At 48.2% G+C, this 461,373-nt stretch carries 383 protein-coding genes, 4 tRNA genes, 6 pseudogenes and 2 riboswitches (1 of these 395 cut by a window edge); of the genes and pseudogenes, 159 read left to right on the plus strand and 234 right to left on the minus strand.

All coding sequences use genetic code 11. From position 1 onward, the window contains the following. The 4 genes from pheT to FCL45_RS18850 form a co-directional block, all read left to right on the plus strand. Positions 1-1,914 carry the 3' portion of a phenylalanine--tRNA ligase subunit beta gene (gene pheT / locus FCL45_RS18835; RefSeq protein WP_136799119.1) on the plus strand. 528 nt of this gene lie to the left of the window's left edge, so the window shows 1,914 of its 2,442 coding nt (coding positions 529-2,442); its start codon lies beyond the left edge, outside the window; it ends in the stop codon at positions 1,912-1,914. Positions 1,915-1,920: 6 nt separating this feature from the next. Continuing rightward, positions 1,921-2,211, plus strand: a complete 291-nt coding sequence (locus tag FCL45_RS18840) for an integration host factor subunit alpha (protein WP_136799120.1) — start codon at positions 1,921-1,923, stop codon at positions 2,209-2,211. Between the two features lie 37 nt (positions 2,212-2,248). Further along, positions 2,249-2,629 (plus strand): MerR family transcriptional regulator, encoded by a 381-nt coding sequence (locus FCL45_RS18845; RefSeq protein ID WP_136799121.1) that lies wholly within the window; start codon positions 2,249-2,251, stop codon positions 2,627-2,629. Positions 2,630-2,696: 67 nt separating this feature from the next. After that, positions 2,697-2,773: transfer RNA gene (locus FCL45_RS18850), tRNA-Pro, on the plus strand. 388 nt (positions 2,774-3,161) lie between these two features. On the opposite strand, the gene FCL45_RS18855 is transcribed toward FCL45_RS18850, so the two are convergent. The 3 genes from FCL45_RS18855 to FCL45_RS18865 all read right to left on the minus strand — a co-directional run bounded on the left by FCL45_RS18855 (position 3,162) and on the right by FCL45_RS18865 (position 10,610). Further along, the gene (locus FCL45_RS18855; RefSeq protein WP_167495866.1) at positions 3,162-4,283 is read right to left on the minus strand and encodes an ankyrin repeat domain-containing protein; all 1,122 of its coding nucleotides are present in this window, start codon (positions 4,281-4,283) and stop codon (positions 3,162-3,164) included. Positions 4,284-4,725: 442 nt separating this feature from the next. Continuing rightward, positions 4,726-6,744, minus strand: a complete 2,019-nt coding sequence (locus FCL45_RS18860) for a COG1470 family protein (RefSeq protein WP_136799123.1) — start codon at positions 6,742-6,744, stop codon at positions 4,726-4,728. A gap of 1,976 nt (positions 6,745-8,720) precedes the next feature. Continuing rightward, positions 8,721-10,610, minus strand: a complete 1,890-nt coding sequence (locus FCL45_RS18865) for an outer membrane protein assembly factor BamD (RefSeq protein ID WP_176360067.1) — start codon at positions 10,608-10,610, stop codon at positions 8,721-8,723. A 489-nt stretch (positions 10,611-11,099) separates the two neighbouring features. Here FCL45_RS18865 and FCL45_RS18870 point away from each other — a divergent pair, with 489 nt between their 5' ends. Then, complete coding sequence (locus FCL45_RS18870; RefSeq protein WP_176360068.1) at positions 11,100-13,016, plus strand: hypothetical protein; 1,917 nt, start codon at positions 11,100-11,102, stop codon at positions 13,014-13,016. A 2,027-nt stretch (positions 13,017-15,043) separates the two neighbouring features. Here the strand turns inward: FCL45_RS18870 and FCL45_RS18875 are convergent. The 8 genes from FCL45_RS18875 to FCL45_RS18910 form a co-directional block, all read right to left on the minus strand. Further along, positions 15,044-15,679, minus strand: a complete 636-nt coding sequence (locus FCL45_RS18875) for a PqiC family protein (protein ID WP_136797811.1) — start codon at positions 15,677-15,679, stop codon at positions 15,044-15,046. Continuing rightward, positions 15,676-16,713, minus strand: a complete 1,038-nt coding sequence (locus FCL45_RS18880; RefSeq protein WP_136797810.1) for an MlaD family protein — start codon at positions 16,711-16,713, stop codon at positions 15,676-15,678. Before FCL45_RS18880 ends, FCL45_RS18875 begins: the two co-directional genes overlap by 4 nt. Before the next feature lie 32 nt (positions 16,714-16,745). Continuing rightward, positions 16,746-17,540, minus strand: a complete 795-nt coding sequence (locus tag FCL45_RS18885; RefSeq protein ID WP_136797809.1) for an ABC transporter ATP-binding protein — start codon at positions 17,538-17,540, stop codon at positions 16,746-16,748. A gap of 26 nt (positions 17,541-17,566) precedes the next feature. Next, a complete protein-coding gene (locus FCL45_RS18890; protein WP_136797808.1) occupies positions 17,567-18,694 on the minus strand; it encodes an MlaE family ABC transporter permease in 1,128 nt (375 codons plus the stop codon). A gap of 327 nt (positions 18,695-19,021) precedes the next feature. Further along, entirely contained in the window at positions 19,022-19,297 is a 276-nt protein-coding gene (locus FCL45_RS18895) for an Lrp/AsnC family transcriptional regulator (RefSeq protein ID WP_136797807.1), read from the minus strand. Between the two features lie 124 nt (positions 19,298-19,421). Continuing rightward, positions 19,422-19,964: a PEP-CTERM sorting domain-containing protein gene (locus FCL45_RS18900; protein WP_176360069.1), complete on the minus strand. Its 543-nt coding sequence runs from the start codon at positions 19,962-19,964 to the stop codon at positions 19,422-19,424. A 343-nt stretch (positions 19,965-20,307) separates the two neighbouring features. Continuing rightward, positions 20,308-21,357 (minus strand): peptide-methionine (R)-S-oxide reductase MsrB, encoded by a 1,050-nt coding sequence (gene msrB, locus FCL45_RS18905; protein WP_136797817.1) that lies wholly within the window; start codon positions 21,355-21,357, stop codon positions 20,308-20,310. 218 nt (positions 21,358-21,575) lie between these two features. Further along, positions 21,576-22,064, minus strand: a complete 489-nt coding sequence (locus tag FCL45_RS18910; protein ID WP_338031711.1) for a group II truncated hemoglobin — start codon at positions 22,062-22,064, stop codon at positions 21,576-21,578. 348 nt (positions 22,065-22,412) lie between these two features. On the opposite strand from FCL45_RS18910, the gene FCL45_RS18915 reads away from it, so the two are divergent. Both FCL45_RS18915 and FCL45_RS18920 read left to right on the plus strand, forming a co-directional pair. After that, a complete protein-coding gene (locus FCL45_RS18915; RefSeq protein WP_267314027.1) occupies positions 22,413-24,128 on the plus strand; it encodes a substrate-binding domain-containing protein in 1,716 nt (571 codons plus the stop codon). Between the two features lie 84 nt (positions 24,129-24,212). Then, positions 24,213-26,501: an ATP-binding protein gene (locus FCL45_RS18920; RefSeq protein ID WP_136797803.1), complete on the plus strand. Its 2,289-nt coding sequence runs from the start codon at positions 24,213-24,215 to the stop codon at positions 26,499-26,501. Positions 26,502-26,664: 163 nt separating this feature from the next. Here FCL45_RS18920 and FCL45_RS18925 read toward each other — a convergent pair whose 3' ends face one another. Next, on the minus strand, positions 26,665-27,345 hold the full coding sequence (locus tag FCL45_RS18925) for a hypothetical protein (RefSeq protein WP_136797802.1): 681 nt from the start codon (positions 27,343-27,345) through the stop codon (positions 26,665-26,667). Positions 27,346-27,668: 323 nt separating this feature from the next. Between FCL45_RS18925 and FCL45_RS18930 the strand changes: the two genes are divergently transcribed. The 15 genes and pseudogenes from FCL45_RS18930 (at position 27,669) to FCL45_RS19000 (ending at position 42,056) form a co-directional block, all read left to right on the plus strand. After that, complete coding sequence (locus FCL45_RS18930; protein ID WP_136797801.1) at positions 27,669-29,024, plus strand: tetratricopeptide repeat protein; 1,356 nt, start codon at positions 27,669-27,671, stop codon at positions 29,022-29,024. 247 nt (positions 29,025-29,271) lie between these two features. Next, positions 29,272-30,648 (plus strand): dihydrolipoyl dehydrogenase family protein, encoded by a 1,377-nt coding sequence (locus FCL45_RS18935; protein WP_136797800.1) that lies wholly within the window; start codon positions 29,272-29,274, stop codon positions 30,646-30,648. 49 nt (positions 30,649-30,697) lie between these two features. Beyond that, positions 30,698-30,898 carry a hypothetical protein gene (locus FCL45_RS18940; RefSeq protein ID WP_136797799.1) on the plus strand — a complete coding sequence of 67 codons (201 nt, stop codon included), beginning with the start codon at positions 30,698-30,700 and terminating at the stop codon, positions 30,896-30,898. A 436-nt stretch (positions 30,899-31,334) separates the two neighbouring features. Further along, entirely contained in the window at positions 31,335-31,724 is a 390-nt protein-coding gene (locus tag FCL45_RS18945; protein ID WP_136797798.1) for a hypothetical protein, read from the plus strand. A gap of 32 nt (positions 31,725-31,756) precedes the next feature. Continuing rightward, positions 31,757-32,050 carry an Hpt domain-containing protein gene (locus tag FCL45_RS18950; RefSeq protein WP_217907606.1) on the plus strand — a complete coding sequence of 98 codons (294 nt, stop codon included), beginning with the start codon at positions 31,757-31,759 and terminating at the stop codon, positions 32,048-32,050. A gap of 102 nt (positions 32,051-32,152) precedes the next feature. Further along, complete coding sequence (locus FCL45_RS18955) at positions 32,153-32,389, plus strand: response regulator (protein ID WP_136797796.1); 237 nt, start codon at positions 32,153-32,155, stop codon at positions 32,387-32,389. Positions 32,390-32,424: 35 nt separating this feature from the next. Continuing rightward, a pseudogene (locus FCL45_RS25390) lies at positions 32,425-32,835 on the plus strand (PP2C family protein-serine/threonine phosphatase); the annotation flags it as partial. Between the two features lie 81 nt (positions 32,836-32,916). Then, positions 32,917-33,264, plus strand: coding sequence for an ATP-binding protein (locus tag FCL45_RS18965; RefSeq protein ID WP_136797795.1), 348 nt, complete (start codon positions 32,917-32,919; stop codon positions 33,262-33,264). A 362-nt stretch (positions 33,265-33,626) separates the two neighbouring features. After that, positions 33,627-35,534: a fructose-bisphosphatase class III gene (locus FCL45_RS18970; protein ID WP_136797794.1), complete on the plus strand. Its 1,908-nt coding sequence runs from the start codon at positions 33,627-33,629 to the stop codon at positions 35,532-35,534. 9 nt (positions 35,535-35,543) lie between these two features. Beyond that, positions 35,544-36,491: a fructose-bisphosphatase class II family protein gene (locus FCL45_RS18975; RefSeq protein ID WP_136797793.1), complete on the plus strand. Its 948-nt coding sequence runs from the start codon at positions 35,544-35,546 to the stop codon at positions 36,489-36,491. A gap of 305 nt (positions 36,492-36,796) precedes the next feature. Further along, positions 36,797-37,732: an NADH-quinone oxidoreductase subunit B family protein gene (locus FCL45_RS18980; RefSeq protein WP_228721369.1), complete on the plus strand. Its 936-nt coding sequence runs from the start codon at positions 36,797-36,799 to the stop codon at positions 37,730-37,732. A gap of 1 nt (position 37,733) precedes the next feature. Beyond that, positions 37,734-39,305, plus strand: a complete 1,572-nt coding sequence (locus FCL45_RS18985) for a nickel-dependent hydrogenase large subunit (protein ID WP_136797791.1) — start codon at positions 37,734-37,736, stop codon at positions 39,303-39,305. Positions 39,306-39,316: 11 nt separating this feature from the next. Beyond that, positions 39,317-39,772: a hypothetical protein gene (locus FCL45_RS18990; protein ID WP_136797790.1), complete on the plus strand. Its 456-nt coding sequence runs from the start codon at positions 39,317-39,319 to the stop codon at positions 39,770-39,772. 90 nt (positions 39,773-39,862) lie between these two features. Beyond that, positions 39,863-41,257: a response regulator gene (locus FCL45_RS18995; protein WP_136797789.1), complete on the plus strand. Its 1,395-nt coding sequence runs from the start codon at positions 39,863-39,865 to the stop codon at positions 41,255-41,257. A gap of 136 nt (positions 41,258-41,393) precedes the next feature. After that, a complete protein-coding gene (locus FCL45_RS19000; RefSeq protein ID WP_136797788.1) occupies positions 41,394-42,056 on the plus strand; it encodes a nitrite/sulfite reductase domain-containing protein in 663 nt (220 codons plus the stop codon). A 283-nt stretch (positions 42,057-42,339) separates the two neighbouring features. Here the strand turns inward: FCL45_RS19000 and nhaA are convergent, their stop codons facing one another. After that, positions 42,340-43,536 carry a Na+/H+ antiporter NhaA gene (nhaA, locus tag FCL45_RS19005; RefSeq protein ID WP_136797787.1) on the minus strand — a complete coding sequence of 399 codons (1,197 nt, stop codon included), beginning with the start codon at positions 43,534-43,536 and terminating at the stop codon, positions 42,340-42,342. A 458-nt stretch (positions 43,537-43,994) separates the two neighbouring features. Between nhaA and FCL45_RS24410 the strand changes: the two genes are divergently transcribed. Further along, positions 43,995-44,885, plus strand: coding sequence for a pentapeptide repeat-containing protein (locus tag FCL45_RS24410; RefSeq protein ID WP_217907607.1), 891 nt, complete (start codon positions 43,995-43,997; stop codon positions 44,883-44,885). Positions 44,886-44,888: 3 nt separating this feature from the next. Next, entirely contained in the window at positions 44,889-48,422 is a 3,534-nt protein-coding gene (dnaE, locus tag FCL45_RS19015; protein WP_136797786.1) for a DNA polymerase III subunit alpha, read from the plus strand. A 103-nt stretch (positions 48,423-48,525) separates the two neighbouring features. On the opposite strand, the gene FCL45_RS25465 is transcribed toward dnaE, so the two are convergent. From FCL45_RS25465 to xerC, 4 genes are all read right to left on the minus strand, one after another. After that, a complete protein-coding gene (locus FCL45_RS25465) occupies positions 48,526-49,116 on the minus strand; it encodes a zinc ribbon-containing (seleno)protein DG (protein ID WP_419249770.1) in 591 nt (196 codons plus the stop codon). A 58-nt stretch (positions 49,117-49,174) separates the two neighbouring features. Then, entirely contained in the window at positions 49,175-50,581 is a 1,407-nt protein-coding gene (gene hslU, locus FCL45_RS19030) for an ATP-dependent protease ATPase subunit HslU (protein ID WP_136797782.1), read from the minus strand. After that, a complete protein-coding gene (hslV, locus tag FCL45_RS19035) occupies positions 50,578-51,108 on the minus strand; it encodes an ATP-dependent protease subunit HslV (RefSeq protein ID WP_136797780.1) in 531 nt (176 codons plus the stop codon). The genes hslU and hslV overlap by 4 nt, the downstream gene beginning before the upstream one ends. 67 nt (positions 51,109-51,175) lie before the next feature. Beyond that, positions 51,176-52,081: a tyrosine recombinase XerC gene (xerC, locus tag FCL45_RS19040; protein ID WP_136797779.1), complete on the minus strand. Its 906-nt coding sequence runs from the start codon at positions 52,079-52,081 to the stop codon at positions 51,176-51,178. A gap of 266 nt (positions 52,082-52,347) precedes the next feature. Between xerC and FCL45_RS19045 the strand changes: the two genes are divergently transcribed. From FCL45_RS19045 to FCL45_RS19065, 5 genes are all read left to right on the plus strand, one after another. Continuing rightward, the gene (locus FCL45_RS19045; RefSeq protein WP_136797778.1) at positions 52,348-52,596 is read left to right on the plus strand and encodes an exodeoxyribonuclease VII small subunit; all 249 of its coding nucleotides are present in this window, start codon (positions 52,348-52,350) and stop codon (positions 52,594-52,596) included. Next, positions 52,571-53,467 (plus strand): polyprenyl synthetase family protein, encoded by an 897-nt coding sequence (locus FCL45_RS19050; protein ID WP_136797776.1) that lies wholly within the window; start codon positions 52,571-52,573, stop codon positions 53,465-53,467. The genes FCL45_RS19045 and FCL45_RS19050 overlap by 26 nt, the downstream gene beginning before the upstream one ends. Positions 53,468-53,626: 159 nt before the next feature. Continuing rightward, positions 53,627-55,549 (plus strand): 1-deoxy-D-xylulose-5-phosphate synthase, encoded by a 1,923-nt coding sequence (gene dxs / locus FCL45_RS19055; protein WP_136797774.1) that lies wholly within the window; start codon positions 53,627-53,629, stop codon positions 55,547-55,549. A 74-nt stretch (positions 55,550-55,623) separates the two neighbouring features. Further along, entirely contained in the window at positions 55,624-56,253 is a 630-nt protein-coding gene (locus FCL45_RS19060) for a metallophosphoesterase family protein (protein ID WP_136797772.1), read from the plus strand. Beyond that, the gene (locus tag FCL45_RS19065; protein WP_136797770.1) at positions 56,192-57,319 is read left to right on the plus strand and encodes an Lrp/AsnC ligand binding domain-containing protein; all 1,128 of its coding nucleotides are present in this window, start codon (positions 56,192-56,194) and stop codon (positions 57,317-57,319) included. The genes FCL45_RS19060 and FCL45_RS19065 overlap by 62 nt, the downstream gene beginning before the upstream one ends. A 3-nt stretch (positions 57,320-57,322) precedes the next feature. On the opposite strand, the gene FCL45_RS19070 is transcribed toward FCL45_RS19065, so the two are convergent. The 3 genes and pseudogenes from FCL45_RS19070 to tatC all read right to left on the minus strand — a co-directional run bounded on the left by FCL45_RS19070 (position 57,323) and on the right by tatC (position 60,724). Then, on the minus strand, positions 57,323-58,336 hold the full coding sequence (locus tag FCL45_RS19070) for an NAD-dependent epimerase (protein WP_136797768.1): 1,014 nt from the start codon (positions 58,334-58,336) through the stop codon (positions 57,323-57,325). 159 nt (positions 58,337-58,495) lie between these two features. Continuing rightward, on the minus strand, positions 58,496-59,767 hold the full coding sequence (locus tag FCL45_RS19075) for a class II fructose-bisphosphate aldolase (RefSeq protein ID WP_136797766.1): 1,272 nt from the start codon (positions 59,765-59,767) through the stop codon (positions 58,496-58,498). A 193-nt stretch (positions 59,768-59,960) separates the two neighbouring features. Further along, a pseudogene (gene tatC / locus FCL45_RS24950) lies at positions 59,961-60,724 on the minus strand (twin-arginine translocase subunit TatC). 180 nt (positions 60,725-60,904) lie between these two features. On the opposite strand from tatC, the gene FCL45_RS19090 reads away from it, so the two are divergent. The 3 genes from FCL45_RS19090 to FCL45_RS19100 all read left to right on the plus strand — a co-directional run bounded on the left by FCL45_RS19090 (position 60,905) and on the right by FCL45_RS19100 (position 64,430). Next, positions 60,905-61,174: a GIY-YIG nuclease family protein gene (locus tag FCL45_RS19090; RefSeq protein WP_136797760.1), complete on the plus strand. Its 270-nt coding sequence runs from the start codon at positions 60,905-60,907 to the stop codon at positions 61,172-61,174. Positions 61,175-61,346: 172 nt separating this feature from the next. Beyond that, positions 61,347-62,726, plus strand: coding sequence for a sigma-54-dependent transcriptional regulator (locus tag FCL45_RS19095; protein WP_136797758.1), 1,380 nt, complete (start codon positions 61,347-61,349; stop codon positions 62,724-62,726). Positions 62,727-62,732: 6 nt separating this feature from the next. Beyond that, on the plus strand, positions 62,733-64,430 hold the full coding sequence (locus tag FCL45_RS19100) for a two-component system sensor histidine kinase NtrB (protein ID WP_136797757.1): 1,698 nt from the start codon (positions 62,733-62,735) through the stop codon (positions 64,428-64,430). A gap of 296 nt (positions 64,431-64,726) precedes the next feature. On the opposite strand, the gene FCL45_RS19105 is transcribed toward FCL45_RS19100, so the two are convergent. The 20 genes from FCL45_RS19105 to serA all read right to left on the minus strand — a co-directional run bounded on the left by FCL45_RS19105 (position 64,727) and on the right by serA (position 91,233). Beyond that, positions 64,727-70,321, minus strand: a complete 5,595-nt coding sequence (locus FCL45_RS19105) for a DUF11 domain-containing protein (RefSeq protein ID WP_136797755.1) — start codon at positions 70,319-70,321, stop codon at positions 64,727-64,729. 36 nt (positions 70,322-70,357) lie between these two features. Then, positions 70,358-71,413 (minus strand): DUF11 domain-containing protein, encoded by a 1,056-nt coding sequence (locus FCL45_RS19110; RefSeq protein ID WP_136797753.1) that lies wholly within the window; start codon positions 71,411-71,413, stop codon positions 70,358-70,360. A gap of 136 nt (positions 71,414-71,549) precedes the next feature. Further along, entirely contained in the window at positions 71,550-72,041 is a 492-nt protein-coding gene (locus tag FCL45_RS19115) for a DUF11 domain-containing protein (RefSeq protein ID WP_136797751.1), read from the minus strand. 182 nt (positions 72,042-72,223) lie between these two features. Next, entirely contained in the window at positions 72,224-73,240 is a 1,017-nt protein-coding gene (locus FCL45_RS19120) for a DUF11 domain-containing protein (protein ID WP_136797749.1), read from the minus strand. Between the two features lie 126 nt (positions 73,241-73,366). Next, entirely contained in the window at positions 73,367-77,239 is a 3,873-nt protein-coding gene (locus FCL45_RS19125; RefSeq protein ID WP_136797747.1) for a DUF11 domain-containing protein, read from the minus strand. Between the two features lie 636 nt (positions 77,240-77,875). Next, positions 77,876-79,156, minus strand: a complete 1,281-nt coding sequence (murA, locus tag FCL45_RS19130; RefSeq protein ID WP_136797745.1) for a UDP-N-acetylglucosamine 1-carboxyvinyltransferase — start codon at positions 79,154-79,156, stop codon at positions 77,876-77,878. A 23-nt stretch (positions 79,157-79,179) separates the two neighbouring features. Next, positions 79,180-80,055: a peptide chain release factor N(5)-glutamine methyltransferase gene (gene prmC / locus FCL45_RS19135; RefSeq protein WP_136797743.1), complete on the minus strand. Its 876-nt coding sequence runs from the start codon at positions 80,053-80,055 to the stop codon at positions 79,180-79,182. 119 nt (positions 80,056-80,174) lie between these two features. Continuing rightward, complete coding sequence (prfA, locus tag FCL45_RS19140; RefSeq protein ID WP_136797742.1) at positions 80,175-81,245, minus strand: peptide chain release factor 1; 1,071 nt, start codon at positions 81,243-81,245, stop codon at positions 80,175-80,177. A 143-nt stretch (positions 81,246-81,388) separates the two neighbouring features. Continuing rightward, positions 81,389-81,604, minus strand: a complete 216-nt coding sequence (rpmE, locus tag FCL45_RS19145) for a 50S ribosomal protein L31 (protein WP_136797740.1) — start codon at positions 81,602-81,604, stop codon at positions 81,389-81,391. A 174-nt stretch (positions 81,605-81,778) separates the two neighbouring features. Then, a complete protein-coding gene (gene rho / locus FCL45_RS19150; RefSeq protein ID WP_136797738.1) occupies positions 81,779-83,029 on the minus strand; it encodes a transcription termination factor Rho in 1,251 nt (416 codons plus the stop codon). Between the two features lie 434 nt (positions 83,030-83,463). Next, a complete protein-coding gene (gene coaE, locus FCL45_RS19155) occupies positions 83,464-84,066 on the minus strand; it encodes a dephospho-CoA kinase (protein ID WP_136797736.1) in 603 nt (200 codons plus the stop codon). A 23-nt stretch (positions 84,067-84,089) separates the two neighbouring features. After that, entirely contained in the window at positions 84,090-85,049 is a 960-nt protein-coding gene (locus FCL45_RS19160; RefSeq protein WP_136797734.1) for an RluA family pseudouridine synthase, read from the minus strand. Between the two features lie 57 nt (positions 85,050-85,106). Then, a complete protein-coding gene (locus FCL45_RS19165; RefSeq protein ID WP_176360070.1) occupies positions 85,107-85,586 on the minus strand; it encodes a CarD family transcriptional regulator in 480 nt (159 codons plus the stop codon). A gap of 286 nt (positions 85,587-85,872) precedes the next feature. Next, positions 85,873-86,466, minus strand: coding sequence for an aminoacyl-tRNA hydrolase (gene pth / locus FCL45_RS19170; protein ID WP_136797733.1), 594 nt, complete (start codon positions 86,464-86,466; stop codon positions 85,873-85,875). Positions 86,467-86,590: 124 nt separating this feature from the next. After that, on the minus strand, positions 86,591-87,142 hold the full coding sequence (locus tag FCL45_RS19175; RefSeq protein WP_136797731.1) for a 50S ribosomal protein L25: 552 nt from the start codon (positions 87,140-87,142) through the stop codon (positions 86,591-86,593). A 103-nt stretch (positions 87,143-87,245) separates the two neighbouring features. Next, on the minus strand, positions 87,246-88,184 hold the full coding sequence (locus FCL45_RS19180; RefSeq protein WP_136797729.1) for a ribose-phosphate diphosphokinase: 939 nt from the start codon (positions 88,182-88,184) through the stop codon (positions 87,246-87,248). 48 nt (positions 88,185-88,232) lie between these two features. After that, positions 88,233-88,308 (minus strand) — tRNA-Gln (locus tag FCL45_RS19185). Further along, positions 88,272-89,198 (minus strand): 4-(cytidine 5'-diphospho)-2-C-methyl-D-erythritol kinase, encoded by a 927-nt coding sequence (gene ispE, locus FCL45_RS19190; RefSeq protein WP_136797727.1) that lies wholly within the window; start codon positions 89,196-89,198, stop codon positions 88,272-88,274. The genes FCL45_RS19185 and ispE overlap by 37 nt, the downstream gene beginning before the upstream one ends. A 54-nt stretch (positions 89,199-89,252) precedes the next feature. Next, a complete protein-coding gene (locus tag FCL45_RS19195) occupies positions 89,253-89,591 on the minus strand; it encodes a DUF1844 domain-containing protein (protein ID WP_136797725.1) in 339 nt (112 codons plus the stop codon). A gap of 49 nt (positions 89,592-89,640) precedes the next feature. After that, complete coding sequence (serA, locus tag FCL45_RS19200; RefSeq protein WP_136797723.1) at positions 89,641-91,233, minus strand: phosphoglycerate dehydrogenase; 1,593 nt, start codon at positions 91,231-91,233, stop codon at positions 89,641-89,643. 540 nt (positions 91,234-91,773) lie between these two features. Here serA and gltX point away from each other — a divergent pair. The 5 genes from gltX to feoB all read left to right on the plus strand — a co-directional run bounded on the left by gltX (position 91,774) and on the right by feoB (position 98,394). Beyond that, positions 91,774-93,255 carry a glutamate--tRNA ligase gene (gene gltX / locus FCL45_RS19205; RefSeq protein WP_136797722.1) on the plus strand — a complete coding sequence of 494 codons (1,482 nt, stop codon included), beginning with the start codon at positions 91,774-91,776 and terminating at the stop codon, positions 93,253-93,255. 36 nt (positions 93,256-93,291) lie between these two features. Then, entirely contained in the window at positions 93,292-94,983 is a 1,692-nt protein-coding gene (locus FCL45_RS19210; protein WP_136797720.1) for a glutamine--tRNA ligase/YqeY domain fusion protein, read from the plus strand. Between the two features lie 294 nt (positions 94,984-95,277). Further along, the gene (locus FCL45_RS19215; protein WP_167495780.1) at positions 95,278-95,571 is read left to right on the plus strand and encodes a FeoA family protein; all 294 of its coding nucleotides are present in this window, start codon (positions 95,278-95,280) and stop codon (positions 95,569-95,571) included. Between the two features lie 324 nt (positions 95,572-95,895). Then, positions 95,896-96,129: a FeoA family protein gene (locus tag FCL45_RS19220; protein ID WP_136797715.1), complete on the plus strand. Its 234-nt coding sequence runs from the start codon at positions 95,896-95,898 to the stop codon at positions 96,127-96,129. Positions 96,130-96,174: 45 nt separating this feature from the next. Then, positions 96,175-98,394 carry a ferrous iron transport protein B gene (gene feoB / locus FCL45_RS19225; protein ID WP_136797713.1) on the plus strand — a complete coding sequence of 740 codons (2,220 nt, stop codon included), beginning with the start codon at positions 96,175-96,177 and terminating at the stop codon, positions 98,392-98,394. Between the two features lie 459 nt (positions 98,395-98,853). Here feoB and FCL45_RS19230 read toward each other — a convergent pair whose 3' ends face one another. The 10 genes from FCL45_RS19230 to argJ form a co-directional block, all read right to left on the minus strand. Next, entirely contained in the window at positions 98,854-99,558 is a 705-nt protein-coding gene (locus FCL45_RS19230) for a hypothetical protein (RefSeq protein ID WP_136797712.1), read from the minus strand. Positions 99,559-99,568: 10 nt separating this feature from the next. Beyond that, the gene (locus tag FCL45_RS19235; RefSeq protein ID WP_136797710.1) at positions 99,569-100,147 is read right to left on the minus strand and encodes a sigma-70 family RNA polymerase sigma factor; all 579 of its coding nucleotides are present in this window, start codon (positions 100,145-100,147) and stop codon (positions 99,569-99,571) included. A gap of 257 nt (positions 100,148-100,404) precedes the next feature. Next, on the minus strand, positions 100,405-101,064 hold the full coding sequence (locus tag FCL45_RS19240) for a DUF4177 domain-containing protein (protein WP_167495779.1): 660 nt from the start codon (positions 101,062-101,064) through the stop codon (positions 100,405-100,407). A 382-nt stretch (positions 101,065-101,446) separates the two neighbouring features. Further along, positions 101,447-103,309 carry an MORN repeat-containing protein gene (locus FCL45_RS19245; protein WP_136797706.1) on the minus strand — a complete coding sequence of 621 codons (1,863 nt, stop codon included), beginning with the start codon at positions 103,307-103,309 and terminating at the stop codon, positions 101,447-101,449. Positions 103,310-103,349: 40 nt separating this feature from the next. Beyond that, positions 103,350-104,609, minus strand: coding sequence for a valine--pyruvate transaminase (locus FCL45_RS19250; RefSeq protein WP_136797705.1), 1,260 nt, complete (start codon positions 104,607-104,609; stop codon positions 103,350-103,352). 28 nt (positions 104,610-104,637) lie between these two features. Next, positions 104,638-105,594, minus strand: a complete 957-nt coding sequence (locus FCL45_RS19255) for a nucleoside recognition domain-containing protein (protein WP_136797703.1) — start codon at positions 105,592-105,594, stop codon at positions 104,638-104,640. 567 nt (positions 105,595-106,161) lie between these two features. Beyond that, on the minus strand, positions 106,162-106,671 hold the full coding sequence (locus FCL45_RS19260) for a SixA phosphatase family protein (protein WP_136797701.1): 510 nt from the start codon (positions 106,669-106,671) through the stop codon (positions 106,162-106,164). After that, a complete protein-coding gene (locus FCL45_RS19265) occupies positions 106,668-107,414 on the minus strand; it encodes a ParA family protein (RefSeq protein WP_136797699.1) in 747 nt (248 codons plus the stop codon). Before FCL45_RS19265 ends, FCL45_RS19260 begins: the two co-directional genes overlap by 4 nt. Before the next feature lie 22 nt (positions 107,415-107,436). Then, positions 107,437-109,008: a CHAD domain-containing protein gene (locus FCL45_RS19270; RefSeq protein ID WP_167495778.1), complete on the minus strand. Its 1,572-nt coding sequence runs from the start codon at positions 109,006-109,008 to the stop codon at positions 107,437-107,439. 13 nt (positions 109,009-109,021) lie between these two features. Continuing rightward, the gene (argJ, locus tag FCL45_RS19275; protein WP_136797695.1) at positions 109,022-110,209 is read right to left on the minus strand and encodes a bifunctional glutamate N-acetyltransferase/amino-acid acetyltransferase ArgJ; all 1,188 of its coding nucleotides are present in this window, start codon (positions 110,207-110,209) and stop codon (positions 109,022-109,024) included. Positions 110,210-110,578: 369 nt separating this feature from the next. Here argJ and cls point away from each other — a divergent pair, with 369 nt between their 5' ends. The 3 genes from cls to FCL45_RS19290 all read left to right on the plus strand — a co-directional run bounded on the left by cls (position 110,579) and on the right by FCL45_RS19290 (position 113,975). After that, positions 110,579-112,072, plus strand: a complete 1,494-nt coding sequence (cls, locus tag FCL45_RS19280) for a cardiolipin synthase (protein WP_136797693.1) — start codon at positions 110,579-110,581, stop codon at positions 112,070-112,072. A 29-nt stretch (positions 112,073-112,101) separates the two neighbouring features. Next, a complete protein-coding gene (locus FCL45_RS19285; protein WP_136797691.1) occupies positions 112,102-112,899 on the plus strand; it encodes a metallophosphoesterase family protein in 798 nt (265 codons plus the stop codon). A 98-nt stretch (positions 112,900-112,997) separates the two neighbouring features. Beyond that, positions 112,998-113,975 (plus strand): polyphosphate kinase 2 family protein, encoded by a 978-nt coding sequence (locus tag FCL45_RS19290; protein ID WP_228721370.1) that lies wholly within the window; start codon positions 112,998-113,000, stop codon positions 113,973-113,975. Positions 113,976-114,119: 144 nt separating this feature from the next. On the opposite strand, the gene FCL45_RS25395 is transcribed toward FCL45_RS19290, so the two are convergent. The 7 genes and pseudogenes from FCL45_RS25395 to FCL45_RS19320 form a co-directional block, all read right to left on the minus strand. Beyond that, positions 114,120-114,272 carry an SEC-C metal-binding domain-containing protein gene (locus FCL45_RS25395; protein WP_420811242.1) on the minus strand — a complete coding sequence of 51 codons (153 nt, stop codon included), beginning with the start codon at positions 114,270-114,272 and terminating at the stop codon, positions 114,120-114,122. Positions 114,273-114,277: 5 nt separating this feature from the next. Continuing rightward, positions 114,278-116,678, minus strand: a pseudogene (gene secA, locus FCL45_RS19295) (preprotein translocase subunit SecA); the annotation flags it as partial. Between the two features lie 530 nt (positions 116,679-117,208). Then, positions 117,209-117,469, minus strand: a complete 261-nt coding sequence (locus tag FCL45_RS19300; RefSeq protein WP_136797688.1) for a hypothetical protein — start codon at positions 117,467-117,469, stop codon at positions 117,209-117,211. Between the two features lie 12 nt (positions 117,470-117,481). Next, the gene (gene argS, locus FCL45_RS19305; protein WP_136797686.1) at positions 117,482-119,140 is read right to left on the minus strand and encodes an arginine--tRNA ligase; all 1,659 of its coding nucleotides are present in this window, start codon (positions 119,138-119,140) and stop codon (positions 117,482-117,484) included. Positions 119,141-119,290: 150 nt separating this feature from the next. Next, the gene (gene alr, locus FCL45_RS19310; RefSeq protein ID WP_136797684.1) at positions 119,291-120,421 is read right to left on the minus strand and encodes an alanine racemase; all 1,131 of its coding nucleotides are present in this window, start codon (positions 120,419-120,421) and stop codon (positions 119,291-119,293) included. Between the two features lie 19 nt (positions 120,422-120,440). Beyond that, positions 120,441-120,866, minus strand: coding sequence for a hypothetical protein (locus tag FCL45_RS19315; protein WP_136797682.1), 426 nt, complete (start codon positions 120,864-120,866; stop codon positions 120,441-120,443). Positions 120,867-121,036: 170 nt separating this feature from the next. Next, positions 121,037-121,222 carry an ATP-binding protein gene (locus FCL45_RS19320; RefSeq protein WP_136797680.1) on the minus strand — a complete coding sequence of 62 codons (186 nt, stop codon included), beginning with the start codon at positions 121,220-121,222 and terminating at the stop codon, positions 121,037-121,039. Positions 121,223-122,036: 814 nt separating this feature from the next. Here FCL45_RS19320 and FCL45_RS19325 point away from each other — a divergent pair. Next, on the plus strand, positions 122,037-122,393 hold the full coding sequence (locus FCL45_RS19325) for a hypothetical protein (protein WP_136797677.1): 357 nt from the start codon (positions 122,037-122,039) through the stop codon (positions 122,391-122,393). A 394-nt stretch (positions 122,394-122,787) separates the two neighbouring features. On the opposite strand, the gene FCL45_RS19330 is transcribed toward FCL45_RS19325, so the two are convergent. The 7 genes from FCL45_RS19330 to FCL45_RS19360 form a co-directional block, all read right to left on the minus strand. After that, positions 122,788-124,185 carry a cobyrinic acid a,c-diamide synthase CobB gene (locus FCL45_RS19330; RefSeq protein ID WP_136797675.1) on the minus strand — a complete coding sequence of 466 codons (1,398 nt, stop codon included), beginning with the start codon at positions 124,183-124,185 and terminating at the stop codon, positions 122,788-122,790. Between the two features lie 183 nt (positions 124,186-124,368). After that, the gene (locus tag FCL45_RS19335) at positions 124,369-125,037 is read right to left on the minus strand and encodes a lysophospholipid acyltransferase family protein (protein WP_136797673.1); all 669 of its coding nucleotides are present in this window, start codon (positions 125,035-125,037) and stop codon (positions 124,369-124,371) included. Then, on the minus strand, positions 125,034-127,052 hold the full coding sequence (uvrB, locus tag FCL45_RS19340) for an excinuclease ABC subunit UvrB (RefSeq protein ID WP_136797671.1): 2,019 nt from the start codon (positions 127,050-127,052) through the stop codon (positions 125,034-125,036). The genes FCL45_RS19335 and uvrB overlap by 4 nt, the downstream gene beginning before the upstream one ends. Before the next feature lie 245 nt (positions 127,053-127,297). Continuing rightward, positions 127,298-128,224 carry a ribonuclease HI gene (gene rnhA / locus FCL45_RS19345; protein WP_136797669.1) on the minus strand — a complete coding sequence of 309 codons (927 nt, stop codon included), beginning with the start codon at positions 128,222-128,224 and terminating at the stop codon, positions 127,298-127,300. A 329-nt stretch (positions 128,225-128,553) separates the two neighbouring features. Then, the gene (locus FCL45_RS19350; RefSeq protein ID WP_167495777.1) at positions 128,554-129,291 is read right to left on the minus strand and encodes a DUF547 domain-containing protein; all 738 of its coding nucleotides are present in this window, start codon (positions 129,289-129,291) and stop codon (positions 128,554-128,556) included. Positions 129,292-129,366: 75 nt separating this feature from the next. Continuing rightward, positions 129,367-130,083: a TVP38/TMEM64 family protein gene (locus tag FCL45_RS19355; protein WP_136797665.1), complete on the minus strand. Its 717-nt coding sequence runs from the start codon at positions 130,081-130,083 to the stop codon at positions 129,367-129,369. Between the two features lie 250 nt (positions 130,084-130,333). Then, positions 130,334-130,537, minus strand: coding sequence for a ferredoxin (locus FCL45_RS19360; RefSeq protein ID WP_136797663.1), 204 nt, complete (start codon positions 130,535-130,537; stop codon positions 130,334-130,336). Between the two features lie 322 nt (positions 130,538-130,859). On the opposite strand from FCL45_RS19360, the gene FCL45_RS19365 reads away from it, so the two are divergent. From FCL45_RS19365 to FCL45_RS19385, 5 genes are all read left to right on the plus strand, one after another. Further along, positions 130,860-132,059, plus strand: coding sequence for an FprA family A-type flavoprotein (locus FCL45_RS19365; protein ID WP_136797661.1), 1,200 nt, complete (start codon positions 130,860-130,862; stop codon positions 132,057-132,059). Between the two features lie 40 nt (positions 132,060-132,099). Further along, positions 132,100-132,582, plus strand: coding sequence for a hypothetical protein (locus tag FCL45_RS19370; RefSeq protein ID WP_136797659.1), 483 nt, complete (start codon positions 132,100-132,102; stop codon positions 132,580-132,582). A gap of 58 nt (positions 132,583-132,640) precedes the next feature. Then, positions 132,641-133,453, plus strand: a complete 813-nt coding sequence (locus tag FCL45_RS19375; protein WP_136797658.1) for a rhodanese-like domain-containing protein — start codon at positions 132,641-132,643, stop codon at positions 133,451-133,453. An 82-nt stretch (positions 133,454-133,535) separates the two neighbouring features. Further along, a complete protein-coding gene (locus FCL45_RS19380) occupies positions 133,536-134,681 on the plus strand; it encodes an MBL fold metallo-hydrolase (protein ID WP_136797656.1) in 1,146 nt (381 codons plus the stop codon). Between the two features lie 395 nt (positions 134,682-135,076). Then, complete coding sequence (locus FCL45_RS19385) at positions 135,077-135,238, plus strand: hypothetical protein (protein ID WP_153305554.1); 162 nt, start codon at positions 135,077-135,079, stop codon at positions 135,236-135,238. 346 nt (positions 135,239-135,584) lie between these two features. Here FCL45_RS19385 and FCL45_RS19390 read toward each other — a convergent pair whose 3' ends face one another. Further along, complete coding sequence (locus tag FCL45_RS19390; protein WP_136797654.1) at positions 135,585-136,127, minus strand: NADH peroxidase; 543 nt, start codon at positions 136,125-136,127, stop codon at positions 135,585-135,587. 238 nt (positions 136,128-136,365) lie between these two features. Here FCL45_RS19390 and FCL45_RS19395 point away from each other — a divergent pair, with 238 nt between their 5' ends. From FCL45_RS19395 to FCL45_RS19410, 4 genes are all read left to right on the plus strand, one after another. After that, a complete protein-coding gene (locus tag FCL45_RS19395; RefSeq protein WP_136797652.1) occupies positions 136,366-137,157 on the plus strand; it encodes a class I SAM-dependent methyltransferase in 792 nt (263 codons plus the stop codon). A 384-nt stretch (positions 137,158-137,541) separates the two neighbouring features. Next, positions 137,542-139,179 carry a hydroxylamine reductase gene (gene hcp, locus FCL45_RS19400; protein ID WP_136797650.1) on the plus strand — a complete coding sequence of 546 codons (1,638 nt, stop codon included), beginning with the start codon at positions 137,542-137,544 and terminating at the stop codon, positions 139,177-139,179. Between the two features lie 137 nt (positions 139,180-139,316). Further along, a complete protein-coding gene (locus tag FCL45_RS19405) occupies positions 139,317-139,967 on the plus strand; it encodes a nitrite/sulfite reductase domain-containing protein (protein WP_136797648.1) in 651 nt (216 codons plus the stop codon). A gap of 224 nt (positions 139,968-140,191) precedes the next feature. Then, a complete protein-coding gene (locus FCL45_RS19410) occupies positions 140,192-140,974 on the plus strand; it encodes an ATP-binding protein (RefSeq protein ID WP_136797646.1) in 783 nt (260 codons plus the stop codon). A gap of 64 nt (positions 140,975-141,038) precedes the next feature. Here the strand turns inward: FCL45_RS19410 and FCL45_RS19415 are convergent, their stop codons facing one another. Then, complete coding sequence (locus FCL45_RS19415) at positions 141,039-141,692, minus strand: YkgJ family cysteine cluster protein (RefSeq protein WP_136797645.1); 654 nt, start codon at positions 141,690-141,692, stop codon at positions 141,039-141,041. Positions 141,693-141,925: 233 nt separating this feature from the next. Continuing rightward, positions 141,926-142,399 carry a CreA family protein gene (locus FCL45_RS19420; protein WP_136797812.1) on the minus strand — a complete coding sequence of 158 codons (474 nt, stop codon included), beginning with the start codon at positions 142,397-142,399 and terminating at the stop codon, positions 141,926-141,928. A 92-nt stretch (positions 142,400-142,491) separates the two neighbouring features. Between FCL45_RS19420 and FCL45_RS19425 the strand changes: the two genes are divergently transcribed. From FCL45_RS19425 to FCL45_RS19440, 4 genes are all read left to right on the plus strand, one after another. Beyond that, the gene (locus FCL45_RS19425) at positions 142,492-142,647 is read left to right on the plus strand and encodes a hypothetical protein (RefSeq protein ID WP_153305553.1); all 156 of its coding nucleotides are present in this window, start codon (positions 142,492-142,494) and stop codon (positions 142,645-142,647) included. Positions 142,648-142,713: 66 nt separating this feature from the next. Next, complete coding sequence (locus tag FCL45_RS19430; RefSeq protein WP_136797643.1) at positions 142,714-142,968, plus strand: thioredoxin family protein; 255 nt, start codon at positions 142,714-142,716, stop codon at positions 142,966-142,968. Between the two features lie 98 nt (positions 142,969-143,066). Continuing rightward, positions 143,067-143,909, plus strand: a complete 843-nt coding sequence (locus FCL45_RS19435; RefSeq protein WP_136797641.1) for a sodium:proton exchanger — start codon at positions 143,067-143,069, stop codon at positions 143,907-143,909. 617 nt (positions 143,910-144,526) lie between these two features. Further along, entirely contained in the window at positions 144,527-145,066 is a 540-nt protein-coding gene (locus tag FCL45_RS19440) for a hypothetical protein (RefSeq protein ID WP_136797639.1), read from the plus strand. Between the two features lie 112 nt (positions 145,067-145,178). Here the strand turns inward: FCL45_RS19440 and FCL45_RS19445 are convergent, their stop codons facing one another. Next, positions 145,179-145,544 (minus strand): four helix bundle protein, encoded by a 366-nt coding sequence (locus FCL45_RS19445; protein WP_136797637.1) that lies wholly within the window; start codon positions 145,542-145,544, stop codon positions 145,179-145,181. Between the two features lie 235 nt (positions 145,545-145,779). Between FCL45_RS19445 and FCL45_RS19450 the strand changes: the two genes are divergently transcribed. Both FCL45_RS19450 and FCL45_RS19455 read left to right on the plus strand, forming a co-directional pair. Continuing rightward, positions 145,780-146,727 carry an IS110 family RNA-guided transposase gene (locus tag FCL45_RS19450; protein ID WP_136800054.1) on the plus strand — a complete coding sequence of 316 codons (948 nt, stop codon included), beginning with the start codon at positions 145,780-145,782 and terminating at the stop codon, positions 146,725-146,727. Between the two features lie 455 nt (positions 146,728-147,182). Next, on the plus strand, positions 147,183-148,130 hold the full coding sequence (locus tag FCL45_RS19455; RefSeq protein ID WP_136800054.1) for an IS110 family RNA-guided transposase: 948 nt from the start codon (positions 147,183-147,185) through the stop codon (positions 148,128-148,130). Between the two features lie 103 nt (positions 148,131-148,233). On the opposite strand, the gene FCL45_RS19460 is transcribed toward FCL45_RS19455, so the two are convergent. From FCL45_RS19460 to FCL45_RS19485, 6 genes are all read right to left on the minus strand, one after another. Beyond that, positions 148,234-150,576 (minus strand): O-antigen ligase family protein, encoded by a 2,343-nt coding sequence (locus FCL45_RS19460; RefSeq protein WP_136799824.1) that lies wholly within the window; start codon positions 150,574-150,576, stop codon positions 148,234-148,236. Between the two features lie 167 nt (positions 150,577-150,743). Continuing rightward, on the minus strand, positions 150,744-152,996 hold the full coding sequence (locus FCL45_RS19465; protein ID WP_136799823.1) for a GumC family protein: 2,253 nt from the start codon (positions 152,994-152,996) through the stop codon (positions 150,744-150,746). A 323-nt stretch (positions 152,997-153,319) separates the two neighbouring features. Beyond that, positions 153,320-154,048: a polysaccharide biosynthesis/export family protein gene (locus tag FCL45_RS19470; protein WP_228721372.1), complete on the minus strand. Its 729-nt coding sequence runs from the start codon at positions 154,046-154,048 to the stop codon at positions 153,320-153,322. A 233-nt stretch (positions 154,049-154,281) separates the two neighbouring features. After that, a complete protein-coding gene (locus FCL45_RS19475) occupies positions 154,282-155,598 on the minus strand; it encodes an outer membrane beta-barrel protein (protein ID WP_136799822.1) in 1,317 nt (438 codons plus the stop codon). A 91-nt stretch (positions 155,599-155,689) separates the two neighbouring features. Then, complete coding sequence (locus FCL45_RS19480; RefSeq protein WP_136799821.1) at positions 155,690-156,139, minus strand: hypothetical protein; 450 nt, start codon at positions 156,137-156,139, stop codon at positions 155,690-155,692. Between the two features lie 267 nt (positions 156,140-156,406). Then, positions 156,407-157,912 (minus strand): PilZ domain-containing protein, encoded by a 1,506-nt coding sequence (locus FCL45_RS19485; protein ID WP_136799820.1) that lies wholly within the window; start codon positions 157,910-157,912, stop codon positions 156,407-156,409. A gap of 211 nt (positions 157,913-158,123) precedes the next feature. On the opposite strand from FCL45_RS19485, the gene FCL45_RS25400 reads away from it, so the two are divergent. Both FCL45_RS25400 and FCL45_RS19495 read left to right on the plus strand, forming a co-directional pair. Further along, on the plus strand, positions 158,124-158,357 hold the full coding sequence (locus tag FCL45_RS25400; RefSeq protein ID WP_420811243.1) for a Rossmann-fold NAD(P)-binding domain-containing protein: 234 nt from the start codon (positions 158,124-158,126) through the stop codon (positions 158,355-158,357). 282 nt (positions 158,358-158,639) lie between these two features. Further along, positions 158,640-159,746, plus strand: coding sequence for a nucleotidyltransferase family protein (locus FCL45_RS19495; protein ID WP_136799819.1), 1,107 nt, complete (start codon positions 158,640-158,642; stop codon positions 159,744-159,746). Between the two features lie 107 nt (positions 159,747-159,853). Here FCL45_RS19495 and FCL45_RS19500 read toward each other — a convergent pair whose 3' ends face one another. From FCL45_RS19500 to FCL45_RS19625, 26 genes are all read right to left on the minus strand, one after another. Beyond that, positions 159,854-160,528 carry a sugar transferase gene (locus tag FCL45_RS19500; RefSeq protein ID WP_136799818.1) on the minus strand — a complete coding sequence of 225 codons (675 nt, stop codon included), beginning with the start codon at positions 160,526-160,528 and terminating at the stop codon, positions 159,854-159,856. A gap of 14 nt (positions 160,529-160,542) precedes the next feature. Beyond that, a complete protein-coding gene (locus FCL45_RS19505; RefSeq protein ID WP_136799817.1) occupies positions 160,543-161,763 on the minus strand; it encodes a polysaccharide biosynthesis protein in 1,221 nt (406 codons plus the stop codon). Between the two features lie 490 nt (positions 161,764-162,253). After that, positions 162,254-162,943 carry a sugar transferase gene (locus tag FCL45_RS19510; protein ID WP_217907608.1) on the minus strand — a complete coding sequence of 230 codons (690 nt, stop codon included), beginning with the start codon at positions 162,941-162,943 and terminating at the stop codon, positions 162,254-162,256. Between the two features lie 511 nt (positions 162,944-163,454). After that, on the minus strand, positions 163,455-164,084 hold the full coding sequence (locus FCL45_RS19515; protein ID WP_136799816.1) for an acetyltransferase: 630 nt from the start codon (positions 164,082-164,084) through the stop codon (positions 163,455-163,457). 62 nt (positions 164,085-164,146) lie between these two features. Beyond that, positions 164,147-165,319 (minus strand): LegC family aminotransferase, encoded by a 1,173-nt coding sequence (locus FCL45_RS19520; RefSeq protein WP_136799815.1) that lies wholly within the window; start codon positions 165,317-165,319, stop codon positions 164,147-164,149. Further along, the gene (locus tag FCL45_RS19525) at positions 165,312-165,926 is read right to left on the minus strand and encodes a GNAT family N-acetyltransferase (protein ID WP_167495925.1); all 615 of its coding nucleotides are present in this window, start codon (positions 165,924-165,926) and stop codon (positions 165,312-165,314) included. The genes FCL45_RS19520 and FCL45_RS19525 overlap by 8 nt, the downstream gene beginning before the upstream one ends. Before the next feature lie 44 nt (positions 165,927-165,970). After that, positions 165,971-167,194: a glycosyltransferase family 4 protein gene (locus FCL45_RS19530; RefSeq protein ID WP_136799813.1), complete on the minus strand. Its 1,224-nt coding sequence runs from the start codon at positions 167,192-167,194 to the stop codon at positions 165,971-165,973. Between the two features lie 73 nt (positions 167,195-167,267). Beyond that, the gene (locus tag FCL45_RS19535) at positions 167,268-169,100 is read right to left on the minus strand and encodes a heparinase II/III family protein (RefSeq protein ID WP_136799812.1); all 1,833 of its coding nucleotides are present in this window, start codon (positions 169,098-169,100) and stop codon (positions 167,268-167,270) included. A gap of 225 nt (positions 169,101-169,325) precedes the next feature. Beyond that, entirely contained in the window at positions 169,326-171,533 is a 2,208-nt protein-coding gene (locus FCL45_RS19540) for a bi-domain-containing oxidoreductase (protein WP_136799811.1), read from the minus strand. Positions 171,534-171,926: 393 nt separating this feature from the next. Next, positions 171,927-172,481, minus strand: coding sequence for an acyltransferase (locus FCL45_RS19545; protein WP_136799810.1), 555 nt, complete (start codon positions 172,479-172,481; stop codon positions 171,927-171,929). Between the two features lie 2 nt (positions 172,482-172,483). Further along, complete coding sequence (locus FCL45_RS19550; protein WP_136799809.1) at positions 172,484-173,695, minus strand: glycosyltransferase; 1,212 nt, start codon at positions 173,693-173,695, stop codon at positions 172,484-172,486. A 342-nt stretch (positions 173,696-174,037) separates the two neighbouring features. Beyond that, complete coding sequence (locus FCL45_RS25405; protein ID WP_420811244.1) at positions 174,038-174,265, minus strand: integrase core domain-containing protein; 228 nt, start codon at positions 174,263-174,265, stop codon at positions 174,038-174,040. Positions 174,266-174,304: 39 nt separating this feature from the next. After that, positions 174,305-174,568, minus strand: coding sequence for a DDE-type integrase/transposase/recombinase (locus FCL45_RS25410; protein WP_136799807.1), 264 nt, complete (start codon positions 174,566-174,568; stop codon positions 174,305-174,307). A gap of 6 nt (positions 174,569-174,574) precedes the next feature. Next, a complete protein-coding gene (locus FCL45_RS19565; protein WP_136799806.1) occupies positions 174,575-174,871 on the minus strand; it encodes an IS3 family transposase in 297 nt (98 codons plus the stop codon). Positions 174,872-175,430: 559 nt separating this feature from the next. Next, positions 175,431-176,675 (minus strand): ISL3 family transposase, encoded by a 1,245-nt coding sequence (locus FCL45_RS19570; protein WP_136800050.1) that lies wholly within the window; start codon positions 176,673-176,675, stop codon positions 175,431-175,433. Positions 176,676-176,725: 50 nt separating this feature from the next. Further along, entirely contained in the window at positions 176,726-178,024 is a 1,299-nt protein-coding gene (locus FCL45_RS19575; protein WP_136799758.1) for an O-antigen polymerase, read from the minus strand. A 25-nt stretch (positions 178,025-178,049) separates the two neighbouring features. After that, the gene (locus tag FCL45_RS19580) at positions 178,050-179,054 is read right to left on the minus strand and encodes a glycosyltransferase family 2 protein (protein WP_136799759.1); all 1,005 of its coding nucleotides are present in this window, start codon (positions 179,052-179,054) and stop codon (positions 178,050-178,052) included. Then, complete coding sequence (locus FCL45_RS19585; protein ID WP_136799760.1) at positions 179,035-180,579, minus strand: oligosaccharide flippase family protein; 1,545 nt, start codon at positions 180,577-180,579, stop codon at positions 179,035-179,037. The genes FCL45_RS19580 and FCL45_RS19585 overlap by 20 nt, the downstream gene beginning before the upstream one ends. Positions 180,580-180,581: 2 nt before the next feature. Beyond that, the gene (locus FCL45_RS19590; protein ID WP_136799761.1) at positions 180,582-181,157 is read right to left on the minus strand and encodes an acyltransferase; all 576 of its coding nucleotides are present in this window, start codon (positions 181,155-181,157) and stop codon (positions 180,582-180,584) included. 2 nt (positions 181,158-181,159) lie between these two features. Next, a complete protein-coding gene (locus tag FCL45_RS19595; RefSeq protein ID WP_136799762.1) occupies positions 181,160-182,272 on the minus strand; it encodes a DegT/DnrJ/EryC1/StrS family aminotransferase in 1,113 nt (370 codons plus the stop codon). 398 nt (positions 182,273-182,670) lie between these two features. Further along, positions 182,671-183,870, minus strand: a complete 1,200-nt coding sequence (gene wecB / locus FCL45_RS19600) for a non-hydrolyzing UDP-N-acetylglucosamine 2-epimerase (protein ID WP_136799763.1) — start codon at positions 183,868-183,870, stop codon at positions 182,671-182,673. A gap of 101 nt (positions 183,871-183,971) precedes the next feature. Beyond that, positions 183,972-185,186 carry a UDP-N-acetyl-D-mannosamine dehydrogenase gene (gene wecC / locus FCL45_RS19605; RefSeq protein ID WP_136799764.1) on the minus strand — a complete coding sequence of 405 codons (1,215 nt, stop codon included), beginning with the start codon at positions 185,184-185,186 and terminating at the stop codon, positions 183,972-183,974. Between the two features lie 377 nt (positions 185,187-185,563). Next, entirely contained in the window at positions 185,564-186,880 is a 1,317-nt protein-coding gene (locus FCL45_RS19610) for an MBL fold metallo-hydrolase (protein WP_228721373.1), read from the minus strand. Positions 186,881-187,693: 813 nt separating this feature from the next. Beyond that, positions 187,694-188,092, minus strand: coding sequence for a type VII toxin-antitoxin system HepT family RNase toxin (gene hepT, locus FCL45_RS19615; RefSeq protein ID WP_136799765.1), 399 nt, complete (start codon positions 188,090-188,092; stop codon positions 187,694-187,696). Next, entirely contained in the window at positions 188,089-188,481 is a 393-nt protein-coding gene (gene mntA, locus FCL45_RS19620) for a type VII toxin-antitoxin system MntA family adenylyltransferase antitoxin (protein WP_136799766.1), read from the minus strand. The genes hepT and mntA overlap by 4 nt, the downstream gene beginning before the upstream one ends. Positions 188,482-188,856: 375 nt before the next feature. After that, entirely contained in the window at positions 188,857-190,164 is a 1,308-nt protein-coding gene (locus tag FCL45_RS19625) for a nucleotide sugar dehydrogenase (RefSeq protein ID WP_136799767.1), read from the minus strand. A gap of 817 nt (positions 190,165-190,981) precedes the next feature. Here FCL45_RS19625 and FCL45_RS19630 point away from each other — a divergent pair. The 4 genes from FCL45_RS19630 to FCL45_RS19645 are packed head-to-tail and all read left to right on the plus strand — an operon-like array spanning position 190,982 to position 194,523. Next, positions 190,982-191,272, plus strand: coding sequence for a PqqD family protein (locus FCL45_RS19630; RefSeq protein ID WP_136799769.1), 291 nt, complete (start codon positions 190,982-190,984; stop codon positions 191,270-191,272). 25 nt (positions 191,273-191,297) lie between these two features. Further along, positions 191,298-191,756 (plus strand): lasso peptide biosynthesis B2 protein, encoded by a 459-nt coding sequence (locus FCL45_RS19635; RefSeq protein ID WP_136799770.1) that lies wholly within the window; start codon positions 191,298-191,300, stop codon positions 191,754-191,756. Further along, positions 191,753-192,637 (plus strand): phosphoenolpyruvate carboxykinase (ATP), encoded by an 885-nt coding sequence (locus FCL45_RS19640; RefSeq protein ID WP_136799771.1) that lies wholly within the window; start codon positions 191,753-191,755, stop codon positions 192,635-192,637. The genes FCL45_RS19635 and FCL45_RS19640 overlap by 4 nt, the downstream gene beginning before the upstream one ends. Continuing rightward, positions 192,634-194,523 carry an asparagine synthase-related protein gene (locus FCL45_RS19645; protein WP_136799772.1) on the plus strand — a complete coding sequence of 630 codons (1,890 nt, stop codon included), beginning with the start codon at positions 192,634-192,636 and terminating at the stop codon, positions 194,521-194,523. The genes FCL45_RS19640 and FCL45_RS19645 overlap by 4 nt, the downstream gene beginning before the upstream one ends. A gap of 15 nt (positions 194,524-194,538) precedes the next feature. On the opposite strand, the gene FCL45_RS19650 is transcribed toward FCL45_RS19645, so the two are convergent. The 7 genes from FCL45_RS19650 to leuA form a co-directional block, all read right to left on the minus strand. After that, positions 194,539-194,736 carry a hypothetical protein gene (locus FCL45_RS19650; RefSeq protein ID WP_136799773.1) on the minus strand — a complete coding sequence of 66 codons (198 nt, stop codon included), beginning with the start codon at positions 194,734-194,736 and terminating at the stop codon, positions 194,539-194,541. Between the two features lie 530 nt (positions 194,737-195,266). Next, a complete protein-coding gene (locus FCL45_RS19655) occupies positions 195,267-195,701 on the minus strand; it encodes a signal peptidase I (protein WP_167495916.1) in 435 nt (144 codons plus the stop codon). Further along, positions 195,694-196,581, minus strand: coding sequence for a hypothetical protein (locus FCL45_RS19660; RefSeq protein WP_167495917.1), 888 nt, complete (start codon positions 196,579-196,581; stop codon positions 195,694-195,696). The genes FCL45_RS19655 and FCL45_RS19660 overlap by 8 nt, the downstream gene beginning before the upstream one ends. A gap of 232 nt (positions 196,582-196,813) precedes the next feature. Next, on the minus strand, positions 196,814-196,981 hold the full coding sequence (locus FCL45_RS19665; RefSeq protein ID WP_153305573.1) for a hypothetical protein: 168 nt from the start codon (positions 196,979-196,981) through the stop codon (positions 196,814-196,816). A gap of 29 nt (positions 196,982-197,010) precedes the next feature. After that, positions 197,011-198,081, minus strand: a complete 1,071-nt coding sequence (locus FCL45_RS19670; RefSeq protein ID WP_136799775.1) for a radical SAM/SPASM domain-containing protein — start codon at positions 198,079-198,081, stop codon at positions 197,011-197,013. Between the two features lie 14 nt (positions 198,082-198,095). Next, positions 198,096-198,374, minus strand: coding sequence for a PqqD family protein (locus FCL45_RS19675; protein ID WP_136799776.1), 279 nt, complete (start codon positions 198,372-198,374; stop codon positions 198,096-198,098). A gap of 600 nt (positions 198,375-198,974) precedes the next feature. After that, positions 198,975-200,654, minus strand: coding sequence for a 2-isopropylmalate synthase (gene leuA / locus FCL45_RS19680; RefSeq protein WP_136799777.1), 1,680 nt, complete (start codon positions 200,652-200,654; stop codon positions 198,975-198,977). A gap of 750 nt (positions 200,655-201,404) precedes the next feature. Between leuA and ilvB the strand changes: the two genes are divergently transcribed. The 3 genes from ilvB to FCL45_RS19695 all read left to right on the plus strand — a co-directional run bounded on the left by ilvB (position 201,405) and on the right by FCL45_RS19695 (position 204,762). Beyond that, the gene (gene ilvB, locus FCL45_RS19685; RefSeq protein ID WP_136799778.1) at positions 201,405-203,105 is read left to right on the plus strand and encodes a biosynthetic-type acetolactate synthase large subunit; all 1,701 of its coding nucleotides are present in this window, start codon (positions 201,405-201,407) and stop codon (positions 203,103-203,105) included. Positions 203,106-203,324: 219 nt separating this feature from the next. Beyond that, entirely contained in the window at positions 203,325-203,813 is a 489-nt protein-coding gene (gene ilvN / locus FCL45_RS19690; protein WP_136799779.1) for an acetolactate synthase small subunit, read from the plus strand. 286 nt (positions 203,814-204,099) lie between these two features. After that, positions 204,100-204,762 (plus strand): phosphatidylserine decarboxylase family protein, encoded by a 663-nt coding sequence (locus FCL45_RS19695; protein ID WP_136799780.1) that lies wholly within the window; start codon positions 204,100-204,102, stop codon positions 204,760-204,762. Positions 204,763-204,859: 97 nt separating this feature from the next. Here the strand turns inward: FCL45_RS19695 and FCL45_RS19700 are convergent, their stop codons facing one another. Together FCL45_RS19700 and FCL45_RS19705 are read right to left on the minus strand one after the other, a co-directional pair. Continuing rightward, positions 204,860-205,807: an IS110 family RNA-guided transposase gene (locus FCL45_RS19700; protein WP_136800054.1), complete on the minus strand. Its 948-nt coding sequence runs from the start codon at positions 205,805-205,807 to the stop codon at positions 204,860-204,862. A gap of 313 nt (positions 205,808-206,120) precedes the next feature. Further along, a complete protein-coding gene (locus tag FCL45_RS19705; RefSeq protein WP_136798021.1) occupies positions 206,121-206,408 on the minus strand; it encodes a hypothetical protein in 288 nt (95 codons plus the stop codon). Positions 206,409-206,432: 24 nt separating this feature from the next. Here FCL45_RS19705 and pssA point away from each other — a divergent pair, with 24 nt between their 5' ends. The 5 genes from pssA to FCL45_RS19730 all read left to right on the plus strand — a co-directional run bounded on the left by pssA (position 206,433) and on the right by FCL45_RS19730 (position 209,830). Beyond that, complete coding sequence (gene pssA, locus FCL45_RS19710; RefSeq protein ID WP_136798020.1) at positions 206,433-207,197, plus strand: CDP-diacylglycerol--serine O-phosphatidyltransferase; 765 nt, start codon at positions 206,433-206,435, stop codon at positions 207,195-207,197. Between the two features lie 188 nt (positions 207,198-207,385). After that, complete coding sequence (rsmD, locus tag FCL45_RS19715) at positions 207,386-207,997, plus strand: 16S rRNA (guanine(966)-N(2))-methyltransferase RsmD (RefSeq protein WP_136798019.1); 612 nt, start codon at positions 207,386-207,388, stop codon at positions 207,995-207,997. After that, a complete protein-coding gene (gene coaD / locus FCL45_RS19720; RefSeq protein WP_136798018.1) occupies positions 207,994-208,497 on the plus strand; it encodes a pantetheine-phosphate adenylyltransferase in 504 nt (167 codons plus the stop codon). The genes rsmD and coaD overlap by 4 nt, the downstream gene beginning before the upstream one ends. A gap of 41 nt (positions 208,498-208,538) precedes the next feature. Next, positions 208,539-208,961 carry a QcrA and Rieske domain-containing protein gene (locus FCL45_RS19725; protein ID WP_136798017.1) on the plus strand — a complete coding sequence of 141 codons (423 nt, stop codon included), beginning with the start codon at positions 208,539-208,541 and terminating at the stop codon, positions 208,959-208,961. 11 nt (positions 208,962-208,972) lie between these two features. Next, positions 208,973-209,830: a cytochrome b N-terminal domain-containing protein gene (locus FCL45_RS19730; protein ID WP_167495800.1), complete on the plus strand. Its 858-nt coding sequence runs from the start codon at positions 208,973-208,975 to the stop codon at positions 209,828-209,830. Positions 209,831-210,140: 310 nt separating this feature from the next. Here the strand turns inward: FCL45_RS19730 and FCL45_RS19735 are convergent, their stop codons facing one another. The 3 genes from FCL45_RS19735 to FCL45_RS19745 all read right to left on the minus strand — a co-directional run bounded on the left by FCL45_RS19735 (position 210,141) and on the right by FCL45_RS19745 (position 214,063). Continuing rightward, the gene (locus FCL45_RS19735) at positions 210,141-212,963 is read right to left on the minus strand and encodes a hypothetical protein (RefSeq protein ID WP_136798015.1); all 2,823 of its coding nucleotides are present in this window, start codon (positions 212,961-212,963) and stop codon (positions 210,141-210,143) included. Between the two features lie 12 nt (positions 212,964-212,975). Continuing rightward, on the minus strand, positions 212,976-213,581 hold the full coding sequence (locus FCL45_RS19740) for a GTP-binding protein (RefSeq protein ID WP_136798014.1): 606 nt from the start codon (positions 213,579-213,581) through the stop codon (positions 212,976-212,978). 83 nt (positions 213,582-213,664) lie between these two features. After that, a complete protein-coding gene (locus FCL45_RS19745; RefSeq protein ID WP_136798013.1) occupies positions 213,665-214,063 on the minus strand; it encodes a roadblock/LC7 domain-containing protein in 399 nt (132 codons plus the stop codon). A 553-nt stretch (positions 214,064-214,616) separates the two neighbouring features. Between FCL45_RS19745 and FCL45_RS19750 the strand changes: the two genes are divergently transcribed. The 3 genes from FCL45_RS19750 (at position 214,617) to FCL45_RS19760 (ending at position 217,572) form a co-directional block, all read left to right on the plus strand. After that, on the plus strand, positions 214,617-215,459 hold the full coding sequence (locus FCL45_RS19750) for a TatD family hydrolase (RefSeq protein ID WP_228721374.1): 843 nt from the start codon (positions 214,617-214,619) through the stop codon (positions 215,457-215,459). Further along, complete coding sequence (locus FCL45_RS19755) at positions 215,456-216,145, plus strand: YggS family pyridoxal phosphate-dependent enzyme (RefSeq protein WP_136798012.1); 690 nt, start codon at positions 215,456-215,458, stop codon at positions 216,143-216,145. Before FCL45_RS19750 ends, FCL45_RS19755 begins: the two co-directional genes overlap by 4 nt. Positions 216,146-216,261: 116 nt before the next feature. Next, positions 216,262-217,572 (plus strand): UDP-glucose dehydrogenase family protein, encoded by a 1,311-nt coding sequence (locus FCL45_RS19760; protein WP_136798011.1) that lies wholly within the window; start codon positions 216,262-216,264, stop codon positions 217,570-217,572. A 130-nt stretch (positions 217,573-217,702) separates the two neighbouring features. On the opposite strand, the gene FCL45_RS19765 is transcribed toward FCL45_RS19760, so the two are convergent. Next, entirely contained in the window at positions 217,703-217,948 is a 246-nt protein-coding gene (locus tag FCL45_RS19765; protein WP_136798010.1) for a PxxKW family cysteine-rich protein, read from the minus strand. Between the two features lie 432 nt (positions 217,949-218,380). On the opposite strand from FCL45_RS19765, the gene FCL45_RS19770 reads away from it, so the two are divergent. The 3 genes from FCL45_RS19770 to FCL45_RS19780 all read left to right on the plus strand — a co-directional run bounded on the left by FCL45_RS19770 (position 218,381) and on the right by FCL45_RS19780 (position 221,539). Beyond that, a complete protein-coding gene (locus FCL45_RS19770) occupies positions 218,381-219,586 on the plus strand; it encodes a type II secretion system F family protein (protein ID WP_136798009.1) in 1,206 nt (401 codons plus the stop codon). 524 nt (positions 219,587-220,110) lie between these two features. Next, positions 220,111-220,401 (plus strand): integration host factor subunit alpha, encoded by a 291-nt coding sequence (locus tag FCL45_RS19775; protein WP_136798008.1) that lies wholly within the window; start codon positions 220,111-220,113, stop codon positions 220,399-220,401. A gap of 652 nt (positions 220,402-221,053) precedes the next feature. After that, the gene (locus tag FCL45_RS19780; RefSeq protein WP_136798007.1) at positions 221,054-221,539 is read left to right on the plus strand and encodes a hypothetical protein; all 486 of its coding nucleotides are present in this window, start codon (positions 221,054-221,056) and stop codon (positions 221,537-221,539) included. An 82-nt stretch (positions 221,540-221,621) separates the two neighbouring features. On the opposite strand, the gene ribD is transcribed toward FCL45_RS19780, so the two are convergent. From ribD to FCL45_RS19885, 21 genes are all read right to left on the minus strand, one after another. After that, a complete protein-coding gene (ribD, locus tag FCL45_RS19785; RefSeq protein ID WP_228721375.1) occupies positions 221,622-222,734 on the minus strand; it encodes a bifunctional diaminohydroxyphosphoribosylaminopyrimidine deaminase/5-amino-6-(5-phosphoribosylamino)uracil reductase RibD in 1,113 nt (370 codons plus the stop codon). Next, entirely contained in the window at positions 222,724-223,194 is a 471-nt protein-coding gene (nrdR, locus tag FCL45_RS19790; protein ID WP_136798006.1) for a transcriptional regulator NrdR, read from the minus strand. The genes ribD and nrdR overlap by 11 nt, the downstream gene beginning before the upstream one ends. Before the next feature lie 243 nt (positions 223,195-223,437). Then, positions 223,438-223,869 carry a ribose 5-phosphate isomerase B gene (rpiB, locus tag FCL45_RS19795; RefSeq protein ID WP_136798005.1) on the minus strand — a complete coding sequence of 144 codons (432 nt, stop codon included), beginning with the start codon at positions 223,867-223,869 and terminating at the stop codon, positions 223,438-223,440. Positions 223,870-223,889: 20 nt separating this feature from the next. Next, the gene (gene fabF / locus FCL45_RS19800; protein WP_167495799.1) at positions 223,890-225,131 is read right to left on the minus strand and encodes a beta-ketoacyl-ACP synthase II; all 1,242 of its coding nucleotides are present in this window, start codon (positions 225,129-225,131) and stop codon (positions 223,890-223,892) included. 78 nt (positions 225,132-225,209) lie between these two features. Next, positions 225,210-225,440, minus strand: a complete 231-nt coding sequence (acpP, locus tag FCL45_RS19805) for an acyl carrier protein (RefSeq protein ID WP_136798003.1) — start codon at positions 225,438-225,440, stop codon at positions 225,210-225,212. A 124-nt stretch (positions 225,441-225,564) separates the two neighbouring features. Next, positions 225,565-226,308, minus strand: a complete 744-nt coding sequence (fabG, locus tag FCL45_RS19810) for a 3-oxoacyl-[acyl-carrier-protein] reductase (protein ID WP_136798002.1) — start codon at positions 226,306-226,308, stop codon at positions 225,565-225,567. Continuing rightward, positions 226,305-227,498: an electron transfer flavoprotein subunit alpha gene (locus tag FCL45_RS19815; RefSeq protein WP_136798001.1), complete on the minus strand. Its 1,194-nt coding sequence runs from the start codon at positions 227,496-227,498 to the stop codon at positions 226,305-226,307. The genes fabG and FCL45_RS19815 overlap by 4 nt, the downstream gene beginning before the upstream one ends. A 19-nt stretch (positions 227,499-227,517) precedes the next feature. Beyond that, entirely contained in the window at positions 227,518-228,297 is a 780-nt protein-coding gene (locus tag FCL45_RS19820) for an electron transfer flavoprotein subunit beta/FixA family protein (RefSeq protein WP_136798000.1), read from the minus strand. Positions 228,298-228,414: 117 nt separating this feature from the next. After that, complete coding sequence (locus FCL45_RS19825) at positions 228,415-229,566, minus strand: acyl-CoA dehydrogenase family protein (protein ID WP_136797999.1); 1,152 nt, start codon at positions 229,564-229,566, stop codon at positions 228,415-228,417. A gap of 23 nt (positions 229,567-229,589) precedes the next feature. Beyond that, positions 229,590-230,564 carry a beta-ketoacyl-ACP synthase III gene (locus tag FCL45_RS19830; protein WP_176360071.1) on the minus strand — a complete coding sequence of 325 codons (975 nt, stop codon included), beginning with the start codon at positions 230,562-230,564 and terminating at the stop codon, positions 229,590-229,592. Next, positions 230,564-231,583, minus strand: a complete 1,020-nt coding sequence (gene plsX, locus FCL45_RS19835) for a phosphate acyltransferase PlsX (RefSeq protein WP_136797997.1) — start codon at positions 231,581-231,583, stop codon at positions 230,564-230,566. Before plsX ends, FCL45_RS19830 begins: the two co-directional genes overlap by 1 nt. A 10-nt stretch (positions 231,584-231,593) precedes the next feature. Beyond that, positions 231,594-231,782 carry a 50S ribosomal protein L32 gene (gene rpmF / locus FCL45_RS19840; RefSeq protein ID WP_136797996.1) on the minus strand — a complete coding sequence of 63 codons (189 nt, stop codon included), beginning with the start codon at positions 231,780-231,782 and terminating at the stop codon, positions 231,594-231,596. 44 nt (positions 231,783-231,826) lie between these two features. Continuing rightward, complete coding sequence (locus tag FCL45_RS19845) at positions 231,827-232,342, minus strand: YceD family protein (RefSeq protein WP_136797995.1); 516 nt, start codon at positions 232,340-232,342, stop codon at positions 231,827-231,829. Between the two features lie 183 nt (positions 232,343-232,525). Beyond that, the gene (locus tag FCL45_RS19850) at positions 232,526-232,990 is read right to left on the minus strand and encodes a cyclic nucleotide-binding domain-containing protein (RefSeq protein ID WP_136797994.1); all 465 of its coding nucleotides are present in this window, start codon (positions 232,988-232,990) and stop codon (positions 232,526-232,528) included. A gap of 2 nt (positions 232,991-232,992) precedes the next feature. Further along, entirely contained in the window at positions 232,993-233,628 is a 636-nt protein-coding gene (locus FCL45_RS19855) for an MlaC/ttg2D family ABC transporter substrate-binding protein (protein WP_228721518.1), read from the minus strand. 49 nt (positions 233,629-233,677) lie between these two features. Next, positions 233,678-234,481, minus strand: coding sequence for an MlaA family lipoprotein (locus tag FCL45_RS19860; RefSeq protein WP_136797992.1), 804 nt, complete (start codon positions 234,479-234,481; stop codon positions 233,678-233,680). Between the two features lie 13 nt (positions 234,482-234,494). Continuing rightward, complete coding sequence (gene mlaD / locus FCL45_RS19865) at positions 234,495-234,944, minus strand: outer membrane lipid asymmetry maintenance protein MlaD (protein WP_136797991.1); 450 nt, start codon at positions 234,942-234,944, stop codon at positions 234,495-234,497. After that, a complete protein-coding gene (locus tag FCL45_RS19870) occupies positions 234,944-235,723 on the minus strand; it encodes an ABC transporter ATP-binding protein (protein ID WP_136797990.1) in 780 nt (259 codons plus the stop codon). Before FCL45_RS19870 ends, mlaD begins: the two co-directional genes overlap by 1 nt. Continuing rightward, on the minus strand, positions 235,723-236,514 hold the full coding sequence (locus tag FCL45_RS19875) for an MlaE family ABC transporter permease (protein WP_136797989.1): 792 nt from the start codon (positions 236,512-236,514) through the stop codon (positions 235,723-235,725). Before FCL45_RS19875 ends, FCL45_RS19870 begins: the two co-directional genes overlap by 1 nt. Before the next feature lie 240 nt (positions 236,515-236,754). Then, positions 236,755-237,807 carry an ABC transporter permease gene (locus FCL45_RS19880; RefSeq protein WP_136797988.1) on the minus strand — a complete coding sequence of 351 codons (1,053 nt, stop codon included), beginning with the start codon at positions 237,805-237,807 and terminating at the stop codon, positions 236,755-236,757. 43 nt (positions 237,808-237,850) lie between these two features. Beyond that, on the minus strand, positions 237,851-238,903 hold the full coding sequence (locus FCL45_RS19885; protein WP_136797987.1) for a microcin C ABC transporter permease YejB: 1,053 nt from the start codon (positions 238,901-238,903) through the stop codon (positions 237,851-237,853). A 206-nt stretch (positions 238,904-239,109) separates the two neighbouring features. Between FCL45_RS19885 and rnd the strand changes: the two genes are divergently transcribed. From rnd to FCL45_RS19900, 3 genes are all read left to right on the plus strand, one after another. After that, positions 239,110-240,225: a ribonuclease D gene (gene rnd, locus FCL45_RS19890; RefSeq protein ID WP_136797986.1), complete on the plus strand. Its 1,116-nt coding sequence runs from the start codon at positions 239,110-239,112 to the stop codon at positions 240,223-240,225. Positions 240,226-240,406: 181 nt separating this feature from the next. Next, a complete protein-coding gene (locus FCL45_RS19895; protein ID WP_136797985.1) occupies positions 240,407-240,913 on the plus strand; it encodes a MamS/MamX family magnetosome protein in 507 nt (168 codons plus the stop codon). A 27-nt stretch (positions 240,914-240,940) separates the two neighbouring features. Continuing rightward, positions 240,941-242,146: a (Fe-S)-binding protein gene (locus FCL45_RS19900; protein WP_136797984.1), complete on the plus strand. Its 1,206-nt coding sequence runs from the start codon at positions 240,941-240,943 to the stop codon at positions 242,144-242,146. On the opposite strand, the gene FCL45_RS19905 is transcribed toward FCL45_RS19900, so the two are convergent. Continuing rightward, complete coding sequence (locus tag FCL45_RS19905) at positions 242,133-244,409, minus strand: nitric oxide reductase activation protein NorD (protein ID WP_136797983.1); 2,277 nt, start codon at positions 244,407-244,409, stop codon at positions 242,133-242,135. The two genes, FCL45_RS19900 and FCL45_RS19905, sit on opposite strands and share 14 nt — an antisense overlap. 24 nt (positions 244,410-244,433) lie before the next feature. After that, the gene (locus FCL45_RS19910) at positions 244,434-245,249 is read right to left on the minus strand and encodes a CbbQ/NirQ/NorQ/GpvN family protein (protein ID WP_136797982.1); all 816 of its coding nucleotides are present in this window, start codon (positions 245,247-245,249) and stop codon (positions 244,434-244,436) included. A 347-nt stretch (positions 245,250-245,596) separates the two neighbouring features. Between FCL45_RS19910 and FCL45_RS19915 the strand changes: the two genes are divergently transcribed. From FCL45_RS19915 to FCL45_RS19980, 14 genes are all read left to right on the plus strand, one after another. Continuing rightward, positions 245,597-245,887 carry a hypothetical protein gene (locus FCL45_RS19915; RefSeq protein WP_136797981.1) on the plus strand — a complete coding sequence of 97 codons (291 nt, stop codon included), beginning with the start codon at positions 245,597-245,599 and terminating at the stop codon, positions 245,885-245,887. Between the two features lie 410 nt (positions 245,888-246,297). Beyond that, positions 246,298-247,653 (plus strand): signal recognition particle protein, encoded by a 1,356-nt coding sequence (gene ffh, locus FCL45_RS19920; RefSeq protein WP_136797980.1) that lies wholly within the window; start codon positions 246,298-246,300, stop codon positions 247,651-247,653. Positions 247,654-247,736: 83 nt separating this feature from the next. After that, positions 247,737-247,982: a 30S ribosomal protein S16 gene (gene rpsP, locus FCL45_RS19925; RefSeq protein ID WP_136797979.1), complete on the plus strand. Its 246-nt coding sequence runs from the start codon at positions 247,737-247,739 to the stop codon at positions 247,980-247,982. 5 nt (positions 247,983-247,987) lie between these two features. Then, on the plus strand, positions 247,988-248,218 hold the full coding sequence (locus FCL45_RS19930) for a KH domain-containing protein (protein ID WP_136797978.1): 231 nt from the start codon (positions 247,988-247,990) through the stop codon (positions 248,216-248,218). Between the two features lie 15 nt (positions 248,219-248,233). Then, positions 248,234-248,803 carry a ribosome maturation factor RimM gene (gene rimM / locus FCL45_RS19935; protein ID WP_136797977.1) on the plus strand — a complete coding sequence of 190 codons (570 nt, stop codon included), beginning with the start codon at positions 248,234-248,236 and terminating at the stop codon, positions 248,801-248,803. Next, positions 248,800-249,582, plus strand: coding sequence for a tRNA (guanosine(37)-N1)-methyltransferase TrmD (trmD, locus tag FCL45_RS19940; protein WP_136797976.1), 783 nt, complete (start codon positions 248,800-248,802; stop codon positions 249,580-249,582). Before rimM ends, trmD begins: the two co-directional genes overlap by 4 nt. Beyond that, positions 249,579-250,133 carry an RNA methyltransferase gene (locus tag FCL45_RS19945; protein ID WP_136797975.1) on the plus strand — a complete coding sequence of 185 codons (555 nt, stop codon included), beginning with the start codon at positions 249,579-249,581 and terminating at the stop codon, positions 250,131-250,133. The genes trmD and FCL45_RS19945 overlap by 4 nt, the downstream gene beginning before the upstream one ends. A 64-nt stretch (positions 250,134-250,197) precedes the next feature. Continuing rightward, positions 250,198-250,551, plus strand: coding sequence for a 50S ribosomal protein L19 (gene rplS, locus FCL45_RS19950; RefSeq protein ID WP_136797974.1), 354 nt, complete (start codon positions 250,198-250,200; stop codon positions 250,549-250,551). 105 nt (positions 250,552-250,656) lie between these two features. Further along, complete coding sequence (locus FCL45_RS19955; protein WP_136797973.1) at positions 250,657-251,304, plus strand: ribonuclease HII; 648 nt, start codon at positions 250,657-250,659, stop codon at positions 251,302-251,304. Then, positions 251,301-251,693 carry a YraN family protein gene (locus FCL45_RS19960; protein ID WP_136797972.1) on the plus strand — a complete coding sequence of 131 codons (393 nt, stop codon included), beginning with the start codon at positions 251,301-251,303 and terminating at the stop codon, positions 251,691-251,693. Before FCL45_RS19955 ends, FCL45_RS19960 begins: the two co-directional genes overlap by 4 nt. Positions 251,694-251,783: 90 nt before the next feature. Continuing rightward, positions 251,784-252,791, plus strand: coding sequence for a 4-hydroxythreonine-4-phosphate dehydrogenase PdxA (gene pdxA, locus FCL45_RS19965; protein ID WP_228721377.1), 1,008 nt, complete (start codon positions 251,784-251,786; stop codon positions 252,789-252,791). Then, positions 252,788-253,393: a dTMP kinase gene (gene tmk, locus FCL45_RS19970; protein ID WP_136797971.1), complete on the plus strand. Its 606-nt coding sequence runs from the start codon at positions 252,788-252,790 to the stop codon at positions 253,391-253,393. Before pdxA ends, tmk begins: the two co-directional genes overlap by 4 nt. A gap of 51 nt (positions 253,394-253,444) precedes the next feature. Further along, a complete protein-coding gene (locus tag FCL45_RS19975) occupies positions 253,445-255,151 on the plus strand; it encodes a tetratricopeptide repeat protein (RefSeq protein WP_136797970.1) in 1,707 nt (568 codons plus the stop codon). A 72-nt stretch (positions 255,152-255,223) separates the two neighbouring features. Then, the gene (locus FCL45_RS19980) at positions 255,224-256,033 is read left to right on the plus strand and encodes a hypothetical protein (RefSeq protein ID WP_136797969.1); all 810 of its coding nucleotides are present in this window, start codon (positions 255,224-255,226) and stop codon (positions 256,031-256,033) included. Positions 256,034-256,112: 79 nt separating this feature from the next. Here FCL45_RS19980 and FCL45_RS19985 read toward each other — a convergent pair whose 3' ends face one another. After that, a complete protein-coding gene (locus FCL45_RS19985) occupies positions 256,113-257,111 on the minus strand; it encodes an AMIN domain-containing protein (protein ID WP_136797968.1) in 999 nt (332 codons plus the stop codon). A gap of 191 nt (positions 257,112-257,302) precedes the next feature. On the opposite strand from FCL45_RS19985, the gene FCL45_RS19990 reads away from it, so the two are divergent. The 6 genes from FCL45_RS19990 (at position 257,303) to FCL45_RS20015 (ending at position 264,361) form a co-directional block, all read left to right on the plus strand. Further along, entirely contained in the window at positions 257,303-259,852 is a 2,550-nt protein-coding gene (locus FCL45_RS19990; protein WP_136797967.1) for a TIGR03960 family B12-binding radical SAM protein, read from the plus strand. Positions 259,853-260,324: 472 nt separating this feature from the next. Further along, positions 260,325-261,590 carry a D-alanyl-D-alanine carboxypeptidase/D-alanyl-D-alanine-endopeptidase gene (locus tag FCL45_RS19995; RefSeq protein ID WP_136797966.1) on the plus strand — a complete coding sequence of 422 codons (1,266 nt, stop codon included), beginning with the start codon at positions 260,325-260,327 and terminating at the stop codon, positions 261,588-261,590. A 1-nt stretch (position 261,591) separates the two neighbouring features. After that, the gene (locus tag FCL45_RS20000; protein WP_136797965.1) at positions 261,592-262,809 is read left to right on the plus strand and encodes a glycosyltransferase family 4 protein; all 1,218 of its coding nucleotides are present in this window, start codon (positions 261,592-261,594) and stop codon (positions 262,807-262,809) included. 186 nt (positions 262,810-262,995) lie between these two features. Then, on the plus strand, positions 262,996-263,322 hold the full coding sequence (locus FCL45_RS20005; protein WP_136797964.1) for a hypothetical protein: 327 nt from the start codon (positions 262,996-262,998) through the stop codon (positions 263,320-263,322). Between the two features lie 197 nt (positions 263,323-263,519). Beyond that, a complete protein-coding gene (locus FCL45_RS20010) occupies positions 263,520-263,846 on the plus strand; it encodes a c-type cytochrome (protein ID WP_136797963.1) in 327 nt (108 codons plus the stop codon). A gap of 89 nt (positions 263,847-263,935) precedes the next feature. Further along, positions 263,936-264,361, plus strand: a complete 426-nt coding sequence (locus tag FCL45_RS20015; protein WP_136797962.1) for a DUF2231 domain-containing protein — start codon at positions 263,936-263,938, stop codon at positions 264,359-264,361. Positions 264,362-264,555: 194 nt separating this feature from the next. On the opposite strand, the gene FCL45_RS20020 is transcribed toward FCL45_RS20015, so the two are convergent. Together FCL45_RS20020 and FCL45_RS20025 are read right to left on the minus strand one after the other, a co-directional pair. Then, the gene (locus tag FCL45_RS20020; RefSeq protein ID WP_167495798.1) at positions 264,556-264,717 is read right to left on the minus strand and encodes a LiaI-LiaF-like domain-containing protein; all 162 of its coding nucleotides are present in this window, start codon (positions 264,715-264,717) and stop codon (positions 264,556-264,558) included. A 36-nt stretch (positions 264,718-264,753) separates the two neighbouring features. Beyond that, a complete protein-coding gene (locus tag FCL45_RS20025) occupies positions 264,754-265,371 on the minus strand; it encodes a LysE family translocator (RefSeq protein WP_136797961.1) in 618 nt (205 codons plus the stop codon). Positions 265,372-265,715: 344 nt separating this feature from the next. Between FCL45_RS20025 and FCL45_RS20030 the strand changes: the two genes are divergently transcribed. Together FCL45_RS20030 and FCL45_RS20035 are read left to right on the plus strand one after the other, a co-directional pair. Then, entirely contained in the window at positions 265,716-266,948 is a 1,233-nt protein-coding gene (locus tag FCL45_RS20030) for an exonuclease SbcCD subunit D C-terminal domain-containing protein (protein ID WP_136797960.1), read from the plus strand. Between the two features lie 23 nt (positions 266,949-266,971). Then, complete coding sequence (locus tag FCL45_RS20035; protein ID WP_136797959.1) at positions 266,972-270,655, plus strand: AAA family ATPase; 3,684 nt, start codon at positions 266,972-266,974, stop codon at positions 270,653-270,655. 1 nt (position 270,656) lies between these two features. Here the strand turns inward: FCL45_RS20035 and rfbC are convergent, their stop codons facing one another. Together rfbC and rfbB are read right to left on the minus strand one after the other, a co-directional pair. Beyond that, the gene (gene rfbC, locus FCL45_RS20040; protein ID WP_136797958.1) at positions 270,657-271,202 is read right to left on the minus strand and encodes a dTDP-4-dehydrorhamnose 3,5-epimerase; all 546 of its coding nucleotides are present in this window, start codon (positions 271,200-271,202) and stop codon (positions 270,657-270,659) included. 29 nt (positions 271,203-271,231) lie between these two features. After that, positions 271,232-272,308, minus strand: coding sequence for a dTDP-glucose 4,6-dehydratase (gene rfbB, locus FCL45_RS20045; protein ID WP_136797957.1), 1,077 nt, complete (start codon positions 272,306-272,308; stop codon positions 271,232-271,234). A 125-nt stretch (positions 272,309-272,433) separates the two neighbouring features. On the opposite strand from rfbB, the gene FCL45_RS20050 reads away from it, so the two are divergent. Then, positions 272,434-274,020: a peptide chain release factor 3 gene (locus FCL45_RS20050; protein WP_136797956.1), complete on the plus strand. Its 1,587-nt coding sequence runs from the start codon at positions 272,434-272,436 to the stop codon at positions 274,018-274,020. 182 nt (positions 274,021-274,202) lie between these two features. Here FCL45_RS20050 and FCL45_RS20055 read toward each other — a convergent pair whose 3' ends face one another. Both FCL45_RS20055 and FCL45_RS20060 read right to left on the minus strand, forming a co-directional pair. After that, the gene (locus FCL45_RS20055) at positions 274,203-274,490 is read right to left on the minus strand and encodes a DUF134 domain-containing protein (RefSeq protein WP_136797955.1); all 288 of its coding nucleotides are present in this window, start codon (positions 274,488-274,490) and stop codon (positions 274,203-274,205) included. Positions 274,491-274,594: 104 nt separating this feature from the next. Further along, positions 274,595-274,984, minus strand: a complete 390-nt coding sequence (locus tag FCL45_RS20060; protein WP_136797954.1) for a NifB/NifX family molybdenum-iron cluster-binding protein — start codon at positions 274,982-274,984, stop codon at positions 274,595-274,597. A 605-nt stretch (positions 274,985-275,589) separates the two neighbouring features. Between FCL45_RS20060 and FCL45_RS20065 the strand changes: the two genes are divergently transcribed. The 4 genes from FCL45_RS20065 (at position 275,590) to hemB (ending at position 281,125) form a co-directional block, all read left to right on the plus strand. Continuing rightward, positions 275,590-276,168 (plus strand): DUF4390 domain-containing protein, encoded by a 579-nt coding sequence (locus FCL45_RS20065; protein ID WP_136797953.1) that lies wholly within the window; start codon positions 275,590-275,592, stop codon positions 276,166-276,168. Between the two features lie 83 nt (positions 276,169-276,251). Further along, entirely contained in the window at positions 276,252-278,552 is a 2,301-nt protein-coding gene (locus tag FCL45_RS20070; RefSeq protein WP_136797952.1) for a sensor histidine kinase, read from the plus strand. 64 nt (positions 278,553-278,616) lie between these two features. After that, positions 278,617-279,984, plus strand: coding sequence for a sigma-54-dependent transcriptional regulator (locus tag FCL45_RS20075; protein ID WP_136797951.1), 1,368 nt, complete (start codon positions 278,617-278,619; stop codon positions 279,982-279,984). Between the two features lie 166 nt (positions 279,985-280,150). Beyond that, positions 280,151-281,125, plus strand: coding sequence for a porphobilinogen synthase (hemB, locus tag FCL45_RS20080; protein ID WP_136797950.1), 975 nt, complete (start codon positions 280,151-280,153; stop codon positions 281,123-281,125). 114 nt (positions 281,126-281,239) lie between these two features. Here the strand turns inward: hemB and FCL45_RS20085 are convergent, their stop codons facing one another. The 3 genes from FCL45_RS20085 to FCL45_RS20095 form a co-directional block, all read right to left on the minus strand. After that, entirely contained in the window at positions 281,240-281,644 is a 405-nt protein-coding gene (locus FCL45_RS20085) for a VanZ family protein (protein ID WP_228721519.1), read from the minus strand. 15 nt (positions 281,645-281,659) lie between these two features. Further along, positions 281,660-282,205, minus strand: a complete 546-nt coding sequence (locus FCL45_RS20090) for an SEC-C metal-binding domain-containing protein (protein WP_136797948.1) — start codon at positions 282,203-282,205, stop codon at positions 281,660-281,662. Positions 282,206-282,360: 155 nt separating this feature from the next. Further along, the gene (locus FCL45_RS20095; protein WP_136797947.1) at positions 282,361-284,532 is read right to left on the minus strand and encodes an adenosylcobalamin-dependent ribonucleoside-diphosphate reductase; all 2,172 of its coding nucleotides are present in this window, start codon (positions 284,530-284,532) and stop codon (positions 282,361-282,363) included. A 1,122-nt stretch (positions 284,533-285,654) separates the two neighbouring features. Further along, positions 285,655-285,853, minus strand: a riboswitch (cobalamin riboswitch). 457 nt (positions 285,854-286,310) lie between these two features. On the opposite strand from FCL45_RS20095, the gene FCL45_RS20100 reads away from it, so the two are divergent. Further along, on the plus strand, positions 286,311-287,138 hold the full coding sequence (locus tag FCL45_RS20100; protein ID WP_136797946.1) for an alpha/beta fold hydrolase: 828 nt from the start codon (positions 286,311-286,313) through the stop codon (positions 287,136-287,138). Between the two features lie 420 nt (positions 287,139-287,558). Further along, entirely contained in the window at positions 287,559-289,268 is a 1,710-nt protein-coding gene (gene hcp, locus FCL45_RS20105; RefSeq protein WP_136798027.1) for a hydroxylamine reductase, read from the plus strand. 159 nt (positions 289,269-289,427) lie between these two features. Here the strand turns inward: hcp (FCL45_RS20105) and FCL45_RS20110 are convergent, their stop codons facing one another. The 7 genes from FCL45_RS20110 to FCL45_RS20140 form a co-directional block, all read right to left on the minus strand. Next, positions 289,428-292,067 carry a DUF3857 domain-containing transglutaminase family protein gene (locus FCL45_RS20110; protein WP_167495796.1) on the minus strand — a complete coding sequence of 880 codons (2,640 nt, stop codon included), beginning with the start codon at positions 292,065-292,067 and terminating at the stop codon, positions 289,428-289,430. A gap of 351 nt (positions 292,068-292,418) precedes the next feature. Continuing rightward, positions 292,419-293,069 carry a hypothetical protein gene (locus FCL45_RS20115; protein ID WP_136797944.1) on the minus strand — a complete coding sequence of 217 codons (651 nt, stop codon included), beginning with the start codon at positions 293,067-293,069 and terminating at the stop codon, positions 292,419-292,421. Positions 293,070-294,674: 1,605 nt separating this feature from the next. Then, positions 294,675-295,277 carry a GNAT family N-acetyltransferase gene (locus FCL45_RS20120; RefSeq protein ID WP_136797943.1) on the minus strand — a complete coding sequence of 201 codons (603 nt, stop codon included), beginning with the start codon at positions 295,275-295,277 and terminating at the stop codon, positions 294,675-294,677. Positions 295,278-295,539: 262 nt separating this feature from the next. Beyond that, positions 295,540-296,724: an ABC transporter permease gene (locus FCL45_RS20125; protein WP_136797942.1), complete on the minus strand. Its 1,185-nt coding sequence runs from the start codon at positions 296,722-296,724 to the stop codon at positions 295,540-295,542. Then, positions 296,721-297,929 (minus strand): ABC transporter permease, encoded by a 1,209-nt coding sequence (locus FCL45_RS20130; protein ID WP_136797941.1) that lies wholly within the window; start codon positions 297,927-297,929, stop codon positions 296,721-296,723. The genes FCL45_RS20125 and FCL45_RS20130 overlap by 4 nt, the downstream gene beginning before the upstream one ends. Beyond that, complete coding sequence (locus FCL45_RS20135) at positions 297,926-298,903, minus strand: HlyD family secretion protein (protein WP_136797940.1); 978 nt, start codon at positions 298,901-298,903, stop codon at positions 297,926-297,928. The genes FCL45_RS20130 and FCL45_RS20135 overlap by 4 nt, the downstream gene beginning before the upstream one ends. 1 nt (position 298,904) lies before the next feature. Continuing rightward, positions 298,905-300,329: a TolC family protein gene (locus FCL45_RS20140; protein WP_167495795.1), complete on the minus strand. Its 1,425-nt coding sequence runs from the start codon at positions 300,327-300,329 to the stop codon at positions 298,905-298,907. Between the two features lie 366 nt (positions 300,330-300,695). Here FCL45_RS20140 and FCL45_RS20145 point away from each other — a divergent pair, with 366 nt between their 5' ends. Further along, the gene (locus tag FCL45_RS20145; protein WP_136797938.1) at positions 300,696-301,028 is read left to right on the plus strand and encodes an SPX domain-containing protein; all 333 of its coding nucleotides are present in this window, start codon (positions 300,696-300,698) and stop codon (positions 301,026-301,028) included. A 341-nt stretch (positions 301,029-301,369) separates the two neighbouring features. On the opposite strand, the gene FCL45_RS20150 is transcribed toward FCL45_RS20145, so the two are convergent. Then, positions 301,370-301,924 (minus strand): HD domain-containing protein, encoded by a 555-nt coding sequence (locus FCL45_RS20150; RefSeq protein ID WP_217907609.1) that lies wholly within the window; start codon positions 301,922-301,924, stop codon positions 301,370-301,372. Positions 301,925-301,989: 65 nt separating this feature from the next. After that, a complete protein-coding gene (locus tag FCL45_RS20155; protein WP_136798025.1) occupies positions 301,990-302,478 on the minus strand; it encodes a GNAT family N-acetyltransferase in 489 nt (162 codons plus the stop codon). 179 nt (positions 302,479-302,657) lie between these two features. Here FCL45_RS20155 and FCL45_RS20160 point away from each other — a divergent pair, with 179 nt between their 5' ends. From FCL45_RS20160 to FCL45_RS20190, 7 genes are all read left to right on the plus strand, one after another. Next, entirely contained in the window at positions 302,658-304,208 is a 1,551-nt protein-coding gene (locus FCL45_RS20160) for a VOC family protein (RefSeq protein ID WP_136797937.1), read from the plus strand. A 54-nt stretch (positions 304,209-304,262) separates the two neighbouring features. Next, positions 304,263-304,715, plus strand: a complete 453-nt coding sequence (locus FCL45_RS20165) for a MarR family winged helix-turn-helix transcriptional regulator (protein WP_136797936.1) — start codon at positions 304,263-304,265, stop codon at positions 304,713-304,715. 159 nt (positions 304,716-304,874) lie between these two features. Next, positions 304,875-305,558 carry a hydrolase gene (locus tag FCL45_RS20170; protein ID WP_136797935.1) on the plus strand — a complete coding sequence of 228 codons (684 nt, stop codon included), beginning with the start codon at positions 304,875-304,877 and terminating at the stop codon, positions 305,556-305,558. 201 nt (positions 305,559-305,759) lie between these two features. Continuing rightward, positions 305,760-306,956 (plus strand): cation:proton antiporter, encoded by a 1,197-nt coding sequence (locus FCL45_RS20175; RefSeq protein ID WP_136797934.1) that lies wholly within the window; start codon positions 305,760-305,762, stop codon positions 306,954-306,956. Between the two features lie 136 nt (positions 306,957-307,092). Next, entirely contained in the window at positions 307,093-307,605 is a 513-nt protein-coding gene (locus FCL45_RS20180; RefSeq protein WP_136797933.1) for a YgjV family protein, read from the plus strand. A 497-nt stretch (positions 307,606-308,102) separates the two neighbouring features. Continuing rightward, on the plus strand, positions 308,103-308,321 hold the full coding sequence (locus FCL45_RS20185) for a YMGG-like glycine zipper-containing protein (protein WP_228721378.1): 219 nt from the start codon (positions 308,103-308,105) through the stop codon (positions 308,319-308,321). A 54-nt stretch (positions 308,322-308,375) separates the two neighbouring features. Beyond that, a complete protein-coding gene (locus tag FCL45_RS20190) occupies positions 308,376-308,993 on the plus strand; it encodes a hypothetical protein (protein WP_136797932.1) in 618 nt (205 codons plus the stop codon). Between the two features lie 74 nt (positions 308,994-309,067). Here the strand turns inward: FCL45_RS20190 and FCL45_RS25415 are convergent. Then, positions 309,068-309,500: pseudogene (locus FCL45_RS25415) on the minus strand (GNAT family protein). Positions 309,501-309,672: 172 nt separating this feature from the next. Here FCL45_RS25415 and FCL45_RS20195 point away from each other — a divergent pair. Further along, the gene (locus tag FCL45_RS20195; protein ID WP_136797931.1) at positions 309,673-310,167 is read left to right on the plus strand and encodes a hypothetical protein; all 495 of its coding nucleotides are present in this window, start codon (positions 309,673-309,675) and stop codon (positions 310,165-310,167) included. Positions 310,168-310,231: 64 nt separating this feature from the next. On the opposite strand, the pseudogene FCL45_RS20205 reads toward FCL45_RS20195, so the two are convergent. Together FCL45_RS20205 and FCL45_RS20210 are read right to left on the minus strand one after the other, a co-directional pair. After that, positions 310,232-311,002 (minus strand): annotated as a pseudogene (locus FCL45_RS20205) (DUF1266 domain-containing protein). Positions 311,003-311,090: 88 nt separating this feature from the next. Next, positions 311,091-311,351, minus strand: coding sequence for a hypothetical protein (locus FCL45_RS20210; RefSeq protein ID WP_136797929.1), 261 nt, complete (start codon positions 311,349-311,351; stop codon positions 311,091-311,093). 591 nt (positions 311,352-311,942) lie between these two features. On the opposite strand from FCL45_RS20210, the gene FCL45_RS20215 reads away from it, so the two are divergent. Then, positions 311,943-312,332: a DUF488 domain-containing protein gene (locus tag FCL45_RS20215; RefSeq protein ID WP_136797928.1), complete on the plus strand. Its 390-nt coding sequence runs from the start codon at positions 311,943-311,945 to the stop codon at positions 312,330-312,332. Between the two features lie 94 nt (positions 312,333-312,426). Here FCL45_RS20215 and FCL45_RS20220 read toward each other — a convergent pair whose 3' ends face one another. From FCL45_RS20220 to FCL45_RS20235, 4 genes are all read right to left on the minus strand, one after another. Further along, complete coding sequence (locus FCL45_RS20220; RefSeq protein ID WP_136797927.1) at positions 312,427-313,071, minus strand: trimeric intracellular cation channel family protein; 645 nt, start codon at positions 313,069-313,071, stop codon at positions 312,427-312,429. Positions 313,072-314,001: 930 nt separating this feature from the next. Then, positions 314,002-314,202: a hypothetical protein gene (locus FCL45_RS20225; protein ID WP_136797926.1), complete on the minus strand. Its 201-nt coding sequence runs from the start codon at positions 314,200-314,202 to the stop codon at positions 314,002-314,004. Positions 314,203-314,706: 504 nt separating this feature from the next. After that, positions 314,707-315,900 (minus strand): tetratricopeptide repeat protein, encoded by a 1,194-nt coding sequence (locus tag FCL45_RS20230; RefSeq protein ID WP_136797925.1) that lies wholly within the window; start codon positions 315,898-315,900, stop codon positions 314,707-314,709. A gap of 239 nt (positions 315,901-316,139) precedes the next feature. Beyond that, positions 316,140-317,846, minus strand: coding sequence for an adenylate/guanylate cyclase domain-containing protein (locus tag FCL45_RS20235; protein WP_167495794.1), 1,707 nt, complete (start codon positions 317,844-317,846; stop codon positions 316,140-316,142). 713 nt (positions 317,847-318,559) lie between these two features. Here FCL45_RS20235 and FCL45_RS20240 point away from each other — a divergent pair. Further along, positions 318,560-318,760, plus strand: coding sequence for a hypothetical protein (locus tag FCL45_RS20240; RefSeq protein ID WP_136797923.1), 201 nt, complete (start codon positions 318,560-318,562; stop codon positions 318,758-318,760). 77 nt (positions 318,761-318,837) lie between these two features. After that, on the plus strand, positions 318,838-319,443 hold the full coding sequence (locus FCL45_RS20245) for a hypothetical protein (protein ID WP_136797922.1): 606 nt from the start codon (positions 318,838-318,840) through the stop codon (positions 319,441-319,443). A gap of 433 nt (positions 319,444-319,876) precedes the next feature. On the opposite strand, the gene FCL45_RS20250 is transcribed toward FCL45_RS20245, so the two are convergent. Continuing rightward, a complete protein-coding gene (locus FCL45_RS20250; protein WP_136797921.1) occupies positions 319,877-320,500 on the minus strand; it encodes a hypothetical protein in 624 nt (207 codons plus the stop codon). Positions 320,501-320,796: 296 nt separating this feature from the next. On the opposite strand from FCL45_RS20250, the gene FCL45_RS20255 reads away from it, so the two are divergent. The 6 genes from FCL45_RS20255 (at position 320,797) to FCL45_RS20280 (ending at position 325,430) form a co-directional block, all read left to right on the plus strand. Next, positions 320,797-321,039 carry a hypothetical protein gene (locus tag FCL45_RS20255; RefSeq protein ID WP_176360072.1) on the plus strand — a complete coding sequence of 81 codons (243 nt, stop codon included), beginning with the start codon at positions 320,797-320,799 and terminating at the stop codon, positions 321,037-321,039. A 95-nt stretch (positions 321,040-321,134) separates the two neighbouring features. Continuing rightward, positions 321,135-322,184 carry a 4Fe-4S dicluster domain-containing protein gene (locus FCL45_RS20260; protein WP_167495793.1) on the plus strand — a complete coding sequence of 350 codons (1,050 nt, stop codon included), beginning with the start codon at positions 321,135-321,137 and terminating at the stop codon, positions 322,182-322,184. Further along, on the plus strand, positions 322,177-323,079 hold the full coding sequence (locus FCL45_RS20265; RefSeq protein ID WP_217907611.1) for an FAD/NAD(P)-binding protein: 903 nt from the start codon (positions 322,177-322,179) through the stop codon (positions 323,077-323,079). Before FCL45_RS20260 ends, FCL45_RS20265 begins: the two co-directional genes overlap by 8 nt. 1 nt (position 323,080) lies before the next feature. Beyond that, entirely contained in the window at positions 323,081-323,905 is an 825-nt protein-coding gene (locus tag FCL45_RS20270) for an NADH-quinone oxidoreductase subunit B family protein (RefSeq protein ID WP_136797919.1), read from the plus strand. Next, positions 323,902-325,176: a Ni/Fe hydrogenase subunit alpha gene (locus FCL45_RS20275; protein WP_136797918.1), complete on the plus strand. Its 1,275-nt coding sequence runs from the start codon at positions 323,902-323,904 to the stop codon at positions 325,174-325,176. Before FCL45_RS20270 ends, FCL45_RS20275 begins: the two co-directional genes overlap by 4 nt. Positions 325,177-325,262: 86 nt before the next feature. Further along, positions 325,263-325,430 carry a hypothetical protein gene (locus FCL45_RS20280; protein ID WP_176360073.1) on the plus strand — a complete coding sequence of 56 codons (168 nt, stop codon included), beginning with the start codon at positions 325,263-325,265 and terminating at the stop codon, positions 325,428-325,430. Between the two features lie 126 nt (positions 325,431-325,556). Here the strand turns inward: FCL45_RS20280 and FCL45_RS20285 are convergent, their stop codons facing one another. Beyond that, complete coding sequence (locus FCL45_RS20285) at positions 325,557-325,721, minus strand: FmdB family zinc ribbon protein (protein ID WP_136797917.1); 165 nt, start codon at positions 325,719-325,721, stop codon at positions 325,557-325,559. Between the two features lie 513 nt (positions 325,722-326,234). Further along, positions 326,235-326,792 carry a CBS domain-containing protein gene (locus FCL45_RS20290; RefSeq protein WP_136797916.1) on the minus strand — a complete coding sequence of 186 codons (558 nt, stop codon included), beginning with the start codon at positions 326,790-326,792 and terminating at the stop codon, positions 326,235-326,237. A 674-nt stretch (positions 326,793-327,466) separates the two neighbouring features. On the opposite strand from FCL45_RS20290, the gene FCL45_RS20295 reads away from it, so the two are divergent. Beyond that, entirely contained in the window at positions 327,467-327,928 is a 462-nt protein-coding gene (locus FCL45_RS20295; protein ID WP_136797915.1) for a universal stress protein, read from the plus strand. A 552-nt stretch (positions 327,929-328,480) separates the two neighbouring features. Next, positions 328,481-328,786: a hypothetical protein gene (locus tag FCL45_RS20300; protein WP_136797914.1), complete on the plus strand. Its 306-nt coding sequence runs from the start codon at positions 328,481-328,483 to the stop codon at positions 328,784-328,786. A 290-nt stretch (positions 328,787-329,076) separates the two neighbouring features. On the opposite strand, the gene FCL45_RS20305 is transcribed toward FCL45_RS20300, so the two are convergent. Further along, the gene (locus tag FCL45_RS20305) at positions 329,077-329,490 is read right to left on the minus strand and encodes a hypothetical protein (protein ID WP_136797913.1); all 414 of its coding nucleotides are present in this window, start codon (positions 329,488-329,490) and stop codon (positions 329,077-329,079) included. Between the two features lie 212 nt (positions 329,491-329,702). Between FCL45_RS20305 and FCL45_RS24960 the strand changes: the two genes are divergently transcribed. After that, positions 329,703-329,828, plus strand: coding sequence for a hypothetical protein (locus FCL45_RS24960; RefSeq protein WP_267313995.1), 126 nt, complete (start codon positions 329,703-329,705; stop codon positions 329,826-329,828). Between the two features lie 401 nt (positions 329,829-330,229). Here the strand turns inward: FCL45_RS24960 and FCL45_RS20310 are convergent, their stop codons facing one another. From FCL45_RS20310 to FCL45_RS20320, 3 genes are all read right to left on the minus strand, one after another. After that, positions 330,230-331,684 carry an IS4 family transposase gene (locus FCL45_RS20310; protein WP_217907577.1) on the minus strand — a complete coding sequence of 485 codons (1,455 nt, stop codon included), beginning with the start codon at positions 331,682-331,684 and terminating at the stop codon, positions 330,230-330,232. Between the two features lie 120 nt (positions 331,685-331,804). Then, entirely contained in the window at positions 331,805-333,259 is a 1,455-nt protein-coding gene (locus FCL45_RS20315; RefSeq protein WP_217907577.1) for an IS4 family transposase, read from the minus strand. 208 nt (positions 333,260-333,467) lie between these two features. Then, positions 333,468-333,992 carry a DUF4823 domain-containing protein gene (locus tag FCL45_RS20320; protein ID WP_136798758.1) on the minus strand — a complete coding sequence of 175 codons (525 nt, stop codon included), beginning with the start codon at positions 333,990-333,992 and terminating at the stop codon, positions 333,468-333,470. Between the two features lie 583 nt (positions 333,993-334,575). Here FCL45_RS20320 and FCL45_RS20325 point away from each other — a divergent pair. Genes FCL45_RS20325 through FCL45_RS20335 form a run of 3 tightly spaced genes read left to right on the plus strand, consistent with a single transcriptional unit; the run spans position 334,576 to position 337,667 of the window. Next, a complete protein-coding gene (locus tag FCL45_RS20325; RefSeq protein ID WP_176360074.1) occupies positions 334,576-335,868 on the plus strand; it encodes a glycosyltransferase family protein in 1,293 nt (430 codons plus the stop codon). Continuing rightward, positions 335,865-336,530 carry an alpha/beta hydrolase gene (locus FCL45_RS20330; protein ID WP_136798756.1) on the plus strand — a complete coding sequence of 222 codons (666 nt, stop codon included), beginning with the start codon at positions 335,865-335,867 and terminating at the stop codon, positions 336,528-336,530. The genes FCL45_RS20325 and FCL45_RS20330 overlap by 4 nt, the downstream gene beginning before the upstream one ends. 9 nt (positions 336,531-336,539) lie before the next feature. Continuing rightward, positions 336,540-337,667, plus strand: coding sequence for a radical SAM protein (locus FCL45_RS20335; RefSeq protein WP_136798755.1), 1,128 nt, complete (start codon positions 336,540-336,542; stop codon positions 337,665-337,667). A 256-nt stretch (positions 337,668-337,923) separates the two neighbouring features. On the opposite strand, the gene FCL45_RS20340 is transcribed toward FCL45_RS20335, so the two are convergent. From FCL45_RS20340 to FCL45_RS20360, 5 genes are all read right to left on the minus strand, one after another. Continuing rightward, a complete protein-coding gene (locus FCL45_RS20340) occupies positions 337,924-338,820 on the minus strand; it encodes a DMT family transporter (protein ID WP_136798754.1) in 897 nt (298 codons plus the stop codon). 226 nt (positions 338,821-339,046) lie between these two features. After that, positions 339,047-339,123, minus strand: a tRNA-Arg gene (locus FCL45_RS20345). Between the two features lie 400 nt (positions 339,124-339,523). Beyond that, complete coding sequence (locus tag FCL45_RS20350) at positions 339,524-339,832, minus strand: HNH endonuclease (RefSeq protein WP_136798753.1); 309 nt, start codon at positions 339,830-339,832, stop codon at positions 339,524-339,526. 19 nt (positions 339,833-339,851) lie between these two features. Continuing rightward, on the minus strand, positions 339,852-341,195 hold the full coding sequence (locus FCL45_RS20355) for a bifunctional folylpolyglutamate synthase/dihydrofolate synthase (protein WP_228721379.1): 1,344 nt from the start codon (positions 341,193-341,195) through the stop codon (positions 339,852-339,854). 206 nt (positions 341,196-341,401) lie between these two features. Then, complete coding sequence (locus tag FCL45_RS20360) at positions 341,402-343,591, minus strand: ATP-dependent helicase (RefSeq protein WP_136798752.1); 2,190 nt, start codon at positions 343,589-343,591, stop codon at positions 341,402-341,404. Positions 343,592-343,729: 138 nt separating this feature from the next. On the opposite strand from FCL45_RS20360, the gene FCL45_RS20365 reads away from it, so the two are divergent. The 3 genes from FCL45_RS20365 (at position 343,730) to FCL45_RS20375 (ending at position 346,030) form a co-directional block, all read left to right on the plus strand. Beyond that, complete coding sequence (locus FCL45_RS20365; RefSeq protein WP_136798751.1) at positions 343,730-344,125, plus strand: pancreas/duodenum homeobox protein 1; 396 nt, start codon at positions 343,730-343,732, stop codon at positions 344,123-344,125. 438 nt (positions 344,126-344,563) lie between these two features. Continuing rightward, positions 344,564-345,604, plus strand: coding sequence for a glycoside hydrolase family 3 protein (locus FCL45_RS20370; protein ID WP_136798750.1), 1,041 nt, complete (start codon positions 344,564-344,566; stop codon positions 345,602-345,604). Positions 345,605-345,616: 12 nt separating this feature from the next. Then, entirely contained in the window at positions 345,617-346,030 is a 414-nt protein-coding gene (locus FCL45_RS20375) for an NINE protein (protein WP_136798749.1), read from the plus strand. A gap of 107 nt (positions 346,031-346,137) precedes the next feature. Here FCL45_RS20375 and FCL45_RS20380 read toward each other — a convergent pair whose 3' ends face one another. Further along, positions 346,138-348,078 carry a hybrid sensor histidine kinase/response regulator gene (locus FCL45_RS20380; protein ID WP_167495840.1) on the minus strand — a complete coding sequence of 647 codons (1,941 nt, stop codon included), beginning with the start codon at positions 348,076-348,078 and terminating at the stop codon, positions 346,138-346,140. A gap of 501 nt (positions 348,079-348,579) precedes the next feature. On the opposite strand from FCL45_RS20380, the gene FCL45_RS20385 reads away from it, so the two are divergent. After that, positions 348,580-348,864, plus strand: a complete 285-nt coding sequence (locus FCL45_RS20385) for an HP0495 family protein (protein ID WP_136798747.1) — start codon at positions 348,580-348,582, stop codon at positions 348,862-348,864. A 9-nt stretch (positions 348,865-348,873) separates the two neighbouring features. After that, positions 348,874-349,386, plus strand: a complete 513-nt coding sequence (locus FCL45_RS20390) for a hypothetical protein (protein WP_136798746.1) — start codon at positions 348,874-348,876, stop codon at positions 349,384-349,386. Positions 349,387-349,555: 169 nt separating this feature from the next. Here FCL45_RS20390 and FCL45_RS20395 read toward each other — a convergent pair whose 3' ends face one another. Next, on the minus strand, positions 349,556-351,493 hold the full coding sequence (locus FCL45_RS20395; protein WP_136798745.1) for a chorismate-binding protein: 1,938 nt from the start codon (positions 351,491-351,493) through the stop codon (positions 349,556-349,558). Between the two features lie 647 nt (positions 351,494-352,140). Here FCL45_RS20395 and nifJ point away from each other — a divergent pair. Beyond that, complete coding sequence (nifJ, locus tag FCL45_RS20400; protein WP_136798744.1) at positions 352,141-355,686, plus strand: pyruvate:ferredoxin (flavodoxin) oxidoreductase; 3,546 nt, start codon at positions 352,141-352,143, stop codon at positions 355,684-355,686. Between the two features lie 214 nt (positions 355,687-355,900). Here the strand turns inward: nifJ and FCL45_RS20405 are convergent, their stop codons facing one another. After that, positions 355,901-356,842 (minus strand): YkgJ family cysteine cluster protein, encoded by a 942-nt coding sequence (locus tag FCL45_RS20405; RefSeq protein WP_228721380.1) that lies wholly within the window; start codon positions 356,840-356,842, stop codon positions 355,901-355,903. Between the two features lie 324 nt (positions 356,843-357,166). On the opposite strand from FCL45_RS20405, the gene FCL45_RS20410 reads away from it, so the two are divergent. Then, on the plus strand, positions 357,167-357,361 hold the full coding sequence (locus FCL45_RS20410) for a hypothetical protein (RefSeq protein ID WP_136798742.1): 195 nt from the start codon (positions 357,167-357,169) through the stop codon (positions 357,359-357,361). Positions 357,362-357,463: 102 nt separating this feature from the next. Beyond that, the gene (locus FCL45_RS20415) at positions 357,464-358,267 is read left to right on the plus strand and encodes a histidinol-phosphatase (protein WP_136798741.1); all 804 of its coding nucleotides are present in this window, start codon (positions 357,464-357,466) and stop codon (positions 358,265-358,267) included. Between the two features lie 85 nt (positions 358,268-358,352). Here FCL45_RS20415 and FCL45_RS20420 read toward each other — a convergent pair whose 3' ends face one another. From FCL45_RS20420 to FCL45_RS20535, 24 genes are all read right to left on the minus strand, one after another. Further along, positions 358,353-360,077 carry an FAD-dependent oxidoreductase gene (locus tag FCL45_RS20420; RefSeq protein WP_136798740.1) on the minus strand — a complete coding sequence of 575 codons (1,725 nt, stop codon included), beginning with the start codon at positions 360,075-360,077 and terminating at the stop codon, positions 358,353-358,355. Between the two features lie 222 nt (positions 360,078-360,299). Further along, positions 360,300-361,106, minus strand: coding sequence for an ABC transporter permease (locus FCL45_RS20425; protein ID WP_136798739.1), 807 nt, complete (start codon positions 361,104-361,106; stop codon positions 360,300-360,302). Next, the gene (locus FCL45_RS20430) at positions 361,103-361,774 is read right to left on the minus strand and encodes an ABC transporter ATP-binding protein (protein WP_217907612.1); all 672 of its coding nucleotides are present in this window, start codon (positions 361,772-361,774) and stop codon (positions 361,103-361,105) included. The genes FCL45_RS20425 and FCL45_RS20430 overlap by 4 nt, the downstream gene beginning before the upstream one ends. A gap of 7 nt (positions 361,775-361,781) precedes the next feature. Next, a complete protein-coding gene (locus tag FCL45_RS20435) occupies positions 361,782-363,308 on the minus strand; it encodes a two-component system sensor histidine kinase NtrB (RefSeq protein ID WP_228721381.1) in 1,527 nt (508 codons plus the stop codon). Then, on the minus strand, positions 363,244-364,890 hold the full coding sequence (locus FCL45_RS20440; RefSeq protein ID WP_228721382.1) for a radical SAM protein: 1,647 nt from the start codon (positions 364,888-364,890) through the stop codon (positions 363,244-363,246). Before FCL45_RS20440 ends, FCL45_RS20435 begins: the two co-directional genes overlap by 65 nt. A gap of 157 nt (positions 364,891-365,047) precedes the next feature. Beyond that, a complete protein-coding gene (gene ftsZ / locus FCL45_RS20445) occupies positions 365,048-366,295 on the minus strand; it encodes a cell division protein FtsZ (RefSeq protein WP_136798736.1) in 1,248 nt (415 codons plus the stop codon). A 113-nt stretch (positions 366,296-366,408) separates the two neighbouring features. After that, positions 366,409-367,707 (minus strand): cell division protein FtsA, encoded by a 1,299-nt coding sequence (gene ftsA / locus FCL45_RS20450; RefSeq protein WP_136798735.1) that lies wholly within the window; start codon positions 367,705-367,707, stop codon positions 366,409-366,411. A 4-nt stretch (positions 367,708-367,711) separates the two neighbouring features. Further along, a complete protein-coding gene (locus tag FCL45_RS20455; protein ID WP_136798734.1) occupies positions 367,712-368,749 on the minus strand; it encodes a cell division protein FtsQ/DivIB in 1,038 nt (345 codons plus the stop codon). Between the two features lie 50 nt (positions 368,750-368,799). Continuing rightward, on the minus strand, positions 368,800-370,176 hold the full coding sequence (gene murC, locus FCL45_RS20460; RefSeq protein ID WP_136798733.1) for a UDP-N-acetylmuramate--L-alanine ligase: 1,377 nt from the start codon (positions 370,174-370,176) through the stop codon (positions 368,800-368,802). Then, complete coding sequence (gene murG, locus FCL45_RS20465; protein ID WP_136798732.1) at positions 370,160-371,338, minus strand: undecaprenyldiphospho-muramoylpentapeptide beta-N-acetylglucosaminyltransferase; 1,179 nt, start codon at positions 371,336-371,338, stop codon at positions 370,160-370,162. The genes murC and murG overlap by 17 nt, the downstream gene beginning before the upstream one ends. Beyond that, complete coding sequence (gene murD / locus FCL45_RS20470) at positions 371,325-372,743, minus strand: UDP-N-acetylmuramoyl-L-alanine--D-glutamate ligase (protein WP_136798731.1); 1,419 nt, start codon at positions 372,741-372,743, stop codon at positions 371,325-371,327. The genes murG and murD overlap by 14 nt, the downstream gene beginning before the upstream one ends. Continuing rightward, entirely contained in the window at positions 372,743-373,822 is a 1,080-nt protein-coding gene (gene mraY / locus FCL45_RS20475) for a phospho-N-acetylmuramoyl-pentapeptide-transferase (protein ID WP_136798730.1), read from the minus strand. The genes murD and mraY overlap by 1 nt, the downstream gene beginning before the upstream one ends. A 79-nt stretch (positions 373,823-373,901) precedes the next feature. Continuing rightward, a complete protein-coding gene (locus FCL45_RS20480) occupies positions 373,902-376,976 on the minus strand; it encodes a UDP-N-acetylmuramoyl-L-alanyl-D-glutamate--2,6-diaminopimelate ligase (RefSeq protein WP_136798729.1) in 3,075 nt (1,024 codons plus the stop codon). A gap of 2 nt (positions 376,977-376,978) precedes the next feature. After that, entirely contained in the window at positions 376,979-378,856 is a 1,878-nt protein-coding gene (locus tag FCL45_RS20485; protein ID WP_136798728.1) for a hypothetical protein, read from the minus strand. Positions 378,857-378,858: 2 nt separating this feature from the next. Continuing rightward, positions 378,859-379,257 carry a hypothetical protein gene (locus tag FCL45_RS20490; protein ID WP_136798727.1) on the minus strand — a complete coding sequence of 133 codons (399 nt, stop codon included), beginning with the start codon at positions 379,255-379,257 and terminating at the stop codon, positions 378,859-378,861. Positions 379,258-379,285: 28 nt separating this feature from the next. Beyond that, the gene (gene rsmH, locus FCL45_RS20495) at positions 379,286-380,188 is read right to left on the minus strand and encodes a 16S rRNA (cytosine(1402)-N(4))-methyltransferase RsmH (RefSeq protein WP_136798726.1); all 903 of its coding nucleotides are present in this window, start codon (positions 380,186-380,188) and stop codon (positions 379,286-379,288) included. Next, positions 380,188-380,643 (minus strand): division/cell wall cluster transcriptional repressor MraZ, encoded by a 456-nt coding sequence (gene mraZ, locus FCL45_RS20500; RefSeq protein ID WP_136798725.1) that lies wholly within the window; start codon positions 380,641-380,643, stop codon positions 380,188-380,190. The genes rsmH and mraZ overlap by 1 nt, the downstream gene beginning before the upstream one ends. A 567-nt stretch (positions 380,644-381,210) precedes the next feature. Beyond that, on the minus strand, positions 381,211-382,047 hold the full coding sequence (gene panB, locus FCL45_RS20505; RefSeq protein ID WP_136798724.1) for a 3-methyl-2-oxobutanoate hydroxymethyltransferase: 837 nt from the start codon (positions 382,045-382,047) through the stop codon (positions 381,211-381,213). Between the two features lie 78 nt (positions 382,048-382,125). Beyond that, entirely contained in the window at positions 382,126-383,187 is a 1,062-nt protein-coding gene (gene ruvB / locus FCL45_RS20510; RefSeq protein WP_136798723.1) for a Holliday junction branch migration DNA helicase RuvB, read from the minus strand. Next, a complete protein-coding gene (gene ruvA / locus FCL45_RS20515; RefSeq protein WP_136798722.1) occupies positions 383,184-383,804 on the minus strand; it encodes a Holliday junction branch migration protein RuvA in 621 nt (206 codons plus the stop codon). Before ruvA ends, ruvB begins: the two co-directional genes overlap by 4 nt. 31 nt (positions 383,805-383,835) lie before the next feature. After that, positions 383,836-384,309: a crossover junction endodeoxyribonuclease RuvC gene (gene ruvC, locus FCL45_RS20520; RefSeq protein ID WP_136798721.1), complete on the minus strand. Its 474-nt coding sequence runs from the start codon at positions 384,307-384,309 to the stop codon at positions 383,836-383,838. A gap of 83 nt (positions 384,310-384,392) precedes the next feature. Next, positions 384,393-385,142 (minus strand): YebC/PmpR family DNA-binding transcriptional regulator, encoded by a 750-nt coding sequence (locus FCL45_RS20525; RefSeq protein ID WP_136798720.1) that lies wholly within the window; start codon positions 385,140-385,142, stop codon positions 384,393-384,395. A 91-nt stretch (positions 385,143-385,233) separates the two neighbouring features. Next, entirely contained in the window at positions 385,234-385,854 is a 621-nt protein-coding gene (locus tag FCL45_RS20530; protein ID WP_136798719.1) for an SAM-dependent methyltransferase, read from the minus strand. 296 nt (positions 385,855-386,150) lie between these two features. Beyond that, complete coding sequence (locus tag FCL45_RS20535; RefSeq protein ID WP_167495839.1) at positions 386,151-387,668, minus strand: CCA tRNA nucleotidyltransferase; 1,518 nt, start codon at positions 387,666-387,668, stop codon at positions 386,151-386,153. A gap of 186 nt (positions 387,669-387,854) precedes the next feature. Here FCL45_RS20535 and FCL45_RS20540 point away from each other — a divergent pair, with 186 nt between their 5' ends. Both FCL45_RS20540 and FCL45_RS20545 read left to right on the plus strand, forming a co-directional pair. Beyond that, positions 387,855-389,126, plus strand: coding sequence for a mechanosensitive ion channel family protein (locus tag FCL45_RS20540; RefSeq protein ID WP_228721383.1), 1,272 nt, complete (start codon positions 387,855-387,857; stop codon positions 389,124-389,126). A 45-nt stretch (positions 389,127-389,171) separates the two neighbouring features. Continuing rightward, positions 389,172-390,143 (plus strand): tRNA dihydrouridine synthase, encoded by a 972-nt coding sequence (locus FCL45_RS20545; RefSeq protein WP_136798717.1) that lies wholly within the window; start codon positions 389,172-389,174, stop codon positions 390,141-390,143. An 86-nt stretch (positions 390,144-390,229) separates the two neighbouring features. Here the strand turns inward: FCL45_RS20545 and FCL45_RS20550 are convergent, their stop codons facing one another. Then, the gene (locus tag FCL45_RS20550) at positions 390,230-391,027 is read right to left on the minus strand and encodes a nitroreductase family protein (RefSeq protein WP_136798716.1); all 798 of its coding nucleotides are present in this window, start codon (positions 391,025-391,027) and stop codon (positions 390,230-390,232) included. A 116-nt stretch (positions 391,028-391,143) separates the two neighbouring features. On the opposite strand from FCL45_RS20550, the gene FCL45_RS20555 reads away from it, so the two are divergent. Next, positions 391,144-392,088: an AEC family transporter gene (locus tag FCL45_RS20555; RefSeq protein ID WP_136798715.1), complete on the plus strand. Its 945-nt coding sequence runs from the start codon at positions 391,144-391,146 to the stop codon at positions 392,086-392,088. A gap of 122 nt (positions 392,089-392,210) precedes the next feature. On the opposite strand, the gene FCL45_RS20560 is transcribed toward FCL45_RS20555, so the two are convergent. Both FCL45_RS20560 and recN read right to left on the minus strand, forming a co-directional pair. Then, positions 392,211-393,257: a thiamine biosynthesis protein gene (locus FCL45_RS20560; RefSeq protein WP_136798714.1), complete on the minus strand. Its 1,047-nt coding sequence runs from the start codon at positions 393,255-393,257 to the stop codon at positions 392,211-392,213. Between the two features lie 94 nt (positions 393,258-393,351). Then, a complete protein-coding gene (recN, locus tag FCL45_RS20565) occupies positions 393,352-395,043 on the minus strand; it encodes a DNA repair protein RecN (RefSeq protein ID WP_136798713.1) in 1,692 nt (563 codons plus the stop codon). 646 nt (positions 395,044-395,689) lie between these two features. On the opposite strand from recN, the gene FCL45_RS20570 reads away from it, so the two are divergent. After that, positions 395,690-396,196 (plus strand): metal-dependent transcriptional regulator, encoded by a 507-nt coding sequence (locus tag FCL45_RS20570; protein WP_136798712.1) that lies wholly within the window; start codon positions 395,690-395,692, stop codon positions 396,194-396,196. Positions 396,197-396,203: 7 nt separating this feature from the next. Here the strand turns inward: FCL45_RS20570 and FCL45_RS20575 are convergent, their stop codons facing one another. Then, positions 396,204-396,422: a SelT/SelW/SelH family (seleno)protein gene (locus FCL45_RS20575; protein ID WP_275942941.1), complete on the minus strand. Its 219-nt coding sequence runs from the start codon at positions 396,420-396,422 to the stop codon at positions 396,204-396,206. A 250-nt stretch (positions 396,423-396,672) separates the two neighbouring features. On the opposite strand from FCL45_RS20575, the gene FCL45_RS20580 reads away from it, so the two are divergent. Together FCL45_RS20580 and FCL45_RS20585 are read left to right on the plus strand one after the other, a co-directional pair. Beyond that, the gene (locus FCL45_RS20580; RefSeq protein WP_228721384.1) at positions 396,673-397,863 is read left to right on the plus strand and encodes a deoxyguanosinetriphosphate triphosphohydrolase family protein; all 1,191 of its coding nucleotides are present in this window, start codon (positions 396,673-396,675) and stop codon (positions 397,861-397,863) included. Beyond that, positions 397,860-399,641, plus strand: coding sequence for a chloride channel protein (locus FCL45_RS20585; RefSeq protein WP_136798710.1), 1,782 nt, complete (start codon positions 397,860-397,862; stop codon positions 399,639-399,641). The genes FCL45_RS20580 and FCL45_RS20585 overlap by 4 nt, the downstream gene beginning before the upstream one ends. A 79-nt stretch (positions 399,642-399,720) precedes the next feature. Here the strand turns inward: FCL45_RS20585 and FCL45_RS20590 are convergent, their stop codons facing one another. Next, positions 399,721-400,506: an outer membrane protein gene (locus tag FCL45_RS20590; protein WP_167495837.1), complete on the minus strand. Its 786-nt coding sequence runs from the start codon at positions 400,504-400,506 to the stop codon at positions 399,721-399,723. A 295-nt stretch (positions 400,507-400,801) separates the two neighbouring features. On the opposite strand from FCL45_RS20590, the gene FCL45_RS20595 reads away from it, so the two are divergent. The 3 genes from FCL45_RS20595 to FCL45_RS20605 all read left to right on the plus strand — a co-directional run bounded on the left by FCL45_RS20595 (position 400,802) and on the right by FCL45_RS20605 (position 404,371). Further along, positions 400,802-400,878, plus strand: a tRNA-Arg gene (locus tag FCL45_RS20595). A gap of 890 nt (positions 400,879-401,768) precedes the next feature. Next, the gene (locus FCL45_RS20600; RefSeq protein WP_136798708.1) at positions 401,769-402,365 is read left to right on the plus strand and encodes a hypothetical protein; all 597 of its coding nucleotides are present in this window, start codon (positions 401,769-401,771) and stop codon (positions 402,363-402,365) included. 310 nt (positions 402,366-402,675) lie between these two features. Continuing rightward, positions 402,676-402,749, plus strand: a riboswitch (cyclic di-GMP riboswitch). 62 nt (positions 402,750-402,811) lie between these two features. After that, a complete protein-coding gene (locus FCL45_RS20605) occupies positions 402,812-404,371 on the plus strand; it encodes a TolB family protein (protein WP_136798707.1) in 1,560 nt (519 codons plus the stop codon). A gap of 202 nt (positions 404,372-404,573) precedes the next feature. Here FCL45_RS20605 and FCL45_RS20610 read toward each other — a convergent pair whose 3' ends face one another. From FCL45_RS20610 to FCL45_RS20620, 3 genes are all read right to left on the minus strand, one after another. After that, the gene (locus FCL45_RS20610) at positions 404,574-405,299 is read right to left on the minus strand and encodes a hypothetical protein (RefSeq protein WP_136798706.1); all 726 of its coding nucleotides are present in this window, start codon (positions 405,297-405,299) and stop codon (positions 404,574-404,576) included. A gap of 161 nt (positions 405,300-405,460) precedes the next feature. After that, positions 405,461-408,406, minus strand: a complete 2,946-nt coding sequence (locus tag FCL45_RS20615; RefSeq protein ID WP_136798705.1) for a UvrD-helicase domain-containing protein — start codon at positions 408,404-408,406, stop codon at positions 405,461-405,463. Positions 408,407-408,634: 228 nt separating this feature from the next. Next, positions 408,635-409,516: a hypothetical protein gene (locus FCL45_RS20620; protein WP_136798704.1), complete on the minus strand. Its 882-nt coding sequence runs from the start codon at positions 409,514-409,516 to the stop codon at positions 408,635-408,637. A gap of 1,226 nt (positions 409,517-410,742) precedes the next feature. Here FCL45_RS20620 and FCL45_RS20625 point away from each other — a divergent pair. The 3 genes from FCL45_RS20625 to FCL45_RS20635 all read left to right on the plus strand — a co-directional run bounded on the left by FCL45_RS20625 (position 410,743) and on the right by FCL45_RS20635 (position 413,190). Next, entirely contained in the window at positions 410,743-411,513 is a 771-nt protein-coding gene (locus FCL45_RS20625) for a hypothetical protein (RefSeq protein ID WP_176360075.1), read from the plus strand. Between the two features lie 464 nt (positions 411,514-411,977). Next, positions 411,978-412,352: a DNA-binding protein gene (locus FCL45_RS20630; RefSeq protein ID WP_136798702.1), complete on the plus strand. Its 375-nt coding sequence runs from the start codon at positions 411,978-411,980 to the stop codon at positions 412,350-412,352. Between the two features lie 64 nt (positions 412,353-412,416). Beyond that, a complete protein-coding gene (locus tag FCL45_RS20635) occupies positions 412,417-413,190 on the plus strand; it encodes a thermonuclease family protein (protein WP_136798701.1) in 774 nt (257 codons plus the stop codon). 810 nt (positions 413,191-414,000) lie between these two features. Here FCL45_RS20635 and FCL45_RS20640 read toward each other — a convergent pair. Next, positions 414,001-414,228, minus strand: coding sequence for a helix-turn-helix domain-containing protein (locus FCL45_RS20640; RefSeq protein ID WP_136798700.1), 228 nt, complete (start codon positions 414,226-414,228; stop codon positions 414,001-414,003). Positions 414,229-414,508: 280 nt separating this feature from the next. On the opposite strand from FCL45_RS20640, the gene FCL45_RS20645 reads away from it, so the two are divergent. From FCL45_RS20645 to FCL45_RS20660, 3 genes and pseudogenes are all read left to right on the plus strand, one after another. After that, positions 414,509-415,252, plus strand: a complete 744-nt coding sequence (locus FCL45_RS20645; RefSeq protein WP_136798699.1) for an endonuclease — start codon at positions 414,509-414,511, stop codon at positions 415,250-415,252. A gap of 391 nt (positions 415,253-415,643) precedes the next feature. Then, a pseudogene (locus FCL45_RS20650) lies at positions 415,644-416,515 on the plus strand (tyrosine-type recombinase/integrase). After that, positions 416,505-417,689 (plus strand): IS91 family transposase, encoded by a 1,185-nt coding sequence (locus FCL45_RS20660; RefSeq protein ID WP_176360077.1) that lies wholly within the window; start codon positions 416,505-416,507, stop codon positions 417,687-417,689. The pseudogene FCL45_RS20650 and the gene FCL45_RS20660 overlap by 11 nt, the downstream one beginning before the upstream one ends. 1,063 nt (positions 417,690-418,752) lie before the next feature. Here the strand turns inward: FCL45_RS20660 and FCL45_RS20665 are convergent. The 7 genes from FCL45_RS20665 to FCL45_RS20695 form a co-directional block, all read right to left on the minus strand. Next, on the minus strand, positions 418,753-419,715 hold the full coding sequence (locus FCL45_RS20665; RefSeq protein ID WP_136796921.1) for a radical SAM/SPASM domain-containing protein: 963 nt from the start codon (positions 419,713-419,715) through the stop codon (positions 418,753-418,755). A gap of 3 nt (positions 419,716-419,718) precedes the next feature. Continuing rightward, positions 419,719-421,350, minus strand: a complete 1,632-nt coding sequence (locus tag FCL45_RS20670) for a hypothetical protein (protein WP_136796922.1) — start codon at positions 421,348-421,350, stop codon at positions 419,719-419,721. Further along, positions 421,322-422,932, minus strand: a complete 1,611-nt coding sequence (locus tag FCL45_RS20675) for a pyridoxal phosphate-dependent decarboxylase family protein (RefSeq protein WP_136796923.1) — start codon at positions 422,930-422,932, stop codon at positions 421,322-421,324. The genes FCL45_RS20670 and FCL45_RS20675 overlap by 29 nt, the downstream gene beginning before the upstream one ends. A 12-nt stretch (positions 422,933-422,944) precedes the next feature. After that, positions 422,945-423,895 carry an aminoglycoside phosphotransferase family protein gene (locus FCL45_RS20680; RefSeq protein WP_136796924.1) on the minus strand — a complete coding sequence of 317 codons (951 nt, stop codon included), beginning with the start codon at positions 423,893-423,895 and terminating at the stop codon, positions 422,945-422,947. Positions 423,896-423,900: 5 nt separating this feature from the next. Further along, positions 423,901-424,806 carry a UbiA family prenyltransferase gene (locus FCL45_RS20685; protein WP_136796925.1) on the minus strand — a complete coding sequence of 302 codons (906 nt, stop codon included), beginning with the start codon at positions 424,804-424,806 and terminating at the stop codon, positions 423,901-423,903. Next, on the minus strand, positions 424,803-425,912 hold the full coding sequence (locus FCL45_RS20690; protein ID WP_136796926.1) for a radical SAM/SPASM domain-containing protein: 1,110 nt from the start codon (positions 425,910-425,912) through the stop codon (positions 424,803-424,805). Before FCL45_RS20690 ends, FCL45_RS20685 begins: the two co-directional genes overlap by 4 nt. Before the next feature lie 555 nt (positions 425,913-426,467). Continuing rightward, positions 426,468-426,713, minus strand: coding sequence for a hypothetical protein (locus FCL45_RS20695; protein WP_136796927.1), 246 nt, complete (start codon positions 426,711-426,713; stop codon positions 426,468-426,470). Between the two features lie 725 nt (positions 426,714-427,438). On the opposite strand from FCL45_RS20695, the gene FCL45_RS20700 reads away from it, so the two are divergent. Both FCL45_RS20700 and FCL45_RS20705 read left to right on the plus strand, forming a co-directional pair. Beyond that, positions 427,439-429,337, plus strand: coding sequence for a hypothetical protein (locus FCL45_RS20700; RefSeq protein ID WP_136796928.1), 1,899 nt, complete (start codon positions 427,439-427,441; stop codon positions 429,335-429,337). 951 nt (positions 429,338-430,288) lie between these two features. Next, complete coding sequence (locus FCL45_RS20705) at positions 430,289-434,149, plus strand: AAA family ATPase (RefSeq protein ID WP_136796929.1); 3,861 nt, start codon at positions 430,289-430,291, stop codon at positions 434,147-434,149. A gap of 506 nt (positions 434,150-434,655) precedes the next feature. On the opposite strand, the gene FCL45_RS20710 is transcribed toward FCL45_RS20705, so the two are convergent. The 3 genes from FCL45_RS20710 to FCL45_RS20720 form a co-directional block, all read right to left on the minus strand. After that, on the minus strand, positions 434,656-437,274 hold the full coding sequence (locus FCL45_RS20710; RefSeq protein ID WP_136796930.1) for a DUF3987 domain-containing protein: 2,619 nt from the start codon (positions 437,272-437,274) through the stop codon (positions 434,656-434,658). Then, positions 437,274-437,528: a hypothetical protein gene (locus tag FCL45_RS20715; protein WP_136796931.1), complete on the minus strand. Its 255-nt coding sequence runs from the start codon at positions 437,526-437,528 to the stop codon at positions 437,274-437,276. The genes FCL45_RS20710 and FCL45_RS20715 overlap by 1 nt, the downstream gene beginning before the upstream one ends. Positions 437,529-438,107: 579 nt before the next feature. Then, positions 438,108-439,364, minus strand: coding sequence for a tyrosine-type recombinase/integrase (locus FCL45_RS20720; protein ID WP_136796932.1), 1,257 nt, complete (start codon positions 439,362-439,364; stop codon positions 438,108-438,110). 963 nt (positions 439,365-440,327) lie between these two features. On the opposite strand from FCL45_RS20720, the gene FCL45_RS20725 reads away from it, so the two are divergent. Beyond that, positions 440,328-441,668, plus strand: coding sequence for a replication-associated recombination protein A (locus FCL45_RS20725; protein ID WP_136796933.1), 1,341 nt, complete (start codon positions 440,328-440,330; stop codon positions 441,666-441,668). Here the strand turns inward: FCL45_RS20725 and FCL45_RS20730 are convergent. From FCL45_RS20730 to FCL45_RS20740, 3 genes are all read right to left on the minus strand, one after another. After that, positions 441,665-444,385, minus strand: coding sequence for a hybrid sensor histidine kinase/response regulator (locus FCL45_RS20730; RefSeq protein WP_136796934.1), 2,721 nt, complete (start codon positions 444,383-444,385; stop codon positions 441,665-441,667). The two genes, FCL45_RS20725 and FCL45_RS20730, sit on opposite strands and share 4 nt — an antisense overlap. Before the next feature lie 221 nt (positions 444,386-444,606). After that, complete coding sequence (locus tag FCL45_RS20735; RefSeq protein ID WP_136796935.1) at positions 444,607-447,465, minus strand: FAD-binding and (Fe-S)-binding domain-containing protein; 2,859 nt, start codon at positions 447,463-447,465, stop codon at positions 444,607-444,609. A gap of 205 nt (positions 447,466-447,670) precedes the next feature. Further along, positions 447,671-448,306, minus strand: a complete 636-nt coding sequence (locus tag FCL45_RS20740) for a LysE family translocator (RefSeq protein ID WP_136796936.1) — start codon at positions 448,304-448,306, stop codon at positions 447,671-447,673. 325 nt (positions 448,307-448,631) lie between these two features. On the opposite strand from FCL45_RS20740, the gene FCL45_RS20745 reads away from it, so the two are divergent. Further along, entirely contained in the window at positions 448,632-449,501 is an 870-nt protein-coding gene (locus FCL45_RS20745; protein WP_136796937.1) for a hypothetical protein, read from the plus strand. A 32-nt stretch (positions 449,502-449,533) separates the two neighbouring features. Here the strand turns inward: FCL45_RS20745 and amrS are convergent, their stop codons facing one another. From amrS to FCL45_RS20800, 11 genes are all read right to left on the minus strand, one after another. Then, entirely contained in the window at positions 449,534-450,556 is a 1,023-nt protein-coding gene (amrS, locus tag FCL45_RS20750) for an AmmeMemoRadiSam system radical SAM enzyme (RefSeq protein ID WP_228721385.1), read from the minus strand. Between the two features lie 217 nt (positions 450,557-450,773). Beyond that, positions 450,774-450,956 (minus strand): hypothetical protein, encoded by a 183-nt coding sequence (locus FCL45_RS20755; RefSeq protein WP_136796938.1) that lies wholly within the window; start codon positions 450,954-450,956, stop codon positions 450,774-450,776. 260 nt (positions 450,957-451,216) lie between these two features. Beyond that, positions 451,217-451,957, minus strand: coding sequence for an arginyltransferase (locus FCL45_RS20760; protein ID WP_136796939.1), 741 nt, complete (start codon positions 451,955-451,957; stop codon positions 451,217-451,219). Positions 451,958-452,044: 87 nt separating this feature from the next. After that, positions 452,045-453,394, minus strand: coding sequence for an NADP-specific glutamate dehydrogenase (gdhA, locus tag FCL45_RS20765; protein ID WP_136796940.1), 1,350 nt, complete (start codon positions 453,392-453,394; stop codon positions 452,045-452,047). Positions 453,395-453,407: 13 nt separating this feature from the next. Continuing rightward, the gene (locus FCL45_RS20770; protein WP_136796941.1) at positions 453,408-456,437 is read right to left on the minus strand and encodes a PEP/pyruvate-binding domain-containing protein; all 3,030 of its coding nucleotides are present in this window, start codon (positions 456,435-456,437) and stop codon (positions 453,408-453,410) included. A gap of 312 nt (positions 456,438-456,749) precedes the next feature. Beyond that, a complete protein-coding gene (locus FCL45_RS20775; RefSeq protein WP_136796942.1) occupies positions 456,750-457,778 on the minus strand; it encodes a hypothetical protein in 1,029 nt (342 codons plus the stop codon). Positions 457,779-457,780: 2 nt separating this feature from the next. Further along, entirely contained in the window at positions 457,781-458,518 is a 738-nt protein-coding gene (locus tag FCL45_RS20780) for an ABC transporter ATP-binding protein (protein ID WP_136796943.1), read from the minus strand. 1 nt (position 458,519) lies between these two features. Then, the gene (locus tag FCL45_RS20785; RefSeq protein ID WP_136796944.1) at positions 458,520-459,710 is read right to left on the minus strand and encodes an ABC transporter permease; all 1,191 of its coding nucleotides are present in this window, start codon (positions 459,708-459,710) and stop codon (positions 458,520-458,522) included. Beyond that, a complete protein-coding gene (locus FCL45_RS20790) occupies positions 459,710-459,913 on the minus strand; it encodes a hypothetical protein (RefSeq protein WP_228721386.1) in 204 nt (67 codons plus the stop codon). The genes FCL45_RS20785 and FCL45_RS20790 overlap by 1 nt, the downstream gene beginning before the upstream one ends. 83 nt (positions 459,914-459,996) lie before the next feature. Then, positions 459,997-460,521, minus strand: a complete 525-nt coding sequence (locus tag FCL45_RS20795) for a nitrous oxide reductase accessory protein NosL (RefSeq protein WP_136796946.1) — start codon at positions 460,519-460,521, stop codon at positions 459,997-459,999. Between the two features lie 46 nt (positions 460,522-460,567). Continuing rightward, a complete protein-coding gene (locus FCL45_RS20800; RefSeq protein WP_136796947.1) occupies positions 460,568-461,086 on the minus strand; it encodes a peroxiredoxin family protein in 519 nt (172 codons plus the stop codon). Between the last annotated feature and the right edge of the window lie 287 nt (positions 461,087-461,373).

The following is a 461,373-nucleotide window of genomic DNA, read 5'->3' on the forward strand; positions in this document are numbered from 1 at the left end:
CGCGAAGTTGCTGGTATTGTCCGCAAGCCGCTCGAACTGCCAGTTGCAGATGCCAAGGTCGATAGCACCAGCAGGGAATTCAGTGTTGATGTTGAATCCACGGAACTGTGTCCCCGCTATGCCGCACGTCTTATTAAGGGTGTAAAAATCGGCCCATCCCCATGGTGGCTCCGTAAACGGCTCCTCGCCGTTGGCCTGCGTCCGATCAACAATGTGGTTGATATAACCAACTTTGTGATGATGGAATATGGCCAGCCATTGCATGCCTTTGATTTTGACAGGCTTGCCGGTGGGAAAATCATGGTCCGTACTCCCCGAAAAGGTGAAGAGACCTTTACCACCCTGGATAACACCGAAAGAAAAATTGATCAGGACACACTGCTGATTTGCGACGGTGACAGACCTGTGGCACTCGCCGGTGTTATGGGCGGGCTCAACTCAGAAGTTTCCGATCAGACCGTCAACGTCCTGCTCGAAAGTGCCTGCTTCAATGCGGTATCAATCCGTAAAACCGCTCGTAAGGTAAATCTTTCCACTGATGCATCATATCGTTTTGAGCGTGGTGTAGATCCGGGTGGCACAATCAACGCCCTGAACCGCGCCACCGATCTGCTCGTTGAACTCGCGGGAGGAGTTGCAGAAGAGTCCGGAGTCGACGTATTTGGCGGTCGAAAGCCGCTGAACTCCCAGACCCTGAAAATATCCAGAACTGCGCAGCTTCTCGGTATAGAACTCGATTACGGGAAAATTGCTGATCTGCTCGAGTCCATCGGTTTTCAATGCAAACCGAAAGATGACGATACCATCTGGGTACTTTGCCCTACTTTTCGTGTTGATATCGAGCGGGAAGCAGATCTGGTCGAGGAAGTTGCCCGCCTTTACGGCTACAACAATATCCCGACTACCCTGCCTCAAGCGTCTCTCAGCTACCCTGAGCAGGACGAAAAACGCTTTAAACGCGCAGACGCAACCAACATGCTGCTGTCAATCGGTTTCAGCGAAGCGATCAACTACAGTTTCACCACCGAGAAGCACAGCGACATGCTGATGCTGGCAGAAGATGATGTACGACGTCAATATGTGCGCCTGCTTAATCCGCTCACTGAAGATCAGGCTGTTATGCGTTCCATGCTCTTGCCAGGGCTCCTTGAGAATGTTCGACGGAACATCAGCTTCCAGAAAACTGCGGTAAAACTGTTTGAGATCGGCAAAGTCTTCCAGCCAACCGAGAAAAACGCTCAACCTGTCGAGACAAGTCATATTGCCGGTACGATCAGCGGCAATAGAAATGGGGAGTCTTCTCCGCTTCACTTTCCAGCCGAAAACGTTGATATTCTTGATGCTAAAGGTGCTGTCGAGTATCTGCTTGAAGAGATGCGTTTAACCGACAATAAAAATTTTCCTATAGAATTTGTCCATCCTGTTGAAGAAGGGGTGGAAAAATTTTGCGACTCGGACTATGCTCTTCTGGTTTTTGCTGGTGGAACTCTGCTTGGTTCCATTGGAAAGGTTCTGCCTGATGTTCTTCGCAGCTTCGGAATCAAACACGATGTGTATTACTTCGAATTGAATTTCGACAGCATCTGTGAACTTCAGAGTTCACCTCGCGAATTCAACCCACTGCCGGTCTACCCGTCCGTCAAGCGTGACATTGCGCTTGTGGTTCCGGTTACCGTTTCCGCCGGTGAGTTACTCGCGAAGGTACACGAAACCAGAGAGAAACTGATCGAGTCAGCTGAAATTTTTGATGTTTTTCAGGGCGACAAGATCGAGAAAGGATTTAAAAGTGTGGCGGTTTCCATTACCTACCGATCGGCAACCAAGACACTTACTGAGAAAAATGTGGAAAAAGCCCACGGAAAAGTTGTAAAGTTGCTTACCGATACTTTCGGTGGCAGTTTTCGAGATGCATGAGGATATATGAACAGCAGTAATTTAACACGTAAAGACCTGGCCGAGGCGATTGCTAATCAGCTCGGCTATCCACAGAGCAGCTGTGCTGAAATAGTAGACAGCTTTCTCGATACTATGAAAGATGCTCTGCTGACAGGCGAAACCATTAAACTGGTTCACTTCGGCACTTTTACAGTTCGTGACAAGGCTCCACGTCGGGGACGCAACCCGCGTACCGGTGAGTCTATCACGATTAAGAAGAGGCAGACCGTTAGCTTCAGACCGAGCAAGAAGCTGAGAGAGCAGATTAACGTCTAGATCTCAGTCGCTCGCCAATAAGGAGTTCGCTGGTTCTATGAAATTCAACATCCCAGACAAGCTCTACTTTAAAATTGGCGAAGTTTCGAAGCTGGCCAAAGTGCCAACCCACGTTCTTCGATATTGGGAGACCGAATTTAAAGAAATCACTCCTAAACGTGCAAACTCCAAACAGAGGTTGTATAGCAGGGAGGACGTGGAACTCATACTGACTATTAAAATGTTGCTCCATGATCACCGCTACACAATAGCTGGGGCCAGGCAACTCATCGAGAGCAACCAGGAGATTACTGAAAGCCTGGCTGTTCAGCAACAACATGCTCAAGACCCTACAAAGGTTTCAGAAATCAACGAGGTTCTTGACTCTATTAAAAGTGAATTGCACCAGCTGCAGCAGTTCATCGATAAAAATAGATAATCCATTAAGGTTTTGTTCAGCTTTTGTTGACACTAAAATCAACTAATGGTACATAAGCATCACAGGTCGGGATGTAGCGCAGCCTGGTAGCGCATCTGTCTGGGGGACAGGGGGTCGTAGGTTCAAATCCTATCATCCCGACCACGAATTGCAAAGGGTTCAGCCACTATTGGCTGAACCCTTTTTTTGTATATTCTCGATTTCAACTCTCAGTCACATCCGAACTGTAAACACGTTAGTGCAATCAAAGATGGGTCTACACTAAAGAAAGGGGATGGTTCCTTCATTCTCAATTCAGGTTGTCAGCAGTTTCGAATACGACTCTGCTTATGGTTCATCAGATCAGTGTATGGTTGAGAGCAGATTTCCCTTACACCTCAGGACATACCCGAGGATGACCGCCGAAGGATTGCGAGTGGGCCTGGAAGTATAGTATTAGTCGCGTTGCCCCATAACTTGAAATGAGCTTTTCACATGCAGAACTGCAGTTAATGCGCAGATGTCCTGCTCAATTCTCTCGTGTCCATCTATTTTATCTGTACCTTCTGATGATCATGGCTGTATTGCTGTGATTACTCTTCATTGCCCAGTCTATTGCCGACCGCCCCTTTCTATCCGTCATTTCCTTCTGAGCCTTATTTTTCAGTAGATGAACTACTATGTCATTATGGCCTTTGGAGGCTGCAGCCATAAGGGCGGTAAAGCCAGTGGCATCCATTTTATCAATGTCTGCTCCACGTTGAAGCAAAATGCTGACTGAGCGAAAATCTCCTCGTAACGCGGCAAGGATCAGTGGTGTTATCCCTTGCGAGTCAGCCATATCAACTTCAGCCCCGCCTTGTATCAATAATTTTATGAGCTCATAATGTTCGTTGCCAACCGCATAGGTGAGAGCAGACCATCCGGTTGTACTCTGCTGGTTTATCTTCGCACCATGTTTCATCAGAAACGTTACCATTTCGATATGGCCCAGCGCTGTAGCTGCCATCAAAGGAGTCACATTTCCTGCATTACCTTCATTAATGTCTACATTCATTCCCACTAAGAGCCTGACAATATCGTCATAACCAAACTTCGTTGCTAAAAGAACTACTGTGTCACCGCTTTGAGGTAATTTTTTCCTAATATCTGCATGGTTGTCTATGAGTAGCTTGATTGTCTTGCTGTCACCGCTTCCTAAAGAAATCAGCAGAGGTGTTAAACCCGAATCGTCTACCTCATTAACTGCAAAATCGTGCTCAAGCAAAACTCTCAGGACCTCCTCCTGCCCCCTGCTGGCTGCCCAGAATGGCGCATTGCGTCCAAGGCTATCCTTCAGACCAAGATCTGCTCCTCGGTTGATCAGTAATTCTGCTATTTCTGCGTTTCCGTGCTGGGATGCGAAGATAAGTGCTGTTCTCCCATCTTCATCCTGTGCGTCAGGGTCAGCGCCTTTGGCTAACAACAAAAGCAGGCACTCCTTATTATCATATTTGGCTGCAAGCATAAGAGCCGTTTGCCTGAAGCTATTTCTGGCATGGACATTCTGCCCCTCTGCAAGCATATTTTTCAGCTGCTTACTCTCACCACGGCTCGCTGCGAGAAAAAATTGCGAATATTCCCGCTCGGCATCATTCTGACGCAGCCTCTCCGGTGCAGCACGGTATTGCTTCAATGGTTGCTTATCCCATCCAGCAGAATCGCTTGCAGAACATTCAACGTAAGGTACGTTACAGAGTAAGATACTGAGCACTAAAGCTAGATATCTGAGTCGCAACATTTATCAGCCTCTTTGTGGTTGCTCAAACGTACAAGCCGAACCACCTCTAACCCGAATTTCTCATCAAGAAAGTCTTTCGCAGATAGAAGCCCAGGCCGTGGAGCTGTAGAGAGTTACCACTCATGGCCTATAACGAAGGCTCTGCGGAAAATCTCTTCACCCGCAGGGTGACCTTTTTTGACTTGAAACGAAAAGCGCTCTGATTTTATAACAATTCAAACAGTTCAGTGTAGCAACCATTTGAGATTCAATTTAAAAAGGTCATGAGAAGTTCTGGATAAAGCTGATCCGACTTGTTGGAGTTTTCAATGAAGAAAGCGATTCCGCGGACCAACTACTAAGGCATCCGTACGAGAGACGTGCCTGTACCACTATTATTTGTCGTATTTATATCGCCCTCTGCATTAATGGTAGCAGTCCAGCTAATAGATTCATTGTCATAAAATGGTACCTCCCAAGGCACTTTAATTTTAACAGTTTCGCCTGGTGCAATCGGCGCAATTGTCCTGGATATTGTCTCATCAATTGTGTCAAGGCTGGTCAGGTTCGCCTCCAGCACGAGAGTTCCCTCGGCTACATCAGGCCCATTATTCGTTATGTAAACTGATAAATTTTTAGTAGTCCCCCCAAGGGCTCTTCTTGGTACCTTGAAACTATCCAGGGCCAGATCATATTCCTCCTCCCCTGCCGGTGGTTCAGTACCGGGCCCTTCCCCCTCATACTCAATAAATAGAGTGGCGTTGTAGATTGCCGTGGGCTTTCGATCACCTTTTATATACACTGCAAGGTCGAAATCTTCAGTCAAAGGCAGGCCGTTAACAGTAAGTTGATTGCCATCAGCGTCTGTTTTCACACTCCCATCATCATTATAGGCCAACTCATTGACACCGTTAGGACTTGTCCATCCCTGACTCCAGAGTAGCGGTGAATTCTCACCTTCAAAGTCAAGCAAATCGAGTACTGTCGTCGTTGTATCACCTACTTTATACTTAACGTATTGTGATGTATAAGGGGTTGGGAGGCAATCAATAGAAGGCATTTCAAGGCCTGGAAGGTCCTGACCAAATTTATTTGCCTTCAAACGCCAGCGCGGGCCGCTTACATAATTGCCATCAACAAAATAATCCCCAAATGGATCACGATCGGTGGTTGTGTACCAGGCATTGGTAAAACCTTCGAGCAAATCCTCTGAATATGGTACCGGATCGGTTTCCTTTTCACCAAGTTTGGCAGCAAAGGCCGGATTTTTGAAAACTGTACCTTGACCGATAAAATCGCCATCGCCCTCATAACAGTCCCTGGTTGAAATCCATCGATCACCAGCGAGTTCGTATCCAGGCATTCGACCGGTTGCACCTTCATTTTCCATATCTTCCGGCCGTACCTGATCGTTTGGATTGTTTGTTATCAGGTGTTCAATATGCAATTCAGCCCGGATCACCTGGTAATTGGTATTTGGATTGTCTTTCCACTCCTGAGGCAATTGCAGGCGTGCATACAACCGTATATCATTCGGCCGTTTAACCATGCTACCGAAACGATAAAGTGGCTTGCCATCATCTTTTTTAGTGATGGAGTAATCTCTGCTTACCGCAATATCTTTACGAACATCAGACTCGTTCGGTATCAGGTCGGGATAGCCGTCATCTCCCATGGTAAGCGGTGTTGTTGTGATAATGCCCTCTTCTACCAGATATAAGTTATTATCCAGCACACCTTCTTCACAGGTGGAACCATCAAGCATAGGTTCACCGGTCGCCGGATTATAGAGTGGACTTTGCTCACCGGTCTCGGGATCTGCATATTTATACGGTATCGTTTCGTAGCACGATTTTATGTGCTCAAGTACGGTAAAATGTTCAGTTGAACATTTTATCATGTTACCCCCAAGGCCTGCACACCAGGTGCCAAACTGCGCTTTAACCTTAAACGTGTCAGTTTTTGCATTTGATACCATCAGCCCTACAACCTCTCCATTCGAGACAACGTCCCCAACCCAGCCTTCGGCGTAATCATCATCTCTTTCTTTTTGTGCCCCACCAACAAAGTCAGCGTAATAATAGCCGAATTCACTATCGACAGGATAGAGCGTTGTTCCCGAATCTTCAAATGGCTGTGCCTCTGATGGACAGCTATTGGTAATTCCACATATGATCGTGGGGTCCTGCAAATATGTAGATCCTCCAAAACCGCCTTGTACGTTATCCATGGAGAATACATGTTTTACAGAGTGTGTTACAATCTCTGCTTCAGAATTGCTCGGCACTGCCAAAAATAGCACACCCGGCAGAACCAATACGGCATTGAACAGAATGATATTAACATGGGCACGCTTTTTCAAAAAAGATTGCTTCATGGTTATTCCCCCCCGCCATCAGACAATTTTTATCAAATTAAAACTTTGCAAACCTTCATATTTAAACTCATAGCATTTTTTACACTGGCCACCGGAGACTTCCATCCCCCCCGGTGGCCTTATTAAAGGAACTTTAACATACTCATTCTCAAGCCATATTTAAGAGAATATCAGTCGCGATCTGGCCTCCGACAATAACATTGATATGTTTGTCCCAAAAACCTTTTCAAAATACGAAAACGAGCATGACCTCTATTCATCATGCTATTATGTGTTTAGTACAGTTCCTTCATTCGCATATTCTCGCACGATAGAATTATCAGACTACTGGTCAAATGATTAATATAAATATGTCAAAATTATAAATTCCTGAAATTTGTTCGCTGTAACGTTGCCGCAAATTATACGTCAATGAAATTAGATTATTATTTTGACGTGTATAAAGCACCATATGACAAGGGTTACAGCACCTGAAGTATTTCCCATAGGCCAGGTCCACCACTCGAAAGCATTCCAAAATTCATTATTTTTCCATAATTTAACCCCATGCCGATAAAGTGCAGGCCATCTTTTTAGCCCAACGTTCTGTCACTGCTTTCCCAAACATCTTCCATGAGACCTGAGACAGCAGGCACTACCAAAATCACTCACACTGCATCAAAGTGACAGGCAGGCTCCGTCCGGTTGGGTTCTGCTTCTCTGTGTTACAGCCACATGCTTCATGCAGCTTCCAGTAGGTGTAAATGGCAGTCAGCTGTTCCATCTTCTTGACGCAAGGTGCTTCAGTGTGGTGTCTGGTGCTCTTTTTGCCGTTAGGATACATATTCGATTACTAGGCCTTAACAATTACACCGCCGGAGGGTGTGGCGATTGTCACACCTTTATTTTTATAGTTGTAAGGTACAATCTGATTACCCAACATAAATGAGAGTTTGAAGATGCTATTTCCCGGAGTCAAAGTACGTAGCCAGCAATTATGCCGACAATCACCGTACTCTTTAACAATAAAGACCAAGGGTGAATAACTGCTTTATATAAAAAACAATCCTTCAAACCCAATAATCTGACAATTTATTCCCCAGTATTTTTCAACCTATAGGAGTGCCACAACGACGGAGTTGACTTTGCCATACTTTACCACATGGTGGTGATTAAACATTTGGCTCAAGCAATTATTTCCAACTATATTTCTCGGTTTAATTGACGATTAATTCATGCTTTAATGGTATATTTTTCTGCAATATTTTGTCAAAACAATCTCTTAAAAAATTTTAAACAACTCGCCATTACAACGTAGTATTTCAACATTTAACTTATCACATTCACATCACTTATCTCTTTATTTACGCCCGGAACAATTTACAATATTTTCAAAATCTAGCCTTCTTTAATGAGACGAATAGTTCATCGACTGACAGACACCTGAATAGGACTTTTTCACCAAGTTATAATAAAATGCTTCAACTGGGATGTGAGGACCAGATCGATTGATTTGCAACAGCCACATCCCACATTAATCCAGGTTACCCAATCCATATATCTTCTATTTCTTTGTTATTCTTTCAACTTTACCCTCGTTTTGATATTTATTGAGAGGGACTCCCCATGTGACATTTCTAACTTTTCATAATTCTCCAATACCAACCCTGCAATGTAGAGACGCCTCGAGAAGGTTTTTTATTTCTTCAACTGGTCAGAAGTGCCAGAATAACAGCCAAGAAGATGAATTCTCAGTGGTAGATTAATCAGCTGTACCCCTACCGCTGTAACCCAACTCCTTCCCTGGAGCCATGACGATCGGTTGTTCTTCCTGCCTGCGTTTGGTGAGTGTACGAAATTACGCACTTGGAATGCATCACTCTCGTGGAAAAAACGTGTGGATGGTTGAGGCAAAGCTCAATTTAGCTTTAAATCTTACAATACATTACAAACAGCTCGTTGTCCGGGAGCTTGGCGCCCGGTACACCTTCCATCATTTAAATACTCAGGTAATACCCTAAATAGATGTAATATTCGTCACTCTGTTCATCAATATCACCATTTCTGAACAACCACCAATAGCCTCCTTCAAATTCCAGGGTAACTCTGTTTGTTAGCCTGTATTCGAGCCGCAATTCGGGTCCAACCTCAAACGTCTCCGGATTTTCCTTCTTATACTTTTGGTATTTTAGGTCTAATCCGGGAGCAAACAGCAGCTTGTCACCCATCCTGAATCGACTGTACAGCTGAGAGGCATAGGCATCACAGTAGGTTGTATCGCTGTAATTCAGTTTTGCTGTCCAGATGTCATCGGCAAAAAGGAGTCCTACTCCGGTGACTTGTACAAGGTAATACAGCTCGTCATCTGTACCTTCAAATCCCTCCACACCTCCAGACGTTTCTGAATCCCCGAGATTTGACCAGGCCACGTCAAATCCTATCTGATACGAATCGTTTATGATATGGTAGAGACCCAGATGAGCTGAGGTGCTGTCGACACTCCGATCCTTCGCAAACTGAAGGATCTCCTCCTCATTGTATTGCACAAGCAATTCATCGAGACCGTATACATCCTGGCCAATCAATGCGTTACGTGTGGTTAGAAAAGGACTTTGTCTGTATTCTCCAGAAACACTGACTGTGGTGTCCTTGTTGAAGTTGAAATTTGCAGTGAAGAGAGCCAGGCTCAATTCCCTGTGATGCAGATCGTAATCGGCTAGAAGTAAAAATGTCTTTACCTGATCAATATACCGTGTCTCTCCCCCTACCCCTTCCCGATCTGTTACACCATCGGCCTCCTGATAGAGGTAAAAGGTGTTAAACTCCCACCTCCCCTCCCAAAGCTGGTAATCCAGGTTCACCCCATAGAATATGGTATCGGTGTCTATCTCTTCATAAGAGGAGATCACAGGGAATCCACCGATGAGATTCAAGGTATATTCCGCCCCCATCGGTAGTGATAACTCACCACCGTCATACCTCCCATAGACACCTCCCTTGTTGGCATAACTTCGCCCCACTCTCGCCCTGCCATATCCCGTTTTGGCCTCTCCTTCCAAATACAACGAACTGACTCTTCCCCGGTCCTCCCCATCATTGTTCAAAGTCAATTCATAGCCTGAATCGATCACTCCCCTAAACACATAAACCGGATTCTCGGCAAGATATCTAAGATTAGCATCAGTGGTCACAAGGGATACATCATGTTCAAAATCTTCATCTTCAAATTTGTATCCTTCCTGTTCCAGAAATTGGGACATTTCTCCATAGAACTGATTACTCCAGTGCTCAGCCAGGCTAGCAGCATACAGACCTTGATCATGCCAACCATCCAGGATCACATTGAGTTTTCTTTGCACCCCTTCTCTATTATCCCCTTCAGGATAGAGCTGAAGATACCGTTGATACTCCGCTTTGGCATGGGCATACTGTTTATTGTTGAAACGCGCATCAGCGAGATGCTCCTGTGCATCCTCCCTAATGCCAGGATCAGTTGCCCTCTCAGTCAGCTTTGTATAGAGTTGAATGGCTTTCCCCAACTCGCCTTTATTCTCGCTTTCCACTGCTGTGAGCAATATTTCTTGTGCCTCATTCAGTGGTATATCATAATGATTCACTGGATCATGATGGGCAGTGCGCTTTAGCAACACGACCTCAACCGAACGATAATCATTTCCCTGCCTTACCTCGAAACGTGATTCATCTTGAAAAGATACCTGCAAATACGGTTCACCACCCTTAGTCCCAGTATATTGAACCCTGATATTCCTGAAAGGGACGATCCTTGATTCGCTGTTTAAGCTCACAAAATCTGCAATAGTTGCGCTGGAAACAGGAGCGAGGCGAATAAAAATTTCATCTCCTTCAGAAATGGGAGTGGTACTCACATATCTCATTGGAAAGGTCAAATGTATGTGAATAACAAGATTACCTGCCTCCCTGCTGATCCTGACATCATCAATGACAGACTCTTTCGCCAGTGAACTTTTCACTGAAAATGCCACGGCCCAGAAGAATATGAAAACGCACACAATCAGCCTTTCTCTGGTTGTTATCACTGTTTTCCCTCGAAATATTTTTCTGCTAAGTGATTACATTTTATGACATTTGCTACACTGATTGTTTGTACCCGGATGATCAGCAGGCATCCCCCCGGGACCAGTTGCGGTATGGCATGAAATGCATGAACCGAGAACATAATCGTGATCAACATCACTGGGAATCCACCCATTAGTGGTATGACACCCACTACAATCATCACTACTCCGCAAATGACCTGACGGTTTTCCCTGGGCTGTGGTGCCATTATGGCAACTTGCGCATGCCCCAATCACCTCCGAGTGTTCGACCACTGCCGGTTGCCAACCGCGAACTGTATGACAGGCATCGCAGTTGTTGCTGCTGCTTATGTGATTCGCAGGCTTGCCCACCGCAGTACTGCCGTTATGGCAGTTGGCACACGATCCCAGTACCTCCGAATGATCCACGTTAGCTGGAACCCAGCGACTGGTGCTGTGACAGGCATCGCAACCATTGCTGCTGCTTATGTGGTCCGCAGGCTTGCCCACCGCCGTACTGCCGTTATGACAGTTGGCACACGATCCCAGTACCTCCGAATGATCCACGTTGGCTGGAACCCAGCGACTGGTGCTGTGACAGGCATCGCAACCATTGCTGCTGCTTATGTGATCCGCAGGCTTGCCCACCGCCGTACTGCCGTTATGGCAGTTGGCACACGATCCCAGTACCGCCGAATGATCGACGTTGGCTGGAACCCAACGACTGGTGCTGTGACAGGCATCGCAGGTATTGCTGCTGCTTATGTGATTCGCAGGCTTGCCCACCGCCGTACTGCCGTTATGGCAGTTGGCACACGATCCCAGTACCGCCGAATGATCGATGTTAGCTGGAACCCAGCGACTGGTGCTGTGACAGGCATCGCAGGTATTGCTGCTGCTTATGTGATTCGCAGGCTTGCCCACCGCCGTACTGCCGTTATGGCAGTTGGCACACGATCCCAGTACCGCCGAATGATCGACGTTGGCTGGAACCCAGCGGCTGGTGCTGTGACAGGCATCACAGGTATTGCTGCTGCTTATGTGGTCCGCAGGCTTGCCCATCGCCGTACTGCCGTTATGGCAGTTGGCACACGATCCCAGTACCGCCGAATGATCGACGTTGGCTGGAACCCAGCGACTGGTGCTGTGACAGGCATCGCAACCATTGCTGCTGCTTATGTGATCCGCAGACTTGCCCACCGCCGTACTGCCGTTATGGCAGTTGGCACACGATCCCAGTACCGCGGAATGATCGACGTTGGCTGGAGCCCAGCGGCTCGTGCTATGACAGGCACCGCAGTTGTTGCTGCTCGGGATGTGCGAGGCGGGTTTACCCGGGGCCTGGCTACCGTTATGGCAACTGGCGCAACCACCCGTTACGGCCGAATGATCGACGTTGGCTGGCACCCAGCGACTGGTGCTGTGACAGGCGCCGCAGTTATTGCTGCTTGGGATATGCGAGGCGGGTTTGCCCGGGGCCTGGCTACCGTTATGGCAACTGGCACAACTCCCCGTTACAGCCGAATGATCGACGTTAGCTGGAGCCCAGCGACTGGTGCTGTGACAGGCGCCGCAGTTATTGCTGCTTGGGATATGCGAAGCTGGCTTGCCCGGAGCCTGGCTACCGTTATGGCAACCGGCGCAACCACCCGTTACGGCCGAATGATCAACATTGGCTGGAGCCCAGCGACTGGTGCTGTGACAGGCGCCGCAATTATTGCTGCTTGGGATATGCGAAGCTGGCTTGCCCGGAGCCTGGCTACCGTTATGGCAACCGGCGCAACCACCCGTTACGGCCGAATGATCAACATTGGCTGGAACCCAGCGGCTGGTGCTGTGACAGGCACCGCAGCTATTGCTGCTCGGGATATGCGAAGCTGGCTTGCCCGGAGCCTGGCTACCGTTATGGCAACCGGCGCAACCACCCGTTACGGCGGAATGATCAACATTGGCTGGAACCCAGCGGCTGGTGCTGTGACAGGCGCCGCAGTTATTGCTGCTCGGGATGTGGGAAGCTGGCTTGCCCGGAGCCTGGCTACCGTTATGGCAACCGGCGCAACCACCCGTTACGGCGGAATGATCAACATTGGCTGGAACCCAGCGGCTGGTGCTGTGACAGGCACCGCAGTTATTGCTGCTCGGGGGGTGCGAAGGGGGTTTGCCTGGGGCCTGGCTACCATTATGACATCCTGCACAACTTCCCTTTACAGCAGAGTGATCCATATGCGCTGGTGACCAGCGGTTTGTATTGTGGCAACCTTCACAATCGTTACTGATCTTTGTATGTGTCAGGGGTTTGCCTGGAGCACTACTACCGTTATGGCAACCTCCACAGCTACCTGTTACTGCAGAATGATCAACATTGGCTGGCGTCCATTGTTTTGTACCATGACAGTCATCACAATTATTATTTGTCGTAATATGTGAAACAGGTAGCCCTTGAACCAGTCTGCCATTGTGACAACTCTCACAATTGCCGGACACCCTTGAGTGATCCATACGAACCCGCCGCCAAGGACTCGTCAAGTGGCAGTCGCCACAATTATTCATGTCGTTGGAGTGCGTCACAGGCTTGCCCGTTGCCAGGTAACCATCATGGCAACGTATGCATGCACCAGTTAAAGCAGCATGATTTACTCGTATATCAGTCCACCGTTTGGTTGTGTGACAATCGTCGCACGATACCGCGGTGACGAGATGTCTGACCGGTTTTCCTTTAGCTAAACGATCATCATGACACTCACGGCACGGCCCGCGCACCTCCCAATGATCCATTTTAAACAGATCCCAGGAGATTGTGTTGTGGCAACTTTCACAGCGGCTCGAAACGAGAAGGTGTACTACTGAATTTCGTTGGGCGACCCTTTCAAGATGACAATCAACACATGGACCTGAAACAGCATTATGATCTACTGCCGTCATACTCCACCTGGCGGTAGTATGACAATCCCCACACTGTTCTGAAGCGATCATATGGTTCAAGTTCTTTCCAGGCGCTATCTTGCCGTTATGGCAATCCCCGCATGCACCTTCCACCAACGAGTGGTCAACCTTGGTCCACCTCCAGTTTCTGAACCAATGACAATCATCGCACTGTCCTGAAACACGTATATGATTCTCAGTCTTTCCGGGTGCTGTCTTGCCGTTATGACAATCGTCGCATGCACCTCGTACCGAAGAGTGGTCAACCTTAATCGGGTGCCAGTCATTGACTGCATGACAACCTTCACACCGATCAGAAGCAGGAATATGGTTTTTCCCCTTGCCGATCGCTATCTTCCTATCGTGACAACTGCTACATGCGCCCACCAATCCATTGTGGTCGACCTTTATCGGGTGCCAGTCATTGATCGCATGACAAGCATCACAATCATCTGAAGTACGTATGTGGTTCTCAGCTTTCCCGAATGCGATCTCTCCATCATGGCAACTGTAGCATTCACCAAGTATCGCAGTGTGGTCGACTTTTATCGGGTGCCAGTCTGTAAACGTATGGCAGAGATAACAGTCGGGTTTGGACTGAATATGGTGTTCGTGTTTTGCTTCCGCAATTTCCCCATTGTGACATTCGGAGCAATTTTTTCGACTGATCCTCTCATGATAGAAATCAAAGTCCCCATTGTCCGGGTCAATATGGCAGAAATCACATTGCTTTTCGGTAACCGGATGTGCCACCTCCAAGAAGTCTGCCACATTAATGCCCCATGATCTATTCGCCGGAATCAGAAAAAAGACACATGCAATTCCAACAAATAAAAACACCTCTCCCAGTGATTTCAATCCAAACGCTGAAGACCTCTCCACAGCCCTCTCCCCTTGGTGTTTGGATATTCCCTTCAGGACAACTGCTTGCCAGCTACCTGTTTACGCTTTCCACTTTATGTCGATTAATTAAAACCATGAAATGTTCTTCGACGAGGACAAGACGCCCCATGAACCTCTCTGGCACATTCATTGTGTATCACAAACCGTACAATGAATTCCCCGGTCGACGCCTATTGCTCCAAGGCCTGTTTACCCTCAAAATGACGCCTTGGACATCCCGGCAAGAATTGTTACTATATAGAATTGGCTACTACATTTTTCGATGCCATTCCGAATGGTACAGACATGTTATCGATGAATTCAAGTCATAATTGTCACCTTCAAAACCGTAAAAACGTTTTTACCCGCATTTCTAATCCCTTCAGGCAGCACAGGTTTTGTAGTTTTTGCGAATGAACCATAATGGCCTGCGGAGTCTACAATTAGCAAACAGGCTTTTAGCCCAGAATCTGCGCCAGTGTAACAATATTCAACTCAGCCAATTTCCTGGCAACTACCCTGCTGAAGTCAGTTACCACTCTGTTTTGCGCAGCCACCCTGCTTGCCATTCCCCTGCCTGTTACATCTTCTGTCATAACCGTTTTATTGCGACTTAATGGTGTGCCGTTAGCATCATAGATTGTCCAATATGCCACAAACACTGCAGTTCCATTTGCGGAAAAGTCGAACCTGCCTATCTCCACCTGCACCCGAAACTTCGGATGAGCTGAGATTGAATTCTCAAAATCATACACCTTCGCTGTACCCAATAGTGTTGACAGGTTTGCCATGAGCACACGTGCTACATTTTTATCCAACGGTTCCGCCCAATGGTCAAAATCGTGAACAAGCACCTCTACTCCCTCCTGCCTGCCGATTATCTGGCTGCGGTCCAGGTAGTTGGAAATGGTTACCGGGCCCACCATGACGGAGATATCGCTGCCAACTATAACTTCACCCGTTATCGTATCTGATATTTCATCTATCGACCTAAGCATAAAAAAGGATGTTGGTTCACTTTTACCGGTACAGCCAGTTAGCATCGTCACAGATAGAATGCAGGCCAGACTGATGTTTTTGGGCCAGTACATCATGATCCACCTCGCCGTGATTTTTGTTTCCCCTGCAAGAGGGACTCGGGATGTCTTTCCAGATATTCACCAAGTTCGCGTATGGACTTCGCCCCGGCTGCCATTTCGTCAAGTACTCTGCCAAGCTTGAAACGAACCTCCGAGTCTCCAAGCAGTTTCTCTGCTGTAGCCAGGGTTGTACTTGCATCATCGAAAGCCTGCTGGGCTGAAGATAAGGCTGCATGAATCTCGCTTGTTACAGGGCCGACCTCACTATTGAGACTATCAAGCAACATGTTTGTGCTTGCTGTTATACTATTTATGTCCTTTGCAACTGCGCTCAGCACCTCAGTCAATTTACCACCAACAGTACCGGTCTGTTTCTGGAGATCACCAACGAACTGATTTGTATCTGTTACCAAAGAGTTGACATTTTCAAGTAGTTCACTCAAGCCATTTACCAGTTGCTCAAAATTCTCTTTTTCCATCACCGTTCGTAACATTCTGGTAATTTCTTCAACATTTTCAACAATATCTTTGATGGGTAAATCTCTGAAGGTCTCGCTCAATTTGGTTAACGACGATTTGACAGTCGGAATCTCTGTATATTCCGAGTCAATCCCACGTAATCGAACTTCAGTATCAGGCAGAAAATCAATTTGGATATAATATTGACCGGTCACAAATGATTGAATATCAAGTCTGGCTCTCAAACCTTTTTCGATCAATCTCTTGATATTGCCATGCAGCTCTGCCCTTCGTCCTCCCTGAGTATGGAACTTTTGCGGATCAACTTCTACTATTATCGGAATATCCACCTGAAGCGTCTCAGCTGAGGCCTGCAGGGTAATCGATTTCACCGAGCCGATTTCAACGCCGCGAAATTTTACTGGTGCACCCACATTCAATCCTGCGACATTATCATCAAAAAACATAATAAACTGATATCTTTTCTTAAAGAAATTGCCGCTACTGAATATAAGAATAGAACTGAGCAGCAATGCGATCGCCGCAACAACAAAACCACCTATTACCGCACTGTTTACACGCTTAGCCATCAGCTATTCACTCCATATGCTGCAATCTATTATCACAACTGTTTTTCATCACCCGCAGGATAATCAGACTCATTAACTTCCCCTCGCCTGAGAAATCTCTGCACTCTGATATCTTCACTTTCTTCAAGCAGTTTACGAGGATCACCAGTCGCAATCATTGTACGGCTTTCCGCATCCAAGAAAACACTGTTACTGCCAATCGCGAATATTGAAGCAAGCTCGTGGGTCACGACCACCACTGTGGTGTTCAGGCTGTCGCGGAGTTGCAAAATCAGGTCGTCGAGCCTTCTGGCACTTTCCGGGTCAAGACCTGCTGAAGGTTCATCAAAAAAGAGCAATTGAGGATCCAGCGCCAGTGCTCTGGCAAGGCCGGCCCTTTTTCTCATTCCACCACTGATCTCGGCCGGATAGAAGTCTTCAAACCCGGCCAACCCCACCAGGGCAAGTTTTAACGATGCCTGCCTGCGAATATCCCCTGGTGAAAGAGGAGTATACTGTTGCAGCGGCAAAGCGACATTTTCCTCCAGCGTCATTGAACTCCAGAGTGCGCCACTCTGGTAGAGTATACCGAACCTTCTCATCATCTCACTCATCTCAGACTCATCACTCTGCCACAGGCTCTTATCCCCATAGTATATATCGCCCTTAGCCGGCCTTTTGAGCCCTATCATATGCTTAAGGAGAGTGCTCTTGCCACAGCCAGATCCTCCCATAATGATGAAAATATCACCCTGCCTGATAGTGAAATTCAAATCACGCATAACCACGAAGTCCCCATAGGCCATGGTGAGATTTGAGACGATTATTTCAGACTTGCTCTCTGTCATACCAACTGTTTTCTACTCCCCGCCTGTCAGATGCCCAATATCGAGCAGGCTATAATGATGATCGCCGTGTCAACGATTATCGCGACTATTGAAGTAACCACCGCCGATGTGGTTGCATCGCCCACCGCAGATGCATCACTACCGCATTCAAGGCCACGCAAACATCCAGCCAAAGATATCAGCACCCCGAAAGTTGTACCTGAAAATAACCCAATGAAGAGGTCGTTTAACGTCACTGCTTCACTTACCCGGCTGAAATAGACCACTGAGTTGATATCATACACTCCAACAGCAACTGCTCCGCCACCGATGATACCCATCAGATTTGCAAAGAGAGTCAGTAGCGGCATCATCATCGTCAATGCAATCATCCTTGGTAGCACCAAAAATTCAACGGGAGAAATACCAAGTGTTTTCAAGGCGTCAATCTCCTCGTTCACCACCATGGTCCCCAGCTGGGCGGCAAAAGCAGCTCCGGTCCTGCCGGCCATGATAATACCCGTCATGACCGCACCCATTATTCTCACTGTTGCTATGCCGACCAAATCAGCGACATATACCTGCGCTCCGAAAAGTTTGAGCTGCATAACGCCTACAAAAGCCAGGATGACTCCAAAAAGGAAACTTATCAAAGACACTATCGGGACTGCATATACACCCGTTTCCTGCAAGAATATGCCAAAATCACTCCAACGAAACTGAATCCGGCCACAGAAAAATCGCCAAACCGGAAACGTAACCTCACCAATAAAGGAGAGTATCTTTTGTATAGATTTGAGGAAATAAATGGCGTCTTCGCCAATTCTTTCGAAAAATGGCCGGGTGGTCTGCCCTCGCTCTGCCCCCTCCTTTTTTGGTACTTCCTTCGAGAGCGTGTACAGTTGTTGAACCCCTTCCGGCAATCCGCTGAGATTCAATTCTACACCCACTGCATGCAGTTGTTCTTCCAGATCTATGATAAAGGTCAGTAAGCAGGTATCCCAGCTCAAGAGTTCGGCAGAATCAAAAGATACCTTAACTATGGAACCTTGACGCATCTCGCCGACAACGTCAGCAACAGCTGGCGTTTTATCTACCATGTGCCAGTTTCCAGTCAGTTTCAATATCAGTTCTGAACCGCCAGGACTCAAGAACTCTATTGTCGCTTCTTTCATGCCTTCTCCGGTCGATTATCGGCTGTAATAAAAAAGATCAGTGCCACTATTATATCGAACTCGGTGAAACCTTTAAGTACAATATTGATGCCTTAATTAGTTAGGCCCCAACCTCTGTGTCTTCTTTCCCGCCTTTCCAACACCTTAGCCGAACAAACGTTACTTTAAGGAAAAAACGACGCACCAAAGAACACACGTTATGTTTACTCAGAAAGTGTACAAACCAATCGCGAGACAACACAGAGGAAGTTTCATAAGGACAGGCAAACAAAAGAATTGTATGTATTCGCGGATGATTGCCTGTTGGTGAAGAAAAAAGATGGCGCGTTACATGCCTACTGAAAACATCGCATCGAGGTCATGTTGCGAAAACGCTTTAAATGCCAGCATAGTTTCGGTATTTTCTATGCCTTCAATAGACCGCATCTGATCAGTGACAAGTACTGCTAGATCATCGTTTGTCTTTACCCTGATAATTGCAACAAGATCATAACTCCCACTTACAGAGTAAACTTCTGACACTCCACTGATATTGACCATCTTTTGTGCAACATCAGATATACCTGTTCTTTTGGCCTTTATGAGTATTATTGCGGTAACCATATCTCTCACTCCATTTTTTTTCAGATGCAGTTTTGACACTCTTCATAAAACAATGAAGCGAAGATATAATCGAATATCCTCGCCTCTGCAATGTCACGCTAATATTCAATTATTAATCTTGTTTTTATCGCTTTTTCCTGCGTCTCGTAACCAGAGCGGCCATACCGGCACCCATGAGGAGTATCGTTGCGGGCTCAGGTATTGGTTCTGTTTTTTCCAGGCTTAAAAAGCTCAGGTGACTTACCGCATTTTGCATATCAAAGTCCGCTCCATTCCAAGTCACCAGGCCGTCACCATCATCCTGCATCGCATAGCTTATTTTACCTGTCTTAACGATGTAATAATCCCAATTGTCAGTCAACCCTGGATCATAACCCGTGAGAACATTCGTCTCTGGATATATATTTGCGATTTTAGCAACAAAGTCTAAATCTGGATCATCGTACTCCAACCCGAGAAGTGCCTCTACCCAGTTCTCCTCTGCCGCTAAGCTGTTGTTATTGAGATCCATTGGATTAATATCATTCCCATCCCAACCGATAGGTGAACAGGATGAGTACATAGTCAAATCTGTCGTATCAATATCGCCTATAAGCGAGTCGGCATAAACATTCGTGCCGATCAACGCTCCCCCAACCACTGCTACAATCAGTGTTTTTTTCAACACGACTCCCCCTTTTTCAATGAATTGTTGCCGATAAAAGCAGGTGTTGAAGTTCAATATTGCGGTTCAACTCAGAAGCCGTCAATACACCACTTCAACAAAGCCCTGCTGCGGCATATTTCTTTCAAAACTTCGGAATTGCGCAAGAATTTCAGATAACAGGGATAGCTTTACAGTAAAAATTGCAGATGGGAATTCGTCGATAGATTATCGACAACATTGAATCTACTTACGTGTTAGGTTTTTGGCAATATAAAATATTTTCTTACTCAACTTAATTGGCCTCCTTCCCTTTGTGACAGGAGGCCAATTAACCAACTTTTCCATTGCCCTTTATTCACAATGTTTACCTGAACAGCTCGGCGAACTCTGGGTATCCTTCACTCACCAGGGATTCGGCGGGCACGAAACGCAGTGACGCCGAATTTATGCAATAGCGCAAACCCGTTGGCGGCGGACCATCATCAAATACATGGCCCAAATGCGAATCCGCTTTTTTGCTGCGCACTTCAATGCGAGTCATGAAAAAGGACCTGTCCTCGTGTTCCACTACATTACCTGGCACCAGGGGACGGGTAAAACTGGGCCAACCAGTCTTGGAGTCGTACTTGTCCAAAGAACTGAAAAGAGGCTCTCCGGATACTACATCCACATAAATACCAGGTTTTTTGTTATCCCAATACTCGTTTTTAAATGCAGGTTCCGTACCGTCTTCCTGGGTGACCTTGTACTGCATCGGAGTCAGGCGTTCTTTCAATATTTCCTTACTGGGTCGAGTCGCGCTCGTCATGTCATCATCCTTCCAGTGGTTATTGAGAAACTCATCCCGCCCTGACCGGGATCTGTAAAACTTGTAGCGAATCGGATTGTTTTTATAGTAGTCCTGATGATACTCTTCTGCTGGCCAGAATTCAGCGGCAGGCAAAATTGGCGTGACAATCGGCTTATCAAACCGACCAGCTGCGTCCAATTCTTCTTTTGAACGTACCGCCAGCCCTCTTTGCGTCTCATCGTAATAAAAAATGCCGGTTGTATATTCCCTGCCCCGGTCAACAAATTGCCCACCGGCATCCGTGGGGTCGATCTGTCTCCAGAAAACATCAATCAAAGTGGCATAATCAACTTTTGCCGGATCATATCGTACCTGAACAACCTCGATATGCCCTCCAGCCCCATAATTCTTATATGTCGGATTAGGTGTCGACCCCCCTGCATAGCCAGATACTACAGAATGCACTCCGTCCAGCTCTTCAAAAGGTTTTTCCATACACCAGAAACAACCACCGGCAAACATCGCCTTAGCACTGCCGGTTGGTACTATTTTGTCAGATGCCTTTTCACCCTGTCCCAGCCCGGTTAATACAATCACTGCTATTACTGCAACAACCAGTACCATCAGGGAATAGATCGATCCTTTCAACACTTTTCCTCCGTTTTTCAATTCACTGCCTGGTAGAACCTCACCTTCTCACTGTTAATAATTATTACTAATTGAACTTTTACAATTGTACTTAAAAAAAGATGCAAGACGGAAAATAATTATTCCATCTCCATGCAGGAATGTTTGTGGCAGATTAAACGACAGGAAAGAGCACAACACAGGCCCTCTATTTTTTACTTGAACGTACTTGTCACCAATACAGGCAACCCCTTAACCTGCTGCTGACAGGTAATTCGAATTTTTTCAGCAGGTGTCCTGAATCTTTCCAGTAATTTTTTTTTCAGATTATTTTCAATTGGATGTTGCTGAAGTGCTTTCTGCATACAAGCCAGCCACAAATCTCGTTCTCTGTAACCAATATCAAAAAAGAGATGAATTTCTGCTAGATTGGCTCTACCGAATTTTTCTGCATACAAAGACGGCCCTCCAAACCACCCGCAAAGAAAAAGAGTCAGGTTTTCCCTTGTTTCACTCAGATCAACAGGATGCATATCGCGAATGAGCTGAGCCTCCGGCGCCTTCTCCATGATATCATAGAAGCGGTTACATAGAACTCTCACTCCCTCAACACCGCCCACTAATTGAAAAATCGTCTTTGAATGTTTTGCTCCGATGCTCATAACACCCCCATGAAGCTGCTGAGTTGGTGACGGCGCCAACATTAGAAAAACAGACTAGATCTTTTGTTATATCCTTCTTCGCTCCTGACAAGATTGTAACCCTTCATTTCAACCACTTCAAAAGCAGACCAGCGTTTTATTGCCTAGCATGAGCAAATATTTCAAATAGTCGATACCTTATCGAAACATATAGATTTCTTCTGACGAAACCGCTAATCTGGAATGAGACTTCGAGGATATGCTACAGTTCAGGGTCCCCACATAGCCAGGACACAACAACCACTCAGAGCCTGGTGCCTGAACCTTTATTCTGTTGAAGGGATAATTATGACCGGCTTTCCTGCGCCAAAAATAATTGTACACTCAGTTCTCATCTGTATTTTCAGCCTAATGCTCTGCGGCTATGCAAACGGCAGCAAAAGAGGAACTGTGGCCTTGGTAATGAAATCTCTAGCCAATCCTTTTTTTTCACAGATGGCTGAAGGAGCTGGAAGCAAAGCCAATGAGCTCGGCATAAAGTTAGATACATTCGGCCTTGAACGAGAAACCGATATTGAACAGCAGATCAGCATCATGGAGCACCTTATCGCTCTTAATTACGGTGCCATCCTGCTCGCTCCTGCTGATTCCAAGCGGTTGATACCTGTTTGCAAAAAAGCAGCCAGCAGAAATATTCCGGTAATCATAATTGATAATCCACTCCATGCGCCGACTATGAAAGACCATGGAGTGGAACTTCCGTTTATCGGCCCCGATAACTACAGGGGAGGACTACTCATTGGCAACTATGTCAAAGATAAACTCAATAGTACAGGCAGGGTTATTATCCTGAAAGGCATTTTCGGTGTTGAAAATTCTGAAAAACGGAAAGCCGGTATTGTTCAAGCCCTGACCGATAACAGCTCTATAGAGATAGCGGCAGCGGCCCACGGCAACTGGCACACCGATGTAGCACTGTCTAAAATCACCGAGTTGCTTGTAGTACACCAGAATATCGACGCCATTATCTGCCTAAACGACGCCATGGCGATTGGTGCCATGCAGGCTTTAGATTTGCTTGGTCTTCCGCCCGAAACACTCATCACCGGCTATGATAATACCGAAATTGTCAGAACAGAACTTCGAAATGGCCGGATACACGCAACCATTGATCATCGCCCGGACCTGATGGGCGCATGCGGTGTGGAGAAGGCGGTCAGTATCCTGCAGAATAAACAGTCTCCCCCCACCACCGAGATCACTGTTGAGCTGGTATCTCATGAATCTTTTGGCAAAAAAATTGCCTTCAGTGTTTCAACGACTGAAAATCCATTTTTTGAATCCCTTGTAGCCTCAGCCAAAAATGCAGCAAACCTCCACGGTATACACCTTACAATTCTTGATGCTCATAACCTGGACGCCCAGCAATTAGTCGATATCAACACCGCCCTGCTCCAGCAGATAGATCTTCTTATCGTCAATCCCACCAACAGCGAATATATTCGCTCGGGCCTTGAAACAGCAGAAAACAAAAATATCCCAATTATTACTGTTGATAGAAAAGTTACCGGAGCGAATGTGCTTTGTCACATCGAATCGGATAATACCGCCGGCGGGAGATTGGCTGCCAGCTATCTTGCCAACCACCTGGAAGGCCCGGGTTACATTGCTGAAATCGAAGGAATACCAGGTACCTCTGCAGCATTGGAGCGTGGCACCGGTTTTAATGAAGAACTTGCCAAACATCCTAACCTCACTGTGCAGACCAGAGAAGTTGCTGATTTCGATCGTGAAAAGGCAAAAGATATTACTCTTCGCCTGATTGACAGCAAGACTACAATCGACGGGATCTTCGCTCATAATGACGACATGATACTGGGAGTACTCGATGCATACGACGAAAAGGGCATTGTGCCACCTGCGGTTCTTATTGGCTTTGATGGCATTCCCGAAGCAAAAGCTAAAGTACTCACCAAACGTTTGAGCGCCACCATAATACAGCAGCCCGGTAAAATGGGCAGACTTGCCCTGCAGACCGCTGCTGGATTTTTCCGCCAGCAGCCAATACCCAACACAATCTCTATAGAACTCAACCTCTTCACTCAACAGTCAGCAACGACACCATAACAGGTTCAGGCATTGTATGTATGTTTCATAATATTACTGCAAGATTTGATATGCGGTTGGATAACGAACTGATAAGGAATCGCAGTGTTTCGTTCTATAAACAGTAAATTTTATGCGGTGGTCGTACTGCTGATACTATCTTTTAGCCTCGGCTATATGATCCTCGCATATTCACGACATCAGCAGTTGAAAAGTGCTGAAATTATTCGAGAGGCCATTCTGCTCGAGCACGATATGACCGAGCTGAACACACTTTTTCTTGAAGCCCGGCTCTGGGAAAAAAACATATTCAGACAACAGGAGCATCAGGCACATGCCAATTTTGGATCACATATCGAGGAGATCAGGGAACTGCTCGACCGGCTTGGCAAAAAGGAAATCCCCGAATCAACTCAAATTACCATCAGGCAGATCATCCTGAACATTGACACCTACAAATCGGATATCAGTAAGCTCATGCAACTCAGCACGAACAAGAGCCTCCATGAAACACGCATGGAATCCAATTACAGATCGTTGGCCTCCATCATCCTCAACAGCAGCAGAACAGATTTTTTGAAGCCATTATTTAACCTCACCCATTTTTTCATAACCTACAGGGCAACCAGGGACCTGCAAACTTTTCAAGCCCTGAAACTAGTCACAAAATCGCTCGAAAAGAAAGTTCGCACAAATGGCCCGTCAGACATTCGCATGGAGGACTATCTACAGACGTTTGAGCAATTACTCAATGAAAGCTATGCAATGGAGTTGGAAATTAAGGCCATCAACTCTTTACTGGAAGAAAACAATCGTTACCTGCAGGACCACTTTCTTGAAATATCGGAGATATCGAACAACCTGCTACAGGAAAGTCTCGAGAAATCTGACACTCTCCGCCAGGAATTTCAAAGCTTTTTCGTTATATCTTCAATACTTGGTACTTTCCTGGTGATATTTACCCTGCTCATAATATTCAGAAACATCATCACCCCTATACGTTCCATTGCAACTGTCATGCATAATGTGAAACGTGGAAAAATCAGTGAAAGATTTACAGGCGGAGGCAATAGAAAGGATGAGCTTAATCGCTTTGGTTATTCTTTTAATGAGATGCTCGATACTCTGGAAAATAACAATCGCCGCCTCAGAGGTTATCAGAGGGAGCTCGAAAACAAAATTCAGGAGCTCTCCGCCCGCGAAAAAGAGCAGCAGCGCCTTACCAGACAACTCCAACGCGCTGAAAAAATGGAAGCGATAGGAACCCTGGCTGGGGGAGTAGCGCACGATTTGAACAACATCTTAAGCGGAGTAGTCAGTTATCCTGAACTACTTCTACTTGATATGCCCAAGGACAGCCCATACCGTGACTCTATTGAGATAATCCACGACTCAGGCCAAAAGGCAGCCGCGATAGTTCAGGATCTGCTTACCCTGGCACGGCGTGGAGTTGCTGTAACAAAGGTCGTCAATCTCAATGAGATTATAGAAGAATATCTCAGAAGCCCTCACCATCGTAAACTTGTCATGCAGTACAATGAAATAGTTTTCGAAACTGATCTGGCCCCCGACCTCTTTAACATTACAGGTTCCCCCATACACCTTTCTAAAACAGTTATGAACCTGATCTCAAACGGTGCCGAGGCTATCAGTGGCATGGGAAGGATATCCATTCATACTGAAAATAGATATATTTCCACCCCCATTGTTGGCTACGATAATGTAAAACAGGGTGATTATGTCGTTCTTTCTGTAAGTGACAGCGGTAGCGGTATAGCCCCCAAAGACCTGGAACGTATTTTCGAGCCGTTTTTCACCAAAAAAGTTATGGGCATAAGCGGCACCGGCCTTGGGCTGGCTGTGGTTTGGGGAACCATCAAGGATCACAATGGCTATATTGATGTTGAGTCAGAACCCGGCAAGGGAACGACATTTTCGCTCTATTTCCCTGTGTCCCGCGAAGAAATTGCAGAAGAGGAAATCACCCCTTCAATCAAGACACTCATGGGCAAAGGAGAGCGTATTCTTATTGTAGACGACATTGAGACTCAACGAACTATCGCCACCTCCATGCTGAAAAAACTTGGCTACCAGACTACTTCGGTGGCAAGTGGAGAAGAGGCTATCGAATTTATCAAACACAATACGATCGAACTGATACTCCTCGATATGCTGATGCCGCCTGGCATGGACGGACTCGAAACATATACAAAAATTCTCAAAATCAAGCCTGACCAGCCGGCGATCATCGCCAGCGGTTACTCGGAAACGGAGCGTGTAAAAGAGGCAGAAAAACTCGGTGCTGCACTTTATATTAAAAAGCCATATTCCCTGGCTGATATTGGCAAAGCAGTTCAGAAAGCCCTTGCCTCATCCGGCTCAACACAGGATTAAGAGATTCTGCGGATGACTCAGGCTTTACTAATAAGCTGGTCGTTCTCTTCAAGACAAAAAGCTACCGACAAATCAAACTTCTTGAAGACATTCCATTTACGGTCAATATTAATATGCATAAGAGATGTCATATCGACCGAAGGGACTATACAAAAAGAGAGTTCTACCGATATTGTTCCGTTTCAGCAAGACGCCTGGTAACATTCTCCAGCCAGCTTTGCTGTTTTTCCGGTTCATATACAAAGGAAGTCTGATTATCAAAGTCGCTGTGGTCATTGCTTGACATCGCAATGGCCTTTTTCGAAGCAAGGCGCACTTTATCCCTGAGTTTATCCTCCACCTCCTGGACAGTACTACCATATATAGTTTTAGCGTTGAATGATTGCTGAACCCTCTCATTGAGCTTCCGCGCCGACAATTCAGTCAGGGCAAAATGAATCTGTTCATGCTCCAGGATATATTCCACCCTGTTTTCGGCAACACCCGTATTCCACCAAGAACAATATGGCTCAAATATAGCCTGATACCTTACATTACTCAGGGTTCCCACATACTCCTTGCCTTGCTTTTCTGTTGCTTTCGATCGTATGCGCGTATCAGCGGCTGTTTGAATTGAAATACAGGAACGTGCCTGGACATGGTGCACAACATTACCTGGTCCTCGATCCAGTGCTTCAGCCTTAAAGTCCTCGATTTTTAATTGACGATAGGCAAAACTGTTATCGCGTACCGCATATTTGCTGCCCTTAGACAGAACATTCTCGGAGCCTCTGTCACTCACTCCACCACAACCCATCAAGGCAATATTCACAATCCCAGCCACAATCGCGCAACGAAACTTCAACAACCTGCCTCCACTCGACACACCTTTCAATTGATAACGCCCGTGCTCCCGTATTACTGTTAACAGTCGGTAGGCTCTTCAGATTCTAATAGAAAACCCTGATAGCAATACCATAATGTGGCGACTTTTCCACAAAGATCTCACCCCTAACAACCTATTTTTCCACGCATTATTCGCATCAATTTGATATTTAACAATAAATCCCATAAAAATTTAAAATCCATGCTCTTCGTTGTTTCCAGTCGTGGCCTAGCCGGAAAATTTGTTGCTAATATGTTGTAAACGAGCTAAAACTCCTACTTTGTCGCACTCTAAAGCCGACGATGTTCGAGCCTTTTGGCATTATCAACAAACGACCCCACATCCTCGACTGCCGCATTATGAGCAATCTTCAATCTCTTTTTTCCGAAGCCATACACTTACATCAACAAGGCCTGCTCGAAGAAGCGATAGCCAAGTATCAGGCCATTCTTCAGTCACTTCCGGTCAATGTGAATGTTCTTGGAAACTTAGGTCTTGCCTGTCGGGATCTTGGCGATCTTTCAGCCGCTCTCAGGTATTGCAGGCGCGCTGCCGATGCTGCTCCTGATGATTCATCCCAACAACTCAATCTTGGGGCAGTATATGAATCCATGGGCCAGCCGGATGATGCCCGCAATTGCTATCAAAAAGCGCTAACTTTGACACCTGGTAATCCCAAAGCCCTCAACAACCTGGGAAAATTGCTTCATATGCAGGGAAATACTGAGCAAGGGCTCAAGCTCATCCGGGAATCTGTTGCCATAGAACCGAATTCCCCACTCGCCCTCAACAATTTAGGGGTGATATTGAGCTCTCTTGGCCAAATCAAAACAGCCATTAAATATACAGAAAGAAGTCTGTCACTCGCCCCACGCCATCCTGAAACGCTCTACAATCTCGCCGGGCTCTACAACTGTGAAGAACGCTACCCTGAGGCTGCGCAACTCCTTGAGCAGCTTCTCGAATTGCAATCTGATCACGAATCAGCACGACACATGCTTGCTGCGGCCCGCGGTAAAGTAACCAATGCCGCTCCCAAGCAATATATTGTCGAGACGTTTGATAAATATGCCCATAAATTTGACCATCATCTAACAGAGTCACTGGGTTACGATGCTCCTGAAACACTTGCAACAATGACCCGTGAGTTTCTGGCCACCAATGAGCACAGCAGCTTTACGCGGGGAATAGACCTGGGCTGTGGGACCGGTCTTTCGGGTGCTGCCTTTTCGCCGCTTACTGCCAGTCTCACCGGGGTAGATCTGTCACCGCTGATGCTTGAGCAAGCTCGGGAGAAAAACCTCTACCAGCAACTCGAATGTCAGGAAGTTATCGAATTCCTGCAGGGGGACAGGAATTGTTATGACCTCTTTATAGCGACGGATGTACTGATTTATATTGGCAATCTCGAACCATTTTTTGCCGCGATCCAAGCCCGTTCTGAAAATTGCAGTATAATTGCCTGCTCAATCGAACGTCTTGAAGGTGACGGTGAGTATAAGCTCTGCACTTCCGGCAGATACGCCCACTCACGAGACTATCTCAATACGCAGGCCGAAAAATTTGGTTTCACCTGCGTTGCCCATAGAGACCACACAATTCGTAAAGAAAACGGCAAATGGATCGTCGGAGATCTTTTCCTGTTGCAAATTAAATAATTTTCCTGTGAAATTGCATTCATGCCCTTTGGCCAGACACAGCTGCTATTGACCGTTGTGTAATCGCTTCCCCAAATTCCCGGCCGCTTTCGGTGTCTCATACTTTTTCTCTCTTTCTGGCTATTAACCGGGCATGTTATACTCAAAAAAGTAGAAAATACTCAGTACGGAATATGTAGTTCTCACGAACCGTCACTTTGCAGCCTGTCCAGTTACGCAATTCCTTAACACTTTATGAGGGGTAGCAATGGGTCATTTTGAGGTGGTAATACTCGGTACAGGAACCGCTGGACAGACAGCTGCCCACCATCTCGCCGGGGAGGGGCTGAACGTTGCCATTGTAGAGTCCAGTTCGACTCCGGGCGGCACATGCGCCCTTTTTGGCTGCCAGGCAAAGAAATGGCTCTATGAAGTCACCGAAACAGTAGCACGCTGCAACCACCTCAGGGGATTGGGGATTACAGCTCCACCACAGGTAAACTGGCAGGAGATCATTGCCGCAAAAAACAGGTTTACTTCAAAGGTTCCTGAAAATACTGTTAAGAGTCTCGCCGGGAGCAAAATAACCTACTTCAACGCGCAAGGTTCTCTCATCGATACAAATCGTGTACAAGTCGGAACTGACACTATCCAGGCCGATTTTATTATCCTCGCCACCGGCGCAACTCCTCGTCCATTGTCCCTGAAGGGCCACGAGCATATCTGCACCAGCAACGACTTTCTCGATTTCCCCCAACTCCCGCCCCGGATCGCTTTCATCGGCGGTGGCTTTATCTCATTTGAGTTTGCCCACTTTGCCGCACGCCTTGGCAGCTCTAAAGGGCAAATTCATATCATATTACGGAGTTCTAATGCCCTCAGGTCATTCGATTCTGAAATGGTTGATCTCCTCACTATCGCATCAGAACAAGAAGGGATTCAAATCCACACCGAGGCTCAGGTTGAGTCTGTAACCCAAAACAAGAGCGGATATCGTATCCTACTGACTTCCGGTGAAAGTATTGAAGTTGATCGTGTCGTGCACGGGGCAGGCAGGGTTGCTAATATCTCCCAACTCAATCTGGCCAACGCCGGAATTGAGGCATCACCCCAGGGCATCCCTGTCAATTCGCACATGCGCTCCTCTGTACCAAATATTTATGCCATCGGAGATTGTGTCAATTCTCCGCAGTTAGCCAGGGTTGCCGATCAGGAAGCCCATATTGCCGCCAGAAACATTATCGCCAGCCGCGAAGGAAGTACAAAAAAATCTCAGATGGACTATGGCAGTACGCCAATAGTTCTTTTTACCTATCCACAACTTGCCATGGTCGGTAAAACTGAAGACCAGCTCAAACAGGAGCAGACACGATACTGGAAGAGTTACTCCTCCAACCTTGCCTGGCCCACCTACCGCAGAATCGGCATGCGCAATGCCGCATTTAAAATCCTGGTGGATAACTCGGGTAAATTCCTGGGAGCACATATCCTATCCGATAACGCTACAGGACTGATCAATACCATCAAACAGGCGATGATAGACGATATATCAGTCTCCCATCTCCACGAATGCAACATATTGGCACCGTATCCTTCCAGGGAGAGTGATCTGATATACATGCTTGCACCATTGCTGGATGACTAGTCTCGACACCCGTTTTTCCTGACTCGAACCTTATTGGAGGAGTTTCCTGATGCGTAACAAAGTCATAAAGATAGAATTTGAAGACCAGTTCAGGACCTGCCCGACTTGCGGTTACAGAGATGGTTTTCATTCCATGTTTCAACGTGAGGCAGAAACAGTCAAATGGCTTTTCATCTGCCCCGCCTGCCACGATATTTTCGATATAGGACTTACCGCCACCGAATCCTCAGATACCCGGATTAATGAATAGAATATGATCGCTCTTTTTGTTTTCCCATAAATATGGTGAGCGGGAATGGGAGACAGCTGAGCCTCGAGATGCGGATATGAGTTTTCCTCCACAGACACCCGGCTGACTGCACAGCATGCGACATAATCGTTTTACAAATTACCAATCTGCGCCCATGGCTAAAATAAACCATCCTCACCTTGACTCCATTTCGCTCCACCGCCTGCACCCATATATATATTGAGACCATTCTGCCACCCTTCCCCTCTCTCTGCACCTTGTGATAATGTAAAAAGAACCCGCACTATTTGCCCGTCAGGAAATGGGCCGGAAATTCTGTTAAAGACCACAATCGAGCGAACAAATCCTAGACTTATTATCATGTACTCAACACAAATTCTCAGGTAGTTGGTTTATAGCGCAGCCACAAAAAATGGACGGATCCCAGCAAATCATAATGAACCTCCAGAAAACACTGGGGAAGACGGATGTCGCACTCGGTACCATCAACGAGGCCATTGTCTGGACCAACCAGGAAGGCAGCATACTCTGGTGTAACAGTCCATTCGATTTGCTCGTCTGTCGCAATCACATTGCGGTGCTCGGCCAATCTTTTACCGAGGTAATTAATGAAAACCCTGAAGCCAGAGCACAGGAACTGGCCATGATTGAGGCTGAGGAAGCGAACCGGGCCAAAAGCGATTTCCTCGCCCGTATCAGCCACGAAATCCGCACACCGCCCATGCCCAGGAATCTGATAAAAAGGCCAGTCTCGAGGCAGGCTTTAATGCGCATCTGGTTAAACCCGTTTCAAAAAAAGTATTCATCGATACCATCACGTCTTTAACCTGAACCACCTGAGAGGAGAAAATGGCAGCCATGACAGTTTATGTAGACATAGACCTCAAGGAGATCATCCCCCTTTTCCTTGAAAGCCGTCAGGAAGATATCGTCAAGATGAGGAGAGCGATTACCGAGTGTGACTTCGATAAAGTTGCAAGGATCGGTCACACCCTCAAGGGCGTCGGCGGAGGGTACGGTTTTGACTTCATTACCGACATTGGCAGAGAGATTGAAAGCGCCGCCAAAGATGAGAACAGCCAGGTTATCAGCAAGCTTGTCAAGACCATGGAAGAATCTTTGGCCAATATCGAGATCATCTACGAAGAGTAAATCTCATGTCACTTCAGGCCGAATAGATACGTATCGTCGATGACAGCAGGGAAAACAGGGAACTACTTCGGGTAATACGCACCCGGCAGGGATACACGCTGTTTGAAGCAAAACGGTGAAGAAGCCCTGGTAATTGCCGGCAATGACTATATAGATCTGATCCTGGTCGATATAGTCATGCCTGTTAAAGACGGTTTCAGTTGCCCTGGCGTTGCAACCACACGCTCAAATCCTGGCATCCGGGCGAACCACACTCTATATTCTCAGAACCCTCAGAAGTTCTACGCAGTCTCGATCAGTATTATCCCCTTGAACGCTTTAATCGGTACTTCACCATAGTCTACCTGATTCCTGATACGTAAACAGGCAACTACCGGTACTGTAATGGCGGCCATCCGCAGCCTATTGTTTTACGTCAAAGCGGAAAATTCGAATTTCTTGAAAAGGGTGGTCCTATAATAGGTTTCAGTAATATTTTACCTTTTGAGCAGGGTGAAGGACAATTTTTCATCGGTGACCGCCTCGTTCTCTATACCGATGGCATTATCGAGTCTGTAAATGAGGCGGGGGAAGAATTCGGCAGGGAACGCTTAAACGCAACGCTCTTTAAATCAAAGTCAGCCAGTCTCAGAACCTCTTGTGACAACATATTGCTTAATCTCAAAGAATTTACAAATAATTCCGAACCATTCGACATCATATCACTTTTCGCTCTGGAATACAGAGAACAGGCTGGTTTCAGGCACTACCTGGGCGTAATCTGCCTATCGGCAATTCACATGTAACCCATGAAACCGCCAACTCTTCATATCACCATCGAAGGTGATATGGCCGAGGTGCAATGAGTCGACGTAACCTCAAGATCAATAGCACTCCACTTCGGTCTGCCAATACCAGTTGCAGACGAAGTTGAGATAGCCGTAGTTCAAGGCGTGAACAACACCATAGAGCGTGCCTACTCAAACAAACCCGGCTCCGAGGTAACCATTTCTAGTATAAAGAATATAGATTATCTCTCCATCGAGATACACGACACTGGGCTTGTCATGGCCGATTTTTCCATATCTGAACTGAAGTTTGATCCTGAAGATCCGGAACCTTTACCTGATGGCGGTATGGGGTTGTTTATCCTCAACCAGACAATTGATAAAATTGAATATTTCACCGATGAGAAATACAACATTCTTTGTATGCAAAAGAACATCATCAGGTAAAGGCAGTGCAGGCTAGAGGGCCGCTTTTCACTGCCTTTTTCTGGCTAAACAACACTATCCCCGACGAACCCCACCGGCTGGTCAACGAAGAAATGTACGTCATTATAAGACGATAAGCCCAGATAACGTACATACATCTACGTTCTTTGCCCACAACACGCTATCTTCTTAACAGACCAGTATACTAAGGAATATTGCGTCGATTTCCACCAATTCAATTTGCGACAATATGGTGCAAATGCTAGAATAGGCAACAGTTAAAGTTAATTTCAGCAGCAACGATTTCGCTATTGGCCAATGTGCTGCGTGCTAACCCTATCTCCTATTCTTTAGTCCAATCAGGTTTTTTTGGAGGCCTCTTAATGGTCACGCCCAATACGGATATTTCAGATAATACAGATACAAATACGACAGCCCCCCGTCAACAGCCCCAGGGCCACATTAAGGTTGGCGAGATTGACCAGCTTGTCAATAAGCTGCTGCAGCTGGAAAGTGCCTTGAACGCCAATATCCCTACCACCCTATGGATCAGCGACCTCCATGGCGAAGGAGACAGGTTTAAATCCATTTTGCGCGGCCGATTCGGCATGCTTTATCAGACCTGCCGGGAAGCCTTGCCAAATACCTTCAGCTCGGAAAAAATCCAGTACCTGGTCCGCATAATCCGCAGAAATGAGTATTTCAAGGATGAAGCCATCACCATGGATATTCAGGATACCATCCTCTGTCTGGTGGAGGTGCTGAAATACAAAATTTCCAACAGGATGTACCAGGTTCACGAGATCATCAAACCTGAATTCCGTGACGCCATTACCCGCCTGCTTGCCGGCCTGCCCGTACCTGACCCTATATTTGAAGAAGAGATCATCTCCCGCAGGCTCATCGCTCATCTCTCTGTGGCTGTACGGGATATCCTGCTCGACAGAATAGAGGTAGTCGGTGATATTTTCGACCGGGGCGCCCAGCCGGATAAAATTATCCGTATCCTCTCATCCCCCTATTACCGTGGGATTGTCGACTATGTATACGGCAATCATGACATCCTCTGGATGGGTGCAGCCTCAGGCAACCTTTCTCTCATAGCAGAGACACTCCGCATAACCTGTCGCTACGATCATTTTGAACTGATGAACCGTTTAAAGTTCGACACCCGCCGCCTGGCAGAGTTTGCCTCGGCCACCTACCCTGCTGAAAAAGTAACCGGCAAATTCAAAGCCAGGACTGATCTTGGCCGCTCCATGGAAAAAGCGCTGGCAATTATTCAGTTCAAACTGGAAGAACGTACAATTCGTGATAATCCCGAATATGATATGTCTTCCAGGCTCTGGCTCGAGAAGCTTGCCTCCATGCTGGCGGCTGGCGATACCAAAGGGTTGAACGACAACCATTTCCCCACCATTAATAGAGGAGATCCACTGGCTCTGACTGACGAGGAGCAGGAAATTATAGATGATCTGGCTCAACAGTTTGCCACCAACACCAAACTCAAACGTTTGCTCGGCTATTTTTTCACCGATGGAAAAACCTACCATATCCACAGCAACACCCTGAATATCCACGCGTTGGTGCCATCCACTGCCGACGGACAATTCGACGAGTTTATGGGCCGCCGGGGAAAGAACCTGCTCGACAACATTCAGGATATGATTGGCAGGGTTGGCAAAAATTATCTGGAGGGCAAACAGCAGGTAAAGCGTGATCAGGATCTGTTTTTCTATCTCTGGTGCGGACCTAAGTCACCCTTCTTCGGCAAACACGCCATGAAAACCTTCGAACGCTATTTCCTGCTCGACCCGGAATCGCATGTTGAAAACACGCTTTACTGGAAGGACAATATGCAGACCAAAGCCTTCAAGAAAAAACTCCTGGAAGAATTCGGTGTACAGCGTGTGGTCTTTGGTCACACACCGGTTAATTATATGAAAGGAGCAAGAATGGCCAGCGAAGACGGTGTTGCCATCAACGTGGACGGTGGTTTTGCAGAAGCCTACTATAATCGTGGCCACTCACTGGTGCACACGCCCCACCAGCTTTACGGCATAATCCTCCCCACACCAACCGAGATCAAGGAGGCAATGCAAAAGCTCGAATCGGCCCCACTTGATATTGAGCTGATTGACGAATTCAGCCACCCCATGAAGATCAGGGATACCATTGAGGGCAAAGCTCTGATGGAACAACGGGATAAAATCATGCAGAAAATTCGAGAATTCGCCACAATCAATGGACATGGCCAAACCTCTACCACAGAAACCGCAGCACGGGACTAAATTACAATCATGAATACCAACTACGGAATGGAAATTGTTCGGGCAACGGAAATCGCAGCTCTTACCGCCGCCCGAATGCAGGGCCTGGGCGACCACGATGATATTCTCAACACCACCCGTGCCGCAATCATCAAGACCTTGAATCGAATAAATGTGGACGGCACTATTATCAACGACCGTTTTAACGATCGTGAAGATATCATCCCCCTGCCCAGAAAAATCGGCCGGGGAGGCGAAAAATCTGATGTAATGGCGATCGCTCTGGAGGGTTATCACAACGCCTCAGACGGTAGAAACAACGTTACATCTTTTGCCGCCATTACCACAGCAGGATCGATTCAATCGGTCCCCAATCTGGCGATGTACAAGATTGTCGTCGGGCCAGGAGTCGGCAACGTTATTGACATCAACCAGCCGCCGATCGTCAACGTCAAACGCACAGCCCGTGCATTACGTAAATATACAGAAAATGTAACGGTCTGCATTCTTAACCAGGCAAGGCACCACCAACTCATCCGGGAAGTTCGCAGCTGCGGTGCACGCATCAAGCTGATTGACGAGGGAGAAATCTCAGGCTGTCTTGCTGCCATCACCGGCCAGAAAGCTGATATTTACATGGGATATGGCTACGCACCCGAGGGTGCCATGGTCGCCGCAGCCATCAGTTGCCTCGGGGGATACTTTGAAGGTAAGATTTTTTATGAAAATGACCGCGACAGAGCCCTGGCCGCAGAACACGGTATCAAGGACTTCGACAAGACCTTCAGGGCCCAGGATCTGATAGGCAGTAAAGAGGTCGCTATTGCCGCAACTGGCGTTACTGACGGAGAATTCCTTGAAGGCGTACAATTCACGTCCAATGGCGCAGTAACCTATTCCTTCATTGCCCGAGGCGAGACCCATACCAACCGTAAGCTTGAATCACGGCACTTCTTCGACTACAAACCAGTTTTTTAGCTTGATTATTGTAGAAAATAGAATGCAAAATGCAGAGTAGAAGAGAATAAACGCTTTGCATTTTGTTCTATCGCGCTTGTTTCATGTTGTTTTGTACTGAATATCTCTTTATTATCAATTTGACACGTTCGTTCCGATAGTACCCGTGTAACATCACGGCCAGGGAAAAGGGAGAGGCCAAGCTCGCCTGGGCATTTGTTTCAGCTTCAGGTCCATTCGCCGTTTGCATCTCCTGAACCAGGAAGCAAAGCTGTACCCACTACCTTGCTGAACCATGTGCATATTGCATGGAAGAGGAGACTTGTGTGAAGCCCACTCTATTCTGGTTACAAGGTGCAGGCTGTGGCGGGGACACTGTGGCCCTGCTCAACGCCGAATCGCCTGACATTATCGAAACTCAGGATGCCCTGCGCTTCGAAATACTCCACCATCCTTTCTTCTCCGACAGAAATGCAGATTCATCTGTAATTATTGACCAAATATCGTCAGGGCAAATCAAGTTAGACGTTTTTTGCCTGGAAGGTGCAATCACACTCGGGCCTGAAGGAACCGGCATGTTTCAGACGGTCCAGGGTCGGCCGAAGCACGAGATCATTCGCATCCTCGCCTCCAATGCACGACTTGTCTTTGCCATCGGCACCTGTGCATCTTACGGAGGAATCAGCCACGCCTGTGATCCCGACGCCATCGGCCTGCAGTTTACAGGTGACCAGGCAGGAGGATTTCTCGGCAAAGATTTCAGGAGCTTAGACGGATTCCCTGTTATCAACCTGCCTGGCTGCCCCGTGCACCCCACAGTACTGATAGGTGCCGTCAGCGGTTATCTCCATGCCAACGACTTGCCTTTAAACGAATTCCAGGCTCCTCTCGAGTACTATTCCATGCTGGTCCATCAGGGATGCACCAGAAACGAGTACCATGAATTTCGAGTTGAAGAGACCGACTTTGGTCAAACGGGCTGCCTGTTTTATCATCTCGGCTGTCATGGCCCACTCGCCCACGGCCCCTGCAATAAACTGCTCTGGAACAACCGTAACTGCAAAACCAGAAACGGTGTACCATGTTTTGGCTGCACTCAGCCTACTTTTCCAAAACCTGAGCCATTTTTCCAGACACCTAACATTGCAGGCTTGCCTATAAATCTTCCAGATGGCGTAGACAGGCCACACTACCTTGCCTACAAAGGTATGGCAGCCGCCGCTGCACCCGAAAGATTGAAACAAAGAAAGTCGAGGGTCTGAGATGAACAGAACCGCATCCAGCGTTATCAATATGCCAATCAATCGTGTTCAGGGAGATCTCGAACTTGCTCTTGAGGTTCAAGCCAACAAGGTTACCAACGCCTGGTCTTCCTCTACGCTTTATCGTGGCTTTGAAAATATGCTCAAAGGCCGTGGTGCTCGTGATGGACTGGTCATCACCCCAAGAGTGTGCGCTCTCTGCTCCACCGCCCATCTTTTCGCAGCAGTCACCGCACTTGAACAGATCTGCGATGTCACTCCACCCAACAACGCAATCCTGGTTCGTAATATTTGCCTGTTGGCTGAGCATGTGCAGAGTGATATCCGGCATGGAGTACTCTCCTTTTTCAAAGATTTCATGAATCCCGCCTATGCCGGGCTGCCACTTTATGAGGAGGCGTGCAGGAGATACGCATCCCTCCGTGGTGAATCCGTCATCGAAACAATACGTATGACCAAGAAGATCCTCGAGGTTGTCGCAATTTTCGGTGGTCAATGGCCTAACTCATCGTTCATGGTACCCGGAGGCATTGCCGGTATTCCCTCTTTTAACGATCTGGTCAGCTGCCAATATATCGTCAACCTGTTCCGCAGCTGGTATGAGCAGCGTATCCTCGGATGCACCATCGAACGCTGGTCCGAAGTACGCAGTGAAATCGACCTGCAGCGCTGGATGAACGAACAGGAAGCTCACTTCAACAGCGACCTTGGCTTTTTCATCCGTTTCTCTCATATGATCAGGCTTCACGAACTCGGCGCTGGCAATGGTAATTTCATGAGCTTCGGTCATCCCCATTTACCAAACCAGGCCCCCGGAACTCATGTTCAACCAGGCAATGAACATGACTCCGGTATACACACCGACTCCTCCAATACCCTCGGCATTGACACTCATTTTGGAGCTGGGGTCATAATCGACAACATTTTTCACCCTTTTGACCAAAGCAAGATCAGCGAACACGTGGCCTATTCCCATTTCAAGGACTATAACGGTGGCAGACATCCTTCCGAAGGGATTACTGATCCTGTAACTGCGCGCTATGAAAAAGTGAAATATTCGTATGCCAAAGCGCCACGCTACGATGAGTTGCCCGTCGAAACAGGGCCGCTGGCTCACATGCTGGTGAGCAGGAATCCGCTCTTTACCGATATTGCCAGATCACGGGGCCCAAATGTCTACCTGCGCGAGATGGCCCGTATTGTCAGGCCCGCCATACTGCTGCCAAAAATGCACACATGGCTTGAGCAGATTGACGCCAAAGCCCCCTATTACACTACCGTCGGTTCCATACCAGATGGTAAAGGTCACGGGCTCATCGGTGCCAGTCGGGGAGCACTTGGTCACTGGGTTGAAATAGAGAACTCGCGCATAAAACGATATCAGATTATCACCCCGACCAGCTGGAATGGTTCACCACGGGACCAAAACAGCATTCCTGGCCCCTGGGAAAGTGCGGTTATCGGAACCTCTATAGAAAATAGAGACAACCCTATCGAGGTAGAACATATTATCCGCTCTTTTGACCCTTGCCAGTCCTGCTCGGTCCATACCGCTCAAAAGGCCAAAAGGTAGGACATTCGCCTATGCGTATCCGCATAATCTGTATAGGAAACAGATTCTTCCAACCGGATAGCGGTGGTCCCCGTGTTCACGATATACTGCTTGGAATGGAGTTCCCTGCTGCGGTGGAATGTATTGATGGTGGGTTACATGGGCTCAACCTACTGCTATTGCTTGAGGACGTAGACCACGTCATCTTTGTAGATTCTGTTGAAGGCTTTCTGCCGGAAGAAGTGAATGAAGGAGTGGTCATTGTTGAAGATCCGGTATTTGACCTGGAATACCAGGAAAATCACGACCACAACTCAGGCCTGGCATACTTGTTACGCACTGCTCCACTCGTAGTCGAATCTGCCATGCCGGGAATCTATCTGGTAGGGGTGGAGGGTTTTCCAAGTTCAAGGCTCTGCGAAGAAGCTGCCCGAAAATGCCGGATACTTGCCCTGACTCTCCTCAAATCCACAGCAATAAAGGCATAAACTCAAGGCAGGGTGTAGTGACCGAGACCTCACCTCGATATTTCATGTTGAGATGAGTAACTGCCCCATCGCTTTACACATAAATAGAATATGGACAAGGAACTCAAAGACAAGTATCAAAAACTTCTCGTGGAAAACCAGATACTCTTGCAGGAACTGCTTGTTGCCAGGAAAGCCGCCGACATAACGGCTGACCTCGTCGCTGAACAGTTTGCCAATCTTGATGTCGTGGTAAAAGACCTCGACACCCGTGCGCGAAATGAAAAAAACCTACGAGAGGAGATGAGCCTGGCACGACGTGAGGCTGAAGCGGCCAACGTGGCCAAAAGTGATTTTCTGGCCAACATGAGTCACGAGATCAGGACACCGATGAATGGAATTATCGGCATGACAGACCTGGTGCTTGGCACCCTGCTCGATGAAAATCAGCGGCAGTCCCTGAACCTTGTTAAACGTTCAGCCAACCGTCTCCTGCAGGTAATCAACGACATCCTCGACTTTTCCAAAATTGAATCCGGCAAAATGCGTCTGGATCCGGTGGATTTCGACCTCAAGGATTTACTGGACAACTGTATGGCGATGTTTGCCCTTTCGGCGAAAGAAAAAGGTATCTCACTCAAGTGCAAACAAAGCCCTGATCTGCCCAGATATATCCGCACCGACTCCATACGACTTATGCAGATTCTGATCAACCTGATCTCGAACGGGGTTAAATTTACCGACAGAGGCACTGTAACCCTTGAAGTTTCCTGCCTGAACCATAAAGCTGGCAACGAAGCCTATATAAAATTCAGCGTGATAGATACAGGTATAGGCATAGAGCCCCACAAACAAAATCTCATATTCGAATCATTTAGCCAGGCAGACTCATCCATGACCAGAAAATATGGTGGTACAGGACTCGGCCTGGCAATATCTTCTAAACTTTCAGAGTTGATGGGCAGCAGGATTTATCTGGAATCCACCCCTGGTGAAGGATCAATATTCTGGTTTGTCTCAATCGTTGAATTGGTACCGGAAAAAAATAACGAGATCGCCTCTGCCACTTCACTGATCAGCCCCCCGGACAATGCAGTACGACTGCCACCCGGAATACGAGTCTTGCTCGCTGAAGATGAACCTATCAATCAGACCCTCGCTGTCGCTTTGCTCACCAAAATGGGCACTTCTGTAACAGCAGTCTCTGATGGCCTGGCAGTGTTACGCGAGATTTCTGCAAACAGCTATGATCTGGTACTTATGGATCTCCAGATGCCGAAGCTGAATGGTTTTGATACCACCAGAGCTATACGGGAACTCGACGGCCCTGCAGCTATTACTCCCATAGTTGCTCTCACCGCGCATGCACGTGCAGAAGACAGGCAAAAATGTCTTCAGGCAGGCATGGATGATTACCTGAGTAAACCCATAGACTTCGCCCAGCTCGAAACCACTCTCTACCGACAACTCAGCCACCGCAAAGTCATGCTCCTGGAGACCGATTAATACATTCTTTGAACTTTCCTTCAGTTCCGGAACTCTTGCAGAGATAATCTCACCGGGTATTATAGTGCATAAAATTATACCCACACGTATCGCTATCTAATTAACCTAATAGAACTCTTAGCTAAGGAGAACAGTCATGTCCAAAGCAGACGGTCCCAAAGGCGCTATCTTACAACGAGATAAAAAAACCTACGCCATCGTCCCACGTATACCTGCAGGTGTGATCACCCGGGAAAACCTCAAAGCCATCACAGATGTGGTTGATAAGTACGATATCCCAATTGTAAAAATCACCTCCGGACATCGTTTGGCTCTTGTTGGTATGCCTGAAGAACAGATTATGCCGATTTATGAAGATCTCGGTATGATTGAAGGCAAGGCAATGGAGCTTTGTCTCCACTATGTACAGGCCTGCCCGGGAACCGAAGTGTGTAAATTCGGTATCCAGGATTCCCTTGGCTTTGGTATGAAGCTTGAGGAAATATTCTCCGGTATCGAGATGCCTGCCAAATTTAAAGTGGGTGTATCGGGCTGCCCATTTCTTTGCGCAGAGAGCCTGGTCCGTGACCTCGGCCTGATTGGCAAGAAAAAAGGCTGGACTCTGGTATTCGGCGGAAACTCCGGTCGAAAAGTACGTGAAGCCGACGTGCTGGCTGAAGATCTGTCTGAAGACGAAGCTATCGAACTGTCACGTAAATGCATTGACTTCTATAAGGCGAATGCAAAAAAGAAAGAACGTGCCAGCACCTTCGTCGCCCGAATTGGTGTTGAAGAGCTTAAAAAGGCGGTTCTCCAATAGCCTGTAGGAGTAATACGCAGTTTCACTATGAGGTAATGCCAGAATCTGCGAGGCTGGCACCGTCTGCACGTGCCAGAATTCCGAAGCTATCCGCCACATCTGGAACTCGCGCAAACGACAAAAGGCCGGCACGTTCATCACGTGTCGGCCTTTTGTCGTTTAAAGCTGATATATTACTACGCTCCGTAGAGCATCAACTCATCACGGAGCTGCAGTCATCTGAAGAGATGATCTGAAAGCGAGCCACTTGCTCCAGGCCTGAAGCTCGCTTTTGTTACTACTGTCACTGCTGTACTTCGTTATCTTTCAAGGTGGATTTCAAGAGTAAATACCCGAAAATACCCGAGGCAAGGGAACCGATTATGATTCCAAGGCGTTCATCAAATACCAGTGCCATATCCGCAGCCCCCTCAAAAGCCAGCGAACCGATAAAGAGACTCATGGTAAAACCGATACCACAAAGCGCCGCTGTAGCGTAGAGTGACTTGAAATTCATGCCTTTCGGCATATCGGCCCAGCCCATTTTAATAGCGGCCCAGCAGAATCCGAAAACACCAATCTGCTTACCAAAGAAAAGTCCCAGAGCAACACCCACCGGAACTCCATGCAGGAGGTGCTCGGCGGTCATGCCGGAGACGCTGATACCTGCGTTAGCGAATGCAAAGACCGGCAGAACCAGGAATGCGACAGTTGTGTGCAGATCATGCTCGAGTTCCTTCAGCGGAGAACTCTCAGGGTTTGTCTTATCTCTAAGCGGAATGAACATCGCCATCAAAACACCGGCCAGCGTCGCATGAACACCGGATTTCAGCATACAGGTCCAGAGTATGATGCCGATAATGAGATACGGACTCTTAGATGCCACCCCACGCTTATTGAGCACGTAGAGAATAGGCAGACAAAGAGCAACCGCAACCAGTGCCGCTATAGAGAGCTCTGAGGTATAGAACAAAGCAATAATGAGAATCGCCCCAACGTCATCAAAAATTGCCAGTGAAGTAAGGAACACCTTGAGCGCAATCGGTACTCTGGAACCAAGTAAAGAGAGCACACCGAGCGCAAAAGCAATATCGGTGGCGGCCGGAATTGCCCAACCTTTCATTGCCACCGGGTCGCCGGAGTTAAAAAAGATGTAAACAAGGGCAGGGATGGCCATACCGCCAATTGCGCCAATACCCGGCAGAATGATATTACGCTTATCGGCCAGTTCGCCTTCAAGCACCTCCCGCTTCAGCTCCAGCCCGACCAGAAAGAAAAAGACAGCCATCAGACCATCGTTAATCCACAGCAGCAGTGGTTTGGCAATATCCAATGCACCAATCCGCACCTGCACGGGGGTGCCCAACAACATGTCGTAATAGATCTTCAACGGTGAGTTCGCTAGAATTACAGCCAGTGCCGCTGCGAACATCAGCGTGAGACCTCCCGCTGACTCCAGCTTAAAAAACTTCGATATGAACGAATCCTTCTCGTTTATCATTTGGTTCTCCAATTCATTTTTTCATGAGCCTAATTCTCTGGTAAAAATCAAGATACTTTGAGAATAGCTTAATTCCTTATTCCAATATCAACTCTTATGTGGGTAGGTTTTAAATTTACGTGAATTGCAAATCAACTCCCCAATATACTAGCATCGATAAGCCTGACTATCCATGCCAGCCGGCGAATTTGTCCCTGAATTTTTTCAAAAACTTACTCTATCAATGCCTGTACTCTCAATCTTCAATCACGGCCTGAACCGGATTCTCACTCCATCTGCCTCAAAAGCATCTGCTAACCTGCATGTGACCATATAACCTGCCATTCCATTGACAAAAGAAGATCCGCCTCCCCGCGTTCTTCTCTTTCAAGTGCAATATGCTAAGGCATATGATAATAATTACCGACAGAGTTCCTGAAACATATATAGTGCTATCCACAGATGCCACGGATGAAAATATGGTTTGCAAAGCCTCAATATTATATCTGCTAGCAGCGATGATGCTTATCTCCGGCTGCGGTCCTAACACTGTCTCGCAGATGAAAAAGGCAGGCATATCGCCGCTTAATGCGAATTCTGTAGAGACATTGATCATTGACCAGACGTTACATTTCGAAGCTCGTGATTTTAATGCAAACCTTTCTTTTCATAATGGAGGCATGCTGAGCGCCCGTAACAATGCAAATGCTACAGATACCGGCACCTGGGATATAACCACCGAAAACATGCTCTGTTTAACATTCAAAACATGGTACTTCGGCGATACGAACTGTTACACTCTCTACTTGGAAGAAGACCAGCAGCGTTACATCCTCTTCACCAAAAACGGAGCCAGATATTACACTGTAAAACGCCTCAACGCAAGCAAAGTCGGAAGGTTGAGGCCAAAAGACATGACGAAAACACATGTTACAAATCGTAACACACCTCTTAATAGCCCCAATATACAATACGATTCAGATACCAACGGGGCCATGTCGTCCTCTCACCCAAACAGGTCGGAATTCAAATTTTTAGTTGCTTCCACTGCCCGGGATTGTCCGGGATGTGATCTGTCGGGACTCGACTTGAGCGAGTCAGATCTTTCAGACGCGATATTGTCAAAAGCCATTCTATCAGGTACAAATCTCCATTCATCGGATCTTCGCCGGGCTGACCTTTCAGGCGCCGACCTCTCCGGTGCAAATCTTACAGCAGCCAACCTAAGTAAAGCGACGCTCAGAAACTGCAATCTTCGTAATGCCGATCTCAGCGGAGCCAATCTTACCATGGCCGATTTCACCGGTTCAGACGTAACCGGAACCATATTCCAGGCCACCCACCTGGACAGAACTACAGGAATACACTGACCTATGTCTGCAGGTTTTACCCATCTACATGTCCATACCCAGTACAGTCTTCTTGACGGTGCCATCCGCCTTCCTGATCTTTTGAAAAAATGTAAAGAGTACGGTATGGAAAGCGTGGCTATCACCGATCACGGTGCCATGTTCGGCGCGCTTGAATTCTATACTAAGGCCAAAAAGGCAGGCATCAAACCGATAGTTGGTTGCGAGTTATATATCGCCCCGGAAGACAAGACCTTCAAGAAACCGGTTGATGGCCAGATCGCCTACCATATTGTACTGCTGGCCATGAACATCACCGGTTACCAGAACCTCATGAAAATGGCCAGTGTGGCCCAGCATGAAGGTTTTTACTACAAGCCAAGAATCGATATGGAAACCCTGCGAGAGCATAACGAAGGGGTTATCGCACTCACCGCCTGCCTTCATGGCCAGATTCCATATCTCATCGGCAAAAAGGACATGGCAGGAGCACGGGCCAAAACCCGTGAGCTACTGGATATCTTCGGTGACCGGCTCTATTTTGAACTGCAGGAGAACGGTATTCCCGAGCAGGACCCCGTCAACAGGGGGCTCATGCAGCTCAGTAAAGAGTTTGATGTCAAGCTGGTGGCTACCAATGACTGCCACTACCTTAACCGCGAAGAGGCACATGCCCATGAGGTGCTGCTCTGCATCCAGACCGGTAAGACCATCAACGACCCGAAGCGTTTTCGTTTCTCCACCGACGAGTTTTACTTCAAATCTCCGGATACTATGCGCAAGGCCTTCTCCTACTGCCCGGAGGCAATAGCCAACACCCAGGAGGTAGCTGAGCGTTGTAACCTTGAGATAGATTTCGGCAATTACTATTTCCCCGATTTCCCTGTACCTGAGGGAGAGACCCTGGATTCCATGTTCATTCAGGCCTGTGAGGATGGGCTGAAAAAACGATTCGCCAAGATGCGTGAATCAGAAGAGGGCCTCACGCCCGAGAAGGAACAGGAATATCGAAAACGTCTCGATATAGAGATAGGCGTTATCAATACCATGGGTTTTCCCGGCTACTTCCTCATCGTCGCCGACTTCATCAACTGGGCACTCGATAATGATATCCCAGTAGGTCCCGGACGTGGCTCAGGCGCTGGAAGCCTTGCCGCCTACTGTATGGGTATCACCAATCTTGACCCCATGCCCCACGGACTTATTTTTGAGCGTTTCCTCAACATCGAACGAAAATCGATGCCTGACTTCGACATCGACTTCTGCATGGATCGACGCGGCGAGGTCATTGACTATGTGCGAAAGAAATATGGTGGTGCCAAATATGTGGCCCAGATCGTCACGTACGGAACAATGAAGGCGCGCGGAGTAATCCGCGACGTAGGCCGGGCATTGGACATCCCTTTTAGTGACGTTGACAAGATTGCCAAACTGGTACCGGACCAACTCAAGATGACGCTCGAAAAGGCACTTATTGAAGAGCCGCGACTGCAGGAGGCAGCCAATCAGGATCCACGGGTTAACGAGCTGATCACTGTCTCCAGAACACTTGAAGGTTTGGCACGTCACACAGGCACCCACGCCGCAGGTGTCGTTGTTTCGCCAGGTCCCATGACCAGGTTCCTGCCCACCTGCCGTGGCAGTAATGAAGAAACAGTCACTCAGTATGACATGAAACATACCGAGATGACCGGCCTGATTAAATTTGATTTTCTTGGTCTCAAGACCCTCACGGTAATCGATAAGGCTGTCAAACATATCAAATCGGACATAGGTATCGATCTTGACATCGACACCATCCCGCTGGACGATTCGAAAACCTTTAAACTTCTCTGCGACGGCGACGCCCAGGGCGTGTTCCAGCTGGAGAGTTCCGGCATGCGTGAACTGCTGGTGAAGATGGCGCCCGAACAGTTCAGCGACCTGGTCGCACTGGTCGCCCTCTACCGTCCCGGCCCGCTCGACTCCGGTATGGTTGACGACTTCGTGGAAACCAAGCATGGCCGTGCCACAGCCAACTATCCGCTGCCCCAGATTAAACCCGTTCTTGAAGAGACATACGGTGTTATCGTCTATCAGGAACAGGTCATGAAGATTGCCAATATCCTGGCCAGTTACTCCCTGGGCGATGCGGATATTCTCCGGCGGGCCATGGGTAAGAAGATCCCCGAAGTCATGGACGAAGAGAAAGTAAAGTTCATGAAGGGCGCTCTGGCCAATAAGATCGATGAGAAGAAAGCTGAATATATCTTCGATTTAATGGCCAAATTTGCTGGATACGGTTTTAACAAGTCCCACTCAGCCGCCTATGCTCTGGTCTCTTACCAGACTGCCTACCTGAAGGCACACTACCCTGCCCAGTTCATGGCCGCTCTGCTCAGTTGCGATATGACCAACACCGATAAGGTGGTCATGTATATCAGCGAGTGCAAGGAACATGACATTGAAGTACTTCCTCCCGATGTAAACGAGAGTTTCAAAGACTTTACGGTTATCGATGACCGGGTTCGTTTTGGCCTGGCCGCTGTGAAAAATGTTGGTGAATCCGCCCTCGACTCGATTATCGAAGAGCGCGAATCAAACGGCAAATTTTCCTCTCTTTCGAATTTCTGCAACAGGGTTGATTCCCGAAGGGTTAATTCAAGGGTAATCGAAGCATTGATCAAATCAGGCGCTATGGACTCCCTGGGGTGGAAGAGATCCCAGTATTTTGCCATTATCGACAAGGCCATGGAACAGGCAAAGGCTGTACAGCGCGATCTGCAAAGTGGTCAAATGTCCCTTTTTGGGGTAGCCCAGGAGGTTGGCGAGAAGACAGAAGTAAATGAAATCCTGCCACCGGATATCCCCGAGTGGGATGAGCGCACCAGACTGGCCCGAGAAAAGGAAACCGTAGGTTTTTACATCACGGGCCATCCGCTCGACGATGCCCTGCCGGAAATTCGTTCGGTTACCGATGCGGATATTCAGGGACTTGAGAACTGGGGTGATGAACAACCGGTTCGTGTTGGCGGCCTGATCAAGACCTGCAAGTATCACAAAACCAAGAAAGGTGACCCCATGGCCTTTCTCACGATGGAAGATATTCTGGAAACAGTTGAGGTAGTGGTATTCCCAAGCGCCTACCCACATTGCGAGCACCTCTTGCAGTCGTCCGACCCGGTAGTGGTCCAGGGAACTGTGCAGCAGGATGAGCGCGGGCCCAAGATTCTGGCGGAAAACATCGATACCCTCACTGATGCCCGGGAAAAATATACCGAAATGGTCAAGGTAAAGCTTGATGCGGACAAGATCAGCAGAAAGCAGATCGAGCAGGTCAAAAAGACCCTCTACCAGTTCCACGGCTCCTGCCCGTTGCGACTCACCTTGCACTTCCCCGGCAGAGGCGAGGTGGATATCGATCCCCCCCAGGACCTCACTATCAGGCCATGCCGGGAACTGACAGACCGGATGAAAGAAATTCTCGAATTCAATGCGGTCAGTTTCACCCGTAAACCAATTATGCTGACACCCCGCAAAAAGAAACAGTGGGGAAACGGTAAACCAGCTGGCAATTAACCCAAAGTTCTCATCAGCATTTTGCCCAAATAAGGAAAAGGGCTGCCCCTCGTTGAGGAGCAGCCCTTTTTTCCTTTAAGGCACTATCATTTCAGGCCTCTGATCAGCCAAACCGTAACCCACACTCAGGACATTCACTGTTCTGGCTGGGAACAAAACTGGTATTGCAGGCAGGGCAGACGGTAGAAGCCGCATTCTCATCAAAAACAGCATCGGCCACCTGCAGATCACTCTCTTTTAAGCCAGTGGTTTGCAGATACTCTTTTTCGAGTATTGCCACCGCTTCACTGGCATCGGTTGCTCTGACCACCAACTGGAGGTCCGGACCGCCTCAGCCCTTGGCGCATCCAGCGGCGTCACCATTCAAAAGTGCCGGGATACGGTCTTTGCCCAGCAGGATCTGATACGGTTTCAAATCCCTGAGTTTTCCTTCACGGATGGCTACCATAGACTCGCCATCCGCAATCTCCATCGAGCGGGCAGTAAACCCTTGTTCTTTGCTCGTAAGCAGACCCAACCGCTCTTCACCTGATATGAGCTCTACCTGGCAATGAACACACCGTTCTACATCCAGGCGATACTCCTCATTGCACTTTGGGCAGTAGCTCATCTCCAGATCAACACCGAGCCGGACGGCATCAGGATTCCCCCGTTTTGCCTCTTTTTTTTCCAATCCAAACAGTTTTTTAAACATGTTTACCAGTTGCGGTTAAGGACGTATGGGAGAAGCACATCCTTCTCCCATGAATATATTACAGAATATATCGGCTCAGGTCCTGATCCTGAACAATATCTCCGAGCTGCTCGCGCACATACTCACCGGTGACAGTGAATACTTCGTTGCCCAATTCAGATGCCTCAAAAGAGAGTTTATCGAGCACGCGCTCAAGCACTGTATGCAGTCGACGCGCACCGATCTCCTCGGTTTTCTCATTGACCTGAACGGCGATATCGGCCAGCTCTTCGATACCGTCCGGAGTGAACAGCAACTCGATCCCTTCAGTCGCCATCAAAGCTACATACTGTTTGGTGAGAGCATTTTCAGGCTCGGTAAGGATACGGATGAATTCGTCCCTGCCAAGAGACTGCATCTCGACCCTGATCGGGAAGCGTCCCTGCAACTCAGGAATAAGATCAGAAGGCTTGGCCACATGGAAGGCACCACTGGCGATAAATAGAATGTGGTCGGTCTTTACCATGCCATACTTGGTGGAAACAGTTGCCCCCTCGACAATCGGCAGTAAATCGCGCTGCACACCTTCCCGGGAAACCTCAGGACCGTGGCCCCCTGATGAGCGGGAAGCGATTTTATCGATCTCGTCGAGGAAGACAATACCTGACTGCTCGGTTCGTCGCAGAGCCTCTTTGGTAACCTTATCCATGTCAACCATTCGCTCCACTTCTTCCTTGGTAAGTGCTTCCATCGCCTCGGGAATCTTCATCTTATGATTCTTTTTCTTGCGCGGAAACATTCTGGAAAACGCGTCCTGGAGGTTATTCTGCATATCCTCGAGGCCTGAGGTGGTTCCCATTATCTCGATTGTCGGGGTTGACTTGGACTCCTCTAAAGCCAGCTCGACCTCCCGCTCATCGAGTTTACCATCTCGCAACATCTGACGGAATTTTTCGCGGGTGGAGTTATCCTGGGCCGGCGCACTGGTGGCAGGGAGCTGATAATCAGGCATGGTGAAGGAACCCTCGCCATCCGGCCCGGTTGAAGAGGCGGATGCCGGACTAGGGGGCAGGAGCAGATCAAGGATCTTATCTTCGGCGCTTGCCTCAGCGATACCCTGAATTCGTTTTTTCTCTTCATCCTTGACCATACTAATGCCCAACTCCACCAGGTCTCGTATCATCGACTCGACATCGCGACCGACATAGCCAACCTCGGTGAATTTTGACGCCTCCACCTTGATGAACGGCGATTGCGCGAGAGTCGCCAGGCGCCTGGCAATCTCTGTCTTACCGACACCGGTTGGCCCTATCATAATGATATTTTTCGGCATAATCTCTTCACGCAATGGTGAAGGCACCTGCCGTCTACGCCATCTGTTTCTGAGGGCAATTGCCACAGATCGCTTGGCATCGGCCTGGCCGATTATGTATTTATCCAGCTCTGCCAGTATCTCTTTAGGGGTAAGTGAATCGTTTGGTTTCATATTTTCTCAACAACAATTGATTGATTAGTGTAAACGCAGATTGAGCCGGCGATCTCAAGACTGGTCCTGGCGATCTCTTCTGCTCCCAGATCACTTTTCTGCACCAGGGCAAGTGCTGCCGCCTGGGCGTATGGACCGCCTGATCCAATTGCCAGAACGCCATTATCCGGCTCGATGACATCTCCGGTGCCGCTGAGCAGCAAGGAATGGTCCTTATCCACGGCAATGATCATTGCCTCCAGCCTTCTGAGCATTTTGTCCATTCGCCAGTCTTTGGCAAGTTCAACAGATGCGCGCATGAGATTACCGTTATACTGCTCCAGCTTCTGCTCGAGCTTCTCAAAAAGGGTAAAGGCATCTGCAGTAGCACCGGCAAAACCAACTATTACCTGGTCTTTATACAAACGGCGTACTTTACGGGCATCGTGTTTCATGACGGTGTTGCCTAAAGAGACCTGGCCGTCACCTGCGATTACGACTTCGCCTTTATGCCGTACCGCCAGAATTGTTGTTGATCTGATTTTCATTATGAACCTTTAGTGTTTGAGAATTGATCCCTTTCACTACAATTATGTTTTTATAAGATATTTTCGATCACTCTCCAGTGGAGAGCGGGTGCGCTTTGTCGTAGACATCCGTCAGATGATCGAGGGTGAGGTGGGTATAACGCTGGGTCGTGGACAAACTTGCGTGGCCCAAAAGCTCCTGAACTGAACGCAAATCCGCCCCCATCTCAAGCATGTGGGTGGCAAATGAATGCCGCAATGCATGAGGGGTGACTATCTGGGTTATCCCGGCCCTTTCTCCATAAGCCCGGACGAAACGTTCTACACTGCGAGCAGTGAGCCTACCTCCCCTGTTATTCAAAAACAGGGCCTCAGTAGCTGCTTGTTTTCCCCTTGCAGCACAAGCGAAGAGCAGGTGCTGACGCAATGGAAGCCATGCATTCAAAGCTTCCAGGGCAGGTCTTCCAACAGGAACAATTCGCTCCTTATTTCCTTTGCCCCTCACCTTAAGCACTTCCTCATTGAAATCAAGATCTGTTAAATTTCGGGAAACAAGCTCGGAAACACGCATGCCTGTCGAGTAGAGCAACTCGAGCATCGCTGTATCACGCAGACGAAACGTATCCTCCTCTCCCGGTGCCTCGAGAAGGGCAAACGTTTCATCCACTGTCAGGAATACCGGAATAGCCTGGCCGACCTTCGGCCCGGTGACTCCGATCAGAGGATCCGCCTTGATCACTTTATTACGGATCAGGAACCTGAAAAAAGAACGGAGAGCTGATAACTTTCTGCCAACTGTTGCACCACTGTTGACACCATGCATGCTCACCACAAATGAACGCACCTGGTTTGAATCTATCTGACGGACTTCAGGATCTTCTCCTAGAAAACGCATAAACTCATGGAGGTCACGGCTATAACCGCTTATAGTGTGCTCAGAATATCCCTTTTCAACTTCGAGCCAACGAACGAATTGTCTGATAGCCTTATGCATAATGTGTCTTAATGAGCTACAGTGATGGGTTTGAGGGGTAAAAGTCTGCCCCTGATTTTCCTCTTTATGGTAAAAACAACACAGGCCGCAGTAAGATTCATAGAATCAACCCTTGCATGGATAAGAACGGGTCGATATATTCACAGCGGAAATCAGTATGGGGATTTCTGTAGTAACTAATCCCGGATAAAACTGTATAACTGGTCTCTTTCTATACAGAATAGAGGCGAGGTTCAACCGTTTTCCCGAACCTTCGGACTAACGTTATGGCAAAAAAAACATTTGAAGCCGCACTCTCGCGTCTTGAGCAGATCACTCAGGAGCTGGAAGAAGGTGAATTGAGCCTCGACAAGAGCCTCAAAAAATTTGACGAAGGTATTCAGCTGGCAAAGTTCTGCAATGAACAACTCGACCAGGCCAAGGCCAAGGTAGAACTGTTGCTTGAGAAAGACGGAGAAATAGAAGCTGTACCATTTACAGAGAGCAACAGTGAACATCAAGACCTACCTGAGTAACCAGAAAGCTGTAGTTGAGAGAGCCCTCGAGCAATATATGCTTGTGGCTGACGGCCCGTTTGCCGCACACTTTGAGGCAATGCGCTACAGCCTTTTTGCCGGAGGGAAACGGTTACGACCAATTCTTTGCCTGGCGGCAGGACAAGCCGTAAGCGGTGAAACCGACAACAGCGAAAACCTGTTGCCCATTGCCTGCGCCCTTGAATGTATACATACCTACTCGCTGATCCACGATGATCTGCCCGCCATGGATGATGACGATCTGAGACGCGGCAAGGCGACAAATCATGTTCTTTACGGTGAAGCTGGAGCAATACTTGCCGGTGACGGGCTGCTTACCTATGCGTTCGATCTATTGAGCAATGAACGTCTTGGGAATTTAGATGCCGCACGGCGCTTAAAAATTATCAATATCATTGCCAGGGCAGCCGGCCCTGAGGGAATGGTTGGCGGTCAGGCACTCGATATCGCAAGCGAAAACACCAGTTACCCCTTCGAAGTACTGCAAACCATCCATCGCAATAAGACTGGCGCGCTTATCACCGGATCTATCCAGGCTGGCGCGATCGCCTCCCACTGCTCTGAAGATGAATTGCGGCAGCTCACAGCTTATGGAGATAATGTGGGTCTCGCCTTCCAGATTATTGACGATCTGCTCGATGCCACTGCCACCACTGAAGAACTCGGCAAAACCGCCGGCAGTGATGAAGAACGCGGCAAAGCGACATACCCTGCCTACTTTGGCATAGAAAAAACCAGATCCCTTGCCAGACAGGCCGTTGATCGTGCACTCGAATCACTGACCGGGTTTGACAACCAGGCCGAACCGTTACGCGCCCTGGCAAGATATATTTACACACGTGGAAATTGACATATGGCGACCGGATAGTCTGTTTTTTCCGAGTAGACAAAGGCTTCTGACTTGCAGATGCCTAAAGTTGTAGTACACTGACCTGATTGGAAACCGATTTTCTGCTTTATACGCCGACATTGCCCCAATAACGATGCCGGCTCTGCTTCTTTTAACGACATGCTTACCACACTCACACAAGATCCGGAGACACTACTGCTTCCGAAGGTAGATTCCCCGAAAGACATACGCGATTTCTCCCTCGACGAGCTAACCGCTCTGGCACAGGAGATTCGGGATACCATCATCCAGACAGTCTCCAAAACTGGTGGGCATCTTGCACCAAGTCTCGGTGTTGTTGAATTAACAATTGCCCTGCACTACATATTTGACAGTCCAAACGACAAGCTTATCTGGGATGTTGGCCATCAATCCTATGCGCACAAGCTACTCACCGGACGTCGGCAACAGTTTGCCACCCTACGGCAGTATAAAGGTATGAGCGGCTTTCCTAAATTCAGTGAAAGCGAGTACGATGCCTTCGAGACCGGCCACAGTTCCACCTCGATTTCAGCCGCACTCGGCATGAACGTTGCCAAAAGTCTCAATGGCAGCAATAAAAAAGCTATCGCTATTATCGGTGACGGCTCCATGACCGCAGGTATGGCATTTGAAGCATTGAACCATGCCGGTCATCTCAATAAGGACCTGATCGTTATCCTCAATGATAACGAAATGTCCATCTCTCCAAATGTTGGTGCCCTCTCCAGCTTTCTCAGCCGCAAACTCACCGGCCGCACAATGCGCCGGGTAAAAAACCATATTGAAGAACGCCTCACCGCTATCCCCAATGTAGGTGAAAACATTCTCAGCATTCTGAAAAAGAGTGAAGAATCGTTTAAGTCGTTCTTTACTCCCGGTATGCTCTTTGAGGCTTTCAAATTTGATTATATCGGCCCGATCCTCGGCCACGATTATGAAGAGCTAATTCCGGCCCTGCGCAGCGCACGTGACAATTATCACGGTCCAACCCTGATTCACGTCCTTACCACCAAGGGCAAAGGGTACGAACCTGCTGAGAAGAACCCTGGAGCCTATCACGGTGTCGGCCCCTTCAGCATTGAAACAGGTAAACCCCATGCGTCAAAGGGTGGTGTCAACTACACCAAGGTCTTCGGCAAGACCATTTGTGACATGGCCGAACAGGATGACCGAATCACCGCCATCTCTGCTGCCATGGTCGCCGGGACAGGCCTTTCCGGATTTGCCGAACAATTTCCCGATAGGTTCTTCGACGTAGGCATTGCCGAACAGCACGCGGTGACATTTGCAGCCGGGATGGCCACTGAAGGTAAACGCCCTGTGGTCGCGATCTACTCAAGCTTTCTGCAACGGGCCATGGACCAGATCATCCACGATGTGTGTATCCCAAATCTGCCAGTAACCTTCGCCATAGACAGAGCCGGCGTAGTTGGCGATGACGGCCCGACACATCACGGCGTATTCGATGTCTCTTTTCTGCGCTTTATCCCTAATCTGGTTTTTATGGCGCCGAAAGATGAGGAAGAGTTGCAACACATGCTCTATACCGCCGTCAATTACGATGGTCCGGCTGCTGTGCGTTATCCTCGCGGTGCCGGTGAAGGTGTTGAGATGAGCGATGATCTCAAGGAGATGGAAATCGGCCGAGGCGAACTGCTCCTGGAAGGCGATGATGTGCTCCTGCTGCCGGTGGGCAACAGGGTTGCTCCGGCAATGGTTGCCGCGGCACGACTTGAAGAACTCGGATTTTCAGTAGCGGTTATCAACCCTCGCTTTATCAAACCGCTCGACAACGACCTGATCTGCAGCCTGGCTGAAAAAACAGGTAGAATCGTTACTATAGAAGACAGTGTTATTGCCGGCGGCTTTGGTTCGAGTATCCTGGAACTTCTCAGCAGTAAAGGGATGCACCATGTTCAATGCAGATTACTCGGCTACCCGGACAATTTCATAGAGCACGGCCCCCAAAGCACCCTCTGGAAAAATTCTCATCTGGATTCCGTATCAATCCTTCATGCCGCTCTCAGGATTATGGATAAAGATCCACTCAAGTATCTCTAAATCACTTTCCGGGCGGCTCCTGCTGCCCGTTATCCGGCACAGCAGCGACGTCAGTCATCTATCGTAATCAGTCAATGAAAATCCTTATCGTATCTGACATCGTCAACGAGACAATACTGGAATACAAGGATGGTCAGCCATTTCTGGCCGGCATTGATCTGATTATCAGTTGTGGTGATCTTCCGCCTGAATACCTCACCTCCCTGCGAAGCCGATACGATGTACCGCTCTTTTATGTGCTCGGCAATCATGATCTGAGATATCAGACCTCGCCACCAGTAGGCTGCCGCAAAATTGACCGGAGATTTATAGAATATAACGGACTGCGAATATTAGGTTTTTCAGGTAGCCGCTGGTATAATGGCAACCAGAATCAATATACAGAGAGACAGATGACTGGTTTTATTCGTAAGATGTGGTTTACACTCTGGCGAAAAAAAGGTTTCGATATCCTTGTCAGCCACGCCTCACCGCGCTATATCAATGATGCGGAGGACAGATGCCACAGGGGATTCCATAGCTTCAGGCAGCTTATTAACCGTCACCAGCCCCGATACCATCTACATGGACATATCCACAAGCTTTTCGACAACGAATCTGATCGTTTTGCCACTCTTGGGGAAACTGAGATAATAAATTGCTATGACTACTACATCCTCGAAATCGAGCCCTCTTGCGCGACTGAAACAACTGATCACAGGTAAGGGAGCCGCCCCAAAAGACCAACTGCAAAACTTTGGCGAGCGCCAGGAAAATGAGCAGGCTTACGACTCTGTAGACCGTGGCACATCCCTGATCCCGCTCGACAGGATTGTCGGCAGCGTCGGCCGATACCGTGATTTTGACAGCCAGTTTAACCCGAAGAGAGCCGAGGTCTCCCGGGAGCGCATCAATGCCATCTCCGAAAGAATGCGAAACGGTCGTTCCCTGCCGCCAATTTCGCTTTACCAGATCAAGGATGATTACTTTATTCTTGATGGTCACCACCGGGTAACCGCCGCCAAAAATCTGGGCCATACCCATATCAAGGCCTGTATTCTTGAGCTACTGCCATCCTCGAATACTATTGAAAACAGGCTCTACATCGAGCGTACCGAATTCAGGGATGAAGCTGGGCTCGCCAATACACTTGACCTTACTGAACTCGGCAAATTCTCCCGCCTGAAATGGCAGATAGAACAACACAGAGAATTTCTCGCCAGCCAGAGTCATCAGGAGGTCAGCTACAAGCAGGCGGCCGCTGACTGGTACCGCACCATTTATCAACCACTGGCCACGCTTATTGCCAAAAGCGGTCTGGTGAAGTCCTTTCCAGGTCGAACTGTCGATGACCTCTATCTCTATATTTCCTTGCATCAATGGGAGAAAGGCAGTAACAGGAAATACGGTATCGGTATCGATAAACTTATCCCCAAGGACATGGAAGAATTTCGCAGAAAAATGGCAGAACATACCGAACAGGAATACCCGGAGATGCGACGGGAAATCATCGCCTTTATCCTGCTGAACGTGGATGGTCAATACGAGCAGCGAATATTCGACAAGCTGGCGGAGCTGGATGAAGTGCGGGAGATCCACTCTGTACACGGGTCAATCGATATCATCATCAAGGTCGTGCTGACCCGTGACCTGCTCTCATCAGATGCGGAACTGCTTACCCAGTTTCTGCTCTCGACCATCAGGCAGTGGAAAGGCGTACTCGCCACCCAGACATTACTGCCCGGGATGGCGATCGTCAAAGGACCACGGGGGGGAAACAACTCACTGTAGGGCTTAGCCTATCTTGAAATATCCCTTGTACCAGTCAACAAACTTGGCCACACCGTACTCAAGCGTGGTACCCGGAGTGTAGTCCATGTCCCGCACCAGATCATCCACATTGGCATAGGTGGCCGGCACATCCCCCGGCTGCATGGGAAGGAAGTTCTTATCCGCTTTTCTGCCCAGACAATTCTCCAGTACCTCGATATAACGAAGTAACTTTTCCTTACTGTTGTTTCCGATGTTGTAGACTCGCCATGGGCAATATGAACTTCCTGGATCAGGTGCGTCTCCACGCCAATCAAAATTCGGTTCAGCAGTCTTGAAAATTACCCGGAAGACACCTTCTACGATATCGTCTATATAAGTAAAATCCCTTTCCATATTGCCGTTATTGAAGACGTTGATCGGCTCGCCGGCAAGAATAGCCTTGGTAAAAAGGAAGAGGGCCATATCGGGGCGTCCCCATGGTCCATACACTGTGAAAAAACGAAGGCCGGTAGTTGGTAGCCCGAAGAGATGGCTATAAGTATGTGCCATCAGCTCGTTGGCTTTCTTGGAAGCCGCATAGAGGGATACAGGATGATCGACATTATCATGGACCGAAAACGGCATTTTGGTGTTCGCTCCATACACCGAACTGGAGGAGGCATACACAAAATGCTTTACACCCGAGTGGCGGCAACCTTCAAGCAGGTTAACGAAACCGACCAGGTTTGAATCCACATACGAATGGGGATTGATGAGCGAATATCGAACTCCGACCTGGGCTGCCAGGTTGACCACCGCATCAAATGAATGCTCCTGAAACAGTTTCTCCATGGCAGGCCGGTCTGATATATCCATATCAAGATGGGTGAAGCTCTCACCCTCAGCCAGTGCGGCCATACGGTCGCGCTTTAACTGCGGATCGTAGTAATCATTCACATTATCGAGACCATAAACCTCAACCCCGTTGTCCTGCAGCTTTTTACAAAGATGCGCGCCAATAAAACCGGCTGCACCGGTAACCATTACCTTTTGCATGGTAATCTCCCGCGTCTATGATGAAGGTACATGATGAGTGTGTCTTTGGGGGAATACGCCGGGCTGTTCTATCTGTTCGCCCGGCTTGGGCTGTCGGATTGCAGACTGTACCGGCCGGTACAATTCGACCGGTACTTAAAATGTATCAGTGGATTGGGGCTAGTCGTCAAAATCTCCTTCCGGGCCTTTGTCGACATCGAGAGTGCTGGCTCTCTCTATGATCTTTTCCCTGCTCCACTCGGAGAGTTCCTCTATAATTTCCGCTTTCGGGCCAAGATCATAGCTGCCTTCTTCAAGCAGCAGATCTTTTGCGATGGTTGCGGTACCTTCAGCATTAAATACCCCTGTCAGCATCTGGTAGACGAACTCCTCTACCCGCTTGGCCATACGATCTCGGACAGGTTTCTCCTGGGCCATAATGCGTATTTCAAATGGCAGGTTCAACTTCTTGTAATTCCCGCCCTTCCAACCCTGTGAATCGGCATATGCCACCATTTCCTGCCAAAGCACATCCGATACACCTTCAGTTGAAATTTTCTTGAAGTTACCGTTACCGTCGAGAATGGCATTACCATCATCGTTCACTTCAAGTCCCCAACTGACCATCTGCAGCGCTGTCGCGACATTGGCCTTAGTGGTGTGGGTCTGCCCGGCAATGGCCCGTAATTTTTCTGAACTGTTACCACTGGTACCATGCTGAGCACCGGAAACACCGTATGGTTCCAAGGCCTTGTGGATCTCCGCAGTGAGGCCAACCTGAATCCCCTGCCCGCTCGCTTCCAGGCCGTGGGTAGTACCGTTGTTCAAGGCAATCCAGTCGGCTGCTATTCCATAGGCGTTCAGACCCTTGATGAGAAACGATGCGTCAGCAATAGTGGAAAGGCCCTGCTCTCCCTTGATCTCTCCGACCTCGGTTTCAAGCCCGGCCCAGGAAGGGATCAGACTGTTCAATTCAATATTGGCCAACAGATTCAGATCATCGGCCATATGAGAGGCGTCTACGGCAATGGAAGTTATTCCGGCATCGAACATTGACGGAATCTCCATTTTGGCGTACGCCATATCCGCATCATTCTTGATCCCGTAATGATCGGCGTGAATCGCTACCGGCACCGTCACATCAAGCTCGTTGCAGAGTGCATCAACCTGTCTGGCGATATTGTAAAAGTTCACCGGGCAGTAGGTACTTTCGGATTTGGCGATTTCAATGATTATCGCCGCATCAGCACGCTGTGCGGCCTGAAGTGCACCGCGAATGACAATATGGCTTCTGCCATTGGCCGCAATGGTCATGGCCTTACCCTTGGCGAGCATAGCCCGATCGATTACTTTACCACTGACGATCAAGGCCTGGGAATTCGGAAATAACCTGGTAATGTTCGGTGGCCTGCCTATACTCAACACTTTCTTATATTCTTCCGAGAGACTCATATTCTCCTCCATACTCGATATATATCTTCGACAAAAATGCTCCATGCACACAGATGAATGCGCCAACCCTGCAACGCATGGAAAACAATAAAATGTTTATCTAATCTTATTTATACTGCACCTACGGCAAGATTACCAGAGACATTAGTTGTCAGTTTTATTGGTTATTCACCGAGATTGCCTAACAATACCGTCAACCCTCTTTAAAGTCGCTGAACTTCTTTTTGCCGAAGAACCAGACACACACCAGACTGACCTCGTAGAGGATAATCAAGGGAATTGCCATCATCAGCTGATTGACTACATCAGGGGTCGGAGTGAGTATTGCGGCAATTATAAAGTTAACCAGAATCGCATACTTTCGATTTCTATTGAGAAAGGCTGTATCAATAACCCCAACTTTGGCAAGAAAAACCATGAGAATGGGCATTTCAAAGATTGCACCAAAGGCAAGTAGCAATCGTATGGCCAGTGAGAAATACTCACTCACGGCCGGCATCGAGGTCAGGAACTCGTTGCTGTAACCAACCAGAAAGCGAAAAGCCGGTGGGAATACTACCAGATAACCGAATACCGCACCTGCAAGAAAACACACAGTGGAGACGCAGGTAAATGGAATTAAGACTTTCTTTTCGTGTTTATAAAGACCGGGCGCGATAAAACGCCAGATTTGGGAGAAGATGACCGGACTGGCCAGGAGAATACCACAGACAAGGGCAAGTTTTAGATAAAAAAAAACCCTTCCTGGTATGAGGTGAAAATGACTGAAGAGCCTTCAGGCAGCACTTCTGTAAGGGGTTTCAGAAACCAGTGTCCAATAGGCTCTATTACTGCGTACGATGCGCAAAAACCGGCAAATACGGCAGCGAAAGCGAAAATCAGGCATGATCGAAGCTCACGCAGATGTTCCGTCAGGGCCTGGGCCTCAAATTTGTCTTTTGTATTGTTTTGATCCATTAGGTTCGGTATAGAATTACGTTCGGGTTATCGCTTGTATTTTAGCAAAAAACCAATATCCTGATACAATTTCTGACTGCACACCCTGATTACCATCTGCCGGAGGAATTTGCAATCCCCGTCACCAGGTTGAAACATAGAGTAATCATCCATCAAGCGAACAGGCAATTAATAAAGACAATGTGCGAATGGTTTGTATACATCCTCAAATGCTCCGACGATAGTCTCTACACAGGAGTCACCACCGATCTTGAGCGAAGAACAAAGGAACACAACTCACCATCAGGCGGTGCCCGGTATACCAGATCACGCAGGCCTGTTGAACTGGTATACTCTGAAAGGTGCAATAATCGCAGCATGGCCTGCGGCAGAGAATACCGCATAAAACAGCTTACTCGCGCTCAAAAGCAATTACTTATTGCCCAGCCCCCAACTGCATCCCTCCCCTGATCAACCACCGCCGCTTCCGAATTCACACAAGCGGGTTTAACATCTTGTGCAATCCTTAAAGGTATTATAGAGTTAAGCGATACGTTACGAAGCTCTACGAAACACTCGGATAAATTATTTTACTACGGATGCTGAACCCTCAAGGCTAAGCTCTCAATACCTCGCGCGGACTATGTTTCAAATTCTTGTCATTGATGACGAACGGAGCATGCGGGATTTTCTTAAAATCCTGCTTACAAAAGAAGGCCACCAGGTAGTTACCACTGCCAATGGCGAAAAAGGACTGGAATATTTACAGGACAATCGATGCGATCTGGTGATTACCGACATTCGCATGCCAGGCATGAGTGGGCTGGAACTCCTGGAGGCTGTGAAAGAGGAGACGCCTGATTTACCCGTAATCATGATCACCGCCTTTGCCTCACCCAATGATGCGGTCCAGGCCATGAAGTACGGAGCCTTCGATTATATTAGCAAACCGTTCAACGTCGATGAGATAAAATCAGTCATCGCCTCGGCTATCAAGCAGAGTGGTGGAGAAACGAGCGAAAGCACGAGTGACTCTTTTCCCGGCATAATTGGCCAAAGTCGGGAAATGGTGAAAATCTTCGACATGATAAAGAGAGTTGCTCCCACTCCTGCCAATGTGCTCATCTACGGTGAATCCGGAACGGGTAAAGAGCTTGTCGCTCAGGCAATTCATCGGCTCAGCAAAGTCGCAAACAATCATTTTATACCGATCACCTGCAGCGCTATTCCCGAAGAGTTGATGGAAAGCGAACTTTTCGGCCACGTCAAAGGTTCCTTTACCGGTGCCATCAATGATAAACTCGGTCTTTTCGAGGTTGCGAATAATGGCACTGCCTTTCTCGACGAGATCGGTGAACTTAGCCCGATCATCCAGACCAAATTACTTCGCGTGCTGCAGGAAAGGGAGATCAAACCTGTTGGCGGTAACATCTTCCAGAAAATCAATGTACGGATCATAGCCGCCACCAACAGGGTGCTCGAAGACGAAATCAGCGCAGGCAGATTCCGCGAAGATCTTTTCTATCGACTGGCAGTCGTGCCGATCAGGGTTCCTCCCCTCAGGGAAAGAAAAAGCGATGTACCTTTGCTTGTTCAGCACTTTCTGGAAAAATACTCAAATCTCCTTGACAAGGAAGTTCATGAAATTTCCAGTTATGCCATGCAGGTACTGATGAATTATGATTTCCCTGGCAATGTCAGAGAGCTGGAAAACATCATCGAACGTGGTGTAGCTCTCGAAAGCTCAAATATAATCCTGCCAGAGAACCTCACCCTGCCCGGAGCAAAGGTGGCACCACCCTCTGGAAATGTGGAGGATACCGGTAACGGGACATTACGCGCAATCACCAGCGAGGAAGAACTCTACCATCTTGGTCTTGAAAAGGTTTTGGCAAATATGGAGAAACTCTTTATTTCCCATGCACTCGATAAAACCAATCACTCCAAGATGCGAGCCGCCGATCTGTTAAAAATCAGCTTTCGCTCGTTTCGCTATAAAGTAAAGAAGTACGACATACAATAACAGTGCATGACGTTTAAAGACATTTTTCAGCTTTCCAGGCAAAGCGACACCGTAGACCAGATACTCCGCTCCCAGCTCTTATGGATGCTACTGCTCAGAGTTGTGCTCTACACAATGTTGAGTGGTCTATCTATCTACTTCGGCAGCACAAATCTCGACATTATCCTGATGCCGTCTGAATTTCTGCTGCTGTTACTTTTAGCTGTCTACCTGACTACTATTTTTTCTGCCTATTACCTGGTAGCTGCTCAAACCCATCTAGCCCGGTTCGGTTTTGTCCAGAACTTGCTGGATACCCTGTTTGCTACCCTGCTGATATACTATACCGGTATCTCACACTCCATATTCTCTTCCATCTACTTCTTCCCGATTATTGCCGGCGGCCTTGTTCTCCCGCGTAAAGGCGGGATGATCGCCGCTGCTTCATCAACGCTGCTCTACGGGCTTATTCTTACCTTTGAAGTCTACGGCTATTACCCGAGCTATCTGTTGCGTCTTGGTTTTATCGGTGAAACAGATGCCATGGTCAACCTCAACCACTTTTCTATTCATGGGCTCACCTTTTTTCTTGCCGCAATTCTGAGCGCTCTGTTTAGTAGGCGTATCCGTAAAACAGAAGATGCGCTCTCTACATCACTGCGAAACTACGAACAGCTTGCTGTTCTTTACAAACAAATCTTCGATAACATTGCCACAGGCATCATAACCATTGACGGTGCCAACTTTATAACTTCCGCCAATAAAGCAACCAGTGACATCACAGGTTATCCTGTTACTGCACTGGTAGGAAACAGATTGACCCGATACTTCCCCACTCTTGCGCTCTCTTCTCCGCGCCTCAGACAATCCACCGACTTTACGACCAATGACAACGAGCGGATACGCCTTGGCTATTCCTATGTCGAGTTGACCACCACCAAAGAAAACGGCGTGGCCCGCTCCGACAATCACAAGATTATTACTCTTCGGGATATCAGTGAAATCGAGCAACTCGAACGGCAGATGCGCCAAGCCGAAAAACTCGCCGCCATCGGTATGATGAGCGCCGGCATCGCCCATGATTTCCGCAATCCACTTACTGCCATTTCCGGCTCTGCCCAGATCCTTGCCGACGAGTTCTGCAGGGAGGGGAGTGAAAACCAGTCCAACTATGAGCTGGCTAATATAATTCTTCGCGAGTCCAGCCGGCTGATCGATACAATTGGCGACTTCCTCAAGTTCTCCCGCCCCGAGGAGTTGACCAGGGAATGGTTTTCACTCAAGGGTTGTCTTGATGAAGTGATGCAGGTGTGCCATGCAGACCCCACCTGGCCGCTATCTGCCAGAATTGAAGTGCTGTTTGACGAGACCGTGGATATCTGGGCTGACCGGAAGCAGATGTTTACCGTGCTCAATCACCTGATTCAAAACGCCAGGTCGTTCTGCCCGCCGGGCAGGGAACTCATTGAAGTCAGCGCCTTTGAAACGCAGGATCAGCAGGGAGCAGAAATCATTCTGGTGGAAATCAGTGATAACGGCAGCGGTGTTCCCAGGGAAAACATTGAGAAGATCTTTGATCCTTTTTTCACCTCCAGGGCTGACGGCACCGGCCTGGGCCTTGCCATCGTCATGCAGGTAATGCAGGACCACAACGGGTCTATCAGAGTAGCCGATAATGTTTACGGCGGCGCCAAGTTCCTGCTGTCCCTGCCGGTACCTGCCTGATCCCCCCATATACCGGGCAAAAGCTATTCACCAGCCGAGCCCCTATTTCCCCTCAGGCTCAACCATCTGCCGCCTGAAGTTCTCTTTGCAGGAACATCCTGCCGAATACACCCTCGACAAGCCGGGCTGGATGTGGGCTAAGCAGTTCTTCAGTTCATCGATATCTTTCGTAAATTTCAAGCAGCAACGTCCAACCCTACCAATCCCGATCTCAATGCGACCGGCGCCACCTTGGCACCGCAACCGGGTGGGGACATGTATCACCAAGCGTGTTGACTGTTCTACTAGCTGTTCTATTAACTGTTCAGCCAGGTAAGAGCTTCAGTCATGGTGTTCTGATCAAACTTGAGGCGAAGCTTCAGATATACGCCGCTTGCCGTATACGTGCTCTGCGAGAAGTCTTCATCGTGGAATCCCATAAAATTGTAACCCAGGCTGGCCCAAAGATTGTTCGCAAAAAGATAACCGATCGAGGCTCCGGAACTGTAATCGAACTGACCGCTGTTCCATGAGTGCAGCACGCTGCCGTGCAGACCGAGGTCCCAGCGGCTGTTCAGGTTATAGCGTGTCTCCAGGGCGACCAGGTCGGTAAAGCCGCCATAGTGTGAGTCATCGATGTTTTCACGGACATATTTCAAACCATAGTAGGGAGCGATCTGCCAGCTACGACTGGGCTTGTAGTTGCCCTGCAGGTTGTTGATAAATCGCCACGCCTTGTCGTCATGCTGGGAACTTTCATCCCGCTCGTATATGGCGTCCAACCGATTCAGGATAATCCAGCGACTCTCGCGGGGCCGGTAGGCCAGGCCGAGGGTCAGCTCCTGCTCGTTGCTCGTAGCACCGTCAGCACTGTCCGTGTAATACCCGGTATATCTGGCTGAGGCGGACATACCTTTGCGGATCTGACCGATCAGGCTTGAAATCACGCCGTACTTATCTTCGTCGTCACCGTGGCGGAATTCCAACCGGTTGTCCCAGGACCAGCTCTTTTGCTGGTAGCTGGCGCCCAGCGAGACAGCTGTGAAATCCTCATCGCTGCCATGGGCGTCAGGGACATCCACGTCAAAATCGTAGCTGTCAGCTTCCTTGATGGTGTAGCTGCGATCGAGGCTGGCGTCCACGCTCCAGTTCTCGCTCACTTGCCAGGTCTGGCCAAGGCCGAACAGGGCGAAGAGCCGTTCTCCATTCTCATTGAGCTGCCGTTCAATGGTGGTCTGTGCGTCGCTGCCGCGCCAGGGTGATGCCTTGATACCGGCCCTCGTCCCCTCGCTGGTTACATCATCCCCCCAGCTGAATTCCTGTTCGGCAAACAGGCTGACCTGCTTGCTTATCCGGTAATCGGCCCCGAACAGGGTCTGGGTGGGATAATCGGTATTTTCGTTCTTACCGCCAAGCGATTGATCGTGCTGGGCACGCAGGGTCAGTTTGCGGTCGGCGGTGGTCCAGTTGCCGCCGGTCAGCAGCTGCTGACTGTGCTTGCTGCTGCCATCCCCGAGACTATCCCTGGCGTCACGGACACCGGCACTGATCGAGAACCGGTCATACTCCAGGTCGCCGCCAAGCTCCACCACATCCCGCTGGGCATCGGTGGTCAGGTTGTCCTCATGATAGGCCAGCGCTGAGATCGATGCCTCATCATTGATGCGGTAGCTCCCCTCGGCGCCATACTTGCGGGTTCCCGACTCACTGCCGTTCTGCTGCCCTAGCCCGAACTCCTCATCCTGTTCACGAAAATAGACACTCCCCTGCAGCGTGCTGGACGTGTGCATATACTCGACGAGATAGGCCTCGCCGTTTTGATCCAGGGAAGCATCCTCGGTGTCGGTGGTGGCTGCTTCCAGCCGCAGACTGTTGTTTGCGTTGAACCGGATAGTGGCGTCGACACCGTACAAATCACCCTCGTCGACACCGGAGTCTTCATGGATCAGAGAAGCACCTACCTCCAGCTTCTGGTCCAACATTTTGACTGCCGCACGCCCGCCGTAATTGAACTCACTCTGGTTCGAGGTCCTGGTTTCGTAGTCGGCAACGATGAAGATCGGGTTGAAGCTTTCGTCCTTGCTGGCGATGGGCCGCTTGAAAAAGAGTGTGCCGTCCCCGTAATCGATGTTGTAATCGATGTGCCGCTGCATGGTCTGGGAACTGAGGATCTTCTCGCTCTGAAACCGATCCCGGGTCTCGATGACGATCGTCTCCGAGTTGATGACCAGATCCTGATGGGACAGGTAATAGCGCCCGGAAGTTCCATCGCCGCGAATCTCGTCCTTCACAAACCCCTGCCTGGTGTCGGCCGCGAACAGGTTGAACTCGATCTTTTCGCCCTGCAGTTCCGATTTAAAGCCGTTCATGCTGCGGCTGTAGCGGGACAGCTCGGTTTGGGTCAGGCCGGTCTGCATGTCGCCAAAGAGGGCATAGAATTGATTTTTTTCCAGCTTCACGTAGATCTTACGGGCGCTGGCGGCCTCGTAGCTCTGCTGGGTCTCGTCTCCGTAGAGGGGATAGTAGCTATCCGGATCGATGATCTGGTACAGGCTGTCGCCATCCAACTCCTCCTTGTCGGAATCATAGGCCACGGTCAACAGCCATTCACCCTTGATGGCGCCCTTGGCAAAAAACTTGATCCGGCCGTCCTCGTAGAAATGGTCGTCGACCTCCGCCTCATCCAGGCTGACCTGGTTGCCGGAGAGGGTGTTGTAGCCCAGCGTCCCTTCGGCAAAGCCGACCAGGATCCACTCCCGGGCGACCGGTTTCAACCAGGCGCTGATCTCTTCAGTCTCATCTTCCAGCGGCAGACGGACCACTGCCTCACCGGATTGCGGGGTCGGTTCCAGAATGATCCTGGCAACCCCGTCCGGGCCGACCTGATATTTTGGCCTGTCGGTATCAAGGCTGCTGTTTTTTTCCGACTTGTCGATCAATTGACTGTAGGGCGGCTCGACCGAGAATTCTCCGATCATGCCGCTGCTGACCGGATAGCCGTCCCGGTCGGTGAGGCGCACCGCAATCACCGGCGGGGTCTTGCCGTCTGCAACCAGGGTCGATTGATCCTTGACCAGCTCGGCATGGGCTGGTCCGAACGAGTAGTGGACCAGGCGGGTCAACTGCTCGACCAGCTTGCCATTCGCATCGTACAGATCGGCTGTCAGGTTATTGTCGCCCTTGTTGATACCGATCCCGCGCCAGATGGAGACCGCTGTCGAACCGGCCTGGTTTGCAGTGGTGCCTTCAAAGGCCAACGGACTGACATCCCGGCCGTCGAGCCGCAGTTTGACCTTCAGCCCGGCGGCGTGTTTGATGGCGGCCTTGATACTCGGGATCGCCGGTGTTTTGCCCGGCTGCGGCCAGAGCCATTCCGTACCCGCATCGGCGTTTGCCAGCCACGCCTTGTCGTAGGCCGGCATTTTCTCAGGATCCGGCAGGTCCTTTTCCGGCAGCTCACCATCCGCACCAGGCCGCAGACCGACGGTCTCCGTCTGCTGCAGGCCGCTATTGTCCTTGGCTAGATCCAGGATTTGTGTATTATCAATCCGTTTTCCTTCGTTCCGGATCAGATTGTCGACCATCGGGGTTCTCTGGTTCTGCTGTGCCGGGGAGTTGAAGGTCAAAATGGTGCGGAGCGCCATTTCCTGCGGCGCGCCCACGCCAACCCTGGTCTTCAGGGTGATCTCCCCGTGCCAGCCGGCAAGCCCGTCACCCAGCCGGTAAGTCAGAACCGGTGGTTTCCCTCCCGGATCATCTATTGCCTGGTCACCAAGGCGGCTGCTGCCGGTGAGATACTCAAGCCCTTTGGGCAAAATGACGCTAAGCCGCAGGTTCTTCAGGTCAACCTGGCTGATCCCCAGCGGGATCTGCCATGAAACGATATCTTCATCAAGCGTGCTGTTCAGTTCGATAGTGACTGCGCCCTGGGGTTTTTCCTTGAGTTTGACGTGAAAGTCCGCGCGCCACAGGGTGCCGCCCTGAATATCCACGAACTGTGAGAAATTGCGACCAGCGAACTGGTTGTTCTCTTCACAGGCGATCGGTTCGTAGGCAGGAGGCAGTGAAGCCAGATCGACCTGGACGACATGGGTGCCCGGCTCGATCCCCTCAAAGTGGTAACGGCCCTGTTTGTCACTGACCACATAGGTTCCGTCTTCCAAGTAGATGCGGACACCGCCCACCCCTTCCAGTTCGGTATCCGGCTTGTCACAGCCGCCGGCCATGACCCGGCCCATCAACAGCGAGCTGCTCCTCAGAAAATCTTCCCTGACCGTGACCACCGCCGAAGCCGTGTTGGATGACAGGCCTCCCTGCGCCAATGCAGCTGCACTGTTCCTATTGTAACCGGTTTTAGTTCCTGCTCCGATTTCGATGACATAGCGGATTTCCACACTTGCCTCGGGGGCCAGCTCGCCAAGGCGGTAGCTCAGGGTGCGGCCATCTGTAGAAATCTCCGGGTCGGCGGCGCTGATCCCATCAAGCCTTGTCGAGCCGGCCTGATAGCGAAACCCAGTGGGGAGTCTATCGCTCACCACCACATCAGTTGCAGTTTCGCTTTGATCAAAATTCTCCACCTGGATCGTGTAGCCGACAAAGTCGCCAATGGCCGCTTCGTCCTTGTTGGCTTCCTTTTGCACCCAGATCCCGGTCCGGACCGGATCGACCGGAATGTCGATATGCACTGTCGGGCCCGGATTGACGATGAAGGACTCACCCCGTGACCCTGGCTCTATGGCATAGGGGGCGCCGGGCAGACTCTGGAGCGATGAGGTCGGCACCGTCGAGGGCGCAATGTATCCGGAAGGCGGTTCGATCTCCAGCCGGTAGGTGCCGGGAACGATCAAGGGAAAACGATAACCGCCAACAGGGGCAGTATAGGCTCGCCCGCTGGAATCGTAGGTAACACCGCCACTGACCACTGTGGCCGGGTAACTGCTCACCCCGTCATCACCCAGAACCGATGCCGGCTGGCCGATCGCGGTATCGATCAGGGTAACTGTGGCACCGTTCACCAGTTGGCCGGTGTCGCTGTCAAAGACCACACCGAAGGGATCGACCAACGCCGCACTGGTGGCGACATCCGAGATATCCAGCTGATCGTAGTAGCGGGCAGTCAGGGTACCATCCTCCACCAGCGATAGAGTACCGTTGTTGGCTGTGGCAGGATCTCCGCTGGAGGGAATATAGCCGGTGAAGACGCCTGTATTCGATCCGGTTTCGGTCAAAAGCAGCACTTCCCTGTCGCCCGTATCACTCGAAGTGACGGTAACGACGATGGTCTCAGCAAGGGAAATATCCTGGTTCTGATCCTGATCGGTAACACGCAGAAAGATCGGTTCACCGATATGAAAGATCTCGGTGGGGGTCAGCGGCAGCTGAGCGCTGAGGTCCACCGGGGTCGAGGAACCAAAGGGAGTAGGAGCCGGTAGCGGCCTGAAGGGGCCGTCTTCGCTGCCGCTGGTGCTGTGCCCGGTAACATTGACCCGGACCTGTTCGGATCCTGAGGACGTTGCGTAGTTTAAAAACTCAATGGTCGACGGTGTGTTCAGCCCCACCGTGATAATTCTGGACAGGTTGGACGGCAGAGTGACCGAGCTTATCGGCCCCGTCCGAAAAGATGCCGAAGCGATATTGTCAATGGCCGTTCCGGCTGGGGTCCTGGCAGCTTTTGCGAAGATCGGAGTCAACAGCAGCACAAGGCAGCTGAGCAGCACCAGGCAACTCAACAGCGCCTGCCTGTGGCGGTGGCCGATATTGGCGGCCGCCACAGGCAGACGGGCAAACCAGCCGCGAAACTGGTTTGCCGTATTGTTCTGCTTGTCCAAGACGCACCTGTCCCCCATCCCGGCGACAGTGCCGAAATCATGCAGCGGCCTGGCGGCCGGGATGCTGAAATCAGGTGAAAACATCAGATCAATAATCCCTCAGTACGCCTTGGATAATGGTTAATTGATCTTTACTTTGAAAATCATGGTGCCCTTAGCACTAGCGGCGATTGAGCCGTCTTCACAACTAACATCTGTGACAGTGCCGCTACCGTCATCGGTAACAGTGGCCGTGCTGCCGCTCAGGCCTGTGCAGACGAGACTTGCAGGATGGTAGGTGGTGTTGGCCGGAATCGGGTCACTGATGATTACGCCGCTTGCACCATTGCTCCCATCTTCATTTAAGACCTCAATGGTATAGGTGACGATATCGCCTGGCAGGTAATAGCCGGAACCGTTGTCGCCAGCATCAATGGAGGCTGTCTTTGTTACGTTCAACACAGGCCAGTAGACGGTATATGTCGCCAGAGCAGAGTGCTCGCCGTCAGTGTCAATGTCGTCAGTATAGGTACCGTTACTATCTGCGAAGACCGCTTCGCTTTCGTTGGCATCATTGGAGCCAGGGTTATCACCAATTGCATCCTGAGACAGAACATTTTGGGAGCCATCGGTGGCTGTCGCGCGCAGATGGTAATCATATGCTTCCCCATTTGCGGCATCGGCCTCGGCGTCGGCGACGATGTAGATGGTGGTCACCGCGTCTCGTTCAAGATTGATGTATACTTTTTTAGTGGGATCGGGATCGGTCAGCTTTGTATCCTCACCAATCTGATACCCCCCACTCGTACCGTCCTCCTGCCAGATTTCGACGTTTGTCATGTCGTAATCTGCTGCGCCCGGTAACGCTTCCAGCAGCATTTCCAAGGTCTCGCCAGTTTTGGTGTTGCCGTCGTTGGTGACCGTAAATTGGAGAACGTAGTCCAATCCTTCAGGTACAACAGAATCACCCGACACGGCAGCTACAAGCGGACGGATTTTGTGGTCGACCTTAAAGCTGACCTTACCATCGACCTTAGGAGTAGTTACCCCACCAATGGTGAAAGTGACGCTCGCCGTGTTTTCGATTAAGGTATCGGCTGTAGTGTCAGTTATTGCTGCTTGGACCTGGCCGGCAACAAGCAGGGCCAGGGTGGACCCTAGAACGGTGCCCAACATTCCGCTCATGTTTCGTTTCATCTTTTTCTCTCCATTTGAGTTTTACTTTGTTGCATGGCAGACAACTGGCCATGACAACTTTGCAGTAACTGCCTTTTATCGTTTATAAATATTTCTTCTTTAAAGCTGTTTATCTGTCACCTAAGTCACTGGTAATCTATTTCAAACGAGCGCGGAACTCCACATCCTTGCTCTCCCCCGGTTTGAGCGAAGACTTGAGCTGCCAGCGGACATGGGTGTAATCCCTTCCGGTGGCCGGGCGTGAAGTGCCGTCCTGCTCGACGATGAACAGGTTGCCGGGAGCATCGAAGGTGTTTCCGTTGTCGGTGGAAAAGGTGACGGCGACCCCGGCTTCGGTGGCCGAGCTGTCGATATAGACGGTATGCTCGGGGATCGGGTTGTTGATGACCACATCATCGATGGGGCTATCACTGACATTGGTGCAGGTGTTAGTGAAAAAAACGATGGTGCCCGGCATGACCTTGGCCGCCGGCACCCGTCTGGTCTCCTTTTCACCCTGTTCATTGACCACCGTCTCCTCGATTTCAGCCTTGGAGACGATGGAGATGGGCTCTTTCGCTGCGGCAATGCCAACCATACTTGTCAAAACCAGCAGCAGCACGGCAAACAGTGTCTGATACGCTTTCATGATTACTACTCCGTCAATAAGTGTGACTCTTTACGTACTAGGAGCCTGTCGGACTACTGCAATTTTTTCACAAATCAAGGCGTCTGGAGGAAATTAAGCGGAGCCATATAATTAATATTGCGAGCATTAATTTCCTCTTGATAACGCTGAGTTGTGAAAAAAGGGCTTAGTCAGACAGACTCCTATTTGATGGTGACTTCAAAGGTGATGGTGTTGGTTGTACCGGGTGCTTCTCCGCCAGTGACATTACCGAGATCGACCTTAATTTCATAACTTTCCGGTACTGTTCCCAACGGCTCCAGCTTTCCCTCGTCACTGTCGTCATCATCAGTCAGTGGGCTGCCGTTGAGTTGCATACTGTCGCCAACATAGCTGGTCGCTGCCGGGATCGGGTCAGTAATCACCAGTCCTGCGGCAGTACCACCAATCACCTCGACAGTAATGGTGTACTCGATGGTGGCGCCCGGTACCGGCTCGGTTCCAGTACCAGTCAGCCCGTCTTCGATCACCACCCCGGTCTTGTCGATGGTAACATCGACGCGGCTGACCTGGTAGGTGCCGTCGGCGTTGGCTGACGCACCGCTGGTGCCGACCACAGCCGCGACACTGCCGTTATAGCCAGCGTTAGCATATGCCGTTCCTTCCGGACCGGTCCCGGTCTGGGCATCAGCCTGCAGGTTGCTGATACCTAGCTCGGTGTCGGCGGGTGTATCAGGGATATCATTGAACACAAAGAGATAAATACTCTCATCTGCGGCCAAGGCAGGCAGGTTGCTCCCGTCATACAGGGTGTCTGTGCCATCATCGTAGGTGTCGTTATCGTTGGCATCGAAATAGATGGTAGTGGGAGTCTCCGGGTCGAAATCATCGGTAGTATCCGTGTTATCAACCGTCAGTGTGAAGCCCTCCTGGTAATTGCCGGTATTGGTCAGCTCATAGGTGAGCATGGCCTTGGACTCTCCCGGTTTTACAGGAACGTTGCTTCCATCGCGTGAAACCAGGGTAACATCGAGCAACTCGGCAACATTGAAGGTGACGGTGTCACTGTCTTTCTCCAGGTCGATGCCATCAACGTTGTAGTTGACGGTGGCCGTGTTGCTGATAGGAGTGCCCGCAATGGTACCGGCTGCCTCCGCCAGCGACGCTGTGGTACCGACAACAAGGCAGGTCAGCATTATCAGGTTTAGTGTTTTCTTCATCTCCAATCTCCTTTCTCTTTAAATCGATGGATCAAAATCATACTGATTGTCGTTTGTGTTTGGTTTGGTCATAACCTCCTCCCTCTTCGGTATCTGGCCTTATGGTTTCTATTGCCTCTATTCCATCTATTGCAGCCGCACCCTGAAGGTGACGGTGAAGGAAGGATCGGTGATCCCGTCCGAAGCGTTGAACTGCCCGGCGGGCATGAACCGCAGGTACTTGACCGAGGGGTCGGTGCCGTTGCCGTCTGCGGTTGGGATCTGGCTGTAATCCGTGCCGTCGGCAGAGAACTCGACGTGATCGGTCAGATCGTTTAAGGCGGTATAGGTGAGGGTCAATCCGGTGGTCGCCTGGACGTTGCTGATTGTGACTGGCGGATCGGTGACCACCAGCGCTGTATGTTCCGGAATGGGATCGACCAGCAATAGCGAATCGGCATCAGTGGCTGCCAGACCAGTGTTAGTGACCGTGATGCGGTATTCAATGATGGCCCCGGGCACGTCATAAGGGTTCACCATGCCATGCTCCGGATCACTGACCGTCTTCGCGGACTTGACCACGGTCAGTACCGGCCAGGCCACAGGCGTAAAATCGACGCTGGCGCTGTCGTTGGCCGGGTCGCTATCGGTCTGGTCAAGGCCGGTGATACTTGCCGAGTTGGTCACGGTGGTGCCGACCGGGCCGTCAACCCCGACCAGGATATCCAGCGTGGCGCTGTCACCCGCAGCCAGGCTGCCGACCAGCCAGCTACCGGTGGAGTAGCTGCCCTGGCTCGGCGTGCTGGAGATCAAGGTGATCCCGGCCGGCAGGATATCCTCCACCTCGAAGCCGGTGGCAGAGTTGGCCCCCTCGTTGGTAACGGTAAGCATATAGGTCACTGCCCCCTGTACCCCGGGGCTGGCGTTATCGATGGTTTTGGTCAGAGCCAGGTCGGTTCCTGCCACAGCAACGTCAGCGCTGGCAAAATCATTAGCTGGATTCTGGTCCCCCTGGTCCACCGCGTTGATCGAGGCATTGTTGGTGATATACAAGCCGCTGGTACTGCCCTTGACCCTGGCGATGATGTTAAGCTGCGCTGTTTGATTGTCCGAGAGGTTACCGATTGTCCAGATGCCGGATGCCTGGTCATAGTTGCCGGTGCTGGAAATATAGCTGACCTCTGGCGGCAGCAGGTCCCTTACCTCCACACCGGTGGCATCGGTCGGTCCGTTGTTGGTGATGGTGACGGTGTAGATGATATCCTGATGCTCGTTCGGGGTAGGATCATCGACGGTTTTAGTGATGGCGAGATCGGTGCCGTCGACGGAAATCACACTGCTGGCAACGTTGTTGAGGTAGTTTGGATCTGCCTGATCACTTTCGGTAATCATGCCCACATTGGTGATGTTCTGGCCACTGGTGCCGCTATCCACCGTGGCATTGATGGTCAATGTTGCGCTCCCTGTCACGCTGAGATTACCGATATCCCATACCCAGCTGGGTTTACCATTGCTCTTGGCATCATAACTTGTGCCTGCAGAGGCCGAATGGCTGGTGTAGGTAACACCTTCGGGCAGGATGTCAGTGACCGCAACCCCGCTTGCCGGATTCGGACCATTGTTGGTCACCGTCAGCGTGTAGGTCGCGGAGTCGCCCGGGCTTGGGATTGAATTATTGACGGTTTTGGTGATCTGCAGGTCGGTACCGTCTACCTTGATGGTAGCCGCAGCCCAGTTGTTTGACTCAACGTCGTCGAAGTAATCCGAAGCGGTTATCTCGGCCGAGTTGATGATGGTCTGCCCTGCCGTGTCGTTGTTCACGTCGGCATCAATTTGCAGTGTTGCCGTGCTGCCAGAGGAGAGAGCACCGAGCGACCAGACGCCGGTCGCTGGATTATAGCTGCCCTGGCTGATCTGGCCCACGCTGTCGAAGCTGATCCCGGACGGTAGCTGATCCGTTACCGCCACGCCGGTGGCATCGTTGGGCCCATGATTGGTCACCACCAATTCGTAACGGACACTGTCGCCTTCGTTGGGAACCGCGATATCGACCAGAGGGTTGTATGAAGGCCCCACGCCCACCATCTTGGTCAATTCCAGGTCGTGGAAGTTCACCTTGATGTCGACTCCGGCCGAGTCGTTGGCCGGGTTGCTCTCAGGCTCGTTGATAACGGTAAGGCTTGCACTATTGGTCAAGATGGTGTTTGCGGTACCGGGCGCAGGACGGGCCGGGATGGTGAGGACAGCCCCGACACCACTGGCGAGATCGCCCACGGTCCAGACTCCGGTTGCTTCATTGTAGCTGCCTTGGGTGGCGCTGTAGCCTGTGGCCGAATCATAGTTCAGACCGCTGGGGAGCAGGTCCGTAACAACAACGCCGCTGGCGTTGTTGGGGCCAAGGTTCAAAGCCCTGACACTGAAAAAAATCAGTTCATTTTCGGCCGGATACTCATCGTCGACCGACTTACTGATTCGGATATCCGTACCGCCGACATAAAGCTCGGCGCTGGCGGAGTTGTTACCAGCGTATCCGTCTATTTCATTGAGTACAGTGATCGTGGCCGTGTTGACAATGTTGCCGATGGCGGCACTGACCTGGGTATCGATGGTCAGGGTGGCGGAAGCGCCGGTGTTCAGCATCCCCACTGACCAGTTGCCCGAAACCGGGTCGTAGCTGCCGACCGATGGTGTGCTGGCCTGGTAGCTGAGACCGGCTGGCAGCTGGTCGTTGACCACAACCCCAGAAGCGTTGTTGGGTCCCTGGTTGGTGATGGTGAGGCTGAACTGAACACTATCGCTCTGCTGTACCACCGAGCTATCAACCGATTTTTCGAGAGCCAGGTCGGTGGCGGTGGTGGTGAAGGTGATGGTATCTGTGCGGTTCACCTCCTGATTGCCGCTGGCGTCGATCGAGTCGATATAGGTAACGGTGATGATCTCCTGATCTGTCGGAGAAGACGCAGGTGGCCAGACCTGAAGAGTTGTATCAGAGGAATCAATATCCTTTGATTTGGTGACTTCCTCGGTCACCACAGCGCCAGTAAACTTTCCGGCCACACCGGTTGCGGTGAGGATAACCACCACCGAGTCGCCGCTTGGCGCGGTGAGTTCTACCCGAATGGTCTGGTCCGGATTGACAGCCAGGGTCTGATCCGCATCGTCGACCCGTACGTAGATGGTTTCGCCACCCGAGGCCAGGTTGACATCGTTGAAACCATCCAGACTGTCGACAAAACGGACCGTGCCGTCCGAGGTGGTTCCTGTCTCCGGCGGGGTACCGAATGGAGTGATGTAGTCGGAGCCCATCTCGTAGAGGGTCGAGCCAGAGACAAGGTCAGCTCCGTCATCAGTCAAGTTATTGGTTGAACGGGAGCTGCCTGCAAAATAGCGGATGAGGGTGTTGTCATCGATGCCTGTCGTAGCCTTGAAAACAGCGTACGGCAGTCGGAAATCGAGGAAATAGTCGGTGTCGCCGCCGATGGAGGTGTCGGCGATAGACAGTTGGTGATTGCCGACCAGCGGATACTCCGCTGCGACATATTCAGCCTTGTCCGAGGGATCTCCGAGGCCTGTTTTATCTGTATTTTCGCGGAGGGAGATGACTTCCGGCTGGGAGATGCCATCGCACATTATCAGCCATTCATAATCATCGGCATTCTGATCAATATCGATTTCAAAGCCCCAGCCGAACTGGGCAAAAACCCCATTGCCGCCTTGAGTGGGATCTCCGTCCAGACGCAGGCGGTAATAGAGATAGCTGCCGTCGTTATAGACGTAGGCAGCTGCAGGGGTGTCTTTGTCCGGATTGGTATAGTCCGGGACGACATTGACCCCACCGTTGGCATCACTTTCGCTGTCCTGAATCGGCTTTCCACTCTTGACCAGTTCGAGCCACTGGCTGTCGGTGGGCCAAGCCCAAGCCGTTGCTGCCAGCAGGAGGTTCAAAGCAGACAGCAGTATGGCAATCCCTAATAATTTCTTGAGATTCACTTTCACCATCACCATCGTTGTTGCGTTCATACACGATTAACGCCCCCTCCTCCCAAAGGAAGGTTTGCAAACAGAACGCTCAGTAGCGCAAGGCATCCGTAACCTTGTCGATACAACGACGATGTACAGTCTACTGTCAGTAGAAGTACCCAAGCACCGGACGAACCCAATTTAACGCAATTGCCTGAAAGAAAAAAGGAAAGTACCAATATTTCAATAGGTAAGTAAATAGGTATATTTACCTATTTGTTGAAAAACAATCACTTTTGCCATTAATTATCAGTTTCAGAGTAGGAAATTTTATCAAAAAGGCAGAAATAACTGAAAAAACTGATATAATAGTGAGTTACTGAAACAGCGGACAATATACGCAACTACCATGGTGAATGAGCTCCTGGCAGAATCCTCAAACTCTACTATAAAGTTCAATAACTGGTAGTTGGCATAACCTCATCGCCACATATACAATCTGAAAACACCCTCAACAACTCACAGGGTTCGTCTTTCCAAAGTTCAAGGGAAAGATTGTCTACCGATTTGGTTTGGATAAAAAAAGCCCCCCAACCGCTCTCATCGCGGTTGAAGGGCTCAAGGCTCATCACAACAATTTACACCATCAGCTTAGCTACGCAGCCGACTGTTTACAGGGGAGTCTCCCCTTCGGTATCACTCCTGCTCCTTCCAGACCCTGGCACCAAGGGCGGTTAATTTATCCACCAGACCTTCATAGCCACGTTCGAGATGATAAATTCTGGAAATTTCGGTTCTGCCACTTGCGGCCAAGCCTGCAATGACCAGCGAGGAACTTGCTCTCAGGTCAGTAGCCATCACTCTGGCACCATTCAAACCATTCATACTGCAGCCATCAACAACTGCAGTGTGTCCATCAACCTTAATTTTTGCCCCAAGACGCTGAAGCTCAGCGACATGCATAAAACGATTTTCGAAGATGGTCTCATGTACTGCACTGATACCTGAGGCAAGAGTCATGAGCGCCATGAACTGGGCTTGCAGGTCAGTTGGATATCCTGGATATGGCGAAGTGGTTATGTCGGTGCCCTTCAGTGGACCAGGTGTTGCGCTGCCATTCGGCTGACGAACCGTGATTGTTGATTCGGTTTCCTCGATTCTGAGACCTGTAGCCCGCAGCTTCTCGAGCAGTGACGGCAGATGCGACGGATTACAATGGGTCACAACCCCCTCTCCACCGGTCGCGGCAATGGCTATCAGATAGGTACCTGTCTCTATTCGATCCGGAATGATTGCACAATTTGCCGGATTCAAGTTCTCGACACCGTGAATTGTGAGTCTGTCGGTATCCCGTCCTTCGATCCTGGCACCCATACCGTTCAGCATGTCTACCAGATTGCCGACTTCAGGCTCCCTGGCCGCATTTTTTATGACAGTGGTACCTTCTGCCTGCACGGCAGCCATCAGCAGATTCTCGGTACCAGTCACAGACGGAAGGTCAAAATAGATTGTGTTGCCTTTCATCCTGCCATCTATGGTGGCGTCAACATACCCACCCTCAAGATCACATGTCACACCAAGCAGTTCCAATCCGTTAATATGGTAGTTGATAGGTCTTGCACCAATAGCACAACCACCGGGCAGGGAAACCCTTGCTCTGCCAAGCCTGGCAAGTAATGGTCCGAGTACGAGCACGGAGGCACGCATGGTCTTAACCAGATCATATGGTGCTTCACCTGATTCGAGATCGGTGGAATCAATTTTCAGAACGTCTCCATTCCGCTCTGATCGCACACCAAGGTTCTCCAACAGCTTCAACATGGTACGGGTATCACGGAGATCCGGTACATTCTTGAGAACATGTTCTCCAGGCGCCAGCAAAGTTGCTGCAATAAGCGGTAGCGCTGCATTTTTAGCACCACTGATACGCACTTCACCCTCAAGCTTTACGCCGCCTTCTATTATGAGTTTTTCCATTTAAGTTTCTTTCCCTGCCTTTCTCAGGCAATAATGGCATGCAGAATTCTGTCGCGACCCGCATAGTCTGAGATAATTTCAACTTTCCGGAAATCCCTGTACCCGGGAACGTGCTCGCTGAACATGGCATGAACAGCCGTGCCCTGATCGGCACCTATCTCCATGAATAGATGGCCGCCCTCAACAAGCATGTCCGATAATTGACGGCGAATACGCACTATCTGATCAAGTCCTTCATCTCCTCCATCGAGAGCCAGGTGGGGTTCATAAACGCCCACCTCCGGCTCAACCTCATGCAACACTGCATGGGTCGTAACATATGGAGGATTGGATACTACCATCGAGACTTTATCGCCTCTGGTAATCACCTCACTGAGCAGATCTGATTGCATCAGCTCCACCAGCTGTCCCACCCCATGAAGAACGCAATTTTCTTTTGTTACAGCCAGGGCTTCAGCTGAGATATCGATCGCCAGGATCTCCCTTTTCAATTCCAGCGCCAATATAATAGCAATAACACCGCTACCGCAACAGAGATCAATAATTTTACCTTCCCCGGGAAAAGAATCTCCGCTCGTTGCGGCCAGTGCCTTCTCGACGAGAAGCTCGGTTTCAGGTCGTGGGATCAGTACTTTTGAGTTCACCTTGAAGCTGAGGGACCAGAATTCCTGCTCACCAAGGATATAGGCTACCGGCTCCCGCTTCACTCTACGGGCAAGCAGTTCTTTAAAACGGTTCTCCCGCTCTATCGGTACTTGATCCTGCCCAAAGGCGAGGAGTTGTGTTCTGCTTTTATTCAGACAATGACCAGCGAGAAGGTACACATCGCTTGTACAATCAGGAATACCTGCGGCCTTGAGCTCGGAAATCCCATATTGTACGAGTTCTGCTATACGCATCAGGGGAGGGAAGATATCTTATGAGATAGGTTTTGAGTGGATGCTGGTACAGAGGCTGGTTACCGGCAACTTGAGAAACAACGCCGGCAACCTATACCTGTAGTTTCTATTGAGTAGATCTACTGAATTTTTTTCAACTTTTCAGCCTGATCTTCAGCTATGAGCGGAAAAATAACATCTTCGAGTTTACCGTTCATAATCTGCTCGAGCTTGTAGAGTGTCAGGTTTATTCTGTGATCAGTGAGACGCCCCTGAGGGAAATTATAGGTTCTGATTCTCTCACTCCGATCACCTGTACCAACCTGGCTCTTACGATCCTGCGAGATCTTAGCCTGCTGTTCCCGCTGCATGGCATCGAACAGTCGGGCACGGAGAACAGTCAATGCTTTCGCCTTATTTTTATGCTGGGACTTTTCATCCTGGCAGGTAACCACAAGGCCGGTGGGCAGATGGGTGATACGAACCGCGGAGTCGGTGGTGTTAACACTCTGACCACCCGGGCCTGAAGATCGATAAACATCAAACTTCAGCTCGTTCATATCTATATCCAGTTCAACTTCCTCGGCTTCGGGCAGAATTGCAACCGTTACCGCTGAGGTGTGAACCCTACCCTGGGTCTCAGTTTCAGGTACACGCTGAACACGGTGAACGCCACTCTCATACTTCAGCTGGGAATATACCTGCTCACCGCTGATGAGGGCGATGATTTCCTTGAATCCGCCTATGCCGAGAGGACTGGAACTGATGGTCTCAACTCGCCATTTCATCGACTCGGCAAATCTCGTGTACATACGAAACAAATCACCCACAAAAAGAGCGGCTTCGTCTCCACCTGTACCAGCCCGGATTTCAAGAAGAGTGTTTTTCTCGTCGTTCGGGTCTTTGGGCAACAAAAGAACCTTGATATCCTTATCGAGTTGCAGCTCACGCTCAGCCAATTCCTCGAGCTCGGCGCGGGCGAGTTCTTTCAGCTCCGGATCTTCATTCTCATCCTTAAGCAACTCTCGGTTCTCAGCAATATCTTCCTGAACACTCTTGTAATCTACATAAAGTTCGTTAAGCTTCGTCAGGTGAGCGTGCTCACGAACAACTTCCCGGTACTCCTTCTGGTTGTTTACCAGAGAAGGATCTGAAAGACGCCCTTCAAGCTCGGACAGCTTATCTTGCAGTTCTTCAAAATTGCCAAACATAGCTTTGTTTATGGGATACTAGAGATGGAATAAAAAAAGTCCACAGCCATGATGATTCATCACTGTGGACTTGATCAATTTGCGCTGCCGTGAAGCGGATGTAAAGCCCACCATTTTTTGGTGTGCAATCGTCGCAGGGGAGATTAACCCTTCTCGGCGAAATGCTTTGCGTAACGCTGCTTGTACTTCTCGATACGACCAGCAGTATCAATAAGTTTTTGTTTTCCTGTGAAAAATGGGTGACAAGCAGAACAGATCTCAACTTTGATCTCGTCCATAACTGAACCCATCTCAAACTCTGCGCCACATGCACAGGTTGCACTCATTTTCTTATATTCCGGATGAATATCATTCTTCATAATTCCCGATCCTCCAACACATCAACACATGTGATGATCAAATTACAGTATAAGCCGTCAGTCTAAAGACACAAGGTGTGCATTATACCGAGGCAAAACAATTTTTCAACAAAAATTAATTTAAACAATTGGTACTTTTTCCCGGCATACCAATTGTCGTGTGCTCACGGGCAACTAGCCATTCATCGACTCGAGGAAATCCTTGTTGCTTTTCTGGTTCCTCAACTTATCTGTAAGAAAGTCCATGCAATCCGCCGGGTTCATGGAGTTGAGCAGTTTTCTCAGAATCCAGATTCTATTGAGCATATCCGGCTTCAACAGCAGATCTTCTTTTCTGGTACCGGAACGTTTAATATCAACCGCAGGGAAAATGCGTTTATCTGCCATTTTCCTGTCGAGTATCAATTCCATGTTACCGGTTCCTTTGAACTCTTCAAAGATAACCTCGTCCATCCGGCTGCCGGTCTCAATAAGAGCGGTAGCAAGAATTGTTAGGCTGCCACCCTCCTCGATGTTGCGTGCTGCACCGAAGAAGCGCTTCGGTCTGTGCAGCGCATTCGCCTCAACACCACCGGAGAGAATTTTACCACTTGCCGGGGTTACGGTATTATACGCTCTGGCAAGTCTGGTGATGGAGTCAAGAAGAATAACAACGTCTTTTTTATGCTCAACAAGACGTTTCGCCTTCTCGATAACCATCTCAGCCACCTGGATATGGCGCTGCGGCGGCTCATCGAAGGTGGAACTGACAACCTCGGCGGTTTTAACCGAACGGGTCATCTCTGTAACCTCTTCCGGACGCTCGTCGATGAGCAGTACGATAAGGTACACTTCCTTGTGGTTTCGGACAATTGAGTTGGCAATTTTCTGCATCAATACCGTTTTACCAGTACGTGGAGGTGCAACTATCAGCCCTCGCTGCCCTTTACCAATCGGGGCAAACATGTCCATAACCCGCATTGAGTAGTTGTCAGGCTGCCACTCAAGCGTGAATTTTTCGTTTGGATGAAGTGGAGTAAGGTTACCGAACAGAGTCTTTTGCTTCGATGCCTCAGGCGGATCAAAGTTGACACTCTCAACTTTCAGCAAGGCGAAATAACGCTCACCTTCTTTGGGAGCACGAACCAGACCGTCAATCACATCGCCGGTTCGCAGGTTCAACCTGCGGATCTGAGATGGGGAGACATAGATATCATCCGGGCCCGGTAAGTAGTTATAATCCGGAGCCCTCAGGAACCCGAAACCGTCTGGCAGAATTTCCAGTACACCACTCCCCCGCATTTTGCCGTCTTTATCGGCCTGGGCCTGGAGTAAGGCAAATATCAGCTCCTGCTTCCGCATTGAGCTGAAGCCTTCCACGTTGTACTCACGGGCGAGCTTTACCAGCTCACCGATCTTCTTAAGCTTTAATTCCGCCAGATTCATTAACGAGTCTCTCCTTTTCAATCTTTTGGCAGGATCCTTTGGCATTTTGCTAAAGTTGTATATCATCCCCGCCAACATAAAGTAGTCGACTAAGGGCATGCATCTGCATGATTAATTTATAAAAAAACATTCCCGGCAAACCAGTTGTTTTCTAAAAACTGTCTGCGAGGCCTATGTTTGTAATCAGTATTTTTAGTGTATTAGATCTGCTTTAGAGTGGAATATTGGGCCTGAAGCTAAGCAACAGTAATTTTCAGGAATTTAACACGGAAAAATACACCTACCTGAGAGGGTGCTCTATTGAACTGGATTGTACATCTGCTGGAACAAAAGACTCATCAGGAGGCAGGGGCTTTTTTCTCTGGCCACACATTTCTTATACGTGCTCTCCCCTTTGCTGTCAAGCTTTTAAAGCCAATATAACTTGGCTTTTTTTATTCCAATCCAAGCTCTTGCAGATTCCTGGCTAAATGGGAAACCTGCAGTACCGTGGCCCCCCAAACTCCCGAATTATTTATGACACTGTCAGCCATCAGTGCCTTCTCTTCCGCACTGATTTGTGCTGCCACCACCGCCTCAGCCTCTGCCTCAGAAACAGTGTCGCGCAGCATGGTACGCTTTACGCTGAGAGCTGTCGGCACATAGACTGCAATGGTATGATCAAAATCATTCTGCCAGCCTACTTCAAAAAGTAGAGGTACTTCAACCAACAGGTGCTTTCCCGCCGCCGCTTCGATCTCCATCTGCCTGGTGACATATGACCGTATATCACTATGGAGCAATGCCTCGAGCTGCTTTTTCAGGTTCGTATCAGCAAAAATCGCTTTTCGTAACGCCGCTCTGTCCACATCTCCGCTCGAACTTATAAAACGACTCCCCCATCGCTGCTGCAGGGCGAGATAGGCAGATTGACCGGGTTGCAGCAATAACCGACTCACTGCGTCGGTATCAATGGAGCGACATTGCAGCCAGCCGGAAAGCATGGCAGCAACCACGCTCTTACCAGACCCGACAGTCCCTGTTAATGCGATATTCATCTGTAGTCAAGTAATTACTGACTTTATTCGCTTAAAGAATCACAAATCCCCTGCATATCTTCCCACAGAGGTGCTGTGAATGACATTTTTCGACCGGTTACAGGATGCTTAAAGACAAGTTTGAAAGCATGGAGCATCTGTCGCGGGAACATCCGGTTGTTTCGCCCGGGACCATACACCGTATCACCCGCTACCGGATGCTTTATATGTGCCATGTGCACACGAATCTGGTGGGTCCGCCCTGTTTCGATGTTTACCCGCAGCAGTGCATATCGTAGGCCATACTCCTCTTCCACGCGCCAGCTACTTGCTGCGTACCGGCCTGAAGTGCCTTCGCGAATAGCCATTTTCTGTCTGTTGACAGAGTGCCGGCCTATCGGTGCAACAATTCGACCTTCGACCCTGTCTGGTACTCCATGCACGATCGCAAGGTACTGCTTGTCGATATCACGATTCTTGAACATCTCCACCAACTGCCGGTGCACCGTTTCATTCTTGGCGACCACCATTATGCCGGAGGTATCTTTATCGAGCCTGTGAACTATACCGGGGCGAATTGAATCACCCACCCCTTCAATATTGGCACAGTGATAAAGCAGGCCATTGACCAGAGTTCCATTGTGATTTCCACTGCCAGGGTGAACAACCAGGCCAGGAGGCTTTGAGATGACAAGTAAAGCATCATCTTCGAAGATAATCGGAAATTCTATTTCTTCGGGAGCAACAGAGAGCGGAGGTGGCTCGTAGAGCGATCCTGTCACCTTTTGCCCTGCTTTGAGCTTGTAACCGGCTTTAGACGGCTCCCCATCCACCAGGATAAGACCTGACTTTATAGACGATATGATACGTGAACGGGAAACATCAGGAATTTGCTGGACGAGCAGGTGATCGAGCCGTACACCGGCAGTGGTCGGCTCGACCTGAAGAGAGATTGTCTCATCTTCACCCAACTCTGTCTCACTTTCGTATTGAGCTGATTTCATTTCTTCTCAATCGGGCAGGAGAAATGCTGCCGCTCAGTCAATAATTAATAAGAAAATTTATGCAAAGATAGTATCGATTTTCTGGGAAACCGATGCTTCTTCAATCTGTTGTGCCAGAGAGAGCTCTTTTACCAGCAAACTTTTTGCAGTATCAAGCATCTTCTTTTCACCGTAGGAAAGATCTTTATCAACACTCAGCAGGAAGAGATCACGAAGAACCTCGGCAACTTCATGGACAGAACCAGTCTTGATTTTTTCCATATAGTCGCGATAACGCCGATTCCAGGTCTGACTGCCAATCTCGGTTGACCTGTCTTCGAGAATATCGATCACTTCATCGACCTGCTTCTTGTTTACAATCGCTCTGAGACCAACATTCTCACTACTGGCTGTCGGAATCATGATGGTCATTCCGTTCTCAAGAATTTCCAATACATAAAAGGTGTGATCGACACCTGCAACAGATTGAGTTTCAATAGCTTTAATAACACCTACGCCGTGGGCCGGATAAACCGCCATATCACCTTCAGCAAACACTACTTTCTCCTCTGTCGGATACTACATTAAAACTCGAAAATGACTTTTCCCTGTACAGCTGCTACAAACAAAGCTAAACATGCAAAAGCCGGTTTTGTCTCCTTCAGTAAGGAGCAAAACATGCAGACTCGATAACCCAAAGTTCAGAGTTCTGACCATGAGTGCGCGCCTGCGTATCATGAAAACCAAGGGTCATTATACCATATCTAGCATAATCTTGCCCTTACTTTTCCCGATAATTCGCTCTCATAAAGATAACGACGGGACTATATGAAGGTTTTTCAGGCTATTTGATACTGTTGATCAGGCTCATGGCTCTCGCGGGTCCCTCTGTAATAAGGAACTGCAATCCATCTTCGATGAAAGTAACGCGTTCATTCACCAGATCAACCTCTTCACCGGACATGCTGGAGAGGACATATTTATCTACCGGAAAATCAGGGTGGACATCACCTTTACCAGGACGGCCTATTCCTACTTTAAGTCGATAAAAATTATTTGATCCAAGAGACTCGGTCATGGAGCGAATACCATTGTGACCGCCAGCGCCACCACCACGTACGAGTTTCAGGCGCCCGGGGTTCATATCGAGGTCATCATGAATCACTACGATGTTCTCTACCGGCACCTTATAAAAGCGGACGAACTCTGCCACGGCTTTGCCGCTCAGGTTCATGAAGGTCATGGGCTTCACCAGATTGATTCGTGAGCCCCAGCGGGAAATGCGACAAGAGCGGGCGTTCCATTTTTCAAGGGAAAGCTCGCTGCCCCATCGTCTGGCAAGTTCATCTATGATGACAAAACCAACATTATGACGAGTGTCAGCGTATTTCTGACCCGGGTTACCAAGACCTACTACTAGAAATTCGGTATCTGCCATTGAACCAAAAGTGTTTCACATACAATAAAAAATCCGGAAGGAACATATCCCCTTCCGGATTATAAACAGTCAGCAAAAATGCAATTTTGATCTTTGAAGCTGCCTGCCTGATGACCTGCCCGAATTATTTGGTTACACCAACGCAGGTTGCATCCGGGTTGGAAACCATTTTTACGTTCTCGGCAATCTCAATTGCAGAGAATTTCAACTGGTCACCAATGTTCAGGCCACTGATATCAAGAGTAACCTCATCCGGAATATCAAGCGGCTTAGCCTCAAGAACAACTGAGGTAGCCATAACTTCAAGGCTACCACCAAGGTCAACACCTTTAGCGGTACCTTTGAATTTAACAGGCACTTTAAACTGTTTTTCTTTATCAAGGTCGATCTCGCAGAAATCTGCGTGGATCAAGGTGTCTCTGATTGGATCGGTTTGCAGCTCTTTCACCATGACACTCTTTTCACCAACCTCGTCGATTTTCAGAGTAACAATAGCGTTACGTCTAACGATCTCCATCAGGGTTGCTGAGAGGGTTTTAGTGTCCATCTGCAGCATCTGGGCCTCTCCACCCTTTCCGTAAACAACGGCTGGGGTAAGGCCTTCCATACGAAGACGACGCATATAACCTTTTCCGCTAACGGCTCTAACAGCCGCGCTTATATCTACCTGAATCATAATTCCTCCTGGGCTCGCCTTTTTGTACGCCGTTGATAGGTATACAGACGTCCGAGTTGTAAAAAAAAATAAAACTGTTTCTATTTATCAGATCAGCCCGAACTTACACAAAGAGCGAGCTGACAGAATCTTCGTTGTGAATGCGTTTAATAGCGTTTGCAAGCAGCTCTGAAACTGAAAGAACCTTGATCTTGTCACAGGCCGCTGCCTCAGGGAGAAGCGGAACAGAGTTCGTGACTACCAGTGATTTCAATACAGAGTTGTTGAGTCGCTCTACGGCAGGGCCGGAGAGAACCGGATGACTGCAGCAGGCATGCACTTCTTTGGCGCCATTCTTTATCAAAGTCTCTGCACCGTTACAGAGGGTGCCTGCGGTATCGACCATATCATCCATCAGGATGGCGGTCTTACCGCGAACATCGCCGATCACGTGCATCGCTTCACACTCGTTGGGACGATCGCGACGCTTATCGATAATGGCCAGCCCGGCGTTCATGCGTTTGGCAAAAGCGCGAGTCCGCTCAACACCACCCGCATCGGGTGAAACCATAATCACGTCTTCAAACTGGTCTTTGATGTAATCAAGCAGAACCGGCGCAGCATACAGATGATCTACAGGGATATTGAAGAACCCCTGGATCTGGCCTGCGTGCAGGTCCATGCAGAGTACCCTGCGAACGCCCACAGCCATAAACATCTCGGCAACAACTTTTGCGGTGATGGGTACGCGTGGCGCATTTTTTCTGTCCTGGCGGGCATAGCCATAATATGGAACGACAGCGGTAATCCTTCTGGCTGAGGCGCGGCGAAGCGCATCCACCATGATCACCAGTTCCATCAAGTGGTCGTTAACCGGCCGACAGGTTGGCTGAACAACAAAAACATCCGCACCGCGAACATTTTCCTGGATTTCAACGAAAATCTCACCGTCGCTGAATTTGCGAACGTCAGATGCTGTGAGGGGCTGACCGAGATGTTTACATATCTCCTGGGCCAGCTCGGGGTGGGCATTACCGGTTACTACCTTCAGTGCTTTTGGCATTGTTCTACTTTTGTGGTGTTTGGACAGAGTATAATACAAACGCAAAAATGGCTGGGGCGGGAGGATTCGAACCTCCGAATGCCGGGATCAAAACCCGGTGCCTTGACCGCTTGGCCACGCCCCAACGCACGATCGAGTAACAAAAACTCCATCTTTATATTGCTGACGCAACATTTCTGCCGCGTCTTGTACAGCTACCTGACCGGACTTGTCATCAGGAAAAACACCGAACACTGTCGGTCCGCTTCCGGACATCATCGCCCGCGAAGCACCGGTATTGAGTAGATCATGCTTCATCTGCTCAATTTCCGAAAACTTCATGCTGGTAACCAGCTCCAGATCGTTACACATATCGTTGTACGACAAGGTTTCGATATCGTGTTTTCGAAAGCGAGGTAATATAGACTCTTCGATTTTAGTTGTCAACGCTAAATTTTCAAAAACCCATTTTGTAGAAACCGAAAAGCCAGGGTTGACCAAAACGATGGTGCATGAGGTAAGAGGTTCCACCGGCTGCATTACTTCACCGATGCCCGTTGCCATTACCGCACTATAGGGAACAACAAAAAACGGAACATCAGCGCCTAAGCAGGCCGCCTTTCTCACCAGTTCCTCCTGGGAAAACTCATCTCCGAAGTGATGATTCAGGCCTCTGAGCACCGTTCCGGCATCACTGCTGCCGCCACCCAGACCTGCTCCTGAAGGAATTCTTTTTTTTAAATTAAGAGCTGCACCAAAACCTTTTGCCCTCTTGCTCGATTCAAAATAAATCTTTGCGGCCCTGTAAGCCAGATTCGTCTCATCGACGGGTAAGTCGGGGTCATCACACACCAGCGTGATACCGGGTTGTGAGGTAAGCTCAAGCTCGATCTCGTCGTAAAGATCAAGTTTCTGCATCCAGGTTTCAAGTTCATGATACCCATCAACCCTTCTGCCGACAACCCGCAACATCATATTTATCTTGCAGGGCGCCTGCAAATGCAACACTTCACCACCCACAGCAACTCCTTTCATCCACCCCCGAATCAACGTACAAGATGACCAGGGACACACAATTATTTCAAAATGTTATTTCACCGCTTTAACAAAACGCAGCTTAACGTCATAGACTATATTCTTCAGCATCTCCTCTTCCTCGGTGGAGAGGTTGCCTTTGGTCTTTTCCTGCAGCATCACCAGGGTATCGATGGCATGCCTGGCCAGCTCATGATTAATTTCGGTTTTACCGGTCTGTGGGTCCCTTATTTCGCCCAGGTGGTAGAGGACCGAAGTATTCAGAGACATCACAAACGCCGAAAAAGTTACCTCCGGCATTACGCACTGCCCTTTTGTATTCGGCACCTTTCCTTCCTCACAAGCACAATCCTCTGGGGATTGCACTGTATCTTTTGCTGCTTTCTCTGTCATGGTAGGTTCCTTTTTTCTCTCTGACAATTATCCCGCCTTTGAAAACGGGCTAAAATCCATTTAAATTCAGTCCCTGTGCTGCGTCAATGTGTTTAAGGGCGCGAACTTTTTCTAACAGCTCTTTTGAGATCAACTGATCGGTACTGAGCAGAATGATATTCTGATTACTCGTTTCCTCACGTCCCACAGTCATTCTGGAAATATTTACCCCGTTATCACCAAGCGTTGTCCCCAGAGCACCAATCACCCCTGGAACATCCTTGTTGAATACCAGCAGCATCGGCCCGGAGGGTAAAGCTTCGAGGCGAAAAGAGTTTAACCTTACCAAACGCGGCTCATTTTTACCGAAGACAGTACCGACCAGGATATTTTCACCCTCCTCCGAAACTACTCTGGCTGTGAGCGTGTTGGTAAAATCGCCGGCTCTGTCCGATTTGGACTCCACCACCCGTATTCCCCTGTCTCGTGCCACCACAGGGGCGTTCACGTAGTTCACCGCATCTTTTAGAATTGGCGTAAACAACCCTTTCAAAAAGGCTACGGTTACAGGGCTGGTATTTACATCAGCCAGCTCACCGCTATACTCCACGTTCACTTCTTTCACCCCGCCCTGGGAGAGTTGCATCTGCATAGTACCAAGCATTTCTCCCAGGGTCAGGTACGGACCGACCTGCGCCAGCACTTCGCTGCTCACCGAAGGTACGTTGATGGCGTTGGTCACTGTACCGTGCAGGAGAAAATCGGCAATCTGCTCCGCGATTATGAGTGCAACATTTTCCTGCGCCTCACTGGTGGAAGCACCAAGATGCGGTGTGCAGATAAAATTATCAAGACCGAGCAGAGGGCAGTTATCGTGACTGGTCGGCTCATTAGCAAACACATCCAGCGCGGCACCACCAATTAACCGGTCGTTAAGGGCATGATAGAGCGCCTGTTCATCGCATACACCTCCCCGTGCGCAATCGATGAACATCGCATCACTTTTCATGTTCCTAAAGAACTCGTGGGACACAAGGTTGGCGGTCTCTTTCGTCTTCGGCACATGAACCGTGATAAAATCTGACCGTTTCGCCAACTCTTCCAGGCTGACTAACTCAACCCCGTTTCTTTCGGCCGTATCAGGCGGCATGTGAGGGTCATAGGCAATGGTCTTCATTTTCAAGCCCTGAGCCCTGCTCGCAGCGATCGAGCCGATACGACCTATACCAATAATACCCAGCGTCTTACCTGTCACCTCCCTGCCCATGAATTTCTTCTTCTCCCACTTGCCGGCTTTCATGGAGGCTGTAGCCTGGGGGATGTTGCGGGCAAGCGCCAGCATCATGGAAATTGCGTGCTCGGCAGTGGTTACGGCATTGCCGTCTGGTGCGTTCATCACCACCACTCCCTCGGCACTGGCAGCCGGGATGTCTACATTGTCGAGGCCTATGCCTGCCCTGCCGACAACTTTCAGATTTTTTGCTGCTGCAAGCAGTTCCTTGGTAACTTTGGTGGAACTACGGATCACCAGCCCCTGGTACTGCCCGATTATCTCCTGCAATTCTTCCGGAGCCAGTCCCGTACGCACATCCACATCGAGACCAGCCTCTTCAAGGACCTTTACCCCTACTGGGGAAAGATTATCACTGACCAGTACTTTCATCTCTACTCCTTTCTTTCGCTTGCACGTTTCAGGGTTATGGCGACCACTCCGCTATGCAGCGCCAGCTAAGGGAGAAGAGCCAACACAGTGAATTTTCACACAACACAAAAACAAGGCGCACTAAAATCGCCCGCCGCGACATCAGGAAGAAACGTTACCTAATCTGTTAAATTCAAAAAAATATACTGGGTTAACCAGGGGAGAACAACCAAAAATATCGGCGCCGGCCGTCACACACACCCGCACGATCAAATGTATAGACCGATCTCATCAGGAATTCAGATCATTGGTATTGAACAATGATCCCATTATGTATATATAGCATGCACGAAAACTCTATCCGCAGCTCAGATAAGTCGAGATGATTCTCACAATTTTTCTGTAATTTCGCCACGCCAGAGGCTGGCGTTTTCGCCTGCGAAAAAGTATCACGATGCACTTGCGTGAATTCGTGCTTACCACTATTCTGCATAGCCACAATATCCGGTAGTCCAACAGTACGGATTTAGGAAATAAAGTTCTGACAGGAGTATTATCCAAATGACCGAGACACGATTACGTTTTCCACCGAGCCCTACCGGCTACCTCCACATCGGCGGAGCTCGAACTGCGCTTTACAACTGGCTTTACGCCAAAAAAACCGGCGGCAAGCTCATCCTCAGAATTGAGGACACCGATACAGAGCGCTCCACCCAGGAATCCATCCAGGGAATCATTGATGGACTCGAGTGGCTCGGCATTGATTTTGACGAAGGACCATATTTCCAGACCGAATTCTCAGCCGACCACAAAGCCGCCGCCGAGCGCCTCCTGGCTGAGGGCAAGGCCTATAAATGTTTCTGCACCAAAGAACAACTGGATGCCAAGCGTGAGGCTGCCCTGGCTGCCAAACAGAACCTCGGCTATGACGGCACCTGTGCCGGGCTGAGCGAAGAGGAAATCAACGCCAAAGAGGCAGCAGGCATTCCGTACGTTATCCGCTTCAGGGTTCCGGAAGGTGACAGAAGAATCGGCTATGATGATAAAATTCTCGGCAGAATCGAATGCGATATCAAAGAAGTAGATGATTTCGTCATCGTCCGCTCAAACGGCAAGCCGCTCTACCTGCTCTGCAATGTTGTCGATGATATCCGCGACCGCATCAGTCACGTTGTCCGTGGCCAGGATCATATGACCAACACCATCAAGCAGATCCTGCTCTACGAAGCACTTGAAGCACCGGTACCGGTCTTTGCCCATATGCCACTGACGCTGGACACCAAAAAGGCCAAGATCTCCAAACGCAGCCACGGTGAGATTGTCGCTGTCCAGTTCTATCGTGACAAAGGCTTTCTGCCCTGGGCGTTCAATAACTTCCTGGTGCTGCTAGGCTGGTCCGCAGGTGATGACAAAGAATTCTACACCAAAGAAGAGCTCATCGAAGCATTCACCCTCGAGCGCATTAACAAATCCAGCTCGGTGTTCAACTATAATAAGGGTGACGCCAAGTTCTTCACCGACCCGAAAGCGATTGCCATTAATGAGCACTACCTCCGCACCATGGACATCACAGAACTCGGTGAGCTCGTGAAAGTAGAGCTTAAAGCTGAAGGACTCTGGGATGAAGCCTATGCAGGTGAGAAGCAACAGTGGTATCATCATACATTGGATATGATCCGTGACCGCTTTCACACCCTCAAAGATTTCACCAGTCGTGGCCGCGCTTATTTCGCCGATGACTTCGACGTTGAGGAGAAGCCCCTGAAAAAGAATGTGCTCAAGTACGAGGAGCTGAAAGAGTGGTTCCCCATGCTGGCAGATCGTTTCGAGCAGCTGAGCGATTTTAACCTGGAAGAGACTGAAAGAGTGGCACGTGAACTCGCCGACGAGCTTGAAATCAAGCCGGGCATCATCATCAATGGTATGCGAACCGTGGTCACCGGCCAGCTTGCAGGACCATCGATGTTTGACATCCTGGTGACTATCGGTCAGGAAAGAGTGGTGCGCCGCCTGCGCGAAGTAGCAAAATTGTATCCGGCCTAAAACCAAAAGCCTGAGATTCGACCTTTATACAATACTATGGAACCAAAAGAAAAACTGGAAGAAAAGCCTTTAGACTTTATCCGCCAGATCATAGCCGAAGATCTGGAAACCGGTAAACACGCAACACCTGTGACCCGTTTTCCACCCGAGCCAAACGGCTTTCTGCACATAGGCCATGCTAAGTCAATCTGCCTGAACTTCGGTATCGCCGTCGAAAACAATGCTATCTGCCATATGCGTTTCGACGATACCAACCCGAGCAAGGAAGAGACCAAGTATGTTGAGTCTATTCAGCAGGATGTGAAATGGCTTGGCTTCGATTGGGGCAATCATCTTTACTTTGCTTCGGATTACTTCGAGAAGCTCTATGAGTACGCTGTTCAGCTGATCAAGACCGGCAAGGCATATGTCTGCGACCTGACCGGTGACGAAATTCGCCAATACCGCGGCACTCTCACCGAGCCCGGCAAAGAGAGTCCATACCGCAATCGCAGCATTGAGGAAAACCTTGAACTCTTCGAGGGAATGAAGGCTGGCGAATACCCAGATGGCAGCAGAGTACTGCGTGCAAAAATCGATATGGCCTCGCCAAACCTCAATATGCGCGATCCGGTCATTTACCGCATCCTCAAGACCGACCACCACAGAACCGGTGATACCTGGTGCATCTACCCGATGTACGACTATACCCACTGTCTTTCTGATATGATAGAGGGTATCACCCACTCTCTCTGTACATTGGAGTTTGAAGACCATCGCCCTCTGTACGACTGGGTGCTCGACACCCTCGAGACCCCGTGTCATCCGCGCCAGATCGAATTTGCCCGACTCAACCTTACCTACACGGTAATGAGCAAGCGTAAGCTGCTGCAGTTGGTCAACGAGAACTATGTGGAAGGCTGGGACGATCCACGTATGCTCACCATTTCCGGTCTTCGCCGCAGAGGTTATACTCCGGAGTCAATCCGCAACTTCTGCTCCACCATCGGTGTCGGCAAGAAATCGAGCTGGATTGATATGGGCGTGCTGGAAAAATCGATCAGGGATGACCTCGACCCGAAAGCCGAACGTGTCATGTGTGTGCTGGATCCGCTCAAGGTCATCATCGACAATTACCCTGAGGATCTTGTTGAGATGGTTACCGCTAAAAATCATCCCAAGAACCCGGAGATGGGTACCCGTGAGTTGCCGTTCACCCGTGAGCTCTACATCGAACGATCGGATTTCATGGAAGAACCACCGCGGAAATTCCACCGGCTCGGACCCGGCCGTGAAGTTCGCCTCAGGTATGGTTATCTTATAACCTGTGTTTCATATGACAAGGATGAAGAAGGTAATATCACAGCAATCCATTGTACATATGACCCTGAGACAAAAGGCGGATCCGCCCCTGACGGCAGAAAAGTCAAAGGCACCATCCACTGGGTATCCGCAGACAAGAGTGTTGATTGCCAGGTTCGGCTTTACGATCGCCTGTTCAATCACGAAAACCCTGATGCCGATAAAGAGGTCAGCTTCCTTGAGCATCTGAACCCTGACTCAAAAGTGGTAATCGAGCATGCCAAAGCTGAAGCCTCACTCGCGGAGATAGCTCCCGGCAGGCAGGTTCAGTTTGAGCGTACCGGATACTTCTCCGCAGATCCCATAGACTCTCAGCCTGGTAAACCAGCCTTCAACCGCATAGTGACCCTCCGTGACTCATGGGCTAAAGCACAGCAGAAAGGCTAAATCCCGAACGCAACGACAGAAGTCTGCGGACTTCTGTCGATGAGCAAAAGAAAACCCTCCCCGGCGAACAAGACCAGGGAGAGTTTTCTTTTTTCCTTCTTTCCTCCAAGATTCCGAGCGGTTCCTCTGGCAAAGTTGTTCCACATTCCTCGCCTCACTCTCCTCATATCACATCTGTGTTAGAGGGGTCTAATTTTTATTTAGGAGCTCTTAAGAATGTATTGACACCCGTTCTTGTTTGTTGTACCTAATCACTACATATTGCACTTTAATAAACGAACCATGGTGACCGGGATGTTCAAAAAAGGTTGTTGGAAAAAACAGTTGAAAGGATGCTTTTTCCAGAGCAAAGAGGATAATCAGACAACACCGCTCTCCAGCCGATGCAAGGCCGGAAAGGTTCGGGTTTGCAAGATTACAGGAGATCGCAAGTTATGTGCCAAAATCGCCTCTCTTGGACTCTTCCCTGGTTCTGAAGCAGAATTGATCTGCCCTGCAAACGGTCATCAATGTGTGGTCAAGGTCTACGGCGGTAATATCTGCCTGGACAGGTCTATCTCAGAAAACATACTGGTAACAACTGACTGAGATAGCCCACGCTCAAGGTTCAACTTTTTTTTTGGCCATTCGTTTTAGGCTTAGCTAAACATTTGTGGAGAATACAACAATGCTTGAACACATAATTCTCTGGTGCATACTTGCCTGCTGCGCGCTCTACATTGGGAACAAATTTTACAAAGCAGTTCGGTCTGCCGTTGATCCCAAATCAGAGATGTCATGCGGCTGCAGTTGTTCAGGCTGTTCAGTCTCTGACTGCAAAGAGCAATCCAAAAAGATTTAGGCAGTTGCCTTTGCCGTAATGAGGCACTGGTGGCTGTAATTTTTACATTGATTTCTATCCGGAGAGAGGAAATGACAACAATTCCCTTACGACAAATGAAAAAGGGGCAAAGCGGCTTAATACAGGCCGTTAAAGCCACGGGCGAACTGGGCCGCCGGCTTCGCGAAATGGGTCTGGTTCCCGGCACCCAGGTCACCATCTGCGGCAAAGCTCCGCTGAAAGACCCTGTGGCCCTCAGAGTGCTCAACACCACTCTAACCCTGAGAAACAGTGAAGCCGATCATATTCAGGTCGATATTCAATAAAGTTGCCTTTTTCCTTTTTTTATCTTTTGTCATCGAAATTTTATTATGAATACCCATATTACCATGGCACTTGCCGGCAACCCCAATGCCGGCAAGACCACATTATTCAATACCCTCACAGGCGCGCGACAGCATGTGGGCAACTATCCCGGTATCACAGTTGATCACAAAGAAGGGCGTACCCGATACAACAGCCGTGAGATAGTTATTACAGACCTCCCCGGTACCTACTCCATGACCGCTTATTCGGCCGAGGAACTTGTTGCGAGGGATTTTCTTGTCCAACAAAAACCAGATGTTGTGGTGAACATCGTCGACGCTTCAAATCTTGAGCGCAACCTGTACCTCACCTGCCAGTTCCTTGAACTCGGAGTGCCGATGGTAATAGCCCTGAATATGATGGATGTGGCTCACGATCGCGGTATTGACATCAAGACAGACAAGTTATCCAAGCTGCTCGGTGTACCGGTCGTCCCCATTATCGCAAGATCAGGGAAAGGGAAAGAAGAACTGCTTGAAGCTGTTATCACAGTTGCCGGGAATTCCCAACGCACAAGCTCTTCCTTATGCAATATCACCTACGGCAAGGACATTGATCAGAGCCGACAGGAAATTGTAGATATAATCGAGGAAAACAACTTTCTGACTACCACCTACCCTGCCGGTTATTCCGCCATCAAATACCTGGAAAACGATGAGCAGATTCTTGAAGTAGGCCGCGCTGCCCAGTCCCAGATCGCTGCCAAACTGGAAGCCATTGTCGAGAAAGTCAGCAAACACACCCTGAAAACTCTGGAGGTATATCCAGAAGCACTTATTGCCGACCATCGTTACGGGTATATCAAGTCCATCGTGCGCCAGGGAGTTATCACCCAGAAGTTCGACAGCGACCGCCTCTACCTGTCTGATAAGATCGACAAAGTATTAACCAACCGCTTGCTGGGGCCGCTGGTGATGCTTGGTGTCATCTTCGGGCTCTATCACGTGACCTTCTCCTGGAGTGAAATTCCCGTTGGCTGGCTCGAAAACGGATTTGCCTGGCTGGGCGATGCGGTTGAAGCTCATATGCCCGACGGCCTGCTCAAATCGATGATTGTCTCCGGTATTATCGATGGTGTCGGAGGCGTTCTCGGCTTCGTACCACTCATTATGCTGATGTTCTTCGGCATCGCGATTCTTGAGGATTCTGGCTACCTTGCGCGGATAGCCTACATGATGGACCGCATTTTCCGCATTTTCGGCCTGCACGGTTCTTCCGTCATGCCGTTTATTGTTTCCGGTGGAATAGCCGGCGGCTGCGCGGTGCCGGGTGTTATGGCCACCAGAACCCTGCGCTCACCGAAAGAGCGTATGGCCACCCTGCTCACGGCGCCGTTCATGAACTGCGGTGCCAAGATTCCAGTACTTGCCCTGCTGATTGGTGCCTTCTTCAGCGAGAGCCAGGCAATGTACATGTTTATCTTCACTCTGCTTGCCTGGGTTGTGGCCCTGCTGGCAGCCAAATTGCTGCGCTCCACAGTGCTTCGTGGTGAACCGACTCCGTTTGTCATGGAATTGCCGCCTTACCGCTTCCCGACCATGCGCGGCCTTCTCATCCACACCTGGGAACGTACCTGGCAATACATTAAAAAGGCCGGTACTGTAATTCTTGGTATCTCTATCCTGCTCTGGGCATTGATGACCTTTCCCGGCATACCCGACACCGAGAGAGCTGTCTTTGAGGGAAAGAGGGAAGCAGTTATGGCGACTGCCTCTCCGGAAATTGCATCTGAGCTTGAAGCTGGTGCGGAAGAGCTCTCGGAGAATGCTCTCATTCTAAAATCTGAGCTGCTGACCATCGACAATGCGGAATCAGAGTCCGCTCTTCGTCATTCATTTGCTGGTCGCATCGGCACTTCTCTTGAACCGATAAGCGAAGTGGCAGGTTTTGACTGGAGGACAAATATCGCCCTGGTAGGTGGAATTGCTGCCAAGGAAGTGATCGTCTCCACGCTCGGAACAGCTTATTCCATGGGTGAAGTCGATGTGGAAGAGTCCCGCTCTTTAGGGCAGCGACTGCAGAATGATCCGGGCTGGAACAAAGTATCCGCCGTGGCTGTTCTGGTATTCATAATGTTCTATGCGCCCTGTTTTGTGACCGTAGTCTGTATCGCCAGGGAATCAAACTGGAAATGGGCCGCATTCTCCATGGGCTTTAATACCGTCTTTGCCTTTGCTCTTGCCACAATAGTGTTTCAGGTTGGAAGTCTGTTGAACCTGGGCTAACCAACGACCCATCGCACCAGTGCTCCAGGGTACTTCCTACCCTGGAGCACTGGTTACCGACCGCACCTCTCTGCAGTTCAGCAAATATCAGGTTCGAGGCTTAAAACTATGAACCATGCCAACCGTACTTCTACCCCGACACTGACATGAAAAGCGCTGATTGGAGTACAGAGCAATGCTTCTCAACTAAAAGAAAAGCGCCTGGCTCACAATTGAGCCGGGCGCTTTTATAGGGGGGAAAAGAGAAATTGAGTTCTCGCCTATCCTTATTACAAGAGTGGTGCCATTCTGCTGAAAATTCTCGTTTTTTTCTTTACCCCATACATACAGGCACTTAACGAATATCTTAATTTAATCCCTTTTGCAGTACCCTGTAACCAACGGGAAATATTTGCACTTTCCCGTACGCCAGTGTGCAAAATTCGTAACCGGCTCGGTTGCCGAACAAAAAACTGACATTCAAATACCTATCACGGCATAGAGATATTTGTTCTGGCTGCTAAGCAGGATATTCGTATTTCCTGTAGCCACGGCATAGAGCCTGTCTTGCTCGAAGCTGCCGTCCACGTTACTTTTATCCATGACAAAAACAGATATACGTTTCCCACCTTTTTCATAAACCAGATGTACTGCCAGACACTCTCCGAGTTTACATAACCGAGCATATTTGACCGTATACCCTGCAACGATCCGCTCCGGCGGAAGCTGCCTGGTGTGAAGGTTGGCATTGAGCCAGATTGCTGCATCCTTAACCGGTTCAAAACCAACGCCTCCGTCGCCATGATACTGATAATCAGCAAGGATATAGCCCCCCAATTGCTCCATGGACAGCATCGGTTGCTCCCCCCGTTTCCCTGTAATCCAACCCTGAAAGGGAATTGCCGCCAGCAGCACGATACAGCAAACTGCAACCAGAGCCCAGATGCTCCTGGTCCCTCTTTGCGGCAGAATGCGCTCGAGATTGAGGTCCACGATGTTTTCCAAGTGTGATGGCACAGTCTCCCTGGCGAGCAAGGCGCCTATATGACGGTCCAATGCTTCATCATGTGCCATGAGTTCACTACAACAATGGCACTGGGTGGCATGTCGCCGTGCTTTATCAGCTTCGGAAATATCATGGGTATCCCTGTTTTCCAACCATGTTTTAAATTGTTCACATTTCATGGTCCGTCTCCTACAGCAATACCCCGATCAGTCTCATCACTTTGCCACCCTTCCTCGCTGTACCTACTGATTTTAACAGTATTTTTTTCAATTGCTTCTTTCCCCTGTTGAGTCTGGACATAACGGTCCCTATGGGAATATCGAGAAATCCCGAGATCTCCTGGTAGGTCATATCCTCCATGTAGTACAGAACTACCACCGTTTTAAATTTTTCAGGTAATTTTTCCAACGCCTGCAGGACCCTGGCCTTGTTCATCTTCTTATCAAGCACCTCTGCAAAGTCTTCCGCTCCTTCCGCCTGAATATTCTTCAGATAGCCGCTGCCATCATCGAGCAAGGGACGTCTGACAAACTGTCGCCGGTCACGCAGAAAATGACTCCGCAGTATGGAAAACAGCCATGCCCTGCATTTTTGCTGATCCCGTAACTGGTGAAATTTGCGAAAAGCTGTATACATCGTCTCCTGCACCAGATCTTCAGCGTCGTATGGCTTCATGGAATATTTCAGAGCCATGTTGTAAAGAAAATCAAGATGCGGGTAGGTAATTTCTTTGAATTTTTTGCGATCAACACGTCGTAATAGTCCCATCTGATCTCCAACCAAATACCATTTCCCAAAAACTGCCGGGTAGTACTCCTAAAGAGAAACCTGATAAGATAATTATTCCGCTTTCACTGCTCCGCCAGAGAAATTATCTGTGTTTTGGTTGTAGCCGCCCGCTATAACGGCAAAGGGGCTGTCCCTGTATTTGAGACAGCCCCTTTGACAACACGATTCTGTTAAGTAAATAAACAGATTTTCGTGGCTCTTCTATAGAATCAGGAGATTTTTTTAAAATCAGTACGCTATTCGATACGGATCGACCCTACCCTCCTGTCCTGTTCCTCCACACGATCATCGTTTTCCCGGTCAATCTCCGGTTGAGAAGGTGACCTGTTATCATTTTCGTCACCCTGACCGGTCTGATTTTCAGTAATGGCAGGTTCCCGCAGTTCATCAGGATCTTCCTCCGCCGATTGTTCCGACTCGGCGGTTATATCTACTACAGCCTGCTCAGGCCGTTTGATATTCAATTCACCGGCAGATGCCGAATACTTCTGAACCTGATCCGGGAATTCAGCCTGCTCCACCCCTGAGGCATGGTTACCATTTGCAACAGGCTCTTCAGGCAACCCAATCTGCTGGTCCAGATCCTTATCAATGACCGCAACCGTTTCAGGGGAAACATTTTGTTCCGCCGGGAACACCGAAACTGCATCTGCTCGGGAGCCGGCTCTTTCAATGTCGGCACGTTCAACATTTATGGGTTGCTTGAGAACTCCGACAATACCATCACCCGTCTCAACGATCGAAACCAACTCCCAGCCCCCTCGCCCATAATCGTTCAGCACCTGTTCGATCTCAGGTACATCAAGAAAAGCGGAACCAAGCAATCCCTCTTTTTTCAACTCAAAATGTATTGTCTTATAACTCCAGCGCACACCCACCTCCTTACGCTTCAACAAAATATTTCATGAAAACTCAAAAGGTTTTCTGATCTCAGCAAAAGAGCGACGCTTTTTTACGTCTGACGTGTCGTTCTTTTCCAGGTGATACTTTGCTCACGTTGGTGGCTCATCCTCTTCCCACCCCCCGGTCACATCTGTTGACACCATACTCTTCCTTATCAGATACGGGCAGTAGATTTTTGCAACTACACCTCAAATTTCCCGATTATGGAAGCAGCAAACTGATGAGATATTCGGGTTGCCCCTGATTTCTCATCAGTACATTATGAGAAATCAGAGGTAAGACATTGCTCACTGGTACCCTGAGCGTCAACAGGGGAGATATCATCGGGTATATAGTTGATGATCCGGTCGAACAGGCCTCATGAGAGGCAAGAGATCAGTGCCGTTCCACCAATTTATCATCTTCGAACACCCCGCGTACAACCCCGCCGTCCGGTAGAGTCAGAGTGCCGGTACCATCACGGCGGCCTTTTTCAAACTGTCCTTCAAATCTGCTCCCATCGTTGGAAACAAGTACGCCATTGCCATGGGGCACATCTTCTAAAAATTCACCCTGGTAGACACTCAGGTCACTGTAGGTCAATCTGCCGGTTCCACTAAATTTGCCTGCGTCGAAGTTTCCTTCATAGACGGAACCGTCCGCAAAAATGTAAATGCCATCACCGGAAAACTGGTCGTTGACGAATGTACCGGTATATGAAGTAGCATCCGGGTAGGTTAACGTTCCTTTTCCGTTTTTTACACCGTCTGCAAATTCACCACGATATTCACGCTTATCTGAATAGGTGTAGATGCCTTGACCGTGGATTTTCCCAAACGAAAACTGACCTTCATAGACGTCACCATTGGCAAAACGCAAGTTTCCATCCCCCTGCATCAAACCATCCTGCACCCCGCCTGAATAGATTGAGCCGTCCGGGAAGAGCATCTGTGCCGAGCCGGTCACCGGCTCGTAGGTCATGTTGTCATGACAGATACGGCCATCATGGTAAACAAACCCGTCACCATTCGGTGAGAGCTCTTCAGGTGAAGTTATCTCATTCACCACAGGGGCGTCTCCGCTTTCGGCGGTCACAGCCATTGCCATCGCTGAAGTTGCTGCAACTGCTGCCGGTACGACTTCATCACTGTTTTCATCTGCCACCTGCTCCTCACCTGGCACAAGAGACTCAGCTGGCGGATATGCCTGGTCAACGATGGCTTTCGTTGGCTGGCTTCGTATCTCAACCGGATCAGGATAAACCGGTTTACCGGCCACAAAGGCACCGGCAAACTTTGAACCGTCAGCCCGGGTAAGTTCGCCCTCTCCTTCTATCTGGTCATTGCGGAAATTTCCTGTATAAACGCTACCATCCTTATAATGAAAGGTGCCGAAGCCGTGCCGCTTGCCGTCAATGAATTCACCATCGTACCTGCTGCCGTTCGGGTATTCGAGTACACCGGTGCCCTCCTGCCGGTCGTCAACAAAGTGCCCAAAATAGACCCAGCCTTCTGTGGAAAAGTATGCACCCTTGCCATGTCGCTTGTTATGCCGAAAGATCCCGCTGTAGCGACTTCCGTCAGGATAGATGAGAGTCCCCTCACCATTAAATCCGCCGAGCGCAAACATGCCGCTATAGACGCTCCCGTCAGCATTTTCCAGTTTGCCTGGCCCATGCCACTGACCTATACGATAGCCGCCGCTATAGCGGCTGCCATCTGCATAGGTCTGAGTTCCTTCCCCATCTCTTTTCCCGTGGGCAAAATGTCCTTCATACCGGGTCCCATCCGGATAATCCAACTTACCCTCACCATGAATAATGCTGTTTCTGAACTCTCCGGTATAGCTGCGGCCATCAGGATACATGAGGGTACCGGTACCATGGTATTTACCCAGGTTGAAATCCCCGCTGTACCGTACGCCATCTGGGCTGATCAGCTCACCTTGGCCATGGATGACATTTTCACGGAAATTACCAAGGTATTTTCGGCCATCAGCACCGAGCAATTTGCCCTTGCCATGAAACCGGCCGTTACGAAAATTGCCCTCATAGACAGTACCATCCGGGTAACGCAGGGTACCTTCACCGCTCCCCATGGCGTTTACAAACCCGCCACGATATTCCCGCCCGTCGGAATGGATATAGACACCTGTGCCGTTAATGCAGTTCCCTTCAATACATTCCGCACCGGCACTACAAACCCCACCTGTCAATACCGCACATACGGCCCCCAGCTGCAACACTCTTTTCACGCCCACAGTGTCCCCTTACTCCTGATTAGGTTAACCTTTTTCTCCCTTATTTTCCCTGAGAGTACGCCTTTTTAACCTCTTCCGCTATGATAGCCAGCCCCCGCGCCACGTCATCGTCATCCTGCGAATAGGTTACCCGGATACACTCCTGCATATGCTGCCACTCTTCGTCTATTCCTGGGTAGAAGTAGTGCCCGGAAACAATCAACACACCACGTTTCTTCAGCCGCTCATAAAGCTCCAGGCTCGAAATCGGCATATCCTCAAACCAGAGCCAGAGAAACATCGCGCCTTCCGGTTTATGAATGCGACACGGCACACCGGTAAATTCTTTTCGCACCACTTCCACCGCCCGTTCCATCTTCTTTTTATAAAAAGGTCTGATGGTGGAACGGCTGATGTCAATGATCTCCCCGTTGTCGATCATGTGCTCAGTGAGTACCGCACCGAAACTGCTGGGCGAAAGAGACATGATGGCATTAATGCTGGCCAGAGCCCGTACTATTTCGGGTTTTGCCACAATTATACCGGTGCGAACAGCAGGCAATCCTAGTTTGGATAATGAGAAACATACCACCATGTTCTCGTTCCATGACGGAGTGGCCTCGCAATACACCATAGAGGGGAACGGCAGCCCGTAAGCATTATCGACGATCAGGGGCACCCCACGCTCTAATGCCAGCTGGTTGAGTTTTTCCAGCTCATGATCGGTAATGACATTGCCTGTAGGGTTAGTAGGTCTTGAGACACAGATTGCCCCGATATCCTCACCAATGGTCAGGTTCTCAAAATCAATATGGTATTTAAAAAGGTCACCATCGACCTCTATTATGGGCTTGGTCGAAACAAAAAAGTCATCACTCAACCCCAGGTCCGCATACCCTATATACTCAGGCGCCAACGGCAGACAGATCTTTTTTCTTGAACCGTCACCATAACGTCCGGCGAAAAGATTGAAGAGCATGAAGAAGGCGGTCTGACTGCCATTGGTCAGGCAGATATTTTCCGGGCCAACCTCCCAACCGAACTCACGCTGCAGCATTTTCGCAAGGCCGGACACAAAACGACTCTCCCCCTGTGGCGGATCGTAGGCCCCGATCAGCCGATGAAACTCCTTGCGGTCACAGCACATGTCTTTGAGCTTTTCCCTGAGCATATCCTGAAACTCGGGAACCACTCCTGGGTTACCGCCACCCATCATGATCATGTTGTCACCACCAAGGGCCTTTGCTTCACCCAGGTCATCCATCAGCGAGAGAATTCCCGCATTGCACGTAAGTTGTTCACCAAATTCTGTAAATTTCATATTTGACTGTCTTCAGCTTTTGAAGTTTTCATATTACGTTGTCAGACATCTCTTTTCTGCCTGCAAACTGAGCACGCAGACGCACCAATATATAAATCACTACCAGGGAAAAAATTATCCTGCCCCAGAGAATCCCACCGAGCTTGCCGCCCAGGGCAAACATCAGCAGGGTGTCCTCAACCAGGCCATGGCAAAGGGCCATCAGCGCCATCGAGTTGTAAATTTCCCCCCTGGCCATCTTACCTGCGGCAACTTCCCTGATAATAAGGGCGCCGCCATAGCCAATACCAAGAATCATGCCCACTACGGTAATCGGCGCAGCGTCCCGGCCCATACCGAAATGGGGCAGCACCGGGGCAAGAAGTCTCTCGAGCAGATCCAGCACCCCCAGTACCTTTAATATCCGCATAAAAAGCAGGATACAGAAGATCACCACAATGATCAGGCCGATATTTTTGCATTGCTGCAACAGCCATTGCCAATGGTTCAGATGCTCTGTTGCCACAGCAAAAATAGTGGGAGCCGGCTGCTGCCACACATCAAAACCAATACAGAGGCGACTGAGGATAAAGCAATAGAGCACCGCGCCACCCAGGCGCAGGAGCACGATGGGCATAACCGGAGTTCCGGTTTTTTTGCTGATACTCAGCTCAATGGGCAAAGAGTGAGCGAACAGCATCGCCGCACAGAGCACGGTCACCTGCGCAACCGTCAGCTCCAGGCCCGATGCAAGGGCTGCGAACACAGCCATCCCGCCATACAGGGTGGTGAGCATAGCCGTAGCCCAGACCAGACCCAGCTCACCCGGCAAACCTATCAGGCCCATGAGCGGTTCCAGCCATCTGGAGATTACGACAATCATGCCGAGTTCTTCCAGAATTCTGGTTAGGATCATGATCGGGACTGTGATCTTGATCAACTCCCAGCTCGTCAGCCAGGTATTCTTTGCTAAAGAGAGCGCCAGGCTCCGTATTCGTTCTACCAACTCAACCACCCAATGCACTCGAAAAACGGTGCAGATCCTTACAAGACATTCATAAGATTTAATAGAAACAGCTACATCTAAATATCATGCCATACGTGAAAACCACCAAAGGAAAGGTCTGTTTCAGACTCTTCGCCAATTTCCCGTCTTACCTCCCGTCTTCGGCAAGAAAGCTGACAGTCGAAACCGGAGTTTTCATATACCACTATGGCCGGATTGCGATTACTTCATTAATTCAATGGCGTTACAGGCATAAGATCGTGCAGCCTGGTAGGTCATATAGAAGAATTTGCAATTACGACAACGCTGGGAAGACGACATCTGACGCCTCTTCATCAATGGCTGAAAATTATCGATATACATTGGCTGGAAAGCCAACTGGAATCTTTCGTTTCCTGATCGCGAAGAGCTCAATGTACGAAGCTCTTGTCAATTATCCTCTCAGGAATAAAAGGAAAGATACCACCACAATATAAAAATGCCACAGGAATAGCACTGTGTTGGAAGGGTAATGGGGATACGGCAGGCAGGCCGGATCGATCCGGCCCTCGATGGAACAGTGATCCGTCACTTGCGACTATGTTCAGGATGCCTCTTGGGGTAGTCGAAGAACTGCAAATGCCCTCCAGCCTCTCCCACCTGATGCCAGCCATCGATATCAAAAGCGATCCCGACGATGCCACAGGTGGGAACATTACCTAAAGGCTCATTGGTGAGATATTCAGCAAAATCGGTAAGCACATAGTTATGCCCTACCAGAAAAAGCCGTCTGATTCGATTCTCTGTCTGGCGGACGACGAGAAGTAACTTATTCATATCTGCAGTATAAATATCACCGCGCTGCTGAATACGTTCCTGCGGGTAGCCGACGCATTCGGCAATCGTTCCTGCAGTTTTCCTGGCTCGTTTGGCGGGGCTGGTATAGACCATATCCGGCCGCACTCCATACTTTTTCAAACGCGAACCCATGAAAGGCGCGTCCCGTTTGCCGCGTTTGTTCAGCGGACGCTCAATATCATCAAGGCCGGGATTGCTCCAGCTCGACTTTGCATGGCGTATCAGATACAGCTCCTTCATATCAGCTCACTCCTGTCCCACAACTCTTGCCACAGCTCCTGATAGCGCTGTGCGGCAACAGATGTTGGAGAAACAGCACCAACCGGCTGCCGATATATTCCCATTTTCTCTATCTCTGCCTGAAATGGGATCTGGGTATCACGAAAGATCGGGTAGTGCTGAAATTTTTCCACCACATCCTTATGCATCAGTTTACGTGGTTCAACCATCGAAAAAAAGGCGTTGATTCGTTTCTCTTCTGCTCCGACTTTACGAAAGATCTTCAACAACTGCTTCAAGGCAACCAGCGAAAGAGTTGTTGGAATGACCGGAGTAACGACAGAGTCTGCGGCGAGAATGATATTCTCTGAGAGCAGGGTTATATTGGGCGGGCAATCCATAACCAGTACATCATAATGGTCGCTCAGGCTGTCAAAAAGATTTTTCAGAGCCCGGCGCCTGGTACTCGCCTCAAGCTTAGCTAAGGCAAGGTCAAGATTGCGGAAAGAAAAATGGGCCGGCAACAGATCGAGGTTTTCGTAATCAGAGGCACGGATATACTTATCGAAACCGCCGCCCAGTAGTTTTTTACCACTGAAACTCCTGGCGGCTTTAACTCGAAAATAGTATGAAGCGGCGCCCTGGGCGTCAATATCACAGAGCAAAACCCTGTGACCTTGCCGCGCAGCACAATATGACAGGTTCACCGCCGTAGCCGTCTTGCCCACCCCTCCTTTGCTGCTATATACCGCAAAAATCTTCATCCTTTCCTCTACATCCGAGCTCTCAATCTACCTTCCTTTCAGGAGGCTGTTCGCACCTGCCGGCGAATATCTGCTCAAGCAGATCTATGTTCTTTTTGGCTGCGAAATTCTGAAAGGTTTGCTCGAATTTGGTCCTGACCTCCTGCTGCGCATCACCCATATGGACAATGAGCCCGCCAAGTGCCGCAGCCAGCGCCAACGAGTCGGGGGTAGTCGGTTTAAGTTGCTGCAGTCGTACCAGCAACACCTCCCGCTGTACCGAATAATCATTGAAATCGCCGAGGTTATTCTGCAGCTTCTTCATCTGCTTCAGATATTCAAGAGTTGCCTCTTCAGCAAATATTGAGCAGAAAAACTCGAGCATATAACGGAATTTTTTGCCCTCGATACGCAACTCATGGAGTTTTTCATCCCCTGTTTCCGGAGTAATCCTACCACCTTCTTTCAGGATGCGCTTAAACCGTTTACGGATAATCTTCTCGGCAACCTCCCGGCAGTTTGCAGCTCCCGCTGGATAATCATCCCGATCCGGCAACAGCTCTAAAAACTGCTGCCACCCTTCTATCAGCTGAGAAAATCGCTCCGATTGAAGCGCAGCTTTCATTTGACGAAGATCCTTTTTTCGCTGGCTGGCCAGAGTAAGAAAAAAACTTTTCAGACCGGGTTGAAGTTCCACCGGCAGCATCCCCTGGTACTGGTCTGTCATCAACAGATATACATCCAGATCACGAACCGGCCCGGTGACGGTACCCAACCACTTAAACTCCTCCTGAAACTGGCGCACCTCGCCCTGCGGGAGATATTTTTTCAACAGGGACAGCAGAGAGCGGGTCCTTCGCACCGCCACACGAAAGTCATGGAGAAACTCCGAATCGATATCCTCCAGAGTCCCGCTAAGATTTCTGAGCATTGCCTCTTTAAGCACAATGCAAATCTGCTGCACCGCCTCAGCGATACTCGCCTCAGCCGATAACCGGCAGGAAAATTTTGAACTGGTGATACTCCTGTCCACTCCAAAAGCCTGGTGCAACCTCTCCATCAGGCTCTCATCCTCACCGCACTTCCGGAATTCCTCAGCTCTCAGAAGGGCTACCACCTTCTTCTTCGGCTTGTTATATCCTCGCAATGGTTTGAGGATGAGCAAGGGCTGCAGCTCACGGTGTTCATCTCCATGCTCAGCACTCTGGCGAATAACGCTGAACCGCAGAACCGTTTTCTGATCTTTGTTCAGCAAGGCCACATCATTCTGAGCAGTTTCGACTGTGAACTGCGGCAGCAGCGCACGAACGTCCATACATTTTGCCAGATGTTCACGCAAGGCACCTTGGGGAAAATCCCGCAATAAAGGGCGTGGCTTTCTTGAGCCGGTCTCCGAAGCAAGGATAGCTCCGTCGAGGTTGGAAAAGGTATATTTGTATCCTGCACGCTCCACCATTACCCCGTTGGAAACAAGTCTCCAGTCCCAGGTATCAAGATAGGTGGAGCGGTACTGTTGCTCACCGGTCTCTTCAAGCAGATAGAGATCTTCAAGCTGCTGGTAGAGTCGAGACAAATCATAGCCGGGTGGTAACAGATAGGATACGTTATTCTCCATGCAGGAAACTCCGTTATGACCGATAATCGGCATTAATTTTCACATAATCAATCGAGAAATCACAGGTGTAGATTTCTTCACAACCATTACCCTCTTTCAGGTCGATGCAAACGTTGAATTTTTTCTCTTTCAAAACTTCTGATGCCTCAGCTTCCGCCTCCTTGCCCACAGCCTGACCGTCACGGGCGATCACCACATCGTTAAAGGCAATATCGACCTGATCCGGATTGAAGCGAACACCCGACCGCCCCATTGCCGCCATAATCCGCCCCCAGTTTGCATCCTCTCCAAAGAAGGCTGTCTTAACCAGAGCGGAGTTGGCAATAGTCCTGGCCATCTTCTCCGCTTCTTCATCCTCCCGGGCACCGCAAACCCGGATAGTGATACACTTGCTCGCACCCTCACCATCCGCTACGATCATGAGCGCCAGATCGCGTAATAACGACTCCAACGCATCCTGAAATATTGCGTAATCGGCAGCACATTCTTCATCAAGCCAGGGATTTCCGGCCTCGCCATTTGCCATTACCAGTACCATGTCATTGGTGCTGGTATCGCCATCAACCGTAATTCGGTTAAAGGTTCGCTCGACACTGCTGACCAGGGTTTTATGCAGTTCAACAAAACCTACCTGGGCATCCGTCAGCACAAAGGCCAGCATCGTTGCCATATTCGGCATGATCATGCCGGCACCTTTGGCCATACCCATCAAAGTAATCTCCTTGCCGCCTATCACCACTTTTTTCACAGCGGTCTTCGGAACGGTATCGGTGGTCATGATCGCTTGCGCTACTTTACCGAAGTTACCTTCATCAAGACCTTCAACCAGGGTTGGAATACTCGTCTCAAAAGCCTCCATATTGAGTTGGTCCCCAATCACACCGGTAGACGAAAGCTGAACCATATTATCGGCGATCCCGAGAGCATCTGAAAGCAATTTACTCGACCGCAGGGCAGAATCCATACCCTGCTTGCCGGTACAGGCATTTGCACAACCGCTGTTTACCAGAATCGCCTGGGCTTTGCCCTCTTGTTTGAGCCGGTCCATATCAATCACAACAGGTGCTGCCTTAACCTGGCTGGTGGTAAAAGCACCTGCTGTGACAGCAGGCTTCTCACTAAAGATCAATCCAAGATCCAACCTGTCTTTGTACTTAATGCCAGCAGCTACCGCCGATGTTTTAAATCCTTTAACGCCCATGTATTTCAATGTCCTGTGTGTGAATGAAACTCAATGAAAGCTTCCATTATTCTCCGATCAGAGATTTTCAGTTTCATCTCCGACCAATTTCCCCCGTCTGACTTTTGTGCATCTCAGCCCCGGAACGGATCTGCAAGATATCATTTCCCTTGCAACCGGGCGCGTGATTCAATACAATCTATCATTTATCTGTCTGAATATGCTACCCTAAAATCATAGAGACCAGTGTTGCTCCCCATCTAAAAACACTAGGGAACAATAGTGATTGATAACCCGCATACTTCAGAATACCGACCACAGTTCTAACATCTTTCAGCAGCCGTTACGGCCGTTAATAACAGATCATTCCACACTATTACCAATCTCTTTATGCCGGAACTCAACTTTTCGCTCTTTTCCACGCTGTTTTTTCTAGTGGACCTCGCTATCAGGGTGGGCCTCTCTTTTCGGGTAATCATGCGGAAAAGGTCGCACGGCGTTACCCTGGCCTGGTTAGTTGTGATACTCCTTTTTCCCTTCATAGGCGTTATTCTTTACCTGCTTTTTGGCGAAAACCGTATCTCCGAACGCCGAACAAAGCGCATGCAGCATTCCTTTAAGTATTACCAGCACTGGTTGCAATCTTTGCAGGACCGTGCTCCGGTACAGTGGCAACATCTTGGTGCAGAGTGCCTGCCCCTCCATAACCTTGCTCTGCATCACACCGGGCTGCCCGCCATGGCCGGCAACAATCTCGTACTACTCAACAGCTCGGAACAGTTTTTAAGCTCGCTGATTGGCGACATCGAACAAGCTCGCTCCACCTGCCACCTCCAGTTTTACATCTGGCAGGAAGGGGGCATGGTTGACGATGTCATGGCCGCAATCTGTAGAGCCTCAGATCGTGGTGTCGCATGCCGCATACTGCTCGACTCTATCGGTAGCCGTGAGTTCCTGGTCAGCGACTCTGCGGCAAAGCTGCAGGCAAGAGGGGTGCGGATTCGTGAAGCACTTCCCGCTGGGCTGATCAAGGCGCTCTTTGCCAGGGTCGACATCCGTAATCATCGTAAAATCGTAGTGATCGATGGTCAAACCGCCTATACCGGCAGCCAGAATATGGCTGATCCAAGCTGTTTTAAAGCAGGGGCCGGAGTAGGCCAATGGGTCGATGTAATGCTCAAACTCCGCGGGCCGGTGGTAGAGAGCCTCGCAGGCACATTCATCAACGACTGGTATCTGGAATCCAGTTCCAGGCAGATTTCGTTAGCCGTAACATCCCACGCGGTAGAATCATTCCGAAAGGCAGCCGATGTACATCAACTTGAACCGGAAGGAGACGTGGCTGTACAGCTTGTTCCCTCTGGCCCTGATTTTACCACAGAAGCGATACACAGCCTGCTTTTGACCACCATATATGCAGCACGAAAGGAGCTTATACTCACTACTCCGTATTTCGTCCCGGATGATGCTTTACTCGCTGCCCTGAAATCCGCCTCACTGCGAGGTGTTCAGGTCATCCTCATCATTCCTGCGCAAAACGACTCCAAACTTGCAGACTACGCCAGCCGTGCCAGATTTGGTGAACTTCTGCAGGCGGGGGTTCATATCAAGCTCTTTTTCGGTGGTCTGCTCCATTCCAAGACCATCACCATAGATGGCGATTTTGCTCTGTTTGGCTCCGTAAACTTCGACATGCGCAGTTTCTGGCTCAACTTCGAAACTACGCTTGTTATTTACGACAGACCAGCCTGCACCCAACTTCGCGAACTCCAGCAGGAATATATCTTCTCTTCCAGGGATCTTGACAAGGAAGACTACCAGAATCGTTCTACACTTGAACAGTTTAAGGAAAATGCGGTACTGCTCATGGGGCCACTGCTGTAATTCAATATAGTTCGATATAGTGTACTATTATGAAAATTCTCCTTCTCTCAGATATTCACGGCAACTACCCCGGCCTGGAAGCAATTGACAACTTTTTTGCAGGTAATACATTTGAACATACCATCAATTCTGGAGACTCTACGGTCTATGGACCATTTCCCAATGAAGTTCTTGATTGGCTGAGAGCAAAGCAAGCCATTTCCATTCTGGGCAATACCGACAAAAAGGTACTCAAGCTTTTGCAAGGCGAAGATTTCAAGAAGCCATCGAATCCTGAAAAACGCATCATGTACCAGGTAACGGCAAAACAACTTTCAGAAGCGAACCAACAATATCTTCGTTCGTTTCCGGTGAAGCGCACCATTGAAATCCCTATGGGCTCTGTGCAAACGGGAAACACTTTTGTTACCATCGGCATTTACCATGGCAGCCCGGCTCGACCTCATGAATTTCTTTCTGATTCTACCCCGGAATCCCGGTTTTATGAGTTAGCTGAACACGTCAGTTCTGATATCGTTGTAACAGGCCATTCCCACAGTCCGTACCACAAATATCTGGGTGAGGTCCACTTCATAAACCCTGGATCAGCCGGCCGAATGTTTGACAGCGACCCCTCGGTCAGCTGCGCGGTGATAGAGCTTCAGGAAGGGCAAAACTGTCAGGAAACAGACCAGGCTTTATCGCTGAGCCCCGACAGAACTCTTCGCCTGTCGGTCAGACATCATCGTATACCCTACGATATTTCCCTGACCACACAAGAACTTCAGCGTTTGAAATTGCCCCCCGTATACGTGGAGATGTATCGACAGGGGCGAAAACTTAACTAAAGCCTAATGTTTTCCTGACAATTTACTGTTATTTTTCATATCCGCTATCAATCATCCTGTTCACATTTTTGTTATATTAATATATTGGAGCACCTTTCATGTCTTTACCCACCAATAGCAAACAGAATTCACCGATGTTCGATCCTGATCGGGGTGCCTCCTCCATAATCAGGGATCTCGTCAAGGACCTTGATAAGAACCTCAAATCTGTGCCGCCTTCCGGGATAACCAAGGCAATGTCGGAACTGCTCCCTGCCAAGCATAAGGATGAGATTGTTGAGGCAGCGCTTCTGAAGTATTATTATGCGGAAGAGCTGAAACCGTACCAGGCAGAGCTCATCAAAATGCAGGTTCATCTTGAAAAGACCGGCAAAAAAATGATCATTCTGTTCGACGGCCGTGATGCCTCCGGCAAAGGCGGCACCATCCGTCGGGTTACCCGCTACATGAATGAAAAGCGCTATCGCGTGGTGGCTCTCGGCAAACCCAACGAAATCCAACAGACCGAACTGCACATTAAAAGATACATCGAACAGTTCCCCCACGCAGGAGAGATCGTCCTGTTTGACCGCAGCTGGTATAACCGGGCAATGGTTGAACCGGTAATGGGCTTTTGCAGCGAGGACCAATACCGACGCTTTTTGAAAAAGGTCAACAGCTATGAGGAAAATTTTATCCTCGATGCCGGCCGCACCACTCTCCTCAAACTGTACTTTTCGGTTTCCAAAGATGAGCAGGCTAAACGATTTGAGCGCAGACGCAATGATCCGTTGCGTCAGTGGAAATTGAGTGAGGTCGATCTGCAGGCCCAGGAGCTGTGGGATGAGTTCACTGAAAAGAAAAGAGTTCTTTTGCAGAAAACCCACACTAATACGTCAAAATGGTGGGTTGTCCGTTCGGATGATAAACACCTGGCCCGGCGTGAAACCATGAAGCTGATTCTGAATTCAGTAAAATACCGTGGCAAAAGCCGATCATTAAACTTCAAGCTGGACCCTGATATCGTTATCCCCGGAAATGTGGAACTTAAAAGGATGATGGCTGAGAAAAAACAATATGGTTCAGCTTTACGCTGATTGTTCAGGGATAAATACCACGGTTCACGTGCCAAGACACACTCGAGCTCACCACAAAAAAAGATAACACCCAAAAAAGAAAAAGCCGGTCTCCCAAAACGGAGACCGGCTTTTTCTTTTTAATTGCTCGCCCGAAGTATACGATCAGTTTGCCTGACCACAACACTTCTTGTACTTCTTGCCCGAACCGCATGGGCAGGGAGCGTTACGGCCAACCTTGTCACCTTCACGCTTGATGGTGGCATCAGCCGATTCGTCTTCGTTGGCAGCGGAGGAGGTGACCCTGCTCATCTCCATCTCCTGCTCTTTTTTACGGCGACGCTCTTCCTCGAGCCTTTCGACATCATCCTGCTGCATGATACGAACGCGCATCAGGGAAGAAACACACTGAACACGGATGGCTTCCATGAGCTTATTGAAAAGTTCGAAACCTTCGCGCTTATATTCATTGAGCGGATTCTTCTGCCCATACCCCCGCAGGCCGATTCCTTCCTTAAGGTGATCCATGGAGAGCAGGTGATCTTTCCAGGCAGTGTCAACGATCTGCAGTAACAGGATCTTCTCGATCTGACGCATATTCTCAGGAGTGTTGATCTCTTCCTGGGCAGCATACGCTTTATTGACCATCTCTATGGTTCTTTCGCGGAAATCAGCTTCTTTGAGATCAGCCCGCTCTTCTTCCGGCCACTTCTCGGTGATATTGAAAAGCTCGGTCAGACGATCATGGTATCCATCCCAATCCCAATCTATCGAGTCGATGCGATCCTGGTAAAAATCCTCAATAACGCTTTCTGTGACATCGCTGATCATCTCCTGGATGACACCGGCCACATCACCGCCCTCAAGCACTTCCCGGCGCTGTTGATAAATAACTTCACGCTGCTTGTTCATGACATCGTCATATTCGAGCAGGTGTTTACGGATATCGAAGTTATGTCCCTCTACCTTGCGCTGGGCGTTTTCAATCGCTTTGCTGATCATGCTATGCTCGATCGGTTCATCTTCCTCCATACCGAGCTTTTCCATAATTCCGGTAATTCTGTCTGAACCGAAAATACGGAGCAGATCATCCTCGAGAGAAAGGAAGAAGCGGGAAGAACCTGGGTCACCCTGACGTCCTGCTCGACCACGCAGCTGGTTATCGATACGACGGGATTCATGACGGGAAGTACCCAGAATATGCAGACCACCTGCCTCGACAACACCTTCACCGAGCTTGATATCCGTACCACGACCAGCCATATTAGTGGCAATGGTCACTCTGCCCTTCTGGCCGGCCTGGGCGATGATCTCAGCCTCACGTTCATGATGCTTGGCGTTCAGCACCTCGTGATCGATTTTCTCTTTCTTGAGCATATTGGCGATCTTTTCAGAGATATCGATCGAGATGGTTCCGACCAGAACAGGACGGCCTTGCTTGTGCATCTCTGCAATCTCGCGAACAACAGCACGGTATTTAGCCGCTTCGTTTTTGAAAATTACATCAGCGTAGTCATCACGAACCATTGGCATGTTGGTAGGCATAACCACAACATCGAGATCATAGATCTTCTTGAACTCAGGAGCCTCGGTATCTGCTGTACCGGTCATACCCGCCAGCTTGTCATACATCCTGAAATAATTCTGGAAAGTAATCGAAGCCAGAGTCTGGTTCTCACGCTCGATCTTCACACCCTCTTTGGCCTCAAGTGCCTGGTGCAGACCGTCTGAGTAGCGGCGGCCTTCCATGGTGCGGCCGGTGAACTCGTCGACGATAACGACCTGTCCATTATTGACGATGTAATCCACATCCTTCTTGAACAGGGTGTGGGCTTTCAGAGCCTGGTTCAAATGGTGAAGCTGTTCAATATTATTCGGGTCGTAGAGGTTGTCTACCTCCAGCATCTCCTCACCAAGGCCAATACCTTCTTCGGTAAGACTTACCTGACGTGCCTTTTCATCGATAACATAATGCTCATCCGGCTTGAAGCGCGGGATGATACGATTGACATTGCCATACAACTCAGTGGATATATCTGCAGGTCCGGAGATGATGAGAGGTGTTCTCGCCTCATCGATCAGGATGGAGTCAACCTCATCCACGATGGCGTAATTAAAGCCGCGCTGAACGAAATCTTCCAGCTCAAACTTCATATTGTCACGCAGATAATCAAAGCCCAGCTCGTTATTGGTGGCATAGGTAATATCGGCGGCATAGGCCTCTTTTCGAGCCTGGTCATCCATACCATGCACGATCCGTCCTACGCTCATACCAAGGAAGTTGTAAACCTGGCCCATCCATTCGGCATCACGGGCAGCGAGATAATCGTTGACTGTTACCACGTGAACACCCTTACTGCTCAGAGCGTTCAGATATACCGGCAGAGTGGAGGTAAGGGTTTTACCCTCACCGGTTTTCATCTCGGCAATCTTGCCATTATGCAGAATAACACCACCAACCAGCTGCACATCGTAATGTCGCTCACCAAGCACCCTGCGACCAGCCTCGCGAACGACTGCAAATGCCTCCGGCAACAGGGAATCGAGGGACTCACCTTTTTCGAAGCGTTCTCTGAACTCAACAGTTTTTGCCGCAATCTCCGCATCGTCCAGTGGCCGAATCGTGCTCTCCAGCTCGTTCACCCTATTCACAATCGGCTTAATCTGCTTCAGTACCCTGTCGTTTTTACTGCCGAATACCTTGGTTAATAATGTTCCAATCATAATGTGTGGTCACTCTGTGATGTAATAAATTATGTAACTATGGAGTGCATATAACAGCAGGACAACTGGCGGTGCGCACAAACCCTGATTTCTCATGTTCATTGAGGTAATTTTTCAATGCTCACCGGTGTTGCCCAGGAAGGAATGCCCTTGGGACCCACTCCAACTGTTGAGAAATCCGGACTAAGAGCCTATCGGAGAAATACCTTTTTTTCTTCTTATCTTCGCCCCTGAAAGAAACCAATTCCCGCAATATTCGATATATTACTGTGAACCACTTCCCTTCAAGGCCCTGATCTAAGAAAAAATGGCGGCCCTCCGACAGACTCCCTGAAGCTGCTTACCAGAAATTTTCGGGAAACAGCGTTGGCAGCGCGACCCGGTCTGCCTTTCTGCGAGCGCTTAGCAAAGCAGCCCACGAACCCTGTACAATTACATATAATGGTTGAAAGATCAAAGAAAAGCTGCACGCTAACGGGAAAGAAACATTCACTTCTTTCCCGTCCGATAACTTGAAAAATGATCCTGTTTTATTGCCTTGTTCTGATTTTTTTCAGTTCTTCAGCCTGAATATGTCGGGCCGGGTCATTCTTTTCGACCTCTCCCCGGGCAATATGACGTTCATTGACACCCAGTTTCGGTGCAGGCAACAGCAATGACTGTCCTGTCCAGACCCCGAAGAGAAACATCCATAAAAAGATGCAGAAGCAGACTATACCGACCCCGGCAATACCACTCGGGGTCAACTCGAACTTTATCTTTTTTCCCGCCGGCTTTCGCCTTGGTGCCATATCGTACCCCGTTTACATACGTTCAGGAGCGGTCAGCCCGACAATGGCAAGTGCGTTACTGAACACCTGGCGCAAGGCCTCAATCAGACACAATCGAGCCTGACTCAACTGAACATCTTCTGTAATAACTTTGTGTTTGTTGTAGTAGCTATGGAACTGTGCAGCAAGGTCGAGCAGGTAGAAAATCACTTTATGCGGGGCCAGGTCAAGAGCTGCACCTTCAATGACCGCCGGCAGCTGCGACATGGTCTTCAGGAGCTGCATCTCCTCTTCTTCTTTCAAAAGAGAAGGGTCGATTTGATCAAAGCCTACTTTTTCTACACCTTTACCGGCAGCCTGCTCGAGTATGGAACACATCCTGGCGTGACCGTACTGGACATAGTACACCGGATTTTCCTGGCTCTCCTTGGTGGCGAGGTCGAGGTCAAACTCGAGCTGACTGTCCGCCTTGCGCATCATGAAGAAGAAGCGGACAACATCGACACCGACCATATCGATCAGTTCGTCAACCGTGACAAAGTTCGCCTTGCGGGTAGACATTTTTACCTGCTTGCCTTCACGGGTCAAGGTCACAAACTGGTGCAAAACAACAGTCACCTTGGACTCATCATAACCAAGCGCCTGCATACCCGCCAGAACATCGGGGATAGTAGCGATATGGTCTGAACCGAAGATGTCTACCATCCAGTCGAAACCGCGCTTGTATTTCTCGCGGTGATAGGCGATATCCGGCAGTCTGTAGGTTGGCTCGCCGGTATTCTTGATGATTACCCGATCCTGTTCCTGACCAAACTCAGTGGTTTTGAACCAGGTAGCATCGTCTTTCTCGTAGACCAGCCCCTTCTCTCGCAGTTTTGCCACTACATCATCGATATGCCCGTCATCATAGAGAGACTGCTCGTTGAAATAGTTGTCGAAGTTAATGCCCATGCGCTCCAGGGTGCCGGCGATATCCTTGAAGATAACATCCTTGGCCTTCTCTTTGAACGGAGTCACATCCGGCTCATCTTTCAAGCTATCGCCCTGCTCGTCGATAAGCTCCTGGCTGATATCCATGATGTACTCGCCCTGATAACCATCTTCAGGAAACTCATTCGGCAAACCAAGTTTTTCCAGGTACCTGGCCCTGGTGGACTCACCGAGAACCCGCATCTGGCGACCGGCATCATTGAAATAGTACTCGCGATAGACATCATGACCGGTGGCCTCGAGCAAACGAGCGATAGAGTCACCGAGTACAGCCTGACGACCGTGACCAATGCTGAGCGGCCCGGTAGGATTGGCGCTTACGAACTCGACCATAACCTTACGCTTATCGCCTACTGCGCTCAAGCCGAACTGTGTTCCGTTATCAACGATGGTGGGGATAATAACGCGCCATACGTCCGGCTGAATGAACACATTGACAAACCCTGGACCTGCGATATCGACCTTGGCGATAAGCGCGGTCTCTGCCGCCAGCATATCTGCTACCTGTTGTGCTATCTCACGTGGGTTGCGTTTCTCAACACCTGCGAGAACTAAAGCGATATTGGTGGCAAAGTCGCCCTGGCCCTTGCGCTTGGGCAGTTCAACCGCATATTTACCAGCCCCGGCGTCAGACCAGTTGCCATTTTCAACACCTTGCTGGAAACACCTGTCAACTACCTCTTTTACTCGTGCTCTGATCATGAATTATACTCGTCTATTGCTATCATTAAGGGCAACATGACAGGAAGGCCCACTGGCGCTTCACTCCCATTGAATCTGCTGTATTTTTTTCTTACTGCCCTGTCGAATAAGGTACGTTACATTAAATTTCGGAGGAGACTCTCCCGAACTTCAAATAAATTTTCTCTGGTTATTGTTGCCGAGCATACAGAGAACCTCATAACTGATTGTCTCCGCCCAGGCAGCAATATCATCTGCGGTGATCTTCTCGTCACCCTGCTCACCCAGGAGCACAGCCTCGTCGCCAGCCTGCACACCTTCTATGTCTGTAATATCAACCATGCACAGATTCATGCAAACCCTGCCGAGTATCGGCACACGCTTACCGTGAACCAATATTTCTCCACGATTGGAAAGCAGGCGCGAGTACCCATCTTCATACCCCACCGGCAATACCGCCAGCCGGGTTGGCCGGGTCGTTACATAGCTGTGGCCATAGCTGATGCCCACCCCCGTAGCGACTTCCTTGACCTTGGCTATCCTGGTGGTAAAACTCATGGCAGGCTTGAGATATGTATCTCCCACCTTGCCGTGTTGCCATTGTCCACTGGGCGAATAACCGTATAGAGCTATACCTGCCCGCCCCATGTCGCACAAGGTCTCGGGAAAATTAAGCACTGCACCGGAATTAGCAATATGCCGGATACCAGAAAATTGTGTTTCTATGCTGCGGCATGCTTCTGAATATACACGAAAAGCGTTGATGGTATTCGGCGAGTCAACGTTATCCGCCTCCGGAAAATGGCTCAAGAGACCACCGAGTCGTATTCCGGGCAGATTTTCGATCAGTTCGGCAAAAGTGGCTACCTCACCGGGCATCACACCCAGCCTGCTCATTCCTGTGTCGATCTTCAGATGTAGAGTTATTTCCCGCCCCAGGCGAACTGCTGTCTTTGAAAGCAGCTCAACCGCATCGGCTGAAAAGACGACCGGTGTGAGATTTGAGGTGAAAAAATATTCGACAGCATCGGGCTGAAAACCGACCATTACGAATATTTCGCCCTCAACCCCGGCTTGTCGTAGCCAGACTCCCTCGCAAGCTTCGGCCACACCAAAAAGGTGGCAACCGGCTTTGGCAAACGCCCTGGCAGACTCGACCATGCCATGGCCGTAGCCGTCGCCTTTCACCATGGCAAGAAGTTCTACCCCCGAGGGCAGTGAGGAGGAAACAATTCGATAATTATAAGTGAGCGCTGCCGTATCGATTGTGACAATATTGGAGGAACTCGGAGTGGGATTCATCGCGTCTTACACTTGAAGATCATTCTTTAAACCATGCCCGCCAGCTGTTTCGGCTCGACCAGGCAAGACCCCAGCCGACAGTAACATACAACACTCCCAATATCGTTCTGGGAATATGAGACTCCCTTAACAGCACGCCGGCAACCATCATGACTATCACCATCAACCAGGTTCCCTTGGAATAGACAGCGCCAAGACAGGTCCCATCGTTGAATTGAGAGATACGTTCCAGAACTCGCCGGGAAGCTTTGTCCAGGATAAAGCGTGATTTGAGAAAACCAAGCGCTACTGCTGGTATAACCAGAATGAGAAGGTCTGCGACATCCAGCCAGCGCATCCCCCTCCACATCAGCAGGGAACCTACACCGGTCCAGAGAGACGCCGCAAGCAGCAGATGTGTCTTCCTCTGCACGCCCGGCTTGAATCGGGACAGCTTTGATGGCATGGAACTTCTCTAACCTCTACTCTGCTCGAACAGCACAGTGGAAAATCTGATCCCCTTATGACTTTTGCAGTTTCGTGCCAGATGGAGATCGTTGTAACGGGTACAAACAAGACAAGCCCATCTCCAAATCGGAGATGGGCTTGCTGCATTACACTGTGCGATGAGGACTATTACATCTCAGTAACAGTGATAGCACCCTCAGGGCAAACCTCAACACAGGTCTCACAACCAAGACACTCATCCGGCTCAACTACTTCTGCTTTGCCGTCAGCCATCTCAAATACCTGTGCAGGACATGCTGATACACATTCCTCATCGCCAGTACACTTATCTTTATCTACAACTACTTCAAACATATTTCACCTCCATGAATTGGATAATTTAAAGAAGTATTTATATTACACTCTGTATGTAATCGAAATACCTTCACGAACATGTGTTTTCGTGTATTACTCCGTTTAATGTACGGCCAGTCTTTTGTCAAGGAAAAACTCAGCCCACACTCTATGTATATTTTTGCCGCATTTACAGGAACTTAAATCTTTCCAGACAGACTTTTGCCGATAATACACCCACCTAAGACCATTCGTTTTAATGCCGCCCAAGTCCGCGAAATAGAGCGCTGAATCTCCCGGCCGTTCCCATATACCCCGGCTTCGCATCTTGTAATGGCCGGGAATCCTTATAAAGGGCCATAAGCTGCAGCCAACCCTCCACGACCACAAAGTAGCACCTTATTCCAGGGAGATAAAAAACACCTGTCTTTCGACTCTTTCTGTATTTCTTTCCCTGCATGTTACAAAATAGTCACGTGGTCGGCAAAATCGCTTCGGCACCAGCAACATGCTATGCCCTCTGACTGTGACGAACCCAAATTCCGCACCACCATTGAGCCATCACTTCTATAGCACTATGCACTGCCGAAACTGACAGGGATGTTTTTGGTATCATGCCCGCCTGAGCTGATGAGAATTCCGGGCTCCCGGTAAAACCTTCGGCGCAATCGCTGTTTAGTAATTTTGCCGCACTGTCAAAAATCGAGATTATAGTTGACCCGAGGACGGCTTTGTAATTATGTTGCTGGTTCTTCACCAACGAGAAAAAAACGATCTGCCGGAACTTAACTTCCGGTGGTTTAAGATAATCCATTGAAACAACAATTATCACATCATGGCAAAAAAGATCTCAGAACGAAACCAGAAAAAGAATGAAATCATGGCAGAGAAGCGTGAACTGGCTATGATCGAAGGAATCCTTGAAGGCAGCCCGGATGGTATCGGGGTTGTTGTCATTCGCCTTGACTGCGGTTGCCGCAAGATGGCTGCGGTTGATAAAAGCGGAGAACCTGCATCAAAAATCATCATGTACCGTGACGATGCCGAAACCATCTGTGCCAAGTGCAAGAAGGATAATGGCGACTTTATGCGGGTAACCGAATCCTTTATTCACTGGGTAGATCCGGCACCTTCGGAAGAGGAGCAGGAAAAAATCTATATCAAGGTTATAGGTTCCAGCCCAACCCATTAGAAGTCTACAGAAAAATCGTTTTTGCCCAGATCAGCGTTATCGATGAAGAATTAATGCTCGCAGATAAGCGAGCAAAGAGAGACTTCGATATAGAGTGTTAGAGGTTCAAGCCCAGCATACTGATCCCGATTGAGTCGATATGGCACGCTATCCGGCGTCGCCATATCGATTAACGTCCAACCTGCAGTTCCGCAGTCGCAGTTACGTCCCCCATTCCAACCCGCAGTTGCCGTTGCAGTTGCAGTTGCTTTTCGCAGTCACGTCCAACCTCCAACATCCAACGTCCAACCTGCAGTTACGCAGTTGCAGTCACTTCCAACCTCCAACATCCAACGTCCAACGCCTTTTACGCTTTTACGCTTTTACGCTTTTACGCAGTTACGCAGTTACGCAGTTACGCTTTTTCGCAGTTAGCCTTATACTCCCGACACTTCGCAAGCAAGCCAGGCGCCCACTCAGGTGTACCATCCGCGTGAACGTGGGTGTACAGGGCGAGTACGTTTTTATGGCAGAGCCCGTCGCGTGACTCCATGAAACCTTTGCCACGCTCCATCGCTACCGTCATACTCTCCTCATCCCAACCCCAGTCTATCACGGTTGAGTAGCGAAACTCATGCCCCTTGACCTTGGTTCCCACAGGGTAGAAAGGGTTTTCACGGTCCACGGTAAAGGCCGAGTAGCCATGCGCCTGTGGTTTTACCGACATGCCGAAACGGGCGGGAAAAACTCCTGCGAGCGGAAATTCTTCACCATCGAGCTCAATGGATTCGCCAAGATAAATTAATCCCCCGCACTCAGCGTAGATGGGTAGCCCGTCATTCGCCGCCTTCCTGACTGACTGACGGAAACTTTTGTTGGCGGCTAGCAAGCGGGCACTGGTCTCAGGAAAACCTCCACCTATATAGAGACCATCCAGCTCGGGCAGCGCTTCATCTTCCAGGGCATTAATAGGTACCAGCTCTGCGCCACCCTGCTCCAGAGCCTCGAGATTTTCTGAATAATAAAACTGAAATGCCGCATCCTGCAGAATACCAATACGCACATCTCTGGCGACCGGCCCGGCAGCAACTTCAACCGGCAGGTATTTCTGTGCGAGATCAGCGTCCAAAGGTTTCATGATCTCTTCAACCCGTGCCAGGTCAATATTTTCTGAGACCGTTTCAATGAGAAAAGAGAGCGCGTCGGTTGAATCTGTGTACTCCTGATGGGGTATCATGCCAAGATGACGCATCGGAAAAATATCACGCTTCATACGGGGAATCACCCCTAGAACCGGTACTCCGGTATAGCGCTCAACCGCCTCCGTCACCAGACGTTTCTGGCGCTCGGTGGCAATATGGTTCAGCACCACACCCTGAATGTTTATGCGTTTGTCCAGCTCCATACAGCCCAGTACCATTGCTGCTACCGTCCTGGTGGTTTTGGTGCAGTTCACCACCAGAATAACGGGCAGATCAAGTGAAATGGCAAGCTCTGCCGTGGAAAACCCGCCCTCGGCATTGACGCCGTCATAGAGCCCCCGGTTGCCCTCGAGCAGGGCGATATCTGCTCCTGCTGCATGGGTGTAAAACGATTGTTTCAACTTCTGCTCATCGACCAGATACGGATCGAGGTTGTAACATTTACCGCCTGAGGCCAACTGCAGCCAACCAGCGTCGATATAATCCGGCCCTTTTTTAAATGGCACAACCTGTTGGCCCCGGGCGGCAAAGGCTGCGGTGAGACCAACCGATACCACACTCTTGCCCGAACCTCCGGCAAGCCCTGCAACCACTATCCCTATAGTCTGCATAATTTCCGTTTTACTCTTTTCTTTTTTTGAAGCCTGTTAAAGTTTAAACCGTAAAATTCTATGATATGCTCAGCAAAGCCTGATGGAGAATTGTTTTTCTGCCACAAGTCAGGTACGCGAGCAATATTTTTTATCTCGATAGCGCCGGGTTAGCCCCAAAGCCTTTCTGCTCTGCTCCGGCCCTCAGTGAACCTTCTTACCGTGTAGAGCCCACATCTCTTCATAGAGTGCATTGAGCCTCTGCTCCAGCTCCAGCCGGTAGGTCTCCACCGCGTCTCCTTTCACCCCCGGCGGTACCCCAAACGGCTCACCGTAAACAAGATCTACTGTCGAAAATGGTTTGGGAAAGGCGGTCCGATCCCAGGAGCGAATGGTACCATAACGGGAAGCTGCCCAGGCCATGGGTACAATAGGGGTTCCACTCATCGAAGCGATCAGGATCGCTCCGGGCTGAGCCACCCGCTCCGGGCCTTGTGAGCCATCCGTGACCAGCGCGGTATTCTCCCCGTTCCTCGCCGCTTTGACCAGATCTTTTAAAGCCTGCACACCCTTCTTATTGCGAGAGCCACGCACGGTTTTAAAACCGAAATGTTCCAGCATCCTGGAAATATATTCACCATCGGCACTGGAACTCACCATAATCACAGCATTATCTTTGCGGCAATGATAAAACATCCCCAGCAGGGAGTAGTGCCAGAAAGAGCCGATAACCGCTTTGCCGCTGCCTATCGTATTGTTGCGATTTTCAGCTCCATGAACCCGTATTTTACAGGTGGCATAGACAAGCCGCACTGCCACGCCGATAAGCACAGGTAGCACATATATCGCCAGTTTTTTCAAATACTTTTTCATCCCAACTCAATTTCCAGTTTGCGCAGAGTTTTTATTTTGTCGCGCAGTGCCGCAGCCTCTTCAAAGGCCAGCTCCTTGGCGGCTTGTTGCATCTCTTTTTCAAGCTTTTTGATTTCTCTCTCAAGCTCACCCACCGAGCTGAAATTCGGCAACTCTTCGGCAGCCTCCAGCAGGGCCTGCTGGCGCTCGTCCATCTTGTATCCGGAATTATGCAGATGCTGTTGCATGGTATCCTTGACCTTTGAAAAAATGGTCTGGGGTACCACACCATGTTCTATATTATGCTCATGCTGCAGGGCTCGGCGACGCTCCGTCTCAGCAATGGTATACTCCATGGAACCGGTAATTTCATCTGCATACATTATTACCCTGCCGTTTACGTTTCGCGCAGCGCGGCCGCAGGTCTGGATAAGTGACCGTTCCGATCGCAGGAAGCCTTCCTTATCCGCATCGAGTATAGCCACCAGCGATACTTCCGGAATGTCGAGTCCCTCGCGCAGCAGGTTGATACCAACCAGAACGTTGAACTCATCATTTCGCAGATCCCGGATCAGTTCGATCCTCTCCAGGGTCTTGATGTCAGAGTGCAGATAACGAACCCGGATACCCAACTTGTGATAATAGTCGGTGAGGTCTTCCGCCATACGCTTGGTCAGGGTAGTGACCAGCACCGCCTCATCACGCTCTGAACGGACACGGATCTCCTCCAGCAGGTCATCCACCTGGCTGGTCGCCGGGCGCACCTCAATCACAGGATCAAGCAAACCGGTGGGCCTGATCACCTGCTCGACAATGCGCCCCTCGGATTTATCGACTTCCCAGTCACCTGGGGTGGCCGAAACATAGATCGCCTGGTGGATTCGTCCTTTGAACTCATCGAAGCGAAGGGGTCTGTTGTCCAGGGCTGAAGGCAGGCGAAAACCGAAGTTGACCAGAGTTGTCTTACGGGACCGGTCACCATTGTACATACCATTCAACTGGCCGATTCCGATGTGACTCTCATCTATGAATATCAGGAAATCCTCGGGAAAATAATCGAGCAGGGTCGGCGGTGGAGCGCCTTCCGGTTTCCCGGTTAGATGGCGACTGTAGTTCTCGATACCGTTGCAATAGCCCAACTCATGGATCATCTCCAGGTCAAACATGGTCCGCTGTTCCAGCCGTTGCGCTTCCACCAGCCTGTTTTCACTATGGAACTGTTCCAGCCGCCAATTCAGTTCTTCCTTGATTGTCCGGTTGGCGATTTGCAGCCTGTCTTTGGAAGTAACATAATGGCTCCCTGGAAAAACCGTATATTCATCGAGTTTCTCGATAACCACGCCGCGAAGAGGATCGATAACATAAATCTCCTCCAGGGTGTCTCCAAAAAATTCCAGACGAATGGCCCGATCTTCCTCATGCACGGGGAAGATGTCGATAACATCGCCGCGAACCCTGAAAGTACCCCGATGAAAAGAGATATCGTTTCGCTCAAAGAGCATATACACCAGCCTGCGCTGCACATCCTCCATGGGATGTTCTTTATCGCGCTGCAGAAACAGGTGCATATTTTTATATTCTTCAGGGGAACCAAGACCATAGATGCATGAGACAGAGGCCACAATCAGTACATCCCGCCGGGTCAGAAGTGATCGGGTGGCGGAGTGGCGCAGTTTATCAATGGCATCGTTGATTGAGGAATCCTTTTCAATATAGGTATCCGACTGGGGGATATAGGCCTCTGGCTGGTAGTAGTCGTAATAGGAGACAAAATACTCCACCGCATTTTCCGGAAACAGCTCCTTGAACTCGGTAAAAAGCTGTGCCGCCAGGGTCTTATTGGGAGCAATGACCAGAGTGGGTCGCTGAACCTTTTCAACCACACTTGCCATGGTGAAGGTCTTACCTGAGCCGGTTACACCAAGCAGTACCTGATGCTTTGCTCCATTCTGAATTCCATTGGTCAGCAACTCTATCGCTTCAGGCTGATCTCCGGAGGGTGTGAACTTGGTAACAAGTTTAAAAGGCTTTTCCATAACTATATATTACGCAGTCCTCTCAAATGACGCTGCGCTTGCAATCAGAGAGTTTGAGGTGCAATTGCTTAAGACGGATAATTTACCAGATGAGGAGAAGATTTACTACGGACCAATGTGAAGACCGGATTCCTGGAGTATATACCTGTGAATCCGGTTCGCACAGGTACCAGAATTTCATTTTCCCTAGAGACAATCCGTATATCTCCCAAAGCGCTACGTCAAGAAGACCGGCTGAAACAGCCTTATGTTTCCTGCAGGATGATTTCAGAATAGAATTCCCCCGCCAGCTCTTTTGCTTCTGCGTTGTGGCACGGCGGAGCTTTCTTATCGATCTGATGAAAGAAGACCGGGTACGACTTGAGAAGTTCAGCCAGCGCCTGCCATTCCTGACGGTTGCTGACCTCCTGCCCTTCTCGGGTATGCCAGTCACGACGCTGCCATTGCCGCAGCCAGTTACCGGCACCATCTTTTAAATAGCCGGAAGTCGTGTAGACATGGACCGGCAGTTTGCGTTTAAGCAGTTTCAGCGCTTCTATGGCAGAGACAATGTGCAGGCCATTGCCGGTTCCCACCTGCCTGGTGCCGCCTATCACCCGATGGTGATCGCGAAAGCGCATGATTCCCGCCCAGGCGCCCGAGGAACTTTTCTGCCTCCAGGTAATCGCCAGAAAAATATGCACGCTGTTCTGGTCACCCAGCGGCAACACCGGTACTGGTCGCGCACTTCGGGCAAGCTCGTCCACCTCATTATTCAAAGGGTCATCCGCATGGCCCTTAACCCAGTTCCAATCGACCTGATGCCGATTTACCTCAACCAGTAGAGCCCGCCACAGATCCCGGTTTCGCACTGCATCTCCGGTAATGGTCGACCAGTCGCGCTGCTGCCAGTTGGGGAGCCATTCGGTAATACCATCTTTCAGGTAACGGGAATCGGTGAACAGACACACCCGGTGACTGGCAGAAAGTGACTGCAGGGCTTTCAGGGCTGCGGTCAACTCCATACGGTTATTGGTCGTTGCCTCCTCAGTCCCCGTTAGAGTCTCACGCTGTTCCTCATTATCCAGCACTATCGCTGCCCAGCTGCCAGGCCCGGGATTGGGGCTGCATGACCCATCCGTATAAATCCGCACCTCCGGCAAACCGTCTTCTGCCTTCATCTCCTCACTCACCCTTCACTCCTTTCTCCTCCCACCTCACGCCTCTTACCCAGCGGTTCCAGTTGCTGTTCCTTTTGCTTTTACGCCCTACCCGCAGTTGCCGTTGCTGTAGCAGTTGCAGTTGCAGTTTCAGTCACGTCCAACGTCCCCCATCCAACGTCCTACACGCAGTTGCAGTTGCAGTTCCGCAGTTGCAGTTAAGCTGTTGCAGTCACGTCCAACATCCAACATCCAACATCCAACCTGCAGTTACAGTTGCAGTTCCGCAGTTGCAGTTAAGCAGTTGCAGTTACTTCCAACGTCCAACATCCAACGTCCTACCTGCAGTTGCTGTTCCGCAATTAAAACCCATTCAACGACCAATCATACTTCAAAAATCGCACCTGCAAATCACTTCCAGCGCCATTTATCGTCCCAAGCATCTCAGGCGCGGCATACTTTTTCACAAATCCACCGATATCATTACCAAAGTCTACCCCAAACCACTTGAATATTTTTGACACATAGAGGGTGTTGCCGGCAACATAATTTGCTTTGGGGTCATTGAGAAACGATACCGTATTTCTTTGCAACTGTTTTTCCACCTCAGCTCCGGTATACGCCTCAGAGATGAGTGGTGGACAGCTTTTGGCCGCGCAGTTTATGGCGAAATGGATTCTTGGCTCGTTAAAGCGTGGCCGCAGTATTTCATGCTCAACATCATCGAGGCTCATTTTCAGTCCTCCGATATGAACAAAAGAAATTGACCAGGGTGAAGAGAAAAGACCGCCGATATCTTTTATCGAGTCAACAGGTCTTCCAGAGATAAAATTACGCAGGATGAGTTTTACAGTATAGGCATTGTAGGCATTTATATAGTACGCCAACTGATCGTTACGACTCAACACACCGGGATTCGTTGCATCAAGTCGGGACAGATATACATCAAGTTTCTTCTCATCCTCCTTAAATGCCGTATAGTTCACCTCCCCCTGGTGGACATGCTTTTTGAGCAACTGATCCCAATCAGTATGTAGATCCACTGCTTGAACACTGAGAGGTACAAGAAGTAACAGCAACAGGCAAATCGCTTTTGGCATGGCTCCCTCCATTCTTTGCATAGCATGCGCTATGTTGCTCAACCGCTCACAAATATGTGGTCTGTATCAGACCGGTTACTCTTCTTTCTTCGGCTGGCTGGCCCCAATTACCCGGGGCCGGACAAACTGCATGATTTTTTTAACGGTTAGTGGAAACAACCCCAAAATGACGAACGAAGCGATGAGACTGGGGGAAAGAATCCCCGATAACGAGTCAATTTTAGCTAACTCCTTGCCTGCATTGACATAGACAATGGTGCCGGGCAGCATCCCAAGCTGGGAGACCCAGAAAAACGTGATCAACCGCATAGTCGTCAAGCCCATGACGAGGTTGATGACAAAGAACGGGAACACCGGAATCAGACGCATGGTGAAGAGATAAAAGCCACCCTCACGGTCAATGCCTTCGTTGATCGTCTGCAATTTCCCGCCAAACCTCTGCTGCACCCAGTCCCGCAGCAGAGTGCGCGCCACCAGGCAGGCCAGGGCGGCTCCGATGGTAGAGGCAAAAGACACCACAACAGTTCCCAGCACCAGGCCGAAAAAGCCGCCACCGGCAAGCGTCATAACCGCCGCTCCCGGAAGCGACAGAGCAGTAACCAGTATATAGATGGCCATATAGGCTGCGATCACCGCCAACTGGTGCTGTTCATAGAGAAGCTGAAATTTTTCCTGGGAGCTCTTGAGATATTCCAGGCTGAGGTATTGCCCAAGGTCGTAATAAAAGAAGACAGTTACCACACAAATAACTATTGCCCCCAGAATGCTCTTTTTCACTAAATTTTTCTTCATAGGGTGACCCGCATCCTCATCTGCAGTCATACAAATCAACTGCGGTCTTGTTCAGAGTTTCATCCAGACTCGCTCACATTCTCCTCGCACCACAGGCCCAGCCCGCATTTTTTTCAGCTCAGGCAGCCTTCGCTTCAGTTATCACCGGAAGTAAATGATAGTAGCCTATTGTAACAGCAAAAAAATGAAGACGATACGCGGACTGTGCCCCTCCCGCCTCTTACTTCGTGAAGTTTTGTTTTAGAGCCGATCATTCATCTATATCTTCCCAATAAATGCAGTCTTTGGGACAATTCTTGATAGCCTCCCAGACGATTTCGGCAGGATATGTTTCCACATCAACAACTTCCATTCTGCCGGTTATTTCATTATAACGAAAAATCTCCGGGGCAACCTCTATGCAGCCACGACAGTCACTGCAGCGCCCGGTATCAATGACCAATATGCGTTTCATTCCTTACCTGTTTCATGCCATACATAATTTTTTAATTCTCAGCCAACCTATGGGCTTGCCCGATTTTTCAATACAATCAAAGCTCACAATCCCCTTGACACTTCCAATAATTATTACTACTTAATCATCTATGTCAACTCTGGCTCCCTCGCACCATCTCTTCTTGTAATCGCCTCATATCTCAAATAAGATCTAAGGATAATGCAGAGATATGACCGAGCCGCAATTGCATGGCAGCTCTTGCCTGTTTCATATTGCAACCGTCGTAGAAGGTGGAGGTTGGCTTTAACTCTTATATCGTATTTCTGCAAATGGAGTGATAATGAACCCGACAGAATTAGCCAAAGGTATTTACTGGGTAGGTGCGGTAGACTGGGATGTCCGCGATTTCCACGGTTACTCCACCAACCGTGGCACAACCTACAACGCGTTTCTCATCGTCGACGAAAAAGTAACCCTGTTCGATACTGTAAAGCGCACTCATCTTGGTGAGTTGCTGCGTCATGTCAGCGCGATTATCGACCCTGCTAAAATCGACTACCTCGTCGTCAATCATGTGGAGATGGATCATTCCGGTTCCCTGCCTGAATTGATGGATATCATCAAACCGGAAAAACTGTTTTGCTCGCCAATGGGCCATAAGGCCCTGCTCGATCACTTCCACAGGGAAGACTGGCCATACGAGGTGGTAAAGTCCGGCACCGAGATCAGCCTTGGCAAGCGCACCATTCAATTCCTTGAAACCAGGATGCTGCACTGGCCTGACTCCATGTTCTCCTTCATCAAGGAAGACGGCATCCTCTTTTCAAGCGATGCATTTGGTCAGCACTATGCGACCAGCGAACGTTTTGATGACCAGGTACCACTCTCAGAGGTGATGGAGGAGAGTGCGAAATATTACGCCAATATCCTCTATCTGTTCTCCCCGCTAGTTAAAAAACTGCTCGCCTCAGTGGCAGAGATGAACCTCGACATCAAGATGATCGCTCCGGATCATGGTATTATCTGGCGCACCAATCAGGAGAAGATTCTGGCAGCCTACCAGAGATGGTGTAGCGGCCAGGCAAATGAGAAAGCACTGGTTATTTACGACACCATGTGGCAGTCCACTGCGCAGATGGCGCAATCAATAGCAGGAGGGCTTGAAGAGGCCGGGGTTTCTACTGAAATGCTCAACCTGCGTTATAACCACCATAGTGACATCATGACAAAAGTGCTTGAGGCAAAAGCACTGGTGGTGGGTTGCCCAACCCTCAACAACGGGCTTCTGCCGCGAATGGCTGGCTTTCTCACCTACATGAAAGGCCTTAAACCGGTTGGTAAGATCGGTGCCGCTTTTGGCTCCTTTGGCTGGAGTGGTGAATCGGTCAAGCTCCTTAATCAGGCGCTGGAGGAAGCAAAAATAGAACTGGTTGAAGAAGGATTCAGGCATAAATACGTGCCTGGACCGGAAGTTCTCGACGAATGCCTGGAGATGGGCCGCAGAATTGGCGCGACCATCAAGGAGAAGAACGCCGAATAGCTCTTTTGATTCGCGTTAGACAAACCACAACGAGGTGAGCATGGAACGGATTGCGCAACATAAAATTCTGGTTGCGGGCAACTCTTTCGAGCAATGCTGCGACAGAGTCCGGAAATTCTTCGATCTCACCTCGCTGGTAATATACGATTGCATCCAGGTCATTGATGAGCTCTGCCACCACGGCCCGGATGCAGACTTTTTCCCGGAACTCAAAAAAGCTGAGCAGAAGAATCAGCTCACCATCAATTCATTGATCGATGAGCTGGAATCGGCTGGTATCAACAGAATTGGTGATCTCAGAAGCAAAGACCCGGGATACAGCAGTAAAGTCTTTCATATCCTGGCCCACTTGCTCGATGGCTTCATTGGCATTGACTCGTACTTTTACAGCATCGAATCAGACAGTCACAGGCTGTCAGATCAGGCACGCAGCCAACTCCAGTCAGCACCGGACAAATATTGGCTGATTCATCTCGACTGTTACTCAGAATTACCCGAGGAAGCCGGTGTTCTGCATATGTAATACTTTCAGAGAAACCATCCTCTGATTAAGGAATCATTTTAATAACGAGGAAATTGTGATGAACTGGTTTTCACTTTTCGCCAAAAACGAGAACATCAGCCCGGATGAAGCCAGAAAATACCTGGACTCCAGCCCACCCGGTTCCCTACAACTGGTGGATGTTCGCCAGCCAGGTGAGTACCAACAGTCGCATATCCCCGGTGCCAAACTCATCCCCCTGGGTGAGCTGCCTGATCGCCTGGATGAACTTGACCCGAATAAAGAGACAATCGTCTACTGCCGGAGTGGAGTACGCAGCCGGGCAGGCAGCCAGATCCTCAGCAAAGCGAATTTCTCTCAGGTCTTGAATATGACAGGTGGCATCATCGGTTGGCAGGGTTACCAGGCCAGCGGCGAAGAAGAGCTCGGTCTCGAATTTTTTCTCGATGCCGATTTCAGTTCAGCCTCCCAGATGGCTTTTGCCATGGAAGTTGCCCTTAAACAACTTTACATGTTGCTGGCTGAACGAACCGACATTCAGGAAAACAAGCAATTCCTCACCAGGCTTGCAACTTTTGAAGACAGCCATATGGCCAAACTCCGCGCCCAGTATCCTGCACTCTCCACCAACGCCACCATCGCCAGGCCCGCGCCTGCAGAAGGCGGGATTGAGCCCGAAGCATTTTTGGCTCGTTACGGTGACCAACTCATAGATATTGAGTCGATTATACAGGCGGGAATGATGTTTGAAGCCCAGGCGTACGACATGTACAACCGGCTGGCCGACAAAACAGACGAATCAGAGCTGAAAGACTTCTACCTCAAAATGGCTGCAGAAGAGAAGACACATCTGCAAATCCTCGCTAAGGAGTTGAACAAACAATTGAACTAGCAGTCCGGCCGACTGTTCATGAACCAGATACGACCGGGACAGTCACATTAAAACCGTATTCATCTTTCAAGGAGAAGAAGGTATGAGTATTTTTTTGTACACTGCTGCAGAGTTGTTCGACTGGCTGACCGCCAGAAAAGAGCTGGTAGTTCTCGATGTTCGAAACTCAACGGATTTCCAAAGATTCCAGATTGAGTCACCCTACCCTTTCGAAATGTTGAACATATCCTACTTTGACTTCATGGAGATCGAAGAGGAATGTGTCGCCCGACTGCCCCGTGATAAACAGATCCTGATAGTCTGCGCCAAGGAAGGCTCAGCCAAATTTGTTGCCGATCTGCTCGAAAAAAATGGTTTTCGCGATATCGGTTACCTGCAGGATGGTATCAAGTCCTGGGGTAACCTGCTTGTACCCGTATTACTCAATCCTGATGAGCCATATGAACTGTACCAGTTCATCAGACCGGGCAAAGCATCCTGCAGTTATGGGCTCGGATATAAAGGTGAGTTAATCCTTTTTGACCCCACCCGGGCCACCGACTTCTACCTCAATTTCGCCCAGGAAAGAGGCTATACCATCAGTCTCAGCTGCGAGACACATTTGCAGGCTGATTATATAGCAGGCAGTCGTTTGCTCAGCGACCAAACAGGATGTCAGGTACTCGCCAATGCAGGTGATTTTACCGGTGCCCAATTCACCTGGACACCCCTTGAAAATGACCAGATTCTCCCCATAGCCGCCGACGGCCCAGAGATTCGTGTGTTATTCACGCCTGGCCACACCCCAGGCTCCACCTGTTTCCTGATCGACAACCGATATTTAATCTCCGGAGATACTGTTTTTATAAAGTCTGTCGGCAGACCGGATCTTGGCGGCAAGGTTGATGAGTGGTCCGATTACCTTTTTAGAACCCTGCAGAATATTCAGCAACTCGACCCGGCCGTAATTATTCTACCCGGCCACTTTATCAATTGGCAGGAAGCCACTGAAAAGCTCACTTTCGCCGCCCCTCTCAAACAGGCGATACGTGATAACAAAGCCATTTACGACATCAGCAACGAAACCGATTTCCTCAAATTCATCAAAGCCAACATTCGGGAACAACCATCTGAATATGCCGAAATACGCAAAGTGAACGCAAACCTGCTGCAAGTTGACGCTGACCGGGCAGAGGAACTTGATCTCGGCAAAAATGAATGTGCTGCGGAACAGATGGGGAAGGGTTGAAGGGTTGAACGGCAACTGCTGGTTGGACGTTGAACGGGGGACGTTGGATGTAACAGCTACTGCAACTGCGGAACTTCGGGAACTGCAACTGCAGGTGGGATATAGAATGTTATGTTAATAAAAAAGGTTGAGCGGAAAGGAATTCCGCTCAACCTTTTTTGCTCTCATATGGTTAATAACCGTTCCCTGGGAGGATATGAGATAGTGGCAGTACTGAATCAAATCCTGGAACACCTCGCCGGCAGGACATCTTCTACCTGCTTAATTTTCCAGTTTTTACCTCTTTCACTCTGGTAAATGAAAGAGTTGGTCAAGCATGAGAACAACCTTTCCCTCCAGATTGCTTACCCATATTTTATTGCACATACAGATAGCATCTCTAAAGAGATAAACTCGTGCCAGCCCCGGTAGAACTGATCAGCGGCATAGTACAACCACTGACCACGAACAGTGGGGCCGGTCTGTTCTTTTCTGCAGGTCATATTTACCTGCAATCGCTACCAAACGACAGTAGCTATCACCTCAACACCACCTACCCAACAAGCCAGGAGCGCTGAAATCCGAGAATTTGCTTGCCACAGTAATATCTTAGGCAAGAGATATCTTTCGATAGCCAGCCAATCACCTTTACCCACGAAAACGTTGTAGATGACTTGATATCCGAAACAATTGTTCCTCTCACCTCAACACCACCTGCCTAACAAAGCAAGGTCGGCTGAAATCCGTAAATTTGCTTGCCACCATAATATCTTAGGCAAGAGATATCTTTCGATAGCCAGCCAATCACCTTTACCCACGAAAACGTTGTAGATGACCTGATATCCGAGGATTTGCCCGCATCGTAATATCTTTCATATACGATGCGGGCCATTGACGAAGGAGATCAGGTCATATCCAACGTTTTTACTTGAAATAACGGTTTAGGAGGCCTGCAAAAGCCTGCCCATGCCTCGCCTCATCCTTACACATCTCATGTACAGTGTCGTGGATTGCATCGAGGTTCAATTGCTTGGCGCGGGTGGCGAGTTGCTTCTTGCCTTCACATGCGCCATGCTCTGCTGCTACACGAGCCTCGAGGTTTGCCTTGGTGTCACCAACTACAACTTCGCCCAGCAGCTCTGCAAATTTCGCTGCGTGCTCTGCCTCTTCCCAGGCGATACGCTTGTACGCTTCTGCAACTTCAGGGTATCCTTCACGATCTGCCTGGCGGGCCATGGCGAGATACATACCAACCTCGGTACACTCACCGGTGAAGTTCATTCTAAGTCCCTCAACGATCTCCGGGTCAACGCCTTCGGCAACACCAATGACATGCTCGTCTGCCCATGCCAATGCACCTTCTTCCTGAGCCTTGAACTTTTCTGCCGGAGCGTTACACTGCGGGCATTTCTCTGGTGCGGATCCTTCGGCTACGTAACCACAAACTGTACATACATATTTTTGCATTGGAGAACCTCCTGAATAATTATTATCATTTGTTATTGAGAATCATTACTGACTCGATTGATTGGCATATTACATAGTCCGTAATCGCTTTGCAAGACCTTTTTTCTTTAATTTTAATAATACTGAGCTTATCTTCCATAAAGCCTGTATCTTCTTATCCTCCGGGAGGTTGTGGGATAGTCCGACAGACTCTCAGACCGTCTTTTTTTAGCAAAACTCCATTAGAATTTGTCCACTCATGAAGATTTATTCCGACTACGATCAAGAACCCGAGGATCATTTCGAGCCGCTTTCTCCCGGATTTTATACAGAGATGTATGAACTGGAAATGGGTAGCTTCGACGCTGACCTTTGTTATTACAAGGAATTTTTAGCTGCCAGGTCATCGATTCTTGAGATAGGTTGCGGTACTGGTCGGTTGAGCCGGTTGCTTGCTGAGGAGGGACACCAGGTTACAGGTATTGATCTGTCTGAAGCTATGCTTGCCTGCGCCGGAAAAAAGGGCGGTACCAATATACGTTATATTAATATGGACATGCGTGACCTGCAGCTGTCCGAAAAGTTTGACGCTGTCATCATTCCTTACCATACGCTCAACCTGCTTACCGACGAGCAGGATATTCTTCGCACCCTCACAGGATGCCACAGCCATTTACGGACAGACGGGCAACTCCTGTTACAGCTGTACATTCCCAATGCTGTAACTGCCGATGACGGCAACGCATCATTTCAATTTCAAATGTTCGATCGTCCGGCTGGCGGGAAAATCGTCAAGGAGATCATTAAAAAAATTAATCCAGAGACTGGCGTGCTCGAGATGACTGAACGTTATAAAATTCGCCCAATGCAGGCCGGACAACCCAACACAAATTTCAGCCATACCATGCAACTGCATTCCGCCTCCCAGGAGCAATGGATGCGCTATGTTGAAGCAGCAGGGTTTGATATCCTTTCTTCAACCAACCGCTATTACCCGAGCGCCACCCCTTCCCCCAACATGCTCCTCCTCCATTGCCGCAAAACCGAGTAACCACTCTCCCCCCGCCTTTGCAGTAGCTGTTGTAGTTAACGCAGTTGCCTTTGCAGTTAACGCAGTTGCCGTCACGTCCAACATCCCCCATCCAACCTCCTACAAGTAGTTGCCGTTCCAGCAGCAGTTACGTCCAACATCCCCCTTCCAACGTCCTACAAGTAATCGCAGTTGCAATTACGTCCCACGTGTCTTTACAGTTGCAACCTTTCCAAGAAATTCTAGTTTCTTGACCTGAGTCAAGGTTTTTGCGACACTACTTTTGTACCCTTGAATTATAAAGAGGTTCTCCTGACCTTGAGCCTCTGCCTTATCCGTCGAGAGTTAGCGCAGTTCCAATTAACCAATATCCGCATCGCGGATCATGCCTCCGGAGGTTTTCCTATGTTTTGTAATCAATGTGAACAAACAGCTCAGGGTATCGCCTGTACCAAAGCTGCAGGAGTATGCGGTAAAAAGGCCGAAGTGGCAGCTCTCCAGGACCTGCTGACCTACGCAGTTCAGGGACTCTCAGTCGTTGCTTCAGAAGGTAGAAAAAATGGTGTTGTCGATAATGCTGTCGATCGCTTCGCCGCAGAAGCTATTTTTGCCTGCCTGACCAACGTTGATTTTGACCCGGACCGTTTCGCAAACTGGATCAACACCGCGGTCAAGCTTCGTGAAGAGCTCAAAGTTAAAGTGAAAAATGCAGGCGGCAATGTCAATTTCACTGAAGCCCCTGTTTCTTACACTCCCGCACCGACCCTTGCAGAACTCGAAGAACAGGGAGATCAACTCGATCTGATACAAAAACTTGATACCAATGATGACCTTCGCTCACTCAAGCAACTGACCTTGTATGGTATCCGTGGTCTTGCCGCCTATACTGATCATGCAGCTATCCTAGGCCATGAAGATGACGCAGTTTATGCCTATATCCATGACACTATGGCAGATCTGGCCAGACAAGGGCAATCCCTTGAGCAGTTGGTAGGTCTCGCCCTCAAATGCGGTGAGGTGAACATCAGAGCTATGGAACTGCTCGATGCCGGCAACACCGGCACCTATGGTCACCCCGTTCCCACCGAGGTACCGCTTGGGCACAAGAAAGGCAAGGCGATCCTGGTTTCAGGCCATGATCTGCGCGATCTTGAGCTACTCCTGAAACAGACTGAAGGTAAAGGTATAAACATATATACTCATGGCGAGATGCTGCCCTGCCACGCCTACCCTGAACTCAAAAAATATGACCATTTCTACGGCCATTTCGGTACCGCCTGGCAGAATCAGAAAAAGGAATTTCCAGAGTTCCCCGGTGCCATCCTGTTCACCACCAACTGCATTCAGAAGCCGGAAGAATCGTTTGAGGCAAATGTATTCACCACCGGACTGGTAGGCTGGCCCGGCCTGGTTCATATCGGAGACAGTAAAGATTTTACTCCGGTGATCGAACGAGCTCTGGAAATGGATGGCTTCACAGACGACCTTGATAAAGGCACTGTACTGTGCGGCTTCGGCAGAAATACCGTGCTCAGTGTTGCTGACAAGGTGATTGATGGTGTGAAGAATAAAGATATCCGTCACTTCTTCCTGGTTGGCGGTTGTGACGGCGCTAAGCCCGGGCGCAACTACTATAGCGATTTCGTTGACCAGGTACCCCAGGACTGTATAGTAATGACCCTTGCCTGCGGCAAATTCCGCTTTTTCGATAAAAAACTTGGCGACATTGGCGGCATCCCCAGATTGCTCGATGTAGGCCAATGTAACGATGCATACTCAGCGGTTCAGATCGCCGTTGCTTTAGCCAACGCATTTGAGTGCGATGTCAATGAACTGCCGCTGTCCATGATACTTTCCTGGTATGAGCAGAAGGCGTGCGTCATCCTGCTGTCACTTCTGCATCTCGGCATTAAAGACATCAGGCTCGGACCCTCCCTGCCGGCCTTTATCACCCCTAATGTGCTTGATGTACTGGTACAAAACTTCGATATCAAGCCAATCGCGGCCACTGCCGCTGAAGATCTGCAAACAATCCTGAACTAGTTTTTGTTGCTTATCATCGCTTCATGAGGCAGGATGCACCTTCGCATCCTGCCTTTTTTTTCGCTTTGCAGTTCGACTCGCCCGAGGACACAAAATTTTCATGAAATATGTGGGCTAATAGTTATTGTTAAAGAGTTATGTCTGATAAAACCTTCGTTCGTATTCCCGGCTTTTCCGCCAACACTCTTTCTGTCGCAACCTTAGAGAAAATCATTGCCCTGCTGAAAGATCATCAGGTCATGGAACTCAAGATCACCGGCAGACATCAATTATCCATACCGCCGACAGACCAGCATTCCCTGCAGGCGATTTCCAAAGGATTACAGAATCTTGATCCAGGGCTATCAGCGGCAGCTATCGCCAAGAATCAATCTGGTTTCAGCACCATCCGAACCTGCCCGGATAGTGGTAATTGCAAACATGGAATACGGGACATCACCCCTTTCATTGACCTCCTCGACGCCATACGGTTGCCCGGCGACCTTCCGGCAAAGGTGAAAGTCAGTGTTGCCGGTTGCCAGATGTGCTGCACTGCCCCATTTGTCCGTGATATTGGCTTAATCGCCGAACGAAAAGGCTGGAAGCTGATTTTCGGTGGCAACAGTGGCGGCAGACCAAAAATTGGAGATGTAATAGCAAACGGCCAGACCGACGAGCAAGCTATTGAATTGATTCTGAGATGCCTTATCATCTACATAGAAAACGCAAAGCCCAAAATGCGCACCGCCCGTTTTATTGAATTTTACGGCGTAGATAGATTTACAAAGGAAGTACTGGGCAACGGGTAATAAAAGCCTCCATCCTTATGGATGAAAAATTAATTCATATAAACGAATAAAAAACGACATCACTTGACCCAGGTCAACGAAACATACCGCCTTTTCAGATACTATGTGGTCATGATCGTAAAAGGAGCGCCCATAAGCAGGAAGACCGGCGCAAAGATGCAGTAAACACGTTATCGATAGATCTTCAGGCGGATTGTACAGTCATTTGATCTGGGAGGAGCAGCATGAAAAATATACGTAAGATTATCAAAATTGATGAAGAACTCTGTAACGGTTGCGGAGTCTGTGTTCCGGATTGTGCTGAAGGTTCACTGAAGATTATAGACGGCAAAGCCAAACTGGTGGCCGATAATCTCTGTGACGGCCTCGGTGCCTGCCTGGGCTCCTGCCCCACCGGTGCATTGCAGATTATCGAGCGCGAAGCCGACGAATTCGACGAAGAAGCTGTTGAGCAATTTCTGGCTGAAGAAAAGCGCAAGCAGGAAAAAGAGCAGCCGGCAACACCTGCTGCAACAATGGATTGCGGGTGTGCATCCAGCCATATCCAGTCCTTTAACCAGCCAATCAAACCGATGAGTTCCTGCCAGACTGCCAGCCAGCCTCGAGAACTTTCTGTGGCTGCTGCGGACGAGGCCACCTCCAGCCTCCAACACTGGCCGGTACAGATTCGTCTGGTTCCGCCAACTGCACCGTTCCTGCAGAATGCTCACCTGCTGGTAGCCGCGGATTGTACCGCAGTTGCCGCCCGTAGCTTTCAGGAGAAATACCTGGACGGTAAGGCTGTAATGATGGGTTGTCCGAAATTTGATGACGCTGAACTCTATATCCAGCGTTTCACCGACATCTTCCAAACCTGCAACCTGCAGTCGATCACTGTTCTGATCATGGAAGTACCCTGCTGCTCCTCCATGAATGTCATCATCGACAAGGCCCTCAAGCGTTCCGGCGTTGATGTACCGGTGAAACGAGTGACTCTCTCCGTGAGAGGAGAGGAAGTAATCAAGTAAGGTATGAGGAGTGAGGTGGGAGGAGAAAATACACCTTACACCTCACTCCTATCTCCTTACGGTGTTACCACCGCAGCTCCAACCCTTCCGATGTTTCTCTCACTTTTGCCCCAAGCTGTTGTAAAAGCTGAAACAGTGGTCGGCCGAAGTAGAACAGTTCCTCGCTCAGTTCGAGCTGATGCTCCTGCACTGCAAAAACGCGGAGTTTGATATCCTCGTTCACCAGGTTCTGCAGGGCCTTGCGCTTTGGCTCAGGAATGTTGGGGCGCAGTGCGGCAATCTCTTCGAAATCGGGGCAACGAATCAGCTTTGCATGCTCTTCAACCAATGGCCTGATCGGGTTATCCTCAGCAAGGATATCCAGACGTGAGATTGTGTCTTTCTCGACCATCTCCAGTAGCTCTTCCGGCTGCCAGCACTTCAGCACTTTGCAGGCCTCAGGTCTGTGGCCGTAAATAGTGCAATTCTTTGATGTCGCGTCCAGGTAACAGCAGTCCCAATCTTTTCCTTTACCTTTAATTTTCACCAGCTCAACATTGGCCGGTGCAATCTTACCAGTTATCGGGTTATGGGCCAACTCACCCATTTTAATAGTAATAAGGTTCCTCAGCGGAATTTTACCCTCTCGTACCATCTCCAGATCTTTGGTGTGCAAAGCAGGTCCACCCGCCTTACAGCAACGCCCACACTGCTTACAACTTTCTTGCTTTTCACTCATATTATTTCAACGTCCTTCAACGAATTCATCCAAATTTATATATCTATCGGCAATCACAACAACCGCCTTCCCGCAGTTGCCGTCCCGCAGTTCAGCAGTCCCCCCTAACACCTACCCCCTATCTCCTCACGCTTTTCAGCCGTTACCGCCGTTACCGCCGTTCCGCAGTTGTAGTTCCGTCCAACATCCAACATCCCACGTCCAACGCTGTTCAGCCGTTCAGCTTTTCAACCTCAATCATTCCACTTATCAAGAATCGGAATCGCCGAAACAGCATTTTTCGGCGAGCCATCAACCAGCTTGTTGGAATAGGTCAGATAGATAAGCGTATGGCGTTTTTTGTCATAATACCTCACTACCTGCATCGATTTAAAGAGCACCGAAGTCGATTTTTTAAAAACCTGCTCGCCATCATCCTTGCCGGAACGCACGCTCCCCGGCAATTGAATATTACCGGTCTGACGACAGGCGAGGGAAGCATCGGAGGTATCTTCCGCCAAGCCGATAGACCCGCTTATACCGCCCGTTTTTGCTCTACTCAAGTAGCAGGTAGCTCCAGGAATATCGGGGTCGTCAAAAGCCTCAATTACGATTTTATCATTGGCGCCAAGCACCTTGAACTTGGTGCGAACCTCACCTATCAGCTCTCCGCCCGCCCAGACGCCAGTTGCCGGCACGAGCATCGCAAGTGCCAAAATACAACCCATTATTTTCGTTCTGTTATCAGTATTCACAACGTAACCTCTTCTATTGTGCGATATCATAATGATCACTACTTTCAAGGTTTCGACCAGACTTCATGCAGACTATCTGGTTAGGAGTCTTTATTCAGCAGAGTGCAGGAAATACCATAATACGACGTTTTTTTCATGGCATGTTTCGTCAACCAGACGATGAAGAAGCAATAGAAAGTGCAGCGTATGGCAAAGTCGGGTTGAAGTCACTATCTTTTTAAGCTACTTTCAGGCACATATTTAACTGAGCACTCAACAGACGTAACTTTAAATTTTAATGTACAAATATGAAAATCACTCTTTATAAGTCAAGTCTTTGCCCTCGCTGTCATTTTACCCGTAGGGTCCTGGAAGAACTCACAGCTGAACGTGATGATATTACCATAGAGCTTGTCGATGTACTCGTCGCCCCCCAGCGCACCATAAAAGATGGCGTGCGGATGATCCCTGCCCTGGTCTGTGGCGATCATCGACTGAGCGGGATATGGCTTGGTAACGATCAAATCAAGCAATATATTGAACAACTCACTTTTTCCGGATGAGCCCGAACCCCACAGGCAATTGAAATTTTGCTTTTTTCCGTCATAATTAAACCAGTTCATACAAGCTGGCTTTTCAGGGACTACAACAGACATATCCAATGAGACAAATACTCTTCGACTCAATCGGCAAACTCGACCTGCTGGTCTGGGTACTCGTAATTCTTTTCTTTTGCGGCAGCGCCCTGCTGTTTGGCGGCAACCTCCAATATTCATTTATCGGCGCAGGCGGGGTAATTCTTGAGATGCTGCTAATCGGCATGGCTATAGAACTCATCATAGAATGCTTGAAAAACACTAAGGGAATTGGCACCCTCACTGGGTTTATCACCAATGGCCCGGAGGCTCTCTGCCTCATCGTCGGTCTTGCTGTGGGTGATATTATCTTCGCTGCGTCAACCCCATTGGGCTCAAACTTTATGAACCCAATTCTGCTTTTTGTCGCCGCATTGGTTTGCGGCCAGGTTGCAGCTACCGCCAAAACCAGAGCGGGGTATACCCTTACCACCGTACTTGGTACCGCCGCCTTTGCCGGGTCATTTTTCTTTATGAAACCGCAACAATATCTCTATTGGGTGGTTGGTGCTGTGACTTTCAGTTCTATTATGTTCTTCCTGCGCCCGGATGAAAACCACTCAGAAGAAGAGGAAGATCACCATATCAACCCCAAACTCTGGTTGTTACCTGCGATTATCCTGCTCACTGTTACCGGCTATTTTCTGGACGGTGTTGTAACCTTCGCCGCTACCCACTCCCACGCACCCAAAGGAGTGATTGGTTTCCTGGTACTGGCCACTCTCACCAGCTGGCCCGAATTCAAGTCATGCCTGGCTTTGCTGAACCGCAACAAACACCTGGCTGCAATTTTAAATATTACGGTTTCAAATATTACCAATATCTGGCTTGCCGCTGCCGGCGTGGCGACGTATTTGGTTTTGAGGTAGGAACTATTTGGAGTGTGAGGAGTGAGGAGGAACTGCGACAATAGGTAGGTGTGAGGCGTTAGGAGTGAGGAGAAAAGGCAACTGCAACTGCAATTCCCACCTTACCCTTAACTCCCTACCCCTACCCGTTATTCCCGTTGCAGCTCCCTTCTCATACCTAACTCCCGACTCCTACCTTGTTGTTCCTATCGCAGTTCCCTCCTCACACCTAACCCCTCACTCCTCACTGTTAATCCCGTAGTAGTTCTGTCCAACCCACCGTTCCGTCCTACCTGCCGTTCTGCAGTTCTACCCGCTCTTTCGCCAATCACGATTTGCAGCAAGGTCAATTACCTGTTATGCTGCTCGAAGGAAGCCTAACAACCTGTTGAATCTTTTATCTTGAAGGTTGTTACCGGTCAGTATCTGATTGAAACTCAACGATATGGTGGCTAGGTCGCCTATTCAGCCTGAGAAAATTGCAGGATGAGCATTGCCCCGGCTCTACCACAAATATTGGCCCTGTCGCTAAATTATATGTAGCTGATAACGCGGAAGAAGAACGTGCAAAGCTCTGTCGGTTCTTGACGGAGTATAATTCGAAAGTTCCCAGCTTAGCAGGTCTTTCACTCCGAAGAATGAACAGGTGTATTCACATAATAATTCTCGCCTCACTGTTTCTTGGCATCAGCCTCCCGGAAGCTCGGGCCGCTGTAGTCGAAGGGCGGTATGTTACTGTCGAGTATAACAGTGATGGTCAACTGCTCCGTGAATTCAACAGCAACCTGAAGTTGAGCAGAAAACTGAGATATAACCTCAAGAAGTTAGAGTATCACTCTGTCGAGGACGAGGTTGCCGCCAAACTTGATATCCTTGTTGAGAAGGCGGAAATTATTCTGGACATGTTTCCTGCAAACCTCGATATAAAGGTGGTCCTACTTCCCTCAAGATACGACATAGCTGCAGTATACCGCCAGAAATACCAAAAGAAATTCAACCATATCGCTTACTACTCCCTCTCTGAAAACACAATTTACATCTCAGTGGACGATGCAAAACTTAAAGTCGTTGCCCATGAACTCGGCCACGCCGTGGTCGACCACTACTTTCAGGTCCGCCCTCCCTATGAGATCCATGAATTGATGGCTGAGTATGTGGAGAGGAACGTTTCACGATGACGATATCGTGTTGTGGAAGAGGGATTATCGGCGCTGGGCAGCTATTTTCTATGGGGGAAAAGTGAGGTGAGAGGAGGAACTGCAAAAGCAAAGCGGGGAATAAACAAACTTTTCAGATCCTTTTTCTTACTGCGTTTATGAGACCGTTAAGCAGTGCTTGAGTCTCATTGAGCTTTTTTAATTCTGTATCGATATTCTTTATATAATCAAGTCGGGAGCACAGTAAGAGAAGGGTTTCTAATTCACATAAAGAGCCTCGTGCGATCGTGAGAAAATGAAAAAACTCCTTCTGCCCATTTCTACCAGCGCCCTCTGCAATATTGGCAGGAACAGAGACTGCAGCCCGCCGCAATTGGCTGCTAAGTTCGTACTTCTCGTAATCGGGTAGCCGGCGAGCAACACCATAAATATGTTCAACAAGCTTCATCCCTTCCTGCCAAACAACCAAATCATGATGCAACCGCTTTACTTGCTCCATACTCCCCCCTTGTTTTTGTCCTACCCCCTTGTATGTTGCGCCCATACTCCTACATAGTTTACTAAGTAACATATTTCGCTACATGACCGTAACAGATCGACCACTCCTTGGGACAATTAAACTACGAGCCCGTGTGTGAGCGCTGGTCGTTATGGTCCTTTCTGCTTAACCCGAACAGTTGCCGGGGCCTTACTAAGAGCCCGCATTTCACAAGGCTGGGAAACGGAAATCTAACATGGATCAACAGATATTTATTGGAATTGATGTATCAAAAACTAAGCTGGACATCGCCGTTCGGCCAACCAAGGAAAAATGGAGTACAGCCAATGCTCCAACGGAAATTTCCGCTCTGGTAAAACGCTTTGAGGAATTACAGCCTACATTGATTGTTCTTGAATCAACGGGCGGCCTTGAGATTCCCCTCGTAAGTGAACTTGCCAAGAAATTCCTACCCATTGTCGTAGTAAACCCCAGACAGGTGAGGGACTTTGCTAAAGCTACTGGCAAGTTGGCAAAAACAGATTCTATCGATTCTGAAATAATCGCTCGATTTGGTGAAGCTATTCGACCAGAACCTCGACCGATCAAAGACGAGCAAGCTCGAGAATTGGATGCTGTTCTAGTGCGCCGCAGGCAAATTGTGGACATGTTAACTATGGAAAAAAATCGCCTTAGATGCTCTACAAAACATGTTCGCAAAGATCTTGAAGCACATATCAAATGGCTGGAAAAACGTTTGCAAAACGTTGATGGGGATCTCCAAAAGCTCATCCAGCAATCAGATGTCTGGCGAGTAAACGATAAAATATTACAAAGCGTGCCAGGTGTAGGACCAGTATTGTCGCTTGCACTCCTAGCAGGCTTGCCTGAGTTGGGCCAACTCAACAGAAAAGAGGTGGCAGCACTGGCCGGAGTAGCTCCACTCAATCGAGATAGCGGCTTTTTTCGCGGTTCCCGAAGAATATGGGGAGGGAGAGCCCAGATAAGATCTGTCTTGTACATGGGGGCTTTGACAGCCGCACGCTGCAACCCTGTCATCAGGACTTTCCACGAGCAATTAATTGCTCGTGGAAAAAAGCCTAAGGTTGCTCTGACGGCATGCATGCGGAAACTCTTAACCATCCTAAATGTCATGGTGAGAAATCAAACCACTTGGTCGCCTACTTATGCTGAACAAAGATGATGAAATTTAAAACCCTTACCTCTGAGTCAGTTGCAGATTTCATCTGTACGATTAGGTTTGACTTTGAACACAGTTGCTCACACCTTACGCCTCACCCCTACCCGGTTTTTTTGCAGTTGCAGTCCCTCTCCTCACTCCTAACCCCTCTCTCCTAACCGTTTTTTTGCGGTTAAAGTCCCTCACCTCACGCCTATCTCCTTTCTTCAAAATATCATACAGTTGCAGTCCCTCACCTCACTCCTCACTCCTTGTATGTTGCGCCCATACTCCTACATAGTTTACTAAGTAACATATTTCGCTACATGACCGTAACAGATCGACCACTCCTTGGGACAATTAAACTACGAGCCCGTGTGTGAGCGCTGGTCGTTATGGTCCTTTCTGCTTAACCCGAACAGTTGCCGGGGCCTTACTAAGAGCCCGCATTTCACAAGGCTGGGAAACGGAAATCTAACATGGATCAACAGATATTTATTGGAATTGATGTATCAAAAACTAAGCTGGACATCGCCGTTCGGCCAACCAAGGAAAAATGGAGTACAGCCAATGCTCCAACGGAAATTTCCGCTCTGGTAAAACGCTTTGAGGAATTACAGCCTACATTGATTGTTCTTGAATCAACGGGCGGCCTTGAGATTCCCCTCGTAAGTGAACTTGCCAAGAAATTCCTACCCATTGTCGTAGTAAACCCCAGACAGGTGAGGGACTTTGCTAAAGCTACTGGCAAGTTGGCAAAAACAGATTCTATCGATTCTGAAATAATCGCTCGATTTGGTGAAGCTATTCGACCAGAACCTCGACCGATCAAAGACGAGCAAGCTCGAGAATTGGATGCTGTTCTAGTGCGCCGCAGGCAAATTGTGGACATGTTAACTATGGAAAAAAATCGCCTTAGATGCTCTACAAAACATGTTCGCAAAGATCTTGAAGCACATATCAAATGGCTGGAAAAACGTTTGCAAAACGTTGATGGGGATCTCCAAAAGCTCATCCAGCAATCAGATGTCTGGCGAGTAAACGATAAAATATTACAAAGCGTGCCAGGTGTAGGACCAGTATTGTCGCTTGCACTCCTAGCAGGCTTGCCTGAGTTGGGCCAACTCAACAGAAAAGAGGTGGCAGCACTGGCCGGAGTAGCTCCACTCAATCGAGATAGCGGCTTTTTTCGCGGTTCCCGAAGAATATGGGGAGGGAGAGCCCAGATAAGATCTGTCTTGTACATGGGGGCTTTGACAGCCGCACGCTGCAACCCTGTCATCAGGACTTTCCACGAGCAATTAATTGCTCGTGGAAAAAAGCCTAAGGTTGCTCTGACGGCATGCATGCGGAAACTCTTAACCATCCTAAATGTCATGGTGAGAAATCAAACCACTTGGTCGCCTACTTATGCTGAACAAAGATGATGAAATTTAAAACCCTTACCTCTGAGTCAGTTGCAGATTTCATCTGTACGATTAGGTTTGACTTTGAACACAGTTGCTCACACCTCTCTCCTAACTAGCAGTTTCAATACGCATCCAACAACCCCATCAACCGCAAGCCACGCTTCGCCGCCTTAGAACGAGGATCTAACAAGAGCGCATTGCGATACTCCTCTTCGGCGCGGTATGTAATGCCCTCAGTGCGATAGTAATCGCCGAGCTGGTTATGGAATGGTGCGTAATTGGGCACAGATTCCACGGCCAGGCGGAGGGTGCGAATGGCCTTGTCACGCTGTTTGATTGAGTTGTAGAAAGAGATAAGCTGCTGATACCAGTGGGGAGAGATCTCTTCAGTAGAGTCGATGTGGTTCAGGGCGTTGCTGCGATAGTATTCTGCCCCTTCGATGTCACCTGTTTTCTGCAGGTAATCACCATATATAATCCACACCGAAGGTTTTTGGGGAAGTGCGTAATCAATTTCGTCGCGGGAGAAATCAAACTCTGAGAAAAATGGAGCCACCCTTTTGACCAAGCCATTTTCGAGTTCCAACTTCTCTTGCATAAGTGCAGCCGCGCGCTGGCGTTCGCCTTGCCGCAACAGATACTCCAAATAAGGCATGACCAGATCATTCTTATGCCGGGCGCGTTTATACCCCTCTTCCATCAAGATGGCGGCAGTGTCCGCATTCTCAGTCAGGAGCCCGAGCCATTGCAGATCGACGCCGCTGGTCGGCGATTTCCTCGCTGCCTCAAGATGGAAATCATAAGCTTTTTGATATTCCCCCTGATGCAAATATGCACTCGCCAGGGCAGAACTATACCCCCCAGCAAAAGGATCCAACCGCCTGGCCCGTTCTGTGCCGTCGATAAGATCATGCAGCCGCTCCGGCCTGAGATACTGCGAGAGGTAAATATTTTGCACCTGCCCATAGGCCATGAAACCGGCCAGGGTTCGGTACTGCACGACCAGCATAACAGCAACGCAGCCCAATACCCCAAGACCGCAAAGGGCGTTTCTGCCGAGGCTGTACCTGCCAAGCAGGCTCTGGGCCCCATAAGCAGTGAACCTGCTGTTGCCCGCAGCCACCAGAACGCCGCAGAGAAAGAAAAAGTAGAGCCCCACCGCACCATTATGCATGTTGAAATCGGTAACGGAGTGGATCAGTATGGCAATGATTCCGGTCATGGCACCGATACCCAGCAACACTGAGAATTTGTCCCTGCGCATCCGAATTTTTTTCCAGCCATGGTGAAGAACCGCCAACACAAACCAGCCGGCCAGCCCGATGCCGATCACACCACCATCGGTGAGCAGTTCAAGATAGTCGTTATGTGCATGCACGAAAAACGAACTGCCCAGTATAGTCCGGTATGATGGAAATATATCAACGAAGGTACCAAAACCGGCCCCTAATATTGGAAAAGCCAGGATGAGCTGCCAGCAATCTCGCCAGATGTCAAGCCTGCCATCCTTAATCGCCCCGGTAGTCTGATCAACCCCTTGGTTAAATTCGGCAACGATAATATCCCAGCCAAACCAGGAAACGGAGGAGAGAACGCAGCAGATGACCAGGATTAAGGTTAAACGGCCGTGCTTGGGTCTTTTCAGGTTGTAAAGCAGAAAAAAAATCAAGAGCGAGGCAAAGATGGTGAGAATTCCCCCTCTGCTCAGGCTCACAAACACCGACATGGTGATGACCACTGCGGCAACACCATAAAACATATGCAGACTAGTCCCAGGCATTGTAAAAAAATCCACAATCCGCTGGCGCCATCCCTCATCGGGCGTCACTCTCGGTTTATAGAAAAGAAACAAGGCAATTGCCAGCGGGCTGAGAAGCTCCATGAACCCTGCATATTGGTTATGATATACCCAAGGACCTACAGTATAAGACCCTTCAGGGCCTTTTCGGAACCAGAACAGCGTATCAGGCGAAGTTACCCGGTGAATGAGCGCCAGAAAGGCAATGATCGCAGCAAGCCAGACCACCACGCTGACTGTTCGCTTGAGCGTAGCGTGAGACTGCAGCAACTGGACTGTAACGATATAGAAAAGGGCGTAGCAGCCTATCCGAAACAGCTCCTGTATGGTCGCCTTGAGATTAACCGTCAGCGGGATCCACCACTGCTCTCCTGCGACAGCAAAAAGCGGTTCATAAACGGAGTAATTGGCGGGCGCAATCACCCTCACCAGCTCAGGAGGCAACGGCACCAGCTGCACCACCATAAAGGCCAGCAACAACAAAAGCGGCACTATGCCGGGAATGACGTAGAGCCGCTTTTTCAAAAACCAGAAATAGGTAAACACCCCAACCGCAACCAACCCGGTGAGCATCTCCACCGTCACCATCGACCAGAGTTCGGTAGTGCCGAAGGCTGTTGGAGCGAAGACCAATATTACGAGGTAGAGGGGAAATATAACTTTCATAGCTAACTGTGCGGGTTCAATAGTGAGGGGGGGGGGCAATAGAGAGGGGTTAGGAGATAGGAGTGAGGTGGAAAAAACATTCCTAACACCTCACTCCTAATAGCTTTCAACCAACGCTTCTGTCTTTTCTCATGGCATTTTGCTTTTATCTCCTAACACCTAACCCCTTACTCCTCACCTTCGTTTCTCGTATAATAACTCCCATACCCATACGAATAATACCCATTCCCCCTCATCTTCATGCCATTCAACACAAAACCCAGAACCTTGCCATTAACATCACTCAGTTTCTTCAGGCCGCTTTCCAGCATTTCATTAGTGGTCTTGCCTGCGCGGACAACAACAACCACACCGTCAACAAGCTGGCAGAGAGCGAGACTATCGGTGACGCTCTGGACAGGAGGGGAATCGAGGAGGATGAAATCGTATTCCTGCTTCATGCTCTCAATAAGCATCTTCATACGGTCGGAACCGAGCAATTCGGCAGGAGCTGGTGGAATCGGGCCGGAAAGAATAGCGGAAATCCCTTCGTTGGGAGGCTGGACAATAGCTTCACTTCCACCGGAGCCCGTTAAAATCGAGCTAAGCCCAACTTCATTTCTCACGCCGAAAAAAGAACCGAGTCGTGGTTTGCGAAGATCGCAATCAATCACCAGCACTTTTTTATCGTTCTGGGCCAAAATTCGAGCCAGATTAGCGGTAGTGGTAGTCTTGCCTTCCCCCATCCCCATACTGGTTACCAATATCGTTTCAGGCGGTTTACCCGCAGCAGATAGCAGCAGGCTTGAGCGAATAAGACGATAACTCTCGGCAACCGGGCTCAGGGGTTTCGTTACCACCACCGATTCGATCGAGTCAGCATTTTTCTTCAACTCTTCTACAGAACCAAGGATAGAACCACCAAACCGATCTCCAAGATCCTTTTCGTCTTTAACCGTGTTATCGAGATATTCGATAAAAAACGCCAAACCAACACCACCAAACAGGCCAAGAATGAGGCCCAACAATAAATTACGCTTCGTATTCGGTTGGGAAGGGGAAAGCGGCATTTCCGCCTTTTTGGTCACCCAGATATTCACGCTCTGGGATTGCTCGGTAACACTCTCTTTCTTGATACCCGCTTGCAGGGTATCATACATTGCCCTGTTGCTGTCTACCTCACGCTTCATCACCTTATACTGCATGAACTTTTCGTTCGACTCCAGCATCTGCGACTTGGTATCGGCCAGCAGTTCTTTCAGGCTCTCTTCCTTGGAGGCTGCCAGTTCATAGGAGTTGGTTATTGAGCTGAGCACTCGCTCTATCTCAAAGCTTTTTTCATCGGTCAGACTGCGCAACTCACTCTGGGCCTGGATCATCTTCGGGTGTTTATGCCCATACTTTTTAGACAACTCCTGAATATCCAGATTCGCCTTATAAATACGCTCACGGATTGATTTCAGCACCTCACTTGAGGCCAGGGCCGGGATTTTCTCGAGTCTATCAAGGTTATTACCCGCGGCACGAATCTGGGCAAGCTGATCGGCGAGTTCTTTCTTTTCGGCTTCAGCCTTAGAGATCTGATTACCAAAACCAGAAAGTTTCTGCGGCAAAACAGTAAGCTTATCCTCTACTGTCACCAGGTCGTTATCCCGCATGAACTGCTGCAGTAACCGCTCTGAATGCTCCAGTTTTTCACGCTCTTCCCTGGCCTTATCGGTCATCCACTTTACTGAATAGCTGCTGGTGCTCAAACGAATTTCCAGCATCTCATCCATATAGGCCTTAACCACCGCATCTGAAACGATTTTTGCGATTCCGGGGTTTTCGTGAGAAAAGGAGATAGTGACAATCTTGGTATTCTTGACAGGCGTTACCGAAAGACCGCCCTGGATTATCGATGCGATAATCTCTTCTTCGGTCATCGGTTCATCATTGAAAGACTCACCGGCAACACCTGCTTCTACCTCTTCACTGCCCCCGGCCAGGTTACGCAGCCAGTCATAAGCCGGCCCTATCACAGCTTTGATAGACTGCTTTACGGACTGAACAAAAGTAACTTCGGTTTCTTCCTCAAAGAAATATGAGCGATAGCGGGTGGTGAGGTTCAACTGCTCCACGACCTTCTGGGCTACATTGGTGCTCTGAATAATCTGCGATTGGGTTTCAAGAAAATCTGGCTCCCAGCGGGAAAACTGGTTCTCCAACCCCTTAGAACCGTAATTCCTCTCAATCAGCACCTGTGAAGAGGCAGTATAGATCGGGGTGGTTGTAAACGTCTTCAACGCAACCACCAGAAAAACAACCGCCAACACCGTGAGAATGAGATATTTGCGCTTGCTGACAATCTGCAGATAATCACGAAGATGAATTTCCTGCTCCTCAAACTCCTCGGGATAGTAATCCCGATACTCTCTCTGATCTCTTCTATCTCTTTCCATTGTGTGGAGCCAAGCCTGAAGTTTCTTTAATAAATTATTTGAATTTGAAACGTTTACATTGGGAGGATTAGGTGAGTTGAGATAGTCTGCCAGTCAAGGAGACTTGCGAATCGCTATACCTTAGTATGCGATTCGCAAAAGCGACGAAGAATAGCAGTCCATTGTCCCATAACTCTCACTAAGCAACTCCCTGTCAGAGAATTGCAATTTTGGTTTCAGATCAAGGCATCGAAGAAAAATTAAGCGGAGGCATATATTAATATGTCGAGCATTAATTTTTCTTCGATAACGCGGAGATGAGCCAAAAGTGCATTCTCCTACCCCTAGAAAAAGCTTTCCGGAACAACAACAACATCGCTATCCTTTAACTGCGTATACAAATCGATCTTCTTATAGACCTTCTTCTGGTTATCGACGATACGAACGAGATTAATTCCGGAGCGTGAGGCTTTGCCGGTAAACCCACCAGCCAGCGCCACGAGTTTGAGGACTGTGGTGTCATCACCACAGGTGTAGGTGCCGGGCTTTTCAACCTGGCCGGTAATAAAGCACATCCCCCCCTTGGAGACAAAAACGGTATCTCCATCCTGAATAGCCATGTTATGGGTGAGATCGCCCTTTTCAATCAGGGCCTGAAGGTCCACAATAATAATGGGGTTTTCTTTGCTGCTGTTCTTTCTCTGGATGGTGGCGGTATCCCCGGCGTCTTTTTCAAGACCTCCGGCTTTTGAAACCAGCTCAAGGAAACTTGTCGGGCCGCTCAGCTCTACCAGGCCAGGTGAGCGTACACTTCCGAGGATTACCGCTTTTTTGGAGCGAAATTCTTCAACAAAGACATTAACCTGAGGACTTACCAGATAGCCATCGGACAGCAAGTCCGTGATTTTATCAGTAATGGCATTTACGGTGAGGCTTTGTACCTCCACCTGACCAATCAGGGGCATGACTATGGTACCTGCAGTGGAAACCCGAACCTTGGTTGCCAGGTCATCATTGTCATATACCGTTATACTGAGTACATCCCCCGGGCCGACGTGGTATTCACTTGCCACACCAATCTTCGTTACACACAACGCCATCAAACAAAAAAGATACAGCACGCTCCTTCTCACAAAAACCACTCTCTCTAACCATTCAGTTAATAATAAACAATCCCCTCACGTAATGAGGGGATTGAGGCAAAACGCAAACTGCGTTTCCCTGCAGTTACATTTGTATTCAGAACATCGCAGAGGCCAACACCGCCCAGACTGGCGTGGCATACTGACCACAACATCTCCAGCCATCACATCGCGAAGTTCAGACTGAGATAAATAGTATTGGTATCATAATCATAAGCATCATCAGACGAATCCGTTGTCTCAAACGAATACGACAGCTCCGCCATCAACCAGTCGCGTACCAGGAACTGAACCGCAGGGGAGATGTAAAAGGTATCTTCGTCGCGGTCGGCCTGCCCGACAAGCTGCTCGTAATCTGAGTTCTCATACCCCATCCCCAGCTTGGCCGTGATCTTCTCGGTCATCGCCTGACTGTAAACAAAGCGGGCACCCAACACAAGCTTCTCCGAGGCTCCGGCATTGTCGGATTCCTCGTTTTTCTGGTACAGATCGAGGGTCATGTCGGTCTTGTCTGTCATCCGATAATGAGCCTGAAGATCCAGGGTAAAATTATCGCTGTCCTGATACTCGTCAGTCTCAGCATCAAACGATTTACTCTGCAGACCTGCCTTGAACAACAGGGCCAGCTTGTCGGAGCTAACCCAGCGGACACCACCATAGTAGTAGTCCTGGCTGTTATCCTTTGCCGTATCGTTATCATACTCAACGTCGGTATAACGATACTGCAGGAACAGCGAAGTCTTCTCAGAATATTTGTAATAGCCGTAGAGATCAATAACATTATCGGTACGGTCAAAGAAGAAGGCGTTATCAGCCTCATCATACTGAAGCAGGAAGTTGGAATAATCCACCTTGAAGCGCAGCTTCTCGGTCAGATCCCAATCCGCAGTCAACATGAGCAGGTTGGTATCAAACTCGCGCAGATCTTCATCAGTTGCTTCGCCCACGCCAAAATCGTCGTGCCCACGGGTAAAACGGTCCAGTACACGCAGGGAGAGGCCGCTGGCCATATTCCAGCGCGCCAGACCTTCCGCATAGTAATCTTCTGTATTCAAGTCGGAATCATACGAGTACATGTTGATATCCGAGCCAACAAGCGCGTAAAGCTGGTATTTATCCGTACCGACATCGTCATCAAGCTCCAGCTGCAAACCACCCGCAGAGGTATTATGCGGGGCAATGGTTATGGGAACCACACGCATGCGTGGGAGCGAGAACCACACGCCAGGAGAAATGGTATAGAGCCAACTGCTGTCGGTATCGTCGTCAACATTGAAGACGTTATCGGTCCAGCCAGTCCGCAGGCTGAGATAGGGATGAATATAGCCACCCCGGACTCCGAAGATCTCATCATCAGCAAAGCCACCATTTTCGGCCGGAACAACAACCAGATCATTGACGTCCACGGTGTTTTGCGCAGACGCTGTGAACGGCAGTAAAGCACAGGCCGTTGCCAGCCCGATATATTGTAATTGCTTCATTTTTACTCACCAGATAATAGAACGTTCTTTCAATCAAACCACCTGAAATTCATTACAGTCATTGAGTAGTTTTTTCGTTACACAACTCAAATCAGTTTGGTTCAGGTTGAAAAGGGCTGGCTCCATGACGCGGCCCATGACCATTGCCATTGCCATGTGGCGGTGGGTTGAAAAATCGACTGTTTTGGTTGGGGTATGCCTGGGCATCGACTACCTGATCGCCACACTCTGCGACGCTCTGTTTGTGCCCTGCAATCACAATATCTTCAGATATTTTGTATTTCTTGGCTGCCGCATTAATATCAATGCCGTTTACCCCGGCGCAATAGAGCGCTTTAACCAGATTCTGCGGGTTCAGATTCTCTATGCCCAAGGCGCTTTCAATGATTTCGGCCGGGGCGATTCCCTGCTCGAGAGCACCCTCAACCGCAACCTGAATATTCTCTGCCTCATATGCAGTCTGAAAATCTTCCAACCAACCGGCAAGCGCCACTGTAGCAGAAACAACAACAATACTTAGCGCAGCTATAATCTTTTTCATCTCTTCCCTCCTCTTACCGTTATTCTTATCAGATATATAATTTTCCTGTTTCCTATATATATACTCAGCTTTATATAATACTCTTCAGCTGTTACATATTTCCCACATCCAACGCCCTACCCGCAGTCGCTGTTGCAGTTCCAGCAGTTACAGTGCAGTAGCAGTTACGTCCCCCATCCAACGTCCACCTTCCAACGTGCAGTTGCAGTCGCAGTCACGTCCAACCCGCCGTTCCGTCCCACCTGCTTTTGCAGTTGCAATCCCCTCCTACCTACCCTTCCCCCCCACCTCAAACGCCCAACCCCGAACACCCTTTTTTTCTGCTTCCAACCTCTTCAAATCCCTGATATACCTTCCAAGCGCTTCCCTGCTCTCAACGCTCATGCCCTCAAACCGCACACCATAAAACGTTGCATTTCCCTGCTTGCAAGACCACACACTTTCAAACCTGAGTTCAATCCGTTCAGTTACATCGTTCACCTGAACGTCGATCATGCAATTGCTTTTAGTGGGCATTGCTATTTCCGATTTCCACCTGACCAGACTTCCTATTCTGGAAATATTTAAAATTCTTGCGGAAACCGTACCATCATCAGTCGTTACTCTACAATTGAGACGAACAGGGTAGCGTTTCGCCTTGCGATAAACCTGCAGCAAATCAAAGACTCCGAAAAGCATCGATGTCATATTACTTTTGGTTATCCTCTCGGTATTATGCCGACGAAACCGATATGTGAAACGAAGAAAACTTGTAATATAGAATGAAGCCAGTAAATAGCATGAAAAGTAGACCACATAAACAGCAAAAAGAGCAGACTCAGAGGCAGAATAAAGCGGGCTTAATAAAGTCAAACCGCCAAGCCCTGCACTAATCATCAAAATGAGGCGCACCGCCCCCTCCCTGCTCAACCCGTAGCGCAGAAAGATATGATGCAAATGATACTTATCGGCAACAAAAGGGTTCTGACGACGCATTAACCGCTTGCCCATCACGACAATTGTATCGGTGACCGGCACCGCAAGTATCAACAGCGCTGAAACTGGCTTAAGTATCGGAGCAAATCCCTGGGAACCTACAATGGCCATAAAGACCAGGGCAAATCCCAAACAGAGACTTCCCGCATCCCCCATAAACATCTTGGCAGGTGTCCAGTTGAAATGCAGAAAACCCAGAACTGCTCCAGCCAGAGCAAGATTGAGTAAAACAAGATTTGTGTTACCGGCAAAAGAGGCATGGGCACCAAAATAGAGAAAGGCTATAAAAGAAATACCACCCGCCAGTCCATCGAGGCCATCAATGAGGTTGACGGAGTTTATCACCCCTACCACGCAGAACACCGTCACAAGCCAGGCAACCAGTAAACCACCGGGTACCAGCAGTTCCCCATTACCAAACAGATCTCCGAAGGAAAAGAGAACCGCCTTACTGAAATATATCATGAGGCAGGCGGCGATGATCTGGGCTGCAAACTTCTGTTTCGGCCCAAGTTCCATATAATCGTCTAGAAACCCGATAAACAAAAGAACTGCGAGCCCCAGAAAAAAACCACGCAAACCAGCAATGGGGATAAAGAGCATACTGGCAAAGGTGACTGCAATCATCATCCCTATCCCACCAACCAGTGGTTTAGGCTGAGTGTGCACTTTTCGACTATTTGGCTTATCCATCAAACCAAGTCGTAAAGCAATGCTGGAAAGCTTCGGCAAGGCAAAGAGAGCGATAAACAGTGAAGTGAGAAATACCAGAATTAAGCGTAACTCTACAGTAAGCATGGCATAGTGACCCTATTAACAAAATAATAATTAGAATCAGTTGTATAACACACCATCCACACCATGAATATAGGTATAATTACCTATATTCATGGATTGAGAAAAATATTTTTGCTCTTCAACGAACTAAGTAGAATAACTACCCGTGATTTTCAAAAATAACAGCACTATCTATTTACCTGACCACACCTCCCTGTTATAGATACATGTTATCTCTGCGCTATGCAGGCGCCTTCACGAGGCAAAAAAAAAGGGAAATAAAGAAGTAATCGTCTGGAGTAATGGCAGACCCATGCTGGAATTCCTCTATGTCGCTAATATGACATCCTCCTCCATTCATGTGATGCAGCTGGTTAATAGCACCTATCAGCAATATACAAAATCGATATTGAGCCACATAAATGTCGGCACTGGGGTTAACCGCACGATTCGTGAACTGGCCTGACCATAGCTAAAGTTGCAGGCTTCACCGGAGAAGTTGTATTTGATTGCTCAAAACCAGATGGTACTCCAAGAAAATGCTTCGACATTTCTCGGCTCTCACTGCTCAACTGGTAGGCTACACCTCTCTTGAAGAGGGGTTGGCCCGAGCTTATAGATGGTTCTTAGCCAATCATGCAATATCTAGAAGATAACTAACCAAAAAAATTCGAGATATCATAAACAGCAAAATAGATATGCGCAAATACCACTGTCTTTCTAATCAACATTCAATTCCTGGCAGAAGATGCTGAAATTCCTCCGATCATCAACCTCACGCACCCAAGTGCCTGGCCTGTATTGGCAACAACAGCTCGCGCTAGCTCCGTTCACTTCTCATTTCTCAAAGGATGAATTCATATCCGACTTGGCCCAAATGCCCAACAAACAAAAATCGGATTTTCTCATGTTCCTCTTTCAAAACAACCTTATCACAATATGGCTTGAGAAGTTGGGGAGCGAGGCTCTTTCAAATATTTGGTCTGATAGAGATGTTCTGTCGATGAAGAAGCATGCGGTAGTGGTGACAGTCAACTATTTACAGCAAAAAGCCGCCATCCAACAATTCACGAAGGTCTTAGATAATGAGTCAATTCCTCATACGATATTCAAAGGCGCGCATACTCGAGAACTCGTTTACAATAACCCAGCTACCCGCCCATCATGTGACATCGACGTATTGATACAAGAAGATAGAAGAGAAGAAGTTATTCAATTATTTATTGATCTCGGCTACACTTTATATGCACCTGAGGAAAACCTCAGCCATGAATGTTCGCTCAACACAGCCAACATCTCGGTGGACCTGCATTGGCACATACTCCGCCCAGGAAGAGTACCGGGGGAATTAACAAATCAATTTCTGGCAAACAGGAGACAGCACGACGACCACTGGTGCTGCGACCACACTGCAAACCTGTTTATTCTGCTTATCCATCCGGTATTCTCAAAATATTCCCATATGACCAGATACGGTCTAATCCGCATGGTAGATCTTCTGAATTGGTTTACAACTCAACAGATTGACCACCAAAGGCTACAACTGCTTTTAGACCAAACCGGCCTCCGAACAGCTGCATGGGTAACTCTCACCTATTTACACTTTTTTACTGGTGACGCAAATATACAGAAGCTGGCAAACGATCTTAGCCCTAGCCCAATAAAAAAAACCTATCTCAACTTATGGCTGCAAAGCGACCTCGCAGCGCGTCTTATCGATTACCCTATGGCCGTCAAACTCTTTTTCACTCTTTTCGCCCATGACAGCCTGGGACATGCATGCTCTTTCATTAAAACTTTTCTTTCACGCTCAACCTATTCCCCAAAGGATATAGACCTCTCGCTGGTGGACTAATTTTTCATAAACTACTCCTAATCCGCCCCCCCCCCCAACAGAACCGGTAACAAAGAGATGTAAGCTGCATCCCCCCCCTTCCTACTATTTCACCATACACCTACCCTCTACCCCAAAGCATCCGGTTTTTCAGGTAACCCATCAAAAATCCTGTACGGCAGATAGCTTTCAGAAAACAGAATCACCCAAGCAGTGCAGAAAATTATTTTCACGTCAGTCCAAATAGATATATTTTCTTGATACCACAGTTCCAGTGCCCCTTTATACGGTGCAATGTATTTTTTATCAAAATCATGAGGATCCCCATCTACATCCGACATCCACTTTTCTTCATCCCTGAATATAATAGAACCAATTCCCGTTATCCCAGGGTTCGTATTGTAAACCACCGCCTGGACATCATCAGAGAATTTAGCAAAATCAACTTCCATCAAAGGGCGAGGTCCAACAATTGACATATTGCCTATCAGCACATTAATAACTTGAGGTAACTCATTGATCTTTGTCTTCCTTAAAAACTTGCCTACCGGGAAAACCCTGGGATCATCACGCAACGTTATGCTTCCAGCTCCGATATTTGGACTATCCTTAAGCATAGTCGCGAACTTCCAAACCTTAAAATCTTTATTCTTGCACCCAACTCTTTTTTGCAGATAAAAAACTTCATGCTCGCCGGTGAGTAACAACAAAACACAGATTGGCAATAAAAATGGCAGCAAAACAAGCAGTGCTGTCAACGCAAGGACAAAATCGACAAATCTTTTTAAGAACTTTTCATACATAAATCCCTACTGCTCTACATTTTTGAATCCAAACCCTTTCCAGTCTCAATATGAGAAAAATTGGGTAGGTACGTTTTTAATATTTCCACAACAGCGGCTTTACTCACCTCTTCTGTAGCAAATAAATCATTCAGTTTATCAAATATCATATCTATTTCAGCCTTATCCCTTTTGAGGGAATTTTTAATCACACCCAAATTCACAAATGATTCGTTATCCAATTCCTCACCATCAGTGAAAAACTCTTCATACGACTTCTCACCAGAGGTATCCGAACCAAAAAAGTAAACAGGCCATGATGCTGGAACAGTCGACAATTTCAACGCCTTTTGACGTGCCTCTTCTTCTGAGGTACAGGCATCCAACTCAAGGCCCAGATCCTCCAACAAATCCTTGGCTATGCGATCAAAAGGGACCATATCCTTTTCTGCATCAAGTTTGGGAAAGAAAATATCACCAGACTCCCCCATTATAGAGGCAATCAAACACAATTCTCCTGACTCCTGAGGCGAGACAAAAAAACGTCTAATTCCTAATGGGCATGACCAAGGCTGCCTTTTATTCAAACGTTCCAGGAAACCTAAGGGCAAACTTCCATTCGAAAACGCCACATTCGCAAAGCGAGCCGTTTTTATAGGAAGCCGATCCGCATACGCCATAATCAGTTCCTCCATCAGCTTCTTGCTGGCCCCCATCACATTAACAGGATTAGCAGCTTTATCGGTACTCACACAAAAAAAGTGCTCCGGCGGGCACTCCAACAACAAATCAAGCAGCCTTCTAGCGCGAAGGACATTGTTCTCAACCATGGCCTCAATTGAGAAAACATCCTTCTCACTTCGCACATGTTTATGAGCCGCGAAATTCGCAACGATATCAAACGGTCCAAGTCGCCTAAACAGCTTTTCAAAAACTTTATCCCCAAAGTTAACGGGATAGGTGATAAAATCATCAGGGATATTAAAATCAACTGAACTGCGCAAATCCCGCACTAACTCAGTCAACCCATTTTCACTAATATCCACAACAACCAACTTTGAGACCTTGAATCGCAAAATAGCCTTAATGTACGATGAACCAATCGACCCCGCGCCACCTATCACCAGCACGTTCTTACCATTGATCCTGGCACTAAGTTCAGCGTCATAGCTTTCAAAGTCCGCCTGCAGCAAACTCTCGGACCGCCCTGTCACATATCTATTTATAAATTCCGAAAGATCGAAACTCGCAATCATATCAACACCTCTTTAGCAATCATCCAAACAATAGCCTATCGAGCAACATCAGTACCTTACTCCAAATAGAATCCACACTGGTAATATTCACTAGCCTGTCACCAGCCAAATCGAGTTTACCATTCAATCATTCTGCCACTACTTGAGTGTGTGAAACCGACTCAGACGCTGCCACCAAAAAGTTAAACCTCTAGTTAGGTTGTATTTCCCTTCTCCCTCCCCTCCTGATCCAAAAGAGTGGGTGATATGTAACCGTACGTAGAATGCTTCATCAGACTATTAGAATATCACCCAATACAGTTGCACAATGCTTGTTAGATTTCCGGCCTGTCGCGAAATTCCACATGAGGAATCAACTGTGTTTTCAGAGGAAAAAACCGTTCTTGCTCGTGACACTCAACCATCTATACAAATGATATGAAACGACCTAGTTTCTTGCCAAACATATGCGGGTTATCAATTTAACAAATTAGGCAGAATATAGGAAATATCAGACTTTGTCCATTCCCAAAGGGTTAACCGGTAAACCCTCAAAATATTTATATAGAGCATTGCTATTGGGAAAGATAACCACCCAAGCGGTCAGGATTAGAATGGCCAAATCCGTTTGAAAGGATTGATTGGCCTGATACCACTTTTCTACTTCGCCTTTGTAAGGATAAATAACGGTTCGGTAAAACTCCCAAGGATCATTTCCTTTTTCTTTTTCGCGAGTAATTAGTTCTTCCTCATTTCTAAAAATAATGGAGCCAACACCAGTAATACCTGGCTTTACATTGTAAATAACATTTTTTACATCCTCTGGATACTGTTCAAAACTCTTTTGCATCACTGGCCGAGGACCTACAAAACTCATATCGCCACAGAGCACGTTGACCAATTGTGGTAGTTCATTGATTTTTGTCTTTCTCAGAAAATCACCCATGGGTGTCAGACGCGGGTCCTTTTTCAGCGTAATCAAACCACCAGACATATTAGGACTATCCTTGAGCATGGTCGCAAATTTCCAGATGTAAAATTTCTTATTTTTATATCCAATCCTCTCTTGCAGATAGAGTATTTCGCCCTCACCAGTCAGCCTCAAAAAGATGATAATCGGGAATGAAATGGGAAGTAAAAGGATCAAAATAATGGCAGCTATCAAAAAATCACATACTCTTTTTACGGACGTGTACATCATTACATTCTTTTGCCTAGGTTTTATTTTCTATATGCCCAATGATAGAGGACAGGTCGCAGGTCAAACTGAACTGTCCGCCCAATGTCATCAGTCGATTCTTTTTTACTATTTTCAACTACATACTTCAGCATGACAGGCTTAAAGAGTCATTCATTTTTTCCGAAAACACACAGCCAGACCGCTTGACCTGTCTTAGTAGTATGAAACTCTTCCAGCAATTCAAACCCCATATAATAGAACCAATTTTCTTGTAATTAGAAGTGGTGTTAAGGATGCTGATAAAGGTAATTTTTGAGTTAATAACATAGTTACTCGCACCCAATGCAACGTAAGAATTTTGTAGACCAGCACTTCCATTCTTACAGGCCATGCATGTTTAGCAACTAAACCTTTATATTTAACTATATAATCACCCGCAAGAGATGCCCTCCAGTGCCGAGTCATCCTTTGACTGACTTACCTTCTTTGCCACCAATTTGGGATATGGATAGAGGTAGTAGGCCTGACTTTTCTATCTCAATTTCCCCACAGGATTACCCACATAAACACCAGAATCTTCGATGTTTTTTACAACAACACCACCCATTCCAATGACAACATCATCGCAGATAGTTATTCCTTGTCGGACGGCAGCAGCAGTCCCAAAATAAACATATTTCCCAAAGTGACAATTGCCGCTAATATTTACAGAAGGAGCAGATGTGAAATAATCAGCCAATTCACAATCGTGGCCAATTGTGGTATGGATATTTAACTGTGTCTGTTTGCCAAGTTTGATATTACAGGTCAGAATACATCCAGCACAAATAACACTTCCTTCGCCGATGTCGACCCAGCGGGATATGACAGCGCTTGGATGGACCAAAGTTTCGTATGCTGTATCCTGCGGAAGTTGCTGTACAACTTTTTCTCTAATCCTTGGAGCACCTATTCCAATGATGGCCGTATGGATGCCCGGGTTAAATTGAGATTGGGGCCACACAGGTTTTTCCATCAATATTTTATCTTTCCAGGTTGATCCCCATAAATCATCTGGTTCCATAAAACATGAGACTTCATCAAAGCGACCCAGATCGTCTATTAAACACAAGACCTCTCTGGCGAAACCTCCAGTGCCGATTATACAAATACCCTTTTTCATATTAGATATCAGGTGAGTTGATGATTGTCTGTTTTGATCTATCCTTTGAGAAATCCAGGCTTTCAAGCAATATTCTTACCGTACCCCCGAATTGGAGCCCCACTGGGTATATTCACCACCCTGTCCGCCAGCCAAATCGAGTTTACCAAGCCATCATTCTGACAGTCCTTGAACATAGGCAGCCGACTCATCAGCTCCCAAATCGGACGTGTCATAACGCCATGCTTATTTGTGTATTTCAAAAGCTCATCACGTTGTTCACGGTCTTTTGTCAAAACAGCATTTAACCAGTAGTTCGACTTGCACCCTACCGGCTCAGAAACGAACTGTAATTCAGTACCCTCAAAAAAAGACCTGTACTTCTCAGCCAACTCCCTCTTCAAACCCAGTAGGTATTCAAGCTGCTCCATTTGCGCACACCCAATAGCCGCATTCACATTCGTCAAACGGTAGTTATAGCCAATCTGGTCATGCACAAACTCCCATGAATGAGGGATTTTCGCCTGTGTAGTAAGATGCTTTGCCTTTTGAGCCAACCCTTCATCGTCTGTCAGAATCATGCCGCCACCGCCGGTCGTGATCAGCTTATTTCCGTTAAAACTCAATACGCCCAACTTACCAGTAGTTCCGGTATGCTGCCCTTTGTAATAACTCCCGATACTCTCAGCAGAATCCTCTACCATAGGAATCCCGTAGCGATCTAAAACCAATTCCAAATCACCCAGCTTCGCCGGATGTCCAAACGTATGCATAGGGACACAAGCTGCTACCCGACGCTGAGTGGTTCTGTTAATCGGAATACCAGCTTTCAGCTCAACATTTGCCTCCAGCCACCACGCTAAAGCATCCGGAGAAAGCCCCAACGTATCCCGGTCCACATCCAGGAATACAGGCTCGGCCCCGGTGTAACTGATCGCATTGGCCGTCGCGATAAACGTCAAGGCCTGAGTGAGGACCTCATCCCCTCGCCTCACACCAACTAACTGCAAAGCCATATGCAGCGCTGCCGTCCCATTCATCGCCGCAACTGCAAACCGCGCCCCGGTAAACTCTGCGCACATCTCTTCAAATCTACCAACGAACGCCCCAACACTTGACACAAAATTTGAATCTATACATTCGTTCAAATACCTTTTCTCATTACCCACAAAACGAGGATCGTGGAGAGGAATAAACGCATCCGGCTCAGCAAACGATGCTCTGACGAAATCTACGATGTCGTGAAAATCAGCCATTCTCACCTAGCTCCTTAACATACACATTCGACACACTATCATCATGTATCGAAATCTGCTTTGCCAGCACAAAGCCGTTTTTTTTATAAAATCTATTTGCCGCCTTCAAACTACCCCCAGCTATTACCTTGTAGCGAACAACACCTCTTCCCCTTAGTTCACCTTCCAGAGCCGATATCAGCGCTGCACCTACCCCACCCTGCTGCACCTCGGAATCTACAGCAATAGACAACAACTCTGTTTCTGGGAATTTTATGGATCCATTTTGTTTTTCACCAGCTTGGGAAAGTGAAGGCGCTCTAAAAGTCTCCAACAATGCTTTCAACAAAAAAGGTTTTCTCAAGAGCACCATTAGAATCTTCAGCAGTCCAATCGGGGATGACAAAGCAAATCGTTTCATTATCCCTGAAGATGTTACTGCAGAACTTATGAAACCCTGAATTTGCCCCTCCTCCTCATAAACCAGCACCAACTCACGATTTATCAAGAATGAATATAATGACTTCAAAAACGATTGGCCCAACTTCGCTAAGAAGCCCTGGTCGATTGTTTGCAGGTGGAGCTTGGCCAGTGCCAAACTTTGATCATTGTTTGCTTTGGAAATCATATTGCTAAATCTTACCATACGGTACATGGCTAAGAATCAAAACCTCAGCCTATTTCTAACTGACCTTGCAAAGTTGCGACCCATTGATCAGCCAGCTCTCTCCGATCAAACATTCGCCCAGCCAATACTCTCGCATTTTGCCCCATACTTAATAGTGACTCCTTGTCATCTGCCGCAATTTCAAGCGCATCGGCAAATGCTTCAGGGTCGTCAGGCGGCACTGCAAAACCGCACCTACTTTCCTCGATCATACCAGCCAGCCAGCCGGGATAATTATTCAACACTGGAAGTCCCGAAGCAATATAGTCAAAAAATTTGTTTGGAGAGGTACCGAAATAAAACGCGGGAACATTAGCTAAGAGCTGCAGGCCAAGATCGGCTTCACTCAGCAGACCAGCCAATTTCGTTTTATTCACCGGATCATGGAATATTACATTCTCAAGTTTTTCAGACTTTGCCCGTTCCTGGAGGCCGTCTTTAAGTTTTCCCTGGCCGACCAGAACCAGCTTTATATCTGACCGACCACGCTCTTTCAATACGTTGGCCGCATCCAGAGCTGCATCCAATCCATTAGCGATACCATGTGTACCAGTAAATACTGCCATGAGATCATCCTTAGCAACACCTACTGGACGCCAATGTTCTGAAGTGTTAGAAAAAATAGCTAGGTCACATCCGTTGGGTACCAAAGTGATCAGCTCACGCTTTACTCCACGTTTTGCAATGCCGTCAACAATGCCGGGAGAGAGACCAATGCAACGATGTGCTGATCGGTAAGACGCCCACTCAAGAAATGACATCAAACCAAGTACAACTGGATTTTTGATAACGCCCATCTCTCTAGGAAGCTCAGGCCAGAGATCACGCACTTCAAAAACAAAAGGTTTTCGACGGAACCAACGAGCAAATATACCTGGGATTCCTGCAGTCAGTGGAGTCGTGGTCGCAAAAAGTACATCATACTTCTCTGAAAATGCCAGACCAATACTTCGCAATGCAAATTTGAGAAATAACGTTGTCCGTTTAACAAAACCATCACTGTTGGAATACACCAGATCAAATTCGATGACATCAATTCCATCAACACTCCCGCGACGCACCCCTTTTGTAAACTTTTGATCAAGACCGGTATTACCGCCACCATAACTACCGCACACCATTGTAACAGTATGCCCATGGTGAATGGCCCTGCGCGCCATTTCATAAGAGCGGATTCCAGCAGAACCTTGAGGCGTAGAAAAATGCTGATGAAAATAGAGTATGTGCATTGGACCGGAATTTGATTGTTAAATTTCAGAATATTAGAGTTTGCCGACGGTTAACAACTATGAAACACATATATCAATCCAGAAAGAGGTCAGTTTTGATTATTGCAGCTCCGGCTGGCAATGCAATTTCAAGCACTGGCAGGGGTTCCTTTTGCATGTAGTACCTGGATTCCCAGCCAGCGGACAGGGACAGCTGCACAGGAGAGTCATTCACTGATACTGAGAGCTTTAGTTTTTCTCCAACGCATAAATTGCCTGCCAGCTTCCACTCGCCGGGCGCGAGTCGCCAACGCAAAATAGCTGTTGAATATGAGCCAGAGATTTCATCAACAACGTGCCAGCTTGTCCCCTCAGCCCGAACAGTTCTTCGATGTCGGTTCTTCCTGTAGTCTTTGTACGCTCCTGTCCAGGAAATAGAGCCACCTACTCGCTGAATTCCCCAATAATCATCCATCTTAATCCAGGCACCAAAAAGGAATCGCCCTAACCGTGGCATCTGGCTCATGCCGTCAAACTGAATGGTATTGTGAGATTCCGTACCTGAGAAATAATCAAGCGTTTCGAGATCCGTGTTATAACTGAAAGTTCCGCCATCTCTTAGAACATTTTGCCCTTTATGCCAAAGGTCAAAATGCAGTGCATCTGCATGACTCGGGCGAAAACGAAAACGGGGATATCGAATCAGCCCCATAGCTTCATTCATACGAATTACCACATAGCCACCATGATCAAACTCATTGCACTCAGGCTTCGTTGCATAATTCTTGGGCAAGTCAATTCCCAACCACTGTAATGGCGTGTTCCAATCTCCAACACCCGAGTAAGCACACTTCCCGGCAAACAGTGCCATGGCCATCTGTACTGAAGGCCTGAAATCCCGATAATCCGTATCTGATAGCGGAAGAAGTCGTGCACCGTCATTTGCTCCAATATTAGGAGCATCTCCATTCTCTTCCTGTACCAACATGTACAGCCATTGAGCGGAAGATGCTGCTTTCGAATAGAACCGCGTACTGAACGTTGATAATTTGAAACGCTGTCGCCAAACTTCCACCATAGAGAGGGTGTCGAGCAACACACGATGATAGTTAACCGAATACTGACTAAAGCCTCCATCGTCGTCAATCAAGTTGGCAACGCGATTTTCCAACCACTTACGCCCACTACGCTGCCATTTGAACCCTTCCGGAATACCATGGGCAACCAACAGACTCCCGCCTATAAAAAGTGCAGCAGCTTCAGAGGAACCATGATTGTTGTCTTGGCCCACCGCATACCTGATCGTTGGGGCAATACGTCGCAGATGAATCCTGACCATATCCAGTAACGATTGAGACGGTGAGTCAACCTGCTTGAGAATGAGAGCTGCTATCGTCAAATGCATCACACGAATAGACGCTTCCTGGCCACATTTCCAATTTACTCCCATATATGGCGGGTTTTTTAAAGACCAGTCGTCCAGCCATGCATTCAGCCTTCTTAGAGAACTCGTATCACCTGAAGCAGCCCGCTGGGCTAAACACAACACCCAGTCAAAGCGCGAAGCCTCCCATATGGTTTTAATATCACCAGCACCATCGTCAAAATCACTTAACTCCCACCAGGGATCGTCTGCTTTAGTCTCTCTCCCGTTAAAGACATTGCTATGCCATGCAGGTACCCCTGAGAGAGGAACTTCCTTCCATCCGAAGTAAAGGGCACTAGCATTCCATTCGGAGCTTGGCTTTATGCCTGGCACTGAAATTTCCGTGCTCCTGAAAAAAGGACCGAGAGCTGGTTGCTCCCTGATCCTTTTTATTGGGTTCAAACCAGCCTTCAGCCCAATTCGATAACCTGCCACCCGGGCGATAGAGATAAGTCCAAGACGATAGTAGGTTGAGAGTTTTAGTAATGCGTTCGAGAGCATGGCTAGCAGGAAAAGAAGTGGAGGAATCCGTGATATCGAGCAAGCATAAATGAAGTCGGATTGTCGAGCATTTTTCCTAGAATAGTATCAATAGTCTTCGTCTTATCAACCAACCGTTCATGCTGACCAGCAACCATGTGTCCACAACCTCTTACGCAGTCCAACCAAATGTCCAAGTCGGAATTCTCATCATTGCTATATCTTTTCTTAGCAAGAAAATGCACCTCAAACCCCAACCCAGCCACCACTCTTCAAGGATTCAATCGCCGCAAAACTAGCCTTCGTTGTATTGATGAGTGATTTATAGGGAATCAGCGCGCTCTTACTACCATTCACCTGTTCCACCAACAGGTCAAACTGAGCCTTATGCCCCTTATCCTGCTTCGACTTCAGTTTGCGGAACCCAAGAACTCCAAACGCCCGAAGTTCGCGCCAATTGTCCAGCACAAAGCTCTTTTCCTGGGCATGCACCTCAACCCGCTCTTTCGAATAACTCTTTGAGCCGTTTGCAAAGTAGTTAATCACTGCATTCGTTCCATTGGCATACCTCAGCAGAATAGAGGCATTATCGGTATCTTCCTGTGGATCAGAGCCAAAAGCATTCATACACACTGCACTCACCTCTGAATCAGCCAGATAGCTGCACAGGTCGATATAGTGACATGCCTCGCCTATAATACGCCCCCCTCCAACAGTCAAATCATGCACCCATGCACTCGGGGGAATAAAGCCTGCATTCATTGTCGCTACAATGTTCTTCGGACCATCTCCAACCACTGATTTCAGTTTCACTGCTAACGGGGCAAAGCGACGGTTAAAGCCAATAGTCAGGGTTAACTGTGGATTGAGGCTTAAGGCTTGCTGATAAGCTTCTTCAACCTTATCTAGCTCATCCGGGTTCAGACAGAGTGGCTTTTCGACAAAGACGCTTTTACCTGCATTGAGCGACTCTGTAACCATTCGCGCATGTAGATCATGCCGGGTTGTAACCATTACCAGATCAATCTCATCATCCTTCAGGATTTCCTTATAATCCGACGTGGCATGTGAAGCTTTGGCTTTTTTTGCCAGAGTGGTTGCCGACAAACCACCCGCAGATGCGATGTATTTCAAATTTGCCTTCAATCCTTTAAAAGCCGGCAATACCGTAGCCGCAGTAAAATTGCCCGCACCGATAATTCCTATTGCATTGCGATCAGATGAGGTTTTTAACTTTAGACTTGAAGTGTTAGAACGCGCTGTATTCGTTATGCTATTATTTTCATGCTGCATGCCTTCGGCACCATCGCACTGCTTTCCAACATAAACGACCGACGAGTCATTGATCACTTCATCATAAACAAGAAGAGATGCAATAGAGGAGGTCCCCCCCATCTCTCCATAAATTTCAATATAGTCCTTCAAAGGTACTCGTTCGGTAATCAATGGATCTACACTCAATTGCCCGGAACTGATCGATTGAAGAATGGCTTCAAAGTTGCGCTTTTCGGTCCATCTCACAAACCCGATCGGGTAATCCTGACCTTTGGACTCATACTCCTCGTCATATCGGCCCGGTCCGTAAGAACAGGAGACCTGGAAGGACAACTCCTTCTCATAAAAATCGACACGGGAAATATCAAGACCAATCACACCGACCAGCACAATACGCCCACGCTTACGGCTCATCCGAGCCGACTGGGTAATAATTTCGTTCGACTTGGAGGACGCGGTAATCAACACCCCATCCGCACCCACGCCGCCAGTCTCTTGCTCAACGAACTTCACCTGATCGGTACCATTCGATGGGTTGACAGCAATTACTCCCATCGAATTGGCGAGATCAACTTTCTGCTGATCAAAATCAAACCCGATAACCCGGCAACCATTGGCCCGTAGAATCTGAGCAGAAATCAAGCCGATTAAGCCCAAGCCGACCACAACAACCGCCTCACCAAATGAGGGATTCAGTAGGCGGATGCCCTGCAGGCCGATGGAGCCGACAACTGTAAACGCAGCCTCTTCATCGGAGACATTGTCCGGAATCATTGCGCAAAGATTTTTGGGGACGCAGACCATCTCAGCGTGTGGACCGTTCGAGGCCACCCGATCTCCTACTTTAAATTCCGTCACCCCGTGCCCAACCGCAACTACGCTGCCAACATTGCAATAACCGAGTGGCAGTGGTTGTCCCAACTTGTTAAACACCGCCTCCAATGTTGGCATCAGGCCATCACTCCGAATCTTCTCCAGTACCTGCTTAACTTTATCCGGCTGTGCTTGCGCCTTAGCAAGCAATGATCCCTTCCCGAATTCTACCAACATCTTTTCGGTGCCAAGTGATACAAGAGAACGTGTCGTCTGAATCAACACATAACCCGCCCGTATCGCCGGAGCTGGCACTTCTTCAAGTATAGTGTCGCCTGATTTTAAATTTTGTATTATCTGCTTCATATTGTGTTAATTTGTCCTCATTAAAATCAGAAAGGATGGATTTAAATGGTAAGGTTACGACGTTGTCTAAATAGAAAATCTAGAGTAATCGACCTCGACGATATTTTCAAAGAAGCAGCTTTACCATCACGGTGCTATCCATTAGTTCAAGTTCTGACAGGCTTAGATTATCAAAATCCTTAAGCCAAATTAGGCGAACATTAGCATTCATATCTTGAAACCTAAAATTAATATTTTCATTGGCTACACACTGCGAGCATTAGTAATTCTAGTTAAAGAGACATCTACCGCTATCGCACAACTTTTTTTACAATGGATCCAAAAAAACATATCAATTGTAAATTAAAGTATTGGATTGCCTCGCTCACCAAGCTATCTCAACATAATTATTTATTAATGTGTTTCTGGATCACGCATACGTATCAGCCTAGCCGGAGACCCTCCAACAATATTATTTGCAGGGATATCTTTTGTAACAACACTACCCCCTGCCACCACGGCACCTTCCCCGATTGTAACTCCCGGGAGGATAAGGCAATTTGCTCCAATCCAAACATCATTCCCAATAACAACAGATTTAGCAACCCTTCCACTATTAAATATTTTATAACCAATCGGAGGGATTTTATGATTAGTCGATAAAATTTGGGTACGATAACCTACAAGGCTCCTATCACCAATACTTACACCGCCTCCTGTAGTAACGATCACTTGATAGGCGAGATCTACATCGTCTCCTATTATAAGTTGATGGGAAGGGGCTTTGGTAATCCATACTCCTGGATAAAATACGACACGTTTCCCTACTTTAGCCCCTAACAAACGTAAAAATATCGATTTTAAATAATTACAAAACCGGTACCTGGGTAAGGTAAACAGCATTTGCATCACACATTCAAAGGTTACAACAAAAAAGGGATGAAGAAAATTATTAACACTTCGTAGCATATTTACCTCGAACATATAACAGGCCACTTTATACAGCGACGTTCCTCTGATGGACACGGACCAAGAAATTTAGCCTTTTCCATTTCAATCAAATAGAGATTGAGTTTCTCCTCCGGAGTTGGATAATTAGCTAACTGAAGAGAGCCTTTTTCAATTACATCCTTCCTAAGAGCATCATTATCTAATAGGGTTCTTAACATTCCTGCAGATTCAAATGAATTCTCGGGGTTCAAATACAACGCACCTCCTCCGCAAGAACCTCTAGACCAGTCTGAATCGGTTACAACAAGAGGTTTACGCATTCGCCACGCCTCAATAAAGTTATTACTAAAGCTTTCAAGAATACTAAACGTACACATTACATCACAGCAATCAATAAGAGTAGCGCACTCATCTGAAGCGACAGGTCCGACTAACTCCAAATAGTCTTCAACGCCTTCTTTTACAAAGGCCAACTGGACCATCTTAGCGTAATCTGAATCACAATTAATAGTAAATACTACACAAAAATCTCGTGCGCCTTGTTTAACCATCTCACGAGTAATGGCGGCCATTGCTACTAACCTTTTATTTGGATGAGGGCCGCACAAATGAAGAAACTTAAATTTCTTTGGCAATTTTGATTCAAATACGGAAAGTAGGTCACCTTTAACATTTTCAGGTTTTACAAGTTGGCTTGGAGCCATATTTACAACACCTACACGTTCTTCAGGAAAGTTGCATAGTTCGATCGCCCTCTTTCGTAAAACCTCAGTCTCAAAGATCCAGTAATCTGCCTTTTGTATTTGCTTGCGCCGGAAGAAATCCTTCATTTCAAAAAGATAACGATATTTCCCTGCTTGTGCCCAAAATGGAATTTCTGGGTAAAATAAATTTGAATAGGCACACCCATTCACATTTATCAAATAGTCAGTGGCGTGAAGCATTGGGGGGCCAAAAAGTGTAAAGCATATTTGTCCCCGGTCATACGTATCGCGGCAATTAGACTCATGAATTAATCGGCTACAAATATTGTTCGGGACTCTGATATATTCATATCCATATTCTTCGCATAGCGTCTCAAGAACAGACCCAGCCTTTAGTACCGAAATAAACGTATTTGGTTTCTTCAGCCCATGCAATGTACTCAAAAAACTAGCTGCATTCTGCAATCCTCCACCAGATGAAATTGGTAGAAAATTCAAAATAATTCGAGAACCTACTTTAACTCTCACGATTCAACCTCACCTTCCTCCTGGCAATATACAACCTGACACAACATTCCATACTACAGCACCTCAGGTAGGTTCTATTTATAAATCGCTAATAAAAACATTTCAAAACATTTAAAAGGAAAAAATAATTTTATTAAGTTAAACATTAATCACCGTAACTTTAATATCGAAATATCACCGAATCATTTGCTGAACACCACCACGCGCCCATAGTGTTAAACTTAATTTCGGTTTCATTGAGGTGGTCCCGTTTTTAGGACCACCACTCGTTGTTTTTAAGTTTACTTTCTACAGTGCCGGTGGCAGTTCCCTTCTCCCAGCGGGGAGAGGGGAACTACGGTTTCAAGCCGCTTTCCTTTGCTGCTCATAGTACATCTCATCAGGCGTCATATCTAACAATCCTTGGCATGGTCTTACAGCGTTATATTTCAGAATATATTTGGAAATTCTCTGGGTCACTGCTATTGGATTCTGGCACGACTTCAGATAGTTATCTTCATACTTAATCGTTCTCCAGAACCGTTCAATAATGACATTATCAGTCCAGTGTCCTTTTCCGTCCATACTAATGACAACTCCATACTCCTTTAGCTGTAATGTCCACTTTTCCTATGCAAATTGAAAGCCTTTATCTGTATTGAATATCTCCGCTGCACCGTGCTTGATTACAGCGCGCTTAAGGCAACGGAGGCAGAATTCTGAATCAAGTGTTGTCGATAACTCCCAGTCAATAATCTTCCGTGAATACCAATCTATTATGGCAAAGAGATAGACGAAGCCTTTTCTCATTGGGATATAGGTGATATTCGCGGCCCATGCCTGATTAGGTCTGACAATTGAGAATTTAAGCAGAAGGTATGGGTATATGTACATAGAATTTCATGGGATAGTCGTTCGCTTACGCGGGTAAATGGCCTCTATGCCCATGAGACGCATGAGGCGACGCTTAGGTTTCCGGCCTATTCGCATCACCGTGGCTCTTCGCAAATACTTACTTATGAGACGAGTGCCAACTGTCGACTCCTCAAGATGGTACCTGTCGATTAAGCCAATAAGCTGATGATTGATACCTAGCTCTTTCCTGGACCAGTAACAAACGGTGGATCGGTTAATGTGCAGCAGTTCGCATTGACGGCCAATGCTCAGTTGAGAATTCCACTCTACTTGCTTCGTCATTTCAGCGATATCTCCAACTGCTTTCACTTTTTTTCGAGAAAATCCACCTCCATCGTCAATAGCCGACTTTGAACTCCAGCTAATGCTTTTCTTTGTTTTTCTTCTGAGCGTCTTTATCTGGCTTGTTGTTGAACAATTCTGGCATGCGCTCAATTAACTAATTTTTCCATTACCCGACCATTACTGGATGGGTTTCGCACTTTTTGGCAATCTCACTCAGAGTCTTCTATCCCTGGATAGCCTCAAGGACTACTCTGGCCTTAAACTCTGCGGTATGTTTTCCTCTTTTCCTTTTCATAGTTCTTCATTGAAACATGTTGAGGAACTGCTGGAATGTAAACCTAAGGGTGGTCCGAAATCTTGGGACCGTTTCTGTGACTTATGCTGCTCTTTATCTGTGTTTTGTCATCTGCGTCGTTTGCTCATGGGTAATCTCCCTAAAGGTTAGATATTTACCTTTTAAAAAAGTGTCCACAAAAATTCCAATCGTATTAGAGTCGCTCTTTATAGCAGAATCAACTGGTAATTGTTCCCTATTTAGCAATGGTTCTTCGACGTTTCATATGGATTTCAATATTGAACCAGCAGGACTCGCGATCATGTAAATCATGGCAATGAACGTTTCATTGTTCCGGTAACCTCGTGCACGATTCCTTGCTGCTTGGAAGAGGCTATTGAGTCCCTCAAGTCGAGCATTAGTATAAGTTGAAGCCCATCTTTGAATCACTTGGTTTGCATGCTTTTTCAGTGTAGCAAGAGCATCTAGAACGCTTGCAGTGTATTTGTTCCCTTTAACAAGGAGTGTCGCTTTCTCTATGAAAACATTGATTCGCTCTTCAGCTTGCTCGATACTTTCTGCGTTTCTAATCCAGGCCAAAGACTCCTTGATTTGCCATGCTGTGGCTGTTTCGCATTTGGTTTCCAGCAAAGTACTCAATGCGGTAACCTGCTTTGAGGTCAGACGTTTGTTTTTCCCTTTGAGAACTGCATATCTTGAACCTGGAGGAAGATTGATAAAACGATGCTCAAGTTTACGTGTATCATCGACAGATTTGACAAATTTCTGAACGATATGAAACCAGTCGATAGTAACATTGCTTTTAGGAAGATGTTCTTTTACAGCACTTAAAAAGGCAGGTGACATGTCACACACAACCTCTGCTATGTTGTCAACTTTGCCACCTTTGGCTTCAAGGAATGTTGTGAACTCTTGAACAGTTTTCTTCCCTTTTCCTGAGGTTACAAAAAGAACGGGCTCAGAAGACTTCTCCATATCAATAAAGGTAGTTACATAATTGTGGCCACGCTTACTTGCCGTTTCGTCGAGTCCAATAGAGCGGACTTCAGAGAAATCGAATTGAGACAATGCTTTGTTAACATAATGAAAAACAATGCGCCAAAGCCTTTTGTCAGTAATGCCAATGATCCTTGCTGCAGCATTTACTGGCATTTCTCTAACCAGGGTAAGTGCTGCTTGTTCAAACAACAGGGTGAAACCGCTACCTTCTCGTGCCCACGGCACCTTCACGAGCCGAACACCATGCTCTGGGCATATCACTCTAGGCACGCGTGCAGTTATGTAACAATGATGTTGGAAAAAATTGAGATGTCGCCATTTTTTCTCTGTGAAATCATGAGCCGAACACATTTTTTGACATTGCGGACAAGGGTATTGGCTTCCACGATCAGCAGCAATCTCAAGTTGCAATTCGTGAGGCTTCTTTTCAAGGTCTAGATGCTGATCAACTAGTCGCCATGGGGCTTGCAGGCCAAGTCCCAAAACCATGATGTCATTTGTGTTCATACCGTCTCAATATAAGGATTTTTGAAAACGGCGATTATAAACAATTCCACTCATTTCGTCGAAGAGCCTTTAGCAATATTGTATTTGGGAAGAAAACACGCTAACTTGGAATGGGTCCTAACCAGCTTAATAAAAATAAAAATCAAAAACATGAAAATAATGTAATAGTTCGCAGAGCAAAGCCTAAAATAGAAGACCCCCCAGTACACTACTTGATAAAAAAGAACAAGCATTACAAGATTCGAAAAATCAAGCACACCAGTCCGGCATGAATTTTTAAGTATTTTGCGAATAGTAAAACTCATTAAAAGCAGGAAAACAATGGTCCATATTTTTCCAAAATCGAGCATCAAAGAGCCAATGAAAGTTGTAAAAACCCAAGGCTTAATACCAAGAGATAAAAAATATTGTGAGTACTCATAGTTAACCAAATCCGGAAGTTTATACCCACTTACAATCTCGATAAAATCAGTAAATACTGGAAATCCGAAACCACCCCAGAGAATAGGCGGATCAATATTGTAATGATCGTTGAAATTCCTTAACTGTTGCCCACCGTAATCTATTATATACCAACCTATACCGGCAGTTCTATCGGAGAACCTAGCGATTGTGATTATCAAAAACGGAACCAGAAGTATTGCAAAAAAGAAAACAAACGCCTTACGTATTTTTTCAACATCTTTTTTCATCAAAAAACTTTTAAAAAGTAGAAAACAAAAAGCGTATGACATAAGCCAGAAAACAACACCATCACGCCCAACATAAGCTAAAACATATACCACATATGAGAAGCTACTAATTAACAAAAGATAAGCCTTCGTTATATTACGCCTCCCGTTTCTTGGAATAAGATTGATAAAAAAGCACACTTGCGTAAGTATAAATAAATTTGACAGCAATGAAAAAATTGAATTAATTATTCCGAATTTTGACAAAGATATAATAGTTAGGTCCATACTAACTCTATTGTAATGAATATCTCCAGTCAAAATCGAAAAAGCTACGGGGGAAAAAAACAATATTGCAAGAAGACCTCCAATCAGTAAAACATATTCGAGCACCATATAAAAATATATGTTTTCGATCTTGAGAGCTAAAAACCTGTGATCTTTGAATTCTGAAAACCCCCAAAACACTATCAGTAAACAAATCGTATAATACGCCATAGAGTCAAATGACATAGGCGTCACAGCAGAGAAAATTCCCGAGAATTCAAGCACCAAGGCCAAACAAACCATTATCAAATATGTAGCAATCAACAAACTAATGATGCCAAAACATTTTCTATTTTTCTTTTGATAAAAAAAATATATTGCAAGCAATGCAATAAAAGGAAACAGAATCATACTTCTCACTTTTACAACTAATTTTCTATTTAATCAGTTCGTAGACACCAAGATAATGAAATATTATTCTCACCTTCAACCTTGCTTGTAATAACAAATAAAGTACTCTTGGCATACATGATAATACTTCCAGCAGCATCTGGTTTTTATCAACAAATGCTGTGTCATTAGACTTTCTCATATAATATTTGAAATCACTATAGTTTTTCGCCAGCAAACTATTATAAGCATAATTCATGAGTATAGTTGCCTTGGACCTACCTACAACAGCCGAATCAATCCCAGCTTTTTCTGCATATTCAGCAGCTTCAATAGTCAGCCGAAGCAGTTTAGAGTGTGAGGTATTATTAGCAAACTTCTGGGAGCCTTTATCCTTCTTAGCTGAAATTCCGACATTCACTCTATAAACACCAAGAACATCATTTAAATATAATATTTTTCCGGTTAATGCATGATGCACATGGAAAGAAGCATCTATAATTATTTCCTTCGCTATATTAAAATCATTATGAGATGTCGCCCTAAACATTTTACTAGAATGAGTGAAAGAGCTTATATTCAACAATAAAAAATATATATCACTTTTTCTAGGAATTGTCTTTGATTTATACAATAAATATCTGTTATTGGGCTGATCATAGCGTCTAACTGCGTGAAAGCAAATCGTACATTCTTGATTTCTATCTAGCTCTTCTGCCTGAATCCTTAGTTTACCAGGCAGCATGAAATCATCCCCATCTATATGGGAAATATATTCGCCGAGTGCTGTTCTATAAACAGTAAGAATATTTTCAGTAAATCCAATATTTTGTTTATGAAAAATCGGTTTCACAATATCTGGATAATTCTTTGCAAATTCCTGCACAATATCCCGAGTTCCATCTGTTGAACAATCATCACCAACAATTACTTCAAAGTCAAAATTGGTCTCTTGATCAATAATACTTTGCAAACATTCCCTGATATATCTTTCCTGGTTGTAGGTAACTACACACACTGAAACTTTCGGCTTATTCTTTTGTATTTTCATCTATCATCCATTGCTTAATCATTAAATATACGATGCGTATTTTTTGACGAATAATAGCTCTTATGCAAGAGGAACTTATCGCGGCAACAGCACTCAACACTAGGCTAATACCTATTATATATACTACGACAAATAATCGTTCTTCCGGCCAAACTATTAGCTGAGCAAATAAATATACAACAATTATAGGTGGACCCACAATAAAGCTAACATCGTAAAGCAACCATTGTATATGCAATCCATTAACAAACCGCCTATGTACAACTGGCAACCAAACTATAAACGGCAGCAAGTTTGCAAGAAGCCAAGCGTAACCTGCACCAATCATTCCAAACTTTCTAGCTGCATAATAAAGAGACGGTATAAATAGCGCTACAAACCATGCATTTCCAATCAAATGCAACTTTAAGTCACCTTTTGCAAATTGCAGATAGTAAGGAAAAGCAACCAACACTAAAATTCCGTTGCCCAGTGCATAGAGCGTCAAAACTGGTGCGGCTTTTTGTGCGATCTCTGCATTACCTGTCCATGCCCACAACACATTTTCAGCAAAACAGGCTAACACCAGCGCTGCAGGGACGGCAATGACCGCTACCAATTGAGTAGCATTGCGGTATAACCTAATTAATCCTGATTCATCACCCTCTGCATTCAATTTTGTCATACGTGGCAGTAATGCTCCACTAATTGGCCCACTGATAACCGTAATACCACTAGCAACCAATACGGCCAAAGTGAAAAAAGCATAATCAGATAAAGGGATCAGGCCAGAAAGAAGTAATTTGTCAGTTTGCGTAATAAACACCCAGGCCGAACTAGTGAAGGCAATGGTAAGTGAAAATCTAAGCACCTTGCGCAATGGTCTACATTCCCAAGATATTTTTTCACTTTTACCTATTTTAGGCATCAATCTATAGGCTTGTAAAAGCAATATCACAACCTCAACCACCGCCAATACCAGCTGATAACTGAAGAAGTATGTAGGACTCGCACCTACATAAACCAGGAACGGGATAACAAGTGCAAACCGCATAGTTGCAATAATTATGTTGAATCCATTCAGCCAAACCATTCGTTCAAAACCATTAATTGCCCCTCGATACAGACCACATACCCAACGAAGGGCAACGATCACTGCCATAAGCATAATTGCACTCTGAACTTCAGCCAACGGCAAATTCTGAACGTTAAGCCAACTATTAGCAACATAACTAGAGCAAAGCATCACCCCTGCAGCGCCAAAAAATGCGACACCAATGAAAATACCTTCAAGCGCCCGGAGTAACCGTCGTAAACTAATCCCATCAATTGCTCCGCCATTAAACCGCGCGGTTTCCCGTGCCATTGTCGGCGTAAGTCCCATATCCAGCAACTGAAACCAAACTTGCAACATGCTATAAAAACCTACAAGTCCATAGGCTTCAGTCCCCATGTACTTCACATACATAGGCACCATGAGAATTCCTATTAAAGTGGCATAAATCTGGCCTACGTAGTTGGCAAATATGTTACGTTTAAGTGACATATTTAGCGTTGTTGAACAGATTTAGAGAGAAATCTCTTTTCAAGATCAAGAAAGTCGCGTTTCCGACTCGAAATCATCTTTGCAGGTATCCCCGTATAGATGCTAAAGGCTTTACAGTGCTTCTTAACTAAACTTAATGCTCCGATCGCCACACCTTCCTCTACTATCACACCCGGCAAGACAACTGAACCCGCACCGATTATTGCGTGGCGACCAATGAACACATCTGCATGAATCACCCCAGTGAATTCTGATGGGACAGTAGGATTAGTCATCCACTCGCCACTATAATCATCGCTGCTCGAATAAATAGAAACCCTCGAAGAGATGTTAGAAAAATCTGAAAGAGTGATTTTCCCTGCACCTATCAACGAGGAAAACACAGCAATATGAACATTGTTGCCTATTGAGATGCCACCAACTCCTGCGGAAATCACACTGAAATCATCAATCCTTACGTTATTACCAATAGATATTTTGCCGCAGTTATAAAAAGACGCGCGGTCAGAAATAACCACATTCTCACCTAGCGAAGCAAAGCCAATAGATTCAACACATTGCCTATTTAGTACCGACATAATCAATCTCCCGAAATCAAATTAACTATCCAACATTGCTCGTTAAAAGTTAATGCAGGAAATATCGGCAAACATAACACCTGACTTGAAGTATTCGTTGCAACTGGTAGGTTTTCTCTTCGAGCAGATGACATCCCTCGGTACATTGGAAAATCCGAAATAAGCGGATAAAAATATCGACGCGAGAATATTTTTTCCTCTTTGAGTCGATCGTAAAGCTTGTCACGGCTTATCTGAAACTCAGGTTCAACTAATATGGGGAAATAGGAATAATTTGCTTTTTTCACTTGAGCATCCCTTAAGCAACGAATACCTCTCACATCCTTTAGCAATTTACGATAGTTCGTATCTAATTCTTTGCGCTTTGCAATGGCCTGATCTACATGTTTTAACTGAAGCAATCCTATAGCTGAATTTAATTCACTCATCTTGCCATTTATGCCAGGGGCAACAACTGTCACCTCATCTACAAAACCGAAGTTTTTTAAATGGTCGATGCGCATTTTCACCTTAGCGTCCTGACATACAATAGCCCCACCCTCGAACGTATTAAACACCTTGGTGGCATGGAAACTGAGAACAGAAAGATCACCATGCCTCAACACACTACCACCTTTATCTTGAACCCCGAAAGCATGGGCTGCATCGTAGATAACTCTTAGGTTATAAATATCAGCAATTCTCTCAATTTCCGCAACGTCGCAAGATTGACCGTAGCAATGCACAGGCAAGATAGCTGTAGTCTGTGGGGTAATGGCCGCCTCTATCCTTGCGGGATCAATATTAAGCGTATTGGGGTCGATATCCACGAACACTGGTTTTATGCCATTCCATAACAAGGAATGCGATGTAGCTACAAAAGAATACGGTGTTGTGATTACTTCACCAGTAATTCTTAATGCTTGCAATGCCGTGACCAATGCAATAGTCCCATTAGTAAATAGGGCAATATGCTCAACGCCAAGATAATCACATAATTCTTGCTCAAGTTGCCGATGATATGGACCACCGTTTGTTAAAATTTTACTGTCCCAAATTCTCTCTAAATAGGGAATAAAATCATCCAGGGGCGGCAAATCCGGCTGGGTTACATATATAGGTTTACTATAACTCACACTTTGCCTCTTAGAGTTTATTAATTAAAATCGCATTTTCAAAACAAGATTCTGAACCCAAAATTTCCTTGATTGCAACTAATATGGGACAGACCCGAATTTCTATCTTGGTCTTAATGGCCATATAATCCACAAGGGTTTACCTACTCTGTTATGCCCTCATCAGTGTGGAAAAATCAGTTAAACCGCATTCCTCATTTTCCCAAACTGATAGTACGTTAACTAGCCCCCACTTTACAATGGCCTGAGAAATATAGTCTTTTTATTCCTAAGCGAGCCCCCCTGTGGTGTATGAGTATCACTTGCAGAGCACACCTTGCTTAAGCGTAGAACCTGGAAACAACATCAACTCGCTTACTTTTTCATTTTTACCCATTACAGCTACTCTACGAAACCAGCTAACACTGCAGATGCTGGAGTGTACTTACAAAAGCGGCAATACGAACACAAGCCCGCCCATCACCATATGGATTATGCAACATAGACATGGTTCGGTAACGCTCATCATCCAAAAGCAAGCTTTCTGCTTCGTTGACAATCTTTACAGCATCAGTTCCAACCAAGACCACCGTACCTGCATCCACCGCCTCCGGGCGCTCTGTTGTATCACGCATGACTAACACTGGTTTACCCAAACTTGGTGCTTCTTCCTGAACGCCGCCACTGTCAGTGATGATCAGCTTGACTTTATCCATCAGCCAAACGAAGGCCTTGTAATCTAGTGGATCGACAAGGTGAATGTTGTTTGTCGGGGTAGCTCTCCCCTTGAGAATGCGGTTTACAGGTTCACGAACGTTTGGATTCAGATGCACTGGGTAAATGAATTGAACTTCAGGAAAACGTTCGGCCAATTCGGTAATGGCTTTGCATATGTTCTCGAATCCCTTTCCGTGGTTTTCGCGACGATGCCCGGTAATTAAAACGATATCTGGTATAATTGATTTAGGAAACTCACTCTCGTGACTGACCTTCCCTGTGTTGGTCTCCCACCCAATCAATTTCTTCAGCCCATCTATTTCTGGGTCGTTTTCAAGGTGATTTACTTTTTCAACCGCAAACATCAGGGCATCAATAACCGTGTTGCCGGTGACAATGATATTTTTCTCAGGTGTTAGTTCATTTAATAGGTTTTGCTTGGAACGATCTGTTGGGGAAAAATGAAAGTCCGCGATACGTCCAGTGAGCTGGCGGTTAAGCTCTTCAGGCCATGGCGCGTGTTTATCGTAGGTTCGTAAACCCGCCTCTACGTGGCACACCTTGGCCCCGTGGTAAAAACCAGCAAGCGCTACAGCTGTGGAAGTTGTGGTATCACCATGCACAAACACATAATCTGGTTTTACTTCATCCAGAACCGGCTTCATGCCATTTATAATATCCGCAGTCAGCGTGAACAGGTTCTGGTTCGGCTTCATCAAGTTAAGATCAAAGTCTGGTATCAGTTCAAAGAATTCCAGAACTTGGTCCAGCATTTCCCGATGCTGTGCAGTGACGCACAGCTTAGTATCAAACTGATCAGGGTGCTTTTTAAACTCATTTACTAGCGGGGCCATCTTAATGGCTTCCGGGCGAGTGCCGAATACAATGAGTATTTTCTTCATGAATTCACTTTCAGATATTTTTATACTATTGATCAATGATTGTTGAGCGGGAGACTTATACAAAAATGATTTCTTCCTTATCAATCAGCAATTACCTACCCTCATCGCCGTACTCCACAGAAATCCAATATAACTTTTTCTCCACCTCCGCGGAGCGTTTTAAACTCGTCATGCGCCACCAGGAAGGCAACGATATCCGCCCTTTCATACGCCTCCTTATAATCGGTCAGTTTAAATACAGAATGCGATTTAATATTAGGCTCAACTATCATAAATCCATTAAGCCCAGCGCTCTGCATAACCTTCTGTGCAATATATTTAGCTGGGGATTCACGCAAATCATCAATATTAGGTTTGAAAGCTATTCCCATTAAAGCAACCTGCGGATCACGACCTTGGCTTAGCTTAAACTCCAGTATTTGATTTTTTATTTTCTCGGTACACCAAAATGCCTTGTAATTATTAATCTTACGTGAGGCAGCAATCATGTTTGCTTCAGCTGGAAAATCGGAGACGATGAACCATGGGTCAACAGCAATACAGTGCCCCCCTACGCCGCAACCAGGCTGAAGTATGTTGACACGCGGATGCTTATTGGCCAGTTCAATCAATTCCCAAACATTGACACCCGCCTTATCACAAATGATCGAAAGCTCATTGGCAAAAGCAATTTGGGCATCCCGTGAAGAATTTTCAGTCAACTTACACATTTCCGCCGTGCGGGCATTGGTTGCGTGCAGCGTACCTTTCACAAAGCGACGATAAAATGTAACAGCCTGCTCTGTAGATGCCTGGTCAATCCCGCCAATTACCCGGTCATTATGCACCAGCTCATAAATCACATTGCCCGGCAATACACGTTCCGGGCAGTAAGCGATATACATCTTCCCTCTAAGCTCCGGACGTTCATTAAAAATGAGACCCGTCATCTTTTCCGTCGTTCCTACCGGCGAGGTCGACTCAATAATATACAGATCCCCTGCTTTCAGCTTTGGCATCACCGCCCTGGTTGCCGCTTCAACAAAAGATATATCCGGTTCATTGTTCCCCGTAAACGGCGTCGGCACCACGATCAGGTAAACATCACTTTCAAGCGGTTCCATGGCAGCCTTCAGCGAGCCATTCTCAACCACCTTTTTACACAGCTCAGCAAGGCCCGGTTCAACGATATGGATTTTTCCCTGATTGATCGTGTCAACCACAGATTCATTAACATCGACTCCGTGAACATTCACTCCATGATCTGCTGCGATAATTGCTGTTGGCAGCCCAATATATCCAAGGCCCATAAAGCAGGCTTTGAGTTGTTGACTCATTTTTTACACTCCGTTAGAAATCGAAACCAACTGCAGGTTGGACATACCAGCAAGTTGAATGGTGGATGTTGGACGTTGGACTAAACTGCAGGTTGGAAGTTGGACGTGGGATGTTGGACGTCAACTGCCGAACAACAACCGCGGCACTCCTTGAGCGTAAAAGCGAGAGGAACTGCTGGGCAAATACTAATGGGCGATCCACGGTTATCTCCACTTTAGATGTAGCTTTTCTGCCAACTCTTTTCGTGCCTTCTCTTCCCCATGCACCAGCCGAAACAAACAGCAAGTTGGATGTTGGACGGTGGACGTAGGAAGTAACTGCAAAAGCGAAAAAGCAAAAGTGATAGATGAGTAATCATTAGGAATATGGTCCATGATTATCTCTCCTTTTGATTTAACTGTTCTGCCAATTCACGTCTTGCCTGTTCATCCCCATGCACAAGCCTTATTTCTTTTGGTGCTTTAGTCATCAATGCCACCCAATCAATCAACATCTGCTGATCGGCATGGGCCGAATATGAACTCAGGCTATGAATAGCTGCACGAACAGGCATTTCTCCCTCAATCAATCTCCGCCCCAAAGTCCCTTTTGCCTGGTAGCCGACAAAGAAAATGTCGTTGCGTGGGTCTTGCAGTCCCTGTTCAAGATGATCCAAAATTCTGCCGCCGGTGCACATGCCGCTGCCTGCTATGATTATTGCCGGGCCGTTAATCTCCAGCAGCTGCTTATGGTCCCTGTAACTCTTTACTGAGTACAGCCCCTTAAAATCAAAGGGATGGTCACCTTTTTGGTTCAGCTCTTTTGCCTCGTCATCCCAGAGTGAGGAGAGCTTTGCATAAATATCGGTGATCTTCAGAGCCAAGGGTGAATCAACAAAGACCGGAATCTTCAGGTTGATTCTGTCGAGTTCATAGAGAAGCTCCTGTGTCCGCCCCAGCGCAAATGCCGGAATATAGACAATGCCCTTATCTGCAAGCGCCTTTTTGAGGAGTTCTTTTAATTGTTCAATTCTTTTTGATCTATCCGGGTGGGTTCGGTCACCGTAGGTGGATTCCAAAATCAGGAGGTCACACTCGGGCGGAGGATCAGGGTCCGGCAGGATTGGCGTATTGGTACAACCCAAATCGCCTGAAAAAAGAATTTTAAAATCGTTTTTGGACGAGTTGCTTGGAAAACTGAAAAGGATAAAGCATGAGCCGAGAATATGGCCCGCATTGCCCAGCCTGAAGGTTACCCCTTCTTTCAGGCTGAATGCCTGGCGCAATTCAAAACCCCAGGTCAACTCTTCTAATTTGATGGTTATGGCCTGTACTTCTCTTTTTGAGCGGGAAGAGAAAGAGAGCGAATCGATGAGCATCGGCTCCAACAGGGCTTTTGTGGCGTGGCTGCAGATGATCTCGCCTGCAAAGCCTGCATCGATCAGGTCCAGCACCCGACCGATATGGTCGATATGGGCATGGGTTAAAAAGAGGTAGTTTATTTCATTCGGCGCTACTGGAAACTGCTCGAAAGGCAATTCCGGGTCATCACCGTAAGAAGAGCCGCAATCGACCAGGATATTGATTGACCTCCCCGACGCAGACTCGTATTGCACCAGATGGCAGGAACCTGTGACGCATTCTTTTGCTCCTAAATGGGTAACATTGATGTGCTTGGGGGTGCAGCTATTATTTGGTGGTGGATTGACCTTCATCGCAAATAATTACTTGGGTTGGAGCGAACTGCAAGTTGGATGGAACTGCAGGTTGGATGTTGGACGTGGGTCGTTGGACGAAACTGCAATTGCAACTGCAGGTTGGACGGGATGTGAAAAGCAACTGCAACGTCAACTGCTGGTGGAAATGCGAGTTGGTCGTGACTGCAACAGGTGCGGAAACTGCTTGTGAAAGTGAGGACGGAGGGCGTAGGACCAAAGCACTTTACTTCAGTGTTATCCAGGTACTTATCTGTCAAATGCAGACTGGTTTGTCGTAGCCTGGTTGCCCTGAAAATCTCACTCAATTCCATGATGCGCTTGCTCGGGAAATATTACGGTAAATCTCTCAAGGGGAAAACTCTGGGACTTGCCAAAGGAACTCCAGGACGAGGATTACACCTAAATTATCAGCTAATTGGGTGAGTAGTTAAGCCGTTTATCTGGGATTAGTAAATAGGTATATATGCCTATTTTTGGTTTTTGGGTTTGTTTTTGAGCAACGGGGACTGCAGGGGGAACTGCAAGTTGGACGGTGGACGTTGGATGTTGGACGTGACTGCTGAACTGCAACAGTGAGGGGTGAGGTGTTAGGTGGGAGGGGAACTGCGACTGCGGAACTGCGAAAAAGCGGGTGGGACGTAACAGCTAACGGCGACGGAAACTGCAACTGCGGGGGGACTGCGAAAAAAACAGTGAGGAGTGAGGGGTTAGGTGGGAGGGGGAACGGCTACTGCAAAAGCAAAAGCGAAAAAGCAAGTTGGACGGTGGATGTCCCTGTGGGAGACACTGGGGCTAATTTTCTTAAAGTCGTCAGTTAATTTGGTTGATGAATTCTTCTACCTCATCAAGACGTTTCAAAATCTCATTACAAATAACTTTGGCCTCAACGACTTCATAATCATGCGCCAGAAAGTTGCGGAATCCTGCTATGCCTGAAAAAGATTTGGCAAAGTTCTGATCGAGAATGGAAGCTTCTGCAAGAATGTCAAAAGACTCATAATATGTTTGAGGCGGGCGCAACGCTCTATCCCTGATTACCATCTCAGCCAAACTAATGCAGCTATCAGCCATGAGGTATAGATAATGGAGCAAGGCGCCCCGGTACACAAAATCTGAATCAAATTTGGCCTGACAGTCCGGTGCAAGGTTTCGAACATTCTGCAAATACTGGTTGACCCGATGGATCTTTTGTTCGATACGTTCTTTCATTCTTCACCCATTGCATAAGCCCTTTGCACACGGAAATCTATTGCCTGGTGCAGTTTGCGAACTGAAAAATAATCGAAGTCTGATCCGTTCACTGAGTAAAGCACTTCATGCTGACTGAGAATATTTTCAAGCAAAATCATATTTCGCAACTGATTCAGTACCACAAGGTCAATCTCGTTAATGTTCAGCGCACGACAGCATTCCCCGCGGAGCATCAGCTTATCATCAAAAGAGAATTCTGCGCCCTGCTTGATAAACACCGCAATATCGACATCGCTATTGACCGTGTGCTCCCCGACAGCACGAGAACCGAAAAGCACTGCTGTATCAATTACCTGAAAGCCTGCGAATACAGGAGAAAGCAGTGATTTGATTTTGTCGGTATCCATCGCGAATTTTTAATCAAATATACGAAGTGTAATTACGCATATAACTTCTAACTTTCATTGGGTTTATCACTAAATATTAATCGTAGTGTGTTGAAATGGGAAGAAGGAACTGCAGAACTGCGAAAACTGCAGGTGGGACGTGACTGCAACGGCGAAAAAAACGGTGAGGGGTTAGGTGGGAGGGGAGGAAAGACTAGTGAGGAGTGAGGAGATAGGTGGGTGGGGGAACTGCGACTGCGTAACTGCGAAAAAGCGGGTGGGACGTGGGACGGGACTGCAAGAACAACGTTAGAGGGGACGGCAACTGCAACGACTTGATCTGACAAACACCGTGTCAGAACAGGCGATTGTCAGATCAAATCGAAACTGTCTCGGTTAAGCCTTCACCACAGCATCTTCACAGCAGTTCCGGGTATCAACGACCAGATCAGCATGCTGGCAGACAAAAGCATAATCAACCGCCTGATGGTCGGTGGAGATCAGCACGCAGTCAAACTGCTGCAGATTCTCTTTCGTCAACTCAACACTCTCTTGGCCGTAATATTGCGGATACTCACGCTTATGACGAATCATCGGCACATGCGGATCGTGATATTCAACTTCTGCCCCGAATTTATTAAGCAGTTCCATTAACTTGTAGCTTGGCGATTCACGGTCGTCATCGACATTCGGTTTATAGGCCATACCTAACAGTAGAATCTTACTTCCCTTCACCGCCTTACCCTTATCATTGAGGGCATGCATCACCTTGTTGACCACCCATTCCGGCATGGCAGTATTGATCTCTCCAGCCAGCTCAATAAAGCGGGTTGGCACGCCATATTCCTTCGCTTTCCAACTCAGGTAAAACGGGTCAATCGGAATACAATGCCCGCCCAGCCCAGGCCCGGGATAGAAAGCAGTAAAACCGAACGGTTTGGTTTTGGCCGCATCAATCACTTCCCAGACATCAATATCCATTCGGTCAAACAGCATCTTCAACTCATTCACCAAAGCAATGTTCACGCTGCGATACGTGTTTTCCAGAATCTTCGCTGCTTCGGCTGCATCACAACTGCTGACTGAAACGGGGGTATCAATAGCAAGCTTATAAACCGCCGTTGCCACCTGTAAGGAAGTCTCATTATATCCACCAACCACTTTAGGAATGGTCTTTGTGGTAAAATCTTTACGACCTGGATCTTCTCGCTCAGGCGAATAGGCCAAATAAAAATCATTATTATCGGCTATTAAGCCACTGCTTTCTTCCAGAATCGGTTTTATAATCTCGCGTGTGGTTCCCGGGTAGGTGGTTGACTCCAACACCACCAGCTGACCTTTGCGCAAACGGATTGAAATTTCACGGCAGGAGTTTTCCACAAATGACAGGTCAGGTTCCCGCATTTTGTTCAGCGGGGTCGGCACCGCTATTAAAATAGCATCCGGTTCGCTCAAACGATCCAGATTCGTCGTAGCAGAAAAAAGGCCGGACTCTACCATCTCAGCAATGGTCTCATCTGGAATGTGCTCGATGTAGGTTTTCTTGGCGTCAATTGCTTCGATCTTTTTCGGATCAACATCAAAGCCCAAAACCTTCGCACCACCACGGACAAATTCACGACAAAGCGGCAGTCCGACATAGCCCAGCCCGATCACGCCGATCACAGCTTCTTTGTTTTCAATTTTCTGCAATATATCTTTCACTTTTTTCTCTAAAAAACGGAATTATTAAGGAGCACTCTCCCGAAGTCATACCACCCAGCGTCCCTCGCTGGTTGAGTTGTCTCAGATGCTGATATCTTTTTGGCCTATCCGGGTGTGTCCAGTCACCGCAAGTAGAAACCATGATCTGGAAGTCAGACCCAGCTAGTGGATCAGGGGTTGGCATGGTTCATGTACCGATATATTCGAAATCGCCTGAAAAGGGAATATTGAACTGCAACTGCAACTGCAGGTTGGACGTGGGATGTTGGACGTTGGACGTAACTGCAACGGCAACGGCGAAAGAAACAGTGAGGGGTAAGGTGCTAGGTGGGAGGAGGGACGGCAACTGCAACAGCGAAAAAACGGGTTGGACGGGGGATGTAACTGCAAATGCGACTGCCAAGACAGGTAGGAGGGAGGTGAGAGGGGTTAGGAGGGACGGCAACTGCTGAACTGCAACTGCATGTTGGACGATAGACGTAGGACGGGGGGACTGCGTTAACGACGACGGAAAAGGCGGGTGGCAAATAACGGCAGGTTGGACGTAGGACGTGGGACGTGGGACGAAAAAGCCACAGCAACGGTAACTGCGGCAATAGATAGGTGGGAAGGGGAATGGGACTGCTACTGCAGTTACTGGGGCTTGAAACATAGTAAAAAATTATGGAAGATCAGTATCGTTCACTTATTGGTGGCTATATAAACACTTCAATTGACTGTTTTCAGTCGATTCGTTATCCTCTTTTCGGTAAAGGAGTAATACTATCTCTTTTGGCCAACATTTTTTGTTAAAATTTAGTTTTTTGAATTGGATAAAATGATTTCTTTTGACCAACATGTTGAGATATCTCAAGAAGTACTGTCGCAGGAGGTTGATGGCGAAACCGTTATTCTCGATATGCGCAGTGAAAATTACTTTGGTCTCGATGAAATAGGTACCGATATTTGGCGTCTGCTGAAAGAGCAGAAAACGCTGCAGGAAGTCTTCGATATTCTCTTAGACGAGTATGAGGTAGAAGAACAGGTGCTACGCCAGCATTTGGAGGATCATATTTCAGAACTCTGTAAAGCTGAACTCATATCCCTGAAACCTGTGGATCAGCGTTGACCTGGGTTGTGGTTAAGGGTTTGTGATGTTTGGCCGAATCAAAAGATTTGCAGAACTCGACAGAGGAGACAGGAAACTCTTTCTGGAAGCATACCTTATACTCGGGATCATGCGCACAGCGATTCTGATCCTGCCATTCAAACGAATTACCCGTTCCCTTATCCATAGAAAAAACCTGATGAATGTCTCTTGCCTAGCTGCAGGAGACAGCCCACAGGCTCTTTCCGTCGGCATGGCTGTCAGAAGAGCGGCAAATTACACTCCCTGGCAGAGTGCCTGCCTGGCCCAGTCATTAACGGTCTGGCGGATGCTTCAAAGGCGAAATATTCCCGGTATCTTTTTCCTCGGTGTAGCAAGGGATACGGTAAACAAGGGACAGCTGCGAGCCCACTCCTGGTCACGACATGGAGATGCTATTCTTACTGGCAAGACAGGTCATGAAGATTTCACGGTTGTCTCCGCCTATTCATGGGGAGATATATGATTGTTTACGGCACGAAGGTGGAATGCGACCTCCCCTTCCCTCTGCAACTTCCCCAGGAGTCCTTTCACCGCTATTCATGTAACCTCCTGGCAGGCCCTCCCGACCATCTCAAGAAGCTGATCACCTGCGGTTTCCCCTTCTACCAGGCACATGGGCGTCATGTCTATCTTTATTCCGATCGGATCTTCGACAGGAGCGAAGGCGGTCAACCCTGGTGCTATGAGGTGAAAGATGTGGTGCGCTTTTACTGGCTCGGAGGAGAGAGGACTATTTACTACCGGCTGGATAAAGCAGGCGATGCCCGGCTGCTCAGCTTCTGGTTTATCCATCTCGTCCTCCCCCTCTATTTCACCCTGGAGGGTATGTACGACTTTCTCCATGCCGGAGCGGTGGAGGTGGAGGGCAGGCCCCTTCTTTTTATCGCTCCCTCCATGGGGGGCAAGTCAACAATGACCGATAACTTTATCCGCCAGGGGCACTCCCTTATTACCGATGACAAGCTGGCCACATATATCGACAATAACAGGTTTATGGCGGTTACCTCACACCCCTACCATCGCCCCTACCGAAAGTTTGAGGAGTTGGGCTACAGAGTCGAGAACTTCAGCACGGAAAGTAAACCCATTCAGGGTATTTATATCCTGGCCGGGTGCGGCCCTGACGAGGACATTTTGATTGAGGAGGTTAAAGGATATAAGAAGTTCGACACCCTGCTGCCCAATTATCTTTATATGTTTTCTTACCTCAGGGCAAAGCGGCTCGCCTATCTAACCTCTATGCTGAACTCAATCAGGGTCTTTCGGGTGCGGGTGCCGTGGGATAAAGACAGGCTGGCTGAGGTACACGCCGCAATCACTGAGCACAGTAAGGTTACGCAATGAGCGGAATCTTTGCCACCTGCAACCGGAACGGTCAACCGATAATTGAAGCGAAACTTGATGGTGTGCTTAGCGAATTATCCCGCTGGCAGCCGGACGACAAAGGTGTATGGTGCAACGGATCTGCAGCCCTGGCCCATGCAATGCTCTGGAACACTCCCGAATCAAAACTTGAGCGACTGCCCGATACACTGGGGCAACTTGTCATCACCATGGATGCACGGTTGGATAACCGGCAGGAGCTGGCCGACCTGCTCAACATAAAGGCTCACCCGCTGTCCCAGGTAACTGATTCCAGCCTTATTCTTGTTGCGTATGAGAGGTGGGGGGAGGATTGCCCGAAATATCTGCTGGGCGATTTTGCTTTTGTTATCTGGGACAGGAGCAAAGAGAAAATCTTCTGCGCCAGAGACCATCTTGGTATGAAGCAAATTTATTACCACCTTACCGACAAGCTGTTCGTCTGCTCTAATGACCTTAAAACACTGGAACAACACCCTGACATACCAGGGGATATCTGTGATGAAGCCGTAGCCAATTATTTTGTACATTCGGAGTTGCGCCATCCGACACTGACCTTTTTCAAAAGAATAACGAAACTGGAACCAGCCCATTTTCTCAGCGTAACCGCTGGCGAGATACGAACAAAACGTTACTGGCGTCCGGAAGACGCTCCGAGGGTGAAATTTGAGGATGCTGAGACCTACGCCGGGAAGCTCCGGGAGTTGTTGCAACTTGCGGTGGAAGCGAGGCTGCGCAGCGACTACCCCATTACCTCCCATCTCAGCGGTGGTCTTGATTCCTCAACCATTGCTGTTATTGCCGCCCGCAAGCTGGGTGAAAGGGGTGAAAAACTGCTCGCCTTCAACTGGTTGCATGAACCAACCGAGGCAGATGATCCGGACCATTACGAGTGGGCCAACAGCAGAACCATCGCTGAACAGGAGGGGATCATGCACTCTTATGTCTCTTTGAGTGCTGAAGATATTTTTCGCTTTTTGCGTACGGATTCAATCGCCGACGGCGACTCCGCCAGATTCTGGTACGAGTATCAAATACATACAGCTGCACAGGAAATTGGATCCCGCACTCTCCTTTCCGGCTGGGGGGGAGACGAGCTTGCCACCTATTACGGGGAAGCCTACTATTCAGACCTCCTTTGCCAGGGTAGAATTTTCACTCTCCTGAAAGAGGTGGGCCAGATAGCCGCCAAGCAGAAAGGGAACAGTGCTAGAAGATTGGCTGGCAACCTATATCATCTGGTCCTTTTACCTCTTACTCCGCGGAGCCTGTACCGATTTATGCCTAGAAATCAATGTCCAGGAAAGCCTTCCTTTCCCTTTGTAAACAAGGATTTTCTACCACTGGTCATAAGGGAAGCAAAGAAAGAAGCCGTACTGACCATGCAGCCGCAACCAACAATCCGAAGGCACATGCTGGCCAACCTCAAGAACGGCCACATCCAGAGCCGGGTCGAGTCGTGGCATGCCGCTGCCTTAAAGAATCGGCTAGAGTATAGTTATCCCCTATTGGACAAGAGGATTGTCGAATTCATCCTCGGCGTTCCGGGCCAATATTTTGTCGATGACTATCGCACAAGGTATCTCTTTCGCCAGGCCGCCAAAGGGTTGATGCCCGACTCCATTTTATGGAATAATTCAAAACGAGAGAAAAACAGAGTCGATCGGCTACTGACCCTTATGTACAACGCCTGTCAAATGGAGGCGTATACCGAAAAACTTAATAACCGCGCTTCCAGATATGTGAACAAGAAAAAACTGCTGGAGATCTTGGAGAATGAAAAGGCCCATTCTTCAAAAAAAGAAATCATAGAGAATAGCATCGCCATGGCGACAGCATTCTCAGTGATGTCCTCTTTTGATAATTGAAAAGTTCAGAAGTGACTAACTGGCGAGACCATTTGGTATTTTACCGTCTTTATTTCTGTCCATGCCTTCAGAGGGGCTATCATAATTTCCGCTCATTGTTTCCCGCAAGTTGAGCCGGGTTAGTTCAGGCCGTTTCCACTCTTTTTTTTCGCCTTCTCGGCGGGATAAAACAGCCGATGACCTTGCCGCACTGGTAGTATGAGAATTTTTCATTTTCCACCTCTTATACCGACCTGACGAATATTTGATCAGATTGCTTCTGATATTTTTATTGTTTCAATTTTGGCAGGGCAACATTACGATTTCAAGCATACGCAAGCATAACGCCAATTTACCCTATTCATATCATATAATTACCCGATATACCGACAAACCATATCATGGCAGATACTGGATGTGAATAGGTATAAATACTGAATAATGAGATTAATTCTCATATTCTGCCGGAAAACCAACAATAATTATCATTTTTTTTAATGCAACATAACCTCCTTTCCGGATGGGTTGCAGCAGTGAAGTTAGAGCTAAACACTCTTTACGAGCCAGCGAGGAACTTGGTAAAGATTTAGTTGGAAAAAACTGCAACTGAAACTGAAACTGCAACTGCAGGTTGGACGTTGGAAGTTGGACGTGGGACGTGGGACGTGGGACGTGGGACGGGAAAGCAACTGCGGAACTGCAACGGCAACTACGGGTGGGACGAGGGGGGTGGGACAGGACTGCTGGTTGATTTGTGTGGCACGTCAAGCGTTCATAAACCCTGTTTTCAACTTCAAACGTACTATTACGTAGCGTAGCATAACCGATAACTGGGCTAAGGATGATACTGGTGGCAGCTGCACCCACTCGCCATCTGCATTATAGGCTTCTACCCTGGCCTTTACTGAGCGAGTCGGCACAGGAGCATCCGGCACAGCTACATTATCTCCCCAGGTCTGTACAAAGCCGGTGCCTTTCCGCCTGAATTTCCGGAAAACGCGGTGCATCACTGTTCTTGTGCTGTCGGCCTCATACACCACGATATCGCCCACCCGTATCTGCTGGATATCTATCGGCTCGAGCTTCACCACCGCATCGCGGGGAATGGTCGGTTGCATACTGCCGCCATTGCTCTTGACAATAATGGCGGTACGCAATGAAAAGATATCCTCTATGAGGTGAACAAATTCCTTACTCATGTGCGTTGAATATATTGCGTTGTAAATGGTGAATGGCTGAAATATCCGGTAGGAAACCATACGAATATACCGGGGTAGCCTGCACAGCATCCTCAACATGGCCCATTGCCTTATATATCGTGCCTGGCAGCCAATTGAACGTTCTGGTATTTTGCAATACTGCAAAGACCGCTGTCTGAATCGACAGTCGGTCCAGTGTATTTTGCGGTGCATGGTGTAACAGCAATATTGCATCTAACAGGCGCGGGCCAGTCGCTGTGGTGACGGGCTTATCTGGTAAAAGCGATCTATCGCTATACCAGGGGCCACCATATACCCTGGGTTTACCGGGTCCACCACTCAAAAAAGGGTTCTCGTCAGTGAGGCAGGTGCCCCCTGCGGCGACAGCCATGCGACTCAGGGTCGTTTTGCCCACACCAGAATCCCCCAGCAGCAGGAGGTGTTTGCCGTCCAGCTCAATTAAAGCGCCATGGAGCAGCACGCCTTTGCCGTGAACCGAGAAATACCCCCATAGTGCCAGCAAGGGCCAACCGCAATTTTTGAGATATGGAACCTTCGGGTTCAAATAGTCTGGTGATAAACACCAGATGCGACAGTTCGTGAACTGTTTTCTGCCGATAAAGACCTCTCTTTTCCTTCGAAATATCGACGTTTTTTCTCGTAAAAAGAATGAGGTCTGTACAGTTTCCCCGGATCGGAACAGGATAGTATCAGAGTCAAAAGGCGTCTTTCCATGAGAACATCTCAAACGGATATCGACTTCAGCATCCCCAGGACGGGATTGAAAGTCACGATAATCCCGCCCCAGCCCATAGCCTTCCTCCAGCTCAACCCGTATTACAGTGTCAGCTACCTGAATCGTTTTCTGATATGTCCCCATAGGTTTTTGATAGCGCTCTGATGCAATGAGTTTGAAATCATATTGAAGAAAAGGATGTTACTCACTTCCCTCTAGATCTTGTTTATGAGAGCAACAGATACATGAGTTATACTGGCTAACCAGAATGCCTCATGAACACCGTCTAATATTAACGACACTCCCCATTGAACATCCCAGGGATTCAATGGGGAACCAGGAGAGATCCGCAGTGGTCCCATGAGGCAGGGCCGGGCTAATTACATTTCTGATTCTGCCCATCCAGGCAACCGGTCTCAAATGCAGCTTTACCGCCTGAAGCTGTATGGCATGAAGCCACCACGTCTTTATCAAATTCAAGACGCACGTCTTTTACTACCGGCTTTTCCCACTGTTTCTTCTCGTCATTTCTCTTTTCTTTCATGATACTTCCCCTGTTCGTGTTGTTTTTGCTCAGTTCCGCTCTAAGCAGTAACGATATCGCTTAAATCGCTCCTCCCCCAACGTACAATGATATTCCGTAGGTCCTTCCTGCCCCCCCCCTTCCCGCAAGGCAAAGGCCGGGCAAATCCTACAGAATATTCGAAGATCACATGTTGTGCATTTGCTGTCACCCGGCTTGAGGTTGCTCAGCTGTTCCGGCACCACCTCCCGCCAGCCATCTCGAACAGAACCTGACCTGAGATTATATTTCAGAGGTTCCAGCACCTGGCACGCCCGCATATTCCCATACGGGTCGATGGCAAAGCCCCGTTCTCCCAAGGCACACCGGTATGACTTTCCAGTGTCGTATTTCTTCCCGAAAGAACGGCTGTAGAGTTTTTCAAGCTCCTTAACACGCTGTGAATCCTGGGCTTCAAGCGCCACGACCTGCCCTGGCGCAATTCTTTCCTCAAACGGTTTCCCTTGGCTGCCCTCTGTTGCCCCGAACAGCTCTGCATCCCAGGTAAAGTTCTTTGAAAATTTCAGGTTGAGTTCTTTCAGTTGTGCAAATTCATCTATGTTGCGCCGGGTGATTATTGAACGTGTAAGCAGGGGCAGTTCTGCAGCCCGCATTATCTCAAGGTTGTTCATCACTACTTCAAACATGCTTGCGGAGCCCGCAACCTGCTCATAACTGTCTGGCGACGCACCGTATATGGAAACTGCCACCTCATTGGGAGACCATTTCCTGAAAAAATCGATCCAGTCAGGTGAAAGAAGACTGCCATTGGTGAAAAGACTCACCAGAAAGCCTTTTTCCTTGGCACAGATCCATAGTTCTTTAAAGTCTGGCCGCAACAAGGGTTCACCACCGGTAAACGTTAAAAAAAGAGCCCCCTCGGCAGCACTTTCTTCCAGGATTCTTTCCCATTCATCAAGCGGCAATTCCTTGCTGAGCGAAGGACCATTTGCAGGAACCCGGCAATAGCAATGTTTGCAACGAAAATTACACCTATAGGTAAGTTCACACTTTATCGACAGAGGAACCCGTGGATCCTTGACCACCATTGAGTCAAGCACTGTGTTGAAATTACAGAGCATTACAACAGACCTCTTTATTCATTGACAATACAGATTCCCGATTTCACAAAGCTGTCAAAAGTAGCCCGGACATCTCGCTTGAGAAGGGTATCTTCAACGTTATAAATACCGCTAAGTCGCTCTAGTACCTCCTTCTGTGACTTTTCAGTATCCAGACAATCCCAGATTGCTGCTGCGGTCCCGTTTAAATGCTTAATTTTCTGTAAATCTGCACCAACTGTTGTTATCGGGATCAGTAAAAATTCACCTGCCACTTCTCTACCCACGTAATTATCGCTTCGCCTGATTTTCATTTCTTTGTGTACCTGGTTAAATATTCAATGCTCAGCTATAAGCCCGTACCATCGACATAAAATCAATTAATTTGACAAACAATTGCAGCTATTTGCCAGATATACGCTTCTTAACATAGCTAGGCACAATTGCAATAGGCAATTATACGCATTTGCAGTCACTTAACTGCATACCAACACTTCCCAGGGCTTTATTTATAAGGCATAAATCGACTAATTTAATATTTGTAACGTTAATTGAATAACTTGCAGAGCAAGTTAAACAAAAATGCGGCCGAGAAGGGAAAGTGGCGGAACTGCGAAACTACAAGTTGGATGTTGGACGTTGGATGGGGGACGGGAAATCAACTGCAACTGAAACTGCACGTTGGAAGGGGGACGGAACTACGAGTTGGATGTTGGAGGTAACTACAAAAACGGGGAGGAGGAAAATCAGATTGTAAGGAGGGAGGGGTGAGGGGTTAGGAGGAACGGCAACTGCTGGAACTGCTGAACTGCAGGTTGGACGGGACTGCGAGTTGGACGTTGGAGGTGGGACGTAACTACAACAACAACTGCTTAAGGGCAAAGGGCCCGGCATGGAACCGGGCCCTGGGAAGATTAGGATATCTGTTTTCTGTTTAAAGCGCTGAGGACCGCCTTGATAGAGGCGATGATGATGTCGGTATCTACGCCCACACCCCAGGTTTTGGTGCCATGAGGTTTTTCGATTTCGATATAGGCTGCGGCGCGGGCGGAAGAGCCGCCGTTTAAGGCGTGTTCGTGGTAGCTGCAGAGTTTGAAATCACCGGTAATATCCGCTTTCAGGGCAGAACAGAAGGCATCGAGCGGGCCGTTACCGATTGCGTGGATGGTTTTCACCTCGTCGCCCATGCGTACATCCGCCTCTACTTCGGCTGAAGAGTCTGCATCGTCGATGTGGCGTTTTATCACATGGAAGCCTTTCAGGGAATATGGCTCACTTGCCGAAAGGTAAACCTGATCAAAAGCCTGGTAAATTTCTTTGGTCTGAAGCTCCCTGCCCTCTTTATCCGTTACTGCCTGTACGATCTTGCCGAACTCAGGATGCATCTTTTTAGGCATCTTGAAGCCAAACTCTTTATCCATGATATAGGCGACACCGCCTTTGCCGGACTGGCTGTTAATACGGATAATCGACTCGTAGGTGCGGCCGACATCGGTCGGGTCGATGGGCAGATACGGCACCTCCCAGAGGCCTGAATCTGCGATATCGTAGGCGGTCATTCCTTTATTGATCGCATCCTGATGGGAACCGGAGAAAGCGGTATAGACCAGCTCGCCGGCATACGGGTGCCGCTGGTGAACCGGCAGACGGCAGATACGTTCATACACCTCGACCAGATGGTTCATGTCAGAGATATCAAGCTCAGGGTTCACGCCCTGGGTAAACATATTGAGAGCGAGGGTAATGAGGTCGACATTACCGGTTCGCTCACCATTGCCGAACAGGGTGCCCTCTACCCTGTCGCCGCCCGCCATAAGGGCAAGCTCGGTTGCAGCAACCGCACAGCCACGATCGTTGTGGGCGTGGAGGCTGATGATGGCTGATTCACGGTTCTTCATATTGGTGCAAAACCACTCGATCTGGTCTGCATAAATATTCGGGGCCGAAAGCTCGACGGTTGCAGGCAGATTGATGATAAGTCTGTTATTCGGGGTCGGCTCCAGCTCAGCCATCACCGCCTCGCAGATCTCAAGGGCAAAATCCATCTCGGTGCCGGTGAAACTCTCAGGCGAATATTCGTAGCGGAACCTTGTCTCCGGGTACTTCTGTTCTTCTTCTTTAAGCAGCTTCACACCCTCGATGGCGATGTCGATGATCTCCTGACGGCCCATATTGAAGACCGTGCGTCGCTGCAGGGTTGAAGTGGAGTTGTAGATATGAACGATAACTTCCTTGGCACCCTTGATCGACTCGAACGTTCTTTTGATGAGATGCTCCCGCGCCTGGGTGAGTACCTGGATCACCACACCATCCGGGATCAGGTCGTCTTCAATCAGCTTGCGGGTGAACTCGAACTCGACCTCGGAAGCGGATGGGAAGCCTACTTCGATCTCTTTAAAACCAATCTCACAAAGCAGCTTGAACATTTCCAGCTTCTTCTGCAGACTCATGGGCTGGATAAGGGCCTGATTGCCGTCGCGAAGATCGACACTGCACCAGGTTGGTGCCTTGGTAATCGCATTGTTCGGCCAGGTGCGCCCAGGCAGATCAATCTTTGGAAATGGGCGATATTTGCTCACTGCTTCGGGGTTCATTGATTTTCTCCTAAAACGACAAGTTGGATGTTGGACGTTGGGTGTTGGACGTAACTGCAACGACAACTGCTCACGCCCCACTGGCTTTTTACAAAAAAAAAAGGCCACGGTTTTGCAACCGCGGCCTTTAAGGGATATATGTGTAGAATCTGCCTACAACTCCCCCACGCTGGCCGCGGTGCTTGCCAGTAGACTAAGTAGTAGGGAAAGAAGCAGGATTCTCATAATCTATTATGCCTTCGAAGAATTCTTTTATTCAAAAAATAGTGATTAGTATGAAATTATATTATAGGATTCAAACTAAACGCTAAATCTTATGGATGTCAAGCGGCTTTTTCAGTTAAGACTCGATTCCCGTCCCAGGGGATGAGGACAATACAGCAGGCTTTTCATGTCTCGACAGTATGTTAAAAGGCATATGCCGGAAAGAGGCTCATCACTGTTTGATGGTCCAACTCATCGTAATTCCTGCAACAGTCTTGATGGTTGACATCTGTCGTATGGGCATATATATTTCGCATTCTCAACCTAATTCCACTGCTTTTTCAGCATCCTCTGCCCATGATATTGCATGAAAAAAGCAGCCAATCAGCCTATTATTAAATAAATAACAATACATTGGGGGACATTCCACCGTCCATCCCAAAGGGTATTATTTATAACAAGCTACTCAAAAAAACCAGATTACAATCTTCGAGAAATATCCAGGCTAACTATCGCCCTAGAAATCTATACAAGAGGAAGAATTTAATGGGAAAAATCACCGGCGCCCAAGCTATTATCAAGTGCCTCCAGGAGGAGGGAGTTAAAACACTATTCGGTTATCCCGGCGGCGCTGTCATCGACCTGTACGATGCGCTGATGGATTCCGACATAGATAACGTACTGGTACGACATGAGCAGGGAGCTGTTCATGCAGCCGACGCCTTCAGCCGGGTAACCGGTGAAGTCGGAGTGGCACTGCTCACTTCCGGCCCCGGTGCGACTAACGGTGTGACTGGTATCGCCACCGCCTATATGGACTCCATCCCCATGGTTGTCCTTACCGGGCAGGTACCCCGCCACCTGATTGGCAACGATGCTTTTCAGGAAGTTGATATCGTCGGAATTACCAGACCTTGCACCAAGCACAACTACCTGGTATCCAACAAAGAAGATATCGTTCCGGTATTGCGTGAAGCGTTTTACATTGCCCGCACCGGTCGGCCCGGCCCGGTATTGGTCGATCTTCCCAAGGATCTTGTGGCCAGCCTGGTTAGCTATCCTGAGAAGAAGCCGATCCGCATGCAGAATTATCAACCCACCTATGAGCCGCATATCGGCCAGATTACCAAAGCCTGCAAGCTGATCATGAAAGCGCGCAAGCCGGTGCTCTATGTGGGTGGCGGAGTGATTCTCTCAGATGCCAGCCATGAGTTGACCAAGCTTGCAACCCGACTGAACATCCCGGTCACCATGACCCTGATGGGCCTGGGAGGTTTCCCCGGCACCCATGAGCTGTCGCTCGGTATGCTTGGCATGCACGGTTCTTACACTGCTAATATGGCGGTTGCCCAGTCTGACCTGCTGATCGCGGTAGGTGCCCGTTTTGACGACCGTGTTACAGGTAAGCTCGAGGAATTTGCATCGAACGCCAAAATCGTTCACATAGATATCGACCCGACTTCGATCAGTAAAAATGTCAGCGTCGATGTTCCCATCGTTGCCGATTGCAAATACGCCCTGCAGGCGATGAACAAGTATTTTGACGCTGAAACCAACTTCGACATCAAGGAAGAAGCTGCCCGGCACCAGCCGTGGTTTGATACCATTAAGGAATGGCGGCAAGAGCATCCGATGCGGTTCCACGACGATGATATCATCATCAAGCCGCAATACGTGATCCAGAAGCTTGAGGAGTTGACCGGCGGCGATGCAATTATCACCACCGAGGTTGGCCAGAACCAGATGTGGGCGGCCCAATATTACCGTTTTGATAAACCCCGCCATTTCGTCACCTCCGGTGGCCTCGGCACCATGGGTTTCGGTTTACCTGCGGCGATTGGTGCGCAGATGGCGTTTCCGAACAAGACGGTTATCGATGTGGCCGGTGACGGCTCTATCCAGATGAACATTCAGGAACTTGCCACAGCCAAGCAGCAGGGGTTGCCGGTAAAGGTGGCCATTCTCAATAACAATTATCTCGGCATGGTTCGTCAATGGCAGGAGCTCTTCTACAATAAGCGCTATGCCTCGACTGTTATGGAGGTCGCACCCGACTTCGTTGAACTCGCCAAGGCGTTTGGCGCAGTCGGCCTGAGGGCTACCAAGAAGAGCGAGGTCGAAGGGGTAATCAAGGAGGCACTGGCCACCGATAATATCGTTGTCATGGACTTCAATATTAATCGGGAGGAGGGAGTTTATCCGATGGTGCCGGCGGGGAAGGCGAATACCGAAATGCTTCTGGTGTAGGGCACTGCCAATATGCACCCATCTTTTGCCGATCACTTCTTGTCCGCATAGATACGACTATAGCGGACAGAAGTGCTTGCTAAAATATCGGCGCATCTTGACAGTACTGGCGGATTGATTGGTAAATGCAAAAACCAGCACAACTTCGTCATACAGATTTTGAGAGATTTGAGAGATAAATTTCGTGTTTAGTTGGCGCGAATGATACAGGATAACTATATGAAAAGTCATACAATATCGGTTCTGCTGCAGAATAAGCCGGGTGTATTGTCGCGGGTGACTGGTCTGTTCAGCGGTCGTGGCTATAATATTGAAAGTCTTTGTGTGGCAGAGACCCTTGAGCCCGGAATTTCTTGCCTTACCCTGGTTTCCAGGGGTGATGATTCCATTATTGAGCAGATCACCAAACAGCTGCATAAGCTTATTGATGTCATCAAGGTGACTGACATCAGTGAAAAAGAATATGTAGAACGTGAGATGGTGCTCATTCGCGTCAAGGCGGAATCAACAACACGTGCTGAAGTTCTGCGTGTTATTGATATTTTTCGCGGCAAGGTGGTGGATGTCAGCGCCAAGAGTTACGCGGTGGAGGTAACAGGCCCTGCTTCAAAAATACAGGCTGTTATCGATATATTGCGCCCAATCGGTATCAAAGAAATTATTCGTACCGGTACCATTGCCATGGCCAGGGCAGACAAAAAGAAATAAGTAATTTTGTTCTTTCTTGCTATTTGCCAAAACTACCGCTTAGTAAGCCTGACGCAGTGTGTTATATATCGTGATTCGCAATGAGTCTCACTTTGGGATTGTCAGGAGTGAGTAACGAGGAGTGAGACGTTTACATTCATCTGGAAGTAAACGTCTCGCAAATGCGATGTGTTAGCGATAGTCTTCATAGAACACATTATTCAGGCATTTCCCCTCTCGCTTCACTCCTCACGCAACCAGCTGAGTTTACAAGTAATCAGACTTTACACATATTCGAGGAATATCCATGTTAAAACCTAAAGTCCCCGTTGCCCTTGAGGGTTATCCCTTTATCGGCTTTATGGCTTTTGTCACCATTGTGCTTGCTTTGCTCGGGTACACCCTGCTGGCGTTGGTCGGCCTGCTGCTCACAGCTTTTGTGCTCAGCTTTTTTAGAGATCCGGAACGGTTCGTGCCCGAAGATGAGGATGCACTTATCTCACCTGCAGACGGGAAGATTATCGTTGCCAGAAAGGTTCAGGACGACACCTTCACCGGTGGCGAGGCGTTCAAGCTCTCTATCTTCATGAATGTTTTCAATGTTCATGTGAACCGCAATCCAATGAGCGGCACAGTGGAGCGCATTGTCTATCAACCCGGCAAATTCTACGCCGCAGATACTGAAAAAGGTGAGTTGCAAAACGAATATTGTGGCACGGTTATGAAAACCAGCGCCGGCCATAAAGTGGCCTTCGTGCAGATCGCCGGGCTTATTGCCCGCCGCATTATCTGCTGGCTCGAAAATGGTGACACGATTAAAAAAGGTGAACGCATGGGCTTGATTCGATTTGGCTCCCGTGTTGACCTTTACTTTCCTGCCGATTCTGAAATCCATGTCCAGATGGGGCAGAAGGTACGTGCCGGCGAGACTATCCTGGCTCGTTTAAAAACGCCTGAAACGACAAAATAATTGTAAGGAGTGAGGTGTGAGCAACTGTGTTCAAAGTCAAACCTAATCGTACAGATGAAATCTGCAACTGACTCAGAGGTAAGGGTTTTAAATTTCATCATCTTTGTTCAGCATAAGTAGGCGACCAAGTGGTTTGATTTCTCACCATGACATTTAGGATGGTTAAGAGTTTCCGCATGCATGCCGTCAGAGCAACCTTAGGCTTTTTTCCACGAGCAATTAATTGCTCGTGGAAAGTCCTGATGACAGGGTTGCAGCGTGCGGCTGTCAAAGCCCCCATATACAAGACAGATCTTATCTGGGCTCTCCCTCCCCATATTCTTCGGGAACCGCGAAAAAAGCCGCTATCTCGATTGAGTGGAGCTACTCCGGCCAGTGCTGCCACCTCTTTTCTGTTGAGTTGGCCCAACTCAGGCAAGCCTGCTAGGAGTGCAAGCGACAATACTGGTCCTACACCTGGCACGCTTTGTAATATTTTATCGTTTACTCGCCAGACATCTGATTGCTGGATGAGCTTTTGGAGATCCCCATCAACGTTTTGCAAACGTTTTTCCAGCCATTTGATATGTGCTTCAAGATCTTTGCGAACATGTTTTGTAGAGCATCTAAGGCGATTTTTTTCCATAGTTAACATGTCCACAATTTGCCTGCGGCGCACTAGAACAGCATCCAATTCTCGAGCTTGCTCGTCTTTGATCGGTCGAGGTTCTGGTCGAATAGCTTCACCAAATCGAGCGATTATTTCAGAATCGATAGAATCTGTTTTTGCCAACTTGCCAGTAGCTTTAGCAAAGTCCCTCACCTGTCTGGGGTTTACTACGACAATGGGTAGGAATTTCTTGGCAAGTTCACTTACGAGGGGAATCTCAAGGCCGCCCGTTGATTCAAGAACAATCAATGTAGGCTGTAATTCCTCAAAGCGTTTTACCAGAGCGGAAATTTCCGTTGGAGCATTGGCTGTACTCCATTTTTCCTTGGTTGGCCGAACGGCGATGTCCAGCTTAGTTTTTGATACATCAATTCCAATAAATATCTGTTGATCCATGTTAGATTTCCGTTTCCCAGCCTTGTGAAATGCGGGCTCTTAGTAAGGCCCCGGCAACTGTTCGGGTTAAGCAGAAAGGACCATAACGACCAGCGCTCACACACGGGCTCGTAGTTTAATTGTCCCAAGGAGTGGTCGATCTGTTACGGTCATGTAGCGAAATATGTTACTTAGTAAACTATGTAGGAGTATGGGCGCAACATACAAGGGGTTAGGTGAAAAAACACTTCCTCCTCACTCCTCTCACCTCCCACGCCTTTTCTGCAGTCGCAGTTCGCTGTTCGCTGTTGCAGTCTCTCCTCCCCCTTCACACCTACCACCTCACACGCCTTTCCCTGCAGTTCCAGTTCGCTGTTCGCTGTTGCAGTCTCTCCTCTCCCTTCACACCTACCACCTCACACGCCTTTCCCTGCAGTTGCAGTTCCGTCCAACGTCCAACGTCCCACGTCCAACCTGCCGTTATGTCCAACATCCAACGCCTTCCCTGCAGTTCGCAGTTCTGCAGTTCCACCAATAATCCGATTACTTTGCCTTTTACCAATCCATCCTTTATACTCTCGGTAATTTCAACTGGTCGGGCACCGACCGTAATATTACTCACCGCTAAATACCTAAGAGATGAAATATGAGCCAACCTGAGCAGGAGATGAGTTCCAAGTTTTATCCGCTGCCGTGTATGTTCACCATAGCCAGCCTGTTCTGTGGTTTTTATTCCATCCTCAGCGCCGTAAAAGGCGAATACACCGTGGCTGCCGTAGCCATCATCGTTGCTGCGGTCTTCGACGGGATCGATGGCCGTGTAGCCAGGATGACAGGAACAACCAGTACCTTCGGCAAGGAACTGGACTCACTCTGTGATGCTGTCTCTTTTGGTGTTGCCCCCGGCCTGCTTGCCTACTTCTGGGCGCTTCAGCCATATGGCAGGTACGGTTGGCTGGCCGCTTTTTTATACGTTGCCACCACCACTCTTCGCCTCGCCAGGTTTAACTCCCAACCCGGCACATCGAAGAACTTTATCGGCCTGCCCTGTCCTGCCGCTGCCGGTGCAATCTCTTCTTCTGTACTTTTCTGCAATTTCCTCGGTATTCCCGGAGCAGTAACCCATATTTCCCTGCTCATTTTAGTGTACTCTCTCTCGTACCTGATGGTCTCAAACCACATGTATCTGAGCTTCAAGCAACCACCCCAGATGAGCAAGAGGCGAAATTTTCAGTTGCTGGTATTTTGTCTTCTTGTCTTTATTCTTATTGCTGCCGAACCTCAGGTTATGCTATTTGTGCTCGCGGCGCTTTATATACCCTCCGGTCCGATTTATGGTATATATCGTCAGTCCAAACGGTTGGCGGTGCAGGGTACCGACGGGAAAGCGGACCATAAGCAAGCCCCGTAAAATCGAAAAATACCAAGAAGGGAGTCAGGGGAAAGAAGTATAACCGCGAGTCCATCAACATACCTTGAGTCTGATGTTCTTTAGCCCGTGTTCCTTACTCACATCGCCATTTTAACTTAGAAAAGAATCTTCTTTTCATTAAGCTGAAACACCAGGCTTTTACTCTTATATATACCTGACAGAAGACATTGAGAATTATCAGCGGATGGGCCAAAGGGCGCAAACTTGTCGCCCCGCCCGGCCAGACACAAAATATCAGGCCGACTTCAGATCGGGCCAGAGAATCTCTTTTTAATATCCTGAGAGGTAAAGTTGACACCTTCGATGGACTTCGGGTACTCGACCTTTTTGCAGGTACAGGCGCACTCGGCCTCGAAGCTCTCAGCAGGGGAGCGACTGAAGTTATTCTTGTCGAACAGAACAAGCAGGCCCTTGATATAATCCATCGCAATATAGCTGCCTGCAGACCGGAACAGCACGACTGCAAAGTAGCTGCTATCCGCTATGATCTTCGCAAAGGGATTCCGCCGCAGGTCACAGAGTTCGGCAAAAGCCAGCCATTCAACCTTATTTTCCTTGACCCACCCTATTCCAAAGGGTTATCACTTAAAGTTCTGGAATATCTGGGTAATGGTGAGATTCTATCCGGGTCATGCCTGGTAGTTGCCGAAGAGCGTTCTTCTGAATCATTGCCCGAATGTTGTGGTGTACTGAACCTGACTGATCAAAGAATCTATGGTGAAACTGGATTCTGGCTCTACTCTCCGCGTCACCTAACCGAAACTGAGGTTCGTTCATGAGCACTCCTGTACCTACACGCCCCACAATTGCCATTTATCCCGGCACATTCGACCCCATTACTTTTGGCCATATCGATATCATTAAAAGAGGGCTCAACCTCTTTGACAAGGTCATAGTCACCATCGCACTCAACCCTTCCAAGAGCCCCTTATTTACCCTCGAAGAACGGATGGAGATGATACGTGAATCATTTTCCGATGAAGGCGATCGTATCGAGGTTGACTCTGCTTCAGGACTTCTTGTTGAATACGCTGCAAACCGCAAAGCCACTGCTATCATTCGCGGTCTCCGTGCTGTTTCCGATTTTGACTACGAGTTCCAGCTCGCACTGATGAACAGGAAGCTCGAGCGCGAAGTCGACTCCATCTTCCTGATGCCTGGATTGCGCTGGATTTTTATCAGTTCCTCAATTATTCGAGATGCAGCCCGCCACGGCGGCAATGTGGATAGCATGGTGCCACCTCATGTTTCCCGGATGTTGAAGGAAAAATTTGCTTAATCACAGATTAACCCGGATAGAGTAATTAGCTGAATAGCAGTATGGTCGATCAGTCAGGTTCAAAAACAGAATTGCGAAAAAAGAAATTGCAGACACGCAGGACAGTTCTTGCTACAGGACTGCTTGCCCTGCTCTACCCATTGCTGAAATTTATCGGATATGAAGTCCCCAGGCGACCGAAGCTGGTGGAAATCCACAGCAGTAAACCAACCAACGGCGTGCTGAGTCATAACGATTTCATCCTTTTTGACCAGAAAGATGGTTGCTGGGCGGTATCACGAAAATGCACTCATCTCGGGTGTAAGATTAATTATCACGAAAAAGACGGCGTACTTGAGTGCCCCTGCCACCAGTCACGTTTTTCACCAGGTGGTACTGTTCTTCACGGCCCGGCCAAGGAGCACTTAACCGTCTATTCCGTGGAAAAACGTGATACCGCACCCTATTACGTGGTGACCACCTGATGGACTCCTCCATGCCTCCTCAAACGGCTGCGGCGCAAATGATGTGGTTAAATTTCAAGTCCCTCAAATGGGGGGCCTGGTGCCTTGTCAGCCTCTATTTGTCTCTTCTCTCAGGAGTTGTAGTCGGTCTGCAATATGATGTGGCCGATCCCTATTATTCTGTAAGCTCTATAGACCTGCTCATACCCTTTGGTGAGTTTTTTCGTTCACTCCATTTTTATTCAAGCCAGGCATTCTTCCTACTTGGCTGCGTTCACCTTATTGCCGTTTATGGAGAGGCACAAAAATATTCATTCCGCGACTGGGTCCTGCTCATTTTCTCGATGACTGTCGGCCTCTTCCTGCTGTTTACCGGCTACGTGCTACGCGCTGACAGTACCGGTTTCTCAGCGGGCATGATCGCCGAGGCAATCCTGAAAACCATCCCTTTCATGGGTGATACCCTGAACTCCCTGCTCTTCGATATTTCGAATCGGGGAATGCAGAGAGTCTACGTTCACCATATGATAAGCCTTGATATACTCTGGCTGATACTTGCCTGGGACCATCTGCGGCGCTACAGGGTACAAGTGGCAGATCATACAGTGGCTATCTGCCTTATCGCAGTATTCTGCTTTTTCACGGCCGCACCCATAGAACCTGAAAAGCTTGGCGTAACCTACATCTCCGGTCCTTGGTTTTTTCTAGGCCTGCAGGAATTGCTGCGCTATTTTCACCCGCTCTTTGCAGGTGTAGTCTACCCACTGCTTTTTGTCGTTGCCCTGCTCTATGCCCGAAATCAAAACAGATACTACAGGGCATTGCTCTGGTTTCTTTATGTCTGGCTCATCGTGTACGCTATTCTCACTTTCGTGGCCTGGATCAGATAAATCCAGCCCCAGGCATTTCTAAAGGCCAGCCAACCTGCACTTATAATTCTTCCGTATTACGATTAATTACCGCTGATTTTCATCTTCAGAAAGTGAGGAGAAATGGGTCAGGAGGGCGGGAAGTAGCTTAAGGCTCAAGTCTGCCTGGCTAGCGAACCTTTCAAATTCCGGGCTATTTACCGGTAGCCGAATGAGCCTGAGACACTGGTTATATCCTCAATAAAAAAGAGGGCTTGATCTTTTTCAGATCAAGCCCTCTTCTCTTTTCAACCTCATTACCCAGCCTGCTGCACTGGCGCATTGAAAGCGATTACTGGTTATTCATTGCCTTACGGAGTTCGTTTATCTCTCGTTTCAAGGTATCCCTGAGCATATCGATCTCACGACGGACCACATCGGCCAACTGCTGGTCAGAAAGTAGCTGCTGCGGGGTTGCTGCAGTTTCTTCAGTCTGATAGCTCTCTGCAACAGGTTGCTCTTGCTCATGAGATACTTTACGCTCGGCTCTGGCCTCTGCCGCCTCAGAAAGCATCTCATGCTGCCATTGCAAGACATTACCGGTGTGGGTCAGCAATGTTTCCTGCGCCGCGGCAGGCTCAACAACAGATGATTTTCGCAGATCACTCAGTATAGCCTGCAGTAAACCGTTTGATCTGTCATCTGAATCGTACCTGAACTTATCTATGTGCTGACACACGGTAGAAATAAGCTGCAGATAACTTTTCTCAAGAGAAGTGTTTGCCTCACTCTCCCGCAGTTTCTTCAGTTCTGAATAAAGGCCGGTAATAATGCTATCGTCGAGCTGCAATTCAAGCGACTGGATGCAGCCCTGAAGTTCTGCGAATCTCCCGGTCTGCTGTCGAATAACAGGTTCCTCGACCTGTTCGGCGACAGCCTCTTCAGCAGCTGCGGTGGGTACGTTGATCTCTTCTGCCTCTGGTTCGAACTCGACAGAAAGGTCTTCAACCACAAATTCAGCTTCTTCAGCCAGATCAAAGACAATTTCGTCCTCTTGAGGTTCGGCTGCAAAAGGCTCATCCGGTGGTAATGCCTCCATGATATCTGCTTCAACTACCTCAGGAGCAACAACCGGTTCTACTTCCTCGTTCGCAGACTCGACAACTACCTGCTCCTCCTCGGGCGGCAGTTCAGCCTGGACAGGCGCTTCGAAATTAAAGAACTGGTCGAGCTGACTCTCTACCTCACTGACAACTTCGGACTCAATATCACTTTCAGGCTGGTCGCTTTCAGGACTTTCCTCTTCGATATTTTCGAGGTCGGCAAAAGCGGGAGCAGGCTTAAAAGGTGCCGGCTCCGGCTGAGCAACAGGTTCCTCAAAAATTTCTTCGAGTGCTGGTTCAATTACCTGAGGGGCAGGCGCTGATTCAAAAGCAGGTGAAGGCCCCCGCTCAGGCTCAGGCTCAAATCCGCCAAGTGCCGGTCCGGTAATAGGTTCCAACTCAATGTCATTATCCTCGTCTCCATCAGTCTCGACATCGACACCCTGCAAAGCAAGTTCAGCAGGTGTACTGGAAAAAGATGGGGCTGACCGAGCAGCGATACCACCGTCGTCTTTGTCAAAAAATGATGCCAGCCGACCATCGATCTCATCTTCTGCCGAATCAACAATCGAGGCAGATGGTTCCACCACCGGCTCAGTAGCAGGCTCAGAGAATGGTTCAACAATTTCTTTTTTTGCCACCACAGGCGTAGCTGGAACCTCAGCTCTGAGTTCCGCCGCAGGTTCTGCAGGCGCAGCAACAGAAGCTTCTGACAATTCCTGCTCACTGAAAGAGCTGATTTCATCAGAATCGGCCAATGCCGGAGCAATGTCACCACCAAATGCGGGCAATCGCTCCTCGTCCGAATCGTCATCAGCATCCGTCTCCACCTCAACACCCTTGAGTGCGGCCTCACGATCTATTGTGAGGCAAGGCTCATCAGTTCCCGTATCCGCGCCGAAGAAAGCAGCACTGAATTTTTCCGCTTCTTGTTCTTCGGTACTCCGCTTTGCCTGAACCGGCTTTTTACCTGCAGCCTTTTGTCCATCGCCAAAAAAGCTGCTTAATCGTGCATCTACATTTGCGGAGTTATCGGCACCAAGTGCAGCAGCCTCTTCCTCTTCCTGAAAACCTCGAACACCATCATCAGGCAGATCAGAAAAAGCAGGCGCAATTGCAGGTGTTACTGATGCCACAGCCTCTATTGGGCCTGGCGCTGAAGGTGCGAATTCCTTTTTGGGGGCGGATTTTTCTGTTTCAATTATCTTCTTGAAGGCTTCGAACCTCCTCACCTCGGGGATCAGGACTTTCTTCTCCTCATCAAGGGTTATCCCCGGAGTCTGAACAATTTTCTCCAGTCCATCAAAAAAAGATCTGAGAATCTTAAAAGCATCGGGATGGGAATCTACTTTACGCTTTCGTATATAGGTGCCGATCGTGCCGATTCCCTGAAGAAATACCAGCCTCGGCCTGCTATCTGCGTATACCTGCTGCAGGTTCTTCACTTCATTACGTAATTCAAGGAGTTGCTGCTCCGTAATTTCCCAGTCAATCCCAAAAACCAGAGCTTTCAGTTCAAAAAGCTCTGGAGCTGTCTGCTGCTCAACCACCACTTCAGCTACATCTGGTTCCATAACACCACCACGCTCATCTACCGGCACCTCTTCATCCAGCGCCGGGCCAGAGATGAGTTTCTTGAGTTTTTCAAAGCGGCGAACATCCTGAATCAAGATCTGCTTCTTCTCGGCGGCATCCAACTCATCAGAGAGAACAATACGTTCGAGATTGTAGTACATATTGAGAAGCAGCCTGATGGATTTAGGATGAGCATCCGCCTTTTCTCGATAGATATATTTCCCTATCTTTTCAAGTGCTTGCAGATAGACCATGTTGATTTTGTCATCTGCCCATACATCTTTGAGGTCAACTATTTCGTCGTTGAATTGCTGTAGAACGGTATCAGTAATTTCCCAATCCAGGGATAGTACCAGAGTTTTTAAACGAGATATTGGAGAGTCGTCTTCGCCGGCAAACGCAAATAGATCAAAATCGCTTGTTTCAAAAGAATCATCGTACTCTTCATTATCTATTGTCAGGTCATCGTCGTACTGACTCTCTGTATACTGTTCCACCGCCTATTCCCTCTAGAGTAATTTTTTCTGAATCGAAACAACAGTGGAAGAAATTATTTTCTTCAATGTCTCGGCAACATTATACCCGGTGATGGCACTCGCTTCATAATATGGAACTTTCAGCCTGCTGTTCAAATCATTCTGCAGGACCTCAGTTGGCAGGATCTCTATGCCATGCTCCTTCAAATCGACTTTATTATATTGCATAACAAGCGGAATATTGAAAATCGACTCTTTATATGACTGGAGATTTTCATGCAGCTGGTTCAGGGAGCGGATATTCTTCTCTCTCTGTTTTGCCATTGCATCAGCGACAAAAACAATACCGTCCACGCCGCGCAAAACCAGTTTACGTGTGGCGTTGTATTTCACCTGACCTGGTACGGTATAAAGCTGTATTTTTATGTCATATCCCTTGATCTGCCCCATATCAAACGGCAGAAAATCGAAAAACAATGTTCTGTCTCCATGGGTCTTTAAACTCACCATCTCTGAGACAATCTGTTTTCTGTAAGCAGTGTTTATGTATTCAAGGTTGGTTGTTTTACCACACCTGCCAGGACCGTAGTAAACGATCTTTACCTGAACGACTTTGTCTTTTAGATTAATAAAGCTCAACGCTCCACCTCCCACATTCTACTTTGAAACTTCTGCTGCCGGCAAAGCGCCTGCCTGCGACATGAACAACCTCTGTGGAGTGACTATTGCTTTTCCCAAATCTTGCGAATCTTTTCTATTACATCGACCACATTCAGGCGTAAAAATCCTAGCGATATTTCTTTACCGAACATTGAAATCAGTAATAACTCATCGTCGATCTTGCTAAAATGGATATTGGAATCCTGACCTTTATGGAAAAGTAATGAAAACTCCTGTTCACCAACAAGTTTGGCCATTGCATCTACAGTGGCAAAATTTCCGGCAGCCAGTGCCGCAAAGGAGTAAACGTCATACTTGTTTTCACCGTTATCTTTCGCAGTGATGATGTTTCCTGCCATGTCAATTATGATCACACAATCGACACCAAGACTGATCAGCTTATCTGCTAATAGAGTATCTATCTGTTCTAATTGTTCCTGACTGACAATCCCATAATTCATGCTGCTTACCTCTTCGTGGTTGGGGGCATATGGTACGGTTTGCTGTTATTTCCTTGGTGTCTGTAATACCGTGTAATACACGGAAATGGTGACAGGATATGCAATGAAAATTCTCATTCGGGTTATAACCTCTAACTTAAGCCGAACATCACCCGGTCTACATGAACTCACCTCCCCTCACTTCTGCAAATTTCACTAACAGTATGAAGCCCGCCAGGGCCGGAAGGTAGTTAAAACTTGCTGAAAGGACTATACGATAGTTTTTTTGGTATATGAAGATATTTTTTTCTTTTCTTTCAAATTCATACGCCGGTTATCAGTGGTCCCTGCCCCTCGCCCATCGCGTTTCCTATCTGATTTTTTTCATATCGACCCATAAAGGCAAAATGGTTCTCTCTTCTCGATCGACTTATATTAAATTCGTGTTGAGTTTCCTACTGGCCACTTTCAATTCGCGGAATATGCGCTTATAGTAGCGGCGATCTTTTATTAATAAACCAACACGCCGTACAACATTATCAGGCGCTGTTACCTTATAAATGGAGTAAACGTAGTGTCTAAACGAAAAATTATTTTCCCTGAACTTTCCAGTGGGGTTAAACTTATAGATACCCATTGTCACCTCGACATGGATGCATACCAGGAAGATTTTGATGAGGTGCTGGCCCGTGCTGAACAACACGGAATAGGTCATATCATAACTATAGGTATCGACCTGCAAAGCTCGATAAGAGCCACAGAACTTGCTGCCGCCCATCAGAACATCTCCGCCACCATCGGCATACACCCCCATGATGTCGACAACGTTACCGATAAAACCTACCTGGCACTTGGAGACCTGGTGGAAAAACAGAGAGAACACATAGTCGGCTATGGAGAAATCGGCCTTGATTATGTAAAAGAGTATTCAGCGGCAGACAATCAACGTCGTCACTTTGCCAGACAGCTCTCTTTTGCCAGAGAACTCGGACTGCCGATCGTGATTCACGACAGGGAAGCACACCAGGATACCCTCAAGCTCCTCAAAGAATCCGGCGCGACAGAAAACGGCGGTATTATGCACTGTTTTTCAGGTGACATCGGTCTTGCCCGGGAGGTTATTGACCTTGGTCTTCATATTTCACTCCCCGGCGTAGTCACTTTTAAAAATGCTACTGAACTTCAGCACGTCGCCAGGGAAATACCGCTTGAGTCGCTGCTGGTTGAAACGGACGGCCCCTTCCTGTCTCCTCACCCCCTGCGAGGTAAACGAAATGAGCCGGGCAATGTCATTTTCACCGCAGCCTGTATTGCAGAACTGCGTGGCATGGATTTAGACGACATCGCCAGGCAGACGACCCGTAACGCCATCAGGGTGTTTCAACTCAATCTGCCAACAACAGGAAAATCACAATGAGCATAGATACAAATCTGAAGGCAATATACGATAAAATTAATACAGTCGCGTTATCTTGCGGGCGTGAACCTGATGAGGTTCAACTGGTGGCTGTTTCCAAACGCTTCCCCGTAACTGCTATCGAAGAGGCATATGCAGCTGGTCACACCGTTTTTGGTGAGAATTACATTCAGGAAGCTGAAGAAAAAGCCGCCCAACTCGGCGGCAAATGCACTTTGCACTTCATTGGCCACCTGCAGCGGAATAAAGCAAAAATCGCCGCACGGATCTTCGATGTCATCGAAACTATCGATAGTTTTAAACTTGCCAATACCCTCAATCGTCATCTTGAAGACCTGGGTCGCTCAATGAAGATCCTGCTGCAGGTCAATATAGGGGAAGATGAAAAAAAATCCGGCATGGCAGCACAACAGACGGAGCAGCTCCTTCGCGAGATAGGTCAACTGCCACACCTTGAAGTAATCGGACTGATGACCATGCCACCCTTTACCGACGACCCTGAAGATGCACGACCATACTTCAGGCAACTCAAACAACTCGCTGACTCCCTGGCCGGCAAAGGGCTGTTCGCCAATGAACGCCGGGTTGAACTCTCCATGGGGATGTCGAACGACTATCACGTGGCAATTGAAGAAGGTGCCACTATAATCAGGGTCGGAACCGCAATTTTTGGCCAGAGAAAGTAGAATATTCTTAAACTGCTTTTTTTTAAGCTCATTGTCCGAAATCAAAAGTAAACAGAGTTGACTCAGTTTAATTATTTCATATTTAACAAAGAACATCAGAATACACGGGAGAAACGATGAGAATCACGATGATCGGCACAGGATATGTCGGCCTTGTAACTGGAACCTGCTTCGCCGAGTTCGGCCATCACGTCACCTGCGTCGACAAGGACGAGATCAAGATCAAAAAGCTGTTAAACGGTGAGATACCGATATATGAACCGGGCCTTGATCAACTGGTCGAAAAGAACTTCCAGGAAGGCCGACTCAAATTCACTACCTCCCTCGAGGAGGCAATCCCCCAGGCTGAAGCGATTTTTCTCGCTGTGGGCACCCCAACCAGCCGCCGTGGCGATGGGTATGCTGATCTCACGTACATCTTTGAGGCTACCCGGGAAATAGCCCCGTTGATTCGGAACTATACAGTAATTGTCGATAAATCCACGGTACCAGTTGGTACCGCGGATCAGGTGGCCCGTATTATTCGCGAGGTAAACCCCGAGGCTCAGTTCGACGTTGCCTCCAACCCGGAGTTCTTGCGTGAGGGAGCCGCAATCAACGACTTTATGCGCCCCGATCGGGTAGTGATAGGCGTTGAAACAGAGGATGCCGAACAGATCCTGAGAGAAGTCTACAAACCTCTCTACATCCGTGAGACCCCAATCGTTAAAACCGATATCAGAACCGCCGAGCTGACGAAATACGCAGCAAACGCCTTTCTTGCCACCAAGATCAGCTTCATCAACGAGATTGCTCTGCTCTGCGACTCCATCGGAGCAGACGTCACCTCCCTTGCCAAAGGTATCGGCATGGACGGCAGAATCGGCTCAAAGTTCCTCCATCCCGGTCCCGGTTACGGCGGCAGTTGCTTCCCAAAGGATACCCTGGCACTGATGAGAATCGCCCAGGAACATGGCCAGAGCCTCAGGGTTGTCGAGGCGACCGTGGAAGTGAACGCCGCCCAAAAAGCCAAGATGGTCAAAAAAATACGCGACGCCCTGGGTGGGAGCGAGGCAGGTAAGACCATCGCCGTGCTTGGGCTTACCTTTAAACCTGAAACAGATGATATGCGGGACGCACCCTCTATAACGATATTGCCTGCCCTCATTGAAAAAGGTGCCAAAATCAAAGCCCACGACCCACAGGGTATGGACGAGGCCAGGCATCTGCTGCCTGCTGCAATCAACTATACCGAAGATGCGTATGATGCCTGCAGAGACGCTGATGCGGTGATCCTCCTGACTGAATGGAACCAGTACCGGGCCCTTGACCTCGATCAGCTTAAATCAATCATGCGTGGGGACGTCTTCATCGACCTGCGCAATGTCTACCTGCCGGAGCAGGTTATACGCAAAGGGTTTACCTATACAGGTGTAGGCAGAAGATAAGCTTCAACAGAGTTGCGGCGAAGTTCAGCAGGGTTCCGCCGCAACCTGTTTTAGGGAAACAAAAAAAAATGGCCATATCGCATGTGCGATACGGCCATTTTCTTTTCCAGAAAACCCTGTGAAAAAGCGATTACTTGCCCTTAGAGGCTCTCTTCGCTGCCTTCAGTGGGTTAACCCTGACTTTGGTGACAGTGATTTCAGGCTTGGCATGGGTTGCAAAGTTGCAAATCCCCAAACGCCATTTTGCATCAGGGTTCAGGTAACTCTGACAGAATTTGGAACCTTCTTCTTCAACCATCCTTTCGCAACCGTCGCATTTTTCTACAACAGGTTTGAAATTTCTTTCTTTATAGCTCGCTGCAGTTTCTTTCTGCATGATAAAAATCCTCCGATTCGATATACAAACCTACACCCATCTGCTAACGAAAAGCAAAAGGACGCGGTCAGCGAACTCGCCGACCATGGTACAGTTCAGCCGCTCAATTTCAGAACACAACAAATTAACAGATAATCATTTTTCAAACAACACAAAACAGTTTATTTGCAAATTTTCCTCAACTCCACCTATAAATTCACTGCACGCTGTCCGTCTTCATGCCCAATCAACACACTACAGAATGTATAATCACAATGCTTACTGCAACGATACAATAATTTCAACAGGATAAGCAGGCCAAAGATGCTAGTTTTCTTGTATTCTTTAAAATCTTGTAATATAGTGCCTTGCAAATTCTATCGTTTAGATGTGTTCGATTTCCATGAGAATTCGTTAGCGACTTTAGTTTAACATATCCACCGGGAGAGAAGCATGCCTGTCTATATTTGGAAAGGAAAAAATTCCTTTGGAGAAAAAAGGAAAGGAGAAATTGAAGCCCCTGATCAAGCGGCTGCTCTCGCCCAGGTAAAAAGACTGCGTATTACCAACCCAGTCGTCAAGGAAAAGCCTAAAGACCTGTTTGAAAATGTTGAACTTTTCCAACCTAAGGTTACCGGTAAGGACATTGTTGTCTTTACCCGCCAGATGTCCACCATGATCGATGCTGGTCTGCCTCTCGTGCAATGCCTGGAAATTCTTGAAAAGCAGCAGAGTAATGCCACTTTCAAAAACGTTCTCAAAGATATCAGGGTCGATGTCGAGTCCGGCTCTACGCTTGCTGATTCCATGCGTAAACATCCCAAGGTTTTCGATAAACTATTCACTAATATGATCGAGGCCGGCGAAACCGGTGGTATCCTCGATACGATTCTTTCCCGCCTGGCCGTTTTCATGGAAAAAGCCATGGCTCTCAAGAAGCGTATCAAAGGCGCCATGACCTATCCGACCATCTGCCTGGCCATCTCCATTCTCATCCTGTCAGTTATCCTGGTCTTTGTTGTCCCGGTATTTAAATCGATGTTCGCCGACTTTGGGTCCAGCCTGCCGGTTCCAACCCAGATTGTTGTAGATATGAGTGATTTTTTTAAAAAAAATATCGTCTACATGATAATAGGCCTGGTGCTCAGTGGTGTAATATTCAAAAAAATCTACTCCACCGACAAAGGTTCCTTGTTTTTCGATAAGATGTTCCTGCAGATGCCGGTGGTCGGTGTTCTTCTTCGCAAAGTTGCTGTAGCCAAGTTTACCCGCACCCTGAGCACCATGCTCCAATCGGGTGTTCCGATTCTTGAAGCGCTGCAGGTTGTGGCCAGGACCGCAGGAAATAGAATTATTGAAAGAGCTGTTTTTCGTGTAGGTGACTCCATTGCTGAAGGTCGTCCTATCGCAGAACCACTTGAGGAAAGTGGTGTCTTTCCCAATATGGTCGTGCAAATGATCAATGTCGGCGAGTCAGTCGGTGCTCTTGACACAATGCTAGAAAAGATTGCCGACTTCTATGACGAGGAGGTTGATCAAGCCGTTGACAATCTCACCGCAATGATCGAGCCTTTCATGATGGTCTTTCTCGGTGGTATGATCGGTGGACTGGTTGTCGCCATGTATCTGCCGATCTTTAAGATGGCCAGCGTTGTCTAGAGCCAACAATAACACATCATCTTTTCTTCGTGTGCCACCACTGGAGCATCTCTGCTCATCCGATATTCGCTCCAGTGGTTTTGAACCTGACCAACTCTTTTTTCATTTCAATGAATAAAAATAATTATTTTTTTTTGTATCTACCTCCCGGCTAATTTCCAGACACTTCCACACTCTACCTGAGAGGTATCATTTCTCCCCCAGACCCTCAAAACCCTCTCATTTTTGGCCGCTTGCTTACCATCTGTATTATCGTCCTAACTACTATTTTCCATAGCGTTTTCCGATTCAGGCGTTAAAAGTTCATCTTTCCAGCCATGGCACTTTGTGGTACAATGTCTATATGTTACTGGGAAGGAATAGATAGTACAATCTCTACGGTAATCCTTCTCATCCGCATTTAAGTCTGCGGTAATTCCGTGAAAATTTTTTAATTTATTTGCTAGGCAACATTGACTTTATGAATCGAACGGATATCATAATTACAGGTTGCAGAACTATTACAGCATATTAAGGAGGAAGATATGACTCTCACTAAAGCTGATATCGTACAACAGGTTTACAAAAATCACGAGGGGCTGACCAAGGCTCAAGCGACTGAATCTGTTGAAGCATTCTTGAGGATCTCAAAACACGCGTTAATCGATGGTTCAGACCTTTTACTCAGCGGGTTTGGCAAGTTTAACGTAAAAGATAAAAGCTCCAGAAGAGGTCGTAATCCACAAACCGGAGATGAACTCACTCTTGATGCACGGCGAGTAGTTACCTTTAAGCCGTCCGGAATCTTACGTGACAAGATTAATTCAACCAATTAAACAGTCGCCTGCAACCTAATCAGATAATATCTCCCCTTGCTATTTTGATGTTCCTGTCTAGGCCTGTTGTGATATAACAGGCCCAGCCAGGAATTATCATTTTCAGCCTTTGTAAATCTGAATTATCCCAGCGATTATTTGCTCATGCTCAATTAACTCTCCGACCATTACCATAATTATGCACGTGCAATTCAGCTGTCAGCCCCTTCCAATTGGCGCCCTTAGTCTCTCCTCGACCTAGGACATTCATCCATTTCTCGATACCAATGCCCCTATTCTACAGGCCGCTTCGTCCATCAAAAGGCTGGGCCAGGTATATCTGCCTTTTGTACACCAGCAAGAGAATGGCGGCTATGAACCAGTGACAGGTACACGGGAAATATCTGCGCTGAGGGACTTGGGTACCATTGATACCGTACAATGCAGGGTATTACCGACTCATATCGAAAATGAGAATCTTCTTAATTGTATTTATGAAGAATACTCCAGTAGGATTGGTCAACTCTCTCCTATTGAAATGGCACACTTCCACGCACTGTGCGAACGCGATTTGGATGAGGAACAACATGAGCTATATTAGGCGGCCAATGACATTCCAGGAAAGCCGCATCTCGTCAGACGTGCGCTTGATCTTCTCAAGCTTTCACCTGCCATGCAGGCGGGATTACATACAGGTGCCCTGGCAGAAAACAGCGCCCGGGAACTGCTTCGCCTGAAACCTGCAGACAGGGATGCCTGCTTCCAGCTCTTTCAAACATTACAGCTTGGAGGCGGAAAACAGCACAGAATGCTTATGCTGTTACGTGATCTTGCGGGCCGCAACGGATGCACCATTTCTGATTTTATTGACAGCCCGGTTATAAAGGAAGTCCTGGAACATCACGAGATGAGTACCCCGCAAAAAGCGCACTCTTTATTGCAGCAACTTCAAATACTTCAATCCCCGACACTCTCGGAGGCAGAAGAGCAGTTTGAACTGTGGCGAGCACAACTACCGCTATCCCGGAATTGCACAATCGAACACAGCACATCTTTTGAACAGGACCAGGTCACTCTGCGCGTGACCTTTGAAAATAGAAGTGGACTTGAGAGGGCTCTCCCCACTATAAATTCGGTTCTGCAGGACCCGGAGGATTAGTTCAGAGGTATTATCAGGGGGAACTGGTTAGAGGTATTCATTCAAGCAAACAGAGGAAAGAGCCGACTGCCAATAAACCACTCTATCCGGGGTAATGCATCTCACCCGCAATCAGGACGTCATCCCCCAGGGTGGTATGGCGCACATTCTGTAAAGATACTGAGCTATTGCGGTCTGCGGCCTCATAGCCGGTTACGAGGGAAACCCCTTTGTCACCGGCAAATCTTGGGGCAACAAAAAGATAGGCATAATCATATAATTTCTGCCTGAGCATTGCACCATGAATCGCTGCGCCGCCTTCAACAAACACAGAATTCACCCCATTCCTGCCAAGCACCGCCACAACTTCAGGCAAGGCAAGTCCTGTTTCATTACCTTGAACCGAAAATACCCGCACACCTTTTGACTCCAATTGCGCCCGTTTACCGCTATCGGCGTCATGACTGCAAAAAACCCATGCCTGGGCCTGAGACTCTATACTAAACGATTTTGCTTCAATTGGCAGACGCAGTGTTCTATCGAGGATCACCCTGATGGGATCTTTACCATCCCCCTGCTTCAGTCTGGTGGTCAGAGACGGGTTATCAATTGCCACGGTTTCGCTGCCGACCAAAATTGCATCGTGGATATTACGCAATTCATGAACCTTCTCACCAGATAAAGCACCTGTAATCCAGCCGCTATTTCCCTGTTGATAGTTGAGCCTCCCATCGAGGGATACTCCGGCTTTCATTACCATCCATGGCAGACCAGTGGTGACGTGCTTGATAAATGGTCTGTTGATTTCCTGGCATTCCTCTTCCAGAATCCCGCTCACAACCGTGATGTCGTGATCTCGAAGATAGTCTATACCGGTACCGTCAACTAAGGGGTTCGGATCTGTCATGCCTACAACCACCCTTGAAATACCTGCCCTGGCAACTGCATGACTGCACGGCGGAGTTTTTCCGGTATGGTTACATGGTTCAAGGGTGACGTACATCGTAGCGCCACGAGCTGCGTCTCCTGCTGCCCGAAGCGCGTGGATTTCTGCATGCGGTGTCCCTGCCTTTTTGTGATACCCGGTTGCTATAATTTTACCATCAGCAACAATAACAGCACCAACACAGGGATTTGGGGAAGTTCTGCCAAGACCTTTGCGAGCCTCGCCTATGGCAAGTCGCATAAACTGCTTGTCGTTATTTTCAGTGTTCATCTTCACGTCTGGAATCAAGCAATGTCTTCAGCTCTTCCATAAATTCGCTGACATCCTTGAATTGTCTGTATACTGAAGCAAAACGGACATAGGCAACCTCATCAAGCTTGGAAAGTTCCTCCATAGCCCATTCTCCGAGGATTTTGGAAGAAACCTCCTTGGCACCAATATCCTGAAGACGATGTTCAATATCATCAACAAATTCATCTATCCTGTCACGACTGATAGGTCGCTTTTCACAAGCTTTCTCAAGTCCGACAGCCATTTTATGCCTGTCCCAGGATTCACGCCTGCCATCCTTTTTCACCAGAACTGGCATCATAACTTCAAGCCGTTCATAGGTGGTAAAACGTTGATCGCAGTCGAGACATGAACGTCTTCTACGCGTTATAGTACAATCTTTATTCAGCCTTGAATCGATAACTTTGTTATCCAGATGTCCACAATACGGGCATTTCATAATGTGACCTCCTCAGGTCTTCACCGGGCCTCAATCCCCAATGAAATCTTAAAAGCTTCACTGCACTCACATTCCTTAAAGATATAAGAACAATTTCAAGCCCGTCCCCCCGTTTCATCCGCATAAACGGTCATATACCAGATTGGCTATGCAAACCATACAAAAAACCGCCTGCAGGTGCAATTGCACACACAGGCGGTTCGTACATCATCAATACTCTATAATTACTATCTTTCGATACGATTACAAAGTGCTGAATTTCTCGATCCTGCGCTGGTGCCTGCCTCCAGCAAATTCTGTGCTTAACCAGGCACGCACAATTGCATCTGCTACACCAAGTCCGCTTACACGGGCTCCAAGGCAGAGTACATTTGCATCGTTGTGTTCCCTGCTCATACGAGCGGTGTATTCATCATGGCACAGGGCAGCACGAATTCGCTCATCCCTGTTCACAGCAATCGACATGCCGATACCGGTGCCGCAAATGAGAATACCACATTTGCTGCTCTTATCCACGACTCGTGCAGATAGCTCCTGAGCAATATCAGGATAATCTACAGATTCAGGGCTGTGACAACCGACATCGGTAATTTCATGACCAAGCTCCGCAAGGAGATCTTTCACCTGCTCCTTAAGCTCGTAACCACCGTGATCTGAACCAATTACAATATTCACAACATCCCCTCGAGCTCTAATCAATCAGTGAACTTCTTCATGGCAACTACCGCATTAGTGCCACCGAAACCAAAAGAGTTGGAAATCGCTGCATTGATTTCCATCTCACGCGCCGTATTCGGCACGTAATCGAGATCACATTCCGGGCTGGGCTCAGCATGGTTAATGGTAGGCGGAGCGACCTGGTTATAAATCGATAAAGCCAGAAATGCAGACTCGATTCCACCTGCAGCACCAAGCATATGACCGGTCATGGACTTGGTGGAACTAATGGCAAGCTTATAAGCATGTTCGCCGAAAACCGACTTAATCGCGGTTGTTTCACAACGATCGTTGAGCGGTGTCGAGGTTCCATGTGCATTGACGTAATCGATATCTTCAGGGGCAAGTCCAGCATCTCTCAGGGCCATTTTCATTGCCCTTTGACCGCCCTCACCATCTTCAGGTGGAGCGGCGATGTGATATGCATCACTGCTTAAGCCGTAACCAACAACCTCTGCATAGATCTTGGCACCACGAGCGCGGGCATGCTCAAGGTCTTCCAGAATGAGAATACCGGAGCCTTCAGACATGATAAAGCCATCACGATCCTTATCAAACGGACGTGAAGCGGCTTTGGGGTCATCATTTCTGGTGGAAAGGGCTTTCATGGCAGAGAATCCGCCAATGCCAAGCTCACAGATAACTCCTTCCATACCGCCGGTGACGATAACATCACTCATACCATACTTGATATGCCGATATGCCTCACCCACTGCGTGGGTTCCGGCTGCACATGCTGTGGTGAGAGTGAGGTTCGGTCCCTTAGAGCCAATCTCCATGGAGATGTGTCCGGACGGCATATTCGGAATAGCCATGGGGATGAAAAACGGGCTAATACGTTTGGCTCCCCGCTCGAGCATCACCTGATGATACTTGGTGATTGTCGGCAGTCCGCCCATCCCACAGCCTGTGATAACACCAACTCGCTCACAGTTCTCATCGGAGACTTCAAAACCACTGTCCTCGACAGCCATTTTTGCTGCAGCCAGACCATACTGAACAAACAGGTCCAGATGTTTGGCTTTTTTGGGCTCTATAAACTCTTTTGAGTCGAAGTCTGTAACTTCTGCGGCTATCTGAACCTGAAATTCACTGGCATCAAAGCGGGTGATGCGATCTACGCCACTCTCGCCGGCTATCAGATTTTTCCAAGCCTTATCGACTCCAGTTCCAATTGGAGTTACGAGGCCAATACCTGTAACGACAACTCTACGATTCACAATGAAACTCCTAAGTGTTATCTACACCATCAGTCTCAATATCTGATTGCAGATATCGAGACTGGCGACATATCCTGCTTACTTCAGTTTCTGAACGTAATCAATTGCATCCTGAACGCAGGTGATCTTCTCAGCATCCTCATCAGGAATCTCGATATCAAAACCCTCTTCCATAGCCATGATCAGCTCAACGAGATCCAGAGAATCTGCACCGAGATCATCTACGAAAGAAGCATTAGGAACAACCTTGTCTTTCTCAACACTCAGCTGTTCTACGATGATATCAATCATTTCTTGTTCTATAGCCATTACTTATCTCCCTATATGGTTTTGTTCTTCAGTTGCAGTTTCTCTTGTTAACTGTGCAACCTGCAGTGGTTTTTACCCGCAGCATGCGATATTTACCACATTTTTTTTCTTATTGAGGGGAAAACTACATATACATGCCACCGTTGACATGCAAGGTCTGCCCGGTCACATAGCGCCCATCTTCAGATACCAGATAGGCGACTGCACCGGCAATATCCTCAGGCGAGCCAAGGCCTGCCATCGGTATTTCACTTTTAATCTTAGCCTGAGCAGCTTCGGTCATAGTCTCTGTCATTTCAGTTACAATATATCCAGGAGCAACCGAGTTAACAGTGATATTTCTCGAAGCAAATTCTCTGGCAATAGATTTGGTCAACCCACCCAAACCGGCTTTAGCCGCAGAGTAGTTGACCTGGCCTGCGTTGCCTGATGATCCAACAACGGAGGAAATGTTGACGATACGTCCCCATTTCTTTTTCATCATTGGCTTGGCGGCCGCTTTAGCGCAGAGGAAAGCACCTTTCAGGTTTGTGGTGAGCACATCGTCCCAATCACTCTCCTTCATGCGTGCCATCAATCCGTCACGGGTAATACCGGCGTTATTCACAAGGATATCAATTGAACCGGCATCAGCGACGATTGTCTTGAACGCCGCCTGAACCTGTTCACCGTCAGAAACGTTGAACTGAACAGCCTCAGCCTTACCACCAGCATCAGTGATCATCCTGCAGGTCTCTTCGGCTGCATCAGGTCTGCTGACGTAATTGATATACACTAAAGCGCCCATGGCGGCAAGACGCTGGCTGATTGCCCTGCCGATACCACGGCTGCCACCGGTTACTACGGCTACTTTTCCTTCAAGCATCATGCACCTCGCTTTTCTTCAATCTTGCGTATAAGTTTCGGTATAATCTCTTGAATATCTCCAACCAGACCGAAATCGGCAACATCAAAAATCGGAGCGTTCTCATCCCGGTTTATAGCCACAATGGTCTCGGAAGACTGCATTCCGGCTACATGCTGTACGGCGCCAGATATACCACAGGCAATGTACAGCTTTGGAGCTACGGTCTTACCGGTTTGCCCTACCTGATGCGGATATGGAATCCAACCGGCATCAACCACTGCCCTTGAAGCAGAGACGTTGGCATCCATCGAATCGGCAAGTGTCTTGAGAAGGGCAAAACCTTTTTCACTCTCGAGACCTCTACCACCTGAAACCAGGATTTCAGCCTCTTGAATATTGACATTGCTCTCCTCGGAAACAACCGACTCGAGTACTTTTATTCGAGATTCACCGAGTGCTGCCGGGATTTCGACATCTATTATTTCACCTGTTCGCGCAGAATCAAATTCTAGGGCTTTCATGACCTTTGGACGAACAGTAGACATCTGCGGCCTATGGGCAGGACAGACTATGGTAGCCATAATGTTGCCACCGAAAGCGGGTCTGGTCTGCAATAACGCACCATCTTCTTCACGAATCTCCAGTTTCGTGCAGTCAGCTGTAAGCCCGGCGTTCAACGTCGTGGCAACTGCAGGAATAAACGATCGTCCTATGGCAGTTGCCCCGGCAAGTACGATCTCCGGCTTATTGTCCAGGATCAGCCTGGTAAGAACCTTGGTGTAGCTGTCTTCAGAAAAACCGGCAAGTTCAGGTGTATCAACCCGGTAAACAACATCGGCGCCATGTCCAATCAGGGTATCAGCTACATCTCCGGTTTCTGAGCCGATCAACACTGCAGAAAGTTTAACACCACGAATATCAGCAAGTGTTCTGCCTATTCCAAGAAGTTCCAGCGATACGGTTGCTAAAACACCGCCGCGGAATTCACAGTAAACAAAAATATCCTTCCACTCACTGATATCGGCAACACCGGATGATTCAGCAGTTTCTATGGACAGTGCCTCGACATCACAGCTGTCAACACACGCGCCGCAAAGAGTACAGGAATCCCCTATAACCGGCAAATCGGCTACCATCTCAATGGCAGCAAACGGGCAGCTCGATTCACAAATACCGCAGCCGATACAGACTTCTTCGTTAAGTTTTAACATTGTCAATTCCTCCTGCAGCCTAGAGATACGGGGTTAATTTATCGACAAGCTGATCTATCTGCTCATCAAGTGTTCCGGTGAGAATGGAACGTTCACCCCGAGCCTGGGGAGGAAATACATTGGCAACCTGGGTTGGCGAACCCGGCAAACCAATACATGCAGGATCGGCATTGATATCGCTTGCAGTGAGGGTCTGTATCTCGGCCTTTTTAGACCTCATCTTTCCTTTCAATGAAGGAACACGAGGGTCATTGATATCTTTTACCACCGTAAGTAATGCAGGCAACGGAGCCTCGACTACATCATAGCCATCATCCATCATGCGCTCAACTACAATACGGGTATCATCCGCCTCGCGCACTTTCTGAACACAGGTAACGAAAGGAAAATCCAACCGCATGGCAAGGCCAGGGCCTACCTGGGCGGTATCTCCGTCTATTGCCTGTTTGCCACAGAGGATAAGATCGGCACCGCCGAGGGTTTCAACCGCTTTTTCAAGGGTATACGCAGTTGCCCAGGTATCAGCACCTGCAAAAGCACGGTCTGAGACCAAAACACCACGGTCCGCCCCACATGAGATTGCGAGCCTCAGAATCTCTTCTGCCTGGGGAGGTCCCATGGTCAGCACGATAACCTCGCCACCATGTGCTTCCTTGAGACAAACAGCCTCTTCAAGGGCATGTTGGTCGTAAGGATTCATGATAGACTCGACCCCTTCACGGGCCAGCGTATTCGTTACCGGATCAAGCCGTACATCCTTGGCATCCGGTACCTGTTTAACACAAACAATAATTTTCATGGAATAACCTGCCTGGTGAATATGAGAGTAACACGCTTAACGGAATCACCTGCAACCCGCTGTATCAGCGAATTGCAGATGTTCATTCAGAAAACGTTTTTTGCCCTGAACAGTATGTTACTTTGCGTATTCCTTGTTCAGTTCCTGACCCACGACATTGCGCTGGATCTGGTTGGTTCCCTCATAAATCTGCAGGATTTTTGCGTCACGCATCATCTTTTCGACCGGGTACTCAGACATGAAACCGTAACCACCAAGTACCTGAACGGCATCGGTAGCCACTTTCATTGCCACATCGGTCGCATAGATCTTGCACATGGATGATGCCTTTGACATATCCTTCGGGTGGGCAACAATATGCTTTGCAGACTGGTAGACCAGAGCACGAGCGGACTCGACACCGATGGCCATATCCGCGAGCATGTGCTGTACTGCCTGGAAGGCTATGATTGGCTTGCCGAACTGTACACGCTGCTTGGCATAGCTCGCCGCCTCATCAAGCGCTCCCTGTGCCAGACCGACACCAAGTGCCGCGATTCCCGGACGGGACGAATCGAGGGTCTTCATCACAGTGATAAAACCGGTACCCTGACGACCAATGATGCGGTCCTTGGGAATACGACAGTCCTTGAAGATAAGCTCGGTGGTTGAAGATGCACGGATACCCATCTTCTTCTCTTTCGGCCCGCAGGAAAAACCGGGGTCACCTTCTTCCACGACAAACATGGAAGCACCGCGAGCACCCTTGCTGCGGTCGGTGATGGCAACAACAGTATAGACCTGCGCTTCACCACCATTGGTAATCCACTGCTTGGTACCATTCAGTACCCACTCGTCCCCGTCAAGCACTGCAGTGGTCTGGATGCCCGAGGCATCAGAACCTGCATTGGCTTCGGTAAGACCAAAAGCCGCAAACTTCTCACCTGTAGCAACGGGTGGAAGATACTTTTTCTTGAGCTCTTCCGAACCTGAGATCAGGATCGGGTAGATTCCAAGTGAACTTGCTGCAAATGCTGTACCTACACCGATACAACCACGACCGAGCTGCTCAAGCGCGAGTACGCTATCGAAACAGTTCCCGCCGAAACCACCATATTCTTCCGGAATTAACAGGCCGAACAGGTCCGCTCTGGCCATATCGTTTAAGATTTCCCGCGGGAACTGGTGTTTCTCGTCAAGTTCAGCGCGATTTGGAATAATCTTCTCATCAGTGATCTGCCGAGTGATATCGACGATCATCTGCTGCTCTTCCGTCAAAAAATAATCCATCTCAAACTCCTCTCTCTTCTACACTACCACTTAATCAGCCCTGCCCCCCACGTAAAACCACCACCGAAGGAACAGAACAGTACGGTATCTCCTGTTGAAAAGCGCTTCGCCCTATGCGCTTCATCCAGCGCTATTGGTATAGACGCAGCCGATGTATTACCATAGGCTGAAACGTTTATAAACACTTTATCTTCGGGCAATTGGAGACGTTCTGTCAATTTGTTAAGAATTCGGATATTTGCCTGATGTGGTATAACCAGCTGAATATCATCGAGATCCACCTTCTCCCTAAGAAGTAGACCCTGCACCGCATCTTCCATCGCTTTTACAGCGTATTTAAAGACTTCGCGGCCTTCCATGACGATATGAGCACCAGTGTTATCCGGCACCTGCAAATCCTTGTTGGTACTTTCCGGGGCGTGCATGTAGAGTAGCTTCCACAGCGAACCGTCCGAAAAGAGGTTTGAGCCGATGAATCCGCGGTCGCTGTCATCCCAACCGACAACTGCCGCCCCCGCTCCATCGCCAAAAATGATACAGGTATTGCGATCCTCCCAGTTAACCCGGGTTGACAAGGTCTCAGCGCCGATTATCAAAATTTTCTTCGAATGGTCAGCCTGGACATATTTATCTGCAAGATCCAGTGCATACAGAAAACCGGAACATGCCGCATTAAGGTCATATGCAAAAGCATTTGTTGCACCAATCTCGGTCTGCACAAAGCAGGCACAAGAAGGCATCATCATGTGTGAACTGATGGTGCCAACAACAATCAGGTCAATTTCGGAGGCATCTACCCCAGCCATCTCCATGGCCTTCTTCGCGGCCCTGGCTGAAAGCTTATAGGTGTATTCATCACCTGAAGCGATGTGACGGGCTTCAATACCGGTACGGGTACGGATCCACTCGTCTGAAGTTTCGACAACTTTTTCAAGATCACTGTTTGTTACCACCTTTTCAGGCAGACATGATCCTGTTCCAAGAATAACAGACCCCATTATTCCTCCGATTGTGCTGTAGCAGATTCCACAGCGATTCCACGCGATATTTCCTGATTCACGTTATTATTTACCATCTTCGCTGCTTCACAGATAGCGTTTCTGATAGTCTTTCTGTCCGATTTACCGTGGCAAATCATACCAATACCATTTACGCCAAGCAAGGGAGCACCACCATAAGTGGAATAATCAACCCTCTTCTTGAAAGCACGAAAGGCTGGTCTTGCTAACAGATAGCCGATTTTTGCCGGAATGGATTTGACGATTTCATCACGGAGCATTTTCATGGCAACTTCAACAAGACCCTCACTGATCTTTAAGCAGATGTTACCAACAAAGCCGTCACAGACAATAACGTCAACTTCGCCCTTATATACATCGCGTCCTTCGACATTGCCGATGAAATTAAGCGAACTGTTTTCGAGCAGGTCGTAGGTTTCTTTGACAAGGGTGTTCCCTTTGCCGGATTCTTCTCCAATGGTCAGAATCCCTACCCTCGGGCTGCTGTTATTATGAATTTTAGAAAAGGCAGAAGCCATTATGGCGAACTGAAAGAGATGCTGCGGGCGACACTCTACGTTGGCGCCAATATCCATCATCACTACAGGCTTCTTCAAGGTGGGAAAAAATGAGGCGATGCCGGGCCGGGATACTCCTTTAAGGCGTCCAAGCTTGCGTACTGCCGCTGCCATGGTAGCACCGGAATTTCCGGCACTGACAACAGCATCTGCTTTCCCCTGACCAACAAGGTCAAAGGCTACCATAATAGAGGAGTCCTTCTTCTTACGCATTGCGTCGACAGGATTGTCCTTCATCTCAACAACTTGAGATGAATGGACAATCTCGATCCTCGACGCTATCGAAGAATCAGGAGCTACTTTAGCGAGGTGTGATTGCAGGAGGACTTCGTCCCCCACCAGACTAATATGAATATCAGACTGTTCGGCGGCTAATAATGCCCCGGCAATCAACTCCTCCGGCCCATGGTCTCCGCCCATGGCGTCCAGGGCAATGTGCACGGCGTATCTCCTACTCTACTTCAGTATCAAGGGCAAATACAGTTCTACCTTTGTATGTACCGCATGCTGCACAGAGACGATGTGGTTCTTTAGGCTCACCACAGTTTGCACACAGAGAAACGCCAGGCGCTTTCAGTGCATCGTGGGAACGGCGTTTACGAGTTCTTGAACGGGAATGTCTTCTTTTCGGCAGAGCCATAATATCCTCCAATTGGCATATAAGTTCCAATCATTGAGTGCTACTTAATCCTTCTTCAACTTCTTCAGTACCGCAAACGGTGAATCCTGCGGAAATTCCGAACAGCTGCACTTATCACTGCCCAGAAACGCACCACATACAGGACACAGTCCACGACATGTATCTTTACAGAGAGCCTTACCCGGAACAGCAAGATACATCTGTTCCCTAAGGATCTCGGCAACATCGATGACCGGATCTTTCAGGTAAAGTGTATCACACTCTTCTTCGCTGCATTCTTTATCCGGCAGCTCTGATACTTCTTCCTCTCGCGTGGTTATCAGATAGAGGAAATCTTCATTGAGTTCAAAAGCCACAGGCTCGCCGCACCGCGAACACGCCAACTCGACGGTTACAGCAAGATTACCTTCCAGTACAACAGTGTCATCATCTTTTGATTGTATGACAACCTCCGCAACAGGTGGTGTCAAAACCACTACCTCGTCAATCGGCTGCCAACTGTTTTCCGGAATTATGTATCGGGACTTCGCCCTTCCTATCTCACCAAACGCAATTCTCATATTTCCCTCTGACACCCCTTTAGAAATTATGAGGGGACACAAAGGAAGCAAAAATAATCAATTTAAGCGATATTGGCCACAAAAAAAAGTACAGGTATTCGCAAATTTCTCGCAGGCACTGTAGTAAAGGTTACTGATCACATTACTAGGTAGCCGATAATAAGTGAATAATCGCAGGAAATACTACAGGATGAGAGCCAGACGCTCTGAACTTTTTTGTAATCTTTGTGATACGACCCTGAGTGTCTTCTTCAGCAGAGCTACATATAACTGCGGATTGACCTGCTCCAGTTCTTCAAGCAGGTGTCTTGGGAACCCTAACACCTGCGAATCTTCGACGGCAATCATGGTGGACCCGTGCCTGCTTGCAGCAAATAATGCTGCCTCTCCGGCCAAAGCCCCAGTGGAGAGTAGCGCTACCGCCTGGGTCCGCTTACCGATCCCCACCGGCTTGTGCACAGCAAAACACCCCTTAGCTACTATATAGAGGGATTTTGCCTCTTCACCGGCTGTAAACAGGTGTTCACCTCGTACTTTATCAGTGCTGGTAAGGTTTGAAAACACTTCTCCGGTGTCCAGGGCAATGAGATCGGCAAAGTGCTCATTCAACACCGCACGACCGGTATCTCGATCATTTTCAAAGCTCATGCTCAACTCTGCCCTTGTCCATTGAGAAAAGAGTCGTTCTTTTCACGGAGTACCTTCATCAACCCACCGAAGTCCTCGGTTCGCAAAATAGACCTGAACTGTTGGTTGTAGTTTCTTACCAGACTGACACCTTCAATATTGATATCATATACCATCCACTTCGCACCATTGCGCGTCATTATATAATGAACCGGAATTTTTAAGCCTTCGTCCTCTATCAGCGTAGAGACCTGAGCCCTGTCACCTTTAACGCGTTCACTCACATAGCCTATAGTCTGCCCGGAATATGTTTCGAGCTTACCTATGTATGCGTTTTCTAAAAGCTTGGTCATTTGCGTGATAAACTCCTCGCGCTCGGCCTCGGAAATGTCTCTCCAGGTGCTGCCGAGAATCCGCTTGCTCATTTCACGGAAGTCAAAACCAACCTTGATGGAATTCATGATTTTAGCCCGACGCTCAATCTTATGGGAATCGCCCTTGAGCCCCGGGTCACTCAGTACACTGGTCAGTTTTGACAACGTTGGCCGAAGTTGGGCCATGGGACCATCATCAGCAAGCACAAGATTTGCGGATAAGAAGAATACGACCAGTACAATAAGCCGGACACGACGTGGTAATTTTTCAGATACATTGAACATCACAGCAAAACCTCTGGTTTCTTATGGAAACCATCCCCTAAGAATTACTTTATTTTTTATTGGATTCTATAAGCTTACGCCGATAATCGGCATATGCTTCACGTGTTGCGACATATGGATCAAGTGAGATCTCGACAATCTCTTCATAAACAGGTGGAGTAATTGACAGCCTGTTAATAAACTCGGTAGCCCTGCCCGCAATCTCAACTCCGGAATCCAGATCGACCCACTTGTTTGGGTGCAGGTACATATCACCCACTATGCCCACGGTATCGCGCACATTGGAAGGACCGAAAACCGGCCAGCAGATATAGAAACCTTCTCCAATATTATATGTTCCCAGGGTCTCGCCAAAATCGCCACGGGCCGGCTGCAGGTCAAAATGTTCCGCCGCCACATCCCCAAACCCGTACACACCCACTGTGGTATTGATCAGAAAACGCTTTAAAACAACACCCGAATCCCGGAACCTTCCCTGTAACAATGTGTTCACAAAGTTTATTGGAGCGGCCAGATTATAGAAAAAATTTCCGATCGACAGCCGGACGTCTTCTGGTAAAACCGCTGAGTAACCTGTTTTTACAGGCTTTAACACCCAGAAATACAGCCTGTCATTGAAGGTGAAAAAGACCCGGTTCAACGGCTCGAAAGGATCAAATATTTCGAACTCAATCTGCTCATCAAGCCATTCTTCATCTTCTCCAAGCAGGTCCGGATCGGGCACCCCTTCCTCAAGAATATAATGATGCCCACCGATCCCGTAGGTATCTTCTGCTGACACCCCGGTCAGCAGAACAGTAACCAGTAGAGGAACCGATATTACAAATGCTGTAAGTAGACGCCAGAGCTTCACGGTTCATTTCTCCTCATTTTGCGCTGCCGAAAGCAAATTTGCTGATAAGAGATTCGATGTCGACAGCTGACTCGGTTTCTGTGATTATATCACCTTCACCAAGAACCTCCTCATCCCCTCCCAAACTAATAGCAATAAATTTGTCGCCGATGATTCCCTGGGATTTGACCGAAGCCATTGAATCGACCGGGACCTGCAACTCGTTCTTCAAGCGCATACTTATTACGGCATAACTATCTTCATTCAGCCGTATCCCCTCGACGTTGCCTACAACCACGCCTGCAACCTGCACAGAGGCCCCCTGCTTAATCCCGGAGACATTGTTGAACTCCGCGTCAATTGAGTAGGTAGTTCCTCTGCTTAACAAAGAAATTTCTCCCAACTGCAACGCCAGGTAAACCAATGCTCCAAAGCCTGCTACCATGAACAGGCCGACTATAGTATCAGTTGTTCTGCTCTTCATTATTCCACCAGTTGACTCTGATATATTTCACCCATCGTAGTACTCACAAAATCCTGAATATGTTGTTTTCCAGACCACTGAATTTCTTCAGGGCTGGCAAAAACATCAGTCTTGCCGTCATTGAGAATTATCACCTGATCGGCGAGATTGAAAACTTTTGGTATATCGTGACTGACAATGATCGAAGTAAATCCCACCTGGGCCTGGACGTGATCAAAAAGCTTATAAATATCCTGCGTCATCACAGGATCCAGCCCTGTTGTGGGCTCATCAAACAACATGATTTCCGGCTTAAGCTGCAAAGCTCTTGCCAGACCGACCCTCTTACGCATGCCGCCACTCAGCTGCGCCGGATATTTCCCTTCATGTCCTGTGAGTTCCAGCTGCCCCAGGGTTTCCGCAACCATTTGCCGTATCTCATCTTCGCTTATTTTCGTTCTCTCACGTAGCGGTAAAGCAACATTTTCATACACAGTGAGGGAATCAAACAGTGCTGCCCCCTGAAAGAGGACACCAAATTTCATGCGCAGCTGCTCAAGCTGCTTACCCGAAATATCGGTTACATCCTCTCCATCAACCTTGACCATGCCGCTATCAGCCCGCATTAAGCCAAGGATAAGCTTTAACGTTACACTTTTACCCTGCCCGGAACGTCCGGCAATAACGGTGGTCTTCCCTTGAGGAATTGAAAAACTCACCCTGTCCAGAACAGTCTGCCGGGTACCGTCTTTTCTGGGAAATGACTTCCCGACTTCTATGAATTCTATTGCAGTTGTCATCAGAGCAGTATCGCTGTCAGTAAATAGTCAAAAACAAGCACTGAAATGGAAGAGAGCACTACAGCCTGGGTGGTAACCCGGCTGACACTTTCGGCACCGAAACCAGCCCCTCGAATTTCACGTACAAAATATCCCCTTCCGGTACAAATCCAGACAACCAGCAGCCCAAACACAAATGACTTAATCACGCCTAGGCGAATATCATGATTAGTCACGCTGGTTATCATGCCATCAAAATAACTACCAGGATTCACCCCCATCAAAGTCACACCCGCCACATAGCCACCGGCGATACCGACAACGTCGAAAATAGCAGTGAGCAAGGGGACAGAGAGCAGGGTCGCGAGAAATTTTGGTGTGATCAGGTAACGAAACGGATCGATCGCCATACAGTCCAGCGCATCTACCTGATCAGAAATCTGCATTATTCCAAGTTCGGCACACATGGCAGAACCCGCTCGCCCTGCAACCATAAGAGCTGTCAGCACGGGTCCTAACTCCATGATAAGGGTAAGGGAAACTGCAGACCCCAACATTCCTTCAGCACCAAATTTATGTAAAGAATAGTAGCCTTGCAGGCCTAAAACCATACCGGTTGAAGCTGCTGTGAAGAATATCACGACAAGAGATCCGGCACCAATGAAGTGCACCTGGCGCACAAACTCGCGGAACCTGAATGGACGACGAAATACACCGACCACAGCCCGGTAAAGAAAAATGGCCATACGGCCAAGATCACTGAGCGTGTACCGGCCCGTGTTTCCAATTTTTGCGACTGAGTTTAATATCATAAAACTTTCACATCTAAAAACGACTCTGACTTCTTCATTCAATAGGCGCCGTAATGGAACAGCCTTCTTCCAGACAATCCGGACCACCGTATATAAATAGCATGGCGTTTGCTATGCGGTCAAAGAGCAAACAGTAACCGGCTTTAAGGCCAAAACCACACAAAAGCCAGCAACAAACTACTATTACGGCGAAAATCTCACATAATTCTTAACAGATACTGACCTCTACAAACCGCTTGGCTAAATTTTGCGTGGATCAAACGCTTCCCGCAGTGCCTCGCCTATAAAAATGAGCAACACCAATGTACCTACAAGCACAATAAATGTTGATAGAGACAACCACCAGGCATCAATATTCGCCTTCCCCTGGGCAAGTAACTCCCCAAGACTCGGTGTTGAGGCCGGTACCCCAAGCCCGAGAAAATCCAGACTGGTCAATGCAAGAATGGCGGCAGAGATGCGAAAAGGCAGAAATGTTATAACCGGTGTCATTCCATTGGGGAGAAGATGGCGATACATAATCGTGATATTGCTTACCCCCAGAGCTTTTGCAGCTTTCACGTACTCCATATTTCTTCCTTTCAAAAATTCCGCCCTGACGTAATCCGAAAGACCCATCCAGCTGAAAAGAGAAAGTAATATCAAAAGCAGTAGTATACTTGGCTGAAAAATGGAAGAGAAAATGATCAGCAGATACAATTCAGGCATCGAGCCCCAGACCTCAATAAATCTCTGAAAAAACAGATCTGTTTTCCCACCGAAATAGCCCTGCACCGAACCAGCCAGAATACCTATCAGGGTCCCGACAGTTGTCAGCACCAAGCCGAAGACCACGCTGATTCGAAACCCATAAATAAGACGAGCCAGCACATCCCTGCCCCGATCATCCGTACCCAGCCAATTGACTGAAGACGGTGGTGAAGGCACCGGCTGGTTAATGTTCAGATTTATGGAGTCATAGCTGTGACCATTAATCGGGAAAAAGGCTACTCCTCCCTGCCGCTCCATGAGTTCCTTAAAATACGGGTCCGAGTAATCGGTCTCTGTCTCGAAATAGCCACCAAATGCTGTCTCCGGGTAGGCAATAAAAAGCGGGAAATGGGGCCTGCCTTCGTAGACCACCAGCAGAGGCTTATCATTACTGATGACTTCCGCAAAGAGACTCGTCAGAAAAAGGATTGAAAAAATAACAAGACTCCAATATCCCCGCCGGCTTCGCTTAAACTGTTGCCACCGCCTATTAGCCAGGCTCTGTTGAGCAGGTCTGAATAATTTTACCTTCGTCTCTTTCATCGGCCATCCAACAATACCGGCTGTTTCTGCCGCTTTCCCCGGCCTACTCATCGATATCCTCAAAACTTATCCTCGGATCGACAAAGACATAGCTGAGATCAGACAACAGCCGCGAAACAAGCCCCAGCAGTGTAAAGAAATAGAGCGTACCCAAAACAACAGGATAATCCCGGTTAAGCACGGACTGATAGCCGAGCAGCCCCATACCATCCAGCGAAAAAATTGTTTCAATAAGGAGGCTTCCGGTAAAAAATGATGCCAGGAAGTAGCCGGGAAAACCGGTGATAATAGGAATAATGGCATTGCGGAAAACGTGCTTATAGAGAACCTGCCCCTCGCTCATTCCCTTGGCTCTGGCAGTGAGCACATACTGTTTGCGAATTTCTTCCAGAAACGAATTTTTGGTAAGCATAGTCATGACTGCCAGACTGCCCACAGCGCTGGCGGTGATCGGCAACACCATATGCCACAGATAATCCAGCACTTTCATAACCAGGCTGAGGTCAGACCAGTTATCGGAAACAATGCCCCGCAAAGGGAATATGTTCCAGAAGCTGCCACCACCAAAAAAAACGATGAGCGCAATACCAAGTACAAATCCAGGAATAGCATAACCAACCAGGATAACGGTAGAACTGACCACATCGAAACGGCTTCCGTCGCTGACAGCTTTTTTTATCCCAAGAGGAATGCAGACCCCATATACAATTAGAAAGCTCCAGAGGCCCAGGGACATCGACACCGGCAGTTTGGAGATAACCAATTCAACGACACTGGTCCGGTAGTAGTAGGAGTCACCGAAATCAAAAACCAGATAGTTGCCCATCATAGTAAAAAATCTTTGCATCGGTGGTTTATCGAAACCGTACAGTTTTTTTAGTGATTCCAGCTGCTCGGTATCAAGCCCGGAATCACCGCGATACAGTGAACCACCCGAGACAACTTCCCCTCCGCCGGCACCATAGCCTTCAACTTCAGCCACCAGTTTTTCGACCGGTCCTCCCGGGACAAACTGGGTGACAATGAAGGTTATCAGCATGATTCCGATCAAGGTCGGGACCATCAGTAATATTCGTTTCAGGATATATATCAGCATCGAAGACGGTGTATTTTAAGAAAAGAAGATGTTATCTCCTGTAATAATACGTAAATTACACCAATCTACCACCCCAAAGTTATCAGGCTCATCTTTTTCTGCTCTTTAGCATTCGAATGGTGCTGCTTAAAATGATTTGACGCCTGTGGGCGGATTGACTAAAGAGAAAGGTGTCTACTCACCTTATTATCAGGAAAATATACCAAATGATGATCACAACCAGCGCAGACCTGAGCGAACTTGTAGCCAGGGCATGTAAAACTGATGCCGTAGCGCTCGACACCGAGTTCGTCTGGGAACGTACCTACTATCCGCAACTGGGCCTCATACAGATGGCTCTCTCAGACGAAGACTGCATCCTTATCGACCCCATCGCGATTGAAGACCTCAGCCCACTCGGAGAGTTGCTCTCTGACCGGAGTGTGGTCAAGGTTCTTCACGATGCTCCACAAGACCTGGCGATTCTCAGCAGGGTAACCGGCGCTGTACCACAGAATATATTCGACACTAAAATTGCTGCCGGTTTTGCCAATCTGCCCTCTACAATGTCACTGTGTAAGCTTATAAAAGAGCTGCTTGATATAGAACTACCGAAGACAGAAACCAGAACAAACTGGCTTAAACGGCCACTTGATGAAAAGCAGGTACTCTACGCTCTGGACGATGTGCGCTACCTGAGGGCGGTTCGGGTTCTTCTGCTTAATCGGGTAATAGGCCCCCAGATTAAATCCTGGCTGCAGGAAGAATTGAACATTCTGAACAACCCGAAGCATTACCAGGAAAACTGCAACGGCGATCGTTTTCGCAAAATTCGCGGTTGCGGGTCGTTGAAGAGAGAATCGCTCGCTATATTAAAAGAGCTCGTAATCTGGCGCGAGGGTGAAGCAAAAAAGCAAGACAAGCCTCGAGGCCATATCATCAAGGACAACATCCTGCTGAACATCGCCAACGAAAAGACTTTGCAGCTCGAGAATCTGCAACAAAAAACCAGCATTTCACCAAAGGCATTCAAAAAATACGGTACTGCAATTATCGAGTTGACCCAGCAGGTGCTCAATACACCCGAAGAAAATTATCCCACCGTGAAGCGTGTTACCAGGTTATCCCAAAAGGACAAGCTGACACTGGACAAACTGCACGGCCTCATTAAACTCAAATGCGAACTCCTTGGCATAGACCCGGCCCTGGTCGGCAACAGCAGTGAACTTAAAAGCCTCGCCAAGGTATTGACCAGCTCCAGAAGCCAGCAGCTTCCGGACCTCAGACAAACAGAAGGCTGGCGCAGAAGTTTACTTCAGGATTTTTTTCATCAGCACCATTGATTATCCAATTTCTGATCCACCCACCAAAGGCGCATATGGCAAAATATGGTGTGAAGACTTATATATTTGATTGTTGAGAATTTCAGATCTGCTCTGCTGTGAAAATATTCCTTCACTCAGATTCAGCAATTCCGGGCTGATGAATTGCGCCCCATGCTACAAAATGTAAAAGGTTATAATTATGAAACCAATTCACGACAGAATGCCAAGATCGTTTACCTGGGTTGTCTTTATCACACTTTCACTGGTGTTCTCTGCCACTACCCTGCCTGCCTTTGCTCAAGAGCAAGGCTTTAGAGGGTGGGAAGCCGACTCAGACTACAACAAGCTCTACAACCCCAAAGAGCTTGACAGAATTAAAGGCGAAGTAATCAAATTCGAGGAGATTACTCCACTGAAAGGGATGGCTCCGGGTACTGCACTTTACCTGGATGAGGGTGATGGAGAACCCATCCTGGTACATCTCTGTCCGGTTGCCTACGCAAACATCAAAGAGACCGGCATCAAGCGGCGTATGAAAGCAAAAATCCGTGGCAGCTGGGCTGTAATCGATGGCGAAGATGTATTTCTTGCTTCTAAAGTAAAACAGGGCGACCATTTCGATTTCAAAGTTCGACTCACCAGCGACGGCACTCCATTCTGGACCATGAGTCCGGAACAACTGGCCAAAGAACTTGCATCAGAATAAGCTCTGCACCCGGCATACCAGAATTTCATGCCAGATCTGAACAACCCGGAAGCTCACAACAAAGGGCAGGAACCAGGCGATAATAAACTGGCTCCTGCCCTTCAGGTTATAGCCGAGAATTGCACGCACTGTCGGAAATGTCAGCGTGAATGTGTCTTTCTTAAAAGCACGAGCACTCCCGGCGAACTGGCCCGCACCATCCTTGGCCATCACCCTGGATCAGCTGATACCACTTCGCCAACCGCAGCAACCTTGGCACATCTTTCATACCAGTGCAGTTTATGCGGTCTTTGCACTTCCGTATGCCCTGTCGATCTCGAACCTGACATGATGTTTTTACAGCTCCGCAGACAGGCAGTGGAAAACGATCATTTCCAAGCCGGTAAATACCGGCGTCTGTTGAGCTACGAAAGACTTGGCAGCAGTACGTTTTTTCGCTTTCACTACATTCCTGAAAACTGCGACACTGTCTTCTTTCCCGGTTGCGCCCTGCCGGGAATACGGCCTGATCACACCCTAAGACTTTATGAACTCCTTCTTCAGAACAACCCGACGGTCGGCATCATTGTAGACTGCTGCCTGAAACCATCCCACGATCTCGGCAGGCAGCAATTTTTCGAGAAGGGGTTCGGGCAACTGATACAAAAACTGACTGCCAACGGGGTTCAGAGGGTTATTACCGGCTGCCCCAACTGCCACCTGACTTTCCGGCAATACGGTGCACCTCTTGACATCACGACTATATATGATGAACTGGAGAAACTCTGCCAGCAAAACTCTTTCAGGCCAGCATGCACAGCCAAGAGGGCTTTTACAATACATGATCCCTGCACTACTCGATTTCATCAGGAAGTTCACCAGGCAGTTCGAAAGCTGAGCAAGAGAGCTGGCGGTGCTATAAAAGAAATGGAACATAACCGTGAGAGAACCTACTGCTGCGGAGAGGGTGGAGCTGTCGGTTGTGTGGGAACGGACTTCGCTGCAGGCTGGAGTAAACGCAGGCACGATGAAACCAGGGATCTGCCGATGATAACCTACTGCGCAGGATGTACAGTACGATTAGCCGGCAAAGGGCAGGTTCTTCATCTCACCGATCTACTTTTCCCAGGCCTTCGGCCAGGCCTGCCCAGGCGTCTGCCTGCACACCCACCTCTAACCTACCTGAACAGATTACTGCTCAAGTTTAGACTGTATCGCCTAAGTCGAAAGGCAGCTGGCATCAGCTCGTCATGAGCCGATAGATTTCAGGCAGTCTGGCCGGCAACTGCTCTACCTTCTCGACAAAGATGGAGTTATGTCTGCCACACATATGACTCAGATAAGAATGTGCGGTACGATCAACTGTAATCGAGAAAGTGTGCACTCCCTTCCCCCTGGCCTCGTTAAGGGCCTGGCGGGTATCTTCAATGGCGTACTCACCACGATAACCATCATAATCTTCCGGCTTGCCGTCTGTAAGTGTTATCAGCAGACGAACCCTGGCATCCGTATCTGCGAGAAGATTTGTCAGATGCCGTATCGCCGGTGCCATCCGGGTATATTCCCGAGGCGAAACTCCACATATCCTCTGCTCGACATCTGCACCATATGTCTCATCCATCTCTTTGATACGAAACAGCTCACAACGAGAACGACGCATTCCGGAAAATCCATAGATAGCATACCTGTCACCAACAACCTCCAGCACATCACTGAGCAGCACCAGCGATTCTTTTATGGCATTGCCCACCCAGCCCTCAGTGGAGTTGGACATATCCACCAGAAACATTACCGCAATATCCCTGTCGTCGCGTAACAGTCGAATAAAAAGGCGCTCCGATGGGGCAATCCCGGCTCGCTGGTCTCCTCTCGCCTCCACCAATGCGTCAAAATCGATATCATCGCCGTAACGCCTTCGCCGAACGAATCTATGCTCAGCCCGAAGCATCTCGAACTGTCTTCGCAGCTGCAGCATCAAGCCGCGGTATCGCTCCTTTGTGTTCCGGATAAACTTCGACGTAACCGGCTGAATCTCTTTTTCGACAAGAGAACACCAGTTTTTCCGATACCCCTGCCTGCGAAAATCCCACTCATCATACAGGTGGACAGTGCCTGTGTTATCGGTCAGCGACTCCCCGAGCTGTTCGCCTCCCCGAGTAAAAACCGCCCTTCCGGCAATCCCCGCAGCTGCCTGAACATAACCTTCCGGAACATGGCCGATATCATTTGAGATGCTGGCCATAATTTCGAGAATTTCCGCTGAAAGCTCCATCGACTCATTGTTGATACTGAGAACCTGACCGGTGTTGTTATCATCCGTCGATTGAGCCACGCTCACTGCCAATCGGCCACTATCAGCAGCATCGGTGCTGGAGCCGCCGGCCATATCACTCTCTGCCGAATTCTGCTCTTTCTCCAACAGATGTTTTCTGATAACAGCCGCTAACTGATCTACAAATACCTGCTTCTGCTCTGAGCGTCTGCGCAGAACGTAATCCTGAACCTTATCGAACTTGAGCACCCCTGTAAAATCGGCAAACATCTGCCAATCATCAACACTACCTGCTCTCACCTCTTCCTGTATTTTTTCATAATACGCAGGGAGTTGCTCGATAGTCTCCTGGTGGCTCCCAGGGTAACCCGCAGTGCCACCACCTACAACCACATCAGTCCTGTCGCTGACCAACGCCAATAGTCTACTGTAATAAATGCCCCTGGCTACCAGGGCAGAGTGATATTGAGAAGAGTGTACAAGGTACTGCAGCAAGGGACGAACCAATCGGCACAGACCAGGCAGATCTCTTGCCAGCATTGCAAGAACCCGTGTGAATTCCAGGAATTGATAGATATTCCCGGCTACTTCCGGTTGATCATAATCGTCAAGGAGATTTTCCAGCTGATCGGCTGTCACGCTGGTGGAGTTACAATAGCTCTTTCCCAGCTCACTCCCCAGCACCCCCAGTCGTACATATCCCCATTGGCAACAAACCAGAAAGTTATAAAACCGGTTATTATCGCTTTGTTCAGGAAAGTAACTGATTTTTCTCGGTAAATATATGGTTTCTCCATCAGTCCAGGCCCTACCGCCGACCGGTAGGGGTTCAAGCTGAAAGTCAACCCCGGATACTCCGCGGATAAAATGTTGCAGCCGCCCCCTTATCTGCTCAAAATATGCACCATCCAGACCTGTCAGTCTGGCATAAAAATTTTCCTCTATCTCCGACATGAAGAGCCTTGAACCCCTGAGTCCATCCTCTTCATATCGACCGAGGCATTGCCTCACCCATTCTGAGAGATTTGTTCCCAGCCTGTCAATATGCTGAACACCGTACTGGATATACGAGACACAGAGACTCTGACTCACCGGCCAGACCGCATGAACATGGGACAACAGTGCCTGCTGCTGAAAAGCATCAAGCTCCAGCATTGGTTCAAGCGCCTCTTCAACCTCCCATTCCTGAGGCTGGGATGGAGAAACTTCCCTGTAAAATTGGTCTTTTAATTGTTGAAGATACATTATCAGATGCGATAAAAACTGCGGCTAAAAGAGTGACTCCAGCATTTCATCCATAGCGGCAAGCATATCCGGGTCATCAGTGAGACTCCTGGTGATACCTGCCCTGCACGACTCAATGATGGAGATGCCGCTTACGTGCAGCTTGCCGGCCTGTATCAGCAGCCTGCTTGATGCCCCTTCCGGCAGACCGAAATCTTTAAGACTCCTGGTCATGCCGGCGAGTTTCACCAGTTGAGCTGCGACGTTCTGGCCTACGCCGCTCTCACTCGCTACAATGCGGCACTCCAATTCAGGCTCAGGATGGTCAAAAGAGAGTGAAACAAATCGTTGGCGGGTGGATGGCTTAAGATCTTTCAAAACACTCTGGTAGCCGGGGTTATACGACACAGCCAGCATAAACTCGGGGCTGGCCGTAAAGAGCCTGCCGAGTTTTTCCACAGGCAACTCCCGCCTATCGTCTGCCAGGGGATGAATCACCACAGTGGTATCTTTTCTGGCCTCAACCACCTCATCCAGGTAGCAGATTGCACCTGCCTTCACCGCAAGCGCCAGTGGACCATCGACCCACACCGCTTCGCCGCCGCGAATTATATACCTGCCCACCAGATCCGAGGTTGACAGATCGTCATGGCAGGACACTGTGATCAGAGGTCGCTGCAATTTCCAGGCGAGAAATTGCATAAAGCGGGTTTTTCCACATCCAGTTGGTCCTTTGATGAGTAAGGGCAACCTGTTTTCATAGGCCGCCAGGGCAAGCTGTAACTCATTGCCCTGCTGCAGGTAAAACGGCTGCTCTGTCAGAAAGTGCTCTTCTATCCTCGACTCGGTCGCCTTTTCCATTTCTCATTCTCTTGCTAGATCATTTGCAGGCAAAATCAGACTTTCCAATAATTATACCCAGTTCACATTATATGCATTCATAAAGAACTCGCAACCTTCGGTGCTTTAGGGAGCTGATCGAATCGCCTGGGGTAGCGACAAGCCTTTGTTGACCAGCCTCTGCAAATACGCTATGTTCGATTTCGCAATTTGAGATTATCCGGCTGGGTGCGCTCGATTTTCTTATGAGCATTGTGCTCGTCCCTTGATTATACGGGTCGGCTGGACGAATCAGATAACGAACCAGGGTGAGAAATTCGATCCAGACTTTCCAGCGCTGATTTGCAATTTTTCGAATATTACGGATTATGAACACATTTGAAAAAGCCTATTCCATTTTCGCTATCCTCTTCGGTGCAATCTTTATCTGGTTGCTGTTGACTCTCCCAGACATGAGGCAGCTCAGCATCCTCATTCCGGTTACCACCGTTGGCCTGATGATAAATGTGATTATGATGTTCTTTGTCTTTCGGGATATTTTTTTCAGGCCGGCTCTTTCTAAAAACGCTAAACTGCTCTGGACAGTAACAGTACTTCTCTGCTGGCCTGCGATTCTCGTCTACCTGCCCCTGCACGGCTTCAGAACTCGTATCGCCTGAGCAGCAAAAAATATCCAGTATCTTCCATCACCATTATTAATATGGAACATGGTGATGGGTTACCGGTCATACTCCGTTTCTGCAGGTAGTCATTTTTTAAAAAGCCTACCCCTGAACAAGTAGCGCGCTACCTGGAGATTTTTAGCTTAGAGCAAAGCTGTATTATCACTTTTTTCTGGCTATTTTGTTCCCTGCTTGACATACCTTTCTATACAAAGTATCTTGCTCTCTTTTGGGCTGACCGGGCTGCGCTGTTCCCGCAACAAGCAGGAACCAACTACTACCATGCCAACCCGGACTATCGGTTTTAATGAATTTATACGGTTACGATCACCTCGTTTTTCGCTGGCTCTGAGCCAGACTACCTACGGGGTTTAATTGTGATAAAGTTTATACAATAACGGCTGACTATGTTTGAAAACCTGACAGACCGGCTGGAAGGAGTTTTCAAGAAACTCCGTGGCCACGGCATACTGACTGAAGAAAATATCAAGGAGGCAATGCGTGAAGTGCGTATTGCCCTGCTCGATGCTGATGTCAACTTCAAGGTCGCCAAGGAATTCGTTGCCAAGGTAACGGAACAAGCGATTGGCCGTGAAGTATCCAAGAGTCTCTCTCCAGGTCAGCAGGTTATCAAGATCGTCCATGAAGAGTTGGTTGCTCTTCTTGGCGGCGAAGCAGAACAGATCAGACTTGATGGCCGTCAACCAGTAATCATCATGATGGCTGGTCTGCAGGGTTCCGGTAAGACCACTACCTCTGGTAAGTTGGCCCGGATGCTTAAGGGCAAAGGCAGAAAACCTTATCTGGTTCCTGCTGATATTTACCGCCCGGCAGCAATCGAGCAGCTGCAAGTACTTGGAGATCGCCTCGACGTTCCGGTACATCCTTCCACCACCGCGATGAATCCGGTGGACATCGCCCGTGAAGCGGTCGATGCTGCGAATAAGGAAGGATATGATACACTGATCATTGATACCGCAGGCCGCCTGCATATCGATGAGAACCTCATGGGTGAACTGCAGGAGATCGAGAAAGCTGTACAGCCTTCAGAGATTCTGTTTGTTGCCGACTCCATGACCGGTCAGGACGCGGTTACTGTCGCTGATAAGTTTAATGAGACCCTGGAAATTTCCGGTGTTGTTCTCACCAAGATGGAAGGTGACGCCCGTGGTGGTGCCGCTCTCTCCATCAAGAATGTTACCGGCAAGCCGATTAAGTTCGTCGGCGTCGGTGAGGCACTCGATGCGCTTGAGGTCTTCCACCCTGATCGTGTCGCTTCCAGAATTCTCGGCATGGGCGATGTTCTTACCCTCATTGAGAAGGCCGAAGCGGTAGTCGATAAAAAACAGGCCGACAAGCTCGCACAAAAGCTGAAAAAGAGCCAGTTTACCCTTGAAGATTTTCTCGACCAGATCCAGCAGATCAAGAAAATGGGCTCTCTTGACCAGATTCTCGGCATGGTACCGGGCATCAACAAGCTTAAGCAGATGAAAGACGCTCCCAAACCAGACGAGCGTGAACTTGGCAAGACCGAAGCGATTATTCGCTCCATGACCCGTAAAGAGCGGAAAAATCACAAGATCATCAACTCCAGCCGTCGCCAGAGAATTGCAGCTGGCTCCGGAACCAGCGTGGCAGATGTAAATCGTGTCTTGAAAAGTTATTCAACAATGCTGAAAATGATGAAGAAAATGAGTGGAAAGCCGGGAGCTATTACCGGCCAGAAACGCAGAAAGTTACCAAAAGGTCTTCGTAGAAGATAATTTTATACCGGATAAACAGTATATATCCGGTTTACGCAGGGTCGAAACAGACCCATATAACCACATCGGAGGATTAACCCGGAATGGCAGTTCGTATTCGTTTAACCAGACTTGGCAGAAAGAAAAAACCTTTCTATCGTATTGTTGTTGCCGACAGCGAGAGTCCGCGTGACGGTAAATTCCTGGATATCGTTGGCACCTACGACCCACTTCAGGATCCTGCTTCAATCGTTATCAACAACGACAAACTTCAGGATTGGATGGGTAGAGGCGCTATGCCGACAACCACAGTTGAAAGCCTGATCAAGAAAGCAGCGGCCACCGAATAAGCGGTATGGAAGAGCTTATTGCCTTTATCGCCAGATCGCTGGTAGATCAACCGGATGAAGTCCGAGTTACTGTGAGCGAAGATGATGACAGCATCACAGTCGAGTTGACAGTTGGTCCGGAAGATCTGGGCAAGGTTATCGGCAAGCAGGGAAGGACCGCCAGAGCTATGCGCTCAATTCTTGCTGCCGCAGCCGCTAAAGAAAACAAACGGTCAAGGCTTGAGATAGTCGAGTAACCGACTTCAGGAACTATGCAGCATCATTTCTCATTCCCTGAAGATAGGTTCTTACTTATCGGCACTGTGATTAAAGCACAGGGGCTAAAGGGTGAGGTTTGTATTCACTCGTTCTCAGGCCAACCGGAAAACCTCAACACGTATCACACGCTTTTCCTGGTAGACAAGGGTGGCAAAATTTCACCCCAATTGTCCATCAAGCGCTTCAGGGCGCAAAAGGGAAAGGCGATAGTCCTGTTTGACCGTGTTCGTGACAGATCCCATGCTGAGCAACTTGTCGGTATGGGCGTACTTCTTGCCAGGGAAGATCTACCGGAACTGGCAGAAGACGAATTTTACTGGCACCAGCTTATCGGCCTCGCAGTCTCCACAGTAGCAGGAGAAGCGGTCGGAACACTGATGCATGTGTTCTCCAATGGTGCTCAGGATGTCATGGTAATACAGGATGGTGATCAGGAGCATCTCGTTCCGCTGAGTGATGGTGTTGTTATCAGCCATGACGATGAGCAACTGATTATTGACCCGCCACAAGGATTGCTTGAAATCAATAGTGGTGAAGATGAAGGGGCCGGTCATCCCAAATGATTTTTGACATACTGACGATTTTTCCCGAGTTACTGAATTCTCCTTTTGAAGAGGGAATTATCCGCAGGGCCCGGCAGGACAACAAAATCGAGATTCATACCAGAAATATTCGAGATTTTGCCCTGGACAAACATTCCATGACTGATGATCGGCCTTTCGGGGGCGGTGAAGGTATGGTGATGAAACCGGAGCCTCTGGCTGCTGCAGTCGAGTCAGCCAAAGCGGCACACGGCAACGGGAAAGTCATCCTCATGAGCCCGCAGGGAAAAGCCTTTAACCAGGCCACTGCGGAAAGGCTGTCCCGGGAAGAACACCTCATCCTGGTATGCGGCCGTTACGAAGGTGTCGATGAGCGCTTTCGTGCAGCGTATGTGGATGAGGAAATATCCATTGGCGACTTTATCCTCACAGGAGGAGAACTTGCCGCCATGGTTATCGTCGACGCAGTCACCAGGCTGTTGCCCGGTGTGCTGGGCTGTTCGGATTCGGCGGACAAAGATACTTTCAGCAGAAACCTGCTGAAGCATCCGCAATATACCCGTCCCCGGGTTTGGAACGACATGGAAGTGCCTGCAGAGTTACTCTCCGGCAACCATGAGGAAATTGAAAAATTACGATTTATCGACTCAGTCAAGCGAACACTGGAGCGACGCCCTGAAATGCTCAAAGGCGAACTCTTCAGTAAGAGCGAGAAGAGAACTCTACAGCAATATAAGCTGTATGATAGAGTAAAACAGATACAGGCAGATCTTGCCGGCAGTGAGCGAACCGCATCATGACAGCAGTAAATATAGCCCTCGTTCACCACCCGGTGGTTAATAAAAATGGAGATGTTATCGGCTCAGCCGTGACAAATCTTGATCTGCATGATATAGCAAGGGCTGCGAAAACTTTTGGCGTGGATAACTATTATGTTACCACCCCATACGAGGATCAGCAGCAGCTCGTGCAGGAAATAGTCGGTCACTGGCAATCCGGCTATGGAGCAGAATATAACCCGGCCAGAAAGCAGGCGTTATCAATAGTGCAACTCGCCCCAACATTGGATGAGGCGATAGAAGAGTTGACCAAAAGGTATTCAGAGCGCCCGCTCATTATCACGACCAGCGCCAGAGTTCATCACAACACCGTGAGCTATGATGCACTTCGTGAGAGAATAACTTCCGGCAGTCCGGTGCTTCTAATTTTCGGCACCGCCCATGGACTCAGCCAGGAAGTAATGGAAGCAGCTGATGCCGTGTTACCGCCAATTCAGGGTGGCACGGAATACAATCACCTTTCGGTTCGCTCGGCAGTTGCCATCATACTTGATCGATTGCTCGGCACTTAAGGGATAGAAAACAGAGACATTTGAAAGGGAATTCATTCCTATACTTCAACCTATACAAGACGTTATGAGCACAATCATCGAAAGAATCAATGCAGAGCAGATGCGCCAGGATCATCCGGATTTTCGCCCAGGTGACTCCGTAAAAGTACATATCCGTATTATTGAGGGTACCAAAGAGCGTGTCCAGATTTTTCAGGGCGTGGTTATCAAGCGAAAGCGCGCAACTATGGGCGCTACCTACACTGTTCGTAAAATTTCCCACGGTGTCGGTGTTGAGAAGACCTTCTCCATGCACAACCCTCGTATCGAGAAAATAGAGGTAGTCACCCGCGGTCGCGTTCGTCGTTCCCGCCTCTACTACCTGCGTAACCTTCGCGGTAAAGCTGCTCGTATCCGCGAACGCGGCATTACACGCTAATCCTCTTTTCAGTAAGAGCGATTATTACCCGGGCCGCTGCTTTGCAGCAGTCCGGGATTTTGTGTTTGAGCACTATTCAAAATTACTACCCTCCTTCCATTTCCAATGGACCGTTCCCTTTTCGATACTTTGCCCGATACAAGCGGAGCAGCAAACTTTTCTATAGAGAAAATTCTTTATAGCCAAGGGCTTATGGCAGTCGCAGGTTGCGACGAAGTTGGCCGTGGCCCGCTGGCAGGCCCTGTGGTTGCCGCAAGTGTCATCTTGCCTCAAGATTGTAATCCAGCCATTTTTCTCGATTCCAAAAAGATCAGTCATAAGCGCCGTACTGAACTCTTTGCGCTGCTTCACGAGCTCAATGCAGTAATCGGCGTAGGCATCGTGGATGAAAAAAAGATCGACCAGATAAACATCCTGCAGGCTTCACTGCTGGCGATGAAAATCGCGGTTGAAGAACTTGCCACCAAAGGCACGGCCCCGGATTACCTCCTGGTGGACGGCAAATTCGAAATTCCGCACCCCGTCTCCCAGCAAGCGTTGATAAAAGGTGAAAGCAAAAGCGCCTCTATCGCCGCCGCCTCTATTATCGCCAAAATTACCCGGGACCGGATAATGGATGACTTCCATAAAAAGTACCCGGTATACCAATTTCACAAACATAAAGGTTATCCGACCAAGGCCCACCGGGAGGCTATTGCCGAACACGGCCCCTGCCCTATACACCGCAGGTCATTTAAAGGGGTTAAAAAGTGAGGCAGACCGGCAAACTTTTATCCTTTTTCTCGGGGACATCCCTGGGTGACGAAGGCGAAAAGATTGCCTGCCAGCACCTGAAAAAGAGTGGCTACTCAATTATTCTTCGTAATTTTCGCTGCCGATCCGGAGAGGTGGATATAATCGCCCGCCACAAGGGAGTACTGGTTTTTATAGAGGTAAAAACCCGTAGATCCGAATCATTCGGCTCCCCTGCCGCAGCCGTCACTCCACGTAAACAACGGCAGATAGCCAAAGCAGCACTTGAGTACCTGGCCCGTGAAAATCTGTTTGATACAGAAGCCCGCTTCGATGTTGTGTCAATCCTGGTTTCTGCCACTGGCGAACCACAGATTGAGATCATCACGAGCGCCTTCGAGCTCGGCTGAAAATTGATGAGCCATCTGATAATCAGACTATTTTTCACACAACTGATACTTTGACTAATTCCTTTTAGACGTTACACTGAAATTATGACGATGATTGGTATAACCATGGGGTGCCCGGCCGGAATCGGCCCCGAAATCCTGTTGCGTTATTTTACAGAACATAAAGTACCTGCAGGCATCAGACCTGTAGTACTTGGCGATAAGGCAATTCTCAATAAATGTGCAGCTGACCTTGGACTGAATGTAAAGATAGTCTCCTGGCAACCCGGGGATCAACCTGCCACCAATGGTATCCCCGTATTCAACCTCTCGGATATACCGGAGGAAGAGCATAGCTGGGGAAACCCGACGCTGACCACTGCCCGGGCGATGGCGGGTTATATTGAAAAGGCTGTTGAACTCACCTTGAGCGGAGTGCTTGACGGCATCACCACCTGCCCGATCTCCAAGAGTGCTCTGCATGCGGCCGGGTTCAAGTATCCCGGTCACACCGAGATGCTCGTCGATATGACCGGCGCCGATGAATACACCATGATGATGGCCGGCAAAACCTTAAAGGTTACCCTGGCCACCATCCACTGTTCTCTTGCATCTGTACCGGAATTGTTATCCGAAGAAGGAATTTACAGGCTCATCCACATCACCCATAGAGGGCTTGGGATCGACTTCGGACTGAATAGACCTCGAATCGCAGTAGCCGGGCTGAATCCGCACAGCAGTGAAGAAGGTCTGTTTGGAAATGAGGAAGAGAGAGTAATCATTCCCGCAATAGAGAGAGCTCGTAGAGACGGCATCGATGTCGATGGCCCTTTTCCTCCTGATACTGTCTTTTTCAAGGCGGCCTCGGGTCAGTTTGACGGAGTCGTCTGCATGTATCACGATCAGGGTTTGATTCCATTCAAACTTCTGCATTTTGAAGACGGAGTCAACGTGACGCTTGGACTGCCCATTGTTCGCACCTCGGTCGACCATGGCACCGCCTACGACATTGCCGGCAAGGGAGTTGCGGCAGCAACCAGCCTCGCTGCAGCGATACAAATGGCAGGAGACATCAGTAATAACCGTAAACAGCACTATCAATCCCAGAAAATTACATGAAACACGAACTTCCAGGTCGACTTATAGTATTTGAAGGCATTGACGGAACCGGCAAGACAACCCAGATTCCGCTGCTGGCTGATTATCTCACCAACCTGGGTCATAAGGTCCAGGTAACCCGTGAGCCGACTACAGGGCAATACGGACAAAAAATACGTGAACTGTACGTTCAAAGAACCTCAGTCAGCCGCGAAGAGGAGTTACAGCTCTTTATTGCTGACCGCAGAGAACATATAGAGCAACTGGTTATGCCGGCTCTCGAAAAAGGTGAGATAGTTCTCTGCGACCGATATTACCTCTCCACAGCCGCCTATCAGGGAGCCAACGGTTTTGACCCGATGGAGATCATCAAGCTGAATCAGTTTGCCCCGGAACCTGATATAGCCCTGATCTTCGAAGTCTCTGTCGATACCAGCCTTGAGCGGATAACCAACGGTCGGGGAGAACAATTAAACGATTTTGAGCAGGAAGAATCCCTGACCAGAGTCAGTCGGATTTTCAGCGAACTCGATCTGCCTTTTATACGACGCATTAATGCCGAGAAGCCCATTGAAGAGGTACACAGATCCGTTGTTGAAGCCGTAAAACCAGTACTATTCTGAAAAGATTATGCAGTACGCACTTAGATGACCTGAATCCCAGGCAGAGAGGATATGAAAAGATACCTGCGCCTCCTCACAATATGTTTTCTGCTTCCGGTCCTTACCGGATGTGCCACAGGTACGCGAGCTGCACCGACCAGTGGTAACGCGGAGGAGTTGCGTGCCGATCGCTCCTGCGCATATTTCTACTTTCTTTGGGGGAGTCACGCCGAATATGCTTCCAGATTCGATGAAGCTTTCGAGGCCTATCAGAAGGCGCTCATCTGTGATCCCCAGGCTATTCATATAGAAAAAAAGATCCCGGTCCTGTACTACCGCCTTGGCATGATGGACAAAGCCGCCGAGACCCTTGAGCTGGTAATCGCGCGAGACCCGGGCGACATTTCCCAGCATCTGCTTCTGGCACACATCAGGATTCAGTTGAATCAGCGCCAGGAGGCGATCAGGATTTACCGTAGCGTCCTGAAACAGGACCCCGAGAATGAAGGTGTCCAGTTGAGACTGGGAATTCTGCTCGTCCAGCAGGATGACTACCATCAAGCTGAGGATATTTTTCAAGACCTCGTCAAGAAAAATCCCGAATTGCAATTCGCCCAGATATATCTCGCACGGCTCCTGCACCTGGAAAACAAGTATGAGGCTGCAGCAAAAGTCTACGAAAAAGCGCTGCAATTAAGCTGGTCCCCGGAACTCAGCTACGAGCTAATCGATTTTTACGAATCCCAGGAACTTTATGGTGATGTCCTCAGGCTATACGACACTATAATAGCCAATGACAACAACGATGAGCGGGCAATTCTCGGAAAGATTCAAACCCTGCTCAGCATGCAAAAAGATAGTGAGGCGCTCTCCGAATTGCGCACATATCGCGAGGAAGCTGTTGGCACTGAACGGCTTGACATGGCCATCGCCAAGATCCTTCTCAGGCTCGATCAGGTTGAAGAGGCTGTTGGGTTGCTTGAGTTGTTGCGTCGGGGGGAACTGAGCTCTGAAGCCAATTACCTGCTGGGCCTTGTTTATTATCAGGATAAACACCAACAGGAGGCCCTTCGCTATCTACAGGGAGTAACGCCGGGGACAGATCAATACCCCGATGCAGTGTATCTCCAGGTCCGTATTTATCGTGATCTGGGCATGCAGGGCAAGGCAGTCGATCTTCTCCATGCTTCTACGGGCAACCCTGCCGCCCAGCACCCGCTGTTTTACGCCCTGCTCTCCTCGATTTATCAAGAGCAGGAGAGAATCGAAGAAGCTATGGCCAGCATTACCGCCGGTACTGCAATCTTTCCGGATAGTGAGCAACTTCACTTTGAACATGCCCTGCTCCTTGAGAGAAGCGGCCTGCAGAGCAAAGCGGTTGCCGTTATGCAGCGAGTGCTTGAATTGAGCCCTGATCACCCGGAAGCTTTGAACTATATTGGCTACACCTGGGCCGACCAGAATATAAATCTGGATGAGGCTCTTGAATACATTTTACGTGCAGTTCAACTCAAGCCCGACAACGGCTTTATCAGGGACAGCCTTGGCTGGGTTCACTTCCGGCGAGGTGAGTACCATCGGGCCCTTCAGGAACTCCAGACTGCCATCCAGCTTGAACCAGCTGATCCGAATATCTACGATCATTTAGGTGACGTCTATCGCGCCCTCAACCAGCCCGACAAGGCGAAGAAAGCATATAGCAAGGGTCTGGAAATGTTTGACAATGATGGCGATAGAGCTATGCTACAGAAAAAGCTGAACGAACTCAGCTCCCAATAATTCCTTTACCTCAATCCAAAACGTCAAATGCTTGTTAACTTCCGCTCTGCGCCCACCTGCCCCAGCCGATTCATGCCGGTTATTTTAGTGCTGCTGCTTGTTGTTCTCTCCGGTTGTGCGCCGAAGCCCTGGCATGACACCCTTTCGGATGACGGCCGCCAGGCCATGCTGGATGTTATGGATGAAATAGTTGCGGCACAGCAGGATAGACCCAGATGCTTTGATGCCGATGTAAAAGTATTTTTGACCAGCTGGATGAAAAACACAGCCGCCAGCGGCTACACCCAGATAATGGCACCCGATACGATCAAATTCGTCACTTCCAACCCTTTTGGCCAGCCGGTTCTAGCATTTGTCGGTAACCAGGAAAATTTTCAATATGTTAACGTTCTTAGCCGAACCTACCTGGACGGCGACATCAATGAATTCGCCAGTATCTACGAGATACCGCTTGAAAACTTTTCAGGGCCCTGGGGTGACTGGATCAGTGCCAGAATCCCTGTAATCACCAGGGATATAATTGAAATGCGTGCTGACAACTCCGAACAGGGGATCTGGGTGAGGTATGGGGCTCAATCCGGTGTAAACAGCCAGACCGGCAGAGGTGAGTTCCTGCTGATAGATCCTGAGCAAAAGATGCTGGTGGCCAGGACCATTACCGATGAGAAAGGAAAGATCATAGCTCGCATCGACTATTCCAATAGAAGCACCCCGCCACTGCGCCAGCCACAAAGCATTAAGGTGACCCGACTTGCCTATGGCGCCGAGCTTGAGGTTCAACTCTCCAACCTGATGGAAATGGAGAGCTGTGAAAATCAGGATTTTTTCATCAAACGACCAGCGGGCTACAACTATCAGCACTTGACGAGAGCACAGTACTGAGAACGACGCGGTTCAACATTATCTGCGAGGAAGGAAAGCTTGCCACTCATGATGAACTGCGCTTTGAATGTTTGTTTTTTCACTCACTCGATGTCAGATCACTGACAATAAGGACGAAAAGTTTATCCTCCTTAAAAAATACCTGCTGCAGATCATAGTCCTTGCCTGGATGAAGATTGAGGACTACTCTCGCCATATCCTGTTCCTGGCTTGTTACGTCGATGGTATCTACAAACTTACCTTTAGCCTCAATGCGCGAGGCGATACTTTTGGCGATTATTGTGTTCTCAAAATCACAAATTACCCGCGGCCGGCCTTTCTCCTGTGCCGAAATGACCGGCGGGGAGAATTTATTAAGCTTGAAAAGAACCATCTCACCATTTCGTACCTGGAGATCGTCAAAAGCTACATCCTGCAATATGGATTTCTTTTTTGATTTCTTTTTCTTGTCTGCCTGCTGCAAACCACTTTTTGCTGCAGTTTTTTGCACAGCCCCTGCCGGCTCTTTGGCCTGAGCAGTAACACCAGCTTTTTTAGCAACCCCAGTTTTTACTTTAGAGGGTAAGGCATTAAACACCGGCACCTTAGCTGGCGCGGCGGGTGGAGAATCAGCAATCAGCACCGTTTCGGTAGCAGCTTTCACATCTTTCGACTTGAAGGTGAACCGCAGGGTATTATTGTGATGGATGGATCTATTTTGCCAATCAATTTGCCGGTTCGGCAACAGGTCGATAACCACACGTGTCTTCGGCTCGGGAATGTTATGAAAGCCGACGCGAATTCTTTGCACAAGGTTCGGGTCGGTCGGCTCTATCTGGGTTGGACCTCCATAACCGGTGTTAAAAAAATCAATTACCAGGCGAGGCTTTTCACCTGGAATCATAAAAACTTTTGGCGTAGTATCGCCGCGTAACCAAAATTCTACAACCTCGCCGTTCCCACTCTCGAGGTTATGGGAAATTGCGTTAATCATAACTTTGCCAGGTTTGGCAGAACAGGTGAATGGCAGCACAAACAGAACAATTGTTAGAAGCGGTAAAAACAGGCGACCGGATACAAAGCGAGTTTGAAAACTCATGGGAGATAACCTTCTGTATCGAAATGATATAATAATTTCTTTAAGTTGAGAATTTTTCTGTGCTTTTTGAATACCGCATCACCGCTTGAAAAGTCAATCAAATTTCAGTAAATGAATGGCACGGAAACGACACAGCCCCAGTCAGGCTGGTTACCTCCAAATCACACGAGAATAACAGCACGAGACAACACATGACAGAAAGCAACTATTTTGCCCAGGTACTCAAACCAGGACGTTACCTGGGAAGTGAATATAACGCCGTTCAGAAAGAGTGGCAGCAGGCTGAGGTCCGCTGTGCGGTCGTCTTCCCTGACCTTTATGAGATAGGTATGTCTCATCAAGGGCTCCAGATTCTTTACCATATCTTCAATGCTCAGGACAAATTCCTGGCAGAGCGCTGCTACAGCCCGGATAAGGATGTCGAGAAACTCCTGAGAAATCGTAACTTGCCTCTTACCTCGCTTGAGTCCGGCACCCCACTCGGGAATTTTGACCTGCTGGCTATAACTCTGCCATATGAGCTTTGCTACACAAATATTCTGACAGTTCTGGATCTTGCCGGTATTCCTATTTACGCCAAGGATCGTCAGGAAACCTATCCCATTGTACTGGGCGGTGGTGCCTGTGCCATGAACCCGGAACCTGTAGCCGATTACTTCGATGCAGTACTACTCGGAGATGGTGAAGAAGCTATCACCGAAATTGGCCTGCTTATCCAGAGTGCCAAGGCAGACGGTCTGTCCAAAATAGATGTGCTTGCACAACTCGCCAAAATCGAGGGCGTCTATGTACCCTCGTTTTTCAGCCCTGAATACGATGAAAACGGCAAGGTCCGTCAAATAGTCGCCCATACAGGGCAGAATGAAGTCAACCGACGTGTGCTCTCTGATCTTGGCGCTGTCGATCATCTTCTGCATCCCATCGTGCCCAATGCCAAAATTGTTCATGACAGGCTCGGTGTTGAAATTGCCCGCGGTTGCACCCGTGGTTGCCGCTTTTGTCAGGCTGGCGTCACTTATCGGCCGGTGCGGGAACGAACACCAGAGCAAATCATGGCTTTGGCGGAAAAAGGCATCGCCAACTCAGGTTTTGAAGAGATGGCCCTGCTCTCGCTCTCTACCGGTGACTACTCCTGCCTGGGTGAGGTCCTGCCGAAACTGATGGACAGGTTCGCTGATGAGTATGTCTCGGTGGCCATGCCTTCCATGCGAGTCGGCACCCTGACTCCCGAAATCATGGACCAGATCAAGAGAGTCCGTAAAACCGGCTTCACCCTTGCTCCGGAAGCCGGCAGTGAACGTCTTCGCAGGGTCATCAACAAGGGCATCACCGAAGAAGATTTGCTCGAAGCCTCCCGTATGGCTTTTGGTTTGGGGTGGAAAGTTATGAAGTTTTACTTCATGATCGGTCTGCCCACTGAAAGTCAGGAAGATATCGACGCTATTATTGAGCTGGTTAAAAAATCCGGATACGAAATCAGCAAAGTGGCTAAAGGTCGAAAGCAGATCAACGTCAGCATCGGTACCTTTGTGCCTAAACCACACACTCCTTTTCAGTGGAACAGACAGCTCACCATCGAGGAGAGCCGTGACCGCATAACTTACCTGAGACAGAATCTGCCCCGTAAAGGCTGCAAAATGAAATGGCACAGCCCTGAACAGAGCTTTCTCGAGGGGATTTTCTCCCGCGGTGATAGACGCCTTTCGGCCCTCATCCACGCTGCCTGGCAGGCAGGGGCACGGCTTGATGGCTGGTCGGACCACTTCAATCTCGAACGCTGGCGTAAAGCCGCAGACGAGATCGGACTCGATCTTGATTTCTACCTCCGTGAGCGTGAGTTCGATGAAGTTCTGCCCTGGAGCCATCTGCAGACCGGTATTGATCTGCAGTTCTTAAAGGATGAGTGGAACAACGCCCGGGAGGAAATATACACTCCGGACTGCCGTTACCACGGTTGTCAGCAGTGTGGCCTGTGCGATTTCGACCTGGTCCAGCCTATCGTTCACAGCGAGGTTGAGCCTGGCAGCCAAAAGACAGATGGAACTTTTATACCCGGCGAGCATCAGGACAAGCGCAACAACGCTGCCCACGATGAACAGCATTTCAAGTACATCGTGCACTACAGCCGCATCGGCAATATCTGCTTTCTCGGTCACCTGGAACTTTTGCAGCTTATCTTCAGAGGACTGAGACGTGCCGAGATCGAAACCAACTTCTCCAAAGGCTACAACCCATCACCCAAAATTTCATTCGGCCCAGCCCTGCCTGTTGGTACGCAGAGTAACGCGGAGTATTTCCTGATGGATCTGCCCAAGCCACTCGCTTCACCCCAGGATGCCGCTGCTCTTCTCAGCAGTAAGCTCCCCCCGGGGCTTGAGGTAAATTCCATAACTCTGCACTCCGGCAAGCTGCCTCAGGTAGTCGAGGTAAATTATTCGATTGAGTTCCCGAAACCGCTGTCCGAATCACAAGTCGCTTTGCTGGAATCTTTTCTGGCATCAGATGAACTGGTTATCTCCCGTGAGCGCAAAGGCAAGAAGCGACAGTTCAATATCAGGCCACTGATCACCAGCCTGGTGACAGAAACTGATAATCTGCTCACCATGCAGGTGATCAGTAAGGCTGGTTCACCCGGAATTAAACCGGCTGACGCCTTGCAACATATCCTCGGCCTTGACCAGGAGACCACTCTCGAACTTGCCATTACCAAGAACAGTTGGCAGGGACTCGACGAAGAGTAACTGAAATTGCCGCTATTGAAGTACTCTGGGTAGAGTGGCTTCTCAGCGCCCATTCATAGGCAAGAGTCAGCTTTAATTTTTTGTAATTGATTCATTACGGCCATTAAAGCTGACTCATCCTCATTGCCTGACTGGATTACAGATGGAGAAATAAAGTATACTTTCAGGCGAGAAAGTGCCAATATAGTGAAGTGGTACAAGGCAATTTCAGATATTTCCGACAGGCTGCAACTCCCTTTTGATCCACAGAAAAACAGTGAACCCCAAACCAATCTTTTCTATTTTTCAGGAGACGACTTGATTGATATGGCCTCATACTATAGATTCTTTTAGGGAGAACGAGACAATTACGCTTACCCGGAGGAGCAAATTGCCAAATCGCCGGCCTATCTCCCGAGGATCTGATTCATCTATTGCCGCTTCCTGTTTGCCCTCAAAAACAGTGAACAGGAAGCAAACATTGCCGTACCTTATGCTGTCAAAACATTCGTTGTTCCCTGTTGCCATCCTGGCCCTGTTTTTTCAACTGCTGCTCTCTTCCAGCTGCCTGAGCGCTTCTCACCTCCTTCTTCAGGACCGCATCCAAAACGGCGGTTATATCATTAAGAAAGATGGGCAGATAATCGAAAGCCTGCATGAGGAGGAACTCTTTATTCCGGCGTCGACTATTAAATTGCTCACCGGTTACACCGTCCTGAAAACTCTCGGTGAAGATTATCGCTTTCGAACCAGGTTCTATGTAGACAAAAACAATGTGCTGTACGTCAAGGGTGGTGGGGATCCGGTATTGACCTCTGAGGTGCTGCTTGATGCGGTCAGAACCATGAAACAGCATGGGCTTACCAAGATCTCCGAATATGTTCTCGATGACAGTGCGTTCCAGCTGGAATCGGTTACCACACCCGGCTCTGAAAATTCCAGCAGATCATATGATGTCGCAAACGGAGCACTGGCAGTCAACTTTAACTCCATAGCCATTCGCAAGCATGCAAACGGTCAGGTAACTTCCGGTGAACCGCAAACACCAATGACCCATATGGCACGGGAAATTGGCCGTCAACTTCCATCCGGTCTGCACCGGGTCAACCCGGCAGCGTTTGATCTTCAAGGCAATCTCCCCAGCCATCTTCGTTACAGCGGCGAACTGCTCCATGAACTCTTCAAAAAAGAAGGAGTCGAATCAACCCTGCAACTCAGGACCGGTACAGTTCCGTCGACTGCCAGGTTAATCCACACCCAGTATTCATCGCAGACGGTCCGAGAAGTTGTTCAATCCTGCTTACGTTTTTCCAATAACTTCATAGCAAACCAACTCATCCTTGTGGCCTCAGCCAAAAGCTACGGTTACCCGGCCAGCTGGGAAAAAACTCGAAATCTCCTCGAAAATACGGCCTCCGGTGAATTACAGATTCCCCGGGAACAAATCCGCATCATGGAAGGATCGGGATTATCGCGGCAAACGCTTGCAACCCCTTCGGCCTTACTCAAAGTCCTTGAGGCATTTGAACCCTATCGCGATCTCTTGCCCATCAAATTTGATGCTCAGGTAAAGTCCGGCACCATGGACTCCATCTACTGCTACGCAGGCTATATCGAAAGCCAGCACGGCCCGGTCCTGTTTGCCCTTTTACTGAACCAGACCAGGAATACCAGAGACCAGTTGTTGAGATCGCTGGTTCGGAAAATTGATTTAAAGCTGATCCAAACCCAGCAGCACAAGACAATTTACGTGAAATAGCATGCGCATTCTCCACCTGATCAGCCAACGACCCGATTCCACAGGCAGCGGAATTTATGTGCAGGAGATGTTGCGTGCTGCGGTTGATGAGGGCCACGACAATCACCTGCTGGCCGGAATACAAAGTGAGCAGATGCCGGAGATTGACCTTCTCCCCTCCAGCCAGTGCACCTATGTCGAGTTTAACTCCAGTGCCCTCCCGTTCAATATCGTCGGGATGAGCGACGTAATGCCTTACGCCAGTAGACGTTTCCGAGATTTGAACAGTGATGAGATCAGACACTATGAGCAGGCTTTTGGTAACGCACTTTGCCAGGTAATTGATCGTTTCGCCCCGGATATAATCCACAGCCACCATCTCTGGCTTGTCACCTCGCTGGCGGCCAGAATGTTTCCACACATCCCACTTGTCACCACCTGCCACGGAACAGACCTCAGGCAGCTGCGCAACTGTCCGCATCTGCGCCCAAGAGTGATGAGTGGCTGCAGAAACATTGATCATATCCTTGCCTTGAGTCCGGCCCAAAGAGAAGAAATCCAGCGGGAGTATCGGTTCGATACAAAAAAAATCTCCGTTGCCGGAGGTGGATTTAATAAAAACCTGTTTTTTCAGGAAAATAAACCAGCCCTGTCTGCTGTTCGTCTTCTTTATGCCGGAAAGCTCAGTAAAGCCAAAGGCGTTCCCTGGCTCCTCAAAGCGCTTTCCTCCCTTGAGCAGGACAACATTCATCTCGATCTCATCGGCAGCGGCAGCGGTACTGATTTTGAGGAATGTGTCAAACTTGCCGAACAACTGGGCGACAAGGTTACACTGCACGGACAACTGTCCCAGTCCCAACTTGCAGCATTGATGAGAAAGGCACACATAATGGTGCTGCCATCTTTTTTTGAAGGACTCCCCCTGATCATGCTTGAAGCAATCGTCTCAGGTTGTCGTGTTATCGCCACAGATTTGCCGGGAACAAATTATATAGCTTCTATTCTCGAGTCAGATCATATAACTCTGGTACCACTTCCCACCGACGCAGGACATGACTGCGTTTCGCCCGAAAAAGAATCAGACTTTGTCGCTGATCTTGCCAGAGCTCTCACAGAATCGATAACCCAAACGAGAAAAGAACCGGAAGTACAGCTCCACCCCCTGGCCTCAAAAATTGATCACTTCAGCTGGAAAGCTGTTTATGAGAGGACCCACCAAGCTTACAGCCTGTTGTTATAAAACACTTTTTCATATTCTCATCAAAACACTATCCATGTAGGATTAATGTGGGTTAGTATCTTGTAATAACACAATATTCCAACTCATGATGCAGCATGCGGGGATAGCAAAGCTATTTTCTTGCTTTTTACCTTTATGCAGATATAATCAGTGTAATTTCAATTTTTTACATGACAATAATAAGAGATGAGTAAATTTCAGTTTGTCTGCCAGGAAGACCTTGAAAAGCTCGTCAGCCAAGGCAGAACAAAACTTGACGGTGTCTGGGTATCAATAGAGGAACTCAATGCCTCCTACCATCTTACCCCTGCCGTCAAAATACTCTCCTGCGAAAGTGATCCCAACGACCCATTGCAGCTGAACAACAAATACATCCCTCTTTCTACCCTCTCCAAGGCTGGCGCCGACATTTATATCAACTCCATAACCCTTCAGCATCATTCATACCTCGTTGACCAAGGCTACATTTGTATGAAAGACCGCAGTGATATTCCCGGGCAACATATCATCTGAAAAGCTCAATTCGCGCACGGTGAAACCATCTGGTTTCGAGAAGTTAACCAAATTTCATCTTGCCTTTTTCCGCCTGTTTCAATACGCTTTTTGCAGGATAGTCCGATAATTCGACATCGTTTTTGCTACAATTCAGATAACCAGCAGCTAATTCACTCCGGCATTTTAACGACCGATTACCCGGTGCGGAGCGCAAAATGGATCGATATAGCTATTTACCGACTTTGAGTGGAGTATTTCTGCTTGTTGCCCTTATGATGCTAACAGGCTGCAGCGGTCCTGGCGGAAATGCCGAAAATGGGGCGAGATGGTATAGGATGTACAATTGCCACGCGTGTCACGGTGAAAACGGCGATGACGGTAAGGCTGCTCAGATAGCCGGGCTTAGAATGGGTTTTGGATCATTTCTCAGAATACTTCGAAAACCCAATACAGCCAGCATGCCGCCATTTTCAGAAGAGAAAGTTTCCAAGAAGGATGCTGCAGATATTTATACCTGGCTGAAAAATTTGGACCGGGGCTGATCCGGACCAAAGAAACTATTGCCCGCCGCCGTACACGTTCAAGGCGACTCTTACAATAAAACCTTACCTCTCACTCCAAGGAGGCTCCCATGATAGCAGGACTCTATCAATTTCTGGAAACAATGGGTTTTAGTCACCCACTCCACCCCATCGTAGTGCACCTGCCAATGGGGTTGGTTATCGGAGCAGTGATCTTTTCATTGACCGGTTTTGTATTTAAAAATCAACAGCTTGATAAAACTGCCTTTCATTGCGTAGTGCTGGCCCTGATTTTCATGGTGCCGACACTTATAACCGGTGCTCTGGACTGGGCAGGATATCAACTAGGCAGCTGGAAAGAACCAATTATTATCATTAAAATTATTCTGGCCTTGCTGCTTACCGGGCTATTGGTAACTGCGGTTATGGCAAAGCTCAAGGGAGCCAGCTCCACCCGGATGTTGGTCATCTATCTGCTCTGTATGGCCTGTGCCGGGGGGCTTGGCTTTTTGGGGGGAGAACTGGTCTACGGATAGAATCTCCGGCTAAATACAATCGCGGATAAATACAAAGCGCCACTGAATACCCGAAAAGAGGTATTTGGCTGGCGCTTTTTTTCGCAACAGGCACGTGCTGCAATTCCCAATTGCTCATCAATATTCCGTTTGAATACTCGAAATATTCTCAGTCGCAACCAAATTGACACAGTGTCCATGAAAAATGCAGGCTATCACTTTTTACGTAATTGCAACACTCCGATAACGATTAACAACGCAGGCCACCACTTTTTCAAAATTAATCGTAAATCCCCTAAATGAATCAAATCCAGATTGGAAAGCAGCAACAATGCGCCAACAATAATCAGGAGAATCGGACCAATACTTGCTCTCATATCTTCCTCGATAAATCACTTTTCTATTCACTGAACTCAACCGTTGGTGGCCAGATATATCCCGGCACCAGCCATCACACTTCCCGCCGTTCGGTTGAGTCTCTTCATTGAACGTTCAGAACGAAACATTTTTCGGGCAGAACCAGCAAATACTGCAACCAGCATCAAACCCAGCATCAATGCAACGATGGTGAGTCCGGCTGCAACGATTATATCTGCCATCGAAAGAACTGTGAGATCCATGAACGATGGTAAAAATGCAATATAAAACAGAATAACCTTGGGGTTTGAGGCAGAGATCAGAAAACCCTGGATAAATCCTCCCCAATGCCCCTTGGGATTTTCACGCTCCTTCGCGAACTCCATCTTCACTTCAGTGGTCCACATTTTCCAGCCCAGGTAGAACAGATAAATGGCACCGGCAAAACGGATTATGGTAAAGACAGTTCCGTAATTTTCAGCAATTGTCGCCAAGCCCAGACAGGCCAGAAACAGATAGACCACATCGCTGATGGCCATCCCGAAACAAAGAGTGACGCACGAGGAGGAACCCGACACCAGAGCCCGGGCAATAATAGCGAATGTCCCAGGTCCCGGGGTGATTGCGAAAATAAATATAGCAATGACAAAGGTGATTGCACTCTCCAGCCCCATGACGTATGACTCCCTTACAGCACAGAACTCAGTTACCTGTGCTCAATGCGAAATGCCGGATTGCGACCGGCTTGAGGTTTGATCACTCCAACTACAGAGGAATTGACCGATTATTGATGATTTTGCCCCCGCGAGTATACCGGCAACGACTCCCGCGGTCTCTGCAACAAGGCAAAGCATTGAATATTCCCTGTGGAACACTATACTTATTCCTATTGCTGGAGGCTGTCAACGGTTCTGACCGCTGAGAATTTAATTTTCATGTTCCGTACAACCCAGTATAGTTGTTTCTTGCCACAGCCGTTCACCATTGACGGTCAACCGTTTACATTCGTTCACTCTTTATGAAAATTCTCCACACCTCTGACTGGCACATCGGCCGCACCCTGTATGGCCGAAAACGATATCATGAGTTCTCGGCTTTCTTCAAATGGCTCACCAACCAGATCGCCGACCAGCAAATCGAGGCGCTTATTGTTGCAGGTGACATTTTCGACACTGGAACGCCAAGCAATCGAGCGCAACAACTTTACTATCATTTCCTCCACTCGCTTGCCTCTACTGGGTGTCGCCACATAGTTATAGTTGGTGGAAACCATGATTCCCCCTCCCTTCTCGACGCCCCGAAAGAGCTCTTAAAGACCTTTCAGGTTCATGTCGTAGGCAGCGCACCAGAAAAAATCGAAGACGAGGTGTTGCTCCTGAAAGACAGTAGTGGTGACACAGAGCTGATCGTCTGCGCTGTTCCCTATCTCCGCGACCGGGATGTCCGTAGCGCAGCAGCGGGTGAAGACCATCAGGCCAAGAATAATAATCTTATCGAAGGCATTGCCGGCCACTACCAGGCGGTCTGCGAACATGCCATTTCAATCCAGGCGGATTGTTCACACGCTCCTCCGCCAATCGTTGCCACCGGTCACCTTTTTGCCGCAGGCGGAACCAAGGTGGAAGGAGATGGGGTTCGGGATTTATACGTCGGCTCCCTGGTTCATGTTGACGGCACCATTTTCCCTGAGGCAATCGCTTATCTTGCACTGGGCCACCTGCACAGTTCCCAGAGAGTTGGCGGCAACACCAGATTCCGTTACAGTGGCGCACCGCTTGCCATGGGGTTTCACGAAGCAGAAAAAGATAAAGTAGTGCTTGTTATAGACTTGGCCGCATCCGAACCACATATCACCGAAATTGCAGTCCCTCGTTGGCAAAAGCTTAAAAGTATTACCGGTAATGCCCAGTCTATTCCGGAGCAACTCGACCAACTGACAACACTTGGAGAATCTGTCTGGGTAGAAATCCTCTACGATGGCGACGAAGTTATAGCCAGCCTGCAGCAGATCGTTGCCGAGGGTATTGCCGACAGCGCGATCGAAGTCTTGCGTATAGTCAACAACAGATTGAAAGAGCGGGTACTGGAACGACAGTCACCACAGGAAACATTGGAGGAGATGAGCGAGGAAGATGTCTTTTGCCGGTGTCTTCAGGCCCAGGAGATTCCAGAGAAGCAGTCTGAGCTACTGCTCGATCTCTTTCGCCAGACCGTGCAGGAGCTCAACGATGAAGACTCCCAAGCACAGTAACCTGCTGTAATAAATTATTTATTATGAAAATTCTCCAGATTCGCTTTTGTAACCTCAACTCCCTTGCCGGCAACTGGTCTATTGACCTGACGGCCGGAGAATACTCTTCCAATGGCATCTTCGCCATAACCGGACCGACAGGCGCTGGGAAAACCACTATTTTAGACGCCATTTGCCTCGCGCTCTACGGCAAAACTCCTCGACTGGAAAGGGTAAACAAGACCAGTAACGAGATCATGACCAGGCAGACCGGTGAATGCTGGGCAGAAGTCGAGTTCTCCACAGCCAGGGGGAAATTCCGCTGTCACTGGGCTCAGCATCGATCCCGAAAATCGGCAGATGGGGAGCTTCAGCCTTCCCGTCATGAGATAGTGGATGGCAACACCAACCAGGTACTTGAATCACGTAAGAAACAAGTGGAGCAAAAGGTTATTGCCGTGACCGGTATGAGCTACGAACAATTCACCCGCTCTATTCTCCTGGCGCAAGGTGAGTTCAACACTTTTCTCAACGCTCGGCCTGATGAACGCGCTCCAATCCTGGAACAGATTACAGGTACAGAAGTTTACAGTCAGATATCAAGAAAAGTTCATGAGATCAAGACGCGCACCCAGACTACCTTCGATAAGTTGCAAAGTGAGTGTGATGGCTTCATACCTCTAATGCCTGAACAGGTTTCAGAAATTGAAAGTCGCCGCCAGGAACTTCTCATCAAAAGTCAGCTTTTAGAAAAGAAAATAAACGAGCTACGACACAAGCTTGACTGGCTGCAGGCTCAGGACCAGCTTGCAAAGGAAATCACTGAACAAAACCAGCAACTTTCGTCTGCCACGGATGAATGGCAACAACTGGCCCCCCGGCGTAATCAGCTCATGCGGGCCGAAAAAGCCGAAAAGATCAGGCCAGGCTACGAGCATCTCAAGACAACCCGCGCATTACAGGAGAAAGAAAGGCAAGAACATGCGCTGACCGCCCGCGACCTTCAGAAGCTTGCTGAAACTATCAACACCACCCAGGCTGGCCGCACTACCTTGCAGCAGGAACTTGCCACACAGTCTCTAGAGGATAGAGAACTGGAGCTGATAATACGTCAGGTGCGCGAGCTCGATAAAGAGATCACCCTGACCTGTAAGCAATTGAGTGATTCCCAAAAAGAGCGTGAGGCAGCACTCAACCAGCAGACTTCTCTTCTCACTAAATCCCGCATTACTCTTGATGAACTCACCGGGATCGAAAAGGAAAATGCATCCATTGTCAGCTATTTCTCCGACAACAGAGTTGATAAACAGCTTATATCAGAGTTGAGCGGAATAGAGCAGTACAGCAACAGGTATCTCCAACTTGACCAAAGAAATGCTTCTCTCAAACAGCAAATCGCAGCCGGAGTACAACAGCGCGAAAAAGGTGCACGGCAGGTCGAAGCCAAACAAAAGCAGGTAAAAGAACTCACCTGCCAATTCAATGAGCTGCAACAAGAGGCCCAGGGTATTCAGGACAATCTGGCCAATCTCCTGAAACAGCACACTCTTCACAGCATAGAAGAACTCTTTCAACAAGAGGGCACGCTTCAGGCAAATACACAACGTATCAACCAGCTGCTCGACCACCGCCGTGAGCTGGCAGAAGAAATTACAAAATTGGACAGATCGAACACGCTGCTGAAACAACAGGACGAAAAACGAATCCAGCTCAATGTACAGATTGAAGCGGCGCAAAAGGAATACCAACAGCAGGCCAAGGCTGTTCAGCAGCAGGAACGTGTTCTGCGTCTGGCAGCCAAGGTTGAAAGCCTTGAAGAAGAGCGAAACAAACTGCAGCCTGGCAGTCCCTGCCCGTTATGCGGGGCAACTGAACACCCATATCTGTCCTCCGGCAGTCTCCAGGTCGATGATGAGGAAAAACTGCTCAAGCAGGAACAGGCTCTTCTTGAAAAGAGCCTGCAGCAACTCTCAGGGTTGACCAATACGGCCGCGGTCACTTCTGCAACAATAGAGCAGTTGCAACAAACTCTGGCTGAATTGCAACAATCGATAGAGATGAGACGCACCAGATGTGATCAGCTCGCCAAAGAGCTTAACATATCTACAGGCCCTGACTTCGTCGGACATCTTCAGGATCAACAGCACCAGCTCAATGAGCGTCTTCGAAAATTGCATGAAGTGCAACAGCACTGTCTTCAGCTGAAAAAAACTGGTGAAAATCTCAGCACCAAACTTGATGTAACCAACAAAAAAGTAACCGAGGCCGATCGCTCACTCCAAAAGCAGATGCACGAACAGGACCATCTTGTACGGCTCCATGATCAGCTTCTGCAAAATCAAAAAGAATACAGCACGGAGCTTAAAGAGCAATTCGAGAAATTGCAGACCTATCTCACACCATTCGTGCCGAAGTCTCTTCAGGGTTCTAATTTTTCTCTCATTCTCCCTGAGTTGTTAGTGGAACTGAATAATCGAAAAGAGAAATGGCTCCATGCAGAAGCCCGTGAACAGAAGCTGGCTCTGAATTTTCAAAAACATCATAACGAAAAAACCAGACTGGAAACTCAATCTGCAGCGCTCGAAGAACAACTGACTCTGGTCGGCAAACGCCTCAACTCGCACCAGGAACATCTGGACCAGCTGACTCAAAAGAGAAAGGATCTCTTCGGTGAGCGAGATCCTGATACGGTTCTGAAAGAACGACAGCAAAAGAAAACGCTCCTCGAGGAGCGATTTAACAACCTCTCTGTCAAAAATGAAGCGCTCTTGAAAGAGCAGGCTAAGCTCACTGAACGGCATACCAGCTTGAACGAGCGTATCAGGGTAAGAGAAGACGATCTGAGAAAACAATCACAGCAGCATGAAATTCACCTGCAGGCTGCCGGATTTGCCGATGAGGCTGATTATCTCGCTTCGCATATTGAGCCGGACAAACTTGCCGAGCAGGTTGATATCTTGAAAAAGAGAGAAAGTGAAATCGAAAAGCTCCGGCATCTTCTCAACAATACTCAAGCAAAGCTTACCATCGAGCAGCAGAAAAAACTCACTGAACGCTCGACCTCTGAACTGCAGGAAGAGCAGAATCAGCTCACCAGTGAACTCAAGGAGCTGACACATGATTCCGGCGCGCTTAGCCAGCAGTTGAAAACCAACGAGCAGCAGCAGAGATTGCATCAGCAAAAACTTGGTCAACTGACCAGGCAAAGAGAGGTTCTGGAACACTGGTCTCAACTCCATGAACTGATCGGTTCAGCCGACGGTAAAAAATTCCGCAATTTCGCCCAGGGACTCACCTTTGAATTAATGATCCATCACGCCAATATCAGTCTCCAGCAGATGACCGATCGCTACCTGCTTGTGCACAATACCCAGCTGCCTTTAGAACTCCAGGTGATAGATAACTATCAGGCCGGGGAAATGAGATCGACCAAAAACCTTTCGGGTGGCGAGAGTTTTATTGTGAGTATGGCACTGGCCTTGGGCCTTTCCAACATGGCCAGCAATACAGTGCAAGTAGATTCCCTTTTTCTCGACGAAGGCTTCGGCACCCTGGATGATGAAGCGTTACAGACTGCGCTGGATACCCTGAGCGGCCTCCACCAAAATGGCAAGCTGATCGGAGTTATCTCTCATATCAGTGGACTCCAGGAAAGAATCTCAACCCGTATCCAGGTAAAAAAGGGAGCAGGCGGCCTCAGTACCCTGAGCGGCCCGGGAGTGTTATGAATCATGGGTAAACTTCTGCCTCGGCCAGAGCCACCCCTTCAGCATCTTTGGCTGATAATTGCGGTTCGATGCCTGCCGGCCAGCTGATGTTCAGCTCTGAATCGTCCCAACGGATGCAACGTTCGTGCTCCGGCGCGTAATAATCGGTTGCCTTGTACAGAAAATCGGCACTCCCGGAGAGCACGAGAAAGCCATGGCCAAAACCCGGCGGCACCCAGAGTTGCCGTTTGTTCTCTTCGCTCAGAACCATACCAACCCAACGTCCGAAATTTGGTGACGACCTGCGCAGATCGACCGCTACATCAAACACCTCTCCGGCCACAACACGGACCAGTTTCCCCTGGGGCTGCTTAATCTGGTAGTGGATGCCACGCAATACGCCCCGGGCTGATCGGGAATGATTGTCCTGTACGAAATTGGTCTCAAGACCTGTCTGCTGCTGCCACTGCTTTTGGTTGAAGCTCTCCAGAAAAAAACCGCGGTCATCACCAAAGACCTTCGGCTCGAGCAGCAAAACTTCCGGCAATTCTGTGGGAATTATATTCATTTCAGTTACAAACTCGTAAAAAATTCGCCTTATTCGGCCTCATACATCTCTTGGTAATACTTCTGATAACTGCCATCCACAATATTGGCCACCCACTCCTGATTTGCCAGATACCAGTCGATGGTCTTTTCGATTCCCCGCTCAAAGGTCATTTTGGGCTCCCAGCCAAGCTCTTCCCGGATGCGGGTTGCATCTATGGCATAACGCCGGTCGTGACCTAACCGGTCAGCAACATAGGTTATCAGCGAACGTCGCGGTTTTCCACTTTCCGGCAGCCCGATCTTTCTGTCGAGAATATCGCAGATGAGCGTCACAACTTCGATATTCTGCTTCTCGTTATTGCCGCCGATATTGTAACTTTTACCATTCTCACCGTTCTTCAACACCTCGACAATCGCTTCACAATGATCTTCCACATAAAGCCAATCACGTATATTCTTGCCATCACCATATACCGGTAATGACTTTCCGTGCATACTGTTGTTAAATATGAGAGGTATGAGTTTTTCCGGGAACTGGTATGGTCCATAATTGTTCGAACAGTTGGTTATTCGAACCGGCAGGCCATAGGTGTGAAAGTAGGCACTTACCAGATGATCTGAAGAGGCTTTTGAAGCAGAGTACGGTGAGCGCGGGTCAAACGGAGTTGACTCAGTAAAATACCCGGTATCACCGAGAGAACCGTACACCTCGTCGGTACTGACATGCAGAAAACATGGTTCAGGCCCTTGCCATGAATCACTCTGCCAACTCTTTCGGGCAGCTTCAAGCAAGGCAAAGGTGCCTATTATATTGGTCTGAATAAACTCGGCAGGTCCCAGGATAGAGCGGTCAACATGCGACTCTGCGGCAAAATGGACAACTGTGTCGATCCGCTCTTCTTTGAAAAGCTCTTCAACCCTGGCCGAATCACAAATATCCGCCTTGACGAATCTATATCGTTCGTCCTCCTCTATACCCTGTAAATTCTGCAAATTACCGGCATAGGTGAGCTTATCGAGGTTGATTACCCGCCACTCCGGGCAAGCCTGTAAAATAAGGCTAACAAAATTTGCACCGATAAATCCACAGCCACCTGTTACCAATGCTGAGCGTCTATTTTTCATAAAGTATCTATTTTCTGGTTGCAATATGGGAAAAAGCGCCTATCCTTCAGCTGATTTTCAGCTTGTCCTTATAATATCACAGAGACGTAAAAGAAAGTACTATCTGTATCAAATAACAGTTAATTATGAGCAAACAACTCCTATCCGAAATAAAGAAGCGTAAGACTTTTGGTATCATTAGTCACCCCGATGCCGGTAAAACTACCCTGACAGAGAAGCTGCTGCTTTTTGGTGGCGCCATCAATATGGCCGGTGCCGTCAAGTCGCGAAAGGCAGAGCGTCACGCCACCAGTGACTGGATGGCCATCGAGCAGGAGCGTGGTATTTCTGTTACCACCTCTGTGATGAAGTTTACCTACCGCGATTACGAGGTGAACCTCCTCGATACTCCTGGCCATCAGGACTTTTCGGAGGATACCTACCGAGTTCTGACAGCGGTCGATTCGGCTATCATGGTGATCGACAGCGCCAAAGGCGTAGAGGCCCAGACCGAGAAACTCATGGAAGTTTGCCGGATGCGGAATACACCGATTATTACCTTCATCAACAAGCTTGACCGTGAGGGTATGAATCCACTCGATGTAATGGCAGAGATTGAGGAAAAACTCCAGGTTGAGTGCACCCCGCTCTCCTGGCCGATCGGTATGGGTAAAAATTTCAAGGGAGTATACAATCTTTACCAGAAAAAACTCCATCTCTTCACCCCAGGTCAGGAGACCCGGGATATCAAGACGGTCACCATAGAAAATCTTGACGATCCAAAGCTTGACGAACTGCTCGGTATCCAGGCCCAGGAACTCCGTGAAGATATTGAACTGCTGGAAGGAGCGGCTAACCCGTTTGAATATGATCATTATATGAAAGCGAGTCAGACACCGGTATTCTTCGGCAGCGCGATTAACAATTTCGGTGTACAGGAAATGCTGGATGCCTTCGTTGAAATGGCTCCCACACCCGGTCCGCGCGAGGCTCAAACCAGGGTTGTATCGCCGGAAGAAGAGACTTTCTCCGGGTTTGTTTTTAAAATCCAGGCGAACATGAATCCGGCCCACCGTGACCGCATCGCTTTTTTCAGGATCTGCTCCGGAAAATTTACCCGCGGGATGAAGGTTAAGCACCATCGACTCGGGAAAGACATTACCCTCGCCAACGCCACCATCTTTATGGCCCAGGAACGTGCCAACGTCGAAGAGGCCTGGCCCGGAGACATCATTGGCTTACACAACCACGGCACAATCAAGATCGGTGACACCTTCACCCCGAAGGAAGAACTGAAATTCACCGGCATTCCCAACTTTGCCCCGGAACATTTTCGCAGGGTGCTGCTGAAAAATCCGCTCAAGATGAAGCAACTACAAAAAGGTCTGGTGCAGTTGGCCGAGGAAGGAGCAATTCAGGTATTCCGCCCCATGATTGGTTCTGACTACGTAATGGGTGCGGTTGGTGTGTTGCAGTTTGAAGTCACGATGGCCCGGCTGAAAAACGAATATGGCGTTGATGCCATATACGAACCGGTCGACTACCAGGCCGCCCGCTGGGTACGATGTGATGACAAGAAAAAGTTGCAGGAGTTCGAGAGAAAAAACCAGGATGCACTGGCCCATGACTCAGAAGGATTTCTCACTTTTCTTGCTCAAAGCGGCTGGATGCTCAATTTCCACATGGAAAAATGGCCTGAGATAGAATTTATGAAGACACGTGAAAACGTATAAGGTTTGTCTCAACAGATACCGCCGATTACTTCAGGCCCTAATATGAAAAAGCCGGCAACTACACTGATATTTCAGTTGTAGTTGCCGGCTTTTTCACATGCCGTCTCCCTGATCGCTTTACGATAAGAAGCACGGCCAGGTGTCTACCACCTTTTGCTCACAACAGGTACGTGACAGGAGGGTCATTCCTCGTCATCAACGAAAATAATAGCATAGCCCTGCGAGAGCGAGGTTGATGTTTTCTTTCGAGCCACAGTGAGAATACGCTGGATAGTCCCTCGTGAAACCCCCATCTTCTGACCCGCCTCTTCCTGGGTCAGGCCGACGGAATCACAAAGTCGGAGGGCTTCCAACTCATCTCTGTGAAGCTCAATTTGAGTAAGTTCTACAAGCGGAATACCGGTAGGTTTATAGGCATCCCCACAGAAGTTCCCTTCACAATTACGTGTTTTTTTTGGTCTCGGCGACATAATAAATTACAAACCTGATGTGTAGGTTTTGCTCAGTCAAAAGCAAAACCGGTCATTTGTAGTAATGCACCTTTATACAGCCGATGGCCTTAAATTGCAAATTCTCAGTGCTGGCAGTTTCCTGAGCCTTTGCAGACCTGGGTCGCATGCATCTTCGGGAGCTTGTCTTCAACAAAAAGCTCGACGACGCTCTTTACTGTAACCGCCACCGTGCGATCTGCAAAATAAACGTCGATGCCCGCCTGGGAAAACCCCTGCATAGGCCTGGCTCCCATACCACCGACCACAATTGCCTGTACGCCGGCATCAGACAATAACTTCACAGGCGTCATGCAGCCACCGGCTTCATGGCCTCCGTTTTCGATAGTTGCCACTTCAGCTACAGTACTGCCTGGTTCCAGGCTGATAACAGTGAACAGGTCACAATGACCGAAATGGTCTGATCTTTCAGCATCAAGCCCGCCTGGATTATTTGTAGGGACAGCAATTTTCATATTTCTCTTCCTTTCCTTGTTAGCCAGAATTAATTTACCTTCTTTCTCTCAACTCACTTTTTCAATCAGATACACCACATCTACTTGAGTGTTGTTCTATTCTTTATATAGTATATGATCTACACTACGTCGCAGATAACACCGATCGACTGTGGCAAACTGCCACTGAGTGGGCATATGCACACAATACCTCCGTTCAGATGTCAGGTCAAGGCATTTCATTGTATTCTGCTATCAGGTCATTATTCAGTTCAAGACCTGAGCAGGCGATGGACATGCCACCCCGTTTCGGGTAAATTAATCTAACATTATCTACGGTTAGGCCTTTTTTTTTGACAAAACAGGCACGCGTGCGGGACACCGGGGCATGGAAAAAGATAATCGAGGTGGCCCATATACGTAATATTTAGAACATTCCTTTTCTCCCGATAACACCGGGCTGGGGAAAAAGGGCTGACTCCAGCTGACTCTTAGCTGCTAGATTACAGATATCAAAGAATATACTTTGAAACTTCGTCAGATCTAGACGGCATAGCAATCATAAAATATACCCTGGCTGCAATCGTATCTGATATCTGCCAGTATACAGGTTCCCGCTTCACACTATGCGCAAAAAGTTTTTATCTCTCATCTTTCTATTATTTTTTTTAGGTGCTCTCAGCCCATTATGCTTTTCCGGTGAAGAGAATAGTGACAGCGTCACCTTTTCAGACCTCATCGCGACCTCATCCCAGACCCACCTTATTCTTTTCGGTGTTTTAAATAATACCCTTACTGACGAGATGATTTCCGGGCTGAGAAGCGGTATTCCTGTAGAATTTTCATTCTTCGTCGATCTCTACCGGAAAGAAAACCAGGGCAAGAATCTGCTCTTGACCAACATGGAGTTTCAGCACACCATGACCTATGACATTCTCAAGGACAGCTACCGCGTGGAGTTAGGAGAAATACATAATAAATCATCGTTCCATAGCTCTCTGAGTGCGGCAGAGCGAACCATGAACGAGATCAACGGAGTACAGGTCATGTCATTGGAAAAACTTACCCCGAACCAAACATACCAGCTCAGGATACGGGCAGACCTGTTCAAGAAGACCTTGCCGCTCAGCCTGCATCGTATTATGCCGTTCTTTTCCTGGTGGGATAAGACCACCGACTGGCACAGCATAGAATTCACATATTAATGGCATCTGGTCTGAAAAATGGATAGCTACAGAAAACCGCTTAAATACAGACAACACAGTCCCACATCAACGTACCCGAACTGGTGACACGCAAACGCACTCATAAAGAGCAGCCGGAAAACACTCCTGCCACGGAGACAACTTTCTCAGATAAGTATTCGCCTGAACAGCGACAGCAAAAGAGAAAACTTGTCCGCTGGGTCATAGGAATATGTCTGGCTCTTATCCCAATATTCATTTTTCTGCAGGGCGTACTGTATCGAAACGAGGAGACACTGCCCTTCAGCAGTAACATTCTGATTTTCGGTCTGATCAACCTCAACGTCCTGCTGGTTCTTTTTGTACTTTTTCTGGTACTTCGCAGCCTGGCAGAACTCCTCTTTGAGCGCAGGATCAACAGGCCCGGCAGCAAACTCAAGACCAAACTTATTGCCTCTTTCCTCTCGCTGACCCTGATCCCGACTATCCTGCTGTTTTTCGTTTCACTTCAATTTGTCTCCACCAGTATGGACTACTGGTTCAACTCCAATGTTGATGACTCTTTACAGGAATCACTCGAGTTGGCTCAATCCATACTCCACCACACCTCAGACCAGGCCAGTCTGATGAACAACGGTGTAGCCAGAAAGCTGGCCGCAGCACCAGGGAAACAGCAGACAACTGAGGGCATAGCTACAATCATTAAAGAACTGGTTGCCGATACCTCGACTTACGGACCTGATATTATACGTATCGTGGCCGACAACCCCAGGCTTCGTATTTCCCAGACCAGCCCCAATATCAACAACATAGTCCTTCCCAATATCCCAGTTACTGTCCGCCAGAAAGCCCAGCACAGCGGTGAACATGAGGTGATCATTCAGGAAACCAACCTCGGCGATCTGGTCAGCAGTGTCCGCACAATCGCCCTCACCCCGGAGACCACTGCCCTCCTTACCACCTCCATCCTGGTGAGAAGCGACAGACTGGAAAAGATGCGCATCATTTCCGAAGGAATCGAGGGATACAGGCAGCTCAAACATTTCAAGGACCCGTTCAAGTTCTGGATCTTTATTATCCTGCTGATCGTCACCCTGCTGATAATCTTTGCCTCAATCTGGTTTGGTCTCTATATTTCCAAAGGAATCACCGAACCACTGGGAAAACTGGTTATCGCCACCAGACGTGTGGCAGAAGGTGACCTGGAGTTCGAGATGGAGAGCGACAGCAATGATGAAATCGGCCATCTGGTCAACTCCTTCAACCAGATGACCACCAACCTGAACAGCAGCACCAAGCAGCTTGCTGAAACCCATACGGCACTGCAACATAGCTCCCAGGAATCTGAGCAACGTCGCCGCTACACGGAAATCATTCTGCAAAACGTCAGTGCCGGGGTCATATCACTCAATATCAAAAACCGGATAACAACCATCAACCGCTTTGCCGAAGAACTTCTCAGTATCGATAAAAACATGTTTATCGGCAGAACGTTCCGTCAGGTACTTTCCAGAGAACAGGCAGAGATTATCCAGGGGTTTATCGATGAACTCTCACAATCCGGAAAGATCTCAATAGAAAAACATCTCCGACTCAATGTGATCGGCAAAAACTTCTCTCTCCTGATCCACTTTACCCGGCTTGAGGATGAGAATAAAACACCTCTTGGCTATGTTCTGGTCTTTGACGACCTCACCAAGATCGAGAAAATACAAAGGGTCGCTGCCTGGCGCGAAGTTGCACGACGAATAGCCCACGAAATAAAAAATCCGCTTACACCAATTCAGCTCTCTGCCCAACGGCTCCGCAGAAGGTATCCGGAGATACTCAAAGAAGATGACTCGGTCTTTGACCAATGCACCAATACCATTATTGGCCAGGTAGATGAACTGAAGCGTCTGGTAAGTGAGTTCAGCCAGTTCGCACGAATGCCGAAAGTGCAGAAAGGACCTGCAGACCTGGATAGCCTTGCTCAGGACACTCTTGTCCTCTACCGCCAGGCACACAAACATATCGAATTCGAGCTCACCAAGACTGGACCGATCCCTATTTTCAACTTTGATGCGGAACAGATTAAACGCTGTATCATTAACCTGCTCGATAACGCGGTTGCAGTTTTACCTGCCGGCGGTAAAATTAGACTGGAACTTGATCCGGACTTTTCTACTGATTCCATCTATATTCGAGTAAGCGATACCGGCCCGGGGATCAGCAAGGAAAACAAGCTCAAACTTTTTGAGCCCTACTTCTCCACCAAAAAAAGTGGCACAGGCCTGGGGCTTGCCATCGTCTCTACTATAGTTTCTGACCACGGTGGCTACATTCGAGTGCGAAACAACCAGCCAAAAGGTTCAGTATTCTCTATAGAACTGCCAATGGTTGACCAGAAAGAGCCCATTGGCTAGCAGGTCAATCCTCGCAGCCAGTTACCGTCAGCCTATGCATATCATATCAGCCAGGTAATATTTCATGAGCAAAACCATTCTCATAATTGACGATGAACTCAGCATTCAGCAGACTCTTTCAGGAATTTTAGAGGATGAAGGATTCTCTGCCCGTGCTGTTTCTTCAGCGGAAGAAGGATTGGCCCTGCTTGATGAGGAGCGAATAGACCTGATCCTTCTCGACATCTGGCTCGGGGACAGTATGGATGGCATGACCGCCCTGCCCATTATCAAAGAGCGTTTCAACCTGCCGGTTATAATGATATCCGGCCACGGCACTATTGAAACTGCTGTACAGGCAACCAGGAGTGGTGCCTTTGATTTCATAGAAAAGCCGCTCTCCTACGACAAGATAATCCTGGCTATCCGAAACGGACTTCGCTTTGCCCAGCTTGAGCAGGAAAACCTGTTACTCAGAGAAACCACTGCCCGGCCCAGCCAGATTACCGGCAAGTCGCAGGCCATAAGCGCCATCCGCAGCCAGATCGAGATGGTAGCGCCAACCGACGCCTGGGTATTGATTCGTGGAGATCACGGTACCGGCAAGGAATTAGTCGCCCAGTCCATTCACCAGCTCTCCAGCTCGCGTAACAGGCCGATGATAGAGGTCAACTGCGCCGCCATCCCCGAAGAGCTGATCGAATCCGAGCTGTTTGGACATGAAAAAGGTTCATTCACCGGCGCGCACACCAGTAAACAGGGCAAATTTGACCAGGCCGACGGGGGCATTCTGTTCCTTGACGAGATCGGCGATATGAGTATGAAAACCCAGGCTAAGATTCTGCGCATCCTCCAGGAACAGAAGTTTGAGCGGGTTGGCGGCAATAAAACCATCCAGGTCCATGTCCGGGTGCTCGCTGCAACCAACAAAAATCTTGAAGAAGAAATTGAGAACGGCAATTTCCGTGCAGACCTCTTTTGGCGCCTTAACGTTGTTCCGATCAATATGCCCAAATTACGCGACCGGCTTGAAGACATCCCTGAACTGGTCCAGACGCTCATGGATGGTATCGTCGGCAAAGGGCTCAATCGAAAGATATTTACCGAAGATGCCTACCAGGCAATGATGGAACACAGCTGGCCCGGGAATGTCCGGGAACTGCGAAATTTTGTGGAAAGACTCGCTATTATGTGCCCGGACGAGACCATTGATGGCGAAATGATCCGCCTTTTCCTCAACCCGGCAGGTAGCGGTGTAATGGCCAGCTCCGGTTCCTCCATTGCCCACCTGCTTGCACCGGATTTTAAAGAGGCGAAGCGACTGTTTGAACAGGAATATCTGAAATTTAAACTGGAACAAAATAACAACAATATTTCTAAAACGGCGGAACAGGTTGGCCTTGAACGCAGTCATCTGCATAAAAAACTGAAAAGTCTCGACATCATCAATTAGCGGGACTATCTTTTCACGCGAAAAAACGTGTTGTTCTTCAATCACTCTATCTGAGTGTTGAACCGACAGCGTCATATACATATTTTCTAACACCCCCTGGGCAATCTGGAGTTGCAGGTCACTACGCCGCGGCTCCAGAAACCAGGGAAAACCTACAGGAGCCGACATGGTTTTTCCAGAATATAGACCACGCAGAATGCGCAGAAACGATTCACTACGCTCAATGGTGCGGGAAACTCACCTGCATGCCGCCCAGCTTGTCCACCCGCTTTTCGTCATTCCGGGAAAAAATAAAAAAGAAGATGTCGCATCAATGCCTGGTGTCTCCCGGCTTACCGTTGACCTGCTTGCAGCCGAGGCCAGAGAATGTCTTTCGCTCGGCATTAAGTCCGTCATGCTTTTCGGCCTGCCTGAGAAAAAAGATCCCGTGGGAACCGGCGCTCATATCAAGGATGGAATTATCCAGCGGGCGATCAAAGAACTGAAAAAGAAAGTACCTGAGATTATGGTCATCACCGATGTCTGCCTTTGCGAATACACTGATCATGGCCACTGTGGTTGCCTGATCAATAAAGAGGTGGATAACGATGCAACGCTTGAAATTTTATGCAAGGTCGCTCTCTCCCACGCCCAGGCAGGCGCTGACATGCTCGCACCATCAGACATGATGGACGGCCGTGTAGCCGAAATTCGCGCCAGCCTTGATGAAAACAATTTCGAGAACGTATCGATCATGTGCCACACGGTAAAGTATGCTTCCGCATTTTACGGTCCGTTTCGTGAAGCCGCTGACTGTGCCCCGTCTTTTGGCGATCGGCGCAGCTACCAGATGGACCCGGCAAACGTACGTGAAGCCATGCGTGAGGCGACCCTTGACGTGGATGAAGGGGCAGATATCCTGATGGTCAAACCTGCAGTCGCCTACCTTGATGTCATCTCTAAACTGCGTGATGAATTTGATCTGCCCATTGCCGCCTACCACGTTAGCGGCGAATATGCCATGGTCAAAGCTGCCGCTGCAAACGGCTGGATTGACGGTGAAAAGGTAATGGCGGAGACCCTGCTTTCTATCCGACGTGCAGGAGCGGATATCATTGTCACCTATTTCGCCAAAGAAATGGCAAAACTGCTCAAAAGCTGATTAGTATTAAGGCAACAAAAAAGGGAACCTGCTTCAGGTTCCCTTTTCTTTACGGCACTGCGCCGTGACATCTGCTCTTCAAATCACCTCTGCCGTCCTTCAGGCACCCTTAATCTACGCGGAATCCGCTGATTGCCCCCTGGCTTTGAGTTTCTGGCCGCGATTGCGCCACCAGATCCATCCCACACAAACTACCGTTGCCCCGCAGACATCTGCTGCAATATCAAGGCCGCTGGGAAATCTGCCCGGCACCATTGATTGGTGAAATTCATCGGAAATACCGTAGAGAAGACAGGCAATGACTGTGATCAGTATCACCTGAAGCGGTTTCCGCTCGCGGCTCTTTTTACTCTGGGCAAAAATCACAGTAACAGCCAAAACACCATAAATGGACGCGTGGGCTATTTTATCAATACCGGGGAAGGAAGGAACCTTGAAGGAATCTCCGGTTTTACTGGAGAGGAAGAAGATGATCCCCATCATCAAAACCATGGGGATCACGCGAAATGCAGATAACATCTTCAATTACAAACTCTAGGCAGCACTTGTATCGGCAGTATCGGCAGCATGCTCTGACGGATCAGCATGGACCTGGCGAAGCTGCTCGGGGCTGAACTTCTTTCTGATCCTGCGCAGCATCGCGTTCGCCTGTTGTGCTGGAGCATCTTCAAGAACCATGACACTGCGGTCTGCATAGGCTGTAAGTTGCAACTTCTTGTCCACAAACTTAAAAGTGTGGCTCCAGTTGACTTCAATTGTTTCAGGGTTTTCATCAATTGGTGCTGCGAGTCGCTCACCGTCTTTTGCCAGCTGCACGCAATCGCAATCGGTCATCTCCAGCAACCAGGCGTCACCTTTTTCCGTTGAGTAAAAGAAAAAGACACCAATCTCCTTCACCGCCGCCTCACGCGTGACAGCTAATTCCTGAATCGCCTCAACACCACCCATCAGGGTTATCTTGATCTGTTCCGCGGGGGTCAGTTGTCTCGGACGCGCTGCCTCATCCTTTCGTGCACAACAATGCTTATACTTTTTACCGCTCTGACACGGACATTTCTCATTCCTGCCAATTTTCGTCATGGTTCACCTTACATAAAACTTTATGGCTCCGGACTCAGTCAGATACTCACCTTATCCCTGCAAATAGCAACTGTAATACAGTCCCGCCTATTATACAGGGCTTAATGTCAGGTGGAGCACAACCATTCCCGGAGCAAACTCACAACCGCAACCTATTACGCACACTTACTGTATCCGCAATCGTGGCATGTTTCACAACCTTCCTCAAAAACCAGCGTTCCTGAGCACTCGGGACAGGTACTGGAAAAACCGCGCTGGGTACCTGCGAGGAAAGATTTCAGCAGCTTACCCAATTGAGCGGGAAGGTCAAGCATATGTCCACTTGAGCGGTCCAGTTGCTTGATAATCTCGTCCATCGGTACATTGAAGCGAAGGGCGAGCGAAACCAGGCGGCACGTGGTGGTCCACATTGTCGATTTGTCCTTGAGATCAACCCGGTTGTCAAATGGGAATTTGGCGAAAACCTCCATCGGCTTTTCATTCTCATCAAAACAGACAATTATATAGACCGATTTCTGATCCTGATCTTTCACACGGTAGCGCTTGGCATCAAGGGTATCCGGGAGGTTATTTTTCACCAGACCGCTCTCGCCCACTATAACGCTATCATCCCGCTGAGACGCTTCCTTGGTGTTCAGTACCTGGGAATCACGGGAACCGTCACGATAAACGGTCAATCCTTTGCATCCCAGCTGATAGCCGGTGATATACGAGAGCTTTACCTCATCGCGACTCGCGCTGTTTGGCAGGTTGATTGTCTTGGAGATTGAACTGTCCACTCCGTTTTGCTGGAGAACACCCTGCATGCCGATATGATCCTCCGGACCAATATCCTGGGCAGTGCGAAAAATTTCCTGCCACCTTGCAGGAATCTCCTCATGGCCAATAACAGTCCCGGAATCAGCGACTTTGCTCATCAACTCTTCAGAATAAAAGCCCTCCTCCCTGGCTATTTTCTCAAAGAGTTTGTTGACCATCATTAAACGATCACCGTCCATGACATGCTTGATCATGACGATGGAGAAATAGGGCTCACAGCCGGAAGCGCAATCTGCGATCATTGAGACTGTGCCTGTGGGCTGAATAGAAGTCAGTGCAGCATTCCTTCTTGGCGCATAATCATTAAATTTAGAGTCATAAGCAGGAAATGCTCCCTTGGTTTCGGCAAGTTTCTCGGATTGAGCTGCTGCAGCCTCACGAATGAAGCTCATCACCTCACCTGAAACCTTGCGGCCTTCTTCGCTCGCATAGGGAATCTGCAACTGAATCAGCATGTCGTGGAGTCCCATAATTCCCATGCCGATTTTGCGCGTCTTCAGGGTCATTTCTTCGATTTCGGGAATCGGAAAACGGTTACAGTCGATCACGTTATCCAAAAATACCGTCGCACTCGCGACAATGGTTCTCAGGCGGTCATAATCAATAGCGCCGTTGACCACAAAGTTCGCCAGATTAATCGAACCGAGGTTACAACTCTCATATGGTAACAGCCATTGCTCCCCACACGGGTTCGTTGCTTCGAACTCGCCCAGTTGCGGAGTCATGTTGGCCTTATTCGCGGTATCAATAAAGAGAACGCCGGGTTCACCATTATGCCAGGCAAGATCAATTATCTTTTCAAAGACTCCCCGGGCATCCAGGCTGCGAACAACCTGCTTGGTTGAAGGCTCGATCAACTCATAATCTGTGCCCTCTTCCACCGCCTTCATGAAGACATCGGTAATGGCGACACTGAAGTTGAAGTTGTTGAAACGATTCTGATCCTCTTTAGCAGAGATAAAATCCATAATATCAGGATGATCGACCCGGAGCACACCCATGTTCGCTCCGCGGCGCTTACCACCCTGCTTAATGGTTTCGGTCGCAGCATCAAAAACCGCCGCAAACGAGAGAGGACCGGAAGCCACCCCCTGGGTTGATCGTACAGAAGCATTCTTCGAGCGCAGCCTCGAAAAGGAGTAACCGGTTCCACCACCGGTCTTATGGACCAGAGCACCATTGCGGATAGCTGTGAAAATGCCATCCATGGAATCTTCCACGGGGAGAACGAAACAGGCGGAAAGTTGCCCGATATCAGTTCCGGCATTCATCAGACAAGGAGAATTAGGAAGAAAATCCATGTGATATATCATATGGAAGAAGCCTTCTTTCATCTCTTCGTAAGCAGGACTCCCCTTATCCACCTCCGCGACAGCCTGTGCAACCCTGCGGCATAAAGATTCCCAGGTTTCAACAGGCTTCCCCTCGCCATCTTTGAGATAATACCGCCGGGCCAGGACAGTTTCTGCGGTACTCGTCAATTCCTGCTTGGTCAAATCAGGTGCCATACACTCCTCTCTTCTCTTACTCATAATGGTTATGAAAGTTCAACTGAATCACGCCCTTGCTTTTTGCACAGAACTGTCTCTTTTCCCCGAAGTAAACATGCGAAATTCAGAACAAAATCGTGTGACGGCAAAACCGACACACACCAGCTTATACCCTACATTTATGGTATGCTCAACAAGAAACTACAATATGTTGTGGGAATCAATATTGTTACAGCACCTAGCAAATCTCTTGAGTCCGGCAAACAACTGTGACATTGGGCGCTCCGTGCCAGGAGGTCTGTGAGTGCGCTAGACAACCAGCCTGATATTTTTTTTTCAAGGTAAAAATTGAACTCAATCCCGTTGCAATCAGAGGTGCTTCACGCACAGTCTTAAAAAATGACTTACATCCGCCAACAACTGCCTTCTCCAGACCCCAAAAACAGTTTTGCAGCGCATTGGATGTCGGCAGTTCCTGTCGATGTGCCCCACTCTATGCATAACTGGCACTTGGCTTGGGCACCATCAAACTATCACTGCCGACTTACAAAATTATTATATTCTTCTTTCTTGTCGAACCTTTATGTGACATACTTTTCGTTGCTGTTTATGGAGAGCTCCATGGGCTTTCCTCATAATTGCTTGAAACGAGTCCCAATCACGGGTTCCCAGCAGTCCTTGTTTCATATTGGCAATCACATTCTTTTCCATCCTCATCCTCCAGGTTTTGGGTGTGTGGGACAAAACCAACGCGATTCGGCCGGCAATTACCTGTATTCGTTGTCCCTGATAGACTGAGGTACGTAGAGCCGTACGCTTCAGACAGTGTAATTTTCGATCCACGACCCAACACCTATCTCCCCTGCCTCCAGGACACCAGAGACAACACAGCATTACCGCACTGATACCGGAGAAAACACACTCGGTTGCGTCAAGAAACCGAAAACTGTGTGTTTTGCTACAGTTTGGCAGTCATAGCTATGGCATAGTAAAGCACCTGTTCTTTGGGAACCGGTCGAATATACAGCGGAGACAAACAGGAAATTACTCGTTCTAATTCACAAAAATACTGAATGGACTGGGACACGGTTACTCTCCCTTATCGCGAGGTGATGAGTTACACAAATACACAAGGCCAAATGCCAGTTCGTTTGCATGGCAGGTCTTCGGACTCACGGGCATTAAAAGCACCTACTCGTCACCGCTTCCCGGGCAAACCCAGTGCTCTCTGGTGACTTTCGTTCCCGCTTACCGCTGCGCGACAGTTCCGGACTCTCACCGGATTCCCTTTTCACGTTTTCAGCACAGCTGAATCAGAACCACACAAACTCCAACACTTCGATAAACATACCATATAATGTATTACCAAAAGACTATACCTCTATATCGTGGACTCGTCCAATATATTCTCTCTTAGAGTACAATTTTTTCAACTTCCCTGCAGCATCAGCCTGTTGGCGTGATATCATGTACATAGTAAACTGATAATTTGCCCAAACGTCCCCTCTTCTTCGCCTTACCCTGAAGAGCCCAATATAAAAATTAATATGAGGCAACCTGCTAAACAGACTGGTATATTTCCATTGATACAGGTGGTTACGGTTAAAATATTATATAATTACCACTAAAAGCTTAGCTTACGATTTGTGAGGGGTTATTCACTCATCTGTCATGCCTCACACTTTATGCCTGTCTCCTCACCGTTTCAGGCTTGGCTCTATTGGGAACCAGAAAAGATTGTATGATTATTCTAGTGTGAAGCATATACACGCAGAACTATTCCTCGTTATCTCCCGATGAAACTTTACTCCCGTATAATTGGTCAAGGTGAACCCGTCATTATTTTGCACGGACTTTTCGGCATGTCTGACAACTGGCTGAGCATCGCCAAAGGCCTTGCCAACTCAGGATATTGTGTCCATGTTCCTGATCTTAGAAATCACGGTCGTTCACCACACAAGGCCAGCCATCGATATACCGACATGTGTGAGGATATTCTCGAATACATAGCCCAACATAACCTGGAAAGATTCTCCCTTATCGGGCACTCCATGGGCGGTAAACTCGCGATGATTTTCGGCCTGCTCAACCCGGAACTTCTCGAAAAACTCATCATTGTAGATATCGCCCCGTCGCGTTACGATCTCAATACCAGCGGATTCCACGACAATCTTATTTCAACCTTGCTGGGGATAGATCTTCATCTCCATACAAGCCGGGCAACAGTCAGGCAACAACTGTGTGAAACTTTGGGCGACGAGTCCCTGGCACAATTCCTGGTCAAAAACCTCACCCGACAAGGTAACTCTGATAAAAGACTTGCCTGGAAACCCAACCTGCCCGTGCTGCAATCCGCACTTAATCACCTGATGACCGGCCTCGAAGACCTGGAACTTTACGCACCCTGCACTGTGCCCACCCTGTTTGTCAAAGGTGGCGAATCAAACTATTATCTGCCTGAGCATGAACAGGACCGCATTCACTTTTTCCCAAACTCTTCATTGGTCGAAGTGGAAAAAGCCGGCCACTGGCTGCACAGTGAACAACCCGACATTTTCATGAACTACGTCACCTCTTTCTTAGCAAGCTCAACTCTTTTACCCAATACAAACGCATCCCCCTGACTCCTGACACCTCACCTCTAGCCCCTGACTTCTCACGGTCTTTTTCCCCGTACTACCCGCAGTTTCAGTTGCCTTTGCAGCAGCAGTTACATCCCACGTCCAACTTGCAGTTTCTCTGGCTGTAGCAGTTACATCCAACCTGCAGTTACTTTTGCAGTAGCAGTTCCGTCCAACGTCCAACATCCCACGTCCAACCTACAGTTACAGTTTCTTTTTAAGAAAAAATATCAAATTTGACCCAGGTCAAAGAGAGATTCCGCCGTTCTGCTATAACTAGCACCATAAATGATTCACAAGGCACCGGTATCAACCGGTCTGCTACCAGTTTTCGCCAGCGACCATTGCAGCTGTTCAACTACAACACACAACTGGTCAATGTTCGACGACTCTCATCACAACGAAAAAGGAGCCATCATGGCAATGTTCTGTTTTCAATGTCAGGAAGCCGCTAAGGGTACAGGTTGCACAGTTAAAGGAGTATGCGGTAAGCAGGAGTCCACGGCAAACCTGCAGGATCTTCTTATTTTTGACCTCAAGGGAATTGCTGTTCTAGCGAAAAACCTGAAAGAAGCCGGGGTTGTAATAGATTCAAATGTTGGTCTTTTCCTTGCCCAGGGACTTTTCACTACCATTACCAACGCTAACTTCGATGACACAAGCCTTGAAAACTGGATTGGCCGCTCCCAGACCATTAAAAGGCAACTGAAGCGTCAACTGGACGGCCTGCAATCAACCAGCGCTCAACAGTCAATCTGGTCCAGACTTCTCAATTTTCTGAACCCATCAGAGGAAGCTTCCAAAAGTGACAAGCTCGCTGCAGCTGCCCTCTGGTTTGCCCAGGATAAAACCATTTATCAGGAAAAGGCAGCAACTGTCGGAGTCCTCGCCACCACTGACGAAGATGTGCGTTCTCTTAGAGAACTGCTGATCCTTGGTCTGAAAGGTATCGGCGCCTATGCAGATCACGCTGCTGTTCTCGGAGTTGAAAAGGATGAGGTGTATGACTTCATGATCGAAGCGCTGGCCTCCACAACCGAGGATCTGTCGGTCGATGAGATGGTTGCACTGGTTCTGAAAGCCGGTGAATGCGCTGTTACCACCATGGCAGCCCTTGATGCTGCCAACACGTCTGCCTATGGCAACCCTGAAATTACAGAAGTAAGCCTTGAAGTAGGAGATAAGCCGGGAATTCTTATCAGTGGTCACGACCTCAAGGACCTTGAGGAACTCCTTATCCAGACCGAGGGCCAGGGGCTCGACATCTACACCCATGGTGAAATGCTGCCGGCCAACTACTACCCGACCTTCAAGAAATATACACACCTCAAGGGAAATTACGGGGATTCCTGGTGGCATCAGAACAAGGATTTTGAGACCTTCAACGGCCCGATCCTTATGACCACCAACTGCATTGTACCGGTGAAGGATTCGTACAGGAATCGTATCTACACGACAGGTATGACCGGTTACCCGGGCGTTCAGCACATTGACGACAGGATAGACAGCAGGGCCAAGGATTTCTCTGCCATTATCGAGCAGGCTAAGAAGTGCGCTTCGCCAAAGGCCATAGAGACCGGCAGTCTGATAGGCGGATTCGCCCACAATCAGGTACTCGCCTTAGCGGATAAAGTAGTTGATGCTGTAAAATCAGGCGCAATCAAGCGCTTTGTGGTTATGGCCGGTTGCGATGGCCGGCAAAAAGGGCGTGGCTATTTCACAGAGCTAGCCGAAAATCTTCCTGAGGATACTGTAATCCTGACCGCAGGGTGCGCGAAATACCGATACAACAAGCTGAACCTCGGAGACATCGGCGGTATCCCCCGAGTTCTTGATGCAGGTCAATGTAATGACAGCTATTCTCTCGCTGTAATTGCCCTGAAACTGAAAGAAGTATTTGAGCTGGAAGATATTAATGAGCTGCCAATCTCATTTGATCTCGGCTGGTATGAGCAGAAAGCGGTCGCGGTACTACTTGCCCTGCTCCACCTGGGGGTGAAGGGAATCCGTCTTGGACCGACTCTGCCGGCGTTTGTTTCGCCAAATGTTCTCAATGTTCTGGTGGACAACTTTGACATAAAACCGATCTCGACAGTGCAGGAAGATATTACAGCTATGATGCAAGGTAACTAACCATTGTAACTACTCCTTGTAATACCTTTCTGTCGGCCTGCCCTCTCCTCCTTCCTGGAGTCGGGCAGGCCTCTTTTATCTGAATAGATCGCTACCCCCTGTGTCTTTGATAGTTCGGTAAAGAAATCAGCAAACCTGTAAATCATTGGAACTGACTTTTCAGTTTTTCAGCGACCCAAGCGCCACCACCCCCTCATTCTCTTCACCTGATTCGCCAATGTTTCCATCAGGGGAAGGGGTCTTCCTTTGGTTAAAAACCACCTTGACCTGATCTGAACGCAACAGGTAGGCACCGCTTACCAGCACAGCAAGAGTAACCCCAAGGAACTGCTGAACTCCTGCCCGGACAGTCTCTGGATCTGCGACATCAAACAACCAGATAGCCGCACCATCACTGATAACGAACAGCTGCCATACCAGCAGGTAAAGCAGGAAAAGCTTCGGGAAGGTAGAGCGTCGGCTCAAATAGAGTACCAGCAGCCCCAGGGGAAAAAGGAGCAAAAAAACCACACCAATCATTTGCAATGCTACCACCAGCTGCATTGAACTGCCAAACTGCTGACCAAGCTGTGCCCATTGAGAAGCTGAAAACAGAAAGCCTGCCTCCCAATTCAGCCAGATCACCAGCACCGGGCACATTGCCAGGGCAACTCCCGGCATGACCAGCCAGCCTCTGATACCCTCCGTTTTGCTCTCGCCAGACTGCCGCCTGGCAAACCCTGGATCGTAAAAAAAGATCAGCCACCACATAATCCCGCACACCAATACCGCGGTACTGTAAATAGTCACCAGCATACCGGTGTTCAGGTCGCTGGTATCAATCCCGAAGTGGCCCTGAAAAGGATTCGGGCTGGGCTGCTGTATCCAGAAACCGAGCAGATCATACGCCTGATCCATATGACCGGCATAGTCGACGAGATCTGCAGGCAAAACATGATCACTGAGCGACTGATAACTATACTCCAGCACCAGGGTAGCATCCTCAAAGTGAACATCATAGCTGAAGCGAAATGCCTTGTCGATTATCTGCTGGTGCTGCTCTTCAAACACAAAGCCTTCCGGCAGCTTGATTATGGTAGTCTGTCTGATCTGTATTGGATGCGACAGCTCCAGCGGTACCGACCGCCTCACAGAAATACCCTTATTTATATAATTGTATAACAGACCGGGTTCAAAACCAGCATACTCATAGCTATCGCCCTGTTGCTGCTCCCATATCTTCGAGATGCTGTACTGCTCAATTTCTGTAATTGTATTATTTTTTTCATCATCAATAATCTGCAACCCATCTATCCGCTCGACGTCAGGATAATACCGGGCTGTATAATCCAGATACGACTGTTCGATCTCCTTACGGCTGGATTCCGACAGATTTCTGCGGATGTGATCTGCAAAACGACGTTCATGTCGTGTGTTGATGGTATATTTGACTTTATCATCCGTTTTACCTGATAGATCAAATACCTCTGTCACCTCTTTTTTGTGGAGAGACGGCCGGTTTTCAAACATCTTCTCCAACTCATAGCCGTTTTCAGATATTCGAACTGCATACCCGTAATCCGGCTGGTACAACCCATCCAGTTCACCTCGCTGATAGCTTAGAGTCGGATCGAGCCAATATCGCTCCCCCTCACTCTCAACAAAGACAATCACGTGGTTAAACGCTTTGGGCGTCGGCAATAACTGTACTCTATTCAGCCCTTTCGAATTGTGCACCAGAGCCGGTTGTGCTTTAATTCCAAGTTCTCTCAGCAACTCTACCATCAAAGCCGCCTTGCCTTTGCAATCTCCGTAACGTTGAACAATAACCTGCCCGGAAGATGTGGGTTTAAATGAATGCAGGCCCATCTCCATGCCAAGATAACGGATCTCATCCTGCACAAACCTGAGCACCGCCAAAATCCGCTCTTCCTCTGAACGCGTACCCTTGCTGAGAGCGGTTGCGGTTTCCTTGACCAAACCATCCCCCTGGTCCTGCCTGTAAAGCTGCCACCCCCACCTGCTCACCTCCGACCAGCTTACATAGTCGCTGAGGTAGAGTCTTCCATAGGGCTGATGCCATGCCGGGGCATTCGAAGTGTCACCGAGCAACAACCCTTCCACATAGTCATATCGCCAGGTATAACGGGTAACATCCCCATCAAATTCGATCTGCGGCTTGATATTTGAGTTTGCCGTCGTGAAGTAGAGTGTTGTATCACGTGACCAGAGAATGGAATAATGAACCCGCCCCACCGGCACGGCCCACTGTGTTGCCAGCGCTTCTGCGAAGTGACCGTTAAAGGCAGGATTTGCGCCGGCCAAAGTATAACTGTGCTCAACAATATCACCGACGCGGACATCCTCGATAAAGATGTTCAGTGTTTTCTCACCATCATAAATCTGACGGTCCAGACCGGTCTCTCTCTGGATAAGGTTGATTTTGGCACGACTGAGATAGTCAATGACCTCGCCATTACGGTGAATAACCAGCTTATGCAGGCTCAGCTTTTCATATAAGGGATCAAATTCAATGGAAATGTGGGATATCTCCCCGACACCCGATGGGTTCACAGCCTGTTCGGCAAAATGGACGAATAATTTTTGTCCCTCCGAATCGACAAGATACTGCCTGTCCAGCAGCAGGTACGCCACTCCTTCGGTATGATCCGCCCTTTGCGCCCACCCCTTTTCCGGCAATTGTGCAGGAGCCGCCCATGCCGGTTCAGAGGCCATCGTATATTCAGCGGCCTCTGCAGAATATATTGGACTAACACACCCAACAATTGCAGCCAGGAACAGCACAAGACGAAATTTCATGGGAACCATCAAGGTAGAGTTGAGCGGAGCTGTGACCACATCTATCTGTTTTTACAGGACATAATCCTTGAGACCAACACAGCAAAACACATTAACCACAAGATTTCAATTATTTACCCAACATCATGCCATCTTCGCCGGTAGCACAACGGAACCTTGCCTGCCCATAGCGTGCACTCCATACAACAAAAGGGTTACTCCTGTTGTGGAGTAACCCTTTTGTATTCGCTCTGCCTGCTCGCCGATTCGGCAGTTGCCGGCTGGAAAACCAAACGTCCCGTTATGCTGTCCGGAAGCCTCAATCCCAATGACGGCCCTGACGCATGTTATCGATATTGACTCTACATTCGATCAGTCGTCATACCTCCTGATATAGGTTCTGATAAAGGCTTTCGAACTGTTTGAAAATGCTACTTCAGGGAGATGGCCCGTCGGTTCACTTTCAACAACCTTCCAGGCAGAGAGATTTCCACGCAGACTCAAATCCTGCAGGACAACACTCCGATCCACCGCCGAGAGTTTCTTGAGCTGCATATTTTGCATGAGATCCTCAAACCTGAACCCATTTGGATAAACCTGGGCAGCCGACACACCATAGTCAAGAATCGTAATAGCCCCCGGTTCAATTGTGAACGACACCGGGTGTTTCATCTGCCTGATATCCGGGGCTACAAAAGTCTTGATTTGGCTGGTGGGTTCACTCACAACTTTCACTCCCGTCAGGGTATACTGACCCGGGATCATATCAGCTATCACCGCTGTTTTTCTCGTCTCCAGAAGACGCAGGTTAATCTTGAAATCCGGTCTGTCGGCTGAGACAAACGAGTAATAATAGGCAAAGCGATCGCTGGTTCTATTCGTGGCGTCGGTGGCAATGACCAATACCCCGTTTGTGGCTGACCACTCATCCGGTAATTTGCTTGAAGTAAAGGGGCCAACACCCAACGTGCAGCCAGAAAAAGACAGAACCAATGCCGCAATCAGAATATATGAGAGTTTCATATCACACCTGGTTGTATTTTTCTAATTTTCAAGAGACTTTAAGGTGTTAACTGGACGCACAATGATCATTCCACAGAATGAACTTTCATCCATACCTCGTCATCCAATGGCACCGATTAGCCTTCCTTACCCTTATTAATTGTTGCTATGACTAGCTGTTAAATCAAGCTACTAAAAAATTGGTCATTTACCTTTATTGCCTCACCGACAACCAGGGTAGAGTTCAGCCAGCTTTACAGTACAACAGATATCAATATGCTGACTGAGCCTGAAAGAGAATAGGATAATACCAGCAGAGGAGAACAACCTAAATAGCCGGTGACACGCCGCAAGGATGCCCCCAGACAAGGAAAAGACAAAACAGCCTGAAATTATATTGCCAGCTGTCATACTCGATAAGAGTATCTGGGGATGATAAAAAAATCTATCAGGCTACTCCACTGCCACCATTCTTTGCAAGCAGATAATATGCTGACCATTGATTTTAACACTTTCAGCGATTTGTTCTGAAAACACAGGGCTTTTAAAGCTGTACATACCATTTAGGCGGTGGTAGTGATTATGGAGAAAGAGGCAACAACGTGGCAGCTACTACCCCTTGATCTCGACATCGAAGATCTCAAGATCAAAGACAAATAGCCCGAAGCAGAACATTGTAATGAGGTTGTAGACGTTTCTTCAACCTCACGCATTGAAACCATGTTTACATCTTCATTGAATAGCGACAGAATGGTTCTTTTTCCAATTCGTGTCTCTGCTTAGTGAAAAGATGTAACAGGCTATCTACGGCTTCAACCATATGTGCCTGTAACGAATGAATGTAACTCCGGGCTGGCATTAGACCGGTACGAACATAATAACGACATCAAAGCGCAGTTGATTGCGCCGTCGTAATTGCAGCAAAGCTACTCCCGTTTTTGCAGATTATGACCAGGAGTATCTTCAACTGTTCATCCCGGAAACATTCACAAATTTAACAGGAGTTCGTGTTTTATCCGATTGTAGGTCTGAAGCATCAGGCTACCTCTGTTATTCATGGGATTTTTCTACTTATGAAAAAGATACATGCATAACCGGCAGGTATCCGGTGCTTCATAAGCTGCTGTTTTACTTCAGCCTGATAAAACCTGACTTCACGGACGACAGACAACTGGGATAATCGTAATACCCACTTAATTCATAGAATTACGGGGTGTGAATACTCCAAATCACCTGTCGCCATCAAACGTTAAAACATGACGTGCCGTAAGGTCGTAGCCTGAAGGCGCGAAAGTATGGAGGTGTCAACCTGAACACAAAACAAATCCTGGAGAAGGGATGACCCGCTCCAGACAGGGAGATAGAGTTTATAGCCACTCAACCGGTGGACTGCAGACTTCCCTTTTGAACCATGTTGTCATCAGTAACATCCTTGTAAACTGTGCCTCTTACTGGCGGTTACAAGATGTTAACTATCCATGAGACAACTTTGGTTTATAGACTGAGTTCATGATATTCAAGCTATTGGAACTCGGCAGTTTTTTACCAGATGGACAGAAAAGGCCGGACCCCGTACGGAGTTTCCGGCCTTTTTGTTTTTTGCGCTCCTAAGATCAAACCGCAAACTTATCTCCCATTCCGGCAGCAAGCCAGCCTGAGGGGTGTCGGACATTCAGGCCCGTAGATTACCGGATGGCAACCAGAGACAAATTCTGCCAACGTTTCTTTGGAGAGCGGTTGCTGATACGACATCACGTAAAGATTGAGACGCTCTCCACCTGGGAAATATGGCGGCTGATAATACTCATGACGATTCAGGATGAAATTGAGTCTGGTATAAAAGTCAACTCTCCGCTGCCGTATCCATTGCTCGGCCGGAGTTACAGCCAGTTCGGGTTTCTCAACCTCGAGCAGGATTGGGGATACCGATTCGGCGATAAAATCCTCTAGTATCTGTTTACCAAGCCCCTTCCCCCTCATACCAGGGCTTGTTGCCAGGTGTTCGACATAGCGCATACCAGCAACTGACCACCAAAAGAGCAGACCGGCAAAATGACCATCTGCCTCAATCCATTCGCATCTGTACTCATTCTTTGCCATCACAGCCGACTGGCCAGCCGGCAATCGCCTCTCATCGGCTGGAAACGATTGCGTATACAGCTCCCACGCTCTGTTAAACATCGGCTCACGTACATCATGCAATCGGGTTCTTTTTAACTGACACTTCATATCTGAACTTCTTTTTTATTCTGACCGATTATGACAGAAATTTTGACGTATCTTTATATATCAATTTGCAGCCCGGTTCTGCTTGACGAAAAGGTTGATATCCATGCAAGGCTCTTGCAAGTCCTTTTGGCTGCGCTCAGCCCGCATACCGCTTCTTGGGTGTGAAGAGGTCTCAGGTCAGCAGGGTTTGATTACCTGCCAAACTTTTAAGAGTACAATTCAATGGGTATACCAGGCAATCACCCCGAAAGGAGTGACTGCTTCAGCACGTTTTATTCATCTCTTTTAACGCCAAACGTTTTCTGCGCGACATCAGCGTCACCGCCAGCACCAGGCTCACAGCGCCGAGCAGCAACAGGTGTTGCATATTCGGCAAAACCTGCTGAATAGAGGCCCCCATCTGGTTCAGCTTGACCATACCGTCTATGCCTGGAACTGCAGGAACAAGCTGAACCAACATAACGATCCAGCCGGGAATAGCCGTCTCCGGCCAGATAAAACCGCAGCTGAAAACCAGCGGCAGTGAACTGACAAGGGCAATGACCGTCACCTGCTCCCTTCTGCCAAGCACCGATCCCAGCGCCACCCCGAAGAAACTGGTCGCAAAAAGAAATACCAGCCCGAACATGACGATATCTCCCACCTCTGCGAGGCGCGGCAGATCATAAATTTGCAGGCAGATACCAAAATAGTAACAGCAGAGCAACAGATAGATACCTACAAAAATCGAAGCCCGGACACACACCAGCGCAAGCGGTGATACCTTTAGCCAGTATGGCTCCTCGCCCACGCTCTTCTGGCGCGCCAGATTTTCTTTTTCGCTGCCCGCCAGAATGCCTAGTCCCATAATCAGGGTCTGGTGCAGAATAAGGACAAATACTGCTGGAATAACATAATTCACATACCCTTCCGCCTCATTGAACATGGCGTGCAGACGGAGTTTCACCGGCGTATACTGCTGTTCTGCCATGGGCAGGGCCTGGCCATCGACCAGCAGTCGCGAGACCTTTACCTGCGCCGCCAGAGTTTGTCCGGCTCCGGTCATCCCCTCCATCACTGTGCCGAAGACCAGAAAATAGCTGGCATCTCCAGCAAATGAAACAGCAGGCTGCCGCCCCATAAGCAGATCGCGATAAAAATTTTCGGGAATAACCAGCATTCCGGCCAGGTCCTGCTCCATGAGTATCTGCTTCGCCTCGTTGATGGAACCGGCCTGCCGGATAATGTTTACCTGGGGAGTGGCATCCACCATGCGCAGTAATTTTCTACTCAGCTGACTCCCGTCGAGATCGGCCACTACGACCTGCTGCTCTCTCGGCACCTGCGATACATAGGGCAAGGGGTAGAGCACACTGTAAAACAATACCCCGCCCAAAACTGTCAACAGCAGGGCCGGGTTGGTGAAGATGGCCCGCAACTCTGCTTTGCATAGCTCAATCAAACTCATGCCCGCACCTCACCTTCAAGCCCTGCTTCCCTTTTATCGACAATTTCCGATTCTTTAAGCCGATAACGATATGCCAATGCCAGCACAATCAGGGCCGGTACAACAAAGGCGAACAGATTAATAAAATCCGACATGGAAGCACCAATCGTGGCACCATAGTTTGCCTGGGTTATCTGAATGTCCATGTAATGGCTTACCGGCAAAAGACTCCGCCACACCTGGGCAGGATAGATCATATCTGTCACCGGAAACGTTACCCCCATAAAGGCAAGCCCCGGGGCAGAGAATGCTCCGGCCGTGCTTATCGCACGGGCAGCATCCCGGATAAGGAAAAAGATCAGAGCCCCCATGGCCTGGCAGGCACAAACCGTGAGTAACTGCGCACAGGCCAGTACCGCAAAACTGCCATGCATGGGCCAACCTGCGATTACAAACATGCCAATTATGGTTACAAGGCCCTGGAACCAGAAGATACAGGTGTACGGAACGAGTTTGTTCAGGAGAGCAGAAAAGGGCTTGTCCTGTAACCAGCCACCAAGCCCGGCGGAGGGGTTGTTTCGCAGCTCGATGGAGAAACTGTAGACGGTTACCATTACGATCAAAATCTGCCAGATAGCCGGGATAATTGCGGTGCAGAGAAACTGCGCATAATTGCGGCTGATGTTATAGAGCGCCGTCACCTGGGTCGAGACAGGCACGGCACCAGCCAGCGCCTCGCTCACCACCCGAGCACCGTCGCCCAGCAGACGCTTTTTCACGTCAATTCTGGCCACTGTGGTCATATGGGCCTCAGCAAGAGCCGCTTTCACCAGTTTGCCGGTGAGGAGATACTGACTATTGTAGAAGCCATTCACTTCTGGCGGAATACCGAGCATCATATGCTTTTCACTGTCACGCCCGATCAGAACCACTCCGTAGAGTTCGCCTCCCCGCATATCCTGCAGCCCTTCTGCCAACGAACTATATGATCGTGTCACCGCCAGGGTCGGCGAACTATCATAGCCACGAACAAGCATTCGTGATAGCTGGCTTTTATCCAGGTCGACCACACCTATGGCCAGGTCCCTGGGCAACCCTTGCGCAAAGATCGCATAGATCATCAAAAAGAGCAGCAGAGGCAGCCAACCAGTCAGGGCCTGTAACCAGGGATCTGAAACCAGCAGCCGCCACTCTGATTTTCGCTGTACTCCGGTGCCGCTCATCATGGCATTGTCACGACAACACTCATGCCAACCCTGAGCCCTTCGACAGCCTCTACCGGCCGCGCCTCGACTTCAAAGGTGCGCATATCAAAACCTTTACTGGTGTTCGTCGCCCGCCAGGTGGCAAAATCCCCCAAGACTGCGACGTGACTTACCTGAAAGCTATACTCACTGCCAAGAGCCGGAATCGAGGCAGTAAACTCAGTGCCCTTACTGAACATGGTCAGCATATCTTCACGGATATTGAACACCGCCCAGGCGTCATCCATATCGACCAGGGTCACCACAGGAAACCCCTGGGGGGCCAACTCACCGTCCTGAAGCAAGACCTGACTCACTTCTCCGCCACTATGGCTTATAATGCTGGTATCGGCGGCATATGCTTCTACCTCGGCTACAGCGCCTGCAGCCATCCGAGCCTGGCCTTCCGCGGCTTTCTTGGTCTCCTCACGGGCACCTTCCTCAGCCATCTGATAGAGCTGATAAGCAGCGTTCTCAGTATAGTGAGCAGCCTGAAGCTGGGTATAGACCTCATCCCGTTTTTGCTCAGGCACTACCCCGTCCTTATAGAGGTTTTCAATGCGGGCATACGTTTTCTCGAGCAGATCAGCAGCAGCCTTGGCCTTTTGCCACTGGTCACGGGCCGCAGCAACTTCCTGATCGCGTGCTCCCTTGTTGGCCTGCTCTGCCATCGCATCCGCAGTATCCTGACCCGCTCTGGCCTGGGCCAGTTTCGCCTCAAGCTCCGGGCTGTAAATGGTGAAAATCAGATCCCCGCTGGCAACCTGATCACCTTTCTTAACATTCACCGCCTCAATACGGCCCGGAACCTTTGAGGAAATATTGTATTGTTGCGCCTCGATCTGCCCCTGAATCATTGTGGGCTGCGGCTGGTACGCCTGCCAGAACCCATAACAGAGATATCCGGTCACTCCTGCACCCACAGCTACCAGCAACAATGTTTGTAAAAAACGCATCTCATTCCCCTTCTATCAGTTGCACGTCAAACCCTTCATCACCCACATCCCCGCTGAGAGTGAGCAGCCTGGCCAGACGTTTTATATAGGTATAGGCGGCAAGCGACCGCTGAGTTTTTACCGAAGCCACAAACAGGTTGGCATCGATCACATCCAGAGAGGTGGCAAGTCCCTGCTGAAAGGCCTTGTTCCTGAGCACGACGGTTTCTTCCGCCAATTTGAGTGATGTCTCCAGCCCCTCATATTCGGCCAGTGCCTGGGAGGTTTCACGCCAGGTCTTCTCCACCAGCAGGCTGATATCCTTTCTGGCCTGACTCCTGAGCAGATCGATCCTTCTCTCCAGGCTTTTCGCCGCCCGATAATGCCCACCACGCCCTGAACGGTCAATAATAGGCAAGCTTACACTCACCCCCACAAACCAATCGGGAGTCAGCTCGAAGGCAAGCCCGTCACCCTCGTGCAGGCTGTAATTACCAACAGCGGCCACCTCTGGAAAATACTTACCTTTCTCAACTGCCGCCTTGCCTGCGACCATTTCCTCCTTGGCGTCAAATATTGCCAGACCCGGAAAACCGGCAAGCGCACCATTTATGCTGCTCTCCAGGAGCGGCAGATCGTCCCGCACGAACAGCGGGGTAGCCGGCTGGGCCGGCTCTTCGACAGCGAGCATACTGTTTAAAGCGGTGGAGGCAATTTTACGATCAGCTTCGGCTTTCAGCCGGTTAACCCTGGCCCGATCGTAGGAAGCCTCGGCCTGCATGCGCTCAACCTCGGCAACCTGGCCGTTTTTATAGAGCAGGGTGGCATGGTTCAGGTGCTTTTTCAGGCTCGCCTCCACTTCCAGGCGAGTGGCGACTATCTGTTCGGCAAAGACCACGCCGAAATAACGTTTGCTGAGTTCTTCAAAGCGGTCACGAAGTTTTAACTGATACTGCAGTTCCGACTCCCTGACCCTGGCTTTGGCAATATCCTGTGCTGCGGTGATCCTGCCTCCGGTATAGAGCGGCCAGAGCATGGAGAGACCGCTGATCAACACCTCCCGCTCGCTGATGGTTGAACTGAGACCGAGCAATGAAGTCGGATCAACACCAATCGACCCTAGGATCGGCTTCAATGCATCAAGCAGTTCTTCACTTCCTGAAATGGAGTCAAGTATCTGCGAACCGCTCAGTTCAACACTGTCATCGAGATACATATAGCCCGCCGAGAGGTTCAGCTGGGGCAAATACAAATCACGATTGGCAGACCGCTCATGTTCGGCACGCTCAATATTCGCCTGTTCCGCCTGCAGCAGTTCATTACTCGCTTTCACCCGCTGCCAGGCCTCGGTAAAACTGATCTCTGCAGCACCGGCGCCTGTGCCGAGAAAAAGAGGCAGAGTGCATACCAATGCTCCTACCGTCGTCCGACAAATAAATCGTTTCACGCTATTTACCGTTTGTCCCATCCTTTACGCATCCTTTCAAATCGCACAAGGGTGTAAAGCCATAAGCGATTTGCCATATATCAATAGACATCGAAATCCTGTTATTTTTTCGTTGTCCACTATACGGGGGGCTTTTTGATGCGTCAAGAATCAGTGAAGACAATGTTTGAGGAAGTTCAAAGAGAAAGCGTATTTCTCTTGTGAGGAACGATCAGGTGCCCCTATTCTACTCCTTTTTTCCCACTTGTGGACTTTCTTTCCGTATCTGCATACAATCAAGCAAGCACCGGTTTTGCCCATGCCCTTTCCGACCTTACCCTTCACCCGCACGACAATCCACGAGAACAATCGAACAGGAGGTGCATCATGGCAAATGCAAGCAACGTGATGGAAGAACGATTCCATAAAACCATGAAAAGCAAGGCCGCCCTGGATGCCGCCGCGGCGGTCAAACAGTATCACAGCCTGATAAAGGCAGGCTATACACCCAAAGACGCTTTTCTTGTGGCCTTTTTGGGCATCCACCTGTTATCGATTCCCGGGGTCAAACCCCTTCCCGAACCGGACCCGCCATATTTCACACTCTCTTCGCTCTACAACGCGGTAAAGGAAGCTCATGCCAATGTGAACCTGCTCAAGAAAGAGATAGAAGTTCAGCTCGACTACCTTGAAAGGTGTATCAACAGGGAAAAAACATAACTCGTTTTTTAAATGAACGTTCGGTGCCCTGATGGTTATTCCACACTTCAGGGCACCGGATTCCCCTACTCAGCCTGGGGCCATACACTCTTTACATTCCCCAATGCTCAACCAAACTCGTCCTGCGGGTTCCGACCTGTCAGGTTATTATGTAAATACACCTATGCACGTATACAGCTATACACCTTTACAGCTGAACAAACGTTTTATTCCTGTTCGTGCCTCTTCGGGTCACTTTGCAGCAATTGATACGTAGGTTTCAAAACAATGAAGGGCATAGAGTTTTAATGCCAGGGAGTGAAAAAGGTGTGATAGAACGGCATTCGCGAGGAAATTACAATTCAGAAAACATCCGAAAGCCCAAAAGGATCGCAAGGAAATTTCCGGATCAAGCTCTTGTTATAGGCCCAATCGAGTATTTCCCGTTCTTTGGCCAACGGGGTGCAAAGATAACGCGGATCGGGAATATTACCGACCCTGCCAAGATCGAGGCGATCTGCGTCGAAACAGGCCTGAACTGTGATATCACGATGGGTATCGGCCACTGTATGCAGCCTGCAGGCTATCTGAAGCAGGTCGAATTCCTGATCAGTTATGGAATAATGACCCCGCAGTTCACCGGCTAACCCGGCGCCGCGTGGACCATGACCGTCATCCACGCCCTCATTCAACCGCCGGGAGTCATGAAACACCGAAAAGAGCGCTACAACTTTTCGGTTTACCCCGTCCTGCGCTGCCAGCCTCATCCCATTCTCATAGACATGGCTCCAGTGCACAACACCATGAGTGCCATACCAGTCCAGGCCGTAATGTTGTTTAATCTGGTTGATGAGTTGAGAGGTTATAGGCATGGTTGGCAAAATCAGGGGAAAAGTCATGAGCGATTTGGATGTCACTACAGGCAAACATCCTTGATGTCCATAACAGCTGGAACAGGCAAGTCTGTTGACACAACTGTTATTCAGAGAGCAATATTTCTGGAAATCATTACCACCTCATCGGCTGAATATAAATTACACACCGTTGCCTCCACCTCTGCATTGAGGGTTTTCCTGTAGAGTCGTTGCGCCGCATTATCCGCCCTGGTGGTGACCATAATGTGTTTTACCGTTGCTCCCCTGCTTTGCAGCTGCCGTTGAACCAACGGTAGAGATTCGAGTATCAGTCTGGTCCCGATGCCCTGCCCCTGATGGGCTGGATGTACAGCGAGTTGCTCCAGTTCAAGTACCACTTCCGATCGAAAACCTGCTTTTTGGCACCATAGGATATATCCTGTAATCTCATTTTTCACGTTCTCTGCTACAAAGAGTTGAGACCTGGGAAATGCGTTAAAGTTGCAATGCAACCACTCTTTTGAGCATTGTTGCCGGACAAAAGCCGCTTGGTGAACTGCAGCGGTTGCGTCCAGATCCGCTCCTGCAAGTACACGAATAGTCACACCATTATCCATTTCACCCTCTGCAATTATATTACCAAGGCAATCTATCTTGATATCAAGATAGATTGTATTATTGTTTCTCATATGGGAAACATTCCCATTCGAAGTATATCCTTTGATTAACATACTAAAATATCATTATCAGGGAGTAGAATTTTCTACCTTGAGATAAAGATTCATTGGAGGTTGGTATGCAAGTAACCAATTCTATTCATGGCATCCATCACATCACTGCTATTACCGGATCTGCTCCGGCAAACCTCACCTTTATGGAGCAGGTTCTTGGCCTCAGGCTCGTTAAACAGACCGTGAATTTCGACGACCCGTTCACATACCACCTCTATTACGGCGATCACCAGGGTAATCCCGGCACAATAGTCACCTTTTTCCCATGGGAAAATGCACCAAAAGGAAGGCCTGGGCCAGGCATGATCAGTTCAATAGCCTTCACGATACCCTGGCGAGCATTCGGGTATTGGCAAGAGCACCTCAGAGCCCAGGGTATAGACGTGATAGAGCAACAGAGATTTAGCGAGACTGTGCTGCAATTTTCAGATTCCGAGGGATTGACCTATGAATTGATAACCTGCGACCACCAGGAGTATAACCAGAACGGAATCATTGGTCTTCATTCCGTCACCGCCCTGGCAACCTCCCTGGATCACTCGAGAGGACTGCTTGAAGATACCATGTTTATGGGCTATGTAGGGGAAGAAGCCGGGCGCCACCGCTTTGCTCTGAAATCGCCGGACCGCTCTATCCAGTATTACGACGTACTGCTCACACCTGAGCTGCCCGACGGGTTACAGGGACGCGGCACAGTCCATCATATCGCCTTCCGCTGCAGCTCCGACAGTGAACAGAGAGAATGGCAGGAACGACTGCTCAAGCGAGACTACCCGGTAAGCCCGGTGCGGGATCGCAAATATTTCCGCTCAATTTATTTTCGCGAACCGGGCGGTGTTCTATTTGAAATCGCAACCGATCCTCCCGGCTTTGCCGTTGACGAAGATATCGCCCAGCTTGGCTTACAATTGCAATTGCCTGGCGAGTATGAACCCATGCGTGGCGAAATCGAAAAGCGTTTGGCTCCACTCCGGGCTGTTGAATATATTTATACTTATTCAGAACCTCCCAAACCGCCTACAACAGAGCAAACAATAGTCGCTTTCCACGGTACTGGTGGAGATGAACATGACTTGATTCCACTGGCCAGAACCATAGCACCAGATGCTGCGATTATCAGCCCCCGCGGTCAGGTGACTGAACACGGCATGAAGCGATTTTTCAGACGTTTTTCGTCTGGTGTTTTCGATGAAGACGATATCCGAAAACGAAGTGAAGATCTGAACAGCTTCCTTGGCCGGGTCTCTCTCCAATATCGACGGAATCCCCAACAACTCATTGCGTTGGGATATTCTAATGGTGCCAACATCGCTGCAGCATTGCTCTTACTCCATCCACAACTCTTTGCCAGCGCCATACTGGTACGCCCCATGCTGCCTATCACCGTACCTGTGCCGGTGGATCTCACTGGCCACAATACACTGATATTAAAAGGAACGGAGGATAGAATTATTCCGGCTGCGAGTACAGACCAACTCATAGATACTCTCAGACAATATGGTGCCAGGGTGCACGTGGCTGAAATCCAGGCTGACCACAATATCACTCCAACAGATATTGAAATTGCCAGGAAGTGGCTACAAAACCGACAATCGACTGAGCCCGCAACAGCCTGAAATAACGATTGCACCTACCCATTTCAAACAACAACACCATGGAGCACGATAGCTATGTATACCGGGTCACGCATCAGGCTGATCTTCGGCAGAGCCAATAAAGCTATTGAACAGCTGGATAAAAGGAGCATTGCCCAAACCGGGCTCAACACCACCGATTTCATGATCCTGGAAGCCCTGCTGCATAAAGGGGCTATGCCGATCAGCAAGATCGCCGACAAGGTATTGCTGACCAGCGGCTCAATGAGCACTGCCGCTAATCGCCTTGAAAAAAGAGCGCTGGTCCAGCGGGTCCGCGACCCGGCGGACGGCAGATCCTACTACCTGCATTTAACCAAAGCAGGCAAACAGATAATTACCGCGGCGTACAGCTCCCATTGCAAAATGCTGGAACGCCTGATTGAAGGTTTTAACCAGAATGAGCTCAGTGAACTGGCCTCACTTCTTAAAAAAATTGGTCTGCAGGCCGAGCAGATTACAGATGAACCAAACACGACAACCCGCTAGCTGATCGTTGATCGCATCGTTGCAATTTTACAGTTACCATCGGCTCTCAGAGCCGATGGTAATACTCCGAGGTGTCCACAGGTATTCTCTGCGATACTGTCACCATGGAACTTTTATGGTATCCCCTCATCTCTCTGAAAAATTAGCTGGAGAAAGATCATGAACAGGAAAAAACTCGAAGTTCTCACACCTGATAACAGTCAACTCATCTTTATAGATCACCAGCCGCAGATGGCCTTCGGTGTGCAGTCTATAGACAGACAACTACTAAAAAACAATGTGGTGGCGCTTGCCAAAGCTGCCAGGATTTTCGAAATTCCCACCATCATCACCACTGTTGAGACAGAAAGTTTTTCCGGCCATACCTACCCTGAATTACTTGATGTTTTTCCGGAACAAGAATTACTGGAGAGGACTTCCATGAACTCATGGGACGACCGGAAAGTACGGGACGCCCTTGTTCAAAATAGTAGAAATAAAGTAGTTGTCTCCGGGCTCTGGACAGAAGTATGCAACTGTACCTTCGCCCTCTCTGCAATGCTTGAAGGTGACTACGAAATCTACATGGTGGCCGATGCCTCAGGCGGAACATCCCTTGACGCTCATAACTACGCGATGGATCGAATGGTACAAGCCGGAGTGGTACCGGTGACCTGGCAGCAGGTACTCCTTGAATGGCAAAGGGACTGGGCCCGCAAAGAAACATATGACGCAACCATCGCTCTGGTTCAGGAGCATAGCGGTGCCTATGGCATGGGGGTGGATTATGCGTACAGCATGGTACATAAGACTCCCAAACGAGGCAACTTTCATGGTAAAACAATCCCTCCTAAGGCTGCGTGATTCTTTCCGCCCGCAGGCATGGTTTATTACAAACCATGCCTGCTAACATCTGAATTCACCTGCCGACTTTACCGTTCCCGGCTGTGCAACTCTTCGCACCGCCGTCCTCCTTTTCTTGACCGGACAGCTCTGGCATGAGATACTATCAGGACAGGAAGATACTCTCTCATCCACTCCATTTACGTATCTCCAGCTGAATTCATGTATGCAAATCTGGCGGTAATCTGCATTTTTGTATTTATTTATAGTGTAACCAGCGGCGTAATTGGGCGATCGCTTATCAGCGGGGCAATTATGTTTACAGCCTTTGGCCTGGTATCCGGTCCGTTGGGCTTTGATCTGCTCAGTCTCGACATTGAAGCAGAGGGGCTGAAATCTCTAGCAGAGCTGACCCTTGCGCTCGTACTTTTCAGTGACGCTGCCAATGCTGACCTCAAAGTCCTGAGACAAAATTTCCGTATTCCACAAAGGCTGCTGTGTATCGGTCTGCCTTTAACCATCATCTCCGGCATACTTGTCGGAGGGATAATCTTCCGGGACCTTGGCTGGTTGGAAATCGCCATACTGGCAACTATACTCGCTCCAACCGATGCAGCTTTAGGTGCTGCGGTGGTGACAGACAAAAAAGTTCCGGTCAACCTGCGCGAAAGCCTTAATATTGAAAGCGGCCTCAACGATGGCATTTGTGTCCCGGTTCTGCTCACCTTTCTGACTGTTGCCACCGATAGTGTTGAACAGGGCAAACCACTGCTGATCGCTTTTCAGTACACATTTGAAGAAATCGGGATTGGATTAATTGTTGGCGGACTGCTGGCAGTTGGCGGCAGCTTGCTGATCAACTACTGTAAAAATAGAAACTGGATCAATGAAGACTGGCAGGAGCTACCGGTTATTGCCCTTTCTCTTTCATGTTTTTCCCTTGCTCAACTGGCGGGCGGCAGCGGTTTCATCGCGGCCTTCTGTGGCGGCCTGATCTTTGGTGGCATGGTCAGAGAACATAAACATCAGTATCTTCTCGCGGCAGAAGGTGCCGGGGATGGCTTGTCTCTTATCACCTGGACGGTTTTCGGTTGCAGTGTGGTCAGCAGCACCATAGGCAGTTTTGGTTGGCAGAGTATCATCTTCGCCCTGCTCAGCTTGACAGTTATTCGAATGTTACCTGTATATGTCGCACTCTCAGCCACAGCCTTGAATACTTCCGATAAGCTTTTTATTGGATGGTTTGGTCCCAGAGGGCTGGCGACCATTGTCTTCGCTGTAATGATTTTCAACAGCCAACTTCCCCATAAGGCCGAGATCGTCATAACTGCTGTCTGCTGCGTTATCCTGAGCATCATCGGCCACGGCATCTCCGCTCACCCCCTCATCGCAGTTCTTAGCCGCCGTCATGGTAAATGACGTACGACAGGTAAGCCTGACGTCGATGTCATGAATATTCAATGCTATTTTTTAATTTCAAACGCAGCTGGTCAGAACCTTCCTCCCGTTACCTTTTCCGCTTTTTGCTTAGAGCTCTACCCGTGGTTTTTTCAGGATGTCCCTTTTTCTCATTTCGCAAATCATTGTCGGCATAGCTGTCATAGCTGATATTGCTTCTTTTCAGCTTAAGCACCGATCCAGTATCCTTACCTGCCTTGCTATCTCCTGCTTTCTCATTTCGATTCATTTCATGTGTCTCGAGCACTGGACCGGAGCGTGGTTGTTTATGCTCAACGCCATCAGGTATACAGTCACAATATTCACCACCGCCAGACTGCTTCTCTGGGTATTTCTCTTTTTCTGTGGAGCGATCTTCTGCAGCACCTACGCCGGACTGCTTTCCGTACTGAGCTTAGGTGCCGCAATCCTGAGTACTGTCGCCTCATTCAGTAGTACAGATAAGCTGCTGCGTGAACTGATATTCTGCGGGACCTGCTTCTGGATTATGCATAACATCCTTGCCGGATCTCCCGGAGCAGTGGCACTGGAATCGTGCTTCATGGTTTCCAACGTGATTGGTTACTATAGATATTACCTCCGTTCCCGGCCTGTTAATAGTCCGGCATAGAACAACAAATCCCCAACAGCCCGCACCGTTTTGGATTTCACACTTCTCCCCCCTCTCCCCTGTTGCTGGAATTATCGCCGGGCTCGTGCTTAATTTCAGGAGTAATTTTTTATGTCAGACAAACCGTCATAAATTCGGCCACCTGCATAGACATTTCTCTCTGCCTGCACAAAACCGCACAAATTTATCTAAATATTCCTGCAACCTTAACACATCATCTTCCACCCTGAGGTAGATTGAATATACACTTCAGACCGTTACATTGGTTCAGAGCGACCTTATAATATTAAAGAATAACTCAGCTGCCCCTGGCGCTGTTTGGGCAGGTCAGGTGCAGGCAGGTGATCTGACGCACACGGATACCCCAGGTAATTATTTTTCATAAAACCAGCAGGCAGCAGTTACCGATCATCATCAATCCAGCGTTTCCTACTTCTGTCATTTCCGCGGATAATCGGTTGATGATGATCACTCATCCCAACAAGGAGGAAATGACCATGAACAGAAAAGCTACTACTCTCTACCTCTGCCTCCTCATCTCAACTTTTGTTCTCGGCTGTGCCAATATGACCCCCACCCAAAAAGGGGCGGCAGTAGGCGGTGCAGTAGGGGCTATTGGCGGACAGATTATAGGAGGGAGTACCGGAGCAACCTTGATAGGCGCTGGTGCCGGTGCACTGGGCGGCGCCCTGCTCAATGACGCTCTCAACAAATAGGGTGACGTCCTGACACAATAGCGAGGTATTCCCTTTTCTCACAAGGAGACACTTATGGGATTCGATAACCTGCAGAGAAGAATTGATCGACTGGAGCAACAGAACAGGCGCTTACAGAGTACTCTGGTCCTTTTGGCGATAGGTCTACTCGTCATACTGGTAATGGGGGCAAAATCGAGCTGGAATGATGGGGTTTTCGGTGAACTTACCGCAAAGAAAATCACCATAGTCGATAGCCGTGGCAACCATCTCATCTACATTGGCAGCGATGAGAAAGTTGGTACCGGTCTAAGCGTTTTCAATACAAGCGGGACGAAAGTTTTGAGCCTCGGTGTCACCGCAGATGACAGGGGCAGCGGCATTTTGGTCTCAGACAAACACGGCAAAGCGAGACTGGGTTTGGGCATGGACATGGGTGTTCCCAGCCTGGCAATGAGTGATGAAAACGGCAATAAATTTATTGCTCTCGGTGGAGACAGCCGTGGCTATGGTCTGGTTATCATGGATGGTAATGAAGTGGAGAGAGCCGGAATCGGCTTTAAGGAAGGCCACACTGGCGTCGCCATTTACGATGACCAGGGGCAATCTGTCCGTGGCATGGTGGTGGAGGCAAACGGCACTCACTATTCGTTTCCGGCAGTTGAGAGCGTCGCTCCTGCAGACGCTCAATAAAATCTGTATTTCACCAGAATGAGACGTGATAGCCTGGAGAATAGACCTTGCTCCGGGCTATCAGTAATCACAAGCTACTTCCTGACCAGCTCCAGATGCAATACCGGAAAAGGTTTGCCCATGCTGCCCAGTGGTGAGCGGGAGACGACCTTCCCTCCTGTTGCTCATAAAAACCAACGTCATCCCGGTTTTTCCCGTTCACATCAACCTTCACAGCGGCCAAATTATCAACTGCGTATCTCAGCTGATGCGTACCTATAACCTCCTCTCCTTGTCCGGTTGAGCACAAACAGCATTTCGATCATTCCAACGCTCACGCCTATGCAACCGGCCAACCACCTGCTTTAACACCCTCCGGCATCACGCCGGAAAAGCCTGCTCCATAATTATCGGCTTTAAAAATTCGATATCTTTTTCGCCAATAAGATCGTGGCTGGCTCGTACCGAATTGCCCTATACCACCAACAGTTCGGTATACTCTGCTGAACATACATCTTTTACAAAAATACCATCCTCATCAATGCAACAACTCACTTCGCGCCATCTGATTTCCCCATCATGCAATAAGAGATTAAAATCACGCTAATTATTGTCTAGACGAAAACTAACTGGTAGATTGACAGCTATTCAATTTACGTTGTAATTTCATATTATTAACCTTAACTCTGCAATCTTCATAATGAACACATCCATCATGAAATTTTCCTCTGCCTCACAATTTTTTTTATTCGCCGCGGCTCTGCTTCTACCAGCAGGTCCCGCACAGAGCAGCCAGGATTTCTACAGCCAGCAGGAACTCAGGCAGTGTGTCTCGTATCACCAGACCATGGAGAAGAAGAAGGGGAATGTCAGAAAGCTTGAGGACATTCTGGATGAGATAGACGAAAAAATCAGCTATTACGATAGAAAACTAAATGATATTGAAGGGGAGATACAATATTCATCAGGTAGCCAACGGAACAGCCTTATTGACCAGTATGATTACCTGTTGGCAAAACGAAACGATTACTCAAATCTCTACAACAAGGCACTGGATAAACAAAAACTTCGTGCCTCCCAGCATGACAAGACAGTTAAACTCTACAATAACCAGTGCTTCGGTAAATCTGCGAAAGTCAGTGATCTGGATCTGATATGTCCGGAGCGAAAGGGGTATTGTGCTGGATTTAAATAGACGGGAAACGGATGCAGAATATCCATATCGATCCCGGAATGCTGATATCCCTGATTGAATTATATTAGCTTCCCAAGTCGACATTCCACGCAATATTCGCCCATAAACCATGTTCGGAAAGCAAAATCTCCAGCACCTCTTCTGTCTGCCCTTGGAATTTATCCAATCCATTGAAACCTGAAGCCCAGAAGAGTCTTCCAAAAGCATAGCCCCTGCCATACTCCTTCCACGAGTTGTAATCGGCTTGGATCTTCTCACCGTAATACTACCGAAGAATGATCCAAGCCTCTCTTTCCTCCAGATAACCGGATTGATAGCCCCATCTTGCAAGGGCAGCGGCCCGACCCCAATCCCAGGCGAGCAGGTCTGTTTGTTGAGCCTTTTCGAAATTCTCGCTGAGAAAATTCAGATAATTTTTTTCTTTGCGAGTCAGGTGATATACAGCTACGATTTTCTGTGGAGCCATATCAGGATGAACAATGAGTAATTCCAGCAACCGCTGATATCGCTCATTATGCCCATGTTCTTCCAGCTTGCTGATCTGCTTCAACAGGTCGTTCCTGTTCTTAATGCCCCACCACTCCTGCAATTGTCGTGAATGCTCTGCTGTGGCCTCTCTGCTAATTAGTTCAACTTCCAGTGTGGTGTGAGACTCACCATTAACTCGATTAACCAGGGCAGGAAGTGCAAGCAACCACCTTTTACTTTCAGACGAAAGTGCAATTTCCTCATCAAGACTAAAAGGTAGCTGCGTATCACCCTGAAATATTGAACTATTAGTTATCACATATACAGTAAACGTAAGTATTGTGAATAAACGCGATGAAAAGATCATAGTAGGTAAGCGATGACAAAACAGCAGACTAGGTAAGCCAAAGTCCAACTATCGCTCTTTGTTTCCCTTGAGAATTTCTCAGCGACGATCAGCCCTGGACTCTGTAGTTATAACCAACGACGATGGCGTCAAACTCCTCATCAGTTTTGAATTCCCGGTTGATAGGCAGGTCCTTACCAATTTCACCTGAACCTATCGAGTGAATGAGACTATCTACAACCACATTGTCTTTGAGCATAAATATGGTAATCCTCAAGTGCGTAATCGCATTGAAGTTGGCTTTATTCAAAATAGCCAGATCACCTTTCGCAAGATAACTTCCCGGTTCATCCAGTTCATCAATTTCCAATTGAACCCTGAAATCATCATCAGCGATCCTGCATGGATACTGTGGCGTATAACTGCTACAATAATTTGGGTTATTGGGATTGACATGTACTCCCACGTAAGAGGTGCAGGAGCTCAATAATACAACGCATAACAACATGATCAAACATAAGGTACGGTTCATCATCCTCTCCCTGGCTGGTTAGTAGTTATATGATTTTAAAATTATTCTGTTTCTCATCACACCGATGCTCAGTTAAAACTCGTCGAAAATCAGGCGTGAAATGGTAGGCGTATAGGCGGTGTAGGTTGAGCAATAAGCTCATCAACTTAATAAGTTGAATTACATCATAAAAAAACTTTGATAAAAAAACCGGCTATGATGTAGTTCCCCCCCTTTATCCTGCCCACCACAAATCTTAAACCGAGGGTGTGTGGCAATGAGATTAGTTTCATATAATTAAATATTTACACTATATCAATACCACGTTGTATTAGACGGATCATGCTGAATTGGATTTTCCTTACAGCCAATTCCAGGATTCTGAGCCGGACAGACCCCTGACAGGATATCCGTGAACAATAACCCGACCATATAACAGGTTGAGATAAAATGAGTATTCGAATTGTAAGACTTGGAAGTGACAGGGCCGGGAATGAAGGTATTCGCATAGGTACCGTGCGTCGTCCGCCCCGTGGTATACCCAAAGCAGAGTTTTCCTCAGGTAACTGGTACGATGTCTGGCTTCCTAATCTCTCTCCGAGCCCGGAAACGATGAAGATGGGCAGGAGCGCAACGACCGAGAAAGAATGGCTTGCCTTTAAAAAGAAGTATCTGGCAGAGATGGCCCAAGCTGATAAAATTCGAGTCATCGAAATGTTGGCTGTCATGTCCCACAACAGCAATTTTTCGGTAGGCTGTTACTGTGAGAACGAAGCACGATGCCATCGCTCGATTCTAAGAGATCTCCTGCTACAATATGGTGCAGAGATTGAGGGATAATGCCAGGCGCAGGTGGGCACCTGCGCCGGCCCACCTGTTCACGTGTTACGAGACCTGAACCAATCCAGGTAACCGCTTCCTTTTCCTGATACAGCTACCGCCTCTCCCCACCAGTTCTGGCAAGCATGGGCATTCTCAAATTCCAGTGAATTGCCGCCCCACGCCAGGCAAAGGTTGCCAGGATACAGATAATAGACCCGATTTCTCTGTAGTCAGGGAGATAATGGAGGACCATCACAAAAGCTATGCCACCGATTGTTACAGGCACTGCATAAAGCTCCGCCTTCATCAGCAGGGTGGTGCGACCCGCCAATACATCCCGCATCAGTCCACCACCAATGGCTGTAACGATACCCAGGATCACAGGTGCAGCAGGTAGGCCAAAGCCGAGATCCCACACCTTGGCGGTTGCCTGTATGCCGAATAATGCCGCCCCGAAACCATCTAGATAGAGCATCAGGCTATAGATATGACGTTTGGTAAAAAGGCGTCGTCCATAAAATGCCAGAATCGAGGTACCGACTCCAACCCAGATATAGTTCAGATCGAGGGACCAGAACACCGGTACATCCAAAATAAGGTCACGAATGGTACCACCGCCAACAGCGGTGATTAAACCGAGAACAATGGCACCAAAGACATCGAGATCCTTATCTTCCCGAATGGCCAATACCGCTGTAGACGCAAACGCCACGGTTGCCATCATTGCAAACAGAATATTCCAATTCGCCCATTGCATGTATTGTTACGAACTCCCAGCTATGTCAAAGGCCTGCCATTTCCAGCCGACCTATAATGAACAGACTTTGTATAATAATTGTATCAGCTACCGGTGTGTTTGAGGCACAATCTTCTCCAACGCCTGCCAACAAGCGCTGACTTTGTAGTCTATTTAACTGTTAAAGCCAAACAAAAAAACTGCCGGTTGTGGCGTGTCGTGAAACCACAACACCTGGATAGGGCCTTACCCCAGAGACACTTCGGGGGATTTTCTCCTGAAGTGCCGGCAATAATTAACATAAAAAACGTGCTGACAACTGCTGTAAAGAACTAAGAATATATGGCAAAGCACCTGGCGACGACAATAAGGAACACCACATTCCTTTTATCGTCAGAAAAGCCTTTATTATCAAGGTAAACGAGGTGAACCTGACCTGGTTGCGAACTCACTGCCTGATTAATACTTCGGGAAAAAGGGACGTTATTATTGTTCGCTGTTTATGATGCACATCTTTGCTAGCCCTTTCGTACCACAAACGCCAGCATTCGATGAAATAGAGGATTTGCTCCTAAGCCCAAAATAGCAAAACGTTTATTGAAGACGCACAGGGTTAGTCCCGTATCAATCATGATCCGATCAATTTCGGAGATAAAGGCAGGGTTGATTACTGATGTTTTTTTCAGATGAGATAACAACCTATTAGAATCCAATAGATTGTCAAAGCGTAATATTAACGTACTCCCTTTACTGAAGAGTCTGAAACACGTGCTCTGGAATGTGACCTCAAGCTCTCCGGAAACATCTAATGGGCTGCATTTCAGTGACATGGGCATTGTATCATTTCGAATATCAGAGATATTATTCATTATGAATCGTGGCAATTCTTATGAATTCCATCCAGAAACAAATAACCGGTTCATGGTCTAAACCAGAACCGGCTGCCGGATGTTATTTTCGCACCTCTCTGGTTCGAATCTTCAATTTCCCGTTAAAGGTCCAGGGAACAGGCGCCGCATCCTCAGAAGCCTCACTGGGAATTTCTACTTTCAGGTTTTCGAAATCATAGGTTATTTCCGCATTTCTTCCTGTGAGCCTATCATAAAGGCTAATGAACATATCGGGCCAATTCTGATCTCTGTTTTCTGCCATGCCATACCTCTCTGGGTAAAATTTTTAACGGTGGACCAGCTGCAATAACTGGTTAGCCATTAATTAATCATACTCAGCTCTGAAGAAACTTCAAACCGCCTGGCAGGATAGAGACTGCTAAATCACATGGCATTCCGCAACAGGTTCTATTTTTTAAATTTAGGGGTATCCATTTCTGCTGAACAGGTAATTAGTGTGGTCATGAGCCGAATAAACCCTGCTCCTCTGCGTCCATATGGGATCATGCAGGCGGCACAAGAAAACATGGGCAGGATGTACCCTGACAAGCCACTGCAGATTTCCCCACACTCCATTTGGGAAGAGAGGTGAGGTTGATATTAGGAGCAAAAAGGGGCAAAAGCCAAACAAACTGAAGCTGAAAAGGATCTGATACGGCTTCAAAGGTGAGACGTTCTCTAACGTAAGTGAGCAAATTTCAAGACCTGCCCCGTCTTTTACCAAAACATATTCAAGCTGATAAACGGTGCGCGATATACTCTATCATCAGTTTATTCTGCTGACCTTTTCCATGAGTTTCCGGGCTTTTTCGATGGAGCTCAGCGCCTCAGGATGGTTCGGATTATACTCCAGCGCCCGCTCCCACTCCTTGATGGCGGATGAAAGTTTTTCCTCCACGAACAGGGTCACACCCTCTTTGAAATGATTTTCCGCTTGACGCCGTAATTGTTCCCTGACCTGGGCCAGCATTTGCTCTCTTCCGGCATACTGCGGATCGACCTGCTCAAAAACTTTCAGGGCTTCCAGAAATTCTCCCTGACGGTATAAATCCTCTCCCTGACGCACTAACTCGTAATCTTCCAGTATCTTGTCCCACACCATCTTTTCCTGCTGAAGTTCCTGTACTTCCATCAACTCTTTTTTGACATTTTTAAAGGAGGGATCAACATTAGAAAGTGAGGCGACAGCTTCCCCATATTTCTGTTCTGCTATCTGGATTTCGGCAAGTTTCAACAGCGACATATTGGTAATATATGACGCCTCATCATCCTTTGGCAGATATTCCAGAATGGTATATGAAACCCGCAGTGCTTCTTCATATCTGTTGCTTTTGAACAGCTTTCGTGCAACCAGGATATCTTTTTTGTAAGCGTGAACCGCCTGCGATGAAAATGCTTCGGGATCAGCCAGCAGTAACGTAGCGCCTTCAACGAGGTCTTTACTTGCGTCAACACCGGAAAACATTGTCAAAAGAAATTCGTAGCCGGGATCGCCATATACTTTTGAAGCTATTTTTTCAATAGTATCAGATTCTTGAACAATATATGAGACTGAGGGTTCAACCTCATATCGGTTGAGCAGGTAATCTCGAGCTGTCCGGTTCGATGGGTCAAATCGCAAGGCTTCGATAAATTCGCGACAAGCCTCTTCACTCTTTTTCTCTCGGTAAAACACCACAGCCTGCTTCGCATGTTCCTCCGAGATCGTTTTGAGCTGCGATGAAATAGAGTCCAATTTACCGTTAACGACCTGCTCTGCCTGTTTCCAGTACGTGAACGCTTCCAGGTACCTCTGGTCCTGCTCATTTTTTATGGCTTCAAGTTGGCTGGCGACAGGCAAGGGTGTACTGCCCTGCCAATCCGCGCAACCGGAGAGACCAGATAGCAGCAGGACCAGCCCAACACCCGTGCGGACTTTCCTTAAGTCAATATTCCACCTGAAATTATCGTACTGTTTCATATCTCACGTCGACACCTGCAAAGGAACTCATAGTTATTTTCTTTACAGAGAGTTCCTGCAATTTCTATTGGTCGTAACTGTTCAACCAGCATGTTATCCCCTGAGTCTGTCAGAGTATTACATTTTTTTCACAAATCAAGGGAATTAAAGCAAATTAAACGAAGCCACATATCTAGTATTGCAAGCAATAACCGAAAGTCGGGAAAAAAGGGATTAGCCCGACGGACTTCTGGGGCATTTTATTTCGCATAAATAAGCTTATATGCCTGGACCAACCCTTCTCTGCCTTTTATTTTTTGAGGCGCCATCGACTCCACATCTATGAATTCAATGAGTTCTTTTTCACTGCTACCACCGACCACAACCTCACCAGGACCAGCAAGATTGCTCAGGAAAGAGGCAACATTGACGCTGTCGCCTATCACTGTGTATTCCATCTTGACCTGTGAACCTATGTTACCGGCGACAACGACACCTGACATTATGCCTATCCCGACCCGGTCTAACAACGGGTTGCCATCCAGGGATGCACAGGCGAGTCTGTCCTGCATATCCATCGCCGCCATAACGCACCGTCTGGTGTGATTCTGCCTGTACACCGGCACACCGAATACAGCCAGCACAGAATCACCTATAAATTTATCGATATAGCCGCCATGTTCAAGAATAACCTCAGTGGCAATTGAAAAAAACTGGTTGAGTTTCTCCACCACCTCTTCCGGCTCCCTGCCTTCGGAATAGGCAGTGAACCCCCTGACATCGGCAAACAGGACCGAGGCTTCGTTCTTTCTGCCTTTAAGCCATGACTCTGCCGGGTTCTTCATGATCATATCGAGAACCTCCGGCCCGACATACTTGCCGAATGATTCCCTCATAACAGACTGCCGGTACAACTCACTTCCCATCACGTTAAACGCCCCACCCAGGGTTCCCAGCTCGTCATTTCGTTTGAGGTCGAGTTTGAAATTATAGTTCCCCCTGGCAATCTCCGAGGTGGCCTCGACCAGTTTCGACACAGGCCTGGAAAAACGGAAGCTGAACAAGACGGCAACAACCATGCTTACGAAGATTATCGCCAAGGCAACAGCAGCAAGAAACGCACGTTCATTGACGAACAGGTTATGGATAAAGTCTATCGACAATCCCACATGTACCTCACCGAGTTTCTTATCTTGAAACACAATCGGCATGCTGAGGTTAAGCACATGACCTTTTCCAGGCAGGGTGTAATTAAAGTAGGAAACCTGACCTTTTATAAAAGGCGATTCTACTGCAGTAAATGGTGTAAATGGTTTATCGATCTTCGCATGATTGGTATGGGCCTTTATCATCCCCTCGTTGTTCAAAATGAAAGCATAATAATGACCTTCAACCGAGGCGACGTTGTTTATGAGGGTATTCAGCGACAGAGTGTCACCATTTAACAACGGTACTTTTGCGTTATTAGCGACGTAGTTGAGACTGACAGTTCCCAGCTTCACTGTCTGAGCATACAGTTGTTCCCTCTGCCTCTCCATAATCACATAGCTGAGAACAGATATGGACACTGCCAGTACAATCATGGTTGCGACTGACAGCTGAAGCCAGATCGGAATACGTGGGGATGGTACTTCCTCTGACAGATTCGCCCGTATTTTACCAACCAGTATCCGTAAGTTGTCGGATAAAGATGAGATCGAGAGGTCATAATGATCATTGACGGCATCGATAATATCTTCTTCGGCAATATTCTCCTGCTCAACAATAATCAGCCCCAACGGTACGACCTTGCCACTCTCATGCAAAACCCGCTTTTGTTGCTCCAAAGAAGAATAAAGTTGTTTCTCTGAAATAATGCCCTTCTTTACAAGCACTTCACCCAGCATCTCTTCCTGGGACGATTTGGTCAGCAGACTTTTCAGCCGATGAACAAAGGCTTTGACAATATGTGAAATTTTTCCCGACATAGGTAAACCTGAGCGATACATCGCCATAACATAACATAGTACATGTTCTATCTTGCTGGAATTAAGCAGCTAATTGCTACTTAACTGAAAACCAACCTAAGGTATAGATAGAATCATTAAGCCGAAAAAGCCAGCAGAGTTTTGGGAAACTTCATGAAAACCCTTTCAGCTACCGATTGCATATGAAAAATTGAAAGCAAGAGCCTGAGATTATTGCTCTTTACTGAGCAGAGCAACGCAGATGACAATTAGGGTAAGCTCCTGAATTGAGGTAACGAATCTTCAACAATATCTGATTACTACCAGACCACTCAAGCTACAATATCCATGTACGGTATATTCTCTTACTTCAGGGGGAAACTCTCAAAAGCCCAAAGGTACACCGGCAGACCTCAGTATCTACAAGCAAACACTGTCAAAATCAAGCCTGCTCAGTTACTACTTTCCTGAGTTCTCAATGCGGACACAGATCACATGTCACTTCCGCCCCTTTTCACCATCTGCGACACTGTGGCATTGACTCGATATCTCCACACGACTTAAATTTCAGCTATAAATACAGCTGTTCCAGCCTTTCAATGGCGCCTTATTGTAGAGATATATGACAACCTGATGCCCAGGCTACACCTATGCCTTACAGGTTTGGAAATATCCAGTGTTTTTCCAGGGCCTAACCAGAAGCTACGAACTTCTGCCAATACTTGGTGAACCTCATGGGAAAGCACTTTGCCCGAGTGAGCACCCAGACTTCAAAAAGCAGTGATTTGACAATTCAGGTGAAGTGTGGACATGGTCTGTGGTTCGATCCGCTCTCAACATTTGGTGCTGCTTATGGTGAAGATCGGGTGAGCGGCTGTTGCATATTTATAACCTTCGACAAAAATGGAGTGGCGGAAGAGGTAGTCACCAAATAAATGATCGACCCAGAGTTAAATCGGAGTGAGGGGAGTGAGGAGAGAGGATGTCTGATCGTCAAGATTAGGAGACTCCCATGAAAGATATAACGAACTTCCTGCTTGAAATTGCGATTGTGTTAGTCTTGTGTTGTTTTTTTCTAACAACTCTATACGTTAATAACTCTTTTGCGACGGACCCAGAATCTGGCTACGGTGTGCTGGTGATACCAACAGTTGTCAGCAACAAAACTTCTTATCCATTTTGCTACTATTATTCCCTACTGTATGAGCCGAAGTCCACTGTGAAAATAGATGTTAGGCCAAGAGTTAATAAGCAATTTATCGCAATCAAAAAATTCCCTGTTGGCAAATACTCGATTAATGCAATTAAGGTACTGACTGCACCGACTTTCAGGGTAGTGTCGTTCCAGACGCCAAAAACACATAGCTTTAAAAAAGGAATGAATTTTAAAATAAAGGCTAACACTATCAATGTATTGCACTATGGGCTCAATATATCCATGAGATACAAGGACGACGACTTTACAAGCCGGGAGTTTTTTCAGCTTCACAAGTTCTATGCATTGTCCAAGGGCGAACTAAAAAACCTTGCTGCTCAGCTACGCACAATGTCCAAATTTAGCGGAATGCCAGTTCGGTATAAGGGCAAAAAAAGAAATAGGGAAAGGAGGCAAGAATAATTAGTCGGATTTGCTTTGAGCACTTACAAACGTGATCTTTATTTAATTGTTTACATATTGATATCTTGGAAACTTTGTAATTCAATTTGCGACATTTTAATTTTACTCGGACACTATTCCTTTTACTGCTCTGAACCTCGGCTCATTATTAAATTATACTTATCAAGAAACGCTCTATCCACATATAATTCAAAGCAGTTGTTAGCACGAATAACGGGGTACGCCCACATTTCATTCGCAACCATGAATTGTATATTATTGCCGAGGATTTATCGCCAACTTCCGTCTGCCTGACATGTCTTATTGTTAATTATGGTTCCTGTTGGATACAGTTCCCCATTATACCAACAGTCGGCAAATGTTTGACTAGCCAAAAACAAAAATGAAATCGTCAGCACAATGGATAAGATTTTTTTCATATAATCACCCCTAATCAAAGAGTTGCCATAATTTGAGCCTCAACCCAGACCTCCGATGGTAACTCTTCAAATTGTTGTTCCGGCAACCACTTTCGTGCGGCTTCATTTGAAATCCATATTGTTGCTTCGGCATTTTCCTGCCGGCATTTTTCGCCACTCATAGTATGAATGATAAAAAATTCTTTCATGTAATACAATCCATCTGACTCGTTTGTATTATCAATTATTTTTGTTACAGATATTCGCTTCTTATATGGAGTGGAGTTCATACAAGCTGCCCCATTATCGCCTGATATCAGCCCGTCTTCTTCGTGGAATTTTACGGTCAGCTGAACCTCCTCATTTTCAAAAAATGCCTCATTGCAATCACATAACTCATTCAGACTCTTTGCTACAAAGTGGTCTTTGCTCAAAGATTTGATATTTATAAAAAGAGCTGCAGCGTCTGAATCACTCAGTTTATTTAAATCGAAATTTGTTATTGACGCAGGCCCTAATATAATATCAGTTGTGCCGTTTGTAGACCTCCATAAACAAATACTTTCTCCGCGACCAATCTTATGCCCTATAAACATCCCTGAAGCAAGACTTAGTGTACACAAAAGAATTGGAATGAAATATTTACTTAAAAATTCCAATTTCCCCTCCTCACTGTTTTATTTGAAAACACAAAAGAGAGATTAAAAAGAGCAACCACTATCAATCAATCCAGTCACCGGCTGCCATGTTTTAGCATAAAAACGAATAAATCATATTTGGTAATATCATTATAACAGCATTCAATGGCAGATATAATTATTTTTTAAAGTGTAGTTATTCATATAACAAAACAACTGGTTACAATCACCAACCTGGGATAATATTTATTCCCAGGACCTGTTGTCGGGTCGCAGCTTGCCTACCACAAATAGTGCCAACTCCATGAAAAATCCTTATGCCTGATTCAATCAGGCAGATCTCAACAACTGCTCTCGCTAAAAAGCTGAACGTCAGTGCGAATATCGGGGCACCTCCCCATTTACTTCTCCCGGCAGAACCTTCTTCAATCGAAGACCCGGGTTTTAGAGAAAAGTTCCAGGCAAAACATAGCGCCACCGATGACCATTTTGCCCGCTCACAAGCAGAAATACTTGTGGACAACTGGCTCTATATGGCCGAGGTCAATCGATCTCGGTAAATCACAGAAAACTTCTTGACGCCTCATTTACCGCAAGCGGTATAATATTATGTGGTCAGTGATGAACGGTTCACCACATCGGTATGAGGTCAACTATGCTTTTTTGCGTCTTTGCCAAAAGTGAACTCAGACATCTCTTCGAGGTGCTCTCCTATAACTGCCTGGTAGGTCCTACTGTTAAGGAGACTTCACCGGAGAGCTGGCCCCTCTACGCCTACGAGCAGGTATTCGATTTTGCAGACCTCGCCTTCGAACATACCACCACCTCCCATTCCCCTAAGAAGTATTTTCTGCCGCACAGGCTGACCATGGCGTCCTATGCCCTTAACGACCAGAGCTGGCGAAAGGAGGTGCACTTCACCCCTGAGACCCCTGTGGTCTTTTTCGGCATGCACGCCTGCGATATCAATGCTCTCAACAGGCTGGACAAGGTGCTTCTGGATAGTACCTACCCGAACCCTTTTTACGCGGCCAGGCGCCGCAACACCTTTATCGTCGGCACCAGCTGCTCCCCTCAACCTTTCTGTTTCTGCGAATCCATGGACTGCGAAACGGTGCTGCATGGCTGCGACCTGTTCATCACCGATATCGGCGAACTCTATTTCTGCGAAATCAGGAGCTCCGCCGCCTATCAGGTACTGCAGGGGATTAGCACAAAAGAGGCGAAAAGTGAACACCATGCCCTTTTCATCCAGGCGGCGAAGAAGCGAAAAGCACAATTCACCAGCCAAATGGACACCACCGACCTGGTCATGATCCTGGATATGGAATTTCAAGCGGAGGTCTGGCATGAGTGGGGACGACGCTGCCTCTCCTGCGGCACTTGCGCGAGTGTCTGTCCCACCTGTTACTGCTATGGCACAGAGCAGCTCATCGACCTCACACTTGGCAGCGCCCGAAAAGAGATGCGCCTCTACTCCTGTAATCTCGTTGATTTTGCCGAAGTGGCGGGAGGCTTCAATTTTCGCCCCGAGAGCGCCACCCGCCTGAAATACCGATATTATCACAAGCACAGGGGGTTCGTTGAAGCTTTCGAAGAATCTCTTTGCGTCGGCTGCGGCCGTTGTGGCCAGGCATGTCTGGCCGACATTGCCCCGGTCGATGTGATAGCGAGCGTACGCAGGGAGGCAGAAGAAGATGGATAGAAACGTCCCCGTGGTCGATATTCTCGCCGCAGATCACATTCATCGGCGAAAATCTGATCTGATGCGTTACGAGTACTGCCACGAAGCCGAAATAACGTCGATCTCGCCACTCATCGATTCAGTGAAACTCTACCGCATACGGTTGCTCGACCCGGCGGTTCACTCGACATTTTCTTTTGTCCCCGGTCAGTTTGTCATGCTCGAGGTGCCCGGCATCGGGGAAGCTCCCTTTTCCATATCTTCCAGCCCATCACGGCGGGGCGACCTCGAACTGTGCATCAGGTCGGTGGGCACCCTCACCTCCTTTCTTGCCCGATGCGAGCGGGGACTACGGGTGGGTATCAGCGGCCCCTTCGGCACCTCCTACCCGCTGGAACGCATGAAAGGCAGCAACATGCTCTTCATCGCCGGCGGCCTGGGAACCGTCCCGCTTCGCTCGGCCTTATTGGCGGTGCTGGAAAACCGCAGCAGATATGCCAGGGTAGATTTTCTCTGCGGAGCGAAAAACCCCGCATTCCTGCTCTTTGCCGACGAGTATGAAAGCTGGCGGAATACGGACATTGGAGTGCAATGTATCGTCGATGAACCCGACGAAGGCTGGTCCGGCCAGGTCGGCATGATCACCTCCCTGGTCGACCAATTCCTGTCGTCAGGTATCAGCCTCTCTGACACCTGGTACGCCATCGTCTGCGGACCACCGGTGATGTTCAAGGCGGTCTGCAGCACACTGCTCGCCGCCGGTCTGCCCATGCACCACATGTTCGTCTCCCTGGAGCGCAGGATGCACTGCGGCAAGGGCAAGTGCTGCCGTTGCAATGTCGGCTCCACCTACACCTGTCTCGATGGGCCGGTGTTCGATTTCTGGTCGGTCGTAAACCTCAAGGAGGCTATCTGAGATGCAAAAAGGACTCTCATACCTGGGCAGGAACCTCCCACGTCCCCGGGTTGCCTTCTTTGAGTTCACCTCCTGCGAAGGGTGCCAGCTGCAGCTGCTCAACGACGAGCACAACCTGCTCGATTTCCTGAATCTCCTGGAAATTGTCACCTTTCGTGAGGCCATGACCTCCGCCTCCGACCAGTATGATATCGCCTTTGTCGAGGGCAGCATAAGCTGTTCGGAAGAGGTGGCGCAACTGCAGGAGATACGAACCAGAGCGGCCACCCTGGTGGCTCTCGGCAGCTGTGCCTGTTTTGGCGGCATCAACCAGCTTCGCAACAGATTCAGCGACAGCGACTGGCCCAGCCGGCTGGTCTACGGCGACAGCACCATTCCCATGACGCCCCTGCCCAAGGTGCTCCCGCTGCATGCCCTGGTCGAGGTGGACCTGCAGATATTCGGCTGTCCCATTCACAAGGGTGACGTCGAACGGATCGTCACCAACCTCGTTGTCGGCAAAAAGATCAGTCATCCCAATTACCCGGTATGCATGGAATGCACTGCCGCCGGCCATATCTGTCTTTTTGAACATGGCGAGGCGTGCCTCGGCCCCGTGACCCGTGCCGGCTGCAATGCCTGGTGCCCCGCGGAACGCTCCGGCTGTCAGGGCTGCCGGGGCCCCGCCGAAGTCGCCAACCTTGAAGAGCTCGAGCAGATCTTTCAACAACGGGGAATTCCGTTGGAGGTTATGCTCGACTACCTGGAATGCCACGGTGGTTTTCCCGAATGGTCTGCCCGGCTCCGACAGAAACTGGCAACCGCCACAACACAGCATACGTCATGAAAAATAGTTGCGACATTTCCATAAAGCACCTCACCAGGGTCGAAGGACACGGCAACATCTCCATCAAAGTCGTCGAGGGTCAGCTGGTCCATGCCCACTGGGAGGTTGTCGAATCGCCCCGTTTTTTCGAAGCAATCCTGGTCGGTAAAAGCTGGTGGAGTGCCCCCTCCCTGTGCGGCCGGATCTGCGGTATCTGCTCCATCGGCCACACCCTCGCCAGCATAAGGGCGATAGAGCGGGCCTTTGGCTTCGAGCCACCTGAGCAGACCCGGACCTTGCGCTTGCTACTCAAGCATATGGAAACCCTGCAGAGCCACGTTCTGCATATTTTCTTCCTTGCCGTGCCCGATTTTCTGAATGCCGACAGTCTGCTGTCTTTGCGCGCCGGCAGGCCCGAGATTGTCGAACTTGCAGCGCGCCTGAAAAAATTGGCCAACGACGGCGCCGATCTCATCGGTGGCCGGAGACTGCATCCGACCCGGCTCATCGTGGGCGGCTTCACCAAGCTGCCCCGTCAGGATATGCTGGTCAGTCTGCAGCAACGTCTCCGCCAGACACGCCACGAGCTCAGCAAAGCAGCGGAGCTTATGCACTCGTTCGTCCTCCCGGATTTTCAGCGGGAGACGGAATATGTCTCCTTAAAAGGCGAGACACGCTATCCCTTCATCGGCGGGATGCTGCTCTCCTCAGACGGGGTAATAAAGGAAGAAGACAACTATCTGGAAATGACCAATGAATATCTGACTGAACAGTCCACCGCCAAATGGAGCAGGCTGTCGCGTGACTCTTTTGCCGTTGGCGCCCTGGCCAGGCTGAACAACAACGGCACCCTGCTCCACCCTGGGGCCAGGGCCATGGCCGACAGCTTCGGCCTGTTGCCGGCCTGCCACAACCCGTTTTACAACACGGCTGCCCAGCTGGTCGAATGTCTGCATGTGGTCGAAGATTCCGAGCGCTTAATCGGCCGGCTGCTGGCGACAACGTGGCAGAATTCCCGTGCCACCCCTATTCCCCGGGCCGGCAAAGGTGTCGGTGCAATCGAGGTGCCCCGGGGAATCCTCTACCACAGCTACTCCCTGGACAAGCAGGGGATTATTACCAAGGCCGACTGCGTCATTCCCACTAGCCAGAATCATGCCAACATCCAGCACGACCTCACCAAACTGGTCGCCGAATCGGCTGCCTCGGGACTCCCGGACAGCGAAATCGCCCAACTCGCGGCAATGCTGGTCCGGGCCTACGATCCCTGCATATCCTGTTCAGTCCATTGAAGTTTGAATCAACCTCCTCAGCCAGGCCGGACAACAATAATACCGCAAAAAAAGGCCCCGCAAATCGAAACCTGCGGGGCCTTTCAATGGGTGACCCGACTCTTCACGATAAGAAATATCTGGCTCGCAAAAAAGCTAAACAGGAAATCTACCGGAAGTATGGGTTCAACCTGATTGAGTGGAATGAGGAGCATGTCAAAATCTTGATGATATTCCGCCAAAGGTTATTGCTGAAGCATGGGATTCAGGCTTAATGGAATTCAAGAAACAGGGTGAATTGAGTTATCAAACTTTTAATTTCACTCTGGCCCTATTTATCCCTTATCCTCTCCTATACCTGCTAATTTTCTAATGGCTGGAGATCGGCTAACAGTTTTGACTTAGCTCTTTTTTGTGGTAATGGGCTGAAAGGTCGAGAGCTGTCTTTTTACCTTTTTGCTTTTACATTTCGGACAGGAAAAGTCGTTCTTTTCGTAATCTGAAATTCGGATAATCAGAGAAAAGATATGGTCGCATTCTTCACAACGAAATTCGTACACTGGCATTGGCAATCTCCTCTTCAAGAAGTTGAACCTTGTGCCTTGCTATCCATCTGTTTCCCAGGTGATTCCGTTTTTATTATCAATTTACAGGTAAAGTTGACGACATTAACAATACAGGCGCCATGTTTAGCCACATGCAATAGAACTGGCCGTGTTTGTGTCTCCAATGCAGCTTACGGCCAGGTAAGACTCAGCCCAAGGGCCAGGCTGGTACGACAAGGGTGGCTCGGATCATGATTTTTGTTCTAAGCCGGATATCCACTTCTAACAAGATTTTAGGTGATGGTGTGAGAAGGTGTCAAGTATGGTCTTTGAAGCATTCAGAGTTATGTACACCCGGTATATTTGACAGAATTGGAGTGTGATCAAGGCAGAGGACCTTGCTTTTCGGTGGTGCGTATGGGGCATAACCATACACACCACAAAACCCTGCCTGTTTCATTGGGGTTGTGAGAATGTGGCAATTCCTTGAAACCTCAATGCAATTTCAATCCGGAAACATCCACTTATTTTGCTCTACCCGACCTCACAGCTTTTCATCATTTCGAGAACAGTACGATACACATCTGAGAGCCTGAGAATCCCAACCACCTCTTCGTTCTCCTTGACGAGCAGTGATTGGTGCCGACCGAGAGCCAGCAAATGAATACCCTCGTTGAGCGATGCCTCCTGTGAGATGCACTCGCTTTTGTCAGGGATGTGCATGATGTTGCGGACAATGACTTTTATGGCCTTTTTGCAGATATCATCCAGAGGTTTCTGCAGCAGGTCGAAATCCCGGGTAATTTTTCTTAAGAAATCTGGTCCGAAACCAAACCTCGTTAACATATTGATATCGCCAACATCCTGAAATTTCGGTTCCATGGCGCGAAGAATACTTATATGATCGAGCTTTCCTACAATTCGCCCATGATTGTCATGAACCAGCATGGCCCGATATTTATATTTTTTTACACCTATTTTCTCATGCGCATCTTCAAGAGCGAGCACAGCCTGGTACAACGTCGCGTCCTGAGAGATGGTGGCATACTCAGCCAGAGGCACCATCACGTCTTTAACTTTCGTTGCATTCATTATTGGTCTCCTTAAAAAATGATTCCTCCTCCCCAGCATTCGCCAACCTCTACCGAGGTTACGCGAAGCATATGCGCCCTCACTCCATTTTATCTTTTCCTTTACAGAATCCTAAACAGTTCTCCCCTTATAGCAAGGACTGCTAAAACCAAAAAGTTATCCATCAGCGCAGAAGAGTATTCAGAGGCAAGAGTAAGATCGGGTGATCTTTAACAAGATGTCATGGCCCCTTTTTTTCTCTGAATGCTTCAGAAATCGTTCATTGAAACAGGGCTATATGAAAGCACCGATTCTTCAAACTACGAAATGTGATGCTCAAGGGGCACTGTAGGTCAGGGACGCTTTGATAATTTGACATGGCTACCTTGTGTGGTGATCAACCTGTTGATATTAATACCACAAAATGGTTAGATATTTCTGCAATTGCCGACTATTCCTGTGAGGCTCGTTGCCTGGGAAGGCTTTTAATGGTTCAACAGCTTGAAAAGTCAACTGCGACAACCTCTTGCCTCAACTATTGGACAGGAAAAATAGCACGACAGAGCAGGACCTTAAGTGCTCTGCTGGGATGCAAAGCGGTATAGGTAAGGTTTGTATAAAGAGTGTTATCTCCAACAATTAGCGTCGGGAAAACACAGTAATATATTGAGCTATATAAAGTGAGGATAGAAATTATGATAAAAGTAAATAAAATCGCGGTTCCCGTCGACTTTTTAGGAAACACGGAGAAATTGCTTGATTATGTCAAGTATATGGCCAAATCGCATTCTGCCGAGTTGCACCTTATCCACATTATTCCAGTCGCTTACGGTGAAGGTTTATGGTCAGTTCCACATTCACAGGAAGCTACAAGTGCCGTGAAAAAACAGATCAACGCCCGTATGGAAGAGTTTGTCGAGCAATTCAGACAGGAAGGTTTTGCCTGCAACGGTACGGTCGTGGTAGGTGACCCGGTTGAAGAGATCGTTAATGTAGCTAAAAAGGTCGATGCAGATATGATGATTATCTGTTCTCACGGCGCGAAAGGGCTTGAGAAAGTTTTACTCGGCAGCGTTACTCAGAGGGTGATTAAACGAGTTCATTGCCCGATTCTGGTTATGAACCCATACCGTAATAAACTACAGGAAAGCGACTAACCTCTACCGAGGTTACACAAAGCATATGCGCCCTCACTCCATTTTATCTTTTCCTTTACAGAATCCTAAACAGTTATCCAATAGCGCAGAATGGTGGACTACCCAAGTGATTATGCACTGATGGTAAGAGGGATTTCAGGCGGGATACCTCCTCTATCTCCCGAAAGGTAGTAGCCAGACCGGTATATGAAAACCGAACGGGCTCCGTTAAAACGGGGGAGGTTCATCCTGACCCTACTTTTGCTCGTGCTGAGCTTTAGGGGTAATCAGATTATTTTTTTTGTGTCCTTGGTGATTTTTTATAGGAGTAATTCCACAATTTTTTCGTTAGCTCTGAGGTAGAATCGAATTCAACACTGTAATTTGGCCGGAGCCTGCAGATTGTCCATGGATTCTCCCCCTATTGTGCCTTATTTTTTTAGTATAAATGGCTGTTCCGAAACGATTGGCTGGGAGAGCCATTTGATGATGGAAGAGTCCCGTTATAATGGAGCTCTAACTGATACTCACAGTACCAGGTGAGTACCTCAGTTCTGATTAGAGGGTGGTGTTATGGAAATTCAAGATTATTGCAAAAATGTCGACACCGAGCTGTCCCAGTGGCAAGAGAAACTGTCTCATATTGTCAGTCAGCTGGATAACAGGCCGACCTCAAGCAAGCAGGGCGTCTATGAGGAGGTAAACGGACTCCATATGATCATTACCGAGATGAGCGACCGAATCGATCAACTCAGGAATGAATGCTCCATCTCATGGGAGCCACAAAAAGAGGACGAGAAGACTCCAAATATTGCTGGCTCAAGCAAGAGGTTTAACCAAAACGAAGAATTGCGCTTCGATTACGATTTTGGAGGCTGATTACCCGAGCGTACGGGTGTAACTACTAATGCACAAGCAGATTCATTGATTGCCTGCCCATCTCTTTCTTATGGTGCAGGCCTTTTTTATGTCGGAGAACGGAATACAATCAGAGGATAGTTTGAGGACAGTATCAACAGAGTATGAAAAGGGAGAAGATTTATTTTTTTCTTTCTGATTACCACTAATCCTCAGCAAGCAATTCAAAGCAAACCAAATCGCTTAAGCACACCTTCTTTCTGCCATTTAGGCACATGACATTGGGTAACAATCCCAACAGAATACAAACATCAATTACAAGGAACCTGAACCCTGCGAATCAATGGATAGGGAAAATCAACCCAAACCATTGGGCCGCCATAGGAGCCTTGCTGCCATTCACCACTCACCCTGCGATTCTGAAAGCAGACCCGGGTTTGATACATGGGTGCAGACTGTGGTGCATACACGGTTCTCGGCTGAGAGGCCGTGGCGAGGGCGCTTACGAGTACTCCCCCGACAAGTACACCGACGACAAGTCCGGCCAGAGCGTCATCAGCGTGGTGATGACGGTACCGATGGTACCGATTGCCATAATGGTGATATTTGTAGCCGTAGGAATGTCCATAGTGTGGTGAACGGTAATATCTTTTATCGGCCATGGAAACGGATACGGAACCGATTAGAAAAACCAGTATAACCAGCGCTGAAAAGAATCGTTTCATTGGAGACTCCTCCTCTATACCTCGTTGGAACGTCTCATAGCGGTGTCTCGATTGAAGAAAAGAGGACTTATTCTCATTTTCTGACTCTTTTCCTCCTTATCCCTTCTTCTCCTAGACTATATGCATTTATTGGCAGTCAACACCGGAGTTGTTGTGCAAGGGAATGAGAGGCTGGGTGACCACTCCACAGGGAAGCAAACAAGGTGGTGTTCATGATGAGAAAAAAAATAACCGGTGAACCTTATGTGCCCTGGCCGGGAACCAGCCTCAGGGCAACCGATGGCCATTTCGTCCGCTTCAAGGCTGAGATGCTTGTCTTCATCTGGGTCTATATGTAGAGATCCACACCTACCTGAGAAAGCAGGAAATCTATCAAGAATATGGCTGCAACCTGATTGAATTGAATGATGAACATGTGCAGAATCTTGACGAACGAAAATGCCTAGACATAACATTTACCAGAAAGGGACCTGCCTGCTTTGCCAGCGTGGGCTTAGATGAATGTAGTCTTACATCATCCCAGATGTCATAACCAAAGAGGCATTTATCGGAGTACTCCCCGATAAATGCCTTAAATATTAAAGCCCCAAGAGACCTAAATTTCCTGGGGCTTTTCTTTTAGCTGGTGGGCTCGGCAGAAGTCGAACCCGAGCTAATTTTTCATTTCGCTCTGAGCCTATTTGTTTCCGGAATATATATATATATATATATATATGGGACAGACCAGAATGGCGCTAGTTTAAGCCTTTTTTTCATATCTGCTCCGATGCTGTATTTCGACCATTTCACTTCTAGGTTTGTTGAGTAACTGATAAGGTTTTGGTCTTCGCTTAAGACACCGCGGATCGCTTCGTCCAGGCCTGTCGAAAACTTTGCAACGAGCCACGACAAAGGATAAATCTGAGAGCATGTTTTGTCTTTCATTTGTGCTCAACCTAGAGGACCCCAACCGTGGTTCCCAACTTCTAATAGCCTGTAGACTTCCTTTGAAACTGATAGACCGGATATCAATGTCTACCAGCTGTGTCGCTTGTAACATTATGCGCCGGATGCAGTTGTACGCTATGAAGTACATTAAAATTTCTTTCTTTATCATTTCAGGCGATTGGCACCGGAGGATATCAAATCCCATCGTTGTCTTGATATCACGAAAGAAAAGTTCGACATCCCAACGCTTAAGGTATAACGCTGCAATTTCGTCTTTCAGGTACTGATCTTGATCGATTAGCGTGGTAACAATATGAAATTCTTTTGTTCTAAACCCTGATTGAGTCACCTTTACTTTGATTTGTCTCATAACGAGTTTGTCGGGAAGGTCCTCCCAGGTTTTCCGCGAATACGACACCATTTCCCTGTATACTGGTTTTTTCCATTCAATCAGTAGATCATCAGGAGCGAATTCTTTAATGCAGTTTTTCCTACCGACTGGTTTTCTACGAGCAAGTGTTATCACACTATCAACACAGCGTTTTTTCAGCTCGGCTAAATCGAAGTAACTACAAAAACCTTTATCACCAAGAAAGATATCACCAGCCTCAAAGGTGGACCACTGCTTACGGAACAATGGAAGTTCGTTACTCTTTTTATTACCGATGGCATAGCTGAGCATTGTTCCGGTTTGCAATGAAAAGTATGCGCATATTCGTGCTGAGGGGAAGCCGCATCCTGGTTTCTGGTTCGATGACTGTGGCCAAAGCTCTTGATTTTCTGCTGTATCCGCCATTGTAACACCTGTCCCATCAACAACAATTACCTGGCGATCATTTAATGAATGAGATGCACGTCGTGCTCCGGACCATTTAGCAGTATGTTGAAACACCTCAACAAGCAGATTTTCATCTAATTTCTTACGTGCACAGCAATATGAAGCGGTAGATGATGATGGAAGCCGAAGGCCGTGGTTAGATGCATATGATTGCAACTTTTTTACAGCTTCTCTACATCCACCGTCTGCATCAAGGACTTGGCCTAAGAAGGACCAAAAAGTGTTTTCCTTGGTAAACAAACGTCGTCTGCTCATCTTTCCCGAAGGATCCTGTTTGAGCAATTTCGTGGGAATGAATTGCCCAAAAATCTCTCCTATCTGTTTAAAAGAGTTCTGTCTGAGGGAAGTGATTTTTCGAGCAAATTTTTGTTGTTGGCTATGAGGTTTTCTACCTCGTTTGGGAAGGTGAAAACCGGGCAACATTGGCATGATTTGGTGTTGGTTTCGCATAGCAAATTATACCAATTTTTGCCAATATATTCAGTTGCTTTTCACCTATAAAACACGCTTAAACTAGCGCCATTCGGGACAGACCAGAATGGCGCTAGTTTAAGCCTTTTTTTCATATCTGCTCCGATGCTGTATTTCGACCATTTCACTTCTAGGTTTGTTGAGTAACTGATAAGGTTTTGGTCTTCGCTTAAGACACCGCGGATCGCTTCGTCCAGGCCTGTCGAAAACTTTGCAACGAGCCACGACAAAGGATAAATCTGAGAGCATGTTTTGTCTTTCATTTGTGCTCAACCTAGAGGACCCCAACCGTGGTTCCCAACTTCTAATAGCCTGTAGACTTCCTTTGAAACTGATAGACCGGATATCAATGTCTACCAGCTGTGTCGCTTGTAACATTATGCGCCGGATGCAGTTGTACGCTATGAAGTACATTAAAATTTCTTTCTTTATCATTTCAGGCGATTGGCACCGGAGGATATCAAATCCCATCGTTGTCTTGATATCACGAAAGAAAAGTTCGACATCCCAACGCTTAAGGTATAACGCTGCAATTTCGTCTTTCAGGTACTGATCTTGATCGATTAGCGTGGTAACAATATGAAATTCTTTTGTTCTAAACCCTGATTGAGTCACCTTTACTTTGATTTGTCTCATAACGAGTTTGTCGGGAAGGTCCTCCCAGGTTTTCCGCGAATACGACACCATTTCCCTGTATACTGGTTTTTTCCATTCAATCAGTAGATCATCAGGAGCGAATTCTTTAATGCAGTTTTTCCTACCGACTGGTTTTCTACGAGCAAGTGTTATCACACTATCAACACAGCGTTTTTTCAGCTCGGCTAAATCGAAGTAACTACAAAAACCTTTATCACCAAGAAAGATATCACCAGCCTCAAAGGTGGACCACTGCTTACGGAACAATGGAAGTTCGTTACTCTTTTTATTACCGATGGCATAGCTGAGCATTGTTCCGGTTTGCAATGAAAAGTATGCGCATATTCGTGCTGAGGGGAAGCCGCATCCTGGTTTCTGGTTCGATGACTGTGGCCAAAGCTCTTGATTTTCTGCTGTATCCGCCATTGTAACACCTGTCCCATCAACAACAATTACCTGGCGATCATTTAATGAATGAGATGCACGTCGTGCTCCGGACCATTTAGCAGTATGTTGAAACACCTCAACAAGCAGATTTTCATCTAATTTCTTACGTGCACAGCAATATGAAGCGGTAGATGATGATGGAAGCCGAAGGCCGTGGTTAGATGCATATGATTGCAACTTTTTTACAGCTTCTCTACATCCACCGTCTGCATCAAGGACTTGGCCTAAGAAGGACCAAAAAGTGTTTTCCTTGGTAAACAAACGTCGTCTGCTCATCTTTCCCGAAGGATCCTGTTTGAGCAATTTCGTGGGAATGAATTGCCCAAAAATCTCTCCTATCTGTTTAAAAGAGTTCTGTCTGAGGGAAGTGATTTTTCGAGCAAATTTTTGTTGTTGGCTATGAGGTTTTCTACCTCGTTTGGGAAGGTGAAAACCGGGCAACATTGGCATGATTTGGTGTTGGTTTCGCATAGCAAATTATACCAATTTTTGCCAATATATTCAGTTGCTTTTCACCTATAAAACACGCTTAAACTAGCGCCATTCGGGACAGACCACGTTTCTTGTAAACAAAAAAGCCGGTAGCATTCACTTTCGTGAATGCTACCGGCTTTAACTGGTGAAGCCTGCGGGAGTCAAACCCGCACCCCCGAGTTGCTCAATACAATGTGTTTACAAAGTCTGAAATAGGTTCAGGAAGCAGATCCTGAGGGTGATCTCCGCCAAAAGTAGCAAGACCACTTCTGCCACTTACTATAATAGCCTCAACTACCTGCTGCGAGTGAGGCTCAATGAGCGAAACTTTTACTTCGACCTTGTCAGGAATCGAGGACCACTCCGTAGCTCTATCTTCCCAATGAAGAATGACAGGATAGACCAAAAAATCTGCATCGTGGTTTAGTGCTGACAGTATTGCTTTTTGCCGTGTCTCAAATACCGATGAAGCCTCTACATTGTCTGTGTGCGTGAGAAATGCTGATCGGAGAGCATCGGTGGTCATAGATCCCGATCCCTCATAAAATTTATTCCCATATTTGCCATCCATAGACATGGAAATATATACTTTGTTGTCGACAGACAGCTTAGTGCCGGTTTGAGTGATATTTTGTGTCACATTGGAATCTGCGCAGGCAGTCAAAAAACACAAGATGAGCAGGTATAAAAGATAGTTTAAGTAACGCATGCAGCACTCCTCCGTTAAAGAATGAATCAGTTTGGCTGGTCACTATTGCAGGTTCATCGATATCAAATTTCAATCGTAGCAGACTATTGCATATGCCAGTCTAATTCAAAACTAAAGAGTGTCAGATTCAAATTAAATCGCCAACTCTATCTCAGCATCTCAATCTCAGCTTAATTTTCCTATCTATGGCGGGCGAGGCGGATTCGAACCCGCACCCTCCTCCTTCGAAGGCCAGCATTTATTGCGGTGCATCCCCGACAGGCTGCTTTTACTCAGTTTTCCGTAGACAACGTGCAACCGAAAAGGATTGCAGAAAAAGCCATCCACCATTATTTACATTAGACGACAATTTTACTCGTATGCGATTACGCTAATATTCGAGCCAGGTTAGCTCACTCAAGCTACGTACCGAAAAACGCATTTCATGCCTCCTGTTTAATGAGCATGAGGGTATTTATGAACTGCTTCGCCGGTTACATTACTTAAGGAATCATCAAAGATGTCTCGCCTGCTCATACTCCCGTCTGGAAACACCTTCACCCACGTACTTGAGTGTCAAGCAATAGGTCAGCAACTCGAGCTATTGGGCCATGATGTTTTCTATGGGATATCAAAACACTATGCTGGCTGGGCAGAAAACGAAAACCTCAGATACTCATGCATTTCTGAGCTATGGGAAAAGGGGCCGACAGACCACCCGAATGTCTCATGGTTTATCGATCATGACTATGTAGCCACATGTGTTCAGGACGAAATAGATCTCATTGACGATGTACAACCAGATTATGTGCTGGCAAATTTTAAATACACATCAGGAATCAGTGCGCGTGCCACCCATACTCCTCTGATCTCCATGAACATCCTGTCCATGCTGCCGGAAACACAAGCTAATTTTGGATATTTACCAGAAGCCACTTCGGCGGAAAGCATACAACAACAAAAGCAGCTGAATTTCTTTGATAATTTTGCATGCGCTGCACTACAGAAAGTAGCTAAAAGCGTCGGTCTAAAGCCGCTGGGTAAAATGTCTGATTATCTTGACGGTGACTGGGTTCTTGTCCCTGATTCACCTTTCTTTCAGGGAAGAACAATTTCCTCCCTTCCAGAACACTATCAGCCGGTCAACTTCCTGCAACTCAAGAAAACACCTCCGTGGTTACAGGCACTGCAGAAATGGTGCCCAAAAACATATCCAACAGATTGTTCTCCCCTTTCCGTTGATGACTCTTTACGACAAACAGTTCAGCAGAAAATCCCAAATGAAAAATCTGTATTGCTGGCACTAGGGAGCATCTGCCGTTCTCAGGAGGTTCTTGTCCACTTGATCTCAGCACTTGAAAGCGGACCATGGAAACTGTATGTCAGCATTTCCGGAACGAATAACCTGTTTCTTGAGCGGTTGAAAAGAGATTTTCCGAATGTGGTATTTGCAAGTTTTTTCAATATCGGCCAGCTGGTCGAGAACGGGCTGGACCTCTATGTCTGCCACGGAGGACTGGGCAGTATTTACGATGGACTGCAATACGCAATCCCGACACTGATCATTCCTCAACAACCGGAGCAGGACCATAACGGTATGCTCGCTGAACAGCTTGGAGGTGGGTTTCGTCTCTGGCCAAGCTCTCCTTTCAGCGGGAGTATTGATAGCTATAAGCAGAAACTTTTTGATACCCCGAGCTCAACCCTACGGGAAACGGTCAAACGCATACTGGATGACCAATCAATTGATAGGCGTCTTGGTATTGCCAAAAACGAGTTTTTAAATGAAGTGCTTTCCTTCCCCGATCCGGTACAGGTATTACAACGAATCATTACTGGCGACACGATAACAATGGTTTCAAATTCAGAAATTTCAGCAATGGAAAAAGCTCTATGAATATACTTTTCTTCCATGGCTTTGATTCGCATCCAGACTCTTTACAGAGATCGATCGATTGTCTGACAAAAGCAGGCCATCAGGTTACCGCACCTTTTATGACCAGCTTTTCGTTGAACAATGGAAAGCACAACGCGCCACAGCAATGGTTCATTGACGCACAATCAGTATTGAAGACCTTTGTCACCACAACACGCGGAGATATAGGTATCGCCGGCCATTCCCTCGGAGGCGCCATCTGCGCGAATCTATTAGCTCAAATCAATCCTGAAACTGACCGTGATGATCTCACTCGTCGTATCTCAAAGTGTGCATTTCTGGCATCTCCTGCCGGTATTGACGACCGCTTCCTCGCATATTGGCGGGAAACGTCCTCTGAACAAATCGACTGGCCATTCAGCCTGCAGGTACAGATGTTTTCATATTTGCAGCGCTGTGATGCCAAATATATGAATGTTTCAATCCCATCCCTTGTGCTCCAGGGTGACAGTGATGTGCATATCCCTCCGTCATCGGGTAGAGCTTTAGCAGAGAAACTTGGAATACATTGTTATTCTTTACACACCCACCCCGAAGCTGATCATTTTTTCCCCAATAGTTCCTCATCAGGTGCCAGGTATCTGCAGGAAAAACTTGTAGCATTCTTTGCCAATAACGGATGATTCATAGTTATGACCGAAGCTGAAATAGTAGAAATATACAGAGAACTTTATCCTGCCATTCCTGCAACATCTCTGGACAAATTTAAAAAGAGTGCAGCGGTCCGCGCAACCATTTCACGAAAACTATCCCTCCCCGCTCCGATATTTACAGACGCTGAGATTTGCCGCCCTGCCCCACCATTTTTTCTTGATCTTGAAATTACAACCTCATGTCAGTTGAGCTGTCGCTATTGTGCAAGAACCTTTATGAAGGTTCCCTCAAAGCACATGTCCTTTCAGCTATTCAGGGAGATTCTTGCTGCCAACCCAAGTGTTGCTGCCGTAAATCTGGTCGGCCTTGGCGAACCTCTGCTTCATCCGGAACTCGAAAGGATTCTCAACGAACTCAAAAAGCGGAAGATACGTACATCACTTGTCACAAACGCCATGGCGCTTAACGCGACAAAAGCCAGGATGCTTATTGAGGGTGGGCTGAGTTCGATCACTTTCAGTCTCGACAGCACAGACCGTGAACGTTTTGAATGGTATAGAGAAGGAGCCGATCTTGATATTATCCTGGATAATATCAGAGAATTTATGGCGCTGAAAAAAGCAGAAGGTTCCACAATGACGGCGAGTATATTCTCGGTCCTGCAGGCAGACACGCTTCCCTACCTGGGTGCGCTGGCAAAATTTGCACGCTCAGTAAACATCCCGGCCATTGTGATTTCAGACCTGAATTTCATAGAGAACAGCAGCAAATCAATCAGCACAACTATCGACAAGGAAACACTGCTGACAAAAATGCGTGAGCAGATGCGGGAAGTGGCCCGAAATGGAATAGTCCTGCTGGTGCCAAACCTGCTCGATAGCGTTAATATTGCTGAAGACTGGCCCACCGCATTACTAAAAAATCCCGAACAGATAGTACAAAGAGCACACTCAAAACATCAGCGTTGTCTCGCCCCTTTGCGCACATTGGTTGTACGCGTTGACGGTGATACAAATTACTGCAACTGCACTCCTGAAACCTCTGCAGGTAACGTAACTTCACAGTCAATAGAGGAAATATGGTGGGACAAAGGTTTACAGAATTTCAGGAACAACCTTTTCTCCGGCCCGGTACCCGGCTGCTGTAAAATTTGTCCGAGACTGTAAGTAGTATTTAGAGAATTTTCAGAAGAGTTTGACTAAAAGACCAAGTAACTGAGTATGGTCAGATCAGAATTAAAATGTATTTGCAATTTCAAATACACCCGCCATTGAACATCCACCCCCACAACTACGTCCAATGTACCGATAAATGAAGCCCCAGGAAATCAATCAGGGTACATCCCTAATTGATTCAATTGAGACACATCCCCAGCTGATTACTATTTATTCAGATCAGTTATGATGCCAAATCGCACTCCTGCTAATCCTTCGTTTTTAAAAGAATCACCCCGGCCAGGATCATGGCAGTTGCCAGGTATTCGGTAAGGCCGATAGGCTCACCCACCAGTAATGAGCCGATCAGCAGGGCCACCACCGGAGGCAGATAGGTCACGGAGGAGGCGGTAATGGTGCCGAGCTCCCTGACGATATAGTAGTAGATAATATAGGCCAGGCCGGTACCAAGGATGCCGAGATTGATTATCATGCCAAATACGGCGTGTGAATCGCTCCAAATCGCATTGATACCAGAATAGTCTGTAATGAGCGCCAGGATAAACAGAGCTGCTCCCAGCTGGTAGGTGGTCAGGGCAGTGGTGGATAATTTGAGGGGTACAATATATTTTCTGGCGTAGATAAAAGATGAACCGACACTGAGCGAACCCATCACCATATACATGACACCGGTAAGGTTGGAATCGGCCAGCTGCTCACCACTTGGCATTCCGATCAGCACTACCCCGCCAAAACCCAGCCCCACACCGATCACTTTCAGCAGGCTGGCTCTTTCTTCAGGGATGAACAATACCGCCAGAATAAAGGCAAACAAGGGAATAGCCCCCGAGACCGCCCCCGCCACACCCGAAAGAAGCAGGGAGGTGCCTTGAGCAAAGCCGTAATAATTGATGATAGCCACCAGAAGCGCCATAACCACAAAATGGTGGGCGTACCGGTAATGCTCAAGCTTTAATTCCCTTTTTATCAGCGCATATGCCAATACTGGCAGGAAACCGAAAAAGACCCTGAAAAACACGATCTGCAGAGGAGAGATTAACTCCAAAGCCAGCTTCATATAAATAAAATTACTTCCCCAAATAGTGCCCAAAACTGCGAATGCCAGCACAGGCAGCAAGGCCGGCAGTTGTCGTGAATTACTCATTAATCCTCTGTCCCGCTTTTGGAATCGTATTGAAAATACACTGTGAAAGTGCAAGACGAAGTCAGATCAGAAAGTATCTGCAACGTTTTTTGACCATCTGTGAAAACAAACAGGATTGGATAAAATTAGCCGGCATATCGAATAGCTGCACCTCAACCCTCTGGACTTTATTGATAGAAAAACAAAGCCCCAAGAGATCGAAATCTCCTGGGGCTTTTTCTATCTATGGTGGGCGAGGCGGGATTCGAACCCGCGACCCCTGGCTTCGGAGGCCAGTACTCTATCCAGCTGAGCTACCCGCCCTTGGGTATGTGTAAAGAAATGTCTCTCCACCGGGGAAGCGAAGAGCAGTGAAATTTACCACAAAATCTCATCATCGCAAGGGAAATTGCTTTTCGGCCGTTGCATTTCGTACAACAAGCTCCCCTTCTCCCGTTGGAGATCTATGATTTTCTCCTAGCAACAAAACTTTCAATGCTTCAGGAAAACATTAAAGGATTTCCCCTCAGGAACAAACGCCCCTGCTACCGGTTGGGGAATTGGAATCAATCAACCACAACCACACCGAGTACCCCTGAGGATTGCTATTTTGGTTCAGAGCGAGGCATTTTCAGGAAATTAAGCGGAGGCGTATGCATAATACGTCGAGCATTGATTTCCTGAAAATAACGAAGAGCTGGGCCAAAAGAGCTTCCTCTTAGACTTATACCGTGTTGCGATGAATCTTATCAACATACTCCTCCCACTCAACCGACAGCATCGACTTCTTTTTAGTATTACACTTCTTACAACTTGGTACCAGATTATCTTTGGTAGAGCGTCCCCCACGCGACAGCGGCACCAGATGATCCATGGTGAGTTGTTTGTAGGTGAACTTTTTACCGCAATAGTAACACAGGCCGGATGAGGTCTTCTGCTGCCACCACCGGCTTTTTTTTAATTCACGAGCCTTTGCACGCTCGGTTCTGATTACGGCATCATCAACGCCGTCGAGATTAAAATAGTCTGTCATTATTCTACTGCTCTCCGGCTCATGCCCCTACCAATTCTCCTACAAGTTCCTTACGTACAGCTCCCACCAGATAGAGTGAACCTGCTACAAGAATCATATCATCCGGGGTGGCAAGCTGTTCTGCGGCTTTCAGGGCATCAACGACATCCCGGGCCAGTACCGCTTTGTCTCTCACATCTTCAGGCAGGCAGGCCGCAAGTTGCTCCGGTTCGGCAGAACGTTCGCCATCCGGTCGGGTGAGGATCAGGCCATCAGCCAGGGGCAGGATAGAGGAAAAACCTCCCTTGATATCCTTATCAATCATTGCTCCCCAGACCACATAGAGCTTTTTATACTGATACTCATCTGCCAGGGTCATGGTGAGGTTCTTTACCCCGGCCGGGTTGTGGGCACCATCCAGCAGATAGCGGACTGAGTTCTCGACTCTTTCACCATTGACCTGCTGCTGCGCCCGGCTCTCTTTTCCCAGCACCAGATATTCAAGCCTGCCTGGCCAAACCACTGTTGCCAGACCTTGACGGAGTTGATCATCTGAAAGATCGAAACCGTTCTCTTTTAAGATATGAACGATAGCCACCACCAGCGAAGCGTTTTCCCGTTGATATGCGCCACGCATGGAACAGCGTAATCCCTCTATTCTGGCACCCAGGGCAAATGTTCCACCTGCCCAGCTCCAGTTCTCATTTGAGTTGCCTGAGTAATGAAATTCATATCCCAGCCGGTAGAGCGGCGCAGACTGCTCTGCTGCCTTCTTCTCCAGCACCTTGATCACTTCGATGGGCCCTGGAGCTGCAATTACCGTCACACCCGGCTTAATAATGCCTGCCTTTTCCCCGGCAACTTCGGTCAGGGTGGTGCCGAGATAGGCTTCGTGATCCATACTGATACTGGTGATAACCGAAACCAGCGGAGTCACCACGTTGGTGGCATCGAGCCTGCCGCCAAGCCCCGTCTCGAGTATAACCAGATCGAGATCGTTCTCGACAAACCAGAGCAGACCAAGGGCCGTGGTGAACTCGAAATAGGTTATCTGATCATCGCCGAGGGCATCGGCCACCTGCTGGGCAATACGGGCAAAATCTGCTTCACTGATAAAGGTATCGTTAATGCGGAACCGCTCACGCACACAGCTCAGATGGGGGGAGGTGTAGAGGCCGACCTTATAACCAGCCTTCTGCAGCACATTCAGCAGCGAAGCGCTCACCGAGCCTTTGCCGTTGGTACCCGCCACATGAACAATCTTCAGCTTCTTTTCAGGCTCGCCAACCTTCTCCAGGAAGGAGTGCATGGCCCCAAGCCCCAGCTTTATCTTGTGCATCTGCAACTCATCGAGGAGTCGCAAAGCTTCATCATATGTCATCATAATCTCTTTCTCTTACGCCGTTCACGTCCTACATCCAACGTCCCACATCCAACGTTTGCCTTCTATCCCCTCACAACTCAGATCCAACATCCAACTCGCAGTTGCAGTTCACATCCAACATCCAACGTCCAACGTCCCACGTCCTACGTGCTATTACGTCCTACGTGCTGTTCCCGTCCTACGTGCTGTTCCCGTCCTACGTGCTGTTACATAAGCGTCAACTTCGCATAATCCAGATGCAGCGTTTTAATTCCATGCCGATCAAACATCACATCGAGCGAGCGAGGCGGTGAGGTTTTTTTCACCACCCCGATACCAAAAAACGGGTGCTGGACCCTGGTGCCCACCGGCAGATTCTCCATGCTCAGTTTCGGCTCTTTCTTCTTTTTAGCCTTGGGCAGGCCGCTAAAATCCGGCGTGGTATACGATGACGGTCGACGGCTGAAACTTGTGCCGCCCGGTTCTATCCGTTCGTAAAGACCGGGAGTGATCTCTGCCAGAAACGGCGACATGCCGACCCGCTTGAACTGGCGATCAGGCGTCATCAATTCCCGCGGATAGGTGAAATAGAGATGTTTACGGGCGCGGGTGGCGGCAACATACAACAGTCTGCGCTCCTCCTCCCATTGTTCACCCATCCCGGCTGAGGCGTGGGGGAAACGTCCATCGGCCATGCCAATGACAAAGACCGCATCGAACTCAAGCCCTTTAGAAGAGTGAATCGTGGATAGAATCATCTTCTCGCCGCCGCTCTCATCCTGGGTGGTGTTATCCGGCGGATCGAGTGCGGTATCATCGATAAAGGACTGCAGGTCGTCGTAGCCTGCCATGATAGCCTTGAGCTGCTCCAGATCTTTCTGCCGCTTGGGATAATCATCGTTATAGAGCGATTCGAATATCGGCTGATAGTAGACCATCACTATCTCGAAAAGAGCGGAAGGCTTCTGCTCACAGGCCAGCAAATCACTAAAAAGCAGGTTCAGCTTCTCCAGGCCGCCCTTCCAGGTCTTGCCAGCCGGGTATTTGGCCAGCGCCTCGAATGGGTCCGGGGCCGCGGCAATGGTGTTGGTGATCTTCTGGGCGGTTTTCGGGCCAACCTTATCGAGTTGCAGCAGGGTACGGTTCCAGCTCAGGTTATCCTGGGTGTTCACCATAAGGCGCAGGAAAGCGAGCACGTCTTTCATATGGGCAGACTCGGTGAGTTTCAGTCCACCGCGCTTTTCGAAGTCTATGCCCATGGTATTCAGTTCAAGCTCCAGCTTGTAGGAATGAAAACCGGAACGAAACAGTACCGCCATTTCCTCCAGCTCCACACCTTCGGCACGCAACCTGTTAATCTGGCGCGCCACAAAGCTCGCCTCTTCCCGTTCATCGCGGGCCCCGTAGATATTGGGCTTGATGTTGCCTTCGATTTGACTGAAGAGGGTTTTGGTGTATTTCTCAGTAGCGTTTCTGATAATATCGTTGGTCAACGATAAAATTGGCTGGCTGGAGCGATAATTCTCTTCCAGCTTGACGATTTTACAGTTGGGGAACACCTTGGGAAAGCGCATGATATTGTAAAAATCCGCGCCTCGAAAAGCATAGATCGACTGGGAGTCGTCACCAACGACCATGACATTATCGTGGGTATAGGCGGCCAGTCGGACAATATCTGCCTGAATCAGGTTGGTATCCTGGTACTCATCGACCATAATATGGCTGAAACGCCTGGAGGTCGCCTCGCGCACCTCCACAGACTCTTCTAACAACCGCTTCCAGTTCACCAGCAGATCATCATAATCCATCAGACCGTGATCATATTTAAAGGTCTGATAACTATCACGCAATCTTACAATATCATCGGTAAAGTCGTTTAAGTGGGCAAACTGCTCATCCACCAGATCTTCAAGTGCAATGGATTTATTCACCGAGCCGCTGATCATATTGATCAAGGCCCGCTTGGAAGGGAACTGTTTCGATTTGCCGGAAAGCCCGAGGGAAGACTTGAGCAGGTTGATAATCCCCTCGGCGTCTCCCCTGTCTATGATGGTAAAACCCGAGCCATATCCGAGATGGGAGCCGTAGCGCCTCAGAAGCAGGTTGGCAATACCGTGGAAAGTACCGCCCACAACCCGCGAGCAGGATTCATTCAAGAGCTGCCCCGCACGCCAGAGCATCTCCTGGCTGGCCTTTCTGGTGAAGGTAAGCAGCAATATCGACTCGGGCGACACACCCTTATCCATAAGATGGGCGACCCTGTGCACCAGGGTTCGGGTCTTGCCGCTACCAGCACCGGCGATAACGAGCACAGGCCCGTCTGTTGCGGTTACAGCTTCGTATTGCGATTTGTTCAGTCCATTCAGGTCAACACCGGGTGATTCAAACCCGTGTCCTGGTAAAAAGTCATTTTTCATGGCGGCACTTTAACACAGAGGTATACCACTGGCAACGCTGGTTGACAAAATGGGCATGGACTGTATTATACCTTGCGTAATAGTTCATTCGATATGGTGACTCTCACCTAATCCATTCAATTAATTTCGGATATCCTCATGGCAACAGACACTTATACCACTATTTTCACCCCGGAAACTCTTTCCAGCCTGTTCCCTAAAGATCGTGCCGACGAATTTTTCGACGCACTGTTTGGTGATGCCAGTGAAGGTGCCTACGATATCGCGCTTGGATTTCGCGGTGCCGATAAGAGCAACCTGGTGATGGAACTGCTGCTGACCGAACGTCCCGGATGCTGCCTCGCCTGTAACCTGACCCAGGGACTGCCGCAGGTATTTTCCCGCCACCCTATCATCAATGTTAACGGACTGGTCAAAGAGATTGATGAGCTGCTTGGCGACGGAGTAAACTGCGGAGAGTGGTCACTGGGCTACACCGAGCAGAGAACCCGTTCACTGCACGTGATACCGTTGACCGTTCAGCTGAACAGTTAAGCGTCTTCCCGAGACAAATATTGAAAAAGCCGATCCTGTCTCAGACATGATCGGCTTTTTGCGTCTATTCGGCTGGAATTCTGACAGCCCTGCTGCACCCCGGTCTCTTTCATATTTCCCTGGCTACCTGCCATCGCCCCTGGCTTTGGCCAGATCCAGTATGTCATCTGCCCTCTCCAGCCAATCAATATCGTCATAACTGCTGTTTGAGGTTATCTTTTAAACGTGTTACGCCTACACTTGTTATATCGACAGATTATTGGCTGACGTTTAGCTGGTTGAGCACAAAGCTGATAACTATCTTCAAAATCAATGTATAATCAACCTGTCCAGCGAATTCCTCTTACCTTTACTACCTCGCTGGGTCTTTTAGCTGAAACTGTGGTATAGCTTTCAACTGATTAGCACAATATTAATAACAGGTACGCATTCCCCGAAATGACACTTAAAGATAAAATTGGCCAGCTTCTGATCGCGGGCTTTAAAGGTGACAGGGTTTCAGTCTCGAGCCCGGTAATACAGGCAATTGAGAAACATAATCTGGGCGGAGTCATCCTGTTCGACCGGCTTCTTGCAGAAAAGTCATCTCAAAACAACATTATCTCTTTCAAACAAACCAAAGCCCTTATCGGGGATTTGCAAAGTGCGGCGGGTAACACGCTGATCGTTTCTGTTGACCAGGAAGGTGGGCTGGTTAATCGCTTCAAAAAAGAGCGCGGCTTTCCCCAGACCCCTCAAGCGGCTCAACTTGGCGAGCATGAGGACACGGGTGCAACCACGGCTGCAGCTCAGCAAACCGCTGGCATGCTGGCGGAGATGGGCTTCACCCTGAACCTGGCCCCGGTTGCGGATCTGAACCTTTACCGGGACAACCCCATCATCGGCAAATATGGGAGGGCTTTTTCCGACAATTGTGAAAAAGTCGCACTCCATGCCGAATGCTGGATAAGAGAGCACCATCAAAACGGCCTGCAATGCTGCCTGAAACACTTCCCCGGCCACGGTAGTGCCAGAAACGACTCCCATCTTGGCCTTGTGGATATCAGCAGCTACTGGCGGCATGATGAACTGCTTCCTTTCCGAAAGCTGATAGAAAGCGGCCTGGTCGACTCGATCATGACCGGTCATCTTTTCAATGAGCGGCTCGATCCCAAATACCCCGCAACCCTCTCAGGGGCGACGGTTAATGGCCTGTTGCGCGGTGAGCTTGGTTTTACAGGACCGGTACTTTCTGACGATATGCAGATGCAGGCCATCACCGACCACTATGGCCTTGAGGAATGCGTGATCCGCGCCTTAAACAGCGGCGTCGACCTGCTTGTCTTCGGCAACAATATGGTATATGATCCTGACATTACAGAGCATGTTATTACAATTATTCTCAAGGCCCTCCACAACGGAAGTCTTGAAGAAGCGCAGCTTGAAGCAGCCTGGCAACGGGTTCAACGTTTACGACAATTGCCTTTAAACAACATTTAGGAACAACGAGATATGAGCGCACAGCAACCTCACCAGACCCACTCAATTCTTTTCGGCTATCTGACCTGGATTTTCGGTTTTCTTGGAATGCACCGTTTTTACTACGGCAAACCCATTTCAGGAACAATCTACTTCTTCACTCTCGGGCTCTTTTTTATCGGCTGGATTATCGACCTGTTTCTGATACCGGGTATGGACCGTGATGCGGACATCCGTTTTATCGATGGGGAACTGGACTATAACCTGGCCTGGCTGCTTCTGACTTTTCTCGGGGTTTTCGGTATACACCGCATGTATATGGGCAAATGGCTGAGCGGCATTCTCTACCTGTGCACCTTTGGCGTGTTCGGGTTAGGTATTATCTACGATCTCTGGACCCTGAACGACCAGATCAGCCTGATAAACGGCAAAAGCTCCAGAGCATAATCCCCCAAAAAAAACAAAAAGGGTGCACGGCATGAAACACCGCGCACCCTTTTCAAATTCTGACAGTGATCTTTCCTGCCCAGGCTCTTATCTACAAAAACTTCCCGTCAGTGCAGACAGTGATGGATTATCTTGGATAGCTCCCTTAAAGACACCGGTTTCATACAGTATTTATCAATGCCTGCCTGTTGAACGTCTTCCCGGGAGAGTTGATCTGAATAGCCGGTGAAGAGCACCACCGGCAATTCGGAACGAACCTCTTTCATCGCTCTGCAAAGCTCCACCCCTGTCAGCTCAGGCATGGTGAGATCTGTCAGCAGCAAATCAAACTTTTCCGGAGTTCCTGAAAACAGTTTCAACGCCTCAAAGGGTGAAGTACAGCCCGTTACCGTATAGCCAATGCTGGTCAGCAGTTCCCCTGTAACCTGTACCACCTGGGCTTCATCATCCACCAGCAGGATATTTCCCTGCCCCTTTACAAGGTCGACGGTGTTTACCACCTGATCGATCCCGATGCGCTTGCTGGAAACAGGCAAATAAATCTCAAACGTCGTTCCCATGCCTACTTTACTTTGCACCTCTATACGACCACCCATACGGCTGATTATGCCATGCACCAGGGCCAGGCCCATACCGGTGCCGCGACTCTTCTCCTTGGTAGTGAAGTATGGTTCGAAAATACGATCGAGCGTCTCAGCCGGGATCCCGCAACCAGTATCAGCCACAGTCAGTTTCAGCCACCCCTTGCCACTGCTGTCAACCCTGTCACGTTCAAGCTTGACGGAAAGGGTGCCGTGATTGCCTGCCATAGCGTGGGCACTATTAGTACAAAGGTTCATCAAAATCTGGTGAATCTGTACCGGGTCAACAGAGACAATCCCGCACTGTTCCTCAATATCCTCTACAATGGCGATGGTGGACGGAATAGTGACCCGCATCAACTTAAGAGCTTCTTTCACTATCGGCTGAATATACAGAAGACTCTCTTTCTGCTCGCTGGCGCGGGAGAAAGTGAGGATCTGCTCTACCAGGCTTTTTGCTCTTTTCGCTGCCCTGAGGATACCATCGAGATACTCGAGTACCACCTCATCGGCATTGGCGTTTCGCATAAACTTAAGCCGGATGATCTCCGAATAGCCCATAATTGGCGTAAGTATATTATTGAAGTCATGGGCGATTCCACCTGCGAGGGTACCGATGGCCTCCATTTTCTGGGTATGCCTCAACTGCTTTTCAAGTCGCATCTTTTCTGTGACATCGCGGCCAATGACCACCACAGATACGATGAGGCCATGGTTGTCACGTACCGGCGTCCCTGTAAGTTCATAGACCCGCTCTTCACCGCTACAGGTCTGCAACTCGAACTGCTGGATGGTAGTCTGCGTTTTACCGGATAGAAGGCTCTTGGGAACAGCACAGGACTTGCAAGGCTGACATCGGCGGCAAAACAGCTCATGACACGTCTTGCCAATGGGGTCTTCGGACAATTCCCTGACTTTCTCATTTGCCCATATGAGTTTTTCATCAGTAGCGAACAAGCAGAGAATTCCAGGAAAACCCTCAAGGATTGCCTGCTTTTCAGACTCACTCACCTGCAGGGCTGTCTTGATGGCGTTTAACTCAGAAAACTCAAGAAGTGCCACAAGAATCCCGAATACACCTCCATCCCCATCGGTAAGCAGTGATTTTTTCATCACCACCTGGACAGGTACCCCTCTCGCACTTGATATCTCGATCTCGTGTGATACTCTGCCGCCGGAGGCAATGAGCTGTTTGTCGATCTCCCGGACACGACCTGCAGACCTGGGTGCAAACAGGTTATATGGGTCAAGCCCATGGTAATTAAGGGGCAGGTCACCTACCAGTTCATAAAAAAGCTGATTGCCGCAGACAAATATCCCATCATCATTTATAAGAAAACAAGGGACAGCAACAGCATTTACAACCGATTCCATAGAGAGGCCGGGCTGGGCAAGGCTACCGTTAGAATTTTTTTCATCAACCTGGGTAGACACAGACTGCTGAACCGATCCTGAAGTGTTCTTCATATCCATTTTGCAATAGCACGCAAGCCCTGTTTTCTCTTGAGTATTTTGTCAAAAAAAATAAAAAGCATTTTATTTTGTATCTTTACCGCATTTAACGTTCTCTACTCCACCGCCAAAATGGTTGTCGGAGTAGAGGGCCATACAGCGTCATCTTCAGCATGTCGGCAGTACGCACCTTAGCTCCCCCAAGGATATAAACTCGTATTCTTCAGGTTCCTGTAAGGTATTACCCAAAAACCTTAAACCCGACACGGACTCAACTGGCGGGAACTTTGGGCGGGGCGAGCTTTCAGCCGGCGGCCTCTGCCGCGAGCATAAATACCACCATGTGGAAAATTATCTGAAACTTGCAATATTAACAGAATGTTTAGTCTTTACAACTGCTTTGTTTCCATGATTTTCATCTGCCCTTTTTCTTGACTCTTCACTCCTTAATCGGTAGTGTTTATGGTTTTAGATCGTTCAGAAACGCAGAATATGCACAACCAATAGAAGTTGATTATGAAAAGACCAGGATTAATTACAGAGAACAGCCAACCCGAAAAACCTGAGATAGAATACCCTTGCGACTGGGTATACAAGGTGATAGGGGAAGATCCGACGGTATTGAAAGAAATAATAATTACCGCATGTGCGCCTACCCAGGTTCTGATCAACCACTCCCACACCAGTTCCAAAGGCAAATATCACAGCCTCAACGCCAGCCTCATGGTAGAGGATGAGAAACAACGGTTGCAAATTTACGACTTATTAAAAAATCATCCGGCCGTGAAGGTCGTACTTTAATTCCAAATCATGAGCAGCGAATCTTTAGAAAAACAATCACAGCTTATAAGTGCTCTTCGCGAGGGAGTGGCCGTCGTACAGATGATCTTCTTTAAAGAAGTACGTGCCACAGTTGGTGAGAAATTCAGCGATAAGGACCCTGGCTTTATTTCCATGCTGGCCGGGGCGGTTATCAACGAGGTTTTCGGAACCGTCAATCCGGAGCAGAGATTCGCAGACTTTCGAAAGGGCAACAGAGGGACGATAGAGCAGGAGCTGATCAGCCTGAAAACTGACCACGCTGGTCTGTTGCCGGCCTTAACCGATGCACTGAGAATTCAGGTGCTCTGCGACAACCAGGAAGGCTCGGACAGCTCAGACATACTCAAGCAGGCAGACACCCTGGGAATCCTCCAAGAAGACCGCACAGTCCCCATGCCCTCAACCTTTATGACCCTGGTTCGTGGCCTTGGGGAACAGCACAACCTGATTATCGCCCCGGTTCAGATCACCCCGGAACAGGATAAGCAGCTCGTCCACTAAGACGCATTTCCCATCATGATGTGTGAAGACCAGAAAGCCTGATTACTTTCAATGCATTGAAAGTAATCAGGCTTTTATTTTTTCGGTAAAATGTTCACTGGAGGCGTGCAGCTGGTAACGGTTCTGCGGTTAAGTCCACCAGATTATACAGCCCTGGCCTGATCTGTATTTACGAAGGGATACATTCATCACGTCCCACCCGGACCTGAATAACGCCACGAACAGAGTTACAGACAAACACTGCCTCGGCCGCATAGACATCCTCCCGGGTCAATATTTTCTCCACCAGCTCGATATTGTTGTCTTCCAGTAACTTTCTGCGCATCACTCCGGCCAGAAGTCCACTCGTTACTGGTGGAGTAAGATAACGACCATCCTTATAGATAAAGATATTCGTGATCGCACCTTCCGTCACCTCACCTTTCTCGTTGGTAAAAAGCAGATCAAGACACCCCTCTTGTCCCGCCCGTCGCATGCCCGCGTCATAGATATCACGCTGCGTCGTCTTGTGCAAAAATGCCGACTGCATGGAATTAACAGTCTCACTGGCAAATTTAACCAATGGTATTTCTCTGGTTTTATCGTCCGGGCATACCGGCAAAGCTACTTTGAGTGGCGGTTCGCATTCAACCGAGCTGACCGTGACTGCACCATCTTTTGCCAGGAGCAAACGGACCCTGCGGACTCCGGAATGATCTGCCACATGGCTATCCAGGGCTTCGACCAACTCCTCCATGTTGAAGTTGAAGTGGTAATACCGGGCCGAGGCGGTCAACCGCTCCAGATGCTCAGTTCGCAACCAATAGCCTTCACCGCTTTGCCAGAGGAGAGTTTCGATAAGCTGAAACTCAGGAGCGGGATTGGTAAGAAACCTTCCCTTCAATAGCGCTTCACGCCACTCATCGCGGGGGTCGGAATCATGGGTTATACCTCCGCCCACACCCATTTCTCCACGAAAGCCATTACCGTTCTCCGAGAGCACAAGAGTCCTGATGGGGACATTAAACACAGCATCTCCATCGGGTGTGAGAAAACCAATTGCTCCGGTATATACTCCACGTGGCTCCTTTTCGAGTTCGTGGATAATCTCCATGGTACGGATTTTGGGGGCACCCGTGATCGATCCGCAGGGAAAAAGCCCTTTGAAAAGATTGTTGAGAGTGATCGAGCTTTCCTTTTCAGAAATACCGTCAATAGTTGAGGTCATCTGGAGCAGACTCTCGTATGGTTCGACGTCAAAAAGAGAGCGAACCCGAACCTCTCCGCCACCCGCCTCATGCAACACCCGGCCGAGATCATTTCTGAGCAAGTCAACGATCATCACATTCTCGCTTCTGTTCTTCTGATCGCTATGCAGGAATGCACAAGCCTGTGCATCTTCCAGGCCGTCCCTGCCACGGGCCAGAGTGCCTTTCATTGGCCGAACAGTGAGCCTGTTCCCGCTCTTTTTGAAAAATAATTCCGGCGAGAAGGACATCACCCGCTCAGCCCCCCAGCGAATATAGGCACCGTAAGAGACAGATTGGTTTCTCCTGAGTACCTTGTAAAGAGCTTCAGGTGACCCACCCAGGTTGAACAGTAATTTCAGTGTATAATTGACCTGATATGTATCACCTGCCCGAATATACCTGAGCACCGCGTCGAGCGCCTCAAGATATTCTCCCTCGCTTATACTTGGTGATATTTCAGATATTTCATATGATTTCAAACTGTCGATTGGTGAACATTCGGGCAATTTGAAATTGTGGTTTCCATTTTGGTGGTCAAAATACCAAGGGGTTGTATATACGCCGAGGTCAGCGACCAAAGTTTTGCCACCCCGTGGTATATTTTTCAGACCGGAGATTTTGCTGATCAGGGTAGTACCAAACTCATATCCGAACCAACCGGCAACGTAATAGCCTTTATCCAACCACTGTTGCACCTGCTGCAAAAAGGCTTCACCACAGTCAGATATATCACATCGCAACCTGGTTACCGGTTCTACGAAAATGTAACTTTTTGTATTGTCCTCACCAGGTTTTGCAGTGTCAAAGTAAGCGAATTGTTCAACTTGTGCTAAATGGCACAAAAGCTTGTTAAGAAGGGTATTTGAAGTGGTTTGCATAAAGCTCCTTAGAAACCTCGTTTCCTACTTGGTCCCACCATCATACCTATCTCCTGAAATTAAAGAGAAAAAGAGTACATGGCAGAAACCACGATGCGCAAATCTCAGCCTTTAGACCAATTCCTTTATTGCGTGGCTAAAGCAAATACCATATATTAATTGCCCAGTTTATTAAAGCCCGACATGATAAATTTCATGCGACTTTCAAACCCAGTTTGAGGTATTATGGAGCTCAGGAAGCAAGAGTAAATGAGCTATTCATTTCTCGTTATGCACCCTGCGCATCACGGTCGGATTAAGTTCGTTGTAGGTGGAGTAGTTGCGCTATAATCAACTTGCTGTTGACGCCTGTTTGTTTTTGACAATCCGGCGCGTCTACCGCAAGGGATGAGGGACGGAATTTCAACACGATATTCTCAAGTAAGCCGATCATTGCCATTCATCAGTTCTCGCTGCAGGCATTCAACCGGTACTACCCCCAGGCGCACAGGAAACCAGGTAGGTTTCACCGGAAATGAGCCGGACCTTCACAGGATAGCACATTTTTTGATTTTATTGTGGCGCATTAGTCACAGGTTTGTTTCTGCCATTTTTGTGTATCAGGCAGAACGCACTCAAACTCGAGACATCTTAAAGGAGAACAGCAAATGTCGCGTAAAATGGTAACTATTGATGGCAACCAGGCATGTACCCATGTCGCATATGCCACGAGTGAGATTATCACCATTTACCCAATCACACCGTCCTCACCGATGGCAGCCGATTCTGACGCCAAGGCAGCTCACGGCCAGGAAAACATCTGGGGCACGGTGCCTGTTGTAACTCAGATGCAGTCCGAGGCGGGTGTTGCCGGTGCAGTACACGGATCCCTCACCACCGGCGCACTGTGTACCACCTTCACCGCATCACAGGGTCTTCTTCTGATGATCCCGAACATGTACAAAATTGCCGGTGAGCTTACTCCGACCGTATTCCACGTGTCTGCCCGTGCACTTGCCTACCAGGGTCTCTCCATCTTCGGCGATCACTCTGATGTCTACGCTGCTCGTCAGTGCGGCTGGGCTATGCTCTGTGCGCAGAACGTTCAGGAATGTATGGACATGGCACTGATCGCCACCCAGGCCACCCTGAAGTCCAGAATTCCGTTCATGCACTTCTTTGACGGTTTCCGTACCTCCCATGAGGTTCAGAAAATTGAAGAGCTCACATTTGACGATATGCGTGCCATTGTTGACGAGGACCTCGTTAACGAGCATCGCACCCGCGCTCTTACTCCGGATTGCCCATCTATTCGCGGTACCGCTCAGAACCCGGATGTAAACTTCACCGGTCGTGAGACCGTGAACAAGTACTACGACGCCACTCCTGCCATCGTTCAGGACACCATGGACAAGCTCGCAGAGCTCACCGGTCGTCAGTACAACCTGTTCGATTACTACGGTGCTCCCGATGCAGAAGACGTCATTGTTATCATGGGTTCCGGTGCTGAGACTGTAAGTGCCACCATCGACTACATGGTCGCCCAGGGCGAAAGAGTCGGTATGGTTATCGTTCGCCTGTACCGTCCGTTCGACGCTGCGGCAATGGTTAACTCCCTGCCAAAAACCGTTGAGCGCATCACTGTTCTCGATCGTACCAAAGAGCCTGGTTCAATCGGCGAGCCGCTGTACCTCGACGTTCGCGCTGCAGTAGCAGAGGCAGTAGAAGCTAACCCAACCGCTATTCCACCAGTAATTTTCTCTGGTCGTTACGGTCTTGGTTCTGCAGAATTCACCCCTGCAATGGTTAAAGCTGTATTCGAAAATGCTTCTGCCATGGCTCCGAAGAAGAGATTCTGCGTTGGTCCACACGACGACGTATCCTTCACCAGCCTTGACTACGATGCAGACTTCAACATTGAAAGCGCCGACGTCTACCGCGCGCTGTTCTACGGTCTGGGTTCTGACGGTACCGTAGGTGCCAACAAGAACACCATCAAGATCATTGGTGCTGAGACCGACAACGCCGCTCAGGGTTACTTTGTATACGACTCCAAGAAGTCCGGTTCCATCACCACCTCTCACGTACGTTTCGGTGACAACAAAATCGCCGCTCCATACCTGATCAATAAGGCAAACTTCATCGCCTGCCATAACTTCACCTTCCTCGACAGCTACGACATGCTCTGCAATCTCGAAGAAGGCGGCACCTTCCTGTTGACCTCCGGTTACAACAAGGATGAAGTATGGGCCAAAATGCCTAATCGCGTTCAGAAAGACCTCGTTGATAAAAAAGCGAAGTTCTTCGTCATCGACGCAATCGCTCTTGGCCAGGCTCTCGGTCTTGGTGCCCGCATCAACATGATTATGCAGACCGCATTCTTCATGATCTCCGGCATCCTCTCCAAGGAAGACGCTGTTCGCTCAATTAAAAACGCGATCAAGAAGACCTACGGCACCAAAGGCGATAAAGTCGTTCAGATGAACTACGATGCGGTTGACGCTGCCATCGAAAACATCGTTGAAGTGGAAGTTAAAAACGATATCACCGGTCACGAACTGCCTCCGACCGTTCCAGCTGATGCTCCGGAATTCGTTAAAAAGGTTACCGCCAAAATCATCGAAGGCAAAGGCGACAAGCTGAAAGTCTCCGAACTGCCAGACGATGGTACCTGGCCGACCGCCACCACCCAGTACGAGAAGCGTAACATCGCTGTTAACGTACCGAAGTGGCTCTCTGAAAACTGTATCCAGTGTGGCCAGTGTTCCTTTGTATGTCCTCACGCTTCCATCCGCACCAAGATCGTACCTGAGCTGGCAAACGCCCCTGAGGGTGTTGTTGGTCTCAACGCGGTTGGCAAAAACTTCAAGGGCCAGCAGTTCACCCTGCAGGTCTTCACCGAAGACTGTTGTGGCTGTACCCTCTGTGTAAGCGTATGTCCTGCCAAGACCAAGGCTCTGGAGATGACCCCGAACACCGAGGAACTGCGTACCATTGAGAAGCCTAAGGTTAAGTACTTCCTCGAACTGCCTGAGATCGATCCTGCTCTCATCAGCCCGGCCACCGTTAAAGGCAGCCAGCTGCTCCGTCCTCTGTTCGAGTTCTCCGGTGCATGTGCAGGCTGTGGCGAGACTCCATACGTCAAGCTCGTATCCCAGCTGTTCGGTGACAGAATGGTAGTAGCTAACGCTACCGGTTGTTCTTCCATCTACGGCGGTAACCTGCCGACCACTCCGTACGCCAAGCGTGCAGACGGCCGCGGACCTGCCTGGGCTAACTCCCTGTTCGAAGACAATGCCGAGTTCGGTATCGGTATGCGCTTCACCGCCAATAAGCTTGGTGCTCAGGCTCTTGAGCTGGTAGCCAAACTTGCTGACGAAGGTTCTATATCTGCAGAGCTCGCTGAGAAGATCAAAGCTGCTCCACAGAAAACCCAGATGGACATCGAAGCACAGCGTGCCAACGTGGCCGAGCTGAAAGATGCTCTCAAAGACAGCTCTTCTATTTTCGCTAAGCGCCTGCTGCCAATCTCAGACTATATCGTGAAGAAGTCTGTATGGATTATCGGTGGTGACGGTTGGGCATACGATATCGGTTACGGCGGACTCGATCACGTACTCGCTTCCGGCGAGAACGTTAACGTTCTGCTTCTTGACACCGAGGTATACTCCAACACCGGTGGCCAGATGTCTAAGTCTACCCCGCGTGCTGCTACCGCACAGTTCGCATACGGTGGCAAGAAGTCTGCCAAGAAAGATATCGGTATGATCTTCTCTACCTACGGCAACGTATACGTAGCTCACGTTGCTATGGGTGCAAATCCTGCCCAGACCGCTAAAGCGATTGCAGAAGCTGAAGCATATGACGGACCTTCCCTGATTATTGCTTACTCACACTGCATCAACCACGGTATCAACATGGCAAACGGCCTCGAGCAGCAGAAGAAAGCTGTTGCATGTGGTCACTGGCCGCTGTACCGCTACAACCCAGAGCTCGAGGAAGCTGGCAAGAACCCACTGACCATCGACTCTAAAGAGCCTACCCTCGGTTTCGGTGATTACATCCTCAGCGAGAACCGTTACAAGATGCTCAAGCGCATCAATCCTTCAGAAGCTGACGGGCTCATCGCTCAGGCAGAGAAGGATGCAATGAAGGCCTGGAAGTTCCTCAAAGGTCGTCGCGACGCTCTCGAGCCGGAGTCTACCGAAGAGTAATATCAAGGACTTGAAAGTGCTAAGGGCCCTCGATCCAGAGGGCCTTCAGAACTGACTTAAGTCACTGGTTAAAACTCAAAAAGGGGCTTTTCCTATATAGGAAAAGCCCCTTTTTTTATAACTAAACAGCAAGCTTACCGAAAGACAGCAGCATAAAAAAAGGCCGCTTCCAGATAACGGAAGCGGCCTTTTAATGAAACGAAGAGGAAAAGAACTATTTCTTTTCCAGTTTCAGATCGTCAATATCCTCTTTCAGGGCTTCATACTGTCTGATCGCCTGGAGCACTGAATCATCCTGCTCCTGCTTCATCTCGCTTACCTTAGCCTGAATCTTCTCCTCTCGTATTTTCAAGTCATCATCCTGCACGCCAAAAAGGCTTGAGGCAAGATAGCGGAAGGAGAACAGCATCAGTTCCACGTCATCTTCCTTGATCTTCTCAAGCAGTTCCTCTGGAACTATGTAGGTGGAAAGGAAAGAACTCTCGAAAATAAAACGACGAAAAGTAGCAAGATCGGTAGAGGCCATAAAAAACATACGCTTGGCCTGCTCAGACAGGGTTGCCTGCTTGCCATGGGACTTGCGGCGCATTACGAGTCGCAACCACTCCCGGTTCATCTCATCACGAACATCAACACCCTGGTCTTCACGCCACTCGCGAACGGTCCACTCTTTATCTTCTTCGTGACCCTTGCAGTAATCTTCCTTAACGACGAAATAGAATTTATCGTCTGCTCCGAAAGTCTCATTGCCGTCAGCGTCTTTCTGACCACCCTCGTGAAAATCCGCCATGCCAACCGGATAATAGCGGCAGGCCGATGGACGATCAGTGTAAACGGTACACCCATCCGGAGTCACAAAAGGACATTTGTTGTCTTCCTCGCGCATCTTGATCATGACACCGGGCATATCGGTGTTCTCAAGATACGTGGGCAGCGTATACTGCTGCAGGAATTCATGGGCCGGCACGCCAAGTCGCTTGCTCAAAATCAGGATGTCATACGGAGTCAGCACAATCTTGATTCCACCACAACAGGCTGTAAAGCAACTCACACCAGGATGACAACGGAACTTGATCTTACTGTCCAGAGTCAACTTCTTGGGCATGATGTTCGACGGATTTTTGTCCTTACCAAAGAGAGCTTTCTCTTTAGTCATATTCTGCTCATTACTCATCACATCACCTTATATTAAAATGGTTACTCAGTTCCATGATATTTCCTGCATTTCGCGGGAGGGTAGTATAATATACTGCTGGCAACGTTGTGTCAAACCCAATTCAAAGGACCTAATTTCTGGTAACTACGCTGTTCCGGAAGCTAAATAAATTTCGCTTGAGTACTACTACTTAGCGCCTCACCTATTCTTTCCCCTTGCGGTTTTACCCGAATGTTCGTATATCAACATTCGGATTATGAAACTTCCTGCTTGACTTGCAGTACGGAAACACCAGGTTCTTCCCCCCTCGAGGTAATACATTTCATGAAAGTATTTTTTCCCCCTATTGATTTATCAGCAGCAAGCACAATCGTTTATCATGTTCCAGGAGGCCCGGCCCTCACTGTTAATCTCGACGGTGTAGAAGAGTATATCGACCTCGAGCTGGAGATGGGACACGTGTGTGACACATCGGATATTGACGGAACTGTACACTTTTTTCCCAGGGGCAACGCCTAAGCTTGAACTTTATCCACCCGGTCACCCGCCCTTCCCTGACTGCTCTTCACTGGCCGACCTCATAATTCGCACTCAGCTGAATTTTGCGGCCATAGATTTACCATGACCATTACCCATTTTTCTATCGATACCAGCTCCGACGGGCATGTACACACTAAGCTGTGCAATCATGCCACCGGTGAGATGGAAGAGTACGTTCTCTCCGCCATAGATCGCGGTCTGAGAGAAATGTATTTTTTGGAACATCTTGAAGCAGGTGTGAATTACGCCCCCAGAACCTGGCTCACCGAAGCTGATTTTGCCTACTATTGCGAGGAGGGGGAGCGACTTCGCCGGAAATATGCAGACCGCATATCTGTGAATATCGGTATCGAACTTGGTTACAACTCCAGCCACAGCAAGGAGCTTCTAACAGGCGCGCGGGCCAAACCGTGGGATAGAATTGGCTTATCCTGCCATTTTCTGCAGATTCCCGGCTCTAATAAGCATATCAACCTGCTCAGTCGCAAACAGGAGAACATCGATCGCGCCAGGGAGTATGGTCTTGGGACTCTGCTCAGCCTCTATTACGACACCTTATTAGAAGCAGTGGAAAATATTCCGGCGGATGTACTTTGCCATCTCGACGCGCCTTTGCGCTATAGTGGTCCTATTCAACTAACCGACTATCACCTTGAGCAGATTGACCGGTTACTTACCGCCGTCAAAGCCAAAGGCATGGCCATGGAGATCAATACTTCGGGTATCCCGATCCGTAAAGAACCTTTCCCTGCCAAGCCCCTGGTAAAAATGGCTCTTGATCATGGGATTCAACTTGTGGCCGGCTCCGATTCACACAAACCGGAGGATATAGGCCGACATTTTGACGAACTCGAAATTTATATCGCCGAAGTGAAGGCTTTATAACTCGATTATCTCCGCTTTTATCCATAAAAAAATCCCCGTATGGCATATGCCGTACGGGGATTTTTTTTAAGCTCTATTAGCGTTGTTATTCAGGCAACCAATCTGCGCCCATGCGACGGATCACATTGAAACCACCGGGCAATACAAAGTGGTTCTTCTTGCCAACCGAATCGAGAAAAACCTGAACCTCGTATGAACGGGAACCTGCATTGCAGAAAATGATCAGGGTCTTATCATCCGGCAGCTCATTGTAACGTTCACGTATCTGCTCATACGGCAATGAGTTCCAGATCTCTTTACCGTGCTTTTCCTCAAACGGTGCTACCTGCTTGGGATGACGCACATCGAGCACCTGCCAGTCAGGTTTGCTGGAATGATCGGCCATCCAGGCAAAAAACTCAGACATCTGGATCTGACGCATCCTGCCGTCACAAATGTTGTCTGCTACATAGCCCGCCGCGTTGATCGCATCGATGGCTGGTGAGAATGGTGGTGCGTAGGCCATTTCCAGATTGCCGAATTCATCGATGGTGGCACCGCCTGCGATAGCCACCGCTGCAGCATCAATGCGAGCGGAGAGTCCATCATTCATCGGGCCGACACCTTCCAGGCCCAGCACTTTTCTGGTTCTGCGGTCAAAAACCAGCTCAAAGCAAATAATATCCTGGCCTGGAAAAAAGTGTGCCCTGTCTGATGGTGAAGTAAGAGAAGTATCGGCATCGTAACCTTCAGCCAAAGCCTCTTTCAGACTCAAACCAACAGAGCCGATAGAGATCTCAAAAGCTTTCATGATGAACGCCCCTGCGCTTCCCTTGAATAAAGACGGAATGCCAGCCATATTGTCCGCAGCCACACGACCTTCCCTGTTGGCCAGGCTACCGAAAGGAGCAACGAAACGCTTTCCTGTCACCAGGTGTGGAATTTCTACACAGTCACCCGCTGCATAGATGTTTGCATCTGAAGTCTGCATCCGCTCGTTCACCACAATACCACCGGTGGCTCCAACCTGAAGGCCGGCATCAACTGCAAGCTGAGAACGTGGGCGAACACCCGCTGCCATAATGACCAGATCGGCTTCCAGGGTGCGGTTAGCAGTGCGAACACCTGTCACCTTGCCGGCTTCGCCTACAATCTCCTCGGCGGCCTCGCCCAGATAGACCTCGACGTTGTTATCCCTGAGATGTTTGGTGAGAATTGCAGCCATATTGGTGCCTACCGCTTTGGGCAGCAGTTGATCCATGAATTCGACAACTGCCGTCTCTACCCCCCATAGATCGGTGAGAGCCTCGGCCATCTCAAGGCCGATTGCCCCGCCGCCGATTACCACCGCCTTTCCTACCTGGCCTTTGGCGATTCGTTCTTTAATATCGATTGCTTTATGCAGATCACTGATGGTGAAAACACCATCGAGATCTTTACCGGGGATTGGGAGTACAAACGGCTGGCTACCTGTGGCAAGCATCAGCTGGTCATACTCGAGTGTGCCCTTTTCACCGGTCTCTACCTTTTCGATTGAGACGGTTTTATTCTCCCGATCAATAGCCACGGCTCTGGTGGAGGTAAGGGTCTTGACCCCCTTGGCGCAGGCAAAGAACTTCTCATCACGAACCATGTGAAAGCTGGTGGAGCGGAGTTCTTTCTCATCCGCCACATCACCGGAAACATAATACGGAATACCGCAACCGCCGTAGGAGATTACGCTATCCTGATCCACCATGGTCACATCTGCGTCAGGCATCAGCCTTTTCAATCGAACGGCAGCTTTGGGTCCGGCCGCAACTCCACCAATAATCACTATTCTTTTACTCACTTCCGCCTCCGGTAGGTTTATATATTTAACTGGAAGTTATTATGAAGATAACACTATAGCGTCGTACGCTATTTTCAGACATATGAACACTATCAGCACAAAAAGACAAGCCGATTCAGGTTTAACCTGTGGCGATGATTGCTTCATGGAGACAGCCTGTAACCTTCTATCTTATCAGGCCAGCACCAGATATGTAAGGAAAGCGAACCCTCCGACAGCCTCTCAGGATCCCGATCTCTCAAGTAAATAATCAAGACGCAACCGGTGTCGCTGATCAAAGAGATTTTTACTGGTAGCCCAGATAGCCGCAATTACACCGAAACCTGTGCCTGCTGCGATCAGCATCATAATCAGAATCTGATACTTCACCGCCTCAACGGGTGGAGTTCCACCGAGAATCTGACCGGTCATCATGCCGGGCAGGCTTATAATTCCTGCTGCCGCCATTGAGTTGATGATCGGCATCATTCCCGTTCGCATGCAATCTTTGCGAATCTGCTCGCTCGCCTCCTGCCAGGTCTGTCCCAGCATCAATCGTTGCTCCACGACAGCACGCTTATCATAGAACATCGTCGTTAGACGATCAACAGCCAAAGCGATACCTGTCATGGTGTTTCCAAGCAGCATCCCCAATAGCGGGATTGCATATTGCGGGGTGTACCAGGGGTCTACCCGTATAACGACCAATATGGAAATACAGGCCACTGAAAAGGAAGAAACGAACATAGCACCAGTCCCAATCAGATAGCCGGTACGGCCTCGAAAACGTCTCTGCTGCCTCGCCTCGACCTCTCTGCCAGCCATGGCAAGCATTATAAACGACATCAGCACAACCAGCCAACCGCTGGCATTGCCAAATAAAAACTTTAGCACCAAACCGATAAAAAGGAGTTGAGCTGTCATCCTGCAGGTGAAAATAATAAGCTTCTTCTCAATACCCAGACTCAAACACATGCTGGTCACAGCCAGAGCAACGAGCAACAGCGAGGCCAGCCCGAGATCGAAGGCGCTCAGAGAAATTACATTCATTGTGTCCTCTTTGAGGAAACCTTTTGCGGTTGCATCATAGACATGGAGTTTCTTTTAAGCTCTAAAATGCTTGAGGCCACCCTTGCCAGTTGTTCCTTATCGTGACTCACCCAAAGCACAGAGAGATTCTGTTCCTGCCTGAGCTGACTGATAAGACGTTCGAGTTGGTCTGTGTGATATGCATCCAGACCTGAAGTTGGTTCATCAAGAAGCAATACCTGCGGTTGTAAAACCAACGCCCGAACCAGCGCCAACCGCTGTTTCTCGCCGGTGGACAACCTGCTCACATGCCAGTTCAAAACATCGTCGTCAAAACCGAGTGCCACGATTGCCCTGTTGAACAGTTCAGTGTCCAACCCTGTGGTGAAATGTGGTTTTACAGTGTCATGCCACCAGGCCGATTCTGCGGGCACCATCAAGACTCTGCTTCGCCACCTTTGTGGGGCAACACTGTCTATCGGCTCCCCGAAAAGAGTGATGGTGCCGGAGTGGGGGATGAGATCGGCAAGAGCCCTCAGCATCTGGGACTTCCCCACACCGGACTGTCCGCTGATACCGACGCATTGGCCTGTCGGCAGCGAGAAACTGTATGGTCCGTTTTCCAGAAACTCAAGAGATTCAACTACCAGGCACGTCGGGGAGGTTGAGGCGAAAGATGAATTATTCAAGTTGTTCTCATTTGACAGGAAGCTCGATCGAGAAGGTTGTGCCTTCATTTAGAGTACTCTCGACGTGGATGGCACCGTTATGACTTTCTACTATATTTTTGGTAATAGCCAGACCGAGACCGGTACCCTTGTGCTTATCAGTAAAAAACGGGGTGAAAATCTTGTCAAGTTTGTCGCTGTCCATGCCCGGCCCGCTGTCCTCTATGGCAATGACCAGATTCTCTGATGAATTTACCAATGTTGCGACCTTCAGCTTACCACCCTGTTCCATAGCCTGCAGACCATTTATCAGGATGTTAAGGAGCGCTCTATACAGCTGGGCGTCATCTATGGGGATCAGTGGCAGGTCGGTCGCCAGATCGATTTCAAGCTCGACATTCTGTTCCTTGATCATGGGTGAAGCAAAATTGAGCACTTTTTCCATCAGGACATTAACATCGCCCATTGCCAGCTTTGGCGCCTGAGGTCTCGCAAAATCGAGAAACTCTATAACAATATCGTTCAAGCGACTGGTTTCATCGACAATAATCCTGGCCAGATGTTCATTCCCCGGGGCGACCTTTAAAATACGCTTCTCAAGTATCTCAGCGGTACTGCGCACTATGCCAAGCGGACTTTTAATCTCGTGGGAAACCGTGGCCACCATGGTACCAAGGTGGGCGAGTCGCTCAGCCTGATTCAATTTCTCCTCAAGGCGCAACCGCTCGAGAGCCCTGGATTCAATTATCCTGCCTGCTCTGGCAACAATCATTCGAAGGACCAGAAACAAAACCATCATTACCGCACTGGATACCGCAATAATGCTGCCCTGAAGCCTGATAATATTGGTGTACTCATTGCTGAGGTCTTTGGCGATTTCAATTACGCCCATTATCGCCTCAGTCCCCTCTCCTGTTTCCCTGACCTGCCTGAAGGGTATGTAGCTCGATAATTCACAACTTGGAGGTTGATTGACCGGTAGTAAGTTCAACACACTACCTTCATAGTGCAGCCTGGAGTTGGCTATGCCCTGGAGAGCGAATTCATACTCAGGCCCACCAAGATTTTTTCGCCCCACCATTTCCGGAATAGTCGAATATGAAATGATATTTATTGAGGAATCGTAAATAGTCACCGACTCGATCTTCATCCCCTGAATAACACCTCGAACAATGGCGTCGAGATTGGCGAACTGCTCAGGATGGCTCAGGGCAATATTTCCATAACGAACAACGGTCGGCAGAACAAATCGTCGAAACACCTGCTGATTGAGGTTTTCAGCCAACACCATGGAATACTCTTCACTCTGTTTGAGCATGACTTTGCGAGCATTGTTGGAAATTGCCCAGGAAAGGAAGAGCGTAAAGATGAGAATGAAGAACAAACTGGAAAAAGTGAAATATTTGACCAGGGTAAACGGCTGCAAGCCCGCATCCAGAGTCTTTTTCTTCTGGCGGGCCTTTATCTCCTCAGCAACCCTCGTTGCCTCTTTATTCATTGCAAACACCGCAACGGCGGCAGATTGAGGTGTCACAGGCACTGGTCGTTTTTTCATCAAAGGCCCGCTGATATTCGCACCAGAGATAATCGTGCTTTATACCATGATCAATGACATACCAGCCGAACCAGCTGCTTTCATCAAAACCGCATATGGCAAACTGCTCGGGGGTGAGCGCGTTCTTTTTCATGGCCTGTTTCCAGTTTAGACCACGTTCCGCCATATCATTTAAAACCGTAGCGATACGACGATCCGCCCTGGCCAGTACCGCCTGAAACAATACACTCTCCGGCTTGTCAAACTGCAGGTGTACGTTGGCAATTTTCGACAGTTCCCTGCGCAGCAATTTCTGCCTGCGCTTCAACTCCATGACCACTTTTTTACTATCACCCAACTCACCTTTCGGTAGTGGGTCACTCATGCCAAAGGGATGATATTGAAAGGGAGTCCAGGGCTTCGGCGCAAAACAGTTTACCGAGATGCCTATTTCGGTGAGCCTGCCGCGTGCTTTGCCAATGGGATCAATTCGATCCTTGATCTTTTTGACCAGATCAATAGCTTCCTGCAGATCCTCGTCACTCTCTGTGGGAAGCCCGATCATCAAGTAAAGCTTCAGTTTGAATATGCCGGCGTCAACCAACCGTTCTGCGGCATCGAGCAGATCCTGCTCATCAAGTCCCTTATTAATAACCCGTCGCAGACGTTCTGAGCAACCATCCGGGGCGATGGCCACGCTTTTCAATTTGCTTGCCGAGAGCAGGTCGATGAGAGGCTGGTTGAGTCTGTCAGCCCTGAGAGAGGAAAATGAAAGGGCACAACCGCTCTCTCGCAGATAATCACTGATCATCTCTAAAGATTCACTGTTCGCCATCTCCATACCAAGCAGACCGACACGATCAACATCACTGTAGCGTGCCCGAAGCCCTTCCACCACAGCATCGCCATCCCACAGCCTCGGTGGACGATAAATAAAACCGGCTGCACAAAAACGACAACCACGGGAGCAGCCGCGACCCAGCTCGGTAAGATGCATCTCTGAGAACTCAGCTTCCGGCGTTATAAGCTGGGAATGCCCGGCAACAGGGGATTTCTCCACCACGGATTTGGTCACATGCTGAGGAATCCCTGCCTCTGCCTGATAGCTGGAGAGTAGCCCGTCTTCATCATAAACTGGTGTATACAGGCCCGGCACATAACAACTGGAACGAGTGGTGGCTAAAGACCTCAGCAATTCACTGCGCGTTTTTCCCTCATAGGAATCAGCGATTTCCTGAACCAACCCAGGCAGAACAGGTTCTGCCTCACCCAGAATCATCAGGTCTACAAATGGTGCCAATGGTTCAGGGTTCATGAAGGTGGCGACGCCACCACAGATAACCAGTGGCTGCTCGCTGGAAATACTCTCGCTTCTGTTGCCGGCAAACGGTTCTATTGAGGCCGCTCGCAACATCTTCACAAGATTCAGATAATCGTGCTCGAAGCTGATGGAAATAAAGATGAGTGGAAAATGGTTCAGGGGCCGCTGTGATTCCATGGAACGCAGCGGTTCTCCATTTTCAGGAAGGAAAAATCTCTCGCAGACCAATTGATCATCTTCAGCGAGCAGGGCATAGACCAGCTGATAACCAAGACTGGACATACCCACTTCGTAAGTGTTTGGATACAACAGGGCAACAGGCAATCGCCCTGTCCATTTTTTCAGGTAACTGCCTTTTTCCAGGGTCAGCCTGGCATCTCGTTTATTCGAATACCCCTGTGCTTTCTTATACTGCTTCCTGATACGTATGCCCTCAAAACTAATTGGCTTTTTTGCGTAAGTACGCCGGTGTCTCCAGCTGATCCTCGTTCTGCCAGGAAGGAATATCCCGCTTGGCTTCAGCATCACTGGATTTATGCACCCCAAAGGGGTCAGAGGTCTCGAAATTTGAACCCGGCAACCTCGTCACTCTTGGATTATGTCTATTTGGTGCTGCAGGTTTAGCTGATGAATTGACCGTATCCATTTCTCCGGCTGATATATGCTCCCTGTCAGCTCTCTTTACGTGCAGTTCATTTACCTTGGCGATAGCTTCTTTCTTGCCGGTAATATCACCCACACCGGTGGCAATTACAGTAACGTGGAGTTCATCATCTAAAGAGTCATCATAAAGTGCACCGATTACAACCTTGGCATCTTCATCCACACGTTCCTGGATAAGTTGTGAAGCCTCCATAAATTCAGACATGGAAAAGGTCTCTTCGGAAGCGGAGATATTGATAAGCAGGCCACGGGCACCATCGATACCAAAATCTTCCAACAGCTGATTGTCGATAGCTTTGCGTGCCGCTTCAACCGCACGATGCTCTCCAACCGCAGCGCCTGACCCCATAACCGCCGGACCAACTTCTTTCATTACGGTTCTGAGATCGGCAAAGTCGGCGTTGATAAGCCCCGGCACATTGATCAGGTCGGTTATACCTTTCACCGCCTGCAGCAGCACATCATCGGCCATGCTCAACATATCCGAAAGTTTGCTGTTTTTCTGCATCAACGACAACAAACGGTCATTGGGCACGGTTATAATGGTGTCGACATACTTCTGCAGTTCATCCCAACCCAGGTCGGCATTCTTCGAGCGGAACTTGCCTTCGAAGTTGAATGGTTTGGTCACCACTGCAACAGTAAGCGCACCAAGCTCTTTTGAGACTTTTGCCACAACCGGGGCTGCACCGGTACCGGTACCACCACCCAATCCTGCCGTGACAAAAACCATGTCGGCACCCTTCAGCGATTCCTTAATATCCTCAAGGGATTCCAAGGCAGCCTGCTCTCCGGTCTCCGGCGTGGCGCCGGCTCCCAGCCCTTTGGTAACACTTGGGCCAAGCTGCAAGCAGACATCAGCCTTTGATTGCATAAGGGCCTGCTTGTCGGTATTGGCTGCGATAAAATCCACACCCTGCAGTCGATTGGTAACCATGGTGTTGATCGCATTGCCGCCACCACCGCCGACACCGATTACTTTTACGACTGCTACACCTTCTACTTCTGCCATTCTGAACGGCATACGGTTCCCCCTGCTACTCAATTAGATTATCGCTTGGGTAATGCGACAACCATAACATTCAAATAGTGCATAATATAGCACTTACACCCGTTCCAATAAACAAAAAATTACAGTCACATGATTTTTTTGACCCAGCCTTTCAGCTTGTCCAGAGCCGATGGTTCCCTGTTCTGAATTTCGCTATTTTTGTTCCTGCCAAATAGCACCAGGCCGGTCGCGGTAGTACAACGTGGCGAGTGAATCTCGTCCAATTTACCACAAACACCTGACGGATATCCTATACGGACAGGCAAATCAAAAATTTGTTCTGCTAAATCGATAATATTTGCCAGCAGCGCGGTTCCGCCAGTGATGACGATACCGCCATTTATCTTATTTTTCTGGCCACTGGCAACAAGCTCCCGATCAATCATTTCAAGAATTTCAATGGTCCTGGCCTCGAGAATGTCAACCAGCACCTTCTGGGTAACCTTTCGGGGCTGTCTGTCTCCGACAGTTGGTACGTCCACCACGAGATTCGGCTTGATAATTGATGAGATAGCCCCACCATAATCTTCCTTCAAGCGCTCCGCCTCCTGCAGGGGAGTCCTGAGCCCCACAGAGAGATCGTTGGTAAGGTTGTGTCCACCGAGACCAATCTCACAGGTATGACGGATGGTACCTTCACAAAAAACCGCTACATCTGTAGTGCCGCCACCAATATCAACCAGCGCTACCCCTAGTTCCATCTCATCAGGGCTGAGGACCGCATGGGCTGAAGCTATAGACTCCAGTACCAGCTCGGCAACTTCAAGATTTGCCTTGTTGCAGCAGGTCACCAGATTGTGTACTGCTCCGATATCCGCGGTGACGATATGTACATTTGTTACCAGCCTTACACCGGTCATCCCCAGAGGGTTCTGAATGCCGGTATGATCATCAACCATGTACTCCTGTGGCATTACATGAATAACGCGCTGGTTCTCGGAAATTTTCACAGTCCTGGCGGCATTGATCACATCGTCAATATCCGACTTTTTGATCTCCCTATTATTTACCGCCACAATACCCGGACTATTAAAACCTTTAATGTGATTGCCTGCGATGCCGACATAGACATAACTCGAACGAAGATTGCATCCAGCCGACTCTTCCGCCAGGCGCACCGCCTCCTTTATGGAGTTCACGGTTGACTCGATATTGACGACTACACCTTTCCTGAGACCGTTTGACGGTACTGTGCCGGTGCCGATTACGTCAACCCTGCCCGGAAAGACCTCACCGACAATACAACAGATTTTGGTGGTACCGATATCAAGACCGACAATGATATCACCAAACTCCCTCTCAACCGGTTCAAGTTGTTCATCTACCGGCTCGATTTCGTCTACCGGTTCGTGTACGACCGACTCAAGTTCTTTGTTTTCTCTCATTTCGTCAACTCGACTCACTCTGTGCAACCAACACTTTACCGTTGTAATAGTCCATTCGGATATACTCCACACCTGAGAGTAAAACTCCTTTTCCCCGTCCTCTGTACAACGAATCAAGCACTCTCAACAAACGAGAATACTTTTGTCTAATTTCACCCCTGCCAAAAAAGATAGGGAACTTGTAATCGACCAGATAAACAACCAGCTCGCCTCTCTCATTTATATGTATCTCCGATACCGACTGGGCCGGAAGATTCGGATTATTCTGGCTCACTACCCGGATGAAATCATAAACATCACTGAAAATCGCTTTCTTCTCCTGCTCATCGTTTACGCGATCCAGGCCGGTGATAACGGGAAAATCAACATCATCCTCAGCTGAAACCCGCAAAAACGGCAATCCGTACCGGTCGACATAATAGAGCTGTGGTTTGCCGCTGGTGACCACATTCATCAAGGCAACCGGTGTGTACTCTTTGACCGAAATGGCGATATCAGTCGGCCAGTTTCGTTTTATACTGACCTGACTCACCCAGGGATGCTTGCCGATGTTGTTGACCACCCTGGCCTGGTCCAGGCCCAGCAGACTGGTCTGGTACAGGGTTATGCCGGATAGCTGTCGGATCTCTTCTTCCGGAACAACCCTGCAACCCGAATACTGTATATTGCGTACCTTGAAAAAAGATAGATCCGCCAGCAACATCCCCACCCAACCGGGCCCACCGAGAGCGAGGAAAAGGCTGGAAACCACCAGCAAAACTGCTGCAGGCGCCAACCACACTTTCCTGGAATCTGCCAAGGTACCGCCCTGGGTGTACCTGTTATTTACATGCACCCGTTTTTTTCGAAACTTTTTGCTAACTATCTGCCATAATTGCTTTTTACTTTTGGCTTTGATCTCGGGCGTGGAGGCGAATTTATAGCCTCGCAGATCGCTGTTACTTGCGGTCTGTCCTTTTTTCCTCGACAGTAATTCACGCTTACACTGCCTTAGAAAATCGGAGAACTCATTGAGTTTTCTCCGTATTTGAAGCAACTTCAACTTCAGGGTCGCACCTCCGGATCAGTAGTATATTGCTTTCTCCATCCCTGTTATTTCTTGAGCAGCTCGAGCAATTGTTCGCCCACCCGCACAATATTTCCAGCACCCAGCGTCAACACCAGGTCTTCCTCACCGATATCACCCATGATGCTTTCAGCCATATTCTCCACCGAAGGGATGAACCGTGTGTGTCGCTGGCCATGCCGCTCAATCTCTGCTAAAAGCGACTCACCGCTTACACCTTCTATGGGCTGCTCGCTTGCAGCGTAAATATCGGTAAGCACAAGCACATCGGCCTGGTGAAAGGCGGTGGTAAAATCTTTGAACAGCGCCTTGGTCCTGCTGTAACGATGTGGCTGAAAGAGCACCACCAGGCGTTTTTCCGGCCATGCCGCCTTGATCGCAGACAACGTGGCCCTGATTTCAGTTGGGTGGTGTCCATAATCATCAACAACCGTGATGCCCTTGACTTCACCTTTTTTCTGCATCCTTCGCTGCACACCTGCATAGCTGGTCAGTGCTTCAGCAATGGTACCAAATGGTATCTCAAGCTCCAGGCCAACACAGATTGCCGCCAATGCATTATAGACATTGTGCTTACCCGGTGGAGCGAGGTTGACCTCGCCTAGCATACCGCTCTGATCACTTACCGTGAAATGAACACGCCCATCTTTGAAATGAACATTTTCGGCATATACGTCTGCCTGGGAATTCAGACCGTATGTGATGATGCGTTTCCCTATCGTTGGCAGCAATTCCGCAATGTTTTCATCGTCAAGACAGAGAATAGCCGCTCCGTAAAACGGTATTTTATCGATGAAATCCAGAAATGCCTGTTTGATCTGGTCAAGGTTCTCGTAATAATCGAGATGTTCCAGATCGATATTTGTTACCACCTCAAGCACCGGCGACAGCTTCAGAAATGAACCGTCGCTCTCATCTGCTTCAGCGACCAGGAACTCCCCCTTGCCCAGTTTGGCGTTGCCGCCTAAGGCATCTACCTTGCCGCCAACCACAATAGTTGGATCAAGATTAGCCTGAGCCATCATCCAGCTCACCATGGAGGTAGTCGATGTTTTGCCATGACTCCCGGCAATCGCAATGCCGAACTTTTTCAATCGCATCAGTTCGGCAAGCATCTCAGCACGCTGAATCACTGGTATGTGCTGTTTTCTTGCCTCAAGCACTTCCGGGTTCTCTGCGGAAATTGCAGAAGAAGTCACCACAACATCAGCGCCCTCTATGTTGCCACCCTGATGACCCTTAAAAATTATGCCGCCGAAGGTAGCCAACCGATCTGTGATCGTTGAACAGTAAAGATCTGATCCTGATACGGTGTAACCGAGATTCAGGAGCAGCTCTGCGATACCACTCATGCCTATGCCGCCAATGCCGACAAAATGTATATGTTTATTTTTTCGGTACATTCTCCACCCTTCCCGGGTTAATTTTTTCAGTTATCCCTTTTCCCCGGGTTCTGTCGGCATCTGCAACAGAAGCCAAACAGACATCCACGATCTTATCGGCAGCTTCCGGTGCTCCGAGACGCTTCATCGCCTTGCCCATTTCGGCTAATTTTGCCACATCTCCTGCCATCTCTTTGAGCGTATCCCGCACACTTTCCACAGTGAGCTCACTTTCACGACAGACAAAAGCTCCACCGCCCTGTGCATAGTGCTCCGCATTTTTCTGTTGATGATCATCAGCCGCATGGGGATAAGGTACCAGAAGTGCAGGCTTACCGAGCACAGCAAGTTCTGTCAAAGTAGTGGCTCCCGAACGCGACACGAGAAAATCTGCCTGCTCATAGACAGCTTTCATGTCCTCAAAAAACGCTGACACCTGGGCATCAACTCCGGCCTGCTCATAGCTCTTTTGCACCCAATCACAATCCCTGGCACCTGTCTGGTGAATCACCCGAAACTGCCCGAATGCTTTATTATTTGCGCTGCAGATCGCTCCGGTTACAAGCTTGTTCAAAGCCTGGGCTCCCTGGCTGCCGCCGAGCACCAGCAATGTGAACGGCTTGGGTTCATCCGTATCCTTGTTTTCGCCTGCAAGTGCCAGGATATCCTGCCGCACAGGGTTACCTGTGAACACAACTTTTTCCGACGGAAAAAATCGTTCACTTCCCGGCAGTGAAATACACACTTTTTCTACAATTGCGCCAAGCTTTCTATTCGCCATCCCCGGCACAGAATTCTGCTCGTGCACAATGGTCGGCACACCAGCGATCCGAGCTGCAAGCATCACAGGGCCGGTGACATAACCCCCGACTCCCAGGGCAACATCCGGCTTAAAACGACGGATATGCGACAACGCCTGGAAAAACGATATTGGTAACACTGCCAGGGCTTTCAGCAAGGCAGGGATTGTTTTCCCTTTCAGCCCATAGCTGTAGATCGAAGAGCTGGCAAATCCGTATTTTTCGAGACTTGTGGTATCAATTTTTCTGCGGGTGCCGATAAAAAGCACCTCGCTCTCCGGCTCTCTTCTTGTAAGAGCCTGTGCTGCTGCCACTGCCGGGAAGAGATGTCCTCCGGTGCCTCCACCGGTAATCAGCATTCGAATGGGTTTAGTTGGCGTCATTTTCGCCCCCATCAGGCATTTTTTCCGCCGACTGTTCAGCCACTAGCCGAAGAACTTCTTCACTGAAAACCTGCCCGCGATGACCATAGCTGTTGAACATGTCAAAACTCGCACATGCCGGGGAAAGCAATACGGTATCGCCGGCCTTGGCCAGCTGAGTTGCCTTGCGCACAGCATCCGCCATGGTTGTGGCCATATGCAGCGGCACAGCGCCATTGAAAGAAGTCTTCATCTTTTCAGCAGCTTCACCGATCAACACAACATCTTTGGCCTTATCGCGGATCGCCGCTTTCAGCATGCTGTAGTCTTCACCCTTTTCCCGACCGCCTGCGATTAAAACAGCTTTGCCGGAGAGCTGCTCAAGAGCTGCGATGGCCGCTCCGGTATTGGTCGCTTTCGAGTCATCGACATAGAGCACGCCACGGTGTTCAGTGACCTGCTGCAAACGATGGGGAGCTGGGGTAAAGGATCTCAAGCCTGCCATAATTTGATCATGTGTAAGCCCCAGGATCTTGACGGCCAAAATCGCCGCAGCCGCGTTCTGGGCCCCGATCTTATTGGCAAGCACTGTTCCTGCCAGGTCGTAACACTCTTTGTTTTCAGCCCCTGACAACCAGATTTCATTGCCCTTGATCTGTGCGGCGTATTGCTTCTGATCACCACTTGTCCCAAACTTCAGACAATTGCTGGTAATCTTATCTGCAAGCTGCACACAGAGCGGATCGTCGCCATTGATAATGGCCGTATCTGCCGCTTTCTGGTTTGCAAATACTCTCATCTTGGCCGCCGCATATTCCTCGAGGCTGCCGTGACGATCGATATGATCCGGGGTGATATTGAGCAATACTGCCACCTGGGGCGCAAAGGTTCCAGCCATCAGCAACTGAAAGCTTGATAGCTCAAGAACCATCACCTCAGCATTGCCTCCCTCGTGCAGATACTGCACCAGGGGGGTACCTATATTCCCGCCGACAAAGACATTTATGCCTGCCTGTGCCAGAATTTCGCCGATCAAGGCTGTCACAGTAGTTTTGCCATTGGTGCCGGTTACAGCTACCACTTTCATGGAAAGCGATGGCGCGGCCACTGCCAGTTCACCAACCACAGGAATGCCAAGCCTGGTGAGACCGAGAATCACATTATGGTCCTGGGGGATACCTGGACTTGCAACCACCATATCCGCCTGCTGCAGGAATTCCAGAGTATGGCCTCCTGCTTCCCATTGCAGCCGGCTGTTTTCCAGCAACTCAGCCTCATCGGCAACAAGCTGTTCTGCCGAACGGTTATCTGATACAAACAACTCTGCTCCGAGGCCGAGACAATAGCGCACCATGGCCCGACCAGTTACTCCCAGCCCGATAACGCCGACCTTCATTCCCGGCTTTATTTTCAGTTCTTCATGCATCAGCGCAGTTTCAGGGTTGCTATGGCAAAGAGGCCGAGAATAATTGAGACAATCCAGAAACGAACTACCACCTTGGGCTCATGCCAGCCTTTTTTCTCAAAATGGTGGTGAAACGGTGCCATCAAAAAGATACGCTTGCCGTTGGTCATCTTGAAATAGCCAACCTGCATGATCACGGACAGTGCTTCCATCACGAAGATTCCACCGACTATGGCCAACAGAAATTCCTGTTTGATTATTATCGCCACAGAACCCAGCGCACCACCTAAGGCCAGTGAACCGGTGTCCCCCATAAATATCTGCGCAGGGTACGCGTTGAACCATAAAAATCCGAGACAGGCCCCAAATATCGCACCGCAGAAAATCGCCAGTTCGCCGCTGCCCTGGACATGCGGGATTTGCAGATAATCAGCCAGGACCGCATGCCCCGCCAGATAGCAGAACACCAGATAGACAGCCGAAGATACCACAGTAGGCCCGACGGCAAGGCCATCGAGGCCATCAGTCAGATTTACAGCGTTGGATGAACCGACAATGACCAGGATCGCAAAAACGATGTAAAACCAGCCTAAATCAGGATTAACATCTTTCAAAAATGGTAAACTCAACTGCCCATCATAACCGGGGTGAAAAAAGATAAAGAGCCCGACAACCGCGGCCCCGAGTATCTGCAGGAGGAGCTTAGCCCTGGCACTGAGACCGGCTGTGTTCTTCTTGCTCACCTTCTTGTAGTCATCAAAGGCTCCGATCATGCCGAAAAATACTGTGATAAAAAGCAGCAACCAGACCAATGGATTATCAAGCCGCGCCCAGAACAGGGTCGACAGCGTTATCGAGGCAAGTATTAACAAGCCACCCATGGTTGGCACCCCCTGCTTGGCAAGATGGGTTTCCGGGCCATCATCTCGTACTACCTGGCCAATCTGTTTGCGCTTGATCATGCGAATAAAAGCAGGACCAAAGATGATCATTATCAGAAAAGCGGTAACCGCCACCCCGATAGAGCGAAAGGTTATATATCGGAATACATTGAATCCGATAAATTCAGTGTGCAGTGGATAGAGTAAGTGATACAGCATTGTTCAATCTCGGCTAATTTTGTTGCGGGTTTAAAAGGGGGTTATCGAGTTGGTTTTCTACCTTGCATGACATCATTACTCAACCCTTTCCTGTCAACCTGGCAACTATTGTCTCCATCCGTAATCCACGGGACGCCTTTACCAGAATCCAGTCACCTTTGGTGACTTTTCCATCATCTTCTAACTTTTCAATCCATTCCGGAACGTTATCCTTATCGTCGAACCAGATCACAGCGTCAGCGGCCATACCAGCAGCTCGAGCTGCTGAGACAACGTCACCACCGAATTCTCCAACCACCGCCAGATAGTTCACATCAAGTTCCGCCACGACACGGCCTAACTGGCGATGAGCCTCGCTCGCCCCTTCGCCAAGCTCCAGCATATCACCCAACACTGCGACGCAACGACCGGAAGTCATCTCTTTGAGTGTTTTCAAAGCGACAACCATTGATGCGGGGTTGGCGTTATAAGTATCGTTTAATACACCTACGCCGCTTTTGGTCTTCAACTGCACCATGCGCCGGTCTGCTGGTCTGAAATCACCAAGCCCGGCCGCGATATCAACTAAGCGTATACCTGCTGCCACTCCTATTGCTGCTGAAGCAAGAGCATTAGCTACGTTATGGTAACCTACGGTATGGAGGCAAACTTCCTGCTGTTCGTCCCCGAGTTGCAGAGCAAATCTGATGAGGCCATCAGCACCGATACGGATGTCTGTTGCCAGGATTGTCGGATTGTTCCCGGCATCCGTTGAAAAACTGATCTGGCGCTGGCTGTAACTCTTTGCCATTTTTGCGATATGGGGATCATCGAGATTTATGATCAACACTGCATCCGCTTTTGCCTCTTCAAACAATTCCTCTTTGGCGGCAGCGACACCCTCGATGGTTTTCAACCCTTCCAGATGAACCGGATGAACGTTGGTAATACAGCAAATATCCGCTTCGGCTATTTTGGCCATTGTCCGGATTTCATCCGGTGCATTCATACCCATCTCGAGCACAGCTGCCCGATTCTGTGGACTAAGGGGAAGTAAGGAAAGCGGAAGACCGATCAGGTTGTTGAGGTTTCCCTTGGTCTGCAGTACCGCATTCTCTGGGTAATCTGGGCCTGCCGGCCATCTTCGCCTCATTATGGCCGCGGTCATCTCCTTAACGGTTGTCTTTCCGCAACTCCCCGTAATTGCTACCACACTTTGCTGATAGTGCCGGGCAAGCAACCTTCTTCTGTGTCGTGCCAGAGCCCCCAATGCCTCCAGGGTATCACTCACTTCAATCAGCGGCACTTGCAGCTGATCAGCCACAAAACCTTTTTCGACAACCGCACAACCCGCGCCTTTTTCTCCGACAGCGGCGACAAAGTCGTGGCCGTTAAAATTTTCTCCCCTGAGAGCTACAAAGATATCTCCGTTTTCAATCGATCTGCTGTCTGTGGAGACTTTGCCTAAACCCGGTTTACCTGCACTCAGGTCGGTTGATGTTACCAGCCGACCTTCAACCGCCTGGATCACCGACTCCATATTCCAGCTGAGCAGTGCTGTTTCAGCTTCAAGACAATCGTCAAAAAAATGTTTGCCGTTAATGCCGAGCTGATATTTTTCGTGTCCTTTGCCGGCTATCAGAACAATATCTCCGGCTCCCGCCGCTGCAATTGTCCGGGCAATAGCTTCTCGGCGATTACCTATCATGACAAAGCCGTGCTCACCCTCGGTTCTTGCCCTGAGCCATTCTTCATCCATTTGAGGACAGCCAGAGGCAAGCACGCCGGGCAGGATCTGGCTGCGAATCAATTCCGGATCTTCGGTACGTGGGTTATCATCTGTCACGACTGCGACATCAGCATATTCACCGGCAAATCCACCCATAACAGGGCGCTTGCCGTTGTCCCGATCGCCGCCACAGCCGAAGATGCAGAAGAGGTCCTTATGTGGCAACGCCTTCACTGTGGCCAGAACCTGCTTCAGCGCATCCGGGGTGTGGGCGTAATCGACGAAAACAACAGGTGGCTCAACAGACGTTCCGTCATCAACACTAATCCTTTGCAACCTGCCAGGTGCGCCAATCGAAACAGAAAGTGTCTTTATTGCTTGTGACGGTTGGATACCGAGAGCGAGGGCCAGCCCCAGGGCGGTGACATAGTTATCTACATTGAAATGCCCTACCAGCGGCGTCGTTACACTGAATTGCTGCCCATCGAGGACCAGATTGATTTCCGTTTTTTTCAGGGTGGATTGGTAGCTTTCAATACGAACATCCGCCCTTGCATCCTTGCCACAGGTGCGTAACCGAATACCATGCTGACAGCAGTAATCAACCATATTGCCCGACCAATCCTCAACTTCACCGGGCTGCTGTGGTGTTGAAATGATCGCGCAACCTGCAGGATCGAGATGATTGGAAAACAGAAGAGTTTTGGCAGCAAAGTACTCTTCCATCGTCGAGTGATAATCGAGATGGTCCCTGGAAAGATTGGTAAACCCGGCAATATTGAAGCGGAGATTGCCTATGCGCTGCTGTTCGAGCGCGTGGGACGACACCTCCATAATCACATATTCGACACCGGCCTCAGTCATTTCAAAGAGTAATGCCTGAAGCTGCATAGCCTCAGGTGTGGTGAAAGGGGATGGCAAAACAACCTGTTTGTCATCTACCAGATAGCGATAATTGATGGTGCCGATTACTCCGACGCTACAGCCGAGTCCTTTCAGCACATCCTCAAGCAGGTAGGTGGTAGTGGTTTTGCCGTTCGTCCCGGTGATCCCGATCAGCTTCACTTTCTCAGCCGGCCGCCCGTAATAGTTCTCGGCAATCTGTGCATAGGCGTAACGGCAATCAGGAACTTCAACGACTATCCCCTGCCAACCGTCTGCTACGTTCCACTCGGAGCCCTCTTCTACCACTACTGCTGCACAATTCTTTGCTGTTACCGCTGCAACAAATCTATGCCCGTCTGTGCGTGTACCGGGTAAAGCAATAAACAGATCATCCTGATCAATCTCCCTGGAATCACTGCTTACTTTACCTACCAGGCGCTGGGCACAACTCTCTTGTCCTGAATGGACTTCCTTGAAGTCTATTCCAGCAAACAACTCAAGCAGAGTTGCTGTACTTCCTGGGGGGAGCTTGTTCCCGGTTTTATTTTTCCGGTCGTCCATCTTTATTCCGACAGTTTTTGTTCTAGTGTTTCAAGTCGTACATCCTCCTGTCGCTGCAGTTTCAGTACACACTCTTCTGCTTCTGAAAAGGGCGTGCCTGCTGCGGGGTCCTGCGCTACCACCTGCCCTGTTCCATGGACACGGATGACACAATCTTTTCCCTGCAACAGGCGTAAGCTTTTTCTGAGACTGAACCCTGTCAGCTCAGGCATTACACTTTGCGCCCTCTGTTCAACCTCTTCCCCCCCGAGAATCGGTCGAACCACCTCTCTCTCCTTGCGCAGTTGGACAGGGTAGTTTCCACCGGCATCAACTCCTCGCTCCGCCATATCCGCTACCGACTTACCCACCTGCTGCAACACTGCGACGCGGGGCAATAATTCGCTTATGGCCTGCTCAAGATCAAGCTTTTCGGCTTCTCCCTGCGCTTCGACCACATTTTCACCGCCCTGCACCGTCACCAACACCACCAGGCTCGCCCTTTTTGCAGGAACTGCAGCAAGGTAGAGCTCATTGTCGAGATACTCAAACGTGCTATTCCTGTTGATGCTCACCCTTTTGACATCACTCAGCAGAGCACCACCAAGTTCATTGGTTTTACTCAATGCTGTAACAGCTCCTGCGATCTCATCAGAGACCTTTGGCTCAATGGTATTTCGTCCTTTCCCCGTGGACTCCTGTTGCTGATTCCTCAGCGACAGTTCCCTGCCGTCCTCAGCAGATACAATAGCTTCGACCAAATATGGCTGAACTGAAATTCCGCCGTTTAACAGAGTGCTCACACCACTCATCAGCTCAAGTGGTGATAGAAATTCAGGTACAGTTCCGAAGTTTCTTTCATCGGGGTTGGCGACCTTGAAAATACCACCACTTCTGTTCAGCCTTTCACTGCTATTACCAAAATCCTCTGGATAACCTGCGCTAAATCCCAGCTTTTCCCAAAGTCTCAACTCAGCACCAAGGCTGGTACTATCCTTACTTATGCTCCAGGGCTTTAAACGGCCATACGACTCAAAACTCGCCTGGATGGCAGCACTCTCTTTGAGCAGCGCTTTAAACGTATCCGGCACCACCATTGGCCTGGTGAGCATACTCTCCAGTTGATGCTGGGAGTAGACCCGGTGCTTATTGGGATTGAAAGATGGCTCCTGGACAGCAGCGACTATCGCTCCCGTCTCGGCATCCATCATGTATAACCCTATCTTTGCTTCCGGCCTCTCCCTGACTACCTGTACAGCAATGGTTTCGAATAACTCCTGAATCTTCAGATCGACGGTCAGCAGCAGGTGTTGCCCCACTCCTCCTCTGAATCCATCGTCATTATCACGGGCCAGCATCTTCTGCACCAGCCGGTCGTAATAGTATTCGACACCGGAAAACCCAATGTCATCCTCTACATAACCGACAAGATGCGCAGTCACATCTTTGAGAGGATAATACCTGGAATGCTCTACATGCAGATTTATTCCGGGCAACGCCAGCGCCTGAATTGCTTCTTCCTGCTGTTCACTGATGTCTCGCGCCAGCCAGGTACGCATGGTGTCGGTGCGCAGTTTTTCCCGCAACTCGTCACCATCCATCCCTAAAACAGGGGCCAGCTCCTCAACAGTTTTGTCAATGGACTCCAATTCACGCATACGGGCAAAGACAGATACCCTGGCCAATGAGACGGCAAGTTCCCTGTAGTTTCGATCGTAAATCGTCCCCCGGACACTCGTCTCAGCTACAGGTACACCAATCCCCCGTAGTTTCTTCATGAACAGAGAAACATCCATCGTTCGCAGACCGAATACTGAGCCGATCAGCGCCATCACTGCGAGAGTGACGACCAGTCTGCGCTTTTTCTTCTGCTTACGCCGCAGACCGGGATTTGCTGCCATGTTTACTGCAATGTCTCAAACCGACGCTTACTGCTGTTAAATACTAATATCTGATTTGCATCTGCTTTCTGCAAAGCGAGTTTTTCACCTGCCACACGCTCAATAGCGAGTGGAGTCATCATCGAAGCACGCATTGCCCGCAAGGTTATATTCTGGTCAATAAGTTCATGCCTGTGGTTTTCGAGTTCCGCTGTCGCGGTCGAAAGATGACCGCTATAGCCACCCATGGCAAGATTAACTGCGACGGTTGCCAGACAAATCACCAGGGCAAGACGACCTGTGCCTTGAGTCGGCTTCAACCAGCCGAGCAACTCTGTCGTTTTTTTGCCGGAAAGAGTCTGGTGAATACCGATGTTCGCCACCGGGCGCGTATATGGTTGTGCTGAGTTATGAATAATCATCTCTTATCTCCTGAGTAAGCGGTTCTCTCTACCTTTTTTGAGCCACACGCAATCTTGCGCTGCGCGATCTTGGATTAACGTCTATTTCCTTTGGTGTCGCACTTATGGGCTTGGAGGTAAGTATTTCCAGATCCTTATTCTGCCGAAACTTCCGTTTCACCATCCGGTCTTCCAGAGAGTGAAACGAAATCACACAAAAACGAGCACCCGGTTTGAGATATGCCGGAGCCTCATCGAGAATTCTCGCAAGATTTTCAAGCTCGGTATTCACAGCAATCCGTAAAGCCTGAAACACTTTGGTTGCCACATGGATCTTCTGCGGGTGAAACCGTTTGGGTATCGCTCTGGCCACCACTGAGGCCAATTCTTTTGAAGTGGTAATTTTTTCCTTACGGCGATGACTGACCACTTCTGCAGCTATTCTTCTGGCCTGGCGCTCTTCCCCGTAGTAGAAAAATATGTCTGCAAGCTCATCTGCGCTTGCCGTTGCCAGGATAGAAGCAGCCGTCACGTCACGCCTCTGATCCATTCGCATATCCAGCGGTTCATCACGCTGAAAACTGAATCCCCGCTCCCCCTTTTCGAGCTGGAGCGAAGAGAGACCGATATCTATCAAAAGCCCATCGAGTTCCTCAACTCCCGCTTCTTCAAGACCTGCTGCTATTTCGGCAAAATTCCTTCGTACTATGGTCAGCCTGTCTCCATATTCGGCGAGACGGACCCGACTTCGCTTGATTGCATTCTCATCCCACTCAAAACCGATTACCCTTCCCGTGGGAGAAGATGCGTCGAGAATCAACCGGGTATGCCCGCCAAGCCCCAGGGTACCGTCCATATAGGTCCCCTCAGGTCCTGGCTGCAGATAACCGAGCACCTCATTAGGCAGAACCGATACATGTATCTGTTCAATATCCTGTTTTGACTCGACCATCAGAAAATCCCCATTTCAGCAAATTGTTCATCAAACTCAGCAAAATTCTCACTTGTTGCCTGGTTTTCTTCCTCCCAGGTCTCTTTATCCCATATCTCAACGTGATTGAGCATTCCTACCAGAACGACCTCACGCTGCAGGCTCGCTTCGCCACGAAGATGCGGTGGCACCAGCACTCTTCCCTGTTTGTCCAATCCGCACTCTGCTACACTACCAACAACATATCTCATGATGCGGGCGAGGCCTTTTTGCTTTCGGCCTTCAGTCATAAGTGTATTTTCAAAGGCTTCCCATTCAGGAACTGGGAACGCACGCAGATGTGTCTTGCCCCAGGGTGCTATCATCAGCACGTCTGAGTCATACTGCTGGAGCACTTCACGAAAGCGGCTGGGGATGTTCAATCTTCCCTTGCCGTCCAGCGTGTGCTCCGATCTGCTGCGAAATCGATTCTTAATTTTTCTCTCCCAAAACCTCTTTGCTCCACTTTACACCCTTCGCACCCACTTTACACCACCTTGATTCATTTATAACAGCAAGGCAAACCATGTCAAGGAAAAATATCCGCAAGATCAGGCACCTAAGAAACCACACCTATACCATGATGTCACACAACATGTTGTGGGCCCATACTTCTCAGCCCATATATGGCGTATCAAGGCACGATTCCCATCAATTATAAATAGTTTACTTGCGCCTCAGAGGCCCTGCAATTACAACAACTTCGCTCTACAACACATGATCACGCCTTGTTACATGATATGGAGCAGGAATCAAATTGGTGGTACAAGGTGGGGTAACTACTTTCGGACTACTCTGAAGGTGGTACTTACGACCTGCCCTGCCTGTTTTTAAAGACTCTTTCCGACAACAGGCAATTACTTACGTCTGACTCCCTCATCCGGACAGATAACACTGACGATGCCGGCACCACTGTAAGGATTATTTTTTTGTTACTAAACAAAAAAAGCCGACCGGCATACCGGGCGGCTTAAAAAACTTTGCCAGGTTCTGTCAAAACTGATTCATTCCTCTTCCCGAAATATGGAGGAATAATCTGTTGCGCAACTGAAGCCCTGCTCGGCTGCTGGAAATGTACCGCTCTTCACCTCTGCGAGATACTCCTGCACCCCCTGCTTCATCAGCGGGGCAAGTTTTGCATACTGTTTGACAAACTTTGGGGTAAATTTTTCGAACATCCCCAACATGTCGTTTATAACCAGAACCTGGCCGTCACACCCTGCGCCGGCGCCGATACCGATAGTCGGGATTTTGAGATCTTTTGAAATCAGGGTGGCCAACTCCTCGGGAACGCACTCGAGGACAATAGCAAAGACACCTGCGTCCTGCAAAGCTCTGGCATCTGCAACCATCTTTTCAGCTGCAGGCAATTCCTTGCCCTGAACCTTGTAACCTCCAAGCTGTGAAGCGGTCTGTGGCGTGAGCCCCAGATGTCCCATCACCGAAATTCCGGAGCGGACCAGAGCCGATACAACTTCACAGACTTCCTGGCCTCCTTCGAGTTTCACTGCATCGCAGTCAGATTCCTTGATGAATTTCAGACCGTTATTAATAGCGTCTCGGCTGCCTGTCTGATACGATCCGAAAGGCATATCGCCCACCACAAAGATATCGGCCGCCCCCCTGCGAACAGCGGATGCATGATGCACCATCTGCTCCATGGTAACCGGTACAGTTGAATCATAACCAAGCACTACCATACCAAGTGAATCTCCAACCAGGAGCATGTCAGTACCGCATTCGCTGAGCAGGCTGGACATGGATGCATCATAAGCGGTGAGCATGGAGATTTTTATGCCCGCCTCTTTCATGCCTTGAAAGTCTTGTATATTTTTTCGCATACTCTTTTTAAAAAATTATGATTCTATTTAATCTCACCACCAAAAGGTGTTGATAGCACATAATCAGTATATCTCAATCTACTGACTCTCGCCAAAAAGAGGCTGCTGCATAGCCCCCGTACGTGGCTGAGCCCTTTCAAAATGTTCATAAGCCATGACCGTTGCCACCCTGCCGCGTGGAGTTCGCTTTAAAAATCCGGACTGGATCAGAAAAGGTTCGTAGACATCTTCCAGGGTGTTCTTTTCTTCACACACCACGGTTGCCAGGGTCTCAAGACCGATCGGCCCGCCTTGGAATTTATCGATGATGGTCAGCATAATACGACGATCCATCTCATCAAGCCCAAAGCGGTCAACCCCAAGCATATTCAGCGCAGCGTCAGCCACCTCACGGTCGACCACCTTGTGACCGCCAACCTCGGCAAAATCACGTACGCGCCTGAGCAGTCTATTGGCGATCCGGGGAGTCCCCCGCGATCTGCGGCCAAGCTCCAGCGCTCCGGATTCATTTATCACCATACCGAGAATCGTAGCTGAACGCTGAACTATAGCCACCAACTCTTCAGGAGTATAAAACTCCAGACGCAGGATAACACCGAAGCGATCCCGCAGAGGCGGCGTAAGCAGACCTGTCCGGGTGGTTGCCCCGATAAGGGTGAAGCGTGGCAGATCCATCTTCAAGGAGCGGGCACCTGGCCCCTGGCCGATAATCAGATCCAGCTGAAAATCTTCCATGGCTGGATACAGCACCTCTTCCACCACGTGGTTGAGACGGTGTATCTCATCGATAAAGAGCACATCGCCTTCCTGCAGACTGGTGAGAATGGCTGCCAGATCACCCTGCTTCTCGATTACCGGGCCTGAAGTAACTTTAATTCCGGACCCCATCTCATTGGCGATGATATACGAAAGAGTAGTTTTGCCAAGCCCCGGAAAACCGTGAAACAACACATGATCAAGCGGTTCCCGCCTGCCGAGAGCTGCCTTGATAAAAATATTGAGACTTTTCCTGGCCTGCTCCTGCCCGATATATTCCTGCAGTCTCTTAGGTCGCAGGGCGTTATCATTGCCGCCTTCACGAATGATCGGTTCAGGATCAACAAGTCTGCCATCTGCCTGAATGTCTTCTTCGAAGTTCATGCCAATGCCTTCAATCCTTCCCTTATCATCTCTTCAACCGATAAAGCGGCAAAATCCTCATCACCCAACCGCCGTTTCACCGAAGTGAGCGCATCCCGCGCCACCGGGTCATTATAGCCAAGATTACACAGCGCAGAGATGGCATCCATAACCACAGAACCACCGTTGATAACAGAAACCTGACCTTTTGCCGGCTGCGTCGCTGCCGAACTGAGATGGCCAAGTTTGTCTTTTAATTCGACGCAAAGACGTTCGGCGGTTTTCTTCCCCACACCCTGCAACGTGGTCAACCGCTTTATATCCTTTTCCATGATCGCCTGACAGAGATCGCCGACCTGCATGCCGGAGAGCATGGCAAGCGCCACCTTGGGGCCAATACCGGACACAGTTTTCAGAATCAGAAAAAGCTCTTTTTCATCTTCTTTCGGGAAACCGAACAGGATAAATGCATCCTCACGCACATGGGTGTGAATGTGCAGAAATACACTGCCGCCTTTCTCGGGCAAACGGGACACCCCATCGCTGGACAGAAAGACCTCGTAACCGATGCCGCCCACATCTATTACGGCCCGATCGGAATACAATGCCTGAACTGTTCCTGTAAGTGTTGCAATCATAGAGTTTTCTTTGGTGGAGCATCGGCTCCCGTTAAAAGCGAAACTGGTTGGAGTGACAGATAGCTACGGCGAGAGCATCGGCCGCGTCGGCGCTTGGTGAGGCAGAAAGCCCGAGCAGAACCCGAACCATATGCTGCACCTGACTCTTGTCTGCCTGGCCGTAACCAGCGACCGCCTGCTTAACTGCCCGGGCGCTGTAATCATTCGAATCCAGGCCGTTCTGCATTGCAGCGACCACCGCTGCCCCGCGGGCATGGCCAAGCTTTAAGGCGGAACTGGGGTTCGATGAGAGAAAAACATCTTCAACCGCAGCTACTACAGGGTTATGAAGCTGAATAACCTCATTTATCCCCTCAAAGATCTCATTAAGCCGATACGCCAGGGATCTCTTGGTGTTGGTACGAATTGTTCCGCAGGCCACAAACTGCAGTCTGCCCGGGGCGGCATCAACAACCCCGTAGCCTGTAATTCTGGAGCCGGGATCTATACCTAAAATACGTTCCATCTATTTATACCGACATGGGGCACAAAAGGCGCATTGCCTCCTGTGCCCCTGTCATAATCACTGTTCTGACCAAACATTCAGTATCAGGACAGTTTCTCCATAAGAGAGTCATCGATATCGAAGTTAGCGTGTACATTCTGTACATCGTCGTGATCTTCGAGGCTATCGAGAAGCTTCATGAGTGACTTGGCAATATTTTCTTCGGTAACGTCAATAGTGTTCTTCGGAACCATGGAAACCTCTGCACTGAGCATGGCAACGCCAGCCTCTTCCATCGCCTCGCGAACGGCATCGAAATCCTCAGGCGCGGTGAGAACCTGGAACTGCTCGTCCTCTTCCACCACATCTTCAGCACCGGCATCAAGCGCAATGTCCATGAGTTCATCTTCGCTCATGGTTGCCTTGTCCACCTGGATCAATCCTTTTTTATCAAACATCCACGCAACACAACCGGACTCGCCAAGATTACCATTGCTTTTGGAGAAGTAATGCCTGATATCAGCAACTGTACGGTTACGATTGTCAGTCATGCACTCAACCAGAACAGCAACGCCACCAGGTCCGTATCCTTCGTAGAGGATCTCATCGTACACTTCACCCTCGAGCTCTCCGGTGCCCTTTTTGATTGCGCGGGTGATATTGTCTTTGGGCATATTTTCAGCTTTTGCAGATGCCACTGCACTTCTCAGCCTCGGGTTGCCATCTATATCACCACCGCCCATACGCGCGGCAACAGTGATTTCCTTAATCAGACGGGTAAAGATCTTACCCCTCTTGGCATCAGCAGCACCCTTTTTATGCTTGATATTTGCCCATTTAGAATGTCCAGCCATAGCTCTTCCTGTGATATATATTCTTGATTTTAAAAAGATAACCGGACATTTTCCGGCCTATCAATTTGTCTTCGATTCACACTCAATTGAATTATTTTTCGCCCGGTTTCGGCTTCTTTTTCTTAAAGCCCATGCCAAGCACGAAAACTTCCCTGCTCTCTACCCGGGAACTTTGGGGTTTGAGCACCTTGACCATCTCAAACCGTTGTTTCAGCTCCTGGACAAAACCCGGGAAATCCTCGCCCTGAAAGACTTTGACGATATAATGCCCCTTTGGAAGCAAAAGCAAATCAGCAATCCGCAGGGTTTCCTGAACCAACGCCAGCGATTGTTGCGCGTCGGACCAGCGGTTCCCTGTTGTTTTTGGAGCGATATCAGAAATAAGCACCCTGAAAGTAGGTCGAATGCGACGAACGTTTTTTACAAAATCCTCGTCACGGATATCCTGACATAGCCAATGGATCTGTGCGCTATCCGGCCGAGGTGCCTCTTCGACCTGTTGCAGATCAACGCCAACCACAACTCCCTTGGGACCTACTATTTCAGCGGCATATATCGACCAGCTACCAGGATAGCAACCGATATCGAGCACACTGTCTCCCCGACGCAGAAAATTATACTTTTTCTGAGCCTCTTCAAGCTTATAAACGGAGCGGGCCGGATATTTTTCTTTTTTTGCCTTTTGGGCATAATAATCTTTAACTTTACGCACTTTTTAGTCCATTTGCTATGCTTTGACAAGGCGAAACGGGGCCTGTTTTCCTACCTGGAGAGGCGGTCAACCTGGCCCGGATTTCTCATTAGTTCAGGCGGTGTCCGATTCAAATCTATGGCTGTAAATACTAGCGAACTATTTTTGCAACCAGGACGCAGAAGAAAACGGCACCGCATGGGCTTGCCTCCAGTAATGCATTTTATCGATATCTCCGTACTTTTATCGATACTATCAATGCATTGAGAACATATAGTCTGCCATTGTTACGACAATATGCTCATGAGCGATTCGGGCTAATCCTCTTTTACCCCATGCTCTTCAATATACAGTCGGGCCCAACTCACTGCTTGTTCTTTTGATTCAATCACTCCCTCGACCTGCAACATCTCCAACTCACCAAGAATCTCTTTAAAAACAGGCCCGGGAGTAAGGCCGAATTCATCTATCAGTTCCTTGCCGCCCAGAAGCGGTGGACCGGTGAGCGCGGGCAGAATATGCTCTCTGTAAATTTGTGTCAACTCACTATAGAGCTCTACCAGCTCTTTTTCCATACTTTGAGGCTTTAACTCCCCCTGACTTGCCAGACTATCTGACATGGCCAACAGGAAAAGCCCGGGCAAATCATCACCGGCACGTTTACACAGCTTCAGTGCAGCCCGACGGGTGAGTTTCTCACCTCTTCGGACATTGCAGAGATGAAAAGGATGCATGTGCATCGCTACCAGATGACCGGTGCGCTCACGATCTTCATTACTCCACCTGAGCCTTCTGGCAATAACCTCAAACTGAGCCCGGCCTATTTCATCATGGCCATAAAAGGTCACCCGGGAACCATTGCGGGCCTCGCCCATAGCAGCCGGTTTACCAATATCATGCAGCAGCGCCGCCCATTTCAGACATCTGCGTGTATTGCCATCCTTAGTGTAGGCAATAACCTCATCCTTGCAATTTGGATATATTTTCCCAGGAACCGCCAGCAATTGCTCCATCTCGTGCAGCGTTTGGAAATTATGATGAAAAACATCCAGATGATGAAAATCGGGTTGCTCGACATCAATGCCTTCATACAACTCGGGCAGCAACTGACAGAGAATTTCCGACTCATCCATCTGCCACAGCACTTCAGCTGCATAATCTGTGGCCATAATTTTGTCCAGCTCATAGCGAATCCGCTCGGCCGCGATCCGACAGATTGCATCACTCTGTTCGCGAATTTCCTCGAGAGTATCCGGAGCGAGATCAAAACCCAGAGTGGCGACAAACCGGTAACCGCGCAGCATCCTGAGCGGATCTGCTTCGAAGGCGTTCGGACAGTGTCTCAGGCGACGGTTGAACAGATCCTCGACACCATTCAGGGGGTCTATAAGCAACGAGTCGGGCGTACGCGCACTTCTTCCCTTCACCGCATCAGCGAGGTTCACAGCGATAGCGTTGACGGTATAATCCCTTAACGCCAGATCCTCTTCTATGGTCGCGACGCCGCCCCGAAAAGATGACACATCGATGTCAAAGCCACGCCAGACAACCCGGGCAGCTTCTTCATCATCCGTACCCAGTTGCACATATGCACCCTCGCCCAGCAACCTGATCAGTTCCCGGCAGAGTAGCTCAGCTCCGTCAGGGACGGTTATATCAAAATCGTGACATTCAAGATCCAGCAACCAGTCACGAACCGGCCCCCCCACGATATACATAGGCGTGCCACTCTTATCATAAAGCGACATGAGAGCCGTGATCACCTCTTGGGGTACACGACGCACAAGCCCTTCAATATCAATAATTCTCTGTTGCAGCCTGCTTTCTTTTTTCATCTTCATCTACTATAGTGATGCTTTTCTCTGAACGACCGCTTAACGCTCCAGCATACCATATTCATCAGGTTATGAACAGTCCTGCCATGTTGAGATAGATGACCAAGGAGCGATTTTTTTCATCACTTCCTGTCGCACCCCCAAAAAGTGACGTGATGGGACATTATAAACAACAACCAAAAATCTATGAACACACTGCAATGGCTGAGTTCAGCCCTTATCTCTTTGAAGCTTAACGAAGCCCTGGCAATATCCCTGGCCACAGCAATCATGCTGGGCTGCGCATTGCTGGCTGCATTTGTCGCGACATGGTTGGTGAAAAAGACCATACTGGCAGCGGTTTCAAGGTGGATCAGCAATAAACGCTATCGCTGGTCTGACCCTCTGGCCAAGAATCGGCTGCTTGATAAATTCAGCTGGTTCGTACCTGTCGCCATTTTCTCGGTTGCAGTTGACGCTTTTCTCGATGCTTCAAGCCCCGCATATGCTCTGGCGCGACGTTTGATCATGAGCGGCTTCGTAATAATCGCGGTGATCTGCCTGATTTCAATTTTCTCCTGCATAAATGATATTCATCGCATCCTGAGAAAGCACAAAGGCAGTACCCTGGGCGGCTACACGGATGCGGGCAAGATAATCACAGTCATTGTGGGGGCCATTTTCATCGTCTCAATCTTCACCGGCAAGTCTCCCTGGGGCATCATCTCTGTTCTTGGTGGCCTCACCGCCGTGACTATGCTGGTCTTCAAAGACACCATACTCGGCTTTGTTGCCTCTGTACAACTTACCTCGACAGACATGGTGCGAATAGGTGACTGGGTTGAAATGCAGCAGTATGGTGCCGACGGAGATGTGATAGATATGGGCATCAACTGTATCCGCGTCCAGAACTGGGACAAGACCGTGACGACCATCCCCACCTATGCGCTCGTCTCATCTTCCTTTAAAAACTGGCGTGGCATGAGCGAATCGGGAGGCAGGAGGATCAAAAGAGCTCTCAACATTGATATCAGCTCCATTCACTTTATCGATGATGCTTCCCTGCAAAAATTACGTAAAGTTACACTTCTCTCAGACTATCTCACTGCTAAAGATACCGAAATCACAGAGTTCAACAACTGCTCTACCGATACCGAAGAGACGTCTCTCAACTCTCGCCGACAAACCAATATCGGAGTATTTCGCGCCTATGTCATTGCCTATCTGCGCAACAATCCCAATATTCATAAAGATATGACGTTTCTAGTCCGCCAGCTCGCGCCCACCGATACGGGTTTACCACTTGAAATCTATGTATTCTCAAAGGACCAGGCCTGGGCCAGTTATGAGGCAATTCAGGCTGACATTTTCGACCATCTCCTGGCAGCAGTACCCGAATTTGGCCTGCGCATTTTCCAGGCCCCCAGCGGCCATGACCTGCGCTCCATAAACAGTCGTTCCAACGAGCTTGTCAACTAGGGTTTTCCAGCTAATCCAAGCAACCAGTTTCTTATTGTTATTACTATGTCAAATGATGTACCCGGGGGCAACCTGCCCCAAACACCCTTTCTTTACCTGGCCCCGCTGAGGGGAATTACAGATGTGCTGTTCAGGAACGTCTTTTTTGATCACTTCAAGGGGATCGACTGCGCCATAGCACCTTTCATCAACCCTCAAAAAAACCCGAGCAATAAAAAGAAACTGCTTGCGGACCTCTTCCCCGAAGATAACACCCGCATTGAGGTTATACCGCAGTTACTCAACAACAATGCGGGCGAATTTATTGATCTCGTCCTGCGACTCGAGGATCTTGGATACACCAGGCTGAACTGGAACCTCGGTTGTCCCGCCCCGATGGTTGCCAACAAAGGGCGCGGTTCGGGCCTGCTCCCCTATCCTGAACAAATTCTTGAATTACTCGACGAGGTACTGCCCAGACTTGGCGCCACCCTCTCAATCAAAATGCGGCTGGGCTTCAAGGAAAAGGATGAAAGCATCACCCTGCTACCACGACTCAACGACTACCCGCTTGAAGAGATCATCATTCATCCGCGCCTGGGCAAGCAGATGTATAAAGGCAAAACCGACCCGGACGGCTTCGCCGACTGCCTTGCGCTCACCCGACACCCGGTTGCCTACAATGGCGATATCAACTCGCTGGATGATTACCTGTACTTAGCCAACAGGTTTCCGCAGATTTCCAAATGGATGATCGGTCGGGGGGTGCTGATGAATCCCCTGCTGGCCGAAGAACTGAAAGGGCTGCCACCCGCCGACCAGGAGAGAAAGAAAGAACGGATACGTGCTTTTCACGATGAACTTTGCGATGCGTACCGGCAGCAGCTCTCAGGCCCCGGCCATTTACTCGGTAAAATGAAGCAGCTTTGGCTCTATCTTTATCGCTCATTTCCCGGCAGGGAAAAAGCGCTTAAAAAAATCAAGAAAGCCCGCACCGAGGAGCAATTCCTGGATGCGGTGGAGATGATGTTCGAATAAGGACTTGGCAGGAGACTGCTTTGGGGACCACCCTCGCTCATGGCTGAAGACTCACCCGAACTTCCCATGCGAAATCCGGGTTGAAGCTACTTGCGTCCTTCACTGGCTGAATTCCACGCTGCAAGCGCCGTCTTCACCGACCGGCGCATCTCCCGCATAAAACCGGAGCCGGTCTTTTTGAGATAGAAATGCTGGCCCGGGTTGATCGCGTCCCCCAGGTAACGCCCGGAAGCGAACTCCCTGGCGATACGCTCATCAAACATCTTCTCGAAACCACGCTCATCAAGTCGCTGATAGGTATCGGTAAAGACAACTGATTCTTTTGGAAACCTTGGTGTGAGTGGCTTGCCCAGCAACGCATCTTTGGGATAACCCAAACAGAGCATGGTAATTGGGAAAACAAGGTCAGGCAGCTGAAACATCTTTCGATGGACCTCATAGTTTTCCATGATATCTCCTATATAGCAGGAACCAATCCCCAGAGATTCGGCTGCCACCACCGTGTTCTGTGCAGCTATCAATGCATCACAGCAGGCCAGCATAAGATCGGATTCTTCAGGTTGCTTAAAACTTCTTCCCTGCTCCCGGCAAAGCTGCGGCACACCACTTAATCGGTAATAGTCATACCAACGCTGCATATCGGCAAGAAAAAGTAAAACAAAGGGAGCCTTGGCGATAAATGGCTGGTTATCGCAGGTTTTGACCAATTGCTCTTTTTTATCGTGATCAGTGACCTCGATAATGGAGTAGAGCATCATGTTGCCTGCTGTCGGAGCCCGCATAGCACATTGAATAATCAGCTCCCTCTCCTCTTGAGGTATTAACCTGTCACTATACGCTCTCACTGAGCGGCGTTGCAAAATCGAATCGATTACGGGGTTCACATCCACCTCATTGCTGGTAATTCAACAAACTGTTTTTTGGGGGTTCCATATCATCTGGAAATATGCCATATATTGCACGACTATCGTCTAACCCTTCATCTCCCAGAGCATGCCCCATGTCCACCTTACTACAAAACTTTTCTATAGTTCTGCCGGTCTTTCTGGTAATTGTCGTCGGCTACTGCTTAAAGCACACCAGACTGATTGATGCCAGTTTTCTTTTTCAGTTGAATAGACTGGTCTTTTATGTGGCACTGCCCACCATGCTGTTTCACAAAATCGCCTCGAACGACTTTCAGGCCAGCTTCAACCCCCGGCTGCTGTTCGGCGTGCTGGCCATTATCGTGACTTCAGCAATCCTCAGTTATGGCTACGGGCTGTTCAGAAAATATCCGCCTCAAAAACTCGGGGCCTTTTGCCAGGGAATCTTTCGGGGCAATGTCGCTTATTTTGGTTTGGCTATCATTTTCAATGCCTGGGGAGAAACCGGCTTTGCCACCGCAGGCATCATTATCGGGTTTCTGGTTCCACCCATGAATTTTCTGGCAGTCATGGCCATGCTGCTGCCGATGAGATCTTCCGATCACACCATGGGTTCGGCTTTCTGGATGTACCAATTTGCGTTCAACCCGCTCATCATCTCATCTTTTCTCGGCATCGCCTGGAGCTATTTCGATTTGCCACTGCCTGCAGTTATCGACAGTTCCATGGACATTATAGCCGGTATGGCACTGCCTCTGGCCTTGATCGCCATTGGCGGTTCTTTCTCACCACAGCGGCTGAAGGGAGACATCGTAACGGCAAGCCTGGCCACCATCATGAAAATAATTGTCATGCCGCTGGTGGCGATCCCCCTGCTTCTCGCACTTGGAGTCACCGGCCAGGATCTCGGAGTAGGCATCATCCTGCTGGCCGCCCCCACCGCAACGGCCGCCTTTATCATGGCTCAACAGTTAAAGAGCGATGTGGAGTTAACCGGCACCATCATCATGCTCTCTTCGCTCTGCTCGGTGGCTACCTATACAGGACTGCTCTACCTGCTTTCAATACTAAATTTATAGAACCAGTCGAAAAGGCATAAAAAAACCGCTGACCAGGTCACACCTGATCAGCGGTTTACGGATATTGTAGATATTGAAATTCCCTTGCTGCTTACCTTAAAAAATACTGAACCCAGAGTGTACTAGAGCATCCAGGCACGGGAAATCTCATCGGCAATCGGCCCGATAGTTATCGTCTCCTTCTTTCCTGCCAGCCTGCAGGTAACATCCGCCTCAGGCGGTTTACCTTTGATCTTCTTACCATAGCGAACCACCAGGCTTGCGGCAAGTTCCAGATCCTTCTGGAGATCTTCCGGACCTGCGTAAAAAGTATCGGCACGGCGCAGAAGAGCTATCGGCCCGGGCTGCTGCTCCATCCCCAACACGGCATCTCCCTCTTCGGCAAGCGACGACAGTCTGGTGTTATCTTTTTCGTCGCGGCCCAGCATCAGCCAACCACCACCCGGCAACAGAAACTGTCTGCCAACCAGCAGCAGCAGGATGTCGGTAACCGTCATATCCGACGATTTTACGACAAAGCCGTCGTTATAGAAATTCTTGATCCGCCTGCTGAGAATAGGGTCAGCCAGGGTGCAGCCTCCAGCCGGCGAGGGGAAGTCGGTGATGCCATACTCTTTGGCCAGCGCTATCTGACTTGATCGACCTCTGCCACTGAAGTTCAGTAGTTTCTCGCGATCAACCCACCCCTCTTCCTCAGCGAGAGTAGGTGCCATCAGTTTGGCACAGAGCGGCCGCAACAAAATGGAGCGACTTTCGGAGTCACGGCTTATCACATTCAGGGTATCCCTTCTCTGAGACATAGGCCGTTGCCCCAGGACCTCGCCGGTGATAAGAAACGACGCTCCCAGTTCGGCCATCATCTGCTTGGCCCTTGAGACCATGAAAATCTTGCAGTCCACACACGGATTGAAGTTCTTGCCGAAACCGTAGGCCGGTTGGCGCAACATCTCGAGGTATTCCTCACTGATGTCGACAACCATGGCGTTTATTCCATATTTATCCCGGACTTGTTCCTTATACCCTTCTATATCATCAAGAATGTCATAATTGAAAAAAGGTGAAACAAATTTTACCGCAGTGACCTCAACCCCTTGCGCCATAACAACTCGAGTTGCCAGAATAGAGTCCAAGCCGCCCGAAAATAGAGACAGCGCTTTAACCTTCGTCATAATTACCTATATAAAATTGCACAAGCATACAGCTACCATTCGAACAGCCAGCCTGTATTGCGTGAGTATCTAGCCTTTGGCTGTTAGTAACGGTTTACTGCTGAACTTCCTGCTCTCTTTCAAGCATTTCCCGAGCCCAGGCCTGGGTCTGCTCAGTTGCCGAATCACCAGCCAGCATGCGTGCCAACTCTTTAACCCGGTGATCGTGAGGGAGCTGTATTACCGAGGATTGCGTTCTGCCTTCTTCAACTTCTTTTGAAACCTGAAAATGCAGATCTCCACGGGCAGCGATCTGGGGCAGATGGGTAATACAAAACACTTGATGATGACTGGATAGCTGCTTGATCTTCCTGGCCACAGCCTCGGCTGCTTCACCACCGATACCGGCATCGACCTCATCAAAAATTACAGTATCCACCATATCCTTTTTGGCAAGCAGACACTTTACCGCCAGCATCAGGCGTGACAACTCACCACCAGAGGCGACTTTAACCAGCTGGCGTGCCGGCTCACCGGGATTAGCGGAAAAGAAAAACTCGATTTTATCCCAGCCTGCTGCCCGTAAATTATCGGAAGTCTGTTCATGCCCCTGCCATCGAACCTCAAAGCCTGACTGGTTAAAGGCCAGCGACGAGAGCTCAACCCCCATTGCCTTCTCCATGGCCGCGGCAACCTTTCTGCGTCTTTTCGAGAGGTCTGCTGCAAGTTTGGTGGCACGCTTCTCAAGTTTTTGAACCTGTGCCTCAAGCTCCGCTATCTCACGATCCATATTTTCAATTCTGGATAGCTCGTGCTGCGCCTTCTCGCCATATTCGATAACTTCTTCCAGGGTAGTGCCGTACTTTCGCTTCAGGCCATGGAGAATATCCAGCCTCTCGCTCACCTGTTCCAGACGAATCGGATTACTCTCCAGACCGTCACGGTAATGGCGCAGCTCCGTAGCATAATCCTCGGCCTGGAAGGTCAATCCGCCGATCTCCTCCGCCATCTTCTCGGCCTGGGGATCAAGTGCAACCAATTGCTCAAGGTTACGCCGCAGCTTAGACATCGAATCCAGAATCTCGTTTGAAAAAAGATAGTGACTCTCTTTACTGATCTTGATCAGTTCATTGGCGCTCTTAAGCCTCTTCTTTTCTGCGGAAAGCTCTTCGTCTTCACCAGGGACAACGGCCGCCTGCTCGATCTCCTCCAGCTGAAATTTGAGAAAATCCCTGCGCTGCTCTTTATCCTGCTCCTGCTGGTGTAAAGCGACCAGCTCCGCCAGACGCGTCTGCCACTGATCATATACTTTAGCCAACCCCTGACGATCCTCAATCAATTCGCCATACGTATCCAGAAAATCAAGGTGGTTGGCTGTCTGCATCAATTTCTGGTGATCATGCTGGCTGGCCACGCTCAACATATCTGCAGTAATGGCTGAGACCAGCTTAACCGTTGCCAACGAACCATTCACATACAGTTTTGAGCGGCCACTCTGGTTGATCACCCGCTTGATCACTACGGTTGTATCCTCGCCGAAACCACTCTCATCAAGGCGCGAAAGCAGATCCCTGTGGCGTGGGTTCACTTCAAAGAGAGCCTCTATCACACAGCTGTCTGAACCGTTGCGAATCCAGTCAGCTGAAGCCCGTCCACCGGTCAGAAGGTGAATGGCTCTCAACATGATTGATTTACCCGCACCTGTCTCACCTGTCATAACGACCAGACCACCACCGTCATGCTCCTCAAAGTTCAACTCAAGGGAGCTGATCAACGCCAGATTTTGAACCCGTAATTCGCAAAGCATCTCAATTTCCTAAAAATATCTGTAATACTTAGTCTCCGGAATTCCCTTCCACACAGGTGTCTACTCCGGGCAATATCCAATATTTGCGAGCATGAATCTTGAACTACCCTACTTTTTTTCATCAGCATGCACGTAACCAACAATTCTTAACCCTAAATCATTACGAACATTGTTTTCATTCCACAATGATATTTGAGAGCCGGATTTCTCGTTCGGTGAACTGTACGTGTCATATTTCTACACTGTTAACAAAGAGTACAGACCATATAGGGTGATCTTTATTAACATTTTTCCTGTAACAGGTACGCCCAATTATGGTACTACACCCCGACTTTGCAGGCACCTGTAGTCTCAAGCCAAAACTCTCAAGACGAAGCAACCTGAACTGACAAGAAATTCAGGCGAAAGCCAGACAAAATCCGAACAGTTTCCTGCTGATCATACAGGACTCGCCCCGGAATTACCCACTGTTCATCCGCACAATCCGGGAAACCGATTGAAATTCACTAAATATCCGGCCTATCCGGCTTGACTCGCTTGGCAAAGGGCGGTAGGTTACAACCCTATAACAAGGGAGTGAAATCCTGGCAACCGGTTTTCAATATCATCAGAGTTCCCCAAGACCCATATCCCGTAACAACCCATCATGAAAAAGAAACCAACACTTAGCGCAAGCCTGGAAGATTATATTGAAGCCATTTACCACATCGTTGACGAGAAGCTGGTCGCACGCAGTAAAGAAATTGCAGCACGCCTGGGTGTAAGTCGCGCATCTGTCACTGAGGCGCTTCGGGCACTCTCCAAAAAAGGTCTCATCAACTACGCCCCGTATGAAGCGATCACCATGACCGAAAAAGGGCGTAAGGTTGCCGAAGACGTAATTTTCCGGCATGTAACCCTGAAGCGTTTTTTCACGGAAGTTCTTGCTCTCGACGAACAAATAGCAGAGGAGGGCGCCTGCAAGATAGAACATGCCGCACCGCCCGAAATCATTTCACGAATGATCAGTTTTATCGATTTTATCCAGCGTTGCCCACGTGGCGGAGATGACCTCCTCAGAGGGTTCAGTGATTTCTGTCAACAGGGTATGACCAGGGTTGACTGTGAGAAATGCGTTTCACATTGTCTGGATAAGACCGACCCCAAAATCTAAAATCGTCTCATTTGGTGATAAGACCAGCCACTTCCCCATCTTCTGGAAAACGTTTCAACGCTTTCTTTGAAAAGACCAGGGTTCCGTCGACTGAAACTTCAAAAACCCCACCACCGGAGGCAAGAAGTTCAACCTCCGCATCAAACTGTTTTGCCAATTCCGCCTTCAAACTTGAGGCACGTGGTTCGTAGTTTCACTTTGTGCAGTATTCAATCGTTATTTTCATAGCAATACCTTGTTGTGGACAACGTGTGACCATCTCTGTAAAATTTTAAAGTCTGCGGGATAATCAAAAAAACCAATCACTCTTTTACACTTGCAGCTGAGTTTTCCCGGCGCAAATAAAATAATCTTTGTAGGCGACAGGATAAAGCACTTTTTTACACGTGCATTTTCAGCCAGTAGCAGTACAATAATCGGTTTTTTTGGGGATGGGTATCCCCATAAACAAACTCTGTATAATCAAGGATCAGAAAATGCCGGGCCGAATGCTTCAGGACGAGCTTTTTTCCACCCTGGAAATATTGAACGATGAAGAGCTGAACAGGCTTTCACCGCTCGCAACACTTAGCTCATCCGCCTCACGCAGACAACAGGAAAGCAGAGAAGGATACCGCCAGCAATTTGCCCTTGATGCCGACCGTATTCTGCACTCCAGGGCATACACCCGATACATCGATAAGACCCAGGTATTCTGTCTTGTTAAAAATGATCACATCACCCACCGGGTACTGCATGTACAGCTTGTTTCACGTATCGCCCGCACCATAGGCCGGTTTCTCCACCTGAACGAAGACCTCATCGAAGCAATCGCTCTCGGCCACGACATCGGCCATCCGCCTTTTGGCCACGATGGAGAATCTTTTTTAGCCGAGCTTTGTGATGAACATGGTCTCCCGCTTTTCCAGCATAACCTGCAGTCCGTTCGATTTCTCGATAAGTTAGAACGTAAAGGACGCGGCTGGAATCTTTCGGTGCAAACGCTCGACGGCATACTCTGCCATGACGGTGAAGTCCACTCCAGAGCGCTTACACCCCAACCGGACATTGACTTTGCCGGGTTTGATGAAAAGTACCGCACCAAGGAAGCCGATCCCAGCCAGGGCTTAACACCTGCGACCCTCGAGGGCTGCGTAGTTCGCCTTGCGGATACCATCGCCTACATTGGTCGTGATATCGAAGACGCCATTACCCTGGGCCTTATTACCAGAGAAGAGATACCGATTGAGTGCCGTGAAATTCTTGGCGAGACCAACGGCACCATCGTCTATAACCTGGTAACAGACCTTATTGCGAACAGCACTGTCCCGGCCCCTGGAACAATCGACCACTCAAAAGCCTGCGCCATAGGTTTCAGCCACGATGTGTCTGAACGCCTTCACCAACTCAAAGCCTTTAACTACGAGCGAATCTATCTTGCGCCATCCACCAAGCAAGACTATTCTCGTATAAGGGAATGTTATCGGGCCCTCTTCGCCCACTACTGCAAACAGGCAGAAAACAGATCCGCCAGTACTCTTCAAGTTGACCTCATGAGCGATGCGGCACACTGCTACCAGCCTGGCCAGGCTGCAGCCATGGTGCGTGATTTCATAGCGGGAATGACGGATGATTATTTTTTACATCAAGCAGCTGAAATCGGCTGCAACATTCCGGTAAAACGATGATTTCACAACTCCGCAAACTGCTCCCCGGCGAAAATACCCGCATGCTGATTATCGCGACCTTCATTGGTCTGATGGCCGGTTTGCTGAACATTCTCTTTCGCACCGTGGTAGAACTGTTCGAAAGATTTTTCCTGCATGGTGGCAAGGAACTGCTCGGTATCGACCAGGGCGGCTGGAACCTGCTGTTACTGCCACTTATCCCCATGCTCGGCATGGTGTTGCTGATCCCCCTCTCGCTGCTCTTTCCCGGTGAGATCAATGGTTACGGGCTCCCCAAATTCCTGCGTAAGGTGAACCTTGAAGGCGGTTATATCAAAGCCCGTACCATATTTCTAAAGATCATTTCCACCGCGCTCACCATCGGTACCGGCAACTCTGCAGGCGTCGAAGGGCCTATCGCTCAGATCGGTGGAGCCATGGGTTCTCAGGTCGGCCAGTTTTTCGGGGTAAACAGTAACAGGATGAAGGTCTATATCGCTGCCGGCGCTGCAGGTGGCATTGCCGGGATGTTCAATGCCCCCATTGCAGGCGTATTTTTTGCCGCGGAAATCATCCTGCTTGGCACCTACGAGGTACGCTCATTCGCTGCCCTCATTACAGCTTCCGCCATTTCCACTGTTGTTACCCGTGCCTACTTTGGTGAGACCAGCGTATTTGTCATTCCAGATTACGATGTGGTCAACCATTTCGTCGAGATACCACTTTATTGTCTGCTGGCCGTCATTATCGGACTCGCTGCCGTACTTCATCTGAAGATCTTCTATTTCATCCGGGACAAATACCAGGTATTGCCTATTCCGGCCCAGATCAAACCAATTACCGGAGCTTTCCTGGTTGGTGTGATCGCCATCTTCTTCCCACAGGTAATGGCCGATGGGTACCAATTCATGGGGAATGTACTTTATGGTGAAGGAATCACCAAAGTGATGTTCGCGCTGATTTTCCTGAAAATGATAGCCACAGCACTTACTCTTGGCTCCGGCGGTGCCGGTGGCGTTTTTGCCCCTGCTCTGTTTATCGGCAGTATGATCGGTGGCACCTTTGGCGCCATCGTCAACAGAATGATTCCCGATATGACCGCCGACTCCGGTGCCTATGCCTCCGTCGGAATTGGTGCCTTCCTGGCAGCGTCCACCCATGCGCCGATGACCGCTATTTTTCTGCTCTTTGAGATGACCGGCAACTACCGCATTATCGTTCCCGCTATGCTGGTCTCCATCATCGGTACCATCGTGGCTAAGAAATTCTGTGAAGACTCCATAGATACCGTGGACTTCACCAGGGAAGGCATTAATCTGCATGAAGGCCGTGAGGTTTCGATAATGAAAACCCTCAAGGTTGGTTCGGCAATTACCGAAGATGTTGATTTCATCAGTGAGAAAGCCAACATTAACCAGATGCTGGAAATTTTCGCGCAGGCCAAGAGCGGTTTCTATTTCCCGGTGGTCAACGACCGTGGCCGCATGGTCGGTATTGTCTCCATGAGTGATATAAAAAATATCATCCACCGGGAAACCAGCGAACGAATCGCCCAGACAGTCGGTTCTATCTGCCAGCGCAGTGTAATCACCCTTACCCCTGACGATTCGCTGTACAAGGCAATGCAGCTCTTCGATATCAAGGGGATCGAAGAAATTCCTGTGGTCGAGTCGCTTGATGACCGATGGGTCGTTGGTATGCTCAAGCGCAGGAGCGTCATTTCCGCCTATAACCGACAGGTACTCAAGAAAGGTATCAGCGAAAAGGTCGGGTCCATCAGAGTGGCTAACCCTGAATGAAAATAGATGAAGCCTCAGGCATATTCCTCGGCCTGAGGCTACTTTTTCATCATCCCCAATTCCCCATTAAACGACCGGATCAATACGTAAACCTGTAGCGCACGCCTACACTCAAAAGGTGCTGCTCATTTTCTATTTCCAGATCCCCTGGGAAGAGTGAATTTTCCACTTCGATATCATCCGTTATCCTGTAGGTATATTCACCATAAATGTCCGTATACTCAGTAATGCTGTATGCGGCTCCTGCACGGAACTGAAACCCGAACTTGGTCTCGTCGTCATCAACGATTGTCACCCCGGAAGGCTTGAATTCCACCTCGGCCATCACAAAGCCGAGGCCCACTCCAAGATAGGGTTGAAACGCTCCCTCCTTATTAAAATCGAAGTAGCCATTTAAAAATACCCCAAGGGTGGAGAGATCCCCCCTGCCATCAGCCACCAACTGACTCACCGACACACCACTCTGACTGGTGGAGCCTGTTAACAGCGCAGCATCCTGGCTGCCAATATCAGTTCCTCCAAGCAGAACACCGCTATGTTGATCAACGTCGGCGCTGGTATAGTTCAACTCCACTGCGAGCCGCCAGCCATCGACAAACATCTTGCCAATCTCACCGGAAAGTCCCCATCCATCGTCAAATTCGGTCTCCCAGTCATATGGAGTACCGGCCGATACCTGGGTGCCGGCCGGTATTGAAGACGAGCCGTTGCCGGTAACGAATGAGCCGGTTGTACCACCATTATCACTATCAGCCTGAAACAGATAACTTGCAGCCCCACCAATGTACCAGCCATTATAGGCCGCCTGAGCTTTGGTGCAGAGAACAAGCAGACTTAAAATTGTAATGCCTATTCGCACACGCATGACGTTCTCCTCCCCTCCAACCGAAAAGTACAAGTTTACAGGAAGACTTTGCCGCCGCCTCCCCCTCCACCTACCAGTCAGGTATATCATTTCTCTATCGGGTATTGCAAACCTCGATGAATCTTCAGTAATCAGGGAAGATAGAGCCCCAGCAGCTACAAAAAAGCCCCATGGCGGAATAATAATTTAGATAATTCTACCCCTCCACCTGACGAAGCAGTTGACCCTTCCTGACTGTTGTGATATAAAACCCACCATATTACACAACTCACAACGGGCCCCGAGCCCGTCCTGTGCACCCGTAGCTCAGCTGGATAGAGCACCAGGCTTCGAACCTGGGTGTCAGGGGTTCGAATCCCTTCGGGTGTACCAGATATATCAAGGACTTAGCATCAACGTGCTAAGTCCTTTTTTGTTTTTACAGCTTTTTTAACAACCCAGTAACAACCTTTTCAAACTATTCCCCAATTGCCCTCAAGACTGATCATAGCGTCAGCATGAGCGGCATGTGTCTCACCCTCTCTACCTGATATTTGCAAAATCTTATATCTGCAAGATGAGACGAGTATGTATTTAGGACCGCAACAGGAGCCAAGTTAAAATACATCTCGAACACTTTTGACCGAGCGATCCAGAAGCTGTAGCTAAACGAGGGTATAGACAACTCCCCAATGAAGGTTATATTCCACACCCTCCGTCACACCTTCATAACAAAACTCGCGGATGCTGGAACCCCTCAACATATTGAAGAAACTCTCTGGGCATAAATCTGATGCAATGGTCGCAAGATACTCACATGCGAGCGACCAGCAGGCTAGAGAAAGCGTTAAAGTCATCTTGTAGGAATGAACTTGCTGGCTAATGTAGGTATTCATTTATCTACCCAGAACACAACGATACATTAGACTGGTGGCATGCTCATTTTGATATACCGACTAAAGAGGGAACCCATCTCGGTCTATGCACTACAGGGCTTATCAAGCGGCACCGACTCAATATGTGTTTGACATAATAGTACAATTATTAATTCAATCTTATATTACCCTTCTCTATTGCGACTCCCGTACTCATAAGAAAAACCATCATTTTCCTGTAGTCACAAAAATTTCTTATTTATTTCAAGGTATAATACTCACGCCTTGAACCATGCGACACCATTCGGTTAGAATTAATTAAAATACCGTTATACAGGCACAGTTCAGCCAAATAGGTTTTCACACATACATTGCCTATGTATCTTCACATTTAAAAATCTATGATACATGCAGCAGACGAATGAAATAACAAAAAAATATATTATTCTATTAACAATATTGGTACTGGTTGTATCTACAGCGAGTTGCCGCAAAGTATTCACTTCGACCCAAGCACAAACATTACACCACAATCACCCAAATGAGACAGGCACTCTGCTCATACGGACATACGTAAGTGGTGGTACGTATTGTTACTCTTACCGCCCTTTATGGTCCCCAAATGAAACCAACCTTTCAATACTACCTAAATCTACACATAATTTTTTTATTTACGAAGGATTACCAAAGGGTAAGTATATTTTTCATGGCATAGAAATCAATGCTGAAACGACTTTATCCAAGAGTGCACATTCAAAGTCTAGAACTATAAAACTCTCTTCCCCTTTTTCATTTACGATCAAACCTGGCAAAATCACGATATCTAAAATAGCACTTAAAATATACAATGTTGTAAATATCCCTTACCAAGTTGGTAACACCACAGAAAAAGGAACTCAACACATTAAACCTATATATATAAGTGACAAAAAATTTAAAAAAATTAGACAAGAGGCACGAACTATTCCGGGAAGCGAATATTATAGAATAAGAAAAAGAAAATAAATCAAATGGCGAAATAATACAACACCATACCCCACCACCAACCCCACCCCTCATCACCTCAAACCTAAAAGCCCTACATCCTACCCATTCTATAATCAATCACATTTAACTCACTCATATAGCAACGATAAAACGTAAAACCAAGATGGAAAAACTACTAAATTACAGCATATTATATGTGACGGGAAAAAGAACTAATTTAGTTGTTTGGCTGAATTAATCTCAATTCCCCCCTTAAGTAGCTACCACCCAGCAGTATTGACAAGCCACACTACCCCCTCATAAACTAACCCTTATAGTCATCATGAATACCTGACAAAGCCAAACCTGTCGCGAGATAGGGACGGAAAGTCATGGGCCTCAAGAGACAGCCGGGCTACCTGACAAAAAAGTCGCTCGGCCTTTTTAGGTATTTAAGTAATTGAAAATATTAAAGGGTGTAAAAGATGGAAAAGCTATTTTCGATTCTACTGATGACAACTATCGTTGTCACCACGGCAATATTTCATGTTCATGCTCAAGATTACAAAACAACAAGAATCACAAACAGTGAATACTATAACGCTTATCCTCAAATAAATGATAACGGAGTCATAGTATGGGAGGGAACTGACAAAAGCAGTCCATATGAAAAGGATATATTCACTTATGACGGTTCGCTTATAACTAAAATTACTAATATCAATTTCAATGATGAAAAACCGCTAATCAATAACAGCGGAGATATCGTGTGGCGAGCTAGCGAATTACCCCTTACAAGTTCAAATTTTTGCAATAGACATATTTTCCTCTACGACGGTTATACAATAATCCAGCTGGATTCAGATGACTACCTCAATTGGAACGAACACTACCGTATTAACGATAGTGGGAATGTGACATGGTCTAGCATGATAGGCATTTATCGGATTCCTAACGAATGTAGTATCCAATCTGATTTCGCTCAAATATTCCTCTATAAAGATTCTGAGACAAAGCAAGTCACACAAGAACCCTACCCATATGCCGGACATTTAAGGCCTGACATTAACAACCTCAATCAAATAGTATGGGATATGCCCACTAAAGGTGGATCTCTGTTTTATTTATTCGGTGACATATATATCTATAACAGTACGATAATCAGCCAGATCAGCAAGAACAGCTATAAGGATTGGCGAGCAGTAATAAATGACAAGGGACATGTAGCTTGGTCTGGTTATGATGGCAATGACTTTGAAATATATTTTTACGACGGCTCTTCTATCATTCAAGTTACGGATAATGATTACGATGACCCTTGTTCTTTCTATGGTTACAATTTAAAAATTAATAATAGTGGTCAAATAGTCTGGTCAGCTTACAATGGCAGCGGGTGGGAAATTTTTTTCTATAGCGGCTCGTCTGTTATTCAAATTACAGATAACGATGATTATGATAAAGATCCACAAATAAACGATAAAGGCCATATCGTATGGTCAACGACACTCGCTGACGCACCTAACAATAGTGAAATATTCCTTTATAACGGGTCAACGACGACCCAACTAACTGATAACGGGGGATCAAACCAATACCCACAAATTAACAATAATGGTGAAATTGTATGGGTAGGTCCGGACGATGACGGACTTGGCGGCGAGATATTTCATGCCGTTCCAAGCCCAACAACAATCAATGTCGCGATAGACATCAAGCCTGGTAGCGACCCCAATAGCATTAACATTAAAAATAAAATTACTATCCCTGTTGCAATTCTAAGCTCTGTTGAATTTGATGCAATCACTATTGTCCCAGAAACGATAACGCTTAGCATTGAAGAGGTAACTTTAAAGGTGATAGAAAAAAAATCTAATTATCTCTGCAATAGTGATGATGCTAATGCAGATGGGCTTTTAGACTTGCTCTGTCAAGTGCAAACAACTGATGCAAATATTGATTCAGGTGAACTGATTGCTGTATTGGAGGCAGAAACCGAAGAAGGTCTACTTATCCATGGTGAAGACTTGGTTCGAATTGTTCCATAAAACTAATTCCGATTTCCCCTAACCCTCAAAAAAAGAACAAAAAAGACTCTTAAGCAGCTACAACACATGTGCTTTTATGTTTCTGGCGATGTGAGGATTATCTAAAATTTTATTTAGAAAATTAACTCGTTATAGCTACCTTAAAAGTTCATATTTAATGACAATATATCTGTTTGCTCAGTTTTAATGGAGACCAAGTTCATCAATTCACCTTATGCTTAAGCCAACACTGCTGAATTACATCTAATATAATACTATTCCTTAGGGATCTTCTATTTGGGTGTTCAACTCTTATCGCCAGAATATCCGGAAAAAGTTCCAATTTAACTTCAGCAATCAAATTACTTGATTCCCTCACCATAGCTCCGTCTTCAAGATATAATTTAGGAATAAACTCAGAAGAATTCCCAAAATGATGTTTTATATAACCATCTCTTTTCCCAGTTGTAAATATTATCAAATCTGGCGACAATATCTCCACCTCTTCCCTTATGACATTGAAGTAAGCCCTTTCCAATCTCCTTATATCCTCCTCAGGCTTTCCTCTCCCAAGATTACCTATTTTAGAAATATTGTTCCAGATAAACTCAGGACGCTTCCCATCCAATATCAAATTCCTTTCAAAATATGCAAAATTTTTCCCATTCCAAAATGCTCTTTTGGATCTTTTTTTTCCATTTGGCGATATCTTACGCAGGTAGTCGTGATAACCAGACATTAGCTTGTCGATATCATGTTGAGTTTCATTGAAGCAGCCGTACCACCCGTCAGTTTCTTGGCCAAAAATTATCACCTTCACTTCAGAGTTTATATATTCTTCATTAACTTTTACAAGCAAGGGACTACAAGCTTCACTTTTTATACTTTTCACTTCTTTAGCAACGATAGGATAATTTTTTTGATAAAGCTCCCTCAACTGTTCATTCATCTATTCCCCCCCGTATAGGATAATGTTAAATAATTCAACTATAAATTCAATATTTCGAATAGAAAACATCGGCACGTGCCGCATATATCATTTATTCGTCTCTACATTTAATACAGAATTCGAAAGTCAAATATCTTTAGCTTACTTCAAACTTTTCCTTTTTATTCGACTGATATTGAACCTTTTCCCTTACATCCCGTCTTACCATAGTTACTACACCCCCAAAATAACCCGTAACGACCTTTCCGCTCAACAAGAATACCGTCTTTGCATGAGGAGACTGGACAAGCTTTAGCCGTATGACCACACTGAGGCCCAGTGCACCTGTAAACCTGCCCATCTTTGAGCATTGGATATCGCTTACACGCAGGGCACTTCATAGGTGTACAATCGCACAGGGGGTAGTTGCTGCAGCCGAAGAAGAACTGTCCGTCGGGAAGGGTACGTCTTTCAATTGATCCTGTTTTGCACTGAGGACATGAGCCAAAATCAGGCAGAGTTTGTTCTGCTCCAGCCGTTCTCAGCGCATTAAAGTTATACTCTGGCTCTTCATCGGAGATTATCTCGATAATGAAATCAGAAGGATTGGTTGTATCATACAAAACGTAACTGTGATGCTTCGATCTCGTCAGGGCCACATAGAAAAGTCTGCGTTCTTCTGAGTGCGGTAACGGTTCTACTGGAGGAAGAACCAAGTTAAGAAGAGGATCATCAGTTATCTTCGATGGGAATCCATACTTCCCATCATTTACATCCAAGACTATAACAAAATCCGCCTCTTTCCCCTTACTTCCATGTACAGTGTCGAACCTGAACTCAAAATCCGGGTACCGATCTTTTAGTGAGGGGAAGCACTCAGGGATTGCAAAGGCGTAACGGCCCAGGAGCATAACTACCGCCTTACCAGGGTGCCTCTTCTGAATATCCGTTACACACTCAAGAACCGCTGCATCTACATCCTGGTAATACTCCACCAGAGTTACAGCGCTGCCATCAACCTCTCTGAAAGAACGAACTTCCTTTTTTAGCTGGGCAGGATTCTGGGTTACGAAAGTTGTGGCGAACTCATTAATCTTGTCATTGAACCTGAAAGTCATATCCAAGGGTAATGTCTTCGTATACCCAAAGTGTGAGGCGAACTGGCCCGTGTAATTCACATCTGATCCAGAAAAGCGGTAAATACTTTGCCAATCATCACCTACACAAGTCAGAACAGTATCCTTCCCTTTATCCACTATGGCTTTTACAAGTTCAGCACGTATAGCAGAAATATCCTGGAACTCATCGACAAGGACATGCTTAAACTGTGGGATGTATTTACCCTCTTGAACCAGGATTGTGGCCTTCCTGATCATGTCGCTGAAATCGACTTCTCCTGCAGCCAGCAACTGCTTCTCATACTCATCGTAGATTGGCTCAAACACATCGATGAAAGCATGACATCGTGGAGCCTCTTGGTGATCTGTAGCAATTTCTCGCAGCGAATCGATGTTATGCCCAGACTGTTTGAAAAGATCCAGAAAGGTTGCAATCAGTTTGGTGAACCTATGAGCCTTCTTCTCTTCACCGATCTCGATTAACAGGCCCATCAGATCCGCAAAGGACATGGGGGTAAACCGCACTCCATGTTTTTCCAACTTGGACTGTAGCCGATCAGTCAGAACACCTTCTTTCATCTCATAGCTGAATGTCTCAACACACGTGGTTCCATTATCTTGGTGAAGATTCCGTTTCCACTCCATTCCTCCTAAGTACTTTTCTTGATTTACGAAAGTAGCTGTGTTGTGGTTACGATCTATGCCGTAGTGTTCGATATAGATGTCATAATCAGGGAGGTAAAAGTCTGGCTGATACTGTGAGTGTTCTTCTGTAGCAGTATCATGCTTGTATGCGGCTTCGTAGACATATTCAATGCCATTGACGAAGAGGTAGTCAGCTATGACCACCTCCTCAAAGCTTTTCAATGTCTCCTGCTTCAAGGACTTCTTACTGGTTCTCTTTTCTGAGAACTGAACTCTCGACTTCAAGGATTCAACTTCACTCTCTTTCAGAGCCTTAAAGTAATCGCCCTGTTCTTCATGCTCAAACTCATCTTCATATTGAACCAAGTAAGTAATAAAGTAGTCGATTACCCTCTGACTATACGAATCATCCTTTTTGGCGATATCTGCGATCATCTGGTTAACGAGTTTGAAGAAGTCGGCCCGGTCTTCCTGCAACTTACTTACACGGGGTTTCCTCCCAGTGGCTTTGGCTATGATCTCAAGACCAAGTTTGTGAAAGGTATTCGTCGTGATCCCCTCCACATCTGGAAGTTTCTCGCCGATTCTCTCGTTGGTCTCTTCACTAGCTTTCTTTCCGTAAGCCAGGATAAGGATCTCTTTGGGGTGGGCAAGTTCTGCTTTGACTAGATATCCGGCCTTGGCGATGATTACAGATGTCTTACCGGAGCCAGCACCAGCGAGAACCAGGTTATTATCCTCGTTGGTGACACAGGCTGCTCTCTGGCTTTCTGTGAGGGGATTGTTCTCTACTGTATCGAAGAACCGTTTGTAATCCGCCAGTTCTCGTCTGAAAAAATCTTGATTATGAGATTCTTTTAGATGCTGTATCGACGAAAAGCTTTTCAGGAACTGGAGGATTGTCGATCTGTTTTCATCAGAGGTAAATTTCTGGAGTATAGGGTTGTTCAAATGCTTTGCTGCAACTTTGCATCGATCTACCCAACCCTCAACCATGGAGTTCCGCAAATACCCTTGGTTCCAATAAGTTATCAGATCCTTCTCAGCCTCCAGAACCAATGGGTAATACAAGTCCAGCGCTTTTCTGTAGTATCTCTCAACAATTCCAGCAATCTCATCAGACTGTACGACTGAAGCACTTTTCTTGACCCCTGGTATAGAGAAATCCCCTCTTACAGTCGGAACGAGGATAGTATCCCAGAGGAATCCGCTTTTAACTTTCGGGTAGTCTGTTGCTTGATCAAAATCCAGAGTCCATTCGTCACCACCTACCAACAACTTGAGGGAGTCCTCGTTGTAATCGATCTGATGATTACGTATAAAATGGGTGATACGGTACAGGAGGCTTGTTGGGATCTGCTGCATAATGAACTGTCGCTAATTTTATTTTCCGGCTGGTTGTCATCCTTGGGTCGCAGGCAGCAATTGCCAATTCTCATACTGGCAACTGCCTATGACCTTGCCATATAATAACACCCAGCCCAAACAGTCAATTATACCTTTGATATCTTTAATATTTACCGAAAAAAAAGGGTCACACCCTAGTCTACGTGACCGGAATGCAACCCTTTCATCCCAAGAGGATATGTTTTCTCAGTGAGTTACAGTGCTAAACCCATCTACCACAAATTTAAAAGGTGCCGGCTGTATCTGTTTTTCAGCAACCGTGGGCAACCTCTCGTCTCCAGCAGGGCAGTGGGGTTGGCTTGGCCGAACATCTTGAAAAGATGCTACTTCCTCGAACAGCTTACCGGGAGTGGTTTTCAGCACCCTAAAAGGGTCTTTCATAAACCGGACATTTTTCTTGCCAACCGCATCAACCAACCGACTGATTTCTCTATGCATGTCCTGATGTGCTTTGCGACGCAGGTATGCAGTTTTCAATATATCTACACCTTGCTGTCCAACGATCGTATCAAACATCCAGCCAACAACAATATTACCTGAGAAGCGAAAGAAAAGATCCCCGGGTATCTCCACATGATCAAAGATCAAAAATTTGGAAATCCATGAACTCAATACACAATGATGTGCACAGTAGATACTGAGTAACGGATCGAGCAAAGCCACTTCTGGTGGTACTTTCTTACCAGTGCTGCCAACTGATGGAGGAGAACTTGGAAGTGCAAAGCCCGTTCTGGTTAATGTCGTCAGTGTATCTGCAACAAAATAGTCAGGACATTTTTCCCAGTATGCATTCATCCTGAGTCCAATCTTGTCAATCATTTTGTTGTTGACGTCCCAAACAAATGGAACCCAAGCCTTCCCAGTCTCTTTAATTTGACCCGTAGAATCATCCCAATAGTTGATTTCATAGGTGTCAAGCAGCACCTTCAAGCGCATCAAATAATTGGTGTGGATTGTACCTCCAGATAACCATTTGGCCACCTTAACTGCGTCCACGTCAAGAGAAGCAGCTATACTTTCAGCATCGTGGTCATGTGTGTTTACCAATGTTGCCAATACATCGTTCATGTTAATTTCCCTCTTTTTAGGGTTTTAATTATCAGCAACATCATGACGTTATCAGCAGTAGGCGACATGACTTTGGTCTTGCCCCGTTTACGGCCAAATCACTAAATTTGCTTCTACAAAATCTATTTATCGATAGCTGTATTTCTGCATCCCTGATCCAGAAGTATCGACAAACGTATCATGGCCTATACCATATAGTACCCACCCCTCATCCATCAACAGGCTGTATGGGGTGTCGCAATTTTTTTTTTGATTTTGAGAGTCCGGCGATTTCACCTCATGGAAGTACTGGTGCAGTACTCTATCCAAATCCGTCAGCATATAACCCTCCCCCCCCCCGGGTACTAACTTCTCTCGTATATACGATCACCTCCTACCGTAGTGGATGACCAGCTCGCAAGCTCGCCAGGACGAGGATGTGGGATAAACCTACATCTCTCTCATTCACAGGAGGCCAATATGTGTCCGGTAACAATCACCCTCACCATCTGTGCCGAGATCCTCATCTACGGTAAATTCAGAACCAAGAAGTAAATGCACCACTCTATCCCAACGTTCATTTGCATCACTGGTCCGTCCTTCTGGATGGGCCTCTGTTTTTTTTCAAAACGATACACCTACACCATACACAGAAAGATAGACAAGTAGGGTCCAATACAGGCAACTACATAACACGATTACGAATGTGGGGAATGTAAAAAGTATCACCGGCAAAACCCTGCACATACTCATCACCACCTCAATTCAAACGCTTCTCCGTCCTAACCTAAACAAGCCTCAACCCTATCTGAAAACTTGATGTCAATCCAGACAAGAACATCTCTGCATCTATCACACATTATACAAGTATTAATAGTTATTTAGACATAATTTAAGTGATTTGATGGGCGCTCCGCGCCCTGGATTGAAAAATAGAAGTCCCAAGATTTTCCCCAGACTCTTCTCCTCAAGTCTAAGGGTGCTGGACAAGACCAAAATCTTTGAAGGCACCTAAAGACTAAAAGAAGAAAGCCTATCACAATAAAAGACCACATCAGAGCCATTTCATCTGAGCCTAGGAGGAACTTCGGAACGGCTTTTTGATCCATACAGGTAACCCTATAACCAATAGCTGCGGAATCATCGGAGCCAAGTACATGAAGGCTTCCAATGCTCGTAGTCAGTTATTGGTTCAACATCAAACCGGCTATTTGCCACAACCCTCATCCATTTTAAACAGGAGACATATGTTTATTGACCCCAAAGAGAAAGTTGCAGGAGTTAGCCTTTTGGCTATCAGAGATTTCATCTGTAAATCAGAGGAAGTACATGAATCAGAGCTACTCGATCACTTTGGAAAGCTGACCTCAGAACCAGAGGCGGTACTGAAACACCTTCTAGACACCAAATATCTGATCAAGAACACAGAGAAAGATTGTGGTGCTGATTACCTGATCACCCAAGAAGGACAAAAGTTCTGTTCAGCTACCATACCTAATCTAATCCACCGCTCAAAAGCTCAGAAAGAGTTACAGGAATTGATTGAGCGAGTCATTGAAGTGAATTCAAACGAGAGCTACTTTTACCAAGTCGACTTAGTGGCCATCTTCGGGGATTACATCTCTGACAAAGAAGAAATCGAACCTATCGATGTATTCATCGAGGGTAAGCTCAAAGACTCTGTCTTGAAGAAGTATGGGCGTCGTGGAAACGCCGGACGTATCCTGGCCAAGAAACATAAAAGGAAAATCAATTCCTCCAAGGATGCAGCTGCATACCCTGTACTTCATGCCATACATAAACTGCAAAACCAATCAAAGTCGTTTCAGATCGTTAATTCTCTCCGGGAAGTTGCATTCGGTGGACCTGTTAGGGTTCGCATCTGTGATATCAATGATCCAGCCGAAGAAGTAAACATGGAAGAACCAATGCTCGTTGTGATCTATGACATTGGTGACCCGAGCCTCCATAAGGCTGGCATCCCTTATATCCCATTCCGTGACAGGGAAAACGACTAGTAAAGCCCCTCGACAAGCCCTCATTTCAGGAACAACCCTTCTATCCTTGGAACAAACCGGAACAACAGGACACTCCAACTATCACGGTTTTACAGCCAGATAACGCAACACCAACACCGTTTGTTCCTGTGTTCCGTTGTTCCAACGATTTTCTAGTATTCTTTTGGTTCTTCCTCACTGACCTAAAGAGCCGATAGGTTACGCAAACCTTGGGAGAACGATGTAAGAAATTTGTGATACCTGCCTAATATAGAGACAGGAACAGTAGAAGTACTTTTCATTACACGAGGAATGCGTATGGGCTTTGGCCGGCCTATACGCATTTCTTGTTTATAGCGTATGGAAGCCCTTTATTGCGTCTATACAAAACTCGCTGTATAGTCAAACATTATCAGTAAAATCATATTTATATGTTGTAGTTCGTCTTCAACTCTTTAGCCTAAGTTTTTCAACGAGGTAATATTATGAAATTAAAAAATCGCTTTGTAGGCTTACTTGTCATTGCTATCACACTCATGGCGACAGTGGCTAGTGGTCAGATAATAAAAGCAAACGAGGCAAATGCTTACATCGGACAGAAAACCACTGTATGTGGTTTCGTTGCCTCAAGCAAATACTCTGATAAGTCTACAGGGAGACCAACTTTTCTTAACTTTGATAAACCATTTCCTAGACATGATTTTACGATCGTCATCTGGGGCAATAATCGCCAATACTTCGGAAGGCCAGAAAAACAATACAAAGGTAAAGATTTATGTGTTACCGGTCAGATAGAGAGCTTTAAAGGAAAAGCTCAAATCGTAGCTGAAAGACCTTCAGAAATTGCAGTAATTAATTGAGGTCTTAATAATGGTTTCACCACTTGTCCTAGATCAATCTGATGATCCAGCTCAAGAGGTTTATATGGAAACGAATACAGGTAACCCCACAGATCGTCCAAGCAAGCCAATTAAGATAGCTTTTTTATTTAATTACAGATGCTTGAGGGATCGTGAAGCCTTGCTATCTCTTCTACTGGTTTTCTCACTTCTATTCATATCATCAACATCTTTAGCCCAAGCGATCATCAAGGGTAAGGTTGTGAACGTTGCCGATGGTGATACCATCACAGTCCTCGACTCTTCATACAGACAACACAAGATACGTCTTTACGGAATAGATACACCAGAGAAAGGCCAGGCGTTCGGTAATTCAGCGAAGAAGTTCACTGCTGGTCTGGTCGCAGGAAAGCAGGTAGAGGTCAAAGCGTACGATGTTGACAGGTACGGCAGGACTGTCGGTGTGGTCATGGTGGCTGGGCTCAATGTCAACCGTGAGCTGATTAAGGCAGGATACGCATGGCAGTACCGGAAGTATTGTAAGGCTTCGTTCTGTGGTGATTGGCTTCAGCTCGAACGAGAGGCAAGAGTATCGATGAGAGGGCTCTGGGATTTCGCTGTAGACCCTGTGCCACCGTGGGAGTGGCGAAAGGCTAAAAGGAGCGGGAATACTTCAAGTAAAACATCCAACACATACACTGCGCCTGCTTCAGAAGCCTACCACGGCAACGTGAAGAGCCATGTGTTCCATGCTCCTAGTTGTAGACACTACGAGTGTAAGAACTGCGTGCAGAGCTTTGGGAGTAGGCAGGAAGCTTTGGACTCTGGGTATAGGCCTTGTGGGATGTGTAGGCCTTGATGAGAGTGGCTAAAGACAACCTGAAGTGTAAGATGGCCAGGAAGGGGAGCTATCTTAAAGAATTACGTGACGACTTACATCTGAAAGTTAAGTTCGAACGAGAACCTCGCAGTTAAAGATGCTTTGATAGACAAATAAAGTCGACGCCCTTGTAGTAACCAATCTGAGATTAGCGTAAGCCAATCTGAAAATGTTTTGACATCGTTTGAAGTCGATACAACGGTAAACACGCTACCTAATAAAGGGTACATAAGGTTTGAACTCAAGTTCATACAACCTCTTACTTGTTTTGTTTGGCTAATGTTGCGGCTATTGCGCCCTATCACATTGATTACCCTTGACATTGCGTTATGGATAGTTCATGATGTTCTTGTCAGGGAACATACATTTGTCGTATCCAAGTTTAGAGCCACTTCTCAGCATTATGTGTTGTGTGAGTGGCTTTTTTTTGTTTTTCTTGTAGCCGGACATCACGCAACACGCTCCTTTTCGAAACATACAGCATATGGCCCTTCCTGGCCGAAGGCATACACGATGTAGCGCATATGCCCAGTGTACCTAACAGAGTAATATAGTAAAAATATGTGAAAAATTCAATAAAATAATAGTGTCCTGAAACCATGGCTGAGTTCCACTGAGAGGCTGTATGAGCTGTTTGTGACAAAAAATCTGTGAGGCTATATTGATATGTGAGCTCCCCGCTTATGCCCCCGTGTACCCGCCTTCGGCTCCACTCACAGTCCCACACCCAGTCAAACAAAAGGGAGGTAACACTTCGCCTCCCTCAGTTCTATACTGCTAGCCCTAGGCTCACCGACTCAGTGCGGTATACAATGTCTGCCTTGACACTCCGTACTCTGCTGCGAGCACCTTCTTCTGCTCACCCTGAGCTATCCTCTCCTTGATTTCAGCCACCTGCTCATCCGTCAGCTTGGCCTTAGCGCCAAACCGAGTACCCTTTTTCTGGGCATTCCTGATGCCTTCTAGCTGCCTTTCCTTAATCAGTGCTCTCTCGAACTCAGCCACAGCTCCCGACATCTGAACTAATTACTCTGGAACATCGGAACATTGGAACATTTTGACCTAGCTATATGATATAGACACATTATCGGCCACATAGGGTTGTAGCATTGTTCCACATGTTCCAGATCACAAGCAAACACTGTGCAATGTCAGTCTTCTCTCCTCCGTCAATACGCATATAGGTCATTAGAATCTTGACGTTTCTCCTGATTTAATGCACGTTCTTCTCTTAGTCTTTCCGTATTGGCGACCTTACCCCAGGTATGAACCAAAGAATTAAAACGACAGAGAGAAGATGATACAAGCAAGCAGATGCATATTGGGAACAGTACTCGTAGCTGTTATGGCTACCAGTGCGTCAGCACATAACCAGTACATAGACTCATTTAATAAAGCGAAGAGATACCTCGAAAGAGAGGTATATACAGATTACCGCAAGACCATCTATTGTGATGCTGACTATGATGAGAAGAAAAACGCCATGCATCCAGCTGGTTTTATATCTGAAAAGTACGTCAAGAGATCCAAGAGAATCGAATGGGAGCATGTAGTCCCTGCTGAGAACTTCGGTCGTACCTTCGTTGAATGGAGGGACGGGGATAAAGAATGCGTGGACAGTAAGGGGAAATCGTTTAAAGGGAGGAATTGTGCCAAGAAAGTGAATACTGAGTTCCGGTATATGGAATCAGACTTACACAACCTGTTCCCTGCTATTGGATCGGTAAACGCTCTACGCAGTAACTACAACTTCACCGTTCTTCCTGATGCTCAACCTACTTTTGGTTCATGTGATATGAGGATATCAGGAAGGAAAGCACACCCACCAGAAATCGCACGCGGGCAGATCGCCAGGGCATATCTGTATATGGATTCTGCCTATTCACGGTACAACATGAGTAAGAGCCAGAAAAAGCTGATGGTGGCATGGGATAAGACGTATCCGGTCACAGATTGGGAATGCACTCGTACTTCGAGGATCGTGCAGATCCAAGGGAATGATAACCCTTTTGTGTCTAAGCACTGTATGTCAGAACCTTAGATCGTAATCTGCACTCTACTCAAGTCCATCGATTCAGATAAGGCTTTGGCTACGGCTACACTTGCTACACTCCAATACCTGTAAAATTCATGTGCAGCACCTGTAGCCAAAGTAGCCGTAGCCACCAGAGTCTAAAGCCCCCTTTACGGCGAACATACTCCGTAGCTGTTGAATCTGACCAGCCATAGATAATCAGGAAGAATCTTTACTTGTTCGACTTGCCGACCGCATCAGACTGCCGATGAGAACTGAACCGCTACGCGGAAAAACCGACCAACCAGCCTCCCTTTTGTCCCACCTCTTCCAGCATGAAATTCATTTCTACCATTACTTCCTTGATTGATAAAATACTGTAGTAGCGTCCTTATCAACTCAACCAAGGAGGTGCGTCATGAGTAGTCCGATCCGAGACGAGTTCGTTGAACACATGAATTTTCACGGTCTCACCCATGAGACCCAGCGTGGGTACATCAGTGGGGTCAGATGCCTGGCAAAGCACTACAATCAGTCTCCGGAGAAGCTGAGCAATGATCAGGTGCGGGGCTATTTCCGCCATCTGCTGCTGGAGAAAAAACTGGCATGGAGTTCATGCAAGACCTATCTCTCAGGCATCACCTATTTCTACCGTCATATTTGCGACCGGGAGGTTGATGACCGCTTTGGCCTGCCGCCGAAACCACGGAGCAAGAAACTACCGGCCGTACTGTCAATGGAAGAAGTAGGCCGTCTTCTGGGCTGCATTGATAACCTTAAACACCGGGTTCTGCTCAAGACCATCTACAGCGCAGGGCTTAGAGTCGGGGAAGCTATTCGCCTCAAGCCGGAGCATATTGAAAGCGATCCGTCCAGGATGGTAATCAGGGTCCAACAGGGCAAGGGACGCAAGGATCGCTATACGGTTCTGTCCAGACAGTTGCTCCCTGAACTGCGGGCCTATTGGCAGGAGTACAAGCCCAAGCTGTGGTTGTTTCCCGGCCAGAAGCCCGGAACCCATATCAGAAGTGCTTCCGTCTCGATGATGCTCTACGCAGCTAAAAAAAAATCGGCTTAACCAGGGAATGCAGTCTCCATACTCTCAGACACAGCTTTGCCACCCACCTCCTCTATAAAGGCTACGACCTTTATACCATCAGCCAACTGCTCGGCCACAGCAACATAGAAACAACGACGATCTATCTGCATCTGGTTCCAGCCAGGTATGTCCAACTCAGGAGTCCGCTTGATCTGCTGGACGAGACAAAGGAGGGAGCAGATGAAAGATAATGGCAACACACCGGAGATTTCCGATATCTTTCGCAGATATGGTAAGAAATACCGGGATATGCATGTGGTGGGATCGCAGCAATATAAGGTCATGAGACGCATCGAAATATGTCGGACCGCTGCCCTTGGAGGCCATGTCGAAGCCTGTAATCATTGCGGTTATAACCGCAACGCATATAACTCCTGCCGGGACAGACACTGTCCGAAATGCCAGACCATGGTCAAGGAGAAATGGCTCAGTGACAGAAGGACAGAACTGCTGCCTTGCCCCTATTTTCACAACGTTTTCACTTTGCCGCATGAGCTCAATCCCCTGGTTATGGGCAATAAACACATTATGCTGACTCTGCTGTTTACCGCAGTCAAAGAAACATTGCAGGTCTTCGCCCGTGATCCGCAGTGGCGCCTTGGGGGCCAACTCGGCTTCATTTCCGTGCTTCACACATGGAATCAGAAACTCATGGACCACTACCACCTGCACTGCATCATCCCGGCAGGAGTTCTTTCATTTGATCGTACAAGCTGGACCGGCACCAGAAGAAAATATTTATTCCGGGTTCAGTCATTGGCGAAGGAGTTCAAAAAACGCTATCTGGACAAGCTAGAAAGGGCACATAAGAAAAACCTCCTTTCTTTCCCTGGCAAGGTTGCAGGGCTGCAAGAGAAGAAACAGTTCCTGACGTTCATAGAAACGTTGCGTGGCAAGCAGTGGATCACTTATGCCAAACAGCCCTTTGGTGGACCGGAACAGGTGCTCGAATATCTCGGTCGCTATACCCACCGGGTGGCAATAACCAACAACCGGATCATTGCTATCGATGATGGCAAGGTTAGCTTCAGGTATCGGGACCGCAGCGACGACAATAAGGAAAAAGAACTTACCCTCAGTGCTGAAGAATTTATCAGGCGATTTCTCCTGCACGTGCTGCCGAGCGGCTTTACCAAAATCCGCTATTACGGCTTCCTGGCTCATGCTAACAAGAAAACCTGCATCGCTTTAATCCGCACCCTGATCGGTTCAGACGTCAAATATACACAGAAAACAGTGGAGACCGTTCAGGAGATGATGCTGCGCTTGACCGGCATCGACATCTGCTGCTGCCCGCAGTGCGGCAAGGGAAAGCTGGTCTATCTCAGGCCGATTACCGACCTGGCTTATGATGATAGCTCCTGATCAGGTTTCTGTATCAGGATTTATCTAATTTCCAGATATACCGATGTTGGATTCAACAGGATAGCTGCGTCTTGCACAGGTGAAGATTGCGAGCAAATACGTGGGTGCCATGAAAAAATATACATTTTGTCGCATAGCCAGCGTCATCAAAGACCAGTTTCGCCGGTTATGCTCGAAAGACCCGCTTCTCAATATTGCACCACGACCGATAAACAGTAATCAGGAACCGCAATTAATCCCCATAGCATAACGTTTCCGGCCACAACTCCCCCGCAGTTCAGTTCTCAAGGTTTATCAATAATTGCAGCATGTTTTGTTGTGAATTCAAGGACTGCCAGAGCGCAACTATTGATAAACCTATTCTGTAAATCTTCAGTCCCGCCTTGCATGATTGTGTCGTGGTATCGAACAGCATGCCTAACAACATTCATTGGTACCCAAAGGGGATACGCCAAAATCATCACTGGTTCGCAGATACAGTAGATATCTTCAGTTTGACCCTTGTTGCACACCTAAGAGATGTTCTTTGGTAATCTCTCATTTGCAGTTACTCCAGCTCTGTGAAATTCCAAAGAAGAGAGTGGTTCTACAACTTAGGAAGCATGTACATCCAAGATTTAGACAGGGTAAGCAAAGCTTCGTTGTCGCAATTTTAATTGCGGTGCTTACCACCGCATGGGAGACGGAGTTGCCCAGAACGCAGTATTTACCAAATCATCCAGTAATCCTTTGTTATGGAAAAAGCTGAAGGTTAAACTGAAAGCATTGGGCTCATCCGGCAAACGAGTACCTGACTTTTAGACTCAGGAGTTCACATGCTTATAACCCTTATAAATAGTGGAACATTATTCCACTGAAGACAGCGTGAATTTACTGATGGATTTAGCCAGTTGCACTTTTTCCATTTCTCAGAAGAAAAAGCGTTGAGAGCCTGAAAAAACAACGGGACAAGCAGCATTATTAAGTTGCTCCTTCAAGCGATGTTTTTTCGCTTTTTGCATAAATTCAAATAGTTGCCATAGGTACTCGTTTGCCGGATGAACCAAGCTTTGGGGCTGGTTGTTTATTTACAGGTTTGGTAGCGAGTAATGTGCTGCTTCGAGTTGTAACAACAACGAGAGCAATAATCTGGTAATCCTTTGTCACTGTTTGCGCTTTGAATCACTCCTTTGACAAAAGTATGTCTGGATTTACCGAATGCGATATCAAGGATTGATTGCTCCTTGATATCGCCAAGCACTGAACCATCACAAGCAATAACTACTCCATCGAAGCGAATGGGCAGGTCACTGTGCACGCGAAAGCATTCAAACGGATTCAGAATATAGAGAGTTGATATTTCATAGTAGGATTTGAGCTCATCGAGATTCATTTCTGGCTCAAAGATGGTGTCTGGAAATCGTTGACGGATCATGCCCAGTTGAGACCACAGTTGCACTATATTGATGCTCCCAAGCCGGGCATTGCCAGACACGAACTTCATATGCTGAAAGCGCATCTTGGCGCCCAAGGAGTCTCCAAAAGAAGCATACTGAATTAAGTTGTTGTAGTTTTGAGGTGTTATTACCATGTTAATAATAACTTCAGTGTCGCTCAACTCCCGAAAAAACTTTATCCCTGCAACGGCTTTGGTAAAAGCCCCCCGTTTTTTTGTCAGGGTGTCATGAATATTCTCGTCGCCATGAATAGAAACTACCAGCCCTATCAAATGTTTCAAAGATTTTGCTTTGTCCTTTAAAGTTGTTCCGTTTGTGATCAAGCGGGTTGGCATATCCAGGTGCCGGAGTTTGTTTATTAACTGATCAAACCCTCGGTAGATTGTTGGCTCGCCAGAGCCTGCCAGCTTGACAACCGGTTTGGGACTCAGGGTGGCCAAATCTTCCACCAAACGCAAAAAATGCTCCAAAGGGATCTCTGCCCCTTTGCTTATAGTCCCCTCAATGCCATGAAATGGGCAAAACAAACAGTTTCCGTTGCACCGGCTTGTCAGGTCGAGACCAATACTGCGTAATTTTAGCGTGTTCATGGTCTAAGCATTATACAGGATGAGTTCGTTCAACAGGTTGTGGTAAGTCTCAACACGCTCATTTATATGTGTAGGATCAACTGCGAAATGAGAGAGTCGTGATGATATGACCATATAGTGATGGAGTTTCCAGGCACAATAAAATATATCAAGGGCCAATCGGTACTCTTGCGGAATAATACGGTTCAAGCGTTGTTCGAGAACGCTGTAAAGGCGTGATTTTTCGGCCCCAAGTTCAGGAAATTCAAGGGCTGCTCCGGCTAGCAGCAATAAGGCGTCTCCTCTGGGGGCATCAGTGTAGTCTTGGCAATGGAAGGCATCAAGTTTGTAGAACCCAGTATTGCTCCAACGCCAATTTTCAGCTTCAAGTTTCCAATCAATGTCTGATAGGGTGATATCCGCCATATCAATGGATCTAGCAATGGCATTGAGTTTTTTGGCGCTATTAACTAAACTAAGTGATCCAGTAATATGGCAAGCAGCATCGAGCAGTCTTGAGCAATCGATCAAATAATCATTAACTCTAGCCAAAGCTGGCTGTCGGAATTCGTTACTGGCAACGATGTAGTCCATAAGCAATTGCTGTTGGGGTTTGTTAAATCCGGTTAAAGGCTCTGGGCAATATCGTTGAAGCAATACCCCCCGCCCAGCTGCGACTAAAGGTGGCATAAACCCAGCCAAAGCCTTGTGGTAATGGATGGTGTCATCTCCATAGCGACCGTAACCAACAAACTTTCCAACCAATCCCCCCTCGAAATGCATTTTTGGTGATTGGTACCAGTGCAGGGTACTTTGTTTGGATAATCTAGGTGAATCAACATGACCTGACCAATGAGTTTTGTTACAAATATTGACTTTGGTTGGCCCTAGCTTAACAAAGCTGTTTTGTAATTCTACCATTCGACGCAATGCTTCGTGACTCTCGACATGCACATTAGAACACCCTGGCAACGGGTTCATTGGGCGATGATGAATTATTGTAATATGTGCCTGTGGTGCTCTTTTGTTAAGCCAGGAACTGGTGCTTCGAAATGTAGCACCAGAACCTGGCCCCTCGTCCACCAACAGCAAATGTTGTATTCGTCGCAACTTGATTAATTCACAGTCTTGCACGTCAGACGAACTCCAGCTGGCATTACCAGTAGGTGGCCGGACTGTTAGGTAGGAACTGGCAGTTGCTGCAGCAACTGCTGGAGCCAAAATGCTACCAGCACTACGAATGCCAACAACTAAGGTGTTTTCAGGTTCTACCTCAAGCGCGCTTGCTGTATTGAAATAATCTTCAGGTAGCACACCAAAATGCACCAAGCATTCAGGTATTTTAACCTGAGTCGGGTTATACTTGATGAACTCCAGCAATGGCTTGATGGGCAACTCTTCAAAAGTAGGCTCAACTGAACTGCCAAACAGCGTCGCAGCATATCTGGTGACTTGGGTGCGCCAATCGACAAGAGACAGTGGTTCTGTGGTTAGACATGCCGAATCAGCCAAAGCTTGTTCAAGTCCACAGGCCACTCTATAAACTTCTTCATGATCCTGTCTCTGCCAGGCTGACCGGTAGTTTTCGAGGGCTTGACCTGCGTTCTCGAAAACATACAAAGATTCATTAAAAAGATTCATTTGTATTTTCTGCAAGTGGATGATGCACCTTTAACTTTACAGGTCCTATGCCAATACCAGTTACCACATCGTGCACCTTACAGATGTATTCAATGAACTCGTCAACATCCTCAGTAGTTATATTTGGGGTACATATATAGGTTTTTAGTGCTGATGTCTTTACGGCGACAGTTCCAGTGGACATTGCTGGTAGAATGTCAATCAGATAGTGATTTTCTTCGCAACAGCGGCTTAAAATAGCGCGGGTCGCTTGCTCGTTCAATTCATTAGAGCCTAAATCAGTTGTAAAGACCGAAGCAAAACCAGGAGTGTCTGAATTGTGAACGACGAAGCGGTTGACCGATGCTAGTCTTTTGCGCATGTAAAGTGCGGTTTCAGTGATCTTGGCTAAAATAGAGCGAAATCCTACAGTGCCCAGTTCATATAGAGCAACCGCTCCGCCAATAGCTGCTTGACCCGGTCGACTGTTTTCGATAGTGTATGTGTAAGCTGAATATTCGTTGGAAGGAATGGGCTCAGATTTCATTCCAAAATCAACTCTATCTTTAATCATAAAAATTGAGGATGCATAGGGACAGAAACCGGTTTTGTGAAAATCAGCTCCGAAAGAATCAGCTGCGTCGATGGTTGCGATTTGAGAAGAGATCCGTTTGAGCCGTTCAGCTACCTCCTCAGTTAGCGCCATAGGGTTGATTTCCCAATCGTAAGAGGCGAAAAATAACCAGGGCCATCCAACAACTGCGTCGATATGGATATGCGGTTTATAATTGAGTTCGTGGCGTTTAACAAAGTCATCGCGTACTTCGACCAATTGCCCAATAGGATCCACATCGAGATCAATTGTGCTACCGCCCGTTAGAATTATTGTAGCTACGCGTTGTCCTGCTTTGTGCACCCGTTCAAGCTCAATATCAAGAGTCTCGGGTTCCAGATAACCACAAGGACCAACAGGAACACGAATGCAGCGTTTGCGGCCTATACCTGAGAGCTCTGTGTCAACAATGTGGCATGGATGTCCCTTGGTTGTCGAGAGTACTACAAGATCCGACGGCACTCCGTTATCTTGGGCTTCGGGTGCTGCTTTGCGAACACCTGCACGAATGCCATAGAGGTTAGTTCCCTTGCCGCCGAATACGAATGCACCACCAGCTCTTTCTACATCCCAACCAGCAAGGGTTGCAAGAGTCCTAATGACATCAAGTTCAGCTTGAGCAGCATTCCCAGAAGCAATGTCCCATGCTAAGTTGGGATTGTACAGTGAACTTAACGCCTGTGCCGCGACTACAGTTAGTAGTGGCGGAGGGGTTACATTAAGCATAACTCTAGGGGAATGCCACCTAACAGCACCTCCAAAATAAGATGCGGTCCGTTCAATCACCGCTTCTTTGCTCGAAATCTGCTCTTGTAAAAGGTTTTCCCCTTCGTATTGTGGTCGTCCCCCTTTTAGTGTGGCTCTATCCGCATCTATTGTCGGTTGTATAGTCCGATGAATCCTTTGCATTTGCTCAACAAGAGAATCGATTTCGTCTGAATTTTCATTCAGAAACAAAGAGGAAAGTTCTGGATAATTTGGCGAAGGTGGTCTGTTTTGATTCAAGCGTGGCTCCTGTTAGGTGATCGAATTTTTATTTATATTTTTGAAAATATAACTGAGTCTATCGAGGGCTTCGTTTACTGAAGTTGTGCAAAAAGCTAATTTAGTCCAATAATTCTTGTGCGACAGTAAGGATTCGATGAGGTTTATAGCCTGGTACAGTCCTTTGGCTTTAAAAAAATCACTTCTATACTCTTCGGGTAGACCGTACCCATCAAGGATAGCTGATTGTAGACACTCCGTTTGGCTTGAAGAAAAACCAATGTAACAGGCGATGTTCTCTAAAACTAACTCTTGGTGTCTTAATCCTGGCCTAATGTTTTCGAAATCTAAGACTGCTCTTACTGTTGTTGATGACGTGACAATGTTCTTATCTTGGTAATCTCCGTGTAATATTCCATAATCCAACCCTTCCATGTCAGAGTTCTCGATTATGGTCCTAGCCTCACGCAATGTCCTGGCCAGAGCTGTTTCTCGAGGTATTTCAAAGAGAGTTTCATTAACTAGTGCCAATAATCTATCACTTAGGGCCTCAGCTGTTTCCGCTGACAATTTGCTTGGTTTTCGTAAGGTATTTAAACCTTTGTGTATCTTCTTCAACTCTCTCCCAAGTTCATAGACGAGTTGCTTTGACGCAACGCCCTTCAAGTAAGCTGAATGTCGTAAGTCTTTACCACCAACCAGTGAAGTCAAAAGCCAAGGCACACTAGATTCACAGCCAGCAGCTAAAACAAGGGGGACAGCTGCGCCATGCGAAGATGCCAAATTAAAGCCAGACATTTCAATGTCTCGCCTGTCCATAACCTCTCCCAGGATGTAGAGCTTCAGAATGTGGTCTTCGCCAAGCCTATACACCAAATTTAAGGTGCCAGCTGTAATTAGCGTACAAGTGCGAGAGTCAATAGAGCGAGCATACAAAACGCTATTTAGCACTTTATTTGCTCTTTCAATTTCAACTCTTTTCATCACCGTCAAATAGTCCTCAACTTGCTGAAAGATAGCAAGAAAACGCCGTAAACTAACATTGCAACCCCCGTTAATTCGATATAACCAATAACTATAGCTGTAGCAAGATGAATAGCAGCAACTCTGCAGTACCAGATGTAACTGAACTCTGCTCGCCACTGCTTGTGATAATTGTTTAGTTTCAGCAATATCAATGCCAAAACTAAGAACGTCGCCACAATATCCAAGCCGTAAGAAATCCCGATACTGATAATATAAAGTGCTGTGGATAGCACTAGCAGCAGATTGGCATGATTTACAGCCACAGTTGATCCTATCCGAACTGCGTATGTGCGTATGTTACTAAGTTTGTCCTGTTTCTCATCTTTGGTTGTATGTCCAATCTCAGCCGAGAGGCCATACAATGCCACTGAGAACCAAGTTAACCATGGTATAAACCCAGAATCAATGACAAGGAGCAGTGGGTAACCAGCGACCAAAAGAAAGGAAGCAACAGCAGGACCCAATATACTCTCTTTGAATCTGAAGCCACCTACGGACTGATTATAGAGAAACCACATCGTAGAATAGACAATATGAAAAGGCAAGAATGTGAGGTCCACAATCACAATTACCACAACAGACAGCATAGACAGACATAAAGTCCAAAGCCAAGCAAATACAGGAGCAATATGACCAGCTGTCAATGGATTCTTTTCAGAGACATCACTATAACGATCGCAGAGATTATTATGGATATAACCAGCTATGCTTATCAAAACGTAGGCAACCAGCAGTTGGAGGTTTCTTGATCCAAACTGTTGGCTGGCTATAAGGATCAGTGAAGCAAATAGTAGTTGGTAAAGGTAAACACGGGCACCGTTATGCAGCCTCATTAGATGTAGCCAGTTATTGTCCCTTAACATGTTCATGATTGTAGGCGTTCATCGAGAAAAGGGCAGGTTGGATCCATCACAAGTGGGTTGCCATACCTCTCGTATGACATAAGTCGACACCCTCCTTTGCAGACAGATAAGAAGTCGCAGTTCGCGCAAAGCTCTGGTGTTTTCTCGAAAATATCTAACACAGGTTGGTGGCCTATGGCTGTTGCTAAGGGAGTCTTTAATAGGTTACCCATGTCGAAATAGGGTAATGAGGATGCGTTGCAGCAACCCGTATAATGACCTTTCGGATTGACAACCCCTCTTCCCGGATCTTTTAGCTGTTGACATTTCTTTTCTTCAAGAAACATATTCGGGTGTTGACCAAATTGCTCGCTAATGTCATCGTAACGTCCTTGGTGCATAAGGAAAACCTTTTGGGTTTGAAGAAGATTGAATAATACCAGGGTATTTGTTGGTGTTGAGCGCTGCATTGTCAACGCTTTTTCCAGTAATGCGACGAATTTTTCGTGAAAGATCTTGATACCATTAGTCTTGGCCCTGCTGATCTCACGAACAGGGGTAAAACGAATTAGATTGATACCCAACCTTTCTACAAATTCTATCGCTGGAATGACGTCTTCGAGGGTCTGTTCCATGATTACGAAGTTGATATGAACTGGTATGCGATTGATAGCCAAACCAAGATTTTTTTCTATTTTAGAAAAACTGGCACCTCGCCGTACATTTTCAAACACTTTAGGGGTAACACCATCCAGGGATAGCCAGGCGGTCACACCATAGTGCTCCAACATTGAGATTTTACGATCACTCAAAGCAGTTCCATTAGTAGTCACGACCAACTTGTTGTTTTCTACTGCCTCGAATAACGCACTTGGTGTATCAAACCCCTTAGTTAGTTGCTTGAATAGCTTTTGATCTTTTGGGTATTTCGATCGAACCATAGCAAGGAGCTCTTCAATCCCTTGATAAAGCAAAGGTTCCCCCCCTGCCAAAACTATCTTTGTTTCCTGAGGGTAGAACGCTTTCAAGATATTTTTCCAGTTTTCTACATCTAGGTCTCTGCTTCGGTCATTAATTCGTATACAATGAATACAATTCAAATCACATTTGTTTGTCAGGTCAAAAGTTGTCAAAGTTCACACCTAAGGCTATAATCAGCGATGCTGACAATCGTCGTGGATAATGGGCTATTCTTGAAGGCTATGGGTAAAAGTTATTCATTATCTTCTTTCTTAAATCATTTCTCATAATCACATCCATTCCCCCTATGCATATTCAAATCAAGAAAGATAATTGATTTAAATAGTTATTCTACACTTATTATTTAAAAAAACATTTCTGTTGATTGGACAGACCTTCCCCTGTGACATTATAAATCCAAACACCTTGACCTACAGCGATACATTTTACTGCGCTGGTAGAGGTTAGAAATGACAAGGTTAATCGCTTCAGAAACACTGTAACTTAGGACTGCTACTGTTTCTTGAAAATCGTTTTGTTTTCAGAGCCTAACATTAAACTGCCTGCCTGGACCATGACCTTATCCATGAACAGCTTTACCTGAGTTGTGTGGGGCAGAGTTGAGGTGTTTCCTGATTACCCAGAACTTGGGCTACCGCCGTTTCAGACAGGGCAACCAATGAAAGGTTGCTCCATTTCTGACGATGCCGATGCACGATAATACTTTCTTATATGCCATCTCCGTTCCCACCCTCGACCACTTCCGGGAACAGCCGACTCCCCTTGCTCTCCAGTTTCGGCAAAACCCACTCTCCCTGGTCGATCTTCTCTTTGCCCTGTAAGGCACAGGATTTTCTGCAGGCGACAGGCACCAGGTCTGGACAATGCACCTGGTGCCGCCTTTCACCGAGAAGGAAGATGTTATCACTAGGCTTGATCCAATTGCCGCAGATGTCACACTTGTCGATTATCACTACCTTCTAAATCATCCTGGTTCTCCTTTCCGTGCAGATATCCCCGGGTCGAGTTGTAGTTGATCTTCGCCAGCACGGCCTATAGAAAGTCTGAAATCTCCTCATCCTTAGGGAAAAAGCCATTACACTCGATGAGGTCAGGGATGCCTCGCCTGCCTTCTTGAATGTTGCTATGAACGTTGCCTCGGTCACTGAGGTTGCACTAACTCCTTGTGCTGCCGTAATTCTCCCCAATCAGTAGTGACAGTATCTGCAAGATACTGTCGTGTTATCAATCACGACGCCTGACATCTCGGTTCAAACTGGCGAGTAACGATTATTTGGTATTTTCTCCGCGTTCGATAGAAGAAATCTGCTCTAGCATGCTAACCCTGTTTCTGCATATCCTAACAAAATTCCGTCTTGTTAATATGACCTACATGTTGTAAACATCATTGACATAGCTAAATCAAGAACTGGTTTATGAAGTATTCTTTACCGAGGGAGTTGATTTATACGGTGGGACTCGACACAGTTCAGCTATAGTTCTTAGGGAGCATTTTACACCTGAGCAAATCAAGCAGGGGACTATGCATAAAATCAATAAAGCTTTTGAAAGGTATTATCGAGTTGGTTCAGATGATATTCGTGTGATTTACCAAAAAAATTCTGAAAGGAAAATATCCTTTTAAAAAACAACCACAGATAATAAATAACCTAAATACTATAACATCTATCCCCTCACCATGGATGCAGAAAAAATCAAGCTGGAACTAGACTACTTTATAGATAATCCACTCCCAGAAGTACTGATTCTAAAAGGAAAATGGGGCTCTGGAAAAACAAGGCTGTGGCAAGATTACTTCTTGACGAGTAAAAATATAATCAACGAAGAATACAAAACTTATAGCTACTCTTCCTGTTTTGGCTGCAATTCTCTTAATGAGTTAAAAAAGCAGATTTCAGAAAACAGAACTCAAATCAAAAACAAACCGCCCATCCATTATACATTAAAGGAAATCTTCGAAGTCATATTTTCAAAGCAAAAGGACAAAAAGTCTAAACTAAAATCATTATTCAGCAAATTATACAGTCACCTACCCCAAGAAGGTAAAATAAGTTTTATTGCCGGATCATTGTTCGGACTTATCTCATTTTTATTCAATTTCATCTTCACCAAACTCGCCGAAATATTTTCTATTTCTGATGGAATACTTCTTAATCTTGGAACGATTTATAACCGAATATCATTTGCCCTTATTAAAAAGAGTATAGTGTGTATCGATGATCTAGAGCGGAAGGGAAAGGGTCTAGAGATAGATGATATTATGGGACTTGTTGCATTTCTTAAAGAACAACGACTCTGCAAAGTAATTATCATTCTAAATGAAAATGCTTTTAGTGACTTAGGCCCAGAACTTAAGCAGATCATAAAGTATAAAGAAAAGGTTTCTGACAGCGAAATAGAATTCACACCAAGCATTGATGAGTTAATCGAAATAGCAAAACCTATAGGTAAAAATGAACCCCATTCGATTATTGAATATTGCACGAAACTTGACATCAGAAACATACGAATAATCCTGAAAATCAATAAATTTATTGATAGACTCCACAGCATCCATCCCGAATACGAAATGGAATCAGACACGAGAGCCTATCTATACAACAAAATTGTATTCTATTTCTTTCATCATTATTCCAAGGAACCAGACAACACAGCAATAAGCTCAACAATCAAAATCGAAGATATTCCCGACCTACTTAATGGTAATTTTTATACACAACTCGCTTCATCCTCAGATGAAAGATTTTCCGAAGATAAAGAAATCGTAGACTCTAAGGTTCAAATATTACTTGAGTATGGAGGATTAGAAGTAGACTCTTTTGATGAAATATTGACCACCTATCTCAAATCTGGTGAATTCAATACGGAAAAGCTAGCTTTAACAATAAAAGAAATATCAAATAGACTGACACGATATCGTGAACAAGGTAGTCTCGATGATATCAGGAATCTCTGGTTGCGAAATTTATCAGATGACACAACCCAACTAAGAGATTTGATATTTCAAAGAGCTTATTCAGGAATTCAGTACTGGTCCGGTAATGATTTGCGTAGCATGATATTTTATCTTGATGATATCATTCAAGATGAGGATGGAACAAAAGAAATAATAGATTTGTTTATTGAAAAACAAGGATTAATAGAGGAAGTTTTTGATCTCAGTGATCCCGACCCAATTTACACTTCTCCCCCAACCAACGAATATTTCCTCCAAAAGTGCAATGAATTTCAAGAGATGAAAAAGAGAAACTTACTGGAGGAAGAAATCTTAGACGATGTGTTTCAAAATTCTCGAATTGATCCAGAGCAAAAACAAGTATTGGAAAATTCAGAATCAGCAGTATTCCTTGAGTATATGGAAAAAATCGATGACCGAAAACTTCATAGCAAAATGCAGCGAACTATTCAACTCATCTCAACAAGTCGCCCTCTCTTAGAAAAAATGGAGGAAGCCCTCTCAACTATAGGTTCTGGATCAAACTACCAGAAAATGAAGGTTGTTAAACATCTTGAGACAATTCAAAGTCACTTAAAACGAATAAAAGAAACTGAGGGAACAAACCGGGAACAAAAATAACCGAAATCAAAAACTGTAAAAGTGCTTAATTTCGGATACTTAGGCGGTAAAAGCGGTGGGAGTCGAACCAGAGTCTCTCTTTTGAATAATAGATGAAACTGGGCGCATGGTGTAAGATACAAATTGACTATTTTTTTTGAGATTATCCCAGATTATATCGGCCTCGGATTTCATCCTCAGACCAATACACAGTTACTCCGTCAAGCACCGTGAGCGGTGCTTGATAATACTTTCAAATCAGTCATGACATGTCGGTTAAGATTGTCAGCATAAACCACATCATCGGTCAATCATGCCCATGCATGAGATGTCTACTGTTCAGGTCAGTGAGATCCGTGTCAGATTTTATGCCAGTGGCTACGGCTACAACGGCTACACTTGCGACAGTTTTTTTGAATAAACCAAAAATCACTGTAGCCGGAGTAGCCAAATTAGCCGTAGCCACCTGACTTTTGGGCCCTATATTCAAAATATCCCACTTGCAGCCTCACCTAGATGGGAGGCATGAATCTGGCAGGGTTCAATAGTGGATCAACAGTAGATATCTCAACTCCTCGAAATGAAAACGATTCTTGAGATTTGATTTACCAATCTTCAGATATGAAGAACCAAAAGAAAATAAATCTGTCCCCATTTTCTCCCGTACCATCTCAATTTCACTGTTCGTCAAAACGGTTGCGGCAAAGTGCATCCTAGCCGATGTCAATTAATATTTTGACATCTATTTTCCTGTTTTGTAGCTTAAATTTCGATATTTACGGTAAACTGCCCCAGATGAGCAAAAGTCTTTAGTGTTGTCGAGCTTGTTTTGCAGGGAAAATGCTATCGAGCAGGGTGGCGATCGGGGGGGATAGGGGTTGGTTATCCTCGACTTTCTCGACTCGCACGTTTTTTGATCACCTCGCTGAAAACCGAATTCTTATCACCAACAAATAGTAATCAGGTGACGGTATGGCAAAGGACTTTGAAGACCTAAAAAAATGGGTATTAAGTCTTGATGTGCAGGATGTATTCGATCTCTCAAAAAACCAGGGCCTCTCTGGCAAGAGCAAAAATATCGCCTACAACAGTGCGAAGAGGCTCCAGTCTGGCAATGTACCCTCCTACAAGCAGATAAAAGCGCTACATCGCATCTGTGCTGGCTTGCACAGTAAGTCCCTGGCAGAAAGGAATAGCCATGACGGCGATCTTGCCGCTCATGCACACACCGAAGCACCGGACATCGACATCAAACACCTCTGCCTGCGCATGGCCTGGCATGACAACCGTTGGAACGGGACCATATGCAAAGAAGCCGCCAAGAACGACTACTGTGTTGGTGAATATTCCCTCCTTTCGGATCGAATTCGGCGTCGCCGCGATCTGGAGATTGAAACACAACCTGGTTGCGCTGGCTGTAAGGCAGACACCTCTGAGCTTGGCCAGTACCAGCCGCCATGCTTTTGGTCCATAAACGCCTTTGGTCCAGAGCCACTGACCTTTAAGCACGATAATCCGGTCGCTGCGGATTTCCCTTTTATCGATGAGTCGCTACCACCATATTCTGTAATTTCATGGCCATTTAAGTTGTCCTTCGTTAAGAACGAGGAAGAGAAAAAAAAATACGCTGGTAACTACTATCCAAAGAAAATCTTCGAAAACAGAATCCGTCTGTTTCAACGCAATGTCCGCCCTGCGGAAAGTGTTGTCTTCACGTACTGCAATTATAGCAATCCTGTCTCCGGCGAGGAGATGAAATATCTCGTGACCGGCTGTGCGTTGCTCGTTGAGCAGGGCGAGCCACAGTATTTTGACATCAGTGCGGAGACGCTCGCGAACAAGGCAGCACAACTGAAGCAGCCAAATTTTCCATCGATGAACTGGGCGCTACGGTATACACTTGATGTGGAGGATACAGGGGTTCGCATTCCCTACCATGAGTATCTGGATTTACTCGCAAGAGAAGGAGGCGTTGGAGAGGAGCTTCTGAATGAGATCGCGGTAACGATTGACGAGCCGGAGCTACGCGATGGCTTTACCTATGTTGCAAAGCATATTGATGATGATCAGGCTATCTACCTTTTGACCAAGATCCGGCGCAGCCTCCTCAAGGTTAAAGAGCATGAAGTTATAGATACCTCACAAATACATGCACAGCTCGGCAGAATCGAAGAGCTAATCGCTCACACTTGGGATAAACGAGGTTATCAACCGGGGCTTAAGAACCTGTTGCTAGCAATACCCGGCGTACGAGAAAACTACGAAATAAGGGTATCCGAGCTTGTCGAGAGCATTGACCGCTCAGCCGAGGAAGACGTGAAAGACCTGATGGCTGCATTTGCCGGAGAGCAGAGCGCTCTTGGCGATCAGTTCGGTGACCTTCTGTCTGAGGTGCAGGATTTCATGTACGAGCAAGATCTCACCGCAAAGAACATTGCGCGCCTGGCCAGTCTAAATTTGACGGTCCATCAGTTTGCTCGAATTAGTGGTAAGGAGGGCATTCGGCATTCACTAAGAGAGATCTGCGAGAACCCCTACCTGCTTTTTGAGAACTACCAACCTGGGCAAGAGCTTGAGGCCTCACTGTCAGGCGAGAAAATCGACGGCCCCATCGATCTGTTAAAGATCGATCTGGCGCTTCTGCCGCTTGTGAAGTATCAGCATCGCGTTAAGGAGCTCCATGATCTAAGGGCAACAGATCACCGGCGTCTGCGAGCCGTGGTGATCGAGATCTTGAGAAATAGGGAATATAGCGGGGATTGCTTCCTTGATGTAGACGAAATCATCGAAGAGGCTGAGTCCTATTCCCTCTTTTACAAGGCAGATACGCCGTACTCTGTGGACCGGCATCTCAAGGAACCGAAGGAGGAGGCAGAAAAGCACTTTCAGGAAAAGCTGGTTATGCGTCGTGTCGATGGCCGCACGTTCTACTACCTGAAGGAATTGTACGACGATGAGTTGTTCGTCCGGCAATTCATCCTCGATCTTATCGAACGATCTGATCACGCTAAGTCCGCCAAGGCACTTGAGGCGGATATTCCATCTGCCATCACGGCACTTGGCAAAAAAATCGGCCCCAGGTTTGATGCCGCACTGTTTCAGGCGGAACGGGAGCATCTTTACAGCCTTGTCGCATCCAAGTCGTTTTTCGTCATCACCGGATTACCTGGCGCGGGAAAGTCTTATGAACTCCTTAAACTCATCGAGTTTTTCCGCTCCCAGCGCGAGACGCATCGTGTCCTGTCGTTCACTGGAAAGGCAGTGATTAGACTAAAGAATAACGAAGAAGCAATTGCGTCAGTTGATGCAAAGACCATCGACAAGTTTCTGACAGAAGCAGAGAGTACCAAGGCGCAAGCGGCTACGAGCGTGATTCATAACCTCATTATTGATGAGGCGTCCATGGTAGACCTTCCGAAGCTTGCGGCACTGCTGCGTAATATCGAAAAAAAACATCTCAATCGGCTGATTTTGGTTGGCGATCCGAACCAGCTCCCTCCTATCGGTTTTGGAAAGCCGTTTTCTGACATTGTCGAAATGATGACTGAGGACCCGGAGGCACTAGGGGATTACGGTGTAAAGCTTGAAGTCAATTGCCGGGCGGAGATGAACGATGAGTTTATCGGGTTCTCGAAAATATTTTCTAATGAAAGCAAGTTCGCAGAAGGCTATCTCGCTCAGACTGCACACGAGGACCATATCTGCGGCGGGAATGTCGAGCTGGTGTTCTGGTCCTCACGAAAAGAGCTGCGAAAAAAGCTTGATGACAAGGTTGCAGAGCTCCTGCGCAAAGAAGGATTTAACCGAGCGGAGCTGCCACGATTCTTGGGCATTGACAGCGCAACGACCAAACCCAGCGACCTAGAGCGTTTTCAAGTACTTACGCCGTACCGGAACGGTTATTTCGGATCATCAGGCGTCAACCTGTTTTTCCAGGATGAGCTTAGACCGAAGGCTGAACTGTCTGAGAAGATAGGAGAAAAAGTCTTCAAGCTTTACGATAAGGTGATGCATACCCAGAACGAGTACAGGGGGGACGAACTGGTCGTGTCTAATGGCTCTTTGGGGTCGATACTCAAAGGCGGCCGTGTGTTCTTTCTTGAGCGTGATATGCCATTGAAGATCAGCTCTCTTCGCACGTCAAATGCACTTGAGCTGGCGTATGCGATCACTGTCCATAAATCCCAAGGCAGCGGATTTAACCATGTCTTCATCGTGTTGCCGGAAAAGGCAATATACTCCCATCGGGAGCTGCTCTACACTGCTTTAACCCGAGCTAGAAACCAGGTCACTTTGCTGATCCAGCAGGGCGGGGAGATACCCAATGTCCCATCCTTTTTGAATAAAATTAGGTCTCGAAGTGCAGTCATCGGCAGAAGGACCAGTCTATTCTCTGAGGGTGGCGAGCGGTACGCTTACATGCCCGATGAGGGCGTTATCGTTAAGAGTCGGGTTGAATACATCATCTATCGCAAACTTCTCGATGCTCGTGAGAAACATGGGACCTTTTCGTTTAACTACGAGAACACCTATGATGTCAAAGGGCAGCCCTTTGATATTCATCCGGATTTCGAGATTCGATTTTCTGACGAGCGCGTCGTCTACTGGGAGCATTTGGGCCTAGTGACTAGCAAGTCATACATGAGCGATTGGGATAAGCGCCGAAAAATCTACGAGAACCAACAGGATTTTGACAAGGTACTGACTACAGATGAACTGCGCGGTATTAGTGACGAGAAAATCGAGGAGATCATTGAAAAGATGGTCATGAACGACCTGGTCTCAGAAGATGACTCCGATCGCTATTCGAAAATGCATTTTTCCCTCAGATAGCCGCTGCGCCTTAGCCCCAACCAGATGGAGGCGAAAGGAGTATTACTAAGCAAGAGGCTCCCGGTAACGGTAATTCTGGAGGAAGCCGCCCTGAAAGTTCAGGGTAATGCAAAAGTGCGAGAAGACGAACAAAAATAGGGTATAAAGAGTACGCATTGGGATGAGGCTATACGAGAAGGTAAGGTCCTCTATTAAAACAGAAAATGTGTTCGTAAACCCGGCATTAAATATCCACTGGCAACTAACCGATTGTACTAAAGTAAATAGATACTAATACTGATAAGGCTAGTGCGGTATGCGAATTCGACAGGTTGACCTTATTCCTGATCAGGTTAAGGGTTGTTGTTCAGGGAAGCCTTACCATTTTCAGTCGTAGGTGGTCGCCGACTGCACCTCTGGATAATCATGAGCGTTGGCTACGGCTAATTTGGCTACTCCTGCGACACATGTTTTTTATCTTTCCCTGCCGTAGCCGGAGTAGCCAGTGTAGCCACTACCTCGAACGATTATTGGACCGTTACATCAGAAGAGGTATTGAACAGTTTTGGGTTCAACTCAACCATCTTCTTTCTCCCGTCCATTATCAACTGTAAGCGATCCAGCTTGATCAGAGCTTTGACCACCGGTTCGTGTTTGTCCTTCTTACGCAAAGACTTAGGTCCATTTTGTTGGATCTCACGAACAGGGATTTTTGTAGTTCCCTTCTCCTGATAGTACTTCAGGAGCCATTCATCCAGCATGACTACAGACTTCTGATCACCTGTAAGTGCAATCTTCTCGATAAAGCGATCAGCCTCGTTCAAATACCAGAGCATAAGTTTTCCTGCCGATTTAAGCTGGTGAGCATCGATTTCCTTATCGAATCCATTACCGGAGACAACATGAAAAAGAGCAGCAAGACGGGCTACATTTTCAGCTGCCTTACTTGCCACATCTTTCATGTTGCTATACATGCCGGTACCGCCAAGCTGCATTTCCACATAGTCGTGAAACTCTACCCAAACCTGGAATGCCTCCTCACTGAGGCACAGCATAGTAGGAGCCAAACCTTTACCTGATTCATGCATGGCTGGCGATTGTTTCAAAATCTCAAGAATTCTATGCTGAAAGGATTTTAGTGATGGTGTACCTTTTGGAGCCTGCTTGAAAGGGCGATTCCCCTGGGTCGATTCAGGCCAAGATACGAGAAATCTCGCGAGAAAGCCCAATCCCCTTGCCATGTTGTCAGACTTACTAAAAAAGGCACGTAGGGGTGCTTCCTGTGTCTGCAAGCCTACAGTCAGCCGTGCATCTCTCACTGTAAAAGAGCCTGACGTCTTGCGGCCAACAGAGTACTCCTCACCACTCCACAGGCAGTTCAGCATCGCCATATAGTTCATCTGCGACTCCGACTTCATCCCGTGACCACCAAAGACAACGGCTGCCTCACTCGACATAATTCCAGCAGACGGATAATCATGAGCCAATGAATAAATGAGATTTTCCGGAGTTTCATCACCCCTTACCATCTGTGCCACTACTGGCTCTGCAGGCTTGGCTTTTTCCAATTCACGCAAGTCAGCCTCTTCATCCACAGTACTCTCACCTGCATTAGCCAAAGATTCTATTTTTTCAACGAGACTTCTGTGCTTCGCCCCCCATGTGATTTTGTCTGCACTGTATTCGGCCAACTTTTCCGAGTAAAATTTCTGCTGTTCCTGATGAAACAGCTTGAATGGTTCCGTGAAGAGCTTATCACAGGCAGATTTACGCTCACCTGACTCGGCGATAGTCAACATATTCAAGCTTGTTGGGCCGGTAAGCCCCTCTGCCCGTTTAACATCTACATGTGCTTGCACTGCAAGAGACGTTGTACTAAGGGCAGATGCCGCAACCAGTGGTAAAGGAGCCTGTACAAAGCTCTGCACCTCCTTTACCGCATCCTTTACGATATCTGGAAGAACCTCAATCGGATACAGTTCAGCTTCACGCTCGCCGATAATTGGCAGAGGTTCAGGCCAGTCTTCTGGATTAACCCTGATCTGCCCAGGCACATGGTTTTTCGGCATCGTTAAGCTGATTTCTTTTGCCGCTGCGGAGTAATCCCCGTTATGCTTGAGGTGGGTGTAGACACTAAAAGCAGAATGGGGGCCAGGCGGAATTCCGGCATTGGTACTGAATACATACAACATCCCATCTTTCCAGCTGGCGGAAACACCAGACTCTTTACCTGGACGAGTCAAGTAGATCTCCTCGCGTGGACCTTTTCCAGCAAATTTCCAGCCAGAACCAAACAGCAAGTCTTGCCATACTTCAGGTGTTACTTGTTCATTATAAATATCACCAGGTCTATTTTTACCGGTACCACCAGGCTTACTTTTAGAATGACATTCGACTTTTTCAGTAAAGGAGTGAGCTAGCGAAAGCAAAGTGCTCCTTTCTTTTGACGTCAGGGTAGGCATGCTATCGAAATCAGCTTTGATAAATGAATAGTTGGGAGAAGGGTATGTAAGAAAGTATCCACCTTCTCCTCTAGTCTCTATCCATGTTTTGTTATCAAGAGACACAGCAAGCTTTTGACTACCTTCAACTGGATTTATACAGCGATATGGGATGTGATAACCACTTGACGGGGTCTGAAGATAAATCAGCTTTGACGCCAAACCTTCATCCATTATGTTCAGGGCTTTCATGAATGGCTCAAAAAGATCTGGCTTATCAAAATCCAAGCACTCCAGATTTCCTGAGATCTCACCACAGACTAGCGCCATGCATTCCGCTGTTTCAAAGATAGCACCAGCAAGCTCCAAAGACATTTTCTCTGACTGATACTTCTTCCATGACTTAAGAGCTGGCGACTTATCAGTTTTCGCGGGGATAACAGAAATACCCTGAATGAGACGTTTTTGTGCATAATTACTCATAGAGACAATTGTTGAATCTTCATCATTTGACACAGGAATCTGAGTAGGCTGTGCTGACACCTGCATAGGTGTTGCGCTTACAGCCTGAATTGGTGTACTTTGTGAGGACATAAGATTTGAAGTCCGCAGCCTTTTTTCAGAGCTGCTTGTTACGGAACCAGAGGTCTCGACCACCTCTGGTTCCTTTTTGTTTTTGTGATCAGACATATAAATGTCTTCCATTAACAATTCCCTCCCTGATAATTCTCAAGCAGCCAATCGATCAGGTTATCAACCGGATATCCTACCTGCTTACCAAGCTGGAACTTGCCGTCTGGGCCAGTACCCTGGCTGTCCCTGTTTCTGAGGGTGTTGGCAGCGATCATACCGCCGGTGAACTTCGGTACCTCTTTGCGTGCAATGAAAGTGGTAGGCCAGCTTTCACCTGCCTCTCTGAGGATCGTTTCCAAGAAATCTTTGTTCTGTTTAAGTCTCATAATTGCTCCACATAAAATTAGGAAAGAGTGTGCATTGCCAGCACAAATCAGAAAGTGTAGGAGGCACTGTGCCTCCGAATCGTGCTGTCTAATCTCTACGATTTTGATCACAAAGAAAACAGTCTGACATGGTGTCGCTCAAAAAATTACTCAAGGTGCTTTTGATCGGGCCAGGAAGACTTTATCGGTATACCCTGGGCACACCGGTAGCAGCATAACCTCCAAGTCGGCTTGTAGTGAGATATCTCGGAATTAAGTGACGAAATCCTGATTGAAAAATACAGAGTGTGAGGCAACTACAGACGGCTTCTGAATGGGAGGGATCAAGAGTTGTATAGATGTTTCAGAGTCAAGAAGGGAAGATACTCAGATCTAAACCAAGGAGGATGGAGGGAATAGTTGATTGGTGAACAACTGGTTACACACCTATTCCTGTGCAAAGGTTGCCCACAAGTTGCCCAAATCATCTCCAAAACAAAAACGGGGACTCAGCCAAATCAGCTAGGTCCCCGTTATATCTGGTACGTCCGAGAGGATTAGATCTTTTAAAGGTCTGGGCAACCACCCTGCTTCACAAGGTCAAGCAATAGCCCTTAAAGGTATTATCTCCCCTTGACCATCATCGTGATTTTTACAAAGTGTTTCTGTCATTGCTTTCTTGATAGTCTCACTGTTGAGCTTCGAATACCTCATTGACATCTGCAATGTCTTGTGCCCCAAAACCTCAGCAATGAGTCTAATATCATAGCCTTCAATCGCTAACCAGCTGGCTGTCGTGTGCCTGAGTGAGTGAAATGTCAGTTTCTGCCTTCGATCTGTTACACCTTCGTTGAACCCCAGGCTATCAATTACCCTTGGAAAGGTATTAGGTATTTTCCCCATGACATTGCCGTTTTTATCAGGAAATATCAATTCTCCTTTTTTCCCTCTCCTCATCTCGATAAAAACCTCCCGAACTGCAGGAACAATTTGTACGGTTCGAGCCTCTCCATTTTTGGGTTTAGCAATGTATATTGTTTCATTTTCAATGCTAATATCTTGCCACCTGAGAGCAGCTATCTCACCGAACCTCATACCAGTATTTAATGAAATTAAGGCGATCCGGTATACATGGATTGATCTAGCTTTCAGAGCAACTAGCAACTGATTCGCCTGGATAGGCGAATAATAGGCTTCCCTTGCATTACTGATTTTCTGGCCTTCCAAAAAAAATTCTGTTGGGGATGACCCAAAGTATAACTCGTGTCTCCTTGCGTAAGTATAGACAGGACGAACTATCTCTTTAATTGTTTTTATCGTCTTCTCTGCCCGCCCCTCCTGCCTCATCCGTTTCTCAATCCGCTGCAGGTCCAGCAATTTGATTTCGTCCAAGCGTTTCGAGCCAAGATCACCTTTCAACCATCTGTTATAAAACAGAATAGTATTTCTTTTATACTCATTATCTGGCTTATAAAAGAGACTTTCATCGAAGACACGACTAAACACAATTCGATTCAACCTCTCTTCCTCTGCCTTTGCTTTCCGCTCAGCCTCAGACTCCTCTGTCAATCTTCTTTCCCGCTGAATCAAATACTCTTTGTAAGAGCAGGGAGCCTGCCTCAGCTTTCTGTTTGTCTTAAAAGTTTGGGCCAAGTGCTCGATCTCACTTTTTCCACCTTTGAAATCTGACTCCCACCCAAAATAATCTGTAACGGTTTTTTTGGTCATTGGGTGTTTGAACACAAGCCTGTAATATCTTTTAAGTCGACGACTTCTACTGGCTCCAATCTTCTCAGTATCATGTTCGTAATAAGAGAGACCGAGTTTACTGCTATTGTCTTTGATCCACTTGGGCATAGGAAATCACCTTGGCACATCTTCCGTCTTACTTTAACAACCATTTAACAACCAAATTCGGTATTAAGACGTACTCCAAGTGACAGAAAACATCAACCAACTACATGCTATTACATAATAAAAGACATTTAGGGACTCTGAGGGACTCTCATCGCACTAGGCTTCGAACCTGGGTGTCAGGGGTTCGAATCCCTTCGGGTGTACCATATATATCAAGGACTTAGCATCAACGTGCTAAGTCCTTTTTTGTTTTGTGGGTGATCAGGATCACTACAGAGCCGCTACTTCGCACTCGCACTCTCCCTCGCTCTCTTCCTTGCCCTACTTTACCACTCATCTCCTCCCTTCAGCTGATTCCAGGTTTGTTGTTTCTGATTTTTCGCCATATAATTGACCTATTCTTTAATGCACGACTGGAGTCAGCGATGCACTCGGTTACGACCTTACCGAGCCACAACCATTTCAACCAAAACCTGTAAAGCGCTATGAGCAAAGAACTGCCATCCAACCAGGGTCACAAGAAAGACAGGTCACGCCTCTCAGGCTTTATAGGCTATGCAATTGTTGTTTTCGTAGCTCTTTTAGTCAGTCTCGTTGTCATATACCTGAGAAGCAGTGCCTGATTGCTGACAGGGAAAGAAACAGCTTCCCTTCTGATTTAATTTCCTGGGCTTCTCCGCCACCACTTCCCTGACCGTGTCATATCTTCCCTGCAACCTCTAACAGGCTGTTTATTTATCATACTTTCGTACTTGCTCCGGTCAATACCCAGCCATTATACCTGGCCACACCATCTTTTGGCTAACGTACATATTATCCTGAGAGAGCCTTGTATGGACATACCAGGGCACATTGGTTATTTTGGCAGACAATGACAGTGAGCAGGTCATATTGAGCGAGAATATTTTAACGTGATTTCTCGCGTCATTTTTTGTGGAAACTCATTCAAAGCAAATTGCAACTATGTCCAAACAGTTATCGTTTTTAGAATCATCCAGTGCACCAACTGACATCCCTCTTGCCGAACGCGCACGCCCCGGTAATCTGGATGATATTGTCGGACATGAAAAACTGCTCTCGGCAGGTTCCCTGCTGGAGTCGATGATTCACTCCGATAACTACAGTTCTTTCGTGCTCTGGGGCCCTCCCGGTACCGGCAAGACCACAATTGCCAGGCTGATCGAGCAGAATACCAGTCACGCCTTTTGTGCTTTGAGTGCAGTGCTCACCAAGATAGGTGAAGTGAAAATCCTCATGGAAGAAGCGAAGAACAGGCTCTACCGGGAAAACAAAAAGACGCTGGTCTTTGTTGACGAGATTCACCGCTTCAATAAATCCCAGCAGGATGCTTTCCTCCCCTATGTGGAATCAGGAGCTATAGTGCTTATCGGTGCCACCACCGAAAATCCATCATTTGAAGTGATCAGTGCTCTTCTCTCCCGCTGTCATGTTTTTGTATTGGAACAACTCAGCGAGGAAAGCATTACTCGAATTCTCAAACGAGCTGTGGAGCAACTACCCAGAGATCTGAAAGCCGATGATGAGGCACTTCGGGTCCTGGCAGAAAAATCCGGAGGCGACGGCAGAAAAGCCCTGAACAACCTTGAACTGGTGTCGCGCGGGATGACTCGGGGTGAGACAATTACTGCGGAGCAGGTGCTGCAATCGATCTCCCAGCGCTCACAATTCTACGACAAACAGGGCGAGGAGCATTACAACCTGATTTCCGCTTTCCAGAAATCCATCAGGGGCAGTGATCCACAGGCGGCACTTTACTGGCTGGCCAGAATGCTGGAATCGGGAGAAGACCCGATGTATATCACCCGGAGATTGGTACGCATCGCCACTGAAGATGTGGGGCTTGCCGACCCGCAGGCAATTGTGCAGGCTATGGCTATCAAAGATTCTGTGCATTTTCTGGGGATGCCCGAGGCGTCGACTGCTCTCACCCAGCTCACCATATATCTGGCAACCGCACCCAAAAGTAACACCACTGAAGTGGCCTGGTTTGGAGCACGAGACGACGCCAGAGATACAGGGCATCTCAAGGTGCCGCTCCATATCTGTAACGCCCCAACCAAACTCATGAAAGATCTTGGCTATAACAAGGGGTACAAATATTCCCACGCCTATGATAACGGCTACAGCTACCAGAGATACTTCCCTGATAACATGGAAGAAAAGAGCTATTACTCCCCCTCACCCTATGGCTTTGAAAAAGAGATCCAGCGCAGACTCGACTGGTGGGAAAGCTTAAAGTCGCAGCAAATGGCGAAAAAAGCTGATGCCGCAGACGATCTTTAAATATCGTCTGCCCGGAATCGTTGTATCTGCAGCTCCCGGTTCACACTTTGTACAATCTGGTGCATGGTGTACGGCTTTTTCACATACACACCGGCACCAAGCTCCATAGCCCGCTGAACATCCTTGTTTTCCGCGTAGCCACTGACGATTATAGCCTTCTGTTGAGGTTGAATTTCAAGAATCCGACGATAGGTCTCAAGCCCGTTCAAGCCCGGCGGCATCAACATATCAAGGATGATCAGATCGACACTCCGGCTCTTTAAGAATTCCACAGCCTCTTCGCCCGACTGGCACGTTTTTACATCATAACCAAAGCGTTCCAGCATTCTCTTCGCAATATCACGCTGGAGCTGTTCATCATCAATTACCAGAATCCGCCCACCTGCTGCACCACCAGCTTCCGGAAACTCTTCGAATCTGTGGGGCACTGCCCCCTCGTCAGACGGCAGGTGAATTGTAAAGATTGTCCCCCGTTCCTTTTGGCTATCAACAGAAATGGAACCGCCGTGCTCGTTGACCATATTCCAGACTACGGTCAAACCGAGCCCGGTTCCCTGCATACCAAGAACTTTTCTGGTATAGAACGGTTCAAAGACATTTTTGCTATCATCGTCTGAAATTGTCGGCCCATCATTTTCGACCCGCAGCACCGCCACGCTGTCTGAGATTTCATTGCCCTCGGCATCGATACTCCTGTGTACCCGTTCTGTGCAGGCTGAAATACGAACCTTGCCTGGCCCTTTGAGCCAGAAAATAGAATTTGCCAGAAGGTTTCTCATCATCTTCTCCATATGAGAAGGTGAGCCGAAGATTATGGTCGGTTCTTCATTAAAGGCTGTAACTACTTCAACCCCCGGCTTATCTTCAATAAAATGCTGAAACCATTCTGACCGCAGTACATCGTTGATAAGAGTTTCAAGTTCTAAGGCACATTTCTCCCGGATGTCACCCTGGGTCAGGGCCGTCAGATCGCTCACGATTGCCGCAGCCCTTTGCCCTGACTTGAGAATCATCTCGATTGGTTGGCGGATCTCGCTCTGCTCCGGCAGGCTGGCAAGTAACAGCTCGGGGTAACCAACGACGCCGGAGAGGATATTATTCAGGTCATGCGCCACACCACCTGCTGTCTGCCCAACTGCCGCCATTTTTTCACTCTGCAGCAACTGAATCTGGGCGGTTTTCAGCTCATTCAGGGCCTCGACCAACTGCCTGTTTTTCCACTCCAGGTCATCGACAACTTTGTTTTTGGCTACATTTACCGCTTCCGCCTTGAGATGGTCCCGCTCTGCCTTCTCCCGGCGCTTTCTCTCAGAAATGTCGAATATCCGTGCATCATAGGCCTGGACCTCACCATGTTCACTGCGCACCACATTGCCAGAGATAGAAACAGGAAAGATTGTACCGTCTTTTCGTCTGAACTCCACTTCGCAGTCGAGAAGCTGGCCACTCTTTTCTAATACGGAACAGACGTTAACCCAGTCGGCAGGGTCTCTGTACAGTTGCTCGCCCAGTTTGCCGACTTCTTCTATCATCTCCTGTATCGACTCATAACCTGCCATGGCTGCCATCGCAGGATTCATCTCGGTTATTCTGCCGGTCGGTGAAGTCCTGATGATTCCTTCAATGGCGGAAGTAAAAAGATGGCGATAACGAGACTCAGCGTTGGAAATTTCCTCAAAGGCGGTCACTCGATCAACGGCAACTGTAACCATCCGTGACAGGGTAGCGATAAAATCCTGATCGACCGTGGCAAAACCGTTGTAGTATCTTGTGGCAACGAAGGGCACTACCCGGTAATTGAACTCATCATCTGCTATCGGCAAAGTAAATATAATTTCGTGGTCTTCCGCCCCACCTTGCCGCCCTGCGCCCACTGAACCTGTAAAATTATATTCATAATCGACACGATCATTGTTCTGGCGCCTGACCGGCAACTGCGCTTCAATCAGCTCTGTCGCCACATCGATAATCTCTTCAGTATTTCTGGCGAGAGAGAATTTCTCAGCAGCGCTGTTCAGCACTTTGAGCTTCACCGTATAGGCTTCGATGGTGGAGATCATCATATTGACATGCTCCATCATAGTTCCCAGCTGGTCAGGAGGCCCTGTCGCGCCGGTACGCACCGAGAAATCCCCCTCAACTATCTTACGTAGTACAGATGAAGTCTGCCTGATACGAGGTACCACCATACGATAGACTGCCCACACCTCAAGGGCCGAACTCAAAAGAAGTATAACAAGCGCCCATAGTGAGAACTGGTGGCATAACATTTTCTTTTCTGCATGCACCCTATCTCCGCTCACTTCTATGAAGAAGATTACCGGCTGGTCTCCAACAACGAAGTGATCAAGCAAAGCCAGATTTTCCCCGTCATCTACAGAGATCACCTCAGAGGTTGGCAGCAAATCAATTCTGCTTACAATTTCCTTTGGAATAAAACCGGCAATGGTTTCGCCATCTTCATCGGCCAGGCCAGCAGCGATGACATGCTGTCCGACAAGGCCGGAAAGAAGTGCCATGTTCTCAAACACCGAGTTGTCGAGGTGCCTTTCCGAAATCAGTTTGCCAGGCATCTTAAGATGCAGGGACAACTCTTTGTCTATAGTGCGATTGAAATATCCGATAAAATAGATGCCACCGACAAACAGCAGCATCGCCTCGATTGCCAGAATCGAGGCGCAAATTCGAAAAGGAATACTTTTGAAGATATGGTTCATGCACCAAACCCCGATTAACACCAGGCGTTGAGCGGCACTGCCGCCCCGCTTTTCACAAAACTCTTCACTCCATCAATTCAGGAGTTCAAAGTAACCGGAGTATGGTGCAACTTGCAAACAATAGTCGATCAATATTTTATAATTGTTAACAATAATATACACAAATTTAGAAACCAGAGTTCATTGACAACAAACTCGACCACTGCCAACGAACACTATGATCAACGGCTGCACTGTTCGATAAGGTACATAATCGATCGATAGTGTATGCCCGAATGAAGCGACAAGCCTATCTCGCAGGTACGACTATTCGAATACCCTGCCACAGCGCCACCACCCTCCACAGCAGGACGTAAATCTTTCAGCGCTGAAGCGTTAAGTTCCGGGAAAGTGAAACCTCTATCACCGGCGAATCCGCAACAGCCAACTTTTTCCGGCACCACCACCTCAGATGCACACGCCTGTGCCACCGCCAGGAACTTTGGCGCCAAACCCATTTTCTCGGAGGAGCAGGTGGTATGAATAGTGACGGTTTCTTTCAGTGGTGTGATGTCCAGTTTCGGTAAAATAAAGTCATGTATAAATTCTACCGGTTCATAGAGCCGTAAGCGCTTATCCATAGCCTCCCGCATCCGGTAGATACACGGACTGGTATCGCATAATATAGGTACCAACCCACCACCGCTTGCCTCGAGCAGGACTCGCTCAAGGTCAGCACTCTTTTCATCGGCCTGCCTGAAGGCACCTTTACTCTGAAACGGCACTCCGCAACAGAGGCTGTCGGTCTCTTTCGGGTAGATCACTCCGTACCCCGCCCTCTTAAGCACCGTTTCAGTGATTTCCATCAGTACCCGCTGCTCACCGTCACCACGGGATGGCCCCATGGTCCTCGAAATACAGCTTGGGAAGTAGACAACCTGACCACCGCCGTTGGCCTTGATAGGAGCATAGCCCCGTTTTTTGATACCTTTGGGCATTTCCGGAGTCCAGAGAGGAAGCCTGTTACCGCTGATTTTCCTGGCAGTAGTCGCAATTTTGTCCATTGCGTCGGTACCCAGCAGCTTATGCACCAGGTCTACGCCTTTCAGGCTCATACGGATCGCCCCCGTGAGAGCCGCAAAATTCCTGGCCGACAATTTAGCAATATTCTCTTTATATGTGCCTGCAACCTCATCATTTCGCAGGGCCTTGGTCAACTCCCCGGTATTGATGCCCACCGGACAGGCACTTTGACATAAACCATCCGCCGCGCAGGTCGCATCTCCATAATATTTGTACGCATCCACCAGACTCTTTAACCTGTCCGGGTCTTCCTTGGTCACTTTGAGCCGGGAAATCTCCCGCTGAACAGTGATTCTCTGACGGGGACTGAGGGTAATATCCCGCGATGGGCACTGCGGTTCACAAAACCCGCACTCGATACACTTGTCGACCAGGGGATGAGTTGCTGCCAGTGGCTTGAGGTTTTCGAGATGCGCTTTCGGGTTGGCATTCAATATCACTCCAGGGTTCAACAATTCATTGGGATCAAAAAGTGCTTTAATGCGTTTCATCAGCAGATATGCATCACGCCCCCATTCATATTCGACGAATGGGGCCATATTGCGACCAGTTCCATGCTCGGCTTTAAGAGAGCCGCCATACTTTTCGACCACCATGGTACACACCTCCTGCATCAGCCCCTCATAGCGGTCGATTTCTTCCTGGCTGCCGAAATCCTGAGTGAAAACGAAATGGAGGTTACCCTCCAGGGCATGGCCGAAAATAATACCATCGTAGTTGAACCGGGCCATTGCCTGCTGCAGTTCAACCGCAGCGTCTGCAAGATGAGAAATAGGGAAAGCGACATCTTCAATAATCACTGTGGTGCCCGTCTCCCGAACAGCACCAACCGCAGGGAACAGACCTTTCCGGATGTTCCAGTAGAGGGTGTACTCCTCTAGCTTATCGGTGAATTTCAGAGGCAGGACCAATGACGCCTCTGCAAGCGCGCCACTGATAGATTCGATATTCGCCGAAAGTGTCTCCTTCTCTGCTGCGCGGGTCTCAACCAAGAGCGCAGTGGTTCCTTCAGGGAGTTCTTTCAGATATTCCGGCATGCCTTCCTTGTCTTCTACGGACCTGAGAGCTGGCCGGTCCATCAGCTCCACCGCGGCAACAGGCTGCTGCCGTAACAGCTCTGTGGCCTGACACGCCTCCCTGATCGTCGGAAAAAATACCAGCGCACTCGCCTTGTTGGCATATTCATCGACCGTCTGATAGGTAATTTCAGAGATAAAACCAAGAGTTCCTTCAGAGCCGATCATCAAGTGGGTGATTATATCGATTGGATCTGTAAAATCTACCAGGGCGTTGAGGCTATAACCCGTGGTGTTCTTGATTTTGAACTTGTCGCGGATTCTTCCGGCCAGCACCTCGTTAGCCTTTACTTCCCGACTCAGCGCTTCAATGCCCTCAACCAGGTCCCCGCGCTTCTGAAGAAAATTACTCCGACTCGCTTCGTCTGCCGTATCGAGCAATGTTCCATCTTGAAAAATGATCCGCATCCCGGCAACGGTCTTATAACTGTTCTGGGCAGTGCCGCAACACATGCCACTGGCGTTATTGGCTGCGATACCGCCGATCATGGCAGCATTTATCGAAGCTGGATCGGGGCCGATCTTTTTCTCAAATGGTGCCAGAATACTGTTTGCGTGTTTTCCTATTACACCTGGTTGTAAACGTATCCGCCCACCGTCATCGAGAACTTCTCTCTCTTGCCAGGCCGTTGTGGCCAATACCAGAACGGAGTCTGAAATAGCCTGACCAGACAGGCTGGTTCCCGCAGCTCTGAAGGTCACCGCAACCTGACACGTCTCCGCGGCTCTCAACAGGTCCGCCACCTCCTGCTCATTGTCCACCCGAACTACAACTTGCGGAATAAGGCGGTAAAAGGAGGCATCTGTTCCGTAGGCGAGGGTACGAAGAGGATCAGTTATAATCCTTTCACTTGATATAATCTTCTGAATCAGTTGATTAAATCGACGATAATCACCGGTAAGATGACCGGTGGCAGGGGGGACACTGGTACTGGCGTTCATATGAACTCTCCATTCTGGTCAGGAAAAAGCATCACGGCACAATCCGCAAGACTTTGTGATGCCGGAACGAGACAGGGATATCAATCAAGTGAGCTCAGTTCACTTTCAAGGAAAATCCGGTATCCTCAGTTCCTGAAAATTCTTACATTTCAAAATAATAAGAATTCTCATTATCTTTTCCAGGAAGAGTATAGATTTAATAAAGTCAGCCCGTCGCCAGCCAGAGCCCAACAAAGATCATCAGTAATCCTGCAATGCCATTCATCTTCCTCACATTGCCACTCTGCTGAAGAAATCTGCGCATGGTCACTCCGCCACCGGCGTAGAGCAGCAAACAGCAAAATTCGATGAATAGTATCAATAAAACCAGTAAACTCAATTGCGCCGGCAAGGGCAGGCTGGTATCAATAAACGGCGGTAGCAGCGAAACCATAAAGGCCCAACCTTTTGGATTCGCAATGGCGGTTACAAAACCTTGCATGGCAAGTTCTGTTCTGCCCAAATGGCTGGCGTCGCTCTCGTCATCTTCCTGTATGGCCATCTTCCCCCTGGACCGGAGCAGTTGAATTCCGAGATAACAGAGATATGCTCCACCACAGTATTTCAAAACCAGATATAATTGGGGATAATTGAGCATGACCGAAGCGACACCGATTACTGCGGCAACAGAAACAAGAGCAACGCCGACCAACTCGCCGCTCATCATCCACAGGGTTCTCTTAACCCCGATAGTCATCCCCAGGGTCAGGGACAGGGTCATACACATACCCGGCGTTGCAGATACCAAAATAAACGTGGGGATAAAAATTGACAGCAAGGAGATGTTCAGCACCTGATCCACGAAAGTACTCCGGATAAAAATAATAACAGGAAGGATTAGAGAAATTGCGAGGTCATCACCCTAGCGCTCATCTGGACCAGCTGCAACTATAAATCAGTCAACAGGGTTCAACTTCCTAAAAATATGATATAAAAAGATTCCACAATTATCGTTTGCCAAGTTTTTTGTTCTATGATACTTTCTCCTGGAAATAGTTATCAATATCATCTAAATGTTGCACTCAGGTCTCACCAGAATGTTACATCAAACGAACACCGAAGCTGGCAAGATTATGCTTTCAGACAGGTGCAACCAAGCTCACCCAAGGTAAATCGGATATAAACCAATGAACTTTTTGTACGAAAGAATAACGTATATCTTTGACCCGCTTCACCACCACTGGGAGCAGGAAAAAATCTACCGTAAAATTTCAGTAGCCCTGGTGCTGTTTTTTCTCTCCTATCTTGTCGTAATTGAAATTAAACGACAGGGGTTGTTGGGAAATGAAGTATTCGATGTTATTCCGACCAACCATTTTTATGCCATCTCCAGCGCTTTTACCGTGGTGCTGATTCTTGAGGTTATCAGCCTGGTCTTTACTCTGCCCTGTTCGTTTTCCAAATCCGTGGGAAAACAGTTCGAGATTCTTTCTCTGATCCTGTTGCGTAACGCGTTTAAAGAGTTGCAAAATTTCCCGGAACCACTCACATATGCCGGAAATGAAGAGGCTATACTACGCATTGCTTCAGATGGCTTCGGAGCTTTGCTGATATTCGCCCTGCTGGGCTACTACTACATAGTACAGGCCAAAGCCTCGGAAGAGACGATGCGGCCAACCGATCTTTATGCCTTTGTCGCAGCCAAGAAAGGCATCGCCCTGCTTCTCTTGTTCACATTCATCTACATGGGAATCAACAACCTTTTTGACTCCCTGGCGGGCAGAGAACACGACGATTTTCTGCACCAGTTCTATACTATGCTGATATTGTCGGATATTCTTGTGGTTTTGATCGCCCAGTGCTTTCAACCGTCGTTCCAGGCCATGTTTCGAAACTCAGGATTCGCCCTGTCTACCCTGATGATACGAATAGCCCTCGCCGCCCCTCCTTTTTATAATGTACTACTTGGGCTTGCCGCGGCCGTGTTTGCAATACTGCTCACCCAAATCAGTATGTCGTTGTTTATAAAGCCCAGGAGCAAGGCAAGAGAAACGTAACAGAAAGGAAAAAATAGAGGGGGGGTGAGATATTACCAGACGCCCGGAATCACCGCAGAACATTCCAGGCATCTGCCGTCAATCATGGATTTGCCCTGGATGGAAAAACCGAGCCGGCTGACGACCACCGTCCCACATGAGGGGCAGATGGTATCTTCCCCACCCTTGCTGAGGATGTTGCCGACATAGACCTGCTGCAGACCGGCCTCAAAGCCTATCTCCTGCGCTTTAAGGAGAGTACGCTTCGGCGTGTGCTTCTCTTCGAGCATTTTATAGCTCGGGGAGAAAGCGGTTACATGCCAGGGAATTGTGGCATCCACCTCCACCAGGAATTTTGCAATATCATTCAATTCATCAACCGAATCGTTATAGTCCGGAATCACCAGAGTAGTAACCTCAACCCATACTCCCAGCTCCCGCATCAGCTTCACGGTGTCCAGCACAGGCTGCAAACGTGCGCCGCATACTTTGCGGTAAAATTCATCCCGGAAAGATTTGATATCAATATTTATTGCGGTCAGAAATGGCGCTATAACCCGCGCCGTGCGCCCGGTCATGTAACCATTTGAGACAAAAACATTGTAGATACCGTTATCTGCTGCCAGCTGGCAACAGTCGTAGGCAAATTCGAAGAAAATTGTCGGCTCCACATAGGTGTAGCTAATGGTTTTACACTCAGCTTTAAGTGCAGCATCCACCACTTCCTGGGGAGACCGGGTGAGACAGAACCTGGTGGGATCATCGCCCATAGCAACCTGGGAGATGGAGCTATTCTGGCAATGCCTGCAGTGAAAATTGCATCCTCTGGTTGCTATGGAATAGGAGGTTGAGCCCGGAAAAACATGAAACAGAGGCTTTTTCTCGATGGGATCCACATGTTCAGCTATCAGCTTTCCGTAAACGAGGGTATATAACTTACCGCCACGGTTTTCCCGGACGTTACAGAGCCCCCGCTTACCATCGCGAATTTTGCATTCGTGGGCACAAAGCTCGCACTGAATCACCCCCTCATGCCTGGTATACAATCTCGCCTCATGCATATCGTTTTCTCTCAACCCCGTTCACTCTTTCTGCATAATGTTGTTCACAGTAGAGCACACGCCTGAAAAGAGCGCGTGGCATGTCATCTTTAATGATGTTGCTGCATGGCACCTATAAAAGACAAACAGCGCTACATTATTGAATAAACAGCGAAGTCAGCAAGCGAGAGTCACAGGTTCATCGGACAACCGTGAAACACGACAGGGCATTGGCCTGAGCACGTAAGATGTTTCATAGCTGGCGAAACATGAGCTCTTTTACAGTTCGTAAGGCTTTCACCCAGATAAACTCAGGCCGTTTTCTTTGAGCCGAACTTTGTGACCACAAGGTCTGCTGTCCCGGATTAGGAATCTCAAGTTTGGAGCCGCTACGATCGATATGACTCACAATTCCCTCTACATGCCACTTTTTCATATCCCCCCTCCAACATATGGATTATTGCCAAAAAAAGTGCATATTTAAAAGCTTGCTTAAATCGTATCACAAAAAAAATTGGTTCGTCAAACGTGTCAAAATCTTTGGGCTCACGTCCTGTATACCGGCTAGCTGGACAGATTCACTCCAAATACCCGAACACATAAAAAATATTACTATTTTGCTCTGTCCCTACAGTAGGATGGAACTGGTCGTGAGAACTTGGGTGAAAAGAGAATTTTTTGCCGTTGAAATGGCCATCAGGCGGACTCAAGCCACCTGCCATTGATGAAAAGTTCGTGGGGACGAAAGTGCTCTTTATAGCACATGGCATCAACACCCTTGATGAGATACCCCAAGTAAAGATAATCAATACCATAGTCAAGACACATCTCAACCAGGGTGAGGATGTTGAAGGTACCGAGGCTTCTGGCCGACTCATCGGGGTCGAAATAAAAATAGACGGCATTCATCCAGTTGCCGCCAAGATCAATGACAGAACCACCGATAAGTTTATCTTTGCATGAAAACTCGATACGCACCGAGTCGACGATGGTATTGCAGAAAAACCCGCCGTAATACCCCTCGGCGGTATTATGTTCCTGTGGATAGCGGGCCTGGAGGAAACGGTCGCACAGGGCCATGTTGTCATGGTCCATATCCACCGGAGTAACCCGAACGGACAGGTCGCTGTTCTTTTTAGCAGCCCTTCGCTGATTCCTGTTTGATTTAAATTTCTCCGGCCTTAGGCGGATAGGGATACATGCACTGCACTGAGCGCAACGCATGTTATACAGGCAGTTGCCATTGCGGCGGTACCCTGCTGCCAGAAACAGTTCCATTGCCCGGTCTGTCAGGGGCCCGAACATCGCCTGATGAAAACTGGCCATATAGGGCAATCCGTAAGGACACTCGGTATTCAGCTCCACAAAATACCTGTCTACCCTGTTCTGGAGTGCGGCAAATTCAGCGGCGCAGGTTATATCGTAATCGGTCGTCAATGTATTCTAATGTATGCTCATCAGGTACTGCAGCCCGGCTGGTTACCCGTTCGCAACCAACCCTGCAGGAGCACCTGTCTGTTTTCTTTATACAAGCCCCTGGTCAAGCATGGCATTGACCACTTTTATAAAGCCGGCAATGTTTGCTCCCACCAGATAATTCTGGCCGGCTCCATATTCGGAAGCCGCATCAAGGCAGGTTTTATGGATACATTTCATGATCTGCTTCAGCCTGGCGTCCACTTCTTCCCGCGGCCAGGACAGGCGCATTGAATTCTGGGCCATCTCCAGGCCCGAGACAGCAACTCCGCCGGCGTTGGCGGCCTTGCCCGGTGCGTAGAGTACACCACTATCGATCAGGATATCCACCGCATCCGGCGTGCAGGGCATGTTCGCACCTTCGCTCACGAGCCTGACTCCACCCTGTAAGAGGTTCTCCGCATCCACTTTATTCACTTCATTCTGGGTTGCACAAGGCATTGCGCAATCCGCAGGGTGTGACCAAAGTGGATTGTGGTCAAGGGTTGGGTCTACTGCAGTGTATACGGCATTAGGGTACTTCTCCACATATTCCTTGATCCGCCCCCGCATTACGTTCTTCAACTCTTTTACATACCTGAGCTTTTCACAGTCAAGCCCTTCTTCATCGTAGATATAGCCGGAAGAGTCAGAAAGAGTTACCACTTTGCCCCCAAGTTCCAGAATTTTTTCTGTGGTATATTGCGCCACATTTCCAGAACCGGAAACGAGGCAGGACTTGCCCTCCAGCGTTTCCCCTTGAGTCTCCAGCATCTCTGCCGCAAAATAGACATTACCATAGCCCGTTGCCTCGGGTCGGATCAGACTTCCACCCCAGTTGAGACTTTTGCCGGTAAGAACGCCTGTAAACTCATTGCTCAACTTCTTGTACATTCCGAACAGGTAGCCGATCTCCCTGGCGCCCACACCGATATCACCTGCCGGCACATCGGTATCTGGGCCAATATGGCGATACAATTCCCCCATAAATGATTGGCAAAAGCGCATTACCTCACCATCAGAACGGCCCTTGGGGTTAAAGTCAGAACCTCCTTTTCCCCCTCCCATGGCCAGTGTTGTCAGCGAATTCTTGAAAACCTGCTCAAAGGCTAAAAATTTTATGATGCCCAGATTCACAGACGGATGAAAGCGCAGCCCCCCCTTGTAAGGGCCCAGAGCACTATTCATCTGCACCCTGAAGCCACGATTGACTTGAACCTGACCATCGTCATCCTGCCACGGCACCCTGAACATGATAACCCGCTCAGGTTCGGTAACTCTCTCCAATACACCTTGCTGCCTGTAGGCGGCGTTACGATCAAGAACAGGTTTTACCGTCTCCACTACCTCCTGTACCGCCTGATGGAACTCACGCTGTTCCGGATCCCGTCCTTTGACAAGACTCATTATCTCGTCCATCGTGCCTCCTTCGCTAACTATACTGCTGATTATACATCCTCTGCCCCTCGATCTCACAAACCTGGTCCTGATGAAAAGAACCGGGAAGAATACATGCCTCTGAATTTTTCCCGTCACATTTTATGATGAGCGGTTTTTCAAACCGTACATGCCGAACAAATTTCAGCCGCTCGATCTCCGGCTGCTCGCTCAGCCAATGCCAGTCTACGAAATCATCTCCCCGGCTCTTTTGAGGCTTTCGGGGCTGTCTCTCGGTTATGGTCAGGTAGGGGATTCCAAGAGAGGTGATATTCTGGAAAAAATGTGACCCCTGGGAAGGATCTACTTTCAAGATATCGTTTCTGAGTTCTATAATAGCCCCTACCCGCGAAATATCCGCCCACTGCACCGGTATACCAAGCCACGGATCGGCAGACCCCCATCTGCCCGGTCCTACCAGCAGAAATGGCCTGTCTTCTGCCGTGAGTTTTCTATTTATTGCAGCTATCTCCATGGCAATCTGCCTGGTCTGGCCAGGGTCGAAATCATCAGGATTTACATAGACCAGATCTGCCATGGTCTCGAAATTCCCATGCCCTAAAGCCTCACTGGAAAAACTGAAGGAATTTTCAATATCTTTATCACAGATCTGTACATCTGCCCGCTCACTGCCAGTCACCATCGGCCGAATCTGCAGAAAGTAAAAAGTGGATTTTTTCAGCTCAGGTTCGATCGCCACCGCAAACTCAATCTCAACTTCACAGCCCATACCTTTCCTCCCGAGGCTGAGCAGTTCTGTGAGAATCTTTGAGATCGGATACGCATCATATTTCAGCAACTGGGCAAAGGTCATGATCTTCAAGCCTGGCAAGTATGCATCGCGGATGACATGTTCTTCGGCAAAATAGGTGGAAGAAAGCTGCTGCACCGGCAGCTCATTTTCAGCGTCCTGAATCGAGCGTTTGACCAAATTTGATCCATACCTTTTCAGGCAGGTGTTATCCAGCATATTCAAAGCATAAAACTCCCGCTGACAGTTTTCCAGAATATCATCAACGGTGGAAAACTGTAATAACCGCTTGGGGTATTGCGGCGAAAATCGAAGAGATTTTTCCCCCTCAACCACGGTCTTGCCGACTCCAAGCGCTATGTGGACAATCCCCTCCTCCGGCATCATCCCCATCACCGGATAATAATTGTGCGACTGCGCCACCCCGGCAATTGACGGGTACCAGTAATCGCCATACCGGTTACCCACGACCTGCTGGATAATAATTGCCATCGAGTCTCCCCGGCCCTGGCTTGAATATCTGGAGAATGCCCGGGGGCTTTCAAACCAGGTTGAGGCGTAGACAAGTTTTACCGCACTCTCCAACTGACTGAGACGCTCCTGAAAGTCCTCATTGTTGTTGGCTAGAAAGTAGGTTGAATAGAGCCCTGCGTATGGCTTGAACAGTGCATCCTCAAGCAGGCTCGAAGAACGCACCGACAGCGGCAGATTATTTTTTTTCAGAAAAGCGGCCAGATCTTTTCTCAGCCAGGCGGGCAGTGTGGCATCAAGGAAGAGATCAGCAACCTTTTCATCCGGCATATCCGGCTGGTACTTCAATTTATTTTCAGCCACAAAGGCATCAAAGCCGTCCGCAGTAATCACACAGGTTTTAGGAATTGTTACCGTATAATCGGTCAGCACCGAACCTTCAGAATAGGCTCCCTGCAAACAGGCCCACATAAAGGCCAATCCCCTGGCCTTGCCCCCCATGGTCCCTTCACCAATCTTAACAAAATCCATGATATCGATGTCATAACCGGCATCCCTGAATTTGACGACAACTCCCTGCTGACGTAATTTCCGCAGCGAGTGTACTTTGAATATCAGGTCCTCGCGCATCTCCTTAATGTTTCCAATGTTAGAAATGTAATCGCAGTGCAGACGACGGGCCAGGGCAACCTCAGCCCTGGCCATAACCCAGTTTGAAAAGTGGTTGCGTTTAGCATGATACTCTAGCGACTCGTCAGGTATCTCGGCCAGCATTCGTTCAAACTCATACAAGGTGGAGGCGTGCCCGATTGCGGTTTCATCCGGCATTCTGAACACAAAGTCACCAAAGCCTAGATAATTCAAGAAAAATCTATGTATTTCATCCCGAACGAGTGGCGAATCTTTATTGATGAATATTGCCGGCAGGCTCTCTGCTGCCTTTCTGTTTTGCGACTCTGAACTAACCATCAGCAGCGGCAGGTCAGAGACTTCCTTCCGGACCTTGGATAAAAAGGAATAGCCGGCAGAGGAATCTATTTCCCCTGCCTTTTTGAACCTCGCATCGGATATAATGGCAAAGACATATGGCTTATAGCGCTCATAGAGGTCCATCGCCTCTTCATAGGTGGTAGCCATCAAAATTCTCGGCCGCGCCCGCATCCTGAGCAGCCTGTGGCGCTCATTGAGGCTCTCGTCCAGAACCGATTGGGTCTGCAGAACTATCTCCTGGTAAATCATCGGCAAGAATAAAGAGGCATAAACAGGAGAGTCTTCCACATAGATGATTACCCTGACCATGGCCCTGCCGATATCCTCATCGACATTTCTATGATCTTCGACGTTCTTGATAATTGCCAGCAGCAGATCAGCTTCGCAACACCAGAGAAAGATCCTGTCAACCCCATGGGCATCGAGCTTGTCAGCAAACGTAGAGCGTATGTGGTGGGCAACCAGAATGACAGGCACATCGGGCCGGATCTTCTTAATTTCGCCACCCAGTTCGAATGCGTCCATGCTCCCCAGATACGGCATGGTCATAACCATATCGAAGGGACGCCGTTTGAGGATACCAAGTGCCTCCTCGGCAGTTGAAACTCTGGTTATTCTAGGGGCTTTGCTTAGATTCAAACCATGATACTCTTTGATCAGCCTGGTTGCCAGGCTACCATCCTCCTCCATAATAAAGGCATCATAGAGACTGGAAACTAGCAGAATTTCCTGCACCTTGAACTGCATCAACTCATGAAATACCTTGAAATGAGGATCGAAATCCGAAACTATCCTTCCTGAGTCGATGAGCATGGGAACACCTTGTTATTTGGCGGAGAAGATATCCATCAGGGACTGCTTTCAGCTTTCTCCAATTCCCCTGATCCTCAGCTTGAAAATATGAGGGCCAGGCGTGAGATGATGCGTGACAGATTAGCTCAACACGCCTCGCTTTTTAAAGCTGAGCTTCAGGGGTAATCATATAGCTTTTTACGCTTTTTATTATTGTAAGCAGCAAAAACCTGTATTGGTAGTATTTCTTGACAGCGGTACTCAGAACCCGGATGTAATGATTTCTCTAAAAAGTCAGCAGACATCTGCTGATATCCGATCTCCTCCTGAAATTCAGGAGACCTCGCCGCCCACCACCAGGTAGACAACAGGAGCGTAGGCGGTAATCAGGATAAATATTATTAAAAACAGAATACTGGCAGGTATAGCCATGGCTCTGTAACGACTGACGGGAACGGCCAGACCTGCCAGCTTTTTCAGGGGTTCGATGAGCCCTGATGTTGCTCCTAAAAATGTGGCGGAAAACAATGATAAATAGATAGGAAATCCTATGTAGGAATAGTTGGCCTGCAAAATATCAAACGGGCATCTGTGTGAGGGCATGGCATATATATATGAGGAAAAAAATACGATCACGGTCCAGAGGGCAGTTGGAAAGAACACAATCCAACCAGTCGTGTTTAACATTAATATTGCATTTGAATAACTTTTACCTTTTTGGGCGGTGTAAAACAGTTGAATACCACTGGTGGCAAGAATGAAAGTGGTCAAATAGAGACTACCTAGGAGAAGTACAGGAGAATAAGGGTCAAGCAAGTTGTAACCGTCACCGGAGGAGGACTTGAACAGCACGCCGCAGCATGATGTGAGTACATCCGGTTCCAGTTTGATCAGGTACAGGAACTGGAACACAGCATCAACAACCATCAGTGGTAAGAGGAAAAAGAGAAAGATATACTTGGATTTCACTAAAGGATAACTCTCTGACTGATTATCCAGATGGTTAAGCAGCAGCCAGTAGCCGCAGAAAAACACCAAGACAATCTTCACAAGGAGCGTAACAATGCCATAATCATTGGCCAGGAATGCTCCCGTGGCACACATTGCACCAACAAGCGCCCCTGAAAAGGCATCAGCCGCCAACACCAGCATAACTAAGGAAACAACCTGAAAGAAAAGAGCATATTTCATCAGCGCCGAAGTGAGCCAGACCTCTGTCTCTAATCTGATCTGTCGTGCGGTGTCTGCACCGGAATCCCAGAAACAGACAACTTTGATCCCACACCAGGCTGCCATCAGGCCGAGAAAAAGAATACCGACCGAACAGATCATCAAAGCGATGGCCCAGCCGTTTACCAGCATGCTCAGTCCCCCAGGACAACAGATCTTTCGTTCACCACATCCCTGAAACCAGACTGTTGATCAACCTCGGGTAGTACCCTGCCATCAACCACATCCATTACCCGATCTATCTCAACACGCTCGAAAACACGAGGGTCGTGTGACGCTATAACAATTGTCTTGCCTTGCTTTTTCAGCTGAGCTATCGAATCCATAAAAGAAGTCGCCAGACCAGAGTCCAGGTGAGCGGTGGGTTCATCGGCAATGATTACTGGAGGATTATTAATAAGCGCCCGGCATATGGCTACACGCTGCAGTTCGCCCCCTGAGATGCTGTCCGCCTTGAAATATGCCCGCTCCATAAGATGGTAACTGCTCAACAGGGCTGCCGCCCTTTCGGTTCGATCTTTGCCGGAAACACCTGCCGGAAACAGCGGCAAACTGACATTTTCGATTACGCTGAGATCCCCGATTATATTGAAATCCTGAAAAATGAATCCAATTTTTTCTCTTCTGAACCGGCAGAGAAAATGATCTGGTAACCTGGACACCTTTTTGCCACCCAGCTCAGCCCTGCCGCTCGACGGAGGAAATATGCAGCCGATTATAGAAAGAAGTGTTGTTTTACCTGAGCCGGATGCACCGCGCAGACAGACCATTTCTCCGCTCGCTATTGCCAGGTCAACCCTCTGGAGAGCAATGACTTCATTCGACTCGCCCCGGTTATAAATCTTTGTCACTCCTTCAAGCTCAATCCGCATGCTACACCACCGTATCTGCTCTCACGACTGAACTGCGCCAGGATGGAACTACGGTGGCGCAGAGATATGGGAGTACCGAAAAAGCGAGGATCAATATAATATCTTCGACCAGCAGGGGTGGGGCAATAGTCAGCCCCGGTCTCAAAACGGACCACCCCAACAACAACGGTTTGAAGATAGCCCCCTGCCACCACATTATATGTACCCAGGCCAGGCCATAACCCAGCAGAAACGCTAACAGAGAAACAAGCGTGGACTCCCAGAATCGCACTGCCATCACATCGGCGGTCTCCCAACCGAGCACTTTGAGTATTCCAACTTCCCGAATATCTTCCCTGGTGAGCCCTGATGCCTTGTCATAGGCAAGAATTGCGAACGCAGCTAGTGATGCCAACAGGCAGAAGCTTCCGAAACCACTCCGCCAGCCAAACACGACACTGTACGTCTTAAGTATCTGATCTCGAGTCAACACCCGGGTGCCAGGTAAACGATCTGCAATTTTCGCAGCAATAGTGTCGATCTCCCTTGGGTTACCGGCATAAACCATGAGATCTGTTATCTCATCTTCGCCCATGGCAAACAGATTTCTTGCGGCCCCGAGCGAAACAAGCAAGATATCCCCGGTTACCGGCTCAGTTTTCTCATCAAATACGCCGGTGGTTGTGAAGGAAACCAATTCAAGGTCTGGGCGAAATAGAGAAAAACTCTTACGTTCACCAAGCCCCATCGATCTGCGCACTCCCGTGCTCAACACCACATCTCCCATGCTACCGGCTGTCGGCAATTCTCCTTTGATGCCCTCAACAGGCAGGGCATGGGAACCATTTTCTGCCAAGTCGAGCCCCACCACGGTGTAGTTCGCTCCGTTCTTTTCATCGAAATAGTAACCCCAGATTCTGGGTGTTATAGACTTAATTCCAAAAATATCATCTATTCTGGTTGCGGCATCTGCTGTCAACGATACCTGGCGTCCGGCTACCAACTGCTGCACGGTAATCTCCGGTGCATGCTTGAGCACCTGAGCCGCCAACTCGGTCAGCCCGCGACTCATGAGCAGAAATGAGGAAAAAAGAAAAATGACCAGACTGAAAATGACGAGTATGCCGAAATTTTTTGTTTTCTTCCTGTTGAGAGATCCCAGAGTGTAGTCCAGGATATTCAGCTGGCGCTGCAACTTGAGCCGAATACTCATTATTGAACCGGCCGGAAGAAAGAGCCTGAAGGGAAGTGTTCCAACGCCCCGGGATGATCCATAAATGGAACCACCTCATCGCTCACCGCAGGGTGTCTGGTGTACCTGGCCTCAGTTGATAGAGCCAGATCAGAAAGGCCCATCAGCGATACCATTTCACCAGCTACCGCATAAGATGCAAGAACATCTGTTCTTCGCTCCATTATGCTCACCAGAAGTGTTAGCATTGATAGAATTACAGCCACAACCAAAAGACAAAACAGGCGAAGTCGAGGGATCGTGCCGCTCATTTCTTCATGCCGCCCATCATCTTGTGCCCTTTTCGAATACTTTGCACAAGCTCATTATCGATTTCATCAAATAAGAGAACTCTTTTGCCGCGGTGATCTTTAGCAAAATTCTTAGCGGCCTCCATGGTTTCGAAAGGCACAAACTCATTTCCCATGGGACCATAAACATCACTGCCCATTACATAAAACGCCTGCTCGCCGTCTATCCACTCCTGACTGTAGTAATCCCGTACCACCACATCTCCAACAGTTGCATCACCTGCGCCAAAATCCTTTGGTGACATGTAATACGCCAACATGTCCTTGGGACCGTCAAACATTTCCACCCTGTCATCCGACAAACGAATCTGAGCAACCCAGGTCGGATACTTACTGACAAACATTCCGCAGACCGGGCAGCGATCTCTGGCGGTCACCACAGCAAGAGGTTTACTTTCGCCGGCTTTGGAGTTCACTACAATTATCGCCCCTTCCACCAGCAAAAACACCATGACAAGTGTCAAACCAACAATTCGTTTCATCAATTTCACCCCTCAAATGATGTGCGGTGCAACCATTGAACGTTTTTTAATTTTCATGCAAATACTCTCCCAGCAATTCTTCAAATTCAGCTTCGCCCACCCCACCGAAAAGAGTTGCCAGTATACGCCTGTCCGGGCCGATCATAAAAGTCTGAGGATAAATTTTGACGTTAAACAAATCCGCCAACCTGGCATCCTCATCCATCACCACATGAAATTTAATACCCAGTTTTTCTATATAGTCATCCACAGCCTGGCGCTCTTCAAAGAAGCTGCTCACATAGACGATGGTCAGACCCTTGTCCTTATATTTACTGTAATATTGATTAAATAACGGGGTATCAGCTTTACAGAATTTGCAATTGGTTTCCCAGAACCTGACAATCACCGGTTTCCCCCCCAGATTTGAAAGCACAATCACATCACCTTCCAGATCCCGGGCCATAAAATCAGGCGCCTCATCACCAGCCATAAGCGGCCCGCCGGTTCTCTCCTGCTTGCACCCGAAAAACAAAAAAATAACACAAGAAAAAAGTAGAAACCAATTGAATGTCAGGTTCTTCACTGCCTACAACCTCCTTTCCCATGCGGGTTCAGGCATCAGTCCATTTCTAGCTGCTCCCCCTCACCGTTGTCCGTGTCCATATTTCATTTTTTTCAACTTGTCGAACTTGTGCGGCCTGTGCTTCCATGGTACAGTGTGGCACCAAATGCATCATATATAATTGTTTTACCAGAAGTATACACGTTGCCTAACGATTGCTTAAGGACTTTATACTCCTGTTGTCCGTAAGGTTGGATACAGGCAAAACAACCCGGAATCAACAGGTCGGTCAAGCAGGCGCAAAACAC

Origin of the sequence: Desulfosediminicola ganghwensis, from assembly GCF_005116675.2 — a bacterium.
Taxonomy (GTDB): domain Bacteria; phylum Desulfobacterota; class Desulfobulbia; order Desulfobulbales; family Desulfocapsaceae; genus Desulfopila; species Desulfopila ganghwensis.

Coding starts and splice junctions, on each gene's coding strand:
- FCL45_RS19775 (WP_136798008.1), top strand. CDS start 220,111: ATGACTCTCACTAAAGCTGATATCGTACAACAGGTTTACAAAAATCAC.
- FCL45_RS20065 (WP_136797953.1), top strand. CDS start 275,590: ATGCGCAAAAAGTTTTTATCTCTCATCTTTCTATTATTTTTTTTAGGT.
- FCL45_RS19475 (WP_136799822.1), bottom strand. CDS start 155,598: ATGAAGCAATTACAATATATCGGGCTGGCAACGGCCTGTGCTTTACTG.
- FCL45_RS18890 (WP_136797808.1), bottom strand. CDS start 18,694: ATGAAAGAAGCGACAATAGAGTTCTTGAGTCCTGGCGGTTCAGAACTG.
- rplS (WP_136797974.1), top strand. CDS start 250,198: ATGAGCACAATCATCGAAAGAATCAATGCAGAGCAGATGCGCCAGGAT.
- FCL45_RS19460 (WP_136799824.1), bottom strand. CDS start 150,576: ATGAAAGTTATATTTCCCCTCTACCTCGTAATATTGGTCTTCGCTCCA.
- FCL45_RS19575 (WP_136799758.1), bottom strand. CDS start 178,024: ATGATTCTGTTTCCTTTTATTGCATTGCTTGCAATATATTTTTTTTAT.
- rnd (WP_136797986.1), top strand. CDS start 239,110: ATGATGATCACAACCAGCGCAGACCTGAGCGAACTTGTAGCCAGGGCA.
- FCL45_RS20310 (WP_217907577.1), bottom strand. CDS start 331,684: ATGCCAATGTTGCCCGGTTTTCACCTTCCCAAACGAGGTAGAAAACCT.
- FCL45_RS19910 (WP_136797982.1), bottom strand. CDS start 245,249: ATGGAAAAGGCGACCGAGTCGAGGATAGAAGAGCACTTTCTGACAGAG.
- FCL45_RS20165 (WP_136797936.1), top strand. CDS start 304,263: ATGTATACCGGGTCACGCATCAGGCTGATCTTCGGCAGAGCCAATAAA.
- FCL45_RS20195 (WP_136797931.1), top strand. CDS start 309,673: ATGAACACATCCATCATGAAATTTTCCTCTGCCTCACAATTTTTTTTA.
- FCL45_RS19120 (WP_136797749.1), bottom strand. CDS start 73,240: ATGAAGAAAACACTAAACCTGATAATGCTGACCTGCCTTGTTGTCGGT.
- hcp (WP_136798027.1), top strand. CDS start 287,559: ATGTTCTGTTTTCAATGTCAGGAAGCCGCTAAGGGTACAGGTTGCACA.
- FCL45_RS20435 (WP_228721381.1), bottom strand. CDS start 363,308: ATGAAAAAACGACCAGTGCCTGTGACACCTCAATCTGCCGCCGTTGCG.
- hslU (WP_136797782.1), bottom strand. CDS start 50,581: ATGAAACCAAACGATTCACTTACCCCTAAAGAGATACTGGCAGAGCTG.
- FCL45_RS19590 (WP_136799761.1), bottom strand. CDS start 181,157: ATGTCGGTACTAAATAGGCAATGTGTTGAATCTATTGGCTTTGCTTCG.
- FCL45_RS20770 (WP_136796941.1), bottom strand. CDS start 456,437: ATGCTCATCGACTCAGGAAGGATAGTTTCGGATTTCGATCCTCATTTC.
- coaD (WP_136798018.1), top strand. CDS start 207,994: ATGAGCACTCCTGTACCTACACGCCCCACAATTGCCATTTATCCCGGC.
- FCL45_RS19915 (WP_136797981.1), top strand. CDS start 245,597: ATGAACACATTTGAAAAAGCCTATTCCATTTTCGCTATCCTCTTCGGT.
- FCL45_RS19270 (WP_167495778.1), bottom strand. CDS start 109,008: ATGGAGAATAACGTATCCTATCTGTTACCACCCGGCTATGATTTGTCT.
- rfbB (WP_136797957.1), bottom strand. CDS start 272,308: ATGAAAAATAGACGCTCAGCATTGGTAACAGGTGGCTGTGGATTTATC.
- ribD (WP_228721375.1), bottom strand. CDS start 222,734: ATGAACACTGAAAATAACGACAAGCAGTTTATGCGACTTGCCATAGGC.
- FCL45_RS19955 (WP_136797973.1), top strand. CDS start 250,657: ATGGACCGTTCCCTTTTCGATACTTTGCCCGATACAAGCGGAGCAGCA.
- FCL45_RS18880 (WP_136797810.1), bottom strand. CDS start 16,713: ATGGCTAAGCGTGTAAACAGTGCGGTAATAGGTGGTTTTGTTGTTGCG.
- FCL45_RS20640 (WP_136798700.1), bottom strand. CDS start 414,228: ATGTCGGGAGCTGTGGCTGAGTTCGAGAGAGCACTGATTAAGGAAAGG.
- FCL45_RS18930 (WP_136797801.1), top strand. CDS start 27,669: ATGTTCGAGCCTTTTGGCATTATCAACAAACGACCCCACATCCTCGAC.
- FCL45_RS20680 (WP_136796924.1), bottom strand. CDS start 423,895: ATGAAAAGAGTTGAAATTGAAAGAGCAAATAAAGTGCTAAATAGCGTT.
- FCL45_RS19655 (WP_167495916.1), bottom strand. CDS start 195,701: ATGAGTAAGGAATTTGTTCACCTCATAGAGGATATCTTTTCATTGCGT.
- FCL45_RS19375 (WP_136797658.1), top strand. CDS start 132,641: ATGAACTGGTTTTCACTTTTCGCCAAAAACGAGAACATCAGCCCGGAT.
- coaE (WP_136797736.1), bottom strand. CDS start 84,066: ATGAATATCGCATTAACAGGGACTGTCGGGTCTGGTAAGAGCGTGGTT.
- FCL45_RS20145 (WP_136797938.1), top strand. CDS start 300,696: ATGGCAAATGCAAGCAACGTGATGGAAGAACGATTCCATAAAACCATG.
- FCL45_RS20490 (WP_136798727.1), bottom strand. CDS start 379,257: ATGATTATTCATAACTCAGCACAACCATATACGCGCCCGGTGGCGAAC.
- FCL45_RS19110 (WP_136797753.1), bottom strand. CDS start 71,413: ATGAAACGAAACATGAGCGGAATGTTGGGCACCGTTCTAGGGTCCACC.
- FCL45_RS19520 (WP_136799815.1), bottom strand. CDS start 165,319: ATGGCTGATTTTCACGACATCGTAGATTTCGTCAGAGCATCGTTTGCT.
- FCL45_RS19090 (WP_136797760.1), top strand. CDS start 60,905: ATGTGCGAATGGTTTGTATACATCCTCAAATGCTCCGACGATAGTCTC.
- FCL45_RS20275 (WP_136797918.1), top strand. CDS start 323,902: ATGAAAAATAGTTGCGACATTTCCATAAAGCACCTCACCAGGGTCGAA.
- FCL45_RS20030 (WP_136797960.1), top strand. CDS start 265,716: ATGAAAATTCTCCACACCTCTGACTGGCACATCGGCCGCACCCTGTAT.
- FCL45_RS20785 (WP_136796944.1), bottom strand. CDS start 459,710: ATGAGTATTCGGCTCAAGTTGCAGCGCCAGCTGAATATCCTGGACTAC.
- gdhA (WP_136796940.1), bottom strand. CDS start 453,394: ATGGACGAGATAATGAGTCTTGTCAAAGGACGGGATCCGGAACAGCGT.
- FCL45_RS20385 (WP_136798747.1), top strand. CDS start 348,580: ATGAAAAGACCAGGATTAATTACAGAGAACAGCCAACCCGAAAAACCT.
- hcp (WP_136797650.1), top strand. CDS start 137,542: ATGTTTTGTAATCAATGTGAACAAACAGCTCAGGGTATCGCCTGTACC.
- rpmE (WP_136797740.1), bottom strand. CDS start 81,604: ATGAAGAATGATATTCATCCGGAATATAAGAAAATGAGTGCAACCTGT.
- alr (WP_136797684.1), bottom strand. CDS start 120,421: ATGAATCCCACTCCGAGTTCCTCCAATATTGTCACAATCGATACGGCA.
- FCL45_RS19485 (WP_136799820.1), bottom strand. CDS start 157,912: ATGCTTACTGTAGAGTTACGCTTAATTCTGGTATTTCTCACTTCACTG.
- FCL45_RS19515 (WP_136799816.1), bottom strand. CDS start 164,084: ATGAAAAAGGGTATTTGTATAATCGGCACTGGAGGTTTCGCCAGAGAG.
- FCL45_RS20285 (WP_136797917.1), bottom strand. CDS start 325,721: ATGCCAGTGTACGAATTTCGTTGTGAAGAATGCGACCATATCTTTTCT.
- xerC (WP_136797779.1), bottom strand. CDS start 52,081: ATGCATAAGGCTATCAGACAATTCGTTCGTTGGCTCGAAGTTGAAAAG.
- FCL45_RS20100 (WP_136797946.1), top strand. CDS start 286,311: ATGAAACTTTACTCCCGTATAATTGGTCAAGGTGAACCCGTCATTATT.
- FCL45_RS18895 (WP_136797807.1), bottom strand. CDS start 19,297: ATGGTTACCGCAATAATACTCATAAAGGCCAAAAGAACAGGTATATCT.
- FCL45_RS19530 (WP_136799813.1), bottom strand. CDS start 167,194: ATGCACATACTCTATTTTCATCAGCATTTTTCTACGCCTCAAGGTTCT.
- FCL45_RS18840 (WP_136799120.1), top strand. CDS start 1,921: ATGAACAGCAGTAATTTAACACGTAAAGACCTGGCCGAGGCGATTGCT.
- FCL45_RS19745 (WP_136798013.1), bottom strand. CDS start 214,063: ATGAATTATGGGATTGTCAGTCAGGAACAATTAGAACAGATAGATACT.
- FCL45_RS19730 (WP_167495800.1), top strand. CDS start 208,973: ATGCCTCCTCAAACGGCTGCGGCGCAAATGATGTGGTTAAATTTCAAG.
- ftsZ (WP_136798736.1), bottom strand. CDS start 366,295: ATGCCGTTCAGAATGGCAGAAGTAGAAGGTGTAGCAGTCGTAAAAGTA.
- FCL45_RS19900 (WP_136797984.1), top strand. CDS start 240,941: ATGCCAGATCTGAACAACCCGGAAGCTCACAACAAAGGGCAGGAACCA.
- FCL45_RS20645 (WP_136798699.1), top strand. CDS start 414,509: ATGATACAAGCAAGCAGATGCATATTGGGAACAGTACTCGTAGCTGTT.
- hepT (WP_136799765.1), bottom strand. CDS start 188,092: ATGAAAGAACGTATCGAACAAAAGATCCATCGGGTCAACCAGTATTTG.
- FCL45_RS20725 (WP_136796933.1), top strand. CDS start 440,328: ATGTCCAAACAGTTATCGTTTTTAGAATCATCCAGTGCACCAACTGAC.
- FCL45_RS20380 (WP_167495840.1), bottom strand. CDS start 348,078: ATGAAGAACACTTCAGGATCGGTTCAGCAGTCTGTGTCTACCCAGGTT.
- ffh (WP_136797980.1), top strand. CDS start 246,298: ATGTTTGAAAACCTGACAGACCGGCTGGAAGGAGTTTTCAAGAAACTC.
- FCL45_RS20715 (WP_136796931.1), bottom strand. CDS start 437,528: ATGAGACTTAAACAGAACAAAGATTTCTTGGAAACGATCCTCAGAGAG.
- FCL45_RS19850 (WP_136797994.1), bottom strand. CDS start 232,990: ATGAGCTTTGAAAATGATCGAGATACCGGTCGTGCGGTGTTGAATGAG.
- FCL45_RS19770 (WP_136798009.1), top strand. CDS start 218,381: ATGCCTGTCTATATTTGGAAAGGAAAAAATTCCTTTGGAGAAAAAAGG.
- FCL45_RS19435 (WP_136797641.1), top strand. CDS start 143,067: ATGAGACAAATACTCTTCGACTCAATCGGCAAACTCGACCTGCTGGTC.
- FCL45_RS20375 (WP_136798749.1), top strand. CDS start 345,617: ATGAGCGCACAGCAACCTCACCAGACCCACTCAATTCTTTTCGGCTAT.
- FCL45_RS20125 (WP_136797942.1), bottom strand. CDS start 296,724: ATGAGTTTGATTGAGCTATGCAAAGCAGAGTTGCGGGCCATCTTCACC.
- cls (WP_136797693.1), top strand. CDS start 110,579: ATGCCGGAACTCAACTTTTCGCTCTTTTCCACGCTGTTTTTTCTAGTG.
- FCL45_RS19980 (WP_136797969.1), top strand. CDS start 255,224: ATGCCGGTTATTTTAGTGCTGCTGCTTGTTGTTCTCTCCGGTTGTGCG.
- FCL45_RS20335 (WP_136798755.1), top strand. CDS start 336,540: ATGACCGAAGCTGAAATAGTAGAAATATACAGAGAACTTTATCCTGCC.
- FCL45_RS19330 (WP_136797675.1), bottom strand. CDS start 124,185: ATGCAGACTATAGGGATAGTGGTTGCAGGGCTTGCCGGAGGTTCGGGC.
- FCL45_RS19395 (WP_136797652.1), top strand. CDS start 136,366: ATGAAGATTTATTCCGACTACGATCAAGAACCCGAGGATCATTTCGAG.
- FCL45_RS19320 (WP_136797680.1), bottom strand. CDS start 121,222: ATGTTTGAAGTAGTTGTAGATAAAGATAAGTGTACTGGCGATGAGGAA.
- FCL45_RS20315 (WP_217907577.1), bottom strand. CDS start 333,259: ATGCCAATGTTGCCCGGTTTTCACCTTCCCAAACGAGGTAGAAAACCT.
- FCL45_RS18940 (WP_136797799.1), top strand. CDS start 30,698: ATGCGTAACAAAGTCATAAAGATAGAATTTGAAGACCAGTTCAGGACC.
- FCL45_RS19870 (WP_136797990.1), bottom strand. CDS start 235,723: ATGACAACTGCAATAGAATTCATAGAAGTCGGGAAGTCATTTCCCAGA.
- FCL45_RS19780 (WP_136798007.1), top strand. CDS start 221,054: ATGCAGGCGGGATTACATACAGGTGCCCTGGCAGAAAACAGCGCCCGG.
- FCL45_RS19845 (WP_136797995.1), bottom strand. CDS start 232,342: ATGAGAATTGCGTTTGGTGAGATAGGAAGGGCGAAGTCCCGATACATA.
- FCL45_RS18995 (WP_136797789.1), top strand. CDS start 39,863: ATGGACAAGGAACTCAAAGACAAGTATCAAAAACTTCTCGTGGAAAAC.
- FCL45_RS19125 (WP_136797747.1), bottom strand. CDS start 77,239: ATGAACGCAACAACGATGGTGATGGTGAAAGTGAATCTCAAGAAATTA.
- FCL45_RS19365 (WP_136797661.1), top strand. CDS start 130,860: ATGAACCCGACAGAATTAGCCAAAGGTATTTACTGGGTAGGTGCGGTA.
- FCL45_RS20525 (WP_136798720.1), bottom strand. CDS start 385,142: ATGGCTGGACATTCTAAATGGGCAAATATCAAGCATAAAAAGGGTGCT.
- FCL45_RS20085 (WP_228721519.1), bottom strand. CDS start 281,644: ATGTTATCTGCATTTCGCGTGATCCCCATGGTTTTGATGATGGGGATC.
- FCL45_RS19580 (WP_136799759.1), bottom strand. CDS start 179,054: ATGAAAATACAAAAGAATAAGCCGAAAGTTTCAGTGTGTGTAGTTACC.
- FCL45_RS19160 (WP_136797734.1), bottom strand. CDS start 85,049: ATGAAATCAGCTCAATACGAAAGTGAGACAGAGTTGGGTGAAGATGAG.
- FCL45_RS18860 (WP_136799123.1), bottom strand. CDS start 6,744: ATGAAGCAATCTTTTTTGAAAAAGCGTGCCCATGTTAATATCATTCTG.
- FCL45_RS18990 (WP_136797790.1), top strand. CDS start 39,317: ATGCGTATCCGCATAATCTGTATAGGAAACAGATTCTTCCAACCGGAT.
- rfbC (WP_136797958.1), bottom strand. CDS start 271,202: ATGAATATAATTCCCACAGAATTGCCGGAAGTTTTGCTGCTCGAGCCG.
- FCL45_RS20300 (WP_136797914.1), top strand. CDS start 328,481: ATGGAAATTCAAGATTATTGCAAAAATGTCGACACCGAGCTGTCCCAG.
- FCL45_RS19260 (WP_136797701.1), bottom strand. CDS start 106,671: ATGAAGGAGCTGTATCTGATACGCCATGCAAAGTCGAGCTGGAGCAAT.
- FCL45_RS20415 (WP_136798741.1), top strand. CDS start 357,464: ATGACCATTACCCATTTTTCTATCGATACCAGCTCCGACGGGCATGTA.
- ilvN (WP_136799779.1), top strand. CDS start 203,325: ATGAAAAGTCATACAATATCGGTTCTGCTGCAGAATAAGCCGGGTGTA.
- FCL45_RS20660 (WP_176360077.1), top strand. CDS start 416,505: ATGAAAGATAATGGCAACACACCGGAGATTTCCGATATCTTTCGCAGA.
- FCL45_RS24960 (WP_267313995.1), top strand. CDS start 329,703: ATGATGAGAAAAAAAATAACCGGTGAACCTTATGTGCCCTGGCCGGGA.
- FCL45_RS20155 (WP_136798025.1), bottom strand. CDS start 302,478: ATGGATAATGGTGTGACTATTCGTGTACTTGCAGGAGCGGATCTGGAC.
- FCL45_RS19315 (WP_136797682.1), bottom strand. CDS start 120,866: ATGCCATCAAAGCTGTCCCGATTCAAGCCGGGCGTGCAGAGGAAGACA.
- FCL45_RS20245 (WP_136797922.1), top strand. CDS start 318,838: ATGAAAGATATAACGAACTTCCTGCTTGAAATTGCGATTGTGTTAGTC.
- murA (WP_136797745.1), bottom strand. CDS start 79,156: ATGGAAAAACTCATAATAGAAGGCGGCGTAAAGCTTGAGGGTGAAGTG.
- FCL45_RS20290 (WP_136797916.1), bottom strand. CDS start 326,792: ATGAATGCAACGAAAGTTAAAGACGTGATGGTGCCTCTGGCTGAGTAT.
- FCL45_RS19100 (WP_136797757.1), top strand. CDS start 62,733: ATGACGTTTAAAGACATTTTTCAGCTTTCCAGGCAAAGCGACACCGTA.
- FCL45_RS19420 (WP_136797812.1), bottom strand. CDS start 142,399: ATGGGTTGTATTTTGGCACTTGCGATGCTCGTGCCGGCAACTGGCGTC.
- FCL45_RS20775 (WP_136796942.1), bottom strand. CDS start 457,778: ATGCTGGTAAACGGCTGGGCCATCGCTTTGATGATCTGTTCGGTCGGT.
- FCL45_RS19480 (WP_136799821.1), bottom strand. CDS start 156,139: ATGAAAAAGATTATAGCTGCGCTAAGTATTGTTGTTGTTTCTGCTACA.
- rimM (WP_136797977.1), top strand. CDS start 248,234: ATGCAGCATCATTTCTCATTCCCTGAAGATAGGTTCTTACTTATCGGC.
- FCL45_RS20620 (WP_136798704.1), bottom strand. CDS start 409,516: ATGAACGATGTATTGGCAACATTGGTAAACACACATGACCACGATGCT.
- FCL45_RS20160 (WP_136797937.1), top strand. CDS start 302,658: ATGCAAGTAACCAATTCTATTCATGGCATCCATCACATCACTGCTATT.
- FCL45_RS20570 (WP_136798712.1), top strand. CDS start 395,690: ATGAAAAAGAAACCAACACTTAGCGCAAGCCTGGAAGATTATATTGAA.
- argS (WP_136797686.1), bottom strand. CDS start 119,140: ATGATCAGAGCACGAGTAAAAGAGGTAGTTGACAGGTGTTTCCAGCAA.
- hslV (WP_136797780.1), bottom strand. CDS start 51,108: ATGAAAATCAGATCAACAACAATTCTGGCGGTACGGCATAAAGGCGAA.
- FCL45_RS20410 (WP_136798742.1), top strand. CDS start 357,167: ATGAAAGTATTTTTTCCCCCTATTGATTTATCAGCAGCAAGCACAATC.
- FCL45_RS20005 (WP_136797964.1), top strand. CDS start 262,996: ATGAGTAAATTTCAGTTTGTCTGCCAGGAAGACCTTGAAAAGCTCGTC.
- pdxA (WP_228721377.1), top strand. CDS start 251,784: ATGATTGGTATAACCATGGGGTGCCCGGCCGGAATCGGCCCCGAAATC.
- FCL45_RS20580 (WP_228721384.1), top strand. CDS start 396,673: ATGCCGGGCCGAATGCTTCAGGACGAGCTTTTTTCCACCCTGGAAATA.
- FCL45_RS18975 (WP_136797793.1), top strand. CDS start 35,544: ATGAATACCAACTACGGAATGGAAATTGTTCGGGCAACGGAAATCGCA.
- FCL45_RS19855 (WP_228721518.1), bottom strand. CDS start 233,628: ATGTTCAATGTATCTGAAAAATTACCACGTCGTGTCCGGCTTATTGTA.
- FCL45_RS20015 (WP_136797962.1), top strand. CDS start 263,936: ATGATAGCAGGACTCTATCAATTTCTGGAAACAATGGGTTTTAGTCAC.
- FCL45_RS20170 (WP_136797935.1), top strand. CDS start 304,875: ATGAACAGGAAAAAACTCGAAGTTCTCACACCTGATAACAGTCAACTC.
- FCL45_RS20700 (WP_136796928.1), top strand. CDS start 427,439: ATGGATGCAGAAAAAATCAAGCTGGAACTAGACTACTTTATAGATAAT.
- FCL45_RS20390 (WP_136798746.1), top strand. CDS start 348,874: ATGAGCAGCGAATCTTTAGAAAAACAATCACAGCTTATAAGTGCTCTT.
- murD (WP_136798731.1), bottom strand. CDS start 372,743: ATGCATGAAGAACTGAAAATAAAGCCGGGAATGAAGGTCGGCGTTATC.
- FCL45_RS19235 (WP_136797710.1), bottom strand. CDS start 100,147: ATGGGACTATTACGACGTGTTGATCGCAAAAAATTCAAAGAAATTACC.
- FCL45_RS20090 (WP_136797948.1), bottom strand. CDS start 282,205: ATGACGAAAATTGGCAGGAATGAGAAATGTCCGTGTCAGAGCGGTAAA.
- FCL45_RS19250 (WP_136797705.1), bottom strand. CDS start 104,609: ATGAAATTTACAGAATTTGGTGAACAACTTACGTGCAATGCGGGAATT.
- FCL45_RS20255 (WP_176360072.1), top strand. CDS start 320,797: ATGCCTGATTCAATCAGGCAGATCTCAACAACTGCTCTCGCTAAAAAG.
- recN (WP_136798713.1), bottom strand. CDS start 395,043: ATGCTTTGCGAATTACGGGTTCAAAATCTGGCGTTGATCAGCTCCCTT.
- FCL45_RS20730 (WP_136796934.1), bottom strand. CDS start 444,385: ATGAACCATATCTTCAAAAGTATTCCTTTTCGAATTTGCGCCTCGATT.
- FCL45_RS18910 (WP_338031711.1), bottom strand. CDS start 22,064: ATGTTGGCGCCGTCACCAACTCAGCAGCTTCATGGGGGTGTTATGAGC.
- FCL45_RS19660 (WP_167495917.1), bottom strand. CDS start 196,581: ATGGGGACATATCAGAAAACGATTCAGGTAGCTGACACTGTAATACGG.
- FCL45_RS19045 (WP_136797778.1), top strand. CDS start 52,348: ATGGCAAAAAAAACATTTGAAGCCGCACTCTCGCGTCTTGAGCAGATC.
- FCL45_RS19285 (WP_136797691.1), top strand. CDS start 112,102: ATGAAAATTCTCCTTCTCTCAGATATTCACGGCAACTACCCCGGCCTG.
- FCL45_RS19505 (WP_136799817.1), bottom strand. CDS start 161,763: ATGATTGCGAGTTTCGATCTTTCGGAATTTATAAATAGATATGTGACA.
- FCL45_RS19495 (WP_136799819.1), top strand. CDS start 158,640: ATGCTGAAATTCCTCCGATCATCAACCTCACGCACCCAAGTGCCTGGC.
- FCL45_RS18875 (WP_136797811.1), bottom strand. CDS start 15,679: ATGATGTACTGGCCCAAAAACATCAGTCTGGCCTGCATTCTATCTGTG.
- ispE (WP_136797727.1), bottom strand. CDS start 89,198: ATGAAAGGAGTTGCTGTGGGTGGTGAAGTGTTGCATTTGCAGGCGCCC.
- nrdR (WP_136798006.1), bottom strand. CDS start 223,194: ATGAAATGCCCGTATTGTGGACATCTGGATAACAAAGTTATCGATTCA.
- FCL45_RS19350 (WP_167495777.1), bottom strand. CDS start 129,291: ATGCCAAAAGCGATTTGCCTGTTGCTGTTACTTCTTGTACCTCTCAGT.
- acpP (WP_136798003.1), bottom strand. CDS start 225,440: ATGGCTATAGAACAAGAAATGATTGATATCATCGTAGAACAGCTGAGT.
- FCL45_RS19825 (WP_136797999.1), bottom strand. CDS start 229,566: ATGGATTATTTTTTGACGGAAGAGCAGCAGATGATCGTCGATATCACT.
- FCL45_RS19290 (WP_228721370.1), top strand. CDS start 112,998: ATGTCTTTACCCACCAATAGCAAACAGAATTCACCGATGTTCGATCCT.
- FCL45_RS19760 (WP_136798011.1), top strand. CDS start 216,262: ATGAGAATCACGATGATCGGCACAGGATATGTCGGCCTTGTAACTGGA.
- FCL45_RS19465 (WP_136799823.1), bottom strand. CDS start 152,996: ATGGAAAGAGATAGAAGAGATCAGAGAGAGTATCGGGATTACTATCCC.
- FCL45_RS20340 (WP_136798754.1), bottom strand. CDS start 338,820: ATGAGTAATTCACGACAACTGCCGGCCTTGCTGCCTGTGCTGGCATTC.
- FCL45_RS19510 (WP_217907608.1), bottom strand. CDS start 162,943: ATGATGTACACGTCCGTAAAAAGAGTATGTGATTTTTTGATAGCTGCC.
- FCL45_RS20020 (WP_167495798.1), bottom strand. CDS start 264,717: ATGAGAGCAAGTATTGGTCCGATTCTCCTGATTATTGTTGGCGCATTG.
- serA (WP_136797723.1), bottom strand. CDS start 91,233: ATGAAAGTACTGGTCAGTGATAATCTTTCCCCAGTAGGGGTAAAGGTC.
- FCL45_RS20735 (WP_136796935.1), bottom strand. CDS start 447,465: ATGAACGCCAGTACCAGTGTCCCCCCTGCCACCGGTCATCTTACCGGT.
- FCL45_RS19455 (WP_136800054.1), top strand. CDS start 147,183: ATGGATCAACAGATATTTATTGGAATTGATGTATCAAAAACTAAGCTG.
- FCL45_RS19930 (WP_136797978.1), top strand. CDS start 247,988: ATGGAAGAGCTTATTGCCTTTATCGCCAGATCGCTGGTAGATCAACCG.
- FCL45_RS20295 (WP_136797915.1), top strand. CDS start 327,467: ATGATAAAAGTAAATAAAATCGCGGTTCCCGTCGACTTTTTAGGAAAC.
- FCL45_RS20425 (WP_136798739.1), bottom strand. CDS start 361,106: ATGAATGTAATTTCTCTGAGCGCCTTCGATCTCGGGCTGGCCTCGCTG.
- FCL45_RS20215 (WP_136797928.1), top strand. CDS start 311,943: ATGAGTATTCGAATTGTAAGACTTGGAAGTGACAGGGCCGGGAATGAA.
- uvrB (WP_136797671.1), bottom strand. CDS start 127,052: ATGGAAAAGCCTTTTAAACTTGTTACCAAGTTCACACCCTCCGGAGAT.
- FCL45_RS20610 (WP_136798706.1), bottom strand. CDS start 405,299: ATGAATGAACAGTTGAGGGAGCTTTATCAAAAAAATTATCCTATCGTT.
- msrB (WP_136797817.1), bottom strand. CDS start 21,357: ATGGTACTGGTTGTTGCAGTAATAGCAGTGATTGTATTAACCGGGCTG.
- FCL45_RS19645 (WP_136799772.1), top strand. CDS start 192,634: ATGAGCGGAATCTTTGCCACCTGCAACCGGAACGGTCAACCGATAATT.
- FCL45_RS18950 (WP_217907606.1), top strand. CDS start 31,757: ATGACAGTTTATGTAGACATAGACCTCAAGGAGATCATCCCCCTTTTC.
- wecB (WP_136799763.1), bottom strand. CDS start 183,870: ATGAAGAAAATACTCATTGTATTCGGCACTCGCCCGGAAGCCATTAAG.
- FCL45_RS20790 (WP_228721386.1), bottom strand. CDS start 459,913: ATGGAGCGAAGAACAGATGTTCTTGCATCTTATGCGGTAGCTGGTGAA.
- FCL45_RS20055 (WP_136797955.1), bottom strand. CDS start 274,490: ATGTCGCCGAGACCAAAAAAAACACGTAATTGTGAAGGGAACTTCTGT.
- FCL45_RS20480 (WP_136798729.1), bottom strand. CDS start 376,976: ATGGACGACCGGAAAAATAAAACCGGGAACAAGCTCCCCCCAGGAAGT.
- tmk (WP_136797971.1), top strand. CDS start 252,788: ATGAAACACGAACTTCCAGGTCGACTTATAGTATTTGAAGGCATTGAC.
- FCL45_RS20180 (WP_136797933.1), top strand. CDS start 307,093: ATGTCCCTTTTTCTCATTTCGCAAATCATTGTCGGCATAGCTGTCATA.
- FCL45_RS20035 (WP_136797959.1), top strand. CDS start 266,972: ATGAAAATTCTCCAGATTCGCTTTTGTAACCTCAACTCCCTTGCCGGC.
- FCL45_RS19945 (WP_136797975.1), top strand. CDS start 249,579: ATGACAGCAGTAAATATAGCCCTCGTTCACCACCCGGTGGTTAATAAA.
- FCL45_RS20365 (WP_136798751.1), top strand. CDS start 343,730: ATGGCAACAGACACTTATACCACTATTTTCACCCCGGAAACTCTTTCC.
- gltX (WP_136797722.1), top strand. CDS start 91,774: ATGACCGAGACACGATTACGTTTTCCACCGAGCCCTACCGGCTACCTC.
- FCL45_RS19450 (WP_136800054.1), top strand. CDS start 145,780: ATGGATCAACAGATATTTATTGGAATTGATGTATCAAAAACTAAGCTG.
- FCL45_RS19540 (WP_136799811.1), bottom strand. CDS start 171,533: ATGAAGCAGATAATACAAAATTTAAAATCAGGCGACACTATACTTGAA.
- FCL45_RS20330 (WP_136798756.1), top strand. CDS start 335,865: ATGAATATACTTTTCTTCCATGGCTTTGATTCGCATCCAGACTCTTTA.
- FCL45_RS18970 (WP_136797794.1), top strand. CDS start 33,627: ATGGTCACGCCCAATACGGATATTTCAGATAATACAGATACAAATACG.
- FCL45_RS19990 (WP_136797967.1), top strand. CDS start 257,303: ATGACAGAAAGCAACTATTTTGCCCAGGTACTCAAACCAGGACGTTAC.
- FCL45_RS20755 (WP_136796938.1), bottom strand. CDS start 450,956: ATGAAAAAGTGGCATGTAGAGGGAATTGTGAGTCATATCGATCGTAGC.
- FCL45_RS20305 (WP_136797913.1), bottom strand. CDS start 329,490: ATGAAACGATTCTTTTCAGCGCTGGTTATACTGGTTTTTCTAATCGGT.
- FCL45_RS19985 (WP_136797968.1), bottom strand. CDS start 257,111: ATGAGTTTTCAAACTCGCTTTGTATCCGGTCGCCTGTTTTTACCGCTT.
- pth (WP_136797733.1), bottom strand. CDS start 86,466: ATGGCAGATACCGAATTTCTAGTAGTAGGTCTTGGTAACCCGGGTCAG.
- FCL45_RS19820 (WP_136798000.1), bottom strand. CDS start 228,297: ATGAAAATTATTGTTTGTGTTAAACAGGTACCGGATGCCAAGGATGTA.
- FCL45_RS19230 (WP_136797712.1), bottom strand. CDS start 99,558: ATGAAATGTGAACAATTTAAAACATGGTTGGAAAACAGGGATACCCAT.
- FCL45_RS18935 (WP_136797800.1), top strand. CDS start 29,272: ATGGGTCATTTTGAGGTGGTAATACTCGGTACAGGAACCGCTGGACAG.
- FCL45_RS20635 (WP_136798701.1), top strand. CDS start 412,417: ATGGAAACGAATACAGGTAACCCCACAGATCGTCCAAGCAAGCCAATT.
- FCL45_RS20370 (WP_136798750.1), top strand. CDS start 344,564: ATGACACTTAAAGATAAAATTGGCCAGCTTCTGATCGCGGGCTTTAAA.
- FCL45_RS20710 (WP_136796930.1), bottom strand. CDS start 437,274: ATGGAAGACATTTATATGTCTGATCACAAAAACAAAAAGGAACCAGAG.
- FCL45_RS20795 (WP_136796946.1), bottom strand. CDS start 460,521: ATGAAACGAATTGTTGGTTTGACACTTGTCATGGTGTTTTTGCTGGTG.
- FCL45_RS20010 (WP_136797963.1), top strand. CDS start 263,520: ATGGATCGATATAGCTATTTACCGACTTTGAGTGGAGTATTTCTGCTT.
- mntA (WP_136799766.1), bottom strand. CDS start 188,481: ATGGATACCGACAAAATCAAATCACTGCTTTCTCCTGTATTCGCAGGC.
- FCL45_RS19430 (WP_136797643.1), top strand. CDS start 142,714: ATGAAAATCACTCTTTATAAGTCAAGTCTTTGCCCTCGCTGTCATTTT.
- FCL45_RS20685 (WP_136796925.1), bottom strand. CDS start 424,806: ATGAACATGTTAAGGGACAATAACTGGCTACATCTAATGAGGCTGCAT.
- ruvC (WP_136798721.1), bottom strand. CDS start 384,309: ATGGAACGTATTTTAGGTATAGATCCCGGCTCCAGAATTACAGGCTAC.
- FCL45_RS19885 (WP_136797987.1), bottom strand. CDS start 238,903: ATGCTGATATATATCCTGAAACGAATATTACTGATGGTCCCGACCTTG.
- murC (WP_136798733.1), bottom strand. CDS start 370,176: ATGTACCGAAAAAATAAACATATACATTTTGTCGGCATTGGCGGCATA.
- FCL45_RS19905 (WP_136797983.1), bottom strand. CDS start 244,409: ATGTATCTTCAACAATTAAAAGACCAATTTTACAGGGAAGTTTCTCCA.
- FCL45_RS20665 (WP_136796921.1), bottom strand. CDS start 419,715: ATGAACACGCTAAAATTACGCAGTATTGGTCTCGACCTGACAAGCCGG.
- FCL45_RS19440 (WP_136797639.1), top strand. CDS start 144,527: ATGAACAGGTGTATTCACATAATAATTCTCGCCTCACTGTTTCTTGGC.
- FCL45_RS20000 (WP_136797965.1), top strand. CDS start 261,592: ATGCGCATTCTCCACCTGATCAGCCAACGACCCGATTCCACAGGCAGC.
- FCL45_RS20600 (WP_136798708.1), top strand. CDS start 401,769: ATGCAGCAGACGAATGAAATAACAAAAAAATATATTATTCTATTAACA.
- nifJ (WP_136798744.1), top strand. CDS start 352,141: ATGTCGCGTAAAATGGTAACTATTGATGGCAACCAGGCATGTACCCAT.
- FCL45_RS20590 (WP_167495837.1), bottom strand. CDS start 400,506: ATGCGTGTGCGAATAGGCATTACAATTTTAAGTCTGCTTGTTCTCTGC.
- FCL45_RS20320 (WP_136798758.1), bottom strand. CDS start 333,992: ATGCGTTACTTAAACTATCTTTTATACCTGCTCATCTTGTGTTTTTTG.
- FCL45_RS20175 (WP_136797934.1), top strand. CDS start 305,760: ATGTATGCAAATCTGGCGGTAATCTGCATTTTTGTATTTATTTATAGT.
- FCL45_RS19975 (WP_136797970.1), top strand. CDS start 253,445: ATGAAAAGATACCTGCGCCTCCTCACAATATGTTTTCTGCTTCCGGTC.
- FCL45_RS24410 (WP_217907607.1), top strand. CDS start 43,995: ATGGTTTGCAAAGCCTCAATATTATATCTGCTAGCAGCGATGATGCTT.
- FCL45_RS19565 (WP_136799806.1), bottom strand. CDS start 174,871: ATGACGAAGCAAGTAGAGTGGAATTCTCAACTGAGCATTGGCCGTCAA.
- FCL45_RS20630 (WP_136798702.1), top strand. CDS start 411,978: ATGAAATTAAAAAATCGCTTTGTAGGCTTACTTGTCATTGCTATCACA.
- FCL45_RS19500 (WP_136799818.1), bottom strand. CDS start 160,528: ATGTATGAAAAGTTCTTAAAAAGATTTGTCGATTTTGTCCTTGCGTTG.
- FCL45_RS19070 (WP_136797768.1), bottom strand. CDS start 58,336: ATGCAAAAGGTAATGGTTACCGGTGCAGCCGGTTTTATTGGCGCGCAT.
- FCL45_RS19880 (WP_136797988.1), bottom strand. CDS start 237,807: ATGAAAGAGACGAAGGTAAAATTATTCAGACCTGCTCAACAGAGCCTG.
- FCL45_RS20705 (WP_136796929.1), top strand. CDS start 430,289: ATGGCAAAGGACTTTGAAGACCTAAAAAAATGGGTATTAAGTCTTGAT.
- FCL45_RS19075 (WP_136797766.1), bottom strand. CDS start 59,767: ATGAGTCTCTCGGAAGAATATAAGAAAGTGTTGAGTATAGGCAGGCCA.
- rpsP (WP_136797979.1), top strand. CDS start 247,737: ATGGCAGTTCGTATTCGTTTAACCAGACTTGGCAGAAAGAAAAAACCT.
- FCL45_RS20075 (WP_136797951.1), top strand. CDS start 278,617: ATGAGCAAAACCATTCTCATAATTGACGATGAACTCAGCATTCAGCAG.
- FCL45_RS19695 (WP_136799780.1), top strand. CDS start 204,100: ATGTTAAAACCTAAAGTCCCCGTTGCCCTTGAGGGTTATCCCTTTATC.
- FCL45_RS19360 (WP_136797663.1), bottom strand. CDS start 130,537: ATGAAACGCATATTGGTCATTGATACCGGGCGCTGCAGTGACTGTCGT.
- prfA (WP_136797742.1), bottom strand. CDS start 81,245: ATGTTTGGCAATTTTGAAGAACTGCAAGATAAGCTGTCCGAGCTTGAA.
- feoB (WP_136797713.1), top strand. CDS start 96,175: ATGAATACCCATATTACCATGGCACTTGCCGGCAACCCCAATGCCGGC.
- FCL45_RS19875 (WP_136797989.1), bottom strand. CDS start 236,514: ATGATATTAAACTCAGTCGCAAAAATTGGAAACACGGGCCGGTACACG.
- FCL45_RS19335 (WP_136797673.1), bottom strand. CDS start 125,037: ATGAAAAAGTATTTGAAAAAACTGGCGATATATGTGCTACCTGTGCTT.
- wecC (WP_136799764.1), bottom strand. CDS start 185,186: ATGAGTCAACAACTCAAAGCCTGCTTTATGGGCCTTGGATATATTGGG.
- FCL45_RS20405 (WP_228721380.1), bottom strand. CDS start 356,842: ATGACTAAAGAGAAAGCTCTCTTTGGTAAGGACAAAAATCCGTCGAAC.
- ftsA (WP_136798735.1), bottom strand. CDS start 367,707: ATGAGAGAAAACAAAGAACTTGAGTCGGTCGTACACGAACCGGTAGAC.
- FCL45_RS20050 (WP_136797956.1), top strand. CDS start 272,434: ATGAGCAAACAACTCCTATCCGAAATAAAGAAGCGTAAGACTTTTGGT.
- FCL45_RS19380 (WP_136797656.1), top strand. CDS start 133,536: ATGAGTATTTTTTTGTACACTGCTGCAGAGTTGTTCGACTGGCTGACC.
- FCL45_RS20220 (WP_136797927.1), bottom strand. CDS start 313,071: ATGCAATGGGCGAATTGGAATATTCTGTTTGCAATGATGGCAACCGTG.
- pssA (WP_136798020.1), top strand. CDS start 206,433: ATGAGCCAACCTGAGCAGGAGATGAGTTCCAAGTTTTATCCGCTGCCG.
- FCL45_RS19725 (WP_136798017.1), top strand. CDS start 208,539: ATGGTCGATCAGTCAGGTTCAAAAACAGAATTGCGAAAAAAGAAATTG.
- FCL45_RS20555 (WP_136798715.1), top strand. CDS start 391,144: ATGTCCACCTTACTACAAAACTTTTCTATAGTTCTGCCGGTCTTTCTG.
- FCL45_RS19535 (WP_136799812.1), bottom strand. CDS start 169,100: ATGCTCTCGAACGCATTACTAAAACTCTCAACCTACTATCGTCTTGGA.
- FCL45_RS20625 (WP_176360075.1), top strand. CDS start 410,743: ATGTTTATTGACCCCAAAGAGAAAGTTGCAGGAGTTAGCCTTTTGGCT.
- FCL45_RS19370 (WP_136797659.1), top strand. CDS start 132,100: ATGGAACGGATTGCGCAACATAAAATTCTGGTTGCGGGCAACTCTTTC.
- ilvB (WP_136799778.1), top strand. CDS start 201,405: ATGGGAAAAATCACCGGCGCCCAAGCTATTATCAAGTGCCTCCAGGAG.
- FCL45_RS20265 (WP_217907611.1), top strand. CDS start 322,177: ATGGATAGAAACGTCCCCGTGGTCGATATTCTCGCCGCAGATCACATT.
- FCL45_RS19215 (WP_167495780.1), top strand. CDS start 95,278: ATGTTCAAAAAAGGTTGTTGGAAAAAACAGTTGAAAGGATGCTTTTTC.
- FCL45_RS20025 (WP_136797961.1), bottom strand. CDS start 265,371: ATGGGGCTGGAGAGTGCAATCACCTTTGTCATTGCTATATTTATTTTC.
- FCL45_RS19000 (WP_136797788.1), top strand. CDS start 41,394: ATGTCCAAAGCAGACGGTCCCAAAGGCGCTATCTTACAACGAGATAAA.
- leuA (WP_136799777.1), bottom strand. CDS start 200,654: ATGAACCCCGAAGCAGTGAGCAAATATCGCCCATTTCCAAAGATTGAT.
- FCL45_RS19060 (WP_136797772.1), top strand. CDS start 55,624: ATGAAAATCCTTATCGTATCTGACATCGTCAACGAGACAATACTGGAA.
- FCL45_RS20110 (WP_167495796.1), bottom strand. CDS start 292,067: ATGAAATTTCGTCTTGTGCTGTTCCTGGCTGCAATTGTTGGGTGTGTT.
- FCL45_RS19670 (WP_136799775.1), bottom strand. CDS start 198,081: ATGCTCTGTAATTTCAACACAGTGCTTGACTCAATGGTGGTCAAGGAT.
- FCL45_RS19300 (WP_136797688.1), bottom strand. CDS start 117,469: ATGGCACCAAGGCGAAAGCCGGCGGGAAAAAAGATAAAGTTCGAGTTG.
- FCL45_RS18945 (WP_136797798.1), top strand. CDS start 31,335: ATGAACCTCCAGAAAACACTGGGGAAGACGGATGTCGCACTCGGTACC.
- FCL45_RS20120 (WP_136797943.1), bottom strand. CDS start 295,277: ATGAAGTGTCAGTTAAAAAGAACCCGATTGCATGATGTACGTGAGCCG.
- FCL45_RS20225 (WP_136797926.1), bottom strand. CDS start 314,202: ATGGCAGAAAACAGAGATCAGAATTGGCCCGATATGTTCATTAGCCTT.
- FCL45_RS19425 (WP_153305553.1), top strand. CDS start 142,492: ATGCAGACTATCTGGTTAGGAGTCTTTATTCAGCAGAGTGCAGGAAAT.
- FCL45_RS19195 (WP_136797725.1), bottom strand. CDS start 89,591: ATGACAGAGAAAGCAGCAAAAGATACAGTGCAATCCCCAGAGGATTGT.
- murG (WP_136798732.1), bottom strand. CDS start 371,338: ATGACGCCAACTAAACCCATTCGAATGCTGATTACCGGTGGAGGCACC.
- FCL45_RS18845 (WP_136799121.1), top strand. CDS start 2,249: ATGAAATTCAACATCCCAGACAAGCTCTACTTTAAAATTGGCGAAGTT.
- FCL45_RS19325 (WP_136797677.1), top strand. CDS start 122,037: ATGGCAAAAAAGATCTCAGAACGAAACCAGAAAAAGAATGAAATCATG.
- FCL45_RS19175 (WP_136797731.1), bottom strand. CDS start 87,142: ATGATTCAGGTAGATATAAGCGCGGCTGTTAGAGCCGTTAGCGGAAAA.
- FCL45_RS19355 (WP_136797665.1), bottom strand. CDS start 130,083: ATGAAGAAAAATTTAGTGAAAAAGAGCATTCTGGGGGCAATAGTTATT.
- mlaD (WP_136797991.1), bottom strand. CDS start 234,944: ATGAAGAGCAGAACAACTGATACTATAGTCGGCCTGTTCATGGTAGCA.
- ruvB (WP_136798723.1), bottom strand. CDS start 383,187: ATGAACTTCGAAGAAGACATTCAGGCAGATGGCAGACTTGTTGATCCT.
- FCL45_RS20280 (WP_176360073.1), top strand. CDS start 325,263: ATGGGTGACCCGACTCTTCACGATAAGAAATATCTGGCTCGCAAAAAA.
- FCL45_RS19180 (WP_136797729.1), bottom strand. CDS start 88,184: ATGCCAAAAGCACTGAAGGTAGTAACCGGTAATGCCCACCCCGAGCTG.
- argJ (WP_136797695.1), bottom strand. CDS start 110,209: ATGGGCGTTAAAGGATTTAAAACATCGGCGGTAGCTGCTGGCATTAAG.
- FCL45_RS19700 (WP_136800054.1), bottom strand. CDS start 205,807: ATGGATCAACAGATATTTATTGGAATTGATGTATCAAAAACTAAGCTG.
- FCL45_RS20115 (WP_136797944.1), bottom strand. CDS start 293,069: ATGAAACTCTCATATATTCTGATTGCGGCATTGGTTCTGTCTTTTTCT.
- FCL45_RS20485 (WP_136798728.1), bottom strand. CDS start 378,856: ATGGCAGCAAATCCCGGTCTGCGGCGTAAGCAGAAGAAAAAGCGCAGA.
- FCL45_RS19640 (WP_136799771.1), top strand. CDS start 191,753: ATGATTGTTTACGGCACGAAGGTGGAATGCGACCTCCCCTTCCCTCTG.
- rho (WP_136797738.1), bottom strand. CDS start 83,029: ATGAATCTGGCGGAATTAAAGCTTAAGAAGATCGGTGAGCTGGTAAAG.
- FCL45_RS20395 (WP_136798745.1), bottom strand. CDS start 351,493: ATGCAAACCACTTCAAATACCCTTCTTAACAAGCTTTTGTGCCATTTA.
- FCL45_RS19630 (WP_136799769.1), top strand. CDS start 190,982: ATGATTTCTTTTGACCAACATGTTGAGATATCTCAAGAAGTACTGTCG.
- FCL45_RS19585 (WP_136799760.1), bottom strand. CDS start 180,579: ATGTCACTTAAACGTAACATATTTGCCAACTACGTAGGCCAGATTTAT.
- rsmH (WP_136798726.1), bottom strand. CDS start 380,188: ATGGTCGAGTCAAAACAGGATATTGAACAGATACATGTATCGGTTCTG.
- FCL45_RS19650 (WP_136799773.1), bottom strand. CDS start 194,736: ATGAAAAATTCTCATACTACCAGTGCGGCAAGGTCATCGGCTGTTTTA.
- FCL45_RS19445 (WP_136797637.1), bottom strand. CDS start 145,544: ATGGAGCAAGTAAAGCGGTTGCATCATGATTTGGTTGTTTGGCAGGAA.
- FCL45_RS20605 (WP_136798707.1), top strand. CDS start 402,812: ATGGAAAAGCTATTTTCGATTCTACTGATGACAACTATCGTTGTCACC.
- FCL45_RS20190 (WP_136797932.1), top strand. CDS start 308,376: ATGGGATTCGATAACCTGCAGAGAAGAATTGATCGACTGGAGCAACAG.
- FCL45_RS18985 (WP_136797791.1), top strand. CDS start 37,734: ATGAACAGAACCGCATCCAGCGTTATCAATATGCCAATCAATCGTGTT.
- FCL45_RS20535 (WP_167495839.1), bottom strand. CDS start 387,668: ATGAAAAAAGAAAGCAGGCTGCAACAGAGAATTATTGATATTGAAGGG.
- FCL45_RS20135 (WP_136797940.1), bottom strand. CDS start 298,903: ATGCGTTTTTTACAAACATTGTTGCTGGTAGCTGTGGGTGCAGGAGTG.
- FCL45_RS19415 (WP_136797645.1), bottom strand. CDS start 141,692: ATGAGTGAAAAGCAAGAAAGTTGTAAGCAGTGTGGGCGTTGCTGTAAG.
- trmD (WP_136797976.1), top strand. CDS start 248,800: ATGATTTTTGACATACTGACGATTTTTCCCGAGTTACTGAATTCTCCT.
- FCL45_RS19210 (WP_136797720.1), top strand. CDS start 93,292: ATGGAACCAAAAGAAAAACTGGAAGAAAAGCCTTTAGACTTTATCCGC.
- dnaE (WP_136797786.1), top strand. CDS start 44,889: ATGTCTGCAGGTTTTACCCATCTACATGTCCATACCCAGTACAGTCTT.
- dxs (WP_136797774.1), top strand. CDS start 53,627: ATGCTTACCACACTCACACAAGATCCGGAGACACTACTGCTTCCGAAG.
- FCL45_RS19265 (WP_136797699.1), bottom strand. CDS start 107,414: ATGAAGATTTTTGCGGTATATAGCAGCAAAGGAGGGGTGGGCAAGACG.
- FCL45_RS20440 (WP_228721382.1), bottom strand. CDS start 364,890: ATGTCCAGTCTTGGTTATCAGCTGGTCTATGCCCTGCTCGCTGAAGAT.
- FCL45_RS25395 (WP_420811242.1), bottom strand. CDS start 114,272: ATGGAGATGAGCAGGGTCACCTCCTCCGCTGCCAACGAAGACGAATCG.
- FCL45_RS20720 (WP_136796932.1), bottom strand. CDS start 439,364: ATGCCCAAGTGGATCAAAGACAATAGCAGTAAACTCGGTCTCTCTTAT.
- fabG (WP_136798002.1), bottom strand. CDS start 226,308: ATGATGCTTGAAGGAAAAGTAGCCGTAGTAACCGGTGGCAGCCGTGGT.
- mraY (WP_136798730.1), bottom strand. CDS start 373,822: ATGCTGTATCACTTACTCTATCCACTGCACACTGAATTTATCGGATTC.
- FCL45_RS20745 (WP_136796937.1), top strand. CDS start 448,632: ATGAACTTTTTGTACGAAAGAATAACGTATATCTTTGACCCGCTTCAC.
- FCL45_RS20230 (WP_136797925.1), bottom strand. CDS start 315,900: ATGAAACAGTACGATAATTTCAGGTGGAATATTGACTTAAGGAAAGTC.
- FCL45_RS19095 (WP_136797758.1), top strand. CDS start 61,347: ATGTTTCAAATTCTTGTCATTGATGACGAACGGAGCATGCGGGATTTT.
- FCL45_RS25410 (WP_136799807.1), bottom strand. CDS start 174,568: ATGTACATATACCCATACCTTCTGCTTAAATTCTCAATTGTCAGACCT.
- FCL45_RS20540 (WP_228721383.1), top strand. CDS start 387,855: ATGAACACACTGCAATGGCTGAGTTCAGCCCTTATCTCTTTGAAGCTT.
- FCL45_RS19525 (WP_167495925.1), bottom strand. CDS start 165,926: ATGATTTCCAAAGCAAACAATGATCAAAGTTTGGCACTGGCCAAGCTC.
- FCL45_RS19115 (WP_136797751.1), bottom strand. CDS start 72,041: ATGAAAGCGTATCAGACACTGTTTGCCGTGCTGCTGCTGGTTTTGACA.
- FCL45_RS19895 (WP_136797985.1), top strand. CDS start 240,407: ATGAAACCAATTCACGACAGAATGCCAAGATCGTTTACCTGGGTTGTC.
- FCL45_RS20355 (WP_228721379.1), bottom strand. CDS start 341,195: ATGATGACATATGATGAAGCTTTGCGACTCCTCGATGAGTTGCAGATG.
- FCL45_RS18915 (WP_267314027.1), top strand. CDS start 22,413: ATGCTCTGCGGCTATGCAAACGGCAGCAAAAGAGGAACTGTGGCCTTG.
- FCL45_RS19665 (WP_153305573.1), bottom strand. CDS start 196,981: ATGAAAGAAAAGAGAAATGACGAGAAGAAACAGTGGGAAAAGCCGGTA.
- FCL45_RS19220 (WP_136797715.1), top strand. CDS start 95,896: ATGACAACAATTCCCTTACGACAAATGAAAAAGGGGCAAAGCGGCTTA.
- FCL45_RS20060 (WP_136797954.1), bottom strand. CDS start 274,984: ATGAAAATTGCTGTCCCTACAAATAATCCAGGCGGGCTTGATGCTGAA.
- FCL45_RS19755 (WP_136798012.1), top strand. CDS start 215,456: ATGAGCATAGATACAAATCTGAAGGCAATATACGATAAAATTAATACA.
- FCL45_RS19995 (WP_136797966.1), top strand. CDS start 260,325: ATGCTGTCAAAACATTCGTTGTTCCCTGTTGCCATCCTGGCCCTGTTT.
- FCL45_RS19675 (WP_136799776.1), bottom strand. CDS start 198,374: ATGAAAATCAGGCGAAGCGATAATTACGTGGGTAGAGAAGTGGCAGGT.
- FCL45_RS18870 (WP_176360068.1), top strand. CDS start 11,100: ATGACAGGCATCGCAGTTGTTGCTGCTGCTTATGTGATTCGCAGGCTT.
- FCL45_RS19405 (WP_136797648.1), top strand. CDS start 139,317: ATGTCTGATAAAACCTTCGTTCGTATTCCCGGCTTTTCCGCCAACACT.
- FCL45_RS20350 (WP_136798753.1), bottom strand. CDS start 339,832: ATGACAGACTATTTTAATCTCGACGGCGTTGATGATGCCGTAATCAGA.
- FCL45_RS20615 (WP_136798705.1), bottom strand. CDS start 408,406: ATGCAGCAGATCCCAACAAGCCTCCTGTACCGTATCACCCATTTTATA.
- FCL45_RS20545 (WP_136798717.1), top strand. CDS start 389,172: ATGTCAAATGATGTACCCGGGGGCAACCTGCCCCAAACACCCTTTCTT.
- FCL45_RS19105 (WP_136797755.1), bottom strand. CDS start 70,321: ATGTTTTCACCTGATTTCAGCATCCCGGCCGCCAGGCCGCTGCATGAT.
- ruvA (WP_136798722.1), bottom strand. CDS start 383,804: ATGATTGCAACACTTACAGGAACAGTTCAGGCATTGTATTCCGATCGG.
- FCL45_RS20185 (WP_228721378.1), top strand. CDS start 308,103: ATGAACAGAAAAGCTACTACTCTCTACCTCTGCCTCCTCATCTCAACT.
- hemB (WP_136797950.1), top strand. CDS start 280,151: ATGGTTTTTCCAGAATATAGACCACGCAGAATGCGCAGAAACGATTCA.
- nhaA (WP_136797787.1), bottom strand. CDS start 43,536: ATGATAAACGAGAAGGATTCGTTCATATCGAAGTTTTTTAAGCTGGAG.
- FCL45_RS19610 (WP_228721373.1), bottom strand. CDS start 186,880: ATGAAGGTCAATCCACCACCAAATAATAGCTGCACCCCCAAGCACATC.
- FCL45_RS20235 (WP_167495794.1), bottom strand. CDS start 317,846: ATGTCGGGAAAAATTTCACATATTGTCAAAGCCTTTGTTCATCGGCTG.
- FCL45_RS20130 (WP_136797941.1), bottom strand. CDS start 297,929: ATGATGAGCGGCACCGGAGTACAGCGAAAATCAGAGTGGCGGCTGCTG.
- FCL45_RS18885 (WP_136797809.1), bottom strand. CDS start 17,540: ATGACAGAGAGCAAGTCTGAAATAATCGTCTCAAATCTCACCATGGCC.
- FCL45_RS19570 (WP_136800050.1), bottom strand. CDS start 176,675: ATGAACACAAATGACATCATGGTTTTGGGACTTGGCCTGCAAGCCCCA.
- FCL45_RS19815 (WP_136798001.1), bottom strand. CDS start 227,498: ATGTTAAAACTTAACGAAGAAGTCTGTATCGGCTGCGGTATTTGTGAA.
- FCL45_RS20585 (WP_136798710.1), top strand. CDS start 397,860: ATGATTTCACAACTCCGCAAACTGCTCCCCGGCGAAAATACCCGCATG.
- FCL45_RS20095 (WP_136797947.1), bottom strand. CDS start 284,532: ATGGCACCTGATTTGACCAAGCAGGAATTGACGAGTACCGCAGAAACT.
- FCL45_RS20780 (WP_136796943.1), bottom strand. CDS start 458,518: ATGCGGATTGAGCTTGAAGGAGTGACAAAGATTTATAACCGGGGCGAG.
- FCL45_RS20560 (WP_136798714.1), bottom strand. CDS start 393,257: ATGACGAAGGTTAAAGCGCTGTCTCTATTTTCGGGCGGCTTGGACTCT.
- FCL45_RS19390 (WP_136797654.1), bottom strand. CDS start 136,127: ATGCAAAAATATGTATGTACAGTTTGTGGTTACGTAGCCGAAGGATCC.
- panB (WP_136798724.1), bottom strand. CDS start 382,047: ATGCGAAAAAATATACAAGACTTTCAAGGCATGAAAGAGGCGGGCATA.
- FCL45_RS20240 (WP_136797923.1), top strand. CDS start 318,560: ATGGGAAAGCACTTTGCCCGAGTGAGCACCCAGACTTCAAAAAGCAGT.
- rpmF (WP_136797996.1), bottom strand. CDS start 231,782: ATGGCTCTGCCGAAAAGAAGACATTCCCGTTCAAGAACTCGTAAACGC.
- FCL45_RS19545 (WP_136799810.1), bottom strand. CDS start 172,481: ATGCTACGAAGTGTTAATAATTTTCTTCATCCCTTTTTTGTTGTAACC.
- FCL45_RS20360 (WP_136798752.1), bottom strand. CDS start 343,591: ATGAAAAATGACTTTTTACCAGGACACGGGTTTGAATCACCCGGTGTT.
- FCL45_RS19635 (WP_136799770.1), top strand. CDS start 191,298: ATGTTTGGCCGAATCAAAAGATTTGCAGAACTCGACAGAGGAGACAGG.
- FCL45_RS19410 (WP_136797646.1), top strand. CDS start 140,192: ATGAAAAATATACGTAAGATTATCAAAATTGATGAAGAACTCTGTAAC.
- FCL45_RS20260 (WP_167495793.1), top strand. CDS start 321,135: ATGCTTTTTTGCGTCTTTGCCAAAAGTGAACTCAGACATCTCTTCGAG.
- prmC (WP_136797743.1), bottom strand. CDS start 80,055: ATGCGTATAGCAGAACTCGTACAATATGGGATTTCCGAGCTCAAGGCC.
- FCL45_RS19765 (WP_136798010.1), bottom strand. CDS start 217,948: ATGCAGAAAGAAACTGCAGCGAGCTATAAAGAAAGAAATTTCAAACCT.
- FCL45_RS19830 (WP_176360071.1), bottom strand. CDS start 230,564: ATGGGGTCTGTTATTCTTGGAACAGGATCATGTCTGCCTGAAAAGGTG.
- FCL45_RS19065 (WP_136797770.1), top strand. CDS start 56,192: ATGACTACTACATCCTCGAAATCGAGCCCTCTTGCGCGACTGAAACAA.
- FCL45_RS20270 (WP_136797919.1), top strand. CDS start 323,081: ATGCAAAAAGGACTCTCATACCTGGGCAGGAACCTCCCACGTCCCCGG.